At 71.2% G+C, this 461373-nt stretch carries 398 protein-coding genes, 2 tRNA genes and 6 pseudogenes (1 of these 406 running past the window's edge); 154 read left to right on the top strand and 252 right to left on the bottom strand.

What is annotated here, in order from left to right; all coding sequences use genetic code 11:
- Positions 1–196: 196 nt before the first annotated feature.
- The 9 genes from O3438_RS33035 to O3438_RS32995 all read left to right on the top strand — a co-directional run bounded on the left by O3438_RS33035 (position 197) and on the right by O3438_RS32995 (position 8502).
- Positions 197–640 (top strand): hypothetical protein, encoded by a 444-nt coding sequence (locus O3438_RS33035; RefSeq protein ID WP_269683379.1) that lies wholly within the window; start codon positions 197–199, stop codon positions 638–640.
- 280 nt (positions 641–920) lie between these two features.
- Positions 921–1598 carry a hypothetical protein gene (locus O3438_RS33030; RefSeq protein ID WP_269683378.1) on the top strand — a complete coding sequence of 226 codons (678 nt, stop codon included), beginning with the start codon at positions 921–923 and terminating at the stop codon, positions 1596–1598.
- Between the two features lie 501 nt (positions 1599–2099).
- Positions 2100–3623 carry a hypothetical protein gene (locus O3438_RS33025; protein ID WP_269683377.1) on the top strand — a complete coding sequence of 508 codons (1524 nt, stop codon included), beginning with the start codon at positions 2100–2102 and terminating at the stop codon, positions 3621–3623.
- A 159-nt stretch (positions 3624–3782) separates the two neighbouring features.
- Complete coding sequence (locus O3438_RS33020; RefSeq protein WP_269683376.1) at positions 3783–4436, top strand: hypothetical protein; 654 nt, start codon at positions 3783–3785, stop codon at positions 4434–4436.
- Positions 4437–4519: 83 nt separating this feature from the next.
- Positions 4520–5035: a hypothetical protein gene (locus O3438_RS33015; RefSeq protein ID WP_269683375.1), complete on the top strand. Its 516-nt coding sequence runs from the start codon at positions 4520–4522 to the stop codon at positions 5033–5035.
- 499 nt (positions 5036–5534) lie between these two features.
- Entirely contained in the window at positions 5535–6179 is a 645-nt protein-coding gene (locus O3438_RS33010) for a GGDEF domain-containing protein (protein ID WP_269683374.1), read from the top strand.
- 145 nt (positions 6180–6324) lie between these two features.
- Positions 6325–6768 (top strand): hypothetical protein, encoded by a 444-nt coding sequence (locus O3438_RS33005; RefSeq protein WP_269683373.1) that lies wholly within the window; start codon positions 6325–6327, stop codon positions 6766–6768.
- Positions 6769–6988: 220 nt separating this feature from the next.
- The gene (locus tag O3438_RS33000; protein ID WP_269683372.1) at positions 6989–7588 is read left to right on the top strand and encodes a hypothetical protein; all 600 of its coding nucleotides are present in this window, start codon (positions 6989–6991) and stop codon (positions 7586–7588) included.
- A 236-nt stretch (positions 7589–7824) separates the two neighbouring features.
- Complete coding sequence (locus O3438_RS32995) at positions 7825–8502, top strand: hypothetical protein (protein ID WP_269683371.1); 678 nt, start codon at positions 7825–7827, stop codon at positions 8500–8502.
- 58 nt (positions 8503–8560) lie between these two features.
- Here O3438_RS32995 and O3438_RS32990 read toward each other — a convergent pair whose 3' ends face one another.
- The gene (locus tag O3438_RS32990) at positions 8561–8947 is read right to left on the bottom strand and encodes a hypothetical protein (RefSeq protein WP_269683370.1); all 387 of its coding nucleotides are present in this window, start codon (positions 8945–8947) and stop codon (positions 8561–8563) included.
- A 266-nt stretch (positions 8948–9213) separates the two neighbouring features.
- Here O3438_RS32990 and mobF point away from each other — a divergent pair, with 266 nt between their 5' ends.
- Together mobF and O3438_RS32980 are read left to right on the top strand one after the other, a co-directional pair.
- Complete coding sequence (gene mobF, locus O3438_RS32985; protein ID WP_269683369.1) at positions 9214–13479, top strand: MobF family relaxase; 4266 nt, start codon at positions 9214–9216, stop codon at positions 13477–13479.
- 23 nt (positions 13480–13502) lie between these two features.
- Entirely contained in the window at positions 13503–14546 is a 1044-nt protein-coding gene (locus tag O3438_RS32980; protein ID WP_269683368.1) for a hypothetical protein, read from the top strand.
- A gap of 178 nt (positions 14547–14724) precedes the next feature.
- On the opposite strand, the gene O3438_RS32975 is transcribed toward O3438_RS32980, so the two are convergent.
- The 3 genes from O3438_RS32975 to O3438_RS32965 form a co-directional block, all read right to left on the bottom strand.
- Positions 14725–16536 (bottom strand): S1 RNA-binding domain-containing protein, encoded by a 1812-nt coding sequence (locus O3438_RS32975; protein ID WP_269683367.1) that lies wholly within the window; start codon positions 16534–16536, stop codon positions 14725–14727.
- Positions 16533–19919: a serine/threonine-protein kinase gene (locus tag O3438_RS32970; RefSeq protein WP_269683366.1), complete on the bottom strand. Its 3387-nt coding sequence runs from the start codon at positions 19917–19919 to the stop codon at positions 16533–16535. The genes O3438_RS32975 and O3438_RS32970 overlap by 4 nt, the downstream gene beginning before the upstream one ends.
- Before the next feature lie 358 nt (positions 19920–20277).
- Positions 20278–20445, bottom strand: coding sequence for a hypothetical protein (locus tag O3438_RS32965; protein ID WP_269683365.1), 168 nt, complete (start codon positions 20443–20445; stop codon positions 20278–20280).
- Positions 20446–20647: 202 nt separating this feature from the next.
- On the opposite strand from O3438_RS32965, the gene O3438_RS32960 reads away from it, so the two are divergent.
- Positions 20648–21796 (top strand): hypothetical protein, encoded by a 1149-nt coding sequence (locus tag O3438_RS32960; protein WP_269683364.1) that lies wholly within the window; start codon positions 20648–20650, stop codon positions 21794–21796.
- A gap of 399 nt (positions 21797–22195) precedes the next feature.
- On the opposite strand, the gene O3438_RS32955 is transcribed toward O3438_RS32960, so the two are convergent.
- Positions 22196–22612, bottom strand: a complete 417-nt coding sequence (locus tag O3438_RS32955) for a hypothetical protein (protein WP_269683363.1) — start codon at positions 22610–22612, stop codon at positions 22196–22198.
- 412 nt (positions 22613–23024) lie between these two features.
- Here O3438_RS32955 and O3438_RS32950 point away from each other — a divergent pair, with 412 nt between their 5' ends.
- The 4 genes from O3438_RS32950 to O3438_RS32935 all read left to right on the top strand — a co-directional run bounded on the left by O3438_RS32950 (position 23025) and on the right by O3438_RS32935 (position 27379).
- Positions 23025–23918, top strand: coding sequence for an IS982 family transposase (locus O3438_RS32950; protein ID WP_269683362.1), 894 nt, complete (start codon positions 23025–23027; stop codon positions 23916–23918).
- Between the two features lie 216 nt (positions 23919–24134).
- Entirely contained in the window at positions 24135–25130 is a 996-nt protein-coding gene (locus O3438_RS32945; RefSeq protein WP_269683361.1) for a hypothetical protein, read from the top strand.
- A 739-nt stretch (positions 25131–25869) separates the two neighbouring features.
- Positions 25870–26544 (top strand): HNH endonuclease family protein, encoded by a 675-nt coding sequence (locus O3438_RS32940; RefSeq protein ID WP_269683360.1) that lies wholly within the window; start codon positions 25870–25872, stop codon positions 26542–26544.
- A gap of 631 nt (positions 26545–27175) precedes the next feature.
- Entirely contained in the window at positions 27176–27379 is a 204-nt protein-coding gene (locus tag O3438_RS32935; RefSeq protein ID WP_269683359.1) for a hypothetical protein, read from the top strand.
- A 27-nt stretch (positions 27380–27406) separates the two neighbouring features.
- On the opposite strand, the gene O3438_RS32930 is transcribed toward O3438_RS32935, so the two are convergent.
- From O3438_RS32930 to O3438_RS32850, 17 genes are all read right to left on the bottom strand, one after another.
- Complete coding sequence (locus tag O3438_RS32930; protein WP_269683358.1) at positions 27407–27661, bottom strand: hypothetical protein; 255 nt, start codon at positions 27659–27661, stop codon at positions 27407–27409.
- Positions 27662–28112: 451 nt separating this feature from the next.
- Entirely contained in the window at positions 28113–29336 is a 1224-nt protein-coding gene (locus O3438_RS32925) for a histidine decarboxylase (protein WP_269683357.1), read from the bottom strand.
- 78 nt (positions 29337–29414) lie between these two features.
- Positions 29415–30725 carry an MFS transporter gene (locus O3438_RS32920; RefSeq protein ID WP_269683356.1) on the bottom strand — a complete coding sequence of 437 codons (1311 nt, stop codon included), beginning with the start codon at positions 30723–30725 and terminating at the stop codon, positions 29415–29417.
- Between the two features lie 79 nt (positions 30726–30804).
- Positions 30805–32205 (bottom strand): APC family permease, encoded by a 1401-nt coding sequence (locus O3438_RS32915; RefSeq protein ID WP_269683355.1) that lies wholly within the window; start codon positions 32203–32205, stop codon positions 30805–30807.
- Positions 32202–32735 (bottom strand): MarR family winged helix-turn-helix transcriptional regulator, encoded by a 534-nt coding sequence (locus O3438_RS32910; RefSeq protein WP_269683354.1) that lies wholly within the window; start codon positions 32733–32735, stop codon positions 32202–32204. The genes O3438_RS32915 and O3438_RS32910 overlap by 4 nt, the downstream gene beginning before the upstream one ends.
- A gap of 168 nt (positions 32736–32903) precedes the next feature.
- Complete coding sequence (locus tag O3438_RS32905) at positions 32904–34019, bottom strand: M23 family metallopeptidase (RefSeq protein ID WP_269683353.1); 1116 nt, start codon at positions 34017–34019, stop codon at positions 32904–32906.
- The gene (locus O3438_RS32900; RefSeq protein ID WP_269683352.1) at positions 34016–34528 is read right to left on the bottom strand and encodes a hypothetical protein; all 513 of its coding nucleotides are present in this window, start codon (positions 34526–34528) and stop codon (positions 34016–34018) included. The genes O3438_RS32905 and O3438_RS32900 overlap by 4 nt, the downstream gene beginning before the upstream one ends.
- A complete protein-coding gene (locus tag O3438_RS32895; protein WP_269683351.1) occupies positions 34525–34695 on the bottom strand; it encodes a hypothetical protein in 171 nt (56 codons plus the stop codon). Before O3438_RS32895 ends, O3438_RS32900 begins: the two co-directional genes overlap by 4 nt.
- A 53-nt stretch (positions 34696–34748) precedes the next feature.
- A complete protein-coding gene (locus O3438_RS32890) occupies positions 34749–35009 on the bottom strand; it encodes a hypothetical protein (protein ID WP_269683350.1) in 261 nt (86 codons plus the stop codon).
- Entirely contained in the window at positions 35006–35602 is a 597-nt protein-coding gene (locus tag O3438_RS32885; protein WP_269683349.1) for a hypothetical protein, read from the bottom strand. The genes O3438_RS32890 and O3438_RS32885 overlap by 4 nt, the downstream gene beginning before the upstream one ends.
- Positions 35602–37455 (bottom strand): type IV secretory system conjugative DNA transfer family protein, encoded by a 1854-nt coding sequence (locus O3438_RS32880; protein ID WP_269683348.1) that lies wholly within the window; start codon positions 37453–37455, stop codon positions 35602–35604. The genes O3438_RS32885 and O3438_RS32880 overlap by 1 nt, the downstream gene beginning before the upstream one ends.
- Positions 37455–38936, bottom strand: a complete 1482-nt coding sequence (locus O3438_RS32875; protein WP_269683347.1) for a hypothetical protein — start codon at positions 38934–38936, stop codon at positions 37455–37457. The genes O3438_RS32880 and O3438_RS32875 overlap by 1 nt, the downstream gene beginning before the upstream one ends.
- Positions 38937–39025: 89 nt before the next feature.
- Positions 39026–40522: an SCO6880 family protein gene (locus O3438_RS32870; RefSeq protein ID WP_269683346.1), complete on the bottom strand. Its 1497-nt coding sequence runs from the start codon at positions 40520–40522 to the stop codon at positions 39026–39028.
- A 15-nt stretch (positions 40523–40537) separates the two neighbouring features.
- Positions 40538–42532: a hypothetical protein gene (locus tag O3438_RS32865; protein ID WP_269683345.1), complete on the bottom strand. Its 1995-nt coding sequence runs from the start codon at positions 42530–42532 to the stop codon at positions 40538–40540.
- Between the two features lie 5 nt (positions 42533–42537).
- Complete coding sequence (locus O3438_RS32860; protein ID WP_269683344.1) at positions 42538–43248, bottom strand: hypothetical protein; 711 nt, start codon at positions 43246–43248, stop codon at positions 42538–42540.
- Positions 43249–43258: 10 nt separating this feature from the next.
- Positions 43259–43618, bottom strand: a complete 360-nt coding sequence (locus O3438_RS32855) for a hypothetical protein (protein WP_269683343.1) — start codon at positions 43616–43618, stop codon at positions 43259–43261.
- A 41-nt stretch (positions 43619–43659) separates the two neighbouring features.
- Complete coding sequence (locus tag O3438_RS32850) at positions 43660–44478, bottom strand: MinD/ParA family ATP-binding protein (RefSeq protein WP_269683342.1); 819 nt, start codon at positions 44476–44478, stop codon at positions 43660–43662.
- 633 nt (positions 44479–45111) lie between these two features.
- Between O3438_RS32850 and O3438_RS32845 the strand changes: the two genes are divergently transcribed.
- A complete protein-coding gene (locus O3438_RS32845; RefSeq protein WP_269683341.1) occupies positions 45112–45492 on the top strand; it encodes a helix-turn-helix domain-containing protein in 381 nt (126 codons plus the stop codon).
- Between the two features lie 1109 nt (positions 45493–46601).
- On the opposite strand, the gene O3438_RS32840 is transcribed toward O3438_RS32845, so the two are convergent.
- The 3 genes from O3438_RS32840 to O3438_RS32830 all read right to left on the bottom strand — a co-directional run bounded on the left by O3438_RS32840 (position 46602) and on the right by O3438_RS32830 (position 48306).
- Complete coding sequence (locus tag O3438_RS32840; RefSeq protein WP_269683340.1) at positions 46602–47621, bottom strand: tyrosine-type recombinase/integrase; 1020 nt, start codon at positions 47619–47621, stop codon at positions 46602–46604.
- Entirely contained in the window at positions 47614–47940 is a 327-nt protein-coding gene (locus O3438_RS32835) for an AbrB/MazE/SpoVT family DNA-binding domain-containing protein (RefSeq protein ID WP_269683339.1), read from the bottom strand. Before O3438_RS32835 ends, O3438_RS32840 begins: the two co-directional genes overlap by 8 nt.
- Before the next feature lie 279 nt (positions 47941–48219).
- Positions 48220–48306, bottom strand: a tRNA-Leu gene (locus O3438_RS32830).
- 231 nt (positions 48307–48537) lie between these two features.
- Between O3438_RS32830 and O3438_RS34395 the strand changes: the two genes are divergently transcribed.
- The 5 genes from O3438_RS34395 to O3438_RS32805 all read left to right on the top strand — a co-directional run bounded on the left by O3438_RS34395 (position 48538) and on the right by O3438_RS32805 (position 58598).
- Positions 48538–51165, top strand: a complete 2628-nt coding sequence (locus O3438_RS34395) for a hypothetical protein (protein ID WP_269683338.1) — start codon at positions 48538–48540, stop codon at positions 51163–51165.
- 173 nt (positions 51166–51338) lie between these two features.
- Positions 51339–53963: a fibronectin type III domain-containing protein gene (locus tag O3438_RS32820; protein WP_269683337.1), complete on the top strand. Its 2625-nt coding sequence runs from the start codon at positions 51339–51341 to the stop codon at positions 53961–53963.
- Between the two features lie 26 nt (positions 53964–53989).
- Complete coding sequence (locus tag O3438_RS32815) at positions 53990–54985, top strand: AAA family ATPase (protein WP_088988698.1); 996 nt, start codon at positions 53990–53992, stop codon at positions 54983–54985.
- Positions 54986–54999: 14 nt separating this feature from the next.
- Complete coding sequence (locus O3438_RS32810) at positions 55000–56169, top strand: DUF58 domain-containing protein (RefSeq protein WP_269683336.1); 1170 nt, start codon at positions 55000–55002, stop codon at positions 56167–56169.
- Positions 56145–58598 (top strand): DUF3488 and transglutaminase-like domain-containing protein, encoded by a 2454-nt coding sequence (locus O3438_RS32805; protein WP_332367484.1) that lies wholly within the window; start codon positions 56145–56147, stop codon positions 58596–58598. Before O3438_RS32810 ends, O3438_RS32805 begins: the two co-directional genes overlap by 25 nt.
- A gap of 113 nt (positions 58599–58711) precedes the next feature.
- Here the strand turns inward: O3438_RS32805 and O3438_RS32800 are convergent, their stop codons facing one another.
- Complete coding sequence (locus tag O3438_RS32800; RefSeq protein ID WP_269683335.1) at positions 58712–59263, bottom strand: hypothetical protein; 552 nt, start codon at positions 59261–59263, stop codon at positions 58712–58714.
- A complete protein-coding gene (locus O3438_RS32795) occupies positions 59260–60261 on the bottom strand; it encodes a hypothetical protein (RefSeq protein ID WP_269683334.1) in 1002 nt (333 codons plus the stop codon). The genes O3438_RS32800 and O3438_RS32795 overlap by 4 nt, the downstream gene beginning before the upstream one ends.
- A gap of 220 nt (positions 60262–60481) precedes the next feature.
- On the opposite strand from O3438_RS32795, the gene O3438_RS32790 reads away from it, so the two are divergent.
- The gene (locus tag O3438_RS32790) at positions 60482–61312 is read left to right on the top strand and encodes a class I SAM-dependent methyltransferase (protein WP_269683333.1); all 831 of its coding nucleotides are present in this window, start codon (positions 60482–60484) and stop codon (positions 61310–61312) included.
- On the opposite strand, the gene O3438_RS32785 is transcribed toward O3438_RS32790, so the two are convergent.
- Positions 61290–62081: an SDR family oxidoreductase gene (locus O3438_RS32785; protein ID WP_269683332.1), complete on the bottom strand. Its 792-nt coding sequence runs from the start codon at positions 62079–62081 to the stop codon at positions 61290–61292. The genes O3438_RS32790 and O3438_RS32785 overlap by 23 nt on opposite strands.
- A complete protein-coding gene (locus O3438_RS32780; protein ID WP_269683839.1) occupies positions 62078–63061 on the bottom strand; it encodes an LLM class F420-dependent oxidoreductase in 984 nt (327 codons plus the stop codon). The genes O3438_RS32785 and O3438_RS32780 overlap by 4 nt, the downstream gene beginning before the upstream one ends.
- Positions 63062–63215: 154 nt before the next feature.
- Between O3438_RS32780 and O3438_RS32775 the strand changes: the two genes are divergently transcribed.
- Together O3438_RS32775 and O3438_RS32770 are read left to right on the top strand one after the other, a co-directional pair.
- The gene (locus O3438_RS32775; RefSeq protein WP_269683331.1) at positions 63216–64436 is read left to right on the top strand and encodes a low temperature requirement protein A; all 1221 of its coding nucleotides are present in this window, start codon (positions 63216–63218) and stop codon (positions 64434–64436) included.
- Positions 64437–64487: 51 nt separating this feature from the next.
- Positions 64488–65351, top strand: a complete 864-nt coding sequence (locus O3438_RS32770; protein WP_269683330.1) for a DUF1028 domain-containing protein — start codon at positions 64488–64490, stop codon at positions 65349–65351.
- 75 nt (positions 65352–65426) lie between these two features.
- On the opposite strand, the gene O3438_RS32765 is transcribed toward O3438_RS32770, so the two are convergent.
- Entirely contained in the window at positions 65427–66095 is a 669-nt protein-coding gene (locus tag O3438_RS32765; RefSeq protein WP_269683329.1) for a maleylpyruvate isomerase N-terminal domain-containing protein, read from the bottom strand.
- Between the two features lie 7 nt (positions 66096–66102).
- The gene (locus tag O3438_RS32760; protein ID WP_269683838.1) at positions 66103–66990 is read right to left on the bottom strand and encodes a phosphatase PAP2 family protein; all 888 of its coding nucleotides are present in this window, start codon (positions 66988–66990) and stop codon (positions 66103–66105) included.
- 206 nt (positions 66991–67196) lie between these two features.
- Here O3438_RS32760 and O3438_RS32755 point away from each other — a divergent pair, with 206 nt between their 5' ends.
- Positions 67197–67829, top strand: coding sequence for a DUF3159 domain-containing protein (locus tag O3438_RS32755; RefSeq protein WP_269683837.1), 633 nt, complete (start codon positions 67197–67199; stop codon positions 67827–67829).
- Between the two features lie 323 nt (positions 67830–68152).
- Here O3438_RS32755 and O3438_RS32750 read toward each other — a convergent pair whose 3' ends face one another.
- Positions 68153–71059 carry a glycoside hydrolase family 48 protein gene (locus tag O3438_RS32750; RefSeq protein ID WP_269683328.1) on the bottom strand — a complete coding sequence of 969 codons (2907 nt, stop codon included), beginning with the start codon at positions 71057–71059 and terminating at the stop codon, positions 68153–68155.
- 831 nt (positions 71060–71890) lie between these two features.
- On the opposite strand from O3438_RS32750, the gene O3438_RS32745 reads away from it, so the two are divergent.
- The gene (locus O3438_RS32745; protein WP_269683327.1) at positions 71891–73234 is read left to right on the top strand and encodes a GH1 family beta-glucosidase; all 1344 of its coding nucleotides are present in this window, start codon (positions 71891–71893) and stop codon (positions 73232–73234) included.
- An 83-nt stretch (positions 73235–73317) separates the two neighbouring features.
- Here the strand turns inward: O3438_RS32745 and O3438_RS32740 are convergent, their stop codons facing one another.
- From O3438_RS32740 to O3438_RS32730, 3 genes are all read right to left on the bottom strand, one after another.
- Positions 73318–73740, bottom strand: coding sequence for a roadblock/LC7 domain-containing protein (locus O3438_RS32740; RefSeq protein ID WP_088988684.1), 423 nt, complete (start codon positions 73738–73740; stop codon positions 73318–73320).
- Complete coding sequence (locus O3438_RS32735; RefSeq protein ID WP_269683326.1) at positions 73737–76280, bottom strand: sensor histidine kinase; 2544 nt, start codon at positions 76278–76280, stop codon at positions 73737–73739. Before O3438_RS32735 ends, O3438_RS32740 begins: the two co-directional genes overlap by 4 nt.
- A gap of 99 nt (positions 76281–76379) precedes the next feature.
- Entirely contained in the window at positions 76380–77792 is a 1413-nt protein-coding gene (locus tag O3438_RS32730) for an FGGY family carbohydrate kinase (protein ID WP_269683325.1), read from the bottom strand.
- A 206-nt stretch (positions 77793–77998) separates the two neighbouring features.
- Here O3438_RS32730 and O3438_RS32725 point away from each other — a divergent pair, with 206 nt between their 5' ends.
- Positions 77999–79921: an anthranilate synthase family protein gene (locus O3438_RS32725; RefSeq protein ID WP_269683324.1), complete on the top strand. Its 1923-nt coding sequence runs from the start codon at positions 77999–78001 to the stop codon at positions 79919–79921.
- An 85-nt stretch (positions 79922–80006) separates the two neighbouring features.
- Here O3438_RS32725 and wrbA read toward each other — a convergent pair whose 3' ends face one another.
- The 5 genes from wrbA to O3438_RS32700 all read right to left on the bottom strand — a co-directional run bounded on the left by wrbA (position 80007) and on the right by O3438_RS32700 (position 83244).
- On the bottom strand, positions 80007–80624 hold the full coding sequence (gene wrbA, locus O3438_RS32720; protein ID WP_269683323.1) for an NAD(P)H:quinone oxidoreductase: 618 nt from the start codon (positions 80622–80624) through the stop codon (positions 80007–80009).
- 300 nt (positions 80625–80924) lie between these two features.
- Positions 80925–81293 carry a DUF3037 domain-containing protein gene (locus tag O3438_RS32715; RefSeq protein ID WP_145779986.1) on the bottom strand — a complete coding sequence of 123 codons (369 nt, stop codon included), beginning with the start codon at positions 81291–81293 and terminating at the stop codon, positions 80925–80927.
- On the bottom strand, positions 81290–82051 hold the full coding sequence (locus O3438_RS32710) for a HipA family kinase (protein ID WP_269683322.1): 762 nt from the start codon (positions 82049–82051) through the stop codon (positions 81290–81292). The genes O3438_RS32715 and O3438_RS32710 overlap by 4 nt, the downstream gene beginning before the upstream one ends.
- A gap of 33 nt (positions 82052–82084) precedes the next feature.
- Positions 82085–82675 (bottom strand): TetR/AcrR family transcriptional regulator, encoded by a 591-nt coding sequence (locus O3438_RS32705; RefSeq protein ID WP_269683321.1) that lies wholly within the window; start codon positions 82673–82675, stop codon positions 82085–82087.
- 176 nt (positions 82676–82851) lie between these two features.
- Positions 82852–83244, bottom strand: a complete 393-nt coding sequence (locus O3438_RS32700; RefSeq protein WP_088988677.1) for a hypothetical protein — start codon at positions 83242–83244, stop codon at positions 82852–82854.
- Between the two features lie 263 nt (positions 83245–83507).
- On the opposite strand from O3438_RS32700, the gene O3438_RS32695 reads away from it, so the two are divergent.
- A complete protein-coding gene (locus O3438_RS32695) occupies positions 83508–84617 on the top strand; it encodes a winged helix DNA-binding domain-containing protein (RefSeq protein ID WP_269683320.1) in 1110 nt (369 codons plus the stop codon).
- Between the two features lie 7 nt (positions 84618–84624).
- Here the strand turns inward: O3438_RS32695 and malQ are convergent, their stop codons facing one another.
- The 5 genes from malQ to O3438_RS32670 form a co-directional block, all read right to left on the bottom strand.
- Positions 84625–86583, bottom strand: coding sequence for a 4-alpha-glucanotransferase (gene malQ / locus O3438_RS32690; protein WP_269683319.1), 1959 nt, complete (start codon positions 86581–86583; stop codon positions 84625–84627).
- 114 nt (positions 86584–86697) lie between these two features.
- Positions 86698–87906, bottom strand: coding sequence for an ABC transporter ATP-binding protein (locus tag O3438_RS32685; protein WP_269683318.1), 1209 nt, complete (start codon positions 87904–87906; stop codon positions 86698–86700).
- A gap of 10 nt (positions 87907–87916) precedes the next feature.
- Positions 87917–88753 carry a carbohydrate ABC transporter permease gene (locus tag O3438_RS32680; protein ID WP_088988673.1) on the bottom strand — a complete coding sequence of 279 codons (837 nt, stop codon included), beginning with the start codon at positions 88751–88753 and terminating at the stop codon, positions 87917–87919.
- A gap of 1 nt (position 88754) precedes the next feature.
- On the bottom strand, positions 88755–89711 hold the full coding sequence (locus tag O3438_RS32675) for a carbohydrate ABC transporter permease (RefSeq protein ID WP_269683317.1): 957 nt from the start codon (positions 89709–89711) through the stop codon (positions 88755–88757).
- Positions 89708–90997, bottom strand: coding sequence for an ABC transporter substrate-binding protein (locus O3438_RS32670; RefSeq protein ID WP_269683316.1), 1290 nt, complete (start codon positions 90995–90997; stop codon positions 89708–89710). Before O3438_RS32670 ends, O3438_RS32675 begins: the two co-directional genes overlap by 4 nt.
- Positions 90998–91226: 229 nt before the next feature.
- Between O3438_RS32670 and O3438_RS32665 the strand changes: the two genes are divergently transcribed.
- The gene (locus O3438_RS32665) at positions 91227–91550 is read left to right on the top strand and encodes a hypothetical protein (protein ID WP_269683315.1); all 324 of its coding nucleotides are present in this window, start codon (positions 91227–91229) and stop codon (positions 91548–91550) included.
- The gene (locus tag O3438_RS32660) at positions 91547–91945 is read left to right on the top strand and encodes a hypothetical protein (RefSeq protein WP_269683314.1); all 399 of its coding nucleotides are present in this window, start codon (positions 91547–91549) and stop codon (positions 91943–91945) included. The genes O3438_RS32665 and O3438_RS32660 overlap by 4 nt, the downstream gene beginning before the upstream one ends.
- A gap of 26 nt (positions 91946–91971) precedes the next feature.
- Here the strand turns inward: O3438_RS32660 and O3438_RS32655 are convergent, their stop codons facing one another.
- Positions 91972–92226 carry a flavin reductase gene (locus O3438_RS32655; protein ID WP_269683313.1) on the bottom strand — a complete coding sequence of 85 codons (255 nt, stop codon included), beginning with the start codon at positions 92224–92226 and terminating at the stop codon, positions 91972–91974.
- Positions 92226–92513, bottom strand: coding sequence for a hypothetical protein (locus O3438_RS32650; protein ID WP_269683312.1), 288 nt, complete (start codon positions 92511–92513; stop codon positions 92226–92228). Before O3438_RS32650 ends, O3438_RS32655 begins: the two co-directional genes overlap by 1 nt.
- 173 nt (positions 92514–92686) lie before the next feature.
- On the opposite strand from O3438_RS32650, the gene O3438_RS32645 reads away from it, so the two are divergent.
- The 5 genes from O3438_RS32645 to O3438_RS32625 all read left to right on the top strand — a co-directional run bounded on the left by O3438_RS32645 (position 92687) and on the right by O3438_RS32625 (position 95505).
- A complete protein-coding gene (locus O3438_RS32645; protein WP_088988668.1) occupies positions 92687–93487 on the top strand; it encodes a helix-turn-helix domain-containing protein in 801 nt (266 codons plus the stop codon).
- Positions 93475–93663 carry a DUF397 domain-containing protein gene (locus O3438_RS32640; protein WP_408630503.1) on the top strand — a complete coding sequence of 63 codons (189 nt, stop codon included), beginning with the start codon at positions 93475–93477 and terminating at the stop codon, positions 93661–93663. Before O3438_RS32645 ends, O3438_RS32640 begins: the two co-directional genes overlap by 13 nt.
- 201 nt (positions 93664–93864) lie before the next feature.
- Positions 93865–94566: a VOC family protein gene (locus tag O3438_RS32635; protein ID WP_269683311.1), complete on the top strand. Its 702-nt coding sequence runs from the start codon at positions 93865–93867 to the stop codon at positions 94564–94566.
- A gap of 184 nt (positions 94567–94750) precedes the next feature.
- Positions 94751–95182, top strand: a complete 432-nt coding sequence (locus O3438_RS32630; protein ID WP_269683310.1) for a hypothetical protein — start codon at positions 94751–94753, stop codon at positions 95180–95182.
- A gap of 47 nt (positions 95183–95229) precedes the next feature.
- The gene (locus O3438_RS32625) at positions 95230–95505 is read left to right on the top strand and encodes a hypothetical protein (protein WP_269683309.1); all 276 of its coding nucleotides are present in this window, start codon (positions 95230–95232) and stop codon (positions 95503–95505) included.
- Between the two features lie 13 nt (positions 95506–95518).
- Here the strand turns inward: O3438_RS32625 and O3438_RS32620 are convergent, their stop codons facing one another.
- The 3 genes from O3438_RS32620 to O3438_RS32610 all read right to left on the bottom strand — a co-directional run bounded on the left by O3438_RS32620 (position 95519) and on the right by O3438_RS32610 (position 98079).
- The gene (locus tag O3438_RS32620) at positions 95519–96310 is read right to left on the bottom strand and encodes a L,D-transpeptidase family protein (RefSeq protein ID WP_269683308.1); all 792 of its coding nucleotides are present in this window, start codon (positions 96308–96310) and stop codon (positions 95519–95521) included.
- A 393-nt stretch (positions 96311–96703) separates the two neighbouring features.
- The gene (locus tag O3438_RS32615; RefSeq protein ID WP_269683307.1) at positions 96704–97417 is read right to left on the bottom strand and encodes an HAD family hydrolase; all 714 of its coding nucleotides are present in this window, start codon (positions 97415–97417) and stop codon (positions 96704–96706) included.
- A gap of 38 nt (positions 97418–97455) precedes the next feature.
- Complete coding sequence (locus O3438_RS32610) at positions 97456–98079, bottom strand: TetR/AcrR family transcriptional regulator (RefSeq protein WP_269683306.1); 624 nt, start codon at positions 98077–98079, stop codon at positions 97456–97458.
- A 189-nt stretch (positions 98080–98268) separates the two neighbouring features.
- Between O3438_RS32610 and O3438_RS32605 the strand changes: the two genes are divergently transcribed.
- Positions 98269–99453, top strand: a complete 1185-nt coding sequence (locus O3438_RS32605; RefSeq protein WP_269683305.1) for a low temperature requirement protein A — start codon at positions 98269–98271, stop codon at positions 99451–99453.
- A 10-nt stretch (positions 99454–99463) separates the two neighbouring features.
- On the opposite strand, the gene O3438_RS32600 is transcribed toward O3438_RS32605, so the two are convergent.
- Positions 99464–100357 carry an RNA polymerase sigma-70 factor gene (locus tag O3438_RS32600; RefSeq protein ID WP_269683304.1) on the bottom strand — a complete coding sequence of 298 codons (894 nt, stop codon included), beginning with the start codon at positions 100355–100357 and terminating at the stop codon, positions 99464–99466.
- Positions 100358–100553: 196 nt separating this feature from the next.
- Here O3438_RS32600 and O3438_RS32595 point away from each other — a divergent pair, with 196 nt between their 5' ends.
- Entirely contained in the window at positions 100554–100937 is a 384-nt protein-coding gene (locus tag O3438_RS32595) for a DoxX family protein (RefSeq protein ID WP_269683303.1), read from the top strand.
- 180 nt (positions 100938–101117) lie between these two features.
- Here the strand turns inward: O3438_RS32595 and O3438_RS32590 are convergent, their stop codons facing one another.
- From O3438_RS32590 to O3438_RS32580, 3 genes are all read right to left on the bottom strand, one after another.
- Entirely contained in the window at positions 101118–101585 is a 468-nt protein-coding gene (locus O3438_RS32590; RefSeq protein WP_269683302.1) for a hypothetical protein, read from the bottom strand.
- Between the two features lie 145 nt (positions 101586–101730).
- Positions 101731–102615: an IS3 family transposase gene (locus tag O3438_RS32585; protein WP_269683557.1), complete on the bottom strand. Its 885-nt coding sequence runs from the start codon at positions 102613–102615 to the stop codon at positions 101731–101733.
- A gap of 2 nt (positions 102616–102617) precedes the next feature.
- Complete coding sequence (locus tag O3438_RS32580) at positions 102618–102917, bottom strand: transposase (RefSeq protein WP_269678633.1); 300 nt, start codon at positions 102915–102917, stop codon at positions 102618–102620.
- 162 nt (positions 102918–103079) lie between these two features.
- Between O3438_RS32580 and O3438_RS32575 the strand changes: the two genes are divergently transcribed.
- On the top strand, positions 103080–103541 hold the full coding sequence (locus O3438_RS32575; protein WP_269683301.1) for a MerR family DNA-binding transcriptional regulator: 462 nt from the start codon (positions 103080–103082) through the stop codon (positions 103539–103541).
- Positions 103542–103558: 17 nt separating this feature from the next.
- A complete protein-coding gene (locus O3438_RS32570) occupies positions 103559–104593 on the top strand; it encodes an NAD-dependent epimerase/dehydratase family protein (protein WP_269683300.1) in 1035 nt (344 codons plus the stop codon).
- Positions 104594–104849: 256 nt separating this feature from the next.
- Here O3438_RS32570 and O3438_RS32565 read toward each other — a convergent pair whose 3' ends face one another.
- Entirely contained in the window at positions 104850–107555 is a 2706-nt protein-coding gene (locus tag O3438_RS32565; protein ID WP_269683299.1) for an MGH1-like glycoside hydrolase domain-containing protein, read from the bottom strand.
- 42 nt (positions 107556–107597) lie between these two features.
- Between O3438_RS32565 and O3438_RS32560 the strand changes: the two genes are divergently transcribed.
- The 12 genes from O3438_RS32560 (at position 107598) to O3438_RS32505 (ending at position 124718) form a co-directional block, all read left to right on the top strand.
- A complete protein-coding gene (locus O3438_RS32560) occupies positions 107598–109541 on the top strand; it encodes an amylo-alpha-1,6-glucosidase (RefSeq protein WP_269683298.1) in 1944 nt (647 codons plus the stop codon).
- Positions 109542–109678: 137 nt separating this feature from the next.
- A complete protein-coding gene (locus tag O3438_RS32555; protein ID WP_269683297.1) occupies positions 109679–111013 on the top strand; it encodes a glycosyltransferase family 4 protein in 1335 nt (444 codons plus the stop codon).
- Positions 111014–111096: 83 nt separating this feature from the next.
- Entirely contained in the window at positions 111097–112821 is a 1725-nt protein-coding gene (locus tag O3438_RS32550; protein WP_269683296.1) for a serine/threonine-protein kinase, read from the top strand.
- A 119-nt stretch (positions 112822–112940) separates the two neighbouring features.
- Positions 112941–114578 carry a serine/threonine-protein kinase gene (locus O3438_RS32545; protein ID WP_269683295.1) on the top strand — a complete coding sequence of 546 codons (1638 nt, stop codon included), beginning with the start codon at positions 112941–112943 and terminating at the stop codon, positions 114576–114578.
- Positions 114579–114681: 103 nt separating this feature from the next.
- Positions 114682–115491, top strand: coding sequence for a metal-dependent hydrolase (locus O3438_RS32540; RefSeq protein WP_269683294.1), 810 nt, complete (start codon positions 114682–114684; stop codon positions 115489–115491).
- On the top strand, positions 115488–116396 hold the full coding sequence (locus O3438_RS32535; protein ID WP_269683293.1) for an amidohydrolase family protein: 909 nt from the start codon (positions 115488–115490) through the stop codon (positions 116394–116396). The genes O3438_RS32540 and O3438_RS32535 overlap by 4 nt, the downstream gene beginning before the upstream one ends.
- 300 nt (positions 116397–116696) lie before the next feature.
- On the top strand, positions 116697–117782 hold the full coding sequence (locus O3438_RS32530; RefSeq protein WP_269683836.1) for a LacI family DNA-binding transcriptional regulator: 1086 nt from the start codon (positions 116697–116699) through the stop codon (positions 117780–117782).
- 76 nt (positions 117783–117858) lie between these two features.
- Complete coding sequence (locus tag O3438_RS32525; RefSeq protein WP_269683292.1) at positions 117859–119163, top strand: ABC transporter substrate-binding protein; 1305 nt, start codon at positions 117859–117861, stop codon at positions 119161–119163.
- A 63-nt stretch (positions 119164–119226) separates the two neighbouring features.
- Positions 119227–120195, top strand: a complete 969-nt coding sequence (locus O3438_RS32520) for a carbohydrate ABC transporter permease (protein WP_269683291.1) — start codon at positions 119227–119229, stop codon at positions 120193–120195.
- A 1-nt stretch (position 120196) separates the two neighbouring features.
- On the top strand, positions 120197–121084 hold the full coding sequence (locus O3438_RS32515; RefSeq protein ID WP_269683290.1) for a carbohydrate ABC transporter permease: 888 nt from the start codon (positions 120197–120199) through the stop codon (positions 121082–121084).
- A complete protein-coding gene (gene yicI / locus O3438_RS32510; RefSeq protein ID WP_269683289.1) occupies positions 121081–123312 on the top strand; it encodes an alpha-xylosidase in 2232 nt (743 codons plus the stop codon). The genes O3438_RS32515 and yicI overlap by 4 nt, the downstream gene beginning before the upstream one ends.
- Positions 123309–124718 carry a GH1 family beta-glucosidase gene (locus tag O3438_RS32505; RefSeq protein WP_269683288.1) on the top strand — a complete coding sequence of 470 codons (1410 nt, stop codon included), beginning with the start codon at positions 123309–123311 and terminating at the stop codon, positions 124716–124718. The genes yicI and O3438_RS32505 overlap by 4 nt, the downstream gene beginning before the upstream one ends.
- Positions 124719–124791: 73 nt before the next feature.
- On the opposite strand, the gene O3438_RS32500 is transcribed toward O3438_RS32505, so the two are convergent.
- On the bottom strand, positions 124792–125385 hold the full coding sequence (locus O3438_RS32500; protein WP_145779949.1) for a nucleotidyltransferase family protein: 594 nt from the start codon (positions 125383–125385) through the stop codon (positions 124792–124794).
- A 287-nt stretch (positions 125386–125672) separates the two neighbouring features.
- Positions 125673–127382: a bifunctional 3'-5' exonuclease/DNA polymerase gene (locus O3438_RS32495; RefSeq protein ID WP_269683835.1), complete on the bottom strand. Its 1710-nt coding sequence runs from the start codon at positions 127380–127382 to the stop codon at positions 125673–125675.
- Between the two features lie 120 nt (positions 127383–127502).
- Between O3438_RS32495 and O3438_RS32490 the strand changes: the two genes are divergently transcribed.
- Both O3438_RS32490 and O3438_RS32485 read left to right on the top strand, forming a co-directional pair.
- A complete protein-coding gene (locus tag O3438_RS32490) occupies positions 127503–129233 on the top strand; it encodes an ABC transporter ATP-binding protein (protein ID WP_269683834.1) in 1731 nt (576 codons plus the stop codon).
- 50 nt (positions 129234–129283) lie between these two features.
- On the top strand, positions 129284–130981 hold the full coding sequence (locus O3438_RS32485) for an ABC transporter ATP-binding protein (protein ID WP_269683833.1): 1698 nt from the start codon (positions 129284–129286) through the stop codon (positions 130979–130981).
- Positions 130982–131026: 45 nt separating this feature from the next.
- Here O3438_RS32485 and O3438_RS32480 read toward each other — a convergent pair whose 3' ends face one another.
- From O3438_RS32480 to O3438_RS32460, 5 genes are read right to left on the bottom strand one after another with little or no spacing between them, the layout of a single operon-like run.
- Positions 131027–131983: a carbohydrate ABC transporter permease gene (locus tag O3438_RS32480; protein ID WP_332367483.1), complete on the bottom strand. Its 957-nt coding sequence runs from the start codon at positions 131981–131983 to the stop codon at positions 131027–131029.
- A gap of 12 nt (positions 131984–131995) precedes the next feature.
- Entirely contained in the window at positions 131996–132937 is a 942-nt protein-coding gene (locus tag O3438_RS32475) for a carbohydrate ABC transporter permease (RefSeq protein WP_145779945.1), read from the bottom strand.
- Between the two features lie 32 nt (positions 132938–132969).
- Positions 132970–134382 (bottom strand): N-acetylglucosamine/diacetylchitobiose ABC transporter substrate-binding protein, encoded by a 1413-nt coding sequence (ngcE, locus tag O3438_RS32470; RefSeq protein ID WP_269683287.1) that lies wholly within the window; start codon positions 134380–134382, stop codon positions 132970–132972.
- Between the two features lie 25 nt (positions 134383–134407).
- Positions 134408–135157: a sugar isomerase domain-containing protein gene (locus tag O3438_RS32465; protein ID WP_091403970.1), complete on the bottom strand. Its 750-nt coding sequence runs from the start codon at positions 135155–135157 to the stop codon at positions 134408–134410.
- Positions 135154–136107 carry a MurR/RpiR family transcriptional regulator gene (locus tag O3438_RS32460; protein ID WP_269683286.1) on the bottom strand — a complete coding sequence of 318 codons (954 nt, stop codon included), beginning with the start codon at positions 136105–136107 and terminating at the stop codon, positions 135154–135156. Before O3438_RS32460 ends, O3438_RS32465 begins: the two co-directional genes overlap by 4 nt.
- A gap of 206 nt (positions 136108–136313) precedes the next feature.
- Between O3438_RS32460 and O3438_RS32455 the strand changes: the two genes are divergently transcribed.
- Positions 136314–137303, top strand: coding sequence for an N-acetylglucosamine kinase (locus O3438_RS32455; RefSeq protein WP_269683285.1), 990 nt, complete (start codon positions 136314–136316; stop codon positions 137301–137303).
- 287 nt (positions 137304–137590) lie between these two features.
- Complete coding sequence (locus O3438_RS32450; RefSeq protein WP_269683284.1) at positions 137591–138343, top strand: SDR family NAD(P)-dependent oxidoreductase; 753 nt, start codon at positions 137591–137593, stop codon at positions 138341–138343.
- Positions 138344–138445: 102 nt separating this feature from the next.
- Here O3438_RS32450 and O3438_RS32445 read toward each other — a convergent pair whose 3' ends face one another.
- The 5 genes from O3438_RS32445 to O3438_RS32425 all read right to left on the bottom strand — a co-directional run bounded on the left by O3438_RS32445 (position 138446) and on the right by O3438_RS32425 (position 143805).
- Positions 138446–139351, bottom strand: a complete 906-nt coding sequence (locus O3438_RS32445) for a carbohydrate ABC transporter permease (protein ID WP_442929687.1) — start codon at positions 139349–139351, stop codon at positions 138446–138448.
- On the bottom strand, positions 139348–140256 hold the full coding sequence (locus tag O3438_RS32440) for a carbohydrate ABC transporter permease (RefSeq protein ID WP_269683283.1): 909 nt from the start codon (positions 140254–140256) through the stop codon (positions 139348–139350). Before O3438_RS32440 ends, O3438_RS32445 begins: the two co-directional genes overlap by 4 nt.
- A 66-nt stretch (positions 140257–140322) precedes the next feature.
- Positions 140323–141738, bottom strand: a complete 1416-nt coding sequence (ngcE, locus tag O3438_RS32435; RefSeq protein ID WP_269683282.1) for an N-acetylglucosamine/diacetylchitobiose ABC transporter substrate-binding protein — start codon at positions 141736–141738, stop codon at positions 140323–140325.
- 369 nt (positions 141739–142107) lie between these two features.
- Complete coding sequence (locus tag O3438_RS32430) at positions 142108–142905, bottom strand: hypothetical protein (protein WP_269683281.1); 798 nt, start codon at positions 142903–142905, stop codon at positions 142108–142110.
- A gap of 30 nt (positions 142906–142935) precedes the next feature.
- Complete coding sequence (locus tag O3438_RS32425; protein ID WP_269683280.1) at positions 142936–143805, bottom strand: hypothetical protein; 870 nt, start codon at positions 143803–143805, stop codon at positions 142936–142938.
- Between the two features lie 82 nt (positions 143806–143887).
- Here O3438_RS32425 and O3438_RS32420 point away from each other — a divergent pair, with 82 nt between their 5' ends.
- Positions 143888–144847: a hypothetical protein gene (locus O3438_RS32420; protein WP_269683279.1), complete on the top strand. Its 960-nt coding sequence runs from the start codon at positions 143888–143890 to the stop codon at positions 144845–144847.
- 61 nt (positions 144848–144908) lie between these two features.
- On the opposite strand, the gene murD is transcribed toward O3438_RS32420, so the two are convergent.
- Positions 144909–146255 (bottom strand): UDP-N-acetylmuramoyl-L-alanine--D-glutamate ligase, encoded by a 1347-nt coding sequence (murD, locus tag O3438_RS32415; RefSeq protein ID WP_269683278.1) that lies wholly within the window; start codon positions 146253–146255, stop codon positions 144909–144911.
- A gap of 82 nt (positions 146256–146337) precedes the next feature.
- On the opposite strand from murD, the gene O3438_RS32410 reads away from it, so the two are divergent.
- The gene (locus O3438_RS32410; protein WP_269683277.1) at positions 146338–147681 is read left to right on the top strand and encodes a hypothetical protein; all 1344 of its coding nucleotides are present in this window, start codon (positions 146338–146340) and stop codon (positions 147679–147681) included.
- 82 nt (positions 147682–147763) lie between these two features.
- On the opposite strand, the gene O3438_RS32405 is transcribed toward O3438_RS32410, so the two are convergent.
- From O3438_RS32405 to O3438_RS32395, 3 genes are all read right to left on the bottom strand, one after another.
- Positions 147764–149479: a PucR family transcriptional regulator gene (locus O3438_RS32405; protein ID WP_442929686.1), complete on the bottom strand. Its 1716-nt coding sequence runs from the start codon at positions 149477–149479 to the stop codon at positions 147764–147766.
- A gap of 107 nt (positions 149480–149586) precedes the next feature.
- Entirely contained in the window at positions 149587–151038 is a 1452-nt protein-coding gene (gene argG, locus O3438_RS32400) for an argininosuccinate synthase (protein ID WP_269683275.1), read from the bottom strand.
- Positions 151039–151084: 46 nt separating this feature from the next.
- Positions 151085–151996 carry a TrmH family RNA methyltransferase gene (locus tag O3438_RS32395; protein ID WP_442929752.1) on the bottom strand — a complete coding sequence of 304 codons (912 nt, stop codon included), beginning with the start codon at positions 151994–151996 and terminating at the stop codon, positions 151085–151087.
- A 28-nt stretch (positions 151997–152024) separates the two neighbouring features.
- Between O3438_RS32395 and O3438_RS32390 the strand changes: the two are divergent.
- Positions 152025–153873: pseudogene (locus O3438_RS32390) on the top strand (thiamine pyrophosphate-requiring protein).
- A gap of 13 nt (positions 153874–153886) precedes the next feature.
- Here the strand turns inward: O3438_RS32390 and O3438_RS32385 are convergent.
- The 4 genes from O3438_RS32385 to O3438_RS32370 form a co-directional block, all read right to left on the bottom strand.
- On the bottom strand, positions 153887–156085 hold the full coding sequence (locus O3438_RS32385) for a transglycosylase domain-containing protein (protein ID WP_269683273.1): 2199 nt from the start codon (positions 156083–156085) through the stop codon (positions 153887–153889).
- Positions 156086–156257: 172 nt separating this feature from the next.
- Positions 156258–157025 (bottom strand): hypothetical protein, encoded by a 768-nt coding sequence (locus O3438_RS32380; RefSeq protein WP_269683272.1) that lies wholly within the window; start codon positions 157023–157025, stop codon positions 156258–156260.
- A gap of 153 nt (positions 157026–157178) precedes the next feature.
- Positions 157179–158285 (bottom strand): SPFH domain-containing protein, encoded by a 1107-nt coding sequence (locus O3438_RS32375; RefSeq protein ID WP_269683271.1) that lies wholly within the window; start codon positions 158283–158285, stop codon positions 157179–157181.
- 5 nt (positions 158286–158290) lie between these two features.
- Positions 158291–158764: an NfeD family protein gene (locus O3438_RS32370; RefSeq protein WP_088988621.1), complete on the bottom strand. Its 474-nt coding sequence runs from the start codon at positions 158762–158764 to the stop codon at positions 158291–158293.
- Positions 158765–158877: 113 nt separating this feature from the next.
- Between O3438_RS32370 and O3438_RS32365 the strand changes: the two genes are divergently transcribed.
- Positions 158878–160191, top strand: coding sequence for a serine hydrolase domain-containing protein (locus O3438_RS32365; RefSeq protein ID WP_269683270.1), 1314 nt, complete (start codon positions 158878–158880; stop codon positions 160189–160191).
- 175 nt (positions 160192–160366) lie between these two features.
- Here the strand turns inward: O3438_RS32365 and O3438_RS32360 are convergent, their stop codons facing one another.
- Positions 160367–161179 carry a DUF3097 domain-containing protein gene (locus tag O3438_RS32360; RefSeq protein WP_269683269.1) on the bottom strand — a complete coding sequence of 271 codons (813 nt, stop codon included), beginning with the start codon at positions 161177–161179 and terminating at the stop codon, positions 160367–160369.
- A 305-nt stretch (positions 161180–161484) separates the two neighbouring features.
- Between O3438_RS32360 and O3438_RS32355 the strand changes: the two genes are divergently transcribed.
- Positions 161485–162279, top strand: a complete 795-nt coding sequence (locus O3438_RS32355; RefSeq protein WP_088991540.1) for a hypothetical protein — start codon at positions 161485–161487, stop codon at positions 162277–162279.
- Positions 162280–162617: 338 nt separating this feature from the next.
- Here O3438_RS32355 and O3438_RS32350 read toward each other — a convergent pair whose 3' ends face one another.
- The 4 genes from O3438_RS32350 to fabG form a co-directional block, all read right to left on the bottom strand.
- On the bottom strand, positions 162618–163397 hold the full coding sequence (locus O3438_RS32350; RefSeq protein ID WP_088988620.1) for an HAD-IIA family hydrolase: 780 nt from the start codon (positions 163395–163397) through the stop codon (positions 162618–162620).
- Positions 163390–164442, bottom strand: a complete 1053-nt coding sequence (locus tag O3438_RS32345; protein ID WP_269683268.1) for a ferrochelatase — start codon at positions 164440–164442, stop codon at positions 163390–163392. Before O3438_RS32345 ends, O3438_RS32350 begins: the two co-directional genes overlap by 8 nt.
- Positions 164443–164541: 99 nt before the next feature.
- A complete protein-coding gene (gene fabI / locus O3438_RS32340) occupies positions 164542–165309 on the bottom strand; it encodes an enoyl-ACP reductase FabI (protein ID WP_269683267.1) in 768 nt (255 codons plus the stop codon).
- A 29-nt stretch (positions 165310–165338) separates the two neighbouring features.
- Positions 165339–166043: a 3-oxoacyl-ACP reductase FabG gene (gene fabG / locus O3438_RS32335; protein ID WP_145779920.1), complete on the bottom strand. Its 705-nt coding sequence runs from the start codon at positions 166041–166043 to the stop codon at positions 165339–165341.
- Positions 166044–166197: 154 nt separating this feature from the next.
- On the opposite strand from fabG, the gene O3438_RS32330 reads away from it, so the two are divergent.
- From O3438_RS32330 to O3438_RS32310, 5 genes are all read left to right on the top strand, one after another.
- A complete protein-coding gene (locus tag O3438_RS32330; protein ID WP_269683266.1) occupies positions 166198–167427 on the top strand; it encodes a sensor histidine kinase in 1230 nt (409 codons plus the stop codon).
- Positions 167424–168086 (top strand): response regulator, encoded by a 663-nt coding sequence (locus tag O3438_RS32325; RefSeq protein ID WP_145779918.1) that lies wholly within the window; start codon positions 167424–167426, stop codon positions 168084–168086. Before O3438_RS32330 ends, O3438_RS32325 begins: the two co-directional genes overlap by 4 nt.
- Before the next feature lie 99 nt (positions 168087–168185).
- Positions 168186–169112: an alpha/beta hydrolase gene (locus O3438_RS32320; RefSeq protein ID WP_269683265.1), complete on the top strand. Its 927-nt coding sequence runs from the start codon at positions 168186–168188 to the stop codon at positions 169110–169112.
- Entirely contained in the window at positions 169109–170341 is a 1233-nt protein-coding gene (locus O3438_RS32315) for an acyltransferase family protein (RefSeq protein WP_269683264.1), read from the top strand. Before O3438_RS32320 ends, O3438_RS32315 begins: the two co-directional genes overlap by 4 nt.
- Positions 170342–170463: 122 nt before the next feature.
- Complete coding sequence (locus O3438_RS32310; protein WP_167524799.1) at positions 170464–170619, top strand: hypothetical protein; 156 nt, start codon at positions 170464–170466, stop codon at positions 170617–170619.
- 150 nt (positions 170620–170769) lie between these two features.
- On the opposite strand, the gene O3438_RS32305 is transcribed toward O3438_RS32310, so the two are convergent.
- The 3 genes from O3438_RS32305 to O3438_RS32295 are packed head-to-tail and all read right to left on the bottom strand — an operon-like array spanning position 170770 to position 173803.
- The gene (locus tag O3438_RS32305) at positions 170770–171720 is read right to left on the bottom strand and encodes a VWA domain-containing protein (RefSeq protein WP_269683263.1); all 951 of its coding nucleotides are present in this window, start codon (positions 171718–171720) and stop codon (positions 170770–170772) included.
- A complete protein-coding gene (locus O3438_RS32300; RefSeq protein WP_269683831.1) occupies positions 171717–172718 on the bottom strand; it encodes a DUF58 domain-containing protein in 1002 nt (333 codons plus the stop codon). Before O3438_RS32300 ends, O3438_RS32305 begins: the two co-directional genes overlap by 4 nt.
- The gene (locus tag O3438_RS32295; protein WP_269683262.1) at positions 172697–173803 is read right to left on the bottom strand and encodes an AAA family ATPase; all 1107 of its coding nucleotides are present in this window, start codon (positions 173801–173803) and stop codon (positions 172697–172699) included. Before O3438_RS32295 ends, O3438_RS32300 begins: the two co-directional genes overlap by 22 nt.
- A 240-nt stretch (positions 173804–174043) precedes the next feature.
- Here O3438_RS32295 and O3438_RS32290 point away from each other — a divergent pair, with 240 nt between their 5' ends.
- The 3 genes from O3438_RS32290 to O3438_RS32280 all read left to right on the top strand — a co-directional run bounded on the left by O3438_RS32290 (position 174044) and on the right by O3438_RS32280 (position 176635).
- Entirely contained in the window at positions 174044–174274 is a 231-nt protein-coding gene (locus O3438_RS32290; RefSeq protein ID WP_269683261.1) for a hypothetical protein, read from the top strand.
- 227 nt (positions 174275–174501) lie between these two features.
- A complete protein-coding gene (locus O3438_RS32285) occupies positions 174502–175038 on the top strand; it encodes a PH domain-containing protein (protein WP_269683830.1) in 537 nt (178 codons plus the stop codon).
- Between the two features lie 157 nt (positions 175039–175195).
- Positions 175196–176635, top strand: coding sequence for a PH domain-containing protein (locus O3438_RS32280; RefSeq protein ID WP_442929685.1), 1440 nt, complete (start codon positions 175196–175198; stop codon positions 176633–176635).
- A 220-nt stretch (positions 176636–176855) separates the two neighbouring features.
- On the opposite strand, the gene O3438_RS32275 is transcribed toward O3438_RS32280, so the two are convergent.
- Positions 176856–177935: a phosphatase PAP2 family protein gene (locus O3438_RS32275; RefSeq protein WP_269683260.1), complete on the bottom strand. Its 1080-nt coding sequence runs from the start codon at positions 177933–177935 to the stop codon at positions 176856–176858.
- Positions 177936–178073: 138 nt separating this feature from the next.
- Between O3438_RS32275 and O3438_RS32270 the strand changes: the two genes are divergently transcribed.
- Both O3438_RS32270 and O3438_RS32265 read left to right on the top strand, forming a co-directional pair.
- Positions 178074–178478: a thioesterase family protein gene (locus O3438_RS32270; RefSeq protein WP_145779911.1), complete on the top strand. Its 405-nt coding sequence runs from the start codon at positions 178074–178076 to the stop codon at positions 178476–178478.
- Positions 178475–179305, top strand: coding sequence for an MBL fold metallo-hydrolase (locus O3438_RS32265; RefSeq protein WP_269683259.1), 831 nt, complete (start codon positions 178475–178477; stop codon positions 179303–179305). Before O3438_RS32270 ends, O3438_RS32265 begins: the two co-directional genes overlap by 4 nt.
- 38 nt (positions 179306–179343) lie before the next feature.
- Here the strand turns inward: O3438_RS32265 and O3438_RS32260 are convergent, their stop codons facing one another.
- The 3 genes from O3438_RS32260 to O3438_RS32250 all read right to left on the bottom strand — a co-directional run bounded on the left by O3438_RS32260 (position 179344) and on the right by O3438_RS32250 (position 183469).
- Positions 179344–181125, bottom strand: coding sequence for an alpha-galactosidase (locus O3438_RS32260; RefSeq protein WP_269683258.1), 1782 nt, complete (start codon positions 181123–181125; stop codon positions 179344–179346).
- A gap of 146 nt (positions 181126–181271) precedes the next feature.
- The gene (locus O3438_RS32255) at positions 181272–182204 is read right to left on the bottom strand and encodes a PfkB family carbohydrate kinase (RefSeq protein ID WP_269683257.1); all 933 of its coding nucleotides are present in this window, start codon (positions 182202–182204) and stop codon (positions 181272–181274) included.
- 113 nt (positions 182205–182317) lie between these two features.
- The gene (locus tag O3438_RS32250) at positions 182318–183469 is read right to left on the bottom strand and encodes an XdhC family protein (RefSeq protein ID WP_269683256.1); all 1152 of its coding nucleotides are present in this window, start codon (positions 183467–183469) and stop codon (positions 182318–182320) included.
- Between the two features lie 351 nt (positions 183470–183820).
- Between O3438_RS32250 and O3438_RS32245 the strand changes: the two genes are divergently transcribed.
- Positions 183821–184915, top strand: a complete 1095-nt coding sequence (locus O3438_RS32245; protein ID WP_269683255.1) for a lytic polysaccharide monooxygenase auxiliary activity family 9 protein — start codon at positions 183821–183823, stop codon at positions 184913–184915.
- A gap of 125 nt (positions 184916–185040) precedes the next feature.
- Here the strand turns inward: O3438_RS32245 and asnB are convergent, their stop codons facing one another.
- Entirely contained in the window at positions 185041–187002 is a 1962-nt protein-coding gene (gene asnB / locus O3438_RS32240) for an asparagine synthase (glutamine-hydrolyzing) (RefSeq protein WP_145779905.1), read from the bottom strand.
- Positions 187003–187134: 132 nt separating this feature from the next.
- On the opposite strand from asnB, the gene O3438_RS32235 reads away from it, so the two are divergent.
- The 3 genes from O3438_RS32235 to O3438_RS32225 all read left to right on the top strand — a co-directional run bounded on the left by O3438_RS32235 (position 187135) and on the right by O3438_RS32225 (position 193189).
- A complete protein-coding gene (locus O3438_RS32235) occupies positions 187135–188616 on the top strand; it encodes an aminopeptidase P family protein (protein ID WP_145779904.1) in 1482 nt (493 codons plus the stop codon).
- Between the two features lie 715 nt (positions 188617–189331).
- Complete coding sequence (locus O3438_RS32230; RefSeq protein ID WP_269683254.1) at positions 189332–191239, top strand: hypothetical protein; 1908 nt, start codon at positions 189332–189334, stop codon at positions 191237–191239.
- Between the two features lie 291 nt (positions 191240–191530).
- On the top strand, positions 191531–193189 hold the full coding sequence (locus O3438_RS32225; RefSeq protein ID WP_269683253.1) for a hypothetical protein: 1659 nt from the start codon (positions 191531–191533) through the stop codon (positions 193187–193189).
- A gap of 68 nt (positions 193190–193257) precedes the next feature.
- Here the strand turns inward: O3438_RS32225 and pulA are convergent, their stop codons facing one another.
- The 5 genes from pulA to O3438_RS32200 all read right to left on the bottom strand — a co-directional run bounded on the left by pulA (position 193258) and on the right by O3438_RS32200 (position 201750).
- Positions 193258–198747, bottom strand: a complete 5490-nt coding sequence (pulA, locus tag O3438_RS32220) for a pullulanase-type alpha-1,6-glucosidase (RefSeq protein WP_269683252.1) — start codon at positions 198745–198747, stop codon at positions 193258–193260.
- Positions 198748–198858: 111 nt separating this feature from the next.
- A complete protein-coding gene (locus tag O3438_RS32215) occupies positions 198859–199551 on the bottom strand; it encodes a cellulose binding domain-containing protein (RefSeq protein WP_269683251.1) in 693 nt (230 codons plus the stop codon).
- Between the two features lie 80 nt (positions 199552–199631).
- Positions 199632–200312, bottom strand: a complete 681-nt coding sequence (locus O3438_RS32210) for a cellulose binding domain-containing protein (RefSeq protein WP_269683250.1) — start codon at positions 200310–200312, stop codon at positions 199632–199634.
- Positions 200313–200447: 135 nt separating this feature from the next.
- Complete coding sequence (locus O3438_RS32205; RefSeq protein WP_269683249.1) at positions 200448–200837, bottom strand: hypothetical protein; 390 nt, start codon at positions 200835–200837, stop codon at positions 200448–200450.
- Between the two features lie 37 nt (positions 200838–200874).
- Complete coding sequence (locus O3438_RS32200) at positions 200875–201750, bottom strand: hypothetical protein (RefSeq protein ID WP_269683248.1); 876 nt, start codon at positions 201748–201750, stop codon at positions 200875–200877.
- A gap of 19 nt (positions 201751–201769) precedes the next feature.
- Here O3438_RS32200 and O3438_RS32195 point away from each other — a divergent pair, with 19 nt between their 5' ends.
- Together O3438_RS32195 and O3438_RS32190 are read left to right on the top strand one after the other, a co-directional pair.
- The gene (locus O3438_RS32195) at positions 201770–201958 is read left to right on the top strand and encodes a hypothetical protein (RefSeq protein ID WP_145779898.1); all 189 of its coding nucleotides are present in this window, start codon (positions 201770–201772) and stop codon (positions 201956–201958) included.
- 738 nt (positions 201959–202696) lie between these two features.
- Positions 202697–203359 carry a C39 family peptidase gene (locus tag O3438_RS32190; protein ID WP_269683247.1) on the top strand — a complete coding sequence of 221 codons (663 nt, stop codon included), beginning with the start codon at positions 202697–202699 and terminating at the stop codon, positions 203357–203359.
- Between the two features lie 79 nt (positions 203360–203438).
- Here O3438_RS32190 and O3438_RS32185 read toward each other — a convergent pair whose 3' ends face one another.
- Positions 203439–204167, bottom strand: coding sequence for a DedA family protein (locus O3438_RS32185; RefSeq protein ID WP_269683246.1), 729 nt, complete (start codon positions 204165–204167; stop codon positions 203439–203441).
- Positions 204168–204442: 275 nt separating this feature from the next.
- On the opposite strand from O3438_RS32185, the gene O3438_RS32180 reads away from it, so the two are divergent.
- The 5 genes and pseudogenes from O3438_RS32180 (at position 204443) to O3438_RS32160 (ending at position 208976) form a co-directional block, all read left to right on the top strand.
- Positions 204443–207295, top strand: a complete 2853-nt coding sequence (locus O3438_RS32180; protein WP_269683245.1) for an aconitate hydratase — start codon at positions 204443–204445, stop codon at positions 207293–207295.
- Positions 207296–207417: 122 nt separating this feature from the next.
- On the top strand, positions 207418–207672 hold the full coding sequence (locus tag O3438_RS32175; protein ID WP_269683244.1) for a type II toxin-antitoxin system Phd/YefM family antitoxin: 255 nt from the start codon (positions 207418–207420) through the stop codon (positions 207670–207672).
- Positions 207669–208043: a type II toxin-antitoxin system VapC family toxin gene (locus tag O3438_RS32170; RefSeq protein ID WP_269683243.1), complete on the top strand. Its 375-nt coding sequence runs from the start codon at positions 207669–207671 to the stop codon at positions 208041–208043. Before O3438_RS32175 ends, O3438_RS32170 begins: the two co-directional genes overlap by 4 nt.
- Positions 208044–208268: 225 nt before the next feature.
- Positions 208269–208797: pseudogene (locus O3438_RS32165) on the top strand (DUF5753 domain-containing protein); the annotation flags it as partial.
- Positions 208788–208976, top strand: a complete 189-nt coding sequence (locus O3438_RS32160; RefSeq protein WP_269683242.1) for a DUF397 domain-containing protein — start codon at positions 208788–208790, stop codon at positions 208974–208976. The pseudogene O3438_RS32165 and the gene O3438_RS32160, both read left to right, overlap by 10 nt.
- A 194-nt stretch (positions 208977–209170) precedes the next feature.
- Here O3438_RS32160 and O3438_RS32155 read toward each other — a convergent pair whose 3' ends face one another.
- The 6 genes from O3438_RS32155 to O3438_RS32130 all read right to left on the bottom strand — a co-directional run bounded on the left by O3438_RS32155 (position 209171) and on the right by O3438_RS32130 (position 214937).
- On the bottom strand, positions 209171–210430 hold the full coding sequence (locus O3438_RS32155; protein ID WP_269683241.1) for an RNA polymerase sigma factor: 1260 nt from the start codon (positions 210428–210430) through the stop codon (positions 209171–209173).
- Positions 210431–210433: 3 nt separating this feature from the next.
- Positions 210434–210769 carry a YciI family protein gene (locus tag O3438_RS32150; protein WP_269683240.1) on the bottom strand — a complete coding sequence of 112 codons (336 nt, stop codon included), beginning with the start codon at positions 210767–210769 and terminating at the stop codon, positions 210434–210436.
- A gap of 86 nt (positions 210770–210855) precedes the next feature.
- Positions 210856–211467: a GTP-binding protein gene (locus tag O3438_RS32145; RefSeq protein ID WP_269683239.1), complete on the bottom strand. Its 612-nt coding sequence runs from the start codon at positions 211465–211467 to the stop codon at positions 210856–210858.
- Positions 211448–211834, bottom strand: a complete 387-nt coding sequence (locus O3438_RS32140; RefSeq protein WP_269683238.1) for a DUF742 domain-containing protein — start codon at positions 211832–211834, stop codon at positions 211448–211450. The genes O3438_RS32145 and O3438_RS32140 overlap by 20 nt, the downstream gene beginning before the upstream one ends.
- Positions 211835–211839: 5 nt before the next feature.
- Positions 211840–212262, bottom strand: coding sequence for a roadblock/LC7 domain-containing protein (locus O3438_RS32135; RefSeq protein WP_269683237.1), 423 nt, complete (start codon positions 212260–212262; stop codon positions 211840–211842).
- Positions 212263–212354: 92 nt separating this feature from the next.
- On the bottom strand, positions 212355–214937 hold the full coding sequence (locus tag O3438_RS32130; protein ID WP_269683236.1) for a nitrate- and nitrite sensing domain-containing protein: 2583 nt from the start codon (positions 214935–214937) through the stop codon (positions 212355–212357).
- 536 nt (positions 214938–215473) lie between these two features.
- Here O3438_RS32130 and O3438_RS32125 point away from each other — a divergent pair.
- Complete coding sequence (locus tag O3438_RS32125; RefSeq protein WP_088988578.1) at positions 215474–215722, top strand: DUF2630 family protein; 249 nt, start codon at positions 215474–215476, stop codon at positions 215720–215722.
- Between the two features lie 43 nt (positions 215723–215765).
- Here O3438_RS32125 and O3438_RS32120 read toward each other — a convergent pair whose 3' ends face one another.
- From O3438_RS32120 to O3438_RS32110, 3 genes are all read right to left on the bottom strand, one after another.
- Complete coding sequence (locus tag O3438_RS32120) at positions 215766–216698, bottom strand: serine protein kinase RIO (protein ID WP_269683235.1); 933 nt, start codon at positions 216696–216698, stop codon at positions 215766–215768.
- Positions 216699–216911: 213 nt separating this feature from the next.
- Entirely contained in the window at positions 216912–217556 is a 645-nt protein-coding gene (locus O3438_RS32115) for an HAD family hydrolase (RefSeq protein WP_145779886.1), read from the bottom strand.
- A gap of 65 nt (positions 217557–217621) precedes the next feature.
- Positions 217622–218482, bottom strand: coding sequence for a carbon-nitrogen hydrolase family protein (locus O3438_RS32110; protein WP_269683234.1), 861 nt, complete (start codon positions 218480–218482; stop codon positions 217622–217624).
- Between the two features lie 77 nt (positions 218483–218559).
- Between O3438_RS32110 and O3438_RS32105 the strand changes: the two genes are divergently transcribed.
- The 6 genes from O3438_RS32105 to mug all read left to right on the top strand — a co-directional run bounded on the left by O3438_RS32105 (position 218560) and on the right by mug (position 222847).
- Positions 218560–219132 (top strand): TetR/AcrR family transcriptional regulator, encoded by a 573-nt coding sequence (locus tag O3438_RS32105; RefSeq protein WP_030337284.1) that lies wholly within the window; start codon positions 218560–218562, stop codon positions 219130–219132.
- An 81-nt stretch (positions 219133–219213) separates the two neighbouring features.
- Entirely contained in the window at positions 219214–220137 is a 924-nt protein-coding gene (locus O3438_RS32100) for a TIGR04222 domain-containing membrane protein (RefSeq protein WP_269683233.1), read from the top strand.
- Positions 220134–220952 carry a DUF692 domain-containing protein gene (locus O3438_RS32095; RefSeq protein ID WP_269683232.1) on the top strand — a complete coding sequence of 273 codons (819 nt, stop codon included), beginning with the start codon at positions 220134–220136 and terminating at the stop codon, positions 220950–220952. Before O3438_RS32100 ends, O3438_RS32095 begins: the two co-directional genes overlap by 4 nt.
- Complete coding sequence (locus O3438_RS32090; protein WP_269683231.1) at positions 220949–221428, top strand: hypothetical protein; 480 nt, start codon at positions 220949–220951, stop codon at positions 221426–221428. The genes O3438_RS32095 and O3438_RS32090 overlap by 4 nt, the downstream gene beginning before the upstream one ends.
- A 52-nt stretch (positions 221429–221480) precedes the next feature.
- The gene (locus O3438_RS32085) at positions 221481–222242 is read left to right on the top strand and encodes an SDR family oxidoreductase (protein ID WP_269683230.1); all 762 of its coding nucleotides are present in this window, start codon (positions 221481–221483) and stop codon (positions 222240–222242) included.
- A complete protein-coding gene (gene mug / locus O3438_RS32080) occupies positions 222239–222847 on the top strand; it encodes a G/U mismatch-specific DNA glycosylase (protein WP_269683229.1) in 609 nt (202 codons plus the stop codon). The genes O3438_RS32085 and mug overlap by 4 nt, the downstream gene beginning before the upstream one ends.
- A gap of 14 nt (positions 222848–222861) precedes the next feature.
- Here mug and O3438_RS32075 read toward each other — a convergent pair whose 3' ends face one another.
- The 4 genes from O3438_RS32075 to O3438_RS32060 form a co-directional block, all read right to left on the bottom strand.
- Positions 222862–225405: a DUF6493 family protein gene (locus O3438_RS32075; protein WP_269683228.1), complete on the bottom strand. Its 2544-nt coding sequence runs from the start codon at positions 225403–225405 to the stop codon at positions 222862–222864.
- 101 nt (positions 225406–225506) lie between these two features.
- Complete coding sequence (locus O3438_RS32070) at positions 225507–227483, bottom strand: ABC transporter ATP-binding protein (protein ID WP_269683828.1); 1977 nt, start codon at positions 227481–227483, stop codon at positions 225507–225509.
- Between the two features lie 114 nt (positions 227484–227597).
- Positions 227598–228365, bottom strand: coding sequence for an enoyl-CoA hydratase/isomerase family protein (locus O3438_RS32065; protein WP_269683227.1), 768 nt, complete (start codon positions 228363–228365; stop codon positions 227598–227600).
- Between the two features lie 46 nt (positions 228366–228411).
- On the bottom strand, positions 228412–228639 hold the full coding sequence (locus O3438_RS32060; RefSeq protein ID WP_007462679.1) for a helix-turn-helix domain-containing protein: 228 nt from the start codon (positions 228637–228639) through the stop codon (positions 228412–228414).
- A gap of 214 nt (positions 228640–228853) precedes the next feature.
- Here O3438_RS32060 and O3438_RS32055 point away from each other — a divergent pair, with 214 nt between their 5' ends.
- Complete coding sequence (locus tag O3438_RS32055) at positions 228854–229453, top strand: cadmium resistance transporter (protein WP_269683226.1); 600 nt, start codon at positions 228854–228856, stop codon at positions 229451–229453.
- Between the two features lie 19 nt (positions 229454–229472).
- Here O3438_RS32055 and O3438_RS32050 read toward each other — a convergent pair whose 3' ends face one another.
- Positions 229473–231077 (bottom strand): ABC-F family ATP-binding cassette domain-containing protein, encoded by a 1605-nt coding sequence (locus tag O3438_RS32050; protein WP_269683225.1) that lies wholly within the window; start codon positions 231075–231077, stop codon positions 229473–229475.
- 265 nt (positions 231078–231342) lie between these two features.
- Here O3438_RS32050 and ypfJ point away from each other — a divergent pair, with 265 nt between their 5' ends.
- On the top strand, positions 231343–232266 hold the full coding sequence (gene ypfJ, locus O3438_RS32045) for a KPN_02809 family neutral zinc metallopeptidase (RefSeq protein ID WP_269683224.1): 924 nt from the start codon (positions 231343–231345) through the stop codon (positions 232264–232266).
- A 109-nt stretch (positions 232267–232375) separates the two neighbouring features.
- On the opposite strand, the gene O3438_RS32040 is transcribed toward ypfJ, so the two are convergent.
- From O3438_RS32040 to O3438_RS31980, 13 genes are all read right to left on the bottom strand, one after another.
- Complete coding sequence (locus tag O3438_RS32040) at positions 232376–232741, bottom strand: YybH family protein (protein ID WP_269683223.1); 366 nt, start codon at positions 232739–232741, stop codon at positions 232376–232378.
- Positions 232742–232743: 2 nt separating this feature from the next.
- Positions 232744–233055 (bottom strand): muconolactone Delta-isomerase family protein, encoded by a 312-nt coding sequence (locus O3438_RS32035; protein WP_269683222.1) that lies wholly within the window; start codon positions 233053–233055, stop codon positions 232744–232746.
- Positions 233056–233127: 72 nt separating this feature from the next.
- On the bottom strand, positions 233128–233781 hold the full coding sequence (locus O3438_RS32030; protein WP_269683221.1) for an acVLRF1 family peptidyl-tRNA hydrolase: 654 nt from the start codon (positions 233779–233781) through the stop codon (positions 233128–233130).
- 37 nt (positions 233782–233818) lie between these two features.
- Positions 233819–234451 (bottom strand): LysE family transporter, encoded by a 633-nt coding sequence (locus tag O3438_RS32025; protein WP_269683220.1) that lies wholly within the window; start codon positions 234449–234451, stop codon positions 233819–233821.
- 362 nt (positions 234452–234813) lie between these two features.
- The gene (locus O3438_RS32020; protein WP_269683219.1) at positions 234814–235422 is read right to left on the bottom strand and encodes a TIGR03086 family metal-binding protein; all 609 of its coding nucleotides are present in this window, start codon (positions 235420–235422) and stop codon (positions 234814–234816) included.
- 203 nt (positions 235423–235625) lie between these two features.
- Complete coding sequence (locus O3438_RS32015) at positions 235626–236090, bottom strand: metal-sulfur cluster assembly factor (RefSeq protein WP_269683218.1); 465 nt, start codon at positions 236088–236090, stop codon at positions 235626–235628.
- Between the two features lie 299 nt (positions 236091–236389).
- A complete protein-coding gene (gene sufU / locus O3438_RS32010; RefSeq protein WP_269683217.1) occupies positions 236390–236863 on the bottom strand; it encodes a Fe-S cluster assembly sulfur transfer protein SufU in 474 nt (157 codons plus the stop codon).
- The gene (locus O3438_RS32005) at positions 236863–238167 is read right to left on the bottom strand and encodes a cysteine desulfurase (protein WP_269683216.1); all 1305 of its coding nucleotides are present in this window, start codon (positions 238165–238167) and stop codon (positions 236863–236865) included. Before O3438_RS32005 ends, sufU begins: the two co-directional genes overlap by 1 nt.
- Positions 238168–238187: 20 nt before the next feature.
- Positions 238188–238961 carry a Fe-S cluster assembly ATPase SufC gene (sufC, locus tag O3438_RS32000; protein ID WP_007462702.1) on the bottom strand — a complete coding sequence of 258 codons (774 nt, stop codon included), beginning with the start codon at positions 238959–238961 and terminating at the stop codon, positions 238188–238190.
- A complete protein-coding gene (locus tag O3438_RS31995; RefSeq protein WP_145779866.1) occupies positions 238961–239287 on the bottom strand; it encodes a non-heme iron oxygenase ferredoxin subunit in 327 nt (108 codons plus the stop codon). The genes sufC and O3438_RS31995 overlap by 1 nt, the downstream gene beginning before the upstream one ends.
- Positions 239287–240432, bottom strand: coding sequence for a Fe-S cluster assembly protein SufD (gene sufD, locus O3438_RS31990; protein ID WP_269683215.1), 1146 nt, complete (start codon positions 240430–240432; stop codon positions 239287–239289). The genes O3438_RS31995 and sufD overlap by 1 nt, the downstream gene beginning before the upstream one ends.
- Before the next feature lie 97 nt (positions 240433–240529).
- On the bottom strand, positions 240530–241960 hold the full coding sequence (sufB, locus tag O3438_RS31985; protein ID WP_088988557.1) for a Fe-S cluster assembly protein SufB: 1431 nt from the start codon (positions 241958–241960) through the stop codon (positions 240530–240532).
- Entirely contained in the window at positions 241957–242745 is a 789-nt protein-coding gene (locus O3438_RS31980; protein WP_442929684.1) for a helix-turn-helix transcriptional regulator, read from the bottom strand. Before O3438_RS31980 ends, sufB begins: the two co-directional genes overlap by 4 nt.
- Before the next feature lie 98 nt (positions 242746–242843).
- Here O3438_RS31980 and O3438_RS31975 point away from each other — a divergent pair, with 98 nt between their 5' ends.
- Positions 242844–243809 carry a COX15/CtaA family protein gene (locus O3438_RS31975; protein WP_269683214.1) on the top strand — a complete coding sequence of 322 codons (966 nt, stop codon included), beginning with the start codon at positions 242844–242846 and terminating at the stop codon, positions 243807–243809.
- 192 nt (positions 243810–244001) lie between these two features.
- Here the strand turns inward: O3438_RS31975 and O3438_RS31970 are convergent, their stop codons facing one another.
- The 3 genes from O3438_RS31970 to O3438_RS31960 form a co-directional block, all read right to left on the bottom strand.
- Positions 244002–244922: an ATP-grasp domain-containing protein gene (locus O3438_RS31970; protein ID WP_269683213.1), complete on the bottom strand. Its 921-nt coding sequence runs from the start codon at positions 244920–244922 to the stop codon at positions 244002–244004.
- Between the two features lie 14 nt (positions 244923–244936).
- On the bottom strand, positions 244937–245272 hold the full coding sequence (locus O3438_RS31965) for a hypothetical protein (protein WP_269683212.1): 336 nt from the start codon (positions 245270–245272) through the stop codon (positions 244937–244939).
- A 356-nt stretch (positions 245273–245628) separates the two neighbouring features.
- Complete coding sequence (locus O3438_RS31960; protein ID WP_269683211.1) at positions 245629–246582, bottom strand: heme o synthase; 954 nt, start codon at positions 246580–246582, stop codon at positions 245629–245631.
- Positions 246583–246848: 266 nt separating this feature from the next.
- On the opposite strand from O3438_RS31960, the gene tkt reads away from it, so the two are divergent.
- The 6 genes from tkt (at position 246849) to pgl (ending at position 255422) form a co-directional block, all read left to right on the top strand.
- A complete protein-coding gene (tkt, locus tag O3438_RS31955; RefSeq protein ID WP_269683210.1) occupies positions 246849–248987 on the top strand; it encodes a transketolase in 2139 nt (712 codons plus the stop codon).
- A gap of 15 nt (positions 248988–249002) precedes the next feature.
- Positions 249003–250178: a transaldolase gene (tal, locus tag O3438_RS31950; RefSeq protein WP_269683209.1), complete on the top strand. Its 1176-nt coding sequence runs from the start codon at positions 249003–249005 to the stop codon at positions 250176–250178.
- A gap of 67 nt (positions 250179–250245) precedes the next feature.
- Positions 250246–251895: a glucose-6-phosphate isomerase gene (locus O3438_RS31945; RefSeq protein WP_269683208.1), complete on the top strand. Its 1650-nt coding sequence runs from the start codon at positions 250246–250248 to the stop codon at positions 251893–251895.
- A gap of 99 nt (positions 251896–251994) precedes the next feature.
- Positions 251995–253509, top strand: a complete 1515-nt coding sequence (gene zwf, locus O3438_RS31940) for a glucose-6-phosphate dehydrogenase (RefSeq protein WP_269683207.1) — start codon at positions 251995–251997, stop codon at positions 253507–253509.
- On the top strand, positions 253506–254522 hold the full coding sequence (locus tag O3438_RS31935; RefSeq protein ID WP_269683206.1) for a glucose-6-phosphate dehydrogenase assembly protein OpcA: 1017 nt from the start codon (positions 253506–253508) through the stop codon (positions 254520–254522). The genes zwf and O3438_RS31935 overlap by 4 nt, the downstream gene beginning before the upstream one ends.
- A gap of 129 nt (positions 254523–254651) precedes the next feature.
- A complete protein-coding gene (pgl, locus tag O3438_RS31930; protein ID WP_088988548.1) occupies positions 254652–255422 on the top strand; it encodes a 6-phosphogluconolactonase in 771 nt (256 codons plus the stop codon).
- A 65-nt stretch (positions 255423–255487) separates the two neighbouring features.
- Here pgl and O3438_RS31925 read toward each other — a convergent pair whose 3' ends face one another.
- The 8 genes from O3438_RS31925 to rapZ all read right to left on the bottom strand — a co-directional run bounded on the left by O3438_RS31925 (position 255488) and on the right by rapZ (position 262674).
- Positions 255488–255829, bottom strand: a complete 342-nt coding sequence (locus O3438_RS31925; RefSeq protein ID WP_269683205.1) for an RNA polymerase-binding protein RbpA — start codon at positions 255827–255829, stop codon at positions 255488–255490.
- Between the two features lie 141 nt (positions 255830–255970).
- The gene (gene secG, locus O3438_RS31920) at positions 255971–256231 is read right to left on the bottom strand and encodes a preprotein translocase subunit SecG (RefSeq protein ID WP_030337344.1); all 261 of its coding nucleotides are present in this window, start codon (positions 256229–256231) and stop codon (positions 255971–255973) included.
- Positions 256232–256327: 96 nt separating this feature from the next.
- Positions 256328–257119 carry a triose-phosphate isomerase gene (tpiA, locus tag O3438_RS31915; protein ID WP_269683204.1) on the bottom strand — a complete coding sequence of 264 codons (792 nt, stop codon included), beginning with the start codon at positions 257117–257119 and terminating at the stop codon, positions 256328–256330.
- Between the two features lie 2 nt (positions 257120–257121).
- A complete protein-coding gene (locus O3438_RS31910) occupies positions 257122–258324 on the bottom strand; it encodes a phosphoglycerate kinase (RefSeq protein ID WP_269683203.1) in 1203 nt (400 codons plus the stop codon).
- A gap of 52 nt (positions 258325–258376) precedes the next feature.
- Positions 258377–259381 carry a type I glyceraldehyde-3-phosphate dehydrogenase gene (gap, locus tag O3438_RS31905; RefSeq protein WP_088988543.1) on the bottom strand — a complete coding sequence of 335 codons (1005 nt, stop codon included), beginning with the start codon at positions 259379–259381 and terminating at the stop codon, positions 258377–258379.
- 264 nt (positions 259382–259645) lie between these two features.
- The gene (gene whiA / locus O3438_RS31900; RefSeq protein ID WP_030337350.1) at positions 259646–260626 is read right to left on the bottom strand and encodes a DNA-binding protein WhiA; all 981 of its coding nucleotides are present in this window, start codon (positions 260624–260626) and stop codon (positions 259646–259648) included.
- Positions 260627–260680: 54 nt separating this feature from the next.
- Positions 260681–261775, bottom strand: coding sequence for a gluconeogenesis factor YvcK family protein (locus O3438_RS31895; RefSeq protein ID WP_269683202.1), 1095 nt, complete (start codon positions 261773–261775; stop codon positions 260681–260683).
- On the bottom strand, positions 261772–262674 hold the full coding sequence (gene rapZ, locus O3438_RS31890; protein WP_269683826.1) for an RNase adapter RapZ: 903 nt from the start codon (positions 262672–262674) through the stop codon (positions 261772–261774). The genes O3438_RS31895 and rapZ overlap by 4 nt, the downstream gene beginning before the upstream one ends.
- 278 nt (positions 262675–262952) lie before the next feature.
- Between rapZ and recQ the strand changes: the two genes are divergently transcribed.
- Complete coding sequence (recQ, locus tag O3438_RS31885; protein ID WP_269683201.1) at positions 262953–264794, top strand: DNA helicase RecQ; 1842 nt, start codon at positions 262953–262955, stop codon at positions 264792–264794.
- A 72-nt stretch (positions 264795–264866) separates the two neighbouring features.
- On the opposite strand, the gene O3438_RS31880 is transcribed toward recQ, so the two are convergent.
- The 3 genes from O3438_RS31880 to O3438_RS31870 form a co-directional block, all read right to left on the bottom strand.
- A complete protein-coding gene (locus tag O3438_RS31880; RefSeq protein ID WP_269683200.1) occupies positions 264867–265523 on the bottom strand; it encodes a C39 family peptidase in 657 nt (218 codons plus the stop codon).
- Positions 265524–266327: 804 nt separating this feature from the next.
- On the bottom strand, positions 266328–268316 hold the full coding sequence (uvrC, locus tag O3438_RS31875) for an excinuclease ABC subunit UvrC (RefSeq protein ID WP_269683199.1): 1989 nt from the start codon (positions 268314–268316) through the stop codon (positions 266328–266330).
- 133 nt (positions 268317–268449) lie between these two features.
- Positions 268450–268932, bottom strand: a complete 483-nt coding sequence (locus O3438_RS31870) for a Rieske (2Fe-2S) protein (RefSeq protein ID WP_269683198.1) — start codon at positions 268930–268932, stop codon at positions 268450–268452.
- Between the two features lie 226 nt (positions 268933–269158).
- Here O3438_RS31870 and O3438_RS31865 point away from each other — a divergent pair.
- Positions 269159–270051, top strand: a protein-coding gene (locus O3438_RS31865; protein WP_442929568.1) for an IS5 family transposase whose coding sequence is annotated in 2 segments (ribosomal slippage) — positions 269159–269503 and positions 269506–270051 — 891 coding nt in all. Because the reading frame shifts where the segments join, the coding sequence is not laid out codon by codon here.
- Positions 270052–270062: 11 nt separating this feature from the next.
- Here O3438_RS31865 and uvrA read toward each other — a convergent pair.
- Complete coding sequence (gene uvrA / locus O3438_RS31860) at positions 270063–273008, bottom strand: excinuclease ABC subunit UvrA (RefSeq protein WP_269683197.1); 2946 nt, start codon at positions 273006–273008, stop codon at positions 270063–270065.
- Positions 273009–273327: 319 nt separating this feature from the next.
- Positions 273328–274398, bottom strand: a complete 1071-nt coding sequence (rsgA, locus tag O3438_RS31855) for a ribosome small subunit-dependent GTPase A (RefSeq protein ID WP_269683196.1) — start codon at positions 274396–274398, stop codon at positions 273328–273330.
- A 179-nt stretch (positions 274399–274577) separates the two neighbouring features.
- On the opposite strand from rsgA, the gene O3438_RS31850 reads away from it, so the two are divergent.
- Positions 274578–275294 carry a maleylpyruvate isomerase family mycothiol-dependent enzyme gene (locus O3438_RS31850; RefSeq protein WP_269683195.1) on the top strand — a complete coding sequence of 239 codons (717 nt, stop codon included), beginning with the start codon at positions 274578–274580 and terminating at the stop codon, positions 275292–275294.
- Positions 275295–275301: 7 nt separating this feature from the next.
- Positions 275302–275955, top strand: a complete 654-nt coding sequence (locus tag O3438_RS31845) for an MBL fold metallo-hydrolase (protein WP_269683194.1) — start codon at positions 275302–275304, stop codon at positions 275953–275955.
- Between the two features lie 171 nt (positions 275956–276126).
- On the opposite strand, the gene O3438_RS31840 is transcribed toward O3438_RS31845, so the two are convergent.
- Together O3438_RS31840 and O3438_RS31835 are read right to left on the bottom strand one after the other, a co-directional pair.
- Positions 276127–276735 (bottom strand): DedA family protein, encoded by a 609-nt coding sequence (locus tag O3438_RS31840; RefSeq protein ID WP_269683193.1) that lies wholly within the window; start codon positions 276733–276735, stop codon positions 276127–276129.
- 102 nt (positions 276736–276837) lie between these two features.
- Positions 276838–277521, bottom strand: coding sequence for a class I SAM-dependent methyltransferase (locus O3438_RS31835; protein WP_332367482.1), 684 nt, complete (start codon positions 277519–277521; stop codon positions 276838–276840).
- A gap of 183 nt (positions 277522–277704) precedes the next feature.
- Here O3438_RS31835 and O3438_RS31830 point away from each other — a divergent pair, with 183 nt between their 5' ends.
- Positions 277705–277908, top strand: coding sequence for a cold-shock protein (locus O3438_RS31830; protein WP_007072071.1), 204 nt, complete (start codon positions 277705–277707; stop codon positions 277906–277908).
- 48 nt (positions 277909–277956) lie between these two features.
- Here O3438_RS31830 and O3438_RS31825 read toward each other — a convergent pair whose 3' ends face one another.
- From O3438_RS31825 to O3438_RS31805, 5 genes are all read right to left on the bottom strand, one after another.
- Positions 277957–279237, bottom strand: a complete 1281-nt coding sequence (locus O3438_RS31825) for an MFS transporter (RefSeq protein WP_269683192.1) — start codon at positions 279235–279237, stop codon at positions 277957–277959.
- Entirely contained in the window at positions 279234–279809 is a 576-nt protein-coding gene (locus tag O3438_RS31820; protein WP_269683191.1) for an ArsR/SmtB family transcription factor, read from the bottom strand. Before O3438_RS31820 ends, O3438_RS31825 begins: the two co-directional genes overlap by 4 nt.
- Positions 279810–279915: 106 nt before the next feature.
- Positions 279916–280788 (bottom strand): hypothetical protein, encoded by an 873-nt coding sequence (locus O3438_RS31815; RefSeq protein ID WP_269683190.1) that lies wholly within the window; start codon positions 280786–280788, stop codon positions 279916–279918.
- A gap of 159 nt (positions 280789–280947) precedes the next feature.
- Positions 280948–282618: a CocE/NonD family hydrolase gene (locus O3438_RS31810; RefSeq protein WP_269683189.1), complete on the bottom strand. Its 1671-nt coding sequence runs from the start codon at positions 282616–282618 to the stop codon at positions 280948–280950.
- 3 nt (positions 282619–282621) lie between these two features.
- Positions 282622–283137 (bottom strand): MarR family winged helix-turn-helix transcriptional regulator, encoded by a 516-nt coding sequence (locus tag O3438_RS31805; RefSeq protein WP_269683824.1) that lies wholly within the window; start codon positions 283135–283137, stop codon positions 282622–282624.
- A 126-nt stretch (positions 283138–283263) separates the two neighbouring features.
- On the opposite strand from O3438_RS31805, the gene O3438_RS31800 reads away from it, so the two are divergent.
- Positions 283264–285390: an MMPL family transporter gene (locus O3438_RS31800; protein ID WP_269683188.1), complete on the top strand. Its 2127-nt coding sequence runs from the start codon at positions 283264–283266 to the stop codon at positions 285388–285390.
- A 51-nt stretch (positions 285391–285441) separates the two neighbouring features.
- On the opposite strand, the gene O3438_RS31795 is transcribed toward O3438_RS31800, so the two are convergent.
- Together O3438_RS31795 and O3438_RS31790 are read right to left on the bottom strand one after the other, a co-directional pair.
- Complete coding sequence (locus O3438_RS31795) at positions 285442–286323, bottom strand: lytic transglycosylase domain-containing protein (protein ID WP_269683187.1); 882 nt, start codon at positions 286321–286323, stop codon at positions 285442–285444.
- Between the two features lie 33 nt (positions 286324–286356).
- Positions 286357–287763: a DedA family protein gene (locus O3438_RS31790; RefSeq protein ID WP_269683186.1), complete on the bottom strand. Its 1407-nt coding sequence runs from the start codon at positions 287761–287763 to the stop codon at positions 286357–286359.
- A 133-nt stretch (positions 287764–287896) separates the two neighbouring features.
- Between O3438_RS31790 and typA the strand changes: the two genes are divergently transcribed.
- Positions 287897–289765: a translational GTPase TypA gene (typA, locus tag O3438_RS31785; RefSeq protein WP_269683185.1), complete on the top strand. Its 1869-nt coding sequence runs from the start codon at positions 287897–287899 to the stop codon at positions 289763–289765.
- 110 nt (positions 289766–289875) lie between these two features.
- Positions 289876–290718 carry a serine hydrolase gene (locus O3438_RS31780; RefSeq protein WP_269683184.1) on the top strand — a complete coding sequence of 281 codons (843 nt, stop codon included), beginning with the start codon at positions 289876–289878 and terminating at the stop codon, positions 290716–290718.
- 10 nt (positions 290719–290728) lie between these two features.
- On the opposite strand, the gene O3438_RS31775 is transcribed toward O3438_RS31780, so the two are convergent.
- Positions 290729–291526 carry a tyrosine-protein phosphatase gene (locus O3438_RS31775; protein ID WP_269683183.1) on the bottom strand — a complete coding sequence of 266 codons (798 nt, stop codon included), beginning with the start codon at positions 291524–291526 and terminating at the stop codon, positions 290729–290731.
- A gap of 44 nt (positions 291527–291570) precedes the next feature.
- On the opposite strand from O3438_RS31775, the gene O3438_RS31770 reads away from it, so the two are divergent.
- Entirely contained in the window at positions 291571–292668 is a 1098-nt protein-coding gene (locus O3438_RS31770) for a mandelate racemase/muconate lactonizing enzyme family protein (RefSeq protein WP_269683182.1), read from the top strand.
- A gap of 60 nt (positions 292669–292728) precedes the next feature.
- Positions 292729–293652 (top strand): C40 family peptidase, encoded by a 924-nt coding sequence (locus tag O3438_RS31765; protein WP_269683181.1) that lies wholly within the window; start codon positions 292729–292731, stop codon positions 293650–293652.
- A 78-nt stretch (positions 293653–293730) separates the two neighbouring features.
- Here O3438_RS31765 and O3438_RS31760 read toward each other — a convergent pair whose 3' ends face one another.
- From O3438_RS31760 to pnuC, 3 genes are all read right to left on the bottom strand, one after another.
- Entirely contained in the window at positions 293731–294729 is a 999-nt protein-coding gene (locus tag O3438_RS31760) for a TerC family protein (RefSeq protein ID WP_269683180.1), read from the bottom strand.
- 303 nt (positions 294730–295032) lie between these two features.
- On the bottom strand, positions 295033–296121 hold the full coding sequence (locus tag O3438_RS31755) for an AAA family ATPase (protein WP_269683179.1): 1089 nt from the start codon (positions 296119–296121) through the stop codon (positions 295033–295035).
- A gap of 76 nt (positions 296122–296197) precedes the next feature.
- Positions 296198–296854 carry a nicotinamide riboside transporter PnuC gene (gene pnuC, locus O3438_RS31750; RefSeq protein ID WP_269683178.1) on the bottom strand — a complete coding sequence of 219 codons (657 nt, stop codon included), beginning with the start codon at positions 296852–296854 and terminating at the stop codon, positions 296198–296200.
- Positions 296855–296936: 82 nt separating this feature from the next.
- On the opposite strand from pnuC, the gene O3438_RS31745 reads away from it, so the two are divergent.
- Positions 296937–297230, top strand: coding sequence for an antibiotic biosynthesis monooxygenase family protein (locus O3438_RS31745; RefSeq protein ID WP_269683177.1), 294 nt, complete (start codon positions 296937–296939; stop codon positions 297228–297230).
- A gap of 125 nt (positions 297231–297355) precedes the next feature.
- Here O3438_RS31745 and O3438_RS31740 read toward each other — a convergent pair whose 3' ends face one another.
- From O3438_RS31740 to uvrB, 4 genes are all read right to left on the bottom strand, one after another.
- Positions 297356–298213: a helix-turn-helix domain-containing protein gene (locus O3438_RS31740; RefSeq protein WP_332367481.1), complete on the bottom strand. Its 858-nt coding sequence runs from the start codon at positions 298211–298213 to the stop codon at positions 297356–297358.
- A gap of 479 nt (positions 298214–298692) precedes the next feature.
- Entirely contained in the window at positions 298693–299061 is a 369-nt protein-coding gene (locus O3438_RS31735) for a VOC family protein (RefSeq protein WP_269683175.1), read from the bottom strand.
- Between the two features lie 92 nt (positions 299062–299153).
- A complete protein-coding gene (locus tag O3438_RS31730) occupies positions 299154–300071 on the bottom strand; it encodes a helix-turn-helix domain-containing protein (RefSeq protein ID WP_269683174.1) in 918 nt (305 codons plus the stop codon).
- Between the two features lie 117 nt (positions 300072–300188).
- Positions 300189–302297, bottom strand: a complete 2109-nt coding sequence (gene uvrB, locus O3438_RS31725) for an excinuclease ABC subunit UvrB (RefSeq protein ID WP_269683173.1) — start codon at positions 302295–302297, stop codon at positions 300189–300191.
- Between the two features lie 206 nt (positions 302298–302503).
- Here uvrB and O3438_RS31720 point away from each other — a divergent pair, with 206 nt between their 5' ends.
- A complete protein-coding gene (locus O3438_RS31720; RefSeq protein WP_269683172.1) occupies positions 302504–304417 on the top strand; it encodes a hypothetical protein in 1914 nt (637 codons plus the stop codon).
- Positions 304418–304427: 10 nt separating this feature from the next.
- On the opposite strand, the gene coaE is transcribed toward O3438_RS31720, so the two are convergent.
- A complete protein-coding gene (coaE, locus tag O3438_RS31715) occupies positions 304428–305609 on the bottom strand; it encodes a dephospho-CoA kinase (RefSeq protein WP_269683171.1) in 1182 nt (393 codons plus the stop codon).
- A gap of 128 nt (positions 305610–305737) precedes the next feature.
- Complete coding sequence (gene rpsA / locus O3438_RS31710) at positions 305738–307357, bottom strand: 30S ribosomal protein S1 (protein WP_208744961.1); 1620 nt, start codon at positions 307355–307357, stop codon at positions 305738–305740.
- A gap of 323 nt (positions 307358–307680) precedes the next feature.
- Between rpsA and O3438_RS31705 the strand changes: the two genes are divergently transcribed.
- The 4 genes and pseudogenes from O3438_RS31705 to O3438_RS31690 form a co-directional block, all read left to right on the top strand.
- Complete coding sequence (locus O3438_RS31705) at positions 307681–308496, top strand: class I SAM-dependent methyltransferase (protein ID WP_442929683.1); 816 nt, start codon at positions 307681–307683, stop codon at positions 308494–308496.
- Between the two features lie 57 nt (positions 308497–308553).
- Positions 308554–309156 carry a Uma2 family endonuclease gene (locus O3438_RS31700; RefSeq protein ID WP_269683169.1) on the top strand — a complete coding sequence of 201 codons (603 nt, stop codon included), beginning with the start codon at positions 308554–308556 and terminating at the stop codon, positions 309154–309156.
- 36 nt (positions 309157–309192) lie between these two features.
- Positions 309193–309411, top strand: coding sequence for a DUF2945 domain-containing protein (locus O3438_RS31695; protein ID WP_145779816.1), 219 nt, complete (start codon positions 309193–309195; stop codon positions 309409–309411).
- A pseudogene (locus tag O3438_RS31690) lies at positions 309398–309745 on the top strand (DUF3140 domain-containing protein); the annotation flags it as partial. The gene O3438_RS31695 and the pseudogene O3438_RS31690, both read left to right, overlap by 14 nt.
- 384 nt (positions 309746–310129) lie before the next feature.
- On the opposite strand, the gene polA reads toward O3438_RS31690, so the two are convergent.
- The 8 genes from polA to O3438_RS31650 form a co-directional block, all read right to left on the bottom strand.
- A complete protein-coding gene (gene polA / locus O3438_RS31685; protein WP_269683168.1) occupies positions 310130–312829 on the bottom strand; it encodes a DNA polymerase I in 2700 nt (899 codons plus the stop codon).
- Between the two features lie 132 nt (positions 312830–312961).
- The gene (locus tag O3438_RS31680; RefSeq protein ID WP_269683167.1) at positions 312962–313675 is read right to left on the bottom strand and encodes an ABC transporter ATP-binding protein; all 714 of its coding nucleotides are present in this window, start codon (positions 313673–313675) and stop codon (positions 312962–312964) included.
- A complete protein-coding gene (locus O3438_RS31675; RefSeq protein WP_269683166.1) occupies positions 313662–314603 on the bottom strand; it encodes an ABC transporter ATP-binding protein in 942 nt (313 codons plus the stop codon). Before O3438_RS31675 ends, O3438_RS31680 begins: the two co-directional genes overlap by 14 nt.
- The gene (locus tag O3438_RS31670; protein WP_269683165.1) at positions 314596–315774 is read right to left on the bottom strand and encodes a branched-chain amino acid ABC transporter permease; all 1179 of its coding nucleotides are present in this window, start codon (positions 315772–315774) and stop codon (positions 314596–314598) included. The genes O3438_RS31675 and O3438_RS31670 overlap by 8 nt, the downstream gene beginning before the upstream one ends.
- Positions 315771–316754: a branched-chain amino acid ABC transporter permease gene (locus O3438_RS31665; RefSeq protein ID WP_269683164.1), complete on the bottom strand. Its 984-nt coding sequence runs from the start codon at positions 316752–316754 to the stop codon at positions 315771–315773. The genes O3438_RS31670 and O3438_RS31665 overlap by 4 nt, the downstream gene beginning before the upstream one ends.
- Positions 316755–316821: 67 nt before the next feature.
- The gene (locus O3438_RS31660; RefSeq protein WP_088988503.1) at positions 316822–317973 is read right to left on the bottom strand and encodes a branched-chain amino acid ABC transporter substrate-binding protein; all 1152 of its coding nucleotides are present in this window, start codon (positions 317971–317973) and stop codon (positions 316822–316824) included.
- Between the two features lie 366 nt (positions 317974–318339).
- Positions 318340–319527 (bottom strand): hypothetical protein, encoded by a 1188-nt coding sequence (locus O3438_RS31655; protein ID WP_269683163.1) that lies wholly within the window; start codon positions 319525–319527, stop codon positions 318340–318342.
- Between the two features lie 60 nt (positions 319528–319587).
- Entirely contained in the window at positions 319588–320211 is a 624-nt protein-coding gene (locus O3438_RS31650; RefSeq protein ID WP_088991522.1) for an ANTAR domain-containing response regulator, read from the bottom strand.
- An 84-nt stretch (positions 320212–320295) separates the two neighbouring features.
- Here O3438_RS31650 and O3438_RS31645 point away from each other — a divergent pair.
- The 3 genes from O3438_RS31645 to O3438_RS31635 all read left to right on the top strand — a co-directional run bounded on the left by O3438_RS31645 (position 320296) and on the right by O3438_RS31635 (position 321889).
- A tRNA-Leu gene (locus tag O3438_RS31645) sits at positions 320296–320378 on the top strand.
- Positions 320379–320493: 115 nt separating this feature from the next.
- On the top strand, positions 320494–321159 hold the full coding sequence (locus O3438_RS31640) for a transcriptional regulator (RefSeq protein WP_269683162.1): 666 nt from the start codon (positions 320494–320496) through the stop codon (positions 321157–321159).
- 79 nt (positions 321160–321238) lie between these two features.
- Positions 321239–321889 carry an epimerase gene (locus O3438_RS31635; RefSeq protein ID WP_269683161.1) on the top strand — a complete coding sequence of 217 codons (651 nt, stop codon included), beginning with the start codon at positions 321239–321241 and terminating at the stop codon, positions 321887–321889.
- On the opposite strand, the gene O3438_RS31630 is transcribed toward O3438_RS31635, so the two are convergent.
- A complete protein-coding gene (locus tag O3438_RS31630; protein ID WP_269683160.1) occupies positions 321890–323068 on the bottom strand; it encodes a trans-sulfuration enzyme family protein in 1179 nt (392 codons plus the stop codon).
- Positions 323069–323151: 83 nt separating this feature from the next.
- Here O3438_RS31630 and O3438_RS31625 point away from each other — a divergent pair, with 83 nt between their 5' ends.
- Both O3438_RS31625 and O3438_RS31620 read left to right on the top strand, forming a co-directional pair.
- Complete coding sequence (locus O3438_RS31625; RefSeq protein WP_088988500.1) at positions 323152–323631, top strand: Lrp/AsnC family transcriptional regulator; 480 nt, start codon at positions 323152–323154, stop codon at positions 323629–323631.
- A 12-nt stretch (positions 323632–323643) separates the two neighbouring features.
- Complete coding sequence (locus O3438_RS31620) at positions 323644–324687, top strand: LLM class flavin-dependent oxidoreductase (protein WP_269683159.1); 1044 nt, start codon at positions 323644–323646, stop codon at positions 324685–324687.
- Between the two features lie 200 nt (positions 324688–324887).
- Here the strand turns inward: O3438_RS31620 and O3438_RS31615 are convergent, their stop codons facing one another.
- Complete coding sequence (locus O3438_RS31615; RefSeq protein WP_269683158.1) at positions 324888–327122, bottom strand: rhamnogalacturonan lyase family protein; 2235 nt, start codon at positions 327120–327122, stop codon at positions 324888–324890.
- Positions 327123–327380: 258 nt separating this feature from the next.
- On the opposite strand from O3438_RS31615, the gene O3438_RS31610 reads away from it, so the two are divergent.
- Positions 327381–328805, top strand: coding sequence for a pyridoxal-dependent decarboxylase (locus tag O3438_RS31610; RefSeq protein WP_269683157.1), 1425 nt, complete (start codon positions 327381–327383; stop codon positions 328803–328805).
- 325 nt (positions 328806–329130) lie between these two features.
- Here the strand turns inward: O3438_RS31610 and O3438_RS31605 are convergent, their stop codons facing one another.
- Positions 329131–330117, bottom strand: a complete 987-nt coding sequence (locus tag O3438_RS31605; RefSeq protein WP_269683156.1) for a sulfite exporter TauE/SafE family protein — start codon at positions 330115–330117, stop codon at positions 329131–329133.
- 735 nt (positions 330118–330852) lie between these two features.
- On the opposite strand from O3438_RS31605, the gene O3438_RS31600 reads away from it, so the two are divergent.
- Positions 330853–331143, top strand: coding sequence for a hypothetical protein (locus O3438_RS31600; protein WP_269683155.1), 291 nt, complete (start codon positions 330853–330855; stop codon positions 331141–331143).
- Positions 331144–331198: 55 nt separating this feature from the next.
- Here O3438_RS31600 and O3438_RS31595 read toward each other — a convergent pair whose 3' ends face one another.
- From O3438_RS31595 to O3438_RS31580, 4 genes are all read right to left on the bottom strand, one after another.
- Positions 331199–332209, bottom strand: coding sequence for a CU044_5270 family protein (locus O3438_RS31595; protein WP_269683154.1), 1011 nt, complete (start codon positions 332207–332209; stop codon positions 331199–331201).
- Complete coding sequence (locus O3438_RS31590; protein WP_269683153.1) at positions 332206–332496, bottom strand: RNA polymerase sigma factor; 291 nt, start codon at positions 332494–332496, stop codon at positions 332206–332208. The genes O3438_RS31595 and O3438_RS31590 overlap by 4 nt, the downstream gene beginning before the upstream one ends.
- Before the next feature lie 328 nt (positions 332497–332824).
- Positions 332825–333022, bottom strand: a complete 198-nt coding sequence (locus O3438_RS31585; protein WP_269683152.1) for a hypothetical protein — start codon at positions 333020–333022, stop codon at positions 332825–332827.
- Positions 333023–333157: 135 nt separating this feature from the next.
- Positions 333158–333622 carry an RrF2 family transcriptional regulator gene (locus O3438_RS31580; RefSeq protein WP_088988497.1) on the bottom strand — a complete coding sequence of 155 codons (465 nt, stop codon included), beginning with the start codon at positions 333620–333622 and terminating at the stop codon, positions 333158–333160.
- A gap of 289 nt (positions 333623–333911) precedes the next feature.
- Here O3438_RS31580 and O3438_RS31575 point away from each other — a divergent pair, with 289 nt between their 5' ends.
- The gene (locus tag O3438_RS31575) at positions 333912–334547 is read left to right on the top strand and encodes a YceI family protein (protein ID WP_269683151.1); all 636 of its coding nucleotides are present in this window, start codon (positions 333912–333914) and stop codon (positions 334545–334547) included.
- A gap of 45 nt (positions 334548–334592) precedes the next feature.
- Here O3438_RS31575 and O3438_RS31570 read toward each other — a convergent pair whose 3' ends face one another.
- From O3438_RS31570 to O3438_RS31555, 4 genes are all read right to left on the bottom strand, one after another.
- Positions 334593–335477: an acyl-CoA thioesterase gene (locus O3438_RS31570; protein WP_269683150.1), complete on the bottom strand. Its 885-nt coding sequence runs from the start codon at positions 335475–335477 to the stop codon at positions 334593–334595.
- Positions 335474–336922, bottom strand: a complete 1449-nt coding sequence (gene pyk, locus O3438_RS31565; protein WP_269683149.1) for a pyruvate kinase — start codon at positions 336920–336922, stop codon at positions 335474–335476. Before pyk ends, O3438_RS31570 begins: the two co-directional genes overlap by 4 nt.
- Before the next feature lie 205 nt (positions 336923–337127).
- Positions 337128–338504: an FAD-binding oxidoreductase gene (locus tag O3438_RS31560; RefSeq protein ID WP_269683148.1), complete on the bottom strand. Its 1377-nt coding sequence runs from the start codon at positions 338502–338504 to the stop codon at positions 337128–337130.
- A gap of 132 nt (positions 338505–338636) precedes the next feature.
- Complete coding sequence (locus tag O3438_RS31555) at positions 338637–339002, bottom strand: YciI family protein (protein ID WP_088988492.1); 366 nt, start codon at positions 339000–339002, stop codon at positions 338637–338639.
- A 172-nt stretch (positions 339003–339174) separates the two neighbouring features.
- Here O3438_RS31555 and O3438_RS31550 point away from each other — a divergent pair, with 172 nt between their 5' ends.
- Positions 339175–340047: an aldo/keto reductase gene (locus O3438_RS31550; RefSeq protein ID WP_269683147.1), complete on the top strand. Its 873-nt coding sequence runs from the start codon at positions 339175–339177 to the stop codon at positions 340045–340047.
- 66 nt (positions 340048–340113) lie between these two features.
- On the opposite strand, the gene O3438_RS31545 is transcribed toward O3438_RS31550, so the two are convergent.
- From O3438_RS31545 to O3438_RS31535, 3 genes are all read right to left on the bottom strand, one after another.
- The gene (locus tag O3438_RS31545) at positions 340114–340524 is read right to left on the bottom strand and encodes an effector-associated constant component EACC1 (RefSeq protein ID WP_269683146.1); all 411 of its coding nucleotides are present in this window, start codon (positions 340522–340524) and stop codon (positions 340114–340116) included.
- A gap of 15 nt (positions 340525–340539) precedes the next feature.
- Positions 340540–342744 (bottom strand): M48 family metalloprotease, encoded by a 2205-nt coding sequence (locus O3438_RS31540; RefSeq protein ID WP_269683145.1) that lies wholly within the window; start codon positions 342742–342744, stop codon positions 340540–340542.
- Between the two features lie 171 nt (positions 342745–342915).
- Positions 342916–343713 carry an esterase/lipase family protein gene (locus O3438_RS31535; protein ID WP_269683144.1) on the bottom strand — a complete coding sequence of 266 codons (798 nt, stop codon included), beginning with the start codon at positions 343711–343713 and terminating at the stop codon, positions 342916–342918.
- 231 nt (positions 343714–343944) lie between these two features.
- On the opposite strand from O3438_RS31535, the gene O3438_RS31530 reads away from it, so the two are divergent.
- Positions 343945–345303 carry a pentapeptide repeat-containing protein gene (locus O3438_RS31530; RefSeq protein WP_269683143.1) on the top strand — a complete coding sequence of 453 codons (1359 nt, stop codon included), beginning with the start codon at positions 343945–343947 and terminating at the stop codon, positions 345301–345303.
- 11 nt (positions 345304–345314) lie between these two features.
- Here O3438_RS31530 and O3438_RS31525 read toward each other — a convergent pair whose 3' ends face one another.
- Positions 345315–345896 (bottom strand): TetR/AcrR family transcriptional regulator, encoded by a 582-nt coding sequence (locus tag O3438_RS31525; protein ID WP_269683142.1) that lies wholly within the window; start codon positions 345894–345896, stop codon positions 345315–345317.
- A 220-nt stretch (positions 345897–346116) separates the two neighbouring features.
- On the opposite strand from O3438_RS31525, the gene O3438_RS31520 reads away from it, so the two are divergent.
- On the top strand, positions 346117–347583 hold the full coding sequence (locus O3438_RS31520) for an MFS transporter (RefSeq protein ID WP_269683141.1): 1467 nt from the start codon (positions 346117–346119) through the stop codon (positions 347581–347583).
- A gap of 124 nt (positions 347584–347707) precedes the next feature.
- Here the strand turns inward: O3438_RS31520 and O3438_RS31515 are convergent, their stop codons facing one another.
- Positions 347708–348340, bottom strand: coding sequence for a TetR/AcrR family transcriptional regulator (locus O3438_RS31515; RefSeq protein ID WP_269683140.1), 633 nt, complete (start codon positions 348338–348340; stop codon positions 347708–347710).
- A 59-nt stretch (positions 348341–348399) separates the two neighbouring features.
- On the opposite strand from O3438_RS31515, the gene O3438_RS31510 reads away from it, so the two are divergent.
- From O3438_RS31510 to O3438_RS31495, 4 genes are all read left to right on the top strand, one after another.
- Positions 348400–348693 (top strand): antibiotic biosynthesis monooxygenase, encoded by a 294-nt coding sequence (locus O3438_RS31510; protein ID WP_269683139.1) that lies wholly within the window; start codon positions 348400–348402, stop codon positions 348691–348693.
- 149 nt (positions 348694–348842) lie between these two features.
- On the top strand, positions 348843–349820 hold the full coding sequence (locus tag O3438_RS31505) for an SEC-C domain-containing protein (protein ID WP_269683138.1): 978 nt from the start codon (positions 348843–348845) through the stop codon (positions 349818–349820).
- Between the two features lie 72 nt (positions 349821–349892).
- Positions 349893–350750, top strand: a complete 858-nt coding sequence (locus O3438_RS31500; protein WP_269683137.1) for a hypothetical protein — start codon at positions 349893–349895, stop codon at positions 350748–350750.
- Positions 350751–350805: 55 nt separating this feature from the next.
- Entirely contained in the window at positions 350806–351252 is a 447-nt protein-coding gene (locus O3438_RS31495; protein WP_269683136.1) for a nitroreductase family deazaflavin-dependent oxidoreductase, read from the top strand.
- On the opposite strand, the gene O3438_RS31490 is transcribed toward O3438_RS31495, so the two are convergent.
- The 8 genes from O3438_RS31490 to O3438_RS31455 all read right to left on the bottom strand — a co-directional run bounded on the left by O3438_RS31490 (position 351245) and on the right by O3438_RS31455 (position 360059).
- Entirely contained in the window at positions 351245–351574 is a 330-nt protein-coding gene (locus O3438_RS31490; RefSeq protein ID WP_269683823.1) for a hypothetical protein, read from the bottom strand. The genes O3438_RS31495 and O3438_RS31490 overlap by 8 nt on opposite strands.
- A gap of 74 nt (positions 351575–351648) precedes the next feature.
- Complete coding sequence (locus tag O3438_RS31485; RefSeq protein ID WP_210786230.1) at positions 351649–351960, bottom strand: hypothetical protein; 312 nt, start codon at positions 351958–351960, stop codon at positions 351649–351651.
- Positions 351961–352033: 73 nt separating this feature from the next.
- Positions 352034–353533: a type I restriction-modification system subunit M gene (locus O3438_RS31480; RefSeq protein WP_269683135.1), complete on the bottom strand. Its 1500-nt coding sequence runs from the start codon at positions 353531–353533 to the stop codon at positions 352034–352036.
- Entirely contained in the window at positions 353530–354933 is a 1404-nt protein-coding gene (locus tag O3438_RS31475) for a hypothetical protein (protein ID WP_269683134.1), read from the bottom strand. The genes O3438_RS31480 and O3438_RS31475 overlap by 4 nt, the downstream gene beginning before the upstream one ends.
- Positions 354930–358421 carry a DEAD/DEAH box helicase family protein gene (locus tag O3438_RS31470; protein ID WP_269683133.1) on the bottom strand — a complete coding sequence of 1164 codons (3492 nt, stop codon included), beginning with the start codon at positions 358419–358421 and terminating at the stop codon, positions 354930–354932. Before O3438_RS31470 ends, O3438_RS31475 begins: the two co-directional genes overlap by 4 nt.
- A 109-nt stretch (positions 358422–358530) precedes the next feature.
- Positions 358531–359004: a hypothetical protein gene (locus O3438_RS31465; RefSeq protein WP_269683132.1), complete on the bottom strand. Its 474-nt coding sequence runs from the start codon at positions 359002–359004 to the stop codon at positions 358531–358533.
- Positions 359005–359009: 5 nt separating this feature from the next.
- The gene (locus O3438_RS31460) at positions 359010–359453 is read right to left on the bottom strand and encodes a hypothetical protein (RefSeq protein WP_269683131.1); all 444 of its coding nucleotides are present in this window, start codon (positions 359451–359453) and stop codon (positions 359010–359012) included.
- Positions 359454–359795: 342 nt separating this feature from the next.
- Positions 359796–360059, bottom strand: a complete 264-nt coding sequence (locus tag O3438_RS31455) for a DUF6244 family protein (RefSeq protein ID WP_088949318.1) — start codon at positions 360057–360059, stop codon at positions 359796–359798.
- 313 nt (positions 360060–360372) lie between these two features.
- Here O3438_RS31455 and O3438_RS31450 point away from each other — a divergent pair, with 313 nt between their 5' ends.
- Positions 360373–361524: a DDE-type integrase/transposase/recombinase gene (locus O3438_RS31450; protein WP_269678512.1), complete on the top strand. Its 1152-nt coding sequence runs from the start codon at positions 360373–360375 to the stop codon at positions 361522–361524.
- Between the two features lie 114 nt (positions 361525–361638).
- On the opposite strand, the gene O3438_RS31445 is transcribed toward O3438_RS31450, so the two are convergent.
- Positions 361639–361857 (bottom strand): winged helix-turn-helix domain-containing protein, encoded by a 219-nt coding sequence (locus O3438_RS31445; protein WP_269683130.1) that lies wholly within the window; start codon positions 361855–361857, stop codon positions 361639–361641.
- Between the two features lie 284 nt (positions 361858–362141).
- Here O3438_RS31445 and O3438_RS31440 point away from each other — a divergent pair, with 284 nt between their 5' ends.
- From O3438_RS31440 to O3438_RS31425, 4 genes are all read left to right on the top strand, one after another.
- A complete protein-coding gene (locus O3438_RS31440; protein WP_269683129.1) occupies positions 362142–362381 on the top strand; it encodes a hypothetical protein in 240 nt (79 codons plus the stop codon).
- Positions 362378–363064, top strand: a complete 687-nt coding sequence (locus tag O3438_RS31435; protein WP_269683128.1) for a hypothetical protein — start codon at positions 362378–362380, stop codon at positions 363062–363064. The genes O3438_RS31440 and O3438_RS31435 overlap by 4 nt, the downstream gene beginning before the upstream one ends.
- On the top strand, positions 363061–363540 hold the full coding sequence (locus O3438_RS31430; RefSeq protein ID WP_269683127.1) for a hypothetical protein: 480 nt from the start codon (positions 363061–363063) through the stop codon (positions 363538–363540). Before O3438_RS31435 ends, O3438_RS31430 begins: the two co-directional genes overlap by 4 nt.
- A 165-nt stretch (positions 363541–363705) precedes the next feature.
- The gene (locus O3438_RS31425; RefSeq protein ID WP_269683126.1) at positions 363706–364197 is read left to right on the top strand and encodes a hypothetical protein; all 492 of its coding nucleotides are present in this window, start codon (positions 363706–363708) and stop codon (positions 364195–364197) included.
- Positions 364198–364260: 63 nt separating this feature from the next.
- Here O3438_RS31425 and O3438_RS31420 read toward each other — a convergent pair whose 3' ends face one another.
- Positions 364261–364920 (bottom strand): hypothetical protein, encoded by a 660-nt coding sequence (locus O3438_RS31420; RefSeq protein WP_269683125.1) that lies wholly within the window; start codon positions 364918–364920, stop codon positions 364261–364263.
- 242 nt (positions 364921–365162) lie between these two features.
- Between O3438_RS31420 and O3438_RS31415 the strand changes: the two genes are divergently transcribed.
- Positions 365163–367691, top strand: a complete 2529-nt coding sequence (locus O3438_RS31415; RefSeq protein ID WP_269683822.1) for an NACHT domain-containing protein — start codon at positions 365163–365165, stop codon at positions 367689–367691.
- On the opposite strand, the gene O3438_RS31410 is transcribed toward O3438_RS31415, so the two are convergent.
- The 4 genes from O3438_RS31410 to O3438_RS31395 all read right to left on the bottom strand — a co-directional run bounded on the left by O3438_RS31410 (position 367681) and on the right by O3438_RS31395 (position 375585).
- Positions 367681–369198: a hypothetical protein gene (locus O3438_RS31410; RefSeq protein WP_269683124.1), complete on the bottom strand. Its 1518-nt coding sequence runs from the start codon at positions 369196–369198 to the stop codon at positions 367681–367683. The two genes, O3438_RS31415 and O3438_RS31410, sit on opposite strands and share 11 nt — an antisense overlap.
- Before the next feature lie 203 nt (positions 369199–369401).
- A complete protein-coding gene (locus O3438_RS31405; RefSeq protein WP_269683123.1) occupies positions 369402–370253 on the bottom strand; it encodes a hypothetical protein in 852 nt (283 codons plus the stop codon).
- 2 nt (positions 370254–370255) lie between these two features.
- Positions 370256–372787, bottom strand: a complete 2532-nt coding sequence (locus O3438_RS31400; protein ID WP_269683122.1) for an FtsK/SpoIIIE domain-containing protein — start codon at positions 372785–372787, stop codon at positions 370256–370258.
- Between the two features lie 98 nt (positions 372788–372885).
- Positions 372886–375585: a hypothetical protein gene (locus O3438_RS31395; protein WP_269683121.1), complete on the bottom strand. Its 2700-nt coding sequence runs from the start codon at positions 375583–375585 to the stop codon at positions 372886–372888.
- A 125-nt stretch (positions 375586–375710) separates the two neighbouring features.
- Between O3438_RS31395 and O3438_RS31390 the strand changes: the two genes are divergently transcribed.
- Entirely contained in the window at positions 375711–377261 is a 1551-nt protein-coding gene (locus tag O3438_RS31390) for a M1 family metallopeptidase (protein WP_442929682.1), read from the top strand.
- A 232-nt stretch (positions 377262–377493) separates the two neighbouring features.
- Here the strand turns inward: O3438_RS31390 and O3438_RS31385 are convergent, their stop codons facing one another.
- The 4 genes from O3438_RS31385 to gltB form a co-directional block, all read right to left on the bottom strand.
- Positions 377494–378009, bottom strand: a complete 516-nt coding sequence (locus tag O3438_RS31385; RefSeq protein ID WP_145779776.1) for a hypothetical protein — start codon at positions 378007–378009, stop codon at positions 377494–377496.
- Between the two features lie 69 nt (positions 378010–378078).
- Positions 378079–379470, bottom strand: a complete 1392-nt coding sequence (locus O3438_RS31380; RefSeq protein WP_269683119.1) for an MFS transporter — start codon at positions 379468–379470, stop codon at positions 378079–378081.
- Between the two features lie 175 nt (positions 379471–379645).
- Positions 379646–381181 carry a glutamate synthase subunit beta gene (locus O3438_RS31375; protein WP_269683118.1) on the bottom strand — a complete coding sequence of 512 codons (1536 nt, stop codon included), beginning with the start codon at positions 381179–381181 and terminating at the stop codon, positions 379646–379648.
- On the bottom strand, positions 381174–385850 hold the full coding sequence (gltB, locus tag O3438_RS31370) for a glutamate synthase large subunit (RefSeq protein ID WP_269683821.1): 4677 nt from the start codon (positions 385848–385850) through the stop codon (positions 381174–381176). Before gltB ends, O3438_RS31375 begins: the two co-directional genes overlap by 8 nt.
- Positions 385851–386015: 165 nt before the next feature.
- Between gltB and O3438_RS31365 the strand changes: the two genes are divergently transcribed.
- Positions 386016–386861 (top strand): GNAT family N-acetyltransferase, encoded by an 846-nt coding sequence (locus O3438_RS31365; protein ID WP_269683117.1) that lies wholly within the window; start codon positions 386016–386018, stop codon positions 386859–386861.
- A gap of 158 nt (positions 386862–387019) precedes the next feature.
- On the opposite strand, the gene O3438_RS31360 is transcribed toward O3438_RS31365, so the two are convergent.
- Both O3438_RS31360 and lgt read right to left on the bottom strand, forming a co-directional pair.
- Positions 387020–388207 (bottom strand): FAD-dependent monooxygenase, encoded by a 1188-nt coding sequence (locus O3438_RS31360; RefSeq protein WP_269683116.1) that lies wholly within the window; start codon positions 388205–388207, stop codon positions 387020–387022.
- A 15-nt stretch (positions 388208–388222) separates the two neighbouring features.
- The gene (gene lgt, locus O3438_RS31355) at positions 388223–389449 is read right to left on the bottom strand and encodes a prolipoprotein diacylglyceryl transferase (protein ID WP_269683115.1); all 1227 of its coding nucleotides are present in this window, start codon (positions 389447–389449) and stop codon (positions 388223–388225) included.
- Positions 389450–389551: 102 nt separating this feature from the next.
- Between lgt and O3438_RS31350 the strand changes: the two genes are divergently transcribed.
- Positions 389552–390187 carry an NUDIX hydrolase gene (locus O3438_RS31350; RefSeq protein WP_269683114.1) on the top strand — a complete coding sequence of 212 codons (636 nt, stop codon included), beginning with the start codon at positions 389552–389554 and terminating at the stop codon, positions 390185–390187.
- Between the two features lie 187 nt (positions 390188–390374).
- On the opposite strand, the gene trpA is transcribed toward O3438_RS31350, so the two are convergent.
- From trpA to trpC, 3 genes are read right to left on the bottom strand one after another with little or no spacing between them, the layout of a single operon-like run.
- The gene (trpA, locus tag O3438_RS31345) at positions 390375–391178 is read right to left on the bottom strand and encodes a tryptophan synthase subunit alpha (protein ID WP_269683113.1); all 804 of its coding nucleotides are present in this window, start codon (positions 391176–391178) and stop codon (positions 390375–390377) included.
- A gap of 1 nt (position 391179) precedes the next feature.
- Positions 391180–392418, bottom strand: a complete 1239-nt coding sequence (trpB, locus tag O3438_RS31340) for a tryptophan synthase subunit beta (RefSeq protein WP_269683112.1) — start codon at positions 392416–392418, stop codon at positions 391180–391182.
- Positions 392419–392456: 38 nt separating this feature from the next.
- Positions 392457–393260: an indole-3-glycerol phosphate synthase TrpC gene (trpC, locus tag O3438_RS31335; protein WP_172862221.1), complete on the bottom strand. Its 804-nt coding sequence runs from the start codon at positions 393258–393260 to the stop codon at positions 392457–392459.
- 492 nt (positions 393261–393752) lie between these two features.
- On the opposite strand from trpC, the gene O3438_RS31330 reads away from it, so the two are divergent.
- A complete protein-coding gene (locus tag O3438_RS31330) occupies positions 393753–394016 on the top strand; it encodes a hypothetical protein (protein ID WP_423437233.1) in 264 nt (87 codons plus the stop codon).
- 19 nt (positions 394017–394035) lie between these two features.
- On the opposite strand, the gene O3438_RS31325 is transcribed toward O3438_RS31330, so the two are convergent.
- The 4 genes and pseudogenes from O3438_RS31325 to O3438_RS34240 form a co-directional block, all read right to left on the bottom strand.
- Positions 394036–394626, bottom strand: coding sequence for a Trp biosynthesis-associated membrane protein (locus O3438_RS31325; RefSeq protein WP_269683110.1), 591 nt, complete (start codon positions 394624–394626; stop codon positions 394036–394038).
- Positions 394623–396176: an anthranilate synthase component I gene (locus tag O3438_RS31320; protein ID WP_269683109.1), complete on the bottom strand. Its 1554-nt coding sequence runs from the start codon at positions 396174–396176 to the stop codon at positions 394623–394625. Before O3438_RS31320 ends, O3438_RS31325 begins: the two co-directional genes overlap by 4 nt.
- Positions 396173–396604 (bottom strand): phosphoribosyl-AMP cyclohydrolase, encoded by a 432-nt coding sequence (gene hisI / locus O3438_RS34245; protein WP_332367503.1) that lies wholly within the window; start codon positions 396602–396604, stop codon positions 396173–396175. The genes O3438_RS31320 and hisI overlap by 4 nt, the downstream gene beginning before the upstream one ends.
- A 180-nt stretch (positions 396605–396784) precedes the next feature.
- Positions 396785–397108 (bottom strand): annotated as a pseudogene (locus O3438_RS34240) (phosphoribosyl-AMP cyclohydrolase); the annotation flags it as partial.
- 548 nt (positions 397109–397656) lie between these two features.
- Between O3438_RS34240 and O3438_RS31310 the strand changes: the two are divergent.
- The 3 genes from O3438_RS31310 to O3438_RS31300 all read left to right on the top strand — a co-directional run bounded on the left by O3438_RS31310 (position 397657) and on the right by O3438_RS31300 (position 399823).
- On the top strand, positions 397657–398412 hold the full coding sequence (locus tag O3438_RS31310; protein WP_269683107.1) for an ABC transporter ATP-binding protein: 756 nt from the start codon (positions 397657–397659) through the stop codon (positions 398410–398412).
- On the top strand, positions 398409–399164 hold the full coding sequence (locus O3438_RS31305; protein WP_269683106.1) for an ABC transporter permease: 756 nt from the start codon (positions 398409–398411) through the stop codon (positions 399162–399164). The genes O3438_RS31310 and O3438_RS31305 overlap by 4 nt, the downstream gene beginning before the upstream one ends.
- Before the next feature lie 62 nt (positions 399165–399226).
- The gene (locus O3438_RS31300; RefSeq protein WP_145779762.1) at positions 399227–399823 is read left to right on the top strand and encodes a TetR/AcrR family transcriptional regulator; all 597 of its coding nucleotides are present in this window, start codon (positions 399227–399229) and stop codon (positions 399821–399823) included.
- Between the two features lie 187 nt (positions 399824–400010).
- Here O3438_RS31300 and O3438_RS31295 read toward each other — a convergent pair whose 3' ends face one another.
- The 3 genes from O3438_RS31295 to O3438_RS31285 form a co-directional block, all read right to left on the bottom strand.
- A complete protein-coding gene (locus O3438_RS31295; RefSeq protein WP_269683105.1) occupies positions 400011–400760 on the bottom strand; it encodes a DUF2470 domain-containing protein in 750 nt (249 codons plus the stop codon).
- Positions 400761–400847: 87 nt separating this feature from the next.
- Positions 400848–402629 carry an ABC transporter ATP-binding protein gene (locus O3438_RS31290; RefSeq protein WP_269683104.1) on the bottom strand — a complete coding sequence of 594 codons (1782 nt, stop codon included), beginning with the start codon at positions 402627–402629 and terminating at the stop codon, positions 400848–400850.
- 409 nt (positions 402630–403038) lie between these two features.
- The gene (locus O3438_RS31285; RefSeq protein WP_269683103.1) at positions 403039–404922 is read right to left on the bottom strand and encodes an ABC transporter ATP-binding protein; all 1884 of its coding nucleotides are present in this window, start codon (positions 404920–404922) and stop codon (positions 403039–403041) included.
- A 173-nt stretch (positions 404923–405095) separates the two neighbouring features.
- Here O3438_RS31285 and O3438_RS31280 point away from each other — a divergent pair, with 173 nt between their 5' ends.
- From O3438_RS31280 to O3438_RS31270, 3 genes are all read left to right on the top strand, one after another.
- The gene (locus O3438_RS31280) at positions 405096–405725 is read left to right on the top strand and encodes a TIGR03085 family metal-binding protein (RefSeq protein WP_269683102.1); all 630 of its coding nucleotides are present in this window, start codon (positions 405096–405098) and stop codon (positions 405723–405725) included.
- A gap of 199 nt (positions 405726–405924) precedes the next feature.
- Positions 405925–406800, top strand: coding sequence for a terpene synthase family protein (locus tag O3438_RS31275; RefSeq protein ID WP_269683101.1), 876 nt, complete (start codon positions 405925–405927; stop codon positions 406798–406800).
- Between the two features lie 138 nt (positions 406801–406938).
- Positions 406939–408765 carry an AMP-dependent synthetase/ligase gene (locus O3438_RS31270; RefSeq protein ID WP_269683100.1) on the top strand — a complete coding sequence of 609 codons (1827 nt, stop codon included), beginning with the start codon at positions 406939–406941 and terminating at the stop codon, positions 408763–408765.
- A 103-nt stretch (positions 408766–408868) separates the two neighbouring features.
- Here the strand turns inward: O3438_RS31270 and yczR are convergent, their stop codons facing one another.
- On the bottom strand, positions 408869–410326 hold the full coding sequence (gene yczR / locus O3438_RS31265) for a MocR-like transcription factor YczR (RefSeq protein WP_269683099.1): 1458 nt from the start codon (positions 410324–410326) through the stop codon (positions 408869–408871).
- Between the two features lie 59 nt (positions 410327–410385).
- Here yczR and yczE point away from each other — a divergent pair.
- A pseudogene (gene yczE / locus O3438_RS31260) lies at positions 410386–411028 on the top strand (membrane protein YczE); the annotation flags it as partial.
- A gap of 130 nt (positions 411029–411158) precedes the next feature.
- Positions 411159–411620 (top strand): hypothetical protein, encoded by a 462-nt coding sequence (locus O3438_RS31255; RefSeq protein ID WP_269683097.1) that lies wholly within the window; start codon positions 411159–411161, stop codon positions 411618–411620.
- Between the two features lie 4 nt (positions 411621–411624).
- Here O3438_RS31255 and hisF read toward each other — a convergent pair whose 3' ends face one another.
- The 12 genes from hisF to hisD form a co-directional block, all read right to left on the bottom strand.
- Positions 411625–412392, bottom strand: coding sequence for an imidazole glycerol phosphate synthase subunit HisF (gene hisF, locus O3438_RS31250; RefSeq protein ID WP_269683096.1), 768 nt, complete (start codon positions 412390–412392; stop codon positions 411625–411627).
- Between the two features lie 178 nt (positions 412393–412570).
- The gene (locus O3438_RS31245) at positions 412571–413569 is read right to left on the bottom strand and encodes an NADP-dependent oxidoreductase (protein ID WP_269683095.1); all 999 of its coding nucleotides are present in this window, start codon (positions 413567–413569) and stop codon (positions 412571–412573) included.
- 49 nt (positions 413570–413618) lie between these two features.
- Positions 413619–414050 (bottom strand): organic hydroperoxide resistance protein, encoded by a 432-nt coding sequence (locus tag O3438_RS31240; protein WP_269683094.1) that lies wholly within the window; start codon positions 414048–414050, stop codon positions 413619–413621.
- A 5-nt stretch (positions 414051–414055) separates the two neighbouring features.
- The gene (locus tag O3438_RS31235; RefSeq protein ID WP_269683093.1) at positions 414056–414502 is read right to left on the bottom strand and encodes a MarR family winged helix-turn-helix transcriptional regulator; all 447 of its coding nucleotides are present in this window, start codon (positions 414500–414502) and stop codon (positions 414056–414058) included.
- A gap of 82 nt (positions 414503–414584) precedes the next feature.
- A complete protein-coding gene (locus tag O3438_RS31230) occupies positions 414585–414974 on the bottom strand; it encodes a RidA family protein (protein WP_145779748.1) in 390 nt (129 codons plus the stop codon).
- Positions 414971–415696 (bottom strand): bifunctional 1-(5-phosphoribosyl)-5-((5-phosphoribosylamino)methylideneamino)imidazole-4-carboxamide isomerase/phosphoribosylanthranilate isomerase PriA, encoded by a 726-nt coding sequence (priA, locus tag O3438_RS31225; protein ID WP_269683092.1) that lies wholly within the window; start codon positions 415694–415696, stop codon positions 414971–414973. The genes O3438_RS31230 and priA overlap by 4 nt, the downstream gene beginning before the upstream one ends.
- A 14-nt stretch (positions 415697–415710) precedes the next feature.
- Positions 415711–416034: a hypothetical protein gene (locus O3438_RS31220; RefSeq protein ID WP_269683091.1), complete on the bottom strand. Its 324-nt coding sequence runs from the start codon at positions 416032–416034 to the stop codon at positions 415711–415713.
- Positions 416035–416070: 36 nt separating this feature from the next.
- Positions 416071–416703, bottom strand: a complete 633-nt coding sequence (hisH, locus tag O3438_RS31215; protein ID WP_269683090.1) for an imidazole glycerol phosphate synthase subunit HisH — start codon at positions 416701–416703, stop codon at positions 416071–416073.
- Positions 416700–416873: a hypothetical protein gene (locus tag O3438_RS31210; protein WP_167524791.1), complete on the bottom strand. Its 174-nt coding sequence runs from the start codon at positions 416871–416873 to the stop codon at positions 416700–416702. Before O3438_RS31210 ends, hisH begins: the two co-directional genes overlap by 4 nt.
- 58 nt (positions 416874–416931) lie before the next feature.
- Positions 416932–417543, bottom strand: a complete 612-nt coding sequence (hisB, locus tag O3438_RS31205; RefSeq protein ID WP_269683089.1) for an imidazoleglycerol-phosphate dehydratase HisB — start codon at positions 417541–417543, stop codon at positions 416932–416934.
- A gap of 37 nt (positions 417544–417580) precedes the next feature.
- Positions 417581–418669 (bottom strand): histidinol-phosphate transaminase, encoded by a 1089-nt coding sequence (locus tag O3438_RS31200; protein ID WP_269683820.1) that lies wholly within the window; start codon positions 418667–418669, stop codon positions 417581–417583.
- A gap of 14 nt (positions 418670–418683) precedes the next feature.
- Entirely contained in the window at positions 418684–420006 is a 1323-nt protein-coding gene (gene hisD, locus O3438_RS31195) for a histidinol dehydrogenase (protein WP_269683088.1), read from the bottom strand.
- Between the two features lie 106 nt (positions 420007–420112).
- Here hisD and O3438_RS31190 point away from each other — a divergent pair, with 106 nt between their 5' ends.
- Positions 420113–420817 (top strand): LON peptidase substrate-binding domain-containing protein, encoded by a 705-nt coding sequence (locus O3438_RS31190; protein ID WP_269683087.1) that lies wholly within the window; start codon positions 420113–420115, stop codon positions 420815–420817.
- Here the strand turns inward: O3438_RS31190 and O3438_RS34235 are convergent.
- The 26 genes and pseudogenes from O3438_RS34235 to mraZ form a co-directional block, all read right to left on the bottom strand.
- On the bottom strand, positions 420732–421514 hold the full coding sequence (locus tag O3438_RS34235) for a DUF2567 domain-containing protein (protein ID WP_442929751.1): 783 nt from the start codon (positions 421512–421514) through the stop codon (positions 420732–420734). The genes O3438_RS31190 and O3438_RS34235 overlap by 86 nt on opposite strands.
- 257 nt (positions 421515–421771) lie before the next feature.
- A complete protein-coding gene (locus O3438_RS31180) occupies positions 421772–423457 on the bottom strand; it encodes a MinD/ParA family ATP-binding protein (RefSeq protein WP_269683086.1) in 1686 nt (561 codons plus the stop codon).
- A gap of 74 nt (positions 423458–423531) precedes the next feature.
- A complete protein-coding gene (locus O3438_RS31175; RefSeq protein ID WP_269683085.1) occupies positions 423532–424560 on the bottom strand; it encodes a hypothetical protein in 1029 nt (342 codons plus the stop codon).
- A gap of 42 nt (positions 424561–424602) precedes the next feature.
- Positions 424603–425547 (bottom strand): RluA family pseudouridine synthase, encoded by a 945-nt coding sequence (locus tag O3438_RS31170; RefSeq protein ID WP_269683084.1) that lies wholly within the window; start codon positions 425545–425547, stop codon positions 424603–424605.
- The gene (gene lspA, locus O3438_RS31165; protein ID WP_269683083.1) at positions 425544–426161 is read right to left on the bottom strand and encodes a signal peptidase II; all 618 of its coding nucleotides are present in this window, start codon (positions 426159–426161) and stop codon (positions 425544–425546) included. The genes O3438_RS31170 and lspA overlap by 4 nt, the downstream gene beginning before the upstream one ends.
- 64 nt (positions 426162–426225) lie before the next feature.
- A complete protein-coding gene (locus tag O3438_RS31160) occupies positions 426226–426645 on the bottom strand; it encodes a TraR/DksA family transcriptional regulator (protein WP_124770807.1) in 420 nt (139 codons plus the stop codon).
- Between the two features lie 227 nt (positions 426646–426872).
- Positions 426873–428372, bottom strand: a complete 1500-nt coding sequence (locus tag O3438_RS31155) for a potassium/proton antiporter (protein ID WP_269683082.1) — start codon at positions 428370–428372, stop codon at positions 426873–426875.
- 45 nt (positions 428373–428417) lie between these two features.
- Positions 428418–428723: a DUF167 domain-containing protein gene (locus O3438_RS31150; protein WP_269683081.1), complete on the bottom strand. Its 306-nt coding sequence runs from the start codon at positions 428721–428723 to the stop codon at positions 428418–428420.
- 10 nt (positions 428724–428733) lie between these two features.
- Positions 428734–429486, bottom strand: coding sequence for a hypothetical protein (locus O3438_RS31145; RefSeq protein WP_269683080.1), 753 nt, complete (start codon positions 429484–429486; stop codon positions 428734–428736).
- Positions 429487–429566: 80 nt separating this feature from the next.
- On the bottom strand, positions 429567–430373 hold the full coding sequence (locus O3438_RS31140) for a DivIVA domain-containing protein (RefSeq protein WP_088988417.1): 807 nt from the start codon (positions 430371–430373) through the stop codon (positions 429567–429569).
- Positions 430374–430417: 44 nt separating this feature from the next.
- Positions 430418–430723: a YggT family protein gene (locus O3438_RS31135; RefSeq protein WP_030334503.1), complete on the bottom strand. Its 306-nt coding sequence runs from the start codon at positions 430721–430723 to the stop codon at positions 430418–430420.
- A gap of 30 nt (positions 430724–430753) precedes the next feature.
- Positions 430754–431446, bottom strand: coding sequence for a cell division protein SepF (locus O3438_RS31130; RefSeq protein ID WP_269683079.1), 693 nt, complete (start codon positions 431444–431446; stop codon positions 430754–430756).
- A 190-nt stretch (positions 431447–431636) separates the two neighbouring features.
- Positions 431637–432380, bottom strand: coding sequence for a YggS family pyridoxal phosphate-dependent enzyme (locus O3438_RS31125; protein WP_269683078.1), 744 nt, complete (start codon positions 432378–432380; stop codon positions 431637–431639).
- 9 nt (positions 432381–432389) lie between these two features.
- Positions 432390–433505 carry a cell division protein FtsZ gene (ftsZ, locus tag O3438_RS31120; protein WP_088988414.1) on the bottom strand — a complete coding sequence of 372 codons (1116 nt, stop codon included), beginning with the start codon at positions 433503–433505 and terminating at the stop codon, positions 432390–432392.
- Positions 433506–433751: 246 nt separating this feature from the next.
- Positions 433752–434570: a cell division protein FtsQ/DivIB gene (locus O3438_RS31115; RefSeq protein WP_269683077.1), complete on the bottom strand. Its 819-nt coding sequence runs from the start codon at positions 434568–434570 to the stop codon at positions 433752–433754.
- A complete protein-coding gene (murC, locus tag O3438_RS31110) occupies positions 434567–436132 on the bottom strand; it encodes a UDP-N-acetylmuramate--L-alanine ligase (protein ID WP_269683076.1) in 1566 nt (521 codons plus the stop codon). Before murC ends, O3438_RS31115 begins: the two co-directional genes overlap by 4 nt.
- Positions 436129–437235, bottom strand: coding sequence for an undecaprenyldiphospho-muramoylpentapeptide beta-N-acetylglucosaminyltransferase (gene murG, locus O3438_RS31105; RefSeq protein ID WP_269683075.1), 1107 nt, complete (start codon positions 437233–437235; stop codon positions 436129–436131). Before murG ends, murC begins: the two co-directional genes overlap by 4 nt.
- Positions 437235–438665 carry an FtsW/RodA/SpoVE family cell cycle protein gene (locus O3438_RS31100; protein ID WP_442929750.1) on the bottom strand — a complete coding sequence of 477 codons (1431 nt, stop codon included), beginning with the start codon at positions 438663–438665 and terminating at the stop codon, positions 437235–437237. Before O3438_RS31100 ends, murG begins: the two co-directional genes overlap by 1 nt.
- 478 nt (positions 438666–439143) lie before the next feature.
- Complete coding sequence (locus O3438_RS31095; protein WP_269681618.1) at positions 439144–439992, bottom strand: transposase family protein; 849 nt, start codon at positions 439990–439992, stop codon at positions 439144–439146.
- Positions 439993–440307: 315 nt separating this feature from the next.
- On the bottom strand, positions 440308–441432 hold the full coding sequence (gene mraY, locus O3438_RS31090; protein WP_269683074.1) for a phospho-N-acetylmuramoyl-pentapeptide-transferase: 1125 nt from the start codon (positions 441430–441432) through the stop codon (positions 440308–440310).
- Positions 441429–442826 (bottom strand): UDP-N-acetylmuramoyl-tripeptide--D-alanyl-D-alanine ligase, encoded by a 1398-nt coding sequence (locus tag O3438_RS31085; protein WP_269683073.1) that lies wholly within the window; start codon positions 442824–442826, stop codon positions 441429–441431. The genes mraY and O3438_RS31085 overlap by 4 nt, the downstream gene beginning before the upstream one ends.
- A complete protein-coding gene (locus tag O3438_RS31080) occupies positions 442823–444385 on the bottom strand; it encodes a UDP-N-acetylmuramoyl-L-alanyl-D-glutamate--2,6-diaminopimelate ligase (protein ID WP_269683072.1) in 1563 nt (520 codons plus the stop codon). Before O3438_RS31080 ends, O3438_RS31085 begins: the two co-directional genes overlap by 4 nt.
- Before the next feature lie 52 nt (positions 444386–444437).
- A complete protein-coding gene (locus tag O3438_RS31075; protein WP_269683071.1) occupies positions 444438–446645 on the bottom strand; it encodes a penicillin-binding transpeptidase domain-containing protein in 2208 nt (735 codons plus the stop codon).
- Positions 446646–446648: 3 nt separating this feature from the next.
- A complete protein-coding gene (locus O3438_RS31070; protein ID WP_269683070.1) occupies positions 446649–447254 on the bottom strand; it encodes a hypothetical protein in 606 nt (201 codons plus the stop codon).
- Positions 447244–448365 (bottom strand): annotated as a pseudogene (gene rsmH, locus O3438_RS31065) (16S rRNA (cytosine(1402)-N(4))-methyltransferase RsmH). Before rsmH ends, O3438_RS31070 begins: the two are co-directional and overlap by 11 nt.
- Positions 448366–448557: 192 nt before the next feature.
- Positions 448558–448989, bottom strand: a complete 432-nt coding sequence (mraZ, locus tag O3438_RS31060; RefSeq protein ID WP_030488958.1) for a division/cell wall cluster transcriptional repressor MraZ — start codon at positions 448987–448989, stop codon at positions 448558–448560.
- Positions 448990–449344: 355 nt separating this feature from the next.
- On the opposite strand from mraZ, the gene O3438_RS31055 reads away from it, so the two are divergent.
- The 3 genes from O3438_RS31055 to O3438_RS31045 are packed head-to-tail and all read left to right on the top strand — an operon-like array spanning position 449345 to position 451981.
- On the top strand, positions 449345–450592 hold the full coding sequence (locus tag O3438_RS31055; protein ID WP_269683818.1) for a MurT ligase domain-containing protein: 1248 nt from the start codon (positions 449345–449347) through the stop codon (positions 450590–450592).
- The gene (locus O3438_RS31050; protein ID WP_269683069.1) at positions 450582–451301 is read left to right on the top strand and encodes a type 1 glutamine amidotransferase; all 720 of its coding nucleotides are present in this window, start codon (positions 450582–450584) and stop codon (positions 451299–451301) included. Before O3438_RS31055 ends, O3438_RS31050 begins: the two co-directional genes overlap by 11 nt.
- A complete protein-coding gene (locus O3438_RS31045; RefSeq protein ID WP_269683068.1) occupies positions 451298–451981 on the top strand; it encodes a TVP38/TMEM64 family protein in 684 nt (227 codons plus the stop codon). The genes O3438_RS31050 and O3438_RS31045 overlap by 4 nt, the downstream gene beginning before the upstream one ends.
- A 232-nt stretch (positions 451982–452213) precedes the next feature.
- Here O3438_RS31045 and leuS read toward each other — a convergent pair whose 3' ends face one another.
- A complete protein-coding gene (gene leuS / locus O3438_RS31040; protein ID WP_269683067.1) occupies positions 452214–455054 on the bottom strand; it encodes a leucine--tRNA ligase in 2841 nt (946 codons plus the stop codon).
- A gap of 403 nt (positions 455055–455457) precedes the next feature.
- Between leuS and O3438_RS31035 the strand changes: the two genes are divergently transcribed.
- The 3 genes from O3438_RS31035 to O3438_RS31025 are packed head-to-tail and all read left to right on the top strand — an operon-like array spanning position 455458 to position 460295.
- Positions 455458–456510: an AAA family ATPase gene (locus O3438_RS31035; protein WP_088988401.1), complete on the top strand. Its 1053-nt coding sequence runs from the start codon at positions 455458–455460 to the stop codon at positions 456508–456510.
- Between the two features lies 1 nt (position 456511).
- Positions 456512–457810, top strand: a complete 1299-nt coding sequence (locus O3438_RS31030; protein WP_269683066.1) for a DUF58 domain-containing protein — start codon at positions 456512–456514, stop codon at positions 457808–457810.
- A 16-nt stretch (positions 457811–457826) separates the two neighbouring features.
- Complete coding sequence (locus O3438_RS31025; RefSeq protein WP_269683065.1) at positions 457827–460295, top strand: transglutaminase TgpA family protein; 2469 nt, start codon at positions 457827–457829, stop codon at positions 460293–460295.
- A gap of 286 nt (positions 460296–460581) precedes the next feature.
- Here the strand turns inward: O3438_RS31025 and O3438_RS31020 are convergent, their stop codons facing one another.
- Both O3438_RS31020 and O3438_RS31015 read right to left on the bottom strand, forming a co-directional pair.
- The gene (locus O3438_RS31020; RefSeq protein WP_030334542.1) at positions 460582–460980 is read right to left on the bottom strand and encodes a DUF3040 domain-containing protein; all 399 of its coding nucleotides are present in this window, start codon (positions 460978–460980) and stop codon (positions 460582–460584) included.
- A 117-nt stretch (positions 460981–461097) separates the two neighbouring features.
- Positions 461098–461373: the end of a DNA polymerase IV gene (locus tag O3438_RS31015; protein ID WP_269683064.1), read on the bottom strand. 984 nt of this gene lie beyond the right edge of the window; only the last 276 of its 1260 coding nucleotides appear in the window; the start codon falls outside the window, past its right edge; its stop codon occupies positions 461098–461100.

Genomic DNA, 461373 nt, shown 5'->3' with positions numbered 1-461373 from the left:
CTGCGCTCGCACCCAGCCGCAACGGCCTGCCAGCTTCGCCGTCCGCCCTCCCGAGGCCGCTGGCCGTCAAGCAGAGCCGCCCTACAACCGCCGCCGGTGCCTGGACACAAGCCCATTGAACGGGTATAGTAATAGTTGCTCGGATGAGGAGGCGAACCCTCACCGGAACCCACACACCTGCCCCAAGGAGCCGGACATGCCGCCCATCCCCCTCACCGACTCCGAGCGTGCGACGGCACGTCACCTGCCGCTGTGCGGTCACTGGCAGTGCGCCGCGACACGGCCCCAGCCACTCGACGCGCGGGCGGACGTGGTGCTGATCCGCGACTGTGCCGGCCAACAGCACCTGTTCCGCGACGGTGCCGACAACGGCTTGGTCCTCACGGTCGAGGGCGACCAGTGGACGCTGACCCGCGAGCGGTACGCCCACGTCACTTCGGCCGACGGCGAGCGCTGGGAACTGGTTGCCGAGTCGACACCCGTGTGCGTCGGGGGCTGGCAGGCGCTGCGACGCGAGTACGTGGCGCATCACCTGGCGAGCGGGCGGATCATTGCGCGCTGGGACACGCAGTACGGGTTACTCGCCCGGACTGCCCGCCGCTACCTTCACGTCGGCGCTCGCTGGCCGTCGAGCCAGTGACGCCCGCCGGTCGGCCGTCACCTCACCGCGCGACACCACCGCTCGCACCTCCGCACGACGGCGGGCAGGGCGACGGCCGGGGGGTTAGTTTGGCGAACTCCCCCCGGCCGCCTGGTGCCGACGCCACACAGGCCCCCAAAGGCCCATACGCCGAACACGTGCCGCCCATCCTACGACACCCGTCACCGGCCACCGGAGCAGGAAAGTGATCAACGCACGTGTCGGGCGGCTCGCGCAGCCCCTACGGCCGCCCAACCGGCCGATGCGGCATCATCGGCGCATGCCCACCCGCAACTCCGACGACAGCAGCCGCGTAGGCCGTGCCGAGGCCGCAGCGATGCTCGGCATCTCCCTCAGCCACCTGGACAAGCTCTACAGCGAGCGGGCCACCAACGGCTTTCCCGAACGCGTCGACGGCACCAAATGGCTCACGGAAAGCATCGCCTCCTACCAGCTGCCCCGAGACAGGGCCCGACGCGCCGCGAGCGCCGCCGTAGACCGCAGCGGCGATCCCGACGAGCTCGTGAACAGCACCACCGCCGCACGCATGCTGGGTTACCGGAGCGCCGATTCACTGCAAGGACAGAACCGGATCTGGCCGCTCTTACTTGAGCGCGTGGACGACGAATCTCTCACCCCCACCGGTCGTAAGCGCCGACGTTGGAAGCGCCGCACGGTGTGGGACATCGCCGACAGCCGCACCGGCCAAGGAGCACCCCACACCGGCCGCCCCCGCGCCACACCCCAGGGCCACCCAGACCGCTCCGGCGACCCCGACGAACTCGTCGGCACCCCCGAGGCCGCACGCGTCCTCGGATACAACAGCCCGAACGCCCTACCCGACCACGTGCTTCGCCAAGCCGACGAAGACAACGTCGGCCCCAGAGGCCGCCACCGCCGCAGGTGGAAGCGCGCGACGCTGTGGGCGATCCTCGATCAAGCAGAGCAGCGCCGGTAGCTGTCCCACTAGAACTCGAATCCGCCAACACCCACGCGACCCGTCGGGTGCCGCCGGGTTTCCAGCCCGGTCCTAGCGGACCGGAAACCGGAAGCGGCCTGCGGCCGCACTGCTCAAAACCCCTTCTCCTTCGGTGGGGGCCGAACAGGCTAGCGACGTGCTCGCTCCGGTCAAGTCCGGCCGCGGCTCGCAAAACATCATGCACACCCCGCATGATCTTTTACTCGAAACCCCGCGCCCGAACTTGACCTCCACTGCGCGCGCCACGGGTCGAGTGAACTCGCCCCCACCGCCGGAAGAAGTGGGGGGACGCGCCACGACCGCACCCCGCACGCTGGTCGGCGTACCCGCCGGCATCTACTCAACAAGATCACAAAATCGGATGTCCGAACAGGCCAAACAGGGTAGCCACACAACGCAAGACCGGGTAGAGTAATAGTTGTTCGGAGGGGACGGCGAACCCCCACCGCACACCACACAAACCCCCAACCAAGGAGACGCATGGGTATTCATGACCGCCCCCTGCCGATGGCTGACCGGTACGGGTGCAGAATCTGCGGCCGATCCCTGACGGCCGTTACCACCAGGGACGAGGTGTTTTTCCTCCATCCCGGCCGCAGCTTCGAGGACCACGATCCGGACCCCGTCCCGCTGGCGCAACTTGCCAATTGGCAGCCCGTGTGTGACTTCTGCTCCGCACCGCATCCCGTGGCAACCTTCGCCTTCGAAAACGTCGACCTATCGGTATCAACGGGCCGCGCCGACGCGCAGTTGCACAACTTCGGCAACAAGTGGGACGCGTGCGAGACGTGCGCGAGCCTGGTCGAGAAGCGGAACCCCGAAGGTCTCACCCAACGCGCCTACAAGCGCTTTAGCCGGCGAGACGGAACCATTTCGGTGCAAGTCCTGCGCAGCATGCACCGGGCGTTGTTCAACGCGACACCCATCACGCCCGCCCGGCAGCCGATGACAGCGGCCGAGAGCACCACTCATCGCGGCAGTGCCGGCAGCGCCGACACGGTCCCCGCTCCTGAGGTTCGATCGCTCCGCCCGCAGATGCTGCCCAAGGTGCGAGACAGGCTCGTGCACTTCTGGCGGAACGCCGGCCCGGCGCACCTACTTGCCGCGCTCGCCCGAGGCGCGACGTACAAGGTCCCCGGACACATGCTGTCTGGCGCTCCTCTGGACGCGCCAGCCGTCATCGTCGACCGCCACAATCCCGAACTGCTGCGGCAGCATTGCGCCCTCATGGCCAACCACGTCGAAAACGCGCGCATCTTCTGGATCGACCCCGACTTCACGGCCCTGGCCGCGCACGCGGCACGCGACCTCCCCGACGTTCGCATCGAGCAGATCGAGATGCCCGCCCCTGACGGGCTGCTCATCTGGCACACGCCCGTATACCAGTCCACCGAGCCGAGTACCGGCCTCGTGGTGCCGGTCGTCGCCGTGCAATGGGCGCCGGTCCCGGGTGGCGTCTGGGTCGCGTTCTACGGCCCCGCCGACGGCCTCATGCTAGGCCAGCGGCTCAGCGAGCCCGAATTGCAGAAGTTCCGCGAAGATTTCGGCTGGCTAGTCCCCGTGACCACCGGCGTAGGGCTGCGTTTCGGCCAGCCCTACGCGCCCGCCAGCGAACAGACCCGCCTCATGCTGTGCTCCCTGATCGCTACGTGGATCCTCACCACACAGCCCGACGCGGAGATCACCGACGAGGCAGCCGACAAGGCAACCCGCAAGGCGTACCAACGCGCCAACCGGCCCGCCCCACTCGTACGACTCGTGCGACTGCGCCGCAAGCAGCAGGCACGACGCGACGCCGCCGCAGACGACGACACGCCAACGCGCGTCTACACCCGCCGATGGTGGGTCAAAGGCTTCTACCGGGAACAGCCCTACGGACCCGGTCGCGCGCTACGCCGCCGCACCTACGTACGCCCCCACATCAAGGGGCCGGACGACGCGCCACTGATCCTTAGCCACAAGGTGCACGTGCTCGGCGACCCCAGGAACCAGAACGAGCAGTGACAGCGCCCGGGGGAGTCGCGGCACGCGACTCCCCCGCTCGCCCCACTCTTGTCAGGCTTTCCCCAGTAGACGCCCGACGCAAAGCCGGGTATAGTAATAGTTGTTCGGTGGGACGGCGAACCCCACCAGGACAACCACCAAACCCCAAGGAGATTTCTCGTGAGTAGGCATCAGCTCGACGCCCTCCCCGACCGGGACGGCTACATCGTGGTTGTGGGGTGGGATCGCCCGCTACGCAGCTACTTCGCCCAGGTGATCAATGAGGGTGAGCTGAACGAGGACAACCCCGACTACATGCCGCTGTGGCTCGGGGTGGAAACGCGCATCACCGACCCTGCCACCATCATCGAGGCAGTGCGCCCTTACGCCGTCATCCCCGACACCCTGCGCGCCGACCTTGAGGCGGATCGCGTCTGGGAGGGAACCCGAGAGCAGCCGGGATCGGCACACACGCTGCCAGCGATTCCCGGACCGGCCCCGCTCGAAGCGACGGGCACCCTGATTTACCTAAGCGGCGGCGGAACCTCGGCAAGCTGCGACCTTCGGGTGTTTCGCACCGGCATCTTCTCGGTCGCGGTTGTCGTCACCACAACCACCCCCGGGCGGACGCGGGCCACGGACGACGCCGCCACGATCCACGCCCTGCTACTCATCACCTTCAGCGGGCAACACGTCGAGCACATCGAGCACACACCGGACGAGACCGGCGGGGTCTTTCACGCGTTCAGCGTCGCCTACGACGGCACCACGACCCGCACGGCGGTCCCGCTCGACAACATGTCGCGCCGCTTCGGCGCGGACATCACCGGATAGGCCGGGCGACGCCCACCCCCAGCCCATTCGTCGGTGCCGGCCGGGCACACCGGCCGGCACCACCACAGCCAGAAAGACTGCTCATGCCCGAGATCCCCATTCCCGTTCGGCTGCGACACCGCCCCACCGTCGGCGGCCTCGTCGTACCGTGGATCACCGTTCAGATGCCCGACAGCCGTTACCGCTTCGGAGCGATCGACGCCGCCCGGCTACAAGCCGCCTTCATCGACCAACTTTGCCAAATCTGCGGTGAGCAGATGGTCCGGCTGTGTGTCTTCGCCATGCGGACCATCGACTTTGAACGGCTCATCAGCACCGAACCCGCCATGCACCCCGAGTGCGCTCACTACAGCGTGACCGCGTGCCCCATGATCGCCGGCCACATGACCCACTACCGCGCACAGGCGTCGGACGCCGCCACATCTGGCGGCGACCCGCACGGGGCTCGCCCCGGACACAGAGCCCACGAATGGCGCTTACTGTGGACGACCGGCTATCGCACGACTTTGGACCCCCGGACCCGGACCCCTGCGGCCGAAATACCCATTGAACTCTTGCAGCGGGTACAGCGGATCAGGCCGCCCGCTCCGGACCAGTAGCTAACGTCGCCTGACGGCGGCCCGCACTGGGCCGCCGTCAGGCGCCGCCAGGTTTCCAGCCCGGTCCTAGCGGACCGGAAACCGGAAGCGGCCTGCGGCCGCACTGCTCAAAACCCCTTCTCCTTCGGTGGGGGCCGAACAGGCTAGCGACGTGCTCGCTCCGGTCAAGTCCGGCCGCGGCTCGCAAAACATCATGCACACCCCGCATGATCTTTTACTCGAAACCCCGCGCCCGAACTTGACCTCCACTGCGCGCGCCACGGGTCGAGTGAACTCGCCCCCACCGCCGGAAGAAGTGGGGGGACGCGCCACGACCGCACCCCGCACGCTGGTCGGCGTACCCGCCGGCATCTACTCAACAAGATCACAAAATCGGATGTCCGAACAGGCCAAACAGGGTAGCCACACAACGCAAGACCGGGTAGAGTAATAGTTGTTCGGAGGGGACGGCGAACCCCCACCGCACACCACACAAACCCCCAACCAAGGGAGAGCGCACATGCTCACCGCCTCCACGATCCTGCTCGCGGGCACCACCGTGTCGTGCGTCGCGCTCCTCGCGCGCAACAGGAAGCTCCGCAGCGATCTCATCACCGCTCGCTTCGAGGCCCACCACGACAGCCTGACCGGACTGCCGAATCGCCGCGCCCTGCTCCTACATCTTGACCACCTACTTGCCGACCGGACCCGTCCGGTAGCCGTGGCCATTGTCGACCTCAACCGCTTCAAGGAGATCAACGACGAGCACGGCCACACCGCCGGAGACCTCGTGCTTTGCCGGGTGGCGGACACCCTGAGGGGGCTTCGCCTTGCGCGCACGATGGTCGGCCGGATGGGAGGTGACGAGTTCATGATCATCGTTGATGACGGCATGCACGCCGCCCGGAAAAACGTCGAAGCCGCCGCCCAGGCGCTCGATGCGACAACCGTCGTCCTCGGCGCAACAGACTTCGGCTGCTACGCCAGCCTCGGGCTCGCCCTCGCAGACCACAACGACCTAACCGCAGTCGACCTGATCCGCCGAGCAGACGCCGCCATGTACGCGGCCAAGCGACGCGGCGGGGGCGTCAGGGAGTGGCACGAGAACATCGGCGCGACCGTCACGGCAACGCTCCCGATGCAGCGCCGCCGCTATCGGTTCTAGCCGGCCTCGGGTGGCCCGGAACCCGGGGTAGTTTCGGGCCACCCGGATAGACACAACTCTCAGGACCGGGTATAGTAATAGTTGTTCGACAGGGACGGCGAACCCCTTTCGAACACCCACCAAACCCCATGCGAGGAGTCTCACGATGCCCGCGCTAGCTGCTCCCACCGAAGCGCTCCCGGCCCTTCCCGCCGACCCCCACACACGACACATCCTGCACCTGCTCGACGCGGCCCGCCGCCGCATGGCAGAGGTAATCACCTTTCTGCACCTGTGCGAGCACACCCCGGCCTGGCCCACGACACCCACCCACAGCACCGCCGCCGCCATCGAACTACGCGCGGCCACCGTCGCCCTGATCAAGCACGCCCGCCGGCACAAATGCGACGCATGCATCCCCGGCAGAATGCGCGCCACGCTCCTGCTGGCCGCCTTGCTGCTCGACCTGTGGCAGAACGGCAAGCACCACGTACAGCGCCCCGACGTGTACCCGGCCACGCTCGCCCATCGGGCCGAACGACTGTTCCGCGACACCGCCGGATGGGTCACCACCGGCGACCCCGGCCGCCTACTCGGCCAACACGTCTGACCCGCGCGGATCGCCCGGCCGCCGGCAAGGCGGCCGGGCCACCACACCCCAGACGTCACCGACGCGCATCGAGCGCGCCGCCGCCGGCTACCGCTCCCGCCCCTCACCCCACATCGCATCGCCATTGGAAGGCAAAACCTTGAGTTCCCTCACTCGCGCCGATCGGATCACCATCGCCCACGTCTGCCAGGACTGGGCCACCGCCTACGCCGCCGCACCAGTGAACCTGCCCAAGAGCCTCACCGTTCGCTACCTCACCGACCACCACCTTCGAGCCCTCACCGTGCGCCACGGCCGAAAAGTGATCTCGCGTGCCGTCGCCTCGCACCTCGACGCCCACCCCGAAGACCTCACCGGCCCCCGCATCAGCCACCGGGAACGCCGTACCCGCCAAGCCGAACGCGACGCCAACGCCGCCCGTTACCTGACATTCGCCCACCGCCACTACGTCGCCGCCGAGCCCTACGAAGCGCTTGCGCTCATCGACCGGGCGGAGCTGGCCTCACCCACCTATAAGGACTTCAGTCAGTACCGGCGAGACGTCCAGAAAAGGACGCCGCCCTTCGCCGGTACCGACCTCACCGGCACCAACCTGCGTCACCGCGCCCTGCTGCCACTGGCCAACCCACACCCCGGGCCGCCCGTCATGCACCACGGCAGCCACACCCAAGAATGGGTCTACCCCGGACGCCTCGTCATCGAAGGCAATTGGCCCGCCGCCGTCCCCGAGCACTGCACCGCCACCGACGACGGACTCACCGACTGGATCGCCAACAAAACGGTTCTCGTCTGCACCGGGTGCGGACTCGACTGCACCTAACCACAGCACCCGCAACGCTGGCCGGTCCGAGGGGAACCCGGACCGGCCAGCCTCCCCCACTCACGACGCAACAACGCCAGAACGCCTGCCAACGCAACGCCCGGCGCCGACGAGCGGCCGGGCCACCACACCCAAGACGTCACCGACGCGCATCGAGCGCGCCGCCGCCGGCTGCCGCACCCGTCAGCCACTGCCGCACCCCGCAGCGCACACTCAAGCACCACACGAGAGGCACCATGAGGCTGACCCGCCCCGAACTCGTCATCATCGCCCACGCCTGCGACGACTGGGCACCCAACTACTTCCACAGCCCCATCCACGGCGGCCGGGACGCAGCCGTCCGCTACATCGCAGACCACCACCTTGACGCATTGACCATGAAATACGGGCGGCCCAAAATCTGGGAAGCCGTGGCCGCTCACCTCGACGCCAACCCCGACACGCTCACCGCGCCACGCACCACCAGCGCCGAACGCAGCGCCCGCGAGCACGCCCGCAATACCCGCGCAAACAACTACCTCAGCGCGGCACTGCGCCACCACCAGGCCGCCGAGCCCTACGAAGCGCTCGCGCTCATCGACCGCGCGGAACTGGCATCGCCCACCTTCAAAGACTTCACCCAGTACCGGCGAGCCGTCCACAAGAAGCTGCCACCCGCAACACCGACCGATCTCACCGGCACCGGCCTGCGCCACCGCGCCACGCTGCCGCTGGCCGACCCACACCCCGGGCCGCCCGTCAGGTACCACGGCAGCCAGACCAGGGGACGGGTTCACCCCGGCCACTTGGTCATCGAAGGTGACTGGCCCGCGGCAATCCCCGAGCACTGCACCGCCACCGACGACGAACTCATGGAATGGATAGGCGAAGGCACAGTTCGCGTCTGCACCGGATGCGGACTCGACTGGACCTAACCACGCACCCGCAACGCCGGCCGGTCCGGGATAGACCCCGGACCGGCCAGCCGCCAACTCAGGACGGCGCACCGCCTGAGACATCACCAACGGAAGCCGGCCCCGCATTTCCGGGCACCGGAACAGCCATACGCCGACGACGAGGCACCACCTCGCCCAACTCAGCAATCCGAGCCCGCACCACAGCGCCATCCGCACCACGCCGAAACGCCCGCACCCGCGCCACGTCCACCCCGGTCAGGTCCGCCGCTAGGCCGTCATCGCGCAGCACCGTCGCCAGGACCGCCACGGCCAACCCGTGTGCCGCTGCCGCCGTTCCGACTTCCTGATCCAGTCGCGCGACGGCCTCACGCCGACGCCGCTCGGCATCCTGCACCGTCCCGGCAGCCTGCTCGACCGCCCGCACCGCGCGCAGTTCCAACTCCTGCCGCCGTCGCAGCGCCAACGTCGCGTCATTCCCCGTTCTACTCGCCATTCCCCGACCGTAGCGACCACCCGCGCCACCCCACCAGATCACGCACCACGTTATTTCGCTGATTCGTTCGATGCTGGCCGTAGTTCGTCACATTCCCCGCCCGGCCGTTCATCCTTAGCTACGCGCTCTGTGGCCTGCCTAAACGGCTACCGCACCCTTTCTTGCTCGCTTACGGGGGACACACCCCCTTGCATTCTCCACCGCGCCTCGACGAGTTGATCTTCTACGGTCGACTCATGTTGTCCGTCACGCGCATCTCACCCGGAGACGGCTACCGCTACGTCATGGAGCAGGTGGCCGCTGGCCGCCATGACCTGCGACCACTGGGAGATGAAGGGCCAACGCCCTACTACATCAACCACACCGCGCGGGGCGAGAGCCCCGGCTGGTGGGCCGGCGACGGCGCTACCGTCCTTGGCGTCGCCGGCTGGGTCAACGAGCGGCAAATGCGGTACCTCATCGGCCAAGGACGTCACCCGATCGCCGGTTATCGGCTCGGGCAGAAATGGCGGATCTACAGGCCCATGACCGACGAATACCGCGACAAGGCCGTCCAGCGGGCGCTGGCCCACCTGCCCGCCGACGCCACGGTGGAGCAGCGCGACAAGGTATGGCACGACATCATGAACGCACCCGAGCGGCGGGCCGTATCCGCATACGACGTCACTGTCTCCCCCGTCAAATCCGTATCGCTGCTGTGGGCGTTCGGCGACGACGCGATCAAGCAGGACGTCATGGCCGCCCACCACGCCGGCGTGCGGTCGCTCCTCGATCACCTCCAGCGCCACGGCGCGTTCGCCCGCGCCGGCGCGGGCGGCGTCCGCCAACTCGACACCGCGGGCCTGGCGGCGCTGGTCTTCGACCACCGCATGAGCCGCGAGCGCGACCCGCAGCTGCACTCGCACGTCGTCGTCTCCAGCAAGGTCCAGACGGTGACCGCGGACGGCGACCCACAGTGGCTGGCCCTCGACGGCAAGGCCTTCTACCGCGCGACCACCGCCGGCCGGGTTGCCTACGAACGCGCGGTGGAAGTCGAACTTCACCACCGCCTCGGGGTTACCTTCGGCGCCCGTGATGACTCCGGGATCCGCGAGATCGTCGGTTTCAACGAGGCGTCGCTGCGCCACTATGGCAAGCGCCGCGGCGCGATCACCGAGGAGATGAACCGCCGCACCGACAGGCGCGCACCGGCGACACGATCGGTGGCCGCGCAGTGGCGTCGCCGCGCGCAGGACGCGACGTTGCGGACCCGCCGATCCCACAAGGGCGCCGAGTCCACCCAGCAGGCCGTGCAGCGCTGGCAAGCCGAGGACCGCGTTGCACGACTCGACACCGCCGGGCAAGTTCGCCTCATCCTCGACGGCGCCGTCCGTGACGACACCGCCGTCACCGCGCAGCGGATCCTTCGCCGCGCGTACCGACTACACCAGGACGGCGTCGACGAGACAGCGCTCCGCGCGGTCGCCGCGCAGCTCGGTGTCCCCGCCACCGACCACGACCGCATCATCGACGCGGCCGTGCGCACCGACGTGCGCCTCGCCCTCGCTCGCGCCGTGCGCAACCTCGGCCACGAGCGGGCCGTGTTCGGCCGCGAACACCTTGAGCTGGCCATCGGCCGAGTCCTCGACATCACCCCCGGCCAGTCACCGGAGACGGACTGGCAACGGGTGCAAACCCTCGCCGGCCAGGCCATCGCCGACGGCCTGGCTGGGCTGCGCGTGCTCACACCGCCAGCGCTCGTGCAGTGGGGGCCGAGCCTGCTGCGCGGCAGCGACCGGCACAGCGAATACACCCGGCACCGCGACCTGCAGATGACCACCCAGACAGTCCTCGCCGCCGAGAAGGAAGTCCTCACCTACGCCGGCCGCCGCGGCGCCATCGCCGCCCCAGCGGCAGCGATCACCTCCGCCATGGCGGCGCTGCGGTTGTCTCCCGAGAAGGAGGCGGCGCTGCGCTGGCTCGTCGGCGACGACCGACGGGTCACCGGTGCTGTCGGCCCCGCCGGCACCGGCAAGACCTACCTGCAACGGGCCGTCGTCACCGTGGCACGCGACAGCGGTGTGCCGGTGCTCGGCCTCACCGTTGGACAGTCCGCCGCGCAGCTGCTCGCCGACGCCACCGCCGCGCCCGGGCAGGTGCTGCGGACCGAAAACATCGCCCGGTGGTTGCACGCCCAACACCGGCCGCCACCCGGCACCACCGCCGCCGACTGGCAGTTCCAACCCGGGCAATGGGTCATCATCGACGAGGCATCGCAGGTCTCCAGCCACGACCTCGCCCGCCTCGTCACCCACCTCGACAAGGTCAACGGGAAACTCATCCTCGTCGGTGACCCCGAACAGATCTCCGCGATCGGGCCCGGCGGGCTGTTCCGCTACCTCGACAGCCTCGGCACCACCACCCGCCTCTCGGAGGTCCACCGCTTCACGCGGCCCTGGGAAGGAGCGGGGTCGCTGCGGCTGCGCGGCGGCGACCACACCGTCCTGGCCGAATACGATCGCCGCGGCCGGTTCATCGGCGGGCACCGGGCGCAACTCGTCGGCCAGATGCTGGACCGGTGGGCAGGCGACATGGCCAGTGGTCTGCGCAGCATGATGCTCGTCGAGACCGGCGACGACGCCGCTGATATCGCCCGTCGCGCCCGCGAAGTCCTCATCCACGCCGGTCTCGTCCGAGCCGGCCCCGCCGTGCGGCTACGCGACGGCAACTTGGCCAGCGTCGGCGACATCATCGTCACCCGCCGCAACGACCGCCGCATCAGCGCCGGCGGCACTTACGTCGCGAACCGCGACCAGTGGCGCGTCGACGCCATCACCGGCGCCGGACAGGTGCAGGTCACCAACCTCCGCACCACCGCGACCGCCGTGCTGCCCGCCGCGTATTCCGCGCAGCACGTGCAGCTCGCCTACGCCCTCACCGTTGACTCCGTCCAAGGGCAGACCGTGCATACCGCCCGCGCGCTCGTCGACGACAACACCTCCCTGGCTCGGCTGTACGTCATGCTCACCCGCGGGCGCACCCTCAACGAGGCGTACGTCGTCACCGACGACCACCCGCGCGAAGGAACCCCACCGCAGCCGCCCACCGCCCGCGTAGCCGTCCTGGCCGACATCATGCGCCGCGCCAAACCCGACCGCTCCGCCACCGAAACCGAACAACAACTCTGGGCCGACGCCGACGCGCTGCACGCCTGGACGCCCATCTACGACGACCTGTCCGCCCGCGCCCGCATCCCCGACTACCTCGCCATCGTCCGGCAGATCAGCGGCCGGCAGCTGGCCGACCGGCTCGCCCGAGACCTCGCGCTGCCCGCGCTCATCGCCCGCCTCACCACCCTGCGCGAAGCCGGCCACGACCCCACCGACGTGCTGCGCCGCGCCATCCGGCCCCGCGAAATTGACTCCGCCGACGACATCGCCGCGGTGCTGTCCTGGCGCATCGACCGCATCATCGGCCGCGCCACCGCCGACCCCACCATCGCCACCACACCAGCCTGCGCCGGCACCTATACCGAGCGCATGCCCGCCGACCTCACCGGCGACATCGGAGACGCCCTGCGCCAGGTCGCCGGCATCTGCGACCGCCGCGTCCGCGCCCTAGCGGACCTCGCCGCCGAGCAACACCCCGCCTGGGCCCGCGCCCTCGGCGACGTCCCCGACGACGCAGCCGGCCGCGACCAATGGCTAGCCCGCGCCGAGGTCGTTGTCACCTACCGCGACCGGTACCAGCTCACCAGCGCGCACCCCATCGGGCCCGAACCCTCCACCAGTGACATTGCCCGATGGAACGCCTGGCACCGCGCCCGCATCGTCGTCGGCGCCGCCACCCTCGCCGGCCGCCTCACCACCACCGACGACCAAGAACTCACACGACTGATCACCGCGCAACGCACCGCCGACGCCGCCGCTCCGCCGTACGCCGCCGACCAATTGCGCGACGCGCACCTCAGCCTCACCGACGTCGAGCAGCGCCACCACGACCTCACGCTCCTCCTCACCGCCGTCGACGCCGCCGGCACACGCGCCACCGCCCACGCCCAACAGCTGCACCCCCGCTGGTGGCAACGCGGGCCATCGCGCACCCGCATCCTCACCGCCCAACGCGAAACCCAACAGAGAATCGACGCGGCCACCGGCCGGGCCGCCAGCCTGCGCGCGACGCTGACCAGCCTGCGCGAAGTCATCGACCAGCGCCAGGAACGGGTCACCAACCTTGAGTCCCGGCACCGCACCTGGAGCCGCTGGTACACCAACGCGCTGCCCACCCGCTACGCCGGACTCGCCGCCGCAGCCGAACAAGCCCGCCGCACCACAACCCGCCGGACCACCCTGGCCGACGCAATCGCCACTACCACCGCACGGGTCCGGGCCATCGACGAAACCCGCCCGCAGCCACAAACCACACCCATCACCGAGGGCCTGCCTCAGCATGCCAACGCCGCCTGGGAGCGCACCACCACCACCCGCGACCTGGGGACCTCAGAGGGAGCGGAGATCGACTAATGGCCACTCACCCGACCGCGTTTGTGGACGAGTCCTGGTTCCAGCAGCGCAACAGCCCTGGCGCCTACCTGATGGCCGCCGTCATCATCGACCACGACAGCGTCCCCGCCGCTGAGATCGCCGCGACAGAAGCCGCCGGCATCCACGACGGGTACCACTCAACCCGGCTGTACCACCGCGGACACGTCGGCACCATCGAAGCGATGCTCGACGTCGTCGCCGAACACGCCGGCTGGTCCGTCGTCTCCGCGCAAGTACCCATCAACCCAGGCGACCAAGGCGCCGTACCGAGCAACCCACGACACGTACACGGTCACCTCGAACGCCAGCGCGAACACGCCCGGCAACTCAGCCTCGAACGGCTCCTGCGCCACCTCAACGGGCAACGAGTCCGCAACGTCTACCTGGAAACCCGGGGCAGCGCCGCAGAGTGGCGCGACGCTCGGGAGACCGGCAGCCGCCTGCCCAGCATCGACCGCAACGACATCCGGGCCTACCGCCGGCTCCTCGACCAAGGAGCCATCAGCCACCGCATGCGACTCATCCACGTCGAAGGCCGCAACGACCCCGGACTCTGGATGGCAGACGCCGTCGCATGGTCCGCGGGCCGCGCCATCCGGACCGACGAACCGCAATGGTGGAACCGAATCGCCGACGTCGCCACCATCCTCGAAGCGAGCACCGGCACCGAACTCCGCCTCAACGAGAGAGGGGCCGCTCCACCAGATGGCGAACGCGACCCCCACAACCCGAGCCAAAGAGCCCAGACCATGTCCTCACCCGTATTGTACTCCGCCTCGCCAACGGACCACCAGGTCGGCGCCATCCTCACAAGCCTCGTCGCGCAGGCCGAACACGCGCGAACGCCGTCTACGACTCAGCTCACCCGCGAAGTCCTCGGCTACGTGCAGCGGATCGCCGAACGTGTCGAGCAGTTGACGGAAACCGTCAGCAACATCATCCCGCCACCGGCTGGCGAGGCGGCCCCACGGGGCAGCGCGCCTCAACCCCGTAGTGCCGAGCACGAGGACCCCAGCCCACAGCACTCTCGCGAAGTCGACGATTAACGTCAGCGGACGGCTGGCACTGCCCACGACAGGATGTGCGACCTCGTGCTCCGCGGCCTGCCACGAGATCGGCGGAGGACGTCCGGCCACGAGGTCGTCGACTGCGTGGACAGCGCAGCACCCGAGGATGAGACCGCCTTCGCAGCCGGACAGCAGCCCGCAGCCGGGCAGGGCTGCATCAGCGGGAACGACGTGTCTTCGCGGGCGAGGCTGGCGACTCAGGTCCCGGCCGGCTCGGTTCAGAGCTGGCGGAGGTCGCCGCCTTCAGCGACAGCGATACCCGCTCGCGCGCGGTATCGACGTTGAGGATCTGCACGGTGACCGTCTCACCTACGTTGACGACCTCTGACGGGTGCTCGACACGGTGGTCTGCCAGCTGCGAGATGTGGATCAAGCCGTCGATCTCGCCCAGAGTGACGAAGGCACCGAAAGGCGTCAGGCGCTTCACCGGTCCTGTGACGGTCTGGCCTGCCGCAAGCTTCTTGAGTGCTTCCCGGCGTCGTTCTGCCTTCGATGGCGCCGTCGGCCGCCGGGCCTGACGTTCGTTGCCGCTGCTCGTTGGCATCTGGTGGTTCGTCGGGGTGGCATGAGAGCCGGACCCGGTCTCGGTGCGGTATTTGGCGGGAAGGGTGCCGACCACCTCGACCGCGTTAGCGCATGCCTCGGTTAGGTAGGTGTCGTAGGCACTGTCAGTAAGTGCCTGGTCCTGGACGAGTTCTCCGTCGTCTGGGCGGTAGATGCGTGACGGGTCGCCGCGGAATGACAGCCAGTTGAAGTTGGTGATGATGTAGTAGCTGTCGCTGACGAGCACTTTCTGCGGGGTGGTGGCCACCTGTACGACGGCGAGGCGGTTGGCGCGGCCCGCGGCTGTGTGCAAGGCGTTGAGGGCTTCCCGGTCGGTTCCGTCGTTGTCACCGGAGCCCCACACGATCGTCACGTCGACGGTGTGGGCCAGCTTCTCCAGGGCGCGGATCCAAGGCATAGACGCGACGGCCGTGCGGATCTGTGGGCTGCTGATGAGCAGCCGTCGCCGTGAAGTCGCGAGGGCGGCATCGAGCCGGGCCGGGTGTTCGTACACGCCTAGCCAGCGGATCACCGCCCGGCTCAGCGCGCGATTCGCACCGTCGCCATCTGGATCGTCTCCAGCAGCTTGGAGGGCGAGGACGTCAGCTTTGCTTAGCCGCTCGCCGGAGTCGGTGACGGGTGCGTGGGGGTGCTCGACCGGCGCTGCCGACAGCCGCAGGCGTTCGACGGCGCCGATGCTCTCCAGTGCGGCGGTGTGTGGTTCGCTCCACTTGCCGTCGACGTCGACGCCGAGGCGTATCTGATGGGTCTCGTCATCGCTGAAGACGAGCAGGATGGCATCGTGGTAAAAGTTGCGGTTCTCGGTGACACCGCTGATCCCGAGCAGGCGTGCCCCGTCGCGGCTGCGCGGGTCCAGGGTGCTGGTGAGCGCGGCAAGGCTGAGGTCGACGGCGCGGACCGGCATGCTGCTCGCCGGTGGAAGTAGGAGGCGCCCGGGGTCAGCTTTTGCCTGGTTGGAGCGGCGCAAGGAGTTGCGTCGCCAATCGGTTACGGCGCCGGTGAGCCGGTCGTAGACGACCGGCATGGTGGTGGGCATCGGGCGTCGTAGCTGGGCGTCGCGGGCGGCTTCCTGCCCTGCGGGTAGCAACTGCAGGCGCCGCAAGCCGCCGTCGGCGGGTGGCTGATAGGTGATGTACTCGGCGAGGAGGAGTCCGGCGACGGCGCGACCGGTGTCGCCGTCATTGAGGCCGAGGAACAGTTGCAGGTCTTCGACAGTGTCGATGCCGCCGAGCAGGGCGCGCAGGGTGTACTTCTGGCCCGCTTCGAGGTCTTCGGACTGCTCAACTAGAACGTCGACAGTCAGCACGGAGGCGGGGATGGCGCACGGCTCCGCGGCGAGCAGGGTGTGTCCCGGCAGCGCGTGAGCGTGGCGGCGTGCGGCGTCGGCGAAGATGTCGCGGCTCACAGGTACTGCACCCTTCCGCCGGTGTTCGTGATGTGGCTAAGTACCCGGTTGAGGGGGCCTTGTTTGCTGCTGCAGAACTCGGAATCACCGACGATCCAGAGCAGTTCCCGGGCGCGGGACAGGGCGACGTTGACACGGCCCTGGTATCGGTCGGCGAGGAAGCCGAGCTCGCCAGTGAGGTTGCTGCGGGTGACGGAGAAGATGACCACGTCGGCTTCGCGCCCTTGGACTGCGTCGACGGTTTTGACCTGCACGGCGACGTGCCGCAGGGTGAGGCGCCGCAGCGCGCGTTCGATCTCGGTGCATTGCCGTCGGTACCCGGTAAGGATCAGCAGTTCCAGCTTGCCGCCGTCGGTGCGGGCGTACTTGCCGGCTTGGACATCGGTGTCGAGGCGTGCGACAAGGTCGGCGACCTTCGCCGCCTCGTGCTTGTTCGAGGAACTCGCGCTGCCGGCGCGGCGGGCGTCCTCGCGGCGGTTGGTGCGTCGGCTGGTGGAGAACCAAACCAGCCGGTCGCTGTCGTCAACAGTTTCGGGCGCCAGGACGGGTACGGGGTCATGTACGAGGGTGCCGGCGTAGAAGACCTGCGAGATCAGCTCGCCGATCGGTTCGGCCATGCGGTGCTGGGTGACGAGACTGGCCGTACAGGCCGGAGGTGCCTCGCCGAGCAGGATGTCGAACAGCGACGAGGTAAGGAACACCTTGTCCAAGTCGAACGTGTCGACCAGGTCTCGATACTCGAACACCTCCTCCACCATCGGCGGAAGTTGCTTGGTGTCGCCCACCATCACCCACCGCTTGGCCCGGGTCATCGGCACCAGCAGTTCAGGGGCGGTGGCCCGGGACGCCTCGTCGATGATGCACAGATCGAATTGCATGTTCTGGATGTGCGGGTTGGCCAAGAAGCCCATGCAGGTCCCGGCGACCACGCTCTGAGTGGGTAGGAACATTGGTTCAGCGGTCTGCGGGTCGTTGAGGCTGGCCAGCCAGTCACCTTGTGTCCGCAGCAGTTCCCGCAGCCGCGGCCCGGCGCCAGGTCCGTCCAGCAGGCCGGCGACGAGCTTCTCCAGCTCCGGTTCCCCGAGCTCGTCCGCGACGGCGACCTCAAGGGCCCTGGCTGCGGTGCGGACCCCAGCGGCCGCGGTGTCGGCGCGCTCGACGGCGCGTCGATAGTCCGCCAGCAGCTCGGCGCGTTCCTCGGGCAGGTCTTCGTTGTCGAGCCGGTCGCCGTCATCGAGTGGGCCAAGCAACTCGGCGGTCTCGGTCTTCTGCCGCAGGTTGGCCAGGGCTTCCTCAGCACGAAGTGCCAGGGACAGATGGTCAATGTGCACACCCTCGCGATCGGCCAATGCGGCCATGCCGGTGCGGGCGCGATCGCGGATCTCATCTGCCCACGCGCGCAGCTTGTTCGACAGCAGCAGGTGCGCGGCGTCCGGGTCGACGTTGTCGTCGCGGCTCGACAGACGCACGACGGAGGTGACGCCGGAGCGGTACAGCCGGGTGATTGCGTTGTCGATCGCGACGTGCATCTGACTGACCAGCAGAATCTTGTCACCGGGCCGTGCGGCAAGGTGCTGGTGGACGAGTTCGGCGATGAACGAGGTTTTGCCCGTGCCGGGTGGGCCCTGGACGAGGAACAGGTCCGGCGAGCCGAGCGCGTGCGCGACGGCGAGTTTCTTGTCGTCGTCGAAGTCCGGGCGCAGCGGCTCGAATGCCACCGGCTCCGGCGCGCTCGCCACTGACGGGTCCAGCACCAGCTCACGCAGGTGCGGGCGGGCGGAGCTGCCGTCGCGCAGGGCGGCGAGAGCGGTCTTCTGCCGGCGGATCGCGGCCTGCGACGGCGTGCGGTCGCGCACCAGCACACCGTGGGCAGGCAGCTCGTCGCCGGGCCGGGTCGCCCGCACCGTGATGTCCGTGCCGTCGACCTCGGCGATCGTCACCGCGGCGCCCCGGACCGCGGGCTCGTCGACGGGGCGGGCCATGCGCTCCTGGTCCAGGAAGGCGCCCGTCAGCGGGGTCGTGGTCTGCAGGTCGAACCGGGTGCCGTCGCGGCTGACCCGCGTGTAGTTAATGGGTTCTTCGAGGCGTTTCTCCAGCGCTTCCTTGGCCTCGATCAGCTGTGACCAGTTGGTCATCCGTGCCTGCTTGAAGGTGTCGCTATTGCGATCACCGGCGTCCTGGACAGCCTTCTCCAGCAGCAGGTGCAGCTCGTCGGCGGCTGCGGCGGCTCTCTGCGGATTAGTTGGCCGCTGTGCCGTCCAGGTGTAGTCGCGGCTGTCCAGGACGATCGTGTCGTCGTTCTGGCGCCAGCGTTCCAGCTCGTCGAAGTCCTTGATCGCCGCGCGGGTACAGAGCATCTGATGACGGTTCTTGAAGACCAGCACCAGCTCGACCTGGTCACCGACAAGACGGAACTCGTCGGCGTTGAGCACCGTGCGCCCGCCGCCGACGCTCTTCAACCGGGGCAGTACGTAGGTGGCCGCGCCGAGCAGCCCCGCGATGACGGTTTCGGCCGAGCGGCCGTCACCGGCCTCCTCCAGTGATCGGCGCGCCGCGCCGGACAGCTCGAACGACAGCACCTTCTGGTCGTGCCAGTTTTCGCTCCGCGCCGCCTGAATGGCCTGCAGCTCAAGGTAGAACTGCTGTCCATCGGCCGGCCGCTTCGCCGCATCGACGTCCAAGCAGCGTCGCAGCAGCGCCAGGACACCGGGCGGCAGGTCGGCCTCGTCGAGCGCTCGGCTGATGTCTGGCAGGTCACGTAGCTCCCAGCCGGTGACGCATTGCAGCAGTGTCGCGGCCAGGCTGTAGACGTCGAACCTGGTCGAGCCGCGCGAGGCCAGGTCCGGTGGCGCCCACGGGGCGCTGGTCATCCCGGCAACCGTTGCGTCGGTCGCGCCCGCGAGTTGGTCCTTGATCTTGCTCAAGGCAAAGTCGGCGAGCAACGGCTTCTCGCCGTCCCACAGCACGTTGCCGGGCTTGATGTCGCGGTGCAGCACTGCCATCGAGTGTGCGTGCGCCAACGCCGACGCCAACGGCAGAGCGATAACCTCAGCAACATCGTCCCAGCCGGGAGTCTCGGGCGCGATTGCCAGCCAGTCCTTGAGCGACACCGGCACCCAGCTGAGCACAACGTAGTACACGCCCGCGCCGTGGTCGGTGCCGCTGTCCAGCAGCGACACGATGTTCGGGTGGTCCAGCTTGTGGTGCGCCGCAGTCTCCCGCTCAAAGTAGATGCGGTAGATCTCATCGGAAGTGGCGGGAACCAGCTTCACGGCCACGTGCCTGCCGCCGTGATGCAAGTCGGAGGCTTGAAAGACCTCCGCCTGACCACCAACACGACGGGTGTTCGCGATCTCGGCATACCGGCCGGCAATCACACGCACCGCCCACGCTCCTTCCAGGAACGAACTGCTCGTGCGGACCGGCCGCTCACGATACTGGACTTCAACCCAGACGGCCGCCGAGCGATCGCCCTGGCCTTCGGGAACAGCGGGCAACGTTCCGCCGCCAACCGCCTGCCCGACGCTGGCTGTGTTCGGCGGCGGTCGGCACCGATCATCGGCTCCGGGTGACAGGGGCACGGCTGTTCGGCCGACGTCCCGAGCGCGCTGTCACGCCGCTCATCCGGAGCGAGGCTTTGGCTCAACCGAACACACCTCTCCTCAACGGTCTGCCAACAGTGAATCAGCAGGGGGTGACACCTTCCTTTGGATCACAGTCAGGCAGGTAAGCGCGCGACGGTTAGCGGGGCGGACGCGCGGCGAACGCGGCACAGGCGGCGGCGACGGCCAGCGCCGTCTCGATGCCGGTGGCCCATGACGAGCTGTGAGCGGCGAGCAGACCGGCCAGGACCGCCCCGAGGGCAAGGCCACCGATGACCGTGGTTCGGCGGCCTGCGGCTCGGCGCATGCTCGGGGTAGCAGAAGGCAGACGCCGACGGAGCGGCTTCCTGCGGGTTGGCGTTCCGCGGCGAGACATGGTTCGGGCTCTCCTTCGTGCGGGATCACGGCGACCGTGGTGGCCGCGGCACGATCAGGAGAACACCGCCACCGGTCCCGAAACCGGACGAGTTTGCGGGGCTGTGGGCACTCAGCCGCGTATCTTCGACGGCGTGCCCCGGAAGCCACCAAGCCCTGCAGACCAGGCGCTGATCGACTACGCCCGGAAACAGGAAGTCGTCGTGACCAATACGCAGCTCGAGCACTGGCGACGCGTGGGTCTGCTTCCCGCGAACACGCCCATGAGGCAGGGCTTCGGCGGGAGTTCCTCGCAGCCCGCGCACGGAGCGGCCGACTTGGTCACCTGGCTCGGCCGCCACGCTCGCCGAGGCCAGCGCACTCACGACGTAGCGCTGCGCGCGTTCGCCGACGGGCACACGGTGCCTGAGCCGACCGTCCGAGCGGCCTTCCTCTCCGCTGTCGCCCTCGCCTTGCCGGATCCCGTCGCGGGCGGTGAGGACACCGGCGACCTGGCGCAGGACGCGGCGACGCGACTTCCTGGCCGGGACGCCACCGCGCTGATCCCCCGGCGGATACGCCGCATCGACGCTCGAATCAAAGCCGCCGGGATCTCCTTCGCCCCCGCTGAGCTGCTGCCCTTCGACAAAGGACCCGCGCTCGCAGAGCCCTTCACCCCGGCCGACTTCCAGCTGATGGCCACGACCGTGGCACTCGACGGCTCCGAACTGAACGGAACCGGCATGGCCGCGCTCGTGCGGTCGATGAGCCCTGCCGGCGCGGCCGTGCCAGGTGCCTCGATGCTCGAGTTTCCCGACGGGGTACAGGCCACCGAGCTGGCCGACAAAGCCGGAAACACACTCTTGCCGACCGGAGACGTCCGAGCCGAGCTACGCCGTGTCGTTGAGGAGTCGACGCTGGAGCGGCTGCGTGCCGGTTGGATGGCAGCCGTCGAACGCCGCAGTTGGGCGCTCAACCTCTGCGACACGGTCGAGGTCGAACTCGCGACCGGCACGCTGGGCGACGCCGTCCTGCAATGGATGATCGCGACGGCCTTCGGCGCCATGCGCATGGAGATCCAGAGCGCCGTTCACGGAAAAACCACACCGCATGGCACGGCCTGCACCGCAGTGATGTTGCTCTGGCAAACACGGCAGTTGACGTGGTTGCAGGAAGTCGAACCCGACGGGCTTTACCACCTGTTTTCCGCCCTTCTCCCGCCCTATGTGTTGCGGCTGCTCGGGCTGAACCCGATCGCACTCGCGGACGCACTTGACGCCATCACCGCTGTCGACCCGGCGTAGCGCTCGTGCCAGCTGCACCGAGTCCTCGTCGGCCTAGTACTGCAACGGCAGTTGGTCAGGGGTAGCCGTGTCGTCGGTAGTGGCAGGTTCGGGCTTGGTGTTGGCGTCGTCGGCGCCATCGGGACCAGGCCCAGACGTGCTCTGGTGGGTGCGTTGATCGGACTGCGAGTGCGGTGAGCAGTCTTCGGATCTCCCCCGATCCCGACCCGATCCGACAGGTGCCCACCCGACGGCTTTACCTGACCAGCAGGCGGCGCACCACTACAATGACCCCAAACAGCAAAGTACCGGTATTGGGTCTAGCGTAGACCCCGTCGGCACCTCCCGATCACGGCCAGACCATACCGCTATCAACGCTTGGAAGGGGTAGATCCGTGGTCATTTCGCAACAGCCACCTATTACAGGCATTCTTCGGCTGACCCGTTGGCCGTGAGATTCCCGTCGTAGACCCAACCGGAAATTAGAGGCACAGTGCCGGGCACGCTCACCCACGTCCAGGTGTTGGGGACGTTGTTATAGACGAAACAGTGGTAGTCGAGCGTCGTGCCAGGCTGGAGACGGTAGTCGATAGGGCAGCCCGAGTAGGGTCCCTGGGTGCGGAGCGGTACGTTGGCTTTGTTGACGTTACCAGTGTTCCAAATGTCGATATTTTGATGGTCGTAGTTGAAGCAGGTCGGTCCGGCATTCTTTCCGGCGCTTGCGCTGGATGGTAGAGCCACCACCGCCAAACTGGCGATGAGCGTCGGAGTCAAGGCCCGAGCGAGGTTTTTGAATGTTCCCGACACGAGATTCCCTTCTTTCTTCCAGCTGAACATAGACGAGAATGGTTTGTATTGAAGGGCAAACTGCGGCGCGTCAGAGTCGTGAACGCGACAAACGGATACATGTTGGCGAATCGCCGTGTAGCCACTCAGGCTGGTAAGGCGCCCCTCGCCGCCGACCTGCCGCTAAGCCTGACCTACGACTGGTGAGGCGAGGAAGGGCTTGAGCTGTGCCGAACAGTTCCGAACAAGCGAACACGTCGCCTCGGCCGCAACCCGCGGGCGGCACAGCCTTCCCCATGGTGGACTCGATGGTCAACTAGATGCAAGTATTACGTAGCCTTTACCGCGGCGCCTGCCTCCCACTGACCTGGGGCCGCGGACCAACTGCCGTTGCAGTACTAGACGAGTAAGTCCTAACTACCCGGCGTCTCGGACATAGACGAAGGGTGTTGAAGATCAGTTTGTGACGACCGACCTCAACACCCTTCTGACCGCACTGTACGTGAAGATCGACGACTGGCTTGGACGGCCACGCAAGGCCGGGCGGCCACCGCGGCTCAGCGATGCCGAGTTGCTCACCTTGGCCGTGGCGCAGGTCCTGCTCGGGGTCCGCTCCGAGGCCCGCTGGCTGCGGTTCGTGCCTGCTCACCTGCCCGGCGCGTTCCCCTATCTGCCGGGGCAGTCCGGCTACAACAAACGGCTGCGGGCCGCGGTGCCGCTGTTGAAGCGGGCCATCCGGGCGATGGCCGCCGACACGGACCTCTGGACCGACAACACGTGGGTGGTGGACTCGACCCCGGTCGAGTGCGGCCGGTCCAGGCCGACCGTGAAGCGTTCGGATCTGGCCGGGTGGGCCGGCTACGGCTACTGCGCCTCGCACTCGCGCTGGTTCTGGGGGCTACGGCTGCATCTGGTCTGCACCCCGGCCGGCCTGCCGATCACCTGGGCCCTGGCCACGCCGAAGGTCGATGACCGGCAGGTCCTGACCGCCGTGCTCGATCACGACCCGGACCTGCTGGCCGAACGTCCCGGCCTGCTCATCATCGCCGACAAAGGCTACGTCTCCGCCGAGCTGGACCGGTGGCTCGCCGATCGGGGCGTGCGGCTGCTGCGACCGTCGTATCGCAACCGGACCCCACGTCCCAACGAACATCTGCTCAAGCCGATCCGCCAGCTCATCGAGTCGGTCAACGACACGCTGAAAGGCCAACTTGACCTGGAACTACACGGCGGACGCAGCATCGAAGGCGTCAGTGCCCGCATCGCCCAACGCCTGCTCGCGATGACCGCCGCGATCTGGCACAACCGTGCCACCGGCCAGCCCGTCACCAGGTCCTTGATCGCCTACGACCACTAACCGGAGTTCGGACTTACTCGTCTAGACCGAGCGGTGACAACCGGCACGCTGCCCGCCCAACCCAGTACGATCATCGCCCGACGCAGCCGGATCGTCGAACCGGCACGCGACGGGCCAGGCGTTGCTAGCTTCTCGCCTTCTTGATCACTCAATCGGTGAAATCGAACAGGTTCCACCACCCCGACAGCCATTGACGACATCAACTAAAGTGCACACGTGCTGGCGATGAACGGGATGGTGGCGTCGTTACAACTGGCGTACCCGCCGGTTTCCAACCAGGAAGCCGAGTGGGTTGTCTCAGAGCAGGGGGTCGTCGACCGGCTGCGCAGCAGCGATTTCTACATGATCGCCATGCGCGCCGAGGCAAAGTTTTCCGAGTTTCACCACGATAGCGATGGTCTGCTGCATCTAAAGATCAGCACCGGGACGGGGATCAGCGACTCGGTGACCCTTCATCCGTCGCACCTCGCCTCCAACATCGAAGGCATCGACCCAGAGAATGGTGAACTCACCATTCTATGGAACGAAAAGGCGCTGCTGTTCTATGACGGCACGCCCGAGGATGTAGACGCGGGCACGGCCGAGTTGTTCGAGTGGTTCAGCACTGAGAAGATCATTTACAATCGAAGTCATCGCCTCCCCGGCATCCTCGGCTTCCATGGCTGGCGCGACTTTGCCACCTACGAACTGCTATACGTCGGCATCGCCTCGAAAGCCGACACCTACCAGCGGCTCTTCCAGCGCGCGCACCGCAAGCGCCAACAGATCCTGTCTAACGAGTGGCCGCGCACTCCCGGTTCCAGAGTCACTGACGAGATGTATCTCTTCCCCTTGCGCGTCCAACCAATGACGGTGCGAATGCTGAAACCGGGCGATACGTTCAGCCATCCCTCGGACGAGGAATGGAAGACCTACTGCAAACGTGTCACCAAGGACGCCGAAAAGGCGTTCGTGCACCTGCTAGACCCGCAATACAACGAGGTCGATTTCGACGGCTATCCGCACAGCACCGACGGGTTGTGGGAACAGGGTCACGAGCGTTATATCTTCTATCTGGCCGAGAACCTAACCTTCACCACGCCGACGGTCACCCTGCACGGAGCCTGGGACCCGATTGCCAGCGGCGGAAATGACGCCGACCTGATCACGATAGAGGGCGAAAGCGTGCACATCCGGCCGGGCGGCTACCGGCGAGAGCTTGATGGGAACTGACCTCAGACGCGGGGCGGCGACGGACGACACGGAAAAGTAGGTCAGCGGTGGTGGGGAACGCGGTGAGCTGCACCGCGTTCGCACCTAACAAGTCACGTGCGCTGATACCGGATCACATACATGCCGGAAGAGATCGCACTTATCCGGCTCTGGGTCTCTCAGGCAGGGTCGCTGCGGACGTACCGCATGATCCACATCCCGTCATCGCCAGGTGTGAAAGCGGCTTCGTAGAGGTGGTCAACGTCTACGCCAGTAGCAGTCACCTCGTTACGTTGCTGGAGTTGCCAGACGTGCGGAGGGCTTCCATCGGCTTGTGCGGGGATGTCTCGGATGGCTCCATCAGCAACGCCGCCAACGAACAGGACAGACACGGTAGCCATGAGGCGGCTCCTTGATGGATAGACGCAGCGGCATCGGCTGATGCCAGCACCGCCAGCTAAGCACGGCTGCCACTCTCCCGCGGACCACGCCTAGCCCGGTGAGGGCGACGCGGTTTCGGCATTAGATGACAGCAGCCGACAACCTAGGGAGCGGATCCTCCCTGCGGGTCGGAGCTGGCATCGCCCAAGACGCCGGCATGCACAGCAGTGGATAGGCCGGTCTCGTGCCAGCAGGAGTGCGGGCGCCAAGGAATCCCGAATGGTCAGTGGCCAGACCGGCATCCTTTACGTGCATGACCATCGATTGACATGATCGTCAGAGACGGTTACCGTCCACCCCTGACGAAAGGCTGCCGATCATGCCTATCGCGCCCTCTGCCACTTCTCTCCCGCGTGTCATGCACCGCGCCACCATCCTCGCGGTCGCCGCCCTCGCGGGAACCTGCCTGGCCGTCCTGACCGCGCAGCCGGCCTCGGCCACGCCCCCCGGCATCCAGTCGAAGACGACGGCGCAGTCACAGCTCAACGCCCTGACCGTGGCCACCCAAGGCTCGACCAGCGGCTACTCCCGCGACCTGTTCCCACACTGGATCACGATCAGCGGTAGCTGCAACACCCGCGAACAGGTCCTCAAACGCGACGGCACCTCCGTCGTCGTCGACAGCTCCTGCGCCGCCACCTCCGGCCGCTGGTACAGCCCGTACGACGGCGCCACCTGGACGGCCGCCTCCGACGTCGACATCGACCACGTCGTCCCCCTGGCTGAGGCGTGGCGCTCCGGGGCCAACTCCTGGACGACCAGCCGGCGGCAGAGCTTCGCCAACGACCTCACCCACCCGCAGCTGATCGCGGTGACGGACAACGTCAACCAGGCCAAGGGCGACCAGGACCCCTCCACCTGGCAGCCTTCCCTGTCGTCGTACCGGTGCACCTACAGCAAGATGTGGATCACCGTGAAGTACAGCTGGAGCCTCACCCTGCAGTCCTCGGAGAAGTCCGCACTACAGACCATGCTCAACACCTGCTCCTCGTAACTAGCGCGTGCTACCCGGCCGGCAGCCACGCCGACGCGGGCCGGCCGGGTTACCCGCTACAGAGCCTGGCAAGACGGATGAGCTGCGGCTGCGCCCGTCACGTGCCCGATCATGCTGGCGCTGACGGGCAACCCATGGTCAAGGTCCGACCACAGGTGACGTGCCTGTTCACCATTACTGGCAGGCAGCGAGGCCGCTCGTCAATCGAGCGGCCACCCCTGCCCCCGGAACAGCCCTTCCGACTCCAGAATTTTCGCCGTCCGCTGATTCACTGGCTGGGTGACGCTTCCCATCTCGCCTTGCCGGCGTGGGAGCACCCTTTGGGCCCTACAGCCCAGACGGTCACTCGATTCCGGGGGATCTTGATCAGCAGCTGGCGATCCAAGCGGCCCGCCGGGTTGGATCGGGAGACTGGTTCCGGCACAGCTCCCCGTAGGGCGACCAGCGTTTGCCCTCGCCCGCCGCGCATGGGGGAGCCAACAATCGGCAGGCTACGGCGAATCGCCGTGACATGCCCCTCATCCTGGGGAAACCGCCGACGGTCGGCAGCGCACGGCGACGTGTCGCGAGCTCCAGACGGAACCGGTGTGAATAGACTCAGCGCGCTCGAACAGGTGTGCTATCCCTGGGGGTGTTGGTGTCCAGTCATCCTGTGAGCCTGGTTTGGGTCTTCCGGCCAGACCGCGCCGAGAATGACCACGACCGGGCGGATCGGCATGCCGGCAAGCCGGTCCACGCCGTGGGCAGGCAGCCCGACAACAGTGGTCGGGTCGAGGTCGTGCTGGCCGATGGCGCTCGGGTACAGGCGTACCGCCACGAGGTCGTCCTCGGGTGACCCGGAGCAAACGGGTCCCAGCGTTCCTCACGACGAAGCCGCAGGCGTTCGTCCAAATGGCAAGCTGATCCAGGTGTAGACCCACGGCGGACCATTTTCGGCGAGCGGCTCCAGCTCGTACTTCCCGTTCGTGTCGAGGTCGAGCAACTCGCCTCCGTACTCCACCCAGAGCCAGCTTTGGTCGATCTGCGACGGGGGGAGGTCATCGTCGTTGAGCGGTACGCGAAGAGAACGGCCGTCCACGGGACCACCGACGCACGGCACCTCGATCCTCTCCCACATCTTGCAATCGTCGGCTTCACCGGTGGTAGACACAGGAGGTTTAAGGAATCGGGGCGGGCGATTGCCGTGGTCAGGAGCCGCGCGAGGACCTGGGCGGCCCGATCATGATCAACGTGACCGGCCAGGCGAATGCCGGCGTCGATGATGTCCCACCGGTCGGGCCGGAACCTGCCGACGATCATGACCCAGGCGTGTAATCCGGCGACGAACACGCCGCCGGTCGCTCGCGGGGTCAGGGCATCGCCGTCTCGTCCCGGTCCAGTTCGGGCCGGAAGCCGGGCTCACCTGGTAAGGCGGACCGGCACCCTTTATACCGCCCGGGTCACCCGCTACGAATCCTGCAAGGCGGACGAGGTACGGCCGTGCCCGCTACCGGCCCGACTCTTATCGATCCGCGCGGCCGTTTGTCACTGCGGTCGAGTGAATCGGACTCGACCTACTGGACCCGGCATCAGCGCGCCTCCATCGGTGCGACTTGCAGTCGGGACGCCTTACCTGGAGCCGGGCCGTCCGAGGTGCCGACGCTAGCTTCTTCGATCGAAACATCATGCGGCGCCGTGGCATCGACGATGTCGTGAACGAATTGGTCGATCTGGGTTCGGCTGACCCCCGGCACGCAGATCACGTGGCTCCAGCCATCGCTGCACGGTAGAGGCCATCGCTGCCGCACGGCCGGTGGTGGGGTGCGCAGGACGACCGTCATGGCCTCGGGATTACGCCAGCTCGGCCAGCCGATCTCCTGCAGGCGGCGACAGGTGTAGGCAGCCAGGTCGCGGCCTTCGTACGTTCGTGCTCGCAGCCCGTCCCGGCCGTAGCGGCGTATGGCGCTCCACATCATGACGGTGGCGTGGCCATTGCGGGAGCCGGTGATAGTGCCGTCGGCGCAGCCGCTGTAGGCGACGAGTTGGTCCAGGTGAGCGGTGTGGCGTCGCGGGGCGATGACCGCGCTGCAGGGCAACGGTGTGCCGAGGAATTTGTGTCCGCTGACGCAGATGCTGTCGGCGCCGTCGGCGAAGTCGAATCCGGGTGGGTCGTCTGCGAGTGCTAGTGGGATCCCTGCCAGCGCGGCATCGCTGTGGATGTAGCGCTGGGTAATGCCGATGCGGTCGAGGGCGGCGCGGATCTGTCCCACGTCATCGATCGCTTCGGTCATGGTGGTGCCGATGTTGGCGACGACGATGGCGGGCCGGTCGCGGTGCCATCGCACGAGCCGCGCGAACTGGTCGTAGTCGATCTCCCCGTTGGGTTGGCTGTCGACGAGGACCGTGGTCATGCCCAGCAGATGGGCGGCCTTGGGGACGCTGTAGTGGGCGGCGGTCGAGTGGTAGACGACACCGTCGGGGTATCGGCTGCGGGCTAGGTACAGGGCGTAGAGGTTGCTTTCGCTGCCGCCGCTGGTGATGTAACCCCACCGCCGTTCGGGTGCGCGGAACAGGCCGGCGAGGAAGGCGAGCACTTCGCGTTCGAGGTCTTTGCTGTGGTTGGGGTGGGTTGGGTCGGCGTCGGGGTCGCCGACGTTGTTGAGCAGGTGCGCGAGAAGCGGCGCCAGGTTGCGGTAGTCGATGTCGACGGCGGCGGGGACGCCGATGTTCGTGGCTTGCGCGGCGTTGAGCTGGCGCAGGCGGGCGTCGAGTCGGGGGTCTTGGGCAGGTCCGTTGAGGGGGTTTGCTGTCATTGTTCGCTCCTGTCGAGGCCGAGGATGCAAGGTGCGGGTTGTCACGCAGGGGTGCTGGCTGATGTCGTGGGGCGTCTGTCAGAGGCGGCATCTCCACGCGACCGCGGCGGCTATTGCCGGCAGCGCGGCCGTGGCGACGAGCGCGGTGGGTAGCCCGAGCGGGTGCCACAGGGCCGCGCAGCCTGCTGGCCCGAGCGCTCCTCCGATGAAGAAGATGAGGTTGAGCAGGCCTACAGCACCGGCCCGCGCCGGAGGGGCGGTGTGCGCTGAGATGGCCGCGGTCAGGGTCATCTGGGCGATGGCGAAGGCTGCGAAGCCGGCCGTGGCCGCGCAGGCCAGCACCGCTGGCCGCTGGTTGACGGCGGCGAGCAGCACGGTGGCGCTGAACAGTGCGGCTGCGCCGGCCAGTACGCGCTGCGGCGGCAGGGTGCGTATGGCGGTGGCGGCGAGACGGGCCATCAGCGCTGCGGCGACTGCCCCGGGTAGGAGCAGCAGGCCGACGTCCTGGGCGCTGTAGCCGAGGCGGGTCAGCATCTGCGGTACGGCGTAGACGCAGGCGAACAGCCCGCCGTACACGCCGGCTCCGACGAGGCCGGCGAGGTAGAACCGTCGGCTCCCTACGACGGCCGCCGGTAGGAACCCCGCAGGGTGGCGCCTGCTGTGGACGATCAGCAGGATTCCGAGCGCGCAGGTGCCGGCCAGCAGGGCAATGACGGCGGGTTGGGGGATGTGCAGAGTGGCGGATTGGATCGTCAGCAGCAGCCCGACTGCGACGAGCACCAGCAGGGCGGCACCCACCCCGTCGACCCGCCCCGCGACGCGTCGGCGGCGGGTCAGCGGCCAGCACAAGGGCAGCGCCACCAGCGACAGCGCGGGCAGGACCAGTGTTGCTCGCCACGACGCGGCGGTGACGAGCGCACCGGCCAACGGTGCGGTGGCCGAGTACAGCGCCATCATCGCGCCGAGTCGCGCCAACACAATGGGCCGCTGCGGCCCCGGTTGGTTGGTGGCGAGCGTAAGCGCGGTCGCGGTCATCGTCCCGGACCCGGCGGCGATCATTGCGCGACCGGCGACGGCGACGAGGAGAGCGGATGCGGTCGCGCAGAGGATCGTGCCGGCCGCAAGGAGAGCAGCGCCGAGGGTGAGTACGCGGCGGGGGCCCCAGGTGTCGGTGGATCGTCCGGCGACGGCGGCGCCGATGCCGAGTCCGAGTGCGTGGATGGTCAGGATCCACACCGCCGCCGATGGAGTGGCGTGCAGTCCGGCGGCGGCGGCCGGGAGCGCTACGGCAGCGGCGCTGACTCCGTAGATGGCTGGCCCGTACAGGGCGCCCAGGCGCCAGCCCAGTCCTGCGGGAGCGGGCGTGGTTGGCGCAGCGGTCACAGTCACGAGGCGGCTCCTTTGCCGGTCCTTGGGCAGTAGAAGGGCGGCGGTCGCCGGCCAGGGAAGTGCCGGCGACCGCCGCCGGTCATGACCGCCGGACGCGCGGGCGGCTTCGGCTGGGCGCAGCGTTGCGTGCGCCTGAGGCGAGGCGGTCGTGTAGTTGCCGGGGGTTCCCGGCTAGCACCTGGATCCGCTCGGACGTCGCCCCGACCGCGGGCGCTGTCGGTGTGGCAGAGACCGGTGGTGCGGGTGGCCGGGGGTGGCGCCGGTGCCAGGCCCATGCCGCAGCGGCCACGACCACCGGGAGGATCACCAGACGCCCACCGAATGCTGCGACCGCGCCGACGACGACCGCCGCTGCGGCTGCGCCCGTGCGAATCACCGCGGACGACAGCAGTCTTACGGCGGCGGCGAGTCCCAGCAGGGTGACCGATGCCACGACCACGGAGAACGCGCGCATCAGCAGGTCGACGTCAACCAGCGCTGGCGCCCCGAGCGCTGCGGCCCCGACCGCCGCCGCGGCGCTCGCTTGAACGGCGAGGCTGCGCCTCGGCACCCCGGCGACCCCGTTGGCGGCGAGCCACTTGGGTAGTGCGCGGTCGCGGCCCAGTGCCGCACCTGCGCGCGCTGCGGCGGCGATGAAGGTGAAGAGCGCGCCGAAGGTCAACAGCAGCGCGCAGAGGGCGGTGACCGCCATCGCGCCGGGTCCGGCGGCGGGGTCGAGCAACAGGATCAGGGGCACTTCGGTATCTGCACCGGCGGCGCCGAGGACGCCGACGGTGCAGATCGCGAGACCGGCGTAGAGCAGGGCGATGATGCTCAGGCTCGCGGCGGCGACGACCGGCAACTGCTGGCGGGGGCGCGTGAACTCTCCCGCCAGGTTGGTGGCGGCTTCCCAGCCGCACACGGCGACGAACAGCACCGCGGCGGCGCTGCCGACGCCCACGAGGCCCTGCGGGGCGAATGGTTCGAAGCGGCTGGCTGCGACATGGGGCAGCGCCACGGCGACGACCGTCGCGAGGAGCGCGAAGAGCCCGCCGGTGAGCGCAAGGTGCACGCGGCCGGACACGTGCAACCCGAACACGTTCATCACGTACGCCAATCCCAAGACGCCCGCGGCGATCCACCCAGCCGCGGTAGGTCCCCAGCCCAGGGCGGTGGCGGCGTACCGGCCGCCAGCCAGTGCCCCGGCGACCATGCCGAGCGGCACTGCCGCGTAGAACCACCACCCGACGACGGTTCCCACGGCAGGTCCGAACGCCCGCCGGGTGAACGTCGCCACCCCACCCGTGTCGGGGTATCGCATGCCGAGGGCGGCGAACGCCGCCGCGATCGGCACCGACACGGCCAGCATGGCAGCCCAGGCCAGCAGCGACGCAGGTCCGGCCGCGTGCATGGCCAGCGCGGGCAGGATCAGGACGCCGGGCCCGAGCACCGCCCCGACGTACAGGGCGGTGCCGCGCGCTACACCGATGCGCCCGGTCACCGGGACACGCCCGGCTCGTCGTTGGCATCGCGTTCCCGGCCGCGGGTCGCGAGGACCCGAAGCGCCCGCGCCAGGTTGTCCCCCGTCGGCAGGCCCGGCCCGTGGAACAGTCGAGCCTGCTCAGCCTCCACCAGTCGTTGTACTCGCCGCGCGAGATCCAGGCCGTTCTGGGTCGGGCGCAGAACTACCCGCCGCCGGTCGTCCTCCATGAGATCCCGCCGAACAAGCCCTCGGTCGACGAGCGAGACGAGTGTGTTCGTCAGGGTGGCTTTGGCGATTCCGATCTCGGCGGCGGCGGTGCGGGTTTCCACCGCCCGCCGGGCGCAGACCAGCACCAGCACGTCGTAGGTAGTCCAGGTCATGCCCTCGTCGCGCAGGACGGCCCGCTCCAGATGAGCCCGCAGGACGTTGGCGGTACGGAACAGCTGCGCCAGTGGCCCTGGTCGCGGCGGCGGCATGCGTGGCGTGTTGACTGCCGGCCGGTAAACGCCAGCGACGCGGCGCGGTGGCCGGTCCGTCGCGGCGCTCACTCGAACCACCTGCGCCGCGCGGGCCGCCGGTTGGGTTTGCGGTTGCGGCGCTGGCCCACCTGTCCGCCGCGGTCTTGCGGCGGTGGCGGCTCTTGGACTCGTCGGCGCGGACGCTGCTCTTCTTCGTGCTCCTCGTGCATGTCTTCCCCCCGTGCTCTTGCTGGTGCGTTACCTGCCGTCTGCTGCCTGCGCCTCACCTCCTTCGCCGAGCGCGGCGCCGCGTTGGCGCATGAACGGGACCGGGTCGGTGGAGTTGAAGTTGTCCAGGTCGCACCGCGAGCCCGCGCACACGCCCTGGTGGGTTTGGAAGTGCAGGTGCGGTCCGAAGGAGTGGCCGCTAGTGCCGACCAGGCCCAGTTGCTGGCCTGCCTGCACGGTGTCGCGTTCGGTGACGTCGGGCCTGCGGATCATGTGGCAGTAGCGGGTGCCGTAGCCGTCGGCGTGTACCAGGTCGACGTACCAGCCGCAGCCTTTGGTGCTGGGGCTGCCGTCGACGTCGCAGTTGCCGGTGCTCGGGTCGCAGCCCGCCCACAGCACCCTCCCGGCGCTCGCGGCCCGGATGACCGTGTTGCGGTCGACGCTCAGGTCAACTCCGGCATGCAATCTGCCGGAGCGTTGCCCGTAGGCGCTGCCGACAGGAGCGCGCAGCGGTGCCGTCCACCCGGACGCCGCCACGCTCACCGGGCCGTCCGGGCAGACGGCAAGGCTCGCTCCGGGCAGATCGGTGATCGTGGCGACGCCAGCTACGGCGGCGACGACCTGCTCCGCGTCGTGCTCGTACTGGCCGTACTTGTCGGGGAACGCGGAAACCTGCACGCGTTGCGCGGCGACGGTCAGCGGCATGGCCTCCCACCCGTCAAGGCGCCGCAGCCTGTCGTAGAACTTCGTCGAGGCGTAGACAGGGTCGAGGATCCGCGCGGGACTCCCCCATCCCTGACTCGGGCGTTGCTGGAACAAGCCGAGCGAGTCGCGGTCCCCGCCGCGCAGGTTGCGCAGGCTCGACTCGACCATCGCCGTGGCCACCGCGATGACCCATCCCCGGGCCGGCACACCGAGATCCCGACCCACGGCGACGATCTGCGCGCCATTACCGACCTGCTCAGCGTTCCACCGTCCGACCGCCGACACCGCCGCGTCACCCGCGGCCTGCACAGCGGACGACCGGTCGGCCGCTGTGCAGGCCGCGGCCGGTGCATCGTCGGTGAGCACCACCGCCACCGGCAGCCCACACAGCAGCAGGACGGCGACGAGCACAGCCGCGACCCCGATCCGCGAGCGGTTCACCGGGGCGCAGCCTCCTCGCGCAGGCCGAGCGTGGTGACCAGCCACCGCCCGCTGCTGCGCACGCAGATCACTCGCAGCATTCCGGCGTCGGTGGTGACGTCGACGTCGACCCGATCGGTCGTGGCCGCGACGGCACGGCCCGGACCGGTGACCCGGGTGGCGGGAACGTTGGGCGGGTGCACCGTGGCGAGCAGATCCGCGTACGCCGGGATCGCGTAGGGACGCACACCGGCCAGCCACCGGTCAGCGGGAAGGTCCGGGCGGGCCCAGGCCCGTGTGAACCCGACGGCGGCGCTGACCGCTGCAGGATCGGCCGTCGCTGCCGTGGTGGGGAGGACCCCGTCAGGATCGGCGGCCAGGGAAGTGGCCGGCACCGGAGGTGCCGGGACCGTGTGGGTGCCGGCGGCCGACCCGCCGCCCGAGGGCGCGGATTGCGGACCGCCGCACGTGGCGAGCACCACGACGCTCACCCCCGCGGTGGCCGTCCTGAAGGCGCGGTACCCCGTCACGGCTGCTCCTGAGGTGGGGTCTCGGCGATGTCGGCGCCGAGGGCGGTGTTGAGCCGCTGCCCCAGCAGCCGCACCTGGTGGTGGACGTCCACGAGCTGTGCCCGCACGCTCGGGCGGCGCCCGGCGCTGTCGACGACCATGTCGATGTCGTGGCGTAGTTGCTCCAAGCCGGCGTCGATGCGGGCTAGCGGGGCGGCGACGGTGGCCCGCGCGGTGGTGCTCAGTCGTCGACGTCGCGGTTGTAGTCGCCGTCGAGGCGCCCGTCGCTGGCCCAGTCCAGCTCCGTGTTCCGGCGCGTCATCTCGTCGATGTCCGTCCATTGCTGCCTGTCCTCCTGGTGGTCGTCGCGCCAGCTGTGACGCTCGTCGTGGATTGCGGCGATGTAGTTGCGCAGTTGGTCGATGCCGGTGCGGAGTCCGGTGAGCGCGGCTTCGAAGCGCTGCCAGTCCCAGACGCCGGTGACCTCGGCGGGGTTCGTCATGTCGTCCCTCCTGTCTGTGCCGGCGCCGCACGTTGCCGGGCGTTGACGTCGTCGGTGACGGCCCGCTCGGCGTCTTGCGGCCACGGCGGCGACCAGACGGTGTCGGCGCTGCGGGTGGTGTGCTGGCCGTGGCGGCAGCGGGTGGTGTCCCAGCCCTGCCAGCGGTGCCGGGCCCGGTGCAGCGCCTCGTGCCACCGCACGGGGGCGTCCGGGTCGGACTTGCGGGAGTAGGCGTAGTGCCACGACACGGCCAGCGCCGTCAGCTCCTCCACCAGGGCGGGGTGCGCCGGCCAGCACGACCCGAGGTCTTGGGCGAGGCCGTAGCGTTCGACGAGCCACTGCGTCCAGGCGATCAGCCACGCCCACAGCTCCCGTGCCGCGTCGCGGTCCAGGTCACGCCAGCAGTGACGCCCCGGCGCCCCTCCGGTGTCGTCGTCGAGCGCGTCGACGCGCTCGACGAGTGCCACGTGCGCCTCGGCGAGGCGTTCCACACTGACGCGCAACGCGTCGACAAGCCCAGCAATCTCGGCGATCGCCCGCTGCTCTCCCGACGCCTGCTCCGGGATCTCGAACAGGAACCCGCGGTCGGTCATCAGCTGCGCCGCCCTTCGAGTCGGGCAGTGAACGCGGCCTGCGCGGCCTTGAAGCGACCGGCGTCGGGGCGCTCCCACCATGCCGGTTGTACGACCTCGACCGGGGGCATGTTGCCGAGCAGCACCAGGGCGTAACCGGTGGGCAGGGTCCGCAGCTCGGCGAGGTCGAGCAGGTTCTCCCGGCGGGTGTTCTCCTGCACGCTGGCGCGCCCGCCGCCCCAGGACGCGGACGACGACAGCTCCTGCACCTGGCCGAGCAGCGACTGCGCGTCCTTGAGCGCCGACACGTCCTGGGTGCCGCCCATCACGAAGCGGGCGTTCGCGCCGTCGCGCAGGGCCTGCCCACCGTCGCGGCCCCACCGCTCCTGCAGTTGGTGGGTGTTCTGGCAGGAGATCGACAAGGCGATGCCAGCGCCGCCGCCCTCCGAAGCCAGCGCGGGCAGCGACGGCAGCGGCGCGATGTTCGTGATCTCGTCGCCAATTAGGTACAGGCACGGCTCCACCCGACCGCCCGGTGCGACGAAGGAACGTTGCAGGGTGCGGTAGATGATGTCCTCGGCGATGGCCGCAAACAGCGGGGCGACCAGGGCCTGCCCGCTGCGGGTGCCAACCAGGTAGAGAGTTCCGGACTCATCCAGCCACTGCTCCGGCTGGAACTGCTCGCCGCGTGGTGGGGAGCAGGCGCGCAGGATGCGCGGGTTGCTGAACGCGTCCAAGGCGCCGAAGACGACGGACTGGATGGCGTCGCGGCTGCGGCCGGTGGATTCGCGGTGAAACGCCAACCGGTCGGCCCACACCGTCTGCTGGTGGTGGCGCAGGATCCGCTCGGCGCGGGGGTCGGCGGGGTTGGCCGCCCAGCTCGCCACGTCGGTCATCGTGGTCGTTTCATCAAGGGCAGCAGCGTGCAAGAAACCGCGGATGATCGACGCGGCCTGGTCCTGGAAGTATTGGCCGTTCTCGACGTCGCCTTTGAGGCCGGCGCCGGCGGCGAAGCCCTTCGCGCGCAGCGCCGCGATGTCCGGGTCGTGTGCTCCCTCGATCGGCGACCACCGCAGCCGCGGTACCCCGGGCACCTGGCCCTGCGGTTCGAAGATCCACGTCGGGCCGATCGCGGCGCGTAGGTCGTAGGTGACGGCGGCGACGTCGAGTCGGGTGGAGGTGGAGATGACCGCTCCGCGGGCGTCCGCGACCCGGGGCACGATGTACCGCGAGGTTTTGTTGGCGAAGCGGGCGGCCCCGGCGAGGAGTTCGGTGTACTCGTTGGCCAGGTACAGCGGCTCCCCGGTCAGCGCGTGGTGCCCGAGGAACCGCGCCACCTCCAAGGGATCCTTGCGGCGCTGGGCTTTCGCGTGTGCGGTCTCGGGGCGATCGGTTGCGCGGATCGTGAGGCCGGGCCGGAGGACGTCGACGCGGCGCAGCACCGCCGACGCGGTCACCACCCGGTCGAGGTCTGTGCGGTGGGCGAACCCGCGCCGCTGCACCCGCCGCTGCGCGAAGCGGACCGCCGGCATGCCAAGGCCGACGAAGGCGCCGATGAATAGGCCAGCCCACAGCGCGTACAGCAGGGCGGTGGGGGGCAGGTCGGCGCGGGCGGCGGTCGGCCACGCCGCGGCGGGGTCACCGCCGTTGCCGATCATCCGCGCGGCGATGCCGGGTGCGTCGGCTGGTGAGGCGTCCGGCCAGGTCGCGTGGGTGAGCACTCCGCCGACCTGCCCGGCCAGCCACAGCGTGAAGGTGCCCAGGAGCACGCCGAACACGGCGATGCCGAGCAGTGTCAGCCGGGCGAGGATGTCGGCGCGGGCCACGCCGCGCTTGGGCAGGCGGTGTCCGGGGGACATGAGCGAGCCGGCCATCACCGCACCTGCCCGGTCGCGGCGGATTCCCGCGTCTCGTACTCCGCGTCGGTCAACGGCCGCCCGCCCTGATCGGGGGTGTGTCGCATCCGGTTGTCCGTATCCACCATGGCCTGCTCGGTGGTGGAGAGCTGGTGCTTGACGACGTAGGAGCGCAGCCCGATCTTCCACAGCCCGACGCCACGGCGCAGATGCAGCAGCAGGTTGGTTTCCACGTCGGTAGTGCCGAGGAACTCGCGGGCTCCGTCGAGGGAGCCGGGGGCTTGGCGGTAGGACACGCGCACGCCGGTGTCCTCGATCAGCCCTCGGGCGATGCGGACCTGCTCGGAGTCGGCGCTGCCGCTGGCCGCGAGGTCGGAGAAGCGGTGGAACGCCAGGATGTTCGCTGTTCCTAGCGCGCGGGCCAGCTTCAGTTGCTCCCGCATCCGCCGCACCAGCCCAAGGTGACGGGTGATCAGCGCGAACTCGTCGTACAGGCACACCCGGGGTGGGGCATCGGGTCGGGTTAGCTCGGCTTCCAGCCACGACTGGGCGCAGGTCATCGCCATCGCCGTCATCTGGTCGGATGCCCGGACCGCCCGCAGGTCGAGGATCGCCCCGGGCGCGGCGAAGTCCACCGTCAACGCCGACGCGTCGGGCGCGTCGAAGATCCCACCCAGCGCACCGCTGATCAGCCGTTCCAACGCCAGGCGGACCCGCCGGCTGTCGGCGGCGAACTGGTCGACGTCGTAGTGCACCCCGGCGAGGCGGTGCGCCCACATCTGCGGTTGCCCCATCGCGGCCAGCACCAACGACAGCGTCGGCGTGGCCAGCCGGTGGGTGCTGGTGGCGTCGTCGCTGCGGGTCACCGCGTCGAGGGCGTATTCGATCAGCGAGCGTTCGGCCTCACTGAGAGGGCCGCCGAGTTGGATCTCCAACAGCCCTTCCAGCAGCAGGAGCCGCCTGGCCCGCTGGATTTGCAACCACTCCGGCTCCCCCTGCCCGGACTGGCGGGCGATGCCGGCGAGCGGGTTCATGACCACGCCGAGGCCGGGGCCGATGCGCACCGGCCGGATCCCGGCGGCGTCCGCCAGCCCGTCGTACTCGCCCTTGACATCGACGATGTAGTGCCGCACCCCGAACGGGATTCCTCGGTACGCGATCGTCTTGAGCAGCGACGATTTCGCCGATCCGATTTCCCCGGTGACGACCATGTTCGGTGCGCTGATCACCCCGGCCCGGTACAGCTCGTGCATCGAGAACACGAACCCGGAGCGGGAGTACACCTCCTGCCCGATCAACGGTCCATCCACACCGAGGCCGGGGTCGGCGACGAACGGGTACACGCTGCACAGCTGCGCGCTGGTGGTGACCAGCGGCGGCAGCCGCATCTGCCAGTACGCCCGCCCAGCCGCCGGGCCGAACTCGCCCCGCCGGTCGACCGACGGCGGGCCGAGCAGCCGGTCGGTCATCCGCCGCAGCGCACGCTTCTCGCGTGCCAAATTCGCTTCCGCGTCCGCCAAATCCCTTCGGGCGGCGGAACGTGCGATCCGCTGGCTGAGGGATCCTTCGCGCTGCACTCGTCGGCTGGTCATGCGGCCCACCCCCGGATCGACTTGAGACCGCGGGCCAGGGGCAGCGCCCCAGCGACGAAGCCCTGGTCCTGCTCGCCGTAGAGCACGACCGCCTGGCAGCCGGTGCGGCCCAGGACGCGTTTGATCGCGCGTACGTCGTGGCGCAGCTGCTCCTCGCTGTCGGCGGTGACGGTGACGAGGATCGAGTAGCGGTAGCGCACGTGCCCCGCTGCCTGCTCCCGGTCGACCTGCTCCACCGAGCGGGCCTCTTCGTCCTCCCGCGCGGTGCGCACCAGCCGCATCTTGCGTTTGGTGACCTCGTCGCCCGCACGGGCGACCTTGTCGCGCCGGGTCGCCAGCTGAGCGAGTTGCGCGGGCACCGGCTCGGCGACGACCGTGACCGCCCGCCGCCCAACGGTGCGCGTATATAAGGCGGTGATCCAGGTCATGGCCACCGGCTGGCGCGGCATCTCGTACACCCACAGGGTTTGAGAGACGCCCGAGTCGTGCCGGTAGGACGACCAGCCGATGTTCTCGGCCGCGACCGGTCCGCCCATATGCGGCGCCACCCCAGCCTGCGTGCCGGCACGCATGTCGACGTGCGGTTGGTCCTGCGGGTCGAACTGGGTGCGCAGCACCGCCGCGTACCCCCTCGGGGTCAACCAGCCGCCGGTGTCAACACCTGACTCCCGCACGGAGGCGTCGATGCCGGCGAGTTTGTCCAGGATCACCGTGGCGATGGCCGCGTCGGTGCCGCCAGCGTCGGCGATCTCCGCCGACAGCCGCTTGAGGTCGAACACGACCGCCAGGTACACCTCGTGGCGCTGGGTGGACGGGGCCGCCGCCGCCGTCAGCTCCGCCAACGACTCATACGCCGGGCTGCTGGTGTCCACAGCCCGCTGGACGAGGTAACGCTGGGCCCGGTTGCCGGTGTCCGGGACCGCGCGGGCGGTCAGCGACCAGCGCACCAGGCCGCTGTCGGCGTACTCGGTTCCCAACAGGTTCAGCACGTCCGCCCACGAGGCCAGCCGCTGCTGCTGCACGGACGTGTCGGCGAGGACGAGGTTGCTGCCGGCGCAGATCAGCGCCGCGGTGACGGTGCCCTCACGGCGGTGGTGCAACAGCCCCACCTCGGTCAGCCCATCCGCAGCGAGAGCCGGCACCCACCGGTAGCCGGCGGCCGGGCCGGGCAAGTGCAGATGTTCAGCGCCCGGGGAGGCGGCGAACGCGCCGCCGCGGTAGCGGTCCTGTCGGGCCGCACGCTGCACCAGCGCCCCCACGACGATCGGCGTCCACTCGGTGACGCGCCGGCCGCGCAGCCGCAGCAGACCCACCGTGATCAACAGCAGGGACAGCAGCAGCATGCCGCCAGCTGCGTCCTGCCGGCCGACGGTGAGCAGGTTCGCGGCGATGACCAGGCAGATCACCCCGGCCACCGCCGTGCCGATCTGGCCCCAGCTGAAGCCCAGGACCGATCCGCGCGTGGACCGTGGCGGGAACTGAAAGTGCGTCACCGTGGCTCCTTCTCGCTAGACCGGGATGATGGGGACCTCGGCGGCGCCCCCCGCTGCCGCGCCCCCGGCGCGGCTTCCACCGGTGGCTTCCCCGCCGGCCGTGCCGCTGTTGTTCGGCTGACCACCGCTGCCGGATGCGTCGGCGTCCGGTGCGGTGCCCGGCCCGGCCCCACCGGGACCGCCAGGTGCGGCACCCCCAGCCGGGTCTCCGCCGCCAGCCCCGCCGCCGTGGCCGGGCAGGTGCTCCTGCATCGCACCGGGGGTCACGGGGAGGGATCCCTGTTCCCCCATCGCGTCCCCGGGCGTGGTCAGTTGTCCTCGGGCCATGTCGCCCTGCGCCGTGCGGGAGTCCTGCTCGATGCCATTGGCTTCTTGCCAGTTCTCGTCGCCGCCCTGGCCTTGGCCCTGTCCGGGTTCGTCGACCGGCTCACCGACCTTCCCGCTGCCCCCGCGGCCTTCGAGAGCGCCCACGGCATCCGGGATCGCACCGGCGCGGACCCCGGACAGGCCCGGCCCGGACGCGGGACTCGTGGGAATCGCGTCGGAGTTGCCCTGCATCAGCGACGTCGCATCGCCCTCACTCCCACCGCCGCTGAACGATTCGGTAAGCCGGCGGGCGGCGGCGTCCATCCCGACCGCACCCGCCGCCGAGGTCAGGAAACCTCGGGCGTCGACATCGGCGAGGTAGCCATCCCACATGCTCGTCAACCGCAGCAGAATCCACGGCGCGAGGACCATCAAGATGATGATGAACATGCCCCGCAGCACGTTCACGACGTTGTCGCTCTCGTACGTGGTGCGGGTTCCGTAGATCCACAGCGCGGCGATGAAGAACTTGCTGGCCGCGAGCGCGTTGCAGGTCCAGAACCACTTCCGCCCCCACGAACGGGTCTCGGCCATCACCTGCCCGGTCATCGCCATCGCCCCGAACAGGGCCGCGCCAGCGGCCAGCAGCGAGCGGAAGAGCAGCATCAGGAACACCAGCACCAGGCCGACGAAGCTGATCACCGCGACCACGAAGGCCAGTAACACGGTGCCGGTGTCCGCCGTCAGAGTGTTCAAGGCGTCAACCCACATGGACGGCTGCCAGTCGCGCTGTTGGTTGCGTTGAATCAGCGCGATGGTCGCCTCGTCCCACGCGGCCATCAACGTGAACGCGAGGCCACCGGCAAACGTAATGCCGAACATCGCGCGGACCAGCCCGCCGAGGCTCGACAAGGGCCCTGGGCCGCTGAGCCGCATGCCGTTGATCGCGGTGGACAGGATGAAGACCAGCAGCACCATGATGATCAGGACGCCGCTGATGTCGTTGTAGGTGTTGTAGAAGGGCTCATCGGCCACCGCGGAGCTCTGCTCGAACACGACTTCGGCCAGCTTGCTCAGCGCCCACGCGAACCCCGCGACGGCGATGTCCGCCAGGCCCTCGAAGCCCGACCGGGCGGCGTCCTTGACCTGCGTGCCGACTCGGCACGCCACGTCCAACGTCGGGCAGTCCTCTGCCGGGCGCAGCGACGAGTGCAGGAGCAGCGACGCGCGCAGCGCCTCACACCGTTTCTCCTTGGCAGTCCACCGGGCGGCGTTGTTCGGCTCCTCGCTCGCACGCTCGGCGAACCGCTCACACCGCACCGGCTGACGACCACCGGTCGGCAGGCGGTCGTCGAGGACGGAGTGCGTCCGGTCCGGCGGTGGAGTCTCGAGAGTCGCCGACACCGCATCGCAGCGTTCCTGATCAACCGCGCCGGTCGCCTTGCTGCACACCGTCACCCAGCCCGTGCCGGGCTGCCACTGCACCCACGGCAAACACCAGGCCACCTGCGGAACCGACTCGTCCAGTCCCCCGGGACGTGGCAGCTGCCCATTGGAGGCGGGGGCGGCACAGGGAGCGCTCGACGCCGACGGCTCTGGCGTCGGCGCCGCCGCTGCGGACCCCGGCATCACCAGGCCGCTCACAACGGTGGCAGCCACGGCGGCGGCACCGGCCCGGCGCAGCCAGCTCAGCAGAGGGCTCATGGCGGTCACACCGTTCCCGGCACCCATGACTGGGCGCTGAGCACCTCTAGCATCGGCTGGGTGTCGCGCGGTCCCCCATCACGCTGGGCACCGCGCATGTCCGGCGGCGGCACCGGCGTCGACCGCCGTGCGGCGCTCACCCGCCAGCGGCCCTGCTCCCAGCGGACGGTGACGCTCTGGACGTACCAGCCGCCGGCGAGTCCCGCCGGCGGCCCCGCGACGACCCCGTCGGTCACCGCGCCGCTGAGCACGCACAGCAGCACCCGCACCGGCACCTCACCGCCGTTCGGCACCACCGCGCCGAGGTCGTCGCCCGGCACCCACACCCGAGCGACGACGACCTGCGAGATCACCGCCCCGGTGCCCTGCTCCGAACCGACGCCGAGGATGTCGGCCACCGCTGGCGCGGACCCCGGGCTCGCGATCAGCCCGACGACCGCCTGCCGCTCCGCAGCCGGGCGGGCAGCGCCGGCGGCGGCCAGCGACGTCAGGTACGCCGCCGCCGCGTCACCCGCACCGCGCCGGGTGCCCGGGAAACCAACCGGCACCCCTTGCCGTAGCCGGCCGGCGTACTCCTCAGTCGTCACCTGCCGTGGGGCACTCGCGCGACCGGATGCGAAGGCACCCACCAACGCGATCAGGACAACCGCGACGACGGCCGCAACCGACCCGAACCCGCGCCGACCGGTGGCCGGCTTGAACGCTGACATCGACATCCGAGTCGCCTCAGATCTCGGTGAGCAGGAAGGAGATGATCGTCGTGGTGGAACCTATGACGATCGCTACCAAACCCGCCTTCCACATCATGCTTTTGCCGCGATCGGAGATGATGTGCGCGCCAAAGATCGGCCCGATACCGAACGCGATGGCTCCGGCCGCGAGGCCCGCGACCGCCGACACGACACCGAGGAACAGCGCGGCGTTCGCCAACGTATAGAACAAATCCGATCGCGGGACGGCTGCCGGGTCCGGATTGATCCGGTCGAAGTCGAAGCCGCTGCCTGACGGTTGCGGCGTCGGCGTAGGCCCCGGTGCCGCCAGCAACGCCGCCGCGTCGGGCGCTCGCACCGTCAACGCTGCTGCCATCCAATGCAGAATCATCACCGCGTTCCCCCCGTTTGGTGCCGTCAGTTAGACGGCGGACTACCTGCCGGCTGATCGAGGTCGACCGGGCACCGGTCGATCACCGCCGCGGCGATGTCGGTCAAAGCCGAGCGCGTCAGCTTGCTCAGCGACCGGGGATCCACCGGATCTGGGCGGGCAAGCACCGGGTCATAGGGCACCCGCACCAGATGGCCAGCCGCCTGTCGCGCCAGATGCTCGATCGCCCGTACCTCACGCGCAGTGGTGTGCGAGGTCGCCGTCACGACCACCACCGCCCCGTCCGCCACTTCGGTTAGGCCCACGGCCCGCAGGTGCGCCAGCAGGCGCATGGTGTGTTGCAACGAATCGACCGAGGCCCGCGCGACGAGCACCGGCACGGTCGCCCAGCCCAAGGCCCGCCACGTCGGCGTGTTGTCCGCCGCCGGCAGGTCCAGCAGCGCCAGGGCGTATACCTCCCGCAGATGCCCAACCAAGCCGAACATCTCCGACCACGTCGGAGGGCGCCGTTGCGCGGTCATCTTGCTTTCACCGACCAGGACCCGAAGCCCAGTCGGCCCCGTCTGCATCAGCGGCTCCGCCACCGCCGGTTCAGCAAGCCTCTCGGCCGCGAGTGTCGCGTCCCACACCGTCGCTGAACTGCCGCGAGGCGCGCGATGCCCCAGGCCACCCCACGCTCGGCCGGTGGCGTCCACTGCAACGATCGGGGCAGGGCTGGCAAATGCCAGGATCCCGCCGAGAGCCGCCGTGAGCGTCGAACGGCCAGTACCGCCGTCTGCCGAGGACACGCAGACCAGCGGGCAGCCGGCACGTAGCGCCGCCGCGCGCAGCCACAGGGTCTCCACTCGGCTACCCGCGCCAAACTCGCGGGGAATCTCCCGGGGTCCGGTCGCCGGGCTTTGTTCCCACCAGTGCCCAGCGTCCTCTCGGGCTTGCGCGGACTCTTTTGCAATCGAGGGCCGTGCTGGCGGGACGGGTGTAGCCCGTTCCGCCAGCTCCCCCCGCCCGCTGGCACCGGGAACCTCGGCAGAGGTTTCGGTGCCAGCGGGCCGGCCGGCCCGCCCGTTTGCTGCGTCCACGATCGCCTCCCCCAAGGCTTGTCGAACGGCACAGGCCAACGCCGGGCTTGCCCGACGCGGACCAGTCCCCCGTTACCGTCACGACCTGAACGTTGACCACACGAGCAGGCCAGCGGAGACCGCGTTGCCGCGCGGCTTCGCGACCCCCGCAGAACGAATCGGGGCCTCAGACCCCCTCCAACGAGGCCAACCGATGCGCTACCGTCTACCTGCATAGATTTGGTTTTGCAGCCATATCTATGTGGCTTCGGCACAGAGAGCTAAGCACACATCACGCGGAACTTCCACATATAGTTGGGATCCGACCACTTATAGTTGGAGTCTGGTGCCATGGGGGGACCAAGCGAGCGGCCACAACGTGGCACGAGCTCGGCGCTAGTCAGAGACAGGCTTCGAGAGTTGTACGCGCTCAAGCGCCCGGGTAAGGGGCCCTACACCGATGCCGAAGTAGCTCAGGCCCTCACCGCCAAGGGCCATCGCATCTCCGAGGAGACCGTACGGCGACTGCGGACTGCAGAGCACTCCAACCCGACGGCCTCAACGCTGACAGCGCTCGCCGAGTTCTTCGAGGTCAAACCAGGCCACTTTCTGGACCCCTCGGGGGACGACGCAGACGTACCCGACCCGAAGGTTCAGGTGATGATGCGCTCCATCCAAGACCTGTCGCCCGAGGGACGCGAGGGCATCGCCGCAATCATCCAAAACGTCTTGAGGATGGAGCAAGCCGCGCAGACCCCCCCTAAGCGGAAGCCAACGAAGCTTGATCCCAAGACCGAGTGACCCGCCCAAACCCCACTGAGGACTAGCAGGCGGACGTACGCCACAGTCGCCGCACTACGCGCCGGCGGCAACAGCCAGGCGAGACGCGTACTGGTTTCCGCTATCCACAACGGGTCGAACTAACTGGACCAACCGACTCGCCCCGCAGCCACAATCTGGCACCGGCAAGCCCGCACCCTCTGTACCGCGACGACTCACCGCGCGCCCGCGGTGACTTCGGGCTGCGCGTGTGCAGTTGCCACCCTGCCCGAATCACGAACCGAACCAGCCAATGGTGGCCGCATCTCCACGTACGCCAAAGCCGCAGGTCACCGTCGCCGCCAACACCTCGACAGCGCATGACGAGCAGGTTCATGCCTGGCCAGAGCCCAGGTTCGTCGCTAGCGTCACGAGGCTCCGATGCCAGACGGCGTCAAGAGCTACCGGTGAATACCACGGCCGGAAGGGGCGTATCGCATGGTAGATCGATGGGCCGTAGAGCGTGCGGTTCGAGACGCTGACTGTTGCCTCAGTCCTTCCGGGCGCCACCTTATCCTGACGCTCTTGACCTGGACCGATACGGCAACTGCGGTGATCCCTCCACAATTCACGCCGAGCTTGACCGACCTGGAACATGCCACAGGTTTGGCCCGCTCCACCATCGGCGTCTGGCTGAACCGACTTGAGAAGTTGGGCTGGGTCATCCGGTTCAGGCCGAAAGTGGAAGACGCCCGCCGCAAAAAGGCGCGGACCGCCTATCGCCTTCGAGTTCCGACGGGCTCAGGGGTTGGTACGGCCACAGGACCACGGCTAGTCCGACAGCCGGACGCATCTAGTACGGCTGTCGGACTGGATCCAAACAACAAACATCGTCCCACCGCGCGAGGCTCATCGAACACCCGCCCAAGTCACTCCTACACCCCGGGAGCCAATGGCTACTGCTCTTATCCCGATTGCGGTAAGTCCGCGCCGCTTCATTGAGTTAGATGAACCGGCCGTTCGGAACACCACCAGGGCGGGGTTTAATGACAGGATGCCCAATTAACTACTGGGCCCCTACTTGCACTTCCATACCGCCGACAGATCCCGCGGTGGGGTCCGGCCCCGCAAGGCCGGGCCCCACCGGATGACTAGACTAGAGGGTGTGGCTCGTTGGTAAGCGCCGACAGGGCAGCGGCGATTTCCGGCAATGAAGCTCTCACATAGGTGGTTGTCGTGCCGGCGTCACCGCCACCCTCTGAATGGCCGGCGTAGGCTCTCGCGATAGCGTAGCCAAAGTTCCTTTCCACCCAGGTCAAAGTAGTGTGACGTAACCAGTGGGTGCTGATCTGTTGCACGTAGACCCACGGCAGGTGCTCGCCGATGCGTACCCACAGATGGTCGTAGCGCCGGTACGTGATGGGCTCACCGTCCCGATAGCGCAGCAACTGTCCCGCCTCCGTCGCGCCCCGCTCCTCAGCATGCCGCTGCAGGTATCTCATCAGCGTCGGGGAAACTGGTTGCCAACGTACCGAATCGCCCTTCTCTCGGAGCAGAATCAGACACTGATCCGGATCAAGGTCAACCGGACGGAGCGCCAAAGCTCCACCGCGCCGACACGCCGTTTCGGTGTGCAACCGCAAGAGCAAGGTGTCGAGAGCCGGGTCGTTACCCGTGCTGGCCGCGACCTCATTGATCTCGGCCAGTCGCGTGTCCGCCACCGCTCGCCGCGTGCTTGGCAAACGTCGCGGCTTCGCCACCTTTAGCGCAGGGTTGTCGGATGCTGCAATGAAACCGTCGGCGACTGCTCTCTTGTAGAGACACCGCAAGGCGGCAATCAGATGCTCCGCCGCGCTTCGGCCTCCACGTGCATTTCGCCGGGCCACAACGTGCGTCTTGACGTACTCCGCCAACTTCTCAATCTCCGAAGGCGTGGGCTCGTCCAGCCTGCATTCTCCCCAGTGCTCCACCACGCGGTTCCAGTAGGAGCCATAGGCACGCCGCGTACCCGCCGACACCGCAGCCGCCACCACGGGAACGTATTCGGCGAAGGTCGGCGACGGAGGCCGAACCACGGCAGCGTCCAAAAGGTCGGCAGGCGAGATGCCCATCCGAGCAAGAAGGAGCCGAGCCGCTGCCACCTCAGCTTGGCTCGCCGATGCGTCACTCACGCTCGCCCCCGAAGACCGCATCGTGAGCCTGCCCGATCATCTCGTCGATCTTTGCCGGCGGATGAACCACCAGGCGGTTGCTGGCTGATTCAGCCACGATGAGTACGCGGTCGCCGGCGGCGAGGCCGCACCATTGACGGACCACTGCCGGCAGTCGGACGTGGCCTTCCTTCGTCACCTTAAAGACGCCTTGCTTGTCAGCTGATACGACAATCAGCCCTCGACGCTCCCGAATGCTCAGTCGCAATCCGGGGGTCCACTGGAGTTCCTTCATCGCGCACCGGTCGGCGATCCGACCACGCGAGTCGAGCGTCGCCACACCGTAGACAGCCGCACTGCTTCGGGTGGCGGCAAGACTCGGAAGTGGTAGCGGAGGACGCCTCATGGCCGCCGCAGGGGCGCCATGAGCAACGCGCACGCCAGACGCTAGACCCGGCAGAACAACGGCGGGAATCACTGACGAGCCGCCGCCCGTCATCGCGGAGCTCGCCCGCCGCTGGTCACTGGGAGTAGCCCCAGACGCGGCATCGGATGGGTTTCGGCGGTGGTCAAGCATCCTTGACCACCGCTACGTCTACGTCGCACATATGAGACGTACTGGTGTCCGAGGGGGGACTTGAACCCCCACGCCCTATACGGGCACTAGCACCTCAAGCTAGCGCGTCTGCCATTCCGCCACCCGGACCTACACGTTGAGCCTACCTTGCCGACCAGATGATCTTTCCATCTGATGTCGGTATGGCGGGCCGCACGGGGAGTTACTGTACACGCCGCTCGTGGATCATGCACGTCGCCTTCCGCTGTCCCGGTCTCGGCGCTCGCGCCACTGGTCAAACGGCCTGTCAGTGCCTCACCGACACAGCACCCACGCGTGTCCGGGTAGCGTCCGGCGGCCCTCTGGCGGCAGCATTGCCACGTGTCCCATCCCTCCCCCTTCGCAGCCGTCCAGCACCGGGCCCTCGCCCTGCGCGCCGCTGGCGATCTCAGCGCCGCCCGGCAGCTGCTCGCGGAGGCTGTCGGGTCCCCTCCCCCGCCGTACTCCGACGATCACCCCGAGGTGCTGCACACCGCGCATCTGCTGGCCCGGCTGCACCGGGAGGCGGATGATCCGCTCGGCTCCCGCCGGGTGTTGGAGGAGGCGTTCGCGGCGGGCGAGCGGCGGTGGGAGCACTCCGACCCGGTCCTGCTCGCGATCGCCTTCGAACTCGCCGAGGTAGCCGAGGAACTGGGCAACCGGCACGAGGCCCGCCGCAACTACACCCGCGTGGCCACCGCCGGCCCTGCGGTGCTCGGGGAGCACCACCCGGTGGTACGCGCCGCCCGCGACTACCTCGGCCTGTCCGCGTCGACCCCGACTGAACAGCACAAACCGTCGCCGACGTCCGGCCCGGAGCCGGTCAGCGCGCCGCCCGATTCCGGTGCCCGGGCGGCGCTGTCGGGGCCGACGCTGTCCCTGGCGACCCTCGCCGCGATGCGCCCCTCCGAAGGCGGCCCGGTGGCCACCACCTCACCCTGGGCGCCGCCGCAACCGCCAGCGACACCCCGGGCAACCCCGCCAGGGGTACGCACACCCGCCGCACCCAGCGACGCCACGGCCCCGGCTCCGGCGCCTCAGGTTCAGCCCATCCAGCCGACAACCACCCCGCCGATCCGCTCCGGCCCGTCGGCACCCTCCATGGCCCCGCCGTCGCAACCCGGACCTTCTCCTACGGCGAGCCAGCCGCCCGGCCCGACGGCCGACAGCCAGCAGTCCAGGTCGGGCACCAAGGTCCACCCGCCCGCGCCGACGTCCGAAAGCCAGCCGGCCAGACCGACGACGGAGGGCCGACCGGCCAGGCCGACGGCCGAAAGTCAACTGCCCAGGCCCAGGGCCGAGAGCCAGCCGTTGCCGTCATCCGAGCAGCGGCCACCACGTCGACCACCGACCGGGCCTCCTGTGACGCCGCGTCAGCGGGTCGGTGACCCTCCGACCGTCGACCCCACAGTCCAGCCGGCGGCTCCTCCTGCCCCGACACCTGCACCCCGTTGGGACGATCCCACGATCCAGGTACGGCAGATCGAGCCCCTGCTCGCCGAGGAAGCCGCCCGAACCCGAGCGGGAGTCAGCCCGACCGGAGCGAACGCCCCCGACGACGCGCCCGGCGTCGAGGCGACCCGGCCGGGCGGGTCGTTGCCGACCAGCAATCACCCGGGTCCGGTCCGACCGGCTGGCGGCGCACCGGCCCAACCAGTCAGCGCGCCACCCGCTCCCCCACAGCCGATCTCCGCACCACCCGGCCACATGCACCCGACGTCCGCACCACCCGCGCACACCCACCCGATCTCCGCACCACCCGGCCACATGCACCCGACGTCCGCACCACCCGCGCACACCCACCCCGTCTCCGCGCCTCCCATCTCCGCCCCTCCGACGAGCGCACCGCCCGCTCCCCGGCAGCCGGTCTCCGGACCCCCACAGAGGGCGACACCAACCCCCGCGCCTTCCAGCGCCGCGCCTTCCGTACCCCCGTGGGGGTTGACCGCGCCGCCGTGGAGCCGCAGCGGCCCGCCGCTGTCGAATACCGACGCCGACGTCGCTGACCCGCCCGCTGCGGACGCCGGGGCCACCGGCGGGGGCGGCGAGTCCGGGCTGGACATCTTCGAGGCCGCGCCGGCGCCAACGCAGCGGGCCCGGGTCTCGGCGTCCGACGAGACGGTGGTGTTCCCGGCCGTCGCGCCGAGCAGCGGCCCGCCCAGCGGTTACGGCGGTCCGAGCCACCCTGTCACCGCTCAGGAGCCGGTCGTCGCCCAGCCGGGATCTGCCGCCGCGCCACCGCGCCCCGCCGCGACGCCGGTCGAGCCGACCCCGGCGGCCTGGTCACCGGCCAGTGGTGCAGCAGGGCCGCTACCGGCACCGCAGCACCATCAGGACTATCAGCCGACCCCGGCCGAGCAGGCCGGCTACCCGTCCCAGGAGCACTATCCGTCGCAGGAGCACTACCCGGGGCAGGCGTTGTATCCGGGCCAGCAGTACCACCAGGCGCAGGATGCGTACCGGCCGGCGTACACCGACGAGGACCGCTCGGCGGGCCGCAACCGGGCGACACTCATCGGCGCGGTGGTCGCGGCCGGGGTGGCAGTGGTGGCGGTGGCCGGGCTGGGCGCGGTGGTGCTGACCCGCGACGACCCGCCGCCCAGCGGGACGGCACCGACGGCGGTGGCACCCACGGGGGTGCCGACGGCGGCGGGCCCTCCGCCGGGGGATCTGAAGCTCCGGGACGACTCGACCACGATCACGCTGACCTGGACGGACCCGTCCGGCGGCGCGGTGCCGTTCATGGTCGCGGCCGGACGGGCCGGGCAGGCCCTCGGGGTGATGGCCACCGTGGACCCGGGCAGGACCAGTTACACGGTCAACGGGTTGAACTCCCGAGTGGATCACTGCTTCACCGTGTTGGCTGTCTACTCCACGGACAGCTTCGCGACATCGGGCCAGGTCTGCACCGCACGAGAGCGCAACGCCCCGCCGAGCGGGAAGCCCTCAGGACGACCGTCTCCGAGCTGAATCGGAGCGTGAGCCGGGCTGAGCTGGGCGTCCACAACGCACACGCTCGGTATCCACAGGGGTGACCGTGCGGGTTCCCCCGCCACCAGCAGCGCCATATGATGGCACCCGGCTCAGGGGAGGGGTTGCCGCGAGGCGCGCCACCTGCCACGACTCAGGGAAGGCAGCCGGCTGTGGCCAGCATCGACGACGCCGTACGGACTGACGCCCCCCGCTCCCGGTCCCGGCTTCGCGGCGGGCTGGTGACTGTCGGCACGGTGGCCGCTCTGCTGGCCGCCATGGGGTTGACGGTTCTCGGGTTGGGCGCGGCCGACAACGCGGTGGCCAACTACGACGCGAGTTCCTGGCTGTGGAGCGCGGCGCGCAGCGAGCTGGCCCGGGTCAACGGGGTGACCGCCCGGGTGGACACCCGCACCGAGATTCCCGGTGCCAACCGTCACCCGATGCAGGTCACCCAGACCGACCGGTTGCTGATCCTGCGCGACCTCCAGACGGGGCAGGTCAGCTCCCTGGATCTGGCGACCCTGCAACTCACCGCGACCACCAAGACGACGCCCGGCCTGGGCGTGAGTGTCGCCCTGCACGAAGATTCGGCGTTCGTGGTCGACGCCGTGCAGGGCATCGTGCGGCAGCTCGACCCGCGGTCGCTGGCCCCGGTCGGCGAGCCGGTCCGCTATCCCCCGGGCATCGCCGGCGGCACCTTCGACGGCGAGGGCCGGCTCTGGATCGCGGTGCCCAGCGAGGGCACCGTCTCGGCGATCACCGCCGCCAAGCTGCCGTCCGCGCCGGCCTCGGCCGCGCCCGACGGTGGCGGGATCAAGCCGGAGCGCGTCGAGTCGTACGACGTGGCCGAGGCGAGCCACGAGTTGGTGGTCTCCACACTGGACGACGGTGTGGCGGTGCTCGACCGTACGGCCGGCAAGCTGGTGCGCGTGCAGCGGGGCAAGGTGCACCCGACGCCGTTGACGCTGTCCGGCCCGGCCGCGCTGCCCGCGCGCACCAGTGGCCCCCGGGTTCCGGTCACCGTTCCCGCCGAACGGCGGGTGCTGGTGGTGGGTGACGGTGGGGAGGAGAAGGCGTTCACGGTGCCCGGCGAGGGGGATCGGCTCAGCGCCGCGGTGGCCTGGGCGGACCGGTTCTACTGCGCCGACGAGTCCACCGGCACGATCTACGCCTTCGACGGGGGCGGTCAGCTGGTCGAGACCATCGGCGGGCGGGCGAACGGGCCGCTGGAGCTGGAGGTCCGGGAGAACCACCTGTTCATCAACTCCCCCGACGCGGCGACCGCACGGGTGGTGGACGACAAGCACCAGGTGCGCGAGGTCGACAAGTACGCCAACGACGTGCTCGGCGGCGACCCGCCACCGGTTGCCGCGCCGCCGCCCCCGCCGAAGAAGCCCCGGGTGGGTAAGCCGAGTGCCCCGCGCAGCGTGACCGCGTCGGCCGGCAACGCGCAGGCCCGGGTGAGCTGGCGGCCGGCGGCCGCCAACGGCGCCGAGATCATCAAGTACGTGGTGGAGGGTGCCGGGAAGCGTGTGGAGGTGGGCGCGAACCAGCGTGCGGTGGAGGTCAAGGGTCTGACCAACGGCGAGACGTACCGGTTCGCGGTGCACGCCGTGAACGCCAAGGGCGACGGTCCGCCGCGCAACAGCAACCCGGTGACCCCGACCGCCGCGGTTCCGGACCCGCCGGCGAGCGTCACCGCCCAGGAACGACCCGACGGCACGGTGCTGGTGAAGTGGCCGGCCGCGAACGGGCAGGGCAACACCATCGCGAGGTACGCGGTGACGGCCAGTTCGGCGGGGACGAACGCCCCGGCCGGCGAGTCGACCAAGACGGAGCTGGTGGTGCCGGCCGGTGAGCTGGAGTACGGCACCCAGTACGCGTTCACAGTGGTGGCGGTCAACAGCAAGGGCGCCGGGTCGGCGGCCTCACCGGTGAGCAACACCGTGGTGCCCTTCGCGGCGCCGGGTCGGCCGCTCGACCTGCGGGCCGGCACTGTCGCCAACCAGCCGGGCGCGGTGACGGTGCAGTGGGCGCCGGCCGAGGCCAACGGCCGGCCGGTGACGAAGTACCTGGTGGACGTCGGTGGGCGTACCAGCGAGGTGACCGACACCCGCACGACTGTCACCGGGCTGGGCAACGGCCAGAACGTCACGGTGAAGGTGAAGGCTGTCAACGAGGCGGGGCCGGGCCCGGAGGCGACAGCCACCGCGCGCACGGTCGCCGAGCCCCGGGTCACGGTGACCGGTTCGTCGGCGACCGCCACCGGGGCGACTGTGACGTTCACTGTGGACGCTGGCGGTGGTCAGGCCACCTGCTCGTTGAGCACGACGGGTGAGCCGGCGAAGGCCGGTGCGTGTTCCAGCATCACGATGACGGGCCTGACGCCGGGCACCAACTACACGTTCACGGTGACGGCCACCAACGCCGCCGGTAAGGGCACGGCGACGAGGGCGCAGAAGACGCCGCCGCTGTACGGGGTCGCGACCTGCCGTAACGGCGCGTCCGGACCCGAGTCGACCTACTGCGACCGGGACCGTGACGGCCGCAACGGCAACGAGATCTTCTCGGTTGCCCGGCAGGACAACGACAAGCAGGTGGGATGGGCGGAGCCGGGCACCCGGCTACAGGCCTACTGCAAGAAGTCGGGCGAAGAGGTCTACGCCTACATCTACAACAACGACAAGCGCAGCACCTGGTGGGTGCAGGTCAACTACGAGGGGAAGAACTACATTCCCTGGGCCTGGCTCAACCTGGAGGGCGGCGACAACATCAACGTCCTGCCCACCTGCTGAACCACCAGCGAGGAGCACCACCGACCGTGAACACCCACGAGCCACTCACCCAGCCGGAGGTGCAGGGCTTCGCGGCCCTGGCCGCCCGGCTGGCCGAGAACGTCAACGCGGTGGTGCTCGGCAAGCCGCAGGTGGTGCGGCTGGCGCTGACCGCGCTCTTCGCGCAGGGTCACGTGCTCCTGGAGGACGTGCCCGGGGTCGGCAAGACGACCCTGGCCCGGGCCATCGCCGCCACGGTGAAGGGTGAGTGGCGGCGTATCCAGTTCACGCCCGACCTGCTCCCGTCGGACGTGTCCGGCGTGACGATCTTCAACCAGGCGACCCGGGACTTCGAGTTCCATCCGGGGCCGGTCTTCGCCAACATCGTCATCGCCGACGAGATCAACCGGGCGTCGCCGAAGACCCAGTCGGCGCTGCTGGAGGTCATGGAGGAACGCACCGTCACGGTGGACGGCGTCCGGCACCCGGTGCCGTCGCCGTTCCTGGTGGTGGCGACGCAGAACCCGGTGGAGATGGACGGCACCTACCGGCTACCCGAGGCGCAGTTGGACCGGTTCCTGGTGAAGTTGTCCGTCGGCTACCCGGACGAGGCAGTCGAGGTCGAGGTGCTGCGGGGCGCGACGGTGCGGTCGCCCGAGGCGCTCGCCCCGGTCACCGACACCGCCACCGTCGGGGAGATGGTCCGGATGGCCCGCCGGGTGCACATCGCCGAGCCGCTCTACGCGTACGCGGTCCGGCTGGCCGCCGCGACCCGTACCCACCCGCAGGTGCGCGTCGGGGTTAGCCCCCGGGGTGTGATCGCGTTGACCAGGGCGGCGTGCGCGTACGCGCTGATCGACGGGCGAGGTTGGATCATGCCGGAGGACCTCAAGGCGCTCTCCGAGGCGGTGTTCGCGCATCGGCTGCTGCTCACCCCGGACGCCCAGGTACGCGGGTTGACCGCCGGGGAGGTGCTGCGCCAGGCCATCGCCTCGGTGCCGGTGCCCCTGCCGTCGGGGCAACCCGCTCCGGTGCAGGGCTGACCGGCAGCAGCGGCATGGGGATCACCGCCCGTGGGATCGGGCTGCTCGTCGCCGCCGTCGTGCTGGTGGGTGCGGGTTTCCGTTTCGCGTACCCCGAGTTGACGTTGCTCGGTGCGGCGGCCGGCGCGGCGGTGGGCTACGCGGCGTTGGTGGCGGCCTGGCGGCCCCGGTTGACGGTGACCCGGCACGCCGACCCGGACCGGGTGGCGCGCGGCGAGTCGGCGAGCATGACGGTGACAGTGCGCAACGCCGGCCGGCTGCGGTCGGCGAACCTGTTGGCGGAGGACCGGTGCGGCGAGCGCACGGTGCCGGTTCCGGTGCTGCGCCTGCGTCCGGGGCGGGACACCGAGGTCCGCTACGAGGTGCCGACCCACCGGCGGGGGGTGGTGCCGGTGGGGCCGTTGCGGGTCACCCGACGCGACCCGCTGGGCCTGGTGGCGTTGGCCCGCCCGTACGGCGCGGTGGTGCCGGTCTGGGTGTACCCCCGGATCCACCCGCTGGCGGCCGTGCCCACCGGTGCGGGGCGCAGCCTCGACGGCCGGGTGGACGGGGTGCCGCACGGGTCGATCACGTTCGACTCGCTGCGGGAGTACGTGGTCGGCGACGAGCTGCGCCGGGTGCACTGGCGGACCAGCGCCCGGGTCGGTGAGTTGATGGTGCGGGAGAACGTGGACACCAGCCTCCCCCGCCTGGTCGTCCTGCTGGACAACCGGGTCGCGGCGCACCCGCGGCGCGTCGGTCGGGTGGCGGAGTCGTTCGAGTCGGCGTGCGAGGCGGCGGCGTCGGTGGTGACCGCCGCGCACCGCGCGGACCTGCCGGTGGTGTTGCTGTTCGTGGCCGCCGAGGCGGTGACGACCGGTGGCGAGGCCGACGGCGGGCCCGCCCTCGGGCCGCTGGACCGGCTGGCCGCCGCCGACCTGTCCGACGACGACAACGCGGTACGCGCGGCGACCACCCGACTGCGACAGGATCGGCTCGGCGACACGTTGATCTTCCTGACCGGGCCGGGTGGCCGAGACGAGCTGGGGCACGTCGGCGCGCTGCGCGGGGCGTACCCCTCGGTGGTGGTCGCGGTGTTCGGCGCGGCCGAACCGACGCCACCGGGCGCCGCGGGCCTGGTGGTGGTCGACGCGGCGGACGGCGCGCAGTTCGCCGCCGAATGGGACGGGGTACGCCGGTGGTGACGCACGTCGTGCGGGTGCTGCGGGCGGCCGTCGTCCCGGCGGCGTTGATCGGGATGACAGTGCTCGCCGGGGTGGCGCTGGGCCGGGTGTACGCGGGTGACCTGCTGACCTGGCTGGTGGGCGGCGCGGCGGCCGGTTCGGTGCTGGTCAGTGTCGCCGCCCGTCGGCTGCCGTCCTGGCTGGTGGCACCGGTCTCGGTGGCCGCGATGGCCGGCTGGACACTGTGGTCGCTGCGGTTGGCCGCCGACCACGCCGAGCTGTCCGGCAGCCTGCTGGAGGTCACCGCGGACGCCGCCCGCAACGGCATTCCCCGGCTGCTGACCGCGATGATTCCGGTGGAGCCCGCACCGGACACGGTGCTGGTGCCGGTGGTCGCCGCCTGGTTGACCGGGCTGGCGGGTGCGGAGGTGGCGCTGCGCGCCGGCCGGGTGTTGTTGGGTTACCTGCCGGCGGCGGGACTCTACGCCGCCGCCCTGTACGCGGTCGGCCCGAACGCGGAGCCGGCCGTCGGAACGACTGTGGCGTTCGTCGCGGTCGCGGCGGTCGGCCTGGCGGCACCGGGCGACACGGCACCGGCCGGCGGGGATCCGGCCGCCGACCTGGCGCCCCGGGTACGCGCGGCGGTGCGACTGCGGCTGGCCGCCAGCGCGACGCTCGGCGTGGCACTGGTGGTCGGGCTGGTCGCGCTGCTCGGCCCTCTCGTCGCCGGTCAGGTCGACGGTCGGCCGGTGGACCCACGCCGGTACGTGGAGCCGCCGCAGGTGCAGTCACTGGACGAGAACCCGCTGATCCGCATCTCCGGTTGGGCGCTGCGTCCGGAGCAGAAACTCCTCGACGTCAGCACGGAACGCGACAGCGCCCCGCCCGCACCGCCCGACGCCGCCGCGCCGGACGACGAGCCGGGAGCCGAGCCTGCGCCGGGCACCGGTGCCGGTGTGCGGATCCGGTTGGCGGTGCTCAGCGACTACGACGGGGTGACCTGGCGGGTCGGGGCGACGTACCGCAACGCGGGCCGGATCCTGCCGGCCGCCACGCCACCCGAGGACAGCACGGTGGGCACGGTCCGCCAGCAGATCACCGTGGCGGAGTTGAGCGGTCGGCTCCTCCCCGCCGTGGCGACGCCCCGGGAGGTCAGCGGCGCGCGGGTGGCGTACGACCCGGCGAGCGGGACGCTGATCCGGCCCGAGGGGTTGTCGCCGGGGCTGCGGTACGAGGTGACCTCCGCCGAGGAGCACCCGGACTCGAACCTGTTGGGCACCGCCAACGTGCCCGCCGGTGACCAGGTGGCCCGGGTGTTGCGGGTCGCCGACGGGGTGCCCGAGCCGATGCGAAAGTTGGCCGCTCAACTCGCCGAGGAGAACGGCGCACCGTTCGCGCGGGCGTTGGCGATCGAGCAGTTCCTGGCCGAGCACTACCGGGTGGTGGCGGACGCGCCGAGCGGGCACGCGTACCCGAATCTGGGTTTCTTCCTCTTCGGACCCCGCAACGGCGGCGGCCAGGAGGGCACGTCCGAGCAGTTCGCGGCGGCGTTCGCGGTGCTGGGCCGGCTGTCCGGGCTGCCGACGCGGGTGGTGGTGGGTTTCCGGACCGGCGGGCAGGGGCCGGTGTTGGCCGGCGACGCGTACGCCTGGCCGGAGGTCCTCTTCGACGGGTTGGGTTGGGTGCCGTTCGACCCGCTGCCGCGCCCGGACAACGAGCCCAGGCCGGTGGAGGAGGATTTCCGGCCGACGCCGGACGATCCGCCGCCGTCGGAGGCACCGGCGCCCACAGTGGAGCCATCCGCGTCGCCGGAGCCGGTGGCCGCCCCGGACGGGCCGCCCGGACGGGGTGGGTTGTCCACGCCGGTGCTGGTCGCCGGGGGCAGCGGCGGCCTGGTGCTGCTGGTGGGGGCGCTCCTGCTCACCCTGTTGGCGATGCGCCGCTCGTTGACCAGGAGTCGACTCGTCCAGGGTGACCCCGGCCGGCGTATCGCCGGGGCCTGGCAGGAGGTCACCGACGCGCTGCGCCTGGCCGGCCGGCCGGTCGGCGACGACCTGGCCGCCACCGAGGTGGCCGGGCACGCCCGCCAGGCCCTCGCCGACGCCCGAGCCGGCGTCACGGGCGACGGCCCACCAGGCAACGGCCCGACGGGCAGCGGCCCAACCGACGGCGGTCCGACGGGTGGCGGCCCGACGGGCGGCGGCCCGACGGGCAGCGCCCGGACCGGCAGCGGTCCGGCCGACGCAGCGCCGGCCGTCGACGAACTGGCGGCCCTGCTGAATCAGGTCGGCTTCGCCCCCGCTGCCGCGACCCCGGCCCAGGCGGCCCGGGCGGCCGAGGTGGCCACCGCCTACGTCACGACGCTGCGCGCGGCCCGCCCGTGGTGGCGCCGTCTGCTCTGGTCAATTCACCCGTCCCCCCTCCGCCGCGCCCGCCACTCCTCGCGGTGAACCGCGCCCACGCCCGCCCCTCCCCCCAGTGACCCGCGCCCACGCCCGCCGCTCCCGCGGTGATCAAGAGGTTTGCGTCAGGATGACGCCCGATGATGACGCAAAGCTCTTGATCAACCCAGACGGCGGCCCGCCAGACGGCGGCCCGCCAGTGGGCGGCGGGAGCGGGCGGCGCGGCGGGCGTAGTCGGCGGCCACGGCGATGACGAGCGGCCCCCAGGCGACCATCGGCGCGTAGTAGCGCAGCACCTCCCAGGTCGGAGCCGGATGGGCGGGTTCGTCGCGGCCGATGCCGACCCAGCCGCGCTCCACGATGTGGAACCTGCTGTTGAGGAGGAGATAGACGCAGACGGCGACGAGCACCGAGCCGCCGATCAGCGCGACGAGTACTACCGGGCGCGCCGGCACGGGACGGCCGCCGAGCAGTGGCACCCACTGCGGAAGGCGTTGTCCCCATCGGTGCACCAGGCCGAGTGTCGACAGCGCCAGCCCCACCGAGAGGACGGACAGCAAGATCATGTACCACGGGGTGACGGCATCGTCGGTGACCAGCAGGGTCAGTCGCCAGACCGCGGACGGCAGGACGCACAGCGGGACGGCGTAGGCGGCCCAGACGGCCCAACGTGGTGGGTCGGCGGCCCAGGTGCGGTGGGAGTCGGTGGTCATGAGCGCTCCAATCGTGAAGGGATCGAGCCGGGCAGGGAAGCCGCCGGCTCCGAAGGCAGACGCGGCCGGGTGGTGAGCGCGTAACCGGTGGCCGTGACGCCGAGCGACACTCCCCAGCCGAGGAACACCAGCAGGGTGGCGCTGGTCGCCCACCCCTCCCGCACCTCCGCCCACGACAGGTCTCCGGTGCGTAGCTGGTCGACGAACACCGCGACGCTCAGCACGCCGTAGGTGACCAACGCGAGCGCCACCACCCCGGCTGGGATCACCGCCAGCAGCCGGGGGACCCGTCCACCGCCCGACGCCGGCACCCAGCGGGGGAACTGCTGACCCCACCGCTGCACCAACCCGAGGACGAGCAGGCCGGCGAGCGGCGGGACGAGGGTGATCGCGAGGCCGGTCTCCGTCGGAAGATCCAGCTGGATCTCGTCCAGCTGCTGCTCGGAGATGCCGAATGGAACGCCGAGCACCCAGAGCCCGTGCGGCACGGCCCAGCCGACCACGGGAAGGGCGACAGCGGCGTACGCCCAGCGGCGCGTCCACCTCGGCACCGGCTGGTAGCCGGCGGGCGCTGGGCCCCGTCGGGGACCGGAGGCGTGCGCGAGCCCGGCGAACAGGGCGCCACCGGCTACCAACGCGAGCCGTGCGCCGAGGTCACGCCAGTCCGAGGGGCGTCCCGTCAACGCCGCCGGAAGCTCGAAGAGCAGGTGCAGCGGAAACGCAACGACCAGGAGCAACGCGCTCGCCGCCCAACTCGCGGCAGCGACGGCGCGGCCGGGGAACGAGACAGCACACCCGACGATGATCGCGAGAGCGACACCGACTCCGACCGCTCCCCAGCCCGCCCAGAACGGCAGCGTGTGCACGCGATCCGCGCCGCATCCGCCCGCCGGGTCGACCAAAGCGGTGCGATCGCAGGCGGTGTAACCCCAGCGGCCGCCGGCGAGCCAGTACAGACGCAGCGCCACCTCGCCGAGCACGAAGGCGGCGCACGCCACCGGAACCACCGCGGATCGAGGAGCGCGGACGGAACGCTCCGATCTGCCGCGCCGCTGGTTCCGACCCGGAAACCCCACACCAGGACTCATCAGCCCATGGTCAGCGGCTTCGCCGGGCTGCTCGACCCCGGTGGAGGGGAACGTGCTCCCCCTGCCGGGGGACTGTCTTGCGAGCGGTAATCCGCTGGCCCCCGCGTCGCACCCCGATGACCATCAGTGCATGGATCAGCAGGCGAACGAGATCATCGACTACTACACGGTGCGCTACCGGGAGGACCAACGTCTCGCCGGACGACCCCAGGCACGGCTGGAGTGGATCCGGACGATGGAGTGCCTGCGTGATCTCCTGCCCGGCCCGGGTGCCCGCGTCCTGGACATCGGCGGTGGCCCCGGCGAGTACGCGCGGGCGCTAGCCGCCGCCGGCTACCAGGTGCGTCTCCTGGATCTGGTACCGGCTCACGTCGCGCAGGCCCGCGCCGGGCAGCCTCCCATCGAGGCCGAGGTCGCCGACGCGCGTTCGTTGCCGGACGCCACCGACACGTACGACGCCGCGCTGCTGCTGGGTCCCCTCTACCACCTGGTGCGGCGCGTCGACCGGATCCAGGCGCTGCGAGAGGCCGCCCGGGTCACCCGACCCGGTGGCCGGGTCGTCGCCGCCGCCATCTCGCGCTTCGCCGGGCCGCTGGACTTCGCCGCCACCGGACGCCTCGACGAGACGACACTCGCGGAGGCGAGGACGTTGCTGACCGACGGCACCAACGATCCGACGACGGGTTTCACGCACGCCTATTTCCACCGGGCCGAGGAGATCGCCGACGAGTGTGCGGTCGCCGGGCTGACCGATGTCGTCGTACACGGCGTGGAAGGTCCGGCCTGGACGGCGGCGGAGGCGGCGGCAGGTGGGCCCGCGCAGGACGTCGTCTTCGCCGGCGCGTTGCACCTCGCCCGGCTGTACAGCAGCGAACCGGCGCTGGTCGCAAACAGCGCCCACCTCCTGGCTGCCGGTCGCGTTCCGGCGGTGACAGCCGTCAGGAGGTCAGGCGACGGATGAGTTTGCGCATGCCGGCCTGCCAGCCGTCCGGGTCCTCGGCGCGGCGGCGGGCGTAGTCGGCGACCTCCGGGTGCGGCAGGATCAGGAAACGTTCCTCGGCCAACCCGGCGACTGCCGCGTCGGCGACCTCGTCCGGGGTGAGCACCGCACCGGACGCGGTGATCACGCGGGCGCCGAGGTGACCCTCGGCGATGCCGTCGGCGAGCATCGGGGTGTCCACGCCCTGCGGGCAGAGCGCGCTGACCCGGATGCCCCGGTCCCGGTAGGTGATGGCCAGCCACTCCGCGAAGCCCACCGAGGCGTGCTTCGTCGCGGTGTACGCGGCGTCGCCCACCGCCGTCAGCACACCCGCCGCCGAGCAGGTGTGCAGCAGGTGCCCGCCGCCCCGGGCGAGCATGCCGGGCAGCACCGCACGGGCCGAGTAGACGTGGGCGAGCACGTTGACCCGCCAGGCCCGGTCCCAGCTGGCGTCGTCGACCTCCACTCCCCCACCGGTGGTCACGCCCGCGTTGGCGCAGAACAGGTCGATCCGGCCGTACCGCGTCTCGGTGTCGGCGACCAGCTCGCGGACCTGGTCCTCGTCGGTGACGTCGAGGGCTATGGGGTGCGCGACCGGGCCGATACCCTCGGCCACCGCGTCCGCCGCCTCGGCGTCCAGGTCGGCGACCACCACGGCTGCGGCCCCCTCGGCGGCGAAACGGCGCGACAGCGCGGCTCCGATGCCGCCGGCGCCGCCGGTGACCACCACGATCCGGTCGGTAAGGTTCACGCGGCGGCTCCTACCGGGTCGACGCCCAACTGGGCGATGAGGGTGGTCAACGCGGTCGCGCCACCGGCTGTCACCTCCGGCGTGGGCAGCAGCGCGAAGACCGGCACGTCCACACCGGCGTCGGCGTAGCGGCGCACCTGGGCACGGCACCGCTCGGGTGAGCCGTGCAGCACCAGGGCGTCGACCACGTCGTCCGGCACCGCCGCGCTGGCCCCGCGCCGGTCACCAGCGGCCCAGGCCTCCCACATCGGCGCGAGCGTCTCGTCCCGACCGAGCCAGCGGTGGAACTCGGCGTACGCGGGGACGGTCAGGTAGCTGGTGATGAGGCGACGGCCCAGGGTCCGGGCGTACGCGGCGTCCTCGGTGGGGCACACGAAGATCCGGGCGGCGACCTCGAAGCCGGGGCGTCGCTCGCCCAGCTCGGCGAGGGCACGCGGCACGTCGTCGGCGCTGAGCCAGTTGAGGATGACCCCGTCGGCCTCCGCGCCGGCGAGTCGGAGCATTCCGGGGCGCAGTGCGGCGAGCAGGATCGGTGGCGGCACCGCCGGTGGTCGTTCCAGCGTGAACCGTCGCACGGTGAAGGTGTCGTACACCTCGTCGACGGTCTCGCCCCGCAGCGCGGCGCGCAGGAAACGCAGGACGTCACGGGTCCGCCGGAACGGCTCGTCGAACCGGACGGCGTTCCAGTCCCGGACCAGCACGGGCGAGGACGCCCCGATGCCGAGCGAGAACCGGCCCGGCGCGGCCTCGGCCAGCGCCGCCGCGCTCATCGCCAGCAGCCCGGGGCCACGGGTGAAGACCGGCGTGATCGCGGTGCCGAGCCGTAGCCGGGGCTGCCAGGCGGCGGCCAGCGCCAGGGGGGTGAACGCGTCGGTCCCGGCGACCTCGGACGACCAGACGTCGGTGAACCCGGCCCGGTCGAGCGTCGCGTAGACCGCCTCGTGGTCGGCCAGCGGGATGCCGCCCAGCGGCACCGTCATGCCCCATCGATTCGTCACCGATCGATCGTGCCCGTTGACGGGGCACGCGAGCAAGATCCCCGTACTGGGCAGAATCGCCGGTTTCCAGCGGCGCGTGCCATCGGGGGTGCTACGACTGCCAGGTGGACCGTACCGACGGCGCAGGCCGCTGACCATGGGTTCCAGGGCAGCGGGACGCCTGGAGCCGGTCCCTGCGGCGGCCACTCCCGGCCGGGCCACGTTCCTCGAACTCTTCTTCGACCTGGTGTACGTCTTCGCGCTCACCCGGATCTCGGCCCGCGCGTTCGAGGACCTGACGCAGGAACCGGGCCGGGAGCACGGTTGGGCCACTGTCACCGGCAGCGGCAAGACCCTGCTGTTGCTGCTCGCGCTCTGGGCGGTCTGGCAGGGCACCGCGTGGACGACCAGCCGGTACGACCCGTACAAGGTGCCGTTGCAGACCGTGGTCATCACCGCGTTGGTGTGCAGCATGGTGATGGGGGTGGCGATCCCCAGGGCGTTCACCGACACCGCGCTGATGTTTGCGGTGGCGTACGTGGTCGCGCAGGTGACCCGCCCGGTGATCCTGTCGGTCGCGCTGGGTCCGCACCCGTACCGCCGGTTGAAGGTGCGCATGGCGGTGATCTTCGCGCTGAGCGGGGTGCTCTGGATCAGCGGCGCGATGCTGAGCACCAACGCGCAGGTGGTGCTCTGGTCGACGGCGCTCGCGTTCGAGTACCTGGCGGCCCGCTGCGGCTGGCCGGTGCCCGGCCTGGGCCGCTCGAGGATCTCCAAGTGGGAGATCGCCGGTGAGCACCTGGCCGAGCGTTACCAGCAGTTCTTCCTCGTCGCCCTGGGCGAGACGATCCTGGTGGCCGGGTTCTCGTACAGCAGGGGACCTTACGAGACCGGGCACGCCTGGGCGTTCGCGCTCGCGCTGGCCACGTCGATCATGCTGTGGCGGATCTACGTCCAGCGGGCCGGGCGGATCCTGGGCGAGGCGGTGACGAAGGCCCGGCACCCCGCCACCATCGGGCGGTCGGCGGCCGACACCCACCTGGTGATGGTGGTCGGTCTCGCCGCCACCGCGATCGGCTACGAACTGATCATCGAGCATCCGCTGGAACGGATCCCGGGCTCGTGGTTGGCCCTGGTGCTCGGCGGCCCGGCGCTGTTCCTGGCCGGTCGCGCCCGCTTGGAGTACGAGGTCTTCTCGCGCGTCTCACCGTCGCGCTGGATCGCCCTGCTGGTGTTGGCGGCGTCGGCGGTGCCGTTGCTGTTCCTACCGGGTGTGGTCGCGACCGCACTCGGGGCGGTGGTGCTGGCCGCTGTCGTGGTCGCGGACGCCCGCCGGGCCCACGGCGCGCCACCGGAGCCGGCCTCACCGCCGTTCTGACACGACGACGCACGTCGAATCCCTGCCGGCGGGACCGGTTAATCTCGGCCGGTGACCTTCTCGCTCGTCGCCCGCTCCGCCGACGGCCGCCTGCACGGCGTGGCCGTCGCCAGCAAGTTCCTCGCCGCCGGGGCGGTGGTGCCGGCCGCCGCCGCCGAGGTGGGCGCGCTGGCCACCCAGGCGCACGCCAACCTCGCGTACCGGCCACAGGGCCTCGCCCTGCTGCGCACCGGCGTGGCGGCAGCCGATGTCGTGGCCGGGCTCGTCGCCGCCGACCCCGAGCGGGAGCACCGCCAGGTCGGCGTCGTGGGGACCAGCGGTCCGGGTGCCAGCTGGACGGGCCCGGAGTGCCTGCCGTGGGCCGGTGGACGGACGGGCGACGGTTGGGCCGCACAGGGCAACGTGCTCACCGGCCCGGAGGTCGTCGACGCCCTCGGCGAGGCGTGGCTGGCGGGGGCCGCGTTGCCGTTCGCCGAGCGTCTGGTCGCCGCGCTGCGGGCCGGCGACGAGGCCGGCGGCGACCGGCGGGGTCGGCAGAGCGCCGGGTTGCTGGTGGTCGAGCGTGGCGGCGGGTACGGCGGCACCAGCGACGTGCTGGTCGACCTTCGCGTGGACGATCACCCGGAGCCGATCGCCGAGCTGAGCCGGCTGCTCGCCGTGCACACCATGCTGTTCGGTCGGCCGGATCCGGCCACCCTGCTCGACCTGACCGGTGCGGTCGCCGAGGAGGTGGCGGCGTTGCTCAGGGCGCTGGGCCATCCGGTGACCGACGACGGACCCGAGTCGGCGTTGACCTCCTGGGCAGGGCTGGAGAACCTGGAGGAGCGGTTGGTGCCGGGTCGCATCGATCCGGTCGTGTTGACGCACCTGCGCGGCGTCGCCCCGCACGTTCCCGCGCCCCGGTCCGGAAGCTGACCCGTTCGGGGCGAGCCGCGACCAGCGCCGGCGGGATCCTAGACCGGCGGCCACGGAGCCGGAGCAGACGGCCGCTCAGCGGCCGAAGGCGAGCCAGCGGAAGCCCGCCGCGTCGATCGCGGCCCGTTCCGGGGCGGTCAGGGCCGCCCGGCCGGTGGTCTTGCGGATCATTGTCATCCGGTCCCAGCCCAGAGCGGCCGGCACCGGGTGCCCGCCGGTGAGCAGCTCGACGATCACCTCGGCCGCGGCGGTGGTGAGCCACGGCGGCCGGTCCAGCGCGGCGGCCAGGTCCAGACCGTGTACGCCCACCTCGACGACCCGGGTCCGCAGGAACTCGGTGAGACGCATCGCGTCGCCGTGTCGGGTCCGCACCACCCGATCGGGCGCAGCGGCGGCCACCGCCGCGTCGGTGGCCCGCCACGCTCGGTCCACCTCGGCCGCCAGCGCCTCCCGGTCCACCTGGAGCGCCGCACGCCGCCCGCCCGCGATCCGGTCGGCGTCCACCTGCTCGGTGAACTTCGCCCGACCGAAGTAACCGGCGGCGTCCACCTCGGCGCGGGGCGGGGCCGGCGCGGCGAGCATGTCGGTCAGCCGGCCGACGCCGGTGCGGACGTGCGCGATCAACTCCCGGACGGTCCACGGCGGGCAGTCGGTGGGTCGGTCGAGGTCGGCGTCGACCAGGCCGGTGAGGACCTCGGTGAGCCGCACGCACTCGGCGGAGAACGCCGCGCGGACGGGATCCACGACCGGCTCAGCCCTTGACGCGGGGCACGAGCCGGTGCACGACGGTGAGCACCAGCGCCATCACGACCGCCATCGTCCCGGCGATCCCGGCGGCGCTGCCGGCGTACCCGATGAACAGCGGTCGGCGGCTCAACTCCTGCGGTCCGGTGCCGCGCAGCTCGATCAGCCAGGCCAGGGCCAGCCCACAGGCGACCAGGGCGAGCACACCGCCCACCCCGAGCACCAGCGCGGCGATCCGGTGCGCGTCACCGGGGGCGACCTCGGCCTGCTCGCGTTGGGTGATCAGCAGGAGCAGCCCGGCCAACGCCGCCCACACACCCACCACCAGGTACGCGGCGACCGCGTCGCTGGGCCGGTGCCAGCCGGCGGAGAGGGTGGCGACCCCGGCGGCGGCGGCGTAGCCGGCGCCGATGAAGGCGCCGGCCGCGCGCACCTTGCGCGGCAGGACGAGCATCAGCGCGATCGCCACCGACGCGGCCACTGTGGTGTGCCCGCTGGGCAGGCTGTTGCCGACCGCGGCGCGCTCCGGGTCGAGGCCGAAGTCGGGGCGGTTCAGCCCGTGCTTCAGCAACTGGGTCGATACGTTGGCCCCGGCGATCAGCAGGGTCGCGGTGACGGCCAGGGCGATCCGGCCCCGGATCAACGCGATGAAGCCGATCATCGCGGTGGCGGCCAGCAGGGAGACCACCGACATCGCGTTGAGGATCCGGTTGACAGGTCCGTCGATGGTGTCGTGCCCGATCCGGTTGCCGGTCAGCGCGACGGTGTCCACCCACTGACCGACCTCGGTGTACACGGCCACCCGCCACACGGCAAGGAAGGCAGCCGCCTGGACAAGGGCCAGTACGACCAACCAGACCGCGGTCCAACCCCGTGCCGTCGCGCGCATCCGCACACCGTAGCGGCCGGCGTCGGCCAGCCGGTCGGTGGCCCGCCGCGCGTCGACGGTTAGGTTGTGCCGGAGGCGAGGAGGCGGTGGTGGGCGGAGCACCGGAACGCGACGACGGCCGGGCCGAGCCCGATCCGGAGCAGCGCAGAGGCGCCGGCGCAGGCCCGGCCGGGGCGGACACCGACCCGGCCCGGCCGGCGCGGGTCGAGTCGTTGACGGATCTGCTGGGCGGGCGACGCGGGGCCATCGACGCCACCCTGCCGCCGGTGGCGTTCGCGGCGGGCTGGTTGCTGGGCGGCGAGTCGCTCTGGGGCGGTGTCGGCGCGGCGCTGGCCGTGGGCGCGGTGGTGGCCGGCGTACGGCTGCGTCGGGGTGACCGGCCGCGGTCGGTGCTGATCGGGCTGCTGGCGGTCTGCGTCGCGGCGTTGATCGCGGTGCGCACGGGCCGGGCCGAGGATTTCTTCCTGATCCAGGTGCTGTCCAACGCCGCGAGCGCTCTGGCGTGGGCGGTCAGCATCGTCGTGCGTTGGCCGCTGCTCGGCGTGTTGGTCGGCGCGGTGCTGGGCCAGCGCGCCCGGTGGCGACGGGACCCGGCGTTGCTGCGGGGGTACGGCCGGGCCAGTTGGGTGTGGACGGCGACCTACCTGCTGCGGGTGGCCGTGTTCGTGCCGCTCTACCTGGGTGGGCAGGTGCTCGCGCTGGTGGTGGCCCGGGTGGCGTTGACGTGGCCGCTGGTTGCGGCGGCGCTGGCGCTGAGTTGGGTGGTGCTGCGGCGCTCGCTGCCGACCGGGCACCCGGGTCTGCGGCATCCGGTCGCGTCGGACCCGGTCGGGCCGCCTCGTTGACCCGAACAGGGCTCACGGAGACGAACGGATGGCAGGAAAGAAAGTGGAGAGGCCGCCACGGGGGGAGCGGCCTCTCCGGTGACGTACGTTACTCCGTCGTGGACTTCGGTGTGATCCCGTGAGGGCCCGAATTTCTGGGCTTTTTCGCAACTGGCTCCAGTCCGGGCGGTGGGGTGGGCCAGCCGATCCGCTGCGTCGGCCAGATGGCCGGCCCACCCCGGCCTGACCGTGGGTGTCAGGCCGTCCCCCGGTCGGGGTCCGTCGTTCCCCGGACCCTGACCGAATCCCGGGGTGGGCGGTCCACGCCGCCCACCCCGGGTCGCTCAGCCGTTCGGGAACAGGCTGCCGTAGTCGGCGTACGCCATGGCGACGTCAGCCTGTGCCCAGAACCGGTGGTAGTTGAACTCGGGCTCCGGACCACCGTTCAGGTAGGCCTGCACCTTGGGCCAGTCCGGGTCGTTCTTGTAGAAGGACCGGATGTCGAGGAAGCTCTTGCCGGCGGCGATGGCGTCACCGTTCGGCATCTTCCCGGTCCATCCCGGCGGGACGTAGAGGCCCTGCCCGGTGGACGCGTCGTAGACGTCGTCGAAGCGCCGGTAGTCGCCACGCTTCTCGGTGGTGGAGACACCCTTGGCGTCGCTGGCGGCCGACAGCGCGTCGAGCAGCCCCTTGGCGGTGTCCTTCGCCGCCACGTTGCCCGACTTGGCCGCGTACGCGATCAGGATCCGGGCGTAGGCGGCGGTGACACCGACGTCCTGGCCCTTGCTGATCACCTCGACGTGCAGGCCCGTGTTGGGCTGCGGGTTGGACGGGTTCCAGGTGGTCGGCTGACCGGTCCACGCCATGTCCGACGGGATCGACCAGTTGGTGCCGAGGGTGGTGTTGGCGATCGCCCACGGCACCCACTTGTCCAGCAGCGCCTTGGCCTTCGCGTTGCCGGTCTGCAGGTACAGCTCGGCGATGCGCTGCATCGACCAGGCCTGCATGCCGAACCACTGGTTCGACGGCGGGTCGTTGTAGACCGGGTCGACGTCGTAGAACATGCCGTAGAAGGTGCTGGTGCCGGCCGGCGGCTGGGCGTAGCTGCCGTCCCAGCTGTTGGTGGCACCGCCGGCGATACCGCCCTCGGCGGACTGCAGCCAGGTGTAGAACTCCAGCTGCCGCTCGAAGCTCTTGGTCCAGTCGCTGGCGGCGGTCGACGACTTCGGCGCCAGCTCCGGGGTGTTGGTCAGCGCCCAGGCCGCGAACGGGTTCTGGTAACCGAAGTGGCTGTGGCTGGAGCCGATCCGCCAGGACCAGTTCTGGCTGGTGTCGTACGCGCCACCCCAGGCGTAGTACCAGGACAGCAGGTAGTGCGCCGAGTCCCGGCCGCTGCCGGCGGGACAGGTGCTCGCCCCGACGCAGTTGCCGATCTTCTTGAAGTACTTGTCGAACATCGCGTACCGCAGGTAGTCGCCCATCTTGGCGGCCTTGGTGATGGTCGCCGCGACGTCGGCCTGCTTGTTCTGCGCCTTGGCCCAGGTCAGCGCCCAGTACGCGGCCTGCACGGCGCGGGCGTCGGCGTCCGGGGCGTTGGTGTACTTCCACTGCTTGGCGGGGGCGCCGGTGTCCTTGACGAACAGGTCGAGGTAGCCGTACTGGCCGCCGTGCTTGAAGGTGTCGCAGGAGGGCTGCGGGACGGTCTCCCACACCGACTCCTGGGTGCCCCGCTGGAAGGTGTTGATGTAGGCGGGCTTGGTGGTGCCGTCACCGCAGCGGCCGAAGCCGTAGGTGTTGTCGACGTCCATCAGCCAGTGCATGCCGTAGATGTCGCCGGTGCCGTAGGTGGACTGCAGCTCCGAGCGGAGCGGGTCCTGGCCGACGGAGACGTTCGGGTTCAGCGCCGAGGGGTACTGGCTGGGCAGGTTGTACTCCGCGGCGTACTGCGGGGTGCCCGCCGAGCCGGAGGTCGGCTGGTCGGCGTGCGTGGGGATGATGTACTTCTCCATCACCGTCCAGGCGTTGTTGAACGGTGCCCAGTTCTGGGTGACCTTGCCGTAGTAGGCCTCCAGCCAGAGCCAGAAGCTGAACGCCTCCGACGTGGTCTCGTGGCCGTGGTCGGGCGCCTCGACGATCAGCGTCTCCACCGAGTGGTACGGCACGCCCTCGGGGCTGAAGTAGCCCGAGTTCTTGATCTTGCCGTACTGCTCGAGGAACTTGGCGATGTAGGTGTTGTCGCCGCCCGGGGTGTCGTTGTCGATCTCGGTGGCGGTGACCGCCAGCGAGGCGAGACCCGTGGCGGAGGCGGTGATGGTGGCGGCGCCACCGGCGGTGTCGGCGTCCTCCGCCGCGGCGACCGTGACGGTGACCCCGGTGTTCCAGTTGCTGGAGGTCAGCGTGGCGGTGGTCGGCGAGACCGTGATGTCGGAGTCGCCGGTGCGGGTGAGGGTGACCGGCACACTCGCCGTCGGCGCGGCGCTGAGCTTCAGGTTGAAGGTGGCGGTGCCACCCTCGGCGACGCTCACCGCGGACGGGGTGGCTACCAGCGTCGGGCCGGTGGCGGCGCCGACGGTGAAGGCCTTCTCGTCGACCCCGATGCCGTTGGCGTTGTCGTACGCCTTGGCCTGGACGGTGTAGCTGCCGGCCGGCAGGTCCTCCTGCGTGTAGGAGTACGGCGCGGAGGTGTCCGTGTTGATCAGCAGGCCGTTGCGGTAGAACTCGACCTTGCTGATCGTCCCGTCCGGGTCGCTGGCGGTGGCGGTCAGCGGCACGTCGGCCGGCGCGGTGAACGGGCCGGTCGGCAGGCCGAGCGAGACCGTCGGCGGCTGGTTGGCCGGGGTGCCGTTGCAGGGGGTGCCGTTCAGGGTGAACGACGTGGGCTTCGGGTTGGTCCCCGAGTGGGCGCCGTTGAAGCCGATGGTGGTGGAAGCCCCGGTGCCGAGGTTGCCGTTGTACGACTCGTTGGTCGCGGTGACCTCACTGCCGGACTGGCTGTACCGCGCCGACCAGCCCTGGGTGACCCGTTGGCCGCTGGTCGGGAAGGTCCACTTGAGCGTCCAGTTGCTGATCGGATCGCCCAGGTTCTTGATGGTCACGTTGGCGGTGAAGCCGGTGTTCCAGTCGTTGGTCGCGTAGACGACGTCGCAGGCCGGGGCGGCCTGTGCGGCACCGGCGGGCAGTGTCACCCCGCCGACGGCGAGCAGCGCGGCGGCGGCGATCGCCACGCGGCGGCGTATTGCCAGTTGTCTCATGTGCGCGGTGTCTCCTCGGGCGAGGCCGGGATGATCCCGGCGAAGGCGCCGGCCCGCGAGGGTGGTGGTCCGCGGGTGTTGAGAGGCGCCGGGAAGGTGGCTCCCCGGGCCCGGCCGGGGTGGGTCGGTGCGGCCCGCACGGGAGGGGGTCCCGCTGGCCGCGATGGGGTGACCGTGACCGGACGTGGTGCTGCCGGCTGCCCTCGGTGGACCCGCACTCACGCGATGTGGCTCCTGCCGCGTTGAATCGACAGTGTGCCATGGAAGCGCTCCCACAACAAGCCGAAACAGCTCCTTGTTTCGATCTTGTTTTGGGTCTTTCACAAAGGCGTGACGGGCGTTACAGTCGCAACATCGGTCGATGGGAGCGCTTCCATCGACAAGGTTCCAATTAGAAGATCACCGGCGCCGCCTCCGGGCGGGGCCGGGGAACCCGACCGATGGCCGACGACGGGCCAGCCCGGACGCCGTCGTCAGCCATCGTCCCGCCACATGGAGGGAGGTGGAACCAGAGCCACTCGCGTGGCCCGGCTCCCGCGCGACACGCATGGCAGGACCCAAATTCCGCTTGCGTGTGTGCAGTTACGGTGGGGACGGGGGTTGCCCTCCCCCGTCCCCACACTAAACCCCCGTACACGATAGGAAAAGAGGCCGACGGGACAGGCGCGGCGCGCCGCCCGGACGGCCTCGTTCGCTGCTCGGGGCCATACCCGCCGCCACCCCGCCAGCCCCGCCCGTCAGGACGGACGGATGACCGGCAGGCCGCGTCTGCCCTATCATGGGAGCGCTCCCGAATCTTCGGCGGTGGCCCCGTATCCATGAGGAGAATCCATGTCGATACCTAATGGGCCCGCCGGCCCGCTGCGCTTCCCGGACGACTTCGGCTGGGGCGCGGCCACCTCGGCGTACCAGATCGAAGGCGCCGCCAAGGAAGACGGACGCGGCGAGTCGGTCTGGGACACCTTCAGCCGCGTCCCGGGGCGCACCCGCAACGGCGACACCGGCGACGTGGCCATCGACCACTACCACCGGTACGCCGAGGACCTCGACCTCATGCGCGACCTCGGGCTGCGCAGCTACCGCTTCTCCATCTCCTGGCCCCGGATCCAGCCCGACGGCACCGGGACGCCCAACCAACGCGGCCTCGACTTCTACCGACGCCTGCTCGACGGCCTGCACGAACGCGGCATCACCCCGATGGCCACCCTGTTCCACTGGGACCTCCCCCAGGCCCTCCAGGACGCCGGCGGCTGGGAGTCCCGCGACACCTCCCAGCGCTTCGCCGACTACGCCGACCTGGTCTTCCACGCCCTCGGTGACCGGGTGCCGGTCTGGCTCACCGTCAACGAGCCCAAGACCGTGGTGCAGAACGGCTACCTCACCGGCCACCACGCCCCCGGACGGCAGGACCCGGACGCCGCCTACCTGGTCGCCCACCACCTACAGCTCGCGCACGGGCTCGCCGTCGCCGCGCTGCGGGCCAGCGGCAGCGACAGCCGGATCGGCCCCGCGTTCAACCTGCACCCCTGCTACCCCGCCGACGACTCCCCGCAGGCTGCCGCAGCCGCCCACCTGTACGACGGCTACGAGAACCGCCTGTACCTCGACTCCCTGCTCAAGGGCAGCTACCCGGAGGACGTGCTGGCCGACCTGGGCCCGCAGAGCCGGATGGTCCAGGGCATCCGCGACGGCGACCTGGCGATCATCTCCGCGCCCGTCGACCTGCTGGCCGTGCAGTACTACACGCCGATCTACGTCACCGCCGACGGCGGCACCGAACACCGCTGGGCGACCTCGGAGGCCGCGTGGCAGCAGATCTACCCCGAGGGGTTGTACGACCTCCTGACCCGGATCACCCGCGAGTACGGCCCGATCCCGCTCACCATCACCGAGAACGGGCTCCCCACGCCGGACACGCTGGCCGCCGACGACACCGTCCAGGACACGGGTCGGATCAGCTTCCTGCGCGACCACCTCGCCGCCGCACACCGGGCCATCGCCGACGGCGTGCCGCTGGAGAGCTTCCACGTCTGGTCGCTGCTGGACAACTTCGAGTGGGACGCGGGATACGACCAACGCTGGGGCCTGGTCTACGTGGACTACGCGACCCAGCGGCGGGTGCTCAAGAGCAGCGCCACCTGGTACCGCTCCGTCATCGCCGACGGCGGCTTCTGAACGCGCCGGCACCCGGACGACCGGGCCCGGACGGCTCGACTCTCGAGATGAGCCGGTGACCGTCCGGGCCTCGGCCACCGCACTCAGCGCGGCAGCGCCTGCTGCAACTCCGCCCGCAGCGCCGGGGTGAGCATCTCCCCCGCCTGCTTCGCCAACCGGGCCATCTCGTAGCCCACCACGCCGATGTCCGCGTCACCGGCGGCCAGCGTCGCCAGGATCGAACCGTCGCGGATCTGCATCACCAGGAAGTAGCCGCGGCCCATCTCGACCACCGTCTGCTTGACGACATCCCCGTCGAACATCGAGGCCGCGCCCGCGGTGATGCTCATCAGCCCGGAGGTCACCGCGGCGAGCTTGTCCGCGTTGTCACGCGGCAGATGATCGGAGATCGCCACCAACAACCCGTCGGACGAGACCACCACCGCGTGCGCCACACCCGGCACCCGCTCCGCGAACGCGCTCACCAGCCAGCTCAGGTCACGCGCCTCCTGGCTCAACGTCGTCACTGTCGTCGTCCCCCTTCGTCGTGCCCCCCGGACGGTGGCACGGGTATCTCGGTGGTGTCCTCGGCCTCGGCGCGCCGCACTCCGCTGTAGAGCCGGGAGAGCATGCCGCCGACCGCCTCCGGGTCCGGGTCGGTGCGGATCGGTGCCGCAGTCGGTTGCGCCGAGCGGGTGACCGCGCTCAACTGTGCCATCGGCACCCGCACCGGTAGCCCCCGCTCGTTCGTACCGGCCGTGACCGGCACTGCCGGTGGCATCCCCGACGCGGGGACGATCGGCGCGGACGGGCCGGGGCCCTGCCGCGACCACCAGCCCCCACCGGCGTCCCGGCCGCCGGCCGGGGTCAACACGTCCTCGGCGCGCACCGGCACCGGACGGGCCTGACGCGGCACGGCGGCGGCCGGTTGCCGGCCGGCAACCGGCAGGTCCCGCGCCGCCATGCCCACCCCGGAAGCGTGGGCCTCGGCGACGGCCCCGGGCTGCCGGACCACGCCCCGCGCGGCGCCCGTCGCCAGCATGCGGGCCGGCGCGGGCAGATCCGCCTGCACCGCGCCCGCCGGGGCGAGCATCGTGGCGGGCAACGCGAGCCGGGCGACCAGACCGCCCTGGTGGTCGTCCAGCCTGACCCGTACGCCCAACCGTGCGGCCAGGTGACTGACCACGAAGAGACCCATCCGCTCCACCGTCGCGACGTCCGCCGCCGGAGGGCTGGCCAGCACCGCGTTCGCCTCGGCCAACGCGGTCGGGCTCATCCCCAGGCCACGGTCGGCGATCTCGACCAGAGCGGTCGCGGCGTCGACCCGCGCGGTCACCACCACGGTCGTGTCCGGACGCGAGAAGGCGGTGGCGTTCTCCAGCAGCTCCGCCAGCATGTGCACCAACTCGCCGACGGCGTGCCCGACCACGTACACGTCGGCCACCGCGTCGATCCGGACCCGCTGGTACTGCTCGATCTCCGCGGCGGCGGCCAGCAGCACCGCGCCGAGGCCGACGGGCCGGTTCCACCGGCGGGTCGAATCCGTGCCGGCGAGCACCAGCAGGCTCTCGTCGTTACGCCGCATCCGGGCGGCCAGGTGGTCGAGCTTGAACAGGTTCTCCAGCTGGTCCGGGTCGCTCTCCTCGCGCTCCAGGTCGTCCAGCAGCTCCAGCTGCCGCTCCACCAGCACCTGGCTGCGGCGGGCCAAGTTGACGAACATGGCGTTGACATTGCGCCGCATGAGTGCCTGCTCGACGGCGACAGTGACGGCGCTGCGGTGCACCGCGACGAACGCCTCCGCCAGCTCACCGATCTCGTCGAGCGAGCGGACCACCGCCGGCGCCACCTCGATGCCCGGCACACCGCCGGTGACGGTCTTCAGGCGGTCCAGGGCGTCCGGCAGCTCGACCTGCGCGATCCGGAGCGCCTGGCTCCGCAGCAACCGCATCGAGCGGGCGACCGACCGGCCGACGAGCAGGGAGATCAGCAGGGCGACCAGCAGGACCGCGACGACACCGCCGACCACCAGCAGGGTGGCCCGTAGCTGCTCGCTGCTGGCGTCGTCGGCCTGTCGAACGGCGTCGTCCAGCACACCCGCCTCGAGCTGGCGCAGCAGCTCCTGACGCTGCTCGCTGGCCGACCACCACTGCTCCGAGGGCAGCACCTCCGGCGACGCGGTGCCGCCGGGCAGGCTGCGCTCCTCCAACTGGGTGGCGACCAGGAACATCGGGCTGACGGAGGTTTCGTCGTACCGGCGGATCTGGTCGGACGTGGCCGCCACCCGGAACGCGCTGAGCGCGGTCAGCTGCTGGCCGCGCAGATCGCTGAGGATCACCCGGTCCTCGGTGCCGTACGTGCCGGCGCGACCGGCGGCGTAGAGCTGGGCCCGCACCCGGGAGGAGAGTTCCTTGACCCGGGCCAGTTGGACGTAGCGCAGCACCGCGTCGTTCAACGCCGACTGGCCCTGACCAGGGGTCGGCTCGGCGAGCAGGTCCAGCAACGCGCCGACAGCCCGGTGGTAGTTACTCAGGATGGTCTCGTTGCTGAGCACCGCCGGCGGGATCGCCGGCCGGATGTCGATCACCTGGTCGTACGCCTCGAGCGCCTCGGAGAACGCGACCCGCCAGGACGCGTCGGCGTCGGCCAGCGGCTCGGCCGCCCGGCTCAGGTCCACGATGGCCCGGTCGGTGGCCGTCTGCAACGGCTTCAGGTTGGCCGCCGCCGCCGCCCGGTCACCGCCCCTGCGCAGCTCACCCAACTCGCCCGCCGAACGGTCGCGCTCCTGCTGGAGCTGGTGCACCGCCGCGGTGATCTGTCGCCCGATGCCGACCTGACGGGAGAAGTCGTTGAGCGCTGTCGTCCGCCCCACCAGGGCGCTGGTCTGCACACCGGCGAGCAGCAGGAACGCCATCGACGGAACCACCAGCACGGTGGCGAGCTTCGTGCTCATCCGCCAGTCGCGCAGCCGGAACGGAGACCGTCGCCGATGCGGTACCACCCGGACATCGAAGCGGCGCCGGCGATGGTTCGACACCGCGCCGTTCGCCGGCTCGGGACCTGCCGCCACCCTGCCTCCTCCGTGCTACCGCGTCCGCCGCGGTCCGGGGAGCGCAGTCCATCCAACCAGGCTTGGTTGGACTGTCAACGGTTTGGGCTGAGCGGTGGTTCAGGAAGGATACTGCGGGTGGGAACGTCCTGCCGTGGTCGGTAGTACCAGCTCGTCCGTCCGGCCGATGTCGGCGAGGCCGATCGCGTCACCGAACCGGCCGAGCGCCACCAGCGCGGCCCCGGTGGCACCGATCTCCGGGTTACGTTGGTGCGACACCGGTCGCGGTGCGAGCGCGGCGGCGAAAGCCTGCCGCCACCACACCGAAGCCGCCACCGCACCCCCACCGAGCACCACACCCACCGGTTTGTCGATGGTGGACTCCAGCACCCCGAGATCCTCGGCGACCAGATCACACAGCCCCTGCATCAGCCCGGCCAGGATGTCCACCGCTGTGGTGCTGAAGCTGAGGCCGCGCAGCTCACCGGTGCCCGCCGGCGCCAGGCCGGGTGCCCGGTCACCGCCGAACCGGGGGTCGGCCGGTCGGCCACCGCCGGTCGGCACCAGCGCCAGCGCCGCGTCCAGCTCCGCACCCCGGGGCAACCGCAGCTCCCGGTCCGCCCAGGCGAACAGGTTGCCGCCACAGGCGTACGCCGCCCCCGTCACCACGTGGTCATGGTCGACCCGGTACCGCCAGAGCCGCTCGGGGAGCCGGGGCATCGGCTCACCGGCCGGGATCCGCTGCATCAGCCGTACGGCCGCGGAGGTGCCCACGGTGACGGCGGCCCGGCTCGGGTCGACGCAGCCCGACCCGACGTTCGACGCACCGCCGTCGCCGACGGGCGGTGACCAACGGGCCTGGGCCAGCTGCGGCCAGCGCCCGGCCAGGTCGGCCCGGAGCCGGCCGTGCCAGTCCAGCGCGCCGAGCGACGGCAGGGCCTCCGGACGCGCCCCGGCCAGCGTCAGCGCCTCCTCGTCCCACCGCAGGGTGCGCAGGTCCAGCAGACCGGTCCCGGAGGCCTGGGAGATCGACATGGGCGCCGTGTCGAGCAGCTCGCCCAGCAGGTACTCGGGCAGACCGACGAACCGGGAGATCGAGGTGCCGGACTGCTCGCGCAACCAGGGCAGCCGCATCGACCAGTAGGAGCGGTGCCACCAGCAGCCGGTGCGCTGGTGGAAGCCGTCCGGGTCGGCCGGGCCGGCCGTACCGCCCGTCGGCGCGGGCCGGGTGTCCAGCCAGGTGATCACCGGGCCCAGCGGCGCGCCGTCTCGGCCCAGCGGGAGCACCGAGTGCCACTGCGCGGAGACCGCCACCAGGTCCACGTCGTGCAGGTGGCCCGCTTCGGCCAACTCGTCCAGGCACTCGACCAGCGAGGCGAGATAGTCGGGAGCGGAGAGCGTGCCGGTCCCGTCGTCGCCGATGGCGAGTTCGACCTTGCGGCGGGCCAGGGCGCCGGGCAGCGGTCGGGTGTCCCCGTCCAGCACCAGTCCCCGCACCGAGGAGGTGCCCAGATCGAGCGCGAGAATGTTCATCGCCGGTCAAGTTACCCGGTGCGAACCGGGCGACGGGCGCGTAAGGTGGATCACATGCTCGCGCATCTGACTAGTTGGTGGCCCGCCGACCCGGCGGCCACCTCCCGCGCGTAGCTCCATCCACGCGGCCGCCCTCCAGGCGGCTGCCGGATCTCCCGGCCGGATGACCGCCACAACGGCGGCGCCGAGCCCGACGGAGACTCCCGATGACCCACCTGACCGACCTGCTCACCGCCATCGTCAGCGGTGTCGACCCCGGCCCCTTCGCCCTGCTGCGCCGTGAGGGCGCGGACGAGCTGGAGCTGTTCACCGGCACTGTCGACACTGTCGAACGGCTCGCGGACATCCCGCTGACGCCCGGCACGTCGGGGCCGCAGACGCTGGCCCTGGTGCCGTACCGGCAGATCTCCGAGCGCGGCTTCGCCTGCGTCGACGACGGTGCCCCGCTGGAGTGCCTCCGGATCCGCGACCACGGACGGATCGCCCTGGCCGACGCCCTGGCCGTGCTGCCCGACGAGCAGGTCCGCACCGCCGACGCCGCGTTCGACATCACCGACGAGGACTACTCGCGGACCGTGCACCGGGTGCTCGCCGACGAGATCGGCCGGGGCGAGGGCGCGAACTTCGTCATCCACCGCACCATGCACGCCACCGTGCAGGGTCCACCGCTGGTGGCGGCGCTGGCCGCGCTGCGCCGGCTGCTGGTCGCCGAACGCGGCGCGTACTGGACGTTCGTGGTGCACACCGGCTCCCGGACACTGGTCGGCGCGAGCCCGGAGCGGCACGTCAGTGTCGACGACGGGCTGGTGATGATGAACCCGATCAGTGGCACCTTCCGGCGCGCCGGCGACACCCCGGACCGGGAGGCGCTGCTGCGGTTCCTCGCCGACCCGAAGGAGGTCGAGGAGCTGTACATGGTCCTCGACGAGGAGCTGAAGATGATGGCCACCGTCGCCGAACACGGCGGCCAGGTGATCGGCCCGTACCTGAAGGAGATGTCGCACCTGGCGCACACCGAGTACCTGCTCGCCGGGCAGAGCACCCGGGACGTGCGGGAGGTGCTGCGCGAGACGATGTTCGCGCCGACCGTCACGGGCAGTCCGATGGAGAACGCCTGCCGGGTGATCGCCCGACACGAACGCCGGGGGCGGGGCTACTACTCGGGCGTGCTCGCCCTGGTCGGCCACGACGAGGCCGGCCGGCAGACCCTCGACGCCCCGATCCTGATCCGTACCGCCGAGATCTCCCCCGCCGGTCGGCTGCGGGTGCCGGTGGGCGCCACGCTGGTGCGGCATTCGACGGCGGCCGGTGAGGTGGCCGAGACGCACGCCAAGGCCGCCGGTGTGCTGGCCGCCCTCGGCCTCGGCCCGGCGGCGCCCGACCGCGGGCGCGAGCCGGCCGCGCGACTGGCCGACGACCCTGAGGTACGCGACGCGCTGGCCAGGCGCAACGCGCCGCTGGCACGGTTCTGGCTGGACCAGCGGTCACCGGACGCACCCACGCTTCCCGGGTTGGTGGGTCGTCGAGCGTTGATCGTGGACGCCGAGGACACCTTCACCGGGATGCTGGCCCACCAACTCGGCGCGTTGGGTCTGGAGGTGACCACGCGCCCGTGGCACGCCAGCGGCTCCGTCGACGGGTACGACCTGGTGGTGGCCGGCCCCGGGCCGGGTGACCCGGGCAGCCCGGACGAGCCGAAGATGATGGCGGTACGGGAACTGCTGAGCGGGTTGCTGGCGAGCGGTCGTCCCACCCTCGCGGTCTGCCTCGGGCACCAGGTGCTGTCCGGGTTGTTGGGGCTGCCGCTGCACCGCAGGGACGCGCCGTATCAGGGGTTGCAGCGGGAGGTGCCGCTGTTCGGCGGGACCCGGCGGGTCGGGTTCTACTCGACGTTCACCGCGCGTGCGGAAACCGACCGGCTGGACACCGCGTACGGGCCGGTGGAGCTGGCCCGGGACCCGGGTGACGGCGCCGTGCACGCCCTGCGGGGGCACGGCTTCGCCGGGGTGCAGTTCCACCCCGAGTCGGTGCTCAGCCCGGACGGGCTGACTGTGCTGACCGAGCTGTTGAGTGACCTGCTGCCGGCGCCGCGCCCGGACGAGCTGTCCGCGACCGGCGGACGCGCATAGTCGTTCCGCCTCGGGGTAGGGCTGGATCGACCGGTGGCGCGGACGGGCCGAGAGCCCCCGCCCGCGCCACCGGTCGCTTCCGCCGTCAGCTGCCCAGGCCCGCCTTCAACGCGGCCCCGAGCTGCACCGCCCGCCGGGCGGTGAGCGCGCAGGCGCCCAGCGCCACGGCGTCCGGGGCGATCTCGCCGTTGTTGCTCGTGTGCGAGGGGCCGTAGGGGTTGCCGGCGATGAACTGGCTGCTGTCGGTGTAGCCGGGGGTCACCACGACACCGCCCCAGTGGTAGAAGACGTTGAACAGCGAGGTCAACGTGGTCTCCTGCCCGCCGTGCGAGGTCGCCGTCGAGGTGAAGGCGGAGTAGACCTTGTTGGCCAGCGCGCCCTGGGCCCAGAGCGGGCCGGTGGTGTCGATGAACTGCTTCAGCTGGGCGGCGATCATGCCGTACCGGGTCGGCGCGCCGAGGATCACCACGTCGGCCCAGGCCAGGTCGTCGATCATCGCCTCGGGCACGTCCTGGGTCTCCAGGTGGTGCGCCTGCCAGCCGGAGTTGGAGCGGATCGCTTCGTCCGGCGCCAGCTCGCGAACCTTACGCAGCCGCACTTCCGCGCCGGCGTCTCCGGCGGCCTCGCACACGGCCTGCGCCATCTGGTACGTGATGCCGGTCGCGCTGTAGTAGATCACCGCTACCTTGGTCTGGGCAGCCATCAGATGTTTCCCCTAACTCGTCGCGGTTTCAGCTCCCGCGACTACCCGATCGGCGCGCTCTCTAACGGCAGCGCGCGAGGGTTCTCACCGGTCGATCCGCCGGGCTCAAGTTTTCCGCAACTTCCGGGTGGTTACGGCCCCGCGCCCCAGCCGGGCAGCGATCCTGATGTCACCGGTGCCGGCGGGAACGAGCCGCCGCCCCGCACCGAGCACCTGAACGGGGGATCGCGCTCCGCCACCAACGGCGCTGGCGTAGCGCGATCAGGGGTCGTCGGATGTGCTCGGTGCCGCGACCGGCAGTCAGTGGACCAGGGTCGCCATCAGCCGCTCCAGCTCGGCCGCCGGGTCGGCGGTGAGCCCGGTGTGCACCGGCCCCGCCTGGATCATCGTGCTGCGCGGCGCCACCAGCCAGTGGAACCGCTCGCCGAGTCGCATTCGGGTCGCCGGCCCGTCACCGGAGCAGGTCCGGTCCCAGGAGCCGAGCGCGGCGGCCACCGCGGGCAGGTCGACGTCGGGGGCCAGTGCGCGCACCCGGTCGGCGTCGAGGTGCGTACGCGCCCCCAGGAAGTCGCGCTGCTGGCAGTAGAGCAGCACTCCGACGTTGATCTGCTCGCCACGCTCGATGCGAGGCACCAACCGGATCAGCGCGTACTCGAAGGGTTGCCTCATGCCGCGCCTCCCTGCGGCAGCCAGTCGGCGGTGCTGGCGACCCGGGCGGACAGGTGGTTGCGGTAGGCGGCCCGCGCCTCGTCGGCTGTCTCGAAGTCGGCAGCCGTCAGCCACTCGTCGGGCACCAGGGCCAGCACCTCGGTGAGCAGGTCCGGGGTGACCCGTGGGGCCAGGTCGGCGTCGGCCTCGGCGAGCCCGTCGGCGTACGGGGCGAGCACGTGGTCCTCGGCCCCACGGTAGGCACGGTGCACGGCGGCTTCGGCGCGCGGCCAGTTGTGGTGGAAGTAGAGGGAGGCGCCGTGGTCGATGAGCCACAGCTCCCGATGCCACACCAGCAGGTTGGGGTTGCGCCAGCTCCGGTCGACGTTCTCCACGTACGCGTCGAACCAGAGCACCCGCGACGCCAGCTCCGGGTCGACGGGGTGCGCCACCGGGTCGAAGCCCAACGCCCCGGGCAGGAAGTCCATCCCCAGGTTCGCGCCGCCGCTGTTGCGCAGCAGTTCCTGCACCTCCTGGTCGGGTTCGGCCCGCCCGATCACCGGGTCGATGTCGAGCACCACCAGCGGCGGTACGCGAAGCTCCAGACGGCGGGCCAGCTCACCGCAGATCACCTCGGCGACGAGCGCCTTGGGCCCCTGCCCGGCGCCCCGGAACTTCGCCACGTACGTGCCGAGGTCGTCGGCCTCCACAACGCCCGGCAGCGAGCCGCCCTCGCGGAGCGGGGTGACGTAGCGGATCGCGGTGACCTGGCGGAGCACGTGATCAACCTTACTGTGAGCGTCGTTGTCGGATCACCGTGGTTGCTGGAGACCGCGCAGGAGCAGGTCGACGAGCCGGCGGGGGTCGTACGCCGGGTCGTTGTTCCGGCCGATGCAGAGGTTGCCGATGCCGCGCATCAGCTCGTAGGGGCCCGTGCCGGGGATGATCTCACCCGAGTCGACAGCGGCGTCGAGCAGTTGCGCGCAGACCGGCACGAGCCGGTCGACGAAGTAGGTGTGCAGCGCGTCGAAGCCGCCGGTGTCCGATTGCAGCGCGTTGGCCAGCCCGTGCTTCGTCACCAGGAAGTCGGTGAAGAGGTCGACCCACTGGCGGAGTGCGGCCAGGGGTGAGGCGGCGGTCGCCAGCAGGGTCGGGCCGGCCTCGGCGCAGGCCTCGACCTGGTGGCGGTAGACGGCGACGACAAGGTCGGCCCGGGTCGGGAAGTGCCGGTAGATCGTCCCGATGCCGACTCCGGCCCGGGCCGCGATCTCCCGGATCGGCGCGTCGACACCGGAGGTGACGAACACCGCGGCGGCGGCGGCGAGGAGCGTCTGCTGGTTGCGCAGCGCGTCGGCCCGTTTGCCACGGGCCGGCACCTCCGGGGACTGACTCGTCGCCGACACCGGCTCTCCTTCATCAAGACGATCGGACCAGTATTAGTGGAACAGTGATCCGATTCGACTGTAGCGGAAGCAGGAGGTGCCGGCCTCGGGTGTCGACGGGATCGGACCGGCCGGGTCCACGCAGCGCCGGTGGGGGGCCAGCGGCGCGCCCTGGCCCCCACCGCACCACGTCGATGTCAGTCGAGCTTGTCGCGCAGCTTGTCGACCTGGGTCTGCAGGCGGTCCACCGCATTCTCGTTGTTGACGAACGTGGTGATCCCCGCAGCCAGACCCAGCCCGATCAGCACGGCCAGGATGCTGAGCACCAGACCTCCGATCGACACGCCACGACCGGTGACCCCGGGTCGGCGTGCCATCTTGAGGCCGACGATGCCGAGGATGATCCCGATGATGCCGAGCACCAGCCCCAGCCAGGCGAGGATCGCCGTCAACACGCTGAACAGACCGGCCACCCCGAACACCAGGGCGAAGGTCGCCGCGGCGCTCGTCTTCGCGTGGGCGTCCCCCCGATGGCTCCGGGATCCGGCCGTTACGCCGGCGCCCCGGGCCGGCTCGCTTGCGGCAGTCATGAGGCTCCCCTCCGTACGCGCGGCGCGCGCACTGTCGGGTGACCGACTTCCCACCGGTTCGGCCGTTATGCCACCTGACCAGGGCGTACTGCTGACGGAGTGCCGCGATGGGGAACTGTCGTCCGAGCCGGGTCCTGGCGAGCACGGCGTCGAGGGACTCCTGCGGTCGCGCTCGCCCCTAACTTCCGGGGAGCAACCGCCACGGGGACGCCGCTGTCGGACGGTTGTCCTACCCTGGCGCGACGGCCCGGGAGAGGAGTTCGATGAGCGGAGAACTCACGGCATCCGAAGCGCTCGCTCTGCGGATGACGAGCCTGCTGCTGCGCCCGCACCCGAGCATCCGACCCGGCACCGTCGCCGACGTGGTGCAGTGGTTCGGCGCCATGCAGGCACAGGACCTGGCGAGCGGCCTGTGGTCGCTGGGCGCCCGGCTGCCCGGGCAGACGGTCACCGACGTGCAGGCGGCACTGGAGCGCCGCGAGGCACTGCGTACCTGGCCGATGCGGGGCACCGTGCACCTCGTCCCGCCCGCCGACGCCCGCTGGATGTTGGAGCTGACCGGCGTACGCTCGCTGTCCGGCTCGGCGACCCGGCGGGCGCAGCTCGGTCTCACCGAGGCCGACGAGGGCCGCGCGTTGGACGTTCTCGGCGAGGCGCTGGCCGGCGGCGGCCGGCTCACCCGCGCCCAGTGCCTCGCCACCCTGCGCGCGGCCGGCATCGGCACCGACGGGCAGCGCGGCTACCACCTGCTGTGGTCCGCCAGTGTGCGCGGGGTGACGTGCGTGGCCCCGAACGTCGGCACCGAACAGACCTTCGCCCTGCTCGACGAGTGGGCGCCCGAGTCACGCCGGCTGGAACGCGACGAGGCCCTGGCAGTGCTCGCCCACCGCTACGTCCGTGGCCACGGGCCGGTCACGGCCCGCGAGTTCGCCGGCTGGAGCGGTCTCACGCTGACCGACGCGCGGCGCGGCCTGGCCGCCGCCGAGAGCGCGCTGACCACCGTACGGGTCGACGGCGAGCCGATGTCCGTCGACGCGGCACTGGCCGACCTGCCGCGTGTGCCGCTGGACGACCTGCTGGTGCTGCCCGGCTTCGACGAGTACCTGCTCGGCTACCGGGACCGCCGGCTGATGCTCGACAGTGCCCACCAGCAGGCCGTCGTGCCCGGCAACAACGGCATCTTCCAGGCCACTGTGGTCCGTGCGGGTCGGGTCGTCGGTGTGTGGAAGCGCAGGATCGGCCGCACCGCGGTCACCGTGACCATCCAACCGCTCACGACACTCGACGCCGCCGCGCGGGGCCGGGTGGAGGAGGCATTGGGGCGGTACGCGGACTTCCTCGGGCTGCCTCCCCGCATCGACTGGTTGGCGTGACCCGAGGTCAATCCTGGTCGGGCCGTTGCGGACGGGCGGTGCTGAGCAGGTCGACGATCCGGGCCACCCGGGGGTCCGTGCGGATCTCCGCGACGGTCGCCGGCAGCGGCAGCCGCCAGTTCGGGTACTCGTCCACGGTGCCCGGCATGTTGGGCTGGCGCACCTCGCCCAGCACGTCGTAGAGGGAGACGCCGAGCAGCCGGGTGGGGCTGGCCGCGAGCGCCGCGTGCATCGCCACCACCACGTCCTCGTCGGATGTCGCCGCCGGATCGGGCAGCAGGCCCTCCGCGTGCAGCATGTCCAGCAACCGCTCCCGGTCCGTGGCAGCCCGGGCCTGCTCGACCGCCACGTCGGTGCCGAGCAGCTTCAAGTCGTCGCGCACCCGCACATGCTCGCCGGTCAGGAAGCCCGGCGCGGTGGGCAGGTCGTGCGTCGAGATCGTGGCCAGCGCGTTGCGCGGCCAACGGGCCGGCGGGACGAACGCGCCGTCGTCGTCGCGGGCGAACCACAGCACCGTCGACCCGAGCATGTTGCGCGCACGCAGGCCCCGGGTCACCGCCGGTTGCACGGTGCCGAGGTCCTCACCGACCACCACCGCCCCGGCCCGGTGCGCCTCCAGCGCGAGGATGCCGAGCATCGCGTCGGCGTCGTAGCGCACGTAGGTGCCCTCCGCCGCCCCGGCGCCCGGCGGCACCCACCACAGCCGCCACAGACCGGCGACGTGGTCGACCCGCAGGCCACCCGCGTGCCGCAGGGTGCGGCGCAGCATGTCCCGATAGGCGGCGTACCCGGTGGCGGCGAGCCGGTCCGGACGCCAGGCGGCGAGCCCCCAGTCCTGGCCGAGCTGGTTGAAGTCGTCCGGTGGCGCACCGACCCGCACACCCTGGGCCAGCACGTCGGCGAGCTGCCAACCGTCGGCACCGCCGGGGTCGATGCCGACGGCCAGGTCGTGCACCACGCCGACCGGCATCCCGGCCGCCCGGGCGGCCACGGTGACGGCGTCGAGCTGCTCGTCGCACAGCTGCTGCAACCAGGCGTGGAAGTCGACCCGGTCGGCGAGCTGCCGACGCTGCTCGGCGACCGCCGGGGAGTCCGGGTGGTGCAGGGCCTCCGGCCAGGCACGCCAGTCGTTGCCGTGCCGCTCGGCGAGCGCGCACCAGGTGGCGTAACTGGCCAGCGCCGGGTCCGCGCCGAGGTCGACCGGCTGGGCGTACGGGTGCAGCAGCTCCAATGCGTGCCGCTTGGCGTCCCACACCTGGTCGTAGTCGATCAGCTCGCCGCGGTCGGGGCGCAGGGCGTCCACCACCGCACGGGTCGCCGGGTCGGCCGCCCGATACGCGGCGGTGTCGCTGACCCGCAGGTAGAGCGGGTTGACGAAGCGTCGACTGGCCGGCGAGTAGGGCGATGCGGCGACCGGGTGCGCCGGCCCGACGGCGTGCAGCGGGTTGAGCAGCACCAGCCCCGCACCGGTCTCACCGGCCCAGCTGGTGACGTCGGCGAGGTCACCGAGGTCACCCATGCCCCAGGAGCGTTCGGAGGTGAGCGCGTAGAGCTGAAGCATCCAGCCCCAGGTGCGCGGGGGCACCGGCAACCGGCGGGGCACCACCACGAGCGTCGCCTCCCGGTCGGCGCAGGCCAGCCGGTGCCAGCCCAGGGGCAGGTCCCCCGGCAGCTCGCCGTCGACAGCGCGTCGACCGCCGTCCTCAAGGGTCACCACACCTGGGCCGGGCAGCACCCGGGTCGTGCCGTGGGTGAGCACCACCGTCGGGGGCAGCGCGTCGCGGTCGACCGCGCGGGCCGCGGCGAGCGCGTCCGCGATGGCCGCCGGGCTGGTGGCGTCCACGCCGAGCAGGCCGAGCACACCCACCACGGTTTCCGGTGCGACATCGACGCGGCGGTGCCGCCAGTCCTCGTACCAGGTGGACACGCCGTGCGCGTTCGCCAGCGCGGCCAGTCGTCGATTCATCCCGTCCCCCGCCTCACGACGCGACCTCCGACCACCTTGCCACGACCGGGCCCGCGGCGCAGGACACGGCGAGGGCCGGCGGGTGAACCCGCCGGCCCGTCGGTCCGGACGCCGTCAGTCGCCGAGCGCCCCGGCGGCCCGGCCCTCGCGCAGGGTCAGGTTCCGCCCGGTGGACGGGTCGAACAGGTGGATCTTCTCCAGGTTGAACCAGACCCGCCGCGACTGCCCCTCCGCGACGGCGGACTCGGCGGACAGCCGGGTCACCAGGTTGCCACCGGCACCGGCGAAGTCGGCGGCACCGGCGTCGGCGGCCAGTTCCTCCAACTCGGCGGCGCTGGCCTTCTCGCCCTCGACGGTGAAGTAGACGTACTTGTCCGAGCCCATCGACTCGACGATGTCGACGGGCGCCTCGAACTCCATGCCCCGACGGCGGGTGTCGTCGTCGACCAGTTCGGCGTCCTCGAAGTGCTCGGGGCGGATGCCGAGGATCAGCTCACGGGGCGCGTCGGCGGCCTCCAACTCCCGGCGGACCCGGTCGCCGAGGGGCACGTCCCCCAGGGCGGTGTGCAGGCTGCCGTCCTGCACGGCGGCGTGCAGGAAGTTCATCGACGGTGAGCCGATGAAGCCGGCGACGAAGAGGTTGCGGGGGTGGTCGTACAGCTCCTGCGGCGGCCCGACCTGCTGCACCGCGCCACCCCGCATGATCACCACGCGGTCCCCGAGAGTCATCGCCTCGGTCTGGTCGTGGGTGACGTAGACGGTGGTGGTGCCGAGCTGCTTCTGCAACCGGGACACCACAGTGCGCATCTGCACCCGCAGCTTGGCGTCGAGGTTGGACAGCGGCTCGTCCATCAGGAACGCCTTCGGCTGACGGACGATCGCCCGCCCCATCGCGACCCGCTGACGCTGGCCACCGGACAGGTTCGCCGGCTTACGGTCCAGCAGTGCTGTCAACTCCAGCACCTTGGCCGCCTCGTCGACCTTGGAGTTGATGGTCTCCTTGTCCAGCTTCGCCAGCCGCAGCGGGAACGCCATGTTCTCCCGCACCGTCATGTTCGGGTACAGGGCGTACGACTGGAACACCATGGCGATGTCCCGGTCCCGGGGAGCCTTGTCGTTGACCCGCTGCCCGCCGATGCGCAGCTCGCCGGAGCTGATGTCCTCCAACCCGGCGATCATGTTGAGGGTGGTGGACTTTCCGCAGCCCGAGGGGCCGACCAGGATCACGAACTCACCGTCGGCGATCTCCAGGTCGACGTCCTGCACGGCGACGGTCCCGTCCGGGAAGCTCTTGCTCACCTTGTCCAGCACGATGTCAGCCATGACTACCCACCTATCCCTTGACTGCGCCGGAGGTCAGACCGGACACGATGCGACGCTGGAAGAAGAGGACGAACAGGATGATCGGCACGGTGATCACCACGGCGGCGGCGCAGATCGCCCCGGTGGGATCCTCGAACTGCGACGCGCCGGTGAAGAACGACAACGCCGCCGGCACCGTGCGGGACCGCTCGGTGGAGGTCAGCGAGATGGCGAACAGGAAGTCGTTCCAGCAGAAGATGAAGACCAGGATCGCCGTGGTGAACAGGCCGGGCGCGGCCAGTGGCGCGATCACCCGCCGGAACGCCTGCCCCTGGGTGGCGCCGTCCATCTTCGCGGCCTTTTCCAGGTCCCACGGGATCTGCTTGAAGAACGCCGACAGGGTGTAGATCGCCAGCGGCAGCGCGAAGGTGATGTACGGCAGGATCAGCCCGGGCCAGGTGTCGAAGATGCCCAGCTGTCGCTCGATCTCGAACAGCGGCGACACCAGTGACACCTGCGGGAACATCGCGATCAGCAGGGAGATGCCGACCAGCAGTTTCTTGCCGGGAAAGTCCAGCCGACTGATCGCGTACGCGGCCATCGCACCGAGCACCACAGCGATCAGCGTGGCGATCAGGGCGATGCCGATGGAGTTGACGAGGGCCCGGACGAACTGGTCGGTGTCGAAGATCGTCCGGTAGTTGTCGAGCGTCCACTCCCTCGGGATGAAGTTTCCGTCGGTGAGGGTGGCCGGCGTCTTGAACGACAGCGACGCGATCCACAGCACCGGGACGAGCGCGAAGACGACCACGAGGACGTCGAGCAGACCCCAGCGCAGCTTCGCCCTGCCAGTGGTTTCCACAGACATGTCAGCGCCTCTCCCCGTCGTCGCTGCCGGGGGCAGCGGTGCCGAACAGCTTCACGAAGACGAACGCGATGATCGCCACGGTGATGAAGATCAGGACCGACATCGTCGAGCCGATGCCGAGGTTGAGGCCCCGGAGCAGGTTGTTGTAGGCGAGCATCGACACCGACGACGTCTCGTTGCCTCCGGCGGTGAGCACGTAGATGTTGTCGAAGACCCGGAACGCGTCCAGGGTGCGGAAGAGCAGGGCGACCAGGATCGCCGGCTTCATCACCGGCAGCATCACCTTCGTGAACTTCTGCCAGGCGGTCGCGCCGTCGGTGGAGGCGGCCTTGAGCAGGTCCTCCGGCACCAACGCCAGCCCGGCCATCAGCAGTAGCGCCATGAACGGCGTGGTCTTCCAGATCTCGGCGAGCATGATGATCGCCAGCGAGCTGGCCCGCTCGGTCAGCGGCGCGCCGTCGCTGAACAGGTCGGCGAGGTAACCGGTGCCGGGCGTCCAGGCGTACCGCCAGGAGAACGCGGCGACCACTGTGACGATCCCGTACGGGATGAGCGCCGAGGTCCGGACCAGGCCGCGCCCGACGAGGGTGCGGTGCATGATGATCGCCAGGCCCATGCCGAGCACCAGTTCGACGGCCACGGTGACCACCGTGATCAGGGTCGTGACCCCGAACGCGGTCCACCAGAACTCGTTGGTGAGCACGGTGACGTAGTTCTCCAGCCCGATGAACTCCCGCTGGTCGGGGAAGCGCAGGTCGAAGCGCTGCAACGACAGCCAGACCGAGTAGAGGATCGGGTACGCGGTCACCAGGACCATGACCAGCGCGGCGGGCGCGCAGAGCAGCCAGCCGAGCCGTCGTTCGGCCTTCTTGTTCGCGCTCAGCGGCGCCTTGCGGCGGCCGCCGCGTTGGGTGGGCACGGTGGGTGTCGTGGTCTTCTCGACGGTGTCCGCGCTCACGGGAGCACCCCCTTCGACTCGAGGGCGTCGGCGATGGCCTCGCGCAGCTCGTCGGCGGTCTGCTGCGGTCGGATCCCCGACGGCGGCGAGAGGATCGCCGACATCACTGTGGAGATGCTCTGGTAGGCGGGGGTGAGGGGACGCGTCGCCGGGTCCTTCAGCTCCTCCAGGATGGTGTCCTTCATCGGGTACGCCTCGGTCATCTCCGGCTCGTCGTAGACGGCCTCGATGGTCGGTGGGACGCCGTCGTTGATGGCGGAGAACTTCTGGTGTTCGGCGCTGCGGATGCACCGGGCCGCCTCGAAGGACAGCTCGGGGTGCCGGGAGTAGGAGCTGACCGCCAGGTTGACGCCACCGATGGTGACCTTGCTGGGGGTGCCCTCGTCGACGCCGGGAATCCGCGCCCAGCCGACGTGCTTGGCCAGGTCCGGGTTCGCCTCCTGGAGCGCCGGGTAAACGAACGGCCAGTTCACCTGGAACGCGCCGGCACCGGACTGGAACTCCAGCCGGACCGGGTCCTCGGTGGCGTTGCTGAACGACGGCGAGGTCACGCCCGACGTGGCGAAGCGCTTGAGCTGGTCCAACGCCCGGACCGCGCCCTCGTCCATCGCCGCCTTCGCGCCGTCGTCGGTGAGGATCTTCCCCCCGGCGCTCTCGGCCAGGGTGTTGTAGAGGACGACCAGGCCCTCGTACTGGGCGCCCATGGTGAGCACCTGGTACGGCTTGCCCTGCTCCTTGAGCTGCTGGGCCGCGCTGATCATCTGGTCCCAGGTGGTCGGCGGCTGCGGCACCAGGTCCTTGCGGTACCAGAGCAGCTGAACGTTCGTGTTCTTCGGGGCCGCGTACAGCTTGTCCTCGTAGCGGGCTGTCTCCAGCGGCCCGGCGAGGGTGCCCTGCTCGGCCTCGGCCTTGTCCTGACCGGTCCACTCCCGGATCCACTTGGCGCTGGCGAACTCCTGGGTCCAGGTCACGTCCAGACCGAGCACGTCCATGCCGGTGTCCTCGGCGGCGAGCCGGCGCACCATCTGTACCCGCTGGTCGTCGGCCTGCCGGGGCAGCACCCGGTAGGCGATCTCGTACCGCCCCTGGGCCTGCGCGTTGCAGTCGTCGACGACCTTCTGCAGGTTCTGCTCGGGCGGGTAGTACAGGTTGATGGTCGGCGTGCCGCCACCACCGTCGTCGCTGCCGCACGCGGCCAGCGGTGCGACGAGCGCCAGCGCGGCGGCCGCCGCCCCGAGCCGGACAATCGGCCGTCGTCGGTGTCGAGCCGCTTCGGGGTCCGTCATCGCCCTCCCCCTCTCTTCGGCGAGACCGGGGAGGGGCATCCGTGCCCCGGCGCACGGCGAGTCATCCCGAGCCCCGTGAACTGCGGAAACACGACGACTCAGATGCTCCGTGCGGCTACACTGCCCCACTCACAAAGCCACGAAACCTGGCTAGCCCCACCGGCCGACACGAGAGTCAGACACGCCTGACATCGACGGCGCAGGGGTATGACAGGTGTACGCTCCGCGTATGACAGAACCGCAGCGCCGATTCACGATCTCCGTCCCCCCGGACGTGAGTCAGATCCTGGAGAGCCAGGGCAACCGCATGGCCAGCGCCTACGTCACGGAGTCGGTGCGACGGCGCAGGCGGGTGGAGGAGCACAAGGAGATGCTGCTCGCCGCCGGCATTCACGTCACCGAGCAGGGTGTCGCCGAGGCTCGGGCCCTCCGCCTCGGCGTGGAAGCCGAGTGGACCCCGCAGCGGTTCGAGGCCGAGCGCGCCAAGATCCGAGCAGCGATGGAGGCCGAGCTGGACGGCGACGACGCGACTCCCCGCGCCGACGCCGCATGACCTCGGAGCCAAAGCCGCCGGTCCGGCTGATCCTGGACCGGTCGGCCCTGCTGGGGTACGCCGTGCTCCGCACGGTGCACGTGGGCGAGCCCGTCCACGAGGTCATCGAAGACGGGGTGCGGTTCGGGGTGCCGGTGGTGGCAGCGACCGAAGCGCTGACCATGGCGACAGGCAAGGACCTGGCCCTGCTGCACAGGCTTCTGACCCTGTCCGCCTGCGCCCTGCTTCCGGAGCGCACGGAGGACCTACCGGAACTGACCTTCTGGCAGCGCAAGACCCACCGCTTCGACCTGGCTGCCGCCGCCGTGGCGGGTTTCGTCCACGACGCCGCCGTGCTCACCGGTGAAGGCCCCGACTACTCCGGCGGGCTGCCGCTGATCCAGTTTCCGGGATGAACGACGCCGGCCTCTGCTAAGCGACGTCAGGTGCGGGCCCTGGCCCAGGAGAGGAAGCGCTCGGTCATCCGGGCCGGCGGGTGATCGGGGTGCAGTTGGGTGAGCTGGGTCGTCGCCTCGTGCATCAGGGTGCCGAGGTAGACGAGCAGGGCGGTCCGGCTTGTCCGGTACTCGGTGAGCAGCGCGAGTTTCGCGGGCTGGCAGGGCCACTCCCGGCCACAGTTGCGACACCGCCACAGCGGGCGCATGGCGACGTGCGGGACGGGCGGGCGGACCACCATCACAGCCACCGCGTTGCGTGCCGCGCGTGCCGGTCGTCCAGTTCCATGAACCAGGCAAAACGCTTCAGCACGGCGTGCGCGGGTGGGCCGTCCGACCGGGTTGCCAGGTCGCGAATCGCCGCGCCGGCCATCAGGAGCAGCAGGTGTACGAGTGCGGCCGTCTGGACGCCCGGCGGCGGGATCCCCTGGAAGGTCGCGCAGGGCCAGGGTTGCCCGCACGCCTCGCAGTTCCACTCGGGAGCAACGCCCAGGTGCCCCTGCGCGTAGTTCCGCACGTTCAGGAACATCGTCACCACCTCCACTCGCCTCGCCGCCCCGGCGGCTACCTCACCAGCAGTGACAGCTTGGCCACCACGCGACTACCGTCGATACGCACTCGGGTGATCCGCGCAGCTCAGCGACCCAGGCGAGCAGCGGCGGCGGACACACCGACGCGGGGTGAGCAGAGATTGGGGAATCGATGGGGACCGTCACCGACTACGTGCTGGAGGAGCTTCGCCTTCTCCGGGCCACGCTCGGGCTCAGTCAGGACGACTTCGGTCGGGGCATCGGCTATTCGGGCTCGCACGTCAGCTCGGTGGAGACCGGCGGACGGCCTCCCACGAAGGAGTACATGCGGGCGGTCGACACCCACCACGAGACCGGCGACCGATTCCAGCGGATGCTGGACCGGTTGGGCCGGCTGGACGCCGAACCGGCCTGGCTCCGCGAGTGGATCGAGTTCGAGCGGGAGGCGACCACGCTGCGCTGGTTCGAGCTGTCGTACGTGCCGGGTCTGTTGCAGACCGAGCGGTACGCCCGCGCGACGCTGGCCGGTGGGCGGTTCGACGCCGAGGACGTCGACCGGATCGTCGCGTCCCGGTTGGAGCGGCAGGCGATCCTGCACCGCCCGCGCCCGCCACAGCTCATCGCCGTCCTGGACGAGGCGGTGCTCCGGCGGCCGGTGCTCGACCAACCGGGTCTGATGGTCGAGCAGTGCGAGCACCTCGCCCAGGTGGCGACGGCGGAGCACATCCAGGTGCACGTCGTCCCGGCGGATGCGGGGATGTATCTGGGGATGGGCGGTCAGTTCATCATCGCCGAGATGCCGGACGGAGAGCGGGTGACTTATGCCGACAACCAGCTCACCGCACAGATCGTCGACGCATCGCCCGACGTCGCTAAGCTGGCGAAGACGTGGGAGATCGTGCGCAACGAAGCCCTCCCCCGCCGGCAGAGCATCGAGCTGATCAGGGAAGTGGCGAAGTCATGGACATTCTGAACCCGCAGTGGCGCAAGTCGACCAGGTCCGGCGGCAACGGCGGGGCCTGCGTCGAGGTCGCCGACAACCTCGCGCACGTGGTGCTGGTGCGCGACACCAAGGACCGCGACGGCGGCACCCTGCACGTCGACCCGGCAGCCTGGAAGGCGTTCATCGCGTACGCCAAGAAGCACTGACCGCGTCCGGCTGCCTCCACCCCCGCAAGATCCGCACAACATCCCTGATGTCGCGGTGTCAGGGTTGCCGGAGACAGCAACATCACCGAAACTGCGCGGATCTTGCGGACCGCCGCGGGCGGCGCGGCGCAGCGCGGGCGGACCGCCGCGGGCGGCGCGGCGCGGGCGGCGCTGGGCCGCCTCAGCAGGCATGCTGGAGGCATGATCGCGCGCTTCAAGGACCTCTGCCTGGACGCCGCCGACCCGCTCGCCCTGGGCGGCTTCTGGGCCCGCATGCTCGACGCCGACGTGGCCGACGCCGGTGACGGCGACACCCGGGTGGACCCCCGCTCGGCCCGATCGGACGCCGAGTCGATCTGGGTGAACCGGGTGCCCGAGCCGAAGGTCGGCCGGACCCGCGTACACCTGGATCTGCGGTTGGCCGACGCGGACCCGGCGGCGCTGCTCGCGGACGGTGCCCGACTGGTCAGCGCACCGGGCGCCGGTGTCGACCGGTGGGTGCTGGCCGACCCGGAGGGCAACGAGTTCTGCGCGCTCCCCGCCGGCGAGGGCACCAGGCCCGGCCCGGTCCACCTGGTGGCGGACACGATCGACCCGACCGCACAGGCGACCTGGTGGGCCGGCGTGCTCGGCGGCACCGTCGAGTACGGACCGACCGAAGCATCGGTGTTCGGTGCCGCCGGTTTCCCCTGGGAGAGCTGGGTGTTCGACGGGGTCACCGAGCCCAAGACGGTGAAGAACCGCATGCACTGGGACGTCGAGCTGGTCCACCCGCAACCCGACGCGCTGGTCGACGCCGGTGCGACGGTGCTGGCCGAGCCGACCGAGCGCAGCAGCTGGTGGGTGCTGGCCGACCCGGAGGGCAACGAGTTCTGCGCATTCGCACCGCGGCCAACCGGGTGAACGACCGACTACCCAGCGCGGGCGGCGTCGACTAGCGTTTTCCTAGCGCCGCAGCCAGCGCGTTCGCCGCCGCCGTCGACACGCCTCGGCCGACCCCAACCTGCCCGATCGGTTGGTAATCGCGGGAACGTCGCACCGCCGCTCCCCCGGTTCGGCAGGATCGTCCCAACGAGGAGGTGCCGTCGTGCAGGACACCCGCGCTCTCGCCCTGACATTCGAGGTGAGCGGCCTGCCACCGGTCAAGACCGAAGCGTTGTCCATCTTCGCCGCCGGGCATCGCCAGGCGACGAGGGTCCGCACCCTGCTCCAGGCCGCTCTCACCGCGGCCCAGCGCACCGGCTGGACGCCGTTGCCCGGGCCGGTCGAGGTCGACCTGGTCCTGCGATGCCCGCCCGGGCACCGTACGGCCGACGCCAGCACCCTGCTCGGCGGCGTCTGCGCGGTCTTGCAGGACAAGAAGCGGGTGTCGTCCATCGGCCTCAGCCACCTCGGCGTCCTGGTGGACGTCGCCCTCTACGACGACGACCGGCAGATCCGCCGCCTGTCGTTCCACGAGGAGCCGGCGGAGGACTTCTCATACCAGGTGCGGGTCGCCGCCGCACCGAACGGGGTTTGACCGACGTCCGCGGTGGGGTACCGCGGACGCCGACGAAGGGAGCACCGATGTCGGAGCCACATGTCACGCTCGACCCCCGCGGGCTCGACCCCGTGCAGCAGAAGCTGCGCGGCCCGCTGGAGGAGCAGCTGACCTCGGCGCTTCAGGCCGCCACCGACCGGGTCCGCGCCGACTACGCCGGCGAGCCGGTCGAGCAGGTCTGCCAACGCCTGTTGGAGGAGACCCGCTCCGGGTTGCATCCCGACATCGCCGCCGGCTTCAACCCGGACATGGACGAGTTCTGTCGCGTGGCGGTCGCCATCGTCCGGCGCGAGGCAAGCTGAGCCTTGCCGGCCCTCAATACCGGCCGAGCTGGGCGTACGGGCTGAGCACGATCCGGGGCGAGAGCGCCGGGTCGAGCCAGGTGAGCACGTCGACCAGGTGGTCGCGGGCCAGCGAGACGCAGCCGGCGGTGGCGTTGCCGCCGCTGGTGCTGAACTGGTGCAGGAAAATGCCGCTGCCCGCGTTCGGCACCGGCGTCGCCACGTTCGGCGGCATGTTGTAGGTGATCACCGCGAAGTGCGTGTACGCGGGGGTCTCCTGCCACAGCGCCTCGCTGGCCCCGCCCGGGTTCGTCGAGCTGTGCTGGAAGGTGTTGTAGCGCGCCGACGACGGGTTCTCGTTCCACCAGTCACCGCTGACCAGCCGGTGGTACGGATAGCGCACACCGGGGTTGGCGGCGATGCCGTACATGGTCGGGCCGATCGAGTAGACCCCGGTGGGAGTGGTCGGCACCCCCTCCACGTGGTTGTCGCTGAACCCCTTCGAGCCGAGCCGCGCGGGCAACGTCGACGAGGCGGGCTGCCAGCGACCCCGGACCTTCACGTACGCCTCGAGGGTCGCGTACGTCGTGGTGTAACTGGTCGCGCCCACCACGATCACCTGCCTGGTCTGCGTGGGCAGGGTGGTCAGGCGGGCAGCCAGGTTGCGGCGTGGCACCGTCGAGCGGGCGCGGTGCGGAGCCGGCACGGTGGCCCCCCACGTCGGAGCCGGCGGCCTGGTCGCGCCGAGCGCCGGCGCGGTCGGGGTGAGCACGGCCGGCACGGTGAGGCCCGCCGCGGCGCCCAACAGGAGAGATCTGCGCTTCATTCCGCCATCCTGACCGTCTGCCCGGCTCTTGTCTGCCCCGCGCGCCGGAGGTGGTGTGTGCGTGGTCGGGTCAGGACCGGGTCCGCAACTACCCGGCCCTGACCCCCGGCCGTCCGATGGGTGAGCGGACAGCTCCGGCACCCCGTCGCCCACGCGTGCACGGGGCGAGCCGCCGCTCTGCACTCAGCTCCACGGTGCCCACCAACCGAAGGCCGGCGTGCCGGCATCCCCGGTGGGGCCAGCAGCGCCGGCAAAGGTTAGGCGGGTCACGGCGGGCCGGACAAGCCACGACCGACCTCCGGCGGCGGTCTGACGTCACGCTGAAAAAACGGCATCTCGACGTAACGAGATGATTGTCGCCAGCGCTGTCGTGATTCCGGGCGTCTGCGGTGGTCAGAAGTGGCGGAGCAGGTCCCGGAACGCGGCCAGCCGCAGGACGCCGTCGTCGGTCGGGTCCAGCTCGTCGTCCTCCAGCGCCCAGGTGTTCTCGTTCGGGATGAACACCGCGTTCAGCCCGGCCGCCCGCGCCGGCAGGATGTCGGACTTCGGGGAGTTGCCGATCATCCACGCGGTGGACGGGTCGAAGCCGTGCTCCCGGACCAGCCACCGGTACGTCTCGGCGTTCTTCTCCCGCACGATGTGCGCGGCCCCGAAGTGGTGCAGCACGCCGCAGGCGTCCAGCTTGCGTTGCTGTTCCTCCCGGTCGCCCTTGGTCAGCAACAGCAGCTCGTGCCGGCTGGCCAGGTCGTCGAGCGCCTCGGCCACCCCGGGCATCAGCTCGACCCGGTGTTCCACGAGCGCCACGGCCAACCGGTCGATCTCCAGACGCTCGGCTTCGGTGGCGGGCCGTGCGCGCAGCCGTTCCAGACACTCCCCCAGGCTGCGCAGGAAGACCTTGCTGCCGTACCCGTGCGCCACCGCGTTGGCCCGCTCGATGTCGTCGAGGACGGCACGCAGCGCGACCCGGTCCAGTGTGGGGTGGTCCAGCCAGGACAGGAAGTCGTCGATCACCCGCTCGAAGACGACGTTGTTCTCCCACAGGGTGTCGTCCGCATCAAAGATCAACACCTTCGCCTGCCGCCGTGCCGCCGTGCCGTCCGCTGTCATGCCGCCCCCTCGCGATCACGCTGATGCGGCACGGAACTTTAGGGCATGTCGCCCGTCACGCCCACCGAGTTCCTGCTCGACGGGCTGGGCCACCGCAACAGACGTTGTGCGATCAACGACTCCCGCTCCTCCTGCCCGTCGGGTCGGAGTCGCCCGCCGCGGGTCAGCATCACCACGCCGTGCAGCAGGCTCCATCCCACCTCGGCGAGGGTGTCCGGGTCGCGCCCCTCGGCCAGGGGTGTCAGGGCCGCCCGCAGTTCGGCGAAGACCGCCCGCGGCGCGGCCGGCACACCATCCACGCCGAGCGCCAGGTCGGGGGTCAGCGCGAGCATCGCGTCGTAGACCTCCGGATTCGTGTACGCGAAGTCGAGGTACGCGGTCGCGACCGCCGGCCACGCACCGTCGGGGCTGTCCACGGCTTCGGCGTGTGCCTCCGCCAGATCGGCGGCCAGGTCGGCGAACGCGCACACGGCGACGGCGGCGAGCAGTGCCTCCAGGTCGGCGAAGTGTCGGTAGACGTCGCCGATGTCGACCTCGGCCCGTTCGGCGAGCCGGCGGGTGCTGACTCCCGCCCAGCCCTCCGCCTCGGCCAACTCACGCGCGACCGTGACAAGAAGGTCACGCCGGTCCTGTTCGGTGGCCTTCTCGGCAGGTCCGGGCACGACCACGAGCGTAAGCCCGCACCCCGCCGGTAGCCGCGTGGTGACAGATTGGTGACTGTTCGCACCTCCGGTCCCGGTACGCCACAGCCGTCCTCGTGGCTCGTTAGGCCAGGGGATCATCCGCGATGGGAGGCACATGGTGGTTCGGCGGCACCGGGCCGTGGCAGGTCGATGAGCGGGAAACGGCGAATGCCGCTGGTTCGCGGCGAGGCCACCCGTCAGCGGGCCACCTTCCTGGAGCTCTTCCTGGACCTGGTCTTCGTCTTCGCCCTCACCCGCATCTCCGCACGCGTGATCGACGACTTCACCGACGGCCAGCGTGGTGTTCTCGCGGGTCTCGGTCAGGCGCTTCTGCTGTTCCTGGCGCTCTGGGCCGTCTGGTCGTTGACCGTCTGGTCGACCAGCTGGCTGGACCCGGAGGCACCGGTGGTCCAGACCGTCATCGTCATCACGATGCTCGGCGCCATGACGATGGCCGTCGCGGTGCCCGACGGCTTCGGCGCGCGGGCACCGCTCTTCGCGATCACCTACGTGTGCCTCCAGATCGGGCGCGTGGTCTACTTCCACCTCGCCGCGCACGGCCAGCCCAATCCACGGCAGACCCTCCGCGTCCTGATCTGGTTCGGTCTGAGCGCGCCGCTCTGGGTCGTCGGTGGCCTGGCCGACGACGGCACGGTCCGAGGACCACTCTGGTCGTTCGCGCTGCTGATCGACTACACCGGGCTGGCGCTCGGCTGGCCGACTCCCCGGATCGGCAGACAACGGATCGGCGGCCAGATGATCGCCGCCGAGCACCTGTCCGAGCGGTACCAACAGTTCCTCCTCATCGCGATCGGTGAGGCGATCTTCGTCATCGGGGTGGCGTTCAGCAGCAGCGGATTCCACGTCGACGAGGCCGCCGGCTTCGTTCTCGCACTGGCGAGCACCGTCCTGCTCTGGCGGATCTATTTCCACGTCGCGGGAAAGGTGCTGGACGCCGCCGTCGGCCGCTCCCGGCACGCCGATCGACTCGCCACCGACATGGCGTTCGCCCATCTGACCATGATCGCGGGGATCGTCCTCACCGGCGTCGGCTTCGAACTGTTCATCACCGAACCCCTCGGGCACCTCCCAGCGGCCTGGCTCATCGCCATCCTCGGCGGTCCGGCGCTCTTCCTCGCCGGACGATCGGCCCTCGAACACCAGGTGTTCGCCCGGGTCTCCCGCTCCCGGCTGGCCGGCCTCCTCGCCCTCGGCCTGCTCGTGCCGGTCGCCCTGCACCTCGACCCGCTCACCGCCGGGGCGACCGCCGCCGTGGTGCTGCTCGGCGTCGCGGGCGCGGACGCACGACACTCCCGCCGACACCCACGGGAGACCCCGACGCCGCCGTACTAGATGACGGTCCTCAACGACGCAGGGTCGTCTCCCTCCGCATGTGCGACAACTTCTCCGGGTTACGCACGGTGTAGAGCGCGCTGACGAGACCGTCGTCGATGCGCAGCGCGACCACCGTGTCGATCTCGCCGTCGAACCGGAGCACCAGCGCCGGGTAGCCATTGACCTGGGCTGGACGCAACGACATGGCGGCTGCCCTGGCCTCCGTGCTGGCCAGTAGCCGGGCCACCTTGTCGGCCCCGACGACCGGCCGCAGCACCGCCTGTTTGATCCCGCCGCCGTCGCCCAGGAACACGGCGTCCGGCGCGAGAACGTCGAGCAGGCCCTGCACGTCGCCGGTCTCCACGGCCCGCCGGAACGCGTCGAGCGCACGCCGGGTCTCGGCCGGGGAGACGGCCCCGCGAGGTCGACGCGCGGCGACGTGCGCCCGCGCCCGATGGGCGATCTGGCGGACGGCGGCCGCGCTCTTGTCGACAGCGTCGGCGATCTCGTCGTAGCCAAGGTCGAAGACCTCGCGGAGGACGAACACCGCCCGCTCGGTCGGCGCGAGCGTCTCCAGCACCAGCAGCATCGCCATCGAGACGCTCTCGGCGAGTTCGACGTCGTCGGCGACGTCGGGCGCGGTCAGCAACGGCTCCGGCAACCAGGAGCCGACGTACGACTCCCTGCGCCGCCCGACCGTCCGCAGCCGGTTCAGCGACTGCCGGGTGGTGATCCGGACCAGGTACGCGCGCTGGTCCCGCACCGCCGACAGATCCGCGTCCGCCCACCGCAGCCAGGTCTCCTGGAGTACGTCCTCAGCGTCGGCGGCAGAGCCGAGCATCTCGTAGGCGACGGTGAAGAGCAGGTTCCGGTGGGCGATGAACGCGTCGACGGCGGGGCCCGCCCGGCCGTCCTCGGTCATGGCCTCGCTCCCCAGGTCCGGAATGTGCCCACCACAGCTGGCTCCAGTCTCGTCGATCCCGATGGCATCGCGCACGAGACACCGGTGCCGTGCCGTCTGTGACACCGGGCAGGCGTGGGCCGCGTCACCCCGGCACCCCTGTCACAGCGGGCAGGTCGGCGGTGTCCTGTGGTCGAACCGAGACGGAAGGAACCTCATGAACCTGGCACTGTGGATCGCGGCCGGACTGTTGGCCGCAGTCGCCCTGGCCGGCGGCGTCACCAAGACGTTCGTACCCAAGGAGAAGCTGGCCGCTGCCAACGGCGGCGGGTGGACCGCCGACGCCAGCGTGGGCTTCGTCAAGACCCTCGGGATCCTCGAAATCCTGGCCGCGATCGGCCTGATCCTGCCCGCCGTGCTCGACATCGCACCGGTGCTGGTGCCGGTGACCGCCCTCTGCTGGGTCCTGCTGATGGTCGGCGCCGTGATCACCCACCTGCGCTACGGCGAGGCGAAGTTCATCGTGCTGAACCTGCTCTACCTCGCGGTGGCCGCCTTCGTCGCCTGGGGTCGGCTCGGACCCGAGCCCTTCGGCGGCTGACTGGATGTCATGATCTTTCGATGTCCCCAGGGGAGGTCGTCACGGGCGTCGTGGTGCCGGTGCTTTTCGTCTTCTGGGCCGGATTCATGTTCGTCTCCGACCGGCCCGAGACGTTCTTCCGGTCGCACGGCTGACAGGCAGGCGGAGGCAGACGGCTGAGGTGCCCCGGCGGCTCGGCAATCAGGCGTCCCACAACGCCTTGATGCCGTGGGTCTTGAGCAGCGCGGGCATCGGGTCGGCGAGGTGCCGCCGCCGGGGTCGCCAGATGCGGCCCACCTTCGTCGACGCGTTGGGCCCCGGCACGTCGTACGGGCCGCCTCGGGGATAGACCTCCAGGGTGCTGCCCCACATTCCCGCGTCCACCCAGCCCATCCGCTCGATCTCCGTCCAGGCGAACGAGCGGAGTAGGCCCTGACGATCGCGGATCAGCAGCCCGACGTCGTCCGCGAGCACCGCGTTCTGCCAGCGGGTGAACGCGATGACGACCGACGCGACACCGAACAGCACCATCGTCCAGTTGACCACATCGACGAGCACCCCGACCACGATCATCGCGGCCAGGAACGCCCCCGGTATCGCGACGGCGGGCCAGACCCGCGACTGCCCGAGAACGACCGTCTCGCCCACCGGCCGCACCGGCTCCCCCATGCGCACTCACGTTAATGAATGAGCCACCCAACGGCACGTCGAGCCCAGCGCCGCACCCTGCCGCACCACCGGCCCGTCGCGCAAGATCCACGCAATAACACTGATGTTGCTGCCTGTCAATCCCCTGGAATCGTGGAGGGCTCCGTTATGCGGCCTGGGCCTCCAGGGCGCGGGTCTCTGATCGCTCGTAGTCGATGGGTGAGCGCCAGTCGCAGACGGAGTGCCGGCGGCGCCGGTTGTAGAAGTCGGTGATCCAGGTGGCGATCTTCAGGCGGGCCTCGGTACGGGTGCGGAAGTGACGGCGGTGCACGTACTCGACCTTGATGGTGGAGAAGGTGGCCTCGGCGACGGCGTTGTCGAAGCACGACCCGACCCGGCCCATCGACTGGCGTACCCTCCACCGGTTGCAGGCTCGGGCGAAGTCGGCCGAGCAGTATTCGCTGCCCCTGTCGCTGTGGAAGATCACCCCTTCGGCGTTGCCGCCGCGGGTGACGGCGGCCATGTTCAGCGCGGCGACGACCAGCCCGGCGTCGTGGTGGGCGCCCATGGCGTAGCCGAGGATGCGACGGGAGTACAGGTCGATGACGGTGGCCAGGTAGAGCTTGCCCTCGTCGGTGCGGATCTCGGTCATGTCGCCGCACCAGGCGACATCCGGTGCCGGTGCGGTGAACACCCGCTTGACCAGGTCCGGTGCGGCCGGACGCTTACCTTGGCGGGTCAGGCCGCGCCGGCGGCGCTTGACCCGGGCGGTTAAGCCCAGCTCGGCCATGAGCTGCGCGATCGTGTTGTCCGATACCTGCCAGCCGGACTCGCGCAGCTCGATGCCGATACGCGGGCTGCCGTAGGTGCCGCCCGAGTCGTCGAACACCTTCTGGACCGCGGCTGCCAGCCGGGCACGCCGATCATCGCGGGGCGTTGGCGGCCGGTCACGCCACTTGTAGAACCACGACTCGGACACCCCCAACGCCCGGCAGGCGATCGCGTGCGGCACGGAATGCTCGGTCCTCTGGGAAGCGATGAACCCGGCCACGCTCACCGGCCCGTCGCCTCCTTGACCCACAGGACCACGGATCGCTTGAGGACATCACGCTCCATCGCCAGCTCGGCGTTCTCCCGCCGCAACCGCGCCAGCTCCGCCCGCTCGTCCTCAGCCAACTGCCCGGCAGCGGCCTCACCGCGCGCCTCGCGGTCCCTCTTCACCCAGTTCGCCAGGGTCCCACTGTTAATCCCCAGGTCACGAGCGACCTGCGCGATCGACTTACCCGTCTCCCGCACGATGCGCACCGCGCCCGCCCGGAACTCCGGATCGAACTGGCGTCTCGTCTCAGCCATGAACCTCTATCCCTCAAGCTCTGGCCTCCACGCTACGAGGGGAAGGGCATGCCTGCGGCCGCCTAGAGGCAGCACCATCACCGAAGTTGCGCGGATCTTGCTCGGTGTCGCTCCGATCACATCGTTTGACGTGAAGCGCTTGAAGTTGGGGACGCTTCAGTCATGGCAGCGACGAAGGCGGATCGGGAGCGGACAGAACCACCCCTCACCATCCAGGAGATGGCCCAACGGTCGGGCTTCAGCGAGCCAACGCTGCGGTACTACGAAAAGATCGGCCTGCTCGGCCCGGTTCCGCGCGACGACAGCAGCGGTCACCGCCGCTACCACGGGGCGCTCGCCGAACGCGTCGACGCCCTGGCCTGCCTACGGTCGTCCGGGATGAGCGTCGCGGAGATGCGCCGCTACCTGACGCTGCTCGACGAGGGCGACCGCGCGGCGGCTGCCGAACAACGTGACCTCTTCACCCGGCACGCCGACCGGCTGTCCGGGGAGATCGAGCGCCTACGGGTACGCCAGGCCTACATGCGCGGCAAGGCGGACATGTGGGACGCGCGGTACCGGGGCGACACGGATGCCGAGGAACGCGCGATCGAGCAGGTCGAGCACGTTCTTCGGCGTTTCTGAGCAAGGATGGGACAAACATGTTGAACGATGACGACGCCCTGGTGTTGGTGACCGGTGCCACCGGCCACGTCGGCGGGTACTCCGTCGCCCGACTGCTCGATGAGGGCTACCGGGTGCGGGTCAGTGTCCGCGAGGCGGGCCAGCGCGACGAGGTGCTTGACCGGGTCCGGCAGGCCGGCGCAGACCCGGACGGCCGGGTCGAGTTCCGGACGGCGGCCCTGTCCGCGGATGAGGGCTGGGCCGAGGCAGTCGACGGGGCACGGTACGTGCTGCACCACGCGTCGCCGTTTCCGTTCACCCCGCCGGAGAACGACGACGAGGTGATCCGGCCCGCCCGCGACGGAGCGCTGCGCGTCCTGCGGGCCGCACGGCAGACCGGGGTACGACGGGTGGTCCTGACCTCGTCGTACGCGGCGGTGGGTTACACGGTGAAACCTGACGGTCGGTACAGCGAAGCGGACTGGACCAACGTGGACGACGACATCCCGGCGTACCACCGGTCGAAGACACTCGCCGAGCGCGCGGCGTGGGACTACGTCCGGGACAACGGCGGGGTCGAGCTGAGCGTCGTCAACCCGACCGGCATCTTCGGGCCGCTGCTGGGGCCACGGGTCTCCGCGTCGACCGGCCTGGTGCAGGCGTTCCTTACCGGGGCGATGCCTGTCGTACCCCGGATGTACTTCGGTGTCGTCGACGTCCGGGACGTGGTCGACCTGCACCTGCGCGCGATGCTGCACCCGGACGCCGCCGGTGAGCGGTTCATCGGCGTTGGCGGCCCGTCGGTCAGCTTCCTCGACATGGCACAGATGCTGGCGCGGCACCTGCCGAGCCTGGCCGACCGGGTGCCGGCGCGGGAACTCACTGACGAGGAGGTCCTACGGGCGGCCGCGACCGAACCGGCCCTGCGCGAGGCCGCCGCCCTGCGTGGGCAGGTCCCGATGATCAGCAACGAGAAGGCGCGGGACGTCCTCGGCTGGCGCACCCGCCCGGTGGAGACGACCATCACCGAGACCGCGGACAGCCTGATCAAGCTCGGCCTGGTCACCGCCTGACCCCGCCCCGCGCCCCGCGCCCCGCGCCCCGCGCCCCGCGCCCCGGCATGATCGTGCTCGATCCAGGAAGTAGTGGCCTCCTGCTCCGGTCCACACCACTACAACAAGGATCGAGCGCGATCATGCCGCTCCCCGCCGGCAAGATCCGCGCACTTTCGGTGATGGTGCTGTCTCACGGACGCCGGAGGCAGCACCATCACCGATGTTGCGCGGATCTTGGTCGGGGCGAAGCCCACGCGGGGCGAAGCGCGCGACCTTAGCGGCGCAACGTGAGGATCAGGTCGGCCACCAGGGCCGTCCAGCCGGTCTGGTGCCAGGCGCCCAGGCCGGCCCCGTTGTCGCCGTGGAAGTACTCGGGGAAGGCGATCAGGTCGCGCCAGTCCGGTTGGGTCTGGAACATCTGCGCGGCGCCGTAGATCGGCCGTCGACCCCAGTCGTCCTGGGTGAACAGCGAGATCAGCCGGGTGGAGAGGTCGTCGGCGATCTCGTCCAGGGTGCGCTTCACGCCGGAGCGGGTCGGGTACTCCACCTGGAGGTCGTCGCCGAAGAACGCCGCGTAGTCGCGGAGCGCGCTGATCAGCAGGAAGTTCGTCGGCATCCAGATCGGACCGCGCCAGTTCGAGTTGCCGCCGAACAGACCGCTCGTCGACTCGGCCGGCTCGTAGCCGACGGAGAACTCCTGCCCGCCGAGGGTGACCGAGAACGGTTTGTCCAGGTGCGCGCGGGAGAGCGTACGCAGGCCGAAGTCGGAGAGGAACTCGTCGGGGTCGAGCATCCGGGCGAGGAGCCGGACCACCTGCTCCGGGCCGACCATGGACAGCAGCCGTTGCTGCCGGCCGTCGGGGCCCAGCCGGCGGGTGCCGATCACCTGGGCGTACTCCGGGCGGTTGGTGAGGAACCAGCGCAACCGCGCGCCCAGCTCCGGCAGACGGTGCAGGGTCTTCGCGGTGAGCCGGGTGGTGGCGGCCAGCGGCAGCAGCCCGACGACCGAGCGGACCTTCAGCGGCACCTTCGTACCGTCGGCGAGGCGCAGCACGTCGTAGAAGAACGCGTCCTCGTCGTCCCACAGCCCCTGCTCGTACGCGGCGGCGGCGATGTACGCGAAGTGCTCGAAGAACTTGGTGGCGGTGTCCACCCAGGTCCGGTCGTGTTCGGCGAGCACGATGGCCATGTCGAGCATGTTCAGCGCGTACATGCCCATCCAGCCGGTGCCGTCGGACTGCTCCAGCACACCGGCCACCGGCAGCGCCGCCGAACGGTCGAACGGCCCGACGTTGTCCAGCCCGAGGAAGCCGCCCTCGAAGACGTTGTTGCCGCCGGTGTCCTTGCGGTTGACCCACCAGGTGAAGTTGAGCAGCAGCTTGTGCATCACCCGGGCCAGGAACTCGTAGTCCCGCCCGCCGTCGATCTCGAACACCTTCAGCGCCGCCCACGCGTGCACGGGCGGGTTCACGTCACCGAACGCCCACTCGTACGCCGGGATCTGCCCGTTGGGGTGCAGGTACCACTCGCGCAGCAGGAGCAGCAGTTGGTCCTTGGCGAAGCCGGGGTCGACCCGGGCGATGCTCACGCAGTGGAAGGCCAGGTCCCAGGCCGCGTACCACGGGTATTCCCAGGGGTCGGGCATCGAGATGACGTCGAAGCTGGTCATGTGCCACCAGGCGCTGTTGCGCCCGTGTCGGCGGCCGGCCGGCGGGGTGGAGCCGGGGTCTCCTTCGAGCCAGCGCTTGACGTCGAAGTGGTAGAACTGCTTGCCCCACATCAGCCCGGCGATGGCCTGCCGTGCCACCAGCGCCTCGTCGGGGGTGGCGGCCGGCGGGATGATCCCGGCGAAGAACCTGTTCGCCTCGGCCCGCCGCGCCCACACCACGGCCTCGAATCCGGCGCTGAGGTCGGCCGGGGGCGGCGGCGCGGCGGCCGGGGGTGACGCGGTGCGGGTCAGCCGCAGCCGGATCTGACGCTGCCCGCCGGCGGGCACGTCGAGCACGTAGTGCAGCGCGCCCTTGGTGCCCTCCCGGTCGGGGTTGACAGTGGCCGCGCCGTTGACGACGTGGTCGTTGATGCCGTCCTTGGGATATTTCGAGCGGCCGGGTAGGCCCCAGAGACGTTCGGCGTTGGTGTCGTTGTCGCAGAGCAGCGGCACCGGGCCCCCGTCGCCTTCGAGCAGCAGCTGGCCGAGCACCCGGTGTTCGCCGACGAGCCGGGTGCCCTGACCGGTGATCCGGGGAATCCGGTCGCCGCCGGGCAACCCCCATGCCCAGGTGTTACGGAACCACAGGGTGGGCAGCACGTGCAGGGTCGCCGCCTCGTCACCCCGGTTGGCGACGGTCACCACCATGCAGATGTCGGTCGGGGACGCCTTGGCGTAGTCGACGGTCACCGCCCAGTACCGGTCCTCGTCGAAGATCCCGGTGTCCACCAGCTCGTACTCGGTGTCGTCGCGGCCGCGCAACGCGTTCACCGCGACGAGTTCGTCGTACGGGAAGGCGGCCTGGGGGTAGTGGTAGCGCCAGCGCATCCAGGAGTGCGTCGGGGTGCTGTCGAGATACCACCAGTACTCCTTGGCGTCCTCGCCGTGGTTGCCGCCGTCGCCGCCGAGGCCGAACATCCGCTCCTTGAGGATCGGGTCCTTGCCGTTCCAGAGCGCGAGGGCGAACGCGAAGGTCTGTCGGTCGTCGCAGACGCCGGCCATTCCGTCTTCATTCCACCGGTAGGCTCTGGACCGCGCGTGGTCGTGCGGGAAGTAGTCCCAGGCCGTACCGTGCTCGCTGTAGTCCTCCCGTACCGTCCCCCACGCCCGTTCGGACAGATAGGGACCCCATGCACGCCAGTCCTGCTCCCCCGAGTCGGCCTGGGCGAGCCGGAGCCGCTCAGCGTCGGGTGGCGAGGCGTCGGAGGACGATCCGTCAGTGATCACGTGCACATCTTTGACGTCGCCGGGGTGCTTGACCACAGCGGCCATTCTCGTCGTGGCGTGTTACACCTCGCCGCAAGTGGAGGAAAGTTGATCGACATGCGTTTCGGCCCCCAGGTCTGCGGCGATCTGACCAGCTCCGCGAGCCGGGAGTGGCTGGTCCCGGACGGCCTCGGCGGATACGCGATGGGCACTGTCGGCGGGCTCCGGACGCGCCGGTACCACGGCTTGCTGGTCGTTCCCGGCGAAACGCCGGCGTCCCGCCAGGTGGGACTGGTCAGCCTCGACCCGGCGGTCACGCTGCCGTCCGGCGCGCGGGTGCGGCTCGGCGCGCACGAGTGGTCCTCCGGCGACGTGGACCCGCGTGGCTTCGAGTTGCTGGAGCGCTTCGACCTGGTCGACGGCCTGCCCCGGTGGCGGTGGCGGATCGGCGCGGTGGTGATCGAGCGGGAGGTCGCCATGCTGCCCGGCCGCTCCTGCGTGTCGGTGGTGCACCGGCTGGTCGCCGGCGGGCCCGTCCGGCTGGAGCTGTCGGCCGCCTGCACCTGGCGTGACGCGCACGGCGAACGGCGGGCCGACGGCCCGGTTCCCCAGGTCGAGGCGGTGGCCGACGGAGCGGTGGTGGAGGGCGCGTACCGGCTGTCCGGGCCGGGCTGGGCGCCCGAGGGGCAGTGGTGGCTGGGCGTACACCACCGTGAGGAGGCCAATCGGGGCCTGAACCCGGACGAGGACCTGTGGTACGCGGGGCGGTTCGTCGGCGAACTGGAACGCCCCGGCGACACGGTGTCGGTGCGGGCGTGGGCCGGTCGACTCGACGAGGAGCCGCCGCCGGCCACCGAGATCGTGGAAACGGCCCGACGGCGCAACCGGCAGGTGGTGGCGGCGGCGAAGCCGGCCGACCCGGTCGAGGCGACGCTCACCCTGGCCGCTGACGCGTTCGTGGTGCGCCCCGGCGGGCGGGCCGTCGACGTGGTGGCCGGCTACCCGTGGTTCGGCGCCTGGTCGCGGGACACGATGATCTCCTACGAGGGGTTGTTCCTCTGCACGGGTCGCGCCGACGAGGGCCGTGAGCTGCTGCGGGCGTACGCGGCCACGCTGTCCGAGGGGATGCTCGCCAACACGGCCGACACCGGTCGGGTGGAGTACAACACCGTCGACGGCACGCTGTGGTTCCTGCACGCGGTGAGTCGGCACGTCACCGTCACGGGTGACACCGACCTGGGTGACGAGCTGCTGCCCGCGTTGGGTCAGGTGGTCGACGCCCACGTGGCCGGCACCCGCTATGGGATCACCGTCGACCCGGCCGACGGGCTGCTCAGCCAGGGCGCCCCCGGCACCGCGCTGACCTGGATGGACGCCCGGGTGTACGGGGTGCCGGTCACCCCTCGTACCGGCAAGCCAGTGGAGGTCAACGCGTTGTGGATCAACGGGTTGGCCGGGCTCGCGGAGCTGACCGAGCTGGCCGGGCGCAACGCGGACGAGCTGTGGCGACGGCACGGGCAGGCCACCGCCTCGTTCCGGGAGCGCTACCCCGCGCCGACCGGCTGGCTGCACGACGTGCTGGACGCACCCGCTCCCGCGTACCCGCTGGGCGGAGCCGCCCTGCACGACGACGACGCGCTGCGCCCCAACCAGCTGCTGGCCTGGTCGCTGCCGTACGCGCCGATGGACCCGGACGAGACCACGTTGCGGCGTATCGGCGACGGGTTGCTCACGCCGCTCGGGCCGCGCAGTCTCGCCCCCGACGCGGCCGAGTTCGTGGGCCGGCACCGGGGTGGCCCCGCCGAGCGCGACGGCGGCTACCACCAGGGCACGGTCTGGCCGTGGCTGCTCGGGCCGTACGTGGACGCGTGCCGCAAGGGCAAGATGTCGGTCGATGACGTGTTCGTCGGTATCGAGGCGCATCTGACCGAATATGGGCTAGGCTCGGTGAGCGAGACGGCCGACGGCCTCGCGCCGCACGCCGCGACCGGCTGCCCCTTCCAGGCGTGGTCGGTGGCCGAGCTGCTGCGGGTGCGCCGAAAGAGCCAGTAGCGCTTTACACGACCGCAACGGCAGTGTCTCCGCTGGTTATCTCGATCCCGGCAGGATTGGCCCCGATCCAGACGCGACGGCGACACCGGCTCCGGTGTCGGTCGGCGCGCGCCCGGGGACAACTCAAAGGGGGCCGCATGTCACCCGACGCCCACGTGATCGACATCCACCCCGCCCGGCAACTGCGGGTGCTGATGCTCTCCTGGGAGTACCCGCCGGTGCTCGTCGGCGGCCTCGGCCGCCACGTGCACGCCCTCTCCGTCGCCCTCGCCGCCGCCGGCCACGAGGTCACCGTCGTCACCCGCCACTCCGAGGGCGCACCCCTGGAGGAGTACGCCGACGGCGTGCGCATCCTGCGCGCCCCCGAGGACCCGGTGACCTTCCCCCTCGCCACCAGCAGCCTGCTGGCGTGGACGATGGCGTTCAACCACACCCTCACCCGTGCCGCGCTGCGCGCCACCGAGGCCGGCTCGTACGACGTCATCCACGCCCACGACTGGCTCGTCGCCCACACCGCCGTCACCCTGGCCGAGCACCTGGACCTGCCCCTGGTCACCACCATGCACGCCACCGAGGCGGGCCGGCACCAGGGCTGGCTGCCGGAGGAGATGAACCGCACCATCCACGGCGTCGAGCACTGGCTCAGCGGCGCCTCCATCCGGGTGATCGCCTGCTCGGGATACATGCGCGAGCAGGTCAGCACGCTGTTCGACGTACCGGCGACGCAGGTCGACGTGGTGCCCAACGGGGTGGACGACCGGGCCTGGCGGGCGCGACCACGGGCGGTCGCGTCGGCCCGCGCGCGGTTCGCCGGGGACGGCCCTCTGGTGGGGTACGCCGGGCGACTGGTCTACGAGAAGGGCGTCCAGCACCTGATGCACGCGGTGCCCCGACTTCGTAAGGAACACCCGGGGCTGCGCGTGGTGATCGCCGGGGACGGCCCGTACCGCGCCGAGTTGGAGGCCGAGGCCCGACGACTGGCGCTCAGCTCGACGGTGCGGTTCACCGGTTTCCTCGACTCCACCCAGCTGCCGGCGATGCTCGGGGCCACCGACGCGACGGTGGTGCCCAGCCTCTACGAGCCGTTCGGCATGGTGGCGCTGGAGGCGGCGGCCGCCGGCGCACCGCTCGCGGTGGCCCGCACCGGCGGGCTCGCCGAGATCGTCGAGCCCGGCGTCACCGGTGTGACGTTCCCGCACAGCGACCCGGACGCGCTCGCCGGCGCGGTCGGCCAACTGCTCGGTGACGAGGTCTTCGCCCGGCGGGTGGCGCGAAGGGCCCGCACCATGGTCGGCCAGCGGTACGGCTGGGCCAGCATCGCCGCCCGTACCGCCGCGAGTTACACCGCCGCCCGACGCGAACACGGCCCACTACAGGCCCGCCGGGCCGCCGCCCGACTGGCGGGCGGGAGCTCCCGGATCGCCATCCCGGAGGGCAATCTGCTCGCCCGCCTCGACCCCGCCGCGTGCTGAGATACGTCGGACGAGCTATAGGTAGCTTCCGATCCGCTGGTTAGGGTGTAGCCCGGACAGCGGCTGAGGAGGAGCGTGCGCAGGTGCTGATCGCTGGTCGGTACCGGCTGCTCGACCTGGTCGGCCGCGGGGGCATGGGTCGGGTGTGGCGCGCCCACGACGAGATGCTGCACCGCCAGGTCGCGGTCAAGGAGATCGTCCCCCCGAGTTGGCTGGCCGACCACGAACGGGACGAGCTGCGCTCGCGCACCCTGCGGGAGGCACGCGCCGCCGCCCGGCTCAACCACCCCGCCGTGGTCCGGCTCTACGACGTCGTCCCGGTCGAGGGCAGCCCGTGGATCGTGATGGAGTACGTCCCGTCGCGCACCCTGCAGGACGTGCTCGACGCCGAGGGGCCGTTGCAGCCGGCCCGGGCGGCTCGGATCGGCCTGGCGGTGCTCGACGCGCTGCACGCCGCGCACACCGCAGGGGTGCTGCACCGCGACATCAAACCGCAGAACGTGCTCGTGGCACACGACGGGCGGGTGATGCTCACCGACTTCGGGTTGGCCACCTTCGACGGCGGCGACGGCGTGCTGACCCGCCCCGGCATGGTCTTCGGGTCCCCGCAGTACGTCGCCCCCGAGCGAGCCGCCGAGGGGGTGTCCACGGTCGCCGCCGACCTGTGGTCCCTCGGGGCGACCCTGCACGCCGCGGTGGAGGGTCGCTCCCCGTACGCCCGCAGCACCGCGATGGCCACGCTGAGCGCGCTGGCCGCCGGACCTCCGGACCCGGCTCCGCACGCCGGGCAGCTCGCGCCGGTGCTCGACGGGTTGCTGCGCCGCGACCCACGCGACCGCCTCGACCACGACGCGGCCCGCCGGCTGCTCACCGCCGCGGCGACCGGCCGCCCCGAACCGCCGCCGGTGTCCGACCAACCGCCGGTGTCGGACCGGCCGGCCTCCGCACCGGGCCTGGTGGGGGTGCCCGCCGTCGTCCAGGGTGGTGACGAGCAGGACCCGACAGTGCCGCTGCCCGACCCGGGTCGCCGCCCGAGCGACCCGACCACCACCGCGCCGACACCGGAGCGGGCGGGTGGGGGGCGCACCATCCGCCGGCTGGCGTTGGTCGCCGTAGCGCTGCTGGTGGCCGTCGCGGCCGGCGTCGGCACCACGCTGGCCCTCACCGACGACGAGCCCGCCGACACCGGGAGCCGGTCCTCCCCGCAGCCGCAGAACGGTCCGTTCGACGGTGGCGGACCAGGCGGCCCCGGGCCCGGCCCCGACCGACCCGGCCCGCCGCCCGGTGGCCGGGACGTCCCTCCGCCGCCGTTCGCGTGTGTCCGCCCGCATATCGCCGGTACGCCGGTACGGGCCGGCACGCCGACCTCGGGCGAACGGTTCCGACCTCCGCCCGGCTGGATCTGGTACGCCGACAGCAGTGGCTTCCGGGTCTCCGTGCCGGCGACCTGGTACCACTCCCGCGACGGTGAGGTGAGCTGCTTCCAGGACCCGGCGACCGGCCGGGCCTTCAGCGTCGCCGGGGACGACGGCGCCGACGCGCTCGTCCAGCTGCGCGCTGCCCGCGACGCGGCCGTCTCAGCCGGGGCACTTCCGCAGTACGACGAGATCCGGCTCGCCGCGACCGACGACGGCGCGCAGTGGGAGTGCCGCTGGACGGCCCCCTTCGGTGGGCTGTGGCTGCACGCTCGGCACCAGGTGATCGGGGCCGGGCGCTGGACCCTCGGCTGGATCACCCACGACGACGACTGGGCCGGGGGCGCGCCCGACTGGGAACACGTCCGAAATAGTTTCCGACCACCCCCCTGACCTGCACCGTATGGTCATGATCCGGACCACCGTCCGGCGTGGATCGAGGCCGCTCAGCGGATGAGAAATGCCGCCACGGTGGCTATCGTGTAACTCGGGGTGACCGAGGGGGAGCGACCGTGCAGCAGTTGCTGATCGCGGGTCGGTACCGGCTGCTCGACCTGGTCGGCACCGGCGGGATGGGCCGGGTGTGGCTTGCGCGCGACGAGATGCTGCATCGCGACGTGGCGGTGAAGGAGATCGTGCCACCGTCCTGGCTGGCCGAATCCGAACGCGAGGAGTTACGGCTGCGGACCCTGCGGGAGGCCCGTACCGCGGCTCGGCTCAACCACCCCAACGTGGTCCGCATCTACGACGTCGTGCACGACCGGGAGAGCCCCTGGATCGTGATGGAGTACGTGCCGTCCCGGTCGGTGCAGCAGATCATCAGCGCCGAGGGGCCGTTGAGCCCGCAGCGCACCGCCCGGATCGGGCTGGCGGTGCTCGCCGCGCTGCGGGCCGCCCACGCGGCCGGGGTGCTGCACCGCGACGTGAAACCGCACAACGTGCTGGTGGCCGACGACGGTCGGGTGGTGCTCACCGACTTCGGGCTGGCCACCTTCGACGGTGGCGAGGGGGCGATGACCGGGCCGGGCACGGTGCTCGGCTCACCGCAGTTCGTCGCACCCGAGCGGGCCCGCGAAGGGGTGTCGGATCAGCGCACCGACCTGTGGTCGCTGGGCGCGACGCTCTACGCCACGGTCGAGGGGCAGTCACCGTACGCCCGGTCGAGCGCGATGGCGACGCTCAGCGCGCTGGCCACCGAGCCACCGGACCCGATGCGGCGGGCCGGAGCGCTGGGTCCCGTCCTCGTCGGCCTCCTCCAGCGCGACCCGTGGCGGCGGTTGACCGCGGCGGAGGCGGAATCCCTGCTGCACCACGCGGCGGCACAGAACGACGAGCCCACCGGTCCGCCCCTGTCCTCGGCGGTGGCGGCGGTACGCAGGGCGGGTCGTGGCCGCGCTCCCGCACCGGTGGACGTCGCCGGCTACCCCGACCCTCCGACGCCGTCGGCGACGCCGCCGACGAGTCGTCTCCGCCGGTCGCGGCGGCGGCTGCTCGCCCTGGGAGGCGCCGCCACGGCTCTGCTCGTCGCCGGAGGCGTCGCGGTTGCCCTGGTCAACCGCCACGACGCACGGACGCCACCGTCCGGCTCCGGCGGAGGCGTGTCGACCCCCCGACCGGCCGCCTTCGCCTGCTCCACACCAACGCCGTCACCGCCCGCCTCGACTCCGGTGGCGTCGGTCGCGCCGCCCGTCGAGGCCCGGTACCGGCTGCGCGAAGGCTGGACCTGGCACGACGATCCGACCGGCTTCCGGATCGCCGCACCGATCGGCTGGGCGCGCTGGACCGAGGGGTCGGTGACCTGCTTCCGGGAACCGGGCGGGGCTCGGGTGCTCAGTGTCGAGCCCGGACCGGCGCGGGCCGACCCGGTGGCGTACTGGAAGGCCGAGGAAACGCGGCTCACCACCGGTGACGGGCTGCTGCCCGCCTACCGCAAGGTGGACATCTCCGCGATGGACATCTTCGAGGGCGCCGCCGTGTGGGAATGCGGCTGGGAGAACGCCGCCGGCGAGCAGGTGCACAGCTCCCGGTTGCTGGCCAACACCTCGGCCGAACGCTCCTACACCGTCTCGTGGTTGACAAAAGAGTTCGACTGGCAGGTCAACGCGGCATACTTGCCGATGATCCGGCAGAGCTTCACCCCCGCCCTCTGACAGCGTCCGATGTGGACCTTCCGGGTGATGCCCCTGCGACGCCCCCGCTGACTACAGTGGCGTAGTTTTGGGCGCTCAAGATCCCTGGGGAGGGTGAGCCGAGATGATGGGTCCGCAGCACGCGCTGTCCGGCGCGGCGGTGTGGTTGGCCGGGTCCTGGGCGTTGCAGCAGTTCGCCGACTACCACCAGTCGCCGCTTGCGCTGGCGGTGGGCACCGCGGTGTGCGCCGGTGGCGCTCTCTTTCCCGACCTCGACATGTCGGGCAAGGTGACCAAGAACCAGGGTGGGGCCACCGTCGCCCGCACCTTCGGGGTCTTCTCGCTCTTCGCCGCCGAGGTGATGGAGAAGATCTCGCTCGGGGTCTACTACGCCACGAAGCTCAGCAAGGACCCCCGCCGCAACAACGGGCACCGCACACTGACCCACACGCTGCCGTTCACCGTGCTGGTCGGTTGGGGCACCACAGCGCTCTGCGCCGCGTACGGCAAGTGGGCCGTCATCACCATCCTGTTCTTCATGTTCGGCCTCGCGCTGCGTGGGCTGTTCGACGAGTGGGCCGAACGCGCCGGCTGGGTCATCATCACCCTCGCCTCCGCCGGGGCGGCCTGGTTCACCTTCGCCAACCTCCCCGGTGGTCGGGGCTATCCGCTGATCGGTACGGCGCTGGGGGTCGGCTGCTTCGTGCACATCCTCGGCGACATGATCACCCGGGCCGGGGTGCCGATCCTCTGGCCGATCCCGATCAAGCGGCGCATGTGGACGATGATCGGTCTGCCGAACAAGATCGCCCTGCGGGTCGGCAGCAAGGCCGAGGTCGTCGGGATGCGCATCGCACTGACCGTCATCTCGGCGCTCGCGACCCTCGGCCTGGTCGCGCCGTCGGTGCTGAGCCGGTTCGACATCGAGATATGACCGACCCGGCAGCGAAGCTGCCACCGGCCGAGGACGCACGCGTGCCGGAGTTCTGGCGCGCGCTCGGCCTGCCCGGTCTCGCCGACGTGCACGTGCACTTCCTGCCGCCTCGCCTGCTACGCCGCATCTGGGAGTACTTCGACGCCGCCGGGCCGCTGGTCGGCACCGAGTGGCCGATCCGCTACCGGTGGAGCGACGCCGATCGGGTCGCGCACCTGCACCGCCTCGGGGTCCGCGCCTTCAGCGCGTTGGTGTACGCGCACCGGCCGGCCATGGCGGCAGACCTGAACCGGTGGACGTTGGACTTCGCCCGGACGACCCCGGGCTGCCTACCCTCGGCCACCTTCTTCCCCGAGCCGGACGCCCCCGCGTACGTGGAGGCGGCACTGAACGACGGCGCACGACTGTTCAAGGTGCACCTTCAGGTCGGCAACTTCTCGCCCACCGACCCCGCGCTGGACCAGGTGTGGGGGACGCTGTCCGACGCGGGCGTACCGGTCGTGGTGCACGCCGGCCACGCCCCGGTCGGGACCGCGCACACCGGCCCGGACCCGTTCGCCGCGCTGCTCGCCCGCCACCCCCGGCTGAACGTGGTGATCGCACACCTCGGCGCACCGGACTACCGGGCCTTCCTGGACCTCGCCGAGACGTACGAACGGGTTCGGTTGGACACCACGATGGCTCTCACCCCGTTCTTCGAGCAGCTCGTTCCCTTCCCCACCGATGAACGGCCCCGGTTGCGCGAGTTGGGGCTGGCCGGCAAGGTGCTGCTGGGCAGCGACTTCCCCAACATCCCCTACCCGTACGCCGACCAGCTGACCGGCCTGGCGCGACTGGACCTGGGCGACGACTGGCTGCGCGCGGTCTGCTGGGGCAACGCCGCCACCCTCTTCGACCTGACCTGACCCCGCGCCACGCCACGCCACGATCTTGGACTTGCACCGAAGTCGGACCGGTGGGGAATGCGTGGAATGCGCGATACGCGTCTGCGCAGCGGATGCCACCTCAGCGTTCCCGCCGCCTGAGCGCCCAGCGCGTGAGGTACTCGGCCCGCCCTGAGGGCACGGTCCTCGGTGCCCCGCAATCTTCTCGACATCGACCATTGACGTCTTCGTAACGGGTGGCCTAGCGTCCTGTCGAAACGCTTCGACACCGCTGCGGGAGCGATCCCACGACTGGCCGGAGGAGGTGCTCGGGTGGCCACCATGCACGACGTCGCCCGCCTCGCGCAGGTCTCGGTCAGCACCGTCTCGTACGTGCTCACCGGCACCCGGCCGATCTCGCAGGCCACCCGCAACAAGGTGCTCGCCGCGATGGCCCAGCTCGACTACCAGCCCAACGCGATGGCCCGCGGCCTGGCCAGCCGACGCAGCCGCATCCTGGGCCTGCTGATGCCGATGGACGAGCGCGGGCTCGGCGCCACCGAGACCGCTTTCGTCACCGGTGCCGCCGCGGCGGCCAGCTCGGCCGGCTACCACCTGGTGCTCTCGCCGGTCGGCGGCGGCGATCTCGACGACCTGCGCCGGCTGGCCAGTCAGCGGATGCTCGACGGTGTCGTGCTGATGGAGGTCCAGCTGGCCGACGAGCGGGTCACAGTGCTTCAGGAAACCGGTGTGCCGCTGGTGCTGATCGGCCGTACCGCCGACACCAGCAGCCTCTCCTACGTCGACATCGACTTCGACCAGACCGTGCGGGAGGCGGTCGCACACCTGGTCGGCCTGGGTCACCGGCGGATCGTCTACGTCAACCACTCGGCTGCCACGCTGGCCAGTGGTTACGGGCCCGCGTTGCGTACCCGGGACGCCTTTGTCGCGGCGATGACCGGGCACGGCCTCGACCCGGTGATGATCGCGGCCGAGGACAGCGCGGCGGGCGGGCGGGCCGCGCTGGCGGCCGCGTTCGCGCAGGCACCGGACCTGACCGCCGTGCTGGCCATGAACGAGACCGCGATCTTCGGCATCCTCGGTGAGCTGACCGGCCGTGGCCTGTCGGTGCCGGGCGACGTCTCGGTCGTCTCGATGGTCACCTCGCCGCAGGTCGCCGAACTGGCCACCCCGGCGCTGACCGCGATGTCGTCACCGGGGTCGGCGCTCGGTCGGATCGCGATCGAGGCGCTGGTACGCCACCTGGACGGCCCTGCCGTCGAGCGCCATCCGGACGGCTCCGCCGTCGCAAGCCGCCCGGACGGCTCCGCCGTCGCAGGCCACCAGCAACTGCTGCCGTGCGCGTTGGAGGTCCGGGGGTCGACCGCCCCGCCCCGAAGCCGCCGACCCGTGGGGGCTGATCAGTAAACGGCCCGCCGCCGCGCTGCAACGCGACGACGGGCCTCGTGAAGTACCGGCTAGATACTCAACGAGGAGGATGCTAATGCAGCGATTCCACCGGCTCGTCGCCGCGCTCGCCCTGGCGGCGACCGCGACGACCACCGTGGCCGCGTGCGGTGGTGGTGACAACGCGGACGACAGCGATGCCAAGGTCCTCAAGCTCTGGCACTACGAGAGCGAGAACAGCGCGATGGGGGTCGGCTGGGACCGGGCGATCGAGATCTTCAAGTCCGAGCATCAGGGCGTCGAGGTGCGCTTCGAGCGCAAGGCGTTCGAGCAGATCCAGCAGAACGCGGGCATGATCATAAACTCGTCCGAGGGCCCGGACATCATGGAGTACAACAAGGGCAACGCGACGGCCGGTCTGCTCTCCTCGCAGGGGCTGCTCACCGACCTGAGCGCCGAGGCCGACAAGCGCGGCTGGGCCGACAAGCTCAGCCCCAGCCTCCAGACCACCGCCCGTTACAGCGACAAGGGCGTGATGGGTTCGGGCAAGTGGTTCGGTGTGCCGAACTACGGCGAGTACGTCACCGTCTACTACAACAAGGACCTGTTCCAGAGCAACGGCGTCGCGGTGCCGACCAGCATGGCCGAGATGACCGCGGCGATGGACACGTTCGTCGGCAAGGGCGTCACCCCGCTGGGCATGGCCGGCGCCGAGTACCCGGCCGGGCAGCTGTTCTACCAGCTCGCCCTCGCCAAGGGCGACCGGCAGTTCGTGGACAACTACCAGCTCTACAAGAACCCTGTCGACTTCAAGGCCGACCCGCTGAGGTACGGCGCGGAGACCTTCGCCGAGTGGGTGAGGAAGGGCTACGTCGCCAAGGACTCGGCCAGCCTCAAGGCCGAGGACATGGGCACCGCCTTCATCGCCGGCAAGGTTCCGATGATCGTCTCGGGCAGTTGGTGGTACGGCCGCTTCAAGACCGAGATGAAGGCCAACTGGGACACCTTCCTCTTCCCCGGCAACACCCTGAACGCCGGTTCCTCCGGCAACCTCTGGGTCGTCCCGGAGAACAGCAAGGCCAAGAGCCTGGCGTACGACTTCATCGACATCACCATGCGTCCGGAGATCCAGGACCTGATCGGCAACAACGGTGGCGTGCCGGTCGCCGCCGACGCCTCGAAGATCACCGACCCCAAGGACCGCAAGCTGATCGAGGACTTCAACACGGTCAGCAAGTCCGACGGGCTCGCCTTCTACCCGGACTGGCCGGTCCCCGGCTACTACGACGTGCTGGTCTCCGGCTTCCAAGGCCTGATCAACGGCTCCAGGTCGCCCGACCAGGTTCTCGACACGATCGCCAAACCGTACGCCGATGGCGTCAAGGAGATCACCGGCAAGTGACACGGCGAGCGGCGGGCGCGACCGGCACCACCGACGCGCCCGCCCCGCCGGGAAGGATCTCCCATGGCAGTCTCCGAGACCGTCGCCGCCACACCACCGGCCGCGACGCCCACCCCGCCCGCGCCCAGCCGCCGACGACGCGGACGCAACGCGGCGTACTGGCTCTACCTGCTCCCCGGGGCGACGCTCTTCGTCCTGGTCATCGGCGCACCACTGGTCGGCACCGTCTACCTGTCGTTGACCAAGTGGTCCGGCATCGGCGACCCCCGATGGGTCGGCCTGGACAACTACCGGCAACTGCTCCAGGACGACGTCTTCTGGGCGTCGTTCCGCAACACCGTCGCGATGATCGTCGCGATGGTGGTCGTCCCCACAGCGTTGGGGCTGCTGCTGGCCGCTGTGCTCTTCGACGTCATCGGCCGCCGGTTCAAGCCCCGCACCGCCGCCGCGCTGCGGGCCGCGTTCTACCTGCCGCAGGTGCTGCCCGTCGTGGTGGCCGGCATCGTCTGGGGTTGGATCCTCCGCCCGGACGGCGCGTTCAACAGCCTGCTCGACGTGGTGGGTCTCGGCGCGTTACGCCACGACTGGCTGGGTGACCCCGACACGGCCCTCCCGGCCGTGATGGCGGTGATGATCTGGGTGCAGATCGGCTACCCGGTGGTCGTCTTCATGGCGGCGCTGCAACGGGTCGACCCCGAGTTGTACGAGGCGGCCGAGGTCGACGGCGCGAACTGGCTCCACCGGTTCCGGGCGATCACCCTCCCGCAGATCCGGCCGGAAACCTTCGTGGTGGCGCTGACCTGCACCATCGCCGCGCTGAAGGTGTTCGGGCCGATCTTCGCCCTGACCCGGGGCGGCCCGGTGAACGCCACGAACGTTCCGTCCTACTTCGCGTACTACACGTTCTTCAGGAAACTCCAGGTCGGCTACGGCTCGGCGATCTCCACCGTGCTGACGCTGATCATCGTCGTGCTGGCCGTGGTGTTCATCTGGATGCAGGCTCGCAGCGAGCGCCGGGACCGGGGGTTCTGACATGGCCGTCACGCTCACACCGATCCCCACGCGGGCGGAGCACGCCCGACCCGTCCGCGACCGGCACCACCGCGGCGTGAGCCGCTGGGTGGTGCTCGCAGTGGTCACGACCGGCGCGCTGGTCATGCTGGTGCCGTTCGCGTTCATGCTGCTCAACGCGTTCAAGTCGCCCGGTGACTACTCGTCGGGCGGGCCGCTGAGCTGGCCGACGGAGTTCTACACCAAGGGCCTGCGGACGTACTGGACCGCTGTCGACTTCCCGCTCAAGCTCTGGAACTCCGCGCTCATCGCCGGCTCCGTGGCGGTGCTCGGCGTCGCCGTGTCGCTGCTCAACGCGTACGCCCTGGGCATCGGCCGGGTCCGTGGCCGGCTCTGGATCGTCGGTCTCTTCCTGCTGGCGAACATGCTGCCGCAGGAGGCGCTGATCTACCCGCTGTACTACGTCGCCAAGGAGGTCGGGCTCTACAACACCCGACTCGCGGTGATCATCATCTTCACCGTGATCCAGAGCGCGTTCGGCACCTACCTGCTCGCCTCGGTGCTGGGCACGTTCCCGCGTTCGCTGCTGGAAGCCGCCGCGCTGGACGGCGCCGGCAAGTGGACGGTGCTGTGGCGGGTGGTCTTCCCCAACCTGCGACCCACCCTCGCGGTGCTGCTCATCTTCTTCTTCATCTGGACCTGGAACGAGTTCCTCATCCCGCTGGTCATGCTCATCGACAACCAGACGCAGACCATCCCGGTCGCGCTCGCGTCGCTACAGGGCGACCGGCTGATGGACGCTCCGACCACCAACGCCGGCTCGCTGATCAGCCTGGTGCCGGCCATCCTCTTCTTCCTCATCTTCCAGCGCACCCTGGCGCGCGGCATCACGGCAGGAGCCGAGAAGTGAAGTTCACCGACGGGTACTGGCAACTGCGCCCCGGTGTCAGTGTCCTGCGCCCCGGCACCGTGGAGTCGGTCGAGCCGGACCAGCGCGGGTTCACCGTCTTCGCGCCGACCGGCCGGATCACCGGACGCGGCGACACCCTCAACCGGCCCCTGGTCACCGCCCGGTTCTCCTCCCCCGCCCCCGGCGTCGTCGGGGTGACCATCGCCCACCACAGCGGCGGGCTGCCCCGGGAGCCGCACTTCGAGCTGAGCACCGACGACACACATCCCGTCGCCGTCGACGTCAGCGGGCTCAGCGCGACGCTGACCACCGGTGAGCTGACCGCGCGCGTCGCGCTCGTCGACGGGTGGCGCGTCGACTTCCGGCACGGCGACCGGCTGCTCACCGCCTCCACCGAGCGCAGCATCGGCGTCGTCACCGACGCCGAGGGCCGGCAGCACGTGCACGAGCGGCTCGCGCTCGGTGTCGGCGAGACGGTGTACGGGTTGGGTGAGCGCTTCGGCCCGTTCGTGAAGAACGGGCAGACCGTCGACATCTGGAACGCCGACGGCGGCACCGCCAGCGAGCAGGCGTACAAGAACGTGCCGTTCTACCTCAGCAGCGCCGGCTACGGGGTGTTCGTGGACCACCCGGAGCACGTGTCGTTCGAGGTCGGCTCCGAGATCGTCACGCAGACCCAGTTCAGCGTCGAGGGGCAGTCGCTCACCTACTACGTGATCGACGGGCCCACCCCGAAGGACGTGCTGCGCCGCTACACGGCGCTCACCGGCCGTCCGGCCCGCATCCCCGCCTGGTCGTACGGGTTGTGGCTGTCCACCTCCTTCACCACCTCGTACGACGAGAAGACGGTGACCGAGTTCGTCGACGGCATGGCCGAACGCGGGCTGCCGCTGTCGGTGTTCCACTTCGACTGCTTCTGGATGCGCCAGTTCCACTGGGTCGACTTCGTCTGGGACCCGGCGACCTTCCCGGACCCGGAGGGGATGCTGCGCCGGCTGCGCGAGCGCGACCTGAAGGTGTGCGTGTGGATCAACCCGTACATCGCGCAGCGCTCGTACCTCTTCGAGGAGGGCCGGCAGGCCGGCTACCTGGTGCGCAGGCCCGACGGGTCGGTCTGGCAGTGGGACAAGTGGCAGGCGGGCATGGCGCTCGTCGACTTCACCAACCCGGACGCGGTCCGCTGGTTCACCGGCAAGCTCAAGGTGCTGCTCGACATGGGCGTGGACTGCTTCAAGACCGACTTCGGCGAGCGCATCCCCACCGAGGTGGTGTGGCACGACGGTTCGGACCCGCAGCGGATGCACAACTACTACTCCTACCTCTACAACAAGTCGGTCTTCGAGCTGCTGGAGGCGGAGCGCGGCAAGGGCGAGGCGGTGCTGTTCGCCCGCTCGGCCACGACCGGTGGGCAGCAGTTCCCGGTGCACTGGGGCGGTGACTGCGAGGCGACGTTCGCCGCGATGGCCGAGTCGCTGCGCGGCGGGCTGTCGCTGGCGTCGTCCGGCTTCGGTTACTGGAGCCACGACATCGGCGGCTTCGAGGGCACCCCCGACCCGGTGGTGTTCAAGCGGTGGGTCGCCTTCGGGTTGCTCTCCTCGCACTCCCGGCTGCACGGCTCCGGGTCGTACCGGGTGCCGTGGGCGTTCGACGACGAGGCCGTCGACGTGCTGCGGCACTTCACCCAGCTCAAGCTCCGCCTGATGCCGTACCTGGCGGCCGCCGCCGAGGAGGCGCACCGCGACGGTACGCCGATGATGCGGCCGATGTTCGTGGAGTTCCCGGACGACCCGGCCACCGCGTACCTGGACCGGCAGTACCTGCTCGGCCCCGACGTGCTGGTCGCCCCGGTGCTCAGCGCCGACGGCGACGTCACCTACTACGTGCCCGCCGGCACCTGGACACACCTGGTCAGCGGGGCGCAGGTCACCGGCCCGGCGTGGGTCACCGAGAAGCACGCGTTCGACAGCCTGCCCGTGCTGGCCCGGCCCGGCGCGGTCATCCCGTTCGGCGCACGCGATGACCGGCCGGACTACGAGTGGGCAGACGATGTGCGGCTACGGCTGTACGCACCGGCCGAGGGGCAACGGACCCGGGTACGGGTACCGTCACCCGGGCACGGGCCGGGCGCCGAGTTCGACGTGCGCTACGAGGACGGGACGGCCAGTGCCGCACTGGTCGCCGGTACCTCGACGGGCTACATCTGCGAGATCCAGGGGACTGAACGATGACGCAACACCACTTCCCGGAGAGCTTCGTCTGGGGATCGGCGACGGCGGCGTACCAGATCGAGGGCGCGGCCAACGAAGACGGGCGCGGGCCGTCGATCTGGGACACCTACAGCCACACACCGGGTCGGACGCTGAACGGCGACACCGGCGACGTGGCCGCCGACCACTACCACCGGTGGGCCGACGACCTCGGGCACATCGCCGACCTCGGGCTCGACGCGTACCGGTTCTCCATCGCGTGGCCACGGGTGCAGCCCGGCGGCTCGGGCCGGTTCAACCAGGCCGGCATCGACTTCTACTCGCGGCTGGTCGACGGGCTGTTGGAGCGGGGAGTCCGCCCGGTGGCGACGATGTACCACTGGGACCTGCCACAGGAGTTGGAGGACGCCGGCGGCTGGGCGGTGCGGGAGACCGCGCTGCGCTTCCAGGAGTACGCCGCGGGCATCGTCGGAGCGCTGGGCGACCGGGTGCACACCTGGACGACGCTGAACGAGCCGTGGTGCTCGGCGTACCTGGGCTACGCCTCCGGCGTGCACGCGCCCGGCCGGACCGAGCCGGCGGCGGCACTGGCCGCGGTGCACCACCTGAACCTCGCGCACGGCCTGGCCGGGCGGGTGGTCCGGGAGCTGGCCCCGGCCGCCGAGCTGTCGGTGACGCTGAACCTGCACGTCATCCGGGGGGCGTCCGGGTCGGAAGCAGACCAGGACGCGGTACGCCGGATCGACGCGTTGGCCAACCGGGCGTTCCTCGGCCCGATGCTCGACGGGGCGTACCCGGCCGACCTGCTGGCCGACACCGCGGCCGTGACCGACTGGTCGTTCGTCCGTGACGGTGACGAGAAGCAGATCGCGGTGCCGCTGGACGTGCTCGGGGTCAACTACTACTCCAGCACCCTCGTGCGGGCGTGGGACGGGGTGTCGGCCCGCTCCGACGCCGACGGGCACGGCGCGTCGACCTCGACGCCGTGGGTCGCCGCGGACAACGTGGACTTCCTGCCGCAGCCCGGCCCGTACACGGCGATGGGGTGGAACATCGACCCGCCAGCGCTGACCGAACTGCTGCTGCGCCTGCGGCGCGAATACCCGAACCAGCCGATGATGATCACCGAGAACGGCGCGGCGTTCGACGACGAGGTGTCGGCCGACGGCCGGATCCACGACGACCGGCGGATCGACTACCTGCGCCGGCACATCGGCGCGGTGGCCGACGCTCGCGCGGAGGGCGCTGACGTTCGCGGCTACTTCGTCTGGTCGCTGCTGGACAACTTCGAGTGGGGTTACGGCTACGACCGCCGCTTCGGCATCATCCGGGTCGACTACGACACCCAGGTACGCACCTGGAAGGACAGCGCCCACTGGTACCAGCGCCTCGCCGCGACCGGCCAGCTGGACAACCCCGAGAACTAGCACCCCCACCCCCACCCGCCCCGCCCTGTCGACACGGGGCGGGCGGGGCGGGCGGGGCGGGCGGGCGATTCGCTCAGACGCCCACCCGCTGGGGTGGGACGGTGAGTCCGTAGAGCTCCATCAGCTCCGGCGTGTCGACCCGGCTGCCGTCGGCCACCGAGTCGCAGGCGATGTCGACGATCTGGTCCTTGTGCGCCAGCAGGTACGGCCGCGCGCCGACGTCGGCGCTGGCCAGCGTGGCGATGCCGGGCCAGTGCCGGCGACCGAAGAGCATCGGGTAGCCGCGCAACCCGTCGTAGGTGGCGCAGACCAGCACGTCCGGGTACGGCAACGCGGCCACCCGGCTGACCGCCGTGGCGGTCAGACCCGGCATGTCGACCGGGACCACCACCACCGCCTCGATCCCCTCGTCACCCATGGCGGCCAGGCCGGCCCGGATGGACGAGCCGACCCCGGTGCCCCACGCCTTGTTGATCACAACGGTGGCCTTGTCCAGGTCGGCGGCCTCCTGGACCTGCTCCGCGGCGGCGCCCAGCACGACCACGATCTGCTCGCAGCCCGCCTCGGTCATCGTGTCGATCATCTGATTGACCAGGGGCTTGTCCCCCTGGCGCAGCAGCGCCTCGGGACCACCGATTCGCCGTCCCCCACCCGCTGCGATGATCATTCCTGCGATCCGGTTCAGCTGCGCCCCCTCTGGCACGGGACGACCGTGACCGATCCGCCCCTTCCTACGGACACTGCAACGAGGACGGCCAGTCGGGGGTGGCGGGGCGAAAAGGAGAAATAGCACAACCGTTACGCATCGGAGCACCTGCGACGGTGGGTGGTCGGCTCGATCGACTCCAGGTCGCCGACGTGGCGGTATCCGGGCGGCAGGATGCCACCACATCGCCGAAGTGGCGCACGGGCGACCGCGACACGCGTCGATCGCGGGCGGGTCAGCGCCGTCGGTCAGGTCGCGTCGGCGTAGCAGTCGACAACCGACAGATCCAGCGGAAACCGCACCGGCGTCGCACCGAAGAGCAGCGCGGAGGCCCGCTCGCCGGACCGCGTGACGGCCTCGGCGACCGCTGCCGCCTGCTCGGCGGGAGCGTGCACCATCACCTCGTCGTGCTGGAAGAAGACCAACTCGGCATCGGTGCCGGTCAGCTCCGTCCGCAACGTGGCCAGCAACGTGGAAGCCCACTCGGCGGCGGTGGCCTGGATGACGAAATTGCGGGTGAAACGACCCCGGGACCGGGCCGCACGAGCCCGCGGACTCTGTGGATCGGTCGCCCCTTCCGGATCGGATCCCGCGTCGTCGAGATCGCCGAACCCGGCCGAGCCGGGCGGACACGTCCGCCCCAACCACGACCGCACCAGCCCACCCGTCTCACCCGTACGGGCCGCCGCCTCGACGTAGCCGAACGCGGTCGGGTAACTGCGCTTCAGCACCGCCAGGGCGGGCACCGCGGCGCCCCCGGTCTGCCCGTACATCGCGCCGAGCAGGGCCACCTTGGCCTTGGCCCGGTCGCCGCCGAACGAGTCGCGGGCCAACGCGGCGTAGAGGTCGCCGGCACCACCCGCCGCTGCCAACCGGGAGTCGCCGGACACCGCGGCGAGCACCCGAGGCTCCAACTGGCCGGCGTCGGCGACCACCAGCCGCCAGCCCGGATCGGCCACCACCGCCCGTCGGATCACCTTCGGGATCTGCAACGCGCCACCACCCCGGGTGGCCCACCGGCCGGAGACGACGCCACCCGGCACGTACTCCGGTTGGAACCGGCCGCCCTGCACCCACTGCTCACGCCAGGCCCAGCCGTGCGCCGTCCAGATCCGGTAGAGCTCCTTGTATTCCAGCACCAACGGCACCGCCGGATGATCGACGCCGCGCAACACCCAGGCCCGGGTGTTGGGCAGCTCCACCCCGGCCCGGGCGAACGCCTTCAGCAGCTCCGCCGGGGAGTCGGCGTGCAGGTGGCGTACGCCGAGCGCGTCGGCGATCCGGGCGGCCAACTCGGCGAGACGGCGCGGCGGGCCACCCACCGGAGACGGCTCACCCAGCAACTCGTGCAGGATCTCGTCGTGCACGTCGGCCCGCCAGGGCAGCCCGGCGACCCCCATCTCCACCGCGATCAACGCGCCGGCGGACTCGGCGGCCACCAGCAGCCGGAACCGACCGGGATGCTCGGTGGTGGCGATTCGGGCGAGCTGGTCGGCGTACACCTGGATCAGTGCCTCGATGCCCGGGCCCGGCGGGCCGGGCATCGTGTCGAAGAGCGCGCCCTGGCCGTGCCCGGGTGGCGCGGCGGTGCGCGGCGGCGGGTCGGGCGGCACCACCGCACCGGTCAGCCGGGCCCAGGCGGCGGCCAGCGAGCGGGGCTCACCCCAGCGGCCCGCGTGCCCCAGCAGCAACGCCTCGGTCAGCTCCACGTCGTGACACCTGTCGACCCGGACGCCGGCGCGCAGCAGCGCCGGGTAGACCGACGCGGAGCCGGACCAGACCCAGCGCGGGTGTTCGGCGACCTCGCGGGCGGCGACGGCGGCGGTCAGGTCGGTGACGGCCTCGGTCGGGCCGGCTGGGCGACCAGCGGGGTCGAGCGGGCGCAGCACTCCCCCGCCCCGCTCATCAGCCACCACCGCTACCAGCACGAACGCGATTCTGCCTCTCCCCTCCGACAGGAACCGAGGCGCACCTCACCCGTTTCGGGTCAGTAGGGTGTCGGGCCCGGTCGGTAGCGTGACGTGGTGCCTCCGCAGATCCCGCATCCCGATCCAGGCACTCCGGACACCCGCGGTCCGATGCGGTACCTGTGGTGGCTCACCCGCCGCCAACCCTGGCGGGTGCTGCGCGGCAGCCTGCTCGGCACGGCCTGGATGATCGGGCTGTCGGCCCGGCCCTACCTGATCGCCCGCGCCGTCGACGACGGTCTCCGCGCCCGCGACACCCGGGCGCTGGCGTTCTGGGTCGCGGCCATCGTCGTCGCGGGGGTGGCTCTGTCATTCCTGGGCACCATGCGGCACCGCACGATGACCTTCATCCGGGAGGACGCCAAGGCCCGTTCCGCCGAGGTCCTGCTGCGTCACCTGTCCCGGATCGGCTCGGTGCTGCCCCGCCGGGTCGCCTCCGGTGAGGTGTCCACCATCGGCGGCTCCGACATCGACTGGACGGCGCAGGTGCTGACGCTGACCGGGCCGGGCGTCGGAGCAGTCGTCGCCTACGGGGTCATCGCCGTGGTGCTCTGGTCGATCTCCCCGATGCTCGCGTTGTGCGTGCTGGTGGGGGTGCCGGCGGTCGGGCTGGTCGTCGGGCCGCTGCTGCGCCGCCTCGAACGGGCCGAGTCGATCTACCGCCGGCAGCAGGGCGCGCTCACCGCCCGGTCCGGTGACATCGTGGCCGGGCTGCGGGTGCTCGCCGGGGTGGGCGGTCGGGGCCTGTTCGCCAGCCGGTACGCGGCCCGATCCCAGGAGTTGCGCGCCGAGGGCTACCGGGTGGGCGCCGTCATCAGCTGGATCGACGCGGCGACGGTCGCCATCCCCGGGCTGTTCCTGGCGGCGGTGGTGTGGCTGACGGCTCGGATGGCCGTGACGGGTGACGTCACGATCGGGGAGCTGGTCGCCGTCTACGGCTACGTGGCGACCCTGATCGTGCCGGTCTGGTTCCTGCTGGAGGGCAGTCACCAGCTGATCCGGGGGCGGGTCGCCGCCCGACGGATCATCGGCCTGCTCACCGTGACCGCGGACGACGTCGGCGGCCCGGGTCGCCGGTGGTCGGGCCCGGTGCCCGAGGCACGCCACCCTGATGCCCTGGCGGCGCCGGCCGGCCCCGCCGACCTGTACGACCCGGTGACCGGGCTGACCGTCCGCGCCGGCCGGCTGACCGGGGTGGCCGCCGACGACCCGGCGGCAGCGGTGGCGCTGGCCGACCGGCTCGGCCGGTACGTGGTCAGCGACACCACCTGGGGTGGCGTGCCGCTGGCCGGTGTGGCCCTGGACGAGGTCCGCACCCGGATCCTCGTCGCCGACCACGACTCGTACCTCTTCGCCGGGACGCTGCGCGACATCCTGCGCGCCGGGTCCGCCGACGGTGACGACCCTGTCGACGCGGCAGTGCGGACGGCCTCGGCCGAGGACGTGGTCGATGCCCTGCCGGCGGGGCTGGACACCCCGATCGACTCCCGGGCCCGGACCCTCTCCGGCGGTCAGCGCCAACGGGTCCGCCTCGCGCGCGCCGTCCTCGCCGAGCCGGAGGTGCTGATCCTCGTCGACCCGACGTCGGCGGTGGACGCGCACACCGAGGCCCGGATCGCCGAACGGTTGCGGGTCGCGCGGGCCGGGCGGACGACAGTGCTGATCGCCACGTCACCGTTGCTGCTCGGCCGGGCCGACCTGGTCGCGCACCTGAGCGGCGGCCGGATCACCGCCACCGGCAGCCACGCCGAGCTGCTCGACTCCGACGCCGACTACCGGCACCTGGTGGCCCGGGGCGACGACGACCCCGAGCCCGCCGACACCGAGGAGGCGTACCGGTGAGCCGGCTGCCGGTGGCCGACCGGGTCACCGTACGCCGGGCGTTGCGCGACATGATCAGCCGGCACCGGCGTGCGGTAGGGGTCGTGCTGGCGCTGCACGGCGCCGCAGCGGTCGCCGGGCTCGCCCCGCCGTGGCTGCTGGGCACCATCGTCGACCGGGTCACCGCCGGCGCGGGCGTGGCCACCGTGGACCGGCTGGCGTTGGCCATCGCCGGCTGCGTCGTGGTCAGCGCGCTGCTTTCCCGGTACGCGCAGTACGCCGGTCACCGTTTCGGTGAGCGCGCCGTCGCGGAGCTACGCGAGGAGTTCGTCTCCCGGACTCTCGGGCTGCCGGTCTCGGTCGTCGAGCGCGCCGGCTCCGGGGACCTGGCCACCCGCAGCTCGGTCGACGTGGCGACGGTCGGGACCACCGTCCGGGACGTGGTGCCCACCATCGTCATCGCCTCGGTGCAGTTGACGTTGCTGTTCGGTGCGGTCTTCCTGCTGCATCCGCTGCTCGGGCTCGCGGCGTTGGCCGGGCTCCCGTCGATCGTGGCGGTGACCCGCTGGTACCTGCGGCGGGCCAGCTCCGCGTATCTCACCGAGGGCGCGGCGGCCGCCGAGTTGACCGAGACGCTCACCACGACCGCCGAGGGCGCCCGCACGGTGGAGGCGCTGCGGCTGACCGACGACCGGGTCCGGCACGGCACCGACCGGATCACTCGCGTGTGGCAGGCCCGACGGGCCACTCTCGCGCTGCGTACGGTGTTCTTCTCGGTCGTGGAGGCCAGCTACCCGCTGCCGATCGCGCTGGTGCTGCTCGTCGGCGGTTATCTGCTCTCCCGGGACCTGGTGACGCTCGGCGCGGTGGTGGCCGCCGCGCTCTACCTGCAACAGGCGATCGACCCGTTGGACCGGCTGTTGCAGTGGACGGAGCAGGCGCAGCGGGGCTTCGCGTCGTACGCCCGGGTGCTCGGCGTCGGCCTGGTCCCGGCGGAGCCGCCGGGCCGGACGGCCACGTCGCGGGGTGAGCGGCTCGTCGTCCGCGGTGCGCGGTTCTCCTACTCCGGCGGGGCGGACGTGCTGCACGGCATCGACCTGGAGGTGCAGCCCGGCGAGCGGCTGGCCGTCGTGGGCCCGTCGGGCGCCGGCAAGTCCACCCTGGCCCGGCTGCTGGCCGGGATCGACGCGCCCCGACAGGGTGTGGTCAGCATCGGTGGCTGCCCGGTCACCGACCTCGACCCGGCCGAGCGTCGCCGCCGGATCGCCCTGGTCACCCAGGAGCACCACGTCTTCATCGGCTCGGTACGGGACAACTTGTCGTTCGCCGCGCCGGACGCCTCCGACGAGCAGATGCGGGCCGCGCTCGGCACCGTGGGCGCCGACTGGTTCGCGGGGTTGCCGGAGGGCCTGGACGCCACGCTCGGCGACGGTGGCCGCCAGCTCGGCGCGGCGGAGGCCCAGCAGCTCGCGCTGGCTCGGCTGGTGCTCGCCGACCCGCACACGCTGATCCTCGACGAGGCGACCGCCGCGCTCGATCCCACCACGGCCCGTCGCACCGAGCGGGCTCTGGCCGCCGTGCTGGTCGGGCGCACCGTCATCGCGATCGCGCACCGGCTCAACACCGCACACGACGCCGACCGGGTGGCAGTGCTGGCGGGCGGCCGGATCACCGAGATCGGCAGCCACGACGACCTGGTCGCGGCCGGCGGGGCGTACGCCGACCTGTGGCGCTCCTGGCACACAGCGGCCGACGAGCACCGGAGATGACGAAGGGGCCCCTCGGCAGGCGAGGGGCCCCTTCTCGTCCGGTGGTTACTTGCCGACCCCAGCGGTGAGGCCGGACTGCACCTGCCGCTGGAAGATGATGTAGACGATGAGCACCGGGAGCATCGCCATGGTGACCCCGGCGAACAGACCGGACCAGTCGGACTTGTAGCCCTGGTTGACCGAGAGTTCGATCAGGCCCTGGGCGATCACCTGGTTCTTCGGCTCCCCGGCGACCGACTGCATGAGCAGGGTCGGCAGGTACCACTGGTTCCACTGACCCAGCACGTTGAAGATGCCGATGCTGATCAGTCCGGGCTTGGACATCGGCAGCATGACGCTGAAGAAGAGCCGGCTGTGCGACGCGCCGTCGACCATGGCCGCCTCGGCGATGGTGTTGGGCAGCGTCCGGAAGAACGAGTGCATGAAGAAGACGGTGAACGACAGCGACCACGCCACGTACACCAGGATCAGCATGAGGTGCTTGTTCGGGCCCAGCAGCGGCAGGTGGACGCTGGTGTTGTAGACGCCCTTGAACAGCGGCACCGCGGCCAGGTAGACCGGCAGGGTCAGGCCGGAGAGGAACACGTAGTAGATCAGCCGGTTGCCCCGGAACTCGTAGCGGGCCAACGCGTACGCGGCCATCGAGCCCAGCAGCATGGTCAGGGTGACGCTGCCGGCCAACACCAGCACGGTGTTGAGGAAGAAGGACCCGAGGTGCCCCGCGCCCCAGGCCCGGCTGAAGTTGTCCCAGTTGAGCTTGGCCGGAATCAGGGACAGGGGCTGGCGGATGACCTCCGAGTCGGTCTTCAGCGCCGACATCACCACCCACAGCAGCGGGTAGATCACCATCACGGCCCAGACCAGCAGGAAGATGTGGGAGAAGCCGTTGAAGAACTTTCCGCCGAGCCCGTCCGAGGCGGACTTGCCGCCCTTTCCGCCCTCGGGTGCGGTGTTCGGGTTCTGGTCGGGCCGGGTCAGACCATCGTGAGTCGCCGTGCTCATCGTCCAGCCTCCTCAGTACTCGATACGGTCGCGACGGGTGATCCTGAGCTGCGCGGCGGCGAGCAGGATCGTGAAGATCGCCAGGGCGACACCCATCGCGCAGGCGTAACCGAACTGGCCCTTCTGGAACGCGGTGAAGTTGAGCACCGACGCGAAGATCTCACTGGCGTGGTTCGGGCCACCCTGGCTGGGCGTCATGACGAAGACCAGGGCGTACATGTCCAGCGCGATGAAGCCCAGGTAGACCCAGGCGACCGAGACGGTGTCCCGCAGCAGGGGCAGCGTGATCTTGAAGAAGGTGTGGAAGCGGCTGGCCCCGTCCAGGAGGGCCGCCTCGTAGATGTCCTTCGGGATGGACTGCATCGCCGCCGAGAAGAGCACCATGTAGAAACCGGCACCGCTCCAGACCGCGATCAGCAACAGCCACCAGAGCACCGCGGGTACGCCGAGGAAGGGCTCCGGGTCGGCGGTGAAGGCGATCGGGTTGTCCGCGTCCACCAGGCCGAGCTTGATCATCAGTCCGTTGATCAGGCCCTGGCCGTCGCTGCGGTAGATCTGCTGCCACATGACGGCGATGACCACCAGCGACAGCACCTGCGGGAAGAAGAAGATGATTTTGTAGATCCCGGAGCCGAACACCCCTCGGATGCCGGCCCTGTCCTCACGTCCGCCCACATTGAGCAGGAACGCGAGGAACAGGGCCAGCGCGATGGTGAACAGCGGCACGGTGATCAGGAAGAAGACGTTGTGCCAGAAGGCCTTCCTGATCAACTCATCCGACAACAGCCGGACGTAGTTGTCCAGACCGACGAAGTTCTGGGTGTCCGAGTAACCACCCCAGTCGGTCAACGAGTATCCCGCCGCCTGCACGAAGGGCCACACCACGTAGAAGAGGTACAGCGCAAGCGGCAAGGCCAGGAAACCCGTGACGAAACGCGCAACACCGTGCCGCATGGTCACTCACTTCTCTAGCTGATCAGGGCCTGTCAGGCGGTACGGGTCTGCTTCTTGACGGAGGAGTCCTTGGCGACCTTGTCCGCGGCCGCCTGCATCTTGTCGACAAACTGCTGCGCGGTGAGGCGCCCCGCCATCAGCTCCTCGGACAGGTTCTGGCTCTCCTTGTCCAGGTCGGCGTAGAAGTCCGGGAACTTGACCGAGATCAGGTCCGTGCTGCCGCTCTTCATGAGCGTGTTGGCGGAAGCCAGCGCGGTGTCCTGGACGTTGTCGCCGGAGCCCTTGGTCGAGGCGAGCGACTTGGTCAGCTCCGCGAACTTCGCCGAGCCGGCCTTGGAGAGGATGGCCCGCAGGAACTCCTTCGCGGCCGCCTTGTTCGGCGCCTTGCTCGGCACCACGAAGCCCTCGCCGGAAGAGGCGTAGACGTCCTTGGGGGCCTTGTCGCCCGGCTTGGTCCAGTAGTCCGACAGGGTCATCTCGAAGCCCGGCGGGATGGTCGCGGCCATCTCGTTCTTCAGCCAGGTGCCGACCTGGATGAAGGCCGCCTTGCCGTCGAGCCAGGCCTGCTGCGACTGGGTGTGGTCGAGCTTGCCCGGCAGCAGCAGCTTGTCCTTGACCAGCTTCTCCCACGGCTCCAGCGCCGCGACGATGCCGTCGGCCTTCCAGGCGTTGTCCTTCAGGTTGTCGATGTCGATGATCGGCTGCTTGCCGACGGCCTTCCAGATGCTGGCGAAGAGCGCCCAGCGCGGGTAGTAGCCGTGCGCGGCGTCGTGCACGTACGGTGCCATGCCCTTGGCCTTGATCTTCGGCGCGAGTGCGAAGAAGTCGTCCCAGGTGGTCGGCGCCTGCCAGCCCTCACGCTTGAACAGGGCCGCGTTGTACCAGTTGCCCCAGACCGTGTAGGCCACGTTCACGACGTAGAACTTGCCGTTCTGGGTGCCGTCGGTGACGGTGCCCGGCAGCAGCGAGTCGGCAACCGTGCCCTCGCTGTCCCACGCGGGGGCGGTGAGCAGGTCGTCGAGCGGCTCGATCGCACCCTCGTTGATCAGCGTGCTGCGATCCATGATGTCCGCGCCCGAGTTCATCACCAGGTCGCTCGGCTGGGTCGCCATCTTCGGCTGTTCTTCGGTCTTGATCTTCTGGGTGGAACTCATGTTGACGGTGATGTTCGGGTGCTTGGCGTTGAAGAGGACCTTGTCCTCCTTGGCCCACTGGTCGCCCAGACCGCCGTTGAAGACGACCACCTTGACGGCGCTGCCGTCCTTGACGCCGAACGGGTTGTCCTTGCTCTTCGCGGCACCGCTGTCCTCGGACTTGGACGGCTCGCTGCCGGCACAGGCACTCAACATGCCCGCCGCCGGGACGGCGAGCAGACCGGCCGCCGCGGCGCGCTGCAGCAGGGTCCGACGGCTCAGGTCACCGATGTTCTCGGGGGAATCCGACATCTTTGACTCTCCTTGTGGTGTCGGGTCAGGCGGTTCGCCGGAGACGCCCGGCGTACCGCGACTCGAGGGCGAGGTTGTGCTCGTCCCCGCCGGGGACGTTGGCGGAGAGGTAGATAGGGGGTACCTCCCCGGCCTGGTGGAACCGTCGTACGACCTCAGCGGTCAACAGCTGCGCCAGCAGCGCCGTGGTGACCGAGGAGACCGCACAGACCGCGCCGCCGCCCTCGAGCGGCAGCAGTGCATCGCCGTACGGCGCGCCGTTGTCCAGCACGACGTCGGCGAGGTCGGCGAGCCGATGCCCGGACGGGTGCCGTGGGGCGACCCGTGCGGTGTGCTCGACCGAGGTGACCGCGATCAACGGGTGACCGCGCTCGGTGACCAGCGCCGCCAGCTCGACCACCGAGCCGTTGATGCCGGATTGGGATGCCACCACGAACACGTCCCGCGGCTGGGGCGCCGCGAGCGCGTAGATCTGGTGGGCGATGGAGGGGTCGCGTTCCAGCTTGGGATCGGCGAGCACGTCACGCGGGGCGTCACCGTGCATCACCAGGTCCCGTACCGACAGCCGGTTGGTGGGGACCAACCCGCCGGCCCGCGCCACCAACTCGGCGGCGAACGCCTCGGAGTGACCGGCCCCGAACGCCTGGAGCACGCCACCGTCGCGCAGGCTGTCGGCGATCAGGTCGGCGGCCCGGGTGATCCCGTCGGCCTCCGAATCGAGCAGCCGGTCGAGCACCGGGCGGACGGCGTCCGCGTACCCCTGGGCGCTGATCATGACACGCTTCCCTTCGCTGCCTTGTGCCCGTCGACGGCCTGCGCGGTGCGCCGGAAGGCCGCGTGCGCGCGGTCGTGCGTCCGTTGGGCGACGGCGATGTAGAGCAGGTCGAGCACGACGAGCTGCGGGTGCCGGGCGGAGAGTGCGTCCGGTCGGAACGTCGTCGCCTGGCTGGCGGTGAGCAGCACGATGTCGGCCAGCTCGGCCAACGGCGAGCGGGGGAAGCCGGTGAGCGCGAGCGTGGTGGCCCCCCGGCTGCCCGCCTCGGCGAGCATCTCGATCGTCTCCCGCGTCTGCCCGGTGTGCGAGATGCCGAGCGCCACGTCCCCGGCACGCAACAACGCGGCGCTGGCCAGGCCCTCGTGCACGTCGTTCCACGCCCACGCGGCGACGCCGATGCGGTGCAGGCTGAACTGCATCTCCTCGCCGACCAGTGCGCTGCCGCTGGCGCCGAAGATGTTCACCCGACTGGCGCCCGCGATGGCCACCGCGGCCCGCTCCACCTCGGCGAGGTCGAGCAGGGTGGCGGTGTCGTGCATGGCCCGGGTGTCGGCGGCCATGATCTGGTCGAGCACCCGTCCGAGCGGGTCGCTCGGCTGGATCTCCCGTCCGATGTCGATGGTCCAGCCGGCCGAGCGGGCCCGACCGGTCTCGGAGGCGATGCCCAGCCGCAGGTCGGCGTACCCCTCGAAGCCCATTGCCCGGCAGAACCGGGTGATGGTCGCCGGTGAGGTGCCACTTCGCTCGGCAAGCTCCACGATGGTGGATCGGGCGGCGGCCTCCGGATCGCTCAGCACGTGCTCGGCGACCCGGCGGAGCGCGCCGGTCAGCTCGCCGAGTCCGTTGCGGACGCGGGCCAGCACCCCGTCGGAGGCGGAGCTCCTGCGGTCGACCACGTCAGCGTCGACCACCGCGGTCCCCGCGGCGGTGTCCACCTCGTGATCAACCATGGGTCGCCTCACCTTTCCGAAAAGACTGTTAACTGTTAGTGGTAAAAGTTCTTACTGAAGGCCCCTCTGTGTCAAGACTGTGGGCGAAGTTTTCAAACTGTTACCTGGCGCACAAGCCGCCGCGCCCGCCGGATCTTGCCCCGCGCGACGGGGCCGACCAGCATGAACAGTCCCGAACGTCGTCCAGCGCAAGGAGACCCGTGCCGATGTCCGACACCGTCGTGGTCGGCCTCGACATCGGCGGTACGTCCACCCGGGCGACCGCCCTGACCCTCACCGGACGACGCGTCGGCACCGGCCGCGCCGGCGGCGGCAACCCGACCAGTCACGGCGCACAACGCGCCGCCGTCGAACTGCTGACCGCACTCCGCGCGGCCCTCGCCGACCTCGACCCGGCCCGGGTGGTCGCCGGCACCATCGGCCTGGCCGGCGCGGCCCGACTACTCGCCGATCCCGCCGGGCGCGCCGCCTTCGACCAGGCCTGGCACGACGCCGGCCTGCGCTGCCCGTACGCCGTGCACGGCGACGCCCTCGTCGCCTACGCGTCCGGCACCGCCGAACCGGACGGCACGGTGCTCATCGCGGGCACCGGGGCGATCACCGCGCAGGTCCACGACCTGCGCCTCGACCGGGTCGCCGACGGGCACGGCTGGCTCCTCGGCGACGCGGGCTCCGGCTTCTGGCTCGGTCGCGAAGCGGTACGCCGGCTGCTCGCCGACCTCGATTCCGGCCATACCCTCGGCCCGCTGACCACAGCGGTACTCGCCGAACTGATGGGCAGCACCGAGATCGCCACCCGCCCACGGGACACCGTCGACGCCACGATCCAGGCCGTGACCCGCCGACCACCGGTCGAGCTGGCCCGCCTGGCCCCACTGGTCAGCACCGCCGCCGCCGACGGCGAACCGGTCGCCACCGCGCTGATCGCCGAGGCGGCGGCGCACCTGGCCGAGAGCACGGGCCGGATCCGCCCGGCCGAGGCGAGAACACCGGTCGTCCTCGGCGGCGGGCTGCTCACCGGCGACACCCCGCTGGCCACCGCCGTCCGGGCCGAGGTCAGCCGACGCTGGCCCCAGGCGCCGCTCCGTACCGCCAGCGACGGGGCGGTCGCGGCAGCCTGGCTGGCCGCCCGCGAACTCCCCGAGGTCACCGACCCGGGCGCCCTACACGCCCACCTCTTCCCCACCACCCTCTGAAGCCCTCTGGCGCGCCCCACGCCTCCGCCCCACGTCCCCGCCCTACGCCCGCCCCATGCCGGCGTCAGCGGTCGGCAGCCACAACCCCCGTCGGGTCGGCTTGGACGGCCGATCCAGGGGGATGCGGTGTCGAAGACCACCCCTCCGGCGGTGGCATCGCACCGAGGCCGTCAGCCGGCACGCGCTACCATCACAAGTGCTTGCTTGCTCAAGCAAGTATGGATGAGTTCGACGAGAGGATCAGCCGTACGCGTCCATCGACAGCACCAACAACCGGAGGTATTGCCATGAATCGCCTCGAAGGGCGCGCTGCACTGGTCACCGGCTCGACGAGCGGAATCGGGCGCGGCGTGGCGGAGGCGATGGCCCGCGAGGGCGCCATCGTCGTCGTGACCGGACTCGGCCCGGAGCAAGGGGCTCAGATCGTCGACGGGATCGTCGCGGAGGGTGGCATCGCCCACTTCGTCGAGGCAGACCTCTCCGCGGGTGGCGTCGAGATCCGCCGCCTTGCGCAGGAGGCGACCGCCCTGGCGGGGCGGCCGATCGACATCCTGGTCAACAACGCCGCCTTCCTCGTGCCGCCTCACCCCATGACGGAGTCGACCGAGGAACAGATCGACAAGGTGCTGGAGGTCAACATCAAGGCCCCGTTCCTCCTGACGGCGGCCCTGGTGCCCGGCATGGTGGAGCACGGCGGCGGCTCGGTGATCAACATCGGCTCGATCGGCGGCGTCGACGGAATCACGTTCACCTCGCTGTACGGCGCCAGCAAGGCAGCCCTGCACTCGCTGACGAGGTCGTGGGCGGCGGAGCTAGCCGCCGACGGTGTGCGGGTGAACACCGTCGCCCCCGGACCCACCATCACGGAGAGCAACGAAAACCTCCGCCCCCTCCTAGAGAAGCTCGCCCAGAACAACCCCGACCGGCATACGGGCAGCGTGCAGGACACCGCCGCAGCGGTGATCTTCCTTGCCAGCGACGAAGCGTCACACATCCACGGGGTACTCCTCCCCGTCGACGGCGGGGCCCTCGCGATCTGAGGACGGGCCGGTCGGAGTGAAGGCCTTGGCGGCGGACCGGGCGCACCCGGACCCGCCGCCAGGGTCCACACCGACCGCCAGAGCAGGTGGCGGGAACAGGCCCTACTTGAGCTGACCTGCGGTGAGGCCCGCCTGCACCTGACGCTGGAACGCCACGTAGACCGCCAGCACCGGCAGCACCGCGATGCTCAGCCCGGCGAAGAGCCGGGCGTAGTCGCCCGCGTAGCCCTGGCTCACCGACAGCGCGAAGAGCCCCTGGGCCAGCATCCACTTGGAGTCGTCACCCTGCATCAGCACCTGCGGCAGCAGGAACTGGTTCCAGTGACTGAGGAAGTTGAAGATCGCGACACTGATCAATCCCGGACGCGCCATCGGCAGCATCACCCGGAAGAAGAGCCGGAAGTGCCCGCAGCCGTCGACCATGGCGGCCTCGGCCACGGCGGTCGGCAGGGTTCGGAAGAACGCGGTCAGGAAGAACACCGTGAACGGCAGCGAGTACGCCGCATACACCAGGATGAGCCCTTTCCAGGTGCCGAAGAGGCCGGCGTTGCGGACCACGAAGAAGAGCGGCACCAGGGCGAGGAACACCGGGAACATCAGGCCGCCGACGAACAGGTAGTAGACGACCTGGCGGCCGCGGAACTCGTAGCGGGCGAAGACGTACGCGGCGGTCGCGCCCATCAGCATGGTGAGGGCGACCGAGCCGGTGACCACCACCAGGCTGTTGAGGAAGTACCGGCCGATGTGCGCTCCGGTCCAGGCCCGCGCCCAGTTGTCCAGGTGCAGAGTCCCGGGGAGCCCCCAGGGGTCGGCCAGGATCTCACCGTTCGTCTTGAACGAGCTGACGAACATCCACAGCAGCGGCAGTACGGTGAGCAGGCCCCAGAGCAGCAGGAAACCGTGCGAGAGGGTGTTCCCGATGCCGAGTTCCCGGCGCACCGGACGGTCCCGACCGGCGACCGGCGTGGGCGTGGGGCTGGGCTTGGTGGGCTGATCAAGAGTGGTCACGAGTACTCGATCCGATCGCGCCGGCCGACCCGCAGCGACAGCACTGCCACGGTGAGGGTCAGGAAGAACATCACCACGCCGATCGCCGAGGCGTAGCCGAACTTGGTCTCGCTGCCGAAGGCGGTGTCGTACATCCGCACGCCGATCACGTCGGTGGAGAAGTTCGGGCCTCCGTTGGTCATCAACTGCACGAGGATGAACCCGTCCAGGGCGAAGATGGCCAGGTAGACCCAGGCGACCTGGATGGTGTCCCAGAGCAGCGGCAGCGTGACGCGGCGCAGCGTGGTGAACCGGGACGCTCCGTCGAGCAGGACCGCCTCGTAGATCTCCTTCGGCACTGCCGACATCGCGGCCCCGAACAGCACCACGTAGAACCCGACGTTGCTCCAGACCATCACCGCCAGTACGCACCAGAACGCGGTCGCGGGGTCGCCGAGCCAGGTCGGCGCGGGTAGCCCCACCGCGTGCATGACTCCGGTGAGCAGCCCCTGGTTGGGGTGGTACACCTCCTTCCACAGCAGCGCGATGATCACCACGGAGAGCACCTGCGGAAAGAAGTACACGGTGCGGTAGAGCGCTCCGCCGCGTACCCCGGTCACGCCGGCACGGCCCTTGCGCCCACCGAGGGCGAGCATGCTGGCGAAGAAGAGCCCGAGCAGGATGGTCAGCACCGGCACCAGACCCAGCAGGATCGCGTTGTTCTTCAGCGCGTTCCACACGTAGCCGTCGTGCCACAGCGTCCTGAAGTTCGCCAGGCCCACCGGGTTGGCCTCGGCGGAGTAGCCGAGCCAGTCGGTGGTGGAGATCTGGAACGCCTGCAGGTACGGCGAGACGACGAAGAACACGTACAGCAGCACCGGTGGCACCAGGAACACGACGATCAGCGGCCACTTGCCATGTCTCACGAGGAGGACCTCTTCCGTTGGGTGCGGCCGGTGGGGTCGACAGCTCCCCACCGGCCGGTCGGGCCGTCAGACCGCTCGCTTGTACTTCTTGATCGAGCTGTCCTGGGCGATCGAGTCGGCACCCTTCTGGCACTGGTCGAGGAATTCCGCCGGGCTCGTCCGGCCGCTGAAGAACTCGCCGCACGCGGCGTCGACGAGGTTGCGCTCCAACTTGCGGTAGTAGTTGTTGTAGACCCAGTTGAAGCCGTTGGCGCCGGACGCGTCGAGGGCCTTGACCACGCTGTTCAGCCCGTACGGCAGGTCGACGCCCTCGGTGGCGCCGGCGACCACGGTGAGGCTGGCGACCTTCTTCGTGAAGTCCTGGGCGCCCTTCCTGGACAGCATGGTCCGGAAGTACTCCAGGCCACCGGCGCGGTTGCGGGCCTTGGCGGGCACCATGAACGGTTCGCCGGCGGTGCCCCGGATCGCCTCGAACGGCAGCTTGTCACCACTGCCCAGGCTCGGCGTCGGCGCGATGGTCATGTTGAACCCGGCTGGGGTGACGTCCTTCTGCTCGCTCTCCAACCAGGAGCCGCAGGAGATGAACGCTGCCTTGCCCTGGCACCAGGCGGTCTGCGACTGCTTGTGATCCAAACCGGACGAGCCGTCCAGGATGTACCTGTCCTTGACGATCTGGTGCCAGGCGTCGGCGGCGGTCCGCATCGACTCGGACTTCCAGGCGTTCGGTTCCAGGTTGTCGATGGCGGTCGCGACCGACGGGCCGCCGAGCTTGATCGCGGTGGCGATCACCGGCCAGCTCATGTAGCGCGGGTGCAGACCGGCGTACGTCCACGGGGCGATGCCGGCGGCCTTGATCTGCTTGCAGAGCGCGATGTGCTGGTCCCAGGTCTTCGCGTACTCCCAGGAGCGGTCGGCGAACAGCTTGTCGGAGTACCAGATGCCGTAGGCGGTGTACGTGTAGTTGAGGACCAGGAACGTGCCGTCGTACGAGCCGACCTCGACAGCGCCGGGCAGCAGGGTGTCCCGGACCGTCTTGCCGGGGACGTCGAGGCTCGGCGCGTCGAGCAGCTCACCGAGGTCGGCGATCGCGTTCTGGCTGACCAGGCCGTTGAAGTCGATCTGACCCGCACCGGAGTTGTTGACCACGTCCGGAGGGGTGCCGTCGACGAAGCGGGGCTGGAGGGTCTTGCTGATCTCCTGGGTGGCGGAGTGCTTGACCTTGGCCTTCGGGTACTTCTCGGTGTACATGGCCTCGTGGGCCTTGGCGTACTCCTCGCCGAACCCGCCGCCGAAGATCACCACCTCGAGTGGGGCGTCCTCCTTCACGCCGAGCGGATTCTCGGCGCTCTTGGTGCCCTGGTAGGTGGCGGCGTCGCTCTTGTCACCGCCGCCGCTGGTGGCGCAGCCGGCCAGCAGGCCGGCGGCGGGGGTGGCCAGCACGCCGGCGGCAGCGGTACGCCGCAGGATGTCACGCCTGTTCATGGGGTCTCCTCGGGTCGGGTCGGGCGGCCGCCGGTGTCAGGGGGAGGCGACCGCCGCGCGAGGCGCGTTGATTCTCTTCAGTTCATGCTCTGTTGCTGAAGAATTTCTACGACAGCCGGGCCCGGACTTCAAGTCCTGACTGTCGAACCGTTATCGCCACCAGCGGCCAACGAGGTGCCGACACACTCCCTCGCGCCAGCCGGCCAGCCGCACCCCGGCCGGCCGGGAGCAGCGCGTCGACGGGGGCCACACGGCCATCAAGGCTGTGGTCGTTATCGGACACAGCCGCGACCGTTAGCGGTGAATGGCGTACCCCGTCGACCCCGACTCGGCGTCGACGGCCTGGACCAGCCGGCCCGCCTGAGCTGGTCACGACCCGTCGGTCGACGTCCCCACCCGGGGTGGTTCGGGTGTACCGCTCGCCATGGGGGCCCGCTCGGCCCGGCGGGGGCGAACCGGCAGGTGCAGCGCGGCGACGACCACCGCGAAGGCCGCCCACCCGGCGCCCAACGCCACGGTCGGGGAGACGTCCTGAAGGTAGTGGTACGCGGTGAGGAAACCGACGAGCGCGAGGCTGTTGCGGGCGAAGTGCCGGCTGAACTCGACCAACTGACGACGGGCCTCGACAGCGACCAGCACCCCCGAGTACGGAAAGGTCACCACCATGCCGCGCAGCACGGCACCGAGGAGCGTGGTGAGGACCGCCCCAACGAAGATCACCATCAGCTTGAGCAGCGCCGGCAGCCCATCTCCTCGGGCGTCGCCGGAGGGCCGCGCGTTCCCTGGGACGGGTCGCGCGGGGGCACGTCGGCGCAGCAGCGGCATCGCCGCCAGCCACAGCGCGAGCGTGCCGGCGAGCGCCGCCCCGAACGGGATGTCGACGGCCAGCAGGCCGGCGCTGAGCGCCACGTAGACGGCGATCCCCGCGCCGTCGGCGAGCAGGATCGGCCACCGCAACCGCTGGTAGGTGAACGCCACGGTGACGAAGAAGAGGTTGAGCCCGAGCACACCGAGCACCTGCGCGCCCTCCACCCGGTGGCCGCTGCTCACCAGGGCGAGAGTCATCGGAAACGGCAGGCTGTAGACCAGCGCCCGGAGCCGGACCGAGCGGATCAGGCTGACCGCCCAGACCACTGCCGTCACCAGCAGGACCCCACTCCACGTCATGGCGCACCCGCCTCCGCCCCACAGGGGCCGTCAGTCCTGGAAGGTCGCGGCGCTCGCGCAGAGGTCGAACACACGGGTGAGCCGGGCGACGTCGGTCCGGTTGACGGAGAACTGGTTCTCGCCGATCTCACCGTGGGCGGTCATGCGGGCCTCCCAACAACTCGACAGGTCCCACAGCGTCAGGTTGACGTGCAGGTGCGAACTGACCACACCGAGAGGCAGGAGGCCCACCCGGGCCCCGGCGGCGCGCTGCTTCTCGACCAGGGCGGACAGCTCCTCGGTCAGGTTGGCGTAGACGAAGACCCGGGTGACCTGGACGCCCCGTCGCAGGGCCTCCACGTTGGCCTCCCAGTAGCGCCGACCGATCTCACTGCGCCACCAGCTCAACTCCCCGCTCACCCGGGGCATCACGTTGGTCAGGCCGTCCAGCCGGTGCAGGCACGTGCGGGTCGCGCCGGCCAGGTCCTCGTCCTCGTCGCCCCGCCGGACGATCCGACCGTACGCGAGCTGTTCGGCCTCCAACCGGAACTGCTCGTACCGCCGCTGCGCCTCCACCGCGACCCGGGTACCGGCGTGCTGCTCGGTCGCGGCCCGGATGGCCCCGGCCAACTCCGTCGTCGTCTGCGCGAGCCAGGGCGGCCCCTCCAGCAGGGTGCGAAGGTGGAACCGGCGCTCCGCGCGGGCCAGCGAATCCACCAACAGCGAGATGGTGATGCCCATCAGGCCGGCCAGCAGCGACTCCACGCCGGAGGCGGCGTTGCTGAGGTCGAGGGCGATGCTGAGGGTGATCGACAGCGTGATGCCGACCAGGGCCACCGGGTCGGTGTGCGCCACCAGGCGGAGGAAACCGCCGGGAGAGGTGCTGCCACGTGCCCGGAGACGGGCCGCGTCACGGGTCATCGAAATCCCCCAATCAGCCGCTGTCGCCAGCGTAAACACCAGCTACAACAGCCCGTGACGGCACACCGGTAGCATCCGGCAGGTGCACAGAGCGGACGCATCTCCGACGGTCGCCGAGCGGATCACGCAGGACGTCCGGGCCTGGGTCTGCTCCACTTCCCTGCGCGGCCTGGTCCGCCACTTCGGCGGCGACTGGCCCGCCGGCGACCTGGCCGAGGTGCTGCGGTTCCTGGACGACTTCTCCGCCCGACACTGGGATTTCCGGGGCGGTCGGGAGCGGCCCGACGCTCGCGAGCCCGACCTCGATCCCGCCACCACCGCCCTGGTCCTCGACACGGCCGCCGCTCTCGGGCTGATCCACCCGGTGCCGCCGGCCCGCCCGGCGTACGCCCACCTGGTGGTGCTCGGCGGCCTGGCGCACGCCTGTGTCCGCCGCGTCGGGTACGCCGCGCACCTGCTCCGCGCCGGCCTCACGGTGACCGGCGAGGTCGCCGTGTTGGGCAGCTTCCGGCCACTGTCGGACTGGGAACGCCGGACCCTGGCCGACGCGGGCCTGCCCGCCGACGCCACCGAGGTGGACGTGCTGGACAGCGCCGTCCGGCGGGTGTTCGAGGTGGCCGCCCCGACCGAGCAGGCCGGCGTCGACGCGGGCCACCCGCACCACTCCTGGTCGTCGCGGACCTACCGACCGGCAGGCCTCCCACCGGTACGGGTGCTGGCCGCGCCGTCCAGCGAACCGGACCGTCGACGGGCCCACACCGCCGACACGCAACGCTTCTGGGCCGGGCACGTCCGGCTCGCCCCGGGCGACGAGGTGCTGACGGTCACCGCGCCGATCTACGTACCGTTCCAGCACTGCGACGCGCTGCGCACCCTGGCCGTGCCCTACGGCTGCGACATCGACACGGTCGGGGTGGACCCGGCGGTGGCCGACCTGGCGGTCCTCCCCGAGCAGACGCTCACCCCGGGCCGCTATCTTCAGGAGATCCGCTCGGCGATCCGCTCGATGCGCGCCCTGCGCACCGGGCTGCGGTCCGGCTGAGGCGTCAGCCGGTCGTTCGGCTATGGCCGGGCTCAGCCGGCCGTGTCGGCTACCGCCTGGCTCAGCCGGCCGTGTCGGCCACCGCCTGGGCGAAGACCTCGGAGCGGTGCTCGAAGTTGCGGAACCGGCCGTAGCTGGGCGCGGCCGGTGACAGCAGCACCACCCCGCCGACCGGGGTCACCTCCCGGGACAGCCGCACCGCGTCCACCAGGTCGTCGACCACCTCGGTCCGTACCTTCGGCAGGTTGGCGAGTGCCTCGACGATGCGTACGCCGCTGTCCGGAATACCGATGACGGTCAGCTCCCGCTCGGCCAGGTGCTCGGCCAACGGCGTGTAGTCCAGCCCTCGGTCGTTGCCTCCGACGATCACCGTCAACGGCCGCCCGTCGTACGCGTCGATCGCGTGCATCGCCGCGTACGGGCTGGTGGCGAGGGTGTCGTCGACGAAGGTCAACCCGGACGGGTCGGTGATCTCGGTGAGCCGGTGGGCCAACCCCTGGAACTCGGCGACCGCGATGGCGAGGTGGTCCTTGCCGGCCACCACGTCGACGCCGAGCGCGTCGAGGACGGCGAGCGCGACGCACAGGTTGCCCTCGTTGTGCCGGCCAACCAGCGGGAGCACGGCACGCGGGAAGAGTGGCTGGTCACCGCTGTGGAACCAGAGTGTGCCGTCGGCGCCGGTGGCGACGTGGGTGCTGTCGGGGCGACCGGCCCGGACCGCCGGCAACTCCCCCAACTCGGCAGCGAGCCTCGGGTCGCCACCGTTGACGACGATCGTCTGCGGGTCGTGGGCGAGCAGGTTGAGCTTGTCCCGGTAGTACTCCCGCTCCCCACCGTGCGCGTCGAGGTGTTCGGGGAAGAGCGCGGTGACCACCGCCACCCGTGGCGAGTCGGCGAGATCGCTGCACTGGTAGCTGGACAGCTCCAGCACGTACAGCTCCGCCTCGGGCAGGTCCAGGGTCGGCACCCCGATGTTGCCGCCGAAGACGTTCGGCCGGCCCATCGCGGTGAGCAGGTGACTGATCAGGCTGGAGGTGGTGCTCTTGCCCTTGCTGCCGGTGACCCCGACGGTGCGGGCGGCGTGGTCGGCCATCCACAGCGCGGTGCCCTGGGTCACCATGACCCCGCGTCGACGCAGCTCGACGAGCCACGGGTGGGTCTGCGGCACGCCCGGAGAGCGGACCACCACGTCCGCGGCGGCCAGCCGTTCGAAGCCCGCCTCGCCGGTCACCAGCGGGGCGGCCTCGGCCAACGGGCCTTCCCAGGGCAGCGACAGGAAGTTCGCGCTGTCGTCGACGGCGACCAGATCGGCCGGGCCGTGGGCGGCGATCGCGGTCACAGCGGCCCGACCTTCCCGACCGGTGCCCCAGACGGCGACGGTACGTCCGCGCAGGTCAGACAGGCGCACTGGACTCTCCTCGGAGGTTACGGTGGCGGCGGGGCAGGTCCGGTCCGGACACGGCCGGACGAACCAGGGCCTAGTATGGCGTGTGCCTAACGAGCAGCTACGGCGGATGGACGCCTTCACCTTCCCGTCCTACTCGATCGACTTCGCCACGGGCGAGGTGTTGTTCGACTACGCCCTGACCGGTCCCGCCGGTGAGCAGCGGTTCACCGAGGTGATCACCCTTCCGCTGCCGGCGGAGCCACCCTCGGACGAGACCGTGGCGACCCTCAACCGGGTGCTGGAGGTGCTGCACCTCGTCGCCGGCGTCAGCTACTACAAGGCCGCCGCGCCGCCCCGGCTGGTGCTGCCGGCGCCGCTGGGCGCGGCCGTCGTCGACTACGTCACTGCCGTCTACACCAAGGGCCTCGCGGAGTACGCGTACCGCAACCAGCTGCCGCACGTGCTCCAGCTGCGCCCCGAGGTGCCGGCGGGCTCGCCGGAGCCGCCCCGGGTGTACGACGACTCCGACCGTCGCCCCCTTTCCGCGGTCGGCGGTGGCAAGGACTCGATCGTCAGCCTGGAGGCGCTGCGTCGCGCCGAACTGGACCCGGTGCCGTTCTCGGTCAACCCGAACCACGTGATCGTGGCGGTCAACGAGGCGTCCGGGCTGACCCCCCTCGCTGCCCGGCGGCGGATCGACCCGGTGCTGTTCGACCTGAACAAGGCCGGCGCCCTGAACGGGCACATCCCGGTCACCGCGATCAACTCGCTGATCGCGGTGGCCACCGCCGTGCTGCACGGGCTCGGCCCGGTGGTGATGTCCAACGAGCGTTCGGCGTCCGACCCGAACCTGGTCTGGGACGGCCACGAGATCAACCACCAGTGGTCCAAGGGTGTCGAGGCGGAAGGGCTGCTGCGGTCGGCGCTGGCCGAGCACGCCGGCCTGACCGACCCGTACTTCTCGCTGCTGCGGTCACTGTCGGAGCTGCACATCGCCCGGCTGTTCGCCGAGATCACCCGGTACGACGACGTGGTGACCAGTTGCAACGCCGCGTTCAAGCTGCACGACGCGAGCGAGCGCTGGTGCCGCGACTGCCCGAAGTGCCGTTTCGTCTTCCTGGCCATGGCGCCGTTCATGTCGCGGGAGCGGGTCACGCACATCTTCGGCGGTGACCTGCTCGCCGACCCGGAGCAGATCCCCGGCTACCGGGAGCTGCTGGGCGTGGACGGGCACAAGCCGTTCGAGTGCGTGGGCGAGGTCGAGGAGTCGGTGGTGGCCCTCGGTCTACTCGCCGAGCAGGACCAGTGGCGCGACGCCCCGGTGATCCGCGCCCTGGTGGAGGCGGTCCCCGCGACAGCCTGGTCCGCGGTGGCGTCGACGGACGTCTTCACCCCCGGCGGCCCCAACCACATCCCCCCGACCTACGCGAAAACCCTGAACCTCTGACTCCCACCGTGTTGATCAAGAGGTTTGCGTCAAAAGTCGCGCTGTCCGTGACGCAAACCTCTTGATCAACCACGAAAGGCGGTCAGGGGGTGCGGACTGCTTCCAGGGCCAGTAGGGCCACGTGCAGGGACAGGCTCGCCTCCACCGAGTCCAGGTCGACGTCGAGGATGCGGGCGATGCGGGCCAGGCGTTCGTAGAACGCGGGCCGGGACAGGTGGGCGGCGGCGGCGCCGGCGGTCTTGTTGCGGCCCTGTTCGAGGTACGCGCGCAGGGTGTCGAGCAACTGCTCCCGGGGGTGCCGGGCGTCGTACTCCAACAGTGCGCCGAGTTCACGTTCCACGAAGGTCTGTAGTCGGGGCTCGTCGCGCAGCAGGTGCAGCAACCCGGCCAGCCCGACGTGCGGAAGACGGAAGACCGGCAGGTCCCGCCGGTCCCGGCGGGCGGCCTCGGCGATCTGCCGTGCCTCGACCAGCGAGCGTCGGGCCTCCCGCAGGCTCGCCACCCCGGAACCGGCGGCCACGATCACCGCGCCCGCACCGACACCCCGGGCCGGGTCAGCACCGGGTGCCGCCCGGGCCATGCCGGAGTCGAGGCGTACCCGACGGAGTGTGGTGGCGAACGCGGACAGCGCGCGGTCCTCGGCGGCCGGGTCGGTCAGGGCCAGCAGCACGCCCACCGAGTTGTCGTCGACAGCGCTGGTCAGCGCGGTCAGCTTCGCCTCCCGCAGCGCCTGACCGACCGCCTCGGAGAGGTCCCGCAGCCGGGCCTGACCCGCCTCCGGGCCGTTCTCCCCGACCAGGTCCTCGGCCCGGTGTCGGACCATCACGCCGACCAGGTGCCGACGGTCGAGCACCACACCGAGCGCCTTGGCCCGCAGCGCGACCTCGTCCACCGGCCGGGAGTGGTCGAGCAGCGCGGTGAGCAGGGTGCGGTGGATCTGCCGCTCCAGCCCCTCGGCGTCACGGCGGATCAGTCGACCCAACGCGAGCGTGGACGCGGCCCGTTCGAGGAGGATCGTGAGCCGGGTGGGCGGCCCGGCGGTCGGCTCGCCGGACTGGGCGCTGGGAACGTCGCCGCTGGCCGGCCAGCGCAGCAGCAGCCGCCCCCAGTCCTGACCTCGCGCGCCGACGGCGGTGACCAACCAACCGCTGTCCCTGTCGTACGCGGTACGCCCGGTCAGGGGGATCCGCCGGGAGTGTTGCTCCCAGCCGTCGAGCAGCAGTTCGGCGCTCTCGCCCGCCGGGTCGTACCCGAGCACCTGCCGGGAGAGGTTCTCCAGGACCACCGGGCATCCGGACAGTTCGGCGGCCTGCCGGATGACCTCGGCGGTGTCGGCGCCCTCGACGGACAGGTCGTTGAAGCGCTGGTGGATCTCCTCGGTGGCGCGCAGCTCGGTGAGCTGCGCGTCGACGATCAGCGCGTGCACCGCCTCGGTGATCCGCACGAACGGGGTGGCCCGACGCAGCTCCACCAGGGGAAGTCCACGCCGCTCGGCGGCGGCGACCATCACCCGGGGCACCCCGGTGAGGTAGCGGCGGCCCAACTCGACGACGAGTCCGGAGACGCCGACGTCGGCGAGGTCACCGATGAACGCGCGCAGGCCCGCGTCGTCGCCGGGAAGGCCGATGCCGGTGGTGAGCACCAGCTCGCCGCCGCCCAGCAGGGTGGCGATGTCCGGCACCTCGGCGATGTGTATCCACCGGACCGGCCGGTCCAGCCCCGCGTCTCCGCCGACCACGCGCGGCGCGCCGTGGCGGACGGGGTCCAGGGCGAGGACCTCACGGACGGTAGGGAACACGGCCGCCACGCTACCGTCCGTGACGCCGGATCTCGAACAGCGGCCGGCGACGCGAGCCGGGGCGGCGGCATGGGCCCGCCCCGGCTCGGCGACCTGGCAGGACGGGCTCAGTCGACGCCGAACTCCATGGCGGCGCGGTCGAGCGCCTCGTCCTCGGCGGAGGCGACACCCCGGGAGGCGATGGCTTCCGCGCCGCCCTCGGGCATCGCGCCGATCAGCCCGGTCGAGGCCGCCTGCGCCGCCCCGATGACCCGCTGCGGGGCCGCGCCGCCGACCATGCCCAGGGAGGCGTACTGCTCCAGCTTCGCCCGCGAGTCGGCGATGTCCAGGTTGCGCATGGTGAGCTGGCCGATCCGGTCCGACGGGCCGAACGCCGAGTCCTCGGTGCGCTCCATGGACAGCTTGTCGGGGTGGTAGCTGAACGCCGGACCGGTGGTGTCGAGGATCGAGTAGTCCTCGCCCCGGCGCAGCCGCAGCGTCACCTCTCCGGTGACGGCGGTGCCGACCCAACGCTGCAACGACTCGCGCAGCATCAGCGCCTGCGGGTCCAGCCAACGGCCCTCGTACATCAGCCGGCCGAGGCGGCGACCCTCGTTGTGGTAGTTGGCCAGGGTGTCCTCGTTGTGGATGGCGTTGACCAGCCGCTCGTACGCGTAGTGCAGCAGCGCCATGCCGGGGGCCTCGTAGATGCCCCGGCTCTTGGCCTCGATGATCCGGTTCTCGATCTGGTCGGACATGCCCAGGCCGTGCCGGCCGCCGATGGCGTTGGCCTCCAGCACCAGGTCGACGGCGTTGCCGAACTCCTTGCCGTTGATCGTGACCGGGCGGCCCTGGTCGAAGCCGACGGTGACGTCCTCGGTCGGGATCTCCACCGACGGGTCCCAGAACCGGACGCCCATGATCGGGTTGACCGTCTCGATGCCGGTGTCGAGGTGCTCCAGGGTCTTCGCCTCGTGCGTGGCGCCCCAGATGTTGGCGTCGGTGGAGTAGGCCTTCTCGGTGCTGTCCCGGTAGGGCAGGCCGCGCTCCTGCAGCCACTCCGACATCTCCTTACGCCCACCCAACTCGGTGACGAAGGCGGTGTCCAGCCACGGCTTGTAGATCCGCAGCATCGGGTTGGCCAGCAGGCCGTACCGGTAGAACCGCTCGATGTCGTTGCCCTTGAACGTCGAGCCGTCGCCCCAGATCTGGACGTCGTCGGAGATCATCGCCCGCACCAGCAGCGTCCCGGTGACGGCGCGACCCAGCGGGGTCGTGTTGAAGTACGCCCGCCCGCCGGAACGGATGTGGAACGCGCCGCAGGTCAGCGCCGCGAGGCCCTCCTCGACCAGGGCGGCGCGGCAGTCGACCAGGCGGCCCAACTCGGCGCCGTAGCTGAGCGCGCGACCGGGTACCGAGGCGATGTCGGGCTCGTCGTACTGGCCGATGTCGGCGGTGTAGGCGCAGGGAATCGCGCCCTTGTCGCGCATCCACGCGACAGCTACAGAGGTGTCGAGGCCGCCGGAGAAGGCAATGCCGACACGTTCGCCGGTGGGCAGGGAGGTGAGAACCTTGGACACGGGGAAAATTATGCAATAGAACGTATGGCCATGCAAGTCGAAGCGGTTACTCGCTGTCGCTCGGCGCGTCGTCGCGGCCCAACTCCCAGAACGCCACCGCCGCGGCGGCGGCCACGTTCAACGAGTCCACCCCGCGTCGCATCGGGAGGACCACCCGCACGTCGCTGGCCGCCTGAGCCGCCGCCGTCAGGCCGGGCCCCTCGGCTCCGAGCAGCAACGCCGCCCGCTCGCGCTGCGCCGGGGTCAACCGCTGCATGGGTACGGCGTCCGGCGCGGGCGTCATGGCGAGCACCGTGAATCCGGCCTCGCGCACCTGGTCCAGGCCCGCCGGCCAGCGATCGAGCTTGGCGTACGGCACCGCGAACACCTCCCCCATGCTGACCCGCACACTGCGCCGGTACAGCGGGTCGGCGCAGGTCGGCGACAGCAGCACCGCGTCGACGCCGAGCGCGGCGGCGCCCCGGAAGATCGCCCCGAGGTTGGTGTGGTTGTTGACGTCCTCCAGGATCACGATCCGGCGCGCGGCGGCGAGCACCTCGGCCGCCGTCGGCAGCGACCGGCGGCGGAACGACGCCAACACCCCACGGTGTACGTGGAAACCGGTGGCCTGCTGCAAGACGTCGGGCGTCGCGGCGTAGACCGGCGCGTCGCCGGTGTCCAGGTCGGCGAGCTGGTCGACGCGCTTGGCGTCGACGAGGTACGACCGGGCCGGGTAGCCCGCGCGCAGCGCCCGGCGCAGCACCAGCTCCCCCTCGGCGATGAACAGTCCGTGCGGCGGTTCCCAGCGGGTACGCAGCTCGACGTCGGTGAGCGCTCGGTAGTCGGCGATCCGGTCGTCGTCAGGGTCGGTGATCTGGTGGACGGGCACCCGACGATTCTGCCGGACGGCGGGACTCCCCCTCCGACACCCGCCAGCCGGGGTGTTTTGTCCGGAGAAGAAGGGGAATGACCGGCACAGCAGGGATCCGACGGGAAGGACCAGCCAGGTGAGCACGGACCACACGGCACCGCACCAAGCGGGCGCTCTGCCCCGGCACCCGACCGTCGCCGACCACATCGTGTCGCGACTGTTCAGCTGGGGCGTGCACCGCTACTTCGGCTACCCCGGCGACGGCATCAACGGCATGACCTCCGCCCTGCAACGCACCGACGAGCGCGCCCAGTTCATCCAGGTACGCCACGAGGAGACCGCCGGTTTCGCCGCGTCCGCGCACGTCAAGTACGGCGGCGGGCCACTGGGCTGCGCCCTGGTCACCAGCGGACCCGGTGCCATCCACCTGCTCAACGGCCTGTACGACGCGAAGCTCGACCACCAGCCCGTGGTCGCCCTGGTCGGGCACACCGCCACCACCGCCGAGGGTGGCGGCTACTACCAGGAGGTCGACCTGCTCGCCCTCTACAAGGACGTGGCAGCGGCCTTCCTGGCCCAACTCGACCACCCCGCGCAGGTCCGGCACCTGGTCGACCGCGCGTGCCGCACGGCGCTGGCCCGACGTACCGTCACCGCCCTGATCCTCCCCCTCGACATCCAGGACGAGCCGGCGGTCGTGGACCCGCCGCACGCGCACGGCTACTACCAGACCAGCAACGCGCCGAGCAGCACGCCGACAGTGCCACCGGAGGCGGACGTACGCCGGGCCGCCGAGGTGCTGCGCGGCGGGCAGCGGGTGGCGATGCTGGTCGGGCAGGGCGCGCTCGGCGCGCGTGACGAGGTCCGCGAGATCGCCGACCGGCTCGGGGCCGGCGTGGCCACCGCCCTGCTCGGCTTCACCGCCGTCGACCACCGCGAGCCGTGGGTGACCGGCGCGATCGGGCTGCTCGGCACCCGACCGAGCTGGCAGCTCATGACCGGCTGCGACCGGCTGCTGATCGTGGGCAGCAACATGCCGTACTCGGAGTTCTACCCCACCCGGACAGGCCCGTGCGGTCCAGATCGACCTGGACGGCACCCAACTCGGGCTGCGGTACCCGACCGAGGTGAACCTGACCGGCGACGCCCGCCCCACACTGCGGGCGCTGCTGGACGAGCTGGGCCCCGGCCCCGCACCGACCGCCTGGCGGGCCGAGATCGCCGAGGCGACCTCGGCCTGGCGTCGGGTGCAACGCGACCTGGCCGAACAGGCCGCCGACCCGGTCAACCCGCAGTTGCTCTTCCACACCCTCAACGAACGGCTGCCCGACGACGTGCTGCTCGCCGTCGACTGCGGCACCACCACCGCCTGGTACGCCCGGCACATCCAGGTCCGCCCCGGGATGCTGGCCAGCCTGTCCGGCACGCTGCTGTCCATGGGCGGCGCCATGCCGTACGCGTTGAGCGCCAAGTTCGCCCACCCGGACCGGCCGTTGGTCGCGCTGATCGGCGACGGCGCCATGCAGATGAACGGGGTCAACGAGCTGATCACCGTGGCCAAGTACTGGCGTAGCTGGGCCGATCCGCGGTTCGTGGTGCTGGTGCTCAACAACCGGGACCTGGCGTTCGTCAGCTGGGAACAGCGCTCCACCGAGGGGACGCCGATGTTCCCGGACAGCCAGCAACTGCCGGACATCGCCTACCACCAGTGGGCGGAGGTGCTCGGGCTGCGCGGCGAGCTGGTCGACTCACCGGAGCAACTGCCCGGCGTGTGGGACCGGGCGCTCTCCGCCGACCGGCCGGTGGTGATCAACGCCCTGGTCGACCCGGCCGAGTTGATGCTACCGCCGCACTTCACCGCCGAGCAGGCCCGCAAGACCGCGGCGGCGGTGCTGCGGGGCGACACCGACTGGGCCGGGATCGTCCGCCGCGGCCTTCCGGCCACCCTCGCCAGCTACCGCCCTCGCCGCCGCCGCGACCGCTGACCCCCGGGCGGGGTCAGCCTCGGCGGTTCAGCCAGCGCTCCAGCGGCGACAGGCGGTCCTCGTTCTGGTTCTGCGGGGTCTGCGGGACCGCCGGCCGCTCGACCGGACGGCGGGGGTTGCCGGCCAACTCCTTGCTGGGCGCTGCGAACGCCTTCTCCGGCTGGCCCTTGACGGCGGTGGCGATGACCCGGGCGACCGCGTCGATCACCTTGGTCTGCACCGCGGAACCCACCGAGTCGGCCGGGTCGTCCGGGTTGGCGGCGATGCCGGCAACCGCGACCTGCGGGGTGAAACCGACGAACGTCTCGGTGGAGTTCTGCTCCGAACTGCCCGTCTTACCCGCCACCGGCCGGCCGTCGAGGATGCCGTTCACACCGGTCGCGGTGCCACCGTTGCACTGCCCGAACGCGGACTGCTGACCCACCGGGCAGCGAGCGGCGTCGGTCGCGGCACGGGCGACGTCGGGGTCGAGGACCCGCTTGCAGGACGGCTGACCGACCGGCACCTTCGCACCGCTCGCGTCGGTCACCGAGACCACCGGCACCGGCGTGCAGTAGGTGCCCTCGGCGGCGACCGTGGCGTACGCGTTGGCAAGGTCCAGCGGGGTGGTGGCGGCCACGCCGAGGGTGAACGAACCCCAGTTCGCGGCGTTGTCCTTGGCGAAGGCCGCGTCCGAGTCGGCGCGGAACGTGATGCCGAGCCGCTGCGCCATCTCGACCACCTTGTCCTGGCCGACCTGCTCGGCCAGCCAGACGAAGTAGGTGTTCACCGAGCGGCCGAAGCCGTCCCACATCATCCGGTACCCGTCCATCCAGTCCGGGTTGGCGTTCGCCGGGCACCAGTGCCCGTCGCAACTGCCCGGACCTTCGGCGGCGTACCGGGTGGGCAGCTTGGCCGGCGCGTCGAAGCCGGTGGAGAGGGTACGGCCCGACTCCAACGCGGCGAGCATGGTGAACATCTTGAACGTCGAACCCGCCTGGTACCCGTCGACGCTGGCCCCACCGGAGATCAACGGGTTGACGGTGTTCGGGTGGTTCGCCTGCCCGGCCGGGTTGTCGGCCAGGCTGTAGTGCCGGTTGACGGCCATCGCCAGCACCTGCCCGGTGCCCGGCTGGACCGCCGCGATCGGCAGGGCGCGCTTGTTGTCGTACCCGTACACCTTGGTGGCCTGCTGCTGCGCGGTGGCCTGGATCTTCGGGTCCAGCGTGGTGATCACCGTGTAGCCACCCGAGCGCAGGGCCTGCTCGCGCTCCGCGACGGTGGCGCCGAACGCCGGCTGGCTCCGCCACCACTGACGCAGGTAGTCGCAGAAGAATCCCCAGTCGTCGTGGCCCTGGGAGACGGCGGTGCAGCCGTTGGGCTGGGCGGTCGGGTGCAGGGTCAGCGGCTCCGCCTTGGCCTGGGCGGCCTGCGCTGCGGTGATCGCGTTGGTGGCGACCATCGAATCCAGCACGTACGACCGGCGGGCCAACGCCTCGTTCTTGTCGCCGTCGATCGGGCTGTACGCGTCCGGGGACTGCACCAGCCCGGCGAGCAGGGCCGACTCGGCGAGGGTCAGCTGTGCCGGCGGTTTGCCGAAGTACCGCTGGCTGGCCGCCGCGATCCCGTACGCGCCGGAGCCGAAGTAGGCGATGTTCAGGTACCGGTCGAGGATCTCGTCCTTGCCGAGGCTCTTGTCCAGCGCGCTCGCGTACTTGATCTCCTGGATCTTGCGGCCGACGGTGGGGTCGGTGGCGGCGGCGCGCTCCTCGGCGGTGCGGGTGGGGTCGGTCTTGAGCACGTTGCGGACGTACTGCATGGTCAGCGTCGAGCCACCCTGCTCGGTGCCGCCACCCTTGACGTTGGCCACCAGCGCCCGGGCGAGGCCGCGCAGGTCAGCGCCGCCGTGGTCGTAGAAGCGCCGGTCCTCGGCCGCCACGATCGCCTGCCGCATCACCGGGGCGATGTCCGCCAACGGGACGTCGGTACGGTTCACGTCGTAGAACGTCGTGATCAGCGTCTTGCCGTCGTTGGCGTAGAGGTACGAGCGCTGCGGGGTGGCCGGGGTCTTCAGCGAGGCCGGCAACGCGGCGTACGAACCGAGGGCGGCACGGGCGCTGAGCCCGAGCAGCAGGTTGCCCGGCAGTGCGGCGACTGCCAGGACGAGCCCGGCCAGCACGCCGGCGAGCAGCACGGTGAACAGCCGCGACAGCGGCGAGCGGGAGGCGGCCATGCTCCCCAGGATTGCCACAAAAACCGCCAACCGGCCAGCCCCGCAGCAGGATTGTCAGCAACTTCACGGCCCCCCACCAGCCAACCCCCACCGTCCCGTCTCGGTGATCAAGAGGTTTGCGTCAGATGCGGGGCGATTCTTGACGCAAACCTCTTGATCACCGGGGAGAGGGTCAGGGGGCCGGGGTGCTCAGGCTGGCGGCGGCGGCATCTTGGGCGGTTTCGCGGGGCATCAGGCGGCCGGAGCGGTAGCCGATGCCGATGCCGGCGATCAGCACGAAGATCGCGCCGAACGTCTGGAGCGAACCGATCAGGGCGCCGCCGAGGCCGAGAAGCGGCGCAGCGATGATCAACATGACGCCGTCGCCGAGGCTGAACGTGCCCGAGCGCGCCACCGCCCACCCGGTGAGGAACCAGCCCACGCTGTAGAAGGTCGCCCCGAGCAGGACCAGCGACCGTGCGGTGGTGCCGAAGACCGGCGTCTGCTCGGCGAGCCCGGCGAAGGGCAGCATCAGCACCGTGCCGGCGATGCTGACCAGCAGCCCGGCGGCGGCCACCCGGCGGCTGCGGGTCGCGGCGAGCAGCCCGGCGAGGGCAAGCAGCGCGAGCAGGCCGAGCCACACCGCGGCCACCCAGCCGATCAGGTACACCGCCCGGCCGTCGGCCGGATAGGGGTCGTTGCCCACCCCGCCGTCGCTGGCCATCGCCACCGCGCCGTAGAGGATGGCGTACGCGGGCAGCAGCCACACGGCGGCCCGCGCGAACTTCCGCACCGACCAGGCCCAACTGGCGTTCGTGGCCGGAGCGCCCGGGGTCGGCTCGCCGACGAAGGGCAGTACGCCGAAACCGCCACCGGTGCGGCGGGACCCCAGCGGGGCAACCGGGTCGTGCGCGCCCCGCACCGGGGCCGAGGACCACATCCGCTTCGCCGGATCCTTCATGCGTCACCTCGCTCGTCCACGAGCGGTGCGAGACGCGCCGGGGCGCCCCGATTGCCTGGTCACCACCCGTCCTAGGACCGATCGTGGCAGGCGTCGGAGCGCCCCATGAGCATTTCTCGTATTAACGCCGGATTGCCGGCCTGTGTACCAGGATCAGCCGCGCTCGCGCTGGTCGGCCGGGTCCTCGACCAGACTCAGCGGAGACACCGGCTCCGGTGCCGGCAGCCCCTGCGGCTTGTTACCGCCGGTGGCCTGCGCCTCGGCGACGCGTACCTCGTCGTGGATCTGCTGGGCCGCCGCGGCGGCGGCCTCCGCGGCCTCAGCGGCCTCGCGCTCCACCTGGCTCGCGTGGTCCGCGGCCTCCGGCGCCGGCAGGTCCCCCACCATCTGGCTCAACCCACCGAGGGCGCCACCCATCCCCTCCAGGGCCTTGGTCAGCTCGGCCGGGACGATCCAGACCTTGTTGGCGCTGCCCTGGGCGATCTGCGGGAGGGCCTGCAGGTACTGGTAGGCGAGCACCTTCTGGCTCGGGTTCGCCTGGTGGATCGCGTCGAAGACCGTGCGGATCGCCTTCGCCTGGCCCTCGGCCTGCAGGATGCGGGCCTGCCGGTCACCGTCGGCCCGCAGCACCGCCGACTGCTTCTCACCCTCGGCGGTGAGAATCTGCGACTGCTTGTGCCCCTCGGCGGTCAGGATCGCCGCGCGGCGGTCCCGCTCGGCGCGCATCTGCTTCTCCATCGAGTCGCGGATGCTGGCCGGCGGCTCGATCGCCTTGATCTCCACACGGGTCACCTTGATGCCCCAGCGGCCGGTGGTCTCGTCCAGCACACCGGACAGGTGCCGGTTGATCTCGTCGCGACTGGTCAGCGCCCGCTCCAGGTCCAGCGAACCGATCACGTTACGCAGTGTCGTGACGGTGAGCTGCTCGATGGCCTGAAGGAAGCTGGAGATCTCGTAGGTCGCGCGAACCGAGTCGACCACCTTGAAGTAGAGGACCGTGTCGATCGAGACCACCAGGTTGTCCGAGGTGATCACCGGCTGCGGCGGGAAGCTGACCACCTGCTCCCGCATGTCGACCTTGGTACGAACCGCGTCGATGAACGGCACCAGCAGGTTGAGGCCGGGGCTGAGGGTGCGCTTGTACTTACCGAGCCGTTCCACCACGTCCTGGCGCTGCTGCGGCACGATCCGCACCGCCTTCGCCAGCGTTATCACGGCGATCAACGCCACCGCGATGATCAGCACCCCAATGACTGTCATCCCGTTCACCCTCTCGCTTCCGGCAGCTCGCCGGGGGAAGAAACATCGTCCTGCCACACCAGGGCGGTCGCGCCCCGGACCTTTATCACCCGAACACGTTGACCGGGGTCGTGAACCTGCGTCGTGTCGTACGACCGGGCGGTCCACAGCTCGCCGTCGATCTTGACGAGACCGTGCTCGGCGTCCACCCGTTCCAGCACCAGCGCCGTGGAGCCCTCGATCGCCTCCACGCCGAACGGCTGCTCACCGCTGTCCAGCGCGGACCGTTGGTGCCGCCGGATGACCGGCCGAGCCACCACCAGGCTCAACGCCGACACCACAGCGAAGACCAGCGCCTGCACCGCCACCGGCGCGCCCAGAGCGGCGGCCCCGGCGGCGGCGAACGCACCGACCCCGAACATGATCAGAAACAGCGTCGTCGTGAAGATCTCGGCGACCGCCAGCAACACACCCAATACGATCCACACCACCGCGTCCACCCCACGATCGTGACACGCAAATGCACGCGCGGCCTCCTCGCGAAGATCAGTAGGCTCGGCGAAGCCCTCTCTGACCGTGATCCGGGCGCCCGAGCCGACCCGAGGAGACCCCGTTGCCCCTGCTGCCCGAGACCGCCCGACAGATCGACGACCAGGTCGCCCAGGCACAGCGCGACGGGCACGCCCCGTCGCTGGTGATGGGCGTCGTCCGCGACGGCACCCTGACGCACGTGGCCACCGCCGGCGAGCACCCCCGCCCAGACGTCGACCTGCAGTACCGGCTCGGCTCGATCAGCAAGACCATGACCGCGACCCTGATCATGCAGCTGCGCGACGCCGGCCGGCTCACCGTCGACGACCCGCTGGAGAAGCACCTACCGGGCACCGGCCTCGGCACGCTCACCGTGCGCCAACTCCTCGGGCACGCCAGCGGCCTGCAACGCGAACCCGACGGCGACTGGTGGGAGCGGGCCGAGGGCGTCGACCTGCCCACCCTGCTCGCCGGGGTCACCGCCGACAAGATCGCCTACCCGCCGCACGCCACGTACCACTACTCCAACCTGGCGTACGGACTGCTCGGCGGAGTGCTCGAAGCGCTCACCGGAACACAGTGGGTCGACCTGCTCGGCCAGCGCATCCTCACCCCGCTGGGCATGGGTCGCACCACGTACGACGCGACCGAGCCGTACGCGCGCGGCTACGTCGTACACCCCTGGCACGACACCCTGCGCGAGGAACCGCGCACCGACACCGGCGCGATGGCCCCCGCCGGGCAGCTCTGGTCCACGATCGAGGACCTGGGCAGGTGGGCCGCGTTCCTGGCCGACCCCGACCCGTCGGTGCTGGCCGCCGGCACACTGACCGAGATGTGCTCCCCCGTCGTCATCAGCGACCACGAGGCCTGGACCCACGGGCACGGCCTCGGCCTGGAGCTGTTCCGGGAGGGCAACCGGGTGTACGTCGGACACGGCGGATCGATGCCCGGCTACGGCGCCTCGCTGGCCGTACACCGGCCCAGCCGTACCGCAGTGGTCGGCCTGGTCAACGCGTACACCCTGCGCAACGTGCACCTCGGCGCGCTCGGACGGCGGCTGCTCACGATGGTGTTGGACACCGAACCCGCTCCGGTCGCCCCGTGGCTGCCGGCCACCACCCCACCGCCCGCCGAACTCGCCGAGCTGACCGGCCGCTGGTGGTGGATGGGCACCACCATCGAGGTGTACGCGGACGCCGACGGCGACCTGCGCGCCGGCCCGGTCGGCGCACCGAACCTCCACTTCGTCGCCGAGGGCCCCGACCGCTGGCGTGGACGAGCCGGTGGGCAGGACGGCGAGATCCTCACCGTGCACCGCGACGAGCAGGGCCGGGCGGTCGCGCTGGACATCGCCACCTTCGTCTACACCCGCACCCCCGACCAGGAGCCCTGAGAGCACGCCGCCCAGCCCTCGCCGCGCCCCGCCCCTCCCTCGACCGCCCTACCTGCAAGATCCGCACAACATCAGGGATGTTGCTGCCTCCGAACGCGGTGAGACAGCAACATCGGGGAAACTGCGCGGATCTTGGGGCGGGCGGCGGGCGGGCGATGCGGGGCGGGGCTGCGGGTCAGGCTGGTTCGGTGACGAAGTCGATGAGGCGTTCCATGGCGTTGATCAGTGGGGTTTCCACGTCGGCGAAGCTGTTCACCCGGGACAGGATGTGCCGCCACATGTCGGCCGGCTCGGCCACCCCGAGGGCCGCGCAGACCCCTTCCTTCCACGGTCGCCCCGGCGGCACCACCGGCCACGCCGCGATGCCCAGCGCCGTCGGCTTGACCGCCTGCCAGACGTCCACGTAGGGATGGCCGGTCACCAGCACGTACGGCGAGGTCACCCGGGCCACGATGCGGCTCTCCTTGCTGCCCGGCACCAGGTGGTCGACGAGGACGCCGAGTCGTCGGGTCGGGGCGGGGCCGAAGTCGCGTACGTCGGCGTCGAGGTCGTCGATGCCGTCCAACGGCTCCACGACAACGCCCTCGATGCGCAGGTCGTCGCCCCAGATTCTCTCGACCAGCGCGGCGTCGTGGATGCCCTCCACCCAGATCCGGCTCGCCTTGGCGACCTGCGCCCGGACGTTGTCCACCGCCACCGAGCCGGACGCCGTGCGTCGACGGGCCGCCGGCACCGGCGCGCGGGTCGGCCGGCGCAGGGTGACCGGGCGACCGTCGAGCAGGAACGCCGCGGGTAGCAACGGAAAGTTGCGCCGTTTGCCGTGCCGGTCCTCCAACACGACCGCGCCGGCTTCGAAGCCGACCACGGCGCCGCAGAACCCCGAGTCGGCGTCCTCGACCACGAGGTCCGGTTCGGCGTCCACCTCGGGGGTGACCTTCCGCCGCCGCCAGTCCCCCGCCAACACGTCTTCGCCGTATCGCCCCGCCATGTCGATCACGCTAACTCCCCGGCTTCCACGCCACCTCCCGACACACCGCCCCCAGGTTCCCCACCACACCGGGCCCGGCGCAGCCCTGGCCTCGTCGATCATGGAGTTGTGGTGCTCCACAAACCCCCCAAGAGCCGAGTATCGCCCACCACTGCTCCATGATCGACGCGAACGGGGGCGGACGACGGGGCGGGAGGGGTTTGGGGCGGGGGCAGGGAATGGGGTGAAGGGAGCAGTTCGGGGCAGGGCGGGCGGCCGGAGCGGCAGTCGAGACACGGCCGGTGGTGACCACGTACCCTTTCGGCATGTCCACCCCCGCAACGGGCGCGGCCACACTCGCGCCGCGCCGGTCGAGCCGGTTCGTTGCCTGGGTGCGCGCGTGGCGCGCCGGGTTGGTGCCGTACGACGAAGTCGCCGACGCCATCGCCGGCGACGAGGAGCACCTCGTCGCGGACGCCCCCGGCACCTGGACCGACGTCCCGCTGGGCGCCGCGCTGCCCACTCTGGCCAAGCTCTCCCCGGACGAGATCCGCTTGGTGCTGCCCGCGCCCGGCGACCCTCGGGGCTTGCCCGGGCCCGGTGACTTCGCCGGTGCGGCGCTGGTCGCGGGCGAGGCGGTGGTGGCCGGCGGGCTCGGGTTGATCCCGGAGGTCCGCTCGCACACCTCCGGTTCGGGGGATTGCTTCGAGACCGTGCTGTGGCGGGTGTACCCGCTGCCCGCCAACGCCCCCGCCGCGTCACTGTCGTTGCCCGGCGCCGCCGAGGCGGAGGCCGAGCTGGCCGCCGCGCTCGCCGAAACGACCGCCGCGTTGACCCGCCTGGACGTGGCCCAGTGGCGGCCCGAGCTGGCCGGCGCGCTGGCCGCGCTGCGCCGCCCCGACGGTGCCACCGACCTGCCACCGGGGTTCGACCCGCGGGCCCGTCGGCTCTTCGCCCGGGCCGCGGTGCTCGACCGGGTGCTCGCGCTGGCCGGGCACGCCGCCCCCGGGGGCGCGATCAACAACTACGAGGCCCAGCAGCGCGACGCCGCGTTGCGTCCGCTCACCGCAGCCTGCCGGCAGGCGCTGGTCGCAGCCTGCAACGCCCCGCTCCGCCCCTGACCGGTCACCCGCGAGGGCCGCTTGCCGAGCACCGTACCGGTGTTCGCCGGGGTGACGCTCCGGGTCGACGGCCGGTTGGCCGAAAGCGATATACCTCAGAGGTATTTATATGACTCAGAGGTATATCGCTCGAATGCGTCAACCGTCGCGGGGCGCAGCTCCGCCGGAGGCCCCACGCGCGCCCGCCTTGCATGATCGCGCTCGATCATGGATGAGTGGCCTCCGGCGCGGACGGTGACCACTACATCCTGGTTGCAGCGCGATCACTCGGGGGGCAGCGCCGCCGGCGCGCAGCGCAGCGCGGCGCAGCGCGGCCAGCCGGTCAGCCGGTCAGCCGGTCAGATCTCGTCGAGCAGGTCCGCGACGGAGTTGACGATCCGGGACGGCCGGTACGGGTAGCGCTCCGCCTCGGTACGGCTGCTGATCCCGGTCAGCACCAGGATCGTCTCCAGCCCGGCCTCCAGGCCGCACAGGATGTCGGTGTCCATCCGGTCACCGATCATCGCGGTGCTCTCCGAGTGCGCGTTGATCGTGTTGAGGGCCGAGCGCATCATCATCGGGTTGGGCTTGCCGACGAAGTACGGCTCCACCCCGGTGGCCTTGGAGATCATGGCGGCGACCGAGCCGGCGGCGGGCAGGGCGCCCTCCACCGACGGACCGGTCACGTCGGGGTTGGTGCAGATGAACCGGGCGCCGTCGTTGATCAGGCGGACCGCCTTGGTGATCGCCTCGAAGCTGTAGGTACGGGTCTCGCCGAGCACCACGTAGTCCGGGGCGAAGTCGGTGAGCACGTAACCGACCGCGTGCAGGGCCGTGGTCAGTCCGGCCTCACCGATGACGTACGCGGTGCCGCCCGGCCGCTGGTCGGCGAGGAACTGGCCGGTGGCCAGGGCCGACGACCAGATCGACTCCTCCGGCACGTCGAGCCCCATCCGGCTGAGCCGGGCCGTCAGGTCGCGCGGGGTGTAGATGGAGTTGTTGGTCAGCACCAGGAACGGTTTGCCGGAGGCGCGCATCCGGTTGATGAACTCCGGCGCGCCGGGCACCGGTTGGCCCTCGTGCACCAGCACGCCGTCCATGTCGGTCAGCCAACTCTGCACGGGCTTACGGTCATGCATCGGTTCCCCCAGCAGGCGTCGGGCGACGGGTCGGCACACAGCAGACGGTCGGGCAGGTGTCCCACATCGGCAGGTCGCCGAGGCGGCGGCGCAGCTGCGCGCCGTCCGGGTCGGTCCGCTCGGTGACCAACTCCCGCACCATGGTCACGAAACGCGGATCGACGCCGGGGGTGGCTGCCCGGACGAAGTCCAGGCCGAGCTGCTTGGCCGTCTCCAGTGCCTCGGTGTCCAGGTCCCACACGACCTCGAGGTGGTCGGAGACGAACCCGATCGGGCTGACCACCACGCCGGTGGTGCCGCCCTGCGCGAGGGTGGCGAGGTGGTCGTTGACGTCCGGTTCCAGCCACGGCACCTGCGGTGGGCCGGAGCGGCTCTGCCAGACGAGGTCGTACTCCAGGTCCGGTGCGGCTGCCTCGGCCACGAGCCGGGCGGTCTCGCGGAGCTGCGCCTCGTACCGGCCGCCGTGCGGGCCGGCGTTGGCCGCCATCGAGGTGGGGATGGAGTGGGCGGTGAAGACCAGCCGGGTGGTGGCCCTCTTCGCCGGGTCGAGCTGGCCCAGGGCCGCCCGGACCGCGTCGACGTGCGGCTCGACGAAACCGGGGTGGTCCCAGAACTGGCGCAGCTTCTCGATCACCGGGGCGTCCGGGCCGACGGCGGCGCGAGCGGCGGCGATGTCCTCCTGGTACTGCCGGCAGGACGAGTAGCCGCCGTACGCGCTGGTGACGAAGGCCAGCGCCCTGGTGACCCCGTCGTCGCGCATCTGGGTGACGGTGTCGGCGAGCATCGGGTCCCAGTTGCGGTTGCCCCAGTAGATGGGCAGGTCGACACCGTGCGCGGCGAAGTCGGCGCGGACGGCGGCCAACAGGTCCCGGCACTGCTGGTTGATCGGGGACACCCCACCGAAGTGCTGGTAGTGCTCGGCGACCTCGGCCAGCCGCTCCGGCGGCACACCTCGGCCGCGGGTCACGTTCTGCAGGAACGGCATCACGTCCTCGGGCCGCTCCGGGCCACCGAAGGACACCAGCACCACCGCGTCGTACGACATGCTGTCATTCTCGCCCCTGGGCCGGGACGTCCCGGCGACGCCCCCTGGTCCGGACGTGTGGGTCACGCGGACGGTGGCCAGGGAGCGCCGTGGGGAACGTCAGGCGCCGATGGCGTGGTAGCCGCCGTCGACGTGCACGATCTCGCCGGTGGTCGCCGGGAACCAGTCGGACAGCAGCGCCAGGCAGGCCTTCGCGGCGGGCTCCTGGTCGGTGAGGCTCCAGCCCAGCGGGGCCCGTTCGGTCCAGGCGTCCTCGAACTGGTCGAAGCCGGGGATCGACTTCGCGGCGATGGTGCGCAGCGGCCCGGCGGCGACCAGGTTGCTGCGGATGCCCTGCTTGCCCAGGTGCAGGGCCAGGTACCGGGATGCGGACTCCAGACCGGCCTTGGCGACGCCCATCCAGTCGTAGACCGGCCAGGCCTTCGTCGCGTCGAAGGTCAGGCCGACGACCGCGCCGCCGGGCGACATCAGCGGCAGCGCCGCCATGGCCAGCGACTTGTACGAGAAGGTGGAGACGTGCAGGGCCGTCGCCACGTCCTCCCACGGCGCGTCGAGGAAGCCGCCGCCGAGGCAGCTCTGCGGGGCGAAACCGATCGAGTGCACGACGCCGTCGAGGCCGTCGACGTGCTCGCGTACCCGGTCGGCGAGGCTGGCCAGGTGCTCGGCGTTGGTCACGTCGACCTCGATCACCGGGGCCGGCTCGGGGAGCCGCTTGGCGATCCGCTCGACCAGGGAGAGCCGACCGAAGCCGGTGAGCACGACCTGCGCACCGTTCTCCTGGGCGAGCTTCGCCACCGAGAAGGCGATCGAGGCGTCGGTGATGACACCGGTGACGAGCAGCCGCTTACCGGCGAGCAGTCCGGACATCCGGGGGTTCCTCCGTACGTAGATGGGGGTCAGTGGCCCATGCCGAGGCCGCCGTCGACCGGGATCACGGCGCCGGAGACGTACCCGGCGCTGTCGGACGCCAGCCAGGTGACCACCCCGGCGACCTCGTCCGGGCTGGCCATCCGGCCGGCCGGGATCGACTTGCGGATCTCCGCCTTACGGTCCTCGGACAGGCCGGAGGTCATGTCGGTGTCGATGAAGCCGGGCGCCACCACGTTCGCGGTGATGTTGCGGCTGCCCAGTTCCCGGGTGATCGAGCGGGCCACGCCGACCAGACCGGCCTTGCTGGCGGCGTAGTTGACCTGCCCGGCACCACCGGCGAGACCGACCACCGACGAGATGAAGATCATACGGCCCCACTTGGCGCGGAGCATCTTGCCGGAGGCGCGCTTGGCGACCCGGAACGCGCCGGTGAGGTTGGTGTCGACCACACCGGTGAACTGCTCCTCGGTCATCCGCAGCAGCAGCGTGTCGGCGGTCATGCCGGCGTTGGCGACCAGTACCTCGACCGGGCCCAGCTCGGCCTCGACGGCGTCGAACGCGGCGTCGATGGAGGCGGCGTCGGTGACGTCGGCGCGTACGCCGAACAGCCCCTCGGGCGCGTCGCCGCTGCGGTGGGTGACCGCCACCCGGTCGCCCTGCTTGGCGAAGGCCTGCGCGATGGCGAGGCCGATCCCCCGGTTGCCCCCGGTCACCAGCACGGTACGGGCCACTGTTCCCCCTTGCTCAGCTGATCTCAGTCGCAGGCGAGCCTAGGCGTTACCCGCAGGTAAGCGCTAACGGGAGCCGCGTCACACCGGGGTACGACGCGGGGATCAACCCCTGGTGGCACGCCTCGTGACGGGGTCGGCCCGTAGCCTCCGGGTGGTGAACTGGCGACCGATCACCCTGGCCCTCGAGGGCCTCCGGCAGACCCTGTGGGGCCGGGACGCCCCGCCCGGTCGGCCGCTGCTGGCCCGCTGGCCCACGCTGGTCCCGTACGCCGCCCCGGTCGGCCTGCTGGCCGCGCTCGGCCTCTTCCTGATCACGCTGACCGTGGAGAGCGAGTGGGGTCTGCCGCCGCCGGTCGCGCTGCTGTTCGCGGCGATGACCGTGGCGCCGCTGCTGGTGCTGCCCCGGCGTCCGCTGCTGGCGTGGCGGCTGACGGTGCTGGCCCTGCTGATCTGCACGTTCAACGCGCCGGCCGATCAGGCCTGGCCGTGGACCCCACCGCTGGCGCTCGGCTCGATCGCGGTGCTGGCGGTGGTCGTCGCACGGGTCGACCGGCCGGTGCTGGCCTGGGTGGTGGCGATCAGCACGGTGCCGGTGTTCACCCTGGTCCACCCGGACAACCGGGTGCCTGTCCTGCTGATGCTCGGCGCGTTCGCGATCGTCGGCGACCTGTTCCGGCGCAACCGGCTGTCCCGGCGCGAGCTGGCCGCGCAGACCGAGCGCAACGAGCGGGAGCAGGAACGCCGGGCGGTGCTGGAGGAACGCACCCGCATCGCCCGGGAGCTGCACGACGTGGTGGCCCACCACATGTCGTTGATCGCGGTGCAGGCGGAGACGGCCCCGTACCGGCTGACGGACGTACCGGCCCCGACGGCTGCCGAGTTCGTCGCCATCGCCGCCTCGGCCCGCGACGCGCTGACCGACATGCGGCGACTGTTGGGGGTGCTGCGCAGCGAGACGACCGGGCCGGAGACCGCACCACAGCCGGACCTGACCGACCTGGGCGCGATGGTCGACGCGGCACGCCGGGCCGGGCTGCCGGTCACCCTGGACGCTGGGCCGGCAGACGACGGGCGGGTGCCCGCGCCGGTCGGGCTGGCCGCGTACCGCATCGTGCAGGAAGGCCTGGCCAACGCGGCCCGACACGCGGCCGGCGCCGCGGTGCGGGTCACCGTCCGCGTCGGTCCTGCCGGTTTGACGGTACGCGTCGAGAACTCCCCGTCCGACGCCCCACCGACCGCCGACGGCGACCCCGGGCACGGCCTCACCGGTATGCGGGAGCGGGCCACCTCACTGGGCGGTACGTTCACCGCCGGGCCGCTGCCCGACGGGGGTTACGCGGTGGCGGCGGAGTTGCCGTACGACGCTGAGGACGGGGACCGATGATCCGGGTGTTGATCGCCGACGACCAGGCGATGGTCCGACAGGGCTTCGGTGCGCTGCTCGCCGCCCAACCGGACCTGCTGGTGGTGGGGGACGCCGCCGACGGCGCGCAGGCCGTCACCGCCGCCCGCCACCTCGACCCGGACGTGGTGCTGATGGACGTGCGGATGCCGGTCATGGACGGGCTGGCCGCCACCCGCAAGCTGCTCGGTGACCGCTCGGCGCAGCGACCCCGGGTGCTCATCCTCACCACGTTCGACCTGGACGACTACGTGTACGAGGCGCTGCGCGCCGGGGCCAGCGGCTTCCTGCTCAAGGACGCTCCGGCGGCCGATCTGGTGCAGGCGGTGCGGGTGGTGGCGGCCGGGGACGCGCTGCTCGCCCCGGCGGTCACCCGCCGGCTGATCGCCGAGTTCGCGGCCCGGCCGGAGCGCCGCCGTCCGCGCCCCACCGACCTGGCCGGGCTCACGCCGCGCGAGACCGAGGTACTGCGGTTGATCGCCCGGGGCCGCAACAACACGGAGATCGCCGCCGACCTGGTGGTGGCCGAGCAGACGGTGAAGACACACGTCGGGCGGATCCTGGCGAAGCTGGGGCTGCGCGACCGCGTCCAGGCGGTGGTGCTGGCGTACGAGACCGGTCTGGTGGCCGCCGGGGAGTAGCCCCGTGGAGCCAGTCCGCAGACGGCTCCCCGGGATGACGACCAAACCACGGCCGCCCGCGCACTCTCCCTCCGGACGACATTCCGGAGGGAGAACGTGATGCGACGACGAGGTGCCGGTCGGGTGGCGGTGGCCGCGCTGCTGGGCGTGAACCTGGTGCTGCCGACCCGACCCGAGCCGGTCATGGCGGCGGGGTTCGTCGAGGCGTACCCCGTCACTGCGGCGGCGATGCGCGCGGCCGGCCCCCCGTACGCGCAATGGGCTGCCGACGGACGCCGGTTCCTGACGTTCGACACGCGTGGCGACGGCCGCGCGGTGGAGGTGTTCGGCGACCTGGCCGGCGCGGATCGGATCGCGGTGCTGGTGCCGGGGGTGGGCAGCACCCTGGCCGACTTCGACAGGGGGTTGGGCGGGGTGGCTCGCCGCGCGCCGGCGGTGCAGGCCGGGCAGCTGTACCGGGAGCTGCGGGCGACCGAGCCGGCGGCGCGGGTGGCGGTGCTGGCCTGGCTGGGTTACGACCCGCCCGACGGGGTGCTGACCGCCGCCGGTGGCGGCAGCGCCCGGCGCGGCGCGGCCGGGTTGGTCGTGCTGCTGCGGGAGCTGGCCGCTCGACGTCCAGCGGCGACGATCACGCTGCTCGGGCACAGCTACGGGGCGCTGGTGGTGTCGCTGGCGGCGGCCGACGCCCCCACCCAGGTCACCGACGTGGTCACTCTCGGCGGTGTCGGCGCCGGAGTGCAGCATGCGGACGACCTGCCCGGCCGGCGGCGGTTCTGGGCGGCGGAGGCGCCGAACGACTGGATCCGCCGGGTGCCGTCGGTACGACTGCTCGGCCTGGGTTTCGGCCGCCGTCCGGGCGACGAGGCGTTCGGCGCGCGCCCCCTCCCGGTGGGCGGGGTGGCCGGGCACGACGGTTACCTCGCAGCCGGCAGCGCCACGCTGGTAGCGGCGGCGACGGTGGTGCTCGGCGGCTCCGACGCGGTGGCGCTCGGCACCGTCGCCGGCCGGAGCGGGGACGCCCGGTGAGCCGGGACCGTGCCGTCGACGCGTTGCGGGCGTACGCGATCGGCGGGGTGGTGCTGGGACACTGGCTGGTGACCGGACTGGTGCTGACCGGTGACGGTGGGCTGCACCAGGCCAGCCCACTGACCGCGCTGCCCGGTCTGTCTCCGGTGACCTGGGTGTTGCAGACGCTCGGGCTGTTTTTCTTCACCGCCGGATTCGGGTCGACCCGGTCGTTGGCGCGCCACCGTGGACGGGCGGGCGGTTGGCTGGCCCGTCGGCTGCGTCGGCTGCTGCTGCCGACGGTGGCGCTGCTCGGGGTGGGCGCGACGGTGCTGCTCGCCGCCACCGTCGCCGGGACCTCGGACGACACGCTCGCCGTCGCGCTCCGGCTCGCTGTCAGTCCACTGTGGTTCCTGGTGCCACTGGTGTTCCTGGTGGCGGTGACCAGCCCGCTGCGCACCGCCGTACGACGCTTCGGGGTGGCACGGATCGTCGCACCGGCGGTGGCGGTGGTCGCGGCGGTCGACCTGACCGTGCGTCTGCTACCGGCCGGCACCGACGTGCCACCGGTCACCGTGTTGGCGGCCTGGTCGGTGCCGTACCTGCTGGGGGTGGCGCACGCCGACGGGCGGTTGGGCGGCCGGTGGGTGGCGGGCGCGCTGGCGGCGGGCGGGGCCGCCGCGCTCGGGGCGTTGCTGGCGCTGGGTTATCCGGTGAGCGCGGTGGGGGTGCCCGGGGCCGGGGTGTCCAACCTGAACCCGCCGTCGCTGCTGGCGGTGGCGCTGGCGGTCACCCAGGTCGGGTTGGGTCTGCTGGCTCGGCCGACGCTGGAGCGGCTGCTGACCCGGCCACTACCGGGCCGAGCGGTGTCCGAGGTGAACCGGCACGCGGTCCGGATCTACCTGTGGCATCAGCCGGTCCTGGTGACGGTGACCGCGCTCACCGCACGCGGCGGGCTGACCCTGCCGGGGCTGCACACCGCTCCGGACAGCACGGGCTGGGTGCTGGCTCGTTTCGGCTGGCTTCCGCTGCTGGCCGCGGTGCTGGTCACCGTCGTGCGGACGGGACGACCACGAGCACCGCGACGACCGGGCGGTGGAGGGGTTGCCGGCCGGTCGGCCGAGTACGCTCCGATGGCGTCGCCGGTGTACGATCATCGACGTTCCGGCCCGCCCGACTTGCAGGAGGTGATCGCTGTGCGAGATAGCGATCCTCCCAGTCGTGGCCGGGCCGATGGTCAGTCCCGCTGAGCCACGACTCAGTCTGGTGAGCTGACCCAGCTTCGCTCCCGACCACCTCGGCCCACGCCGAGGTGTGTGCCGCGCCGCCCGACTCCGGGCGGTCGCCGGGAGCCGCCCGGTCACGACTTCGTGTGCGCGTCCCCACCCCCTGCGGTCCGCCCCCGCATCGCGGACCGTCCAGCCGCCACCCGGAGCCGTCCATGAGCCGCTACGTCGCCCCGCTGGGCTTCACCCTCGCCGCCGTCTGGGTGGCCGTCGTCTTCGTCCTGGCCGGCGGCGGTCACTGACCGACTGTGCTGACCGACAGTCACTGACCGACTGTGCTGACCGACAGTCACTGACCGGCTGTGCTGACCGGCGGTCACTGACCGGCTGCGCACTCGTTCCGGTCGTCCACTGCGGGCGGCCGGCGGCGCTGCCCGCCGCCGGCCCACCGCTCAGAGCATCCGGGACGACCAGAGCAGGCTGAGCGCACCTGCGCAGAGCGCCAGCAGCAGCGCGATCCCCGCGTACCACTGGGTCACCTCGCGCGGCTCCGTGCGGAACCCGATCGAGCTGCCCATGTCCTGGTAGACCTGCTTCAGCTCACTCACCGACGCCGCCTCGTAGAAGTAGCCCTCGGTGGTCTCGGCGAGGTCGGCGAGCGCCAACCGGTCCACCGGCACCCGCTGCAACTGCCCGCCGATGTCGACCTGACCGGTGTCGGTGCCGAACGCGATGGTGGAGACCGGGACGTTGGCGGCCTGCGCGGCCGCCGCCGCCTCCTCCACCGCCCGCCCGGAGGTGCGGAAACCGTCGGAGAGCAGCACGATCCGGGCCGGCGGGATGCCCGCCGCGCCGTCCGCCGGGACCGACCGGATCGCCTCCAGGCAGGTGAACACCGCCTCGCCGGTCGCTGTCGCCTCGGCCAGCACCAGCCCGTCGATGGCACTGGTCACCGCGTCCCGGTCCTTGCCCGGCGGCACCAGCACGTTGGCCGCCTTGGCGAACGACACCAGCCCCAGGTTGTAGCTCTCCGGCAGCTCGCCGACGAACTGCTTGGCCGCCTCCTGGGCCGCCTCCAACCGGTTCGGCGCCACGTCGTCGGCCTGCATCGACAACGACACGTCGATGGCGAGCATCACGGTGGCCCGCTCCAGCGGCTCCTTGGTGTCGACCGCCGGCCGGGCCAACGCGGTGGCCAGCACCAGCAGGCAGAGCAGGAACGCGGTCGCCGGGACGTGCCGACGCCAACCCAGCCCCTTCGGCGCCACCGTCCGCAGCAGGTCCACGTTGGTGAACCGCATGGCGTACGCCCGGCGGTGCAGCTGCCGCCAGATGTAGAACGCGGCGAGGGCGAGCACCGGCAGCACGGCCAGCAGCCACCACGGTTGCATGAAACGGATCATCGTGTCGTCCCCCTGGTGCGGGCGTGCCGCTGCGCGGCCACGAATCGCACCATGTCCAGCAGCCAGTCTCGGTCGGTACGCAGGCGCAGGTGGGACGCGCCGGCGCCGCGCAGGGCGGCGGCGATCGTGGCGCGTTGGGCGGCGGCGGCATCGGCGTAACGCTGCCGCAGCCGAGGGTCGGCGGTCTGCACCTCGTGCAGCTCGCCGCTCTCCGGGTCGACCACCGGCAGCACGCCCACGTCGGGCAGCTCCAGCTCCCGCGGGTCGACCACCTCGATCGCCAGTACGTCGTGGCGCACCCGCAGTTTGCGCAACGGCCGGGCCCACTGCTCGGGCGGCGCGAGGAAATCCGAGACCACCACCACCACCCCGCGCCGTCGAGGCGGGCGGTTGAGCATCTCGATCAGGGCACCCAGGTCACCACGGCCGGGTTGGATGGTGGTGCCGGCGACGGTACGCAGCAGACCCTGCGCCTCCTTGCGACCCGAGCGGGCCGGCAGACGGGTGAGCACTCCGGGCCCCGCCGGCGGCGGTGCGCTCCGCCAGCGTCGGGCCGGCACGGGAGCGCCGCCACCGGTGCCGATCACGGCGCCGATCCGGTTGCCCCCGCGTACGGTGAGGTGGGTGATGGCAGCCGCCGCAGCGACCACCACCTCGCGTTTGAGCCACTGCCCGGTGCCGAAGTCCAGGCTGGCGGAGAGGTCCAGCGCCAGCCAGGTCTCCAACTCCCGGTCGGCCACCGTATGCCGCACGTGCGGGGTGGTGGTCCGGGCGGTGACCGGCCAGTCCATCCGGCGCACGTCGTCTCCGGGGCGGTACTCCCGGGACTCCCCCGCCTCACTGCCCGGCCCGGGGAGCAGACCGGCGTAGTCGCCCTGGAGCAGACCGTCGAGCTTGCGGGTGACCAGCAGTTGAAGCCGGGACAGCACGGCTTCACTCCGGTCGGCGAGGGGGGCGGGACGAGGGGTGGGTGAGGTCACGGGCGCTGCCCGGGCCAGCCAGCGCCCGGCGGGGGCACGCTCGACGACGGGGTGGCCTGCTGCCGGGGTGCGACAGCCGGCAGGGGGATCGTCGACATGACCCGGTGCACGATGTGATCGGCGGGTACGTCGTCGGCGAGCGCGTCGTAGCTGAGCACCAACCGGTGCCGCAGGATGTCCGGCGCGATGTCCTGCACGTCCTGCGGCAACGCGTAGTCGCGCCCCCGCAGCAGCGCCAACGCGCGGGTGGCGCGGACCAGGCCGAGGGAGGCGCGCGGGCTGGCACCGTACTGGATCAGTTGCGCGACGTCGGGCATGCCGTGTTCGGCCGGGGCGCGGGTGGCCAACACCAACCGCACCGCGTAGTCGACCAGAGCGTTGTGCACGAAGACCTGGTCGGCCTTACGTTGCAGAGCGATCAGGTCCGGGGTGTCGAACACCGCTGTCGGCTCCGGCGGGGCCACGCCCATCCGGTAGACGATCTCCCGTTCCTCCGCGTCGGTCGGGTAACCCACCACGATCTTCATGAGGAACCGGTCGCGCTGCGCCTCCGGCAGCGGGTAGACGCCCTCCTGCTCGATCGGGTTCTGGGTGGCCATGACCAGGAACGGGTCGGGCACCCGGTGGCTCTCCCCACCGATGGACACCTGCCGCTCGCTCATCACTTCCAGCAGCGCGGACTGCACCTTCGCCGGGGCCCGGTTGATCTCGTCGGCGAGCAGGAAGTTGACGAAGACCGGCCCCAGCTCGACGTCGAACTTCTCGCTCGACTGGCGGTAGATCCGGGTGCCCATGATGTCGGCCGGCACCAGGTCCGGGGTGAACTGCACCCGGGCGAAGGACCCGCCGACGACCTTGGCGAGGGTCTCCACGGCCAGGGTCTTGGCGACCCCGGGCACCCCTTCGAGCAGGCAGTGACCACGGGCGAGCAGCGCGACGAACATCCGCTCGACCATCCGGTCCTGCCCGACGATCACGCGTTTGATCTCGAACAGCGCTTTCTCCAGCAGGGTGGCGTCCTGCGCGGGTGTGGTCACCGGCGCGGGCGTCTGTGGTGCCGCCCCGTTCGGCGTCGGGGCGTCGGGCATGGTCGGCTGGGCCACCGGTCCTCCACAGCATCATTCGGTCGTCGCGGCTGGTGCGGTATCAAGACTCGCATGCCTTGCTGAGTGTCGAGGTGGGGAGAAGCCGATTTTCGCCGCGCCGTCCCCGTGGCCGAACCGCGCAACGCGGGTGTGCACGGATCGGCCCGCCGCGTGTACGATTCATCCCGTCGCCGGGCGGCTCCCCCCGTGGTCGCCCGGCGCTCAAACTTCCCGTCCCGCCGCCCTAGACTGGCCGGGATGAGCATCCCCTCCCCCGCCGACGAAGCCCTGGTCTGCTCGGCCCGGGGTTGCCGGGCCGCCGCGGTCTGGGCCCTGAAGTGGAACAATCCCCGACTGCACGACGCCGACCGGCGCAAGACCTGGCTGGCCTGCGCCGCGCACCGGGGCAGCCTCGGTGACTTCCTGGACGCTCGGGGCTTCCTGCGTGCCGTCACTCCGGTGCCCGGATCGCCTACGCTCGACACGTGAGCGGCGACCCACCGGCTTCCCCCGGCCCCACCTCCCCGTCCTGGCCGCCCACCCCGGCCTCCGCACCACCCGGTGTCGTACCACCGCCCGGCGCGTTCCCGGCACCTGGCACGCTCGGCCCGGAGCCCGTCGCGCCCGACGCCTCGTCGCCCGCGCCGCTGCCGCCGGGCGCGCTACCGCCGCCTGGTCACCGCACGGCGCCCTACGCCGACCAGCGCGCCCCCGACCTGCCCCCGCCCGGCCTCCTGCCGGCCGGCCCTCTGCCGTCGTCAGGGCGTGGGCCGCTGGATCCCTGGCCGAGCACCGTCAACTGGCAGCCGATCTCCACCGACCTGATCTGGGTGGAGCTGATCCGGCTGGCGGTCGTGGTCGCCATCGGGCTGGCCGGGACGGCGGTGGGCTGGGCCCTCAGCGGCCACTGGTTGTTCGGGCTCGCCGTGGCCGTCGTCGCGCTGCTCGGCGGGTGGCGAGCCATCGCGATCGTCCGCGCGGTGCGCGCCTGGGGGTATGCCGAGCGGGAGAACGACCTGCTGGTCCGGCACGGGCTGTTGGTCCGGCGGCTCTCCATCGTTCCGTATTCGCGAATGCAGTTCGTCGACGTCAGCGCCGGGCCGTTGGAGCGCGCCTTCGACCTGGCCACCGTGCAGTTGCACACGGCTGCGGCGGCGAGCGACGCCCGGGTGCCCGGGCTGCGGCCGGCGGAGGCGTCCCGGCTACGCGACCGGCTCACCGCGCTCGGCGAAGACCGGGCGGAGGGCCTGTGAGCGCGAGGAGAGAGCCGGGCTTGCGAGCCCCGCAGTCGCGAACGAAAAGCGGCCCGATGAGCGCGAGGAGTGAGCCGGGCTTGCGAGCCCCGCAGTCGCGAACGAAAAGCGGCCCTGTGAGCGCGAGGAGTGAGCCGGGCTTGCGAGGGCCGGCCCGATGAGCGACGGGCCCGCCGAGCCGAGCACCGTGCCACCCAGCAGCCCGTCGCCGCACGAGCCGATGCCACGGGACGCGTCGGCCCCGTGGCCGGCGCCGCCGGGCGGTGGCGACGGCGAGCCCCGGCAGCGGCTGCACCCGCTCAGTCCGGTCCTGCAGGGCGCCAAGTCGCTGGTGGTGGTGATCGCCGGGTTGTCGTGGTCGACGCTGTCCCGGGTGGGCTTCGGCTGGTTCGCCGCCATGGTGGCGGTGCTGGCGCTCGGCGCGACGGTGTTGTCGGTGGTGAGCTGGTACAACACCGGCTACCACGTGGTGGGCCGCGAACTCCGGGTGTACGAGGGGCTGCTCTGGCGTCGTACCCGGGCCATCCCGTTGGAGCGTCTGCAGGCCGTCGAGGTGGTCCGGCCACTGCTCGCCCAGCTCACCGGCCTGGCCGAGCTGCGGCTGGAGGTGGTCGGTGGCGGCAAGACCGAGGCGCCCCTGGCGTACCTCGGGGTGGCCGACGCGGCCCGGCTGCGCGACCGGCTGCTGGCGCTGGCCGGGCGGGTGGCGCAGGCACCGGCACCCGAGCCGGAGCAGGCGACGTCCGCGGTGACACCGGGAGCGCCGGCACCGACGGTCGCCGCACCGGGCCGGCCACTGCACGCGGTACGCAACCAGAGCCTGCTGATCAGCCAACTGCTCACGCCGCAGGCGTTCCTGCTTCCGTTCGGTGTGGCGGTCGTCGTGATCCAGTTCCTCACCGCGGGGTCGTGGTCGTTCGTCGCGGTGGCGAGCACGCTGACCGCGATGGCCGGTGTGCTGCTGCAACCGGTGCGCCGGGTGCTCGACGACTGGAACTTCCGGCTGGCCCGCGACGGCGGCACGTTGCGGGTGCACAACGGCCTGTTGGAGACGCGCTCGCAGACCGTACCGCTGGCCCGGGTGCAGACCGTGCGGGCCACGTGGCCGCTGCTGTGGCGGGTCAACGGTTGGCTGCGGCTGCGGCTGGAGGTGGCCGGGTTTTCCGTCGCGGAGGCCGACGACCGTAACCGCCCCGATCGGCTGCTGCCGGTCGGTGACCTGCCGACCGCGACGATGATCGTCGCGGAGGTGCTTCCGGGGGTACGCCTCGACGCCCTGACGCTGAGCCCTCCGCCGGCCCGGACCCGGTGGCTGCACCCGGTGGGCCGTCGCGCCCTCGGTGCGGGGCTGTTCGAGGAGGTGTTCGCCACCCGCTCCGGGCGGCTCACCCGCCAGTTGGTGATCGTGCCGTACGCCCGTATTCAGAGCGTGCGGGTGGTGCAGGGGCCGATTCAGCGCCGCCTCGGATTGGCTTCCGTGCATGCGGACACGGCGGGCGGTTCCGGTGCCACCGCCCAGGACCGCGACCTTGTCGAAGCCTGGGCCCTGGCCGCCGACCTGACCCAGCGAGCCCACCAAGCCCGCCACCGCCCCTAACCCGCCCCTCCCTCCCTACCCTCCCTCGCCCCCCACCCCCGTGTTGATCATGACCTCATCCCCCAACACGCCGGCCGGAGCCACCGCGCCCGGCGTCCCCACGCCCACCGGCGTTGATCAAGAGGTTTGCGTCAGGAATCCGGGGATCGGTGACGCAAACCTCTTGATCAACCGGGGTGGGCGCACCCGGGGGGCGCACCCGGGGGGGTGCGGTGGGGGGTTAGTGGTCGGCGGGGACCTGGGGGTCTTTGCTGGGGGTGGTTGGTGTGCGGGGGGACGGGGGTTCGTTGGGTGGTGTCTCCGGGTCGTCCGTCCGCTCGGGGGGCGGTGGCGTTCCGGCCTTCGGATGGCGGGCCCGCCAGGCGGTCCAGCCGCGCTCGGCCAGGCCGACCACCAGGAAGGTCAATCCCACGTACGCCCAGCCGACCAGCACGTCGATCACGTAGTGCTCACCCGAGTAGACCAGGGTGAAGGTCATCGCCAGCGGGTACGCGAGCAGCAGCGGCCACCAGCGACGGCGGGTGCCGGCGAGAAAGAACAGCACCACGAACAACGCCCACGCGGTGTGCAGCGACGGCATCGCGGCGACCGGGTTGGAGGCGATCTGGCCGGCGTTGAGGACGTTGCCGGCGCCGTGCATGCCGAACGCCTTCCAGCCCCGGGTGGAGATCCGGGCGACCTCGGTGAGCAGCCCGTTCTGCGCGGCCCACCAGGGCGGGGCGGCCGGGTAGAGGAAGTAGGTGACCAGGCCGGCGGCGCAGAGGAAGCCCCAGCGCCGCATGTACGCGGCCCAGCGGTGCCGGTCGCGCAGCCAGAGCACCGCGGCGGCGGCGAGCGCCACCACGAAGTGGGAGAAGTACACCCAGCTCGCCGCGACGTCCCACCAGTGCACCTGCGGGTGGTAGAGGTGCTGCTGCAACCAGACGGTGGGCACCTCCCCGCCGGTGGCCCAGCCGAACATGAACCGGTCGGCGACGATCAACTCCATCGCGTGCGGGGTGGCCCCGTTGTCGGCGAACCCCCGCGAGAGGTTGTAGACGACGAACAGCAGCACCACCGGCACCCAGTCCCGGGCGAAGCGCAGGTGACTGCGCCACGGCCGCTCACTGTTCCAGGCGATGGTCGCCAGCCAGATCCACACGAAGGCGTACGCGGGGTCGGTGGGCAGCCCGATGGCCAGCCACGCGGCGACGAAGGTGACCGCCCAGACGGTCATGGCGACGACGCGCCGACGACCGCCGTCCGGGGACGCGGGCGGGTCGGTCCGGGCGGGGGGCTGGGGGTCAGTCACGACGGCCATCGCCGTCAAGGTTAACGACGGGTACGGCATCGACCGACGGGGACCACCCGGCGGGGCCGCGCACAGGTGGGAGACGGTGGGTGTCGGGATCACCGGGCGCGTGCTCGACGGGCTCGGTGAGCACCTAGGCTGACGACCATGCAGGAGCAGCCCGAGCCGGCCTTCGCGCCGGGTCTGACCGCCCAGGTCGAGTTGACAGTCACCGACGCGGACACCGCCCAGGCGGTGGGTTCGGGGGACGTACCGGTGCTGGGCACTCCCCGGGTCCTCGCGCTCGCCGAGGCGGCGACCGTCGCGGCGACGGCGACCGGTATGCCGCCCGGGTCGACGACGGTGGGCACCCGGGTCGAGTTGGAGCACCTGGCGCCGACAGTGGTCGGCCGGACGGTCCGGGCGCAGGCCCTGCTGGCGACGGTCGACGGCCGACGCCTGTCGTTCGAGGTCACGGTCAGCGACGGGGACCAGACGGTGGCCCGGGGCCGGGTCGACCGGATCATGGTGGACCGGCAACGTTTCGTCGAACGCGCCGGGCGGGTGTCGTGACCTCCGGTTTCGTCGAGGTCGCCGACCGGGTGCACGTGCTGCGGGAGCCGATGCTGCGGGTCAACGTCACGCTGGTCGTGGGCGACGACGAGGCCCTGCTGGTGGACACTCTCTCGTCGGCCGCGCAGGCCACCGACCTGGCCGCCGCCGTCCGGGCCGTCACCGACCGACCGTTGACTCTCGTCAACACCCACCACCACTACGACCACTGCTTCGGCAACGCCGTCCTGGCCGGCGAGCCACCCCGCCCGGTGTACGCGCACGAGCTGGCCGTCGCGGCCCTGCGCGACGAGCCGGAGCGGCTGCGCCGGGAGGCGTACGAGGAGGTGCGGACGGAGCACCCGACGCTCGCCGCCGAGCTGGCTGACACGCCCCTGCTCGCCCCGACGCACGCCGTTCAGACGGAGACGACGCTCGACCTGGGCGGTCGGCGGGTGCTGCTACGGCACCCCGGCCGGGGGCACACCGAGGCCGACCTGGTGGTGCACGTGCCGGACGCCGACGTGCTCGTGGCGGGTGACCTCGTGGAGCAGAGCGGCCCGCCCGCCTTCGAGGACTCGTACCCCCTGCGGTGGCCGGACGCGGTCGCGGACCTGTTGCGGCTGACCACCGAGCGCACCGTGGTGGTGCCGGGTCACGGTGACCCGGTGGACGTCGACTTCGTCCGCGCCCAGCACGTCGAGCTGGCCAGGTTGGCCTGGCTGATCCGGGCCGCGCACACCGGCAGCGCCCCGCCGGAGCGGGTGGCCGCCGAGGCGCCCTTCGGTGCGCGCGCCGCCCTGATCGCCGCCCGGCGCGGCTACCTCGAACTCGACGGCGAGGGCTGACCCTCAGCCCACCAGGGGCGGCGGCGCACCACACCGACCTACGCCGAGGTACGCCGCCACTGCTGCTGGTTGCCGGTGCCGCACGTCCACTGCACGACGCGGGCACCGTCGGTGGTGGCGGCGTTGAAGACGTCCAGGCACTTGCCGCTGTGCCGGGCGACGAGCTGCACGTAGCCCGTGCCGAGGTCCTGCACGCGCCACTGTTGGTTGGTGCCGCCGTTGCAGGTCCACTGCGTCACTCGGACCCCGTCGGCGGTGGCGCCCGCGCCGCCGTACACGTCGAGGCACTTGCCGCTGTGCACGCTGACCACCGTCTGGTAGCCGCCGCCCGCGTCCTGGAACCGCCACCGCTGGTTGGGCTGGCCGTTCGCGGCCCACTGGACCACGTCGGCGCCGTCGGTGGTCGCGTTGTTCGACACGTCCAGCAGCTTGCCGCTGTGCCGTGCCGTGAGGGTGGACGTGGTCGGCACCGGCACCGTGGTCTCCGGCGCGAGCCGGTACAGCCCGGCTCCGTGGGCCGGGAGCGTACGGGTGAAGGTGCCGCTCGCCGTGCCGAGTGCCGCACCGGACCACAGGTCTGTCGCGCTGGCGGATCCGATGCCCAGGTCGGCCAGGTTGACCGACACGGGGGCCGTGCTGCTCTCCCGGTTGAAGAGGGCGACGTACCTGTGGTTGCTGCCCGGCACGTCGGCGGTCCACACCTGCCGGGTGCCGCCGGTGAGCTGACGGTTGTTGGTGCTGTTCTGGTCGACGGCCAGCACCGCCGCGTTGGTCATCAACGCCAGCTCGGAGGCGCGGTTCTCGACCAGGTTGCCGCCCCACATCAACGGCGCCCGGTTGATCACCCACAGCGACATCAGGGTGCGCTGCTCGTCCGCCGTCAGGTTGGAGTAGCGCGGCGATCCGACCGGCCCGTACTTGGAGAGCCGACCGATCGGGATCATGTCCGGGTCGGGCCAGGCGCCGGTGGCGCGGTACGGGGTCCAGTTGCGGAGTTGGTCGAAGAGGGCGTCCACTGACGACCAGTTGTCCCACAGGTCGTTGACGATGCGCCACATGTGCGCGTTGGTCTGCACGTGTCCGCCGCTGGCCAGCGGGGTCGCGCCGGGCGACAGGCTCAGCACCATCGGGCGGCCGCTGCGCTGGATGGCGGTGCGGTACCCCTCGACCTCCGCCTGCCGGTACGTCGGCGCGGCGATGTCGTCGACCTTCACGAAGTCGACTCCCCAGGACGCCAGTAGCTGGAACACCGAGTCCAGGTAGGTCTGGGCGCAGGGGTTGGACATGTTGAGGCCCCACATGAGGTTGAGCCAGTTCGCGGTGGTGCTGTTGTTGATCTGGTTGGCGCGGCAGTTCGTGCCGAGGATCGGGACGTTGTCGGCGACGGCCTGGCGGGGTATGCCGCGCATCAGGTGGACGCCGAACTTCAGCCCCTGCGCGTGGACGTAGTCGGCGAGGGGTTTGAACCCGTTGTCACCGGCGGCGGAGGGGAACCGGGTGGTGTCCGGTAGCAGCCGCCCGTTGGCGTCCATCCGGAGTCGGGGTTGCAGGTTGGCGTCCTGGTTGGGGCTGTTGTTGTGTTGTCCGGGGTAGTACCAGGCCCAGTCGATCACCACGTACTGCCAGCCGAACTGCCGCAGGTTGGTGGCCATGTAGTCGGCGTTGGCCCGTACGTCGGCCTCGGTGACCCTCCAGTTGAACGAGTCGTAGCTGTTCCAGCCCATCGGTGGGGTGTCGGCCACGCCGTTGTCCCACGCCTGGGCCCGCTGGGGTGGGCTGATGGCGACACCTCCGACAGCGACGAGAAACATGACCAGCATGGCGGCGACGGGGCGGAAGGACGGAGGTATCCGGACTGGTGACATCGAAGCCTCCGGCGAGAAGCGCAGGGATGTTTCCATCGCAAGACGTCGATGTTAACGCTCACATAAAGGAGGCGTCAAGACGGCGCGCTCCCGCTGATGACTCAGCCGAAGCGACGCTCCACGTCGGCGCGCGTGGGCATGGCGGTGGCGCCACCCGGTGACTCACAGACCAGGCCGGCGACCCGCAGCGCGAACCCGACCCGCTCCACCCACCCGTCCGGTGTGACCGGCTCCCCGGCGACGAGCAGATCGGCGATCAACGCGGCCATCACCGAGTCACCCGCGCCGGTGGCGTCGATCGCGTCGACCTTCGGGGCCGGCACCCGGACCGGGTCGGCGTCGGCGGCAGCCAGCACCGCACCGGCCGCGCCGAGCGTCACCACCACCGTGGAGGCACCCACCTCGCGCAGGTACGCCGCGACCCCCTCGACCGGTTCACCGGGGTAGAGCAGTCGGGCGTCGGCGGCGCTCAGCTTGACCAGGTGCGCACCGGCGGCGAACTCGACCACCACCTCGCGCAGCCCCTCCAGCGCAGTCGGCCCGTCCAACAGCCGGGGACGCACGTTCGGATCGAAGACCCGCAGACCGGTGGCGAGCGACCAGGCGCGTCGGGCGGCGGCGAGCCCGCCGGGTTGCAGGAGCACGATCGAGCCGCAGTAGAGCACGTCCGCGCCCTCCATCAGCGCGAGATCCAGGTCATCGGGGCCGAGTAGCCCGTAGGAGGCCGGCTCACCGTAGAAACGGAAGTCCGGTTCCGGTCCGGCGTACGTGACCACGGCGAGCGTGGTCGGCGCCGGCACCGTGACCGCACCGGCCACCCCGACGTCGACAGCACTCAGGAAGGCGCGGATCCGACCACCCAGCACGTCGTCGCCGAGCGAGCCGACGAACTGTGCAGCGCCGCCGAGGCGCGCCACACCGACGGCCACGTTGAGCGGTCCACCGCCGATCGCCTGCCGGTAGACCCGCTCACCGTCGCGCTCAGTGTCGAGCAGGTCGACCAGCGCCTCGCCGAGCACCACCGCGTATCCCATGCCGGTCCTCTCGTCCTCGCCACCCGCCACCGACCCGCCAACGCCGAACCGATCGCCGTGGCACCAGGCTGGCACAGCGGGCCGTCCGGCGAGCACCGAAGCCGCCGCAACCGCTACCCCGGCTGGTGGATCGGCCCGTCGAGCGCCACCAGCGGGCGACCCGTGCCGCCCCAGCGGGCCGCGACGATCTGCGCGGCCACACTCACCGCTGTCTCCTCAGGGGTACGCCCACCGAGGTCCAGCCCGATCGGGGAGGCGAGCCGGGCGAGCTGCGCCGAACTGACCCCCGCCTCGCGCAGCAGCTTGCGCCGTTCGTCGTGGGTGCGTCGCGAGCCCATCGCGCCGACGTAGGCCAGCGGGTGGCGCAGCGCCACCTCCAGCAACGGCACGTCGAACCTCGGGTCGTGGGTGAGGACGCACACCACAGTCCGCTCGTCGACCCGACCGGCGTCCACCTCCGTACGCAGGTAGCGGTGCGGCCACTGCACCACCACCTCGTCCGCCTCGGGGAAACGTCGCGCGGTGGTGAAGACCGGCCGGGCGTCGCAGACGGTGACCCGGTAGCCGAGGAACGCGCCGATCCGGGCCACGGCGGCGGCGAAGTCGATGGCCCCGAAGACGATCATCCGGGGCGGTGTGGCGTACGCCGTCACGAAGAGGCTCACGCCGCAGCCGCGTCGCTGCCCGTGGTACCCGTACCGGAGCATTCCACTGTGCCCGGCGGCGAGCAGCCCGAGAGCATCGGCGCTGGCGGCGGCGTCGAGTCGGTCGTCACCGAGGGAGCCGGTCGGCTGCCGGCCGGTCAGCACGAGCCGTCGACCCAGCCGCCCGGCCGGATCGGCCGGCACCGGGCCCGGCGGGTCACCGGCGTCCGCCGCCACGCAGGTGACAACCGCCGCCGGTCGGCCGTCTCGGCGCGCGGCGGCGATCGCGTCCAGCCCGGGCAGGGCGTGGGCGTCGACGCGCTCCACGAAGACGTCGAGGACACCACCACAGGTCAGGCCCACCGTGTACGCGTCGTCGTCGCTGATCCCGTACCTGGTCAGCTCGGGTGCGCCGGTGTCCAGCACGCGGCGGGCCCGTTCGTAGAGGTCCGCCTCGACGCAGCCGCCGGAGACACTGCCGGTGACAGTGCCGTCGGCCGCGACGAGCATTGTCGCGCCGGGCGGCTGCGGCGCCGAGCGCCAGGTGGCCACGACGGTGGCGAGGGCGACCGGTTCGCCACCGCGGCAACGGCGGTGCGCCTCGTCGAACACGTCCGGCACCGACCGCCACCTCTCGATTTCCTCACCTCTAGGCAGGATATGGCGTCCATCGGCGGTCGACGGGTCAATTGATGCATCGAGGAACGACTATTGCGTCGGGGCCCTACGGCATGGTGGGATGACGCGTACCGGGCGGTGCGAGGGCTGCCGTGCCGCCGGTTGCCGGGTTCGTTCGACGCGAGGGCACCGGTCCAGGGCTGGACCGACGATGGCGCGTGTCCACCGGCTGATTCTCCGCCGGGCACGTCGCCGTGATCGTCGCACCGCTCACCGAGGCGGGCGATCATGCCACATCCCACCCGATGTCAGCGGGGCGGCGCGGACGGCGCGCCTCGCGAGTCAGGAGAACCTGTGAACCGTTCCCGTACGGCCGCGTTGCTCATCGCGGCCGTGACACTCGCACTGGGCGGCGTCGCCCTGGCGTCCAATCCGCAGCCTGCCGAGGCGCACGGCGCGGCGATGACGCCCGGCAGCCGCACCTACCTGTGCTGGCAGGACGGCCTCAGCACGACCGGTGAGATCCGGCCGACCAACCCCGCGTGCTCCGCCGCCGTCGCGACGAGTGGCGCGAACTCGCTCTACAACTGGTTCAGCGTGCTCCGCTCCGACGCAGGGGGCCGGACCACCGGCTTCATCCCGGACGGCCAGCTGTGCAGCGGTGGCGCCACCGGCTTCCGCGGCTACGACCTGCCCCGTACCGACTGGCCGCTGACCCACCTGACCGCTGGGGCGCGGTTGGACTTCAAGTACAGCAACTGGGCACACCACCCGGGCACGTTCTACTTCTACGTGACGAAGAACAGTTGGAGCCCGAACCGGGCGCTGGCCTGGAGTGACCTGGAGGAGCCGTTCCTCACGGTGACGAACCCGCCGCAGCGCGGCGGCGTCGGCACCAACGACGGGCACTACTACTTCAGCGGCAACCTGCCGTCGGGCAAGAGCGGCCAGCACATCATCTACTCACGCTGGGTGCGGTCGGACTCGCAGGAGAACTTCTTCGGCTGCTCCGACGTGGTCTTCGACGGTGGCAACGGTCAGGTGACCGGCATCCGGGGCGGCACGACGTCGCCGACCCCCACGCCGACCACCCCGACGCCGGGTCCGACCGACCCGCCGCCGACCACCACCCCGCCGCCGGCCGGTGGCGCCTGCACGGCCAGCTACAAGGTGACCAGCTCCTGGCAGGGTGGCTTCCAGGGCGAGGTCACGATCACGAACAACGGCAGTTCGACGTTGTCCGGCTGGACCGCCAGTTGGACCTGGCCCAACGGGCAGTCGATCAGCCAGATCTGGGGTGCCACCCAGACGTCGTCCGGCTCGTCGGTGACGGCGACAAATGTCGCCTACAACGGCAATGTCGAACCGTCACGCACCGCGACGTTCGGCTTCCTGGGCAGCTCCACAGGCACCAACGGCGTCCCCGCAGTGACCTGCGCCGCCCGCTGAGCCCTTCCCGTCAATAGTTGATCAAGAGGTTTGCGTCATCCGGAGCCATTCCGGTGACGCAAACCTCTTGATCGACGGCGTGGAGCAATCGACGGGGTGGAGCGATCGACGGGGTGGGGCCGTGGTCAGCGGACCATGGAACCCACTACCGGCTTCGTCAGCAGGGCCGACTGGTTGCGCTGGATGCCCGGGTCGAGCGTCTTCGACACGAAGATCGCGTGCCAGATGCAGAAGATCAACACCGTCCACACCTTGCGGGAGTGGTCGGCCTCCTCCCGCTTGTGCTCGTCGAGCAGCCGCAGCGCGTACGACAGGTCGAGGAGGTCACCCGCACCCGAGGTGCTCAGCACGTGCCGGGCCCACTCGTACATCTCGCCGCGCAGCCAGACCCGGGTGGGGGTCGGGAAGCCCAGCTTCTTGCGGTTGACGATGGCTGGCGGCACGACACCCTGCAACGCCTGACGCATCGCGTACTTCGTCGCGTCGGACCGCGGCGGCAGCTTCAGGTCCACCGGGATCTTCGCCGCGACGTCGAACACCTCACGGTCGAGGAACGGCACCCGCACCTCCAGCGAGTGCGACATCGAGATCCGGTCCGCCTTGACCAGAATGTCGCCGCGCAGCCAGGTGTAGAGGTCGACGTACTGCATCTTGGTGACGTCGTCCAGCTCGGTGCACTCGGCGTAGATCGGGGCGGTGACGTCCGTGTAGCGCACCGAGGGGTCGTAGCGGCGCATCAGGTGCTGCTTCTCCTCCTCGGTGAACATCCGCGCGTTGCCGTAGTAGCGCTCCTCGATCGGAGTCGTGCCGCGCTCCAGGAAGCTCTTGCCCTTGACCCCCTGCGGGATCGCCTTGGAGACCGCGCGCAGGCCCTTCTGGACCCCACCGGGCAGACCGTTGACGGTGCCCAACGACAGCGGCTCCCGGTAGATCGTGTAGCCGCCGAAGAACTCGTCCGCGCCCTCGCCGGACAGCACCACAGTGACGTGCTCGGCGGCCTTCTTCGCCACGAAGTACAGCGGCACCAGCGCCGGGTCGGCCACCGGGTCGTCCAGGTGCCAGACGATCTTCGGCAGCGCGTCGATCATGTCCTGCGGACCGATCTTGGTGGGGATCGTGGTGACGTCCAGGTGCCGCGCCGACTCCTGGGCGACGTCGATCTCCGAGTAGCCCGGCACGTCGTAGCCGACGGTGAAGGTGAGGATGTTCGGGTTGAACTCGCGGGCCAGCGCGACCACCGCCGTGGAGTCGATGCCGCTGGACAGGAACGAGCCGACCGGCACGTCGGAGCGCATGTGCATGCGCACGCTCTCCCGCAGCGTCTCCCGGATCTCGTGGTACAGCTTCTGCTCGTCGTCGACCGGCGCGGGCCGGAACACCGGGCGATACCACCGGCGTACGTCGATCCGACCGCCCGGCGTCCAGTTCAGGTACTCCCCCGACCCGATCCGGCTGATGCCCTTGTGCAGCGTGCCCGGCTCGGGGACGTACTGCAGGGTCAGGTAGTGGCTCAGGTTGGCCGTGTCGACGCCCGCGTCGCCCTGGTAGTTGCTGTGCGCGAACGGCAGCAACGCCTTCTTCTCCGACGCCAGGTAGAGACCGTCGGCGGTCTCCAGGTAGTGCATCGGCTTGATGCCGAAGTAGTCGCGGGCCCCGAACGCCCGCCGCTCCTGCCGGTCCCAGATGACGAAGGCGAACATGCCCCGCAGCCGGGTGAGCACCTGCTCGCCCCAGAAGTGGTAGCCCGCCACGATCACCTCGCCGTCGCCGGCGGTGGCGAACTGCGCGCCGAAGTTCCTGATCAACTCCTCGCGCAACTCGATGTAGTTGTAAATCTCACCGTTGAAGGTGAGCAGGTAACGACCGTTCGCGTAGGGCAGCGGCTCGTGGCTCGACGCGACGTCGATGATGGCCAGCCGCTTGTGGGCGAACACGCCGTCCGCGTACCGGCCGGAAGCGTCGCCGACCACCTCGACCCCGGTCTCGTCGGGGCCGCGGTGGTGCAGGCATTCCAACGCTCCGGCGATGTGGTCGCGATGCGCGGCGGCGTTACCGTTCGCGCTGAAGAAGGCCAGAAGTCCGCACATGGTGGCCATCTTTCCACGCGCCCTGTCGACCCGTCGCAGCCGTCCGTCGATCCGCCCACTCCCGGCGGGCGTCGCCGCGAACCGGACGCGCGGTACCGTCGGGACCAGCAACGAAGCGGAGGGAGCGGCGCAATGACCGAGGGACGCACCGACGGCACGCCGACGGACGGTACGGAATCGCACGATCCGGACTTCCCGGAGGCGTTCCTGTCCTTCATGCGGCAGGGCTGGCGCGACACGGCGCTCCCCGTGACGCCCCGGCCGGAGACACCGAACTACGCCAAGCGGCGTGCCGCGCTCTCGGCGGCGTTCCCCGGCGAGACGCTCGTCATCCCCACCGGCACCGAGAAGGTCCGGGCCAACGACACCGACTACCCGTTCCGGCCCGGCAGCGACTTCGCCTACCTGACCGGCGACCACGACGCGGACAGCGTGCTCGTGCTGCGCCCGAACGGCTCAGGGCACGACGCGACGCTGTACATGCGGCCCCGGTCCTCCCGGGAGACCGACGAGTTCTTCCGCAGCCGCAACGGCGAGCTGTGGGTGGGCCGGCGGCACACGCTCACCGAGAAGTCGACCGAGCTGGGCCTGCCCACCGCCGACCTGACCGGCCTGGAGGCGACGCTCGCCGACCTGGCACCGGGGCGTACCCGGGTGCTGCGCGGTTTCGACGCCCAGGTGGACGCGGCCGTCCGTCCCTACGATGGCGTCCGCGCCGACGGGCAGCCCGCCCGCGACCGAGAGCTGGCGATCGCCATCTCGGAGATGAAGCTGGTCAAGGACGAGTGGGAGATCGGCCAGCTCCAGGACGCCATCGACGCCACCGTCCGCGGCTTCGAGGACGTGGCCCGGATCCTCCCGGCGGACCGCGCCGTCTCCGAGCGACTCCTGGAAGGTGTCTTCGCGCTGCGGGCCCGTCACGACGGCAACGACGTCGGGTACAGCTCCATCGTCGGCGCCGGCGAACACGCCACGATCCTGCACTGGGTGCACAACCACGGCGCCACCCGACCGGGTGACCTGCTGCTGATGGACATGGGCGTCGAGGGCCGCAACCTCTACACCGCCGACGTCACCCGGGTGCTCCCGGTGAACGGTCGGTTCACCGCCCTGCAACGCCAGGTCTACGACATCGTGTACGCCTCGCAGCAGGCCGGCATCGAGGCCATCCGCCCCGGTGTGAAGTTCAAGGACGTCCACCTGACCTGCATGCGGGTCCTCGCCGAAGGCCTGTCCGACCTGGGTCTGCTGCCGGTGAGCGTCGACGAGGCGATGGACGAGAAGTCGACGGTCTACCGGCGGTGGACGCTGCACGGCTTCGGCCACATGCTCGGCATCGACGTGCACGACTGCTCGAACGCCCGCAAGGAGACGTACCGCGACGGCGCTCTGGGCGAGGGCTACGTGCTCACCGTCGAGCCGGGGCTGTACTTCCAGCCCGAGGACGAGCTGGTCCCCGCCGAGCTGCGCGGCGTCGGCATCCGGATCGAGGACGACGTGCTGGTCACCGCGACCGGTGCGACGAACCTGTCGGCCGGGTTGCCGCGCACGTCCGACGAGGTGGAGACCTGGCTGGCCGAGCAGCGCGAGGCCGGCCCCCGCCTGCCCGGCTGACCGACAGCTCCCCCGGCCGAGCAGCCCACGGTGCCGCCGGCCAACCCCTGAAGCCGGGCCGCGACGTGAAGACGTCCGGCCCGGCTCGCCCCTTTCCCGCCGGTCTGAGGCAGCACCATCCCGGATGGTGCTGCCTCAGACGTGCGTGAGACACCAACATCCCTGATATTGCCGGGATCTTGGCCGCCGGCTCGGCCGCTCTCGCGGCCCCGGTCGGCCCCGGTCGGCCCCGGTCGGCCCCGGACCGCACCGGCCCGGCCCGCGTTGGGCCGTCCGGGCTGCGCCCTCGCCTCGCCCTGGGACGGACGCTCCAGCGGCCAGAGCGCTCCATGATCCACTCGGGTTCACTGATGTCGCGCTTTCCGCCCCGCCGGAGACCGCGTCATCAAGGAAACCGAGTGGATCACGTTCTGGCATGGCCGACGGGTGTCCACCAGGCCTGACAGCGGCACCGCGCGCCCTGCCCGCGGCGACATCCGCCTGGCGGCGTCCCCGCTGCTCGCGTTTGCGCTGCTCGCGCCCCCTTTCCACCACCCCGAACCGGTTGCCCGACCTCAACCGACCTGAGCCGAATGCGGGGTTATCTCGGATACGTCCGCATCGCGAAGATGGTTCTCATACGGTGGGGATCAGAGGCTACAACCCATTTGTAGCTGGTCGTGGCGCCCCAGGCGGTGCGACCCCGTCTGGTAGCAGGAAAGGGCGGAAGGCTCTGATGTCCAACGACGTAACGAGTACCGACGGCGGGGCCTCGACAGCTCCGCCGACACGACGAAGGCGGGCGCTGTGGGTCGCGGGCGTGGCCGGGCTGACCGGTGTGGTCGGCCTGGCGGCCCTCGGCGGCGTGGCCGCCCGCGACGACAAGCCCAAATCCGACCAGGTCTCGGATGCTCAGCCGTCGACCAACCGGCAGAACGTCAGCGACGCCGGCGGCGCGGACGAGGGCAGCTCGAAGAGCGACGGTCGGGACGACGAGTGGAGCGGCGACGACTGGAGCGGCTTCGACGACCGGTCCGGCGGGAACGACAAGCGCGACGAGAAGGACCGCACCAGGCAGGTGCCGTGCGACAGCGACAAGTTGATCCAGGCCATCACGTTCGCGAACAACGACGACGGCGGCGTGCTGGAGCTGGCGAAGGGCTGCACCTACACCCTGACCCGCAACCAGGACGGCAATGGCCTGCCGGTGATCACCGAGCCCATCACCCTCAAGGGCGAGCACACCATCATCGGGCGTGAGGCCACCGCTGACTACTTCCGCATTCTCAATGTCGGCGCCGGCGGGCACCTCACCCTCAAGGGCCTGAGCATCAGGGGTGGGCAGACCCTTCAGGCCGCGGCCACCGCCGACCCGGCGACGGTCTGGGCACCGTACTCCGCCCTGGTCCGGTCGTCGGCGGCGGCCGGCGGGGCAGCGGCGAAGCCGGCGGCAGCCGAGGCGGCCAAGCCGGCAGCGAAGCCGGCGGCAGCAGCCAAGGCAGCCCCGGCAGCCAAGGCGGCAGCAGCAGCCAAGTCGGCGGCAGAGACCAAGGCGAAAGCCAAGGCGGCAGCCAAACCGGTCAAGCCGGAAGCGGCGCCAGCGGCAGCACCCAAGGCGGCAACGGCAGCCAAGGCAGCGGCAGCGACCAAGACGGCAAAGCCGGCACCGGCGACCAAGGCGGCCAAGCCGGCACCGGCGACCAAGGCCGAGGCGGCAGCCGCCAAGACCACGGCAGCTCCGGTAGCCGCACCGGCGGTGACGCCGTTGGTCGAGGAGCCCGGGTTCACCGACGGCGCCGGGGTGCTGGTGCAGCCCGGTGGTCGCGCGGAGATCCTGGACAGCGAGTTGCTCTACAACCAGTCCGGTGGCAACGGCGGCGGGCTGGCCAACTTCGGCAGCACCAGGCTCAGCAAGACGACGGTGGCCCACAACACCGCGTTCTTCTTCGGCGGCGGCATCTTCAACGCCGGCGTGCTCCAGGTGGACGAGTCGAAGGTGACTGACAACACCGGCATCATCGGCGGCGGCGGCATCTCCAACGGCGCTGCCCGGATCTTCACCGACGATGTCGACGGCGGCTCGGTCTGGGTCTACAAGAGCGAGGTCACCGACAACGAGACGCTCGGCTTCGGCGGCGGCGTCCTGGATGTCGAGGGCACCACGACGTTGCACCAGACGACTGTCAGTGACAACACCGCGGTGCTCGACGGTGGTGGCGTCGCGGTGGCCGACAGCCAGCTCACCCTCAAGGACGCCACTGTGGTCAAGAACAGCGCCGCTCGCTCGGGTGGCGGTGTGGCCGCCTTCGACAGCGTGGCGACCATCGAGAACAGCAGGATCAACGACAACACCGCCGGTTCCTCCGGCGCCGGCCTTTTCAACGAGGAGAGCGTCACCACGCTGCGCGACAGCGAGGTGTCGGGCAACCGGGCCGTCGGTCCGTTCGCCCGCGGCGGCGGCATCCTCAACACCGAGGGCGGCGAGGTCACGCTCCACCGGACGAAGGTGGCGCACAACTTCTCCACCCTCCCGCCGGGGGGCATCTTCAACAGCCTCGGCGGCACGGTGACGCTCGACGACGAGTCTGCGGTCGTCGCCAACCGCCCGACCAACTGTTTCAACGTTTCGGACTGCTTCGCCTGATCGGGTGGGGCTGATCCACATAGAGGGCGCGCCCCTCCGAGCCGGTCTTCGGCACGGAGGGGCGTACCCATTTGGGCAGCTCAGTGACCCTCCGGGGGGCACGTCCCCAACCGGGGTGTGCCGGGCGGTCCGGGCCGAAGATGAACCTAATGTGGGGTTCTCTCGGATAAGCCCGCGAGGCGAGGAACCTTCTCATACGGTGGTTTTGGGAGCTACAACCGATTTGTAGCAGGGGACGCCCGTCTGACGGCGGCGACCCTGTCTGGTACGAGGAGAGGGCAGAGAGCTCCGATGTCCAACTACCTAACGAACAACGAAGCCTCCGGGCGGGCGACGGCCAAGCGCCGCCGCAAGCTCTGGCTCGCCAGTGGCGTGGCCGGTTTGACGGGCGTGATCAGTCTCGCGGCGGTGGGCGTCGCGGGCAGCGCCGGAGCGGTCGGCCTGAACTGGAACACCGCGCAGGTCAGCAAGGACGGTGACCAGCGGGGTGACGAGTCGCGCGACTGGGACAAGAACGAGGACCGGGACAAGGACAAGGACCGGGACAAGGACAAGGACAAGGACCACGAGCGCGGGAAGGAGGTGCCCTGCGACACCGACAAGCTGATCCAGGCGATCGTCTTCGCCAACAGCAAGCACGGCGGTGTGCTGGAACTGGCCAAGGGCTGCACCTACAACCTGACCCGCAACGACTACCAGGGCAACGGCCTGCCGGTGATCACCGAGCGGATCACGCTCAAGGGCGAGCACACCACGATCGCCCGGGAAGCCACGGCGGACTACTTCCGGATCCTCAACGTCGGCAGCGGTGGACACCTCACCATCAAGGGCCTGACCATCAAGGGCGGCCAGACCCTCGAACTGTTCAACAGTGTCCAGCCGGCCGAGGTCTGGGCGTCGTACTCGGACTCCGAGGCGATCGCGGCCCAGGTGAAGGCGGGCACGCCGCTGAACGAGGCGCTCTCCGCCCGGCAGGCCAACCCGAAGGCCGGCCTCAAGGCCGCGCCGAAGGTCACGCCCAAGGCCGCGCCGGCTGCCAAGGGGGGCGTCGTCACGCCGCTCGTCGAGTACCCGGAGCCGACCGACGGTGCCGGCATCCTGGTCCAGCCGGGTGGCACCGCCGAGATCCTGGAGTCCGAGGTCGTCCTGAACCAGTCGGGCGGCAACGGTGGTGGTGTGGCCAACTTCGGCACCACGAAGATCTGGCACAGCACCGTGACCCGTAACACCGCCTTCTTCTTCGGTGGCGGTGTCTTCAACGCCGGCCTGCTCAAGGTCGAGGAGTCGAAGATCAACGACAACACGGCCATCATCGGTGGTGGCGGCATCTCCAACGGCGCGGCGCCGATCTTCACCGACGACGTCGACGGCGGAACTGTCGAGCTCAAGAAGGCCGAGATCACCGACAACGAGACGCTGGGCTTCGGCGGTGGCTACCTCGACATCGAGGGCAACACCACGGCGTACGAGACCAAGTTCGTCTCGAACACCGCGGTCCTCGCCGGTGGTGGTATCGCCGCTGCGGACAGCCAGCTGAACCTGCACCACGTCACGGTGGAGAAGAACAGCACCGCCGGTGTCGGTGGCGGTGTGGCCATCGCCTTCGACAGCGTGGCCACGTTCGAGAAGAGCAGCATCAAGGACAACACCGCCGGCTTCTTCGGCGGCGGGCTCTTCAACGCCTTCAGCGTCACCACGCTGCGTGACAGCGAGGTCGTCGGCAACCGGGCCATCGGCCCGATCGGGGTCGGCGGCGGCATCTTCAACATCTTCGGCGAGGTCAACCTGTCGAAGACGAAGGTCGCCCACAACTTCTCCACCTTCGCTCCGGGCGGTGTCTTCAGCTTCTTCGGGGAGGTGAACGTGGACGACAAGTCCGCGATCACCGCGAACCGCCCGACGAACTGCCTGGCCATCCCGGGCGGAACCATCGAGAACTGCTTCGCCTGATCACCCTCGGGTGACAACAGCACACAGACCGGCCCCCTTCCGCACCAGCGGGAGGGGGCCGGTTCGCGTCACCTCTGGACGAAGACCGCCACGCTGCGCGCCGGCACGGTGAACGTCCCGGCGGCACGGTCGAACGAGGCGGTACGCAGCACCGGGTCGGCCGAGTCGACCAGCACCGGGTGCAACGCGATGTTCGCCCCTCGCAGACCGGTCACCGTCTGCGTTGTCGTCTTCGGGGTGGCGTTGAAGACGACGGTCACCGACGTCCACTGCCCACCCAGCCCGCGGGCGTCCAGCGTCATCGTCAGCACTCCCGGCGTCTCCTGCTCCCCGGACAGCGGGAACGCCACCCGCCGCTGCACCTGCTCGGCGGCGGCCAGCCCGAACACCGGCGACGACGCCCGGATGCGCAGCAGCTCGGCGTACCGGGCGTCGGTGGTGTTGATCACCGCGCAGTCGGGCACCAGCGCCGGGTCCGCCAGCAGCGGCTTCGCGTACGGCCACTTGTCCTCGTTGTCGGCCGCGGGCGGCAGGCCGGCGCCGAACCCGTTGCCCCGTTCGCAGCCCCACCGGATCTGGTTGAACCAGTCACCGGAGTTGTACGAGTTGCGGTCCAGCGACTTCGACCGCAGCCGCTCGGTGCCGGCGGTGACGAACCCGGTGCCCTGGCCCAGCACCACGGTGCCGAGCGCCAGCACCTGCATCCGGGACCGGTCGGCAGCCGCTGTGGCCTGCGGCAGTTTGTACGCCAGCGCGTCGTACAGGATCTCGTTGTCGTGCGCGTCGACGTAGGTGACGGCCTCCCCCGGCGCGGCGGTGTAGCCGGCCGGGGAGCCGTTGTAGTCCACCTGCGCCCCGGTGACCTGCCGTCCGGTGGTGTCGGTGAAGCGGTAGTCGCGCAGGTTGCCGGTCAGCCCCACCTTGATCAGGTCGTGGGCGCGCAGCAGATCCGCCTTCTGCTCGGCCGGCGACCCGTTGACCTCGTCGCCGTTCGGGTCGGTGTAGAGCCCGGACGCGAAGCCCTGCGCGCGGGGGTTGCTGTCGAACGGTCCGCCGCCGCGCACCGCGTCGCGGAGCCGGTCGTTGAAGGTGCCGATGCCGGTGCCGGCCATGTTGGCCTGGGTGGCCTGGACGAAACGGGCGTCGCCCGCGACCTCGCCGAAGTTCCAGCCCTCGCCGTACAGCAGGATCGATCTGCCGTCGACACCGTCACGGGCGACGGTCAGCCGGTCCAGGGCCCGGCGGACGGCCAGGACGTTCGCCTTCGGGTGGTGACCCATCAGGTCGAAGCGGAAACCGTCCACCTTGTACTGCCGCGCCCAGGTGACGAGCGAGTCGACGACAAGTTTGCCCATCATGGCGTGCTCGGGGGCGGTGTTGGCGCAGCAGGTGGAGTTGGCAACCGTACCGTCGTCCAACAGCCGGTGGTAGTAGCCGGGCACCACCTGGTCGAGCACCGACGCGTCGTCCGTGCCGGCCGCCGCCGTGTGGTTGTAGACCACGTCCATGACCACCCGCAGACCGGCACCGTTGACACCGGCGACCATGCGCCGGAACTCGGTGGTCCGCGCCGCCCCGACCGGGTCGACGGCGTAGCCGCCCTCGGGCACCGTGTAGTGCAGCGGGTCGTACCCCCAGTTGTAGCCGTCGGTCTCCGCGACCGCCGCCACGCACTTCTGCTGTTCGGCGGAGTCCGGCGGGAGCGCCGCCAGGTCGCAGGCCGGCTGACGCTGGTCGGCCCGCTTCTCCGGGATCGTCGCGAAGTCGAACGCCGGCAGCAGGTGCAGGTGGGTGACGCCGGCGTCGCCGAGCGCCTTCAGGTGGGTCATCCCTGCGGTTCTCGGGTCGGTGAAGGCGAGGAACGTCCCCCGCCGCTCGGCCGGTACGGTCTCGTCGGCGATGGAGAAGTCCCGCACCGACAGTTCGGAGACCTGCGCCTTCGCGGGCGGCACCGGCGAGGGTTTGCGCAGCGTCCGCCAGCCCGCCGGGGCCAGCGCCGCGTCGTTCAGGTCGACCAGCAGGCTGTGCGTGGAGTCCGCGGCGAGGGCCACCGAGTACGGGTCGGTCACCGACGCGGTGACCATCTTCTGCGCCGCCGGCTGCCACGCCCGCACCTGGTAGCGGTAGTACCTGCCGGTCCAGCTCTGGTCGCCGCGCGCCGACCAGACACCGGTGCGGTCGTCGCGACGCATCGGCACGGCCTTCGGCGTGGCGGTCGGTGAGTCGAACAACTGCACCGTCACCGTCCGCGCGGTCGGCGCCCACACCGCGAGGCTCGGCGTCCGCCCGGCGAAGGTCGGCCCGAGGATGGCGTCGGTGGCACGGGAGTACACGTCGTCGAGCACGCCGGGAATCTGCACACCGGTCGCGGCGAGCAGGGCCCCCGACGCGTCGCGCTCGGTCACCAGCACCTGCCCCCGCAGCGCCGCCGGGACCTTGGCAAGGTCGCGCCGGTCCAGCGTGAAGCTGCGGTACGACCACAGGTGCGGAAACGCCGCGCGCTGGGCCTCGGTGAGCCCGTTGCGCTGCGCCCGCAACGGCAGGCTGGTGTACGCCCCGGTCAGCTCCCCGTCGGCCACAGCGACACCGCCCTCCGGGGCGACGACCAGCGCGTACGTCCTGCCGTCGGTCGGCGGGGTCTGCCACACCACTGTGGACCTGTCGATCCAGTGCGCCTTCTGCTTGGTGATGTCGGTGTCCCCGCCGGCGCTGGTCGCCGTCGACGGCAGCAACCGGCCGGGTGTGGCGGCGAGCAACCACACCTCCCGGCCGACGCTGCCGAAGTCGAGCCGCTGGTCGTCGGGCAGGTCCTTGGTGTCGCCCTGGTGGATGATGTAGTTCAGCCCGGTCGCACCGGCCGCCAGGGGCACCCGGAACACCGCCCCGAACGCGTCGGTCCTGATGGGCTTCAGCGGCGCGGACCACTCGGTCGGGTCGGCCGCGCCGTCCCACACGTGCAGACCCCAGCCGTCGTAGTTGCCGTCGGCCCTCCGGTAGTGGATCAGCGCGGTGTTCTCCTCGACCGGCGGGTCCGGTTCACCGGTGGCCGCCTGCCGGCTGGGGTAGACCACCGGGTCGCCCTGCTTGAGCCAGACCTCCCCGGTGGTGGTGACGTCGATGCTGCGGTCCTGGGCGACATCCTTGTCGCCGTCCTTGTCGACCACCACGAACCCGACGGACTTCGCGCCCGGCTTGAGCTTCACCCAGGCGAACCGGCCGTAGGAGTCCTCCCCGGCGAACGGCTGCCCCTTGGGCCACTCGGTGACGTACCCCGGGTCGATGTCACCCCAGGCGTACAACCCCCAGTCGTCGTACCCACCGGCGGGACGCTGGTAGTGCACCACCGCCCACTCCCGGGACCCGCCCTGCGGCGGCGTGCCCACGGTGGCGGCGGACCGGGCGGTCGCGGTGCGGCCCCGGCCGTCGCGGACCACCGCCTTGTACTCGACCCGGGTGCCGCCGGCCAGGCCGGTCAGGTCGTGCTGCACCGTGTACGGCGCGCGGTCGGCGCTGCCCAGCAACGTCCACCGGCCGCCCGCGACCCGGGCGGCGACGGTGACGGTCGAGAGGGGGTCACCGGTCACCTGGGCGGTGACGGCGGCCCGGGTGGCGACGGGAGCGTCCGGCATGGTGAGGGTGATGCGCGGCGCGGCGGCGGGACGCGCGACGGGGGTGCCGGCCCGGTGCACCACCGCCGACAGCGGCGGCACGGTGAGGGCCAGCTTGCCGTCGGCGTTCGCCGTGGCACGGCCGGTGTCGCCGTAGATGCCGGTGAAGGTGGCGCCGGCCGACCAGGTGTCCACCGTGACAGTCTGCGCCGTGTCGGCGTTGTTCACCGCCACCACGTACTCAGTGCGGTCGGCGGGGGCGATCCGGGAGGCGGCGAAGACGCCCGGACCGTCGGCGGCGTACCGGGTGACCTGCACACCGTCGCGCAGCGCAGGGTGCGCCTGGCGTAACCGGCCCAGCTCGGCGATCGTCCGGTACAGCGGGTGGCCGGTGTCGAACTGGTCGCTGGCGTGGGTGCGGTCGGTGCCGAGCAGGTCGTCGTCGAGATAGTCGGGCACCTTCGAGGCGAACATGTCCTGGCGGGCATCCTTGTCTCCGCCGGGTCCGGTGAAGCCCTGCTCGTCACCGGAGTAGATCACCGGCTGGCCGCGGGTGAGGAACATCAGCTGGTGCGCGAGCTGGTCACGGCGCAGGTGACTGGCCGGGTCGGTGCCACCACCGGCGACGAACGACCCGATCCGGCCCATGTCGTGGTTGCCGAGGAAGGTGGTCAGCCGGCCGGCGTCGGTGTTCCGGGCGGCGTAGAGGTCGTCGCGGGCGTACACGTCGGCGAGCGCCTTCGCCGACCCCGCACCGGCGGTGTACCCGCGCGCGGCCTCCTGGAACGCGAAGTCGAGAGTCGCCGGTAGGCCACCCTGCCGGACGTAACTGGAACTGATCTCCGGGTCGGCGCTGTACACCTCACCGAACATGAAGAAGTCCTTCTTGCCGGCCTTCTCGGCGGCCCGTTCGATGCCCCGGCTGAACTGCGGCCAGAAGTCCATGTTGACGTGCTTCACGGTGTCCAGCCGGAACCCGTCGACGCCGGTGGCGCCGATCCAGTCCCCGTACGCCTTCGTCATCCCCTGGACCACCTCGGGCCGCTCGGTCCACAGGTCGTCGAGACCGAAGAAGTCGCCGTACTCGCTGTTCTCGCCCGCGAAGGTGGAGTCACCCCGGTTGTGGTACATGGTGACGTCGTTCAGCCAGGCCGGGACCTTGACGGTGGCGTCCTTCGGCTCGTCGAACTTGGGGGTGTACGGGAACGACTCCCTGTCGACCGGCGGGAACGCCCGGCTGCCGTCGGCGTAGTTTCGGTCCTCGAACGCCCGCCCCTGCGCGTCGGTGTACGGCGAGGTCGCCTTGTCCACGTACCCGTAGGAGCCCTCGGCGTACTTGATGACGTCGGCGGTGTGATTGACGATCACGTCGAGGTAGACCTTGATGCCGCGCTGGTGGGCGAGCTTCACCAGCCGCTTCATCTCCGCCATCGTGCCGAAGTGGGGGTCCACCTCGGTGAAGTCGGTGATCCAGTAACCGTGGTAACCGGCGGAGATGTCATTGCCGGATCCCTGCACCGGCCGGTTCTTGAAGATCGGGGCGAGCCAGATGGCGGTGGTGCCCATTCCCTGGATGTAGTCCAACTTGTCGATGACGCCCTTGAGGTCACCGCCGTGGTAGAAGCCCTTGTCGGTCGGGTCGAGCCCGGTCCGCAGCCGGTCACCGGCGAGGCCACCGGAGTCGTTGCGGGGGTCACCGTTGGCGAACCGGTCCGGCAGGACGAAGTAGAACTGTTCGGCCCGCGCGGAGTTGCCGCCGGCCTTCGACAGCGCCTCGGCGGTCGGTTCTTTGCTCCACTGGGCGTCACCGCCGGCGGTGACGACGGCAGCTCCGGACGGGCCAGGGGCTGCGGCGGCGGCCGCCGGCACGGCGACCGAGGTGCCGGCGAGGGTCACTGTGAGCAGGGAGACGAGGGCCAGGGCGGTATGCGGTCTCGGCGAGGGTTTCATCGACGCCTTCCTCTGGTCGCGGAATTGCCGCACGCTAACCCTTGCCGAAAGATTCTGCAATGACTTGCAAACATGGTCGCAACAGAGCAGCAACCTTGCGGAAGGGACGGCTCAGAAGCCGCCGCAGCGCACCCCGTCGACAGTGCACGACCGCGGTGTGCTGGACGTCCGCTCCATGTGGAACCGCAACGACACCGACCCGCCGGGACGCACGTCCACCCCACTGACGTACGTGAAACCGCCGTCGAACTGCCGGACCGTCCCCTGTGGCACACCCTCCACCCAGGCGGTCACGAACCGCCCACCGGAGAACTCCAACCGCACCGTCCACCCACGGCTCTGCGCGGACACGTTGACCATCGCCACCTCGCCGATGAAGCCCCCGTCGAAGCTCTGCACCACCCGGTAGCGCCCGCTGAACGTCGGCTGCCCCTGCGGAGCACGAGTCGGCGACCGGGTCACCACCGGCCGACCGGGCGGACTGACCGGCGGGGCGACCGACGGCGACGGCGAACCGGTCACGGCACTCGGCGGCAACCCGCTCGCACGCCCGGACAACCCCGGCATGACCGGGACCGGCGACGCCACCGGCGTCGGTCGACTCGGCGTCACCTCCGACGGCAACGGCAACGCCGGCGGCGCCGACGCCCCGTCCGGTGCCGGGCTACGCCCCCGGTACGCACCCAGGGTCATGACGAGCAGGACCACCATCACGACCACACCAGCGCCCACCACGACCCAGGGCGACGACACGATCGCGGCCGGACCGGGCGTCAGTCGCGGGGCGCGACGCATGCCGGACATGAACCTCCCTCAGCGGACCGTCCGGGCAGCGTAGCGATCAGCGGCCGGACCGGAAAGCGCCGGCACCACTCACCGTCCACTCAACCGAGCCGACAGTCGACCCCGTTGATGGTGCACCGCTGCGGCCGTTGCGCGGACTCACCCCAGCCCACCCGCAGACGCACCGTCCGCGAAGCACCCGGCTCCAGCGAACGGGTCCCCCACAACACGAACTCGCCGTTCCCGCGTCCCCGCATCGAGACCCCCGAGTCGTCGCTGACACGCAACGCCCAGAGATCGTCGTCGAACGTCAACTCCACCGACCAGTCCACCGACCGGCTCGTCTCGTTCGCGATCGACAACACCGCCGCGTCGCCGTCCCAGCCGTTCGAGCCGACCTGGTAGCGGGCGGTGACCGTGGCACCGCCCGACGGCGTCGACACCAACGGAGCGGCCGTCCGCCCCGGCGTCGGAGAGCTGGTCACTGTGGCCCGTGGCGACGGCGTCCGGCTGCTACGCGACGGCCGAGGCGACACCGAGCGCCGCTCCACACCGGCCGGAGTCGGCCCACCCGTCGCCGACTCGGCAGCCGGCACGGTCGGCACGAAAACCGGAGGAGCACCCTGCGGTACGGACTCCCGCTCCCTGGTCCGGAACGACAGCAACGCGACCACCAGCAGCACCACCAGCGCACACACACCGAGCAGCACCACGATCCACGGCACCGACGCCAACATTCGAGCCGCCCGCGACCCTGCCGCACCATCCGGCCGCACCGCCATCAGGTCTCCCCTCGTCCCTACCGACGCGACAGCGTAGCCAGCACCGCCCCGCTCGGGAATCGGGCGGGTACGGATCGAACCGACCAGCCGACGCGGTTCGGAAAACGGCCCGACCTGGCGGACGGTCCCGCTCGATCAACCCGTCCGGACGACGGTGCAGATGACCGGCCCCTCGTCCGAGATCCGCAGCAGGTAGCGGTACCGCTCCCCCGGCACCGCCTGCCCCTGACTGTCCAGGAACTCCCACTCCACCGCGACCATCGTCAACAACGCGGACACCGGCTGCACATCCTCGATCCGGGCGTGCGCCGCGATCAGCTCCCGGTCCTGGTAGTCCGGTGCGGCACCCACGAAGGACAACGCCACCGCCGCCGGTGACGTGAACGAGAAACTGTAGGTGTCGGCCACCACCAGACCCGGGAGGGCGTAGCAGCCCGCGATGGCCGGCAGGTCACCGGACGTCAGCGCCACGCCGTACCGGTCGAAGAAGTCGGCCAGCGTGTCGAGATCCGTGGAGGCGTTCACGGCCACAGCAATTGCCGGTCACCACCCAGGTCAAACCTCAACGAGGCGGCACCCTTACCTCGATCTCCGAACCCAGCCGGGCATCGGCGGTCAGACCCAGGTCGTCCCCACTCCAGAACCGCCCCGGGTCGTACCAGTTGGGACGCCGACCCGCCGGCAGCAAACCCATCGCCTCGTAGGTCACCGCAACCACCTCGGCGCAGTACGCCGTCTCCAACGCCCGGTCCCGCTCCCCCGCCGATGCGGCCGGGCTGGCCTGCCTGGCGGCGCTCGCCGATCCGGCCGGGCTGGCGGAGCTTGCCGGGCTGGCCTGGCTTGCCGGGCTTGCCGGGCTTGCCGGGCTTGCCGGGCTGGCGGAGCCCGCGGAGCCGTTCGCGTCGGCGGAGCTGGTGGGGATCGGCCGCGGCGCAAGCGCCGGCCAGCCGGGGCGCGGCAGCGCGGGCAGCCTGATCGGGCGCGCCAGGGCGGACAGCCGGCCAGGGCGCGGCAGCGCCGGCACGCGACCACGCACCCACCGCCACGCCAACTGAGCGGTAGACGGGAACGGGGTGCCGTCCAACCGTGCGATGGTCCGCAGCACCGCCCGCTCCATCTCCCCGTCGGCCGGCGGATCGAGTTGCCGCAGCCAGGCCCGCTGCCCGTACCTGTTGGCCCAGACGCAGACCGCGTCCCGCAGGTCGTGCAACTGGACGCCACGCTGGTGCGTACCCGACCACAGATCCGGCAACGACCTGCCCAGCTCCGCATGCCACATCAACGGCGGCATGTCGTCCAGCACCACGGCCATGCCGACGTGGTTGACCGGGCTGTTGGTGGTGAACTGGATCGCCCGGTCCGGCACGCTGCGACCCCGGAACACCCACACGTCGCCGGTGCGGGTCAACTCGACGGCCTCATCCAGGCTGATGCTCATGAGGGTCTAGCCTAGGCCGATGGCGCAACGAATGCGGTGGTGGAAGGTTCTCGGGTTGGCCGGCCTCGCCGGCGTCGCAGCCTCCGGCGTGGTCATCGCACGGGCCGAACGACGCCGACGCGCGTACACCCCCGAGGAGATTCGGCAGCGACTGCTGGAACGGCACGCCCAGGCCAGCGACGCCGCGAAGCCGACCGACCCCGCCTGACCACCCGCCATAACGCTCCCGGATGGACAGTGGCTCGGCCCGGCCTTCGCCCGATCGTGCGCGAACATCGTCGGGTCGAGGCATGGGCCGTCGATCCCATCGGGACCCGCGAACCGCGCAGATGGCGCAGGGTTCGCGCATGCCCACCGACGTCCTGGGGCGCGCGAACCGCACCCTGCCGCGCGTGCGGGTTGATCCACTCCGTTTCACCGAAGTCGGGGTATCCCCAGCCTCCGGATACCGCGTTATCGGCGAACTCGGGTGGATCAAGGTGGTGTGGGGCGTCGGCTGGGGCATTTCGGCGGGGCGGGTGCGTGGCAGCGCGGCTGCCGGCCGGGGTGGGGGCGGCGTTCGCGTGGTGTGCGAGGTTTGTCCGGGTGGTGGGGGTCACCCGGGTGGCGGAATCGGGGGCCGGGCGGGGTCGTTATACCTGGCACGCCACCGCGACTGTCGGTCGCCGGTGCAGGGCAGCCGCCGGGAACACCGGCCAGGCCGCCTGGGTTACACCCCCGACCCCCCGGACCGGAAGCCCGGCGGAATGCGTTCGCCGCCGCAGCCGGTTACATCCCCGGAGCACACGTGGGCTGGGAGCCCGGCGGAATGATCCGCCGCCCCACCCGGTTACACCCGTCTCCCGACGCCGGCCCCACGGGGTCGCCGGGTATCTGAGCTTTCCCGCACGGCCGTCCCCCGGTGAGTCGTGCGGGTTCCCCCGATGACGCAGAGGAGCACGCCATCATGCGTACCGATCTGATTCGTAAGACCGCCCTGACCGCCGCTGGCCTCGCGTTCACCGGTGGCGCCATCGTCGGCCCCGTCACGACCGCGTTCGCCGCCCCCAACACCAGCAAGCCCACCACCCAGACCCAGACCGACCGCAAGGGTCATGGTGAGCGGGAGCTGGGCGTGCGCTACGAAGCCCAGCCGAACTTCTACTACTGCGGCCCCGCCGCGACCCGCAACGCGTTGAGTGTGCAGGGCAAGGACATCAACGTGGACGCCATGGCCAAGGAGATGGGCACCACCGAGGCCGGCACCAACTCCATCAACGACATCACCCCGGTGCTGAACAAGGAGACCGGCAAGAACGACGCCTACCACTCCGTCGAGATCAGCACCCCGAAGGCCGACGACAAGCAGACCGACACCCTGCGCGCCGACGTCGTCAAGACCGTCGACGACGGCCGGGCCGTGGTCGCCAACATCGCCGGCACCACCACCGACACCGACGGTGGCATCCACTCCTTCGAGGGCGGGCACTACATCAGCGTCGTCGGCTACCGCGACAACGGCACCATCGTCACCATCGCCGACTCCGCCGACCCGAACACCGCCTCCTACCAGGTCACCATCGAGCACCTCGCCGACTGGATCGCCACCCGCGGCTACGCCACCAGCTAAACCACACAGCAACACAGCACGACGAACGACGAAGGGCCGGACCCCACCACGGGGCCCGGCCCTTCACCATGTCCAGAGATCAGTGCTCGTTGCCCGCCCGGACCGGACCGTCGTGGGGGGCCGTAGCGGCCGACTGACCGCCGGGGGCCACCGCAGCCGGCTGAGCCACCTTCGCCACCGCCAGGCCAGAGCCATCGTCGGCCGACTCGACGCGGTGGGCGCGTCGGCGTAGCCACCAGGTGCTGGCAAGGCCGGCCAGGACCGCGAGGGCCAACCCGGCCCAGGAGATGTCCTTGAGCCAGTGCTCGGCCGCCCGGCCCACGGTGAACAACAGGTACGTGGTGCCGAACGCCCAGACCAGCCCGCCGGCAGCGTTCGCCACCAGGAACCGTCGGTACGGCACGTGCAGCGCTCCGGCGAGCGGCCCGGCCAGGATCCGCAGGAGTGCCACGAACCTGCCGAAGAACACGGCCCAGACGCCGTACCGGGCGAAGCTCTGCTCGGCGCGGGCGAGTTGGGCGGGGCCGAGATGGCGGGGGAAGCGCCGGCCCAGTCGGGCGAGCAGTGGCCGCCCACCCCGGCGGCCGACCGCGTACCCGATGGAGTCGCCGATGATCGCGCCGGTGGCGGCGGCGGTGGCCACCCACTCGGGTTCCACCACCCCGGTGGCGGCGAGCAGGGCGGAGCTGACCAGGACGATCTCGCCGGGCAGTGGGACGCCCATGCTCTCCACGCCGATCACCCCGCCGACCAGCAGGTAGACCGCGATCGGCGGCAACGCCACGAGCCAGTGCTGGACATCGAACACGGTTGACCCCTTCTCCGGCCGGCCTCGAACCCTACCCGGGCGACTCGTCGGCCCGGTGCCACCGCAGCAGGGGCGTCGAGGACCAGCGCACACCCCGTACCCGTCCTAGGAGGCTAGGGGTGATGGTGGCGTCGTCGGCAGGGCAGCCGGGTTGCACAACTAGCAAGACGGACGTACGGTTTTGTTGAGCGCGGAATCGGCGGTAAGTGTCACCTAACCTCGGCGGCACCCCGACCGGTGCGACAGACTGCTCAGGACTACTCACGGTCGCTGGTGTGAAGGAGTACGACGTGGCGAGCCTCGACACCTTCGGTGCGAAGACCCAGCTACGCGTCGGAGACGCGAGCTACGAGATTTTCAAGATCGACAAGGTGGACGGCCACGCTCGGCTGCCGTACAGCCTGAAGATCCTGCTGGAGAACCTGCTGCGGACCGAGGACGGCGCGAACATCACCGCCGACCACATCCGTCAGCTCGGCGGGTGGGACCCCACCGCCGCCCCGAGTGTGGAGATCCAGTTCACCCCGGCGCGGGTGCTCATGCAGGACTTCACCGGCGTGCCCTGCGTGGTCGACCTGGCCACCATGCGCGAGGCCGTCCGCGACCTGGGCGGCGACGCCACCAAGGTCAACCCCCTCGCCCCGGCCGAGCTGGTCATCGACCACTCGGTGATCGCCGACCTGTTCGGCCGCGAGGACGCGTTCGCCCGCAACGTCGAGCTGGAGTACGAGCGCAACAAGGAGCGCTACCAGTTCCTGCGCTGGGGCCAGACCGCGTTCAACGAGTTCAAGGTCGTCCCGCCGGGCACCGGCATCGTGCACCAGGTCAACATCGAGTACCTGGCCCGCACGATCATGGAACGCAACGGGCAGGCGTACCCGGACACCGTCGTCGGCACCGACTCGCACACCACGATGGTCAACGGCCTGGGCGTGCTGGGCTGGGGCGTCGGCGGCATCGAGGCCGAGGCCGCGATGCTCGGCCAGCCGGTCAGCATGCTGATCCCCCGCGTGGTGGGCTTCAAGCTCTCCGGTGAGATGCCGGCCGGCACCACCGCCACCGACCTGGTGCTGACCATCACCGAGATGCTGCGTAAGCACGGTGTGGTCGGCAAGTTCGTCGAGTTCTACGGCCCCGGCGTGAGCGCCGTGCCGCTGGCCAACCGGGCCACCATCGGCAACATGTCCCCCGAGTACGGCTCCACCGTGGCGATCTTCCCGATCGACGCGGAGACGGTCCGCTACCTGGAGCTGACCGGCCGCGACGCCGCGCAGGTCGCGCTCGTCGAGGCGTACGCCAAGGAGCAGGGCCTCTGGCACGACCCGGAGGCCGAGCCGGAGTACTCGGAGCGCCTGGAGCTTGATCTGGGCACCATCGAGCCGTCGCTCGCCGGCCCGAAGCGCCCGCAGGACCGGGTGCCGCTGGGCAGCGCCAAGACGCTGTTCCGCTCCGCGTTGACCGACTACGTCGCCGACGACTCCACCGGTGAGCGTGACCTCAAGCCCAGCGTGGCCCGCGAGGAGCTGCCGCGCGGCGCGAACGGCCCGGCCGACGAGGCCAGCGCCGAGTCCTTCCCGGCCAGCGACCCGCCGGCCAACGAATTCAGCGACCCGGCCGACGAGCCGCGCGACCTGGAGACGGCCGCCGCCGGAGCGGGCGGGCGGGCCACCAACCCGGTCCGGGTCACCGGCACCGACGGTGTCGAGTACGAGCTGGACCACGGCGCCGTGGTGATCGCCGCGATCACCTCCTGCACCAACACGTCCAACCCGCAGGTGATGATCGGTGCCGCCCTGCTGGCCCGCAACGCCGTCGACAAGGGCCTGACCCGCAAGCCGTGGGTCAAGACCACCCTGGCGCCCGGCTCGAAGGTCGTCATGGACTACTACGAGCGGGCCGGTCTCACGCCGTACCTGGACAAGCTCGGCTTCAACCTGGTCGGCTACGGCTGCACCACCTGCATCGGCAACTCGGGCCCGCTGCCCGAGGAGGTGTCCGCCGCGGTCAACGAGCACGACCTGTCGGTCGTCTCGGTGCTCTCCGGCAACCGCAACTTCGAGGGCCGGATCAACCCGGACGTCAAGATGAACTACCTGGCGTCGCCGCCGCTGGTGGTCGCCTACGCCCTGGCCGGCACCATGGACATCGACCTGGCCAACGAGCCGATCGGTGAGGACAGCGAGGGCAACCCGGTCTACCTGCGCGAGATCTGGCCGAACAGCGCCGAGATCCAGGACGTCATCGCCCAGGCGATCGGCGCCACCGGGTTCAGCGCCGCGTACGCCGACGTCTTCGCGGGCGACGAGCGCTGGCAGTCACTGCCGACCCCGACCGGCGACACCTTCGCCTGGGAGAACGACTCCACCTACGTGCGCAAGCCCCCGTACTTCGAGGGCATGCAGCAGGAGCCGAGCCCGGTCGTCGACATCGCCGACGCTCGGGTGCTGGCCAAGCTGGGTGACTCGGTGACCACCGACCACATCTCGCCGGCCGGCGCGATCAAGGTCGACTCCCCGGCCGGCACGTACCTCGCCGAGCACGGTGTGCCCCGCCACGAGTTCAACTCGTACGGCTCCCGCCGGGGCAACCACGAGGTGATGATCCGGGGCACGTTCGCCAACATCCGGCTGCGTAACCAGCTGGTGCCCGGGGTGGAGGGCGGCTTCACCGTCAACCACCTCACCGGCGAGCAGACCTCGATCTACGACGCCTCGATGGCCTACCAGGAGGCCGGCGTCCCGCTGGTCATCCTGGCCGGCAAGGAGTACGGCTCGGGCTCGTCGCGGGACTGGGCGGCCAAGGGCACGATGCTGCTGGGCGTCCGCGCGGTCATCGCCGAGTCGTACGAGCGGATCCACCGCTCGAACCTGATCGGCATGGGCGTGCTGCCGTTGCAGTTCCCGGTGGACGTCACCGCCGAGTCGCTGGGGCTCACCGGCACCGAGACGTTCACCATCACCGGGGTGACCGCCCTCAACGACGGGGAGACCCCGCGCACCGTGCAGGTCAGCACCGACACCGGCGTGGAGTTCGACGCCGTGGTGCGGATCGACACCCCCGGTGAGGCGGACTACTACCGGCACGGCGGCATCCTGCAGTTCGTGCTGCGCCGCATGATCGCCAACTGACGTACCGATGGTCACCAGGCTCCTTCCCCGCTCCGGCGGGGAGGGAGCCTGCGTCGTTTCCGGCGTCGCTCCTCGTACCGAGCCCTGCCGCGGGCTAACCTCTTAGCTAAGGAGGTGCCACGGTGGCCGGTGAAGCTGCGGCGCAGTTCAACATCCACGACGCCAAGACGAATCTGTCACGCATCATCGAACGGGTCGAGCACGGCGAGGAGATCGTGATCAGCCGGGCTGGCCACCCGGTCGCCAAGGTCATTCCGCTTCGTCGTACCACACGCACCGGTCGCGGATCTCTGCGCGGTGCGCTGGATCTGACCGGCGACTGGGATTCCGACGAGGTCAACGACGAGATCACTCGCGACTTCGGGCTGCCCGGATGAGGCTCTTGCTCGACACGCACGTGGTGCTCTGGTGGCTGACCGACGACCCGGTCCTCGCCACGGACATCAAGGACCGCATCGACACCGAACCCGACGTGTACCTGAGCCCGGTCACGCTGTGGGAGGTCGCGATCAAACAGTCGCTCGGCAAGCTGCCCGGCCCGGCCGATCTGGCCGAACGGATTCGTGACGCCGAACTGCGGGAACTCCCGATCCGCCACGATCACGCCATCGCGGCTGGTCGACTGCCGCTGATTCACCGGGATCCCTTCGACCGGATGCTTGTCGCGCAGGCCCTGCACGAAGGGCTGACCCTTGTCACCAGGGACGATCGCATCCAGAAGTACGACGTACCGATCCTGGTGGCGTGACTTCCATCCCCTAGCAGGCGAGACCGTCGACCCGGTCGAGCAGAGGCCGGCGCTCGCCGCGTGAACCTCAGCGCAGCCGCAGTGCGACAGCGCGGGCCTCCTCGTCGGTCAGCGGCAGGAACCAGAGGAAACGGCGGACGATAGCGACCGGGTCAGGGCCGTCCGGCTGGCCGCGCAGGTCGCGGATCGCCCGGCGAGTGATCCGGGAGAACTCGGGGATCAGCGCGCGAGGCGCTGTCGCTGCGATCGTTCCAGCTCGCGTGGATTCCAGGGCTTCTGCAGACCAAGGCGTACGCCTTGGCGACGCTGGTCGGTGAGGTGCTGACACCGGCCGAGGCCGACGATCTCGCCGAGGCGCGACTGAGTCGACAGGCCGTCCTGCGGCGGGAACGCCCGCCGCTGCTCGTCGCAGTCCTCGACGAGGCAATCCTCCGGCGCACCATCGACGGCGACCGGCCCATGATGCGGGAGCAGTGCGAGCGGCTGGCCGAGCAGGCCGCCCTGCCGAACGTGTCGCTCTTCGTCGTGCCCGCCGACGTGGGCATATCCGGGGCTCGGCGGGCCGTTCACCATCGCCGAGATGCCGGACGGCGCGCGGGTCGCCCACGTCGACAGCCAGGCGCAGGCGCAGCTCATCGACAAGGTTGCCGACGTTGCTACGCTCGATCGACGGTGGGAACGCATTCGTGACGGAGCCCTGTCGCGGGCGCAGTCCCTCAATCTCATCAGGGAAGCGGCAGCCTCATGGACCTGACCGGCGCTCGGTGGCGCAAGAGCAGCAAGAGTGGCAACAACGGCGGAAACTGCGTCGAGGTGGCCGACAACCTCACCGGCGTCATCGGCGTACGCGACTCCAAGGACCCCGCCGGTCCGGCGCTCGCCTTCGACCCGGCGGCCTGGACCCGGTTCCTGGAGTTGGCCAAGCGCGGCTGAACCCTCCCCACGGTCGAGCGTGTGTCGCGCGAAAAGATCGCCGAGCGGGGCCAGACCGGGCACGTCGATCATGGAGTTGTGGTGCCTGGTTTGGCCGTTCATGGGTGCTTTGTTGCCCACCAGAACTCCATGATCGGCGAGGCGGTGCCGGTCCGGATGACCGACGTACCGGTCCTGGTGGCGCGGCCGCTCCGCTAGCTGTCGGCGAGGGCGTCGGCACGCTCCAGCAGCGCCCGACGCTCGGCGGTCGAGCCCACCATCGCCGCCGCCTCCCGGAACAGTCCGGCGGCCCGGCGTCGGTCGCCCTGCCGGGCCACCAGGTCGGCCTCCACCGCCACGGTCAGCGGATAGCCGTCCAGCCCTCCCCCGGCACGCGCCGCGTCGAGCAGCACCAACCCGACGGCCGACCCGAACGCGTACCCGTGCGCGACAGCGCGGTTGAGCGCGATCACCGGGGAGGGCCGGATGTCGGCCAGCGCGTCGTAGGCCCGCGCGATCGTCGCCCAGTCGGTGTCGTCGGCGGAGGCCGAGGTGGCGTGGCAGGCGGCGATCCGGGCCTGCCACGCGTACGGCCCGTCGTGGCGTACCCGATGGAGGGCTTCCAGGCCCTCGGCGACGGCGGCGTGGTCCCACAGTGCGCGGTCCTGCCGCTCCAGGGTGAGCAGGTTGCCGGCGGCGTCGCGGCGGGCGTCCCGGCGGGAGTGCTGGAACAGGACCAGCGCCAGCAGCGCGGCCACCTCGGACTGCTCCGGCATGAGCCGGTCGAGGAGCCGGGCCAACCGCACCGCCTCGTCGGCGAAAGCCGGCTCTCCGTCGGCGACGTACCCTCTGGTGAACAGCAGGTACAGCACGGCGAGGACGCCGGGCAGTCGCTCGGTCAACGCCGGCCCGGCCGGCACCCGGTACGGGATGCCGGCCTGCGCGATGCGGGTTCGGGCCCGGGTCAGCCGTCGGGTCATCGTCGACTCGGTGACCAGCAGGAGTCGGGCGATGTCAGCGGTGGGCACGCCGCAGACGGTGCGCAGGGTCAGCGCCACCCGGGCCTCCAACGCGAGCGCCGGATGGCAGCAGGTGAAGATGAGCCGTAGCCGGTCGTCCACCACGTCCTCCCCGACCTCGGGCTCGGGCTGCGCGTCGGACGGCGTGAGCAACGCCAGGTCGCGCAGCTTGCGGCGCTCCACTGTGGCCCGACGCAGCACGTCGAGCGCCCGGTTGCGGGCCACCGTCATGAGCCAGCCGCCCGGGTTGGTCGGCACACCGTCGGCGGGCCAACGCTCCAGCGCGACGGCCAGGGCCTCCTGGGCGCAGTCCTCGGCCAACGCCCAGTCCCCGGTCACCCGGATCAGGGTCGCGACGATCCGGGGGTACGCCTCGACGCCGGCCGCCGCCACGGCGTCCGCCGCAGCGCCGGCCGGTGCGCCCGGGCGCGTCGGCCGGCGCTGCGACGTGGGCACCGGTCAGTCGGGCAGGTTCGCGAACGGACGCAGTTCCAGTCGCCCCTCACGGGCCATCGGGTGGGTGCGGGCCACCTCGATCGCCTCGTCCAGGTCGGCGCACTCGATCAGGTCGAAGCCCACGATCACCTCGGCGGTCTCCGCGAACGGCCCCTCGGAGACGAGCAGCTCACCGCCGCGCACTCGCACGGTGGTGGCCGCGCTGGTCGGCGCCAGCACGTCGCCGGTCAGGCGGCGGCCCCGAGAGTCGTTCTCCGCCACCCACTTGTCGATGTCGGGTAGTTCGGTGGGGTCGGTGTCCGGCTCGCTGTCGCTGCACACGAACATCATGTACTTCATCTGGTCGCTCCCTGGTCTCTCGGGGTGTCGCCAGCATGACGATCGGCCGACGGCGTTCCGGACACCCTCCCCCGAAAAAACGTCGGTCAGCCTCCGCTGGCGGCGCGGCGACGGGCCTCGCGGGTCTTCATGGCGTGCTCCATCAGCGTGACGAGCACCTCCTTGCTGGACTCGCGCTGCCGGGCGTCGCAGAGCAGCACCGGCACTCCCGGGTCCAGGTTCAGCGCGGCCTGCACCTCGTCGAGCCGGTACTGCCGGGAGTCGGCGAAGCAGTTCACCGCCACCACGAACGGCGTGCCCCGGCCCTCGAAGTAGTCGATCGACGGGAAGCAGTCGGCGAGCCTGCGGGTGTCGGCCAACACCACGGCACCGATCGCGCCCAACGCCAGTTCGTCCCAGACGAACCAGAAACGGTCCTGACCGGGCGTGCCGAACAGGTACAGCACCAGGTCGTCGCTGATGGTGATCCGGCCGAAGTCCATGGCCACCGTGGTCGTGGACTTGCCCTCCACCCCGGAGAGGTCGTCGATGCCGACGCCGGACTCGGTCAGCACCTCCTCGGTGCGCAGGGGCCGGGTCTCGCTGACCGCACCGACCATTGTCGTCTTGCCCACGCCGAAACCTCCGGCGACCAGGATCTTGATCGCGGTGGGCAGTGTCGTCGCTCCCGCCGGCCGGTCAGAGTGCCCGTAGTCCATTGATTACCGCCTCGAAGATGCTGTTGTCGGGAAGACCGGCCGTGGTCTGCGGCTCGCGGACCCGCACCAGGCTGCGGGCCGCCAGGTCACCGAGGAGCACCCGGATGGTGCCCACCGGCAGGTCGAGATGTGCGGCGATCTCGGCGACGGACTGAATGCGCTGGCACAGTCCGACGATCGCCACGTGCTCCGGACCGAGACCGATCTCCGGCGTGACCTCGGTTTGGGTCGCGGTGACCAGGGAGATCAGGTCGAAGGTGCCGGTGACCGGGCGGGCTCGCCCGCGCGTCACCGCGTACGGGCGGACGACCGGACCCGCGTGGTCATCCACCCATTGATGGTCTGCGGACTCCCCCTGCACCGTCATCGCCGCTACCTCTCGTCGACCGACTGCTCAGTTGCGCGGGAAGGAGACGCGACGTACTTGCCGACGCGGGTGACCAGCATCGCCATCTCGTAGGCGATCAGGCCCACGTCGGCGTCCTCGGTGGCCAGAACCGCCAGGCAGGCGTTGCGTCCGGCGGCCGTGACGAACAGGAACGACGACTGCATCTCGATGATGGTCTGCTGCACCTGCCCGCCGCCGAAGCGCTTGCCCGCTCCTCGGGCCAGGCTCTGGATGCCGGCCGCCATCGCCGCCAGGTGCTCGCCGTCGTCCCGGCTCATTCCTTGGGAGGAAGCCATCAACAGCCCGTCGCTGGAGAGCGCGACCGCGTGTTCGGCCTGCTTCACCCGGCTCACCAGATCGTCCAGCAACCACGTCAGGTCGGCACTCGAAGCCGTCTTCTGCGCCACTTCGTCGTCCTCTTCTCGCCCGGCTGTTGCGCCGTGTTCATCTAGGGCTGACCGTCACGCCGTGCGGTTGATCTCCGCACGTCGACGCCTGGTCAGGGGGCTTGGGGGTCCTCGTCGCTCGGATCGGGCGTCGCCGCCGGCGGGGTGCCGGACGCGCCACCGAGCAGCCGCGCCGCGTCGGTGCGGCCGCGGCGGGTGCCGGTCTGGTAGGAGCTCATCATCCGGCGTACCTGCTCCGGCGGACGCACCACATCCTCGTCGTCACTGTCCGACTCCGCAGGGTCGTCCCGTAGCTCGGGAACGATGTTCGCCTGTCGAACCCGAACCGGGAGACCGGAGTCGGTGCGCGCCGCCTCGGCCTGGTCGGACGTCGGGGCGGTGCCGTCGGTGGCGGCCGGGAGGCCGTCGTCGGCCGTGACGGGTGCTTCCACGCGCTCCGCCCCTCGGGTGCGGTTGACAGCGGGCAGGCCGGTGGGCACCGTGGGTGCCTCCAGCGCCGGCAGGGTCGGGCCACGCCGGGCCCGGGTGGGCAGTTCGGGCGTACCGGTGGCGGGGGTCGTCCGCTGCCGGGTGGGCAGGCCGGTCTCGGCCTCGCCGGTCGACGTCGCCGGGTCGGCGCCGTCCGACGTGGTCACTGCCGGGACAATCGTCTCCGGTACGTGCGAAGCGGTGGTCGTCGTCGCAACCGGCGCGACGGGTGCGAGGGTGGTCGAACGACCGGTGTCGCCGGAACCCACCGGCGGCGTCGGGTTGGCCGAGCCGGTCCGCATCGCGCCGGAGTCCTCCGGGCCGGGGCCGTCCTCGGTGACCAGGTCGACCGGGATCAGCACGACCGCCGTGGTTCCGCCGTACGCCGATTCCTTCAACCGCACCCGCACGCCGTGCCGCTCGGTCAGCCGGCTCACCACGTAGAGGCCGAGGCGGGAGGCGTTCGCGAGGTTCAGCTCGGACTGGTCGACGATCCGGTGGTTCGCCGCGGCCAGGTCCTCGTCGCTCATGCCGAGGCCCCGGTCCTCGATCTCGATGGCGAACCCGTTGGCCACCGACTGCCCACGTACCTCGACTGTGGTGTGCGGCGGGGAGAAGGACAGGCCGTTCTCGATCAGCTCGGCGAGCAGGTGGATCACGTCACCGACCGCGCGGCCGGCGAGGGAGACCTCACCGAGCGGCAGCACGTTGACGCGGGTGTAGTCCTCCACCTCGGCCACGGCGCCGCGCACCACGTCGACCATCGGGACGTTACGTCGCCAGGCCCGACCGGGGGTGGATCCGGAGAGGACGATCAGGTTTTCCGCGTTGCGCCGCATCCGGGTGGCCAGGTGGTCGACCCGGAACAGGTCCTCCAGCTCCTCCGCGTCGTGTTCACGGCGCTCCATCGCGTCCAGCAGGGTGAGCTGGCGGTGGACGAGTGCCTGGGTGCGGCGGGCCAGGCTGAGGAAGACCTCGCGGACGTTGCGACGCAGGTCGGCCTGCTCGACGGCGGTCCGCAGGGCGGTTTCCTGGACGGCGTTGAACGCCTTACCGACCTGGCCGATCTCGTCGGTGCCGAATTCCAGCGGCGGCGCCTCGGTGGCCACGTCGACCTCCTCACCGCGGCCGAGTCGATCCACCACGCGGGGCAGCCGCTCGTCGGCGAGCTGCCACGCGGCCTCCCGCAGTCGGCCCAACTGGCGCAGCAGGGCGCGAGCAGTGGTGATCGAGACGACGATGGAGGCGATGACGGCGAGGAGACCGAGACCGGCGGCGAGCACCAGCCGGATGATCACCCAGACCGCCACCGGGGTGGCGCGCTCCACCAGAGCGTCACCACCGGCCAGGACGACGGCTTCCTGCTCCTCGAGGGCGGGATCGATCGCGGCCTGCCAGTCGTCGGCCTCGACCGGCGGCGACGCGTTGGGGCGACCGACGGTGATCATCCGGTCTTCGAGGGCGCGGAGGCGGGTGAAGGCCTGTCCCTCGGTCATCTGGACGTAGCGTTCCCGGTCGGCGTTCGGCAGCTCGGCCAACGCCTCGGTCGCCAGGAACCGTTGCGCGCCGACCAGGTGGGCGAACTGGGTGTACTCCGCAGCGGTGACCCGACCGGCGGCGGCCATCCCGGCGAAGAGGGCGTCCTCCTGCGACATCAACTCCCGCACCCGAACGAGCCGTGTGAGGTTGACGGTGTCCTGGGCGATCTGCTCGTCGTCGAGTTGACCCAGGACCGCGTACACCCGGAACAGCGAGTCGAGGACGCCGGTGTACGCCGCGGCCGCGCCGGCCCGGTCCACCGAGCCGGAGACGACGGCCTCACGCATCTCGGCGAGCCCGTCCAAACGGGCGACCATCTCGTTGATCCGCCCGGTCAGTTCGTCGCTCGACGCCAACCGGGCCCGCCAGCTGCGGGCCGACTCGGCGAAGATGGCGGCTTCCCGCTCACTGCGCTCGTGCTGCGCCTGCAACTGCTGTGCCAGGCCCGGGTCGCGGCGACCCAGGTAGGCCACCGACATCCGACGTTCCCGTTGGAGCTCGGTGAGCAGTGACTCACTGGGTTGTACGACCTGCGCGTCGAGCCTCTGCACACCGAGCACGTTGAAACCGTCGCGCAGGGTCACCCAGGCCGCGAACGCCCAGAGCGCCGCGAGCGAGACCAGCAGGGCCACAATCTTGGTGCGCAAACTTGCACTGCGGGAAGCCATCCCACCCGTCCCTCAACCGTTTTGAATGGCTGAACGAGCCCAGCCCCCGGCCCGGCGCACGCTAGCAGTGTCCGGAATTTCCCTCAAGCAGTGCAGACCAACGGCTATCCGAACTATGGGCGGATCCACCCGGCCGCGCCGCCACCGCGCTCACATCATCACCGTCCGATCATAGATCCTCGTCATGCCACAGTGGAGGGTCGATGTGCGTGGACTTGATGCCGAGGCACGGCCGGGTGCGAGGTTCAGTCGGACGATCCACCCGGACGACGCGTCCGCCAGCCCGACCAGCGTGCCCGGGGGTCACGGACGAACCCGGTGACCTGCGGCGGAGGACGACCACCTGCGGATCATGAGACTTCGGAACGCTCGCTCAGTCATTCTCACCCCACGATGAGCAGGGCGTGACACAATCCGAACCGAACGTGAGACCAGCGCATCGACGCGTCGCCGTCGGTGTGGTCCAGCTGACGACCGGAGCGCGACAGGGGTACGAATCCAGGCGTTTCCGGTGCCGCTGTGCCAGGCTCAGGAGCATGGACGACAAGACCATCCTGAACCGGATCTCCGAGCTGGTAGACGAGGAACACAAGCTGCGCGCCGAAGCCCAGGCCCACGAGTCGGGCACCGCGGGCGAGGCCAGCGAGCGACTGCGCGCCCTGGAGGAGTCCCTCGACCAGTGCTGGGACCTGCTGCGCCGCCGCCGGGCAGCCCGGGACACCCACGGCGACCCGGACGCACAGGGCGAACGCCCCAAGCCCGAGGTGGAGCGCTACCTCCAGTGACGGCAGGGCGGGTCGGGCGGTCGGACCGCCCGACCCGCCCCGATCAGCGCAGCCCCGCCTCGCGGAGCAACTCACCGGTCAACGTCTGGGGATCGGTCTGCTCGGCGGGCAGGCCCCGAGCCGCGAACCAGGTGCCGACCACCCGCACGTCGCGCGCCAGGAACTCCGGACCCTGCGGGTTGGCCACCACGTCGACCACCTGCGGCAGGTCGATCACGACCAGCCGCCCCTGGTGCACGAGCAGGTTGTACGGCGACAGGTCGCCGTGCGCGTAGCCCGCCCGGGCCAGCACCCGCAGCGCCTCCACGAGTTGTGCCCACAGGTCGCGCAGCTCGGCCGGACCGGGTCGCAGCTGGGCCAGCCGGGGAGCGGCCTGCCCCGACTCGGCGTCGCCGACGAACTCCAGCATCAGTTCGGTGCCCCGTAGCTGCACCGGGTACGGCACGGCGATCCGGTCGTGCCCGGCACCGATCTCCCAGAGCCGGGCCAGGGCGGCGAATTCCGCCGCCGCCCATTGCCCGGCGATCATCTGCCGACCGAACGCAGTGCGGCCGGCCATCGCCCGGTTCTCCCGGGAGCGGCGCACGCGGCGCCCCTCCAGGTAACCGGCGTCGCGGTGGAAAAGCCGGTGCTCGGGGTCGCGGTAGCGTTTGACCGCCAGCAGACAGGACCGGTCGGTGTCGGGCACTGCCCGGCGGACCAGGTGGACGTCCGCTTCCTTGCCGGTCTTCAGCACACCCAGCTCGGTGTCCCGGGCGGCCAACTCGGTGACCAGCCATGCCGGGTGTGGCTCTGGCCCGTGCACGGCGTCGTCCCAGGACGACCAGCTGTCGCCGGTGTCGGGGTCGGGTTCGCTGTCCGGGTCCGCGGGCGGCTCGGTGGGCCGCCCGCGCTTCAGGAACTGTGGTTCGTCGTCGTCGAAGCGGCTCTTGCCGCGGCTCCGGCGCTCCAGCGCCGGAAGGTCGTGATCGCGCACTGTGGTGAGGTTCCCTTGGTCGAGGCTGAGGTAGGCGGCTGGAAGCGACCTGCGAAGACGGCCATGACCGACCTCCTCTCCTCGACCGGGCCCACGCCCGGGAACGCACGATGCGTGGGACCATGCTCGCCGTCGACGCGACACCCGGTCAACCGAATTACCGCCGACCGCACGCCGGTCCGTCGCGACCCCGCCGCGCGGGGAGGACTGCCCTCAGCGGGCGAGTACGGTGGCGACCGCGGCGATCAGCCCGTCCACGGTGTGGCTCGGCGCGAACCGCACGTCCGACCAGGTACGCCCGCGGTGCAGCCAGACACTGGGCAGCCCGACGGCGGCGGCACCGCCGATGTCCGCCTCCGGGCTGTCGCCGACCACCCAGGCGCCACGCAGCGGCATCCGGACCCGTTGGGCGGCCAGCGCGAAGATCCTCGGGTTGGGCTTGCTGACCCCGGCTTCCTCGGAGATCACCCAGTCCGCGACGTACCGGTCCAGGCCGGTCTGACGGATCTTGGCGTCCTCGACGCGTACCGTGCCGTTGCAGACCACCACCGGCACCCAACCGGCGTCGTCGGCGATCCGCAGCGCGCAGGCGGTCAGCGGGTCGAGGCGGGTCTGCGCCACCACCCCGTCGTGCAGCTCCTCCACCAGGTCGATCGAGGGAATGCGCAGCTCGTAGCGGTCCCGGATGGCGTCGGCGAGATCCCAGCGGTCGGTCAGACCGTCGGCGTCGATCGAGACCAGCCAGTCGATGTCCGTGTGGGGCGCGCCGATGCCGTCCAGGAAGCGCTCACCCCAGCGGCGGAACGGCCCGGCCCGATCCAGCAGGGTGTTGTCCAGGTCCAGCAGGAGCAGTGGCACTCGGGCACCCTACGGGACCGACGTGTCCGCCAACAGAGCCGGCGGGTATCGACCTCACGACGTGCTCAGCCGGACATCGACACCCGGGCGCCGCCCTGGTCCGGCAGTCGATCGGCGAGCATCGAATGGGCCGTGCGGGTGGCCGCGAGCACGGCGGGATCCAGCGTCGCCACGAGCACCGCCGTGCCCTCGTCGGCACCGCGCGCCAGCACCCGACCCTCGGGTTCGTAGATCGCGGCGCCGCCGTTGAAACGCCACGGGTCGTCGCCGCCGACCGCGTTGGCGAAGACCACGAACATCGTGTTGTCCAGGGCACGCGCGGCGTAGTACAGGTCCCGGCGGTGCTCGGAGCCGGCCAGGTATCCGCTGGGGCACAGGTAACCGTGTGCGCCGTCGAGGGCCGCGGCCCGCCCGTGCTCGGGGAAACAGCCGTCGTAACAGATACCGAGCCCGAGCCGCCAGCCGTCGACGAGCAGTGTGGCACCCCGACCACCGGCGCTGAACAGCTCGCGTTCGTCACCCCACAGCTGCTGCTTGTCGTACCCCACCCGGACCTCGCCGGCCCGGTCGACAACGAGCGCGGCGATGGTCCGCCGACCGTCCGGGTGCCGGACGGCGGCGCCGACCACGACGGTGACGCCGGCCTCGCGCGCCGCGGCGCGCAGCGGGTCGAGCCGGGGATCCGCTACCACTCCGGCCGGATCGGCCGCGACGTCCGTGCCGGCCGGGTCGGCGGCCAGGGTCGGCGGGTGGTACGCGCAGAGGAACAGCTCCGGCAGTACTGCCACTCGGGCTCCCCGCTCACCGGCCTGGCGGACGAGGTCGGCGGCGAGGAGCGCGTTGCCGGCGACATCTCCCGGCACGGGTGTGGCCTGGATGGTGGCCACGGTCAGCGGAGCGGCGGGGACGGTCAGCGGCGAGGTCACCGGGCGATGGTAGTTGGCACACTCCCAAGCCGTACGTACGGTTTGCATGACCCGGGGTGACCTGCAACGATCGACGCGTGCCCAGAGTAAGTCAGGACCAGCTCGATGCGCGCCGGCAGGAGATCCTCGCCGCGGCCCGGGCGTGTTTCGCCCGGCTCGGCTACGAGGGTGCGACCGTCCGCCGCCTCGAGGAGGCCACCGGCCTGTCCCGTGGTGCCATCTTCCACCACTTCCGGGACAAGGACTCGCTCTTCCTGGCCGTCGCCGAGGACGACGCCGCGGCCATGGTCGAGACGGTCGCCCGCAACGGTCTGGTGCAGGTGATGCGTGACCTGCTCGCCCGCGCCGTCTCCCCGGACACCACCGGCTGGCTGGGCAGCCAACTGGAGGTCTCCCGCCGCCTGCGCACCGACCCGGCGTTCGCCAAGCGCTGGGCGGAGCGGTCCGCCGCGATCGCCGAGGCGACCCGCGACCGGCTGGCCCGCCAGCGCGACGCCGGGGTGCTCCGCGAGGACGTCCCGATCGACGTTTTGGCCCAGTTCCTGGAGCTGGCCTACGACGGCCTGGTGCTGCACCTGGCCATGGGGCGACCGGCCGGCGACCTGGGCCCGGTGCTCGACCTCGTCGAGGAGGCGGTCCGCCGCCACTGAGCGCGCGGACAGCGGTCTGTCGGCCGTGGCGGGGCTGCTCCACAATGGGGCCGCGGATCCCTCCGGTGACAGGAGCAGTCGATGATCGTGCACGCCGCGTCCGGTGACACCTGGGGCATCTCCGGCCCGACCTTCCTCCGGTACTACCTCGTGACGACCGCCGTGGTGGTGCTCGTCGCGGTGTACCACCGGGTCCGTCTGGCGGCCGGTTCGACCACCGCCATGACCGCCGACCCACTCGGGCCGCAGCAGGTCGCGTACCTCAACGGTGGACCCCGACTCGCGGTCCACGCCGCGCTCGGCGGCTTGCGCGCCAGCGGAGCGATCGGCGTACGCCCGGACCGCCGACTGACCACCATCGGTGCCGCACCGACCGGGCTCACCCCACTGGACCAGGCCATCCACTGGGCCGCGCACCAGCACGCCCGCGTCGGGGACCTGCCACGCGACGAGCGCGTACGCGTCGCCCTGCAGCAGATCCGCCACGGCCTGGAGCAGCGCGGGCTGCTGACCGACGACGCGCAGCGCACCCGTGCCCGCTTCTGGACCACGCTCCTGATCGGCCTGCTGGGCCTCGGTGTGCTCCGGTTGGTCTCCGGCCTGTTCGGCGGCCGCCCGGTCGGTTACCTGCTGCTGACCCTGGTGACCCTCCTGATCGTCACGCTGGTGCTGCGCCGGGCACCAGTGCTCACCCGGGCCGGCCGGTCCGCGCTGCGCGGTGTGCGTCGCGACCACACCCACCTCGCCCCGGCCTCGGCGCCGGCCTACGCCACCTACGGAGCGGCCGGCGCGGCGATGGGCGTGGCCCTGTACGGCACCGCCTCGCTCTGGGCACTCGACCCGGGCTTCGCCGAGCAGGCCGAGATCCAGCGCCAGGCCGCCTCCGGCAGTGGCTGGAGCGGTGGCGGCGACGGGTCGTCGGGTGGCGGCGACAGCTCCGGCTCGGACGGCGGCAGCTCCTGCGGTGGGGGCGGCGGATGCGGCGGCGGGGGGTGCGGGGGATGACCGGCGTGTCCGGTGTCGGCATCGGTTGGCGTCCGGAGATCGCCGGTTTCGTGGCCGAGCTGCCCGGTCTGCGGTTCGTCGAGGTCGTGGCCGAGGCGGTGCCCGCGTCCGGGCCGCTTCCGCCGGGTCTGGCACAGCTGCGGGAGCGCGCGGTGACTGTCGTACCCCATGGGGTGCGGCTCTCCCTCGGCGGCGCCGAACCGGTCGACCCGACCCGGGTCGCGCACCTGGCCGCGGTGGCGGACCGCGTCCACGCCCCGCTGGTCAGCGAGCACATCGCGTTCGTCCGGGCCGGCGGCCTGGAGGCCGGGCACCTGCTGCCGCTGCCCCGCAGCCGGGAGGCGGTCGACGCGGTCTGCGCCAACGTGGCACGGGCCCAGGCCGAACTGCCGGTGCCGCTCGCACTGGAACCGATCGCCGCGCTTGTCGACTGGCCCGACGACGAGTTGGACGAGGCGGACTTCCTGACCGAGATCCTCGACCGGACCGGCGCGCTGCTGCTGCTGGACGTCGCCAACGTGCACGCCAACGCCCGCAACCGGGGCACCGATCCGCTCGCGTTGCTGGACCGTCTGCCGCTGGAACGCGTCGCGTACGCCCACGTGGCCGGCGGCGCGGAGCACGGCGGCTTCTACCACGACACCCACACCGACCCGGTGCCGCCGGCGGTGCTGGAACTGGTGGGCGCGCTCTGCGCCCGGCAGCGACCACCGGCGCTGCTGCTGGAACGGGACGGCCACTACCCGCCGGCCGCCGTCCTCCGCGCCGAACTGGACGCCCTGGCCACCGCCGCCGGCTTCCCGGCCGTGACATGACCGACACGGGCGACGGCAGGCCGACACCCCGGGCGGGGCTGGCCGAACGGCAGGCCGGACTGGTCGCGGCGCTGGTCGCCGGGGGTCCGCCGCCGGCGGGCTTCGCCCCGGGACCGCTGGCCGCCACCCGGGCCGCGCTGCTGCGCAAGCGGGCCGGCGACGTGGCCCGGCACTGGCCGCTCCTCGCCGCCGGCCTCGGCGTCGGATGGTCGACGACCTTCGCCGACTGGGCCGGCCGGCGACCCACCGCCGGGTCCCTGCGCGACGGTTGGGACCTGGCCCGCGCGCTGCGTGACCAGCACGCGCTCCCCCCGTCGGCCGCCGAGGAGCTGGCCGTGCGGGAGGCACGCCTGCGCTACGACGGACGGGGGACGCCACGTCCGCGCCGGGTGCCGGCGGTGGGCCGCGCCGGCGGGGCCGTGGCAGTGCAGATCGCCGGTCGGGTACGCCTGCTGCGCCCCGCCCCCCGCCCATGAGGACGGCCACCGTTGGTGGCGACGACGTGCCGGATGCGGCAGGATCGGGCTTATGGATCTAGGGCTGACCGACCACGTGTACGTCCTCACCGGTGCCTCTCGCGGCCTGGGCTTCGCGACCGCGCAGTGCCTGGTCGCCGACGGGGCACGGGTGGTCCTCTCGGCTCGTGACCCGGACGCCGTGGCCGCCGCAGCGCAGCAGCTCGGCGGCCCGGAGCATGCCGTGGGGCTGACCGCCGACCTGGCCGACCCGGAGACCCCGGAGCAGCTCGTCGCGGCGGCCCGGGAGCACTTCGGTCGGCTCGACGGCGCGTTGATCTCCGTCGGGGGCCCGCCGGCGGGCAACGCCGCGGCGATCACCGACGAGCAGTGGCGGCTCTCCTTCGAGACGGTCTTCCTGGGCACCATCCGCGCGGTCCGCACGGTCGCCGCCGCGCTGCCCGAGGGCGGCGCGATTGGGTTGGTGCTCTCCACCTCGGCCCGTGGCCCGGTGCCCGGCCTCGGCATCTCCAACGGTCTGCGGCCCGGTCTGGTCGGTGCGGCCAAGGACATCGCCGACGACTACGGTCCGCGCGGAGTCCGCGTGGTCGGGCTGCTGCCCGGTCGGATCCTCACCGACCGCAACCGGGAGCTGTTCGGCGCCACCGGCGACCCGGAGCGTGCCCAAGCCGAAGCCGAGGCCAGCATCCCGCTGCGCCGCCTCGGTGACCCGGCCGAATTCGGGCGGGTGGCCGCGTTCGTGCTCTCCCCCGCCGCGAGCTACCTCACCGGGATCACCGTGCCGGTCGACGGCGGAGCGCTGCGCGGGCTGTGACGACCGACCCGGCCCTCCCGTCGGCCGTCCGGCACCCCCGGCCCACCCGGGCGGAGCTGGCCGCCGCCGCGGACCGGAGGATCCCCGACGTCCTCGCGCCGGGCCTGGAGGTGCTCTTCGTCGGCATCAACCCCGGCCTCTGGTCGGCCGCCACCGGTTGGCACTTCGCCCGACCCGGCAACCGGTTCTGGCCGGCGCTGCACACCGGCGGGTTCACCCCCCGCCTGCTGCACCCGAGCGAACAGGGCGAGCTGCCCGCCCTCGGGCTCGGCATCACCAACATGGGCGCCCGGGCCAGCGCCCGCGCCGACGAGTTGAGCACCGAGGAACTGCTCGACGGCGCGGCGACCCTGACCGACAAGGTGGCCCGCCACCGGCCGCGCTGGGTGGCGGTGGTGGGGGTGACCGCGTACCGGATCGGTTTCCAGCGGCCGAAGGCCACCTTCGGGCCGCAATCGGAGACGCTGGCCGACGCCCGGCTCTGGGTGTTGCCGAACCCGAGCGGCCTGAACGCGCACTTCACAGCGGTCACGCTGGGGTTGGCGTTCGCCGAGTTGCGGATGGCGACGGACCTGCCGGACCGCCGCACGCCCCCGACGACCTGACGAACCCCGGCCGGTCAGGTGGTCACCGCGGTGTGCAGCCGACGGGCCTCCTTCACCAACCGGCTCGTGCCGCCGCGCGCGGCCACGTCCGCCAGCCCTGCCACCTCGATGCGGACGCCGGTGGCGCCGGCCGTCTCGGCGGCCAGGGCGAGCAGGTCGGGCGTGCCACGCGGGGCGGTCGGCCCGGCCAGCACCGGCGGCAGCGCCGCGGCGAGGAGCCGCCACACACTCAGCCGAGCACCGGCAGCGACCGCGTCCCGCAGAGGTGTCACCGCCCGCGTCAGCGTCACCTGGTTGTCCGCCGCCAACGTGCCCAGCTGACCTCCGACGCCAGGGGCGTCCAGCTCACCGGCCGACGCCAGCATCAGGAGAGCGTCGAGGGCGGCGACCCGATCCGCCTCGTGTCGGGCGCACAGCCCGTACGCCAGTGCCAGGTCGACGGCAGGACCGCCGACGCCTGTGCACTCGGCGAGTTGCGGCAGGACCGCGCCGAGCCCTTCGGCGTCCTCCTGCGCGGCGCTGGCGACACCGGGAAGCAGGCGAGCGGCGACCAGACCCCGATGCCCCGGCAGCAACGCCGGCCACAGGTCACTCCAGTCGGCGGGCCCCTGCCCGATCGGGCGGACCGGCACGGTGAGCAGGCCGATCGGGTCCGCCACGCCCTCCGGCGGACTGGTCGCGACGAGGGTACGCCGCGCGGGCAGATGGTCGTAGCCGTAGTCGAACCCGTGGCGGCGCTCGCGCCGGCCGACGGTGACCACCTCCTGCACGGGCGTCGCCAGGGCTTTCCCGCGCAGCCAGCCGGCCAGTTCGTCCCCGGCGGGCGTGCCGAGCGCCGCGGCGCGGGTGGCCAGGGCGTCGTCCACGCAGACGGGCAGCCGCAGCAGTGCCTGGGTGAGATCCCACCGCCAGACCGGCCGGTCGCCGAGCGCGTCCAACCGTTCGTAGAGCGCCCCCGGGTCGACGGCCCCGGTGGTGGACGTCGGGGCGGCCAGCAGCCCGGGGTCGTCCGCGCCGTCCAGACGCTGCCCGATCTCGGCGAGCCGGGCGCAGTAGAGCTGCGTGAGCGGAGGCTGCGTGGACGGCGCGACCGTCGACCGGCGTCGGAAGAGCCGGTCCCTCCAGGTCACCGACTGCCCGAGGATGCGTGCCCACTGGTCGCGACGATGGTGAGCCTCCGTCGTCGCGGCGACGGCCAGCAGCACACCGTTGAACTGGGCTCTCAGGTTGAACGCCGCCCAGCTGCCGTTGTGCGCGCGGATCTCCGCGCGCCGCAGCACCGGCGGTAGGGCAGCCGCCAGCCCGTCCCGCTCCCGGGTGGCCAGTCGGACCAGCCCGTCGAGGACCCGCTCCAGCGTCAGCGCGGACCACTGTCGACCGAGCAGCCCGGTGATCTCCTCCACCAGCTCGTCCACGTCGGTGATCGGCGGTGGCACGAGCGCGGGCGGCACCGGCGGCGGCAGTTCGTCGCCGCCCACCGCCACGGTGACAGTGGCGATCGGACGGTGGCCGTGTCGCCGCGCCAGGGCCAGCGCGCGGTCCCGCAGATCGGCGGAGGGTTGGGCGGCACCCGACGCCAGGGCCTCGGCGATGTCAGCCACCCGCTCGGGGTTCTGCCGGGCCAATCGGTCCAACCAGGACAGCTGGGCCCGCACCAGGGCCTTCTCCGGTCGACCCAGCACGACCCGCGCGGTGTCCAGCACCGACTCGACGTCCAGGTCGCCGCCCACGTCACGCAGCGTCCGCTGCGCCAGGCCGGCGACCGGCCCCGGCGCGTCGGCCAGCAGCCGCAGGTACGTGCTCGCCCGCGCCGTCACCTCGGCCGGCGTGGGTGCCAGCAGGTCGTGCAGGGTGAGGAACGGACGCAGCGCGGCCGCCCGATCGCCGCGCAACAGGCGGCCGAGAACCCCGTCGAGCAGCGTGGACCGGTCGAGTCGCCCCTCGGCCGCCAGCGCCACCAACGCCGGGGGCACTCCCTGCCCGGCGCCGTTGAACGTCAGGTCGGTGCCGATCCCGTCCACCTCGAACAGCCGGGGCAGCAGAGCGTCCAGGTACGGGTCGGCGCGGAGCCGTTCGACAAGGGTCTGCGGCCGGCTCTCGAATCGCGCCATCCACAGCGACTGCGCCCAGCCGGCGACGAACGCGTCAGCGGTGGGGGGCGGCGCCTTCTCCGCCAGCAGCAGCCCGGCGATGAAGTGCCAACCGTCCCACGAGCGGCTGCGGGGCAAGCGCTCGGCCAGGCGGTACGCCACCTCGGCCAACCACTGCACACCCCGCAGGCGGGCCGCCGCGATCACCGGCTGCGGGTCGGCGTTACCCAACTCGACCGACCGCCGGCCGAGCAGGGCGGCGACCTTGGTGGCGGTGCTCAACGTGCCCACCGCGGCCACCGCCAGGGCGGTCGCCTCCTTGTCCACCCACCAGGTGTCCCGCCGGCCGCGCACATGCGCCGTCAGCTCGTCGCCGAGCGCCCGTCGGGCCGGCTCGTCCAGTGTGCCCAACAGCGCGCCGACGGCGGACACGTCGCCGAGGCTCAGGCACCTGAGGAAGTGGGTCACCACTCCACCCCCACGACGGCGGGCGCGAGCAGGTTCCGGTGCGTCTGCACGGCGCACACCGTAGAGCAACCGACCGACACGAATGCGACGGGCGAGCGCCCTCAGTTCGCGGCGGCCGGCGGCAGCACCTCGTCGGCGCGGTAGGTGCCCAGCGGCATGACCACCGGCTCAGGGCCGGTGGCGTCGACGAACGGAGTGGGCGAGTCGGCGGCAGCGAACTGGGTGCGGTACAGCTCGGCGTAGAGCCCGCCGACGGCCACCAGCTCGTCGTGCCGCCCCCGCTCGACGATCCGCCCGCCGTCGAGGACCAGGATCTGGTCGGCGTCGCGCACTGTGGAGAGCCGGTGCGCGATCACCAGGGCGGTACGCCCGGTCAGCGCCACCGCCAACGCCCGTTGCACGGCCGCCTCGCTCTCCGAGTCGAGGTGGGCGGTCGCCTCGTCGAGGATCACGATCGACGGCGCCTTGAGCAGCAGCCGGGCGATCGCGATGCGCTGCTTCTCGCCGCCGGAGAACCGGTAGCCGCGTTCCCCGACGGTGGTGTCCAGACCATCGGGCAGTGACCGGACCAGGTCGGCCACCTGGGCGCCGGCCAGCGCGGCCCAGATCTCGTCGTCGGTGGCGTCCGGCTTGGCGTAGCGCAGGTTCTCGGCGATCGTCTCGTGGAACAGGTGCGAATCCTGGGTGACCACACCGATCTCGTCGCGCAGGGACGCCAGCGTGGCGTCGCGTACGTCCACACCGCCGACCAGCACCTGGCCGTCGCTGACGTCGTAGATGCGGGAGATGAGCATCGAGAGCGTCGACTTGCCGGCGCCGGAGGGGCCGACCAGTGCGACCATCTGCCCCGGCTCCACGCTGAACGAGACGCCCTTGAGCACCGGTTCGTTGACGGTGCGGTCGAGCGTGGCGACCTCCTCCAGCGAGGCGAGGGAGACCTCGGCGGCGCTCGGGTAGCGGAATCGCACGTCGCGGAAGTCGACCCGGCCGGCCCCCCGGGGCACCGGCACCGCGTCGGGCTTCTCCACGATGCCCGGCGCGAGGTCGAGCACCTCGAAGACCCGGTCGAACGAGACCAGGGCGCTCATCACGTCCACCCGGACGTTGGAGAGCGCGGTGAGCGGACCGTACAGGCGGGTGAGCAGCAGCGCGAGCGTCACGACGGTGCCCGCGCTGACGCCGCCGGTGACCGCCAGCCATCCGCCCAGGCCGTAGGTGAGGGCCTGCGCCAGCGAGGCCACCAGCAGCATCGCCACGAAGAACGTGCGGGAGTACATGGCGGACTGGATGCCGATGTCACGGACCCGTTCGGCCCGGCCGGCGAACCGTCGTGCCTCGATCTCGGGCTGACCGAAGAGCTTGACCAGCAGCGCGCCGGCCACCCCGAACCGCTCGGTCATCGTCGCGTTCATCTTGGCGTCGAGGTTGTACGCCTCCCGGGTGATGTCGGCCAGCCGCCGACCGACCCGACGGGCCGGGATGATGAAGATCGGCAGCAGCACCAGCGAGAGCGCGGTGATCTGCCAGGAGAGGGTGAACATCACCGCCGCGGTGAGCACCAGCTGGATGACGTTGCTGACCACGCCGGACAGGGTGGAGGTGAACGCCCGCTGGGCGCCGAGCACGTCGTTGTTGAGCCTGCTGACCAGGGCACCGGTCTGGGTACGGGTGAAGAACTGCAACGGCATCCGCTGCACGTGGTCGTAGACCCGGGTGCGCAGGTTGAAGATGATGCCCTCGCCGATCCGGGCGGAATACCACCGTTGGGCGAGGGAGAGCAGCGCGTCGGCGACCGCCAGCGCGGCGATGAACAGGGCCAGCCGCACCACGAGTCGGCCGGCCTCGGTGCCGCCCCGGTTGATCGCGTTGATCACGTCACCGGCGAGCACCGGGGTGGCCACACCGATGATGGCGGCCAGCACCACGGTGGCCAGGAAAACGATGATGTCGCGCCGGTAGGGCCGGGCGAAGGCGACGATGCGGCGGGCCACGCCGCGCTTGAGCCGGTGGGTGGCGACCTCGTCCCGGTTGCGCATCGACCGGAGCATGCTCCACCCGGCCATGCCGCCTCCGGACATCGGGTTGGACATCGCTCACCTCCGGGTTGTCGGGCAGACCGCGTCGTCAGGTCAATTCTCCCGACGAGTGTGACAACCTCGGTCGTAACCCGGATCTTCCCGTGCGGTCCTTACCTATTCTCCGCGGCCCGCCAGGTCGCGCAGCCGACGGGTCTGTGCCTCCCGCTCGGCGCGCTGCTGGTCGGCGTGCGACCGCCCAGCCGCGCCGGCGAGCAACGCCTTGATCTCCACCACCGCGTCCCGCGCCCCGGCGAGCAGACCAGCGGTCAGGTCCCGGACCGCCTCGTCCACCTCGACCGGCGGCACGACGAGGGTGGCCAGCCCGATCCGGTCCGCCTCGGCGGCGTCCAACCGGCGGCCGGTCGCGCAGATCTCCAGCGCCCGGGCGTAGCCGACCAGCTCGACGAGACGCTTCGTGCCGGCCAGGTCGGGCACCAGGCCAAGGGTCACCTCGGCCATCGACAGTTTCGCGTCGGCAGCGAGAACACGCAGGTCACAGGCGAGCGCGAGTTGAAAACCCGCACCGATCGCGTGGCCCTGCACGGCCGCCACCGAGATGACGTCCGGACGGTGCAGCCAGGTGAAGCCGGCCTGGAACTCCGCGATGCGCTCGGCACACTCCTGCTCGGGCAGCGTGGCCAGCTCGGCGAACGAGCCCGGGCCGGAAGCACCGGCCACCGCGAGGTCGAGGCCGGCGGAGAACGCACGCCCCTCGCCCCGGACCACCACCACCCGCACGTCGCCGGGCAGGTCGCGGGAGAAGTCGCTCATCGCCCGCCACATGGCAGGCGTCTGGGCATTGAGCACGTCGGGCCGGCACAACGTCACCGTGGCAACCGGCCCGTCGCAGGTCAGCCGAACCCCGGTCGCCTCGGCGGTCACCGGGCAACCCGGGGCGCGGCGCTGGTGGACGACGCTGAGGGGCGGGTCACGCCTTCTTGCGGCGTCGGGCACCACCGCGCTGACGCAGCTGCACCCCGGACTCGGTGAGCACTCGGTGGATGAACCCGTAGGAACGGCCGGTCGAGGCCGCCAACGCGCGGATACTTTCCCCCGAGGTGTACCGCTTTACCAGGTCCTTGGCGAGCGTCTGACGCTCGGCTCCGACGATCCGGCGACCCTTCTCAGTGCTGGTGGCTGTGCCAGTGGCTGCCATGCTGTGTCCTCACGTCCCAGACTGTGCGGTTCGGATACGGTCCCACCTATTAGACCGCCTCGAACGATCATGCGCCAGATATCAACTCTTCGCCAACCGACACGCTATGCAATGTCAGCTTCCCGATAGGGTGATCCTGGCAATCGGCCCCGTCCGGCCTCCGGGCGTACCCCCGAAGGCGACGGCTGTCGCCGACGAGCCGTAACCTGCCGTCGTGATCGACCTGTTCAGCACGGCGGCCGGAGCGGCTGTGGTGTTCGCCGCGACCGACATCGACGACATCGTCATCCTGACGCTGTTCTTCGTCGCGGCCCGCACCACCGGCCGACCCCGTCCGTGGCAGATTGTCGCCGGCCAATACGTCGGAATCGGCGCGCTCGCGCTGGCGAGCGCTGTGGTGGCGGCGGGGTTGCTCGTGGTGCCGGACCCGTGGACGGGGCTTCTCGGCCTCCTGCCGATCGTGCTGGGCGTCCGCGCGCTGCGGCACTCAGACGAGGACGAGACCCCGACCGTCGTCACTGGAACGCTCGGTGTGGCCGGGGTGACGATCGCGAACGGCGCTGACAACGTGGCCGTCTACGTACCCGTCTTCCGAGCCCTCGGCGTGGCCGACAGTGCGGTGTTCCTCCTGGTCTTCGTAATGCTCATTGCGTTGTGGTGCGCCGTCGGCGCCTGGCTGGGCGGCCACCCCCGGGTGGTCCGGGTGGTCGAACGCGCCGGCCACTGGCTGGTGCCGACGATCTTCATCGGCATCGGCGTCGTGATCCTGGTCAGCTCCGGCGTTCTCGGCCGGCTGGTCGACCTGCTCGGCTGAGGGCCGCCCACGAGCTTGATCAGGCCAGCTCGACCAGTTCGAGCAGGTCGTCGCTCCAGGCGTCCTCGTCACCGTCGGGCAGCAGGATCGCCCGGTCCGGCTTGAGCGCGAGCACCGCGCCCGGGTCGTGGGTGACCAGGACGATCGCGCCCGGGTAGTTGGCGATCGCGTCGAGCACCTGCTCCCGGCTGACCGGGTCGAGGTTGTTCGTCGGCTCATCGAGGAGCAGCACGTTGGCGCCGGAACAGACCAGGGTGGACAGCGCCAGCCGGGTCTTCTCGCCACCGGAAAGCACCCCGGCCGGCTTGTTCACGTCGTCACCGGAGAAGAGGAACGCACCGAGGATCTTGCGCAGGTCGGTGTCGGACTGTTCGACGGCGGCGGCGCGCATGTTCTCCAGCACCGTCCGCTCCACGTCCAGCGTCTCGTGCTCCTGGGCGTAGTAGCCCAGCCGCAGCCCGTGACCCGCGTGCACCTCGCCGGTGTCCGGAGTGAGCAGCCCGCCGAGCATCCGCAGCAGCGTCGTCTTGCCGGCGCCGTTGAGCCCCAGGATGGCGACCCGGGAACCCCGGTCGACGGCGACGTTGACGTCGGTGAAGATCTCCAACGAGCCGTACGACTTGGACAGGCCGCTCGCGGTGAGCGGGGTCTTGCCACACGGCGCAGGGCTGGGGAAACGCACCTTGGCCACCCGGTCGGCGACCCGTACCTCCTCCAGGCCGGAGATCAGCTTCTCGGCGCGGCGGGCCATGTTCTGCGCGGCGACGGTCTTCGTCGCCTTGGCGCGCATCTTGTCGGCCTGCGCCATCAACGCGCCGGCCTTCTTCTCGGCGTTGGCCCGCTCCCGGCGGCGACGCCGCTCGTCGGTCTCACGTGCCTCCAGGTACGCCTTCCAACCCAGGTTGTAGACGTCGACGACCGAGCGGGTGGCGTCGAGGAACCAGACCTTGTTGACCACCGACTCCAGCAGGGCGCCGTCGTGGGAGATCACGATCAGGCCGCCCTTGTGGTTGGCGAGGAAGCCGCGCAGCCAGGTGATCGAGTCGGCGTCGAGGTGGTTGGTCGGCTCGTCGAGCAGCAGGATGCCGCCGCCGTTCTCACCGGCGTCCCGGAACAGGATCCGGGCCAGCTCGATGCGCCGCCGCTGACCACCGGAGAGGGTGCCGATGGTCTGCGCGAGCGCCCGGTCCGGTAGGCCGAGATTGGCGCAGATCCGGGCGGCCTCGGCCTCGGCGGCGTACCCGCCCAGGGCGGCGAACTGGTCCTCCAACGCGCCGTAGCGCCGGACCAACTTGTCGTTGGCGTCCTCGGCGAGTTGGGCCTCGATCTCCTTCATCTGCGCCATCAGCACGTCCAGGCCGCGCGCCGACAGCACCCGGTCGCGGCCGGTCACCTCGAGGTCGCCGGTGCGGGGGTCCTGGGGGAGGTAACCGATGGCGCTGCGCTGGTCGATCTGGCCCCCGTACGGCTGCCCCTCGCCCGCGAGCACCTTCAGGGTGGTGGTCTTGCCGGCGCCGTTGCGACCGACCAGGCCGATCCGGTCACCGGGCTGCACCCGCAGCGTGGTGTCGGACAGCAGGATGCGGGAACCGGCACGCAGTTCCAGGCCGGTGGCAGTGATCATGGTGTCGGGCTCGCTCTCGGGGTCTGGAAGGCTGACTCGGGGCACGCGAAACGGCCGGCGGGCTCAAGAGGCCCGACGGCGCGGGGCGGTTCAGCCTTCGCAGCGCAGCACCCGACAAGTGTACCGGGCGCTCACGAACGACCCGCTCGGATTACCGATCAAGATCATCGGGTACCGGAACGCCTGTCCGGACCCCGTCCGGCACTCGATGGACGAAACGACACACACAAGACACTCTCACCGGCATACGGCGATCGGGGTCACCATGGAACTCAACGAGCGGGCCGAGCTCGACACCTCCCAGGCCAACGACCTGGGCCGAGGCAGCGGCGGGTCAGGCGGCGGCATCGGCATCCCCATCCCCGGCGGCGGTGGCCGGGGCGGCATCATCGGCATCGTGGTGGCCGTGCTCATCGCCCTGCTCGGCGGCGGCTTCGGTCTCAACGCCATGACCAACGGCGACGAGGGCGGTCAGGCCGGGGGCGGCGACCTGGACCAGGTGTGCTCCACCGCCAACCCCGACCGTCTCGACGACGCACGCTGCCGCAACCTGCTCTACGTCAACAGCATCCAGGCCTACTGGCAGAAGGCGTACCCGGAGCTGGGCAAGGGCGACTACGAGGCCACCACCACCAACTTCTTCCAGGCCGCCGTGAACACCGGCTGCGGGCAGGCCGACTCGGGCGTCGGCCCGTTCTACTGCCCGGCCGACCGGAAGGTCTACATCGACCTGAGCTTCTACGACGAGCTGGCCTCCCGGTTCGGGGCCAAGGGCGAGTTCGCCCAGCCGTACGTGCTGGCCCACGAGTACGGGCACCACGTCCAGAACCTGCTCGGCACCAACGCCAAGGCCGGCCAGGGCGACCAGAGCGGCCCCAAGTCCGCCTCCGTGCGGCTGGAGTTGCAGGCCGACTGCTACGCCGGCGCCTGGGCCAAGCACGCCACCGAGAGCAAGGACAAGACCGGCCAGGAGCCGCTGTTCACGTCGATCACCCAGACCGACATCAGCGAGGCCGTGCAGGCCGCCGAGGCGATCGGCGACGACAGCATCCAGGAACGCTCCGGCGGCCGGGTCAACCCGGACCAGTTCACCCACGGCACGTCCGAGCAGCGCAAGCGCTGGTTCACCCAGGGGTACGACAGGGGCGACCCGAAGGTCTGCGACACCTTCGGCACCGACCAGCTCTGACGTCCCCCGCCCCACCCGACCCGCCCCGTCAGCGCCGATCACGCTGGCGGGGCGGCTGTCGCTCCAGGGCCTGTGTCAAAGTCCTCGGCCAGGGGCTTCGACGCAGGCCCTAATCGAGCTTCGAGACCTGGTAGTGCGCGATCAGCCAGTCGTCGTCGACCCGCCGCACGACCACGGCGAGGTGCACGCTCAGGGTAGGGCGGTCGGTGAAGCCGAACCGCACATCCAGGTACCCGAGGACCAGGTCGTCCGCGAACCGGCGGACCTCCCGGATGTCGTACGCGGCGGTCAGGCCGAGCGGCTGGGCGGCGTAGTACGCGGCGACCCCGGCCCGGCCGACGGTGTACGGACGCAGCCCCTGGAAGATCGCGTCCTCGGTGAAGGACGACGCGACGCGCTCCGGCTCGTGGGCGTCGACCGCCGACGCCCACCGGTCGAGGACGGTCCGCAGGATCTCCATCTCGCTGCTGGCCATGGTCACCGCCCCGGCTGCCGGGGCGGCTGACCCGGGTCGTTCGGGTGCGGTGTCAACGGCGTGACGGTCTCCCGCCGCCACGCCCGCAACGGCATCGACGCGAGCACCGCCTCCAGGGCCTCGGCGTCGTCGGCCTGGAACAGCCCCCAGGTACGCCACTCCCCCGGCGCCAGCGGCGGTCGCCACAGCCGCAGGAGGCTGCCCTGCGCCGTCAGCTCGGCCGAACGCGCCGCCTCCCGCGCACGCATCGCGGCGACCTCGTCCTCCGACGTGCCCTCCGGCACCGTCGTCACCATGTCCACCAGAAACTCCACGTGCCCATCCTCCGTCCGGCGGCACGGCGGCAGGCTCAGAACCCCGTTTCGCGTGGCGGTCGTCTCCCGACCTCAGCCGGGTTCCGGGTCGCGCAGCCGGATGTGCACCGCCCGCGCCGCGGTCACCGCCGCGACGAGCACCGCGTGCCGTGGCTCCGGCACGTCGAGCAGCCGCTCCGCGCGCAGCGGCACGAGCGGGGCCAACCGCCGGTCGGCCAGCACCGTGTCCACCGCCCGCCGGTCCCCGCCGCAGACCACCGCGCTCAGCCTCGCCACCTCCGGCAACAGCAGCCGTACGGCCAGGTCGGCGGCGTCACCCATGGCGGCCTTCGCCTGGTTGTCGCGCCGCCGGGCGAACCGCTGCTGTGACCATCCCCCCGCTGCGGTGCGCCCCTGCACGTGACGACTGTCCACCTTGGAGACGACCAGGTCACCACCCTCGGCCACCCCGACAGCCACCGCGCCCTTGCGGGCCAGCAGCAGGCCGATCCGGCGGGGCGCCACAGCGGCGGCCACGAACCCGGCGACGTCGTCGCCGGCCGGCGCACCGGGTGGGGCGTACACCTCGGCGGTTGCCCCGTCGTCGGCGGTGAGCAGCAGCCCGTACTCCCGCACCGTGGTGGTGTGCGGGCCGTGCCGGTCGGCGAAGCCCTCGACCCAGCGGCCGACGCGGGCCGGGTCGACCTCCACCCAGCGGCCACCTCCGGCGGCGGGTCGACTGGTCATCGCCCGACCGTACGGCACGGCCGGCTGGGCGGGCCGCTCAGCCCGGCAGCAGTGCGACCACCGCCAGCGCGGCGATCAGCGCGCTGGAGACCAGGCCGGTGACCAGCCGCCCACGCGGGCTGCTCAACGCCCGACCGACCACGGTGCCGCCGCCGACGATGAGCAGCTGCCAACTCGCCGACGCCAGGAACACGCCCGCCACGAAGAGCGCCGCCGCGCCCGCGCCCGCGCTGGCGGTGTCCCGACGACCGAGCACCAGCGCGGTGAAGTACAGCACCGTCGCCGGGTTGAGCAGGGTCAGCCCGAGCAACGCCGCGTAGGCCCGCCCCGGAGTGCTCAGACCCCCGCCGACGGGTGCCGTCGGCGTCCGCCGTGACCGGTGCGCGGACCAGGTCCGCCACAGGCCGTGCGCGGCCAGGCCCAGCAGGACGACGGCCGCGACCACCCGAAGCGGCCCGGCCACCGGCGCGACGAACCCGGCCAGCCCGGCGCCACCGAGAGCGGCGACCGCCGCGTAGAGACCGTCGGCCGTCGCCACCGCGAGCGCCGCCGCGGCACCGACCCGAAACGAGGTACGGGCGCTGAGCCCCAGGATGAGGATCGCGATCGCGCCGACCGGGATGGCGACGCCGTAGCCGGCCACCAGACCGGCGAGGAACGCCCCGGTCACGGCCGTCGGTGGCGCGTCGAGGCTCGCCGCCGGACCGGCCGCTGTCGACGCACGGCAGTCGCCGCACGGACAGGGACCTGCATCGGGTACGCCTCAATCACACGCGCATCCTGCGCGCCGAAGCCCCGCCCCCGCCACCGCTTTTCCCCGCCCCGCGCCCCGCGCCCCGCGCCCCGCGCCCCGCGCCCCGCGCCCCGCGCCCCGCGCCCCGCGCCCCGCGCCCCGCGCCCCGCGCCCCGCGCCCCGCGCCCAAGATCGTCACAACATCGGGGATGTTGCTGCCTCCGACGCGCGGGAGACACCAACATCCCCGATGTTGCGCGGATCTCGGCGACGAGGACTCGGCGCTGGGCGGGGCTCTGTCAGCCCTTTTCGGCGGACCACTGGGGGTCGCGGCCGAGGTAGGCGAGGAGGGCGCTGACCTCGTCGGCTTCCGGGCCGGTGGTGAGCGCCGGGGCGTACGCGCCGTAGTTCCGGAGCGGCTCGACGATCTGCCGAGCGACCACCAGCAGGGGTCGGGCCAGGTCGTCGCCGAGCGGGGACGGCTGGCCGGTGGCCGCCGCGATGTCCCACGCGTGCACCGCCGCGTCGAGGGCGCACGCGACGGCACCGACGTGGGCCGGGAGCTTGCCCTGGGGCAGCGGCGTGGGCACCTGCGGGTTGTCGTCGGCGACACTCGCCCAGGCGCGGGCGGATGCGTCGAGGGCGGCGTGCAGGTCGACCAGCTTGTCGCCCTCGATCCGGCCGGAGGGCGCGAACGGGTCCTCCGTCGGCCCGGGCCCACCGACGATCGCCGACGCGAAGGCGAGCTGGTCACCTGTCGCGTGCTGGAGCACCTGGGTGACCGTCCACCGCTCGCACGGGGTGGGCCGGTCCCAGGCGTCGGCCGGGACCCCCTCGACGGCCGTCCGGAGCGCCGTGTGCGCCTCGTCGAGCACGATCCGCCACTGCGCCGCTGCCATGTCGCTCATCGTCCTGACCCCTCCGCCGATCCCGTCATACGAGCGGTGTTCCCGCCCGCCTTCGGAGCGGAACGTTCCGCTCCATTTGGTGGGTTCAGCTTAGCAGACCGGAACGATCCGTTCCACAAACGGAGCGGACAGGATTCGGAAAGCATCGAGCGCGGCACCCCGGACGGGGTACCGCGCTCGAAGATGGTCGAACGGAAGTCGGGTCAGACGTTGAAGCCGAGGGAACGGAGCTGGTCCCGACCCTCATCAGTGATCTTGTCCGGGCCCCACGGCGGCAGCCACACCCAGTTGATCCGGATGTCGTTGACCAGACCGCCCCCGGGGCCGGTGGTCAGCGCCTGCCGAGCCTGGTCCTCGATCACGTCGGTCAACGGGCAGGCCGCCGAGGTGAGCGTCATGTCCAGGGTGGCGACGTTCTCGTCGTCGACGTGCACGCCGTACACCAGACCCAGGTCGACCACGTTGATGCCCAACTCCGGGTCGACGACGTCCTTCATCGCCTCCTCGATGTCGGCGATCATGGCCTTGCTGACGCCGCCCGCCGGGGTGCCGGCGTCGCCGGCCTCCGGCGTCGCGGCGTCGTTGGTCGTCACGGCGTCGGTCTGCGGCGTCGCGGTGGCGTCACCGGCCTCCGGCGTCGCTGCGGTTGCCGTGTTCTCGCTGCTCATGCCATCACTCCGCTTCGCTCCGTGCCACCACCGGGCAGCACTGCGCTGCACCAATTGTTCTCGCTCATGCCGTCACTACGCTGCGCTCCGCGACGCCACGAGGCTGCGCTGCACCACCGATTCACTCGCTGACGCTCGCTCATGCCATCGCTCCGCTGCGCTCCGCGACGCCATGAGGCACCACTGCGCTGCACCACCGATTCACTCGCTGACGCTCGCTCATGCCATCGCTCCGCTGCGCTCCGCGACGCCATGAGGCACCACTGCGCTGCACCACCGATTCACTCGCTGACGCTCGCTCATGCCGTCACCTCCGGGTTGACGCCCACGCCGGCACGTGCTGCGGCGTCCTTGAACGCCATCCACGGCAACAGCGCGCACTTGACCCGGGCGGGATAGCGGGCCACACCCGCGAAGGCCACGCCGTCACCGAGCACGTCCTCGTCCGGCGTGACCTGGCCACGTCCGGACATCAACTCCACGAACGCCTCGTGCACCTCGAATGCTTCCCCGGTGCCCCGACCGCGCAGCAACTCGTGCAGCACGCTCGCCGAGGCCTGGCTGATCGAACAGCCCATCCCGTCGTACGAGACGTCGTGCAGGACCGTGCCGTCGGTGGCCACCCGGACGGTGACCTCGTCACCGCAGGTGGGGTTGACGTGGTGAGCCTCCGCGACCCGGTCGCCCGAATCCTCGGCGTCGCGCAGTCCACGCCCGTGCGGGCGCTTGTAGTGATCCAGGATGATCTCCTGGTAGAGCTGGTCGAGCTGCATCAGTCGAACACCTTCTTCACCTGCTCCAGACCGGCCACCAGAGCGTCGATCTCCTCCGTGGTGGTGTAGAGGTAGAACGAGGCCCGGGTCATGGCCGGGACGCCGAACCGGCTGCACACCGGCTTGGCACAGTGGTGACCCACCCGCACCTGCACGCCGAGCGAGTCGAGCACCTGACCCACATCGTGCGGGTGCACGTCGCCGAGCGCGAACGAGATGGTGCCGCCCCGACCCACCGGCACGGTCGGGCCGAAGATCCGCAGGTCCGGCACCGAGGCGAGGGCGTCCAGCGCGTACGCCGTCAGCTCCTTCTCGTGCCACTGGATGGCCCGCATCCCGACACCGGTCAGGTAGTCCACGGCCGCGCCGAGCGCGACCGCCTCGGCGATCGGCGGGGTGCCCGCCTCGAACCGGGCCGGCGGCGCGGCGAACGTCGAGCGGGCCATGGTGACCGTCTCGATCATCGAGCCGCCACCCATCACCGGCGGCATGGCCGCCAACAGCTCGCCCCGGCCCCAGAGCACGCCGATGCCGGTCGGACCGCACATCTTGTGACCGGTGAACACGATGTAGTCGGCGTCCAGGTCGACCACGTCGATGGGCAGGTGCGGCACCGACTGCGAGCAGTCCAGCAGCAGCAGCGCACCCACCTCGCGGACCCGGGCGGTGATCCGCGACGTGGCGTTGACCGTGCCGAGGATGTTGGACGTGTGCACCAGCGAGACGATCTTCGTCCGTTCGGTGACCAGGTCCTCCAGGCCGGACTCGTCGAGCCGGCCCTGGTCGGTGACCGGGAACCAGCGCAGAGTCGCGCCCGTCCGCTCGCAGAGCAGCTGCCACGGGACGATGTTCGAGTGGTGCTCCATCTCGGAGATCACCACCTCGTCGCCGGGGCCGAGCCGGAACCGGCTGTCGGCGTCCGGGCGCAGCGAGGCGTTGGAGAAGGCGTACGCCACGATGTTGATCGCCTCGGTGGAGTTCTTGGTGAACACCACCTCGTCGACGCTCGGCGCGTTGATGAACGCGGCGACCTTCGCCCGCGCCCCCTCGTACGCCTCGGTGGCCTCGGTGCCCAGGGTGTGCACCGAGCGCGAGACGTTGGCGTTGTGCCGCGCGTAGTGCTCGTCGAGCACGTCGAGCACCTGGCGCGGTTTGTGGGAGGTGTTGGCGCTGTCGAGGTAGACCAGCGGGTGCCCGTTGATCTCCCGATCGAGGATCGGGAAGTCGGCGCGCACCCGGGCCACGTCGAAACGCGGCACGTCGTCGTACTGCGGCATCCCCTCGGGGATCGCGATGCTGGTCATCTCGGCAGCGCCTCTCCCGCTCAGGCCTTGGCCGTGCCGGCCCCGGCGGCGTACCGCTCGTAGCCCTCGGCCTCGAGCTTGTCGGCCAGCTCCGGGCCGCCCTGCTCGACGATCCGGCCGGCAACGAACACGTGCACGAAGTCCGGCTTGATGTAGCGCAGGATCCGCGTGTAGTGGGTGATCAGCAGCACGCCGGTGTCGCCGGTGTCGCGGACCCGGTTGACGCCCTCGCTGACCACGCGCAGCGCGTCCACGTCGAGGCCCGAGTCGGTCTCGTCGAGGATCGCGATCTTCGGCTTGAGCAGCTCCAGCTGGACGATCTCGTGCCGCTTCTTCTCACCACCGGAGAAGCCCTCGTTGACGTTGCGCTGGGCGAACGCCGGGTCCATCTGCAGGCGCTCCATCGCGCCGCGCAGCTCGCCGCCCCAGGTGCGCAGCTTCGGCGCCTCCCCGTCGATGGCGGTCTTCGCGGTCCGCAGGAAGTTCGCCACCGAGACGCCGGGTACCTCGACCGGGTACTGCATGGCCAGGAAGAGGCCAGCGCGGGCACGCTCGTCGACGGTCATGGCGAGCACGTCCTCGCCGTCGAGGGTCACCGTGCCGCCGGTGATCTCGTACTTGGGGTGACCGGCGATCGAGTACGCCAGGGTGGACTTGCCGGAGCCGTTCGGCCCCATGATGGCGTGAGTTTCGCCCGACTTCACGGTCAGGTCGACGCCGGCCAGGATCGGCTTGAGCTCACCCTCGGGCAGCTTGACCGACACCTTCAGGTCGCGGATCTCCAGGGTGCTCATTATCGGGTCACTCCATTACTCGGCGTCAGGCTGAGGTAGATGTCGCCGTCGCGGACTTCGACGGGGTAGACGGGGACGGGTTCGGTGGCGGGCAGCCCGCTCGGCTCGCCGGTGCGCAGGTCGAAGCGCGAGCCGTGCAGCCAGCACTCCAGCGTGCAACCGTCGACCTCTCCCTCGGAGAGGGCGACCGCGGCGTGCGAGCACTCGTCGTACGCCGCGTAGAAGTTGCCGTCCTCGCCGTGCACCAGGGCGATCGGAGTGCCGTCGACATCCGCGCTGATCGCGGTGCCCTTCGGCACGTCCTCGGTGGAGCAGATCCGGATCATCAGGCGCCGGCCTTGGTCAGCCGGGCCTCGATCGCGTCACCGAGACGCTCGCGCAGCGACTCCACCGGGATCTTGTTGATCAGCTCGGCGAAGAAGCCACGGACCACCAGACGACGGGCCTCACCCTCCGGGATCCCCCGGGCCATCAGGTAGAACAACTGCTCGTCGTCGAAGCGGCCGGTCGCGCTGGCGTGGCCGGCGCCGGCGATCTCGCCGGTCTCGATCTCGAGATTGGGTACGGAGTCCGCCCGCGCGCCGTCGGTCAGCAGCAGGTTCCGGTTGATCTCGTACGTGTCGGTGCCGGTGGCCTCGGCCTGGATCAGCACGTCGCCCACCCAGACGGTGTGCGCGTCCGCGCCCTGCAGGGCGCCCCGGTAGCCGACGTAGCTGCGGCAGTCCGGAACGTTGTGGTCGACCAACTGCCGGTGCTCCAGGTGCTGGCCGGAGTCGGCGAAGTAGACGCCGTACAGCTCGGCCTCGCCACCCCGACCCGTGTATTCCACGCTGGTGAACTGCCGGACCAGGTCACCGCCGAGGGAGACCTGGATGTGGACGACCTTGGCGTCCCGACCCAGCTTGACCTTCAGGTGCTGGGCCTGGACCGCGTCGTCGGCCCAGTCGGCGATCGTGACCAGGGTCAGCTTCGCGCCGTCGGCGACCAGCACCTCGACGTTGTCGGCCAGGGTGGCCGACCCGACGTGCTCCACCACCAGCGTCGTCTCGGCGAAGCGGCCCACCTCGACGAAGGTGTGCCCGAACGCCGGCTGCTCGGCGCCCGTACCGACCACCCGCAGGCGCACCGGCTCACCGAGCACCGCCTCGGGGTCCACCCGCACGAGCAGGGTGTCGGCGGCAGCGCCGTAGGCCAGCGCGCTGACCCGGTCCACCGGGGTCAGCACGCTTCCGACCCGCTCGTCGTCGCGGCCGATCCGGGTGATGGTCACGCCCTCGGGCAGGTCGCCGTGCTCGTGCCGGACCGCACCGGCCGCAGCCGGTACGTCGCCGGCCAGACCGCGGAGACGCTTGAGCGGGGTGAAACGCCAGTCCTCCTCCAGGCCGGTGAGGGCCGGGAAGTCGGCGACGTCGTACGAGCGCAGCGCCTGCGACTTGGTGCTGGGCGGCGGCGCGGAAGCCTGGGTAGTCATCTCTTCCTTGGTCTGTCATGGATCGGAGGGTCGAAGCGGGCTGGACCGGACCCGGCGTACCGGGTCCGGGTCCGGCCATGGCCGGGCGGAGGCGGCGTCAGCCGACCGCGCCCTCCATCTGAAGCTCGATCAGACGGTTGAGCTCCAGCGCGTACTCCATCGGGAGCTCCTTGGCGATCGGCTCGATGAAGCCACGGACGATCATGGCCATCGCCTCGTCCTCGCTCAGGCCCCGGCTCATCAGGTAGAAGAGCTGGTCATCGCTGATCTTGGAGACGGTCGCCTCGTGCCCCATCGCCACGTCGTCCTCGCGGATGTCGACGTACGGGTAGGTGTCCGAGCGCGAGATCGTGTCGACCAGCAGGGCGTCGCACTTGACGGTGCTCCGGCTGTGGTGCGAACCCTCCAACACCTGGACCAGGCCGCGGTACGAGGTGCGGCCGCCGCCACGGGCGATCGACTTCGACACGATGGTGCTGCTCGTGTGGGGCGCGGCGTGCACCATCTTGGCGCCGGCGTCCTGGTGCTGACCCTCGCCGGCCATCGCCACCGAGAGCACCTCACCCTTGGCGTGCTCGCCGGTCATGTAGACCGCCGGGTACTTCATCGTCACCTTGGAGCCGATGTTGCCGTCGACCCACTCCATGGTCGCGCCCTCGTGGCAGACGGCGCGCTTGGTGACCAGGTTGTAGACGTTGTTCGACCAGTTCTGGATGGTCGTGTACCGGCAGCGCGCGTTCTTCTTGACGATGATCTCCACGACCGCGCTGTGCAGCGAGTCGGAGGAGTAGAGCGGCGCGGTGCAGCCCTCGACGTAGTGCACGTACGCGCCCTCGTCGACGATGATCAGCGTCCGCTCGAACTGGCCCATGTTCTCGGTGTTGATCCGGAAGTAGGCCTGCAGCGGGATCTCCACGTGCACGCCCTTCGGCACGTAGATGAACGAGCCACCGGACCACACGGAGGTGTTCAGCGCGGCGAACTTGTTGTCGCCGACCGGGATCACCGTGCCGAAGTACTCCTTGAAGATGTCCTCGTGCTCCCGCAGCGCCGTGTCGGTGTCCAGGAAGACGACGCCCTGCTCCTCAAGGTCCTCACGGATCTTGTGGTAGACGACCTCGGACTCGTACTGTGCCGCCACACCGGCGACCAGCCGCTGCTTCTCCGCCTCCGGGATGCCCAGCCGGTCGTAGGTGTTCTTGATGTCCTCCGGCAGGTCCTCCCAGCTGGTGGCCTGCTTCTCGGTGGACCGCACGAAGTACTTGATGTTGTCGAAGTCGATCCCGGTGAGGTCCGCGCCCCAGGCCGGCATCGGCTTGCGGCCGAACAGCCGCAGGCCCTTCAGGCGCAGGTCGAGCATCCACTCCGGCTCGTTCTTCTTGGCCGAGATGTCCCGCACCACCGCCTCGTTGATGCCGCGCTGGGCAGCTGCCCCGGCGGCGTCCGGGTCGGACCAGCCGTACTCGTACCGACCCAGGGCGGCGAGCTGCTCTTCCTGGGTCAGGGGCTGGACGATCTGCTCGGTCATTTATCTGTCCTCACAGTGGTGACGGGATTACCGGATTGAACACGGCCCGGCTGGGTCGGGATGTGCGTGGTGCACACCCCGTCGCCGTGCGCGATGGTGGCCAGGCGCTGCACGTGGGTGCCGACCAGACGGGAGATCACCGCGGTCTCGGCCTCGCACAGCTGGGGAAACTCGGCGGCCACGTGCGCCACCGGGCAGTGATGCTGGCAGAGCTGACCGCCCGAGGCGATCGTGGTCGCGTTGGCAGCGTAACCCTCGGCGGTGAGCGCCGCGGCGAGTGCCTCGGCACGCGCGAGGGGGTCGTCGCCGGCGTCCTCCATGGCCGCTCGGCAGCGGGACTCAAGAGCGGAAACCTGCTCGGCGGCGAACGCCTCCACCGCGTCCGAACCGCCACTGCGGGCGATCCAGCGCAACGCGGCGGTGGCCATGTTGTCGTAGTGGTGTGTGCCACAGCGGACGCGGCCGGCCTCGGTCAACCTGAACACCTTGGCCGGACGTCCCCGGCCACGGCTGCCCTGAACGGTCTGCTCGCGGGCGTAGACGTCACCGTCGGCGAGCATCGCGTCCAGGTGTCGGCGGATCGCCGCCGGGCTGAGCCCGAGGGCCACCCCGAGCTGCGCGGCGGTGGTGGCACCCCGCTCCAGCAGCAACTGGGTGACCCGGTCCCGGGTGGAGATCTCGGCGGCCGTGGCCCCTGACGTGCTCACGACGGGCGCGGACGTGGGCGCACCGACAGCCGGACCGGCCGTCGGCTGCTGCCCGGAGAGCGCCGCCGCGTTTTTCACAACGCCAACGTTACGTAATTGCCCGGACTGTCGCAAACCCGGGTCCCGGTGATCCGAACCACCGCGTCGCCGGAGTCGGACGAACCTCGATCACTACGGTGCGTAGGATTTGCGCCGTGAACCGAATCGCCCGTCCGGTCTCCGGCACCCTGCTGCGCCGCCTCGCGCTCACCTCGATCATCGCGAACGTGGGGATCGTCGTCACCGGCGGGGCCGTCCGGTTGACCGCCTCGGGCCTCGGGTGCCCCACCTGGCCCCGCTGCACCGACGACTCCTACGTCACCACACCCGAGATGGGCGTGTACGGGGTGATCGAGTTCGGTAACCGGATGCTGACCTTCGCGGTGGGCCTCATCGCGCTGGCCACCCTGCTGGCCGTGCTGGCGCACCAACCCCGCCGACGCGGGCTCCTCCCGCTGGCCGTCGCGGTCTTCCTGGGCATTCCCGCCCAGGCGGTGATCGGTGGGATCACCGTGCTCACCAACCTCAACCCGTGGGTGGTCGGGCTGCACTTCCTGGCCTCGATGGCGGTGATCGCCGCCGCGTACGCCCTCTGGCGGCGCATCGGCGACCCCGACGGCCCGACCGTGCCCACCGTGCCCACGCCGCTGCGCACGCTGGCCCGGGTCACCACCGGCGTCAGCGTCGCGGTACTGGTCATCGGCACCTGGGTCACCGGCAGCGGTCCGCACGCCGGCGACCACGGCGCAGCCCGCAACGGGCTCGACCCGGAGTCGATCTCGCAGGTGCACGCGGACGCCGTCTTCCTGCTGATCGGCCTCTCGGTGGCGCTGATCTTCGCGTTCCGCGCCGTCGGCGCGCAGCGCGCCACCCGCGCCGCGATCGTCCTGCTCGCCGTGGAGCTGGGTCAGGGAGTGATCGGCTTCGTGCAGTACTTCACCCACGTGCCGGCCCTGCTGGTCGGGGCGCACATGCTCGGCTCCTGCCTGGTGCTGCTGGCGACCCTGTCCGTGCAGTGGTCCACCCGGGAACGTCGGCCGGTCACCCCGACACCCCAGGCCACCCGGGCCGACGCCGCCACCCCGGTCCCCGTCACCGCCTGACAACGCCCCGCACCCCGCCCGCGCCCCGCGCCCGCCCAAGACCCGAAGCGGGTCCCGAACGCCCGCAGGCGTCAAGGTCACGCTCGATCATCGATGTAGTGGCCTCGACGACGCCTCGGCACCACTACACCGATGGTCGAACACGATCTTGGGGCGGAGTCCAGCGTCCGGAAGGAGCTGCCGCAGGGTGGGTCAGCCGCGGCGGGCCAGGTGGGTGGTGATGGCGTCGGCGAGCCGTTCGGGGGCACCGTCGGCGTACCCGATGAAGAGCGACGGCTCGGTCAGCTCCAACTCGACCAGGACCGGCTCGCCGTCCGGGCCGGGGATGAGGTCGACCCGGGCGTAGAGGAGCTGCCGGGTGCCGCCGGGCACCGCGGCGAGGGTCTGCTCGGCCACCGCGAGCTGGTCGGGTCGGGCGGTACGGGCGGTGATCTCCTCGGCCTTGTAGAGCCCGTCGGGGCCGAGGTCCGGGCCGGTCAGCATGGGGCCCTTGCGGATCGCGTGGCTGAACGTCAGCCCGTCCGGGCCGGCCAGGAAGAGCAGCGCTGTCTCGCCCTCGGTGTCGACGGCGCGCAGGTACGGCTGGACCATGGTCACCCGGCCGGCGTCGGAGAGCCGGCGGACGTGCGCGGCGGCGAGGTCCCGGTGCTCCGGGTCGGCCAGGTCGTACCGGCCGGTGTCCTGGCTGCCGGCGCTGACCGAGGGCTTGAGCACGTACTCGCCGGTGTCGGCGGGCGGCTGCCAGCTCTCCCCCGGCTCGACCCAGGACGTCGGCACGGTCGGCACTCCGGCGGCGCTCAGCTCGGCGAGGTAGCGCTTGTCGGTGTTCCAGCGCACCACCTCGGCCGGGTTGACCAGCAGTGGGACCGTGGCCGCCCAGGCGACGAACTCGTCGCGGCGCAGCGCGTAGTCCCATGGTGAGCGGAGCACGACCAGGTCGTAGGAGGACCATTCGACGTCGGGGTCGTCCCACACCGCGGTCTCGACGGTGACGCCGCGGGCGGTGAGCGGGGCGACGACCAGCCGGTCGTCCGGGTCGAGGTCGGCCAGATCGGCGCAGGTGACGAGAGCGACCCGGGGTTCCCCCCGGGTCGACTGGTGATGGATGGTCAATTCAGGTGTCTATTTCAGCGGGCCATCGTGCGCCGGGCCATCGACCGCCAGAGGTCGTTGCTCGGACGCATCTGGTCCATCAGTTCACGCTCCCAGGCGTTCTCGACGGCGACTCCCGCCTTGGCGCACGCCTCCCGGGCGGTGACGGTGTCGTCGGCGAAGTGGTCGCCCCACTCACCGTCGGCACCGACCAGGACGATCCGCGCGCCACGCTTGCCGACGTACTCGATGACCGCCTTGGCGCCGCCGTGTCCGGCGGCGAACGCCTTGAGCCCTGCAACCAGGCCCTGGGGCGTCTGCTCACCGGCGGTCTGCTCGGCCGTCAGCGTCGTATCGGAACCATCTGCCATGACGCGAAGCCTAAGCAGACTCGCACCCTTCCGTGCGAGAACCATGAACCTTTTGTGATGCCAATTACCTACAGGTTTAAGGCTGACCACAGACTTGCTGTCCGCTTATATACCGACTTTTACACCCAAACAGCATCGACATTTGAGCATCCAACCACCGCAGGTTGAGCCCATCCGACTCATGCTGAAAGTTACTCTGATGTGACGTTAAAGCCGGACAACTCATCTACGACCATGATTAATCAGGTAATCACCGGCGTCGATCCGATCAGCCACCTGCGATCGGAGCCACCTGCGATCGGATCAGATCAGAGCCGCGGCCCCGGCCCGCAGAGCAGGCCGACACCAGCGAACGGTCAGATCAGCGCGTCGAGCGCGACGGCCACGAACACGATCGTCAGGTACGTCGTGGACCAGTGGAACAGCCGCATCGGCTTGACCGCCTCGCCACGCGTCGCGCGCCGGCACAGCTTGTGCGCCTCGATCACGAAGATGGCACCCACCACCAGGGTCGGCACCCCGTAGATCGCGCTGAGCCCCAGCGGCCAGACAGCCAGGGACGTGAGCACGGTCAGCCACGCGAAGATGATGATCTCGGCGTTCACCCGCCGGGTCGAGGCCACCACCGGCAGCATCGGGATACCGGCGCGGGCGTAGTCGTCCTTGTACTTCATGGCGAGGGGATAGAAGTGCGGCATCTGCCAGAAGAAGACCACCGCGAAGAGCCCCCAGGCGGCAGGCGCCAGCGAGCCGGTCACGGCCGCCCACCCGATCAGGACCGGGGCGGCCCCGCACGCGCCACCCCAGAAGGTGTTCGTCGGGGTGGACCGCTTGAGCCAGAGGGTGTAGACGACGTCGTAGTAGACGATCGCCGCGAGGGTCAACCCGGCGGCCAGCAGGTTGGTGAACGCCGCCATCAGGGCGACCGACACCGCCGCCAGCACCAGCCCGAAGATCAGCGCGCTACGCGGCGACACCGTGTGCGCCGGAAGCGGCCGACGCTTGGTACGCCGCATCAACTGGTCGATGTCCCGGTCGATGTAGCAGTTGAGCACGCTGGCCGCGCCGGCGGCGAGCGAGCCGCCGATCAGCACGACGGCCATCAGCCACAGCGACGGGAGACCGCCCTCGGCGAGCATCATCGCCGGGATGGTGGTGACCAGCAGCAACTCGACGATCCGCGGCTTGGTCAGCGCCACGTACGCCGACAGCACCCCGCGCACGTCCCGCCGGGCCACCGTGCCCTCGGCCGCCCGCGCCGGGTGCTGCCCGGCCGGGTTGCTCGCGGGGCGCTCGGTGATCATGCTCACGGATTGCCACCTTCCGGCATCGGCACGGGGAGATTCGGAAATGTCGGGCCCGCTCGGGTCCGCACACCGACCCACACACTACGCGTCGTCGTTTTGGCTGCCCGGCCGACCCGACAACGGTGCGGGCCGTCACACCACCGGGTGGGATCGTGCAGTCGGATCGTCACGTAGCGCACACCATGATGAGATCCCCGGGCGCTGGTTTAGGCACGCTCGATAAGGTCATCGGTGAGGGTTCCGCCCATCTGCCGAGGAGCACAACCATCGTGGCTGCCAAACGACCCGAGCACTCCGCACTGAACTGGTCCGACCTCGATCGCCGGGCCGTAGACACCGTCCGCGTACTGGCCATGGACGCCGTAGAGAAATCCGGCAACGGCCACCCGGGCACCGCGATGAGCCTCGCGCCCGCGGCGTACCTCCTCTTCAACCGCGTCATGCGGCACAACCCGGCCGACCCGAACTGGCCCGGCCGGGACCGGTTCGTCCTCTCCGCCGGGCACTCCAGCCTGACGCTGTACATCCAGCTGTTCCTGTCCGGTTACCCGCTGAGCCTCGACGACCTGAAGTCGCTGCGGCAGTGGGGCTCGCAGACGCCTGGTCACCCGGAGCACGGGCACACGCCGGGCGTGGAGACCACCACCGGCCCGCTCGGGCAGGGCCTGGGCAACGCGGTCGGCATGGCCATGGCGGCCCGCCGCGAGCGCGGCCTGTTCGACCCCGAGGCCGAGCCGGGCGCGTCGGTCTTCGACCACGACATCTGGTGCATCGTGTCCGACGGTGACATCGAGGAGGGCATCAGCCACGAGGCCAGTGCCCTCGCCGGGCACCAGCAGCTGGGCAACCTCACGGTGATCTACGACGACAACGAGATCTCCATCGAGGACGACACCCGCATCGCCAAGAGCGAGGACGTGGCCGCCCGCTACGAGGCGTACGGCTGGCACGTGCAGACTGTCGACTGGCGCAGCGGCGACGCCGACCAGGGCGACTACCACGAGGACGCCGAGGCGCTGTACGCGGCGCTGGTGGCCGCCAAGGCGGAGACCGGGCGCCCCTCCTTCATCGCGCTGCGCACCATCATCGGCTTCCCCGCGCCCAACAAGCAGAACACCGGCAAGATCCACGGCTCGGCGCTCGGCGCCGACGAGGTGAAGGCCACCAAGCGGATCCTCGACTTCGACCCGGAGCAGACCTTCCAGGTCGACGAGGACGTGCTCGCCCACGCCCGCTCGGTGATGGGCCGCGGCTCCGACGCGCAGCAGGAGTGGACCACCGCGTTCGACGGCTGGAAGAAGGCCAACCCGGAGCGCACCGCGCTCTACGAGCGGCTGGCGGGTCGCGTACTCCCCGACGGCTGGACCGACGCGCTGCCGGTCTTCCCCGCGGACGCCAAGGGCGTCGCCACCCGCGCCGCCTCCGGCAAGGTCCTGGAGGCGCTCGCGCCGGTGCTTCCGGAGCTGTGGGGCGGCTCGGCCGACCTGGCCGAGAGCAACAACACCACCATGAAGGGCGAGCCGTCGTTCATCCCGGCCGCGCACGCCACCAAGGACTTCCCCGGCCACGAGTACGGCCGCACGCTGCACTTCGGCATCCGTGAGCACGCCATGGGGGCGATCCTCAACGGCATCGCCCTGCACGGCGGCACCCGCCCGTACGGCGGCACGTTCCTGGTGTTCAGCGACTACATGCGCCCGTCGGTGCGGCTCGCCGCGCTGATGAAGCTGCCGGTGACCTACGTCTGGACGCACGACTCGATCGGCCTCGGCGAGGACGGGCCGACCCACCAGCCGGTGGAGCACCTGACCGCGCTGCGCGCCATCCCGGGCCTGGACGTGGTCCGCCCGGCGGACGCCAACGAGACGGCCTGGGCCTGGCGGCAGGCGCTGGAGCACACCGACCGGCCCACCGCGCTGGCGTTGAGCCGCCAGCCGCTGCCGACCCTGGACCGCGACGTCCTCGGTGCGGCGGAGGGTGTGGCCAAGGGCGGCTACGTGCTGGCCGAGGCCTCCAACGGCAAGCCTCAGGTGATCATCGTCGGCACCGGCTCCGAGGTGCAGCTCTGCCTGACCGCCCGGGAGCGGCTGGAGGCCGACGGCACCCCGACCCGGGTCGTCTCCATGCCCTGTCAGGAGTGGTTCTACGAGCAGGATGAGGCGTACCGGGAGTCGGTGCTCCCTCGCGGGGTAAAGGCACGGGTGAGCGTGGAGGCGGGCATCGCGATGTCCTGGCGCGGCATCGTCGGTGACCTCGGCGAGAGCGTCAGCCTGGAGCACTACGGCGCGAGCGCCCCGCACACCGTGCTCTTCGAGCAGTTCGGGTTCACCCCCGACCGGATCGTGGCGGCGGCGCACGCCTCGCTGGCCCGGGTGGGCGACATCACCGGTTTCACGACCGGCAACTGAGGGAGCGTGGACGGCATGACCGACAAGCTGAATGAGCTGACCGCCGCGGGCGTGGCGGTCTGGCTCGACGACCTTTCCCGGGTACGACTGAGCTCCGGCGGGCTGGACCAGCTCCGCCGCGAGAAGCACGTGGCCGGTGTCACCACCAACCCGACGATCTTCGCGAAGGCGCTCAGCGACGCCGACGAGTACAACTGGCAGCTGCGCGACCTCGCCACCCGTGGCGTGGACGTGGAAGAGGCCGTGCGCATGCTCACCACGTACGACGTGCGCTGGGCCTGCGACGTGATGCGCCCGTCGTACGACGGCAGCGACGGTGTCGACGGCCGGGTCTCGATCGAGGTGGACCCGCGCAGCGCCCACGACGCGGACAAGACGGTCGCCGAGGCCAAGGCGCTGTGGTGGCTGGTCGACCGGCCCAACCTCTTCATCAAGATCCCGGCCACCGAGGAGGGTCTGTCGGCGATCACCGACACCCTGGCCGAGGGCATCAGCGTCAACGTGACGCTGATCTTCGGTCTGGACCGCTACTCGGCGGTCATGGAGGCGTTCCTCGCCGGTCTGGAGCAGGCGAAGGCCAACGGCCACGACCTGTCGAAAATCGGCTCGGTCGCGTCGTTCTTCGTCTCCCGCGTCGACTCCGAGGTCGACAAGCGGCTGGAAAAGATCGGGTCCGACCAGGCCAAGGCCCTCAAGGGCAAGGCCGCCGTCGCGAACGCGCAGCTGGCGTACGAGCGCTACACCGAGGTGTTCTCCTCCGACCGCTGGAAGGCGCTCGCCGCCGCCGGCGCACACCCACAGCGGCCGCTGTGGGCGTCCACCTCGACGAAGAACCCGGACTACCGCGACGTGATCTACGTCGAGGAGCTGATCGCCGACGGCACCGTCAACACCATGCCGGAGTCGGTCATCCACGCGTACGCCGATCACGGCGAGACCCGCGGCGACACCGTCACCGGGTCCTACGACGCGGCCCGGAAGGTCTTCGCGGACCTGGAGTCGGTCGGGGTGGACATGGCCGACGTGATCGCCACGCTGGAGCGCGAGGGCGTGGAGAAGTTCGAGGTCAGCTGGCAGGAACTGCTCGACGGGGTGACCAAGTCGCTGAATGCCGCGGCGCAGGGCACCGGCTCCCCGAACAAGGCCGCCACTGACAACGCGAAGGCCGCCGACAAGGCCGGTGGCGCATGAGCGGGCGAATCAGCGGGCTCAGCGCCACGGTGCCTCAGGACGGCACGCAGCGGAGCGGAGTGACGGCATGAGTGACCTGCTCGCGGGGCCGGTGGAGGCAGCAGCCGGGCTCGCCGTCTACGGCGCGGACGCGGTCGACAAGGCCGCGCCCGCCTCGACCCGGGACGCGCTGGTGAAGGCCGGCGTCCCGGGCAAGCTTGCCGGCAAGGACCCCAGCCTGTGGGGTCCGGACGCCGAGGCCGAGGCGAAGATCCGGCTGGGCTGGGTGGACACCCACCGGCGCAGCCGGGAGCTGTTGGCGCAGTTGGCCGAACTGAAGGCCGAGCTGGCCGACCTTGATCACGTGGTGCTCGCCGGCATGGGCGGCTCGTCGCTGGCGCCCGAGGTGATCACGCAGACGCTGGGTAGGCCCTTGACCGTGCTGGACACCACCGACCCGGGCCAGGTCCGGGCGGCGCTCGGTGACCGGTTGGAACGCACCGTCGTGGTGGTGGCGAGCAAGTCCGGGTCGACGGTGGAGACCGACAGCCACCGACGCGCCTACTGGCAGGCGTTCCTGGACGCCGGGATGACCGAGGCGGAGGCCGGCCGGCACTTCGTCATCGTCACCGACCCGGGTTCGCCGTTGGAGGCCACCGCCAACGAGATGGGCGCCTTCACTGTGCTCGCCGACCCGAACGTCGGGGGCCGGTACTCGGCGCTCACCGCGTTCGGTCTGGTGCCCTCGGCGCTGGCCGGGGTCGAGGTCGCGGAGCTGCTCGACCAGGCCGACGCGCTGGCCACGTCGCTCGGCGCGGACCAGAACAACCCGGCGCTCGCGCTGGGCGCCGCCCTGGGCGCGGCGGCGACGCTGGCCCGGGACAAGGTCGCTCTGATCTCCGACGGCACCGGCATCGACGGGCTCGGCGACTGGGCCGAGCAGTTGATCGCCGAGTCGACCGGCAAGGCCGGGGTGGGCATCCTCCCGGTGGTCGTGGAGTCCCCGCAGAGCCCCGGCGCCACCGGATCGGACGTGCTGACCGTCAGCTACGGCGGCGCGCTGGCCCCCGGCGACATGCCGGGCGGCGGCGCCAACCCGGACGTGGCCGTCAACGGCCCGCTGGGCGCGCAGTTCCTGGCCTGGGAGTACGCGACAGCGGTGGCCGGTGTGGTGCTCGGCATCGACCCGTTCAACCAGCCGAACGTCACCGAGTCCAAGGAGAACACCAACAAGATCCTGGCCTCGGGACTGCCGGCGGAGACGCCGTCGTTCACCGAGGGCGCGATCGAGGTGTACGCCCCGCAGGGCGCTCCCGGGGACCTGGCCGGCGTGCTGCGCTGGCTGCTCGACGGGCTGGGCGACGACGGTTACCTCGCGGTGATGGCGTACCTCGACCGGTTCGCCGACGCCGACGCGGCCCGGCTGCGTTCGCTGCTGGCCCAGGCGGGTGGGCGCCCGGTCACCTTCGGTTGGGGTCCGCGGTTCCTGCACTCGACCGGCCAGTACCACAAGGGCGGTCCGCAGGTGGGCAGCTACCTCCAGGTGACCGGCGCGGTCGCCGAGGACCTGGAGGTGCCGGGCAAGCCGTACACCTTCGGTGAGTTGCAGGCGGCGCAGGCCGCCGGTGACCGGCAGGCTCTCGCCGGTCGGGAGCGGCCGGTGCTGCGGTTGCACCTGACCGACCGTGCTGCCGGTGTCGCCCAACTGCTCGACGCGGCCGGTCAGCTGCGGGCGTGACGATGGACGACGTGACTGAAGCGGAAGCGAGGGGGCACCGTGAGCGCGAGGAGTGAGCCGGGGTTGCGAGCCCCGCAGTCGCGAACTGAGGACGGTGCGGTGAACCCGCTGCGCGACCCGCAGGACCGCCGGTTGCCCCGGATCCCGGAGCCCTGCGCTCTGGTGATCTTCGGGGTGACCGGCGACCTGGCCCGCAAGAAGCTGCTCCCCGCGGTCTACGACCTGGCCAACCGGGGGCTGCTGCCACCCGGTTTCGTGGTGCTCGGCTTCGCCCGCCGCGACTGGGGGGACGGCGACTTCGAGACCCTCGCGTGTGAGGCGGCCCGCAAGCACGCGCGTACCCCGTGGCGGGACGAGGTGTGGGCACGCCTGGCCGGCAACATCAAGTTCGTCGGCGGCTCGTTCGACGACGACGCGGCCTTCGACACGCTGGCCTCGACGCTGGACGACCTGCGGCAGACCCACGGCATCACCGGCAACGCGGCCTTCTACTTCTCCATCCCGCCGGCCGCGTTCCCCGTCGTGCTCAAGCAGTTGGCCCGCACCGGCATGGCCGACAACAAGAAGTCGGGTGGTTGGCGTCGGGTCGTGGTGGAGAAGCCGTTCGGCAACGACCTGCCGTCGGCGAAGGCCCTCAACGACCTCGTCGACGACGTGTTCACCAGTCAGGACGTCTTCCGGATCGACCACTACCTGGGCAAGGAGACGGTCCAGAACATCCTCGCCCTGCGGTTCGCCAACAACCTGTTCGAGCCGCTGTGGAACTCCAAGTACGTCGACTCGGTGCAGATCACCATGGCCGAGGACGTCGGCATCGGCACCCGCGCCGGCTTCTACGACACCGTCGGCACCGCCCGCGACGTGCTCCAGAACCACCTGCTCCAACTGCTCGCCCTGGTGGCGATGGAGGAGCCGACCAGCTTCGACGCCGACGAGATCCGGGCCGAGAAGCTGAAGGTACTCAAGGCGATCACCCTGCCCAAGGACGTCGCCCGGGACACCGTCCGCGGTCAGTACCTGCCCGGCTGGGTGGGAGGCGAACGCGCCGTGGGCTACCGGGAGGAGCAGGACGTCCCCACCGACTCCACCACGGAGACGTACGTGGCGGTGCGGCTGGGCATCCAGAACCGCCGCTGGGCCGAGGTGCCGTTCTACATCCGGGCCGGCAAGCGGCTGCCCCGGCGGGTCACCGAGGTCGCCATCATCTTCAAGAAGGCGCCGCACCTGCCGTTCAACGACGCCGACATGGAGTCGCTGGGCAACAACCAACTGGTCATCCGGGTGCAGCCGGACGAGGGCGTCGTGCTCAAGTTCGGCTCGAAGGTGCCGGGCACGACAATGGAGGTCCGCGACATCGCGATGGACTTCCAGTACGGCGAGGCGTTCACCGAGTCCAGCCCGGAGGCGTACGAACGTCTCGTCCTGGACGTGCTGATCGGCGACCGCACCCTGTTCCCGGACGCCGCCGAGGTCGAGCAGAGCTGGCAGGTGATCGACCCGCTGGAGCACGCCTGGGAGGGCACCACGCCGGAGCCGTACCGGGCCGGTGAGTGGGGGCCGCGAGCCTCCGACGAGATGCTGGCCCGTGAGGGTCGCGCTTGGAGACGAGCATGATCGGGCTGTGGGACACCACGGGCAACGACGTGGTCAAGGCGTTGGCCGCCGAGCGGCGCAGCGCCGGCGGGGTGGCCAGCGGCATGGCGCTCACCCTCATCGTGGTCGTGGACGAGAAGCGGGTCCGGGAGGCGGAGGCCGCCGCGACGATCGCCGCAGCCGCCCACCCGTGCCGGCTGGTGGTGGTGGTCCGCTCCGACATCGAGCGGGAGCGCAACCGGCTCGACGCGGAGATCGTCGTCGGTGGGCGACTCGGCCCGTGCGAGGCGGTGGTCACCCGGATGTACGGTCGGCTGGCCCTGCACGCCGAGTCGGTCGTGATGCCGCTGCTCGTCCCCGACGTGCCGGTGGTCACCTGGTGGCACGGGGAGCCGCCGGCGGAGATCGCCACCGACTTCCTCGGGGTGGTCGCCGACCGGAGGATCACCGACTCGGCGCAGGCCGCCGACCCGGTGGAGGCCCTGCGGCAGCGGGCCCGGGACTACGCGCCGGGCGACACCGACCTGGCCTGGACGCGGATCACCCCGTGGCGCACGCTCGTCGCCGGAGCGTTCGATACGACCAGCGAGCAGATCACCGAGGCGACGGTCGTCGCGCCGGCCACCGACCCGACGGCCGCGCTGATGGTCGGTTGGCTGTCCAGTCGGCTGGGCATCATCCCGCGCCGGGTGGACACCGACGAGTTCCCCCGGATGCGTGAGGTGCAGCTGAGCTGCGCCAACGGTGACCAGCTCACGCTGACCCGCGAGGACAGCATGGCCGTGTTCCGGCGGACGGGCCAGGACGACAGGGCTCTGCCGCTGGTCCGCCGCCCGCTCGGTGACGAGTTGGCCGAGGAGCTGCGCCGCCTGGACGCCGACCAGGTGTACGCGGAGGCGCTGGGTGCGACGGTGGGGCTGCGGGGGTTGGAGCAGCGTCCCGCGCAGCGGGTGCACGTCTGGAAGGATCCGGCTACCGCACGACGCGCCGAGGCCGGCGTGACCGCGCACTCCGGCACCAGCGGCGAGGGCTGATCCACCAACTGGCACGACGTCGGGGCGGGGCCGGGTCACGACCGGGCCCTGCCCCGAAACCTCCGGGCGCATCCGCCCGGCACGACGCGATTACGGCCGCTCGACGGTCGGGAAACGAAGGCGCATCCCATGAGTGAGGCGAGTGTCGCCGTCCACGCCGACGCCGATCTGCTGGCGCAGGCCGTGGCCGCCCGGTTGCTGGTGAAGTTGCTCGACGCCCAGGCCGACCGGGGCGAGGCGTCGGTGGTGCTCACCGGCGGTCGGATCGCCGCGGCCGTCTACCGGGCGGTGGCGACGCTGCCGGCCCGCGACGCGGTGGACTGGTCCCGGGTCGACGTGTGGTGGGGCGACGAGCGGTTCCTGCCCGCCGGCGACCCGGACCGCAACGAGACCCAGGCCCGTGCCGCCCTGCTGGACGTGGTGCCGCTCGACCCGGCCCGGGTGCACCCGATGCCGGCGTCCGACGGCCCGGCCGGCAACGACCCCGAGGCGGCGGCGGCGGAGTACGCCGAGGAGCTGGCGCGCGCCGCCCGGCCCGGCAACGCCACGCTGCCGCACTTCGACGTGCTGATGCTGGGTGTCGGCGAGGACGGGCACGTCGCCTCGGTCTTCCCCGAGCACCCGGTGCACTACGACACCCGGCCGTGCAGCGCGGTGCGGGGCAGCCCCAAGCCGCCGTCGGTGCGGACCACGCTCACCCTGCCGACGATCAACACCGCGGACGAGGTCTGGCTGGTGGCCGGCGGCGCCGACAAGGCCCGTGCGGTGGGCATGGCGTTGGCCGGCGCCGGGCCCGTGCAGTTGCCGGCCGCCGGGGTGCACGGCGTGAGCCGTACCCGGTGGCTGCTGGACCGGGCCGCCGCAGCCGACGTACCCGCCCGCTTCCGCAGCCTCCGATAGGCACGGAGCTGTCACCCGCCCCGTCGGCGGCGCAGCCGCTACCCGCCCCGCTGGCGGCGCAGCCGCTACTCGCCGCGGCGGCGGCGGAGCGCGGCGAGCGCCTCGGCCAGCAGCGCCTCGCCCTCCTCGGCGGTGCGCCGCTCCTTCACGTACGCCAGGTGGCTCTTGTACGGCTCGGCGCGGACCCGGCCTGGAGGGTTCTGCGCGTCCTGGCCGGCGGGTAGACCACAACGGGGGCAGTCCCACACCGCTGGCGGTTCGGCCTCCGCGGCGATCCGGATGTCGGTCTGGTGGTCGTTGCGGCACCAGTAGGTGACGTCCTGTCGGGGGGCGGGTTGGTGTCGCTCGTCGGGGCGCATGGGTGCGGACCCGACGCGGGCGCCACGGATGACGTTGCCACTCGGCACGGCTGCTCGCTCCTGTCGTCGGAGGGGACCCGCCGTCGTCGTAGGGGTGGGCGGCGGGCGACGCGGTGCAGCGGAGAAAAGCCTGCGCGCGGCCCGTCGAGTGACGGACCGCGCGCAGATTGTACGACTTGAAGCGCTCGCTCAGGCGCCGCTGTTCATTTGCAGGCGGAGCCAGAGCCCGAGACCGACGATGGCGGCGAACCAGACGACGCTCACCAGAACGGTGTAACGGTCGAGGTTCTTCTCCGCCACCGACGAGCCGGCGAGGCTGGAGCTGACGCCACCGCCGAACATGCTCGACAGACCGCCGCCCTTGCCGCGGTGCAGCAGGATCAGCAGGGTGAGCAGAATGCTCGTGATGACCAGCAACACGATCAACGTGTATGCGAACCAGATCGGCATGGCTGGGGTCAGTTCCTCTCGTAGCGATCCTCGCCCGGTCTGATCGGGCACGGCGGCACCGACCGGCGGACGGGCGGTGTCCAGGATACCGAGCGATCAGCGGGCGAGGTGCTCCGGGAAGCGGCAGATTTGCGCGAACTCCTCCGCGTCCAGGCTGGCGCCCCCGACCAGGCCCCCGTCCACGTCCGGCTGCGCCATGATCGAGGCGACGTTGGACGCCTTGACCGAGCCGCCGTAGAGGACCCTGACCTGGTCAGCGGTCTCCTGGTCGAAGCGCTCCGCCAGTCGCTGCCGGACCGCCCCGCACACCTCCTGGGCGTCCTCCGGGGTCGCGGTCTTGCCCGTGCCGATCGCCCAGACCGGCTCGTACGCGATCACGACCTGCCGCACCTGCTCGGGCGTGAGGCCGGCGAGGCCCCCGTCGAGCTGGTCGGCGCAGTGCGCCACGTGGGTGCCCTGCTCGCGGACGTCCAGCCCCTCCCCCACGCAGAGGATCGGGGTCAGGCCGTGCGTCAGCGCCGCCTTCACCTTGGCGTTGACGACGGTGTCGTCCTCGTGGTGGTAGGCACGCCGCTCGGAGTGCCCGACCACCACGTACGTGCAGCCGAGCTTGGCCAGCAGCGGACCGGAGATGTCCCCGGTGTAGGCGCCGGACGCGTGCGGGGAGAGATCCTGCCCGCCGTAGCCGATCAGCAGCTTGTCGCCGTCCACCGCGGTCTGCACGGTACGCAGGTCGGTGAAGGGCGGCAGCACTACCGTCTCGACCTCGGTGAGCTGCTTCTCGGTGAGGCTCGCCGCCAGCTTCTGCACCAGCAGGTTGGCCTCGAGGTGGTTGAGGTTCATCTTCCAGTTGCCGGCCATCAGTGGCCGACGGGTGGTGCTCGCCATGTTCAGTTCTCCAGGGCCGCGATGCCGGGGAGGGTCTTGCCCTCGAGGTATTCCAGGGAGGCGCCGCCACCCGTGGAGATGTGCCCGAAGGACGACTCGTCCAGCCCCAGGGCACGGACCGCCGCCGCCGAGTCACCGCCGCCGACGACGCTGAACGCGTCGGCCTTGGTGATCGCCTCGGCGATCCCCCGGGTGCCCGCCGCGAACGCCGGCATCTCGAACACGCCCATCGGGCCGTTCCAGAAGATCGTCTTCGCCTGGGACAGGGCGGCGCTGAAGCCGGCCACCGTCTCCGGGCCGACGTCCAGGCCGAGCCGGTGGCTCGGGATGCCGTCCACGCGGACCGTGTCGTGCGCGGCGTCCGGGGCGAACGCGTCAGCGACCACCACGTCGACCGGGAGCAGGATCTTGCCGTCGGCCCGCTCCAGCAGGTTGCGGCAGGTGTCGACCATGTCCTTCTCCAGCAGCGACGTGCCCACCTCCAGGCCTTGCGCCTTGAGGAAGGTGAAGCACATCCCGCCGCCGATGAGCAGCCGGTCGACGGTGGGCAGCAACGCCTCGATCACGGCGAGCTTGTCGGAGACCTTCGACCCACCGAGCACCACCACGTACGGCCGCTCGGGCGCACCGGTGAGCTTGGAGAGCACCTCGACCTCACGCAGCACCAGTCGACCCGCGACGTGCGGCAACCGGGCCGGCACGTCGAAGACACTGGCGTGCTTGCGGTGCACCGCACCGAACGCGTCGTCCACGTACGCGTCGCCGAACGCGGCGAGCTGGTCGGCGAACGCGCCCCGCTCGGCTTCGTCCTTGCTGGTCTCGCCCGCGTTGAAGCGCAGGTTCTCCAGCAGGGCGACCTGACCGTCGGCCAGGTCCGCGACTGTGGAACGGGCCGACTCACCGACGGTGTCGGTGGCGAAGTGCACCGGAGCGCCGAGCAGCTCACCGAGCCGCCCGGCGACCGGGCTCAGGCTGAACTGCGGGTCCGGCGCGCCCTTCGGGCGGCCCAGGTGCGAGCAGACGACCACCTTCGCGCCGGCCTCGACCAGCGCACCGAGGGTCGGCAGCACCGCGCGGATCCGCCCGTCGTCGGTGATGGCACCGGTCTGCTTGTCGAGCGGGACGTTCAGGTCGGCGCGCACCAGCACGCGCCGACCCGACACCCCCTCGGCGAGCAGGTCGTCGAGGGTCCGGAGGGCACTCACAGAGCTAGCCTTCCGTTCGCGACTGCGGGGCTCGCAAGCTCACTCCTCGCGCTCACAGCGACGAACCGACCAGCTTGACCAGGTCGACCAGGCGGTTGGAGTAGCCCCACTCGTTGTCGTACCAGCCGACGACCTTGACCTGGTTGCCGACGACCTTGGTCAGCGGCGCGTCGAAGATGCACGACGCCGGGTCGGTCACGATGTCGGTGGAGACGATCGGGTCCTCGTTGTAGACCAGGATGCCCTTGAGCGGGCCGTCCGCTGCGGCCTTCAGCGCGGCGTTGACCTCGTCCACGGTGGTCTCGCGACCCACGTTGACGGTGAGGTCGGTGACCGAGCCGGTCGGGATCGGCACCCGCAGGGCGTACCCGTCGAGCTTGCCCTTGAGGTCCGGAAGGACCAGGCCGATCGCCTTGGCGGCACCGGTGGAGGTCGGCACGATGTTCAGGGCGGCGGCCCGGGCCCGACGCAGGTCCGAGTGCGGCGCGTCCTGCAGGTTCTGGTCCTGGGTGTACGCGTGGATCGTCGTCATCAGACCGTGCTGGATGCCGAACGTGTCGTGCAGGACCTTCGCCATCGGGGCGAGGCAGTTGGTGGTGCACGAAGCGTTGGAGATGATGGTGTGCTTCGCCGGGTCGTAGGTGTCGTGGTTGACACCCATGACGACGGTGACGTCCTCGTTCTTCGCCGGGGCGGAGATGATGACCTTCTTGGCCCCGCCGTCGACGTGCGCCTTGGCCTTGGTGGCGTCGGTGAAGAAGCCGGTCGACTCGATGACGACGTCGGCGCCCACCTCGCCCCACGGCAGCTTCGACGGGTCCTTCTCGGCGTACGCCTTGATGGTCTTGCCACCGACGGTGATCTCGTCGGCGGTGGCCTTGACCTCGTAGGGCAGGCGGCCCAGGATGCTGTCGTACTTGAGCAGGTGGGCAAGCGTGCCGTTGTCGGTCAGGTCGTTCACCGCCACGACCTCGATGTCGGCGTCGGACGCCAGCACTGCCCGGAAGAAGTTACGGCCGATTCGGCCGAAGCCGTTGATGCCAACCCGGATGGTCACAGGTCCCATCTCCTCGCGTTCTGGTCTGCCGGCCTCAGACAACGGGCCGGCGGAGTGGTGTGCGCCGACCGTTGGAGCCGGCCGTTGACGGTTCGTCTCGGCCACCCCGCCGCGGTCTGAGGACCTTGACCGCCCGAGGCGGTGTGCACGACGAGGAGTGCCTGTGTCGGCCCCCTTGCCGTACTCAGCGACCCTATCCGAGCGTGCGAGACCACGCTGCGCCGGGTCGTGCTCCCGGACGCACCGTGCGGCCTTACCGTCCTATCAGACCACGAGCATGTCGGGCGTGACTGCCGCTTCGGTATCCGGGATGCCGAGGTCGCGGGCCCGCTTGTCGGCCAGCGCCAGGAGTCGACGGATCCGCCCGGCGATGGCGTCCTTGGTCAGTGGCGGGTCGGCCAGCGCGCCCAGCTCCTCCAGCGACGCCTGCCGGTGCTCCAGGCGCAGCCGCCCGGCGTCGGTCAGGTGGTTGGGCGCCTCGTCGGCGAGGATCTCCAGGGCACGGGTGACCCGGGCGGCGGCGGCGACCGCCGCGCGCGCCGACCGGCGCAGGTTGGCGTCGTCGAAGTTGGCCAGCCGGTTGGCGGTGGCGCGCACCTCGCGGCGTACCCGGCGCTCCTCCCAGGCCAGCACGCTGGAGTGCGCGCCGATGCGGGTGAGCAGCGCGGCGATCGCGTCGCCGTCCTTGACGACCACCCGGTCCACCCCGCGTACCTCACGGTTCTTCGCGGTGATCCCGATGCGGCGGGCCGCGCCGACCAGCGCCAGCGCCGACTCCGGCCCCGGGCAGGTGATCTCTAGCGCGCTGGAGCGGCCGGGCTCGGTGAGCGACCCGTGCGCCATGAACGCGCCCCGCCAGGCGGAGACGGCACAGCAGACGTTCGCCGCCACCACGTGCGGGGGCAGGCCACGCACCGGGCGACCCCGCACGTCGAGCAGGCCGGTCTGCCGGGCGAGGGCCTCGCCGTCCTTGACCACGCGAACGATGAAGTGGCTGCCCTTGCGCAGGCCGCCGGAGGCCAGCACGTGGATCTCGCTGGGATAGCCGTAGACCTCGGCGATCTCCCGGCGCAGCCGCCGGGCCACCGCCCCGGTGTCCAGTTCCGCCTCCACCACCACACGGCCGGAGACGATGTGCAGCCCGCCGGCGAAGCGCAGCAGCGCGGCCATCTCCGCCCGCCGGCAGCAGGGCTTGGGCACGTCGACCCGACTCAGCTCGTCCTTGACCGCGGCCGTCATCGCCATTGTGCGTCCCCTCACGGACCGGTTCCGGCGTGTCGCCGGAGATTACGTACGTGTCTAACGATCGGCACCCAGGACAGGCACCAGTGCGGCGCCCAGGGCAGCCGGATCATGGCGGGGAGTGCCACCGGTGACGGCGACGGGGGCGAGGACCAGGCGGGCACCCAGCGATTCTGCCGCACGTTCGACCGGTTCGGGGTCACCCACCGCCTTGGCGTCGGCGAGCACGAGATCCACCTTGAGTTCGGGCAGGTACCAGTGCAGAGCCGCGAGGTGGTCGGCGACGGAGAGCCCGAGGGTCTCCTTCTCCGCGGCGAGGTTCAACGTGACCAACCGCCGGGCCGAGGTCGACACGATCGCGTCGGCCACCTGCGGCACCAGCAGGTGCGGGAGCACGCTGGTGTACCAACTGCCCGGCCCGAAGATCAACCAGTCCGCTGCCATGATCGCCTCGATCACCTCGGCGCAGGCGGGTGGCGCGGCGGGCGTGAGGCGCAACGACTCGACCCGCCCGGTGGTGACCGCCACCTGGTGTTGGCCGCGCACCGTGCGCACCTCGTCCGGGGCGGCCGGGTCGATCCCGCGTACCTGCGCCTCGATGCCGACCGGCTGCCGGGACATCGGCAGCACCCGGCCGACCGCGCCGAGCATCGCGCCGGCATGGTCCAGCGCGGCCACCGGATCGCCGAGCAGCTCCATGAGACCGCAGAGCACGAGGTTGCCCACCGCGTGCCCGGCCAACCCGTCGACGCGGGTCGTCTGCGGCTCGTGGCCGTGCGCGTCGGACGCCGCCGCGCCGGGGTCGTCGGCCCCCCGACCGGGTTCGCGGGCGCCCGTCGCCGCCGGGTCCGGGTCGGCTTCGCCGAGCTGGGGTACGCCGGCCGGCACGGCGGCGAAGCGGTGCTGGAACAGTCCGGCGCTGCGCCGGGTCGCCGGGTGGTCCCCGGCCAGCGCCACCAGTGCCTGGCGCAGATCACCCGGGGGCAGACCGCCCCGCTCGGCACGCAGCCGGCCGCTGGAGCCGCCGTCGTCCCCGACGGTGACCACCGCGGTGATGTCGAGGTCGAGCTCGGGGGCGCAGTGACGCAGCGCGCGCAACGAGGCGGACAGCCCGTGCCCGCCGCCGAACGCCACCACCCGCCGGGACGTCATTCCCGCCCCAGGTCGCGGTGCTGGGCGTTGGCCGCCAACCCCGAGTGGCGCAGTCGGCTGGCCAACTCCTCGGCGATGGCCACGCTCCGGTGCTTGCCACCGGTACAGCCCACGGCGACCGTGAGGTACCGCTTGCCCTCCCGCTCGAAGCCGGTCGTGGTGGCGTTGACCAGGTCGGCGTACGAGGCGACGAAGGCGTCCGCGCCCTCCTGACCCAGCACGTACGCGCTGACCGCCTCCTCCCGCCCGGTGTGCTCACGCAGCTCCGGCACCCAGTACGGGTTGGGCAGGAACCGGGCGTCCAGCACGAAGTCCGCGTCCGGCGGCAGGCCGTACTTGAAGCCGAAGGACAGCACCGTGACCCGCAGCCGGCGCGCGTCCTCGCCGCCGAACAACTCCTCGATGCGCCGGCGGAGCTGGTTGACGTTCAGGTGGCTGGTGTCGATGATCACGTCGGCCTTGTCGCGTGCCTCCTCCAGCAGGCCGCGCTCCACGGCGATGCCGTCGGCGAGCCGCCCGTCCCCCTGCAACGGGTGCGACCGGCGAACGCTCTCGAACCGCCGGATCAACACCTCGTCGTCGGCGTCGACGAAGACCACCCGGGGTGAGAAACCGCGCTCCTTGAGCTCCCGGATCGCCCCGGCCAGGTCGGTGGAGAAGGCCCGCGACCGCACGTCCAGCACCATGGCGGTACGCCGGGCCGCTCCGCCCGCCTTGAACGCCAGCTCGGCCATGTCCAACATCAGCGCCTGTGGCAGGTTGTCGACCACGTAGTAGCCGACGTTCTCCAAGGCCCTGGCGACCGTGCTGCGGCCGCCGCCGGAGAGCCCGGTGACCACCACGAGTGTGGTCTCCGACTCCGCCGTCGACTGCCCGTCGACCGCATCCGGGTCGTCGATCCGGTCACCGACTGTGCGCCCCTCGCTCACCCGTACCCCCAAGCCGTGGCGCCGCGGCCGCCCTTGGCCGCGATTGGTCAATCAGCGACTCTATCCCGCTACGGGGTCGAGTCCGCGCACCTGCCACGGTCCGCCACTCCACACCCTCGATGACGTTCAGTGACCACGAGCACGCTCTTCGCGATCTTCGCAGGCCAGACCGGACAGCCCGGCGGGTGCCAGCCACCGCCCGGGTGCGCCGGGCGGGCGCTGTCGGGGTGGGCTCGTAGACTCCCCGGATGGCCTCCCCCACCGACCTGCGGACCGAGGGCGCGTTGCCGGTGCTGCGCCGGGTGTTCGGCTACGACGCCTTCCGCGGCTTCCAGCAGGACGTCATCGACCACGTGGTCGACGGCGGCGACGCGCTGGTGTTGATGCCCACCGGTGGCGGCAAGTCCCTGTGCTACCAGATCCCGGCCCTGGTCCGCGAGGGTGTCGCGGTCGTCGTGTCGCCGCTGATCGCTCTCATGCAGGACCAGGTCGACGCCCTCACCGCCGTCGGCGTCCGCGCCGGGTTCCTCAACTCGACCCAGAGCCTGGACGCCCGACGCCGGGTCGAGGCCGCCTTCGTCGCCGGCGAGTTGGACCTGCTCTACCTCGCCCCGGAGGCGCTCGGCGTCCGCTCCACGCTCGCGCTGCTGGACCGGGGGCGCATCTCCCTGTTCGCGATCGACGAGGCGCACTGCGTGTCCCAGTGGGGGCACGACTTCCGCCCCGACTACCTGGCACTGTCGATGCTGCACGAACGCTGGCCGCAGGTGCCACGGATCGCGCTGACCGCCACCGCGACCAGCGCCACCCGCACCGAGATCGCCAGCCGGCTCAAGCTCGACGACGCCCGCCACTTCGTGGCCAGTTTCGACCGGCCCAACATCCAGTACCGGATCGTGCCCAAGCGGGAGCCACGCAAGCAGCTGCTGGCACTGCTGCGCGACGAGCACCCGGGCGACGCCGGCATCGTCTACTGCCTGTCCCGCGCCTCGGTCGACAAGACGGCGGAGTTCCTGGTCGCCAACGGGATCGCCGCACTGCCGTACCACGCGGGCCTGGACGCCACCACGCGCGCCGCCAACCAGCAACGCTTCCTCCGGGAGGACGGCCTGGTGATGGTCGCCACGATCGCCTTCGGCATGGGCATCGACAAGCCGGACGTACGCTTCGTCGCCCACCTGGACCTGCCCAAGTCGGTCGAGGGCTACTACCAGGAGACCGGCCGCGCCGGACGGGACGGCCTTCCGTCCACCGCCTGGCTCGCGTACGGGCTGCAGGACGTGGTCCAGCAACGCAAGATGATCGAGACGTCCGACGGCGACCTCGCCCACCGCCGCAACCTCGCCGCCCACCTGGACGCGATGCTCGCCCTCTGCGAGACGGTGCGCTGCCGGCGCGTCCAACTGCTCGAATACTTCGGCGAGACGTCCACGCCCGCCTGCGGCAACTGCGACACCTGCCTCAACCCGCCGGAGTCCTGGGACGGCACCGTCGCCGCCCAGAAGCTGCTCTCCACGGTCTTCCGCCTCGACCGGGAACGCAACCAACGCTTCGGCGCCGGGCACTGCATCGACATCCTGCTCGGCAAACACAATGACAAGATCAGCCAGTACGGTCACGACTCGCTGACCGTCTTCGGCATCGGCTCCGAACTGAGCGAGGCCGAGTGGCGGGGTGTGGTCCGGCAACTGCTCGCCGAAGGGCTGCTCGCCGTGGAGGGCGACTACGGCACGCTCGCCCTGACCGACGCCAGCGCCGACGTGCTCGGCCGCCGCCGCACCGTCACGATGCGCCGCGAGCCGGAGAGGCCGACGTCGAGCCGCTCGTCCAAGCCGCGCGGCTCGGCCACCGTCGTCGCCGAGCTGACCCCGGCCGCCGCGCCGGTCTTCGAGCGCCTGCGCGGCTGGCGGGCGACGACTGCCAAGGAGCAGGGCGTTCCGGCGTACGTGATCTTCCACGACGCCACCCTTCGCCAGATCGCCAACGACGCACCGAGCACGCTTGCCGAACTGTCCCGCGTCAGCGGGGTCGGCGAGAACAAGCTCGCCAAGTACGGCGAGCAGATCCTGGCCGTGCTGACCAGCGACTGAGACATGGTGAAGGGCCGGGCCCCGTGGTGGGGTCCGGCCCTTCGGTGTTCGTGTGCTGTGTTGCTGTGTGGTTTAGCTGGTGGCGTAGCCGCGGGTGGCGATCCAGTCGGCGAGGTGCTCGACGGTGATCTGGTAGGAGGCCTGGTTCGGGTCGGCGGAGTCGGCGATGGTGACGATGGTGCCGTTGTCGCGGTAGCCGACGACGCTGATGTAGTGCCCGCCCTCGTAGGAGTGGCTCACCCCGTCGGTGTCGGTGCTCGTGCCGGCGATGTTCGCGACCACGGCCCGCCCGTCGTCGACGGTCTTGACGATGTCGGCGCGCAGCTGGTCGGTCTGCTTGGCGTCAGCGTCGGGGCTGGAGATCTCCACCGACCGGTACGCGTTCTTGCCGGTCTCCTTGTTCAGCACCGGAGTGATGTCGTTGATCGAGTTCGTGCCGGCCTCGGTGGTGCCCATCTCCTTGGCCATCGCGTCCACGTTGATGTCCTTACCCTGCACACTCAACGCGTTACGGGTCGCGGCGGGACCGCAGTAGTAGAAGTTCGGCTGGGCTTCGTAGCGCACGCCCAACTCCCGCTCACCATGACCCTTGCGGTCGGTCTGCGTCTGGGTGGTGGGCTTGGCGTCGGACATCGCGTAAGCGGCGGTCACGGGACCGGCGATGGCACCGCCGGTGAACGCGAGACCAGCAGCGGTCAGAGCGGTCTTACGAATCAGATCGGTACGCATGATGGCGTGCTCCTCTGCAACATTCGGGGGAACCGCACAACACATAGGGGGACAGGCGTGCGGGAAAGCTCAGATACCCGGCGACCGTGGGGCCGGCATCGGGACCAGGTGTAACCAGGTGGGGCGGCGGATCATTCCGCCGGGCTCCCAGCCCACGTGTGCTCCGGGGATGTAACCGGCTGCGGCGGCGAACGCATTCCGCCGGGCTTCCGGTCCGGGGGTCGGGGGTGTAACCCAGGCGGCCTGGCCGGTGTTCCCGGCGGCTGCCCCTGCACCGGCGACCGACAGTCGCGGCGGCGTGCCAGGTATAACGACCCCGCCCGGCCCCCGATTCCACCACCCGGGTGACCCCCACCACCCAGAAAAACCTCACAGACCGGACGAACCTCCCTGGTCGGTGACGGTGCGCCGCCTTGATCCACTCCGGTTCGCCGATATCGCGGTATCCGGCCGCCGGGGTTACCCCGACTTCGGCGAACCGGAGTGGATCAACCCGCACGCGCGGCAGGGTGCGGTCCACGCGCCGCAGGGTGCGCTCCACGCGCCGCGGGCGTTACCGGGGTACGCGCGAACCCTGCGCCAGGTGTGCGGTTTGCCCCCATTAGCCCCATTGCACGGCCCTGCCGGCCGGCAGGGCCGGCCGGCAGGCAGGGCTGGCTGGCTGGCTGGCTGGCTCGATCGTGCTCGAACCAGGAAAGCGGGACGCCAGGCCGGGAACGAGGCCACTGAAACCAGAGCACGACCGTCCGAGAAGCGAACTGACCCGCGCGGCGTTGCCCGGATCGTGACCAGCCGAGGGCGGTGTCAGGTCGTCGGGGTCGACTCCACGGCCCCGTCGGCTTTCGTGCCGTTGTCGAGGGCGGCGAGGATCGCCTCGGCGGTACGCCGGCCCACGCCGGGCACTTCGGTGATCTCCTCGACCGTCGCGGCGGAGAGCCGCTTGAGTGAGCCGAAGTGCCGCAGCAGCGCCTTGCGTCGTACCTCGCCGAGGCCGGGCACGTGGTCGAGCGCCGACTCGGTCATCCGCTTCGATCGACGTTGCCGGTGGAAGGTGATGGCGAACCGGTGGGCCTCGTCGCGGACGCGTTGCAGCAGGTAGAGACCTTCCGACGTGCGCGGCAGGATGACCGGGAACTCGTCGTCGGGCAGCCAGACCTCCTCCAGCCGCTTGGCGAGCCCGCACAGCGCCACGTCGTCGATGCCAAGGTCGGCGAGGGCCTGCGCGGCGGCCGCGACCTGCGGGGCGCCGCCGTCGACGACCACCAACTGCGGGGGGTACGCGAACTTTCGCGGTCGGCCGGTGGTCGGGTCGATCAGGACCCCGACCTGCGGCTCGACAGCGTCCTCCGGAGTGGTCGGGTCGTCGGCGGACTCGACGCCCACCTCACCTGTCTCGGCCCGCGCGTCCAGGTAGCGGGCGAAGCGGCGGCGCAGCACCTCGGACATCGCGGAGAGGTCGTCGGTGGCGCCACGGACGATGAACCGCCGGTATTCGCTCTTGCGGGGCAGCCCGTCCTCGAAGACCACCATGCTGGCCACCACGTCGGTGCCCTGGATCTGGGAGATGTCGAAGCACTCGATGCGCAGCGGCGAAGTGCGCATGCCCAGCGCCTCGCTGATCTCGTCCAACGCCTTGCCCCGGGTGGTGAGGTCACCGGAGCGCTTCAGTTTGTGCCGGGCCAGCGCGTCCTTGGCGTTGCGCTCGACGGTCTCCATCAGTTGGCGTTTGTCACCGCGTTGGGGCACCCGCAGTGACACCCGGCTGCCCCGGTGGTTGGAGAGCCATTCCGCCAACGCGTCGGCGTCGGCGGGCAACTCGGGCACGAGCAGTTCCCGGGGCACGTCGGCTTCGCCGTGCTCGCCCCCGTACACCTGGGTGCAGAAGTGGTGGACCAGGTCGCCGGTGGTGAGGTCCTCGGTCTTCTCCACCACCCAGCCGCGCTGGCCGCGAACCCGGCCGTCACGGACGTGGAAGACCTGCACGGCCGCTTCGAGGGGGTCGTCGGCGAACGCGACCACGTCGGCGTCGGTGCCGTCGCCCAGCACCACTGTCTGCTTCTCCATGGCGCGGCGCAGCGCGGCGACGTCGTCGCGTAGCCGGGCGGCCCGTTCGAACTCGAGCTGCTCGCTCGCCTCGGTCATCTCCCGTTCGATCTTGCGGACCATGGTGTCGGTGCGCCCGGCCATGAAGTCGCAGAACCCGTCGACGATGGCGCGGTGTTCGTCGGCGGAGACGGTGCCGACGCACGGCGCCGAGCACTTGCCGATGTAGCCGAGCAGGCAGGGACGACCGACCTGGCCGGCCCTCTTGAAGACACCCGCGGAGCACGTGCGGGCGGGAAACACCCGCAGCAGCAGGTCGAGGGTCTCCCGGATGGCCCAGGCGTGCGAGTACGGACCGAAGTAGCGCACCCCTTTGCGCTTGGCGCCACGCATCACCTGTAGCCGTGGGTATTCCTCGTTGAGGGTGACGGCCAGATAGGGGTACGACTTGTCGTCGCGGTAACGGACGTTGAACCGGGGGTCGTACTGCTTGATCCAGGTGAACTCCTGCTGGAGCGCCTCGACCTCGGTGGCGACGGTGATCCAGTCCACCGACTCGGCGGTGGTGACCATCTGGCGGGTGCGCTCGTGCAGGTTCCACACGTCGCCGAAGTAGGAGTTGAGCCGGCTGCGGAGGTTCCTCGCCTTGCCGACGTAGATCACCCGGCCGGTGCCGTCGCGGAAGCGGTAGACCCCCGGGAGCTCCGGGATGGTGCCGGGTGCGGGGCGGTAGGTCGAGGGGTCAGCCACGTCAGCAAGCCTAGTCCGCGGCACCGACAGCCCGCCGCAAGCTCTAGATCCACTCCGTGTCCGGGACGTCGGGGTGTCGAACCGTCACGAACACCCCGACGTCCCGCAACGCGAGTCGATCACACCGCGCGGGTCAGGCCAGGGAGATCTGGTCCCCGGTGACCTTGATGTCCTTGGGCGGCAGCGGCTTGGTGGCCGGGCCGGCCTTCACCGAGCCGTCCTCGATCGAGAATTTGCTGCCGTGGCAGGTGCAGTTGATCGTGCCGCCGTCGACGTTCGACACCGGGCAGTTCTGGTGCGTACAGATCGGGCTGAAGCCCTTGAACTGGCCGGCGGTGGGCTGGGTGATGACCACGCCCTCGGCGGCGAGGATCTTGCCGCCACCGACCGGGATGTCGGCGGTGGTGGCCAGCGACTGGGCGTTCTGCCGGTCGCCGCCGCCGGCGTCTCCGGTGCTGGGGACGGCCGGGCCTCCGCTGGTGGGGGCGTCGCTGCCGCTGCCGTCGTCGCTGCCGCAGGCAGCCAGGACGACGGCAGCGCCGACCGCCCCGACGCCGGTGAGCAGGGTACGGCGTGTCTGCGTACCCGGACCGGTCAGTGCCTGATCGTCACTCATGCCTCGCCTCTCTCTAGCCCGCTGCGCCGGTCAGAAGCCGGCCACACTTCTCCACACGGGCAACTGTGCCGGATGGTTCATCCCGGCATCTAAGCGACCCGGGAAATAGGACGGGCGGGCCGGACCAGCCCCACCCGTGCCGTGCTGACACGCGTGGAACCGACCCGACCCGCCCAACGACTAGGTTCTGTCTCGCGGATCATGAATCTCGCTCGTTAGGCCCTTTGTGGCACGAGGAGATCTGACGAACCACGAGTGGGCTGTGTTGGCGCCGTTGCTGCCGACACAGCCCGTTCGAGGTAACCAGTGGCGTGATCATCGGCAGGTCATCAACGCGATCTGCTGGGTCAAACGGACCGGTTCGCCATGGCGTGACCTGCCCGAACGGTATGGGCCATGGAAGACCGCGTACCAACGGTTCCGCCGCTGGGCAGCCGACGGCACCTGGGCCAGCCTCAAGGCGCACGTCATCGCGTTGGCCGAACTCGACGACGACATTGACTGGGACGCCCAGGTCGACGCCACCATCGTGCGGACCCACCAACACGCGGCGGGTGCCCGAAAAGGGGGCTGAGTAGCACCGACGCGCGGGCAGCGCAAGGCATCGGCCGGTCCCGCGGCGGACTGACCACGAAGATCCACACCCTGGCCGACGGACGTGGCCGCTCTCTGGCTACCCGCATCACCCCAGGTCAGGCCGCCGACACCCAGCAATTGATCCCACTGCTCGACCAGGTCCGAGTGCCGCGTCCCGGCCAGGTCGGCAGACCACGCAAGCGACCTGACTCCGTCACCGGCGACAAGGCGTACTCCTCGCGAGCCAACCGCAAGGCCCTGCGAGACAAACGCATCACCACCGTCATCCCCGAGCCCAACGATCAGATCGCCAACCGGAAGCGGCGAGGACAACGTGGCGGCCGACCACCGACCTTCGATCCCACCGCCTACAAGCGCCGCAACCAGGTCGAACGCGGCTTCAACCGACGCAAACACTGGCGCGGCCTCGCCACCCGCTACGACAAACTCGGCTCCCACTTCCAGGCCACCCTCGACCTGGTCGAAACCCTCGACTGGCTACGCGCCGTCCCCGACCACCAAGATCTACGAGACAGAACCTAGGCGCCGAACTGTCAGCGCGCGCCGGCCGGCACCTTCCGGCTGGCCCGCGCCTTGGTCGCGCCGTTGGCCTTGGCGGCACGGTTGGTGGCGGCGGCTGCGCCCTTGGCCTTTCCGTCGAGCTTGAGCACCTGGCGCAGGAACTCACCGGTGTGGCTCTCGGCGACCTCGGCGACCTCCTCGGGCGTGCCGGTGGCGAGCACGGTGCCGCCCCGGTGGCCGCCCTCCGGACCCATGTCGATCAGCCAGTCGGCCGACTTGATGACGTCGAGGTTGTGCTCGATGGTGATCACGGTGTTGCCCTTGTCGACCAGACCTTCCAGCACCATCAGCAACTTGCGGATGTCTTCGAAGTGCAGACCGGTGGTCGGCTCGTCGAGTACGTAGACCGTCCGTCCGGTGGAGCGCTTCTGCAGCTCGGACGCGAGCTTGACCCGCTGCGCCTCACCTCCGGAGAGAGTGGGCGCGGGCTGACCGAGGCGCACGTAGCCGAGACCGACGTCGACAAGGGTCTTGAGGTGCCGGTGGATGGCCGGGATGGCGGAGAAGAACTCGGCGGCCTCCTCGATCGGCATCTCCAGCACGTCCGAGACGGTCTTGCCCTTGTAGTGCACCTCGAGGGTTTCCCTGTTGTACCGGGCGCCCTTGCAGACCTCGCAGGGGACGTACACGTCGGGCAGGAAGTTCATCTCGATCTTGATCGTGCCGTCGCCGGAACACGCCTCGCAGCGCCCGCCCTTGACGTTGAACGAGAACCGCCCCGGGCCGTACCCGCGGACCTTCGCCTCGGTGGTCTCGGCGAAGAGCTTGCGGACGTGGTCCCAGACCCCGGTGTAGGTGGCCGGGTTGGAGCGCGGCGTACGGCCGATGGGCGACTGGTCCACGCCGACGACCTTGTCGACGTGCTCCAGGCCGGAGACCCTCGTGTGCCGGCCGGGCACCAGCCGGGCGCCGTTGATCTGGTTGGCGAGCACCGCGTACAGGATGTCGTTGACCAGCGTCGACTTGCCCGAACCGCTGACCCCGGTGACCGCGATCAGTTGCCCCAGCGGGAACCCGACGGTCAGGTTGCGCAGGTTGTGCTCTCGCGCGCCGTGCACCACCAGCTCCCGTGCCGGGTCCTGTGGGCGGCGGATCGACGGTGTCGGGATCGACCGCTTCCCGGACAGGTACGCCCCGGTGATCGACTCCTTGTTCTTCAGAAGCGCGGGCACCGAGCCGCTGTGCACGATCTTGCCGCCGTGCTCACCCGCGCCGGGCCCGATGTCGACGATCCAGTCGGCGACGCGAATGGTGTCCTCGTCGTGCTCCACGACGATGAGCGTGTTGCCCAGCCCGCGCAGCCGGAGCAGGGTCTCGATCAGCCGGTGGTTGTCACGCTGGTGCAGCCCGATCGACGGCTCGTCCAGCACGTAGAGCACGCCCACCAGGCCGGAGCCGATCTGGGTGGCGAGTCGGATGCGCTGCGCCTCGCCGCCGGACAGGGTGCCGGCCGGCCGGTCCAGGGAGAGGTAGTCCAGACCGACGTCGAGCAGGAACCGCAGCCGGGCGTTGATCTCCTTCAGGACCCGCTCCGCGATCAGCTTCTGCCGGTCGCTCAGCTCGATGCCGGCGAGCAGGTCGGCGCACTCCCCCACGGAGAGGTTGCAGACCTCGGCGATGCTCTTGCCCGCGAGGGTGACCGCGAGCACCTCGGGCTTGAGCCGGGCGCCCCCGCACGCCGCGCACGGCACGTCGCGCATGTAGCCCTCGTACTTGTCGCGGGACCACTCGGACTCGGTGTCGGAGTGCCGGCGCTCGATCCACTGCACCACGCCCTCGAAGCCGGTGTAGTAGGAGCGCTCGCGGCCGTACTTGTTGCGGTAGCGCACGTGCACCTGGTCGTCGGACCCGTGCAGGATCGTCTTCTGCGCCCGCGCCGGCAACGCCCGCCACGGGGTGTCGATGTCGAAGTGCTGGGCCTCGCCGAGTGCCTCCAGCAGGCGCAGGAAGTATTCCAGGTTGTGCCCGGTGGACCAGGGCTGGATGGCGCCCTCGCGGAGGCTGCGTTCCGGGTCGGGGATCAGCAGCTCCGGGTCGACCTCCTTCTTGGTGCCCAGACCGGTGCACTCCGGGCAGGCGCCGTACGGCGCGTTGAAGGAGAAGACCCGGGGTTCGAGATCCTCGATGGCGAGCGGGTGGTCGTTGGGGCAGGCAAGGTGCTCGGAGTAGCGGCGCTCCCGGTCCGGGTCGTCCTCCGGGAGGTCGACGAAATCGAGCAGCACCAGGCCGCTGGAGAGACCCAGGGCGGCCTCGACCGAGTCGGTCAGCCGCTGCTTGGCGCTGGGCTTGACGGTGAGCCGGTCGATCACCACCTCGATGGTGTGCTTCTCCTGCTTCTTGAGCTTCGGCGGCTCGGTCAGCGGGTGCACCACGCCGTCGACCCGGGCCCGGGCGTAGCCCTTGGCCTGCAACTCGGCGAAGAGGTCGACGTACTCACCCTTGCGGCCGCGGATGACCGGCGCGAGCACCATGAACTTGGTGCCCTCGGCCATCGCGAGGACCCGGTCGACGATCTGCTGAGGGCTCTGCCGGGAGATCCGCTCGCCACAGACCGGGCAGTGCGGCTCGCCGATGCGGGCGAAGAGCAGACGCAGGTAGTCGTAGACCTCGGTGATCGTGCCGACAGTCGAACGCGGGTTGCGCGAGGTGGACTTCTGGTCGATGGAAACGGCGGGGCTCAGGCCCTCGATGAAATCGACGTCCGGCTTGTCCATCTGGCCGAGGAACTGACGGGCGTACGACGAGAGCGACTCGACGTACCGGCGCTGGCCCTCGGCGAAGATCGTGTCGAAGGCCAGGCTCGACTTGCCCGACCCGGACAGCCCGGTGAACACGATGAGTGCGTCCCGGGGCAGGTCGAGACTGACGTCACGCAGATTGTGCTCGCGCGCGCCACGGATGATCAGTCGGTCGGCCACAGTGCGTGTACTCCCGGGAGAAGACGAAGCGAAGAATGTGTCCCGCTCTGGGTGATTTGAGCGGTCGTACGGGCGCGGAAAACACGCCTCGGCAACTCTAGCCCTGAGGTACGACACTTTCCCTCGCCGACGCATTCCCCCAGCTCAGCCCGGTCGGCCGGTTGCGGGTTGATCCCCTCCGTTTCGCCGAAGTCGGGGTATCGCCGGCACTCGGATACCCCAATATCGGCGAACCCGAGTGGATCAAGGCGAGTGCACCTCGCCGACCGGGAGGATCGCCCCCGACGCCAGCAGAGGGCCCTGACGCCGGGGAGCCAGGTCAGTAGCCGCCGGGCGTCGGCGGGTGGGCCGCACGGCGTCGGGCCGACCGCCAGCCGCCGCGCCGCTCCGCCGCCACCCGCGCCTCCCGCCGTCGGCTCTCGTGGGCCACCTCCCCCTGCAGCCGCCGCCAGCTCTCCCACCGCCGGGTGGAGAGTTCGCCGGTGTGCAGCGCTTCCCGGACCGCGCAGGCGGGCTCCCCGTCGTGCCCGCAGTCGGCGTACCGGCAGCCCTCGGCCAACCCGGCGATGTCGGCGAACGCCCGGTCGAGCCCGGCCACGCCGTCGAGCAGGCCGACCGCCCGGACACCGGGCGTGTCGATGACCGCACCCCCGCCGGGGATCGGTACGAGGGCCCGCCAGGTGGTGGTGTGCCGCCCCTTGCCGTCGACCCGGCGGATCGCCTGCGTCGGCATCATCACGGTGCCGGCGAGCGCGTTGACCAGGCTCGACTTACCCGCGCCGGAGGGTCCGAGCAGGCCGAGCGTGCGGCCCGGGGTGACCTCGGCGCGCAGCGGGTCCAGCCCGACGCCGCGCTCGGCGCTGACCGGCAGCACCGGCACGCCGGGCGCCACAGCGGCGAGTTGGCGGGCCAGCGCGGCCGGGTCGGCCGCGAGGTCGGCCTTGGTCAGCACCACCAGCGGCCGCGCGCCGGACTCGTGGGCCAGGGACAGCAGCCGTTCGATTCGGCCCACGTCCGGCTCGGGGTGCACCGGCTCCACCACGGCAGCGGCGTCGAGGTTGGCGGCCAGTACCTGCCCGCTGGCGTCCTTGCCGGCGGTACGCCGGACCAGCGCGCCCCGGCGCGGCAGCACACCCTCGACGGTGACGCGACGGTCCGGCCAGTTGGTGAGCAGAACCCAGTCTCCGGCGCAGGGCAGCGCGGACGGATCCCGGGCGGCGGCGGCCAGCACCGCCCCGCCCAGGCTGGCCCGGACCGGGCCGGTCGCGGTGAGTACGGTGCAGACGCCCCGGTCCACCCGGGCCACCCGACCCGGGTGCTGCTCGGGGCGTCGCTCGGCGTACGCCGCTCGCTCGGCGTCCCAGCCGAGGGCGGTCAGATCGATGGTCATGGCATCCTCATCGGTGTCGAAGCAGGTGATGGCGGAACACGCGTGCCACGTCGGGCATGATCACCACCTCCGTCCGATGTCCCGGTGCCGCGTCTGCCGCTGACGGTAGGTCCCGGGCCGACGCGCCGAAAGCGATTTCCCCGGCGACGCCGCGACGGCCGGACCGCTAGGGTCGACGGGTGACCACGGATCCGCTGTTGCTGATGGGCGAGGTGGACGCGGCCACGAGCCGGCTTCTGCGTACCGCCGCTTCTTTCGACGCCGCCGACCTGGCCGCGGCGTCGCTGCTGCCGGGCTGGTCGCGCGGCCACGTGCTGGCGCACCTGGCCCGCAACGCGGACGGCTTCGTGAACCTGCTCACCGCGGCCCGCACCGGTCGGGACCTCCCGATGTACGCCTCGCTGGAGGTCCGCGCGACGGACATCGAGACCGGTTCGGGCCGGCCGCCCGCCGAGCACCTGGACGACCTGCGGCGCAGCGCGGACCTGTTCGCCGAGGCGGTCGCGGCGATGCCGGCCGAGGCGTGGGCGGCGACGGTGCAGGCGCGCAGGGGCCCCTGGCCGGCCGCGCTGCTCGTCTGGGGCCGCCTCCGCGAGATCGAGGTGCACCATCTCGACCTGGCCGCCGACTACCGGGCCGCGGACTGGTCGGACACGTTCACCCACCGGCTGCTGCGTGAGGCGGCCAGCCACCACGCCATGGGGCCGACACCGCCGTCGGTGGTGCTACGCCTCGACGGCAGCGCGCACGAGGTGGTCATCGGTGACCGGGACGCCGCCCCGATCGTCGCCGGTCCCGCCCCCGACCTCGCCGCCTGGCTGATCGGCCGCGCCGACGGCGCCCCGCTCTCCGTCACCCCTGACGGTCCCCTGCCTACTCCACCGGAATGGATCTGACAACGTCATGACTTACAGCGGAGACGTCACCCACGGCGGACCGCCGGCGGTACGCGAGCTGGACGGGCTCACCATCAGCAAGCTGTCGGTGGGTCCGATGGACAACAACGCCTACCTGCTGCGGTGCACGAGCACCGGGGAGCAGGTGCTGATCGACGCCGCCAACGAGGCGCCCCGACTGCTGGAGCTGGTCGGCGACGGCGGGCTCACCGCGGTGGTGACGACCCACCAGCACATGGACCACTGGGTGGCGCTGGAGGAGGTGGTCGCCAAGACCGGCGCCCGGGCGCTGGTGCACGCCGACGACGCTTCCGGGCTGCCGATCGAGGCGGAGCGTCTGTCCGATGGCGACACCGTGCCGGTGGGCGACTGCGCGCTGGAGGTCATCCACATCAAGGGGCACACCCCGGGCTCGATCGCGCTGCTCTACCGCGATCCCGCCGGCACCCCGCACCTCTTCACCGGTGACAGTCTCTTCCCCGGTGGCGTCGGCAACACCGACAAGGACCCGGAGCGCTTCGCCGCGCTGATCGACGACGTCGAGCACAAGCTGTTCGACCAGTTGCCGGACGACACCTGGTTCTACCCGGGCCACGGCAAGGACAGCACCCTGGGCGTCGAGCGCCCCGCCCTCCCCCAGTGGAAAGCAAGAGGCTGGTAACAACCCAGGGAACCACCAAAGATCAAAACCCCACCGGCGGGCGCGGAACCGGTAGACGGAGGCCAACCGCAACGGGGGCGGGGGCCCGCCGTGCCCGGCGCAGGGATCAAGCCTGACCGCCCGGAGCCGGGCACGGCGGGCCCCCGCCCCACCGCCGCAACCACCCGAAGATCAAGAAGCAACAGCAAACAGCCGCCGCCGCGCCCCCAGCAACACGACGGAAGCCAACACCACACCGACCCCCATCGTGATCACGAGCGGGCTGGGCTCACCGGGCAGCAGCCCGGCGATGGACCGCGCCGCGGTGCCCAGCGCGAGGTAGAGGCCGGCCCAGGCGGCCGCGCCGAGCGTGGCGCAACCGAGAAACCTGCGGTACGACATCCGCAGCCCACCGGCGGCCAGCGGAAGCAGGGCGTTGAACACGGGCAGGAACGGCGCGACGACCATCATCCGGCCGCCACCACGACGCAGGATTCCTTCCGCGGCGGCCCAGCGTGCCTCGCCGATCCAACCGCCGATCCGGCTGTGTCGTAGCTGCTCGGCGTAGCGGCGGCCGATCAGGAAACTCAGCGACCAACCGGCCAGGCAGCCGACCAGGACGGCGGCGAAGGTGGCCAGCCCGGTGGACGGGCGGCCCACCCCGACGGCGGCGAGGATCGCCACGTCGCCGGGGACCAGGACACCCAGCAGGGGTACGGCATCGAAGAGCATGACGAGCCCGAGCGCGCCCATCAGCAGCAGAACAGGCAGTTCTCCGATCTGGGCCAGCCATTGCGTCATGCCTCGTACGCTATGGCCGCCGCACCACTTCGGACATCCGGTTGTTGCCCCCAGCCACCCCTGGCTTCCGTCTCGGGGTCGCCCCTGAGGTGTCGCGGGCGCTCAGACGGGTCGCAGCACCTGCACTCGGCGTAGCGGCGAGTCGACCGACGGTTCGGTGGTGGGCACCGGATAGTCGGCGAGCACCGTCAGCCGGTCGACCGGCAGGTGCTCCCGGCCGGGGTCACCGACGAGCACGTCGGCGCCCGCGGCGGCGATCCGTTCCAGGAACGGCAGCATCCGGTCGGCCATCGCGCGGTCGTAGAAGACGTCCCCGGCGACCACCAGGTCGGCTTCCGCGTCGAAGCTGTCGAGCAGATCGTCCCCGACCGCGTCGACGGCGACCTGGTTGGCTCGCGCGTTGATGGTGACGGCGGCGACGGCGTACGGGTCGATGTCGTTGGCGATCACCCTCGTGGCGCCGGCCAGCGCGGCCGCGATGGCGACCAGCCCCGACCCGGCGGCGAGGTCGAGCACCCGGCGACCGGCGGCCAGCTCCGGGTGGTCCAGGAGGTGACGGGCCAGTGCTTGGCCTCCGGCCCAGGCGGACGCCCAGTACGGCGCCGGCAGGGCGTGGCCGGCGGTGGCTTCCATCCGGGCCCACCAGACGATCGCGTCCTCGGCCAGGTGCAGCCGCACCTCGGGGACGAACGGGGTGGGGACCAGCCGGAGCCGGTCCAGGCCGGCGCCGGGAGCGTCGATTTCGCGCTCCAGCTCGGTCAGCGCGTCGGCTGCGGCACCCGTCATCGGCGCAAGCATGCCCCAGTGGGGCGAGGTCGGGGCGGCTTTCACGTGCCGGCGCGCAGAGTTCACTCGAAGACCTACGGCACTTCGGCCAGCAGATTGGGGTTTTGCCCGTTACTGTCGAACAGGTACGGGCGATCATCGGCCAGAGGCCGAGGGTCAGCCGCTTTGAACAGGGAGAGATGCATGGCAACCGGCACGGTTAAGTGGTTCAACTCGGAAAAGGGCTTCGGCTTCATCGAGCAGGACGGTGGAGGGCCGGACGTGTTCGTCCACTACTCCGCCATCGCGACGAGCGGCTACCGGGAGCTCAACGAGGGCCAGAAGGTCGAGTTCGAGGTGACCCAGGGGCAGAAGGGTCCGCAGGCGGACAACGTCCGCCCGATGTAGCTCCGTGCCGGTGACGGCGGCCGGGTTCCGGCCGCCGTCGCAGCGCACTCAAGACGCCACCGGGGCGGCGGGCAGGTCCCGCCGCCTCCGGATTGGCCCGATCAACAGGATCAACGGGGTGAACGCCTGCCAGGCGGCCATCACGAACACTGCTGTCCCGACGCCGAGGCGCGCGCCGATCACACCGGCCAGCACGGCCGCCACCGGGATCGTGCCGTAGTTGAGCAGCTGCATGCTCACCGTCACCCGGCCCAGCATGTGGTGCGGCGTGTAGGTCTGCCGGAAGGCGCCCTTGACCACGTTGCCGACGGCCACGCCGAGGCCGACCAGCACGCCACCGAGTGCTGGCCAGGTCAACCCGACGCCCGGCGCGGCCAGGGGGATGAGCAGGGCCGGCGGGCCGGCGAGCACCCCACCGATCAGCAGGGCCCGGGCGGTGCCCCAGCGCCGACCGACAGTCGTGGCCACCAGCGCCCCGACGATCCCCCCGGCGCTCATCACCCCGACCAGCGCGCCGACCAGGCCGGGTTCGAGACGCAGCTCGCGCACCAGGAAGACCACCAGGACGGCCTGGTAGCCGCTCAGCCCGAAGTTGCTGGCCGCGCCGAAGGCCGTCAGCACCCGCAGGTACGGGTCCCGGACGACGAAGCGCAGCCCTTCGACGATGTCCTGACGCAGTGACCGGGCTCGGTCCGGTCGACGTACGCGTGGTTCACGGGTGCGGATCCGCAGCAGCAGCGCCGCCGAGGCGAGGAACGTGAGCGCGTCCAGCAGCAGGGCGGCGACGGCACCGGTGAGCTGGGCGATCAGGCCGGCGAGGCCGGGCCCGACGACGTGACTCGCGGTCTGCGTCGCCTGGAGTTTCGCGTTGCCCTCGGCTAGTTGCTCGGGTCGCAGCAGCACCGGCAGGTAGACCTGGTCCGCGGTCTCGAAGAAGACCCGCGCGGCGCCGGCGCTGAGGGCGACCACCAGCAGGTGGGCGACGGTGAGCCAGCTCAGCACGGCGGCGAGCGGCACACTGAGGAAGGCCGACGCGCAGAACAGGTCGCACACCACCATCACCGATCGGCGGGGCAGCCGGTCCACCCACGCTCCGGCCGGCAGGCCGATCAACAGCCAGGGCAGCCAGGCCGCGGCGGTGAGCACCGCGACCTGGAAGGTGCTGGCGTCGAGGACGGCGACCGCTACCAGGGGCAGCGCGACGGTGGTGACGTTGCTGCCCACGCTGCTGACCGTCTGACCGGCCCAGAGCAGGCGGAAGTCGCGGTGCCGCAGCAACCCGCCGGTCGGCTGGACGTCGAACTGCTGGTTGCGGGTGGCAGTGGTCACGGTCGCGCCGGTACGCCGTGGATGAACAGGAAGACCGGTCGGCGTTCGGCGTCGTCGTCGGGCAGGTCCCGGTCGGCCCAGCGCGTGAGGACCTCGTTCAGCTCGTGGCTCAGCTCGGCCAGTTCGCCCGGCGTGAGGTGCAGCCAGCGGTCGGTGGAGAACGGCGCGTCTTCCCAGGTTGCCTGGCTGGCCTCGTCGGTGGCGTGCCAGGCCCGGGCCAGGGCGACGTGCCGGTCGAGGTTGAGCGAGGTGGCCGCGTCGGCGACCACCCGGGCGGCCGGGTCGACGTCGAAGTCGGCGTTGGACCAGCGCAGGCCCCTGCTGACCAGCCGCCACCACCGCTCCCGCCGGTCCCGGGCCAGCTCGGGGGCCTCGGTGACCAGGTCCGCCGCGGCAAGGACCTTGAGGTGGTGGCTGACGTTCGCCGGTGCCTGGTCGGTGCGCTCGGCGAGCAAGCCGACGGTCGAGGGGCCGTGCACCTTGAGCACGTCCATCAGGCGGCGGCGGAGCGGGTGGGCCATGGCGGCCAGCGCCCGTGAGTCGGTGATCTGGCGTACGTCGGGGCTCTCCATACCCCACCATGACATCCGCGAGAGATGTTGCGCAACATATATTGCCCAACAGTCGTTGCGGAAGTGCGGAGAGGGGCGACCCGGCGGCTACGGGCCGCCCCTCCGCTCAGGCGACGAGCCGGCGGGCCAGTTCGTCGGCGACCTGCTTGGCCATCGTGGGTGGGATGGCCGCGGCGATCTTCTCCGGCGTCAGCGAGGCCAGCACGCCCTGGACGATCGCCGGCTCGTCGGTGAAGTCCCGGTTGGACAGCGCGGTCAGCGCGGTCTGCAGGGCACTCACCTGCGCGGCGAGCGACTTCAGCGTCGGGTGCGCCGGGGTGTAGTTCGGCGTGGTGACGTCCTCACCCATCGCCATCCGGGTGTAGATCTGCCCGACCGGGTTGCGGCCGTCGAGCACGGTGAGGTTCTTGTGGACGGTCGCGAGCCAGTTGTGTTCTTCGGGGGTCATGTCGTCCTCCAGGAGTCCGATGGAGCTGAGATAGCGGCGGAACAACGGCCGCTGGTCACGGCCCGCCTTGATCGCGTCGCGGAAGAAGCTGAAATGGGTGTGCCAGCGGTGCGAGCTGTCGCCGCTGGTGCGCTTGCCGAGACGGTCCCACCGCTTCACCGTGGAGCCGTCCGGGCTGTAGATGATCTCGCGGATGTCCCGGGTGTCGGCCGCGTTCGCGGCGCACTGCGCGACGCACCAGATCGAGAAGCTGCGCAAAGTGTTGGTACGGCCACCGGAGCGGACGTCGAACTGGCCGACGTCCAGCGCCGCCGCGTCGAGGGTCAGACCGGCCCGGTCCCGGGGCGACTCCACCACCGAGTAGTCGTTGGCAACGACCCGGTCCGAGCCGCAGTGGTAGCCACCCCGGTGGGCCGAGTCGCCGACGATGCCGACCTCCGCCGGATCCAGGTCGTCCGGGCCGGGGGCGTTGTCGAGGTGGGTGAGGAGCAGACTTCGAACGGCCAACAGATTTGCCGGGGCCCGGGTCATGGGGTCCCCCTCTCAATGGGAGCGAGGACCGGGCACAACGTCACACCGCGTACGCGGTGCTGGGCTTCGGACGAGCCCGGTCTGCTGGTGCACGGCGCCGGGCGTTGACTCCACCATAGCCCGCATTCGCCGTGAATGCCCAGCTCAGACGGGCTCTGTTCAGATTGAGGGTTGCGCGGGGGCAGAGTGGACAATCGGCAACAGCAGCGCCGAGGGGTGCGCTGGGTCATGCAGGACCTGCCGCCAGCCAGCACGCAGCGTCACCGCCGTACCGAGGGGTTCACCTGTGCCGGGGTTACGCGCCCAGCGCGGGTGGGCACCACCGGAGACCTGCACCCGCAGTCGGTGTCCGGCGGCGAACCGGTACGCGGTCGGCCAGAGCGACACCGACACCCGCAGCACACCGTCGGGATCGGCCGCAGGGCGCTCGGGTGTGACCCGCACCAGGCCGTCGCACACGTTCCACGAGCGACCTCGGCGGTCCACGTCGCACAGTCGAACGAAGACGTCCAGGTGCGGCAGTTCGGCGCGCACGTGGATCTCGGCGCGTACCGGGCCGATCACCTCGACCGGCCCGGTCAGCGGGGCGCTGGTGTAGGTCAGCACGTCGGGGCGAGCCTCCACCTGCCGGTTGTCCACCGGGCCGGCCCGCTGGGCGACGAGCAGCGGCCCGCCCACCGACGGGGTCGGGTCGGCCGGGTCGTACCGGAACCCGTCCGGCGTCGACGCGACCGGCGGGCGCACCGCCAGCTCACCACCCGGATGCAGGTGCCAGGCGGTCTCGACGGCCGGAGGTGGCCAGTCCGGCAGGTCCCGCCAGCCGCCGCCGGCACCGCTGATGCAGATGCGCACGGGCGGCCGGGGCGGGACGGGCGATCGGGGCGCGGCCGTGAGGTACTCGTCGAGCCAGGCCAGTCCCTCGCGCAGGGAGGCCACGAACAGGCCGGGGCTGCCGTGCGTCCACGGGCCGATCACCAGGCGCGGCCGCGCTCCGGTGGCGCGCAGCGTGGCGTAGTCGTCGAGCTGCGCGGGCAGGAAGATGTCGTGCCAGCCGCTGACCATGGCCACCGGCGCCCGCACCCGGGCCACCCGGTCGGCGAAGACCCGGGTCCGCCAGTAGACGGCGTCCGGATCGTGGTGGCGCAGCCACTCCTGGAAGAAGGGAATGGTCGCACCGGTGGCCACCTGGTCGGCGTCGGCCAACGGCAGGTGTCGCAGCGCGGCGACGAGCCGGGGTTGCCCACGCTTGAGCTCCCACTGCCGGGCCAGCCAGGGAACGGTCTGCGCGTGCAGCAACTCCGCCCAGGTCAGCACGGTGTCCAGGGCGAAGGACTCCCCCGCGTACGTCGAGTCCCGGGTGGCCGACGCGGTCACCACCGCGACCATCGCGCGCAGGTCCTCGTCGGCGTCGGCGGCGAGCGCCCACTGCGCGAAGCCCTGGTAGCTGACCCCGAACATGCCGAGTTGGCCGGCCCACCAGGGTTGACGGCGCAGCCAGTCCAGGGTGTCCACTCCGTCGTCACGCTCGTGCACGAGCGGGGCGAACGTGCCGCCGGAGCCGTCGGTGCCGCGGCAGGCCTGGATGACCGCGTGCCGGCCCCGGGCGGCGAGCAGCCGTCCGAGCAGCCGCAACGGTCCACCCCGCCCGTACGGGGTGCGGATCAGCACTGTGGGCGCGTCCCGGGTCGCCGGGGCGTAGTGGTCGGTGCGCAGCACCACACCGTCGCGGGCCCGAATCGCGATGTCGCGGGTGACCCGCACCGGACCGGGTCGGGTGGGTGGTAGCCGCAGCGCGGCGGCGGCGAGGCGGGCGAGGAGCCGGTCCGGCACCGGTCAGTCCGTCGGGCGGCGGGGCGGCTCGGGGCGGGCGGCGCGTACCGCGTCCCGGTGGTCCCGCAACGACTCGCCCATCTCGGCCATGAACCGGTGCACGATCTCCAGCTCGTCGTCGCCGAAGCGGGCCATCACCGTGTCGGTACGCGCGCCGAGCGGCTGGAAGAACTCCATGGCGAGGGCGGCGCCCTGGTCGGCGTAGTGCAGCAGCACCTTGCGCCGGTCGACGGTGTCCCGGTCCCGGCGGATGTGACCGGCCCGCTCGAGCCGGTCGATCAGGGCGGTGACGGAGCCGGAGGAGAGGTTGAGTCGCTCACCGAGGCGACCGGGGGTGATCGGCTCACCGAGCAGTTCGGCGTCCATCACGGCGATCAGCGCCTGCAGGTCGGTCGGGTTGAGCCCGTGCAGGTTGGCGAAGGCGTGGCCGACCTGCTGGGCGTCGGCCGCGTACCGCCGGAGGTTGTTGGTGATCTCCGCGACCAGCTGCTCGCGGCGCGTGTCGCGCCGCCGGTACATGCCGTGAGTCGCCACCTCGCGCCGCTTTCCCCCGTCGTCGGTCTCTCCGGGTTGCAGCATAGAACAGCCGTCGATAATCTCGGTTATCAAGATACTCGACTTCCGAAGGACCGAGAGGCCACAGTGATGTCTGTGTTCACCAGAGTCGCCCGCGGCCGGTTGGCCGCCTGGCTCACCGTGGCCGCGGCGATCGTCGTCGCCGCGGTCGTCTTCGGGACGCCTCAGCCGGACAACCCGGCACCGGTCTCGTCCACCGGCCTCTCCGCGGAGTGGCAGTCGACCCAGGTGCAGCGCCTCCAGGACCAACTGCCCGCAAGCGACGTTCAGCCGGCCATCGTGGTGGTGAGCCGCGACGACGGCGGCGCGTTGAGCGAGACCGACCGGGCCGGCGTGGACGCCCGCGCCGGTGACCTTCGCCGCTTCGCGGCGGGCGGGCAGGTCAGCCCCGCCCAGGTCTCCCCGGACGGCACCGTCGCCCTGGTCGCCGTGCCGGTCGACACCGCCGGCGGGCAGGAGGCCGTCACCGCGACGGTGACCGACCTGCGCACCGCCCTGGCGGACCTGCCCGACGGGCTGACCGCTGCCGTGACCGGCGCCCCCGCCTTCACGGCCGACCTCTCCTCGGTGTTCGACGGCGCCGACATCACCCTGCTCGCGGTGACCGCCGCCGTCGTGGCGGTGCTGCTGCTGATCACCTACCGCAGCCCGTTCCTGTGGATCGTGCCGCTGGTCGTGGTCGCCGCGACCGAGCAGCTCACCCTGCGCGCGGTGGACACCATCGTCCCGGCCGTCGGCATCAACCTCCAGCAGGGCCAGGTCACCGGCATCGCCAGCGTGCTGGTGTTCGGCGCCGCCACCGACTACGCCCTGCTGCTCATCGCCCGCTACCGGGAGGAGCTGCGGCGCACGGAAGACCGCTTCGCGGCGATGCGCTCCGCGCTGCGCCGCACCGCCGAGCCCATCCTGGCCAGCGGCGGCACCGTGGTGCTCGGCGTCCTCACCCTGCTGCTCAGCGAGCAGGAGACCAACCGCGCACTCGCGGTGGCCTGCGCGACCGGCGTGGTCTTCGCCATGCTCTCGGCCCTGTTCGTGCTCCCCGCCGTCCTGGTGCTGTTCGGCAGGGGTCTGTTCTGGCCGTTCGTGCCCCGCGTCGGGGGCCCGGCCCGGGAGGGGCGGCTCTGGGGCCGGCTCGGCGCCGCCGTGGAACGCCGCCCGGTGGTGGTCGCGGTGCTGGCCACAGTGCTGCTCGGTGGCCTGGCCCTGGGTGGGCTCGGGATCCGCACCGGCCTGTCCGAGACCGAGCAGTTCCGAGCCGAGCCCGAGGCGGTGACCGGTGCGCAGACGCTGGCCCGCTCGTTCCCCGCCGGCAGCACCCAGCCGGTGGCCGTGATCACCACGCCCGTGGCGGTGCGGGCGGTCACCGACGCCGCCACCGCCGTACCCGGGGTCGCCTCGGCGCGCCCCGGTGACGCCGGTGAGGCCGTGGCCCAGGTCGACGTGGTCCTGGAAGCCGAACCCGGCACCACCGCCTCGGACCGCGCGATCGAGGCGTTGCGCACGGCGGTCGCCGCCGTACCCGACTCCGCTCCCCCGGCCGCCGCCGGCGCGGACGCGCCGTCCGGCGCCATCGTCGGCGGTTCCGTGGCCGCGACGTACGACTCCGACGAGGCCAACGACCGTGACCTGCGGCTGATTCTGCCGATCATCCTGCTGCTGGTCGGCGCGGTGCTCGTGCTCCTGCTGCGCGGGCTCCTCGCACCGGTGCTGCTGGTGCTCACCGTGATCGCGTCGTTCTTCGCCAGCCTCGGGGCGGCGTGGCTGCTCTTCGACCACGTGCTGGACTTCCCGGCGCTCGACAGCGGGGTCCTGCTACTCGCCTTCGTGTTCCTGGTGGCGCTCGGTGTGGACTACAACATCTTCCTGGTCACCCGGGCTCGGGAGGACGCCCGCAGCCTGGGCACCCGGGAGGGCATGCTCTCCGCCCTACGGGTCACCGGCGGAGTGATCACCAGCGCCGGGGTGCTGCTCGCCGCGGTGTTCGCCGTCCTCGGCGTGCTGCCGCTGATCACACTGACCCAGATCGGCATCATCGTCTGCATCGGCGTCCTGCTGGACACCCTGCTGGTCCGCACGGTCGTGGTGCCGGCGCTGGCGTTCCTGCTCGGTGAGCGCTTCTGGTGGCCCGGCCGGATCACCCGGGACTCCTCCGAGGACGCCCCGACGTCACCGGAGCCGGTCGCCGCCCGCGACTGACCGACTGACGCGACAGGGGCCGTGACAGCGTCGTCACGGCCCCCGTCGAGGTCAGTAGTCCAGGCAGACGCACTCGGACATCAGCGCGCGCACGTTGCGCACGTACGACGGGTTGGGGATGGCCAGCGGCTTGCCCTCCTGCGCCACCGCCCCGTGCCCGAAGTTGTACGCGGCGATCACCGCGTTGAGCAGGCAGGAATTCAACTCGCTGGTGCACAGGGCCGGGTCGAGTCGGAAATCGGACTCGAAGTACATGTCGCCGATGTACTTCGTCGCCCAGGCCAGGTAGGTGGCACCCAGGTAGGCGTTGTCCCGGTAGGAGTCGATCTCGTAGCTCTGCTCGAACCGCTGGTTCATCCAGGTCGCGGTGCCGGGCATCACCTGCATCAGCCCGACGCCACCGTCACAGGCGTAGATGTTGGACTGCCAGCCGCTCTCCTGCCAGGCGGTGGCCTTGAGCAGGTTGAGCGGGATCTTGATGTCCGGGGCGGAGGACGGCCAGTAGGTGCGGCCGGCCGCGTCGGTCAGCGCCGCCTTCACCTCTGCCCGGGTCGCCTGGCTGCCCTTGTAGCTCGGCTTGCAGGAACTCGGGGCCGGCTTCGGAGGGGCCGGCGGGACCTGTGTCTCGGTGGGCGGCTTCGCGACCGCCAGGGGCTTCGTCGCGGCGCGGGTCGGCTTTTTGGTCGGCTTCTTCGTCGGCGTCGGGGTCGCGCTGCGACTCGGCGCGGCGCCCATCGACTCCACCGCGCTCGCCGACGGGCTCGGCTCCTCGGTGACCTCGTCGGAGGGGGTGTCGGTCGGCGCGTCGGTGACCGCCACCGGCGCGGCCAGGTCCTGCGGCGTCTCCCCCTTGGCGGCGCACCCGACCAGCGCGCCCGCTATCAGGAACCCGGCGAGCGCCGCGGCGCCCAGCCGACCGGTCCGTCGAATCATGCCGATGCCTCCCCGTGTGACAGTCGTCGCACCCTAGCAAGGTTCGACCGGGCTGCGATGCCCCTCGGAAGACGGTCGGACCTGGTCCACCGGCTGCTCCAACTCCCGCACCGCCCGGTCCCGGGTGGCCCACGCCACCATGAACACCACCGTCCAGAGCACACCGAGCAGCACCGCCGCGGCGGTCCCGCTCGCCGTGTCCAGACCCAGGTAGAGCCGCGCGCCACCGACCCCGAGCACCCCCGCCGCGGCGGTCGTCCAGGCCGCCACGGCCACCGGCCACCGGGCACCGCGCGACACCAGCCAGGCCAGGGTGCAGAAGCTCGCCGCCACCACGGCGTTCTGGGTCGGCAGCGGGGCCGACCCACCGCCGCCGTGCGGCCCGGTCAGTTCGGCCACCACGGCCAGCACCACCAGCGGCACGAACGCGCCCGCCGTGCCGACCACGCTGAGCAGGTCGGTGCGCCAGGGCCGGCTGCGCCACGCCAGTACCGCCGCCACCAGCGCCACCAACAGGATCAACACCGACCCCCGCACCACCGACACCAGGACCGTCGTGACGTCGGCGGCATCCGGGGTACGCCGGGCGGCGAACCAGCCCGCGATGGCGCCGTCCAGGGCGGCCAGGCCGCTGTTGCGCACCGCCACGGCGAGCAGGCCGGCGATGGCGAGCCCGGCGGCGAAGAGCAGCAGGAGCCCGGCGGCCAGGTTGAGCAGCAACGTCCAGGCCGGGCCGACCCGCATGGCCACCAGGAAGAACAGCACCCCGTAGCGCGCCGTGAGCCAGCGCACCGGGGGCAACGCGCCGGCCCGGGACAGCAACGCGCGCACCGGGTCGGGGTTGCGACCCAGCCACCGGCCGGCGAGCACCACGGCCAACAGGCCCGCCAGCAGCAGCAGAGCCGCGCCGGTGGCCCGACCGAGCAGCCGGGAGACCGTGTCGTACGACTCACCGGCGAGGTGACCGAGCAGGACCGAGCCGCCCACCCAGGTCACCACACCGGCCAGGTTCCACAGCACGAACCGCCGGTACGGCATGCCGGCCGCACCGGCCAGCCGGGGCACCAGCGTGCGGGCGAAGGCCACCCAACGGGCCGCGAACACTCCCCGCCCGCCCAGCCGGGCGAGCATGGCGTCGGCCCGGCCCCACCGCTCGGGCCCGACCCGGTGACCCAGACCGGCGCGCAGCCGGGGGCCGTACCGACGTCCGGCGCGGAAGGCCAGCCCGTCCCCGGCGACCGCCGCGACGATCATCGCGAGCAACGCCGGCCCGAGCCGCAAGGTACCGTTGTAGGTGAGGAAGCCGACGAGCAGCAGGGTAGCCTCACCCGGCACGAGCAGGCCGAAGATCACCGCGGTCTCGCCCGCCACGATCAGCGCGGCGACCAGGTAGATCCACAGGGTGGGCAGACTCTGCACCCAGGTCAGCAGGTCGTGCACTCAGGCCCCCGGGACACGGGAGCCAGCATGCCAGCCGGGAGAACCACCGGCACAGCAGTTTCACCATAGATCAGGGGCACCTGGGGGTGACCCCGACGCGGCCTGCGCGAGCGCAGGCGGAAGGATAGAGGGTATGCAGCTTCGCACCGACCTCCGCAACGTCGCCATCATCGCTCACGTCGACCACGGCAAGACCACCCTGGTCGACGCCATGTTGCGGCAGGCCGGGGCGTACGGCGCCCGGGGCGAGAACACCGAGCGGGTCATGGACTCGGGTGACCTGGAGCGGGAAAAGGGCATCACGATCCTGGCCAAGAACACCGGCGTGCGTTACCTGCCGGCGGACGGGTCCGACCCGGTCACCATCAACATCATCGACACCCCCGGTCACGCCGACTTCGGTGGCGAGGTGGAGCGCGGCCTCACCATGGTCGACGGCGTCGTGCTGCTCGTCGACGCGAGCGAGGGCCCGCTGCCGCAGACCCGCTTCGTGCTCCGCAAGGCGCTGCGGGCCCGGATGCCGATCATCCTGGTGATCAACAAGGTGGACCGGCCGGATGCCCGGATCAAGGAGGTCGTGGACGACACCTACGAGCTCTTCCTCGACCTGGACGCCGACGAGGAGCAGATCGACTTCCCGATCGTCTACGCCTGCGCCCGCGACGGCATCGCCTCGCTGACCCAGCCCGCCGACGGCTCGGTGCCCGACGACAGCACCTCCCTGGAGCCGCTGTTCCGCACCCTGCTGGACACCATCCCGGCACCCGCGTACGAGGACGGCGCCCCGCTTCAGGCCCACGTCACCAACCTGGACGCCTCGCCGTTCCTCGGCCGGCTGGCGCTGTGCCGCGTCCGCCAGGGCACCATCAGCAAGGGCCAGACGGTGGCCTGGTGCCGCACCGACGGCAGCACCCAGCGGGTCCGCATCTCCGAGATGCTGATGACCGAGGGCCTGGAGCGTAAGCCGGCCGAGACCGCCGGTCCGGGCGACATCATCGCGGTCGCCGGCATCTCGGACATCATGATCGGTGAGACCCTCGCGGACCCGGAGAACCCGGAGCCGCTGCCGCTGATCACCGTCGACGAGCCGGCCATCTCGATGACCATCGGCACCAACACCTCGCCGCTGGTCGGCCGGGTCAAGGGCTCCAAGGTCACCGCCCGGATGGTCAAGGACCGCCTCGACAAGGAGCTCATCGGCAACGTGTCGCTGCGGGTGCTGCCCACCGAGCGGCCGGACGCCTGGGAGGTGCAGGGTCGTGGCGAGCTGGCCCTGGCCATCCTGGTCGAGCAGATGCGCCGGGAGAGCTACGAGCTGACCGTCGGCAAGCCGCAGGTCGTCACCAAGGAGATCGACGGCAAGACCTGCGAGCCGGTCGAGCGCCTCACCATCGACGCCCCGGAGGAGTACCTGGGCGCGATCACCCAGCTCCTCGCCACCCGTAAGGGCCGGATGGAGCAGCTGGTCAACCACGGCACCGGCTGGATCCGGATGGAGTGGCTGGTCCCGGCGCGCGGCCTGATCGGCTTCCGCACCGAGTTCCTCACCGACACCCGGGGCACCGGCATCCTGCACCACGTCTTCGAGTCGTACGAGCCGTGGTTCGGTGAGCTGCGCACCCGCAACAACGGTTCGCTGGTCGCCGACCGGGCGGGCGCGGTCACCGCCTTCGCGATGATCAACCTCCAGGAGCGCGGCCAGCTCTTCGTCGAGCCGACCACCGAGGTGTACGAGGGCATGATCGTCGGAGAGAACTCCCGCTCCGACGACATGGACGTCAACATCACCAAGGAGAAGAAGCTCACCAACATGCGGGCGTCGACCTCCGACGAGACGGAGAAGCTGATCCCGCCGCGCAAGCTCTCGCTGGAGCAGGCGCTGGAGTTCTGCCGTGAGGACGAGTGCGTCGAGGTCACCCCGACCGCGGTGCGCATCCGCAAGGTGGTGCTCGACCAGCAGCAGCGGGGCCGCGCCGCCGCCCGCCGCAAGCACGCCGGCTGACCCACCAGCACCCGGCACCGGGCGCGTCGGCCGCTTGCGGCCGGCGCGCCCGTCCGTCTCCCCACCGGGTACGCGGGACCGCCCACCCTTGATCCGCTACGGTCACCGGCATGACCTGGGATGATCTCGACGCCCACCTGGACCGGGTGCCCGGCACCGTCTCAGCGTACGTGGGCCGACTCGACGCGCCGCCGACCTGGACCCGCCACCCGGACGCCGCCCACTACGCCGCCAGCACCATGAAGGTCGCGGTGCTCGCCGCGCTGCACCGCGCCGCCGAGGCCGGCGAACTGGACCTGGACGCCCCGGTTCCGGTGGTCAACGAGTTCGACTCCGCCCGACCCGGCGCGCCCCGGTTCTCCTGCGCGCAGCCCTACGACAACGACGACGCGGTCTGGGACCGGCTGGGCGACACGGCCACGCTGCGCTGGTTGGCCGATCGGATGATCGTGCGGTCCAGCAACCTGGCCACCAACGTGGTCATCGGTCACGTCGGGCTGCCGGCGGTGGCCGAGGTCTGGGCGGCGGCAGGCGCCCGCAACAGCGTCACCGGCCGGGGCATCGAGGACTTCGCGGCCCGCGAGGCCGGCATCACCAACACGGTCACCGCCGCCGACCTGGCCGTCCTGCTCGGCGCGCTCGCCTCCGGCGCCAGCGCTCCCGGCCCGATCGCCTCGCCCGCCGCCTGCACCGCCATGCTGGACGTCCTGTTCGCCCAGGAGCACCGCGAGGACCTGGCCGCCGGTCTGCCCGCTGGCACCCGCATCGCGCACAAGAACGGGTGGGTACGCGGAGTCCGGCACGGCACCGGCGTGGTGCTGCCCGACGACGCCCCTGCGTACCTGATCGCCGTCTGCACCACCACCGACGGGGACGACGGGGTCGCCGACGACGCCTGCCTGCTGATCGCGGACGTCTCCGCACGGGTCTGGGCCGCCCGCCACGACCTCTGACCCGAGACATCTACTCCAGCAGGTGCGCCCGCAGCGCCCTGACGTCGCCGTCGGTCAACCCCAACCCGTCGCGCAGGTACGCGTCGAACGAGCCGTGCACCCGGCGTACCTCGTCATATCCGGCGTCGAGGTACTCGGCGCGGACCTCCAGCACCGGACGCACCGCGTCGACGTCCAGGTCGGGCTGCCGCCGTCGCATCGCCTCGACGATCACCGCGCGCAGGCTGTCGGTCAGCTCGTTGTTGCGCAGGTAGTCGGCGCGGATCGCCGCCTCGTCCACCCCGAGCGCCGTCAACAGGATGACGGTGAGCCAGCCGGTGCGGTCCTTGCCGGCGGAGCAGTGGTAGACCAACGGCAGGTTCTCCGGCCGGCCGGCGAGCCGTACCGCCTCGGCGAAGCCGACCCGGGCCGACTCCCCGGTGACGAACCACCGGTAGATCGCCGCCATCGCGCCCGCCGTCCCCTGCCGGGCCAGCTCCGCGTACGCGTCCAGGTCGTGGCCGAGCAGCACCGCCGAGACGTACGTGAAGACCGGGTGCTCCGGGTCGTGCACCGGCAGGCACACCACCCGCGGCTCACCGGTGAGCCGGTCGGCCGGGGCGACGGCGATCTCCGAGTCGTCCCGGAGGTCGACCACGCACGCCGGCCCCAGCTTCGCCAGCACCGGCAGGTCGTCGTCGGTCAGCCGACCCAACGCGGGAGTACGGATCAGCTGCCCCACCCGGACCCGCCGCCCGTCCGCGCCGACCAGCCCGCCCAGCTCACGCGCGTTCGGTGCGCCCACCAACTCCCAGCCCTGCCCGGTCATCCGGTCTCCCCTCCCGCTGTGCGCCTGCGTATAGGGTGCCCGACATGACGATCTCGGAGGTACGCACCCACCGGGTTTCCGCCCCCTTACACACCCCGTTTGTCACCGCGCTGCGTCGCACCACCACAGTGGAGACCCTGGTCGTCGAACTGGTCGACTCCGACGGCCGGTCCGGCTTCGGTGAGGCGCCCCAGGTGTGGCAGGTCACCGGCGCGTCGGTGGCGGGCGCGGGGGCCTGCGTCCGCGAACTGCTCGGCCCACAGTTGATCGGTCGTGATCCGGACGACCTGGTGACGCGCTGCGTCGAGGTGCAGCGCGCCGTGGCCGGCAACGAGGCGGCGAAGGCGGCGGTGGACGTGGCGCTGCACGACCTCGCCGCCCGGCGGCTGGGCGTACCCCTGGTGCGGTTGCTCGGGGGCACCACCCTGCGGGTGCCGACGGACGTGACGCTGGCGGCGGGCGACGCGGTGGACCTGGCGGCGGCGGCACGCCAGCGGCAGGCCGACGGCTTCGGCGTGCTCAAGCTGAAGGTCGGCACCGACGCGAGCGGCGACCTGGACCGGGTGCGGGCCGTCCGCGCGGCCGTCGGGCCGGGGGTCCGGATCCGGCTGGACGCCAACCAGGGGTGGACGCCCCGGGAGGCGGTCCGGGTGATCCGGGGCATCGAGGACTCCGGGCTCGACGTGGAACTGGTCGAGCAGCCGGTGGCCCGCTGGGACCTGGACGGGCTGGCCTGGGTCAGCGACCGCGTGTCCGTGCCGATCCTGGCCGACGAGGCGGTCTTCGGAGTTCGTGACCTGGTGGAGGTGATCCGCCGTCGGGCCGCCGACCTGGTCAACGTCAAGTTGGCCAAGTGTGGCGGGCTGCACCCGGCGCGTACCCTCCTCGACCTGGCCACCGCCCACGGGCTCGGCACTGTGGTCGGCTCGATGATGGAGAGTCAGGTCGGCATCGGGGCGGCGGCTAGCCTGGTCGCCGCGTACGGCACCACGGCGGTTGCGGACCTGGACGCCGCCTGGTGGCTGGCGTGGTCGCCGGTGCAGGGCGGCATTCGTTACGACGGGGCGACAGTGGTGTTGCCGAATGCCCCTGGCCTGGGCATCTCTGGCCTTACTGAAGCAAAGGTGCAGGCGCGCGGTTGATGATCGTTGGTTTCTTTCATAGGGTTTCCCCTGGACAGCCGACACGATCTGGGGGTTGACGTGGAGCTGCAACCGGGCCGTGAGGCCGTCGTCCGGGTCGCGGTGGCAACACTGTGGACCTCTCCCGAGGCGGTCCGCCCCGTCGACCGCCCGGCACTGACCGCCCGCGCCGACATCCTGGCCTGGGTCTCCGGGATGAACACCGACCAGCAGGTCGGTGACTGCGTGCTGAGCCAACTCCTGCTCGGCGAGCGGGTCCTCGTCAGCGAACTTCGACCGGACGGCTGGGCTCGGGTCGTCGCCGTCGAGCAGCCCGCCGCCAAGCTCGATCCGCGCGGCTACCCGGGATGGCTCCCCGCCGAGCAACTGACAGCCGCCGACCCGACCGGCACCGGCACCGAACCACCGCTGGTGGTGGACACCACTGTCACCGGGCTGCACGCCGCGCCGGGTGGTCCGGTGGTGGTGCCCGGCGTCGTCGTCGGCACCCACCTCGTCCCGGCCGGCCCCGCGCGCGACGACTGGCGGCCGGTACACGTCCCCGGCCAGGCCACGCCGCTCTGGCTGCCCGACGACCACCTCGCCGCGACCCCCGCCGCCGCGCCGAGCGCCCAGCAGGCGCTGGCGGTGGCGCAGCGGCTGCTGGACGTGATCTACATCTGGGGTGGTCTCTCGGCGCACGGCATCGACTGCTCCGGCCTGGTGCACCTGGCCTGGCGGCGGCTCGGGGTGCTGCTACCCCGCGACGCCGACGACCAGGCCGCCGCCACCACGCCGCTGACGTTGGGCGCGGAACGCCCCGGCGACCTCTACTTCTTCGCCCGACCCGGCCGCAAGATCCACCACATCGGTATCGTCACCGCCCCACCCGGCGACGGCGACGAGCGGCGGATGCTGCACGCCTGCTACCGCCGCCGGCGGGTCATCGAGGAACCGCTGCCGGCCGACCGGACGGCCACCCTGGTGGGCGCGCACCGGGTCTGACCGGCCGGGCGCGTTCCCGCACCCGGCCGGCTTTCCACCGCTCCGGCTGTCGCCTCGACCACGTCGGCGCGCGACGGATCAGCGGCGAGCGTCGACCAGCTCGCGACGTCGGTCCCGGGAGGACTTGATCAGGCTGGCGGCGGTGGCGATGCCCAGGGTGCCGATGATGACCAGCAGCGACAGCCAGATCGGGATGTGCGGGGCCCACCCGACGTGCTCGCCACCGTTGATGAACGGCAGGTTGTTGTCGGCCAACGCCTCCAGCACCAGCTTGACGCCGATGAAGCCGAGCACCACGGCCAGGCCGTAGCTCAGGTAGATCAACCGGTCGAGCAGGCCGCCGAGCAGGAAGTAGAGCTGCCGGAGGCCCATCAACGCGAAGACGTTCGCGGTGAAGACCAGGTACGGCTCCTGGGTGATGCCGAAGATCGCCGGGATCGAGTCCAGGGCGAAGATCAGGTCGGTGGTGCCGATCGCGATCATCACGATCAGCATCGGGGTGAACAGCCGCTTGCCGGCCACGTTGGTGGTGAGCTTCGCGCCGTCGTAGTCCTTCGAGATCGGCAGCGCCTTGCGGCTCCACCGGATCAGCACGTTCTCGGAGAACTCGTCCTCGTCCGGCTCACCCTGCCGGGCCAGGTTCACCGCGGTGTAGATCAGGAACGCGCCGAAGATGTAGAAAACCCAGGAGAACTGCGTGATCAACGCGGCACCGGCGGCGATGAACCCACCGCGCATCACCAGCGCCAGCACGATGCCGACGAGCAGCACCTTCTGCTGGTACTGCCGGGGCACCCCGAAGCGGGCCATGATGATCACGAAGACGAAGAGGTTGTCCACCGAGAGGCTGTACTCGGTGAGCCAACCTGTGTAGAACTGCCCGGCCGAACTGGCGCCGGAGGTCAACCAGACACCGGCGCCGAAGAGCAGGGCGAGACCGACGTAGAAGGCGACCCAGAGGCTCGACTCCCGCACACTCGGCTCGTGCGGGCGCCGACCAATGATCAACAGGTCGACGAGCAGGACCGCAGTCAGTGCGACAAGCGTCCCCGCCCACACCAATCCGGACACGTCCAACGTTCAATCCTCCGGCAGACACGCGGCGTCGGGCACACCGTACGCCCCCGGAGGGGCCGGTGTGCCGCTGTCGCTCACTCTGGTGACTGTCGGAGGTCTCTTCCGCCGCCACCCGTTACCGGGAGGCGACCGACGGAGCCGGGTCGGGACGCCGAGGTTCCGACGATCGACCGTGCTGACGACTCCGTTGCGGGGGAATACTCCCCTCCTCGGTGACCATTGTTGCCCACCACCGCCCGTGATCACACCCCGGGCGGTCGGTGGTGCCGCACACGCCGCACACCCCCTAGGTGTCCTAGGAGGCTAGTGCAGATCGGGTGCGGCTATCGGGTCGGCGAGCGACCAGCCGGCGGCGAGCAGGTCGTCGCAGGCCCGCACCGCCCGCGCCAGCCGCTCGGCATGCGTCCCGGACAGCTCCACCACCGGCACCCCGCACCCCGCCAGCTCGGTACGGAACCGCTCGGTCATCCAGGCCCGCAGATGCTCGCCGTCGCGGAGCCCGTCGTCGGTGAAGGGCACCCCCCGATGATCCGTGAGCAGATACAGCGCCGGTCGGCGGGCCGCAGCCCGGACCTCCGGCGACGCGCTGCCCAGGTAACGCTCCTCCCACACCGCCGTGGCCCGCGCGTCGGTGTCGCAGATCAGCAGCGGCCCACTCGTCCGCGCCGCCGCGTCCTCGGCGGCCTGCTGCTCGCGAACCACGGTACGGAAGTCGTCAGGGTCCCAGGTGACGTCGAAGACGCTCGCCTGCGGGACACGCTCCCGCAGCCGGGCCAGCTTGCGGGCGGTCAACTCCCGGCCGTACTCCGGCACCCAGGATGTGCCGTAGTGCGCCGCGAGCGCCTCGGCCATCGTGGTGGTGCCAGTCGACTCGGCGCCAACCACCACCACCCGCCGGACGAACCAGGCGCGCACCGGCGCGCTCAACCACCGCCAGTGCGCCGCCGGGTCCGCGCGGACGGCAGTGCCGGACACCGGCACGGTCCGCCGATCCGGATCCACCGACACGGGTACGGCGTCGAAGCGCCGAGCCAACTCGCGGCCGTACGCCTCGGAGGAGAACACCGCGTCCACCCGCCGCGAACCGAGCGCCGCCCGGAACACCGCACAGTGCGCGTCCCAGACGGCCGGGTCGTCGTAGTCGACGGGATGGTCGTCGTACCGGCCGACGAAGCGGACCCACGGCCGGTCCGCGTGCACCTCCCGCAACCAGTCCAGCCGCAGGGTGAGTGGAACCGACTCCCGGCGGGAGGGCGCCACGACGACGGTGACCTCCGCGCAGCGGGCGGCCGCCGCCTTGATCAGCGCGTGGTGCCCTGCGTGCGGCGGGTAGAACTTGCCCACCACCATCCCGTGCCCGAACTCGGACGCCCGCTCGCTGCGCTCGCTCATGCCGTCACTCCGCTTCACTGGGCGCCGGCATGAGGCACCTTCGCACCGAGCATGCTGATTCGCTCGCTGCGCTCGCTCATGCGGCGACCGGCGCCGGGCCGGGCGGCACCGGGGTCGGCGGGTCGACCCGGCGCAAATCCTCCCGCCAGGCCCGCAACCCGAGCACGCACAGGGCGAGGAAGACCAGGTAGAGGACGGCGGTCAGGTGCAGTCCCTTGTACGCGTACAACGGGATGTAGATCAAATCGGCCGCGATCCACAGCCACCAGCTCTCCACCCGCTTGCGGGTCTGCCCGTACGTCGCCAGCAGCGACAGCGCCGTGGTCAACGCGTCCGGCAGCGGCACCGTGGAGTCGGTGGCCCGGTCCAGCAGGACCCACAGACCGGCGGTGAGCAGCAACCCGACCACGGCCAGCGCCAAGCACTCCCGTCGCCCGGTACGGCTCACCGTGAGCCGGCTCCGCCGCTCGCCACCGAACAACCAGTGCCACCAGCCGTAGCAGCCGAGCGCGACGTACACGACCTGGAGCCCGGCGTCGGCGTACAGGCCGGCGGTCCAGAACAGCAGCATGAGCAGCAGCACGTTCGCGATGCCGATCGGCCAGTTGGCGATCTTCTGCCGGGCCACCAGCCACACGTTGAGCACACCGGTGGCGAATCCCAACAGCTCCGCCCAGGTGGTGCCCGTACCGGCCACCTGGAACGCGGTGCCGGTGAGCCAATCGATGATCACGGTGCCACCCTAGGGGCACCCTCCAGGCTGGAACAGACCCCGGGACACCATCGGCCCCGCCCGTCGTGGGAGGCTTTCCGACATGGTGCTCGAAGTCGCGCTGATCGACGTACTACCCGGACACGAGGACGCGTTCGCCGCCGCGTACGCCGAGGGTCACCCGGTGCTCGCCGGGGCGACCGGTTGCCGCTCGGTGCGGATGACGCGGGGCATCGAATCCCCCACCCGCTTCGTGCTGCTCGTCGAATGGGACTCGGTCGAAGCCCACGAGGACAACTTCCGGGCCACCGAACGCTTCGAGCGGTGGCGCGCGTTGATCGGACCGCACTTCGCCGGGCCGCCAGTGGTCGAACACTTCCTCGACGTACCGGCCTGAGCGCCGCTGTCGTACGCCCGCTGTCGCTGTCGTACCCCGCGGTTATCGTGCCCGCGCACGCGCCGGCCGCCGGTCCCGACGGGCTCGGGGGCGCCGGGCCCGGTGGCCGCGCGGCACGACGATTCCTACTCGCCGACGCGGCGGGCCAGCGCGGTGATGGTCTCCTCCGGTGACAACGCCGCCCCCAGCAGCGCCTCGGTCATCCGCTGGTAACGGTCGACGTCGAGCACGGTGGCCAACCGCACGTCGGTGGTCAACGCCTCGAGCATCACCGTCCGCGGGTCGGCCGGGTCCGGAAAGGCATAGCAGGAGTACGGCGTGAGTGGGTGCAGTCCTTCGCCGGCCACCCCGCGTGGCAGCAGTCGCACCGTGACGTGCGACAGCCCGGTCACGGCCACCAGGTGCCGCAACTGTTCACGCCAGACCGCCTCCGGCAGGTCGCCCGGGTCGCAGACCGCCTCGGCGAGCACCGCCGTGTAGCGCGGCGGGTAGGCCCGCCGCAACACCTCCTGCCGCAGTGCACGGGCACGCACCTCGGCCTCCACGTCCACCTCGGGCGTCAGTCGCGCGCCGGCCGTGACCAGCACCCGGGCGTACGCGGGCGTCTGGAGCAGCCCCGGCACGACCGACGGCTGGTACTCGACGATGTCCGCCGCGCCCGCCTCCAACTCGGCGTAGGTGCGTTGCCGTTCGCTCATCTCGCCCAGCGTCTTCCACCAGCCGCGGCTGGTCGCCGCGTCCCGGGCGATCACGATCAACGCTTCGCGGGCGGGTGAGGGCACCTTGTAGATGTCCAGCAGATCGAGCACATCGGCGAGGTCAGGACGGCTCTGACCCAGCTCGATGCGGGACAACTTCGACGTCGAGGCCCACCCCAGCCGGTCGCAGACCTGCTCCAGGGTCAGCGCCTCGCGCCGGCGTAGCTGGCGCAACTCTGCGCCCAGACGTGCACGTCGAATGACAGGACTTGTTGGTAGCGGCATCCCGGCCTCCCCACCGAGGGAGATTACGCAGGACGATCACCCAGTGCAATAGTTTGCTCGCACACCGCAATCGAGGCTTTTTGTCCCGGCACCGATTCCGGCCGCCAAAATGCCCTGTTGTCGCCGCCCCGTGCCCCGCGCCAGGGGTTGTGAGCGCGAGGATTGCCTGGGCGGAGATCAGTGCCGAAGCATGCCGTATCGGCGAGCCGGGCTCGGTTGGGCGCGAGGCTGGTGCGTCGTTCTGACCCGACCCGTGTAGCACCGATGCGAGCATGCCGACGGGCATCACCTCCGGCTGTCGCTGTGGAGCTGATGTCGCAGACGATTCAGCTCCACAGGACCCGACAACCGACATCCCTCCGGCTCCCGCCGACCCGGCTCCGGACCGGCGCGTGTGCGGTGACGGCACGTTCGGAACAACCCGCCGGCGGGTTCGGACAGGTGTCGCCGGGTGGAGTCGGCGGCGTGCCGGAGCGGGCTCAGGGGCGGTAGGTGCCGAAGGACCATACGGTGCCGGCCAGGTCGCGGGCGGCGTAGTCGCGTGAGCCGTAGTCGGTGTCGAACGGCTCGCGGATGATTTCGGCGCCGGCCGCGCGAGCCTGGGCACAGTGGGCATCGACGTCCGGCACCGCCACGTAGACCGACCAGTCGTCGGCGGCCGGCCGAGGTGCGGTGCCGGCCCGGCCTCCCAACATGATCATGCCGGTGTCGAGGACGAGCTCGGCGTGCGCGATCGAGCCGTCCGGCGTCTCGTGTACGGCGTGCGCCTGGAAGCCGAAGGCTGAACAGAGCCAGTCGATCGCGGCACGGGGTTCGGGGTAACGAAGGATCGGATAGACGGTTCGCATGAGCCGATTCTGCGGCCGACGACCCGGGTTCGGATTGGACGAACGTGACCTCGGCCAGTCGACCCGCCGAGGCGCCTCAGCTGGCCGAGGTGTCAGGCGATCGCCGACCGGGAGGCGAGCAGTGCGGTCGGGGTGGCCCCGGCGAACTCGCGGAAGTCCCGGATCAGGTGCGACTGGTCGTAGTAGCCGCAGCGAGCCGCCACCCCGGCCCAGTCGACCGGTCTCCCCGCGCCGGGCTCGGCCGCAGCAGGCCCGCGGTGCCCACCATCGGCCGGTGGTCCGCTGTCCGGCCCGACCATGGCACTGGGCCCGATGGCCAGGCCGACGTCGCTCAGCGCCGTACACGCCTGTTGGAACCGCAGCAACCGGGCGACGGTCTTCGGCGGTAGTCCCACGTCCTGCCGAAAACGGGACGCGAGATGTCGTCGGCTCCAGCCCACCTCGTCGGCCAGCGCACCGACGCTGCCCCGCCCGCCACCGGCGACGAGCCACCGCCATGCCCAATCGAGGCGGGCGTCCACCGGCGGTGACGCCGCCAGCCGGGCACCGAGCACCCTGTCGAGCAGGACGAAGCGCTCCGGCCAGCCGGGCGTCGCGGCGAGCCGGTCACGCAGTCGCACCAGCCAACGGTCGGGAAGCTGCCCGACGCCGACCGCCCGATTGGTCAACTCGCTCAGCGGCACACCGAGGAGCCGGCGAGCGGTCAGCGGGGCGAGCAGCAGTTCGACGCCCTCCCCCACACCCAGCGTGCGGGTCGTGCACCAGCCGTCGAACGTGCCGGCCACGAACGAGTCGACCTGCGTGACGCCGCGCTCCGCGCTGCGCGGGTCGGTCACGTCCAACGGAGCGCCCCAACCCAGGATCAGCACCACGAAGACGCCCGCCGACTCCCGGCGCACCAGGGGAAGGTCCGCCCGCTCGCGGTAGCCGACGTACCGGTCCACGAACGGACGCAGACGCACGTCGGGCAGCCCGACGACCATCTCGTCGGCAGGTGCCGTCTCCGTCAACCCCGCCCACCTTTCGCGTGGGGCCGCCCCCGCCCGGACGAGTCGCCCGACCAGCCGCCGGGTGCCCGAGCCGCCAGCGCCCGAGCGGGGCGTCGGCGGTGGCCGAACGGCCGTCGGTTACTTCACGCCGGCGGCGTCCATGCCGCGGAGCTCCTTCTTCAGGTCGGAGACCTCGTCGCGGATCCGAGCCGCCAGCTCGAACTGCAGCTCGCGGGCTGCGGCCAGCATCTGGTCGTTGAGCTCCTGGATCAGCTGGGCGAGGTCGGCGCGGGCCATCCCCTCCCGCGAGGTGGTCGTGGCGGCGGACCGGCTGCGGCTGCGGGTCTCCTTGACCGGCGCCTTGCCCCGGGAGAGCTGACGCACCGCGCCCCCGACCCGGGAGTTCTCGGTGTCCTCCGCCTCGCGGTAGATGTCGTCCAGGATGTCGTGGATCTTCTTACGCAGCGGCTCCGGGCTGATGCCGTGCGCCTCGTTGTGCGCGATCTGCTTGGCTCGACGCCGGTCGGTCTCGTCGATCGCCGCCGCCATCGACGGGGTGATCTTGTCGGCGTACATGTGCACCTGACCGGAGACGTTACGAGCGGCCCGGCCGATGGTCTGGATAAGCGAACGCCCGCTGCGCAGGAAGCCCTCCTTGTCGGCGTCGAGGATCGCCACCAGCGACACCTCGGGCAGATCCAGGCCTTCGCGGAGCAGGTTGATGCCCACCAGCACGTCGTAGTCGCCCTTGCGCAGCTCGCGCAGCAGCTCCACCCGGCGCAGCGTGTCGACCTCCGAGTGCAGGTAACGCACCCGGATGCCGTTCTCCAGGAGATAGTCGGACAGGTCCTCGGCCATCTTCTTGGTCAACGTGGTGACCAGCACCCGCTCGTCGCGGTCGGTCCGCAGCTTGATCTCGTGCATCAGGTCGTCGATCTGGCCCTTGGTCGGCTTGATCACGACCTGCGGGTCGACCAGACCGGTGGGCCGGATGACCTGCTCGACGAACTCGCCCTGGGCCTGCTCCATCTCCCAGGTGCCGGGAGTCGCGGAGAGGAAGACCATCTGGCCGACCCGCTCCAGGAACTCGTCGAAGCGCAGTGGCCGGTTGTCGGCCGCGCTGGGCAGCCGGAAGCCGTGGTCGATGAGCATCCGCTTGCGGGACGCGTCGCCCTCGTACATGCCGCCGATCTGCGGGATGGTCACGTGCGACTCGTCGACCACGGTGAGGAAGTCGTCGGGGAAGTAGTCGAGCAGGCAGTGCGGCGGGCTGCCGGGCAGCCGCCCGTCCATGTGCATCGAGTAGTTCTCGATGCCGGAGCAGAAGCCCACCTGCCGCATCATCTCGATGTCGTAGGTGGTGCGCATCCGCAACCGCTGCGCCTCCAGCAGCTTGCCCTGCCGCTCCAACTCGGCGAGGCGCTCGGCCAACTCCACCTCGATGTCGCGGATCGCCCGCTCCATCCGCTCCGGACCGGCCGCGTAGTGCGTCGCCGGGAAGATCACCAGCTGGTCGACCTCGCGGACCACGTCACCGGTCAACGGGTTGAGGTAGTAGAGCTTCTCCACCTCGTCACCGAACAGCTCGACGCGGACGGCCAACTCCTCGTACGCCGGGATGATCTCCAGCGTGTCGCCGCGGACCCGGAAGGTGCCCCGCTGGAAGGCCATGTCGTTGCGGGTGTACTGGATGTCGACCAGCCGACGCAGCAACTGGTCGCGGTCGAGCTCCTGGCCGACCTGCACCTTCACCGCCCGGTCGAGGTATTCCTCCGGGGTGCCCAGGCCGTAGATCGCCGAGACGGTCGCCACCACGATCACGTCGCGGCGGGTGAGCAGCGACATCGTGGCCGAGTGCCGCAGCCGCTCGACCTCCTCGTTGATCGAGGAGTCCTTCTCGATGTAGGTGTCGGTCTGCGGGATGTACGCCTCGGGCTGGTAGTAGTCGTAGTACGAGACGAAGTATTCGACAGCGTTGTGCGGCAGCAGCTCGCTGAACTCCTTGGCCAGCTGCGCGGCGAGCGTCTTGTTGGGGGCGAGCACCAGGGTCGGGCGCTGGAGGCGCTCGACCAGCCACGCCGTGGTGGCGCTCTTGCCGGTGCCGGTCGCGCCGAGCAGCACGGTGTTGCGGTCACCGCGCCGGACCCGACGCGCAAGCTCGTCGATGGCGGCCGGTTGGTCGCCGGCCGGCTGAAACTCACTGACGACCTGGAAGCGGCTGTCCAGCCGGGGAATGTCGAGCGCCATGCCGTCAACGGTACGCCGGAGGTCCGACAGGAACGGCCGTCACGCCAGGTACGTGATCGGCTTCAATATTCCCATTGTGTGGCCCATGTCACCGGGACTACCCTTCTCGTGTAGGCCGCTCGCGGCGGCCGACCGGGCCGGTGGCCAGGCCGTCATCACGGCCGGCCGCCCCCGGCACTGCGGTCGCAGCACCCGGCTCGTCCGGCGTGCGCACCGGTGTGGTCGCGCTCACGGCGCAGACCGGCCGCCGCGAGCGCCCCTGCTCGTCACCCCGGCGCCTCCCCGCCCGTTTCATCTCCGTGGACACCTCTCCGACCCCGGCTCCCGACACCACCGGAGGCAGCGCCGACGCCAAACGGCGAGCTTCCACCGGAGGCAGCGCCGACGCCAAACGGCGAGCTTCCACCGGAGGCAGCGCCGACGCCAAACGGCGAGCTTCCACCGGAGGCAGCGCCGACGCCAAACGGCGAGCTTCCACCGGAGGCGGCACCGACACCGGGGGCGCGGGGCGCCCCTCCGACGCCGCCGCGCGGCCCACCACCAGCCGACCCGCCACCGCCCGACCGACCGGCAGGGGGCGGTCCGCCGGCAGGCGCCGACCCGCCACCGGGCGCCGTCTCGACGGGGCCGGAGCGACCACCCGCGCCGACGAGACCTCCCCACCTGCCGCCGACCCGGCGGACGGCCGGACCCCGGCCAGCCGCCGTCGACGTACCGTGCTGCTGTTGCTCGCGCTGACCGCTGTGACGTCCGCGGCGGCGTTGGTGCTCGGGCTGTTGAGTTGGGCCCCCGACCCACCCGAGCCGTCCCGACCGCTGACCCTCGCCGAGGGTGAGCGGCTGGCCGCCGTGCGGGTCACCAACCTGCGGGACCTGCGCGCCGGGGTCCGGGTCACCGCCGGCGTCGACGCCGCGCGGATCGAGCTGGTGGGTTGGGTGGACTGGTCGCGGTCCCTGCTCTACCTCGACGTGGGTGGGCCGGGCGCGGGCGCGGAACGAGGGCTGGTGCAGAAGGTCGGCGCGGGCCTGGTGGTCCGACCCGACCCCGCGGCCGTACCCACTCCCGCCGCACCACCGCTGGTGCCTCCCGCGGACCGTTGGCGGTTGCACCGCCTCGCCCCTGGGACGAACCTGGCACCGGTGCTCGACCTGCTCCTCGGCCTCGCCGCCGACCGCCCGGACGCGACGTGGGCGGCACCCGACGGTGGCGCTCGCTGGATCGCCAGGGACACCGTGGCCGCCGGGCCGGTGGACGTCCTACAGGCGCCGTTGCCCGGGACGCCAGCGCCTCGTTCGGCACCCGGCAGCACCGCCGGCCCGGCGGGCGCCGACCCGGACGGCCAGACCCGGTACTGGCTCGACCAGGACGCCCGCCTGCACAAACTGGTGACCCAACTGCCCGGCGTCGGCCCGGTCACCGTGGTCCTCAACCGGGCGGACCGACCGACGTTGCACCCGGTGGACGCCCTCGGTGGCCGGCCCGGCCTGCCCCGCGCGTTGACCGACGCCGAGCGGCGTCGACTGGAGCAGCTACCGGCCCGGTTGCGGGCGAAGAGCGGTGCGACGCTGACACTGACCGCACCCGTCGGCACGGACACGAATCTGCGGGCCGCCGGCTGGTTGAGCTGGACCACGCGTACCGCGTACCTCGCGGTTGCCGACCTGGGCGTGCCGGACCGCCGGACCCTGCTGCGGCGCGACACCACCGGTCTGGCCCGGGCGGATCTGCCCGCGGGCGCTGCCGGTGGCGGCACCGCGGAACAGCCCGAACGGCCGCCGCTCCCGCCCCCGGCCGGGCCGTGGCGCGTCTCCCGAGCCGGCCGCGACGCTGTCAGCGTGCTGGTGGACGCAGCGGTGGCCGCCGGGTCGGTCGCGCCACGCGGCACGGCCGTCCGGGTACGCGAGGACGTCGCCGGCGGACAGACAGTGGACGTCGTCGAGGTCGACTCGGCCGGCGCGCGGCTGCGCTACTGGATCGACCGCGACGGGTCGCTACTCCGGCTGGAGCTGCACACCGACGCCGACGCGTGGGCCCAACTGGATCTCCGTCCCACAGTGGTGCCCCGGCTCGCCCCGATCCCCCGGCCAGCCGCCACCCCCCGACCGCACGCCGCCCGCTGACCGGTGTCGCTCAGGGCCGCCAGCCGGTCTGCTCGGCCCACTGCTCAGCCCGAAGGTACTCCTCGTCGAACCACGGATCGCTGGCCGTGCCCGATTCGCCGACCTCCGGTGCCGCGTCGGCGAGGTCCCGCTTGAGCAGCAGGTACGCGGACCGCTGATCCGGGTCGGCACGGAGGTGGTCGCGCATCATCAAGGCGTACCGCCAGCCCGGCGAGTCGGCCACCCGCACGTGCAGGCGAACCGGGCGGGCCGGGTCCGCGCTGCCGTGCAACCGCTTCTGCCACCGAGCGCTGCCAGCCGGACGCGGGTCGTCCCACCACTGCCCCGGCACCCGGGGGAACCCGGCGCTCGCCAGTCGGTCGGCCAGCGCACCATCGGCGTCGGCGAGGCTGGACACGGCCACCTGCACGTCGATGACGTCCTGGGCGGCGAGGCCGGGCACCGCCGTGGAACCGATGTGGTCGATCCGCAGGGCGTCCGAGCCGAGCGCGTGTCGGATCCGGGCGGCCAGCCGCGCGTACTGCTCCGGCCACGTCGCGTCGGCGCCGGCCCGGTCGATCCGACCCGGTGGGACCACCCGCCGCTCGCGCAGATTGTCCTCGTAGGGCAACAACCGCCGCACCCAGAGCGCGTCGACGGCGTCGTGCAGGTCCGCCAGGCTGCCGTCGTTGGTCAGCACCACGTCCGCCACGGCCCGCCGGCGGACGTCGTCGGCCTGGGCGGCCATCCGCCGCTCGGCCTCCGCACGGCTCATCCCCCGGTCCCGCGCCAGCCGTTCCAGTCGGGTCGGCACGGCCGTCTGCACCACGATCACCAGGTGGTACGTGGGCGCGAGCCCCACCTCGACCAGCAGCGGCACGTCGTTGACGACGATCGCGTCGGGCGCCGCAGCGGCGGTCAGCTCGGCGGTGCGGGCCCGAACCCGAGGGTGCGTGATCGACTCCAGTCGACGGCGCGCCGTCTGGTCGGCGAACACCAACGCGCCCAGCGCGGCGCGGTCCAACGCGCCGTCGGCGTCCAGCACCGTGTCGGAGAAGGCGGCGACGATCTCGGCCAATCCGTCAGTACCCGGTGCCACGACCTCCCGGGCCACAGCGTCGGCGTCGATGAGCACCGCGCCCCGCTCGGCCAGCCGCGCCGCCACCGCGCTCTTGCCCGACCCGATCCCGCCGGTCAACCCCACTCTCAGCACCCGACCAGTCAACCGGATGCCCGAGCCCACCACCAAACCCGCCCACCGGCTGGCGCGCCCCCACGGCGAAGGCCCCGCCCCCGGCGATCCGAAGATCGCGGGGACGGGGCCCGTCGTCGTTCAGCGGGTCACTTACCGCCGGCGAGCTTCTCCCGCAGTGCGGCGAGCGCCTCGTCGGTGGCCAGCGTGCCGGCCGGCTCCTCGGCCTGCCGGCTCGGGGCCGGGCTGGACGAGGAGGTGGTGCCACCGCCGCCACCGGCAGCGGCCGGGACGGCCGGGGCCGGGTTGGCAGCGGCCTCGGCGTCGGCGGCCCGAGAGGTCTGCACCTGCTTGGTGTGGGCCTCCCAGCGCTGACGAGCCTCGGCGTACTGGTTCTCCCAGGTCTCGCGCTGCTTGTCGTACCCCTCGAGCCACTCGCCCGTCTCCGGGTCGAAGCCCTCCGGGTAGATGTAGTTGCCCTCGGTGTCGTACGTCGCGGCCATGCCGTAGAGGGTCGGGTCGAAGTGCTCCTCGCCCTCGACGAAGCCCTCGTTGGCCTGCTTGAGCGACAGGGAGATCCGGCGACGCTCCAGGTCGATGTCGATGACCTTGACCATGACCTCGGAGCCGACCTGGACGACCTGCTCCGGGATCTCCACGTGGCGCTCGGCCAGCTCGGAGATGTGGACCAGGCCCTCGATGCCGTCGTCGACGCGGACGAACGCACCGAACGGAACCAGCTTGGTGACCTTACCCGGCACGATCTGCTGGATCGCGTGGGTGCGGGCGAACTGCCGCCACGGGTCCTCCTGGGTCGCCTTCAGCGACAGCGAGACCCGCTCGCGGTCCAGGTCGACGTCCAGGACCTCGACCTCGACCTCCTGGCCCACCTCGACGACCTCGGACGGGTGGTCGATGTGCTTCCAGGACAGCTCGGAGACGTGCACCAGACCGTCGACGCCGCCGAGGTCCACGAACGCGCCGAAGTTGACGATCGAGGACACGACGCCCTTGCGGACCTGGCCCTTCTGCAGCTTGTTGAGGAACTCGGTGCGCACCTCGGACTGCGTCTGCTCGAGCCAGGCCCGGCGGGACAGGACCACGTTGTTGCGGTTCTTGTCCAGCTCGATGATCTTGGCTTCGAGCTCCCGCCCGACGTACGGCTGCAGGTCACGCACACGACGCATCTCGACCAGCGACGCGGGCAGGAAGCCGCGCAGCCCGATGTCGAGGATGAGGCCGCCCTTGACCACCTCGATGACCGAACCGCGGACGACGCCGTCCTCGTCCTTGATCTTCTCGATCGTGCCCCAGGCCCGCTCGTACTGCGCCCGCTTCTTGGAGAGGATCAGACGACCCTCCTTGTCCTCCTTCTGGAGGACCAGGGCCTCGATGTGGTCACCAACCGTCACAACCTCGGCGGGGTCCACGTCGTGCTTGATCGACAACTCCCGAGAGGGGATGACGCCCTCGGTCTTGTAGCCGATGTCGAGCAGGACCTCGTCCCGATCGACCTTGACGACGGTGCCTTCGACAATGTCGCCGTCGTTGAAGTACTTGATGGTCTCGTCGATCGCGGCGAGGAAAGCCTCCTCGGAACCGAGATCGTCGTGGGTGACCCGGGTGGCGCTCGAGGGGGCCTCGATGCTGCTCGTCATGTGGGCGGTTGCTCCGGTCGGTGGGTTGTCACAGCAGGCTGGTGTCGCGGTGACCTGTTCGCGCCAGCGGATCCGTCGCCGGGCACACCGAACGATCGCTAGTGAGATCATGATGTGGCTCCGTCGACCGCGCACCTGCTCCCTGCCGAGGCAACGCGATCCGCGAGCGCATCGTCTAGCCTACCGTGCGCATTACCACAGCGTGCAAGCCCTCCCGGCTTCTCTACGTGCGGTGACCTGCGAAAGGCGAACAATCGCCCGGAAACGACCCCTCCTGTCTCGTGCGTCACAGCAGCCACAAACGACCCTCGCGGGACGGGCCACGAGCGCCCGTCGACACTCCCGCCACCCGGCGGCTCGAACACGTCGCCCGAGGAGCCGTTCGACGAATCGTGGCCGCGCCGCCGCACCCCACGCGACGGATAGGGCCTAGCGTGAGCGCCGTGGATGACGACAGCCGGGTCACCCGGCGCCGGGTGGCTGACGCCGAGATCCGACGGGCCAACCGCGGCTGGTGGGACACCGACGCCGACGACTACCAGGCCGAGCATGGCGCGTTCCTCGGCGACGTGGACTTCGTCTGGTGTCCGGAAGGACTCCGCGAGGCCGACGCCCACCTGCTCGGCGAGGTGTCCGGGCGGCGCGTGCTGGAGGTCGGCTGCGGTGCGGCGGCCGCCGCCCGCTGGCTCGCCACCCAGGGCGCCCGACCGGTCGCCTTCGACCTGTCCGCCGGCATGTTGCGGCACGCCGCCACAGCCGCCGACGACACCGGGGTACGCGTACCGCTGGTGCAGGCCGACGCCCTCGCCCTGCCGTTCGCCGACCGGTCGTTCGACAGCGCCTGCACCGCGTTCGGCGCGATCCCGTTCGTGGACGACTCGGCGGCCCTGCACGCCGAGGTGCACCGGGTGCTGCGCCCCGGCGGACGGTGGGTGTTCTCGGTGACCCACCCGATGCGCTGGATCTTCCTCGACGACCCGGGTGAGGGCGGGCTGACCGCTGTGCACTCGTACTTCGACCGTTCCCCCTACGTGGAGCAGGACGAATCCGGCGTGGCCACCTACGTCGAACAGCACCGCACGCTCGGCGACCGGGTCCGGGAGCTGGTCGGGGCCGGCTTCCGACTGGTGGACCTGGTGGAGCCGGAGTGGCCGGAGGGGCACGAGGGCATCTGGGGGCAGTGGAGTCCGCTGCGCGGGCGCCTCTTTCCCGGTACGGCCATCTTCGTCACCGACAAGGCCGCCGACTGAGCGCGTCGCACCCGCGGTCCGACCTGCGGGCCATCGATCGCCGGTAGGCTCAGCCCCATGAGCGCCGAGCCCATCCCGACATCACCTGGCCCCTGGTGTCCGGACCCGATGCGGCAGCAGCGTGCCGACTACACGCTGGAGGACCTGCTCGCCCTGCCGGACGACGCCCCCCGCGTCGAACTCGTCGACGGAGTTATCCAGGTGACACCCTCCCCCACCCTGGGCCATCAAGACATTTGCAGCCTGCTGTGGCTGTGGCTGCGCTCGCACGCCCCGGCGAATCTTCGCGCCGCCCAAGCAGTCGGAGTCGCACTCAGCCGCGACACCAGCCGGCAGCCGGACGTGCTGCTCTGTCGCGCCGAGGTGCCGTCCAACCGGTCCACGTTACGGCCGGCGGACGTCGTCCTCGCCGTGGAGATCGTCTCGCCCGGCACGCGGCGGATCGACCGGTTCGCGAAGCCCGGGGAGTACGCCGCCGCCGGCATTCCCTTCTACTGGCGCATCGAGCAGGATCCGGTGCACGTCTACGCGTACCGGATCGGCGACCACGTGGGGCCGGGCGGTGAGCGGCAGTACGAGCTGGTCGCCGACGGCGCCGACGTGATCGAGCTGACCGAGCCGTTCGACATCAAGCTGCCGATCGCCGAGATCACGCCGTAGCCGTTTCGCCCCCCGGGCGTCGGGTAGCCGAGGGGCATGGCCGAACAGAGATTCCACAAGGGCGACCATGTCTCCTGGTCGGCCCACGGCAGCCGCGCGTACGGCGTGGTGCAGGAGACCATCACCGAACGGACCCGGATCCGGGGGCGGGCCGTGAACGCGGCGCCCGACGATCCGCAGTACCGGGTTCGCAGTGACGGCACGGGCCGCGACGTGGCCCACCGCCCCGAGGCGCTGCGCCATGAGCAGGGCTGACGACCAGGGCCGGGACACCTACCGGGAGTTCACCGAGGCGGTGAACATGAAGCCCGGTGAGTTGTCGTCCTGGTTGGAGACCGACGAGTCGAAGCAGGTCGGCTGGCACAAGGGCGGTCGTTCCGGAGGCGGCGAGTCCGTCGGGCACGAGTCCGGCCGGAAGATCATCAACCTGTTGCGTCGTAAACGCGGCGATCTGTCCGAGGGCGACTACAAGCACATGCGCAAGGTGGTCGGCTACGTACGCCGGCACATGGCGCAGCGCCCCTCCGGCAACGTCCGCGACACCAAGTGGCGCTGGTCCCTCATGAACTGGGGCCACGACCCGATGAAGTGAGGAAGCCGGCCCGACGTCGCAGGCTCCTAGAGCAAGATCTGCGCAACTTCGGGGAAGTGCTGGGTCGTGGCGTCCTGAGGCAGCACTTTCCCCGAAGCTGCGCAGATCATGAAACCGTGCGCCCCGATCCGATACCCGGCCCCCGGTGCCCGACGGGGCGGTGCGGGAACGGACGGCCAAGGGCGGGCCGCGCGGGCACAGCGAGCACGCGCGGTGCCAGGGCGATCCGCGCGACCGGCCGGGCTCCCACAGCGCTGACGGCCGCGGCCAGGGCGACTGGTCAGGGGTTCCGGGGCAGCCCGACCCGCGCAGGGATCAAGCCTGACCGCCCGGAGCGGGGCGGGCTGCCCCGCAACCCCCACACCGCAACCACCACCAAGATCAGTGATCCGCGCTGTTCCAGTCCCGGCCTTCGCCCACCGACACCTCCAGGGGCACCGACAGCGGGTACGCCCCGCCCATCTCGTGGCGGACCAGTGCCTCCAGTGCCTCCCGCTCACCGGGGGCGACCTCGAAGACCAACTCGTCGTGGACCTGCAGCAGCATCCGCGAGCGCAGCCCGGCGTCACCGAGCGCGGTATCGACGTGCAGCATCGCGACCTTGATGATGTCGGCCGCGGAACCCTGGATGGGGGCGTTGAGCGCCATCCGCTCGGCGATGTCGCGGCGCTGCCGGTTGTCGCTGACGAGGTCGGGCAGGTAGCGGCGGCGGCCCAGGATGGTCGAGGTGTAGCCGTCCTGGCGTGCTCGGGCGACGACCTGCTGGAGATAGTCGCGCACCCCGCCGAAGCCGGCGAAGTAGTTCTCCATCAGCCCGCGCGCCTCCTCGGTGCTGATGCTGAGCTGTTGGGACAGGCCGAACGCGCTGAGCCCGTACGCCAGGCCGTAGTTCATGGCCTTGATCTTGCGCCGCTGGTCGGGGGTGACCTCGTCGAGCGGCACCCCGAAGACCGACGAGGCGGTGGCGGCGTGGAAGTCGGCGCCGGAGTTGAAGGCCTCGATGAGCGCGTCGTCCGACGACAGGTGCGCCATGATGCGCATCTCGATCTGGCTGTAGTCGGCGGTGAGCAGGCACTCGTAGCCCTCCCCCACCACGAAGGCGCGGCGGATGCGCCGGCCCTCCTCGGTGCGGATCGGGATGTTCTGCAGGTTGGGTTCGGTGGAAGAGAGCCGACCGGTGGCCGCCACCGTCTGGTTGAAGGTGGTGTGGATCCGGCCGTCGTCGGAGACCGACTTCAGCAGACCGTCGACTGTCGACTTGAGCTTGGCCACGTCGCGGTGGCGCAGCAGGTGCGCCAACACCGGGTGCGGCTGCTGGGCGTAGAGCCACTGCAGGGCGTCGGCGTCGGTGGTGTAACCCGTCTTGATCTTCTTGGTCTTCGGCAGGCCCAGCTCGGTGAAGAGGATCTCCTGCAACTGCTTGGGTGAGCCGAGGTTGAACTCCCGACCCACCGCCTCGTACGCGCCCTGCGCGGCGGCCTTCACCTCGGCGGCGAAGTGCGCCTCCAACTCGGACAGGTAATGGGTGTCGGCGGCGATGCCGGTGCTCTCCATGCCGGCCAGCACCCGCATCAACGGCAACTCCACCCCGGCCATCAGCCGGGCGGACTGCTCGCCGTCGCGGGACAGCTCGGCGTCGATCGCGTCGGCCAGGTCGAGGGTGGCCCGGGCCTGCAGCATCAGGTTCTGCTCGGCCACGCCCTCGTCGCCCAGCCCGTCGAGGGTGAGCTGGCCCGACTCCGGGACGTCGACCCGCAGCTCCCGGTGCAGGTAGCGCAGCGCCAGGTCGGTGAGGTCGTAGGAGCGCTGGTCGGGGCGGGCCAGGTACGCGGCGATCTGGGTGTCGCGGACGATGCCGGCGAGCTGCCAGCCGTGCGCGGCGCAGGCCAGCACGGCCGGCTTGCTGTCGTGCAGCACCTTGGGCCGCTGCGCGTCGGCCAACCAGCCGGCGAGGGCGCCCTCGTCCGTCGGGTCGAGGCGCGCCGGGTCGATCCACGCCGCCGCGCCGCCGGCGGTGGCCAGCGCCAGGCCGGTGATCGAGGCGGTGTGCCTGCGGTTGACGCCGGTGTCGAGCTTGACCGCCAGCCCGACCGGCGTGCCGGTTGGCGCGTGCGTGCCCAGCCAGCCGGCCAGCGCCCCGGCCTCGGTGAGCACCTCGCCGGCCAGGTCGAACCCGGACTCGGCCTCCGGCTCCACCGCCTCCAGGTACTGGTAGAGGCGGTCGCGCAGGATGCGGAACTCGAGGGTGTCGAACACCTGGTGCACGGCCTCCCGGTCCCACCCGGTCCAGCGGGTGTCCTCCGGGCGCAGCGGCAGCTCCAGGTCGGAGACGAGCCGGTTGATCTCGTAGTTGCGGATCACGTCGGCGAGGCGCTCCCGCAGGCTGTCACCGGCCTTGCCCTTGATCTCGTCGGCGCGGGCGATCACGCCCTCCACCCCGCCGTACGTGGTGATCCACTTGGCCGCGGTCTTCGGGCCGACGCCGGGGATGCCCGGCAGGTTGTCACTGGTCTCGCCGACGAGCGCGGCGAGGTCCCGGTACTGCTGCGGGCCGACGCCGTACTTCGCCTCGATCGCCGCCGGATCCATCCGGGCCAGGTCGGAGACGCCCTTGCGCGGGTAGAGGACGGTGATCTGGTCGTCGACCAACTGGAACGCGTCCCGGTCACCGCTGCTGATCAGCACCGACATGCCCTGGTCGCGGGCCTGGCAGGCGAGCGTGGCGATGACGTCGTCGGCCTCGAAGCCCTCCTTCTCCACCACCGGGATCTGGAGCGCGGCCAGGACCTCCTTGACCAGGCTGACCTGGCCCTTGAAGTCGTTCGGGGTCTCGCTGCGGCCGGCCTTGTACTCCGCGTACTGCTCGGTGCGGAAGGAACGGCGGGAGACGTCGAAGGCCACCACGATGTGGGTGGGCTGCTCGTCGCGCAGCACGTTGATCAGCATCGACGTGAAGCCGTACACCGCGTTGGTCGGCTGACCCGTCGTGGTGGAGAAGTTTTCCACAGGCAGGGCGAAGAAGGCCCGGTATGCCATGGAATGTCCGTCGACGAGGAGCAGGCGCGGCGTCGTAGCTGTCACGGCAGCGACTCTAGTCCGTCGCACCGACATCCCTGGCCGGCGGCACCGGTGACGCGACACCGAAACCACGGCCGGCCCGAACGCCGACGGCCGGCCACCCCACGAGAGGTGACCGGCCGTCGCTCGGATGGCTCAGGCCACGCCGAGATACGCCTCCTTGACCGACGGATCGTGCAGCAGGTCCTGACCGGACCCCTCCTTCACGATCCGACCGGTCTCCAGCACGTAGCCGCGGTGTGCCCGCGACAGCGCCTGCTGGGCGTTCTGCTCCACCAGCAGGATGGTGGTGCCCTGCTGGTTGATCTCCGTGATGATGTCGAAGATCTGCCGGATGACCAGTGGGGCCAGACCCATCGACGGCTCGTCGAGCAGCAGCAGCTTCGGACGGCTCATCAGCGCGCGGCCGACCGCGAGCATCTGCTGCTCGCCGCCGGAGAGCGTGCCACCGGCCTGCTTGCGCCGCTCGGCCAACCGCGGGAAGAGGCCCAGCACCCGGTCCAGGTCGGCGGCGATGCCGGCGGAGTCCCGCCGGGTGTACGCCCCCATGTCCAGGTTCTCCATCACCGTCATGCCCGGGAAGATCTGCCGCCCCTCCGGCGACTGACACAGCCCCCGGACCACCCGCAGGTCGGCTCGGAGCTTGCTGATGTCCTCACCGTTGAAGGTGATCTTCCCCTCGGACAGCGACCGGGTTCCCGAGATGGCCCGCATCGTGGTGGTCTTGCCGGCGCCGTTCGCGCCGATCAGGGCCACCACCTCACCCTCGTTGACGGTGAGGCTGATGCCGTGCAGCGCCTCGATCCGACCGTAGGCGACGGCGACGTTCTCCAACTCAAGCAGCGTCATCGGCGGGCTCCCCCAGGTACGCGGCGATCACCTTCGGATCGCGGCTGACCTCCGCGGGCGCACCCTCGGCGATCTTGCGGCCGAACTCCAGCACCACGATCCGATCGGTGACGCCCATGACCAGCCGCATGTCGTGCTCGATGAGCAGCACGGTCAGGCCCATGTCCCGGATCTTGCGGATCAGGGTGAGGAGTTCCTCCTTCTCCGCCGGGTTGAAGCCGGCAGCCGGCTCGTCCAAGCAGATCAGCTTCGGCTCGGTGGCCAGCGCGCGGGCGATCTCCAACCGACGCTGGTAGCCGTACGGCAGGTTGCGCGCCTCGTCGTTGGCCCGGTCGGCGATGCCGACGAAGCGCAGCAACTCCAACGCCTTGGCCTCGGCCGCCCGCTCCTCCAGGATGTGCCGGGACAACCCGAACGTCTTGGCGAACGTCCGGCGCGTCTCCTGCCACGTCCGCTGGATACCCGACTCGGCGGTCACCTGCGGCAACTCGTGCGGCTTCGGCTTCTTCCGGGGCATCCGGAAGATCGCACCGGGCACGCTGGTCCGGTGCCGGGAGTCCGTGCCGACCATGACGTTCTCCAGCGCCGTCATCTCCGGGAAGAGACGGATGTTCTGGAACGTCCGGGAGATGCCCAACTGGCTGATCTGGTGCGGCTTACGGCCGGTCACCTTCTGGCCGCGGAACAGGACAGCCCCGGAGGTCGGCTTGTACACACCGGTCATCACGTTGAAGCTGGTGGTCTTGCCGGCGCCGTTCGGCCCGATGAGGCCGAGGATCTCACCCTCGTAGATCTGGAAATTGATCTTGTCGAGGGCGACCACACCACCGAAGCGGAGCGTGACGTCGTTGACTTCGAGCAGCACCGACCGAGGTCCGGGCTGAGCCGGGATCTTCGGCGCGGACGTGCTGGTGGTCTGGTCAGACATGAGCGGGCGCCTCCTCTGCCTCCGCCGCGCGGTCCTTCAACTCGCGGGCTCGCCGCCGGCTCGGGATCAGACCCTGCGGGCGCAGGATCATCACCAGCACCATGGCCAGACCGAAGACCAGCCACCGGTAGTCGGCGAAATCGCGGAACCGTTCCGGCAGGTACGCCAGCAGCACCGCGCCGAGCGAGACACCGAGCATGTTGCCGGAGCCGCCGACCACGACCATCGCGACGAAGAGAATCGAGAGGTTCGCGTTGAACTGGGTCGGGTCGATGAACGCGTTACGACTGCCGAAGAGGAAGCCCGCCAGGCCGCCGAGCGCCGCGCCCATGGCGAACGCCCACAGCTTGAACTTGAACGGGTACACGCCCATCACCGCGGCCGCGTCCTCGTCCTCGCGGACGGCGAGCCAGGCACGACCCACCCGGCTGTGCTCCAACCGGCGGACCACGATCACCATCAGCAGCACGAAGGTGATCGCCAACCAGTACCAGGGCTTCGCGTCGATCAGACCGAAGACCTTGTTGTCCGCCGAGGGCGCACCCTCCGGGCCGGGAATGGCGGAGATACCTACCGGACCGTTGGTGACCCCGGTGGCGTTACGGGCCACGATCCGGATGATCTCACCGAAGCCGAGCGTCACGATCGCGAGGTAGTCACCGCGCAGCCGCAGCGTCGGCCAGCCCAGCAGCACCCCGGAGATCATCGTCAGCACGATCGCGATCAGCAGACAGATGCCCCAGGTCACCGCCCACGTCGGCGGCAGGTCGAACTCCTGCTGAATCCACTTGACCACCGGGGAGTTCACCGAACCGAACAACGCCACGCTGTACGCGCCGATGGCGAAGAACCCGATGTAGCCGAGGTCGAGCAGACCGGCGAGGCCGACCACCACGTTCAGACCGATCGCGACCAGGACGTAGATAGCGCAGACGAAGAGCACGCCCGCCCAGTTGTTGCCGCCCTCGATCGAGTCGGTACGCAGGTCGTTCAGACCGGGGATCATGAGACCCCCGGGCAGCTTGCCCAGGTACGGCAGGGAGTAGACGAAAACGAGCAGGGCGAGCACGCCGATGGCCTTCTGCCACTTCGGCAACGCCTGCCAGCGCTCGCTGACGGAGGTCAGGAAACCGACCCGGCGACGGTCTGCGGTGCGAATCTTGTCGATCATGCGCGGGCCCTCCCGAGCGACTCACCCAACAGGCCGGTGGGCCGGAACATCAGCACCACGATCAGCACCACGAAGGCGATGACGTCCTCCCAGTTGGACGCGAAGAGCGTCGCGCCGTAAACCTCGACGATGCCCAGGAAGAGGCCACCCAGCAGCGCGCCGCGCAGGTTGCCGATGCCACCGAGCACCGCGGCCGTGAACGCCTTCAGGCCGAGCACGAAGCCGATGCTGTTCTGGGTGAAGCCGAACCGCATGCTCCACAACAGCGCGGCGGCGCCGGCCATGATGCCACCGAGCACGAAGATCAGCATGATCACGCGCTCCTGGTTGACGCCCATCAGCGCGGCGGTCTCCGGGTTCTGGGCCACCGCCCGCACGCCCCGGCCGTACCGGGTGCGGTTGATGAACCAGTCCAGGAGCGCCATCATCGCCACGGCCGCGACGAAGACGATCAGCTGGATGTTCGTGATCGCCGTGTTGCCGATGGTGAACAGGGTCTCCTGCTGGATGATCGTCGGCATACCGACGATCTGCCGGGGCCGACCGAACACATCCGGCAACGCGCCGCCGAGCAGCTTCGGCAGCACCTGCCCGAAGAGTTCGACGAAGACCAGGGACAGACCGATCGCGGTGATCAGGAAGATCAGCGGCGGCGCGTTCTTGCGCCGCAGCGGCCGGTAGGCGACCCGCTCGAGCGCGAGAGCCGTACCGCCCGAGGCTGCCGCAGCGACGACCAGACCGAGTACCAGGAACAGGATCGCCTGTCCGACAGGCGGGTTATTTTCGACCCCGAGCTGGTTCCAGAGGATCAGCACCGCGAAGGTACCGACCATGAACACCTCGGAGTGCGCGAAGTTGATCAGGCGAAGGACGCCGTAGACGAGGGTGTAGCCAAGGGCGATCAGGGCATAGATGGCGCCCTTGGACAGGCCATCGACCGTGTGCTGGCCGAGATGGCCGATCAGTTCATCGAAATGCACCGGGGGTCTCCTTGAATCGAGTGCGGCCGGGGTGAGTCACCCCGGCCGCACTCCATTGCGTGGGGCGTCAGCTGAGCTTGAGCTCCTGCAGCGCCTCGATGGCCTCGCCCTTGATCTGGTAGGCCCAGATGACGACCTTCGTCGGGTCAACGTCGCCCTTGGCGTCGAACTTGATGTACTTCGACACACCCTGCTTGTCGTACGACTTCACGAACGCCAGGATGTCCGCCCGGGTCTTCTTGCCAGCCTTGAAGGCGTCCAGGTAGATCGTCGCGCCGTCGAAGCCCTCAGCGCCGTAGGAGCCCGGCGGGATGCCGAACTTCTTCTGGTAGTCGGCGGAGAAGGTGCCGCCGGCCTTGTCGGCCGGGAGGCACGGGCAGGTGATGATCGCGCCCTCGGCGCCACCGGAGGCACCCTTCGGGAACGCGGTGTCGTACAGACCGTCCGGGCCGACGAACTTGGCCTGGACACCGGCGGCACGCATCTGCTTCACCAGCGGAGCGGCCTCACGGGTGTAACCACCGTAGAAGACGAAGTCCGCCTGAGCGGCCTTGATCTTGGAGACGGTGGCGTCGAACTGCGTCTGCCGCTCCTGGATCTTGTCCTTGTTGACGACCAGCGGGCCGAGCTGCTTGCCCAGCTCGTCGGTGATGCCGGCGCCGTAGGCGCTGGCGTCGTCGACCATGAAGACCTTCTGCGCGTTCTGGGTCTTCAGGTAGCTCGCCACCGCACCGGCCTGCGTGCCGTCGTTGCCGACCACGCGGTAGAAGGACGTGTTGCCCTTCTGGGTCAGGTCCGTCCGGGTCGCCGAGGGGCTGACCATCGCCAGGCCGGCAGCCTGGTAGATCGGCATCGTCGCGTCCGACTCACCGGAGAAGTGACCACCGATGACACCGAGGAACGAGTTGTCGCCCGCGATCTGGTTCGCGAACGGGGTCGCCACCGCGGGGTCACCCTGGGTGTCGAACTCCTGCATGGTGACCTTGCAGTTCGGGTTCGCGGTGTTGAACTGCTCCACGGCGAGCTTCGCGCCGTTCAGCGACGGGATCACCAGACCCGCGTTGTCACCAGTGAACGCGCCGAAGATCGCGATCTTGCCACCACAGTCACCGGACGCGGTCCCACCTTCGCCGCCGCCGGAATCCTGGCAACCAGCCGCGACCACCAGGGTCGCGGCGAGCGCAACGGTGCCCAGCGCCCGTACATAGCTTCGCCTCACGGCTTCCTGACCTCCTCCAGATGCGGACCCGGCTGACCCGAAGCGACGGCGACAGCAGCAGACCCGCAATTCCACCCACCCCGCAGGGACTCCCCCTGCGTTACGGCTCGTGATGGCGGAGCGTACCGACACCGCATACCGTCTCGGAAGGCCTGAACGCGGGGTCTGCGAAACCGTTACGAAGACGTGGGCAATCTCGTCGATGTCCGTCACAGGTGAATCGGCCAGACACTCCTTAAGCCCGCGCGCGGTCCGAATCCCACCCACGCTCAAGCGGGCCGCTCCGACCCGGAAAAAGCGTCGCTGAACTGCGAAAACAGCTCGACAGGTCGCACTCGGGCCGGCGCACCACGCCACAGTCGGCTATCAGACCCCCGGGCCGGCCGCCCACCACAACCCGGCTCGAGCACCGTCGTCCGCGGCCAACCACCACCGGTCACCCACCGCCACCAGCGTCACGTCCCGGTCGACACCCGCCGGCACGTCGAGCGGCATCGCGGCCTCCCGCCACGACCCGCCGCGATCCGCCGACACCCACACCGAATGCCGCGCACCGTCGACCACCGAGGCGAACAGCCGATCCCCCGACGACACCAGCGACGTCACCGCCGGCACCCCGGCACCGGCCCGCCGCCCGAACGTCCCGGCCGTCACCCAGCCCGCGGCCTCCTGCCGCCACGCGCCGAACGTCGACCCCCGCAGCCCGACCGCCACCGGCACACCACCGACCAGCACCACCCGCTGCAACTCCTCGTACTCCGAACCGCCCGGCAGCACAGTGCGCCGCCACGACCGCCCGTCCGGCGACGACCAGACCGCCGGGTCCCGGTCGATCCGACCGGCCGGCAGGAGACCACCCACCGCCAGCCACCCCGACGACGTCGCCACCGAGTCGAACGCCCAGGTCACCCCCACCGCGTCACTGGCCAGCTCCGGAGCACCCTCGACCAGCGCGAACTCCGCCGCGTCCGGCGACCCCACCCAGGAGGCCGCCCCCGCCGAACGGTTGCCGACGATCAACCAACCCCGCGCACCGGCCGTCAGGCGGGACACGTTCACCGCCGTCGGCCCGCCGTACGTCTCGAACGACGCCTGCACCTCGACCAGCGCGCCGTCGGCCACCTGCCGCCACGTGCTCACCCGCGGATAACCGTGCGCGCCACCGACCTTCGCACCGATCAGGGCCGCCTTCCCGTCCCGGCAGGCCACCGACAGGAACACGTTCTGCCGACCGTAGAAGGACTCCGGACGCACCGGCAGCACCGTCCAGGTCGCACCGTCCACACTGGTCCAGGCCGCCGGACGGGTGCCGCCCTCGGCGTCGACGACGCCACCGACCACGAACCACCGGCCCGCGCACGACGCCGCGTCCCGTACCAACGGACGCCCCGCACCACCCGGCGGCGCCGGCAGCGTCAGCGGCTGCCACCCCGGCCGCGACGCCGGCGCGGCGGCCGTTGTCGGCCCGCCGCCGCTCGGCGCGGCCGGCCCGTCGCACCCGGCGAGAGCCAGCGCGAAGAGGCCGATCACCGCGATCACCCGTCGGACGGACACGGGTCGATGCTAACCACCGGAGGTCACGCGGAGGGCCCCGCGCGGGCCACGGTCAGGCGCTCAGACGGTCGGCTGCTGCGACACCTCGCCGCCGGCGGTCTCCGCGAGGATCCGCTCGGCGACCTCCTTCATGGTCATCCGGTGGTCCATCGCCGTGCGCTGGATCCACTTGAACGCCTGCGGCTCGGTCATCCCGTAGGTGGTCATCAGCGCGCCCTTGGCCCGCTCCACCGCCTTGCGGATCTCCAGGCGGTCGGTCAGGCTCGCGACCTCCGCCTCCAGGGCCGCGACCTCCGAGTAACGCGACAGCGCGATCTCCACCGCCGGGACCAGGTCGCTCTTCTGGAAGGGCTTCACGAGGTACGCCATCGCGCCGGCCGCCCGCGCCCGTTCCACCAGGTCACGCTGGCTGAACGCGGTCAGGATGATCACCGGGGCGATCCGGGCGCCGGCGATGCGCTCGGCGGCGGCCAGCCCATCCATGATCGGCATCTTGATGTCGAGGATGACCAGGTCGGGCTTCAGCTCCTCGGCGAGGCGGACGGCTGTCTCACCGTCTCCGGCCTCCCCCACCACCTCGTAGCCCTCTTCGACAAGCATCTCGGCGAGGTCCAGCCGGATCAGCGCCTCGTCCTCGGCGATCAGTACGCGCCTGCGCTCGGCATCCGTCGGCATCTCAGCCACCAGCCCTACCCCCACCATCGATCACTGCACGGCTACCCACCCATGCTCCCGCATGAGAGTAGTCGGGTACAGTAAGCGCCACCCGCCGGGATGGTGGAACGGCATACACGGAAGTCTCAAACACTTCTGCCCGAAAGGGCTTGCGGGTTCGAATCCCGCTCCCGGCACTTTGTCATACACGTGTTCGATGATGTGGGCGTGCATCCACCGCAGATGCGGGCGCGCGCTCGCGCCCTACGCGCTCACGGACACCCCATCCACGCTGTGGCTCGCACGCTCTCCGTGCCATACAGCACTGTCTGGCACTGGTGCGTCGATCGGCCCGAGCCGGTGCAGCGCGGCACGGAACTCCGGTGCTTCCGGTGCCGGCCGGATGTCCGGAATCCGACCGACCCCGCCGCCTACGCCTACCTGCTCGGTCTCTACCTGGGCGACGGCCACCTGGTGACGACGGCACGCGTCCCCGTGTTGCGCATCTACTGCTCCGATGAGTGGCCCGGGTTGATCGAGGCGTGCGACGTCGCCATGCGCGCCGTTCTGGCGTCGAAGGTGCAGCGGGTCCAGAAGCGCGGTTGCGTCGGCGTGCAGAGTTACGGCAGCCACTGGCCGTGCCTGCTGCCACAGCACGGTCCGGGCAGGAAGCACGAGCGACCGATCGTCCTGGCCGACTGGCAACGGCCGATCCTCGAAGCTCATCCCGGCGACTTCCTGCGCGGGCTCTTCCACTCCGACGGCTGCCGAACAGCCAACCGGGTGACGATGCGCGGCAAGGCGTACGTCTACCCGCGCTACATGTTCGTCAACGAGTCGGCCGACATCATGGGGCTCTGCCAGTGGGGCCTCGACCTGCTCGGCGTCGCCTGGCGGATGAACCGGCGCAACTCGCTGTCGGTGGCCCGGCGTGACGCGGTCGCCACACTGGACCGGCACGTCGGCCCGAAGTCCTGACCGACGCCGGCGCGCCGGTAGGGCGGTCGCCGCCGTCAAGGAAGATGAGTCGGGTGATCGACGACAGGGGTGGGTGCTGATGCGGGTGGCGATCTTCGGTGCGACCGGCATGGTCGGCCAGGGCGTGTTGCGGGAGGCGCTGCTCGCCGAGGACGTGCGGGAGGTGCTCACCGTCGGCCGCAGGCCGACCGGTCAGCGGGATCCGAAGCTGCGGGAGCTGACGGTTGCGGACGTGGGCGAGTTGGCGTCGGTGCGCGCCGACCTGACCGGCGTGGACGCGTGTTTCTACTGCCTGGGCGTGTCCTCGCTGGGTCTGGACGAGGCCGCGTACACCCGGGTGAGTTACGACTACCCCCTCGCCGCGGCGCGGTTGCTGGCCGAGGTGAGTCCGCAGGTCACGTTCGTCTACGTCTCGGGGGTCGGCACCGACTCGACCGGGCAGGGTCGGGTCATGTGGGCGCGGGTCAAGGGCCGCACCGAGAACGCGATCATGGAGTTGTTGCCCAACGGGTACGCGGCGCGTCCGGGTTTCATCCAGCCGACCTACGGGGCGGTGTCGCGGACCCGGGCGTACCGGATCGGGTACGCGGTGACGCGTCCGCTGTTCCCGGTGTTGCGGCGGCTGCTGCCGAATCACGTCACCACGACAGATGGGATCGGTCGGGCGATGCTGCGGGTGGCTCGGGAGGGTTCGCCGACGCGCGTGTTGGGCAACCGCGAGCTGCGCTGATCAGGCGATCGTGTCGAGGGCCTGGGCGAGGTCGGCGCGCAGGTCCTCGGGGTCTTCGAGGCCGACCGAGAGGCGCAGCAGGTCGGCGCCGGGTTTCGCGTCGCCCTCGACGGGCCGGTGGGTGAGCGACGCCGGGTGCTGGATGAGGGTGTCGACGCCGCCGAGCGACACCGCGTGGGTGATGAGGTGGCAGGAGCCGGCGACGGTCGCCGCGGCGGGTGCGCCGCCGCGTACCTCGAAGGCGAGCAGGCTGCCGGGTCCGGCCATCTGGCGGCCGACCAGCGCCGCCGGGTCGTCCACCGAGGGGTGGTGCACCCGGTGTACGGCGGGGTGGTCGGCGAGCCAGCCGGCGAGTTTCTCGGCGGTGGCCTGTTGGGCGCGGACCCGCAGCGGCAGGGTTTGCAGGCCGCGGTGCAGCAGGTAGCCCCCGAGCGGGTGCAGGATCGCGCCGGTGACCGCGCGGACCTGCCGGAGACGCGCGGCCCAGTCGGCGTCGCAGGCGACGACGCCGGCGAGCACGTCGCCGTGCCCGCCGATGCTCTTGGTGGCGCTGTGCAGGACGAGGGTGGCGCCGTGCCGGGCGGGTTGTTGCAGCACGGGGGTGGCGACGGTGTTGTCGACCAGCAGCGGGATATCGCCGGCCGCGGCGGCGAGGGCGGCGATGTCGACCAGGTCGACTGTGGGGTTGGCGGGCGTCTCGACGATGACCAGCGCGGTGTCGGGTCGGACGGCGGCGGCGACCTCGTCGGGGCGCGCCCAGGTGACGGTGGTGCCGAGCAGGCCGGTGGCGAGGACGTGGTCGGTTCCGCCGTAGAGGGGGCGGACGGCGACGACGTGCCGGCGGTCGTCGCGGGCGGCGGCGAGCAGCGTGGCGGTGAGGGCGGCCATGCCGCTGGCGAAGGCGACGGCCTGCGCGGTGCCCTCCAGTTCGGCGAGGGCGGTTTCGAAGCGGGCGACGGTGGGGTTCCAGAGCCGCTGGTAGACGGCGCTGCCGTCGGCGGAGAGGGTGCCGCCGGTGGCGAGCTGCTCGTACGCGGCACCGCCGTCGTCGACCGAGGGCAGCGGGTTGGTGGTGGAGAGGTCGATGGGCGGTACGTGCACACCGAGGGCGCGCAGGTCGTCGCGGCCGGCGTGTACGGCCCGGGTGTCCACCGTCGTCATGCCAGTAGCGTCGAACATCTACCAATGAACAGGCAATGGTTCGGCAGATCATTCTGTCAAGTGGCTTGGTTTCGCTGATGGATTCGGGCGAGGATGGCGCAATGCCTCCTGAGCCGAACGATGTGCGGCCGTATCCGGCCCTGGACGAGGTGGACCGCGCGATCCTCACCGAACTGGCCGCGGATGGTCGCCTGCCGAACAATGCCCTCGCCGAACGGGTGGGGGTGGCGCCGTCGACGTGCCTGACCCGCACCCGGGCGCTGCGCGAACGGGGCGCGATCCGTGGTTTCCACGCCGAGGTGGATCCGGCCGCGCTCGGTCTGCCGTTGCAGGCGTTGGTGTCGGTGCGGCTGACCGCGCACGAGCGGGCGGCGGTGGACGCGTTCCGGGCCCGGTCGGTGCGACTGCCGGGGGTGGTGTCGGTGTTCCACGTGGCCGGCGCGGACGACTACGTGCTGCACGTACGGGCGGCGTCCGGTGACGCGTTGCGGGACTTCGTGCTGGACCATCTGGCGGTCGACCCGGTGGTGCAGCACACCCAGACCAGCCTGATCTTCGAGCAGGCGCGTGGGGTGGGTTGAGCGTCGGTCGGAATGAACGGGCAGGCCGGGGAGTTGGCACACCGTGTGATCACCGTACCGTTGTCTGTTCTTGATCTTGCCCCGGTCGCCAAGGGCACCACTGTCGGCGCGGCCCTGGAGGCCACCACCGAGCTGGCGCGACGCACCGAGGAGTTGGGCTACCGCCGGTTCTGGGTGGCCGAGCACCACAACATGCCGGCGATCGCCAGCTCGGCTCCGGCGGTGCTGCTGGCTCACCTGGCCGCGAACACCTCGACGATCCGCCTCGGTTCGGGCGGTGTGATGCTGCCCAACCACGCGCCGCTGGTGGTGGCCGAGCAGTTCGGCACCCTGGAGGCGCTGCACCCGGGTCGGATCGACCTGGGCATCGGCCGGGCACCGGGCACCGACCAGGTGACGGCGCTGGCGTTGCGCCGCACCATGGAGGGCCTGTCCGCGGAGCACTTCCCCCGCGAGCTGGCGGACCTGATGAACTACTTCAGCGGCGAGAAGCCGGGGCAGATCATCGCCATGCCGGGCCAGGGCGCCCAACCGGCCGTGTGGCTGCTGGGCTCCAGCGGGTTCAGCGCCCAACTCGCCGGTCTGCTCGGTCTGCCGTTCTCGTTCGCGCACCACTTCAGCTCGGGGAACACCCTGCCGGCGCTGGCCCTGTACCGGCAGCACTTCCGGCCGTCGCAGTGGTTGGACAAGCCGTACGCGATGGTGGCGGTCAACGCGGTGTGCGCGGAGACCGACGAGCGGGCCGAGTGGCTGGCCGGGCCGAGCGCGTTGTCGTTCCTGAAGCTGCGCTCCGGGAAGCCCGAGCCGCTGTCGACGCCCGACGAGGCGGCGGCGTACCCGTACTCCGAGTTCGAGAGGGAGTTCGTGCTGCAACGCCGTGACGGTCAGGCGATGGGCTCGCCGGAGACGGTGAGCCGGCAGCTGACCGAGCTGGTGGAGCGCACCGGCGCGGACGAGCTGATGCTGACCACGTTGGTGTACGACGTGAAGGACCGGGTGCGGTCGTACGAGCTGATCGCCGAGCAGGTGGCGGGCGGTCTGCACCGGACGGCGTGAAACACGATCTTCACGTCAGCGTCACCCCGCCGACCCGGACGGTGCCTAATGTTGGTTCCGGTGGTGGTACGGCACTCTCGGTCGGGACGGGTCGAGAATGCCGCGGTGTGGCGCACCGGGCCGGAGCTGAGCGGATTCCGCGGCTGCGGCCCGGTGCCTGCCACCCTAGGCGACCCCGTCCGGGACCACCAGGGGTCAGATCAGCGTAGGTGGATGTTCGGCGTGGGTGGGGTGCTGGCCATCCCGTTGCCGATGAAGAACCCCGGGTGCGGCGGTTGGTTGTACGCCGTGTTCTGCCAGGCGATGGCCACCCGATACTGCGGGTCGTGCATCAGGGTGTAGAGCCGGACGCTGGTCGGGGTGGGTGTGCTGTAGATGCGCAACGCCCGGCTGTCGGTGGTCCGCCAGATCACCTCCTCACGCCAGTCGCCGAGGATGTCGCCGGAGAGCGCCGGCGTGGACTTGGTGCCGTTGTTGGAGGCCACCCCGCTGCCGTCGAGCAGCCGGGTCTCGCCGCCGGTGCCGTACTTGTCGATCTTCGTGCCGTCGAGCAGTTCCCGCACCGGGTCGCCGTCCCACCAGGCGAGGAAGTTCGCCGACGACGGCTTACGCCCGATGTTCTGCCCCCTGGTGTTGGCCAGCCCGGAGGCCGCCGACGACCACGACTCCGCGCCCGGGCTGCCCGCCCAGATGTCCGCCGAGACACCCCGGCCGTTGTCCCCCGAGGCCGGCGTGGACCAGAGCACCTGACCGGTACGGGCGTCGGCGAAGTAGGAGCTGGGCTTGCTGCCGTCCTCGTCGACCTTGAACACCTCCAGGCCGGAGCGGCTCGGGTCGAGGTCCCCGACGTGCAGGGCGTCACCGTGCCCGTTGCCGGTGGAGTGCAACAGCCGCCCGTTGTCGTCGACGGTGGCCGCGCCGTACACGATCTCCTGACGGCCGTCACCGTCGACGTCGGCCACGGAGAGCTGGTGGTTGCCCTGTCCGGCGGCGGCGCCGTTACCGGAGGAGTTCGAGTCGAACGTCCACCGCTTGGTCAGCGTGCCGTTGCGGAAGTCCCAGGCCGCGATCACCGCGCGGGTGTAGTAACCCCGAGCCATGATCAGCGAGGGGCGCTGCCCGTCCAAGTAAGCGGTGCCGGCGAGGAACCGGTCCACCCGGTTGCCGTACGAGTCACCCCAGGACGACACCGTGCCACGCGGCGGGTCGTAGGTGACGGTGGAGAGGATCGCGCCGGTCTGGCCGTTGAACATGGTCAGGTACTCCGGGCCGCTGAGCACGTAACCGCTGGAGTTGCGGTAGTCCGCCGACGACGACCCGATGAGCTGACCGGTGCCGGAACGGGTGCCGTCGGCGGTCTTCATGGCCACCTCCGCGCGGCCGTCACCGTCGTAGTCGTACACCTGGAACTGCGTGTAGTGGGCGCCGGCCCGGATGTTGCGGCCCAGGTCGATGCGCCACAGCCGGGTGCCGGCGAGTGTGTACGCGTCGACGTAGACGTTGCCGGTGTAGCCGGACTGGGAGTTGTCCTTGGCGTTCGACGGATCCCACTTCAGCACGACCTCGTAGGTGCCGTCGCCGTTGAGGTCACCGACCGAGGCGTCGTTGGCGCTGTAGGTGTAGCTCTCGCCGCTGGGCGTGCTGCCGCCGGCGGGGACCTGCAACGGCACGTCCAGGTAACCCGCGCCGAACTGCAACGCCGGTGCCGACGCCGCCTGCTCGACGCCGCCGACAACGGCCCGCACGGTGTACGCCGAGCCGGCCGCCGCTCCGCTGTCGAGGTAGTTGGTGGCACCGGTGATCGGGCTGGCGTTGACCCTGGTGGAGCCCCGGTACAGGTTGAACGACACAGCGGAGGTCTCGGTGCCGAGCAGCCGCCAGGAGACCAGGTTGCCGCCGCCGGAGCGGACACTGATCAGCCCCCGGTCCAGGTTCTCCATCTGCAGCCCCCCGCTGGTCGGCGGCGGCGTGGTGGGCGGTGGTGTGGTCGGAGGTGGTGTGGTGGGCTCACCGGTGGGCGGGGCGCCGGTGCAGACGGTGCCGTTGAGCGCGAAGCTGCTCGGCACGGGGTTGCTGCCGGTCCACGAACCGTTGAACCCGAACGAGGCGGAGCCGTTCGTGGCCAGGCTCGCGTTGTGGTCGACGTTGCGGGCGGTGAGCTGGGCACCGGACTGGGTGACGACGGCGTTCCACGCCTGGGTGACCTGTTGGCCGGCGGCGTACGACCAGGTGAGGGCCCACCCGTTCACCGGGTCGCCGAGGTTGGTGACGGCGACGTTGGCACCGAAGCCGCCCTGCCACTGGTTCGTGATCTGGTAGTCGACGCGGCAGCCGACGGCGGCGGCCGAGGCGGTGACCGTGGCGAGGGTGCCGGCCACGACGGCGACGGCCGTGGTGCCGGCGAGCAGGATCAGCCGATGTCTGGACTGGTGCATGGAGTGCCTCCGGGGATCCGGTGATGACCGCTGTGGCCCACTGGCCCTGCCCGGGAAGCACAGTGGATCGGCCCGGCCGCGGCGGCGGCCGACGGCGATCTGATCGGGGGTGAACGCCCTGGAACTCACGGATCCGACTCAAGCCGCATCGTAGGGCAAGCGCTTTCCGCTCCGCAATATCGATGCCCGTCGTCTCCATGCCGGGTCTTGCGCCGACGATCGATGCCTGATCAACTCGTTGAGGTGACCGCCCCGCACATGGACCCCGACGAATTCCGCCGCGCCGGCCACGCCGTCGTCGACTGGATCGCCGACTACTGGGCGACAGTCGGGCAACTGCCGGTCGCCCCGTCCGACCCGCCCGGCACCGTCGCCGCCGCCCTCCCCACCACGCCACCCACCACCGGCGGCGAACCGGTCGAGGCGGTCCTCGCCGACCTGGACGCGATCGTCGTACCGGGACTGACCCACTGGCAGCACCCCAGCTTCTTCGGCTACTTCCCGGCCAACACCTCCGGCCCCAGCGTGCTCGGCGACCTGGTCAGCTCCGGGCTCGGCGTGCAGGGCATGCTCTGGGCCAGCAGCCCCGCCAGCACCGAGTTGGAGACGGTGCTGATGGACTGGCTGGCGCACCTACTGGACCTGCCACAGCGGTTCCGCTCCACCGGCACCGGCGGTGGCGTCATCCAGGACTCCGCCTCCTCCGCGACCCTGGTGGCCACCCTCGCCGCACTGCACCGGGCCAGCGGAGGCCGCTGGCGCGACACCGGCATCGACCGGCGCTACCGCGCCTACACCTCCACCCACGGGCACTCCTCCATCGAGAAGGCCGCCCGGATCGCCGGGCTGGGCAGCGACGGGGTCCGCGCCATCGACGTCGACCCGGACACCCAGGCGATGCTGCCCGCCGCGCTCCGCGCCGCCATCGAAGCCGACCTGGCCGCCGGGGACGTACCGGCCATCGTGGTGGCCACCATCGGCACCACCTCCACCACCGCCGTCGACCCGATACCGGAGATCGGGGCCGTCTGCGCGGAGTACGGGATCTGGCTGCACGTCGACGCCGCGTACGCGGGCGCCGCCGCCGTCTGCCCCGAACTACGGTGGTCACACGCCGGTCTCGAGTACGCCGACTCGTACTGCTTCGACCCGCACAAGTGGCTGCTCACCGGCTTCGACTGCGACGCGTTCTGGGTGGCCGACCGCGCCGAGCTGATCGAAGCCCTGACAGTGCTGCCGGAATTCCTGCGCAACGCGGCCTCCGACACCGGAGCGGTGATCGACTACCGCGACTGGCAGGTGCCACTGGGTCGACGCTTCCGGGCCCTGAAACTGTGGTTCGTCCTGCGCTGGTACGGCGCCGACGGGTTGCAGGCACACATCCGCTCCGGCGTGCGGCTCGCCGAACGGTTCGCCGACCAGGTGCGCGCCGACGACCGGTTCGAGTTGGCGGCGGCGCACCCGTTCGCGCTGGTCTGCTTCCGGTTGCGCGCCGACGACGACGTCAACGCCGCACTGCTGGCCTCGGTGAACGCCACCGGACGCGTACACCTGACGCACACCCGGGTCGCCGGCCGCTACACGCTGCGGATGGCCATCGGCTCCCCGCAGACCACCGAAACGCACATCGACGACGCCTGGGCCCTGCTCGCCACCACGGCCATGGACCTCCTCACCCCCTGACCCGCTCCCCCGCGGGCCAACCGGGAGCTGGGCACAACACCCGCACCGGTCCAAGTCACGCTCGATCCAGGATGTAGTGGCCACGAAGCCACGGGATGCCACTACATCCTGGATGTGCGCGATCTTGCGATGCGCGGGGCGCAGCGCGCGGGGCTTGGGGCTTGGGGCTTGGGGCTTGGGGCTTGGGGCTTGGGGCTTGGGGCTTGGGGCTTGGGGCGCGGGGCGCGGGGCGCGGAGCACGGCGCACGGCGCACGGAGCACGGCGCCCCGGGCGCTGGTACGGACGGCCGTCGGTCGGGCCGGCGGACAGGCTGTCGGGGCGGGTTCAGCGCGGGTTGGGCGTACCCGTCGGGGTCAATTCGGCCGGAACCGCGACGGCGGCGGTGGCGCCGACGAGGGGGGCCGGAGCGGGCGCGGTGGAAGAGTCCGCGGCCTGGGCGGCCTCGGCGCGCGCCCGTCGGGTGCGGCGCAGGGCTCGCACGGCCAGCACCAGGGCGGCAAGCCAGCCGATGGCCAGGAGGGCGTACACGGTGGGGCGGGCCGGGCCGTCCAGTTCGGCGGAGCGGATCAGGGTGCGTGCGTTGGTCAGCACGATCACACCGCCGACCGCCGCGCCGAGCAGTTGGGCAGGCACGATCCGTACCAGCCAGGCGGCCAGCGGGGCGGCGATGAGCCCACCGACCAGCAGCGCGGCGACGGTGGGGAGCAGGAACCCTTCGGTGCCCAGCCCGATCAGGAAACCGACGCTGGCCGCGCCGGCCACGACGAACTCGGCGGTGTCCACCGAGCCGATCACCTTGCGGGGTTCCATCCGGCCGGAGACCAGCAGCGCCGGCGTGGCCACCGGGCCCCACCCGCCGCCGCCGGTCGCGTCGACGAAGCCCGCGACCAGGCCCAGCGGGCCGAGGAAGCGACCGCGCAGCCGCCCGCCGACCCGATCGGTGCGCAAGGGGCGGGCGAAGCGGATCAGCAGGTACGCACCGAGTGTGAAGAGAATGCCGGCCATCCAGGGCGCGGCGGCTTCGGTGGAGATCGAGCTGAGCACTGTGGCGCCGGCGAAGGCACCGATCGCGCCGGGCAGGGCGATGCGGGTCACCACGCGCCAGTCGACGTTGCCGAACCGCCAGTGCGCGACCCCGGCGGCGAGCGTGGTGCCGATCTCGGCCAGGTGCACCGACGCGGAGGCGGCGGCCGGGGCGACTCCGGCGACCAGCAGCAGCGTCGACGAGGTCAACCCGTACGCCATGCCGAGCGAACCATCGATCAACTGCGCGACGAGCCCGACCAGAGCGAGGACCAGTAGCTTGCGCACGAGCGCCCCCTGACTTTTCGGTATCTCCTATCGACTTGGTCGACAATGCGGCACGGGGCAGCCAGGGTCAAGCCCCCGATCGGTGGATGGGACGCCACCGCGTGGCGCGCCTCCTCGGGCCAACCGCGCGACGCGCCGCAGGCACGGCGTTTCCGCTGCCTCGGGGCCGCCGGACGTGCCGGCACGACGAGATCTTGGACAGTTTCCGTCCAGCGCGAACGGAAACTGTCCGAGATCTCCGACGCTGGCGGTCGCGGGTGCGCCGGCGGTGCACTGCCAAGACCGCTGGTGCCGGACGGTGCGCCGGGGCCGTGCGTGGACGGCGAAACCCGCGCAACAGGAGACGGGCATCGAGGATGTGCCAGCTCCGTGCGGTGGGCGGGACGGCGCAGCCGAGCACGACGCGACACGCCAAGCCGAGACGCGACCACAGAGCCCGGTCAGCTCGTGTCGCTGATTAACCGCGGTTAATCGTCGTCGGGCCGCGGGTTTGATGGTGACCGCGAGTTGGCCTGCCGCCGCGGCGACACCTGAACGGAAGAGGCGGCCCGATCACCGCTCATGTCGACGGCTTGAACCGGCAGTCCGAACTGGTGGCCACCGTCCGTCGGGATCTGCCCGACGTCAGCCGGGCCTGCTGTGGCCGGGAGGGCGTGCTTGTCTGTCCCCGGCAAGATTCGGCAGCAGGCGAAACCAGCGCCAGATACTAACGGCCGTGGCGGCCGGTGGTCAGCCTTGAGCAACAGGTGCACTGGAGGTTGGTTCTGTTTCTTCGATGGGGTCAACTACACCTATCCGCGGGGACAGCTCAGCGACTGCGGCTGGCAGGACCTGCAGGACTTCGGGTGGAGCGACCGCACCGAGTCGGTGGCACAGAACATGCCGGACGGGTGGGTTGAGTACCAGAACCACACCACCGGAGGTCACGGCAACGACGAACACCTCTTCTTCACGGACACTCTTAAGGATGCGATCAGCAACGTCCCGTACCGCAACATGGCCGACCACGTCTGGTTCAGCTGCTAGCCCGCGATTGGCAGCAGGGAGGGGCACCCAGTGGGTGCCCCTCCCTGCCTCGTTGTCAGGCCATGCCAGGCCGTCGGCCCTGTTCGAGGTAGAGCAGGTAGGAAAACACCGCCGGGGCCTTAACCGGAAGTTTCGCGGGCTTCTTGAGCAACATCGACTCATAAGCCAGTAGCCACCCGCTGCTCTGGTCGAATACCAGAAGGTCCCGGGTGCTGCCGTCGGTGGAGTCCACGCTCACGGCGAGACCACTGCGACCAAGCCTGTCGGTCACCTCACCGCGCAGGAGCACTCCGTTGGTGCTGGCGAGAAACTTCAACGCCGTGATGCGTGTTTGGCGGTCGACGGAGGTGGTCCGGTACAGATCTGCGACTGCCCGCACCGCCGATTGACCACCCTTCTCGCGTGGCTGGTGGGCGTACAGTGCCGCGGCCAAGCCGTCGACATCCTGGGGAATGGCACCGTCCACGACCGCGGCCAGCTCTCCTGGCCCGAATGTCTGGCTTTCCCCGCCCGCTTGCGCTGCTGCCGTCATCAACGCATGAGCGTCCGGCCGGTCATCGACGGCGAGACGATCGAGGGAGACAGTGACAACCTTGCCGGAGCCGTCGGAAGCGCGCCAAGTGGAGATCACTTGGGGGGCCACCGCCACCACGGTGCCCTCCTTCTCTGAGGAGGACATGTCAAGTGACCACTGGCCCACCTGCACAAAACTGAACCGACCGCTGCCCTGCTCAGTTCCGGGAGATTGAGACTGAATCGCCGAGGCTAACTTCAGCAGAGCGTCTCGAGCGACGGGGGCATTTGTGTCGTACTGCAGTTGAAGCGGGGGCGGGGTAGCTGCCAGTGCGGGTCCGGTGGGCCCGGCGACTTGCGCGACCACAAGGCCACCAGCGAGAGCGGTGGCACCGGCAGCGACCGTGCCCAACACTGCCCGACGCGTCCAGCCCCTGTTTGCCGGTGACCGGCGATTGGGCACCGTTGGCCAATGGAGGTCAGGCGGTGGCGGCCATTCTGTGATTTCGCCAGCAGGATCGAGTCGCTTGAGCTGGTTGTTGTCTAGTTTCATCGTGTGCCTCCACGTGCTGGCAGCAAGACCCTGTTCGCCGTTGTCGTCGTGGTGCCCATCAGCCGCGCCAGCCGCTGCCGGGCCCGATACAGCCGGACTGCGGCCGCTGTCCGGCTGCACCCCAGGACTTGAGCTGTTGCTGACAGATCAAGTTCCTCCCAGGTGACCAGTCGGAGAACCTCCCGGTCCGGCTCAGATAGCGCCGCGAACGCTCGCCGCAAGTCCTGGGCTAGTCCGACTGCATCGAACTCCCCGTCGGTTGCTCCCACGTCGATGGTTTCAGCCATGGGTACGGTCACCGGCCGTACCCGCTGAGCACGCCATTGATCGGCCAGCTCGACGAGAACACCCGTGTGAATAGCGCGTGCTCTTCTCGATCAGCGCCCACCCGACCTCCTTCTGTCTCGCTAACTACTTATGGCACCGAACGTGTAGGCATTACAGGCGCTATGGTGAGCGGCTTTGCGGCCGAGTCGGCGACAGCGATAACCAGCCGCACGCCGGACTGCCGTCGTTGCCTATGAGTTCACCATGCTCGGTGAAGGGCTTGGCCCGCCTGCGCTGCCGGTCATCGCGGTGCCCTACGGTCGGCCCGCCGGGTCTCGGCGTCGGTGGTCACGGCCGCGCGCCGGTGGTCACGGCCGCGCGCCGGTGGCCAGCGTGGCGGGCGGCCGGGTTCGGTGGCGCGTCGGGGCCGGTGAGGACGTCTTCGAGGATCGCCTTGAGGTAGGCGACCGGATCGCGGGGCGCGGACAGCAGGGGCCGGGGGCGCTGCCGGCTGGCCCAGGTGGCCAGCACGTCGGAGCGCGACACGACACCGCAGGGCCACGACACGGCAGGCCACGACACGGCAGGCCAGGACACCGGCAGGCCAGGACATCGTAAGCGCGGCGGCGTCGCCCGCCACGACGCGCTAGCGCCGACGCACGGCGTGTGGCTGGCGAGCGCTCAGGTCCAGGCGCGCGGGTCGGCGACCAGCTCGGTGACCCGCGCGGGCAGGGTGCCCGCGGCGACGTCGGCGACGCTGACCAGTTCGAGGATTTCGCGCTCGCTCGCTCGCAAGGCGATCCAGACTTCCTGGAGCGCGCGGGCCGGGCCGTGGTAGCCGAGTTGTTCGGGGCGCTGCCCGCGTACGTGCGCGAGGGGCCCGTCGATCACCCGGATGACCTCGGCGAGGGAGATCTCCTCGGCGGGGCGGGCCAGCCAGTAGCCGCCTTCCGGGCCCCGCTGGGCGTGCACGATGCCGCCACGGCGTAGCTGGAGCAGGATGCTCTCCAGGAACTTCGGCGGGATCTCCTGGGCTCGGGCGATCTGGTCGGCCGTGACCGGCCGGCCGCGTCCCGGACCACTGGCCGTCGCGGCGAGCTCGGCGGCCGCGCGGAGGGCGTAGTCGACCCGGGCGGAGAGACGCATGCCGGCAAGGTTAGCCGTTGGTCGTCCGGGCGGGCGGGCGACCCTCGGCCGATCGGACACGCATCGACGGAAATCCGCGAATTGGCGCTCCTCGGAGAGGACGAGTGAAGTGCGTCATGATCCACGACAAGGTGGCTGCCGAATAGCCGTTCCGGAGCGTCCCTATGCTGGGCGGGAGTACGACTGTCCGGCTGTTTACCCAACCGCCGGCACATATTGATAAACGCCCGGGCACCCTCGGGGGGAAGGCACCACGATGACCGATACCGCGACACGTACCTGGGATGGCATGACCATCCCGGTGGCCGGCACCTATCTTCTCGATCAGGCGCACAAGCGGATCGGTTTCCTGTCCCGGCACATGATGGTGAGCCCGGTACGCGGTGAGTTCGCCGAGGCCACCGCGCAGGTCTTCGTGGCGGAGGACCCGCTGCTATCCTCGGTGACGGCGACCATCATGACGGCCAGCATCACCACCGGGAGCGTCGACCGGGACACCCATCTCAAGAGCGCCGACTTCCTGGACGTGGAGCGCTATCCGACCCTCGAATATCGAAGCACCGGCATCACCTGGCAGGGCAACGACAACCCCATATTCCAGTGGGCTCGTCTGCGCAACCATCGGCTGGGCGGGCGAGGCCGGAGTCACGTTGTTCCGCCGCAGTCCGAGGGCGCGCCCGGACGATTCGTCCTCACCGGCGAGTTGACGGTGAAGGGCATCACCCGGGCTGTCGACCTGGAGGTGAATTTCGGCGGCGCACGTCAGGATCCGTACGGGCAGAACATTTTCGGGTTCAGCGCGACGGCCGAGATCAACCGCGAGGACTACGGCCTGCTCTGGAACGTCGTCCTGGAGAGCGGCGGGGTGCTGGTCGGCAAGACGGTGCAGATCGAGATCGCCGGCGAGGCGATCTACCAGGGCTGACCCTCGTCATCCCCGCCAGCGGCCTGGCGGGGATGATCGACAGCGTCAGGCGCCGACGCGGCGGAGCAGACCCTCCTGGACGGCGCTGGCGATCTGCTGGCCGTCGGTGGTGAACATCCGGCCGGTGGCCAGCCCGCGGGCCCCGGACGCCGACGGGCTCAAGCAGTCGTAGAGGAACCACTCGTCGGCACGGAACGGCCGGTGGAACCACAGGGCGTGGTCCAGGCTCGCGCCGACCAACCCGCCGGGCCCCCACACCTCGCCGTGCGCGGAGAGCACCGAGTCGAGCAGGGTGAGGTCCGAGGCGTAGGTGAGCGCGCAGGCGTGCAGCAGCGGATCGTCGGGCAGTTTGCCGTCGATACGCATCCAGACCCGTTGGTGCGGGTCGGCGGGCCGGTCGCCGGGGCGCACCCAGCCGGGCTCCCCCACGTAGCGCACGTCGATCGGCCGCGGGATCTGACCCCAGATGCCGAGCCGCTCCGGGTAGCGGGCGAGCCGGTCCGACATCGTCGGCACGTCCTGCGGCATGGGTACGTCCAGCGGGGCGGTGACCTGGTGGTCCAGACCTTCCTCGGCCCGCTGGAAGGACGCCGACATGAAGAAGATCGGCTTGCCGTGTTGGAGGGCGACCGAGCGGCGCACCGAGAACGACCGTCCGTCGCGGATGTTCTCCACCTGGTACTCGATCGGTTCGACCGGGTCGCCGGGGCGGACGAAGTAGCCGTGCAGGGAGTGCACGAACCGCTCCGGGTCGACGGTGCGGCCGGCGGCGACCAGGGCCTGACCGGCAACCTGGCCGCCGTACACCCGTTGTGGACCGACCGGGGGGCTCATCCCCCGGAAGGTCATCTCGCCGGTCGGGTCGAGGTCCAGCACTTCCAGGAGCTGGTCCACGGCGGCTTGGCCGACCGCGACCCGACCGTCGCTCACTGCAGCGCCCGCGCCGACGCCGCGTCGACCAGCGAACCGAGCTGGTGTACGCGCAGCGTGTTGGTCGAGCCGGGGGTGCCGGGCGGGCTGCCCGCCACGATCACCACGTAGTCACCGGGGTTGGCCCGGTTGAGGCCGAGCAGCGCCTGGTCGACCTGACGGAACATGTCGTCGGTGTGCTGCACGAACGGCATCAGGAAGGTCTCCACGCCCCAGGTGAGGGCGAGCTGGTCGCGCACCTCGGGGACCGGCGTGAAGGCCAGCAGCGGCAGGTCGCAGTGCAGGCGGGACAGCCGTCGGACAGTGTCGCCGGTCTGCGAGAAGGCGACGAGCGCCTTGGCGTTGATGGCCCGGGCGATCGACGAGGCGGCGACGGTGAGCGCGCCACCGTGGGTACGCGGGTCGTGCTGCAGGCGGGGAACGCCGATCGAGCCGGACTCGGTGGTCGTCACGATCTTGGCCATGGTGCTGACGGTCAGCACCGGGTACTTGCCGACGCTGGTCTCGCCGGAGAGCATCACCGCGTCCGCGCCGTCGAGCACCGCGTTGGCGACGTCGGAGGCCTCCGCGCGGGTGGGGCGGGAGTTCTCGATCATGGAGTCGAGCATCTGGGTGGCCACGATGACCGGCTTGGCGTTTTCCCGGCACAGCTGCACGGCGCGCTTCTGGACCAGGGGGACCTGGTCCAGTGGCATCTCGACACCGAGGTCACCGCGGGCGACCATGACGCCGTCGAAGGCCAGCACGATAGCTTCGAGGTGCTCCACCGCCTCCGGCTTCTCGACCTTGGCCAGCACCGGGCGGAACACGCCCTCCTCGGCCATGATCCCGTGCACGAGCTTGATGTCCTCCGCGGAGCGGACGAACGAGAGCGCGACCAGGTCGACGCCGAGCCCGAGGGCGAAACGCAGGTCCTCGGCGTCCTTGTCCGACATCGCGGGGACGCTGACCGCCACGTTGGGCAGCGAGACGCCCTTGTTGTTGGAGACCGGGCCGCCCTCGGTGACGAGGCAGCGGATGTCGTTGCCGGTGACGTCGCTGACCTCGACGGCGACCCGACCGTCGTCGATCAGCAGCCGGTCGCCGGGCTTCACCTCGTGCGGCAGCTTGGTGTAGGTGCAGGAGACCCGCTCCTTGGTGCCGAGGATGTCGTCGCCGGTGATCACAACCGAGTCGCCGGTGCGCCACTCGTGCGGGCCGTCGGCGAACTTGCCGAGCCGGATCTTGGGGCCCTGGAGGTCGGCGAGGACGGCCACCGGCTTACCTGCCGCCTCGGACGCCTCCCGGACCAGTCGATAGACCGCCTCGTGGTCGGCGTGGCTGCCGTGGCTGAAGTTGAGCCTCGCCACGTTCATGCCGGCCTCGACGAGACCGCGGATGCGCTCCGGGGACGAGGTGGCGGGACCAAGAGTGCAGACGATCTTCGCGCGGCGTGTCACGCCCATCAGGCTAGTCTCTCCTTCAGGTCGGACTCGGGACCGACCCATTGCAGGCAGGGGAACATGTGTCCAACGACGCGCGGCGCGCGTCGGGCCGGCGGGCGGAACCACACCGGGAACGTTGTGGCGACGGGCAACAGCGACCGCGCGCCGGGAATCGTACGCCTCCGGTGACGTGCGCTGTCGGGGTGCTCCCGGCGGCGGCCTGCCATCAGTGCGCCGACGGCGGCAGGGTGGGCACAGCGGTGAGCAGCTCACGCGGGTCGTAGCGGTGCTTGGCCCGGCGCAGCCGGGGCCAGTTCGCGCCGTACGCGAGCCGCACCCGATCGGTCTCCTCCGGGGCGAGCAGGTTGGGGTAACCGCCGGGCAGAGCGTGCGGGGCGAGCTGCGCCGAGGTGCGCTCGGCCCATTCCCGGTGCGGCTCGGCCCGCTCGCCGGGCGCCCAGACCGCGATGATCTCGGTGAGCAGGTGGTCGGCGCGCAACCCGAACGCCGTGTCGGCGAGCCGGACCCGGGTGGCCGCACCGTGGAAGTGGTGCACGGCCAGCGCGGAGAACGGCGAGCTGACCTGCCGCGCGGCGTGGACGAGCACGTCCACGGCACTGTCGGTGAGCGCGGGGAGCCAGCGGGTACGCAGCAGGTAGTGGTTGCCGTCGACCATTCCGCCGTCGAACATCCGCAACGCGTCCGCGTACGGCATCGGGGCGATCTGGTCGACGAGCGGGGTGCCCAGGGCGCGCAGTCGGCTCATCCACGGCAGCCCGGCGTCCAGGTCCGGGCCGCTGTAGAAGGGGCAGATGAAGATCACCGGTTCGCCGGCGGGGCCGGGCAGGAAACCGGTCATCACGGTCAGCTCGTCCGGGGCCTCGGCGACCAGCGCGCCGTAGCCGCGCAGCACGTCCGGCGCCTCAGGCAACGGGAACATGATCATGCCGGCCAGCACCCCGGGCAGTCGGTGCGCCCGGAAGCGCAGCTCGGTCACGATGCCGAGGTTTCCGCCGCCGCCGCGCAGCGCCCAGTACAACTCGGCGTCGTGCCGGGCGTCGGCGGTGACCCGGCGGCCGTCGGCGAGGACCACCTCCGCGCCGAGCAGGTTGTCCACTGTCAGGCCGAACCGACCGCACAGCGGGCCGTACCCGCCGGCGAGGGACAGCCCGGCCATGCCCACGGCGTCGACCACGCCGGTGGGTACCACCAGGTCGTACGGGCGGGCGGCGGCGAGCAACTCGGCAGCCGTGGTGCCGCCGCCGACGGTCACCGTGGCCGTGTCCGGGTCGACCCGGACGGTACGCAACCCGGTCAGGTCGAGCACCAGCCCACCGTCGCGCAGCGCCCGACCGGCCCAGTCGTGCCCGCCGGAGCGCACCGACAGGGGCAGGTGGCAGCGGGCGGCGACGCGGACCGCGTCGGCCACCTCGCCGGCGTCCAGGCACTGCGCGACCAGGGCGGGCGAGCGCTGGACCGCGCCGTTCCAGAGCCGGGTGGTGGCGGCGTACGCGGGGTCGCCCGGCTCGTGCAGCCGATCGCCCAGTAGGGCACGCAGTCGAGCGGCGGCCGTCGCGACATCACCGGTGGTGGCGGAGCTCATGGCAACTCCTCGACCGGGGCCGATCGATGGCTCCGGGTGCGCCCCGGCGGCGGCCCTCGCTGGGGGCGACCGTAGCACTCAAGGGCCGCCGAACGCCGTCATCATCACGACAGCCGCCGATTGACCGACCAGTCAGCTCCCGGCCTTGACCAGCGGAAACTCCAGGGACCCGGCCGGGCAGAGGAAGGTCAGCACGTCCACCCGGTACAGGCCGGCCTGCACCGCCGGGTTGGCCTCCACCACGCTGCGGACGTCCTCGACACTGCCGGTGCGGGCGAGCCCGAAGCCGATCGGGGGCTCGGGATTGCTGGTCGTCCCGTCGATCGAGCCGGAGACCAGGATGATGCCGCGTCGCTGCAACGCCTGCATGTGCTCGGCGTGCTCGGCCTGCAACCGTTGCACGGTCTCGGCGGGCAGGACCCGCCCGGCCGCGCCGGGATAGAGCACGATGCACTCGTACGTGTCGAGCGCGAAGTTGACCTGCGGCACTCCCGCCATGGGTGCTCCCTCCGCCGTGGCACCGGTTCGCACCGGCTCCGGCCAGCGTCGCACGTGCGCCAGGCTCGTACCTGTCGCTTCCGGGTAACCACCGGTGGGACAGGTGACGTGTCCGGTCGCACAGTCGGCGGACCGGCGGTGTCACAGTCCATTTCCAGGGGATGATCTAGCCATGGCGACAAACATCAGTGAGCAGCCCGCGAAGGCGTCCGGCACGTACCGCATCGGTGGCGACGTCACCGTCAACCGGCTCGGCTACGGGGCAATGCAGATCACCGGGCCCGGTGTCTGGGGAGACCCGAAGGACCCGGCCGAGGCGGTCCGGGTGCTGCGTCGCGCTGTCGAGCTGGGCGTGACGTTCATCGACACCGCCGACTCGTACGGGCCGTTCGTCTCGGAGCTGCTGATCCGTGAGGCCCTGCACCCGTACGCCGACGACCTGGTCATCGCGACCAAGGCGGGGCTGAGCCGTTCCGGGCCGGGCGACTGGCGCGCGTTGGGCCGCCCGGAGTACCTGCGTCAGCAGTGTGAGCTGAGCCTGCGGCACCTCGGCCTGGACAGCATCCCGCTCTACCAGCTGCACCGGATCGACCCGAAGGTGCCGCTCGCCGACCAGCTCGGTGAGCTGGCGCTGCTGCGGCAGGAAGGCAAGATCCAGCACATCGGGTTGTCCGAGGTGAGCGTCGCGCAGATCGAGGAGTCCCGGAAGGTCACCACGATCGCGTCCGTGCAGAACCTGTACAACCTGGCCAACCGCAGCGCCGAGGACGTGCTGGAGTACTGCGAGCGCAATGACCTCGCGTTCATTCCGTGGTTCCCGATCGCCACCGGTGAGCTGGCCCGCCCGGGCGGCCCGCTGGACGCGATCTCCACGGCGCACGGCGCGTCGCCCGCGCAGCTCGCGCTGGCCTGGCTGCTGCGCCGCTCGCCGGTGATGCTGCCCATCCCCGGTACGTCCTCGGTGGCGCACCTGGAGGAGAACGTGGGCGCGGCCGACGTGCGGCTCACCGACGACGAGTTCGAGGCGCTCGCCAAGGCCAGCTGACCTGCCGGGTCGGACGTCGTCGTCTCAGTCGGCGGCGTCCGCACCCGGGCTTTCGGACCTGTCGGGTCAGCCGGCGGCGTCCGGGCCGGGCCCGGAACCCGACCCGGACTCGCGGGCGGCCCGCAGGGCCTCGGTGGCCTGGGCCAGCAGGCGCGCGGAGTCGGTTCGTCCGCTCACCTGGAGTTCCACCTCCGTGTCCCCGGCCTGGATCCGGATGCTGGCCTCGGTGCGCTGCTGGTCGACCCAGGACTGCAACAGGTTGAACAGCCCTGGCAGCAGGCCCTGGGCCAGCACCGCGATGATCACCGCATCGCTGAAGCCGGGTCGGCCTCCGCCGCCGCCGGCCTGGCGGACCACCGGGCGGTACTCCGGCCGGCGGTGGATCCAGGTCAGCAGGTCGACCGACGGCTGCTGGCGCTGGCGGGGGTTGATGGTCAGCCGTACGGGCAGCCGGGCGGCGCTGGTGCTGTCGGGCACTGGCTCTCTCTCCGGTCAGTTGACGGAAGGGCGGAAGGCGACGTTGTCGCCGTCGGCGGTGGCGACGCCGGTGACTGTCAACGCGTCCTCGTCGGTGAACGGTGAGCTGCCACCGAAGTACGTGTTGGTGCCGCTGACCTGCACCCGGCCCCGGGTTTCGGGCGGGGTGGTCACCTGCGCGCTGGCCGCGCCGGTCAGCTCCAGGGCGAGCTTCGGGTACTCCAGGATCTTCCAGGTGACCTTCTGCGCGGACCCGCCGTAGTAGCGGAACGGGCAGCCCTGTGGCGCGGTGACCGTCTGCTTGGCGCACTCGTCCAGCCAGGCGCGGACCTGGGCGTCGACGGCCTCGACCGCCGCCGGTTTGAGCACCGGGGTCAGTTGCAGGGTGGCGGCGCTCTGCCCGGGGTCGGCCACCACCGTCGTGTTCGGCGTCTCGCTGAGCGCGTTGGCCGGGCCGGTGGCGGTGTAGACGCCGGGCAGCAGCACCAGCGGCGGCCCCTCGGTGGCGACCGGCAGCTCCACCCCGTTGAGCCGCACCCCGGGGTCGGCGATCGAGGAGTTGAGCGCGATCGGCCCACCGGTCAACCGCCAACCGTGGAACAACCCGGCGGTGGACTCCTTGTCACGCTCCAGCGTGAGGGTGGCGGTCTGCCGCGCGTCGGCCAGCCGGTACGCCACGGTGGCGGTCGCCGTGTCGCCGTCGCGTTCCACCGAGCTGACCTCGACGTCGGTCGGTGGCTGGTAGCCCTCGCCGCGCAGCAGTCGGTCGAGCAGCGTGGTGTCGGTGCCGGCGCCCTGGTCGGTCAGGTGGCCGAGCGCGGCCTCGCTGTCCCGGTCGGCGAGCGCGGCGAAGAAGCCCTCGACCGCCGCCTGGGGGCGGAAGAACGCCCACTGCACCGCGCTGAGCGCACCGGCGCCGAGGCAGGCGACCAGGGCGAGGACACCGACCAGCGCCCAGGTGCGGCGGGTGCCGACCGGACCGGACTGGTTGAACAGTCGTTCGACGGTGACCGGCTCGGCCACGCCGGTGGGCGCAGCGGTCACCGTCGCTCGTTCCAGCGCGTCGAGCCGGAGTTCGTGCGGCGGGTGGGTGGCGCAGACCGCCTCGTCCCAACCGCTGCGGCCGGTCTCGAAGGACAGCCGCCGTTCCAGGATGCGCCGCATCGCCTCGACGTGCCCGGTGACCACGGCGCCGAGGTCGGCCCGGTACTCCGCCGCCCGGACGTCGCGGGCGTGCAGCGGCAGCACCACGTACCGCATGGTGAGCAGCACCGGCCAGAAGAACAGGAAGACCACGAAGTTGGTGCCCGGGTGCGGGAACGTCCGCATCAGCCAGGCCGGCAGGGCGTGCGCGAGGGTGAGCGGCAGGCCGACACCACGGACGAAGGCGCTGGTGATCTCGTCCCCGGTACGCCAGTGCACCAGCTCGTGGCTGAACAGCGCGGCGATCTCGTCGTCCGCCTCGGTCAGCACGGCGGTGGTGACCACGACGTGCCGGGCGTACGTGCGGGCGTTGCTCAGGACGGGGTCGTCCTCCATGAGCAGCCGCGGGACGCTGGGCAGGCCGAGTCGTCGCGCGCAGTCGTCCAGCACGGGTCGCAGCCGCGCGGCCTCGCGGCGGCTGGGCTGGCGGGCACCGGAGACGACCAGCAGTCGCGGTTCCAGCAGCACGCGGTAGAGCGTGTAGAGGACCCCGATCAGCGCCGCCGCGACGACGGTGCCGACCAGGCCGGTGATAACGGCGAACGGCCCCTCGTCGGCGCCCAGCCAGGGCAGCACCAGCACGCTGAGGAAACCGGCCAGGAAACCGACGGCGAAGCCGGCGACGCCGCCGAGCACCCCGCCGGAGCGGCTCAGGAACGACTCCAGCAGGGAGCCGATCAGCGGCGCGTCGCGGAGCACCTGCGGCACCTGGTCGTCAGCGCCGAGGCCACCGGCGAAGAGGCCGACGATGCCGAAGCTGAGGCCGCCCCAGAAGGCCAGGAGCAGCGCCACCGGCAGGTAGAACCAGGTGGCGACGAAGGCGCCCAGCACACCGCGCCAGTCCCGCAGGATCCCGGCGCGCAGCCAGACCAGCGCGCTGGGGTAGCCCGGAGGGCGGTCGGCGAACCCGGTGCCGGTCGACTGCGGGTCGGCGGCCGGCGGCTCGGCCGCCCGGACGTCGAGCTGTGGCACGGTCGGTGGGGTGCTCTCCGGCGGCACGGTGTGCGGCTCGGTCATGCGCGCTGCTCCTTCGGGAAGGCCACGTCCTCTGTCGCCAATGGACAGCCGCAGCAGGTTATCGAGCGCATCCGATGTCTGCCACACCCTTTCCCGGGAACGTCGGGCAACCGACAGTCGTCGGCTCGCGACAGTGGGGGTGGCCCGTCGGGACCACCCCCACGGCCCGGGTCAGAGCGCGAGGCAGTTGGGTCGCACCGGGCCGTCGACCAGGGCGCCACGCACGATGGTGTACGCCGTGCCGTCGAGCACCAGGCCGAGGTGGCCCACCACCCGCAGCGGGCAGTACGACTGGATCAGCACGTTTGTCGCGCCGTCGTTGACCACGGCGTTGCCGGTGGGCCGGACCAGCTCGTCCTGGAGGGTGCGGATGGTGGTGTAGCGCACCGCCCCCGGCGTGTCGTCGCCGGCGTTGAGGTCGGCGAGGAAGGCCGAGCCGATGGTCATCTGTTGACAGGCCACGACGCCGGCGCAACTGCCGAGACCCAGGAACGCCACGATGGTGGCGACGTAGGTGCCGTACTGCGGTGTGCCCAGGCTGACGTAGCGACCGACGGTGGCCGTGCCGCCGAGCCGCTTGAGGTAGTAGCGGCTGACCAGGCCGCCTTCGGAGTGGGCGACGACGTCCACAGTCGACGCGCCGGTGCTGGCGCGTACCTGGTCGACGTAGGTGGCGAACGCGCGGGCGGAGGTGGGGATGTCGCCGAGGCCCAGCCCGGGCAGTTGGTAGATGAAGGCGCGGTAGCCGTCGGCGCGTAGCCGGGCGGCGATCGGCTCGTAGGCGACGGCGACGCCGCTGAGCCCGCCGACCACGATCACCGGGTTGGCCGCGGCGGCGGTCGGGGCAGCGGGGGCGTTCTTGGCAACGGCGGCGGTCGGGGCAGCGGGGGCGGCGCTTGCCGTCCCGGCGGAGGCGATCAGGGCGGCGACGGCGACGGACACGACGAGGGCGATCTTTCGGAGCAGCATGGCTGCACCTCCGGGGGGAGGCACCCGGCGAACCGGGCAGGTGGGTGGGGGTGTCCGGTCGACCGTGCGACGATCATCCCCGCAACAATTCGGCAACGTCAATGACTTGTTACGCGCCGGTAACCCGTTGTCCCACCGAGGGCGCAAACCGGCAATTCGCCGGCCTTCCACATCGGACGGCCGCGCCGGCGCGTACCCCTGGGTTGTGGCGGCGGATGGCATGCTGTGGCCGTGGCCACGGACGAACCCCCCGAGCGCCAGCTACGGGTGATGCCCTGGTGGCTGGTCCTGGTCGGCCTGCTGGTCGCCGCCGCCCTGGGTTGGCTGGTGCTGGATCTGCTGCTCACCGAGGCGGACCGGGCCACCCAGCCGGACACCCGGGCCACGCTGCGCATCGACGCGATCCGCACCGGCCTGACGGTGGTCGCCGGCACCGGTGGAGGGCTCGCCCTACTGCTGGCCGCCCGTCGTCAGTGGATCACCGAGCGCGCCCAACGACACCAGGAGAGCGTCGCCGCCCGGGACCAGGCACACCGGGACCGAGTGCAGGCGCACGCCGAGTCGGTGGCCGAGGCCGCGCACCGCCACCAGGACCGGCAGTCCTCGGCCGCCGAGCACGACGCGGCGGAACGACGGTTGACCGAGCTCTACACCCGGGCGGTCGAACTGCTCGGCAACGACAGCGCGGCGGTACGCCTCGGTGGCCTGCACGCGCTGGAGCGCCTCGGTCAGGACAACCCAGGGCAGCGGACGACGATCGCGGCGGTGCTCTGCGCGTACCTGCGGATGCCGGCGCCTGACGACGAGCCGCGCGAGACGGAGGTCCGGCGCACCGCGCAGCGTGTGCTCACCCGGCACCTGCGCGCGGACGACGCGGCCCACTGGCCGGAGGTCACGCTGAACCTGGTCGGCGCCCGGCTGGTCGACTTCGACGCCGCCGGCTGCACGCTCGTCGACGCGAACCTCACCGGTGCGGTGTTCACCGGCGCGACGACCTTCGCGGGCGCGACGGCGCGGGGGCGTCTCCTGCTCGGGGCGGCGACCTTCGGTGACGTGCTCTTCGAGGGCCTCACGGCCGACGGCGAGGTCATGCTCGACGGGGTTCGCGTGGGCGGCGTGGCCGGCTTCGACGGGGCCACCTTCTCCGGTGGCCTGTCCTGCCGGCGAGCCGGCTTTGCCGGCCAGACCTCGTTCCACCGGGCCACCTTCGGTCAGCCGACCAGCTTCGACGCGACCCGCTTCGAGGACACCGTCACGTTCCGGGAGGCCGTCTTCGACGGTGCCCTGTCGATGGAGCACACCGAGTTCGCCCGGTCGGCCACCTTCTACTCCGTGCGCTTCACCAACATGGCGCTGTTCCGCTGGACGGTGTTCGGCGGGGAGGCATTGTTCGACAGGGGCCGCTTCACCGACGCCGCGAACTTCGGCCGGGCCCGGTTCCACAGCATGGCCAGCTTCCGCGACACGCAGTTCAGCCGGCCGCCGCAGGTCGAGCAGGCCCGGGCGATGGTCGACGCCGGTCACCGCTGGCCGCCGGGCACGGTGACGGAACGCCTCGACGACGAGTGGCTCCTGCTGGTCGACAGCTGACCGCGCGGCGGTCAGCTCGACGCGGCCGGCGGGCGCAGCCCGTCCAGGGCTACGCCGAGCACCCGGTCGCGCTGCTCGGGTGACGGGAACTGGGCCATGGTGAGGCCACTGATCAGCCGCACCACGTCGTCGAAGCCGATGTCGTCACGGACCACGTGGGCGGCCTGGGCCCGCCGCATCAGCGGTTCACCGGCGGCGTAGATCTCCGTCCGGCAGCTCTGGAAGATCTCGGAGTCGTGCAGCAGATGCTCGGCGAGCGCCCGCTTGGTGGCGACGTACGCGACGAAGCGGTGCAGCCAGGCGACCAGCGCGTCCCACGGTGGCAGCTCGGCCAGGTCCTCGGCGGAGTTGCTCAGCGCCCGGACCTCCTCGACGTAGACCGCCTCGAACAGGTGCCGCCGGCTCGGGAAGTTGCGGTAGAGCGTGCCGATGCCCACCCCGGCCCGCCGGGCGACGTCCTCCAACGAGGCGGCGGCGCCGTTCTCGGCGAACGCCTCGCGGGCAGCGGCGACCAGGGAGTCGTAGTTGCGCCGCGCATCGGCCCGCTTGGGCCGCTGGGCGAAGACCTCGGGCGCCTGCCCCGCGCTGCTCATGACGTGCGTCACCTCAACCTGGTTGCATCCGGAGGCATCCCTCCGCTAACTTAGTGGAGGCACCCCTCCGGAATCGCCGGAGGCCTGCCTCCGGTTAGCTTACCTCGGGATCCGCACGACCGCCGCCTGGCCACCCCGATCGCCCGGACCCGACAAGCCCGCCCGCCAGAGACGACGGGTGACACACCTCCCTCCGTACCGTTATCAGGAGTCTTCTCTCGTGGCAGTGACCTCCCGACGCAGCTCGCGTCGGCTCACCTTCACCGTGCTCGCGGCCGGCGCCGGGTTCTTCGCGATGCTCCAGTCGCTGATCACCCCGGTGCTGCCGACCATCCAGCAGGACCTGCACACCTCTCAGAACACCGTGACCTGGGTGCTCACCGCGTACCTGCTCTCGGCGTCGATCTTCACGCCGATCCTCGGACGGGTCGGCGACATGGTCGGCAAGGAGCGGATGCTCGTCGCATCGCTCGCCGCGCTCGCCCTCGGCTGCCTGGTGGCCGCCATCGCCCCGAACATCGGCGTCCTCATCGTCGCCCGCGTCGTACAGGGCATCGGCGGCGCCGTCTTCCCACTCTCGTTCGGCATCATCCGGGACGAGTTCCCGGCCGCGCGGGTCTCCTCGGCCGTCGGCGCCATCTCGGCGATCGTCGCGGCGGGCGGCGGCCTGGGCATCGTGCTGGCCGGCCCGATCGTCACCGCGCTGGACTACCGGTGGCTGTTCTGGATCCCGATGGTCGTGGTGGGCCTGACCGCCGTCGCCGCCCACCTGTTCATCCCCGAGTCGCCGGTCCGCACCCCCGGACGCATCGACTGGCGCGCCACGGTGCTGCTCTCCGGCTGGCTGGTCGCGCTGCTGCTGCCGATCAGCCAGGGCAAAGCCTGGGGCTGGACCTCCCCCCGGGTGGTCGGCCTGCTCGCGCTCGCCGTGGTGCTGCTGGCCGGCTGGCTGGTCGCCGAGGTGCGCTCGGCCAACCCGCTGATCGACATGCGGATGATGCGCCTGCCCGGCGTGTGGACCACCAACCTGGTCGCCCTGCTCTACGGCGCGTCGATGTTCTCGGTGTACGCGTTCCTCCCGCAGTTCGTGCAGACCCCGACCGTCGCCGGCTACGGCTTCGGCGCCAGCATCAGCCAGGCCGGTCTGCTCATGCTGCCGATGCTCGTCGCGATGTTCGTCGCCGGCATCGTCGCCGGCCGCCTTCAGGCCGTCTTCAGCGCCAAGGCGCAGCTCGCGTCCGGCGCCGCTTTCAACGTGGCCGCGTCCGCCATGCTGGCCACCGCCCACGACACCCGCTGGGAGGTCGCCGTCGCCGGTGGCCTGGCCGGTCTCGGTATCGGCCTGGCGTTCGCGTCGATGGCCAACCTGATCGTCGCCAGCGTGCCCGCCAGCCAGACCGGCGTGGCCACCGGCATGAACGCCAACATCCGGACCATCGGCGGCGCGATCGGCGCGGCCGTCGTCAGCGGCGTGATCACGGCCCACCCGCAGGCCAGCGGCCTGCCCCGGGAGACCGACTTCACGATGGGGTTTCTCCTCCTCACCGCGATCGCCGTCGCGGCCACCCTCGCGGCCCTGGCCGTCCCGTCCGCCCGGCGTTCGTCGGCCGGTCGCGGGCCGTCCACCACGACGATCATCGAGTCGGAGCTAGCCGGCGAGTTCGCCACCATGCCCGCGACCCGCTGAGGTTCGTCGGCCATTCGGAGCCCGGGACGGTCAGCCGTCCCGGGCTCCGCCGTCTCCCGGGCCCCGGACCCCGCCGTCTCCCGGGCTCGGGGCCCCGCCGTCTCCCGGGCTCCGGGCTCCGCCGTCAGATGACGCAGAGCTGGGCGCTCAGTGTGGCGAGGCTCCACTCCGCCCAGCGCTGCGGCGACCAACCCCGCTCCCGCACCAGGATCAGATACAGCTCCGGGCCGAGCAGGGCGTAGAGCACGTCGGCCGCCTGCGCGACGGACACGTCGGTACGCGCGCCCGGCTTGCTCATCAGCGACGTCGCCGCAGCTTCGTGCACCACGTAGCGGGGGTCGACTCCCCGAGGCCAGATCGTGGCGACCTCGGCGTCCGTGGCGACGGCAGCATCGAGCATCCGGATGATCGGCGCGACCCGGTCCAGCACCACAGCGGTGCCGTCCACGTGCGCCCGCAACTGCTCCTGGGCCGTCCCGGCGGCCATGGCCGCACGGAACCACTCGCGGTCCATGGTGGCCACCGGCTCGTCGTCTCCGGCCACCGTGACGTCGACCAGCTCTTTGAGCAGAGTGCGCTTGTTGCCGAAGGCGAAGTAGATCGTCTGCACCGCCACCTGGGCTGCCGCCGCCACGTCCTGAAGATTCGTCGCGCCGTAGCCGCGCTCGACGAACAACTCCCGCGCGGCCGCCAGGATCTTCTGCCGGGTTTGTCGCGCCTTCTGGCTGCGTAGTCCGGAGCCCTTGACATCGCTCATGCGGGAGATTATCTCTAGAACAAGTCACTAGAAGTCAACTCTAGAGAGGAACTACAGCGATGTCTCTGCTCGTGATCACACGGTTCAGCGCCGACCCCGCTCACGCCGAGCAGGTGCCCACCCGCCACGCCGACCTCGTGTCGGCCACCCGGGCGGCCGTCGGCGGCCCGATCGAGGCCCGCCTCGGCCGCGTCGACGACCGGCAGTGGGTGGGCGTATGGCGGTGGGAGTCGGCGGAGCAACTGGCGGCGGCACGGGAGGTGGCACCGGGCAGCCCTGCGGCCACGGCGGCGTTCGCGCTGGTCGACGACCACCCGACGGCCGAGGAGATCCCCCTCGTCGACGAACGCTGATCAGCCGACGGAACCCGGTGGTGGCCGGCCGCACCCGGCTCCACCGGGTGCGGCCGAGCGGGCGGCCCGGTGGCGGCGCTGGCGGCGCTGCGGGCCGCCCGGGGATAGGCTGACCGCTCCCGCCCGTGCGCCGTCTCCAGGATGTGTCCATGCCCGAACTGTTGACCGCCGACCGCATCGAGGAAATCGGTGCCCTGGGTGTCAAGAGCCCCGACCCGGCCGCGCTCGTCGCCGAACTGGTGGGCGCCGTCGACGAGGGCCGGGTCGCGGACCCGGCCGACACCGGCTACGCCCTGCTGGTCGCCGCGGACATCCTGGAGCAGGCCGGCGACCGCGCCGACGCGCTCGCCCTGGCCACCCGCGCCATCGCCGAACAGCCCGACGAGGACGCGTACGCCCGAGCGGTCCGCGGCGGCCTGCTGCTACGCCTCGGCCGTACCGACGAGGGCCTGGCCGAACTGACCGCGCTCCGCCCGCTCCTGGAAACCAGCCCCGACGCCACGTACGTGATCGACGAGCTGGTCGAATCCGACCACACCGAGACGGCGCTGGAGTGGCTGACCGGGGCACTCGACGCGATCCTGGAACGCACCCGCACCCAGCAGCACGAGTCCGAGGACGCCCAGGACGAGGCCGCAGCCATGATCTTCGGCCTGACCCAGCGACGACACGACCTACGCGAGGAACTGGGCCTGCCGCACGACGAGTACGACAACCTCGCCGACCGGTTGCGCGCCGCGAGCGACCACGCGCTCGACGCTCTGGACGACGGCCCCGCGACGCTGCTCTTCTGGCCGAAGGCCGAGTTCGACGCGCTGCTGGTGCGGTGGCCGGCGCTCGCCGAGAGCTACCCGCCCACCTGGGACGAACACCGCGCCAACCTCGAACGCGCCTTCGTCGAGGCCTCCGGGATGGGCGGCGCCGACCTGGGCGTGGTCGCCGGCACCGTCGAGGGTCTGGCGGCCTTCGCCGGCGTCGACCCCATTGACGAGGAAACCCTCGACGAGTACGCCGACAGCCTCGACGAGGCCGGCGTGACCGCCTGGCCACCCGGTCGCAACGACGCCTGCTGGTGCGGGTCGGGTAGCAAGTACAAGAAGTGCTGCCTGCCCCGCTCCCGCGGCTGACGGAAACGAGGCTTTCCCCCGCCTGCGACCATCGACCTGTCTGCCTTGGTCGCTACCGGTCGGAGTGCGCGCATGGGTGGCTTGGTCGACGTCGTCGCGGCGTGGTTCACGGGTAGGTCCACTGACAACCTGCAACTCCTCGGCCTGACCATGATTTTCTGGGGCCGCCTGGGCAAATCGATGCTCTACCTGGCCGGGTTGAGCATCCTGCTGGACCTCGCCGACCCGAGGAAACTGCGGCAGCGGGGGGCGGCGTCGACGGTGCGAGCGGGCCGGACGTTCCAGCGGATGCGACGCACGCGCCACGTCGCCCGGGTGGTCCGGATGTACCAGTCCGTGCGCGACGACATCGTCCGGACGGTCCCCCGCCGCGGCGTGGTACTGATCACGTGGCCACCGACCGACGTCCCCGCCGGCATCCGACTGCCCCTCAGCGAGTACCGCGACTTCCGCGAGGACGTGCTCGCCGCCCTGCCCGGCGAGCACAGTTGCCGCGACGAGCACGAGATCTTCCTCTGCCCTCAACAGGTCAGGTACGTCGCGCGGCGGGTCGACGACCTGGTTGCCGAGCACCTACCCGCCGACCAACGCGACCTGATGCGGGAAGCGGAGGCGAGCCGGAGCAGCAACGCACCCCTCGTCGCCATCCTCGCCATCCCCGCGATCGTCGCCGGTGTAGTGAGCTTCGGTGACCCGGTGCGGGAGGTGACGTCGCTGTCCCTCGGCATCGCCCTCGCCCTGCTCACGTTCCTCGTCGTCGCCTTGCCAGACGTGCGGCTGAGCATCGCAGCGGTGGGCTACCGGCTCTGGGGGGCCGTCCTCTCCGCCTACGGCAAACTGCTCGACCAGACCCGACCACTGCACCTGTTCCGCTGGGTGGCGGCCGGGCTCTTCCTGATCGGCGGCCCCCTCGACCTCCTGGCGTCGTGACGGTGGGCGGCGCCGGGGGTGCCGCGTGGCTAGGCTGTGACGCGGAGGTGGGCCCGTGACCACAGCGGATCAGGACGAGACAGTCGAGGACAGCCCGGTCGGCTGGGTCGCCAGCCACATCCGGCGCTACGTGCAGACCGACGGCGCGGACGGCGGCACCTTCCACGGCGTACCCTCGCTGCTGCTCACCACCCGTGGACGCCGCAGCGGCAAACTACGCCGCACCGCCCTCATGTACGGACGCGACGGCGACAACCACCTGCTGGTGGCGTCCAACGGAGGGGCGGACAAGCACCCGGCCTGGTACCTGAACCTGAGCGCCGACCCGACAGTGGAGGTCCAGGTCGACGCGGAGCGGTTCGTCGGGCGGGCCCGGACGGCGACCGCCGAGGAGCGCGTCCGGCTGTGGCCGGTGATGACGAAGGTCTTCCCGACGTACGCGCGCTACCAGAAGGGCACCGAGCGGGAGATTCCCCTGATCATCGTCGAACGCACTAGTTAGGGAAGCGGATGACGGGAAGGTCGCCGCCGTCGCCGTACGCCTTAACTTCGCTGGTCAGCACCGAGGCGTCGTGCTCCAGGACAGCCATCACGGCGGCGGCCAGGTCAACCCGACCGGTGACAACCCGCCAGTACGCCAACTCTTGCCAGTCCTCGCCCCAGGTCGGCAACACCGCGCAGGCGGGACGTTCGAGCAGTCGGTGCAGCACCGCCCGATCACCCGGGTCGTCCACCACCGCCAGCACCTCGGCCGCGACCACCGCCGGCACACCAAATCGCACCCCATCCTGGGCGACCTCGTGGATGGGCTCAGCGACATCCATCGACCCAGCCACGTAGGCGAGCAGCGCGGACCGGTCCAGTATCAGTCGGACCGCCGGCCCGTTGTCGGGGTTCGTCACGCCGCCGGCGCCTGGCTGCCAGAGCCGTCGAGCATCTCCGCTGCCGCACGGCGGGAACGGTCCCGCAGTGCGGCGCGGCGACCAGGGGACCATTCCTGCTCGACCTGGGCGCGTTGGGCCCTGGCACGGGCCTGCCCCTCCGCCGTCACGGTCATCCCCCGGCGGGCCAACTCGGCGTCGAGATCCTCCGCACGCATCCGTGCCCGGATCGTGTCGACCACGTACGCGCTGGCGTTGGGCTCACGCTCCAAGCGCTCCGCCACGTCTTGCGGAAGCGAGAACGACTTCTTGCTCACCGATCCGGTCATACCAGGGAGCCTACCGAATCGCACCGCCGATCGGCGGCGACACGCAGGGTCACCGCATTCTGACGCCGCCCGCTCAGGTGTCCTTGGTCTGGGCGGCACGCGACGACAGAGCGTCCGCGATCGCGGCGAATTCGCGTAGCGCCGCTTCCAGGTCCTTGACGATCTCCTGCGCGATCACCTCCGGCGGCAACAGTGCGTCCGCGTCTTCCAGCGAGGCGTCCTTGAGCCAGGTGATGTCGAGGTTCACCTTGTCGCGGGCGATCAGCTCCTCATACGAGAAGGGCTTGAACCGCTCGGTCTCCACCCGCTCGGCGCGGTCCTTGCCCGGCAGGTAGCAGTCGACGAAATCCTGAAGGTGCTCGCGACGCAGCGGGTTCTGCTTGAGCGTGAAGTGCTGGTTGGTGCGGAAGTCGTACACCCAGAGTTTTTGGGTCCACGGCTCCTCACGGGCACGCTTGCGCTCGAAGAAGAGCACGTTGGCCTTGACCCCACCGGCGTAGAAAATGCCGGTGGGCAGGCGCAGCATGGTGTGCAGGTCGTACTGCTTGAGCAGCCGGCGGCGGATCGTCTCCCCCGCACCGCCCTCGAAGAGCACGTTGTCCGGCAGGACGACCGCAGCCCGGCCGTCGATCTCCAGCAGTGACGCGATGTGCTGAACGAAATTGAGCTGCTTGTTGGCCGTGGTGGCCCAGAAGTCGTTGCGCTCGATTTCCCGTTCCTCGCGGGTGGAGCGACCGTCCTCGCCAATCATCCGGATCGATGAGCTGCGGCCGAACGGCGGGTTCGCGAGGACCAGGCTGTAGCGGCGTGCCGGCTCCTTGCCGAGCGCATCCCCGATCGTGATCAGAGAATCGCCGCTGGGGGTGCCGATGCCGTGCAGCAGCATGTTCATCGCGGCGAGCCGCGCGGTGCCGTCGACCAGTTCGGTGCCGCTGATCGCGCCGCTGGCGAGCCGCCGCCGCTGGTCCGGCGTGAGGTCGCTGCCGTGGTGCCGCTGGATGAAGTCGAACGCGGCGAGCAGGAAGCCGCCCGTCCCGCAGGCGGGGTCGGTGATGGTGTCGTCGGGTGTGGGCTCCATGCAGTCAACCATGGCTGCGGTCAGCGCACGAGGGGTGAAGTACTGCCCCGCGCCCGACTTGGCGTCCTCGGCACCCTTGGCCAACAACTCCTCGTAGGCGTCACCCTTGACATCGACGCCGGTGCTCGACCACTCCTCTTTGTCGATCAGATCGACAATCAGCCGCTTGAGCTTCGCCGGGTCCTGGATCTTGTTCTGCGCCTTGCGAAAGATCGTGCCGAGCGTGCCACCCTCGCGGGCCAACCCGGTGAGGATGTGCCGGTACTGCACCTCCAAAGCATCGCCCTCGGCGTCGAGCAGCGTCTGCCAGCTCAACTCGTCGGGCACGATCTGCTCGGGCCGGATCGGCCGGTTGGCCCGCTCGTCGGCCATCTTGAGGAACAGCAGGAACGTCAACTGCTCCACGTAGTCGATGGTCGAAACGCCGTCGTCACGCAGCACGTCGCAGTAATTCCACAACTTCTGCACTAACCGGCGCGAATCCACAGTGCTCACAGCGGCAGTGCCTCCTGCTGATAGTCGTCGCCGGTCACCCTGGTCGGCGGAGCCGCCAGCTCTTTGTGGGTACGCCGGGAGCGCGTCTTCTGCTTAGGCAGCGCGGCTGCCCGTGCGGCGCGAATGCTCGCTAGCAACTCCGACGCCGGCTCGTCGCTCGAATCCTGGGGTACCAGCTTCCCGGCGAAAGCGTCAGCCAACAAGGCTACGCCGAGAGCTTCACCCTGATGTGACGCAGAGTGTGCGGAATTCTGCAGGCTTCTGGAAAGGGCCCGAACTTCATCGCACCCTCGGAGGATCTCGGCCTGCTTCTGCAAGGGAGGAACCCAGAAGGGCACCCTCCGCAGATCCTTCATGTAGATCGCCGCCACATTAGTAGTGGCGCTCTTAATTGTCGCCAAAGAGCGTCGGAAGTTTGGCGAATTAATCTGCATGACCGCGAACCGTGGAAGCACATCACCGGACAATCTGATCCTGGTCAAGTTTTCGTTGAAAACGAATCCAGCAGCAGATGCAGTCACGATCGCGGATTTGCCAACTAGTTCAAGACTATTCTTATTATTGAAGAGCAGGTCACCCTCCACGACCCCGTACCGTCGCAAGTCCTCGCCATCCGCCTCAACATAAGCGACAGAGCCGAGATCCAGTTCGCCACCGCTCGTCACGTTGTTCATCTTTAAATAGCCAACGCCGATGCCCGCTGGAACCAAGTGGCCGCGATTCCGACTCCACCCGCCTCGGGCGTCGGCAATCAACTCCCCGAACGAAACCATTTCAGACGAGTTGAATCTTGCCGCGTCGTTGGCGCTTACAGCGCCAAGGGCCTGAGCCCGCGTCGCAATCGCTTTCAATTCGCGCCGACCGGCCCGAAGATGAGAGAGATATATATCTAGTGCGCCGGCAATGCGACGCTGCTCGGCGAGCGGCGGCAACCAGAGTCGAACCCTTGCGAGATTTCCGCGCGAGATGCGCTTCCTGGTCGTGCCTGACTGATATCCGGCAACCTGCTCACGAACCTGAGGCGAATTGAGGGCCCACATAAGCCAAGTCGGATCAATAACAGTAGTTCGAATAATGCAAACGTCAACGACCGTGACTGCCGGCCTAACTCCGCCCGGATAGATGCAGGCTCGCCCAAGGGGATCCGGCATCCGCGCAACAAGCACGTCACCCGAATTCAATTGAGTACACCTAAGTTCGGCCGCCTTCTGCCGAGTGAGCGAGCGGTTACTCCGGTTGCGAAAGTTGCCGTCCCCAATATCAGCTAGCTGAACAAGACGGACCTCGCCATCGGGATCCTGGTCCTTACTTTCGACCCAGTCGCCGTCCACGAAAATCCCGTCCGCATCGATCAGTTCGGCGAGCGATGCAACCGCCCAGCCATTAGGAAGATCGGTCACGCAGACAGCTCCTGGTTCAGTTCGTTGAGCAGCGGCTCGGCGCGCTTGCCAAACGCGCCCGAGAAACCGTCGATCCCGCCCCGCTCACTGAACGGCGCGCCCTCCAGGTCGTCCGGGGTGATCTCCACGCTGACCGCTATCACGTCCTTGATCCTCTCCAGCCACCACGCCTGATCGGCAGTGAACGTAGCGCCCGCCTGCTCCTGCCGGAGCAGCCACCCACGGAAGCGCTCCTCGACGAGGCTGCGATACGGGCGCAGCTCCTGATCCAGCCCCAACTCATACCGGATGAGGCTGACAAGATCGGTCACTCCCCTGCTGCCGGAAGCTTCTGCGGTGCGGCCAAGCAGCACGTACGACTTCCACAGCGACTCCGGCGTCCACGCCTGCGGCGGACGGGCGATGCGCGCAGCCAACTCCTTGAGCTGGTCATAGCCCACCCGACCCCGCCCCTCGAAGAAGACCTGCAACGCGGTGATCTCGTCGCGGTGTTCCTCCAGGTAGTCGTGCCAGCTCTTCACCGTCACCTGGGCACGTTCCTCGGGCGGCACTCCAGCTGCCGAGATCAGCTTGTCCGCGTTCACCTCGTCGATGGTGATGTCGTGCGCCCGGCGGATCTCCAGAATGCGTTGACGCAACGGCGGGTTCGCTGCGAGCGGGCGGAGCGCGCCGGCCAGCAGGTCGCGTACGGCGTCTGGCCCTGCTTCCTTGGCCGGGTTGAGTTGCTCGGGCGCGACCGCGTCGACCAGACCGCGAACGATGCCGGTGAGCGGCTGGTCGGCGAGGTCGGCCAGTTCCGCACGCTCGTCGTCGGTCAACTGCTGCTCCAGCCGGGCCAGCCGGGCGGCGAGTGTCGCCACCTCGTCCGCGTCGGCGGTCAGCGTGCCGGCCTTCTTCAGCAGGTCGCGCAGCGAGATCTGCCGTTCGGTGTGCCGTTGCAGGGGCACCGCCTCGTCCAGGTCGGCTTCGGTGACACCCACCGCATCGACGATGACGAACCGGTCCTTGACCTCGGCGTCCGGCGTGACGGCCTGGAACTCCGCCGCGTCAATGGTACGAGCGCCACGGCCCTTCATCTGCTCGAAGTAGGTGGCACTGCGTACTGGGCGGAGGAAGAAGACACATTCCAACGGCCGGACGTCGGTGCCGGTGGCGATCATGTCGACCGTCACCGCGATGCGCAGCTCGGGGCTGTTGCGGAAAGCCTGAAGGAGGGTGTCCGGGTTGTCGCCACTCTTGCGGGAGGCGTACGTGATCTTCGCGGCGAAGTCGTTGCCCCGCCCGAAGACGACCCGCACCATCTGCACGATCTCCTCGGCGTGGTTGTCGTCCCGCGCGAAGATCAAGGTCTTCGGCACCGTTGACCGACCAGGGAAGATCTCCGTGTACAGGCGATCCCGGAACGTCTCCAGCACCAGCTTGAGCTGCCCCTTTGAGATCACCGAACGGCCGACCTGACTACCGCCGTACGTGAAGTCGTCTTCCAGCTCCTGGTAGCGCTCGGCCCGGGTGCGGCGGTCGCGCAGCGGCACGATCGTGCCGGCCTCGATGTCGGCGCCCTTCTCGGTGATCTCCGTCTTGATGCGGTACACGTCGAAGCCGACGTTCACCCCGTCGGCGACCGCCTGCTCGTAGGTGTACTCGGAGACCAGGTTCTGCTGGAAGAATCCCAGCGTCTGCTTGACCGGCGTGGCGGTAAGCCCGACCACGAACGCGTCGAAGTACTCGATGACGCCCCGCCACTTGCCGTAGATCGAGCGGTGGCACTCGTCGACCACGATCAGGTCGAACGTCTCCGGCGGAAGCAGCCGGTTGTAGGCGACCTCGGCCGGCTCGTCCAACTCGTAGTCGTCGTAGGCCCGGTCGTCGAGGTCCGGGTCCGGCAGGTCGTCGCCACGCAGCGCGCCGTATAGCCGCTGGATGGTGGAGATAACCACCGCCGACGAGTCGAGCATTCCGGTGCCGGAGAGCCGGTCGACGTTGTGCAGGTCGGTGAACTTCCGCCCGTCGTCCGGGGTCTGGTAGCCCGCGTACTCCCGCAGGGTCTGCTTGCCGAGGTTGTTCCGGTCGACCAGGAACAGGATCCGCGCGGCGCGGGCGTGCTTCAGCAAGCGATAACTGCTGGTGACCGCGGTGAACGTCTTACCGGCACCGGTGGCCATCTGGATCAGCGAACGCGGCCGGTCCTCGGCGAGGGACCGTTCCAGACCCTCGATGGCGTCGACCTGGGCAGGACGCAGGCCAAGCCGGTCCAGCGTCGGCATCCGCCGCAGCCGCGCCCGCAGCGTCGGCACCGCCGGGTCGTCGTCGGCCTCCCGCATCCACCGAGCGAACGTCTCGGGCCGATGGAAAGCAAAGACCCCACGGGTACGCGGAAACGGGTCGAGCCGGTTGACGAAGGCCGTCTCGGTGCCGGTGGCGACGTAGCCGAAGGGCAGCGGGTCGTCCCGACGCCAGGCGGCGAGCTTCTGCCCTGCCGTGAGCCCGTTGAGGTAACGGTCGAGCTGCGCCTCGACGCCGCGCGGTCCGGTCCCCTCCCGCTTGGCTTCGATGACACCCACCAGCCGCTGGTTGACGTACAGCAGGTAGTCGGCTCGACCGGTAGCCAGCGTCACCTCACGAACGGCGACACCCGTGCCCGCGTACAGGTTGATCTGGCTTTCGTCCTGGACGACCCAGCCGGCCTCGCCCAACTGCCTGTCGATCTCGGTGCGGGTCTGCATCTCGTTGAGCGGCTCGCGCGACGCACGCCGAGCACGCGAAATGAACTCCTCCCGCCGCGCAGCCGAGACCTTGGCCGTCGCCTTGCTGTCGAGGGCCGCCTGCTCCGCCTCGGCGGCCGACTCCAGGCTCGCCACCAGCGCGGCGGCCTGGTCGCGGCGGGCGTCGGCATCGCGAACGGCGCGATCCGCGGCCACCACCGCATCCGCCCGAGCCTGCGCCAGCGACGCCTTGCCTTCGAGCAGGAGCTTTGTCTGCGCCAACTCGTCCTTGTAGCGCTGGATCTCGGCCTGGAGCCCGTCGGCGATGCTCTGCGGAACCTGCCGGGCCGGGGGTGACGGGGGCACAAAACCGAGCGGAGTACGGTCGCCGGTCAGCGCCCGATGGAACCACACCCCCAGCTCGAAGCAGGTCCGCAACATGTCCAGCGCGGCGCGGACCTCACCCAGGTGATCGTGTACGGCCTTGTTGCCCTGGTCCCGAAGACGGTCGAACGCGTGGTACGTCTCGGCCACCAGCGTGCCATCGCTGTAGAGGGCCTGAACGCGGTGGTAGAAGTCGTTCTTCTGCGGCCGCGCACCGGTGCGTCGGACAAGATCTTTTGCCATCTCATCACCGAAGGCACGGATCTTGAACATCGCGGCCTGCGCGTCGACATAGACGAGCAGCTCAGCACCCGCGCCGTACCAGACCAGCAGCGGGTGCTCCCTGAGGAACCCGAAGTTGGCGGACTGCTCTGCCAGACGTCGTACCTGTCGAGGATCCACGACACTCCACGTCGCTAGCCTGCGGTGAACACGTCAGGATAGGGACAATGACCGCCGTGCACTGCCCCGCCACGCGTGGTGACAGCTTTCCGACAGTGGCTCGCACGACTTACTGGACGAGTGGATCCTTCGACTCCCACGGGCTGGCGGAACCTGCCGCGGCTGCGGTAATTCCCAGCGCAGTCGGCCGCAGAGCGTCCACATTCAACCGCTCTGGATCGAATAGCACGTCGACTGCCACCCCTGGCGCGGCCAGCCAGAACGCTTCGGCGGCGCTGATGAGGCCGGGATCCTCGCCGTGCTGAAACTCGGTGAACTCCCCGTGAGCAGGATCGCGCTCGTGGTACTCGGCCAGGAAGGCGTGTAACTCGGCGAGGGTGCCCAGCCGATCGCCCCGGAGCACGTGCACTCGCAGGTCGACTCGGTGGCCGTCCTCGACCTGGCGCTCCCAGACCCGCGTGGAGACAGTGACGTCCTCCCACTCGGAAACGAAGTCCGACACCAGCTCACCAGCGCTCGCCGGAACGAAGCTGATGCGGAAGCCGTCCAGCTCACCGCCGTCCCGGACAGCGGAATCGGGCACACCCGTCACCCTGCTGCCTCCATCAATGCCTCTACCCGGTCGAGGTAGTCCCACCATTTTTCATCGTCTCGGCGACACGAGGAGAGCAGGTTCGCGGCGACAACGAAGGCCAGGATAATGACGTTCTCACTGGGCACTGCCGCTGTGAACGGCTCACCCCTCATGAGCCTCGTCAGGAAGTCCGCCACCTCGCGGCTAGTTGGCTGCGCCCAGGATTCCGCTTCGGCAACCTCCTCAGCTACGGCTGAAATCTGGTCGTCGCTTGGTCGGCCCTGATGGATGTCGACCATGAGAAACCCGACAAGGGCAAGGGCAAGCTCGACGGTTGCGGCCGCCGTGTCGTCGTCCTTGAGGACCCGCAGGCGGTCATCGAGTTTCGCGAAATCGCGCTGCACTGCGGCGTGGATCGTGGTCCGCATCGCGGCTTCGGCTGAGCTATTGATCTTCATCTTGATTCCTCTCTCGACGCCTCTTCAACCACGACTTGCCGGCGCTGACTGTCGCCGCTGCGGCCAAGAGCGTTCCAGCGACCGCCTTGGGCAGCACTGGCATAAACTCGGAGACCGTTGCCCAAGCAGCTCCGCCAGCCGACGCCCAGAAACCGACTGCCTCGGCGCTCACCCGTTCCCGCCGCCTCCTGGGTAGTGCGCGGTCTTGAGCATCAGCGTCTCGGCGAGCACGAGCACCCTCTCCGCGGTTCGGAGGATTCTGGGCTGGCTGAGGTGCCGCGGCTCTGATGACAGGTCTCGCCGCTGCGGGTGGTTGGCGGGTTGCGCTGCCACCACCCGCTGTCAGTTTCCCAGCGCTCGGACCTTGGCGATCGTCTCCTGGACATGCTGCTTGGCCGGGTCGCCACCCTGGGACGCCTGCGCCAGCGCCTGGCGGTACGCGTCGATCATGCCGACCAGCGGACCCGCAGCCACACCTTCCAGGGCACCGGCGACGAGTGCCCGCGCCTCGGCTGCGTCCTGTGCCGCCGCTGCGGTCTTGGCCTTCGCCTCGTCCAGCTTCTGCGACGCCGCCGCCAACCTCGCGATGATCTGTGCTGCGCTCACGCGCACCTCCCCGTGGTCGACCATCGCCTCCACCACCGCACCGGCGGAGACCACCTGGGAGCGTACGAGATACGCGCACCGAGCGCGACCGTCCGCTCGCTCAATCGTCATCTCGATGCCGGAAGTGGTGCACGAGACGTCGACTGGGCGCAACAGAGGGTAGATCTTGGACAGTTTCCGTTACGCGTGAACTCTTCAGTCCCATGACCTCTGTCGCAGTTCATGTCCCGGTAGGCGTGTCACAAGATCAGCGGGTTGGGTGGGGGTGTGTAGGGCGGTTTGATTGCTGGGCATGGCGACTCGGCGTCAGGTCATGAGCGCGTTGGATGCCCTGCTGGCGGCAGGGGTGAAGATCGGTAATGTTCAGCAGTGGTGCCGGGAGAACGGGGTTAATCCGCGTACGTTCTACCGACATCGGGCACGGGTCGAGGCCGAGGGTGTGTGGCGGCCTCGATCGAGCCGGCCGCATCACAGCCCGGGCCAGACGCCGCCGGAGTTGGATGCCTGGATCTGCAAGCTGCGCGCCGAGTTGGGCGTCGACAACGGCGCGGACCACATCCATGACGAACTGATGCGCGTGCACGCCGAGATCCGCCCTGGCTGGTCGGTGCCGTCACGGTCCACGATCAACCGGGTGCTGTCCCGCCACGACCTGCTGCAGCGCAATCCCGCCAAGAAGCCGCGGTGTTCCTGGCGCCGGTTCGCCTACGCCCGCCCCCGCGACTGCTACCAGATCGACGCGACGATGGTCGCGCTCGCCAACGGCCGTCTCGTCGCGGTGTTCGACGTCCTGGACGACTGCACCCGCATGCTGGTGGCCTGCCACGCCGCCCTCGCCGAAACCGCTACCGCCGCTATCACCGCCATCAACCAGGCGGTCACTGACCACGGCGCACCCGCGATCGTCCTGTCCGACAACGGAGCGGCATTCACCAGCCGACACCGGCACGACAACGCCGGACCATCACGCTTCGCCCAAACCCTGCACCACCACGGCACCCGCCTGATCCACTCCAGCCCTTACCACCCACAGACCTGCGGGAAGGTCGAACGCCACCACCAGACCCTCAAAAAATGGCTCGCCGCTCAACCCCACCAACCCCGCACCCTGACGCAGCTGCAACACCTACTCAACACCTACCGCGACTACTACAACCACCGCCGCCACAGCGCCCTACCCGCCCGGGCAACCCCCCACCACACCTGGCACACCGCCACACACCACGGCAGCCCTCAAGCCCTACCCATCCAAACCGACGCCACCATCCACCGACCCCGCGTCTCCGACACCGGCACCATCCGCGTTGCTCACGCTCGCATCGGCATCGGCTGCGCCTGGCGCGGCCACACCCTCACCGCCATCCGCGACCACCACCACATCACCGTCTACGCCCCCGACGGCACCCCCATCGGCCACACCACCACCAGCGACAGCAAGTACACCCGACTCACCCCCACCCCATGACACACCTCCCGGGACATGCCATTGACACACCTCCCGGGACATGACAGTTCTCGCGCTGAACGGAAACTGTCCAAGATCTGGAGTGGACGCCCCAGTTTCGGGCTCGCTCAGCGGTCAGCGTTCGGCGACGAACACGCCGAGACCATGAACGCCCTGCACCCAACCCTGCGTCTGAAGGACCAGGATGGCCTGCCGAACGACGGTCGTCGAAACACCGTGCTGAGTCTTGAGCTGCACGGTGGACGGCAACTGGTCCCCCGGCGCAAGCTCTCCTGACTCGATTTGGCCCCGGATGTGATCCGCGAGGCGCTCCCACTTCGGTTTGACGGGCATATGGACTCCCAGGTCTGCCCCGTCATTTGATCACGCGCTACTACTCGTGACAAGTAACGTGTTGTCATGCTTGCTATCTGTGACTAGTTGTGTAAAGTTCGAACTGGCTGGCTCCCAGGTCTGCAAACCGGAGCTGGTTGTTCCCACCGCGCAGAGAGCGTCCGGTCGGTCGGTCCCCCTGCCGGCCGGGCGTGCCGGGTGCGCCCGCACGCCACCCCACGCCATGCCAGCAGCACCCAGCGATGCCAGGAAGAGCAAGGAGTACGACCCGACGGGAGCCTCCGATGCCCGATCGACCCGACGAATCCCCCACCGAACCAGCAGCCGCACCCGAACCAGCAGCCGCACCCGAACGACGGCCTCGCCTCGTCTCCGCGCAGGACGTCGAAGACGCCGACGATGTCCTGTTCGCTCATCCGCCGCGCGTGGTGCGTCGCTGGCTCTGCGAGTGCGGAGTCGACTACCCCTGTATGGATGTGCGTTTCGCTCTCCTGGTGAAGTCCAGCGCCGAGGCGGGCGAATGAGCACCGACACCGTGGACGACCTGCGTGACGCCTGGTTGGCCACGATCTCCGCCGCCGACCGGGCCGGCGCGCACCTGCACGGAGCGGGGCCGCTCGGCCGACGGTTGCCCTGGCAGGACGCCGTCACGGAGTGCTGGCGAGCGTTGAGTTTGGTCTACACCGGCCTGGCCGCGAGCAGGCAATCGCCGGGAAGCTCGGTCGGGGACCTGCTCGCCGGCCTGCGGTCTGCTCACGTCGACGCGGATCGGGCCGTCGCGTTGGCCGCCCGTGTCCGGTGGCGCTTGGCTGCGGCCGAGGACCAGCTTCGGCGTACCCGAATCGTGGCGGACGCGGTCGCGGCCCGGCAGTTCGCGGCGGCCATCACCCGGTTGGACCTGGTCGGTGCCCGGCTCGCGGTCGGCGGCCGCCGGATCGACCAGTCGGTGGCGGCGTTGATCGGTGTGCTGGCGGCACCGCCGGGACGCAGCGGTGACACCGCAACCAACGGCGACGCCCAGCGGGCGGACAGCACCACAAGCGACTACCGCAGCGCCGGCGACGCCGGAGGCGACACCCGCGACGCCGACATCGACAGGGTCCGCGCCGAGCACATCTCCTGCGGCTGTCACGCGGCGAGCGCCCTGGTGGCCAGGAGACATCGACGGCGGAGGGCACGCACAATGATCAGAGGGCGACGATGGTGAACGATCCGCACGCGGCGCTACGAGGCCTGCTGGCCGGGCGGCTGCGCGGCCACGAACGGCGGTTACGGCGGTTTACCGAGCGGGACTGGCGCCGGTACGGCGATCTGCTCGCCGGGGCGCTGCTGGTGGCGGTACGGCGTCGGTTCGTCGCGGGACAGGATCGGGCGCCGGTGATCCGGTTCGTGGCGTCCGCGCGGGAACGCTACGACGCCGGCGGGCACGACGTCGATCCGGTGGTGGCCGAGGCGCTGGTCTGGGCGGCACTCGGCGAGCGCCAACCGGTGCCCGACAGCGCGGCGGCGGTCGTTGCCCGGACGGTGCTGCTGCTCGGACTCCTTGAGGACGAAGGTCTCACCGACAGCGAACGCGACGAGCTTCTCGCTGCCGCCACGCAGGCCGTCGACGCGTCGGCTCGGAGCGCCTCGGCGCAGAACACCGGCACCTCGATGCAGGTCGCGGAGCGGCATGGGGAATGAGAGGAAAACCGGGAGCACGGCGGATCGGGACGGGACTCACGGGGCGACGCCAGGGCGGGAAGCGTCCTAAAATCGCAGCTCGGCACCGGCTGAAGGCCGGCGCGGGATGGGGGCAGCGACGTGTCATCTGCGGGTAGACCCAGCACACCGCCCGGCCGACGTCGGTTGGCTTTCGCCGTCGGGTTGGGTGGTGGTCTCGCGCTGCTGCTGGCCCTCCTGCTCACGATTCCACAGGTGACCGGAGACGGTTGGGGCTCACGCGACAGGCCCACGCCCACACCGGCATCGTCTCCGCAGGGCCAGGTCAGCCGGGACTGCGTCGTGCAGCTTAAGGGCGAGCAGGCGTCGGCGCTGTTCCTGCGGGACATCCCGGCGGACCGGTGGGGAGACCCGGTACGGGGCACTGTTTCGACGTTCAGTGAGCCGTACGTGCTCTGGCTCTTCGACTCCGAGTGCCGGCCACACCGGGCGATCGAGATGCCGCCGCGAACCACTCGCACGTTCACTGCCCAGGTGGGCCAGGTCTGGTACTACGCCGAAGCGTCAGCGAAGCAACCCGGCGAGGGCTGCGCCTGCCGCGTCTTCGGTCTGTCCGAGACCGAGCAGGAGTTCGGCGACACCGGCCGCCTCAGTTACCACAGCGAGCCGTCGGGATGATCGACGACATCGCCGACGTCGGGGGATCCCCCGGACACCCCGACGTCGACGCAACCGCACTGATCAGGCCGCTGGGGGCGGGCCGTTCTGCACTCGGTTGATCAGGTCGTGCAGTGGCTTGGTGCCGCTGCCGACCATCACGCCGGTCACGATGGCGTCGATCCAGATCGCCACCCCGTTCCAGTCACCGCCGGCGACCGCGTGCAGGATGTAGAACCCGCCGGCGCTGGACGCCACGGTGGCCAGCCCACTCGCCAGGCCCCACGCGACGATCGTGCGGTTCGCCTTCGCCCGGGCCGCAGACGCCGTGGCCGTGGCGACCGCCTGGCGGTCGGCGTCGGTCGGGCCGTCGGGCCGGGCGTCCGCCTCGGCCACCGTTCGTGCCAACGCGGCCTCGGCGGCGCGTCCGGGCAGCCAGCGTGAGAACGGTTCCAGGATCCGCTCGACTGCCGCGGCGAACACCAGGAGAGTGAGGAAGACAGCCGTGGAGTCCTCCGGCTGGATCTTCGCGGCGGAGATGCCGCTACGCCAGATCGCCCAGGCGGCGACAGCTCCGGCGGCGATCAGCCCGAACCCCGCGAGCACCGCCCCGGGACCGGCCTGCTGCGACGCCGCGACGACGGTCAGCCCCGACTCCTGATCGGCTCGCGGCGTGGCCGCCCCGGCTGTCGCACTGTCCCGCGCGGATTCCACCTCGACGGTGGTGGACGCTTGTCCCTGCACTGTCCTGCCCAATCTTTCGACCTGCCGTTCGCCGAGACGTCGAGGCGTGCATCTCGCGTTCCCGAACGACTGCGCACCCACGGCGCCCGGGGCGGGAGATTACGGCACCAATGTGGACGCTGTGGTCGCCGGGGTGCGCGGCAGACCCAGACGGCGGTTCCCGGGAACGCACAACTTCCCGGCGAGTCGTGACCATGCCATTACGCTTCGTGACAGCAATGACGGACCATTGGTACGTGGACATGCCGGAGTGGCTGAAAAACGCGCTCGACTGGATCGACTCGGTGAATGCGCTCATCGGCGCCGCGGCGGCCGCAGTGGTGGCGTCGGGGTGGCTGGTTCGACGGATGAGCCAGCTCCGACGTGGTGCTCCGGAGGAGCGGTACCGCCGGTGGTTCGTCGAGGAGTACCGGGTGTACAACCCGTACCTGGCGGCACCGGAGACACTACGGCTCGAACGGACCCTGGTGCCGCTGTTCGTCACCGAGGACGGGCAGCCGGACCGCGCCGCCGACGCCGCCGAGCGGATCGCCGACCGGGGCGGGCACGTCGTGCTCCTCGGTGACGCCGGGTCCGGCAAGACGACGACGCTCAAGGCCTTCGGGATCGCGGCGCTGGGCGGTGTCGACGGTCGCAGTGGAACGGGTCGGGACCGGGAGGTGCCGTTCCTGGTGCCGGTGCGGCTGCTGCGTGGCGTCGTGCAACCCGGGGCGCTCACCGACTACATCCTCGCCATGCTGCGGTCACAGAAAGGGCTCGCGCTGACCAGGGAGGAGGCCGACCAGTTCCTCGCCCAGGTGTTGCAGCAGCGGCGTTGCGTCGTGTTGCTCGACGGACTGGACGAGGTGACGCCGACGGCGTACGCGGCAGTGCGGGACGAGGTGTACCGGTTCCTCGACGACCATTCACCGGAGCTGCCGACCGCCAACGCCCGGATCGTCATCACCTGTCGGCGGCTCACGTTTCTGCGGATCGCCGAGGACTGGCAGGCGGAGCGGTTCGGAGCGCACCGCAGCTACGCGCTGGCGCCGCTGCGGGACACCGAGATACTCGCCTACCTGCGGGCCTTCCCGGACCGGTTCCCGGAGGTCGACGGGCCACAGCGGTTCATGCAGCAGCTCCGCTCCTCGGGCACGTTGGGCCTGCACCGCAACCCGCTGGTCCTCTCGATGTCGGTGGGCCTGTACGCGGGCCGGAAGTTCCCCGCCATCGCGCACTCCACCGCCCGGCTGTACGACGAGATGATCGACGAGATGCTCGGCCGGCACAGTTTTCGGGCCGACGCCGTCACCACCGGTGTGAACGAGTTCGACCAGGCCGACAAGCTGCGGGTTCTGCGGGAGTTCGCGCTGCGGGCGGCACTCGGCCCGCAGGGGTTCGGGCCGTTCAGCCGGCTGGCGCTGGTCGACTTCGTGTCGGCGACCGGCGAACGGCTCCGGCAGACCCTCGACGGCCGGGCCGGCGAGTTCGTCGACGAGATCATCAACCGGTCCGGGCTGCTCAGCCGGGTCGCCGACGGGCAGTACGAGTTCGTGCACCGCTCGTTGCAGGAGCACCTGGTCTCCTCCGAACTGCTCCGCCAGGGCGACGACGGCCTGCGACTGCTGCGTGAGCGGGTGATGGATCGCGAGTGGCGTCGGGTGGTGCTCTTCTACACGGCCGTCGCGGACCAGTCGGTCGTCACCGACTTCATCGGGGAACTGGCCGAGATCGACCCGGTGCTCGCCTGCGCCTGCCTGGCCGGGGCTGACTGCCTCAACCCGGTCGGGTTCGCCGTACTCGATCGGATGGCCGAACCACTGCGAGACCCGGCGGCGGCGGTGATGCTCCCCGCCCTGGCGGCGGTCCTGAGCGCCACGGCGTCCCCCCGCGCGGCGATCCGCGACGCCGCCCGCGAACAGGCGTTCACCTGGCTGACGAAGGTCGCGGGCGGTGCGGACGCGGCGGACGCGCTCGGGGGCACCCACGAGACGCTGCTCGACGTGGTCACGATGCTCGTGGAACGGCTGGGCGAGAGTTCGGTCAGCCGTTCCATGGTGGTCCGGCTGGTCGCCGTCGTACCCGACGATCCGCGGTTCGTCGAACCGTTGTGGCGGTGTCTGCGTACCGCCGAGGGTGCCGCCGCCGACGACCAGTCGCTCGTGGCGCTGGTCGACCGACTGCTCCGGCTCGCCACCGACCCGGCGTGTTTCGCGGCGTTGCAGCGCCAACCGGCCGCGCACCCGAGGTTCGCCACCGCGCTCCTGCGGCAGCAGGTGTACCCGTTCCGGCGCGGACTGGACCGACAGTCGAACCTGGTGACCCTGCTGTGCTGGGCTCAGGAGATCGGGCTGACCGCGCCGGACATCAACCGCTTCCTCGCGGCGAAGGCCACCGACCCGGCCCGTTGGGCGAGCCTCGAAGCGGACTGGCGTCACCAGTCCGCTTCGGCCGTCGTCCCGGCGTTCCGGGCGCAGCGGATCGACCGGCACCGGGCCGAACGGGTGACCGGTGCGATGCTGGCGGTGCTCTCGGTCGCGGCGCTCGTCGCGGTCGGGTGGGACCTGGCCCGAGAACCCGGGGTGCTGAGCCCGGTCGTCGGCGCCGCGATGGTCGTGCTGGCGGCGGCGGAGCTGGGGTTGGCGCTGACCATGCTCGGGTTCCAGCCGCGGTTCGGGATGCGCAGGGTACGGCTTTGGCGACCCAACGAGTGGGTCGACGCCTACGAGGACCCGCGCAGCCGACACTGGCTGGTGCCCGATGCTGGCGAGGGCCCCGGCGTCACCCAGTGATGTAGGGCTGCGTATCGGCCGGCAGTCGGGGACCCTTGCTGCCGATCTGGCGGTACATCACGGCCTTGCCGGTGGCCCGACCGTCGATGTCCGCCCTGTCGCCGAACGACAGGGTGCCGGTCGCTCCGATGACCTCGTAGGAGAGTGTGACGTTGCCGAACTGGGTCTGCACTCCGTCGGCCGTGGGGATGTCGACGTGCTCCGCGGCCATGCGGATCGCTCGCACGGCGCTCGCGACCGCGTCGTGGTACATCGGTGCGTAACCGTCGTTCAGCGTGTCGGCCGGGTATTTCGCCTCGTCGCGGTAGACCTTGAGGAAGTCCGCGAAACCTGGCGGCGTGCCGCTCTTCTTCTCGATCCAGGCCGGCGCATCCGCCGAGGAGACCCAGATGACCGACACATTGGCCTCGTCGAGCAGGGTCTCCTGCTGCGGGGAGAGCTGAAAGCCGGTGGCGCCGACCATGACGGTCAGCGGCTCGTCGTCGCAGGTCCGTTCCTTCAACATCTCGGCGAAGCTCGGAAAGTCGGCGACCCGGCCGGCGAAGAACACCATCTGGAGGTTCTTCGTCTTGTTGTTAACCGCAGTGCACAGGCTCCTGACGATGCCGTCAAAGGCACGCGCTACACCCGGGTTGCGTTCCGTGTTGCCACGGAAGTTCTGCGGGGAGAATTTGATGTAATCCTTCAACACGTCGTTGTAGGTTTCCGCCAACGTCTGCGAATAGGGGTCGTTGTTGGCATCGCGCACGATGATGCCGTTACGGGGGAGCGTGCGGGCATTCTTGTCCAGGAGGTCCTTCATCGCGTTCGCGTAGTCCCTGTTACTGGGGGACACACTGTGGAACGTGGAGAATCTGGCCGCGGTGAGCGTGGTCGCGGAGGTGACGGCCCCGACCATCGGGATGCCCCGCGCCGACAGCGCCTCAGCCATCTGTTCGGTGCCCGGCTTGCTGGAGCCGAGGCCCACGACGGCCACCAACGGATGATCGGCATCGCCCAGCGCCACGATCCGCTCCACAAGTGACGTCTCGAACGGCTGACCGCTGCCCTGGTTGACCAGGAGCAGTTGCACGGCGGGGGCGTTCTTGTCACCGAAGGCCGCCGAGTCGTTGACCCGCCGCAGGGCTACGTACGCGCCCTGCAGGCTGAACCTGATTTGATTGAGGGACATCGCCGACTCGGCGGGTGGCGGGGCGACGCTCAACGGCGTCAGCAGCGCCACCCGGACGTACCGGCGCTGGCCTGCGACGTCCCGGTTCATGGCGAGGATCTTCCCGGCGACGTCACGAATGCTGCCATCGAGCCTGGATGCGTCGGTGACCGGGCCGAGACACTCCTTCGTGACGGCGACGATTCCCTCGCAACCGTCCGGAACGCGCTGCTCCTCCGGCACGACGATTCGCCAGACGATGTAACCGACCGACACGATCAGCGCGAGGGCGATCAACCCGGCGAGCGCCAACCGCAGCCTATTCGCTTCAGCTTCAGTTCCAGTCCGACGGAACACCGAACCACCTCCACGAACCTCACACTGCCGGGACGGACGTGTTGTCGACCCGATACGAATGATTCACACATTCATTCATTGGTGTGATCCTCGACCGGCTGACGGGACACTATCCCACCATCGGGCACACCCGAAGAACTGCCGCGTTCGAGTCAATTAGCTGACTCGAACGCGGCGCGTATTGTCGAGAAACGCGGCCGGGTTCAGCGCAGGCCGCGTACCAGCAGCAGATAGGCGCAGTAGGCCGCCGGCACCAGCAGAAAACAAATCAGGAATCCCAGCGGCAGATATCGCGGCGGGGTCCCGGCGACCATCGCGGGTCTCCCCCACCGGCCCAGAACCAGGTACCCACCGAAGAACGCCACCGCCGGCAACCCCGCGCAGATCCACGCGCCGAGCGTGAACCCGTCGACCAGACCGACCCCGGAGGCGAGCACCAGGACCAGCACCAGCACCCCGGCGGCAGCGCCGCACCCGGCGTAGACGGCGACCGCCCGCGCCAACGGTGACCACGTCGGCAGGAGCGCCGGTCGCTGGGCCAGCACCTCCGCCTGCTGCCCGTGCCGGTCGGCCTCGTCGGCCATCCGCCGGGCCAGCTCCAACTCGACGGTCGGGTCGACCGCCGCCGCACGCTGCGTCGGCACCCCGGCGCCCGCCGGGCTCACCGCCGTCGGCAACGCCAGCCGCGCCTCCCCCGCCGGCAACTCGGGGTACGCCCCGACCCCCGGCCGCCCCGGCGCGCCGGCTACGCCGGCGTCTCGCCCGTCCCCGGTTCCGGGTGGGGTGGACGGGGCCGACCCGGCGCTCGACGCTGGGGCGGGTGCGGGCGGGGCCGACCCGGCGCCCGACGGTGGGCCGGGTGGCGGTTGGTCGATGCCGATCGCGCGGCCGAGCTGGTCGAGACGGTGGCCCTGGGCGGTCAGCCGCTGCTGAAGGTAGTCGACGGCGGCGTGCAGGTCACGACGGCGTGCGGCCTCGGTGGCGGCGTGCTGTTCGCCGGCGCGGCGCTGCTCGGAGAGCTGTCGGGCCAGCGCCGCGTACTCCTCGAAGGACACCGTCACCGCTCCCCGTCCGGTTCGTGCCCCTCGCCGGCGAACGGGACGATCAGCCGGGTGCGCTGGTCGTGCCGGTCGATCAGCAGCGCCCGGTCGGCGCGGGGCGTGTGGGCTAGGTCGTGCGTCCCGAGGTGCAGCGCCAACTCGGCGCCGGGCACGTTGAGGGCGACCAGGCAGGCGATGTCGTCGCGGTTCTGGGTGCCGCCGAGGTCGTCAGCGAGGCGACGCAGCCCGCGCCACCAGCCGAGCAGGTGCACCCCGTGCCCGGGGCCCTGACGCAGGAGTACGCGCAGGTCGTCCAGGCCGGAGCGGAACGTGCCCGGGTCGGTGGCCCCGAGAACCGACGCGGCGGCGTCCATGCCGAACACCACCAGGTACTCGCGACCGTCGGGCTCGGCGGCCAACGCGGCGATCCGGTCGCGCAGCCCGGCCGCGTCGAGACGCGACACCTGGTGACCGGCCGCCCGCAGGACCGCCTCGGTGTCGTCGGCGACCGGGTCGGCGGCGGTGACCAGGGAGGCAACCTGGAACCGGGCGTCACCGGGAGCGTGCTGGCGGGCCAGGCTCACCGTCGCCGCGCGCAGCACGTCCGCTCCGGTCGGCGCGGTGCCCACCACGGCGAGGTGTCGACCGGGGGTTGCGTCCATCAGGAACAGGGCTGTGGTGCCGTGCACGTCGACGGTACGACCGACCAGGGCCATCGGACGCCGGCCACCGGGACGCAACCCGGCGAAGGTCGGATCGTTCTCGACCCGCGCGGCCTCGTACCCCTTGAAGACCGCCGGTGCCCGCGAACCCGGCGGGCGGGCCTGCCACAGCTCGTGGCGCAACGCGGCGAGGTCCGCGGCGGCGGCGTGCGCGTCGGGGAACCGCAGCACGGTGTCGGCGCCGACCGCCCCGGCGGCGGTGTTGACCACCGCGGAGCCGATCGGCAGGGCCGCTGCGGCGTCGTTGAGCTGGTCGAGCACCCCACCCCCGCCGGGCAACGCCACCCGCAACGCGAACTGCCCGAAGATCGCCTCGGCCCGGCCGTAGAGGGCCTCGATGCCGGTCATGCTCTGGCTGGCCAGCACCAGGTGGATGCCGTACGAGCGGCCCTTGCGGGCCAACTCCTCCAACAGGTCCACGGATTCGCGGGCCAGCGCGTCGTTGCCGGCCAACAGCACGTGGAACTCGTCGACGACCGCCACGATGCGGGGCAGCGGATTGTCCCGGGGCAGGTCGGCGAGCTTGGTGACGCCGTGCCGCTTGAGCGCAGCGGCCCGGCGTTGCGCCTCCCGGCGCAGCTCGCGCAGGACGGCGAGGCCGTACTCGCGGTCGGATTCGATGCCGACGGCTCGGGCGTGCGGCAGCCAGGACGGGTCCCGGCCGGTGGGCACGAACTCGGTGAAGCTCACGCCCTCCTTGAAGTCGAGCAGGTAGAGCTGCAACTCGGCCGGCGAGTAGCGGGCCGCCAGCCCGTAGAGGACGTCGAGGAGGAAGACGGTCTTGCCCGCGCCGGTGCGCCCACCGACCAGCCAGTGCGGGGTGGCGTCGTCGAAGGCGAGCGTCAGCGGGGCGGTGCCGACCCGGCCGATCACCGTCCGCAGACCGTTGCCGGCGGACTCGGCCCACCGCCGCTCGGGCAGCAGGTCGGTGAACGGCAACGCGTCGGCGCGTCGGGTGGCGGCCCCGAGGTGCTCGGCGAGCGCGCGTACCGAGGCGGGCGGCGGGTCACCGTCGAGCAGCACAGGTGCGGCGAGCCCACTGCCGTCGGCGCTGAACGGGACGCCGGGTGGGTCGCCGACGTGCGCGTACCCCTGGTCGAGGCGGACCGCCGTGGTGCCGCCCAGCGGCGGTGCGGTCTCGCCGGGCACCCGGGACGGGTGGCCGGTGAGCAGGACGCAGACGGCGGCGGCCGGGCCGGCGTGGGTGAGGGCGGCGAGCCGGGCCAGCTCGCGCGGCGGCGGCGCTGCGGTGGCGACCACCACCAGGAGGTGCCGGGCGGTGGGCTGACCGTGCTGCGCGGCCCGGGCGTGCTGCTCGGCGGCGTCGAGCAGCGCGGTCACCTCCGCCTCACTGGTGGCCGGCGGGTCGAGCACCCCGGCATCGAGCAGGGGGCGCAGCGGGCCGAAGCTGGCGCCCAACGCGGCCGTGTCGATGCCGGCGACCCGGACCTGACCAGGTGGTGCGGTGGCGACCAGTCGCAGCACCAACGCCCGCAGCAACCCGGCGACCAGCGGGGACCGGGCGTCGGTGTCGACGGCCAGGTGGTGACCGCCGCCGAGGGGAACCAGCACCGGGAAGTCACCGTCCGGAGTGGACGCCGCGCCGATCCGCACCGCGGCCGGCTCGTCGGTCAGCGGCGTGACACCCGGAGCGGGATTGGCGAGGGTGCCGCCGAGACGGGCGAGTCGGGTCACCAGGTCGTCGACGCCGGTCGACCCGACGGCGGCCGGTGCCGTGCCGAGCGCGTTGCGGGCGTTGTCCAGATGCGCTCGGGCCGCCCGGTGGGAGTTGACCGCCTGCCCGTACGCCGACGCGAGCCTGCCCACCCTCTGCCCCCAACGCCGACGGCTGCCTGGTCCCAGGAACCCTAACGGACGCCGGTGGCACCCGGACAGTCCTGCCAGGACGTGTCACGCCGGGTCTGTCACGCGGGCCCGCACGGCACCGGGTCGACGGTGTAGGCAAGCCCGCAGCGGAACACCTCCACCGGAGCCGTGCCCACGTCCGGCACCTGCTCCACTCGCAGCAGGGCCAGCCGCTTGTCGACCGGCACCCCCGAGTCGGGGGTGAACCGGATCAGCCCGGCCACCCCCGGGTACCCCTGGCCGGCGTTCTGCCGGAGCACCTCGGCGTGCACGGCCACGGGGTTGACGGCGGTCGGCTCCCACCGTTGCCGCGGGTCGTCGTGGCGCAGCCGGGCGGCGAGGCTCTCCACCGCCCGGATCACCATCATCGCCGCGTCGTAGGCGAGGCTGACCCGTTCGCCGACCTGGTGGTCCGAGTCCGGTCGGCAGCGCGGCGGGTCGAGCAGGTCGTCGGCCTGGATCCAGGACAGGAAGGTGGCCCGCGCGTCGTCGTCACGTCGGTCCTGTGCGGCCCGCAGCGCGGCGCAGGTGGCCAGGGAGGCCTTGGAGACGTACGTGACGGGCAGGTTGCCGGGGGCTGCGGCGCGCAGCCCGGGATTGGCCATGTAGCGGTTGACCGAGTCGTCGGTGACGAGATGCCGGGGCGGGTTGCCGCCGCACTCGCGCAACGCCCGCAGGAAACCGTCGAACTCCGTCCAGCGGCCCGCGTAGAAGAGCAGGCCCGGATAGCCGCACTCGTCGGTCAGACGATCACCGGTGCTCCACTTGTCGAGGCGCGTCAGCCGGGGACCGAACCGTTGCCGGAGCCCGTGGACGAGCGTGCCCACGTACAGGTCCTCGGTGAGCGTGCTGCCCTCCAGCGTCGTGTAGTAGACGTGCGCCTCGTCGACCTTCAGCACCTGTTGGGCGTACGCGTCGACCATCTCCACCTGATCGGTGTTGGGCGCAGAGATCTGCAGGTAGAGGCGGGAGTTCGCGTCCATCCGATCGGCGGAGAGCGTGGGCGCCAGCACCGGCAGCCCGACCCGGTTCAACTCGCGCAGCGCGCGGGCGGTGCTCGTCCGGCTCTCCACCAGACCGACCACGCCGAGCACCGTGGGGTCGTCCGCGGCCAGCTCGGCGAGCATCGCCACGGCCCGGTCCGCATGGATCATCTGCCGGCCGCCGTTGGCCACCACGATCCGCAGCAGCGCCGCGCCGTCGGCGCTGGCCGACTCCTTCAGCAACGCGTACTGGGCGGTGGCCATGCCTTCGAGTTCCTCGCGCTCGGAGACGTACGACTCCTCGTCGGCGCGGGTCAGGTTGCCGGTCAGGGTGCCCAGGTAGACCAGGGTCAGGAAGGGTCGGCGTCGCTCGCTGCGCTGCCAGACCTCCTCGGCGGCGCGGTTCTGCGCGAAGATCCGCCGCTGGATGGTCCGCAGCCCGTCCTGGCCGGGGTCGTTGTTGAACACCTGCGCGGCGCTGTCGCTGTAGCCGACGCATTCGCCGCGGGCGACCACCTCGACCGACACCCGGCCGCCGGTCACCGACGGGTGGCAACCCGGCCCCCACCGGCTGCCCACCCAGACGCCCAGCGCCGCGACCAGCACCAGGCAGAGCGCCGCCGGCAGGAAACGCCTCGACCACCAGGGCGGATCGGGCGCGGAGAACGGGCGGATGCCGCCCCGCGACGGCGGGCCGATGTCGGTGTCGTCGGGGCGCAACGTCACCAGCCAGGCGGCCGGCCGACGCAGTCGCCGCATCTCCGGCAGCGCCTCGGCCCACTCGTCGTACGCCTCGTCGGCCTCGGTCAACGGGTGCGGCTCGGGCAGTTCCGGTGGCGGTTGCCCGCCAGACACGACGATCAGCAGCGGGTCGTTCCGGCCCGTCTCGGTGCGGACGTCGCCGACCAGACGGACCAGTTCACCGCCGACGTTGCCGGGCGCGACGTGGTCGATCAGCAGCGCCGGGTACCCGGTGCGCCGCCAGTCCGACGGGCGCCACGGCCGACGCCGGTACGCCTGCCGCAGGTCCTCCAGGAACGCGTGCAGCAGCAGCTTGTTGACCTGGTCGGGTTGCTCGCCGTCGCGCCAACCGGCGGTGAGGCGCTCGGCGAAGCCGAGGAACGTGACCGACTGCCGGGGCGCGAGGTACTGCTGGCGCATGAACCAGTTGTAGTGCCGCCCGAGCACCGGCACCCGGCCGGAGACGGCGGCCCGGAAGACCACCCCCGGCACAGCGCGGCGGACCAGCCAGAGCAGCACCTGCGAGACGATGCTGACCGCGTCACCGCCGCTGGGCGGCGCCTCGGGAGCGCGCGTGCCCCGGCGGTCGCGCAACCGGCGGACCAGGGCCGCGCGGCTGTCGTCGGCGTCGACGCTGAAGCTGAGGCTCTGGTGCATCAGCCAGTCGGCGAGCGGGTAGTGCCGAAAGCGCAGCCGGGCGGCACCGAACGCCTCCAGGGAGAGCTGCCGGTGCAGGTCACGCAGCAGCGCCGACACGTCCCCGGCACCCGGCGGCACGTCGGCGTCCAGCACCGCGTGCGGCACCCGTCGCCGGGGACCCTGACCGAGGAACCTCCGCAGCGGCGTCATCAGGTCCGACGTGTCCGAGCGGACCAGCCAGAGCAGTGGCAGCCGGCGGTCGCCACGGCGGGGTCGCCGCAGCAGCCGGGCGAGCAGCGCGAAGAGTTCCAGCCCGCCGGCCGGCAGCCGGTCCCGATTGCCCGCGGCCTGCCGCTGGCCGGTCAACTCCCGCTTGGGCACCTCGGACCCCCGCACGCGTCACCTCCGATCCACACAGTGTGACCTTGTGGAGCAAGACGCACCAGAGATCGACGCCGATCGGCGGTGTCGCGGGCGGCGACGTTCACAGTTGTCGATTAGGTTGGCCTGGCGAACACCCGATGGAGGGAGTCCACCTCGTGCGACGAGCACTCACGGCGGCCACCGCCGCCCTGACCCTCACCACCGCCGGCACCCTGCTCGCCGGCACCCCCGGCCAGGCGGCCCCGGCGGGCTGGGGCCGGCCGATCGTCACCGCCGCGCCGCAACCCGGCGCGTCCGGCCTGGGCGACACCTACTTCCCCGACTACGGCAACGGCGGCTACGACGTCGAGCACTACGACGTCCGGCTGCGCTACGACCCGGCCACCGACCTGCTCACCGGCACCACCACCATTCTCGCCACCGCCACCCACGACCTCTCGACGTTCAATCTGGACTTCCTGCTCGACGTCGAGTCGGTCCGGGTCAACGGCTGGGCGGCGACCACCAGCACCGCCGGCGTCCACGAGTTGGTGGTCACCCCGGCCCGCACGGTGACCCGGGGGCAGCAGCTCACCATCGTGGTGCGCTACTCAGGCATCCCGTCGGAGACCCTGGTCGGCGGCTACACCGGCTGGACGCGGACCGACGACGGCGCGCTCGCCGTCAACGAGCCAGAGTCGGCGTGGTGGTGGTTCCCCAGCAACGACCACCCTCTGGACAAGGCCACGTTCGACATCTCGGTGTCGGTGCCCACCGGCGTCGAGGTGATCAGCAACGGTGTGCAGCCGAGGCCACCGGCGGCCGAGGCCGGCAACCGCACCCGCTGGATCTGGCGGACCACCTCCCCCACGGCCACCTACCTGGCTTTCATGGCCATCGGCCAGTACGACATCGTCACCGACACCACCCCGAGCGGTCAGCCGGTGGTCAACGCGTACAGCACCTCACTGGGCGCCCTCGGGCCGGCCGCGCGGGCCAGCATCGAGCGGACCGGCGAGATCGTCGACTGGTGCGGCGGGATCTTCGGGCCGTACCCCTTCGAGGCGCAGGGTGGTGTGGCCGGCCCGGTCGACGGCATCAGCTTCGCCCTGGAGACGCAGACCCGACCGGTGTACGGGCCGGGCTTCTGGCGGCGCGGCGCCAACACGTACGTGGTGGTGCACGAGAACGCCCACCAGTGGTTCGGTGACTCGGTCTCGGTGGCCGAGTGGCGACACATCTGGCTCAACGAGGGTTTCGCCTCGTACGCCGAGTGGCTGTGGTCGGAGGAGCAGGGTGAGGGCACCGCGCAGGAGGTGTTCGACTTCGTCTACGCCAGCTACCCGGCCGACGACGAGTTCTGGCAGGTGCTGCCCGGTGACCCGGGTGCCGGCCGGATCTTCGACAACGCCGTCTACGACCGGGGCGCGATGACGTTGCACCAGCTCCGGCTGGCCGTCGGCGACGAGGCGTTCTTCGAGATCCTGCCGGCCTGGGCCACCGAGCACCGGTACGGCAACGGCACCGTCGCCCAGTTCCAGGCGCTGGCCGAGCGGATCTCCGGTCTGGACCTGGACGACCTGTTCACCACCTGGCTCTTCACCGCCGGTCGCCCCGACGTGGCCAGCGCCGCCCGTAAGGTTGCGCCGCCGGCCGAGCCGAAGTCCTGGGCCAAGATCCGCGAGGCCCACGACCTGATGTCGCACTGAGGATCCGGTGTGGACCGGAAGGGCCCGTCGCCCCTGCGGCGGGCCCTTTCCCGGTTCGCCGGCGCCGGGCGTTGCGCTGTTTCCCGCGCCCCGGACCGACGACCGACCACTTCGGTGCGTTCCTGTAGACCTGCCCCGGATATGGGGCGATGACGGCGGCCCACATCCGGGGCAGCTCTACAGGGACCGCCGAGGTCGTCATCCAGCCGGCCGAGGACCGGGCGAGACCTGATCACGCAGTCGCTGGCACACCCGTCGCCGTAGCCGTGCTCGCCTCGACCGCGCGGATGTGCCGGTAGGCGAACCAGAGGGGTGGGAACGCCCCGACCGCGAAGGACAGGTCGACGAGCGTCCAGAACCAGGGGATGTCCCGGATCGGCCCGCAGATCAACGCCAGTGGGACGATCCCCGCGCAGGCGATCATGCCGACCTGCACCACCCAGACGTTGCGCACCGGGTCACGCAGTGGCCCCCAGAACGCCACCGCCAGCACCAGGTGGGCGAAGGCCAGCCAGTCGGTGCCGTACAGCAGGAACGGGTAGTCGTCGCCGGCCGTCACGAGCCCGGTGTGCACCCGCTCGATCCAGGCGACCAGGGCGGGCAGTTGGTCGGAGAGCGGGTCCAGCGCGCGCAGCAACCAGCGCACCTCGATCTCCAGCGGAAAGGCGGTGGCACCGCTCAGGAAGAGCCCGATCAGCACGATCCACAGCCACCGACGGGTCCGTCGTAGCCGCTCCTCGATGTCCATGATCGGAGCGTAACGACGATCTTCGTGCCGTCCTGTCCCGTGCGCCTGCCACCGGGGGTGACAGCTGTCTCAGCGGCGCACCACCGACCCGGCGGTGGCCAGCTCCGGCAGCCGGACCGCGCTCGACGGCACACCGTCGGCGGGCGCGATCACACACACCGCCCCGGCGGGACGGACGATGCGGGCGGCCCGGAACGCCACCCGTCGTACCGGATGGCGCGGCCGGGGCGTGACCAGCGCGAGGGTCGCCGCGCGGGCGTGCTGGCGGTCCAGGGCGACCGCCGCCGCGACCGTGGCGATCGTCGCGGCGGTCCCGGCGAGGACGAGCGTCTGGCGCGGCCCGGCGTACTCGGCGAGCCAGCCGAGCAGCGGGGCGCCGACCGCGGCGGAGACCGAGCCGGTGACCGCCAGGGCGGCGAGCACCCGACCCCGCATCGCGGCGTCGGTGTCGAGTTGGGCGCGGGTACCGACTGTGGTGTCGATGACCACCGCGGCGGCGGCGATCGGCAGGATCACCGCCGCGAAGCTCACGGTCCCCGGGGCCAGGCCGGCGACGATCTGCAACCCGCTGGCGAGCAGGCCGGCGACGACGAGCGTCCGGTAGCCCAGGGAACGGCGACGGGCCGCGACGAGGGCTCCGACCACCGTTCCGATCGCGAACACCGTCGACAGGACGCCGTAGCCGGAGGCGCCGGCGTTCAGCGGGCCGTCGCTCATCGCCGCCATCGTCACCTGGTAGTTGCGGCCCAGGCTGCCGAGCACGAACGACAGGGCGAGCGCGAGGAGCAGCACCGGTTGCCCGCGCAGGTAGGCGAACCCGGCCCGCACGCCGCTGCGGGTCGCGCCGGCGGCGGTCACCGCCACGCCGGCCACGGCCCCCGGGCGTACGGCGAACAGCGCCACCACCACGGCGGCGAAGCTCGCCGCGTTGATGCCGAACAACAGGGCGGGGCCGACGGCGGCCACCACGACGGCGCCGAGGCTCATGCCGAGGATGCGGCCGGCGGAGTTGGAGAGCGACCCGAGCGCGAGGGCGTTGCCGAGGGTCTCCCGGTCGACGAGGGTGGAGGCCCAGCGCCCCATCACCGGCCCCTCGATGGCCGAGACGGCACCGGTGGCCAGGGAGATCGCGAAGATCAGCGGTAGGCCGCCGAACCCGGTCAGGGCGGCCGCGCCGAGCCCGGCGGCGAGCGTCGCGTGGGCCGCCTGGGCGGTGATCAGCAGCGGGCGGGCCGGCAGGCGGTCGGCCAGCACACCGCCCCAGACGCTGAGCAGCAGTGTGGGTGCCGCCTGGAGCAGCACGGCGAACCCCATGGACGTCGCCGAACCGGTCTCCTTCAGGACGTACCAGTTGACCCCGAGGACCTGCATCCAGGTGCCGATGACGGAGACGAACCCGGCGAGCGCCCAGATGCGGTAGTTGCGATGGCGCAGCGCGGCGAAGGTGGCACCCGTGGCCACGACGAACCTCCAGCGATCGACGGCATGATCATTCAGGCCGATCGCGGCGCGGTTCGGCAGCCGACAAGTCTTGCCACCTTAAACCTGTTTGCCCACATTTGTGAGCGGCTTCACCAGCGGGAATGCCCGGCCGGTGCGGCAGCACCGTGCCACACCGGCCGGACGACCCCACCTGTCAGCGAGCGGCGAGAGCCTGCGCGGCCGGGCCGACCGGGGCCGGCAACGCACCGACACCGCCGAGGTAGGCGTGGATGGCGGCAGCCGCCGCACGACCCTCGGCGATGGCCCAGACGATCAGCGAAGCGCCCCGGTGCATGTCACCCGCGACGAACACCCCGTCGGCGTCGGTCTGCCAGTCGTCGCGGGCGTCGACAGCGCCCCGCGGGTTGCGGTTCACCCCGAACTGCGCCAGCAGCGGCTGCTGCTCGGTGCCCTCGAAACCGATCGCCAGCAGCACCAGATCCGCCGGAAGCTCCCGCTCGGAACCCGGCACCACAGTGACGATGCGCCGGCCGTCGCGCTTCTCGACCGTCACCTCGGCGATCCGGACCGCCCGCACCTGGCCGCTGCCGTCGTCCACGAACTCCTGCACCGCCGCAGCGAAGACCCGCTCGCCGCCCTCCTCGTGCGCCGGGTAGCTGCGCAGGATCCACGGCCAGGTCGGCCACGGGTCCCGTGCCTCGTCGCGCTCCTGCGGCGGCTGCGGGTACAGGTCGAGCTGGTGCACGCCCGCAGCGCCCTGGCGGTGGGCGACGCCGAGGCAGTCGGCGGCGGTGTCCCCACCACCGATGATCACCACGTGCTTGCCGGCCGCGTCGATCGGAGTGCCGTCCGGCAGCACCGCCGTCGCCAGCCGGCGCTCGCCGGTGGTCACCACGCCGGCCTGGTCGGTGGCCGCGGTGGCGACCGCGCGATTCGCCGCGACCAGGTGCGCCATCGCCTGGTGTACGCCCCGAAGCGCCCGCCCCGGGGTCTCCGGAGTGTCCCGGCCCTGCAACGCGCCGCAGGCCAACAGCACCGCGTCGTGCTCGGCGCGCAACTGCTCGGCGGTGACGTCCACGCCGACGTTCACGCCGGTGCGGAAACGCACCCCCTCGGCGGTGAGCTGGGCCAACCGGGCGTCGATGTGCCGCTTCTCCAACTTGAAGTCGGGGATGCCGTACCGGAGCAGACCGCCTATCGCGTCGTCGCGCTCGTACACCGTCACCGCGTGACCGGCGCGGGCCAGCTGCTGGGCGGCGGCGAGGCCGGCGGGCCCGGAGCCGACGACGGCGACCGACCGGCCGGACGGCGCCGGCACCGGGAGGGGGGTGAACCCACGCGCGGCGGCGGCGTCGGCGATCTCCACCTCGACCTGCTTGATGGTCACCGGCTGGCCGCCGGAGATGCCGAGCACGCAGGCCGCCTCACAGGGCGCCGGGCAGAGCCGACCGGTGAACTCCGGGAAGTTGTTGGTGGCGTGCAGCGACTCCACCGCCGCGTCCCAGTTGCCGGTACGCACCAGGTCGTTCCAGTCCGGGATGCGGTTGCCCAGCGGGCAGCCGTCGTGGCAGAACGGGATGCCGCAGTCCATGCAGCGCGTGGCCTGCTCACGGACCAGCTCCTCGCCGGCCGGCGGGTAGACCTCGCGCCAGTCGCTGATCCGCACCGACACCGGACGGCGGGCCGGCAGTCGCCGGTCGTAGCGCAGGAAACCGTTCGGGTCAGGCACGAGCCACCTCCTGGGCCGCCACCCGCGGGGCGGGTGGCGCGGCCGGCGCGCTGAGCGCGCCCATCACCGCGTCGTCGACGTCGCGGCCGGCGGCTTCGGCGGCCCGCATGATCTCCAGCACCCGGCGGTAGTCGCGGGGTACCACAGCGGTGAACTCTGCCACCGCCTCCGGCCAGCGCTTGAGTAGCTCCTCGGCGACCGCCGACCCGGTCTCGGCCACGTGCCGCTGGATCAGGTCGTGCAACAGCGCCTGCTCCTGCTCACCCAGCGGCGTTAGGTCCACCAGTTCGGTGTTGACCCGCGCACGGTCCAGGTGGTGCACGTACGCCGTGCCGCCGGACATGCCGGCCGCGAAGTTACGGCCGGTCGCGCCGAGCACCACCACGGTGCCACCGGTCATGTACTCGCACCCGTGGTCGCCGACACCCTCGACCACGGCGACCGCGCCAGAGTTGCGCACCGCGAACCGCTCCCCCACCCGGCCACGCAGGAAGACCTCGCCCGCCGTGGCGCCGTACAGGATGGTGTTGCCGGCGATGATCTGGTCCTCGGCCCGCTGCCCCGGCGCGGCGTCAGGGTCGAGGAAGGGCGCGGCGGCGTCCGGACGGACGACGACCCGCCCACCGGAAAGCCCCTTGCCCACGTAGTCGTTGGCGTCTCCGTGCAGCCGCAGGGTCACCCCACGCGGCAGGAACGCGCCGAACGACTGCCCGGCCGTGCCGTTCAGCACGAACTCGATGGTGTCGTCGGGGAGACCGGCGCCGCCGAAGCGACGGGTGACCTCCCCGCCGAGCATCGCGCCGACGCTGCGGTGCTCGTTGCGCACCGCCACCTCGACGCGCACCGGGGCCCCGTCGGACAGCGCCGGACGGGCCAGCGCGATCAGCTCGTTGTCCAGGGCATGCTCCAGGCCGTGGTCCTGGGCGCGCACCCCGCGCCGGGCTGCACCGGCGGGCAGCTCCGGCAGGTGCAGGACGGGCGCCAGGTCCAACCCGTGCGCCTTCCAGTGCGTCAGGGCCGGGGCCACGTCGAGCAGCTCGGCCTGCCCGATCGCCTCCTCGATCGACCGCAGACCCAGCTCCGCCAGGTAGCCGCGGACCTCCTCGGCGAGGAAGAGGAAGAAGTTCTCCACGAACTCCGGGGTGCCGGTGAACCGCTCACGCAGAACCGGATTCTGGGTGGCGATGCCGACCGGGCAGGTGTCCAGGTGGCAGACCCGCATCATCACGCAACCGGCGACGATCAGCGGCGCTGTCGCGAAGCCGAACTCCTCCGCGCCGAGCAGCGCCGCTACCAGCACGTCCCGGCCGGTCTTGAGCTGGCCGTCGACCTGCACGGTGACCCGGTCGCGCAGCTTGTTGAGCAACAGCGTCTGCTGCGCCTCGGCCAGCCCCAGCTCCCACGGCGTGCCGGCGTGCTTGAGCGAGTTCATCGGGGACGCGCCCGTGCCGCCGTCGTGGCCGGAGATCAGGATGACGTCCGCCTTGAGCTTCGCCACGCCGGCGGCGACGGTGCCGACACCGACCTCGCTGACCAGCTTGACGTGCACCCGGGCCGCCGGGTTGACGCACTTCAGGTCATGGACGAGCTGGGCCAGGTCCTCGATGGAGTAGATGTCGTGGTGCGGCGGCGGGGAGATCAGACCCACGCCGGGAGTGGCGTGGCGGGTACGGGCGATCCACGGCCAGACCTTGTTGCCGGGCAGCTGACCGCCCTCGCCCGGCTTCGCGCCCTGGGCCATCTTGATCTGGAGGTCGTCCGCGTTGACCAGGTACTCGCTGGTCACACCGAAGCGACCGCTGGCGATCTGCTTGACCGCCGAGCGGCGCGCCGGGTCGTGCAGGCGCTCGACGTCCTCGCCGCCCTCACCGGTGTTGGACTTGCCGCCGAGGCGGTTCATCGCGATGGCCAGTGTCTCGTGCGCCTCGGCGGAGATCGACCCGTACGACATGGCGCCGGTGGCGAACCGCTTGACGATCTCGGAGGCCGGCTCGACCTCCTCGATGGGCACCGCCGGGCGGACCCCGGTGCGCAATGTGAACAACCCGCGCAGCGAGCCGGCCTGCGCGGCGAGCGCGTCGACCTTCGCGGTGTACTCCCGGAAGACGTCGTACTGCCGACTCCTGGTGGCGTGCTGCAACAGGAAGACCGTCTCCGGGTTGAACAGGTGCAGTTCACCCTCGCGACGCCACTGGTACTCGCCTCCGACCTCGAGCCGGTCGGAGGCGGCGGTGCCCGCCGACGGCCAGGCCAGCGCGTGCCGGGCGGCCACCTCGGCGTGCACGCCGGCGAGGCCCACCCCGCCGATCCGGCTGGGGGTGCCCCGGAAATACCGCTCGACGAGCCGACTGTCGAGACCGACCGCCTCGAAGACCTGCGCCCCGCAGTACGAGGAGACCGTCGAGATGCCCATCTTCGACATGATCTTCAGGACGCCCTTGCCGAGCGCCTTGGCGTAGTTGCGCACAGCGGCGGCGGGCTCGACGCCGGCCAGCGCGCCCGTGGAGATCAGATCCTCCACCGACTCGAACGCCAGGTACGGGTTGACCGCCGCCGCCCCGTAACCGATCAGGACGGCAGCGTGGTGCACCTCCCGACAGTCGCCGGACTCCACGATCAACGCCGCCTGGGTACGCGTCTGCTCGCGTACCAGGTGCTGGTGCACGGCGGCGGTGAGCAGCAGCGACGGGATTGGCGCAAGGTCGGCGTTGGAGTCCCGGTCGGAGAGCACCAGGATCCGTACGCCGTCCTCGATGGCCTCGGAGACGTGCCGGCAGATCTCGGTCAGCCGCGCCTTGATCCCGGCGGCGCCCTCCCGGACGCGGTACAGCCCGGACACCCGGACCGCCTTGAAGCCGGGCAGGTCGCCGTCCTCGTCGATGGAGAGGATCTTCGCCAACTCGTCGTTGTCGATGATCGGGTGCGGCAGGACGATCTGCCGGCAGCTCGCCGCGCCCGGGTCGAGCAGGTTGCCCTCCGGCCCGATCGTCGACGCCAGGCTGGTCACCAGCTCTTCCCGGATGGCATCCAGCGGCGGATTGGTGACCTGGGCGAAGAGCTGGTGGAAGTAGTCGTAGAGCAGCCTCGGCCGGGTGGACAGCGGCGCGATCGGAGTGTCCGTACCCATCGAACCGAGCGGCTCGGCGCCGGTGCGGGCCATCGGCCCGAGCAGGATCTTCAGCTCCTCCTGTGTGTAGCCGAAGGTCTGCTGCCGGCGGCGTACCGAGTCGTGGGTGTAGACGGTGTGCTCGCGGGCCGGCAGGTCGCCCAGCTCGATCAGCCCGGCGTGCAGCCACTCGGCGTACGGCTGGGCGGCGGCCAACTCGGACTTGATCTCCTCGTCGTGCACGATCCGACCGGCGACGGTGTCGACCAGGAACATCTTGCCCGGCTGGAGACGGCCCTTGGCGACCACGTGGGCCGGGTCGAGGTCGAGCACGCCCGCCTCGGAACCGAGCACGACGAGGCCGTCGTCCGTCTGCCACCAGCGCCCCGGGCGCAGCCCGTTGCGGTCCAGCACCGCGCCGACGATCTCACCGTCGGTGAAGGCCACCGACGCGGGACCGTCCCACGGCTCCATCAGGCTGGCGTGGAAGCGGTAGAAAGCGCGCTTCGCCGGCTCCATGCCGGGGTCGTTCTCCCACGCCTCGGGGATCATCATGAGCACCGCGTGCGGCAGGCTCCGCCCCGCCAGGTGCAGCAGCTCCAGGACCTCGTCGAAGTTCGCCGAGTCGGACGCGGCCGGGGTGCAGACCGGGAAGACCCGCCTGATGTTGCCGGGCAGGTTCGGCGAGCGCAGCAGCGCCTCCCGAGCCTGCATCCAGTTGCGGTTGCCGCGGATCGTGTTGATCTCGCCGTTGTGGGCGATGAAGCGGTACGGGTGCGCCAGCGGCCAGGACGGGAACGTGTTTGTGGAGAAGCGGGAGTGCACCAACGCGATCGCGCTGTCGATCCGCTCGTCACGCAGATCCGGGTAGAACGCCGGCAACTGGTCGGGGGTGAGCATTCCCTTGTAGACCATGGTGCGGCTGGACAGCGACGGGAAGTACGCCGGGACGCCCCGCTCGGCGGTCTCCCGTTCGGCCTGCTTACGCAGGCTGAACGCCACCCGGTCCAGCTCGATGCCGTGCAGCGGCGAACCGGCCGGCCCTTCGGGCGAGTCGGTGAGCCGACGCGCTGCCAGGAAGAGCTGCCGGACCCGGGGCATCGCCGCCAGGGCCGTCTCGCCAAGGTCACTGCTGTCGATCGGCACGTCCCGCCAGCCGAGCAGGTCGGCGCCCTCGACCAGCGCGTACTTCTCGACCACCCGCCGGGCACGCGCCTCCGCGGCGTCGTCGTCGGGGAGGAAGACCAGCCCCGTCGCGTACTCACCGGCCGGGGGAAGCGCGATGTCGGCCACCGCGCGTAGGAACGCGTCGGGGACCTGGATCATGATGCCCGCGCCGTCGCCGGTGTTCTGCTCCGCGCCTCGGGCGCCGCGATGGTCCAGTCGACACAGGGCACCGAGCCCGTTGGCGACGACCGCGTGCGAACGCCGGCCGTGCAGGTCCGCCACGAACGCCACACCGCAGGCGTCGTGCTCCTGCGCGGGGTCGTAGAGACCCTGGGCGGTGGGGTGGGGGTCGGGCATCGGGGACGCCTGCGGGCTGTGCGGGTACGGCTGTGTCATATCCGCGTACGGCTGAGCCACCGGGCCTCCTGTCGTCACTCAGGTTGGATCATGGTGGGGACGACGTCGGCCCGTGGGTCTATTGAGTCTACGTTAGGGCGACGCTCGCACGGCCACCTGAGATTGATCACACCGTCCACTGGCTGGGACGTGTAGTCTCGCGCGGTGGATCCGCTCAACAAGCACGTCTTCGACCGGTTGGAACGTTTCTACGACGCGGTGCCCCGCGACGTCGCCGGTGCGGAGGATCATGGCGGGCTGGTGTTGTTCGTCCGCGAGGGCAACGGATGGCCGTTCTACGCCCGTCCCCGGCTCGACGCCGGCGAAGCGCCGTCGCTGGCCGACGTGGCCTCGGTTCGCGAGCGGCAACGGAAGCTGGGCTTGCCGGAAGCCTTCGAGTGGGTACACGAGACGACCCCCGACCTGCTGGCGGTCGCCCGCTCGGCAGGGCTGCACGTGCTGGAGGCACCGCTGATGGTGCTCGACCCGACCGCCCTGCCCGACCCGGCGACGCTGTCCGACGTGGCGGTACGGGTGCTGGCCGCCGACTCCCCCGACTTCGCCGCCGACGTCGCCGCCCGTCGCGCGGTGGCAGCCGTGTCGTTCGCCGCCGCCGGCACCGCGACCGGAGAGGCGGGCCCGGCCGAGCGGGACGCCGCGGTCACCGAACTCGAACTCGCCGCGCTCGACGAAGAACGCGCCCGGATCGCCGACGGCCGGCGGATTTCCGCTTTGGCGGGCACGCCGACCGAGGGTGCGCTGGCCAGCGGCATGGCCATGCGCGTCGACGACGTCGCGGAGATCGCCGGGGTGGCCACCCTGCCGGCCGCTCGCCGACGCGGACTGGGCGCCGCGCTCACCGCCACCCTCGCCCGGGAACTACTCGCGGCCGGCACCGACCTGGTCTTCCTCTCGGCCGGCAGCGAGGAGATCGCCCGGGTCTACCTGCGGGTCGGCTTCCGCCGCATCGGCACCGCCTGCATCGCCGAACCCGCACCCCTGATCCCCTAGCCCCACCCCGTCCCGCGCCCTCCCCGCCCCGTCCCCCGCCCCCGCCCCTCTCCCGCGTCGATCATGGAGTCGTGGCGTCGGGTTAGGACGGTTTTGTCACGCTTCGACCATCACCACAAGTTGATGATCGACGGCGGTGGGCGGGTGGGGCGGACGGGTCAGGTGGGGGGCCGCCACTGGGCGGCGGTGGCCGCGGCGCTGGACAGCAGTCGGGAGTTGATCGTGCCGAGCGCGGCGTCGCGGGCGCGCAGCGCCAACCGACCACGGGCCTGGAGCACCGCCGACATCCGCCGCGTCTGCCGGACCACCGTCGCGGCGCGCGGACGGCGCACCCGGTCGTACGCCTGAACGGCGTCGGGCAGCCGAGCCTCACGCAGCAGGGTGGCGAGCGTGGCAGCGTCCTCGAACGCGAGGCAGGCGCCCTGCCCGAGGTGCGGCGGCATGGCGTGCGCCGCGTCACCGAGCAGCACCACCCCACCCGGACCGGCCGGAAAGCCGTATGCCCGGGGCAGCGGCCGCAGCTCGCGGACCTCCTGCTGGACCAGGTCGGCCGGGTCGGTGGCGTCGAGCAGCGCGCCGATCGGGTCGGGCCAGCCCGCGTACCAGCGACGGAGCAGGGCGAGCTGGGTCTCCGGCGGTTCGGGGCGGGGCGCGCCGGCGGCGGTGGCCACCCAGTAGATGCCGCCCCGGGTGGAACCACCCGACGAACCGCGCTCACCCAACGACGCGGCCACGAAGCGGTAGCCCGCGCCGAGGATCTCACCGACCAGCGGTTGGTCGTCGGGTAGCCGAGGCGCCTTGTACCAGGGGATGACAGCGCGCCAGGCGGCACATCCGGAGCTGACCACCCGGGATTCCGGCGCGAGTTGACGGCGGATGCCGCTGTCCGTGCCGTCGGCGGCGACCACCAGGTCGACCTCGATGGTCTGTCGCCCGTCGCTGACCGCCGGCCGCTCACCCGGCTCGACCCGGACGTGGCGCACTGTCACGCCGGTCCGCAGGTCGACCCGCTCGCCGAGGCCGGCGATCAACGCGTCGTGCAGATCTTCACGGTGCACCACCACCGGCATCCGGTCGGCGGGGATGGGCCGGGGTTGCACGAGCCAGTGCCCGTCCGGGCGGCGGACCCCACCGTCGGGTAGCGGGGTGGCGATGGCAGCCAGGCCCGCGCCGAGGCCGAGGGCTTGCAGCGCGCGGACACCGTTGGGCCAGAGCACCACTGCGGTCGGCTCGGGGCGGACGCGTTCGGCGCGCTCCATGAGGGTGACCATCCAGCCGGAGCGGGCCAGCGCGCCGGCCACCGCGAGGCCACCGACCCCGGCGCCGACCACCACCGCGCTTCGCATCGGTGTCTCCCCCGCTCAGCTGTCCCGGTCGGCGGGCCGGGCGCCCGCGGCGTCAGCCCGGTCGGCGGGCCGGGCGCCCGCGACGTCGGCCCGGTCGGCGGACGGCTCGTCCGCCGGGTCGTCGTCGGTCGACGTGCTGCCGACGACCGTGTCCCCGGTGCGGGGCTCGTCGGTGCCGGGCTCGTCGGTGCTGGTTCCGGCGGCCTCGTCGCCGGCGGGCTCCGGCGGCACGACGCCGGTTTCCTGCCAGGCGGCGTACTGCTCCTCGCTGACCACCCGGTAGCCCTCCGGCGCGGCCGTCCGCGTCGGGGTCTCCCGCTCGGAGAGGTCCACCTGGGACAGGTCGGACGCGGGGGGCGGGGTCGGCGTCGTCGTCGCGCCGAGCGGGATCAGGAACTCCTGCGGGCCGCGTACGCGCACGAAGTAGATCAACCCGCCGAGGAAGACCAGGGCGGCGGTCCAGACGTTGAGCCGGACGCCGAGGATCTGGTTGGCCTCGTCGGTGCGCATCAGCTCGATCCAGAACCGGCCGGCGGTGTAGCCCATCACGTAGAGCGCGAAGGCCCGGCCCCGACCCAGCTTGAGCCGGCGGTCGAGGAGGAGGACCAGGGCGACGACGCCGAGGTTCCACAGCAGCTCGTAGAGGAAGGTCGGCTGGTAGAGGCCCGGTTCGAGGATGGGCTGCCCGGCGTCGTCGCGCAGGGCGTGCCCCGGATTGTCCGGGTCCATCCGGTGGATCTCCAGGCCCCACGGCAGTGTGGTGCGGGCACCGAACAGCTCGTTGTTGAACCAGTTGCCGAGCCGGCCGACCGCCTGGGCCAGCGGCAGCCCGGGCGCCAGCGCGTCGGCCACCACCCCGAACGGGATACCGAGTTGTCGGGCCGCGATCCACGCCCCGACCGCGCCACCGGCGACCGCCCCCCAGATGCCGAGACCACCCTCCCAGATGGCGAACGCCTTCATCGGGTCCCCACCGGCGCCGAAGTATTTCTCCGGAGAGGTGATCACGTGATAGATCCGGGCGCCGATGATGCCCGCGGGCACCGCCCAGACGGCGATGTCGAGCACCGCGCCCGGCGCGACGCCGCGCTGCCGCAGCCGGCGCTCCGTCACCCAACAGGCCAGCACGATGCCGGCGATGATGCAGAGCGCGTAGGCCCGGATCGGCACCGGCCCGAGCTGCCAGACCGCGGTGCTGGGGCTGGGCAGGGCCGCCTGGGGGGACAGCGAGGCGAGGGTCACGGGTGCACACGCTACCGCTGCACACCCCCGCAGCGGCACCCCGGGCCGCCGGAGCCCGCAACTCGGTGACTTCTGGTTTGCACCCCCGTACGCTCTTTGTCCATGAGCGCGCTCACCTGGGCGGTCGCCGCGGTCGTCACCGACGACACCGGCCGGGTGCTGCTCTGTCGACAGGGTCGGGGTGAGCGCCGCTACGCGCTTCCCGGCGGGCGCCTACGTCCGGCGGAGAGTCCGGTGCGGGCAGCCCTGCGCGACATCAGGGCGGAGACCGGCTGGGACATCGACCTGGTCGACCTGATCGGCGTCTACCACCTGACCGGCCCGCCGGGGGAGGCCGCAGCCGGCCGCGTCGGGCCGCTGCCCGACGTCCTCGTGCACGTGTTCCGGGCCCGCGCCGCGGGGGTCCGGCCGGCCGCCGATCCCCCGCCGGGCTGCCGGCTGTCCTGGCACTCCCCCGACGTGCTCCCCGAGGCCGTCACGCCACTCACCCGGGCCGCCGTCACCGACGCCCGTGAGGGCCGCTCCGGCGTACTCCACGACGTCCCCTGCGCGCCCGACACCCTGGACGCCCCGCCACCCTCGGCGCGGCTCCCCGCGGACAAGGGCCAGCCGGCGGAGGAGGACCGGCCGACGACCGCAGCGGGTCGGCGGCTGGGCACCAGCCGGTCAGGGCAGCCCGGAGCGGGACAGCCCCCGGAGCAACGCGGCGAGGCCGCGGACCCGTCCCGGCACGTCTGACACCCCCGCGCACACCTGGAGGTCCGCCGGCCGGGCGGTCGTTGGGCGGCTCCGCGGTCGGCCATCTGCGGATGAGCGATATACCTGTGAGTCATATTTATGCCTCACAGGTATATCGCTCACGGACGACACATGCCCGGATACCCCGGCGTCCGGGCGCGAGCGCCGGGGACCGACGGTGGAGACCTCAGCGGGTGGGGGTGCGGACGCCCTCGGCGAGTTCGGCACTGAGGGTACGCAGCGCGGCCAGCCCGTCGGCCTCGGTGGGCGCGTCGAGTACGCACCGGACCAGGGCGCTGCCGACGATGACCCCGTCGGCGTACCCGGCGACGGTGCCCGCCTGCCCGCCGGTGCCCACGCCCAGACCGACGCCGACCGGCAGGTCGGTGACCGCCCGGACCCGGGAGACCAGCGTCGGAGCAGCGTCCGAGGTGCTCGCCCGGGCTCCCGTCACACCCATGACGGCGGTCGCGTAGACGAAGCCACGGCAGTGCTCCACCGTCATCGCCAGTCGAGCGTCCGTGGACGACGGCGAGACCAGGAACGTGCGGTCCAGCCCGTGTGCGTCCGAGGCCGCGAGCCACTCGTCGGCCTCGTCGGGGATCAGGTCGGGGGTGATCAGACCGGTGCCGCCGGCGGAGGCGAGGTCACGGGCGAACACGTCCACGCCGTACCGCTCGACCGGGTTCCAGTAGGTCATGGTGACCACCGGCGCGCCGGTGGCCGCCACCGCCTCGATGATGCGCATCGTGTCGGCGGTGCGGACGCCGCCGGCCAGGGCGATGTCGCTGGCCTTCTGGATCACCGGCCCGTCCATCACCGGGTCGGAGTAGGGAATCTCCACCTCGATGACGTCGACCCCGGCCTCGACCATGGCGATCATCGCGGCGATGCTGCCCTCGACGCTCGGGAAACCGGCCGGCATGCAGCCGACCAGCAGTGCCCGCCCGTCGGCGCGGGCCTTGTCGAAGGCCAGCCCGATCCGGCTCATCTCACCGCTCCTTGTCGAGGATGCCGAAGTAGTCACCAGCGGTGTGCACGTCCTTGTCGCCCCGCCCGGAGAGGTTGACCACGATGGTGGGCTCCCGACCGAGTTCGGCGGCGAGCTTCGGGGCCAACGCGACGGTGCCCGCGAGCGCGTGCGCGCTCTCGATCGCCGGGATGATCCCTTCGGTGCGGCAGAGCAGCTCGAACGCAGCCATCGCCTCGTCGTCGGTGACCGGCAGGTAGTTCGCCCGGCCGGTGTCGTGCAGCCAGGCGTGCTCGGGCCCGACGCCCGGGTAGTCCAGACCGGCGGAGATCGAGTGCGACTCCAGGGTCTGCCCGTCGGCGTCCTGCAGCACGTACGTCCGGGTGCCGTGCAGCACACCGGCCGAACCGCCGGTGATGCTCGCCGCGTGCCGGCCGGTGGCCACCCCGTCGCCGCCGGCCTCGAAGCCGTACAGCCGCACGTCGTCGTCGCCGACAAAGGCGTGGAAGATGCCCAACGCGTTGGACCCACCACCGACACAGGCGGTCACCGCGTCCGGCAGCGCGCCGGTGAGGTCGAGGCACTGCTGGCGGGCCTCGTCACCGATGCCCCGCACGAAGTCGCGGACCACCGCCGGGAACGGGTGCGGGCCGGCGGCGGTGCCGATCAGGTAGTGCGTCTCGTCGACGTTGGCCACCCAGTCACGCATCGCCTCGTTCATCGCGTCCTTGAGCGTGCGCGAGCCGTTGGTCACCGGCACGACGGTGGCGCCGAGCATGCGCATCCGGGCCACGTTCAGCGCCTGCCGCTCGGTGTCGACCTGGCCCATGTAGACCACGCACTCCAGGTCGAACAGGGCGGCGGCGGTCGCGGTGGCCACACCGTGCTGGCCGGCGCCGGTCTCCGCGATCACCCGGGTCTTGCCCATCCGCTTGGTGAGCAGCGCCTGGCCGAGCACGTTGCGCACCTTGTGCGCGCCGGTGTGGTTGAGGTCCTCGCGCTTGAGCAGCACCCGCGCGCCGACCTTCGCGGAGAAACGCCGGGCCTCGTAGAGCAGCGACGGGGTGCCGGCGTAGTCGCGCAGCAGTGCCCCGAACTCTGCCCGGAAGGACTCGTCCGCCATCGCGGCGCGCCAGGCCCCGTCGAGCTCGTCCAACGCGGCCACCAGGGCCTCGGGAACGAACCGACCGCCGAAGCGGCCGAAGTGGCCGGCGGAGTCGGGCTGCGGGCCGGCCACCGGGGCCAGCGCGTCGGCGCTCATCGGAAATCCTCTCGGTGGGGCGTCACGTCGGTGCGGGGTCAGCGCACCGGCCGGGGCGTCGCGGGGTGGTTGCCCGCGTTGACCAACTCGGCGACCGCCTCGCGGGGGCTCTTCTGGGTGACCAGGCCCTCGCCGACGAGCACCGCGTCGGCGCCCGCGGACGCGTACCGGATCAGGTCGTGCGGGCCGCGAACGCCGGACTCCGCGATCTTGACGACGCTGCTGGGCAGGCCGGGCGCGATCCGCTCGAACACCGACCGGTCGACCTCAAGGGTACGCAGGTCACGGGCGTTGACCCCGATCACCTGCGCGCCGGCCTCCAGAGCCCGGTCGGCCTCTTCCTCGTCGTGTACCTCGACGAGCGCGGTCATGCCCAGCGACTCGATCCGCTCCAGCAGGCCCATCAGCACGTTCTGCTCCAGCGCGGCGACGATCAGCAGGACCAGGTCCGCGCCGTGCGCACGCGCCTCGTGCACCTGGTAGCTGGAGACCACGAAGTCCTTACGCAGCACCGGCACGGTCACTGCCGCACGGACGGCCGCCAGGTCGTCCAGCGAACCGCCGAACCAGCGCCCCTCGGTCAGCACACTGATCGCCCGAGCCCCACCGGCCGCGTAGTCGACGGCGAGATCGGCCGGATCGGCGATCTCGGCCAGCCGGCCCTTGGACGGCGACGAACGCTTCACCTCGGCGATCACGGCCACGCCGGGCTTGCGCAGTGCCGCGTACGCGTCCAGCGGCGGCGGCGCCGCCGCCGCCAGTTCACGGATCCGCTCCAGCGGAACCTGCTCCTGGCGTCGGGCGACGTCCTCACGTACGCCAGCCAGAATCTCGTCGAGCACGCTTACGGACGCTGCCTGACCGGCGTCGTCCCCCTCCGCGTGCGCATGCTCAGCAGTCACCAACGGACTCCCCTCTCCGGGCGTCATGGGCCGATGCTAGGGGCAGCCGACCGACGCCGAATGCCGGGGGTATGGCGCTGCTCACGAAAAGGGCTGCGGCATAATGGCCGACTTGCCGTGAACGGTGTGTCACGCAGCGCCACCTCCGGTATCGACCGCCGTCACAGGGTGCGAGGCCCGACGGCCACGGTCGGACCGGGCCGATCCATCGATCATGCCACCAGTCGCCGGCCGGCGCGCGACGACAACAACGTCGGTCGATGTTGTGAGCAAGCTCAAGGTCGGACGGACGGCCCTGGTCACGGCCCGGGCGCGACAGTTGACCGGGCGGTCACAGCGGCGAAACCTCGGCCGACGAGCATCGTCCTCGGGCAGACTCGATGGCGCGCCTGCCCCGACCGACGCAACTCCTCGTGCGAGGTGACCATGAGCATGTCCGAGCCGCAGCCGACCAGCGGGTTGACCACCATCTCACGGACAGTGGCGTCGCTCGCCGTCGGCGTGGTGCACACCGTCGAACGCGCAGTGGTCGGCGAAGGACGGATGCGGACCGCACGCGGCAACGCCTGGGAGGCGGTCTGCGCCGACCGGGCCCGCGCCGACCAACGCGCCGAGCTGAACCGCCTGGTGGCCGAGCTGACCGCCGCCCGCGCCGCCAGCCGCCGCGCACAGCGCGAGCGTCAGCCGGTCGGCTGACACCCCGCCCGCCGCGGCCTCAGTCGGCGGTCGGGTCCTCACCCCGGTCCAGAGCGTCCCACGCCTCCGTCGTCCGCCGCCCGGCCAGCGGCGTCGACGAACCCTCCGGGCCGGCCGGCGCCGACACGGTCTCCGGGCCGGAACGCGCCGGCCGTTCGTACCGAGCGCCCATCGCCGGCCAACCGCCGCCCCGCACCGCCGTCCACCAGCCACCAGCGGCAGCCAACAACCCGCCGAGCAGGCACAACGCCGGCCACTGCCGGCTCACCGAGCCACCCACGTCGGCGACCAGCCCGTAGCCGCCACCGGCCGCCACCGCCAGACCCAGCACGCCGAGCAGACCGCCGAGCACCCGCCGCACCCGGCCCCGGGTGGCCAGCACCGCACCACCACCCGCCAACGCCACCACGGCCAACGCCGGCAGCCACGGCAACAGGCCCGCGCCGCTGCGGGTGTCCCGCACCGGCGGCAGCGGCGCCGGGCGCACCGTCAACTCGACCGACCAACTCCGCGTCGCAGCCCACAGCGCCAGACCCGCGCCGGCCAGACAGAGCAGGACGGCGTACGTCAACTCGCGCCGTCCCACACCGGACCGCTCCCCGCCACTCATCGGGCAGGCCTCAGTGTTTCGGCGGCCGCGATCGCCGCCAGCACCGCGGCGGCCTTGTTCCGCGTCTCCTGGTCCTCGGCGGCCGGGTCCGAGTCGGCGACCACCCCCGCACCGGCCTGCACGTAGGCGCGGCCGTCGCGGATGAGCGCCGTCCGGATGGCGATCGCCATGTCCAGGTCACCGCCGAAGCCGAAGTAGCCGACAGTACCCCCGTAGAGGCCACGACGGACCGGCTCCAACTCCTCGATGATCTCCATGGCCCGTACCTTCGGCGCGCCGGAGAGGGTGCCCGCCGGGAAGGTCGCGGCGAGCGCGTCGAAGGCCGTCTGATCGTCACGCAGCGTGCCGGTGACCGTGGAGACGATGTGCATGACGTGGCTGTACCGCTCGATGGTGGCGAACTCGGGCACCTCCACGGTGCCCGGCTGACAGACCCGGCCCAGGTCGTTGCGACCCAGGTCGACGAGCATCACGTGCTCGGCCCGCTCCTTCGGGTCGGCGAGCAGTTCGGCGGCGAGCGCGGCGTCGGCGGCGGGGGTGCCGCCACGCGGTCGGGTGCCGGCGATCGGGTGCAGCAGCGCCCTCCGTCGCCCGTCCTCGGCGGCGGTGACCTTCAGGTGCGCCTCCGGTGACGAGCCGACGATGTCGAACCCGTCGAAGCGCAGCAGGTACATGTACGGGCTCGGGTTGCTGGTGCGCAGCACCCGGTACACGTCCAACGGGTCGGCGTGGATCGGCCGCTCGAACCGCTGGGAGAGCACGATCTGGAAGCACTCACCGGCCCGGATCGCCTCCTTGGCCGCCTCCACCGCCTTCGGGTACCCGTCGGCTGGCGTACGGCAGAGCACCTCCCCGACCGCAGGACGCTCGACCGTGGAGATCATCGGCGGGATGGGCCGGGACAGCGCGGTGGTCATCGCGTCCAGTCGGCCCACCGCGTGGTGGTACGCGGCGGCGACCTGCGGGGCGCGGTCCGGGGCGTCCGACGGTGGCAGCACCGCGTTGGCGACCAGGATCGCCGAACCGTCGTAGTGGTCGAGCACCACCAGGTCGGTGGCGAGCATCATGCCCAGCTCCGGCACACCCAGGTCGTTCTCGGTCAGCTCGGGCAGCCGCTCGAAACGGCGGATCAGGTCGTAGCCCAGGTAGCCGACCATGCCCCCGGTCAGCGGCGGCAGCCCGTCGGCGGGATCCCCGACCGGGCCGGCCAGCGCCGCCACGGTCTCCCGCAGCACCCGCACCGGGTCACCCTCGGTGGGCAGCCCCGCCGGCGGCTGGCCGAGCCAGGTCGCCACGCCGTCCCGCTCGACGAGGGTCGCGCTGCTGCGTACGCCGATGAAGGAATAGCGCGACCAGGCCATGCCGGCCGACCCGACGCCCTGCTCGGCGGACTCCAACAGGAACGTGCCCGGTCCCCCGGCCAGCTTCCGGTAGACGCCCACCGGGGTCTCCGCGTCGGCCAGCAACCGCCGGGTGACCGGCACGACCCGCCAACGGGCCGCCAACTCGGTGAAGGTGGCCAGGTCCGGGGTGACCGCGCCGTCGGTCACGGCTGGGCCTGGGTGGTGACGGGCAGCTCGGTGAAGAAGCAGGTCCGGTGCCCGGTGTGGCAGGCGGCGCCGACCTGGTCCACGCTCACCAGCAGCGCGTCCCCGTCGCAGTCCAGGGCGACCGAACGGACGTACTGGTGGTGCCCGGAGGTGGCCCCCTTGACCCAGTACTCGCGGCGGCTGCGCGACCAGTAGGTCGCGCGACCGGTGGTGAGGGTGCGGTGCAACGCCTCGTCGTCCATCCAGGCGACCATCAGCACCTCGCCGGAGTCGTGCGCACGGACCACGGCGGCGACCAGACCGTCGGCGCTGCGGCGCAGCCGGGCCGCGATGGCCGGGTCGAGCCGGGACGGGCGAGCCGGCTCGGACGTCACCGGGCCGCTGGGATCGCTGGGGACGCCGGTCGTCGGCGCGTCAGGTACGGGCACAGTGACCAATTGTCCCGCACGCGGCGCGGGTACCGGCGACCGCTCCCGCCCAGGCCGCGGCGGGGGCCCGACGGGTCGGGCCAGCTGGGCGACGTAGCGGTCCAGCCGGCCGTCGACCAGGGCGGCGGCGAGGTCCGCGCCGGCGGTGTCGGCGATCCCCTCGGCGTACGGCCGGATCAACGGCAGCGTGCCGGCGACCAACCGGACGGCGGCGGACCACAGCGCGCTGGTGGCGCCCGGACGTAGTCCGAGGCAGAGCAGCATGTCGGCCCGGTATCCGGGTGGGGCCACCGGCAGTTCCAGGGCCGCAGCGAACGCCGCCCGGCGGGAGTGGACCCGCACCGAGGGGTTGGCCGGGCGCAGCACCGACGGGCAGAGGCGGGCCAGGTCGGCGACGGCGAGCCGGACACCGAGGCGGTCGTTGACGGCCCGCGCGGCGGCGGCCTTACCCAGCGTGGCGATCAGTTCCTCGAGTCGGGGTGGCTCGGCGGGCTGGCAGAGCACCGGCAGATCGATCCGGGGCCGCCAGTGCGGATCGGCCCAGAGCAGTCTCGCCGGCGTGGTGACCGGCAGCCCGAACGCCCAGTCGGCCGGTTCCCCGAGTCGGTGCACCCAGGAGCGGACGTCCCGGGCGGCCACCGAGACATGGGTGACCCGACCTGCGGTTTCGGCGAGGTACGCCCGCCGGGCGGCGTACGGGGCGCCGCCGACCAGCACGTCGAGGTCGACGTCGCTGTGTGCGGTGGCGGCGCGGCGGGCGTGACTGCCGCGCAGCAGGATGCCGACGACCGGCCGCTCGGCGGCCTGCCGCAGCCGCGCGGCCCAGTCCTCAAGAAAACCGCTGTCCGGTAACGGAGGGTGACCCACCGCGCCATCGTGCCGTACGCCCGATCAGCGCGCAATGCCCGTTGGCGGACTCCGTGTCCGGTCCGGAGCCTACTGCCCGTTCTCATGCTTCGTGCGACGACTGGCGGAGCGGACGCATTGCGTCGGGATCAGTAATTCATCTAGCGTTGAGTTCAACAGATGATGAGTTTCCTTGGAGGTGCGGGATGGACGACGCGATAGCCGTCCGGGACCTGGTCGTCGACCGGGGCGGGCGGCGTGTGCTGGACGGCATCAGTTGCCGCGTCCCGCGCGGCGCCGTCACGGGTCTGCTCGGCCCCAGCGGCAGCGGAAAGACCACGTTCATGCGCGCGGTGGTCGGGGTGCAGCTGGTCAGCGGCGGGACGATCACCGTCCTCGGACGCCCGGCGGGCACCCCGGCCCTGCGACACCGGGTCGGCTACCTGACCCAGGCACCGAGCGTCTACGCCGACCTGACCGTGCGGGAGAACGCCCGCTACTTCGCGGCCCTGTACGGCCGGGGTCGGGCCGAGGCCGACCAGGCGATCAGCGATGTCGGGCTCGCCTCGGCGGCCGGTCAGCTGGTCGCCACCCTCTCCGGTGGTCAACGCAGCCGAGCCTCCCTGGCCTGCGCGCTGGTCGGAGAACCGGAGCTGGTCATCCTCGACGAGCCGACAGTCGGTCAGGACCCGGTGCTGCGAGCCGATCTGTGGGCCCGTTTCCACGCGATGGCCGCCGCCGGCACCACCCTGTTGGTGTCGAGCCACGTCATGGACGAGGCGGCCCGCTGCGACCGGCTCCTGCTCATTCGGCAGGGGCGGCTGATCGCCGACGACAGCCCGGCCGCCGTCCGCGCCACCGCCGGCGTGGACGACCTCGACGAGGCGTTCCTGCGCCTGATCCGGGCCGGCGAGACGGGTCCGGCCACCATGGACGCGACGAACGGACGGGAGCAGTCGTGACCCCGCGGATCCTGGCGGCCACCACCGGTCGCATCCTGCGCCAGCTCCGGCACGACCGGCGCACCATCGCGCTGCTCGTGGTGGTGCCGGCAGCCCTGCTCACCCTGGTCTACTTCATGTACGCCGACCAGCCCACCCCGCCCGGCCAACCGACCACGTTCGACCGGATCGCGCTGGTGATGCTCGGCATCTTCCCCTTCGTGATCATGTTCCTGGTGACCAGCATCGCCATGCTCCGGGAACGCACCTCCGGCACGTTGGAGCGCCTGCTGACGACACCGCTGGGCAAGCTCGACCTGCTCTTCGGGTACGGCATCGCGTTCGGTCTGGCCGCCGCCGTACAGGCCGTCGTCGCCGCCGGTGTGGCGTACTGGATCTTCGGTCTGGAGACCGCCGGCAGCATGGGCCTGGTGATCGGGATCGCGGTCGTCGACGCCGTGCTCGGCGTCGCGCTCGGCCTGCTGTGCAGCGCCTTCGCGCGCACCGAGTTCCAGGCAGTACAGTTCCTGCCAGTCGTGGTGATCCCCCAACTGCTGCTCTGCGGGCTGTTCGTGGCCCGCGACCAGATGGCCGGCTGGCTCCAGGCGCTCAGTGACGCCTTCCCCCTGTCGTACGCCATCGAGGCGTTGCAGGAGGTCGGCGCCCACGCCGAGCCGACCGGCCGGATGTGGCGGGACGTGGCGGTGGTGTTCGGGGCGGTGGTGCTGGCGCTGGTGCTCGCGGCGGCCACCCTGCGCCGGCGCAGCGGCTGAGGCTGCGGCAGCCGTGGGTCGACCGGCCCACGGCTGCCCAGGTGGACGAACGAAGGGCGGCGATGACGCGGCGGACCGGCCGGCGACCCGGCAACCCGGACACCCGGGAGGCGATCCTCGACGCCGCGCGCACGACGTTCGCGGAGCGTGGCTTCGACTCCGCGTCCATCCGTGCCATCGCCGGCACGGCGGGTGTCGACCCCGCTCTGGTGCACCACTACTTCGGCAGCAAGGACCAGCTCTTCCTCACCGCGATGAACTTCCCGGTCGATCCCGCCCAGCTGGTGCCGACGGTGCTCGCCGGGGACCGGGACGGCGCCGGTGAGCGCCTGGTGCGCACCTTCCTCGGCGTCTGGGACTCGCCCGCCGGCAGCGCCGCGCAGGCGCTGCTGCGGTCCGCGGTGAGCAACGAGTGGACCGCTCGGCTGCTACGCGAGTTCGTCACCACCCAGGTCCTGCGCCGGGTGCTCGAACAGCTCGACGTCGACCCGGCCCAACTGCCGCTGCGCGGTTCGCTGGTGGCCACCCAGATGATCGGCCTGGCGATGATGCGGTACGTGGTGCGCCTGGAGCCGGTCGCGTCGGCGGCCCCGGAGACCCTGGTCGCAGCGATTGGCCCGACGATCCAGCGCTACCTCACCGGGCCGCTGCCGGCCTGAGATCCCGGCGACGTCCCGACCCTCCTGGCCTGCGACGTCCCAGCAAGCGTGATCCACTCCGGTTCGGCGAACTCGCGGTATCCGAGTGCCGGGGACACCCCCACATCGGCGAACCCGAGTGGATCAAGGCCGAACGCGCGCCGGCGTGCCGCCTGTTACGCGGATCTCGGCGGGCACGACAGCCCGGTCAGCGCGGCGGGCGGGCATCGGCCGGGAGCCGCAGCGGCGGGAGCAGCCTCGGCAGGTCGTCCGGATCGGCCACCGGGCCCGGGAAGGCCAACCGGACCCGACGCCGGGACCCCGGCCGACCGAGGGCGACCACCAACCCGTAGCGGTCGATGCGCACCACCCGGGGCGCCCCGTCCGGGGCCTGCTCGGTCAACCCGAGCTGTCGACGCAGGTACTCGGTGACCCGCGCGCTGTCGTCCTCGGCGAGGTCGGCCAGTAGCCGTGCCTCGACCGGGTGCACCGGGTCGGGCTCCGCCTCGGCGTACTCCACCGGGTCGACCCGACGCACGACGCCGGCCCGCTCCCAGCGGACCTCGACCACCTCGAAGCGGAACAGCCGGAAGCGGGTGCCCAGGTCGAGGAGGTCACCGGTCGGCTCCACCGCGGCGAAGTCGACAGCCGCGCGGCGGGCCTCGTCGCCGTGCAGCTCGGCCGCCCAACCGGACACCCACGCCCGACCCAGACCGGGTGCGCCGGCGGCCGGCGGCAGGTCGAGCACGTCGAGGACCACCGCCACGTCGTCGCCCCCGGCGCCCGGTTGCAGGGCGGCGGCCAGGTGACTGGCGACCGGCACCAGCAGCAGCACCCGTCCGTCCGGGTCCGTCACATGCCGGGCGTGGTGCGGGCCGGGCCGGTGGGCCAGGTGGACGAGACCGGGCAGGCGGCCGGCGACGAGGGTACGGACGATCTCGGCGGGGTTGGGCCGCATGGGCGCGACCTCCTTCGAAGGTTAGGCTTACCTAAGCCGGAGCCTAGAGCACCTGACCTCCGGCGTCCACCACACCGGAACACCACGTCAACGGGTCTGCTCCAGCCAGGAGGCGTAGAGCAGGCCGTAGACCGAGTCGGCGTCACGCACCAGCTCGTCGTGCGGACCCCGCTGCACCACCCGACCCCGATCCACCACGATCACCTCGTCGGCCGCCTGCGCGGTGGAGAGCCGGTGCGCGATGGCGAGGGTCGTCCGCCCCCGGGTGACCGCGTCCAGGGTGCGCTGCAACCGCACCTCGGTCGCCGGATCCACAGCGCTGGTCGCCTCGTCCAGCACCAACAGGTCCGGATCGGCCACGTACGCGCGGGCCAACGCGACCAACTGCCGCTCCCCGACGCTGAGCGCCTCACCCCGCTCACCGACCGGCGTGTCCAGGCCCGCCGGCAGACCCTCCAACCAGTCCGACAGGCCCAGCTCCGTGAAGGCGACACCCAACTGCTCGTCGGTCAGCTCCGGCCGGGCGAACCGGACGTTGTCCCCCACCGTCGCGTCGAACAGGAACCCGTCCTGCGGCACCATCACCACCCGGGACCGCAGCGAGTCGAACCGCACCTCCGCCAGCGGCACCCCGGACAACAGCACCGCCCCGGCCGACGGGTCCATCAGCCGGGTCAACAACTTCGCGAACGTGGTCTTGCCGCTGCCCGTCTCGCCGACCACCGCCACCCGGCTCTTCGCCGGGATCTCCAGGTCGATGTCGTGCAGCACCGGCGGACCACCCGGATAGGCGAACCGCACACCCGCGAAACGGATGTCCAACGGCCCACCCGGCAACTCCCGCCCCTGCTCCCCCGGGTCCGCCACGTCCGGTGCGACGTCCAACACGTCCAGAACCCGACGCCAGCCCGCGATCGCGTTCTGCGCCTCGTTGAGAACCTCGGTGGCGATCTGCACCGGCTGGATGAAGAGCGTCACCAGGAACAGGAACGCCGTCAACTGACCGATCGACAACGTGCCGCCCACCCCCAGCGCCACGCCGAGCACCACCACACCGGCCAACGCCAGCCCCGCCGCCAGCTCACCCACCGAACTGCCCACGATGCTGATCCGGATCGCCCGCTGCTGCGCCACCCGCTGCCCGTCGATCGCCTCGTCCAACCGCCGCTCGGTGCGCCCCGCGATGCCGTACGCCCGGATCACCGGCGCACCCACCACGCTCTCGCCGATCGCGCCGAGCAACGTGCCGGTGCGCTGCCGCACCGTCGCGTACGCCGTCGCGAGCCGGCGCTGCAACTGCCGGATCACGAACACCGCCGGCAGGAACGCGGCCAACACCACGAGAGTCAACTGCCAGGAGTACGCCAGCATCACGGCGGTCGTGACCACCAACTGACCGAGGTTGACCAGCAGGATCACACCACCCCACTGGAGGAACTGGGTGATCTGGTCGACGTCGCTGGTCACCCGCGACACCAGCGACCCGCGGCGCTCCGACTGCTGGTGCAACATCGACAGGTCGTGGACGTGCCGGAACGCCCGCGTCCGTACGTTCGCCAACGCCGTCTCGCTCACCGTGAACAACCGGCGCATCATCAGGTAACCGCAGATCGTCGTGACCGCCAGGATCGCCGCGGTGATCCCCACGACCGACCAGAGCACGCCCAGATTCAGACCGCCGACGATGCCCCGGTCGATGCCCTGCTGGACGGCGACCGGCACAGCCACCCGACCGACCATGTAGACCAACGCGAGGGCCAACGTGCCGGCCAGACCGGTCCGCAGCTCCGGCGACAACGCCAGACCCCGACGCAGGGTCTGCCAGGTCGTCTCCTCCCGGGTGCCGCCCGCCTCCGTAGAAGTCGTCACTGAACCGGCCTTTCGTTCCCGACTGCGGGGCTCCGCTTCGCTGCACTCCTCGCGCTCACCGGGCCCGTCCTTCGTTCGCGACTGCGGGGCTCCGCTTCGCTGCACTCCTCGCGCTCACCGGGCCCGCCCTTCGTTCGCGACTGCGGGGCTCCGCTCCGCTGCACTCCTCGCGCTCACCGGGCCCGCCCTTCGTTCGCGACTGCGGGGCTCCGCTCCGCTGCACTCCTCGCGCTCACCGGGCCCGCCCTTCGTTCGCGACTGCGGGGCTCCGCTCCGCTGCACTCCTCGCGCTCACCGGGCCCGCCCTTCGTTCGCGACTGCGGGGCTCCGCTCCGCTGCACTCCTCGCGCTCACCGGGCCCGCCCTTCGTTCGCGACTGCGGGGCTCCGCTTCGCTGCACTCCTCGCGCTCACCGGTCCACCTCGATTTCCAGGCCCGAGGGCAGCGGCGCGACATCGTCGCCGTACGGGCTCTCCTGTGCGCGTTCGACCTCGGCCTGCTCGTACGCCGTCACCAGGTCGACGTAGCCGGGCACGGTGGCCAGCAACTCGTTGTGCGTGCCCCGGGCGACCACCCGCCCCTGCTCCACGTAGATGACCTCGTCGGCGAGCGCGATGGTGGCCCGTCGGTACGCCACCACCAGGATCGACGCTACCGGCACACCCGGCTCGGCCGTCGACGACCGCAGCCCGGCCAGGATGGCCGCCTCCACCCGGGGGTCCACAGCGCTCGTCGCGTCGTCGAGCACCAGCAGGCGCGGGCGGCCGGCCAGAGCGCGGGCCAGGGTGAGACGCTGCCGCTGCCCGCCGGAGAGCGAGGTGCCCCGCTCGCCGACCATGGTGTCCAGGCCGTCGGGCAGCGCCGCGACGAAGCCGTCGGCCTCGGCGAGCCGCAGGGCCGCCCAAACTTCCTCGTCGTCGATGCCCGGCCGGTCCAGCGCGATGTTGGCGCGCACCGTGTCGTCGAAGACGAACGGCACCTGGGCGACCAGTGCCACGGTGCCGGCCAGCGACGCGGCGGTCAGCTCGCGCACGTCCACCCCGTCCAGGGTGACGATGCCGGTGTCCGGGTCGACGAGGCGCACGGCCAGCGAGGCGATGGTGGATTTGCCGGCGCCGGTCGGCCCGACCAGAGCCACCGTCCGACCGGCCGGCACGGTGAAGCCGACCTCGCCGAGGACCTGCGCGCCGGGCTGGTGTGCCTCCGCCGGCGGGTAGGAGAAGTGCACGTCGCTGAAGGTGAGGGTGGCCGGGCCGGAGCCGGCCGGGTCGAGCACGCGCTGCCCGTACGGCATCTCGCCGGTGGCGTCGAGCACCCGGCGGACCCGGTCCCAGCCGGCGACGCTGCGCGGCAGCTCGGCCAGGACCCAACCGATGGCCCGCACCGGGAAGGCCAGCACGGTGAAGAGGAAGGCCACGCTGACCAGCTCGGTCACGCTGACCGCGCCCTGGCGCAGCCGGAACGCCCCGACCACCAGCACGGCGAGGGTGCCGAGGCTGGGCAGGGTCTCCAACAGCGGGTCGAAGATGCCGCGCAGTCGACCGACAGCGATCAACGAGTCGCGCAGTTCGCCGGCGCGGCCGGCGAACCGGGCGGTCTCCTGCGCCTCGCGGCCCATCGTCTTGACCACCAGGGCGCCGTCGAAGCTCTCGTGGGCGATGCCGCTGACCTCGGCGCGCAGCCGTTGGGCGCGAGCCTGCCGGGGCGCCATCCGGCGGGAGTAGACGACGTTGAGGGCGAACAGCGCGGGGAAGACCGCGAGGCCGACCAGGGCGAGCGCCCAGTCGGTGGCGAAGAGCGACACGATCGCGCCGACCAGCATGACCAGCGTGCCGACGGCGAAGGGTAGCGGCGCGATCGGGTACCACGCCGCCTCCACGTCGGAGTTGGCGTTGGACAGCAGTGTGCCGGTGGAGTTGCGGTGGTGCCAGGACAGCGGCAGTTCCAGGTACCGGCGGGTGACCCGACGTCGGTAGGAGGCCTGAAGGCGGTACTGCATGTAGCCGGCCCCGAGCCGGCGACCGACGATGCCGGCCACCCGCAGCACGCTGATCCCGAACAACGCCGTCGCGGCCAGCGCGAGCGTGCCGGCGCCCACCTCGCCGCGTTCGATGGCCGGGAGCGCCACCTCGCCGATGACAGTCCCGACCACCCGCGCGCTGATGATGATCATCCCGCCGAAGAGCACGCTGCCGACGACCGCCACGGTGAAGATCCGTGGCTGCTCGCGAATGGCCTGCCGCAGGACCCCCAGCCCTCGACTGAGCACGTCCCGACTTGTCTTGCTCGCCACGCTCTCCCCCGCCGTAAGCGTCAATTATCTCCCTCATCCTTACCGGTCCGGGCCAGCACCGCCGACCCCGACCGGATATGTCGACCGTCACGTAGCGAACGGCCGCGAACGGCGGGCTTCGTCCCGCCCGCCGCCGTCGCGCGCCGGCGGGCCGGCGGGCCTACGATCGGGCCATGCCGCGGTACGCCCGAGCCGAGCGCGAGGCGCTGGCCGATCTCCTACTGGCCCTCGGGCCGGACGCCCCGACGATCAACGAGGGCTGGGCGACCCGTGACCTCGCCGCCCACCTGGTGCTCCGGGAGCGTCGTCCGGACGCGGCCGGAGGGCTCGTGCTGCCGCCGCTGCGCGGCTACGCCGAGCGGGTCCGCCGGCACCTCACCGCGCGGCCCTACCCCGACCTGGTGGCGCAGGTACGTCGTCCGCCGCTGTGGAGCCCGATCAGCAATCCGCTGATCGACGAGCTGGCCAACCTGATGGAGTTCTTCATCCACCACGAGGACGTCCGCCGGGCCGGCTCCGGATGGCAACCGCGTGACCTGCCCGCCGGTCTGCAGGGCGCGCTCTGGAAGCGGGCCGCCCCGATGGCGCGGTTGGCCCTGCGCCGCTTCCCGGCGGACCTCTACGTGCAGGCGCCCGGGCACGGTGAGCTGTCCGTCGGCCGAGGGGGCGAGCCGCTGCGGGTGGTCGGCCCTCCGGCGGAGCTGGTCCTGTTCCTCTCCGGTCGCCAACGGGTGGCCCGGGTCCAACTGGACGGTCCCACGGAGGCCGCACGACGGCTTCGCACCGCCAGCCTGGGCATGTAACCGTCTGCGCACAAACGGACACGAAACAGGTGTGGAATTCCCCACACCCAGCGAAACATGCAGATACCTCCTCCCGTACGCTTCACCGCGCCGCTCCGCGCCGGGCGGCACGAAGTGGGGGCGCACTGTGCGGAGTTTCGCGATTTCGGCGCTGCGGGAGCCCCCGTTTCCCACGGGGCGCCACGGTGCCACGGAGCAGGTGGCGAGCGAGAGCGTGGAGTGGGCGCGCGCGTTCGGGCTGGTCGATTCCAGCCAACGTGTGCACCGACTGCAACGAGCCGACGCCGCCGGCCTGTCCGGGCGCGCCTGCCCGGACGGCTCGATCGACGGGCTACGACTGCTCACCGACCTGATCAGTTGGCTCTTCGTGATGGACGACGCGTGCGACGAGGACGGCCTCGGCGCCGACCCGGTCCGGCTGGGTCCGGCGATCAGCACCCTGCTCGACGTGCTGGACCGGTACGGCGACCCGGACGTCCCACCGCCCGCCGTCGGGCCGCTCGGTGACGCGCTGCACGACCTGTGCCGCCGGATCCGACTGCACGGCCACGCGGCTCTGCTGCTGCGGTTCGTCAGCCAGATGCGGGAGTACCTGCTGGCGTTGCTCTGGGAGGCGACCAACCGGGAGCGCCGACGCGTGCCCGACGTGGCGGAGTACGTCCAACTGCGCCGGCACATCGGCGGCGTACATCCCTGCCTCACGCTGACCGACCTGGCCTCTGCGCGCCCGCCGGGGTCGGCCCAACGCGCCAACCCGGCGTTGCTCGCCCTGGATCTGCTGGCCGTGGACCTGGTCTGCTGGTGCAACGATCTCTTCTCCTACGGCAAGGAGAGCCGGGCCGACCCGGACGCGCACAACCTGGTGACGGTGATCGCCCAGGACAGCGACGCGGACGAGCCGGCCGCGCTGCGCGCCGCGGCGAACCGGTTCAACCAGGGGCTGGCGGAGTACCTGGACGCCGAAGAGGCGCTGCTGTCCAGCGGGAACGACGAGATGCACCTCGCGCTGGCCGCCCGCCGGAACTGGGTCCGGGCCACCTACGACTGGTCAGTCGTGGCTGACCGATACGCCTGATTCCGCCGTACCGGTCGGCGGGTTGGGACGGCTAGACGATCACCAGGGCTAGCCGATGCACGGTGGCAGGCAATACTCTTCGGTAACTATCATGACGTGACGCCCGTCACGCCACCACCCCCGAAGGCGGCTACAGCGATGGCTCTCGATGTACCGTACCGCTCCATCCCGGACATGTTCCTCAAGCGCGTGGCGGCCACCCCCGACCGGAACGCGTTCGCGTCCCCGACCCCCGACGACGCCGGGCCTGCCTGGCTGACCTGGGAGCAGGTCGGTCAGCGCGCCAAGGCGGTCGCCGCGGGCCTGCACGGCCTGGGCGTCGGCCAGGAGGACCCGGTCGCGATCCTCGCCAACACCCGGCTGGACTGGGTGATCGCCGACCTCGGCATCATGTGTGCCGGCGGCGCGACCACGACCGTCTACCCGACCACCGAACCGGCCGACGCGACGTACATCATCGCGGACTCCGGGTCGAAGGTGCTCTTCGCGGAAAACCCGACCCAGGCGGCGAAGATCGCCGGCGCCACACTGCCCGCGCTGACCCACGTGGTGCTCCTCGACGGCACCGTCGATGAGACCGCCGCGATTCCGCAGTTGACGCTCGCCGAGCTGGAGGAGCGGGGCACCCGCGCGCTCGCCGCCGAGCCGGATCTGATCGACATGCTCGTGGCCGGCATCGGCCCGGAGCACCTGGCCACCCTGATCTACACCTCCGGGACCACCGGCCGGCCCAAGGGCGTCGAGCTGCTGCACGGCGGCTGGTGCTGGGAGGCCGTGGCGCAGGCCGAGGTCGGGCTGCTGCGCGACGACGACCTGCAGTACCTGTGGCTGCCGCTGGCCCACTCGTTCGGCAAGACGCTGCTCTGCGGCGCCATCCACGTCGGCCTGCCCACCTACGTCGACGGTCGGGTGGAGAAGCTGGTCGACCTGCTGTCGGTGATCCGCCCGACGCTCATGTGCGGTGCGCCCCGGGTGTTCGAGAAGGTCTACAACCGGGCGGTGACCACCGCCCAGGGCGCGGGCGGCGCGAAGGCGAAGATCTTCGCCTGGGGCGTCCAGGTCGGCAAGGAGAAGGTGGCCCTGGAACAGGCCGGCAAGCCGGTGCCGGGCGGGCTCAAGCTGCGTTACGGGCTGGCCGAGAAGCTGGTGTTCAGCAAGCTCCAGGCCCGACTGGGCGGCCGGATGCGGGTGCTGGTGTCGGGCGCCGCCCCGCTCAGCCCGGAGATCGCCACCTTCTTCGCCGCGGCGAACCTGCCGATCTCCGAGGGCTACGGCCTGACCGAAACCAGCGCCGGCAACTTCGTCAACCCGCCGTCGGGGCTGCGGATCGGCACCGTGGGCCGGGCGATGGGTGACCTGGAGTGCCGGATCGACACCGACGGGGAGATCCTGGTCCGTGGTCGACCGGTGATGCGCGGCTACCACAACCTGCCGGAGGAGACCGCCGCCGCGTTCACCGAGGACGGCTTCTTCCGTACCGGCGACATCGGCAGCCTCGACGAGCAGGGCTACCTGCGAATCACCGACCGCAAGAAGGACCTGGTCAAGACCTCGGGCGGCAAGTACATCGCGCCGTCGCACATCGAGGGGATGTTCAAGGCCATCTGCCCGTACACCTCGCAGGCGGTCGTCGTCGGTCAGGCCCGCAACTTCTGCACGATGCTGGTCACGCTGGACCCGGACGCGGTCCGGGGTTGGGCGGCCGGCGGTCCGCTGGAGGGGCGCAGCTACGCCGAGATCGTCGCCTCGCCGGAGGCCCGGGCGATGGTCGAGGAGTACGTCGCCCAGCTCAACGCGAAGCTCAACCGCTGGGAGACCATCAAGAAGGTGGCCATCCTGCCGCGCGACCTGACGATCGAGGACGGCGAGATCACCCCGTCGTTGAAGATCAAGCGACGTGGTGTGGAGAGCAACTTCGCGGCCCAGATCGAGGAGATGTACGCCGGCACCCTCGCCGAGCTCTGACGAGTCGCCGATGGCCCCGCCCGGGTGCGGGGCCACCGGCTTTTCGTCGGGCGGCCGGTGGCTTCGTCGCCGCTTCGCCGGGGTCGGCCGTCGCCGGTGGGGCTCAGGCGATGACGGCCGGCTCCCGCCACCGTTGACGGCCGGCCCGGTCCAGGTCGTAACGGACCGCGGCGATCCGCCCCACCGCCTCCACCAGGTCCGCTGCGGGCAGGGTGAACGGCAGCCGCAGGAACCGCTCCAGGGTGCCGTCCAGGCCGAACCGGGGGCCGGGCGCCAGTCGTACGCCGACCTCCTCGGCGGCCCGGGCCAGCGCGCTGGAGACCGGCCCGTCCAACTCGGCCCAGAGCGTCACGCCACCTCGGGGCACGGTGACCCGCCAGTCCGGCAACCGCTGCGCCAACGCGTCGAGCAGCGCGTCGCGTTGGGCGGCCAACGTGACACGGCGGTCGGTGACGATCGCGTCGGCGTGGGCGAGCAGGTGCACCGCCACCAGTTGGTCCAGCACCGGGCTGGCCATGTCCACCCCGACCCGGACGGCGGCCAGCCGCTGCACCTGCGGCGCGGCGGCGCGTACCCAGCCGATCCGCAGACCACCCCAGTAGGGCTTGCTCATCCCGCCGATGCTGATCACGCGACTGTGCCGGTCGTAGACGGCGACCGGAGGTGGCAGCTCGGTGCCGTCCAGTGGCAGGTCCACGAAGGACTCGTCGACGACCAGGTCGGTGCCGACCGCGTGGGCCGCCGCCACCACCCGCTCCCGCAGCGCGGCGGGCATCAGGTGCCCGGTCGGGTTCTGGAACTCCGGAATCAGGTAGGCCAGCTTGGGCCGGGTCTGCCGCAGGCTGGCCAGCAGCAGGTCGGAATCCCAGCCGTCGGCGTCGGCGGCCAGACCGTGGGTGGTGATCCGGGCCCGTCGCCCCGCCAGCGCGGCGAGCGCGTTGGGGTACGTCGGGGACTCGACCAGCACACTGCCGCCCGGGGCCAGGGCGAGCCGCAGCACCAGGTCCAGGGCGTGCTGGGTGCCGCTGGTGACCATGATCTGGTCGGCCGACGTGGGCAGCCCACGGGCGGTGTACCCGGCGGCCACCGCCTCGCGTAGCTCGATGATGCCGGTGGGGTGGTAGCCGGCTCCGCCCAGGTAGCGGGGCAGGTCCTCGGCGGCGGCGCGGGCCGCGTCCAGCAGTTGCGGTGGGGCGGCCGGTGCGGCGGCGCCGAGGTCGATCATGTCCCGGTCGTCCAACGGGGTCCACAGGCCGGTGCTGGCGACACGATGGTTGCCGGGCAGCATCGTCCAGCTGCCCGCGCCCCGGCGGCTGGCCAGGTGCCCGGTCTCGCGCAGGTGGCGGTAGGCGGCGGTGACAGTGGTCCGGCTGATCCGCAGCGCCTCGGCCAGCTCCCGCTCGGCGGGAAGGCGGACGCCCAGCGGCAGACGGCCGTCGGCGAGCAGACCGCGCACCGCGCCGGCCAGGGCCGCGTAGTCGGGGCTGCGTCGGCGACCTGGGAGGGCATGCCACTGCCCGAGCAGGCGAGCCAATTGGACCCCGCGCACCTGACCAGTCATGGCCACTCCCCCGATATTGGCTTCTTCCTCGACGAGGATTGGCATCTAGGGTGGCACGCATGGCATTGCTTGGCAATCTGCGGCACCGGCCGGTTCGGCGGCTGGTCCAGCTCTACCTCGGGCTCGGCCTCTACGGCGTCAGCATGGCCCTGATGGTCCGCTCCGACCTGGGCCTCGACCCGTGGGACGTGTTCCACCAGGGCCTATCCAAGTTGACCGGGCTCTCGTTCGGCACCGTCACCATCGGCGTCGGCGCGCTGGTGCTGCTGCTCTGGATCCCGCTGCGACAGCGCCCGGGCCTCGGCACGGTCAGCAACGTCGTGGTGATCGGCCTGGTCGTGGATGCCACTCTGGCGGTGCTGCCCTCCGGTGGCCCGCTCGGCGTCCAGATCGCGCTGTTGGTCACCGGTATCGTCGCGAACGGGGCCGCCACCGGCATGTACCTCGGCGCCCGGTTGGGCCCGGGCCCCCGCGACGGGCTGATGACCGGCTTCGTGGCCCGCCGGCCCGGCTGGTCGATCCGGTTGGTGCGAACTGCCATCGAGGTCACCGTGCTGGCGCTGGGCTGGCTGCTCGGCGGCACTGTCGGGCTGGGCACCGTCGCGTACGCGCTGGCGATCGGTCCGTTGGCCCAGCTCTTCATCCCGCTGTTCGCCGTACCCGAAACCGCCGCGGCCGACGACGCCGCGCCCACGGCCGGTAGTGCCGCACCGGCCGCCCCCACCGGCTGAGCCCTCACCGACCGTCCGCGAACCGGTACGCCGTGGTGCTCCACAGTGCTGGATGGAGGGTGGGTGTTCCCTTCCGGCACGCGCGCCGTCATCATCTCTTCATGGGGGAGAACGGTTGGCGCTGGACGGACGCCTGGATCTTCGTTTCGTTGGTCATCGCGAGCGGTGCCGGTCGGCATCGTCGGTCAGCGACAAGTCGACGGCCGGAGGGCGTCCGCCTCACCGACGTGCTGTCGACCGCCGACCACCTCAACCACACGATTCCGCAGCGGCACGAGGTGGAGGCCGCGGTCCAGCGGCTGGTCGGGGCGGGGCTGGTCAGCGTCGCCGACGGCTGGTTCCGGATCACCGCCGAGGGTGAGCAGCTCTGGCGTACCCGCCCGCGGGCGGGTGTGGCGACCATGGTGGACACGGTGCAGGGTGTGCTGACCCGCCGGCATGCTCCCGGCAGCGCCGAATGGAACCTGGACGAGGCCGACCACGCGGCGGCCGTCCAGGAGTACGCGGTCCGGTCCATCCCGACGCCCCGCCGGTCCCCGGAGGGCCACTCCGGCGGCCACTGACGAGTCAGCGCACCGGGTGACCGCTGTCGCGCAGCGCGTCCTTGACCTGGGCCACCGTCAGCTCGCCGAAGTGGAAGACACTGGCGGCGAGCACGGCGTCCGCCCCGGCGCCGATCGCGGGCGGAAAGTGGGCCACCTCGCCGGCACCGCCGCTGGCGACCACCGGCACGTCCACCACCGCTCGCACCGCGGCGATCAACTCCAGGTCGAAGCCGGCCTTGGTGCCGTCGGCGTCCATCGAGTTGAGCAGGATCTCCCCCGCGCCCAACTCGGCGCTGCGGGCCGCCCACCGTACGGCGTCCATCCCGGTGCCACGTCGGCCGCCGTGGGTGGTGACCTCGAAGCCGCTGGGCGTCACGCCGTCCGGGGCCCGTCGTACGTCGAGGGAGAGCACGAGCACCTGCCGGCCGAACCGGTCGGCGATCTCGGCGATCAGCTCCGGACGGGCGATCGCGGCGGTGTTCACGCCCACCTTGTCCGCACCGGCACGCAGCAGCGTGTCCACGTCGGCGACCTGCCGGACCCCACCGCCGACGGTCAGCGGGATGAACACCGACTCGGCCGTGCGGCGTACCACGTCGAGCATGGTGCCGCGGTCGCTCGACGACGCGGTGACGTCGAGGAAAGTCAGCTCGTCCGCGCCGGCCCGGTCGTACGCGGCGGCCAACTCCACCGGGTCACCGGCGTCGCGGAGGTCGAGGAAGTTGACGCCCTTGACCACCCGTCCGGCATCCACGTCCAGACAGGGAATCACCCGTACCGCCACGGTCATGCCGCGAGCCTATCTCCCGCGCGCGGCACGGCGGTCGACCCGTCCGGGTCGACCGCCGTGCCGCGCTTGCGGGTTGATCCCCTCCGTTTCGCCGAAGTTGGGGTATCCCCGGCGCTCGGATACCGCCATATCGGCGAGCTCGAGTGGATCAAGGGGTGTGCTGGAACCGAGTCGGGCGTCACACGCGGACGAGCATCTTGCCCAGGTTGTCGCCGCGCAGGACGCCGAGGAACGCCGACGGGGCGTTCTCGATGCCGTCCACGATCGTCTCGTCGTAGGACAGGGTGCCCTCGCGCAGCCAGCCGGCGACGTCACTGACGAACGCCGAACGCACGTCGTTGTGGTCGTTGACCAGGAAGCCACGCAGGGTGAGCCGCTTGCCGATGACCAGCGCCAGGTTGCGCGGGGCGGCCGGCGGTTCGGTGGCGTTGTACTGCGCGATCATGCCGCAGATGGCGGCTCGGCCGTGCAGGTTCATGACCGAGATCGCCGCTTCCAGGTGGTCACCGCCGACGTTGTCGAAGTAGACGTCGACACCGTCCGGGGCGGCCGCCCGCAGCGAGTCACGGATCGGCCCGTCGTGGTAGTCGAAGGCCGCGTCGAAGCCCAGCGCCCGCAGCCGCTCGACCTTGGCCGGCGACCCGGCGCTGCCGACGACCCGACCGGCACCCTTGAGCTTGGCGATCTGGCCGACCAGGCTGCCGACCGCGCCGGCCGCGGCGGAGACGAACACCGTCTCGCCGGGCTTCATCGCGGCCACCTCCAGCAACCCGGCGTACGCGGTCAGCCCGGTCATGCCCAGCACGCTCAGGTACGCGCTGGCCGGGGCGACGTTCGGGTCGACCGGCCGGGCGGCCTTGGCGTCGAGCACTGCGTACTCGCGCCAGCCCAGCCCGTGCAGGACGGTGGCCCCGACGGCGATGTCCGCCGCCTCACTGGCCACCACCTCGCCGATCGCGGCGCCGTCGAGCGGCGCGTCGAGTGCGAACGGCGCGACGTACGACTTGACGTCGTTCATCCGTCCCCGCATGTACGGGTCGACGGACATGTACTGGTTGCGGACCACGATCTGGCCCGGGCCCGGCGTCGGGACCTCGGTCTCGACGAGTCGGAAATTGTCGTCGGTGGGCCAGCCCACGGGGCGGCTGGCCAGGTGGATCTCACGGTTGCTGGTCACGGGGGTGGTCGTCCTCTCGTCCGCGGTGGGGTGCCTGAGGGGCCTGGGGTCAGGCGGCCAGGGTCTCGCGGACGGTCAGCGTGACGTCGATGTTGCCGCGGGTGGCGTTCGAGTAGGGGCAGACCTGGTGGGCCTGCTCGACCACCTGCTCGGCGACCTCGCGGGGCACGGCGGGCAGGTCGACGACGAGCTGCACGGTGAGCCCGAAGCCGCCGCTGCCGTTCGGGCCGATGCCCACCTCGGCGGCGACCACGGAGCCGGTCACGTCGGCCTTGGCCCGACGGGCCACGACCCGCAGCGCGCTGTGGAAGCAGGCCGCGTAGCCGGCGGCGAAGAGCTGCTCGGGGTTGGCCGCGCCGCCGGCGCCACCCATCTCCTTCGGCACTGCCAGGTCGAGCGCGAGGGTGCCGTCGGAGGTCTCGACGTGGCCGTCCCGCCCGTCGCCGCTGGCGGTCGCTGACGCGGTGTAGAGAACCTGCATGAGGGTCACTGCTCCTTCTGTCGGTGGATGGTGTCGGTGACCTGGGTGAGGGTGTCGCGCAGCGCGACCAGCTCGGTGATGCCCAGCCCGGTGGCCTGGGCGATGCACATCGGGACGTGGTCGACCTGTTGGCGCAGGGCACGGCCCTGGTCGGTGAGGCCCACCTCGACCCGCCGCTCGTCGCTGGCCGACCGTCGTCGGGCCACCAGCCCCGCCCCCTCCAGCCGCTTGAGCAGCGGAGAGAGGGTGCCGGAGTCCAGTCGCAGCTCGGTGCCCAGCTCGGTCACCGTGCGGGCGTCGTCGGGACGCTCCCAGAGCACCAGCAGCACCAGGTACTGCGGGTAGGTCAGCCCGAACTCGTCGAGGATGGGCCGGTAGACGTCGGTCAGGGCGCGCGACGCGGTGTAGAGCGCGAAGCACACCTGCCGGCGCAGCACCAGGTCATCGGTCACCATTGAAACGTAGCCCACAATTAAGTTGTGCACAACCTAATCGGCGTGCGCCCGGCTCGCGGCCGGCTGAGCCGGGCGCACCTCAGCGATCGCCGAGGTACGCCTCCAACTCCACCTCGACCAGGTGCTCCGGGTCCAACAGGCCGGCCACCACCACCAGGGTGGCCGCCGGCCGGACCGCTCCGAAGACCGCGTTGTGCGCCCGGCCCACCTCGTCGGCGTGCAGCCGGTCGGTCACGTACAGCCTGGTCCGGACCACGTCACCCGGCTCCGCACCGACCTCGGCCAGCGCGTCCAACCCGATCCGCAGCGCCTGCGCGGTCTGCGCGGCGGCGTCACCGACGTGCACCACCTGACCGTCCACCGTCGCCGTGCAGCCGGCCGTCCAGGCCCGGTCACCGGCCCGGACCACGCGGGAGTAGCCGTAGCTCTGCTCCCACGGCCCACCCGACCCCAGCCGGGTGACAGTCACGCCTCGGCCAGCGTCCGCAGCGCCTCGGCCACCGTGAAGGCACCCGCGTAGAGCGCCTTACCGGCGATGACGCCCTCCACCCCGACCGGCTCCAGGGTCGCCAACGCCCGCAGGTCATCCAGCGTGGACACACCCCCGGAGGCGATCACCGGGCGATCGGTACGAGCACACACGTCGCGCAGCAGGTCCAGGTTCGGCCCGCGCATCGTGCCGTCCTTGGTGATGTCGGTGACGACGTACCGGCTCGCGCCCGCCTTGTCCAGCCGCTCCAGCACCTCGTACAGGTCACCGCCGTCCCGGGTCCACCCACGCGCGGACAGGGTCTGGCCCCGCACGTCCAACCCGATGGCCACCCGGTCGCCGTACTCCCCGACCACCCGGTCACACCAGACCGGGTCCTCGAGAGCAGCGGTGCCGATGTTCACCCGGGCCGCACCGGTGCCCAACGCCGCACGCAGCGACTCGTCGTCGCGGATGCCGCCCGACAACTCCACCTTCACGTCCAACTGGCGCACCACCTCGGCGAGCAGGTGCGCGTTGGTGCCCCGCCCGAACGCCGCGTCCAGGTCGACCAGGTGGATCCACTCCGCGCCGTCCTGCTGCCAGGCCAGCGCCGCGTCCAACGGGTCGCCGTAGACGCTCTCGCTTCCGAGGGCGCCCTGCACGAGCCGGACGGCCCGGCCGTCGGCGACATCCACGGCGGGTAACAGGGTCAGGCTCAACGTCTTCTCCTCGATCAGGTACGACGGTCCAGGGCGATCACCACGATCGCCGGCAGTACGAGCAGCAACAGCACGATCAGCGCGATACGCAACGCCAGATTGTCGACGAACGTCCAGATCAGAATCAGCGCCGCGCCGGTGAGCAGCACGATCGCGGCCCGCTCACCACGACTGTGCCGGGCCAGCCGGCCCGAACGGCCCCGCCGCAGCTGCGGCGTCAACCGGCGGACCACCGCGCGACGACGCTGCCGGCGAGCGACCTGCCGCTGCCGGACAGCCCGCTCCCGGGCCTGTTCCGCCTCCCGCTCGGCCCGCCGACGGGCCCGTTCCCGGCTCACGGCGACGCCCCCGCGCCGGGCACCGGGCGACGACGCTCAACCACCGCTGGGCAGCGTGGCGAGCCAGTTGCGCAGCAGCGCGGCACCGGTGTCGGCGGACTTCTCCGGGTGGAACTGGGCGGCCGACAGCGGACCCCGCTCCACCGCGGCGACGAAGTCGACGTCGTGGTGAGCGGTGGTCACCGTGGCGCCGGCGGCAGCCAGCGCCGTCGCGTCACCCACGGCGTACGAGTGGACGAAGTAGAACCGGCTCTGCTCCGGCAAACCGGCGAAGAGCACCGACTCCCCGGACGCCCGGACGGTGTTCCAGCCCATGTGCGGCAACCGCGTGGCGGCCAACCGGGTCACGCCACCGGGCAGCAGCCCGAGCCCCTTGGTCACCACACCGTGCTCCTCGCCGTACTCGAAGAGCACCTGCATGCCCACGCAGATCCCCAGCACCGGCCGACCGGCCGCCACCCGCTCGGCGATGACCGGACCGGCGCCCAACGCCTCGATCCCGGCCATGCACGCCGCGTACGCGCCCACCCCCGGCACCACCAGACCATCGGCGGCGGCTGCGGCGGACAGGTCGTCGGTCACCCGCACGTCCGCGCCGGCGGCAGCCAGTGCCCGCTCCGCCGAGCGCAGGTTGCCCGAGCCGTAGTCGAGCACCACCACGGCGCTCATGCGTCCTGCCCCGGCAACAGCCACAGCACCCCACCGACAGTGGCGAGCACCGCGAGCAGCGCGGTGATGCCCACCACGCCCTTCGACGCGCCCTGGCGGTACAACGACCAGGCGCCACCCACCAACACCCCGGCCAGGATCAGCAACAACGTCGGCAACGCGGCGCCCATCAGAGCCACCCGCCGATCGCGACTGCGGGGCTCCGCTTCGCTGCACTCCTCGCGCTCATCAGAGCGCACCCTTCGTGCTGGGGATCGCCCCGGCCGCGCGCGGGTCGATCGAGGTCGCCTCGCGCAACGCACGGGAGACCGCCTTGAACTGCGCCTCCACCACGTGGTGCGCGTCCGGGTGACCGCCCGGCCGGGCCGCCCGCAGCACGTCGACGTGCAGCGTTACCCGGGCCGCCTGCCCGAAGGACTCCCAAATGTGTCGGGTCATGCTCGTCGCGTAGACCGGCCCGATGTACGGGGCCAGTACCGGCTCGTCGTGCACCACGTACGGCCGACCGGACAGGTCCACGGCAGCCCGGACCAGCACCTCGTCCATCGGCACGGTCGCCGAACCGTACCGTCGGATGCCGGCCTTGTCGCCCAGCGCCTGGTCGAACGCGGCGCCCAGGGCGAGCGCGGTGTCCTCGATGGTGTGGTGCGCGTCGATCTCCAGGTCACCCGCGGTGCGCACGGTCAGGTCGAAGCCGCCGTGCCGGGCGATCTGGTGCAGCATGTGGTCGTAGAAGCCCACGCCGGTGCTGATCTCGGCGGCTCCGGTGCCGTCGAGGTCGATCTCGACGAGGACCTTGGTCTCCTTGGTGATCCGCTCCACCCGGGCGGTCCGACTCATCGCTTGCCTCTCGATCGCGGCTGCGGGGCTCGCAAGCTCACTCCTCGCGCTCCCACGTGACTGTCTCCATTGCGGTAAGGAAGGCATCGGTCTCGGCGGCGGTGCCGGCGGTCACCCGCAGCCAGCCGGCCAGACCGACGTCCCGGACCAGCACGCCCTGGGCCAGCAGGGCCTTCCAGACGATGGTCTGGTCGCCGCCCACCTGGAAGAGCACGAAGTTGGCGTCGCTGTCGGCGACCCGCAACCCGCGCTCCCGCAGCGTCGCCACGATCCGGTCCCGCTGCGCCATGATCGCACTCACCGTACCGAGGAGGGCGTCGCGGTGGGTCACCGCCGCACGTGCGGCGGCCTGGGTGAGCGTGGAGAGGTGGTATGGCAGCCGGACGAGCTGCATCGCCTGCACCACCGCCGGATCGGCGGCCAGGTAACCCAGCCGCCCACCGGCGAAGCCGAACGCCTTGCTCATCGTGCGGCTGACCACCAGCCGCGGGTGACCGGTCAGCACCGCCAGGGCGCTGACCGTCCCGGGCCGGGCGAACTCGGCGTACGCCTCGTCGACGACCACCATGCCCGGCGCGGCGTCGAGCACGGCGGCGATCACCGCCGGGTCCAGTGCCGTGCCGGTGGGGTTGTTCGGTGAGCAGAGGAAGACCACGTCCGGTTGGTGCTGGCGGACCTGGGCGACCGCCTCCGCGACGGTCAACCCGAAGTCGACGCCACGCTCGGCGGGCACCCACCGGGTGCCGGTGCCGAGGGCCAGCAACGGATGCATCGAGTACGCCGGAACGAAGCCGAGGGCGGTGCGCCCCGGCCCACCGAACGCCTGGAGCAGCTGCTGCTGGATCTCGTTGGAGCCGTTCGCCGCCCACACCTGCTCGACGGTCAGCCCGTGCCCGAGATATTCGGCCAGGTCGGCGCGGAGCGCCACCGCGTCCCGGTCCGGGTAGCGGTTCAACTCGCGCAACTCGGCCGCGAGCGCCTTGCCGATCGCCTCGACCACCGGCTCCGGCACCGGGTAGGAGTTCTCGTTGGTGTTGAGCCGCACCGGCACGTCCAGCTGCGGCGCCCCGTACGGCGACAGCCCTCGCAGGTCGTCGCGGATCGGCAGGTCGTCAAGACTCGTCACGTCGCCAAGACCCGTCACGTCGACGCTCCCGGGAAGCGCGCCTGCACCGCCTGGCCGTGTGCGGGCAGGTCCTCGACGTTCGCCAGGGTGACCACGTGCGGGGCCACGTCACGCAGCGCCGCCTCGGTGTACTCGATCAGGTGGACGCCGCGCAGGAACGACTGCACCGACAGCCCGGAGGAGTGCCGGGCGCAACCGCCGGTCGGCAGCACGTGGTTGGACCCGGCGCAGTAGTCGCCGAGCGACACCGGCGACCAGGCGCCCACGAAGATCGCCCCGGCGTTGCGCACCCGAAGCGCCCACGTCCGGGCGTCGGCCGTCTGGATCTCCAGGTGCTCGGCCGCGTACGCGTCGACCACCCGCAGCCCCGCCTCCAGATCGTCGACCAGCACCACGCCGCTCTGCTCGCCGGTCAGCGCCGTGGTCACCCGCTCGACGTGCTTGGTCGCCGACACCTGCCGGGCCAACTCCCGCTCGACCGACTCGACGAGCGCCAGTGACGGGGTGACCAGCACGCTCGCGGCCAGCGGGTCGTGCTCGGCCTGACTGATCAGGTCGGCGGCCACGTGCGCCGGGTCGGCGGTGTCGTCGGCCAGGATGGCGATCTCGGTCGGCCCGGCCTCGGCGTCGATGCCCACCACGCCCCGCAGCAGCCGCTTGGCGGCGGTCACCCAGATGTTGCCCGGGCCGGTGATCAGATCGACCGGGTCGCACCGCAGCTCACCCAACGGGTCGACCGCCGCGCCGTACGCCAGCATCGCCACCGCCTGGGCCCCGCCGACGGCGTACACCTCGTCGACGCCGAGCAGCGCGCACGCGGCGAGCACCCGGGGGTCGGGCAGGCCACCGTTGTCCTTCTGCGGCGGGCTGACCACCACCAGCGACCGCACCCCGGCCGCCTGCGCGGGCACCACGTTCATCACGACCGTCGACGGGTACATCGCCAGGCCGCCGGGCACGTAGAGGCCGACCCGGTCGACCGGCAGCCACCGCTCGGTGACAGTGCCACCGGGCACCACCTGCGTGGTGTGGTCGGTGCGCCGCTGGTCGTCGTGGACCCGACGGGCCCGGGCGATCGACTCCAGCAGCGCGGCGCGCACGCTCGGGTCGAGCACCCCCTCGGCCTTGGCGATCGCCTCGACGGGCACCCGCAGCACCTCCGGGGCGATGCCGTCGAACCGCTCGCTGGCCTCCCGGATCGCCGGGTAACCATGCTCGCGGACCGCCTCCACCAGCGGACGGATCCGCTCGACGGCGACAGACACGTCGAGCTGGGCACGGGGCAGCAGGCGGCGCGGGTCTCCGAGACCGTTGCGCAGGTCGATCCGGTTCAGCACCCTTGCGAGTCTAGGCGGCCCGCCCGCGGTACACCCGAGCCGCCCGTACGCCGGGACGGTGAGCCGGGCCACGCCCGCCGGGGCGAGATTGGTTAGGCTCGACCATGTGACCGCACGGCTGCCGGTGTTTCCGCTCGCAACGGTGCTCTTTCCCGGGTTGGTGCTGCCGCTGCACATCTTCGAGGAGCGCTACCGGGCGCTGGTCCGACACCTCGTCGACCTGCCCGAGGGCGCTCCCCGCGAGTTCGGTGTGGTGGCCATCCAGGCGGGCTGGGAGGTCGCGCCCGCCGGTCCCGGCGCCCGCGCGACGGCGGGCGTCGGCGAGGTCACCCTGCACGAGGTGGGCTGCACCGCCGAGCTGCGGCAGGTGACCGAACTGGCCGACGGTGGTTTCGACATCGTCACCGTCGGCCGCCGCCGGTTCCGGATCGCCGAGGTCGACGAGGACGCGGCTCCCTACCTGACCGCTGACGTCGAGTGGCTCCCCGACCCCTCCGGACCCGACGAGGTCGCCGACCTGTTGGCCGCCCGGGTGATCGCGGTGTTCCGGCAGTACCTGGGGCTGATCCGCCCCGACCCGGAGGAGATCTCCGAGCAGCTGCCGGAGGATCCGACGGTGTTGTCCCATCTGGTGGCGGCGACCGCGGCGCTCACCGTCGACGATCGGCAGCGGCTGCTGGCCATCGACGACACCGCCGCGCGGCTCCGCGCCGAGCTGCGGCTGCTCAACCGCGAGGCGGCTCTGCTGCGTCAGGTGCGGGCGGTTCCGGTGCCGTTGGCGGAACTGGCGTCCCCGCCGACACCCAACTGAGCCCCGGCTCGGGCTCCGGCCGCAGGCCCGGCCACCGCGACCAGCCCGCCAGCAGCGTGTACGTGACAGCGGCGCCGAACGCCGGCAACAGCAGGTTGCCGTGCGGCACCGGCAGGACACCGAGCAGCCAGTCGACCCCGCCGGCCCGCAGGTCGGCGGGTTTGGTGAAGGCCTGCCCGGCCGGAGCGGTGTCCAGCAGCCGGTCGAAGGTGGCCAATCCGATCCGCCGTCCCACCTGCCAGGCCACCGGCGCGGCGGCCAACGCGCCGAGCACCGCGGCGAGCAAACCGACCGGGCCACGCCGACGTCGCAGCACGAACCACAGCGCGAGCGCCACCAGCAACCCGAAGGCCAGCCCGAGCAGACTGAACCAACCATCGGCGGCGATCGGCTGCTCCGGTTGCGGGTCGGCGTAGATCGCCCCCTCGGCGGTCTTGAGCACCGGAGTGTCCGGCGCGAGCCCCGCCCAGAGCAGCCCGAACGGCACACCCAGGACGGCCACGGCGAGCGCGCTGGCCAGCACCGCCGCCACGGTACGCAGCGGACGACGCGGCTCGTCGAAGGTCAGCTCCAACAAGCTCCCGTAGGCCGCCGAGGCTGGGGCGTCGCCCGGACCGTACCCGTGCTGCGGTGTCGCCAGCTGGGCCTCCGGCGGCGGCACGGCCCCCGGCGGCGACAGGTCCCCCGGCGGTGGCAGGTCCCCGGGCTGCGACCCGGCGTCCGGCTGCGACCGGGCCGACCGCTCGGCGTCCGGCTGCGACCGGGCCGACCGCTCGGCGTCCGGCTGCGGCCCGGTCGACCGCTCAGCCTCCGGCGAGGTCGCGCCTGGCGTGCGGGGTGGCGCGGGTCGGTCGGGCTCGTCGACGGGCCGCGCGGGGTCGGGGTAGTCCGGGCTCACCCGATGATCCTCTCAGGCCCGGTCGAGTGGCGGGGCTCCGGTGGCGGCAGACCAGCTCACCGGGCGAACGGCTCCACCATCATCGCCGCCGCCCGCAACCACGCCTGCCGGGTCTCCGGCTGGAGCTGGTGGTATTCGATGGACGCCCCGGTCTCCAGCGCCGGGTCGTAGGGCACCACCGCCACCCCACGGGTACGGGTGGCGAAGTGCCGCTCCAGGTCGTCCTGCAACGGCGAGCGACCCGGGGTCGGGCAGGAGATGAGGGTGACGGCGTTGTCCGCCAGCTCGCCCATGCCCTCCTCGTGCAGCAGGTCGAGCATCCAGTCCGCGCTGAACGCCGCGTCCTCCCGCGGCACAGTGGTCACCACCAGCTGGTCGGCGGCCTGCATCACGGTGCGCCAGTTGGGGCTCTCCACGTTGTTGCCGGTGTCGACGCAGACCACGTCGTGGGTGCGGCGCAGCAGCTCCAGCACCCGCCGGACGGTGAACTGGTCCAGTCGCTGGGCGAAGCGCGGGCTCTCCTCGCCGGCCAGCACGTCGTACGAACCGTCGGAGGCGTGCCGCAGGTAGTCGTCCAGCCGACCCAGCAGCGTCTCGCCTTCGAGGATCTCGATCTGGGCCAGGTCGGTGACCAGGTGCCGGATCGTCCGGGCGTGCCGGGCACTGCCGGCGCGCAGCCCGAGGGTGCCGCGCAGCTCGTTGTCGTCCCAGGCCAGCACGCCCTGCCCGCGCACGCTGCCGACGGTGGCCGCGGCGAGCACGGTCGCGGTGGTCTTGTGCACCCCGCCCTTGGGGTTGGCGAAGGCGAACACCCGGGGCGTGCCCAGATCCCGCCGCAGCACCCCGTTGGCCCGTTCCTGCTCGTCGACACCCTGCGAGCGCCACTCGATCCGGGCCGGGTAGGAACGCTCGACGACCGCCGAGCCGACCGACTGGGCGACCGGCGGGGGCGCGACCGGCGGTGCGATCGGCGGTGGTGCGATCGGCGCGACCGGTGGCGCTGCGACCGGCGAGGGCTGCGGCACGGCGACCGGATAGCCGGTCTCCGGCTGGTAGCCGGTCTCCAGCAGGGCGTACCGCGACTCCACCGGCTGGTCGCCCGGCCGGTAACCGTTGTCCAGCAACGCGTACCGCGACGGACCCGGGTCGGGGACGGCCGGCGGCGGCTCGGGTTCGGTCCGGTACGTCGGCTCGACCCGATGGCCCGGATCCACCCGGTAGCCCGGCTCGGCGCGGTACGCCGGCTCGGCCCGATAGTCGGGCTCCCCCCGGTACGACTCACCCCGGTAACCCGGCTCGGCCCCGAAGCCCGGCTCCGGGCGATAGGTCGGCTCCGCCCGGTACGCCGGCTCGGCCCGATAGTCGGGCTCCGCCCGGTAACCCGGCTCGGCCCGGTACGCCGGGTCCGACCGGTACGCCGGCTCGGCGCGGTAGTCCGGCTCGGCCCGGTAGGCGGGGTCGACGCGGTAGGTCGCCTCGGCCCGGTAGTCGGGCTCCGCGCCGTACGACAGATCTGCTGGATGCCCGATGGCGGGCGCCCGCCCCGCGTAGCCGTTGGGAGCCGCGCGCCGGGGCAGCGGGTCAGGTGGCGCGTCGTCGGGACGCCGGTCCGGCTCGGTCTGCTCCGCGCCGCGACCGCCCAGCCGGGCACGGTCCAACAACGCACGCCACCGCGGCGCTGGTTCGGCCGGCCGGCCCCAGCCGGTCTCACTGCCCTCCACGGCCCGCCCTCCCAGCGCCATCGATCTCCGTCTGACAGGCTACGAACCAAACCCTATTCGGACCACACCTCAGAGCGCACACCAGCCGACGCAGATCACGACGACGCGGGTGTCGGGGATTCGGCACCGGTGCTGTCCGGGGAGGTGGCGGCGCTCGGCGGGGGCGGCTCGGTCGACTCGGCGGACGACGGCGCGGGTGACGGAATCGTGACGACCGGTGCGGGTTCCGACGATTCGCCCACCGACGTCAGCGGCGCGGGCGCGGGTGGGGTGGACTCCACGGAACCGTCCGGGGTCGACGCCGGACTCGGCCCGGTGTCGGCCGGCGGGCGCACCACGTCGCGCTGCTCGGGCAGTGGTGGCGTGAAGACAGTGCGGTCCAGCCGGTACACCTCGGGCGCCGGGTCGACGGCCCGGACGCCCGGGCGGGCTGCCACACCGCGCAACACCTGAGGGGCCGCCCGCACCACAGCGGCGTAGACGCAGGAGCAGCCGGTCCGGTACGCCGCCGCCTCCGCGGTCGCCACCTCGGCCCCGCTGACGTAGCGTTCCCGCAGCTCCCGCTCGTCCGCGCCGTCACCGTCGACAGCCGCGGCCCGGGCCTGGTAGTCGGCGGCTTCGGCGTCCTTGCGGGCCGCCACCTCGTCCATCCCGGCGACCACGTCGTCCGGCACCCGTAGCGCGGGAATGCGGACGATCTCGGTCTGCCGTCCGGGCAGCGGCACCCGCCCGAAGACGGTGGAGACCCCGACGTCGCCGAGCACCGCCGCCAGACGCTGCGGCGGCAGGTACTCGGTGAGCGTGACCAGCGCGTACGTGCCACTCCCCGAGGACGAGGCGGACGCGGGGAGCGCGGCCAGGTCGGCGGCGGCGGACCGCAGGTAACCGGGGACGGAATCACCGTCGGTGACGCCGACCCGGGTCACCTCACCCACCGTCCGGTCGCCCACCGGCGCGTCGTCGACAGCCCAGACCGCGGTGCCCAGGACCGCCGCCGCGGAGAGCACGGCGGCCCAGGTGAGCACCCCGGAGCGCGCCGACCGGTCGCCCAGCCGGGCCACGGCTCGGCTCAGCGGCGGCAGCAGCCGTTGGTCCAGCTGCCGCAGCAGGTTGCCGGCGCGCACGGGCGGGATCCCCTCGTCGGATCGGTGTCGGGCGGTCGCCGCTCAGTCACGCAGGATCTGGAGCGCACGTTCCAGGTCGTCAGGGTAGTCGCTGACGAACCGGACCTCGTCCCCCGTTCGGGGGTGCAAAAAGCTCAGTTCGCGGGCGTGCAACCACTGTCGGGCCAGGCCGAGACGGGCCGAGAGGGTGGGGTCGGCACCATAGGTGAGGTCACCCACGCAGGGGTGCCGCAGGGTGGAGAAGTGCACCCGGATCTGGTGGGTCCGACCGGTCTCCAGCCGGACGTCGACCAGGCTCGCCGCCGGGAACGCCTCGAGGGTGTCGTAGTGGGTGATGCTCGGCTTGCCGCCGGACACCACCGCCCAGCGGTAGTCGTGGGTCGGGTGCCTGTCGATCGGCGCGTCCACGGTCCCGCGCAGCGGGTCCAGGTGGCCCTGCACCACGGCGTGGTAACCCTTGTCCACCTCGCGGTACTTGAAGGCCCGCTTCAACGCCGTGTACGCCTGTTCGCTCTTGGCGACCGCCATGATCCCGGTGGTCCCCACGTCGAGCCGGTGCACCACGCCCTGACGCTCGGCGGCACCACTCGTGGAGATGCGGTGCCCGATCGCGGCGAGGCCGCCGATCACGGTCGGGCCGGTCCATCCGGGGCTGGGGTGGGCCGCCACTCCCACCGGCTTGTCGACCACCACGATGTCGTCGTCGGCGTAGACCACCCGCAGGCCGGGCACCGCCTGGGGCACGACGGTCGGTGGCGCGACCGGGGCGGGCAGCGTGACGTCCAGCCAGGAGCCGGCCTTGACCTTGTGCGAGTTCGGCCGGGCGCTGCCGTCGACGAGCGCGTCCCCGGCGTCCACCAGGGCCGCGGCGGCGGTGCGGGAGAGCCCGAACAGGCGGGACACGGCCTGGTCCAGTCGCATGCCGTCGAGGCCGTCCGGCACGGGCAGGGAACGGTGGTCGCCTCCAGCGGCGAATGCGGAGGTCATGCCCGCTCCTGCTGCTCGGCGGCGCCCTGGGGGGCGTCCGTCTCGGTCGGGTTGCCGTCGCGGCCGGCGCGGCGGCCGTCACGCTGGCGGCCGGTCAGCTCCAACAGCACGGCCAGCAGCACGCCGCAGACCAGCGAGCTGTCCGCCAGGTTGAACACCGGCCAGACCTGGCCGTACGGGTCGAAGAGGCTGATCATGTCGACCACGTGCCCGTGGAAGGGTGATGGTGCCCGGAAGATCCGGTCGACGAGGTTGCCCAGCGCGCCGCCCAGCACCAGGCCGAGGGAGATCGCCCAGGGCAGTGAGCGCAGTCGCAGTGCCATCCAGACGATCCAGCCGACCACACCGATGGTGATCAGCGGGAAGACCCATGTGTGGTCCGCGCCGATGCTCCAGGCGGCACCGCTGTTGCGGGTCAGGCTCAGGTAGACGAACCCGCCGAGCAGACGGACCGGCTCCCGGTCGGTCAACGCGGCCAGCGCGAGGTGCTTGGTGACCAGATCGGCCAGCAGGGCCACCAGGGCGACTCCGGCGAGGATCGCAACGGCCCGGGGTCGGCGTGTGCCGCCGCCCGGATCGGTACGGCCGGGTTCGGCGGACGGTGCTGCGGTCATGCGCTCCCCATCGACAGTCTCGGCGGTGATCGCTCACCGTCTCATCGCCGCCGGGGAACGGACCTCAGCGCCGTTCCTCCAGCTGCTTGCACGTCACACACTGGGTGGCCGACGGGAATGCGGCGAGGCGCTCGACCGGGATCGGGTTGCCGCACCGCTCGCACCAGCCGTAACCACCCTCGTCGAGGCGCTCCAACGCGCGCTCCACCTGCGTGATCCGTTCCAGAATGCTGTTGGCGAGAGAGATCTCCTGCTCCCGCTCGAGCGTCTTGGTGCCCGTGTCGGCCTGGTCGTCCCCGGCCGAGTCGGTCAGCCGATCGCGCTGCAGCTCGGTGATCTCGCTCAGCGTCTGATCGTACTCGGCACGAAGCTCGTCCCGCCGCGCCGCCAACGCCGCCCGGATCTTCTCGGTCTCCGCAGTGCTCCGGGTGGCCTTGGCCACCGGCTTGCGCCCGGCGGTCCTGGTGTCGGCTGGCTTAGCCATGGGTCGCTCCCTCGGCCGGGGAGCCGCGTGGTTCGCGGCATCCTGGTCAGGGGGCGCCGACCAAGGCGTCCCCTAATGGACGAAAAGGGGCGCACGGCGACGATGGCCGCGCACTCCGGAGGTTGGCAAGAATACGGAACGTACAGGCGTCCGACAACGTGCCGCACCGTCGCACCGCTCAACAGCCCCTAGCCCTGCCTAACTGGGGCAAAGGGAACGCTAGCAGATCAACCGGGCACCTCATCCCCGTGTTCGCCAAACCACCGAGCCAGCCGACCCCGTCGGCTGACCGCCCGCAGCCTCCGCTCGGCGGCATCCCGGACCCCGGCCGTCGCCACGATCAACAGGCTGTCGCCGGTCTTCAGCCGGGTGTCCGGCGCGGGCACGAATCCCACCCCGTCGCGCAGCACCAGCGTCACCGACGCGCCCAGCGGCAGCCGCAGCTCGTCGACGTGCACACCGGCCAGCCGCGAGCCCGGCGGCACCTCCACCTGGAGCAGATCCGCGCGCATCCGCTCCAGCGGGGCGGTCTCCACATGGATCTCGGCGGCCTCGGTCGGCGCGGTCACCCGCAACCAACGGGCGAACGGCCCCAGCGCCCCGGCCTGCACCAGAGTGAAGATCACCACCAGCACGAAGACCACGTCGAAGAGACGCTCCGCACCGGGCACCCGCTCGGAGAGCGGAATGGTCGCCAACACGATCGGCACCGCCCCGCGCAGCCCCGCCCAGGACAGGAACGCCTGTTCACGGAGGCCGACCCGGAACAGCAGCGCCGAGACGGCCACCGACAACGGCCGGGCCAGCAGCACCAGGGCCAGCCCCGCGACCACAGCGGGAAGCACCGCCGCGTCCAACCGGCCCGGTGAGGCCAGCAACCCGAGCAGCACGAACAGCCCGATCTGGGCGAGCCACGCCAACCCGTCCGCGAAACCGAGGATCGCCTGCCGGTGCGACAACCGGGCGTTGCCCAGCAGCACCCCGGCCACGTACACCGCGAGGAACCCCGAGGCGTGCAGCACCGCCCCGGCGGCGTACGCCAACACGGTGATGCCCACCGCGGCGATCGGGTAGAGACCGGCCGACGGCAGCGCCGCCCGGCGCAGCGCCCAGGCGCCGGCGACACCCGCACCCACGCCCACCGCCGCGCCCACACCCAGCTCGTAGCAGACCAGCCCGACCTCGTACCACCACGGATGCGCCCAACCCTCGTGGGACAGCAGCACCACCAGCAGCACCACCGGGGCGTCGTTCATGCCCGACTCGGCCTCCAGGGTGGCCACCAGTCGGGGCGGCAACCGCAGCCGGCGCAGGGTGGCGAAGACGGCCGCCGCGTCGGTGGACGACAGCACCGCCCCGTAGAGCAGCGCCAACCGCCAGTCCAACCCCAACAGAAGGTGTACGGCGACACCGACCACCACGATGCTCACGACGACGCCGACCGTGGAGAGTGCCGAGGCCAGCCCGAGCACCGGTCGTAGCGTGCTCCACCGGGCGGTGAGACCACCCTCCGCGATGATCACGATCAGCGCGCAGAAGCCGAGCGTCCGGGTCAGCTCGACGTCGTCGAAGCGGATGCCCAGCCCGCCCTCGCCGATCGCCACACCCAGCGCCAGGTAGACGAGGAGGCTGGGCACACCGAGCCGGGTGGAGAGTCGCACCGCGCCCACGGCGACCAGCAGCACGGCCGCACCGAGCAGCAGCCCGATGTCCAACCCGGGCGTCATGGTCGGACCAACCCGGCCGTCACGGCTGCCCGGCCCGGGCGTTCCTCACTCGGCAGATCCGTCGCGCAGTCGGCGCAGCAGCGCGGACAGCTCCGGCGCGGGCCGGTCGACGAGGAACAGCTTGTCCCGACTCGCCGCACCGGCGCGCAGGGACACCGCCGCCGGCCGGATGCCCAGGGCGGCCGCCAACGCCCGGCGGGCCGCCTCGGTCGCCCGCCCGTCGACGGCGGGGTCGTGCACCGCGATCACCAGGGCGGGCCCGTGTGGACCGTCGAAGCGTCCGCCCACCCGGTCCCGGGAGGCTCCGGGCTTCACCCGTACCGCCACGGTGAGCGTCTCCTGCGCGGGCACCGGCGCCGCTTCAGATCGGCCGGACGTCGGCGAGCAGGGCGGTGGCTGGCGCGCACTGCGCGCAGGGAGTGAACCCGAGCTCGACGGCCTCGGCGACCGGCAGCTCCTCGGGCACCCGTCCAGCGAGGTACGGGCAACTGGCGAGGTGGTAGCGGGGGTGACCGTCGACCACCTGGACAGCGTCGGGGAGTCGCGCCACCCGGGCCGCCTCGGCAGGGGTCACCGGCTGCTCGGCCGGCTCGTCGGCGCGATAGGCGTCGTCGGTCGACGCCGCGGACGACGAGGCGGGGCTGACGGGCCGGACGGGAGCGGACTCGCCGTCGGACGGAGTCACGAACGGTGCCCCGTCGTCGAACGGCGGCACCTCGTCGGCACCGGAGTCGAACGGCGGCTCCGCCGCGGAGCCGAACGGCGGCTCACGGTCGACCGGCGGCTCGGGTGGTTGCCGCCACCCGGTGCCGCCGGTGCCAACCGTCGTGGGCACGTGCTGGACCGGTATCTCCGGCTCGACCGGCGGCGGCCCGTACGCGGAACCCGTGGCCTGGCCGGCCATTCGGGAAACGTCGGGCTGTCGCCGGCTGGTCCGGCCGGGATCCGCCGTCGCGCGGTTGGCGGCTGCCTGGCGGGCGCCCACCACCAACGCCACGGCGGCCAGCAAACTGGCCGCGATGGAAATGATCAACAGGAAGCTGGACCCACCGGCCAGGCCGAGCACCAGGAGGACCACCGCGACGAGGATGAGCAGGAGACTTGCGACTATCACGGCTCACCCCCGCCGCGTCGTACCGCCCAGACGGGGCCGGCGACCGTCACCATTGTCGGAGAGCGATCGCCGGCCGGTGCTCAGCGTCCGGCTTCGAGGGCGCCGGAGCGCCCGCCGCCGCCGTACGAACCGGCGAGGCCCGCAGCGGCCAGCCCGTTGCCGCCGGCGACCCGGCCTGCCTCGGAGCGGGTCATCTCGGCTTCGAGGCCCTGGCCGCGACCGTCGAGGTCCCGCAGCTGGCTCTCCAGGTACGCCTTGAGCCGGGTGCGGTACTCACGCTCGAACTGCTTGAGCTCCTCGATGTGCTTCTGCAGCGCCGTGCGCTTGGCGTCCAGGCCGCCCATGGCCTCCTGGTGCCGCTGGCGGGCGTCCCGCTCGAGGGCGTCAGCCTTCGCGCGCGCCTCCCGGGTCACCTCCTCGGCCTTGCTGCGAGCCTCGGACAGCAGGCTGTCGGCCTCGCGGCGAGCGTCGGAGACGTGGTCATCGGCGGTGCGCTGGGCCATCATCAGCACGCGCAGGGCCTGCTGCTCGCCGTCACCGGTGACGCCCGCGGGGCCGCCGGTCGTGCGGACCTGCTCCAGCTCGGCCTGCATCGCGCGGGCGGCCTGCTCGGCCGCCGACTTGTCGCGCTGCACCCGGTCCAGCTGGGCCTTGACGTCGTTGAGCTCCGCCGCCAGTCGGGCGTCGCCGCCGGGGCCCGCGGGGGCGCCGCCACGGCCGCCGCGCTCCACCTGGGCGCGCAGCTCGTTGTTCTCCTCGATGAGACGGGCGAGCTCGCGCTCGACCTCATCGAGGAAGGCGTCGACCTCTTCCTCGTCATACCCCCGCTTGCCGATCGGCGGCTTTTTGAAGGCGACGTTGTGGACGTCGGCCGGGGTCAGCGGCATCGAAACTCCTCGGGTCAGTTGCGGCCGCGAAAGCGCGTCGGTCATCAGGCAGATGCCCTGATCGACGGCCCTAACACGAACTCCATCAGCACGAACAGGATAACCAGGAGCACAAGGGAGGCCAGGTCGATGCTCACGGTACCAATTCGCAGCGGAGGGATCACACGCCTCAACGCGTTGAGAGGGGGATCAGTGACGCTCCACACGGATTCCAATCCTGCCGATGCGCCGCGCCCCGGTTGCCAGCGCCGGCCGTACTGCAGGACGGCGCTCAACACGAACCGGGACAGGAGAAGGAGCAGGAAGACATAAAGGATCAGGTACAGCACTTGCAGTAAGATCGACAACACGGTCAGCGACGTCCCTCGGGTCGGGCGGGGTCAACTCAGGCTGAAAAAACCGCCCTCAGCGATCTTGGCCTTGTCCTCAGCGGTGACCTGGACATTGGCCGGTGAGAGCAGGAACACCCGATTGGTCACGCGCTCGATCGTACCGCGCAGACCGAACGCCAGACCGGCGGCGAAGTCCACCAGACGGCGGGCATCGGCCTCATCCATCTCGGTGAGATTGATGATCACCGGAACGCCGTCGCGGAAGTGCTCACCGATCGTGCGCGCCTCCCGGTAGGTGGTCGGATGCAGCGTGGTGATCTGGTAGCGCTGCTCCTCCTCGGGCAACGCCCGCTCACGTGCCGTGACCTGCGGCGCGAGGGCCAGGTTGTCACGGGTGTGGTAGGTCAACGCGCCGGAGGTCTCACCAGCTGACGACCGTGTGATCGACCGGACGCTGGACCGCTCGATCCGCTCCGGACGCTCACCGTCGCCACGGTCGGACTCGCCCAACCGCCCGCTCGCGCGCTCGGAGAGCCGCCCCCGCTCACTGATCCGCGGCCGGGGAGCCGGCGGCTCCTCGGTGTCGTCCTCGTCCTCGTCGGCGAACTCCTCGGCGTACCGGCTCTGCCGGTAACGCGACTCGCGGTAGCCACCCTTGTCGTAGCCACCGTCGTCGTAGGCCCGCTCGTCGTCTTCCTCGACCAGACCGAGCCAGACCCCCGCCTTGCGCAGTGCACCCATCCCGCGCCCTTCCGTCCGCCGTGCGGCACGCGCCCCCGTGCCATGTCGCCCGTCGCGAGTGGACAACCATGCCCATCGGACCGAAACGGCAATCCCCCGGCGCGCGATTCGCGTCGCGCGCCACGACCCCCGACCAGGAGACGCCATCCCTGAAACAACACTGATGTAATTTGCATGTCTCGCGGTCAGGCTACCGCAGCGTGGAACGCATTCCGAGCAACGCGCTACCGACGCGGACATGTGTCGCGCCATATCGGATCGCGATCTCGAAATCTCCGCTCATCCCCGCGGACAGCGCTGTCGCTCCCGGATGGACCCCCCGGAACACGTCGGCGACCTCGGCGAGACGGGCGAAGGCCCGCTCCGGTTCCCAACCCAGCGGAGCTACCGCCATGAGGCCGACGAGACGCAGCCCGGACGCCTCGGCCACCGCCTCGGCCACCGGTTCCAGCCCGGCGCCCGGATCGGCCGACCCGGGCAACGCCCCACCCCGGGCCGCGTCGCCGTCGATGCTCACCTGGACCAGGACGTCGAGCGGCTGCTCCCGGTCGGCGGACGCGGTGGCCAACGCCCGGGCCAGCCGGACACTGTCGACGGACTGCACCACATCGGCGTACCGGACCACCGAGCGGGCCTTGTTGCGCTGCAACTGGCCGATGAAGTGCCACCGCGGACGCACCCCGGCCGCCGCCACCTCGGCGGCCTTACCGGCCGCCTCCTGGTCGCGGTTCTCCCCCATGTCGGTCACCCCGAGCCCGGCCAGCGCCACCACGTCGCTGGCCGGGTAGGTCTTCGTCACCGCGATCATCGTGACGTCGGCGCGGTCCCGGCCGGCCTGCGCGCAGGCGTCGGCGATCCGGGACCGCACCTGAGCCAGGCCGGCCGCGATCTCGGCGTGCCGTTCCGGCCGCGCCGTGGCTGAGCTGTCGGTCATCGGCGGTGCTCAGGACCCGTTCTTGAGGAAGTCGGGAACGTCCACGTCGTCGAAGAGCACCCGACGCGGCGACTGGGCCGGAGCCGGGTTGGTCGCCGGCGCGGGCACCGGGGTGCTCTGCGGCGCCGGTTGGTTGGTGTTGGTCTTCCGGGTCGGCTCGGCCGCCTTGTACGCGGGCGTGCCACCGTCGAAGCCCGCCGCGATGACGGTCACCCGCACCTCGTCACCGAGCGCGTCGTCGATGACCGCACCGAAGATGATGTTGGCGTCCGGGTGGGCCGCGTCGGTGACCAGCTGGGCAGCGTCGTTGATCTCGAACAGGCCGAGGTCGGAACCACCGGCGATGGAGAGCAGCACGCCGCGCGCGCCGTCCATGCTCTGCTCCAGCAGCGGGCTGGAGATGGCCGCCTCGGCCGCCTCGACCGCGCGGTTCTCACCGCGGGCGCTGCCGATGCCCATCAACGCGCTGCCGGCGCCGCTCATCACGCTCTTGACGTCGGCGAAGTCCAGGTTGATCAGACCCGGGGTGGTGATCAGGTCGGTGATGCCCTGCACACCGGAGAGCAGCACCTGGTCGGCGGTGCGGAACGCGTCCATCATGCTGATGTTGCGGTCGCCCAGGGCCAACAGCCGGTCGTTCGGAATCACGATCAGCGTGTCGCACTGGTTGCGGAGTTCGTCTATCCCCGACTCGGCCTGCACCTGGCGCCGCTTGCCCTCGAAGGAGAACGGACGGGTCACCACACCGATGGTCAGCGCGCCGAGTTTGCGGGCGATGTTCGCCACGACGGGCGCGCCGCCGGTGCCGGTGCCGCCGCCCTCGCCGCAGGTCACGAAGACCATGTCGGCGCCCTTGAGCACCTCCTCGATCTCGTCGCGGTGGTCCTCGGCGGCGTTCTTGCCGACGTCCGGGTTGGCCCCGGCCCCCAGGCCGCGGGTCAGCTCCCGACCGACGTCGAGCTTCACGTCGGCGTCACTCATCAGCAGCGCCTGCGCATCGGTGTTGATCGCGATGAACTCGACGCCCTTGAGCCCAACCTCGATCATCCGGTTGACGGCGTTGACGCCGCCGCCCCCGATGCCGACGACCTTGATGACCGCCAGGTAGTTGTGCGGAGGTGTCATCTCCGGTCCTTTCCTTCGAGATTGGCTTCGGCCGACCGGGTACGGCGTGGCCAGACCAGCGGCCGACGACAGCTGTCACCAGCGAGGATCAGGGGTGAACCCTCACCCTCTACTAGAGGCTTACAGTTATGTCAACCACTGAACCTCTTCGGGGCAACGTAAGCGCCACCACGCCATGAGCCAAGGACCCGCCCGGCGTGTCGCCGGCCGGAGCGCAACGGGTCACGACGTCACACGCCTCCCAGCTCATCGGAAGGTCACCACGTCCGGCGCGCTCACGTCGATCCGATCGGTGTCCTCGTCGAGCAGCGCGGTGGCCACCCGGGCCTTGTCCGTACCCCGTGTCGCGTCGCCCCAGACCACCGTCCGGTCCCCCTTCAGCCGCAGGGTGATCCGGGCCAGCCCTTCCACGTTCACGTCCACCACCTCGGCGCGGAGCTGGGGCGTCAACGCGACGAGCACCTCCAGCCCGGCGCGGGTGCCCGGGTCGTCGGCGGCCGGCCGGCCCACCGTCACCTGGGGCAACTCGGCGGGTCGTTGGTCCACCGTCCGGAACGCCACTCCGCTGTCGTCGATCAGGGCGAACCTCTCCCCCTGCGGCACCGCCGCCACCGGAGTCCGCTCGGTCACCCGCACCACGAGCGTGCCGGGCCAGTCCCGGGAAACGGTGGCCCGTCGCACCGGGGGCAACGCGCCGACACGACGGGCGGCGGCGGCCAGGTCCACCCGGGCCAGCGGCACACCGTCCGGCACCGCGACAGCGTCGCGCACCTGGACCGGGGTCACCAGGTCGGCACCCTCCACCCGTACCTCCCGCACACCGAACAGCCCGGTGCCGAGCACCACCCACGCGACCAGCCCGGCCAACGCGAGCACCCCGGCGGCGACCGCCCAGGGCAGAGCGGCGCGCATCCGACGCTGCCGGGCCCGGGCCATGAACCGGCGGGTCGAGGGCGGAACCGCGTCCCGCCCGGCCCGAACCAGCTGCCAACGCCGGGCCGGACCACGACGCGGAGCGCCACCGTCGCCGGCGCTGGTCCGCCCTCGGGCCGGGCCGGGACTCATCCGGCCGTGGACGCCGTGCCGCCGGGTGCGGCGGTGCCACCGAGGGCCGCCCCGTCACCGCCGGCCGTTGCCCCGCCCGGCACCGGATCGCCGAGCACCGCGGCGGTGGCCACCGGGTCGACGGTCGCGGTCGGCGCGGCGCCGGCCCCCCGCTCCCCCAGCGCGGCCAGCAACTCGTCACCCATCAGCGAGATCGGCGGGGCGCCCATGGTCACCACCACGTCCCCCGGGCGGGCCCGACGGGCCACCTCGACCGGGGCGGCCTCCCACGAGTCGACGAAGACCTTCCGGTCGGCGGGCAGATCCACCGCCGCGATCAGCGCCGCCGAACCCTCACCGGGCTGGCGCAGCTCGCCCGGCCCGAACACCTCCAGCAGCACCACCTCGTCGGCGATGGCCAGCGCCTCCGCGATCTCCGCCTGGTTGTCGCGGGTGCGGTACAGCCGGTACGGCTGGAAGACGACGATCAGCCGCCCGTCCCCGGCCACCTCGCGCAGCGTCTGCAACGCCAGCGTCATCGACGTCGGGTGGTACGCGTACTCGTCGTAGACCAGCACGCCGTCCGCGACACCCTTGCGCTCGAAGCGCCGCCGCACGCCGGGGAAGACCGCCAGCGCGGCCTCCGCCGCCTCCAACGGCAACTCCAGCAGGTACGTGGCCAGCACGGCGGAAGCGCTGTTCAGCCCCATGTGCCGCCCCGGCACCGGCAGCCGGAACTCGCCCAGCGACCGGCCGTCGATGGCGGCCAGGTAGCGCACCCCGCGTGCCGAGGAGGAGATCTCGGTCAACCGCAGGTCGGCGTCGGCCGCCTCGCCGTAGGTGAACACCCGCCGCCCCTCGGCGCGCAGGCTCTCGGCCAACCGTCGACCGCCCGCATCGTCGGCGCAGGTGATGATGAACCCGTCCGGGTCGGTGAGGCGGGCGAACTCCACGAACGCCGCCTCCAGCGTCGCGTAGTCGCCGTAGGTGTTGAGGTGGTCCGCCTCGACGTTGGTGATGATCGAGACGTACGGGCGGTAGATGAGGAACGAGCGGTCGCTCTCGTCCGCCTCGACCACGAAGTGCTCGCCGGTGCCGTGGTGGGCGCCCGAGCCGACCTCGGAGATCTCGCCGCCGATCACGAAGGACGGGTCCACCCCGGCCTGCTGCAACACCATGGTCACCATCGACGTGGTGGTGGTCTTGCCGTGCGTACCGGCCACCGCGATCGCCCGACGGCCCGTCATGGCCGCGGCGAGGGCCTCGGAGCGGTGCAGCACCCGCAGGCCGCGCCGACGCGCCTCGACCAGCTCCAGGTGGTCCTGCGGGATGGCCGAGGAGTAGACGACGGTGTCGACCCCGTCGAGGTTGGTCGCCTCGTGGCTGAGGTAGATGGTGCCGCCGAGCGCCCGCAGCCCGGCGAGGGAGGGCCACTCCCGCAGATCGCTGCCGGAGACCCGGATGCCCCGGGTGAGCAGCAGCCGGGCCACGCCGAGCATGCCCACCCCACCGACACCGATCAGGTGGACGGCGCCCAGGTCCTCGGCGGTGAGCGTGCCGGCCGGGGTGAACTGCGCGGTCATCGGGCCACCGCCTGGAGGACGAAGGAGCGCAGCGCCTCGTCGCCGTCACGCCGCCCGTACCTCGCCGCGGCGGCGCCCATCGTGTGCAGCCGCTGCGGGTCGCGGATGAGCGGGATGACGGTGCGCTCCAGCCAGTCCGGGGTGAGTTCCGCGTCGTCGACCAGCAGCCCGCCGCCGGCCTCCACCACGGGCAGGGCGTTGCGCCGCTGCTCCTGGTTGCTGTGCGGGTACGGCACGTAGATCGTCGGCTGCCCGATCGCGGAGACCTCGGCGACGGTCATCGCACCGCCCCGGGCCAGCATCAGGTCGGCGGCGGCGTAGCCCAGCTCCATCTCGGACAGGTACGGCAGCGTCACGTACGGCACCGGCAGGTCGGTGGGGATCGGCACCGGCTCGTTGCGGGCGCCCATCACGTGCAGCACCTGCACGCCGTTGCGGGCCAACTCCTTGGCCGCTCCGGACACCGCCAGGTTGATCGAACGGGCACCCGACGAGCCGCCGGAGACGAAGAGCACCGGCAGGTCCGGGCGGAGCCCGAAGTGGGCGCGGGCGGCGTTGCGCAGCGCGTACCGGTCCAGTGCGGCGATGCTGCGGCGCAGCGGCACCCCCACGATGGTGGCGTCGCGCAGGGACTCGGCCTGACTGGGCTGGTGCGGGAAACCGACAGCGACGTTCTTGGTGAACTTCATGCCGAGCCGGTTGGCGACGCCCGGCGGCACGTTCACCTCGTGGATCACCATGGGCATCTCGCGACGCCACGCGGCCAGGTAGGCCGGCACCGAGACGTACCCGCCGAAGCCGACGACCACGTCGGCCTTCACCTCGTCGATCACCTTGCCCGCCGCGCGCGCGGCGGTCCACATCCGGCCCGGGGTACGGACCAGGTTCATGTTGACCGACCGGGGCAGTTGGTACGCCGGGATCTGCCGCAGGTCGTAGCCCTGCGGCGGGATCAGATCGTTCTCCATGCCGCGTGGTGTGCCGAGGCAGGTGATCCGGACGCCCGGGTCGTGTCGGCGCAGGCAGTCGGCGAAGGCGAGCAGCGGGTAGACGTGCCCCCCGGTGCCACCTCCCGCGAGCACCACCGAACGCAGCGGACCCATCAGCGTCTCCTCTCGCTCGCCGTGCCCTGACGGCTCCGGCCCTGCCGGACACCGCGCGGCGCGGCCTGGTCGTCCTGTCGCCGCTCCCGCGACCGGGGCACGGGCCCTCGGGCCGCCGGTGGCGTCGCCGGCCGGCGACGCCGGCCGGGAAGCGGCGGCAACGGGGCCCAGAGTAGTCGGACCCACCGGGCCGGCGGACGGGCATGCAGTGCTCTGGCCGCATCGGGTTCGGCGCGGGCGAAGGACGCCAGCATGCCGATGCCCGCCAACGTCACCACCAGCGCACTTCCGCCGTCGGAGATGAACGGCAGCGGCAGGCCGGTGATCGGCAGCAGCCCGACCACCCCACCGATGTTGATCACGGCCTGGCTGACCAGCCAGGTGGTCACGGCGGTGGCGGCGAGCCGGCGGAACGGGTCGTCGACCCGACGGGCGATCCGGAAACCGGTGTACGCGAGGACGGCGAAGAGGCTGAGGATCACGACACACCCGATCACGCCCAGCTCCTCGGCGATGATCGCGAAGATGAAGTCGTTGTGCGCCTCGGGCAGCCAGTCCCACTTGAGGCTGCCCTTGCCCAGCCCGACACCGAACCAGCCACCGTGCTCGATGGCCAGCCGGCCCTGGTAGAACTGGAGGCAGTCGTTGAGCTTGCAGGTCTCCGGGTCCGGTGGGTTGAAGAACATGGCCAGCCGGGCGAGGCGGTAGTTGTCAGCGCCGCGCTCCCCGGAGCCGGCGCCCAGCGAGGCCACCGCGACCAGCAGGCCGATCCCGATCAGGCCGGCCGCCGCCAGTGCGCCGAAGACCCGCATCCGCACCCCGGCGGCCCAGAGCAGGCCCACGACCAGGGCCAGCAGGCAGAGCATCGTGCCGGTGTCGTTGTAGCCGACCAGGACGAAGAGCAGGCCGACCACCGGGAAGAGCGGGGTGGCCAGCTCGCGCCACCAACCCAACGCGGCGCCCTTGCGGGCGACCAGGTGGGCACCCCAGAGCACCATCGCGAACTTGGCCAACTCGGAGGGCTGTAGCTGGATGCCGCCGACGAACAGCCAGTTCAGCTGCGCCTCGATGGGCCCGAAGCTGGCCGACTCCTGCTTGGTCAGGCGGGCGATCGCGACCAGCAGGTTGAGCACCACCAGCAGGGCGATCGAGGCGAACAGCAGCGGCCGGCCCAGCGAGCGGTAGGTGCTGGCCGGCAGGCGCTGGCAGACCCAGAACGCGCCGATGCCGATCACCGCGAAGATGGCCTGCTTGGTCACCGAGGCCGAGGCGTTGCCGTCCTCGGCGTAGTCCTTCACGCTGGTCGCCGAGAAGACCATGGTCAGGCCGATCAGCAGCAGCAGGCCGGCGCAGGACAGCAGCAGGTAGTAGGAGGCCAGCGGCCGGTCCAGCAGGCCGCGCAGGGCGGCGAGCCCGGCGGCCCCGTCCAGCCCGCGCAGCGGCGCCGCCGGGTCCGGCTCGCGGCCCGCTGCGCCGGACTCCGGACCCGTGGTTGCCGCACCGGGCCTCGGCTCACGCGGCGGCGAACCGGACTCCTTACCGCCCGCCGACGCGCCGGACCGCAGCCCTCGCGGCGGCGCGCCGGGTTCCGAGCCACGCCGGTCGTCAGTGCGGCGTGGCGGAACGGTGCCCGCCGGGCCCGCTGACCGCCGCGGCCGGACGGCCGTCCTGTCGTCCCTGTCGTTGGTGCCTGGTTCCTCCCCCACCCCGACATCATCACCGCTAGCCACGCCCGGCGAGCCCACAACGAGACCCCCGGCGTGTCGGACCGCGAAGATCCGCGCAACATCGGGGAGCTAGTTGCATCTTGTTTGTGCTGTTCAGCGGGTCTTGACGGGTTGGGGTGGGGGTGTCTTGGGGCTGGCCGGAGGTCTTTTGATCTTTGGTGTGATCGTTTGCCGGGTGGGTTCAGCGGGTGATCTCGGTGTGGGTGAGGACGAGGAGGGCCCGCACGAGGGTGGTGGCGTCGCGTCGCCAGTCGTGGCGTAGTCGGTGCAGGATGCGCCAGTTCTTGAGGTGGGCGTGGGCGTGTTCGTTGGCGACGCGTTCGCGGGCGATGAGCGCGTTGGTGTTTCTCTCGGCGGGGGTGAGTGTGTGGTTGCGGCAGGCGCGGCGGCCGACGATGACGCTGGGGTTGGTGTCGGGTTGGTCGTCGAGGCGGGTGTGGAAGCGGTCGCAGATGACGGCGAGGTGGTGGCGGCGTAGCCGTGGCGGTAGGTGCAGGCGTTTGGCGTGGGTGGCTTCGTGAAGTCGGGCTGGTTGCGCTGCGGAGGCCCAGAGCAGTCGGCCGTGGTGGTCGGTCAGGGTGATGACGCGCAGGTGGTGGGCTTTGTGTTTCGGGCACCAGAGCTGTCTCTCGGCCCGCCCGGTCGGGGTGTGCACGGGGATGCAGGTGCCGTCGAGTAGCACGATCGGGTCGTCGGTGCTGGTGAGCGCGCGTTGGCGGGCGGCGAGGACGCGGTCCAGCCGTGGTGCCATCCGGGCGAGAACGGTGACGATTTGCTTGACCCAGCGGCGAACGCTGTGGTGTGACACTCCATAGGCGGCGGCCAGGTCGGCGGGTCGTTCACCGTGACGCAGGACGGCTAGCACGATCAGGGCGGTGCTCAGGTCGGGCAGTTTGCGCCAGCGTGACTTCACCGTCGTGCGGTGGATCCTCAGTGCTTGACCGGCGAGGGTGAGGGTCTGGGTCGACAACGGCAGTCGGACTTGGTAAACCAGTGCGTGGCCCTCGGCGGGCGCATTGATGTGTGTCACGACCTGAGATCCTCGCCGAGGGTCTACTCATGCCCGATGCCGCCACGCCGCACCCACGGCCCTGTCCTGGCAGATGATCACGTCGTAGATCAACAGGCGCGCGGCCAGCGGCCGGACCACCACCACCAACCCCGTCAACACCCACCCACCAGCACAAACAGGATGCAACTAGCTCGGGGAAATTGCTGCCTCAGAGCACGCCGAAACAGCGATCTCCCCGATGTTGCGCGGATCTTGGGCAGGGCGCAGCCCCGGGCGCCGGGGCGGCCGGGGCTGGGCGCGGATCGGGGGTCCGACCGGAGGTCGCGGTGCGGGTCAGGTCATGTTGGCGAGGAACTCGCTGTAGAACAGGCCCAGGGCGATGGCAACGCCGATCCCGGCGATGATCCAGAAGCGCACCACGATGTTGACCTCGCTCCAGCCGGCCAACTCGAAGTGGTGTTGCAGGGGAGACATCCGGAACACCCGTTTACCGGTGGTCTTGAAGGAGATGATCTGGATCACCACGGACATCGTGATGATGACGAAGAGCCCACCGATGATCGGCAGCAGCAGGATGGTGCGGGTCGACATCGCCATGCCGGCGATCAGACCGCCCAGCCCCAACGCCCCGGTGTCACCCATGAAGATCCGCGCCGGGGACGTGTTCCACCAGAGAAAGCCCACACAGGCCCCGGCCGCCGCCCCGGCGATCAACGCTATCTCCAACGGGTCGCGGACCTCGTAGCAGTACGGCTGGGTGTAGTTCGGGTCGGCGCACCAGTGCCGGTACTGCCAGAACGCGATCAGCGCGTACGCGGCGAGCACCATCACCGAGGCACCGGTGGCCAGACCGTCGAGACCGTCGGTGAGGTTCACGCCGTTCGTCGCGGCCATCACCACGAAGATGAAGATGATCACCGCGCCGACCTTGCTGACCTCCAGGAAGTCGATGTCCCGGATGAAGCTCAGCGTGGTGCTGCCCACCGTCTCGGTGTTGGTCGCCAGACCCGAACCGTCGGTCATCGTGCTCGGGAACCACAGCGCGATCACCCCGAAGACCGCGCCGACCAGGATCTGCCCGAGCAGCTTGCCGCGCTTGTTCAGGCCGGCGCTGTTGCGCTTGCGGACCTTGAGGAAGTCGTCGAGAAAGCCCACCGCGCCGGAGAAGACCATCAGCCCCAGCAGCACCAGCGCCGTGATGGTCGGCTCCACCTGAGCGATCTGCTGGTCCGGCAGGGTGGTCAGGGCCAGGTGCCCGGCCACGTACGCGATCACCGTGGCCAGGATGAAGACCACGCCACCCATGGTGGGCGTGCCCTTCTTGCCCTGGTGCATGGCCGGGCCGTCGGTGCGGATCGGCTGGCCGGCCTTGAGCCGGGTGAACACCTTGATCGCGATCGGGGTGCAGAACAGCGACACGAGGAAGGCCACCCCGATGGCGACGATGACCGCCCTCATTCGGCGCCACCCTGACCGGCGTCGGCGCGCAGGGCGTCGGCCACCTCCCACGTCCGGTACCGGGAACCCTTGACCAGGACGACGTCACCCGGTCGTAGTTCACTCCGCAGCACCTCGACGGCCGCTGCCTGATCGGTGAGCAGCACCGACTCTCCTCCCCAGTTCCCTACCGCTGTCGCGCCCTCGTGGATCGGCGCGGCCGGCTCACCCACCACGAGCAGCCGGTCGACACCCAACTCGGCCACCAGTTGGCCGACCTGGGCGTGGCCGTCGGACTCGAACGGGCCCAGCTCGGCCATGTAACCGAGCACCGCGACGGTACGCCGCCCCTGGCCGATGCTGGCCAGCGCCCGCACCGCCACCGCCATCGAGGCCGGATTGGCGTTGTACGAGTCGTCGATGACGGTCACCCCGTCGGGGCGGTCGAACACGTCCATCCGTCGGGTCGAGACCAGCCCCAGCTCACCGAGGGCCGTGGCCAGCTCGGCGAGCGGCATGCCCAACTCCCGGGCCACCGCCGCCGCGGCGAGCGTGTTACCCACCTGGTGGTGGCCGGTCAACCCGAGCCGCACCGGCGCGCGCCCCTCCGGGGTGACCAGGGTGTACGACGGGTGTCCCCGCTCGTCCAGCGTCACGTCCTCGGCGCGTACGTCGGCGTCCGGCGCCTCGCCGTAGCGGACCACCCGGGCCCCGGTGCGGCTCGCCATCGCGGACACCCGGGGGTCGTCGGCGTTCAGGACGGCCAGCCCGTCCGCCGGCAGCGCCTCGACCAGCTCGCCCTTGGCCAGGGCGATGTTGTCCTGCGAGCCGAACTCGCCGATGTGCGACGTGCCGACGTTGAGCACCACGGAGATCCGGGGCGGCACCAGCTCGCACAGGTACCGCACGTGCCCGATCCCGCGGGCACCCTTCTCCATCACCAGGTAGCGGGTGTCCGGGCCGGCCCGCAGCGCGGTGTGCGGGTGCCCCAGCTCGTTGTTGAACGAGCCGGGCGGTGCGACGGTGGCCCCGAGCCGGGCGGTGAGCTGGCCGATCAGATCCTTCGTGGTGGTCTTGCCGGACGAGCCGGTCACACCGATCACGGTCAGGTCGGGGAGCCGGTCCACCGCGGCCCGGGCCAACCGACCCATCGCGGTCAGCGCGTCGTCGACGATCACCATCGGCACCCCGGGCACCTCCCGGCTGCCCAGCACCGCCACCGCGCCGGCCTCGACGGCCGTCGCCGCGTAGTCGTGCCCGTCGACCTTCTCCCCGGGGAAGGCCACGAAGAGCGACCCCGGGCCGACCTTGCGCGAGTCGAACTCGACGCTGCCGGTGACGGTGACGGCCGGGTCGGCGGCGACGAGCCGCCCGTCGACGGCGGCGGCCACCTCGGCCAGGCTCAGCGCGATCATCGCTGACCCGCCAGGTCCCCGAAGCGGGCCCGCAGGGCGGCGGCCAACTCGACGCTGTCGTCGAACGGGAGCACCTCGCCCGCCACCTCCTGGCCCCGCTCGTGCCCCTTGCCGAGCAGCGCGACGACGTCACCCGGCTCGGCCAGTCGTACCGCCTCGTCGATCGCGGCGCGGCGGCCCGCCACCTCCACGATCCGGGCGGCGGTGGCGGCCCGGTACGCCCCGGCGAGCACCTCGGCGCGGATCTCCGCCGGATCCTCGGTACGCGGGTTGTCGTCGGTCACCAGCACCACGTCGGCTCCCTCCGCCGCGGCGGCGCCCATCACCGGCCGCTTGCCCCGGTCCCGATCCCCGCCGGCGCCGATCACACAGATCAGCCGACCGGCGCTCAGCTCACGCAACGCGGCCAGCGCGGCCACGATCGCGTCCGACTTGTGCGCGTAGTCGACCACCCCGCGCACCGGGGCGGCGACGTCGACCAGCTCCAACCGGCCCGGCACCCCACCGCAGGCGGCCACGCCGGTCGCCGCGGTCGCCGGGTCCACCCCGGCACCGACCAGCGCGGCGATGGCCAGCAGCGCGTTGGCCACGTTGTGTCGGCCGGGCAACGCCACCCCGGCGGACAGGACCACGCCGTCCGGGCCGTGGGCGGTGAACCGCTGGGCGTACCCCTCGCCGCTCACGTCGTCGGCCCACCAGGTCGCACCCTGGTCGCCGGCTGCCGAGTAGGTGACAGTGGCCGGCTTGTACAGCGGCTTGAGGGCCGGGTCGTCGAGGTTGAGCACCTCGACCGCGCAGCGGCCGTCGAAGAGCTGGGCCTTCGCCGCGAAGTAGTCGTCGCTGTCGGCGTGGAAGTCCAGGTGGTCGGAGCCGAAGTTGGTGTAGCCGCCGACGGCGAACCGGACACCGCCGACCCGACCCATGGCCAGCGCGTGGCTGGAGACCTCCATGACCACGGCGGTCACCCCCCGTTCGCGGGCGGTGGCCAGCATGGCGTGCAGGTCGGTCGCCTCCGGGGTGGTGCGCACGCTGTCGATCACCAGGTCGCCGAGCCGCGTCTCCACGGTGCCGATCAGCCCGGTGGTGTGGCCGGCGGCCCGCAGCCCCGACTCGACCAGGTACGCGGTGGACGTCTTGCCGGCCGTGCCGGTCACCCCGATCACGGTCAGGTCGGCGGTCGGGTCGCCGTACACGGCCGACGCCAGCTCGCCGAGCACGGCACGCGGGTCGGGCACCACCAGGACCGGCAGACCGCTCCCGGCGGCCATCTCCGCACCCGCCGGGTCGGTCAGCAGGGCCACCGCGCCCGCCTCGGCGGCGCCGGTGACGAACTCCGCGCCGTGCCGACGGGCACCGGGCAGCGCCGCGTACAGGTCGCCGGGGCGGACCTCGCCGCTGGCGTGGGTAGCGCCGGTGACGAGCACCGCGGCGGCGTCCGCCGGAAGGTCGACGGCGAGTCGGACGGCAAGATCACCGAGCCGGACTCCGGTCACGGTACGTGGACGTGGATTGCCGGGCACGGCGTCAGACCCTACCCGGTCGTCCGGTTCCGGCCGCACAGCCGCCCCGGTGGTTCGTCGGCACTCACCGATGATGTCCCGCCGCCGCTGCTCAGCGCGGATAGACCGTGAACTTGGGTGCGGAACCGCCGGTGGAGGGCGGTACGCGGTTGTGACGCAGAGTGAACTGCATCATGTCGCGGAACGCCGGCCCCGCGATCGCCGCGCCCCCACCACCGGGGTCGTACGCGAAGACCGCGATGACGTACCGGGGGTTCTCGGCGGGGGCCATCCCGATGAACGAGGACACCTCGCCGGGCTGCTTCTTGCCGTCCACCAGTCGCCACCCGGTGCCGGTCTTGCCCGCGACGCGGTAACCAGGGACGGCGGCGGTCAGGCCGGTGGCCCGGTCGACAGTGGTGACGGCCTCCAGCATGGTGCGCAGCGCCGCCGCGTTCTGCGGGCTGAGCACCGACCGGGTCACCGGCGCCGGCGCGGGGGTCCGCTTGCCGTCCGGGCCGATCACCTCCTTGACCAGGTGCGGCTGCACGTACGTGCCGTTGTTCGCGATGGCGGCGTACGCGGCGGCCATCTGCAACGGGGTGGCGTCGACGCTGTGCCCGATCGGCACCGACCCTTCCGACGAATCGCTCCACTCGTCGGCCGGTAGCAGCCGCCCGCTGGCCTCCCCCGGCATCCCCTCACCGGTGGGCTTACCCAGCCCGAACCGCTTCTGGTAGTCGATCAACCGGTCCCGGCCGAGCTTGTCGGCGATGGTGATCGTGCCGACGTTCGACGAGTAGGCGAGCATCCCCGGCACGCTCATCCGCTTGCCGTTGGCCGGATGGGTGTCGGAGAACCAGGTGTCGCCCTTCTTGATGCTGTTGGCGATGGGCAGCGCGGTGTCCGGGGTGATGACCCCCTCCTGCAACGCCGCGCCGAAGGTGATCGCCTTGTGGATCGACCCGGGGTCGACGACGAAGCTGGTAGCCGCGTCCTCCCGGGCGACCGGGTCGCTCGGGAACGGCTTCGCCGCGCTGTAGGTGGGATTGCTGGCCTGGGCCAGCACCGCACCCGAGGGGATCTCGATGATCACGGCCGCGCCGGTGCCGCCCCGCGCCTTGGCCATTCCCGCGCTGAGGATCTGCTGGGTGCGGAACTGGAGGTCACGGTCGATGGTGAGGGCCAGCGAGCTGCCCGGCTTGGCGACCGTGGTCCGGCTGTAGCCGCCCGGGATCGGCGCGGCCAGGTCACCCAGGCCCGCCTCGTACACCCGCTTGCCGTCCTGCCCGGCCAGCACCTCCTCGTAGCGGGCCTCCAACCCTTCCAGCCCGGCCATGTCCTGGCTGGTGAAGCCGATCAGGTTGGCCGCCAGGTCGCCACCGGGCACGTCGCGGCGTTCGTCACGGTGCACTCCGATGCCGGGCAGCTCCAGCGCCTGCACCCGCTTGGCGGTCGCGATCTCCACGCCTCGCGCCAGGTACGCGAACGTGGACGTCTTGCCGCTCTCCAGCTTCCGGGGTTTCATCAGGTCGACGAGCTTCGACGCGGGAATGCCGAGCAGCGGGGAGAGCGCCCTCGCGGTGCCCGCCGGATCCTTCACCTCGGTCGGGTCGGCGTACACGTACCGCGCCTCGACGCTGCGAGCCAGCGGCGCGCCGGTGCTGTCGTAGATCGCGCCCCGCGGGGCGGGCAGCTCGACAGTGTGGAGCCGGTCGGTGACGCCGCCACCGGCGTACGCCGGTGCGTCGACCGCCTGGAGGAACACCAGCCGGATTCCGATGCCGGCGAACAACGTCAGGGCGAGCGCGGTGCCCAGCCGCAGCCGTAGCCGCGAGTCGGCCAGCTTCGGCGGGCGCGGCGGCTTGCGGGAGGGCCGACGGGCCACCGGCCGGTCGGCGCGGCGCGGCGCACGCGGCGCGGTGCGACGGCGCGGCGCGGGCTCGTCGACACCCGGCGCACGGGGGACACGCGGGGAGACGGTCCGCACGACGCCGCCGCGACCGGCGGCCGGGGCGTCGCGCCGGCCGGAACGGGCGGCGGCCCGGCCGCCGTCGAGCACCTGCAGGGCCGGCCGGAACGGGTCGCCGGAGCGCGTGCTGCGCGGCGTACGACGCTGTTCGGCGCCCCCGCCGCGCGCCGGCGTGCCGCGCTCGTCGCGGACCGTCCGACCCCTCGGGGTGTACGCGCGAGCACCCGAGATGCCCCCGATGCCGGGCTCGCTGCCGCGCGACTCGTCGTCGGCGGGGCTGGCGTCACGCGAAGAACCGCGCCGGGCCCCCTTCGGGTCCCGGCGCGGCTCGTCCGATCTCGGCGGCACTGGTCAGCCTCCCGCACCCTGGCTGGTCACCGACGGCTGGCCGGTCGCCGGCTGCGGCACCTCCAGCGTCTTGCCGTCGGGGAGCCGGATGTAGCCCGGCTCGCCGGCGTCGACCAGGCCCAGCCGCCGTGCCTCGGCGGTCAGGTTGCCCGGCGCCTCGGCTTCGGCGATCTGCTTGTCCAGTTGCTGCTTCTCCAGGTCCAGTCGAGCCTGCTGCTGCTGCAGCCGCTCCAACCGGAACGCGTTCTCATTGATCTTGGTGTTGACCGCCAGGATGCCCAGCACCCCGCCGACCACCAGCACCACGATCAGCGCCGCGAACGGCGCACGCGGCACCGACACCGGCGGTGGTGGTGCCACCCGCAGCCGGGGCGGCCGGGCGCTGGCGGCGGCACCGGCCTTCTCGACCGGCCGCAGCGCAGCGGTGCCCTGCGTCGGGAACTCGCGCGCCCCCCGGGCGCGAGTCTCCCCCTGCCGGTTCACTCGATCGATGCGTGGCGTACCGTTTCCGAGGCGCGGAGCCCGCTCCGCCGCGGTCCGGCCCCCCGACCGCGGTGCGCGCTGCTCGCCGCCGGTGACGCCCCGGCGGTCGCGCTTGTCAATGCTCATGTCCCTCCCCCTCAACATCCGTCCCTCTGCCGTCCCGGTGCCGCTGACCCCCCACGGATCAGCCGGACCCCGTGCCCGGTTGGTGCATTCCCTTCACCCGTCGGCGAGACCGTTCGCGGTCGGTCCGCCCTAGCTCTGTCGCGTTCGGGTCGAGTCGTTCCGCTGCCCGCAGCCGCACTGACGCGGCCCGCGGGTTCGCGGCGACCTCCGCCTCCCCGGGAAGTTCGGCGCCCCGGCTGAGTAGCCGGAACGTCGGACCCGACCCGGGAAGCTCGACCGGGAGGTCGACCGGGCCCTTACTGCGGACCCGGTCCGCGAGCGCCGCCTTGGTGAGCCGGTCCTCCAGCGAGTGGTAGGACAGGACCACCATGCGACCGCCCACGGTCAGTGCGTCGAGCGCGGATGGCAACGCTGTCTCCAGCGCTGCCAGTTCTCTGTTTACCTCGATCCGTAAAGCCTGAAACGTTCTCTTTGCCGGGTGCCCACCCGTTCGTCGGGCTGGCGCCGGAATCGACTCCCGGACCAGCTCCGCCAACCGCGCGGAGGAGGTGATCCGGCCACGTTCCCGCTCCCGCAGGATCGCCGAGGCGATCCGGCCGGCGAACTTCTCCTCGCCGTAGACCCGCAGCACCCGAGCCAGGTCCGGATGCGCGTAGGTGTTGACCACCTCCTCGGCGGTCACCCCCCGGGTCTGGTCCATCCGCATGTCCAGTGGCGCGTCCTGGGCGTACGCGAACCCGCGGTCGGGCGCGTCCAACTGCAACGACGAGACACCCAGATCGAACAGGATCCCGTCGATGCCCGGATAGCCCAGCCGGTCCAGTACATCCGGCAACTCGTCGTAGACGGCGTGCTCCAGGTGCACCCGATCGGCGAAACGAGCCAGTCGGACCCGCGCGTGGGCGAGCGCCTCGGTGTCCCGGTCGAGCCCGATCAGGACCGTCTCCGGGTGCGCCTCCAGCACCGCCTCCGCGTGCCCGGCCAGGCCGAGCGTCGCGTCGACGTAAACCGTCCGGCCGCCTCGACCCAGCGCGGGGGCCAGCAGCTCGAGACACCGCTCGAGCAGCACCGGCACGTGCGTGCCGCGCAACTCCCCCATGTTGACCCCCACTGGTTGAAACGTCCGTTCTTCTCGTGCGCCTGTCGTCGGACGGCGCTGCCGTCGTACCGCCAGATCCCCATCCGCTCCCGCCTGACACCGGACTCGCGCCGATGACTGGATCGTGCGCCTGGCACCGGGGAAGGGATGCCAGGAACTCGAAAGCGGCTGGAGATCTCGCAGTACGTCGGGCGCCGTTCCGCCCTACAGACCGCCGGGCAGCACCCCCTCCTCGATGTCGGCGAAGTCGTCTTCGCTTTCGGCGAGGTAGGTCTCCCAGGCGACCTTGTCCCAGATCTCCACCCGCGTGCTCGCGCCGATCACCACCAACTCGCGGTCCAGAGCGGCGTACGCCCGGAGGTGAGCGGGGATGGTCACCCGACCCTGCTTGTCCGGAACCTCGTCGTGCGCGCTGGCGAAGAAGACCCGGCTGTAGGCCCGGGCCGCCTTGTGTGTCATCGGCTGCGCGCGCAACTGCTCCGCGATCCGCTGGAACTCAGGGGTGGGGAAGACGTAGAGGCAGCGCTCCTGCCCTTTGGTGACCACAACACCCCCCGCCAGCTCATCTCGGAACTTGGCCGGAAGGATCAACCGGCCCTTTTCGTCAAGGCGTGGAGTGTGGGTGCCGAGAAACACGGCCCTACCCCCCTTGCCCCTGAGCGGCGTTCGCGGCGCCGCTGACCCCCCGGGCCGGTGAGCCCTCCCGGCCTCACCATTGGTCCCCACTCTACTCCACTTCCCTCCACCCGCAACCAGATTCGCCCGCGTGGCGCGCCCGATCCGGCGGCAAAACCGCACGTCACAGGGGGTGGAGCGGAGTGGAGGGCCGTCGCGCCCCTCCGGCGTGGTCCGCTTTCCGACATAGATCGACTCCGTCCGGCGGAGTCCCGACCGGCCGCCCGCACAGCCGCCACGGCCGAACGGTTCACCGTCGGCGGCGATCTGGAGGGGTGGGCGGTCCGGTAACCTCGCTCGCGTGACGGACGCGAAAATGCCCCTACGGGCCAAGGTGGCCAGCTCCGTGTCACGGACCGCCGCGGCGCTCTCCAGGGCGGCCGGCCGTGGCGACGGTTCGGTGATCGGTGGCTGGATCGGCCTGAAGATCGACCCGGACCTGCTGGCCCACCTGTCGGCCGGACGTGCGATCGCGCTCGTCTCCGGCACCAACGGCAAGACCACCACCACCCGGCTGACATCCGCCGCGGTCGGCGTGCTCGGCCGGGTCGCCACCAACTCGTTCGGCGCCAACATGCCCACCGGGCACACGTCGGCGCTGGCCAAGGCCGGCAGCACGCCATACGCGGTGCTGGAGGTCGACGAGCACTACCTCGCCCAGGTGCTGGAGGCGACCGAGCCGCACGTGGTCGCGCTGCTCAACCTCTCCCGCGACCAGCTGGACCGCGCCAAGGAGGTCGCCATGATGGCGCAGCTCTGGCGCGCGGCCCTGGTCCGGCACACCGACGTCCGAGTGGTAGCCAACGCCGACGACCCGATGGTGGTCTGGGCGGCCACGCCGCCGGGCGACCCCGCCCGCGGCATCAACCCGCCGCACGTGACCTGGTTCAGTGCCGGTCAGCGCTGGCACGACGACTCCTGGGTCTGCCCGGAGTGCGGCTCCACCATCGCGCGCTCCGGCGACCAGTGGTGGTGCACCGGCTGTCCGCTGCGCCGGCCGGAACCGCAGTGGGTCGTCGAGGACGAGGGGGTCCTCGACCCCACCGGCGCCTGGCACAAGGTCTCCCTGCAACTGCCCGGGAAGGTCAACGTCGGCAACGCGGCGACCGCGCTGGCCGTGGCCGCCGAGTTCGGTGTCCGTCCGGTCGACGCGGTGTCCCGCCTCGGCATCGTCACCTCCGTCGCCGGTCGTTACGCGCAGGTCGACAAGGACGGGCGCAACGTCCGGCTGCTGCTGGCCAAGAACCCGGCCAGCTGGCTGGAGGCGTTCGACATGGCCGACAACGCGCCGACCCTGCTCTCCATCAACGCGCGCGACCCCGACGGCCTCGACACGTCCTGGCTCTTCGACGTCGACTTCGCCCCGCTCCGCGGCCGGCAGGTGTTGATCACCGGTGACCGGGCATACGACCTAGCGGTTCGGTTGGACGTCAACGACGTGCCCTTCCAGCACGTCCGCACGTTCGAGGACGCCATCCGGTCGGTCCCGCCCGGGCGGCTGGAGGTCATCGCGAACTACACCGCGTTCCAGGACATCCGAGCGGAGTTGGACCGTGTCATCTGAGAGCCTGCGCATCGTCTGGATCTATCCCGACCTGCTGTCCACCTACGGCGACCGGGGCAATGCCCTGATCCTCGCCCGCCGGGCCCGCCAACGGGGGATGCCGGTCGAGGTCGTGGAGGTGCGCTCCGACCAGAAACTGCCCTCGACCGCCGACATCTACCTGGTCGGCGGCGGCGAGGACGGCCCGCAGGCGTTGGGCGCGCAGCGGCTGATCGCCGACGGCGGTCTGCACCGAGCGGTCGCCCAGGGCTCGGTCGTGTTCGGCGTCTGCGCCGGCTACCAACTGCTCGGCACCTCGTTCTTCGCCAAGGGCGTGCAGTGCCGTGGGCTGGAGATGCTCGACCTGCGGTCCGACCGCGGCGAGAGCCGGGCCGTGGGTGAGCTGGCCGGCGAGATCGACCCTCGACTGGGTCTGCCCCCGCTGACCGGTTTCGAGAACCACGGCGGCCGCACCCACCTCGGCCCCGAGGTCTCCCCGCTGGCGCGGATCACCACCGGGATCGGCAACGACGGCACCACCGAGGGCGCGTGGCGCGGCAAGCTGCTAGGCACCTACTCGCACGGCCCCGCGCTCGCCCGCAACCCGGCCCTCGCCGACCTGCTGCTGCGGTGGGCCACCGGGGCACACCAGCTCCCGCCGCTCGACGACACCTGGTCGGACCGGCTCCGCAACGAGCGCCGCTCCGCAGTGGCCGCCGCCCGGGCATGATCCGTGCCGTCCGACGGCTGCTCCGGCAGCCGTCGGCCGTCCGGTTCTCCCTGCTCGTGTGCCTGATCGGCGGTTGTGGGCTCCTGCTGCTCCTGGTGCCCCGGCCGGATCCGGAGCACCTTCCGCTGCTGGCCGACAAGCTGGGCGACCTCGCCCCGGTCGCCGCAATCTTCGGCGGCGCGCTGCTTCTGGTAGCGCTGGTCCCCCGGACCTTCATCACGCTCGCCGCGGGCGCCATCTTCGGCCCGCTGGAGGGCGCCGCGTACGCCCTGGGCGCCGCCCTGGTGGCCGCGGCGATCGGGTTCACCGTCGGCCGGCTGCTCGGCCGGGAGTTCGTAGCCGTTCGGGTCCGTGGTCGCCTGGCCCGCCTCGACGGCTGGTTCGCCCGGCAGAGCGTGTTCGGCGTGGTCACCGTCCGCCTGCTGCCGATCGCCGGCTTCGGTCTGGTCAGCTACGGGTACGGCACGACCGGCGCCCGCGTGCTGCCGTTCCTGGCGGGCAGCGTCATCGCGTCCGCGCCGACCGCGTTCGGCTACGCGGCGATCGGCGCCGCGGTCAGCTCCCCCGGCGAGATCAACTGGTACGCCGCCGCACCGGCCAGCCTCGGCCTGATCGCCAGCGTGGTGCTCGTCCACCAGTGGTGGCGCGCCGAACGCCGCCGCCGGCGGATGCCGGTCTGACCAGATTGCCGGCCGGGCCGCGCTGACCAGATTGCCGGCGCGGGGGTCTGTCGTCGGCCGCGGGCGCGGGGTCCGTCGAGCGATATGACTCAGAGGCATAAATATGACACTGAGGTATACCGCTCTCCGTGGCATCAGCCACGACGGACCTCACGCCGCGTGACATCCGCCCGGCCCCGGCCCCGCCGCCGCAACAAGACGGGACGGGGACGGGGACGGGCGCAAGCGAGCCTCAGGCGACCACGGAGACCATGCGGCCCGCGACGACGATGACCTTGCGGGGCTCCTTGCCGGCCAGCGTCGCGGCCACCGCGTCCAGGGCAGCCGCCCGGACGGTCTCTTCGGAGGCATCGGCGGGGACCTCGATGCGGCCACGGACCTTGCCGTTGACCTGCACCGGATAGGTCACCGTGTCGGCCACCAGCAGCGCCGGGTCGGCGGTCGGGAAGTCCGCGTACGTCAGCGAGGTGTCGTGACCCAGCTTGCGCCACAGCTCCTCGGCCATGTGCGGGGCGAACGGCGCCACCATCAGCACCAGCGGCTCGGCCACCTCGCGGGGCGTGGCCGACAGACCGGTCAGCCCGTTGGTCAGCTGGATCAGCTTGGCGATCGCGGTGTTGAACCGGATGCCGTCCATGTCGCCACGGACGCCGTCGATCACCTTGTGCAGCAGTCGACGGGTCGCCTCGTCGGCCGCGTCCTCCGTGATCCGCAGCGCGCCGGTCTGCTCGTCGACGACGGCCCGCCACACCCGCTGCAGGAACCGGTACGACCCAACCACCGCCCGGGTTTCCCAGGGGCGGGACACCTCCAGCGGGCCCATCGACATCTCGTACACCCGGAAGGTGTCCGCGCCGTACGCGGCGCACATGTCGTCGGGGGTCACCACGTTCTTCAGCGACTTGCCCATCTTGCCGTACTCGCGGTTGACCACCAGGTCTTCCAGGTAGTACGCGCCGTCGCGCTCGACCACGTCCTCGGCCCGCACGTAGCTGCCGCGCGAGTCGGTGTACGCGTACGCCTGGATCATGCCCTGGTTGAACAGCTTGCGGAACGGCTCGAACGACGACACGTGACCCAGGTCGAACAGCACCTTGTGCCAGAAACGCGCGTACAGCAGGTGCAGCACGGCGTGCTCGGCACCACCGACGTACAGGTCGGTGCCGCCGCAGTCGCCGTCGCCGCGCGGGCCCATCCAGTAGCGCTCGTTCTCGGCGTCGACGAACCGGTCACTGTTGGTCGGGTCCAGGTAGCGCATCTCGTACCAGCAGGAGCCGGCCCACTGCGGCATCACGTTGGTCTCGCGGGTATAGCGCTTCGGCCCGTCGCCCAGGTCCAGCTCGACTTCGACCCAGTCCCGCCGCCGCGACAGCGGGGTCTCCGGGTTGCTGTCCGCGTCGTCGGCGGCGAACGTCTTCGGCGAGAAGTCGTCCACCTCCGGCAGCTCGACCGGCAGCATCTCCTCGGGCAGGGCGATGGCCGCGCCGGTCTCGTCGTAGACGATGGGGAACGGCTCGCCCCAGTAACGCTGCCGGGAGAACAGCCAGTCGCGCAGCCGGTAGGTGACCGCGCCGGTGCCGTGCCCGTTCGCCTCCAGCCAGGCGATGACCGCCGCCTTGGCGTCGGCGATTCCCAGCCCGTTCAGGTCCAGGCCGCGCTCGGGCGCGGCGCTGTTGATCGCCGGACCGTCACCGGTGTACGCCTTGCCGTCGAAGCCCTCCGCCGGCTGCACGGTACGCACGATGGGCAGCTCGAAGACCTCGGCGAACGCCCAGTCCCGCTCGTCCTGGGCCGGCACCGCCATGATCGCGCCGGTGCCGTAGCCGGCCAGCACGTAGTCGGCCACGAAGATCGGGATCTGCCCACCGGTGACCGGGTTGGTGGCGTACGCGCCGACGAAGACGCCGGTCTTCTCCTTGGTGTCGGACTGTCGCTCGACGTCGGTCTTGGCCGCCGCCGCCTTGCGGTACGCCTCGATGGCCGCCCGGGGGCTGGTGTGCCCGCCGGTCCAGGCGTCGCGTGTCCCGTCCGGCCAGGCGGCCGGCACCAGCACGTCGACCAGCTCGTGCTCGGGCGCCAGCACCACGTAGGTGGCCCCGAAGACGGTGTCCGGGCGGGTCGTGAACACCCGGACGGGCGCGGCGGCGGTCGGGAAGTCGATGTGCGCGCCCTGGGAGCGGCCGATCCAGTTGCGCTGCATCAGCTTGATCGGCTCGGGCCAGTCCAGGCTGTCCAGGTCGTCCAGCAGCCGGTCACCGTACGCGGTGATCCGCATCATCCACTGCTTCAGGTTGCGCTTGAAGACCGGGAAGTTGCCCCGCTCGGACCGGCCGTCGGCGGTGACCTCCTCGTTGGCCAGCACGGTGCCCAGCCCCGGGCACCAGTTCACCGGGGCGTGCGAGACGTACGCCAGGCGGTGGTCGTCGACGACCTGGCGGCGCTCGGCGACGCTCAGCTCGGCCCAGGCCCGGCCGTCCGGGGTGGGCCGGTTGCCGCCCTCGAACTCGGCGATCAGCTCGGCGATCGGGCGGGCCCGGCCGGCGTCGCTGTCGTACCAGGAGTTGAAGATCTGCAGGAAGATCCACTGGGTCCAGCGGTAGAAGTCGGTGTCGATGGTCGCCACCGAACGGCGCTCGTCGTGCGCCAGGCCCAGTCGACGCAGCTGCGCCTTGTACCGCTCGATGTTCGCCACAGTGGTGGTCCTGGGGTGGGTGCCGGTCTGCACCGCGTACTGCTCGGCGGGCAGCCCGAACGCGTCGAAGCCCATCGCGTGCAGCACGTTGCGGCCGGCCATCCGCTGGTAGCGGGCGTAGCAGTCGGTGCCGATGTAGCCCAGCGGGTGACCGACGTGCAGGCCGGCGCCGGACGGGTACGGGAACATGTCCAGCACGTACAGCTTCTCCGCGCCGGCGCGGGGGTGGGTCGGGTCGGCCAGCGGGCCGGTCGGGTTCGGTGCGTGGAAGGTGCCCTCGCGCGCCCAGGTGTCCTGCCAACGGATCTCGATCTCGTCGGCCAGGGCCGCGGTGTACCGGAACGGGGGAATGTCGCCCGCCGGTGCGGCTGCCTCACTCATCGTCTCTCCTCGCTTCGCTTCGCTTCGTCTCGGCGCCACCGGGCCGGGCCGGCGGCGGGCACAAAAAAGCCCCTCGCGCAGGAGGGGCCGCCGTGCTGTCGCTGCGTTCAGCGCATCAGCACGGCCCGGTAAGAAGCAGGAAGACTCCGGCCATGTCCCGCAGTGTACCTCGCCCACGGTTCGGCGTGCCGGCCCCCGGACTGGCCGAGCCCGTTCCCCCGGGATGGCGGATATTCGGTGCGTAACCGACGGACTACCTGCGGGGGTCGGCGATAACGACAAACATGGTTAGCCTGAGAGACCAGTGAGATTCCTGCGGCAAACGAGGCTCGACGTCGCGAACCCAACGGCGGGTCCAGGTGCTCTAGTCAGAGCTGCCGTGACGGCGACGAGGAGGAGGCCCGTGACACAACAGACCTGGGACGAGGTGGGCGGCCTACTGCCGCACGACGAGTTCCGCGCCGCCAGCGAGGCCATCGTGGCCAACATCGAGCAGGTCATCGAGGGTAAGACCGCCACCGTGCGGCTCGCCCTGGCCGTCCTGCTCGCCGAGGGTCACCTCCTGATCGAAGACGTCCCGGGTGTCGGCAAGACCAAGCTGGCCAAGGCCCTCGCGCGGTCCATCGACTGCACGGTGCGACGCATCCAGTTCACCCCCGACCTGCTGCCCAGCGACGTCACCGGCGTCAGCGTCTACAACCAGGAGACGCACGACTTCGAGTTCCGTCCCGGTGCGGTGTTCGCCAACCTGGTGGTCGGTGACGAGATCAACCGGGCCTCGCCGAAGACCCAGTCGGCGTTGCTGGAGTGCATGGAGGAGCGGCAGGTCACCGTCGACGGCGTGACCTACCAGCTGCAGACCCCGTTCATGGTCATCGCCACGCAGAACCCGATCGAGATGGAGGGGACGTACCCGCTCCCCGAGGCGCAGCGTGACCGGTTCACCGCCCGCATCGCGATGGGCTACCCGGACGTCAACGCCGAGTTGGCCATGCTCGACGGGCACGGCGCCACCGACCCGCTGCACGAGCTGCGTCCGGTGTCCGACGCGAACATCGTCCGGCAGCTGATCTCCACCGTCCGGCAGGTGCACGTCGCGGACGCCGTCAAGCAGTACGCGATCGACCTGGTCACCGCCACCCGCGAGGCCCCCGACCTGCGGCTCGGCGCCTCCCCCCGGGCGACCCTGCAACTGCTGCGCACCGCCCGGGCGGTCGCCGCCCTGGAGGGTCGCGACTACGTCCTCCCCGACGACCTGCAGGCCCTGGCGGTGCCGGTGCTCGCGCACCGGATCATCCCGACAGCCGACGCGCAGCTCGCCCGACGCACCACCGACGCGATCGTCTCCGAGCTGGTGCACCGCCTTCCCCTGCCGCACGACCGGCAGCGCAACCCGTACGACACCCGGCCCGCCACCGGCAACGGTCGCGCGCCCTACGAGCCGCGGAGGCCGTGACGTGCGTGCCGGGCTGCGCGGGCTGACCACCCGCGGGCGCTCCTTCCTCGCCGCCGCGCTCGCGGCGGCGATCTCGGCCGGCATCCTGGGCGAGAAGGACCTGCTGCGGGTGGCGGTGCTGTTGGGCATCCTGCCGCTGCTGGCTGCGGCCTACGTCGGGCGCAGCCGCTACAAGCTGGCCTGCAACCGTTCACTGGACCCGCACCGGGTTCCGGTCGGCGCCAACTCCCGGGTGGTGCTGCGCCTGCAGAATCTCTCCCGGCTGCCGACCGGCACCCTCCTCCTGGAGGACCGGCTGCCCTACGCGCTGGGCAGCCGACCCCGGGTGGTGTTGGAGCGGCTCGGCGCGCACCAGGCCACCTCCGTGGCGTACACGGTGCGGGCCGACGTGCGGGGTCGCTACGACGTGGGTCCGCTGGTGGTCCGGATGACCGACCCGTTCGGCCTGTGCGAGCTCACCAGGTCCTTCCCCAGCACCGACCACCTGACGGTCATCCCGCAGGTCACCCCACTGCCCTCGGTGCGGCTCCCCGGGGAGTACGCGGGCAGCGGCGACAGCCGGGCCCGGTCCGTGGCGGTGCACGGCGAGGACGACGCGGCGACCCGGGAGTACCGGCGCGGCGACGACCTGCGGCGGGTGCACTGGAAGTCCACCGCCCGCACCGGCGAGCTGATGGTGCGCCGCGAGGAGCAGCCGTGGGAGAGCCGGGCCACAGTGGTCCTGGACACCCGCGCCTACGGCCACCGCGGCGAGGGGCCGACGGCCAGCTTCGAGTGGTCCGTCTCCGCCGCCGCGAGCATCGCCGTCCACCTGCGCCAGGCCGGTTACAAGTTGCGCCTGGTCACCGGCTCCGGCGCGGACGTGGACGCCTCGGAGGCCGGCGGTGACGGGACGCTGCTCGACCACCTCGCGGAGGTCCGGCTGGATCAACGCGCCGAGGTGACCGACCTCGTGCAACGGGTCCGCCAACGCTCCGACGGCGGTCTGATCATCGGGCTGTTCGGCACGGTGAGCGTGGCCGAGGCCGAGCTGCTCGCCGGGCTGCGCGGCAACGGCGCCACCTGCGTCGGGTTCCTGCTGAACAGCTCGACGTGGCTCAACCTGCCGGAGAAGGCCCGGGCCGAGGCGGAGCACGCGCACGGCACCGCCGTCCTCGCCATGGTGCGCAGCGGCTGGCGGGTGGTCGGGGTCGACCACGGCAGCCGCCTGCCCGCGTTGTGGCCGCAGGCCGGTCGGGGTTCGCAGGGCTTCGCCCTGCGCGCCGCGCTGGCCGAGACGGTGGCCGGCGGCGTGCGATGAACGGAAGGTTCCCCTCATGAACGCCAGTCGCAACATCGGCGTGGTGGCGGCCGCGGCGACCGTGTTGGCGGCCGCGCCGCTGTCCGCCATCTTCGAGAGTTGGACGTGGCTGATCGAGTCCATCATCGCGGTCGCGGTGGTGGCCGGGGTGGCAGCGTTGACCAGGCTCGCCCGGGCGCCCCTGTGGGGTCAGGTGCTGGGCATGCTCGCCGGCCTGACCCTGGCCCTGACCTGGTTGTTCCCCAGCGGCTCGGAACTGCTCGCCTTCCTGCCCACGCCGGGCACGTTCGCGCACTTCAGTGAGCTGGTCGCCGGGTCGGCCGAGGACATGCGCTCGTACGGCGTCGAGGTTCCCGACACCGACCCGTTGCTGTTCATCACCGTGCTCGGCGTCGCCGGGGTGGCAGTGCTCGTCGACGTCCTGGCCGTCGGGCTGCGCCGGCCCGCGCTGGCCGGGCTGCCGATGCTCGCCATCTACTCGGTGCCGGTCGCCGTCTACGTGGACAGCGTCCCCGCGGTGCCGTTCGTGGTGGGCGCCGCCGGTTACCTCTGGCTGCTGGTCACCGACAACGTCGACCGTGTACGCCGCTTCGGGCGGCGGTTCACCGGTGACGGCCGCGACGTCGACGTGTGGGAGGCCTCGCCGCTGGCGTCCGCCGGCCGCCGGCTCGCGGTGATCGGGGTGGCCGTGGCGGTGGTCCTGCCCCTGGCGGTGCCGGGTATGACCGGTGGGATGCTCGACAGCATCAGCCGGGGGTCGGGGAACGGCACCGGGACCGGGAACGGCTCGGGCGGCACGTCGGGTCGGATCGACCTGTTCGCGTCGCTCGCCGGCCAGCTCAACCAGTCCCAGGTGTTCGACATGGTCAAGGTCACCACCAACGAGGCGAACCCGTTCTACCTGCGCTACGCGGTCGCCGACGAGCTGCGTCCGGCTGGTTTCCTGGCGCGCAGCCCGAGCGGCCGGCCGGCCAACCGGGACCTGCCGGACCCGGCCGACCGGGCGGCCCGAGGTGTGCAGCGCACCACCTACCGGGCGACGGTCGAGGTCACCAAGAGCCTGAGCATGGCGCTGATGCCGGTGTACGCCGAGCCGGTGCGCACCGAGGACCTCAGCGGCAACTGGCTGTACGACCCCAACCAGCAGATCGTCTTCTCCAACCGGGAGAACTCCCGGGGCCGCAAGTACTCCTTCGACTACGTCCGCTCGACGTACACCCCGGCGGTGCTGCGGGCCGCGCCGACGCTTCCGGCGGAGCACCCGGTACGTCGGCAGATGACCGCCACCCCTGACCGGGTGCCCGAGGTGGATGAGCTGGTCGCGGGGCTGATCCAGGGCAAGCGCACCGACTACGACCGGGTGCTGGCGATCTACTCGCACTTCTCGGCGGACAACGGTTTCAAGTACCGGCTCAGCACCGAGAGCGGCAGCAGCGGGCAGGACATCGTCAACTTCCTGACCAACAAGGTCGGCTACTGCCAGCAGTACGCGGCGTCGATGGCCTGGCTGGTCCGGGCGGCCGGCATCCCGGCTCGGGTGGCGTTCGGGTTCACCAACGGCAGCAACCGCGACGGTGACACGATCACCCTGACCAACCTCAACCTGCACGCCTGGACCGAGGTCTTCTTCGACGGTGTCGGTTGGGTGCCCTTCGACGCCACCCCGGCGTACGGGGTGCCCGGCTCCACCCGGTCGGCCTGGGCACCGGACACTGACGCGCCGGAGCCGACGACGCCGGGCACCGGTGTCACGGACACCCCGGCCGGTCCCGAGGCGTCGGCTGGGCCGGCCGGCCCGGACAACGCCGACCGGGAGATCGACGAGGGGTTCTCCGCCGGCGGCACGACCCCCGAGGACCAGCCGCCGGTCTGGCCGTGGTGGGCGGCGGGGCTGTTGGCCCTGCTGGCTCTCCTCGCGGTGCCTGCTCTGCGCCGGCTCGCGCTGCGGCGCCGACGGGGCGGGAGTGCGAGCGCCTCGCCGGCCGCCATGGTTGTCGACGACGGCACCGAGCCTGGTGCCCGTGCGGTGGTGGTCACCGCGGACGCCGACCGTGCCCGCGCCGACGCACACGCCGCCTGGGCGGAGTTGCTCGACACTCTGGTGGACTTCCGGGTTCCGGTGGACCTGACGGAAACGCCCAGGGCGACCGCGGACCGGCTCGTTCGGGACACGCTCGACGACGCCGCAGCGGTGGAGTCGGCACAGTTGCTCGGCAGGGCGGAGGAGCGGGCCCGGTACGCGCGGGATCCGCTGACCGGTGAGCGGTTGTCGCCGGCTCTCCGCACGGTCCGTGGGGCGCTCGCCGCGCGGGCGGACCGACGGACCCGTCTCCTCGCCGCAGTGCTACCACCGTCGGTGCTTCTGCGCTGGAGGACCGGCTTTGCGGACTCCTCCAGCCGAATGGTGGCGCTGACCGGGCGAGCCCGGTACCAGCTCCTGCGCTGGAACCCCCGGCGGCTGCTGGCCGACCGGGCGGCCCGCTGACGAACGTCCGTCCAGGTTTCGGGGGCGGCGGCAGACCGCCGTCGCCCCCATCCTGAGTCCGCCTGAGTGGATCAACACGCGGATGGCGTCTGAGACACCCCCCACGCCGGCCGGGCACGACACGGACCTGACCGCAGGCGCGGAAGCGGGCACGCGGGCGTGCCGGGCGCGGCCACCGCAGGGCGTGGCGACAGCAGGCGCACGCGGACACGACAAGGGCCGCCGGGGACGATGCCCGGCGACCTGCTCGTCGCGGCGTACGACCCGCCTCAGCGGCGGGGTCGACTCACCGGTGTCCCTCCGGGCGCTGCCGCCACCTGTCCTCCATGCGGTCCAGGATCGACGACCGGCGACCGGATCGGCCACCGCGGGGGCGACGACGACTCGTCGTGCCGCCCACCACGTGCAGGTCCGGTGACTGCGCCCGCCGGTGCGACTGCACCGCGAACGCGGCCGACGCGAGCATGACGACGAAGCCTGCCACCGCCAGCGGTGGAGTCTTGATCACCGCGCCATAGACCAGTAGAGCCAAGCCAGCGATGATGACGCCGGCGGCGACGAGCAGGCGACGCCGCGCGTGGAAGCGCGGATCGCTGGCGCGCACGGCCGAGGCGAATTTGGGGTCCTCGGCAAGCGACCGCTCGATCTGCTCGAACAGCCGCTGCTCGTGCTCCGAGAGCGGCACGGCACTCCTCCCCGGTCACGTTGAGTCGGGCCCACTCGGGCCGACAGACCGTGGCAGCCATCCGGCTGCTTACCCGCAAGTCTACGAGGGGGGTCGCGCGTCGGAAAGCGGGACGACCTATGGGTGGGGTGGATTTTCCTTTCGGCGGGCATCAGCGTCGCCCATCAGACTGGCCGGACCTATGACGGACCGCCCGAAACGGGCAGCGGCGGCGTCCGCGGCAGCCTCCGCCTCGCGCCAACCACGCTCGGGTGCGCCGAGAGTGAGCTGTCGGGGGGCACCCTGCGCCGAGGCGAGCCCTTCGACCCGGACGCCGACGAGTCGGATCCGCTCGCCCGGGTCCAATGCGGTGTAGAGCGCCCAGACCGTGTCGAACATCTCCCGGGCGGTGTC

The organism is Micromonospora sp. WMMC250, assembly GCF_027460215.1.
GTDB classification, from domain to species: Bacteria; Actinomycetota; Actinomycetes; order Mycobacteriales; family Micromonosporaceae; genus Micromonospora; species Micromonospora taraxaci.
Note: the sequence above shows the minus strand (reverse complement) of the source record. Positions and strands in the feature narration are given on the sequence as shown.

Bases quoted from the DNA above. Each gene is read 5' to 3' on its own strand.
- O3438_RS31255 (WP_269683097.1), top strand. From the start codon at position 411,159: ATGGGGGAGAACGGTTGGCGCTGGACGGACGCCTGGATCTTCGTTTCG.
- tal (WP_269683209.1), top strand. From the start codon at position 249,003: ATGACCGACAAGCTGAATGAGCTGACCGCCGCGGGCGTGGCGGTCTGG.
- wrbA (WP_269683323.1), bottom strand. From the start codon at position 80,624: ATGGCTGCCCAGACCAAGGTAGCGGTGATCTACTACAGCGCGACCGGC.
- O3438_RS32160 (WP_269683242.1), top strand. From the start codon at position 208,788: ATGGACCTGACCGGCGCTCGGTGGCGCAAGAGCAGCAAGAGTGGCAAC.
- O3438_RS31435 (WP_269683128.1), top strand. From the start codon at position 362,378: ATGAGCACCGACACCGTGGACGACCTGCGTGACGCCTGGTTGGCCACG.
- typA (WP_269683185.1), top strand. From the start codon at position 287,897: ATGCAGCTTCGCACCGACCTCCGCAACGTCGCCATCATCGCTCACGTC.
- O3438_RS32515 (WP_269683290.1), top strand. From the start codon at position 120,197: ATGGCCGTCACGCTCACACCGATCCCCACGCGGGCGGAGCACGCCCGA.
- O3438_RS31510 (WP_269683139.1), top strand. From the start codon at position 348,400: ATGTCTCTGCTCGTGATCACACGGTTCAGCGCCGACCCCGCTCACGCC.
- O3438_RS31330 (WP_423437233.1), top strand. From the start codon at position 393,753: ATGTCCGAGCCGCAGCCGACCAGCGGGTTGACCACCATCTCACGGACA.
- O3438_RS32490 (WP_269683834.1), top strand. From the start codon at position 127,503: ATGCGGTACCTGTGGTGGCTCACCCGCCGCCAACCCTGGCGGGTGCTG.
- O3438_RS31170 (WP_269683084.1), bottom strand. From the start codon at position 425,547: ATGACCTCCGCATTCGCCGCTGGAGGCGACCACCGTTCCCTGCCCGTG.
- O3438_RS32930 (WP_269683358.1), bottom strand. From the start codon at position 27,661: ATGTGGGAGAGGATCGAGGTGCCGTGCGTCGGTGGTCCCGTGGACGGC.
- O3438_RS32210 (WP_269683250.1), bottom strand. From the start codon at position 200,312: ATGGCGGTGCGGCCGGATGGTGCGGCAGGGTCGCGGGCGGCTCGAATG.
- recQ (WP_269683201.1), top strand. From the start codon at position 262,953: ATGGCCTCCCCCACCGACCTGCGGACCGAGGGCGCGTTGCCGGTGCTG.
- O3438_RS32345 (WP_269683268.1), bottom strand. From the start codon at position 164,442: ATGTCGTACGACGCGGTGGTGCTGGTGTCCTTCGGTGGCCCGGAGCGG.
- O3438_RS31780 (WP_269683184.1), top strand. From the start codon at position 289,876: ATGACCTGGGATGATCTCGACGCCCACCTGGACCGGGTGCCCGGCACC.
- O3438_RS32430 (WP_269683281.1), bottom strand. From the start codon at position 142,905: ATGACGTGGAGTGGGGTCCTGCTGGTGACGGCAGTGGTCTGGGCGGTC.
- O3438_RS32230 (WP_269683254.1), top strand. From the start codon at position 189,332: ATGTCCAACGACGTAACGAGTACCGACGGCGGGGCCTCGACAGCTCCG.
- O3438_RS31965 (WP_269683212.1), bottom strand. From the start codon at position 245,272: ATGGCAGATGGTTCCGATACGACGCTGACGGCCGAGCAGACCGCCGGT.
- O3438_RS31485 (WP_210786230.1), bottom strand. From the start codon at position 351,960: ATGACCGGATCGGTGAGCAAGAAGTCGTTCTCGCTTCCGCAAGACGTG.
- O3438_RS32655 (WP_269683313.1), bottom strand. From the start codon at position 92,226: ATGGTGGTCCGCCCGCCCGTCCCGCACGTCGCCATGCGCCCGCTGTGG.
- O3438_RS32145 (WP_269683239.1), bottom strand. From the start codon at position 211,467: ATGGACTACGGGCACTCTGACCGGCCGGCGGGAGCGACGACACTGCCC.
- O3438_RS33030 (WP_269683378.1), top strand. From the start codon at position 921: ATGCCCACCCGCAACTCCGACGACAGCAGCCGCGTAGGCCGTGCCGAG.
- mraY (WP_269683074.1), bottom strand. From the start codon at position 441,432: ATGAGGGCGGTCATCGTCGCCATCGGGGTGGCCTTCCTCGTGTCGCTG.
- O3438_RS31500 (WP_269683137.1), top strand. From the start codon at position 349,893: ATGGGTGGCTTGGTCGACGTCGTCGCGGCGTGGTTCACGGGTAGGTCC.
- O3438_RS31055 (WP_269683818.1), top strand. From the start codon at position 449,345: ATGCCCCTACGGGCCAAGGTGGCCAGCTCCGTGTCACGGACCGCCGCG.
- O3438_RS32485 (WP_269683833.1), top strand. From the start codon at position 129,284: ATGATCAGCCGGCACCGGCGTGCGGTAGGGGTCGTGCTGGCGCTGCAC.
- O3438_RS32590 (WP_269683302.1), bottom strand. From the start codon at position 101,585: ATGGGGGAGCCGGTGCGGCCGGTGGGCGAGACGGTCGTTCTCGGGCAG.
- O3438_RS31525 (WP_269683142.1), bottom strand. From the start codon at position 345,896: ATGAGCAGCGCGGGGCAGGCGCCCGAGGTCTTCGCCCAGCGGCCCAAG.
- O3438_RS32150 (WP_269683240.1), bottom strand. From the start codon at position 210,769: ATGAAGTACATGATGTTCGTGTGCAGCGACAGCGAGCCGGACACCGAC.
- ypfJ (WP_269683224.1), top strand. From the start codon at position 231,343: ATGGAACTCAACGAGCGGGCCGAGCTCGACACCTCCCAGGCCAACGAC.
- hisF (WP_269683096.1), bottom strand. From the start codon at position 412,392: ATGACCGTGGCGGTACGGGTGATTCCCTGTCTGGACGTGGATGCCGGA.
- O3438_RS32170 (WP_269683243.1), top strand. From the start codon at position 207,669: ATGAGGCTCTTGCTCGACACGCACGTGGTGCTCTGGTGGCTGACCGAC.
- O3438_RS32995 (WP_269683371.1), top strand. From the start codon at position 7,825: ATGAGGCTGACCCGCCCCGAACTCGTCATCATCGCCCACGCCTGCGAC.
- O3438_RS32640 (WP_408630503.1), top strand. From the start codon at position 93,475: ATGGACATTCTGAACCCGCAGTGGCGCAAGTCGACCAGGTCCGGCGGC.
- O3438_RS31390 (WP_442929682.1), top strand. From the start codon at position 375,711: ATGGAGGGAGTCCACCTCGTGCGACGAGCACTCACGGCGGCCACCGCC.
- O3438_RS32940 (WP_269683360.1), top strand. From the start codon at position 25,870: ATGCCTATCGCGCCCTCTGCCACTTCTCTCCCGCGTGTCATGCACCGC.
- O3438_RS31210 (WP_167524791.1), bottom strand. From the start codon at position 416,873: ATGGGCGCCGCGTTGCCGACGTTGTTGCTGATCCTGGCCGGGGTGTTG.
- O3438_RS32860 (WP_269683344.1), bottom strand. From the start codon at position 43,248: ATGTCGATGTCAGCGTTCAAGCCGGCCACCGGTCGGCGCGGGTTCGGG.
- O3438_RS32645 (WP_088988668.1), top strand. From the start codon at position 92,687: ATGGGGACCGTCACCGACTACGTGCTGGAGGAGCTTCGCCTTCTCCGG.
- O3438_RS31815 (WP_269683190.1), bottom strand. From the start codon at position 280,788: ATGACCCGGGCCCCGGCAAATCTGTTGGCCGTTCGAAGTCTGCTCCTC.
- O3438_RS32865 (WP_269683345.1), bottom strand. From the start codon at position 42,532: ATGAGCCCTCTGCTGAGCTGGCTGCGCCGGGCCGGTGCCGCCGCCGTG.
- O3438_RS31360 (WP_269683116.1), bottom strand. From the start codon at position 388,207: ATGCGAAGCGCGGTGGTGGTCGGCGCCGGGGTCGGTGGCCTCGCGGTG.
- O3438_RS33010 (WP_269683374.1), top strand. From the start codon at position 5,535: ATGCTCACCGCCTCCACGATCCTGCTCGCGGGCACCACCGTGTCGTGC.
- O3438_RS31870 (WP_269683198.1), bottom strand. From the start codon at position 268,932: ATGAGTGACGATCAGGCACTGACCGGTCCGGGTACGCAGACACGCCGT.
- O3438_RS32100 (WP_269683233.1), top strand. From the start codon at position 219,214: ATGATCGTGCACGCCGCGTCCGGTGACACCTGGGGCATCTCCGGCCCG.
- rsgA (WP_269683196.1), bottom strand. From the start codon at position 274,398: ATGACCATCGATCTGACCGCCCTCGGCTGGGACGCCGAGCGAGCGGCG.
- O3438_RS32095 (WP_269683232.1), top strand. From the start codon at position 220,134: ATGACCGGCGTGTCCGGTGTCGGCATCGGTTGGCGTCCGGAGATCGCC.
- O3438_RS32475 (WP_145779945.1), bottom strand. From the start codon at position 132,937: ATGCGGCACGGTGTTGCGCGTTTCGTCACGGGTTTCCTGGCCTTGCCG.
- O3438_RS32460 (WP_269683286.1), bottom strand. From the start codon at position 136,107: ATGGTTGATCACGAGGTGGACACCGCCGCGGGGACCGCGGTGGTCGAC.
- hisH (WP_269683090.1), bottom strand. From the start codon at position 416,703: ATGAGCGCCGTGGTGGTGCTCGACTACGGCTCGGGCAACCTGCGCTCG.
- pyk (WP_269683149.1), bottom strand. From the start codon at position 336,922: ATGGGCGTGACACGCCGCGCGAAGATCGTCTGCACTCTTGGTCCCGCC.
- O3438_RS31325 (WP_269683110.1), bottom strand. From the start codon at position 394,626: ATGAGTGGCGGGGAGCGGTCCGGTGTGGGACGGCGCGAGTTGACGTAC.
- O3438_RS32270 (WP_145779911.1), top strand. From the start codon at position 178,074: ATGCAGGAGCAGCCCGAGCCGGCCTTCGCGCCGGGTCTGACCGCCCAG.
- leuS (WP_269683067.1), bottom strand. From the start codon at position 455,054: ATGAGTGAGGCAGCCGCACCGGCGGGCGACATTCCCCCGTTCCGGTAC.
- O3438_RS31385 (WP_145779776.1), bottom strand. From the start codon at position 378,009: ATGGACATCGAGGAGCGGCTACGACGGACCCGTCGGTGGCTGTGGATC.
- O3438_RS32200 (WP_269683248.1), bottom strand. From the start codon at position 201,750: ATGAGCATCAGCCTGGATGAGGCCGTCGAGTTGACCCGCACCGGCGAC.
- O3438_RS32615 (WP_269683307.1), bottom strand. From the start codon at position 97,417: ATGACAGCGGACGGCACGGCGGCACGGCGGCAGGCGAAGGTGTTGATC.
- O3438_RS31845 (WP_269683194.1), top strand. From the start codon at position 275,302: ATGACTTACAGCGGAGACGTCACCCACGGCGGACCGCCGGCGGTACGC.
- O3438_RS32620 (WP_269683308.1), bottom strand. From the start codon at position 96,310: ATGAAGCGCAGATCTCTCCTGTTGGGCGCCGCGGCGGGCCTCACCGTG.
- trpA (WP_269683113.1), bottom strand. From the start codon at position 391,178: ATGAGCCGGATCGGGCTGGCCTTCGACAAGGCCCGCGCCGACGGGCGG.
- O3438_RS32380 (WP_269683272.1), bottom strand. From the start codon at position 157,025: ATGAAGGATCCGGCGAAGCGGATGTGGTCCTCGGCCCCGGTGCGGGGC.
- O3438_RS32050 (WP_269683225.1), bottom strand. From the start codon at position 231,077: ATGATCACTGCCACCGGCCTGGAACTGCGTGCCGGTTCCCGCATCCTG.
- O3438_RS32530 (WP_269683836.1), top strand. From the start codon at position 116,697: ATGCACGACGTCGCCCGCCTCGCGCAGGTCTCGGTCAGCACCGTCTCG.
- O3438_RS31270 (WP_269683100.1), top strand. From the start codon at position 406,939: ATGGCTCTCGATGTACCGTACCGCTCCATCCCGGACATGTTCCTCAAG.
- O3438_RS31630 (WP_269683160.1), bottom strand. From the start codon at position 323,068: ATGTTCGACGCTACTGGCATGACGACGGTGGACACCCGGGCCGTACAC.
- O3438_RS31615 (WP_269683158.1), bottom strand. From the start codon at position 327,122: ATGCACCAGTCCAGACATCGGCTGATCCTGCTCGCCGGCACCACGGCC.
- O3438_RS32855 (WP_269683343.1), bottom strand. From the start codon at position 43,618: ATGGCAGCAGCGTTGACGGTGCGAGCGCCCGACGCGGCGGCGTTGCTG.
- O3438_RS32520 (WP_269683291.1), top strand. From the start codon at position 119,227: ATGGCAGTCTCCGAGACCGTCGCCGCCACACCACCGGCCGCGACGCCC.
- O3438_RS32070 (WP_269683828.1), bottom strand. From the start codon at position 227,483: ATGTCCGGAGGCGGCATGGCCGGGTGGAGCATGCTCCGGTCGATGCGC.
- whiA (WP_030337350.1), bottom strand. From the start codon at position 260,626: ATGGCGATGACGGCCGCGGTCAAGGACGAGCTGAGTCGGGTCGACGTG.
- O3438_RS32090 (WP_269683231.1), top strand. From the start codon at position 220,949: ATGACCGACACGGGCGACGGCAGGCCGACACCCCGGGCGGGGCTGGCC.
- O3438_RS32730 (WP_269683325.1), bottom strand. From the start codon at position 77,792: ATGAACATTCTCGCGCTCGATCTGGGCACCTCCTCGGTGCGGGGACTG.
- trpB (WP_269683112.1), bottom strand. From the start codon at position 392,418: ATGAGCGCCGACGCGCTGGCCCCGGTGGCCGGCCCGCAGCCCGACTCC.
- O3438_RS31155 (WP_269683082.1), bottom strand. From the start codon at position 428,372: ATGACGCCCGGGTTGGACATCGGGCTGCTGCTCGGTGCGGCCGTGCTG.
- O3438_RS31460 (WP_269683131.1), bottom strand. From the start codon at position 359,453: ATGAAGATCAATAGCTCAGCCGAAGCCGCGATGCGGACCACGATCCAC.
- O3438_RS32800 (WP_269683335.1), bottom strand. From the start codon at position 59,263: ATGACCACCGACTCCCACCGCACCTGGGCCGCCGACCCACCACGTTGG.
- O3438_RS31070 (WP_269683070.1), bottom strand. From the start codon at position 447,254: ATGAGCATTGACAAGCGCGACCGCCGGGGCGTCACCGGCGGCGAGCAG.
- O3438_RS32650 (WP_269683312.1), bottom strand. From the start codon at position 92,513: ATGTTCCTGAACGTGCGGAACTACGCGCAGGGGCACCTGGGCGTTGCT.
- O3438_RS32570 (WP_269683300.1), top strand. From the start codon at position 103,559: ATGTTGAACGATGACGACGCCCTGGTGTTGGTGACCGGTGCCACCGGC.
- O3438_RS31240 (WP_269683094.1), bottom strand. From the start codon at position 414,050: ATGCAGGTTCTCTACACCGCGTCAGCGACCGCCAGCGGCGACGGGCGG.
- O3438_RS32725 (WP_269683324.1), top strand. From the start codon at position 77,999: ATGACCCACCTGACCGACCTGCTCACCGCCATCGTCAGCGGTGTCGAC.
- O3438_RS31995 (WP_145779866.1), bottom strand. From the start codon at position 239,287: ATGATCCGGATCTGCTCCACCGAGGACGTGCCGAAGGGCACCGCGATC.
- O3438_RS32125 (WP_088988578.1), top strand. From the start codon at position 215,474: ATGGACGACAAGACCATCCTGAACCGGATCTCCGAGCTGGTAGACGAG.
- O3438_RS31115 (WP_269683077.1), bottom strand. From the start codon at position 434,570: ATGAGTCCCGGCCCGGCCCGAGGGCGGACCAGCGCCGGCGACGGTGGC.
- O3438_RS31935 (WP_269683206.1), top strand. From the start codon at position 253,506: ATGATCGGGCTGTGGGACACCACGGGCAACGACGTGGTCAAGGCGTTG.
- sufD (WP_269683215.1), bottom strand. From the start codon at position 240,432: ATGACTACCCAGGCTTCCGCGCCGCCGCCCAGCACCAAGTCGCAGGCG.
- O3438_RS32455 (WP_269683285.1), top strand. From the start codon at position 136,314: ATGTCCGACACCGTCGTGGTCGGCCTCGACATCGGCGGTACGTCCACC.
- O3438_RS32215 (WP_269683251.1), bottom strand. From the start codon at position 199,551: ATGTCCGGCATGCGTCGCGCCCCGCGACTGACGCCCGGTCCGGCCGCG.
- O3438_RS32685 (WP_269683318.1), bottom strand. From the start codon at position 87,906: ATGGCTGACATCGTGCTGGACAAGGTGAGCAAGAGCTTCCCGGACGGG.
- O3438_RS32375 (WP_269683271.1), bottom strand. From the start codon at position 158,285: ATGACAGTCATTGGGGTGCTGATCATCGCGGTGGCGTTGATCGCCGTG.
- O3438_RS32625 (WP_269683309.1), top strand. From the start codon at position 95,230: ATGTCGGAGCCACATGTCACGCTCGACCCCCGCGGGCTCGACCCCGTG.
- O3438_RS32140 (WP_269683238.1), bottom strand. From the start codon at position 211,834: ATGACGGTGCAGGGGGAGTCCGCAGACCATCAATGGGTGGATGACCAC.
- O3438_RS31540 (WP_269683145.1), bottom strand. From the start codon at position 342,744: ATGACCGAGCCGCACACCGTGCCGCCGGAGAGCACCCCACCGACCGTG.
- O3438_RS31515 (WP_269683140.1), bottom strand. From the start codon at position 348,340: ATGAGCGATGTCAAGGGCTCCGGACTACGCAGCCAGAAGGCGCGACAA.
- O3438_RS32085 (WP_269683230.1), top strand. From the start codon at position 221,481: ATGGATCTAGGGCTGACCGACCACGTGTACGTCCTCACCGGTGCCTCT.
- O3438_RS31450 (WP_269678512.1), top strand. From the start codon at position 360,373: ATGAGCGCGTTGGATGCCCTGCTGGCGGCAGGGGTGAAGATCGGTAAT.
- O3438_RS31535 (WP_269683144.1), bottom strand. From the start codon at position 343,713: ATGCTGCTCCGAAAGATCGCCCTCGTCGTGTCCGTCGCCGTCGCCGCC.
- O3438_RS31595 (WP_269683154.1), bottom strand. From the start codon at position 332,209: ATGAAACTAGACAACAACCAGCTCAAGCGACTCGATCCTGCTGGCGAA.
- fabI (WP_269683267.1), bottom strand. From the start codon at position 165,309: ATGTCCGGACTGCTCGCCGGTAAGCGGCTGCTCGTCACCGGTGTCATC.
- asnB (WP_145779905.1), bottom strand. From the start codon at position 187,002: ATGTGCGGACTTCTGGCCTTCTTCAGCGCGAACGGTAACGCCGCCGCG.
- O3438_RS32030 (WP_269683221.1), bottom strand. From the start codon at position 233,781: ATGACCAGTCGACCCGCCGCCGGAGGTGGCCGCTGGGTGGAGGTCGAC.
- O3438_RS31180 (WP_269683086.1), bottom strand. From the start codon at position 423,457: ATGGCGCTGGGAGGGCGGGCCGTGGAGGGCAGTGAGACCGGCTGGGGC.
- O3438_RS31555 (WP_088988492.1), bottom strand. From the start codon at position 339,002: ATGGCGGGAGTGCCGCAGGTCAACTTCGCGCTCGACACGTACGAGTGC.
- O3438_RS32605 (WP_269683305.1), top strand. From the start codon at position 98,269: ATGCCGCTGGTTCGCGGCGAGGCCACCCGTCAGCGGGCCACCTTCCTG.
- O3438_RS31945 (WP_269683208.1), top strand. From the start codon at position 250,246: ATGAGTGACCTGCTCGCGGGGCCGGTGGAGGCAGCAGCCGGGCTCGCC.
- O3438_RS31740 (WP_332367481.1), bottom strand. From the start codon at position 298,213: ATGCCGCTACCAACAAGTCCTGTCATTCGACGTGCACGTCTGGGCGCA.
- O3438_RS32805 (WP_332367484.1), top strand. From the start codon at position 56,145: ATGGGACGGGGTACGCCGGTGGTGACGCACGTCGTGCGGGTGCTGCGG.
- O3438_RS31415 (WP_269683822.1), top strand. From the start codon at position 365,163: ATGCCGGAGTGGCTGAAAAACGCGCTCGACTGGATCGACTCGGTGAAT.
- O3438_RS32255 (WP_269683257.1), bottom strand. From the start codon at position 182,204: ATGGGATACGCGGTGGTGCTCGGCGAGGCGCTGGTCGACCTGCTCGAC.
- O3438_RS32005 (WP_269683216.1), bottom strand. From the start codon at position 238,167: ATGACCAGCATCGCGATCCCCGAGGGGATGCCGCAGTACGACGACGTG.
- O3438_RS31125 (WP_269683078.1), bottom strand. From the start codon at position 432,380: ATGACCGACAGCTCAGCCACGGCGCGGCCGGAACGGCACGCCGAGATC.
- O3438_RS31620 (WP_269683159.1), top strand. From the start codon at position 323,644: ATGAACGGGCAGGCCGGGGAGTTGGCACACCGTGTGATCACCGTACCG.
- O3438_RS31695 (WP_145779816.1), top strand. From the start codon at position 309,193: ATGGCCGAACAGAGATTCCACAAGGGCGACCATGTCTCCTGGTCGGCC.
- O3438_RS32965 (WP_269683365.1), bottom strand. From the start codon at position 20,445: ATGCGCCGAGCCGCAGGCCGCCGAACCACGGTCATCGGTGGCCTTGCC.
- O3438_RS31560 (WP_269683148.1), bottom strand. From the start codon at position 338,504: ATGAGCTCCGCCACCACCGGTGATGTCGCGACGGCCGCCGCTCGACTG.
- O3438_RS31550 (WP_269683147.1), top strand. From the start codon at position 339,175: ATGGCGACAAACATCAGTGAGCAGCCCGCGAAGGCGTCCGGCACGTAC.
- hisB (WP_269683089.1), bottom strand. From the start codon at position 417,543: ATGAGTCGGACCGCCCGGGTGGAGCGGATCACCAAGGAGACCAAGGTC.
- sufC (WP_007462702.1), bottom strand. From the start codon at position 238,961: ATGAGCACCCTGGAGATCCGCGACCTGAAGGTGTCGGTCAAGCTGCCC.
- O3438_RS32750 (WP_269683328.1), bottom strand. From the start codon at position 71,059: ATGAGACAACTGGCAATACGCCGCCGCGTGGCGATCGCCGCCGCCGCG.
- O3438_RS32885 (WP_269683349.1), bottom strand. From the start codon at position 35,602: ATGACCGACCGCGGGTTCCTGTTCGAGATCCCGGAGCAGGCGTCGGGA.
- murC (WP_269683076.1), bottom strand. From the start codon at position 436,132: ATGACCGCGCAGTTCACCCCGGCCGGCACGCTCACCGCCGAGGACCTG.
- O3438_RS33015 (WP_269683375.1), top strand. From the start codon at position 4,520: ATGCCCGAGATCCCCATTCCCGTTCGGCTGCGACACCGCCCCACCGTC.
- O3438_RS32260 (WP_269683258.1), bottom strand. From the start codon at position 181,125: ATGCTGGTCATGTTTCTCGTCGCTGTCGGAGGTGTCGCCATCAGCCCA.
- O3438_RS31800 (WP_269683188.1), top strand. From the start codon at position 283,264: ATGTCTGTGTTCACCAGAGTCGCCCGCGGCCGGTTGGCCGCCTGGCTC.
- O3438_RS31675 (WP_269683166.1), bottom strand. From the start codon at position 314,603: ATGTCTGACCAGACCACCAGCACGTCCGCGCCGAAGATCCCGGCTCAG.
- O3438_RS33025 (WP_269683377.1), top strand. From the start codon at position 2,100: ATGGGTATTCATGACCGCCCCCTGCCGATGGCTGACCGGTACGGGTGC.
- O3438_RS32500 (WP_145779949.1), bottom strand. From the start codon at position 125,385: ATGATCATCGCAGCGGGTGGGGGACGGCGAATCGGTGGTCCCGAGGCG.
- O3438_RS31795 (WP_269683187.1), bottom strand. From the start codon at position 286,323: ATGATTCGACGGACCGGTCGGCTGGGCGCCGCGGCGCTCGCCGGGTTC.
- uvrB (WP_269683173.1), bottom strand. From the start codon at position 302,297: ATGGCGCTCGACATTCCCCGGCTGGACAGCCGCTTCCAGGTCGTCAGT.
- O3438_RS32190 (WP_269683247.1), top strand. From the start codon at position 202,697: ATGCGTACCGATCTGATTCGTAAGACCGCCCTGACCGCCGCTGGCCTC.
- O3438_RS32565 (WP_269683299.1), bottom strand. From the start codon at position 107,555: ATGGCCGCTGTGGTCAAGCACCCCGGCGACGTCAAAGATGTGCACGTG.
- O3438_RS32355 (WP_088991540.1), top strand. From the start codon at position 161,485: ATGTCCACCCCCGCAACGGGCGCGGCCACACTCGCGCCGCGCCGGTCG.
- O3438_RS32385 (WP_269683273.1), bottom strand. From the start codon at position 156,085: ATGGCCGCCTCCCGCTCGCCGCTGTCGCGGCTGTTCACCGTGCTGCTC.
- O3438_RS32660 (WP_269683314.1), top strand. From the start codon at position 91,547: ATGACCTCGGAGCCAAAGCCGCCGGTCCGGCTGATCCTGGACCGGTCG.
- sufU (WP_269683217.1), bottom strand. From the start codon at position 236,863: ATGCAGCTCGACCAGCTCTACCAGGAGATCATCCTGGATCACTACAAG.
- O3438_RS32325 (WP_145779918.1), top strand. From the start codon at position 167,424: ATGATCCGGGTGTTGATCGCCGACGACCAGGCGATGGTCCGACAGGGC.
- O3438_RS31895 (WP_269683202.1), bottom strand. From the start codon at position 261,775: ATGACGTCCCGGCGGGTGGTGGCGTTCGGCGGCGGGCACGGGCTGTCC.
- O3438_RS31350 (WP_269683114.1), top strand. From the start codon at position 389,552: ATGAGCGCGCTCACCTGGGCGGTCGCCGCGGTCGTCACCGACGACACC.
- O3438_RS31130 (WP_269683079.1), bottom strand. From the start codon at position 431,446: ATGGGTGCACTGCGCAAGGCGGGGGTCTGGCTCGGTCTGGTCGAGGAA.
- tpiA (WP_269683204.1), bottom strand. From the start codon at position 257,119: ATGGCGAGCACCACCCGTCGGCCACTGATGGCCGGCAACTGGAAGATG.
- O3438_RS32680 (WP_088988673.1), bottom strand. From the start codon at position 88,753: ATGTCTGTGGAAACCACTGGCAGGGCGAAGCTGCGCTGGGGTCTGCTC.
- O3438_RS32715 (WP_145779986.1), bottom strand. From the start codon at position 81,293: ATGAGGCAACCCTTCGAGTACGCGCTGATCCGGTTGGTGCCTCGCATC.
- O3438_RS31625 (WP_088988500.1), top strand. From the start codon at position 323,152: ATGCCTCCTGAGCCGAACGATGTGCGGCCGTATCCGGCCCTGGACGAG.
- O3438_RS32925 (WP_269683357.1), bottom strand. From the start codon at position 29,336: ATGACAGCAAACCCCCTCAACGGACCTGCCCAAGACCCCCGACTCGAC.
- O3438_RS31610 (WP_269683157.1), top strand. From the start codon at position 327,381: ATGGACCCCGACGAATTCCGCCGCGCCGGCCACGCCGTCGTCGACTGG.
- O3438_RS32060 (WP_007462679.1), bottom strand. From the start codon at position 228,639: ATGGCAGCCACTGGCACAGCCACCAGCACTGAGAAGGGTCGCCGGATC.
- O3438_RS32305 (WP_269683263.1), bottom strand. From the start codon at position 171,720: ATGATCCGTTTCATGCAACCGTGGTGGCTGCTGGCCGTGCTGCCGGTG.
- secG (WP_030337344.1), bottom strand. From the start codon at position 256,231: ATGCCGATCTGGTTCGCATACACGTTGATCGTGTTGCTGGTCATCACG.
- O3438_RS31770 (WP_269683182.1), top strand. From the start codon at position 291,571: ATGACGATCTCGGAGGTACGCACCCACCGGGTTTCCGCCCCCTTACAC.
- O3438_RS32425 (WP_269683280.1), bottom strand. From the start codon at position 143,805: ATGACCCGTGACGCGGCCCGTCTCCGGGCACGTGGCAGCACCTCTCCC.
- O3438_RS32745 (WP_269683327.1), top strand. From the start codon at position 71,891: ATGTCGATACCTAATGGGCCCGCCGGCCCGCTGCGCTTCCCGGACGAC.
- O3438_RS32665 (WP_269683315.1), top strand. From the start codon at position 91,227: ATGACAGAACCGCAGCGCCGATTCACGATCTCCGTCCCCCCGGACGTG.
- O3438_RS31490 (WP_269683823.1), bottom strand. From the start codon at position 351,574: ATGGATGTCGCTGAGCCCATCCACGAGGTCGCCCAGGATGGGGTGCGA.
- O3438_RS32890 (WP_269683350.1), bottom strand. From the start codon at position 35,009: ATGACGAACCCCGCCGAGGTCACCGGCGTCTGGGACTGGCAGCGCTTC.
- O3438_RS31700 (WP_269683169.1), top strand. From the start codon at position 308,554: ATGAGCGCCGAGCCCATCCCGACATCACCTGGCCCCTGGTGTCCGGAC.
- O3438_RS32810 (WP_269683336.1), top strand. From the start codon at position 55,000: ATGGGGATCACCGCCCGTGGGATCGGGCTGCTCGTCGCCGCCGTCGTG.
- O3438_RS31045 (WP_269683068.1), top strand. From the start codon at position 451,298: ATGATCCGTGCCGTCCGACGGCTGCTCCGGCAGCCGTCGGCCGTCCGG.
- O3438_RS32465 (WP_091403970.1), bottom strand. From the start codon at position 135,157: ATGATCAGCGCCCAGGGGTACGCGGACGCCGTCCGCCCGGTGCTCGAC.
- O3438_RS31440 (WP_269683129.1), top strand. From the start codon at position 362,142: ATGCCCGATCGACCCGACGAATCCCCCACCGAACCAGCAGCCGCACCC.
- O3438_RS32015 (WP_269683218.1), bottom strand. From the start codon at position 236,090: ATGAGCAGCGAGAACACGGCAACCGCAGCGACGCCGGAGGCCGGTGAC.
- O3438_RS31805 (WP_269683824.1), bottom strand. From the start codon at position 283,137: ATGTACCGGCGGCGCGACACGCGCCGCGAGCAGCTGGTCGCGGAGATC.
- murG (WP_269683075.1), bottom strand. From the start codon at position 437,235: ATGGGTCCGCTGCGTTCGGTGGTGCTCGCGGGAGGTGGCACCGGGGGG.
- O3438_RS31840 (WP_269683193.1), bottom strand. From the start codon at position 276,735: ATGACGCAATGGCTGGCCCAGATCGGAGAACTGCCTGTTCTGCTGCTG.
- O3438_RS32360 (WP_269683269.1), bottom strand. From the start codon at position 161,179: ATGGCGGGGCGATACGGCGAAGACGTGTTGGCGGGGGACTGGCGGCGG.
- O3438_RS32780 (WP_269683839.1), bottom strand. From the start codon at position 63,061: ATGACGGTGCCGCTGGGCGGCATCCCGCTGGCCGACCACGAGGCGGTC.
- O3438_RS32505 (WP_269683288.1), top strand. From the start codon at position 123,309: ATGACGCAACACCACTTCCCGGAGAGCTTCGTCTGGGGATCGGCGACG.
- O3438_RS32280 (WP_442929685.1), top strand. From the start codon at position 175,196: ATGAGCGACGGGCCCGCCGAGCCGAGCACCGTGCCACCCAGCAGCCCG.
- O3438_RS31280 (WP_269683102.1), top strand. From the start codon at position 405,096: ATGCCGCGGTACGCCCGAGCCGAGCGCGAGGCGCTGGCCGATCTCCTA.
- O3438_RS32540 (WP_269683294.1), top strand. From the start codon at position 114,682: ATGATGGGTCCGCAGCACGCGCTGTCCGGCGCGGCGGTGTGGTTGGCC.
- O3438_RS32235 (WP_145779904.1), top strand. From the start codon at position 187,135: ATGACCGAGGGACGCACCGACGGCACGCCGACGGACGGTACGGAATCG.
- O3438_RS32525 (WP_269683292.1), top strand. From the start codon at position 117,859: ATGCAGCGATTCCACCGGCTCGTCGCCGCGCTCGCCCTGGCGGCGACC.
- lspA (WP_269683083.1), bottom strand. From the start codon at position 426,161: ATGACCGCAGCACCGTCCGCCGAACCCGGCCGTACCGATCCGGGCGGC.
- O3438_RS32020 (WP_269683219.1), bottom strand. From the start codon at position 235,422: ATGAGCGACATGGCAGCGGCGCAGTGGCGGATCGTGCTCGACGAGGCG.
- pulA (WP_269683252.1), bottom strand. From the start codon at position 198,747: ATGAAACCCTCGCCGAGACCGCATACCGCCCTGGCCCTCGTCTCCCTG.
- O3438_RS32350 (WP_088988620.1), bottom strand. From the start codon at position 163,397: ATGCATGACCGTAAGCCCGTGCAGAGTTGGCTGACCGACATGGACGGC.
- O3438_RS32555 (WP_269683297.1), top strand. From the start codon at position 109,679: ATGTCACCCGACGCCCACGTGATCGACATCCACCCCGCCCGGCAACTG.
- O3438_RS33035 (WP_269683379.1), top strand. From the start codon at position 197: ATGCCGCCCATCCCCCTCACCGACTCCGAGCGTGCGACGGCACGTCAC.
- O3438_RS31835 (WP_332367482.1), bottom strand. From the start codon at position 277,521: ATGACGGGTGCCGCAGCCGACGCGCTGACCGAGCTGGAGCGCGAAATC.
- sufB (WP_088988557.1), bottom strand. From the start codon at position 241,960: ATGACCGAGCAGATCGTCCAGCCCCTGACCCAGGAAGAGCAGCTCGCC.
- O3438_RS31300 (WP_145779762.1), top strand. From the start codon at position 399,227: ATGACGCGGCGGACCGGCCGGCGACCCGGCAACCCGGACACCCGGGAG.
- O3438_RS32600 (WP_269683304.1), bottom strand. From the start codon at position 100,357: ATGACCGAGGACGGCCGGGCGGGCCCCGCCGTCGACGCGTTCATCGCC.
- O3438_RS32955 (WP_269683363.1), bottom strand. From the start codon at position 22,612: ATGTTCAGCTGGAAGAAAGAAGGGAATCTCGTGTCGGGAACATTCAAA.
- O3438_RS32290 (WP_269683261.1), top strand. From the start codon at position 174,044: ATGAGCATCCCCTCCCCCGCCGACGAAGCCCTGGTCTGCTCGGCCCGG.
- O3438_RS32275 (WP_269683260.1), bottom strand. From the start codon at position 177,935: ATGGCCGTCGTGACTGACCCCCAGCCCCCCGCCCGGACCGACCCGCCC.
- O3438_RS32130 (WP_269683236.1), bottom strand. From the start codon at position 214,937: ATGGCTTCCCGCAGTGCAAGTTTGCGCACCAAGATTGTGGCCCTGCTG.
- O3438_RS31745 (WP_269683177.1), top strand. From the start codon at position 296,937: ATGGTGCTCGAAGTCGCGCTGATCGACGTACTACCCGGACACGAGGAC.
- O3438_RS32790 (WP_269683333.1), top strand. From the start codon at position 60,482: ATGGATCAGCAGGCGAACGAGATCATCGACTACTACACGGTGCGCTAC.
- O3438_RS32695 (WP_269683320.1), top strand. From the start codon at position 83,508: ATGAGCGGAGAACTCACGGCATCCGAAGCGCTCGCTCTGCGGATGACG.
- O3438_RS32670 (WP_269683316.1), bottom strand. From the start codon at position 90,997: ATGACGGACCCCGAAGCGGCTCGACACCGACGACGGCCGATTGTCCGG.
- ngcE (WP_269683287.1), bottom strand. From the start codon at position 134,382: ATGTCGGATTCCCCCGAGAACATCGGTGACCTGAGCCGTCGGACCCTG.
- O3438_RS31670 (WP_269683165.1), bottom strand. From the start codon at position 315,774: ATGATCGACAAGATTCGCACCGCAGACCGTCGCCGGGTCGGTTTCCTG.
- O3438_RS32595 (WP_269683303.1), top strand. From the start codon at position 100,554: ATGAACCTGGCACTGTGGATCGCGGCCGGACTGTTGGCCGCAGTCGCC.
- O3438_RS31505 (WP_269683138.1), top strand. From the start codon at position 348,843: ATGCCCGAACTGTTGACCGCCGACCGCATCGAGGAAATCGGTGCCCTG.
- O3438_RS31735 (WP_269683175.1), bottom strand. From the start codon at position 299,061: ATGCGAACCGTCTATCCGATCCTTCGTTACCCCGAACCCCGTGCCGCG.
- O3438_RS31775 (WP_269683183.1), bottom strand. From the start codon at position 291,526: ATGACCGGGCAGGGCTGGGAGTTGGTGGGCGCACCGAACGCGCGTGAG.
- O3438_RS32575 (WP_269683301.1), top strand. From the start codon at position 103,080: ATGGCAGCGACGAAGGCGGATCGGGAGCGGACAGAACCACCCCTCACC.
- O3438_RS31085 (WP_269683073.1), bottom strand. From the start codon at position 442,826: ATGATCGCGCTGAGCCTGGCCGAGGTGGCCGCCGCCGTCGACGGGCGG.
- O3438_RS32450 (WP_269683284.1), top strand. From the start codon at position 137,591: ATGAATCGCCTCGAAGGGCGCGCTGCACTGGTCACCGGCTCGACGAGC.
- O3438_RS31820 (WP_269683191.1), bottom strand. From the start codon at position 279,809: ATGGAGAGCCCCGACGTACGCCAGATCACCGACTCACGGGCGCTGGCC.
- O3438_RS31295 (WP_269683105.1), bottom strand. From the start codon at position 400,760: ATGCGGCCCAACCCCGCCGAGATCGTCCGTACCCTCGTCGCCGGCCGC.
- O3438_RS31025 (WP_269683065.1), top strand. From the start codon at position 457,827: ATGAACGCCAGTCGCAACATCGGCGTGGTGGCGGCCGCGGCGACCGTG.
- O3438_RS31140 (WP_088988417.1), bottom strand. From the start codon at position 430,373: ATGCCGCTGACCCCGGCCGACGTCCACAACGTCGCCTTCAAAAAGCCG.
- O3438_RS31580 (WP_088988497.1), bottom strand. From the start codon at position 333,622: ATGCGTCTCTCCGCCCGGGTCGACTACGCCCTCCGCGCGGCCGCCGAG.
- ngcE (WP_269683282.1), bottom strand. From the start codon at position 141,738: ATGAACAGGCGTGACATCCTGCGGCGTACCGCTGCCGCCGGCGTGCTG.
- pgl (WP_088988548.1), top strand. From the start codon at position 254,652: ATGAGTGAGGCGAGTGTCGCCGTCCACGCCGACGCCGATCTGCTGGCG.
- O3438_RS31680 (WP_269683167.1), bottom strand. From the start codon at position 313,675: ATGACGCTGCTTGAGTTGGAGAACGTCGCCGTCGCCTACGGTCGGATC.
- O3438_RS32775 (WP_269683331.1), top strand. From the start codon at position 63,216: ATGGGTTCCAGGGCAGCGGGACGCCTGGAGCCGGTCCCTGCGGCGGCC.
- mobF (WP_269683369.1), top strand. From the start codon at position 9,214: ATGTTGTCCGTCACGCGCATCTCACCCGGAGACGGCTACCGCTACGTC.
- yczR (WP_269683099.1), bottom strand. From the start codon at position 410,326: ATGACTGGTCAGGTGCGCGGGGTCCAATTGGCTCGCCTGCTCGGGCAG.
- gltB (WP_269683821.1), bottom strand. From the start codon at position 385,850: ATGACACAGCCGTACCCGCACAGCCCGCAGGCGTCCCCGATGCCCGAC.
- O3438_RS32225 (WP_269683253.1), top strand. From the start codon at position 191,531: ATGTCCAACTACCTAACGAACAACGAAGCCTCCGGGCGGGCGACGGCC.
- O3438_RS32040 (WP_269683223.1), bottom strand. From the start codon at position 232,741: ATGGCCAGCAGCGAGATGGAGATCCTGCGGACCGTCCTCGACCGGTGG.
- ftsZ (WP_088988414.1), bottom strand. From the start codon at position 433,505: ATGACACCTCCGCACAACTACCTGGCGGTCATCAAGGTCGTCGGCATC.
- O3438_RS31635 (WP_269683161.1), top strand. From the start codon at position 321,239: ATGCGGGTGGCGATCTTCGGTGCGACCGGCATGGTCGGCCAGGGCGTG.
- O3438_RS31880 (WP_269683200.1), bottom strand. From the start codon at position 265,523: ATGCGTACCGATCTGATTCGTAAGACCGCTCTGACCGCTGCTGGTCTC.
- O3438_RS31160 (WP_124770807.1), bottom strand. From the start codon at position 426,645: ATGGCTAAGCCAGCCGACACCAGGACCGCCGGGCGCAAGCCGGTGGCC.
- O3438_RS32700 (WP_088988677.1), bottom strand. From the start codon at position 83,244: ATGACTGCCGCAAGCGAGCCGGCCCGGGGCGCCGGCGTAACGGCCGGA.
- O3438_RS32635 (WP_269683311.1), top strand. From the start codon at position 93,865: ATGATCGCGCGCTTCAAGGACCTCTGCCTGGACGCCGCCGACCCGCTC.
- O3438_RS32480 (WP_332367483.1), bottom strand. From the start codon at position 131,983: ATGAGCACGGCGACTCACGATGGTCTGACCCGGCCCGACCAGAACCCG.
- O3438_RS33005 (WP_269683373.1), top strand. From the start codon at position 6,325: ATGCCCGCGCTAGCTGCTCCCACCGAAGCGCTCCCGGCCCTTCCCGCC.
- O3438_RS31755 (WP_269683179.1), bottom strand. From the start codon at position 296,121: ATGAGCGAGCGCAGCGAGCGGGCGTCCGAGTTCGGGCACGGGATGGTG.
- O3438_RS32580 (WP_269678633.1), bottom strand. From the start codon at position 102,917: ATGGCTGAGACGAGACGCCAGTTCGATCCGGAGTTCCGGGCGGGCGCG.
- rpsA (WP_208744961.1), bottom strand. From the start codon at position 307,357: ATGATCTCACTAGCGATCGTTCGGTGTGCCCGGCGACGGATCCGCTGG.
- O3438_RS31310 (WP_269683107.1), top strand. From the start codon at position 397,657: ATGGACGACGCGATAGCCGTCCGGGACCTGGTCGTCGACCGGGGCGGG.
- O3438_RS32535 (WP_269683293.1), top strand. From the start codon at position 115,488: ATGACCGACCCGGCAGCGAAGCTGCCACCGGCCGAGGACGCACGCGTG.
- O3438_RS31575 (WP_269683151.1), top strand. From the start codon at position 333,912: ATGACCATCCCGGTGGCCGGCACCTATCTTCTCGATCAGGCGCACAAG.
- O3438_RS32320 (WP_269683265.1), top strand. From the start codon at position 168,186: ATGCGACGACGAGGTGCCGGTCGGGTGGCGGTGGCCGCGCTGCTGGGC.
- O3438_RS31830 (WP_007072071.1), top strand. From the start codon at position 277,705: ATGGCAACCGGCACGGTTAAGTGGTTCAACTCGGAAAAGGGCTTCGGC.
- O3438_RS31590 (WP_269683153.1), bottom strand. From the start codon at position 332,496: ATGGCTGAAACCATCGACGTGGGAGCAACCGACGGGGAGTTCGATGCA.
- malQ (WP_269683319.1), bottom strand. From the start codon at position 86,583: ATGAATCGACGACTGGCCGCGCTGGCGAACGCGCACGGCGTGTCCACC.
- O3438_RS31445 (WP_269683130.1), bottom strand. From the start codon at position 361,857: ATGCCCGTCAAACCGAAGTGGGAGCGCCTCGCGGATCACATCCGGGGC.
- O3438_RS32195 (WP_145779898.1), top strand. From the start codon at position 201,770: ATGGCGCAACGAATGCGGTGGTGGAAGGTTCTCGGGTTGGCCGGCCTC.
- O3438_RS32880 (WP_269683348.1), bottom strand. From the start codon at position 37,455: ATGGCCGGCTCGCTCATGTCCCCCGGACACCGCCTGCCCAAGCGCGGC.